A 461373-nucleotide genomic window follows, 5' to 3' on the forward strand; every position below is an offset into this window, starting at 1 on the left:
TCGCGCTTTCTTTGATGAGCGCGAGGTGATGGAGGTGGATACTCAATGTTTGTCACTGGGTAGTATCACTGATCCACATATTGAAGTGTTAACCAGCCAGACACGCTCCCAAGGCCAAGACTTGACTTATTACCTGCAAACTTCCCCAGAGTTCGCTATGAAACGCTTACTTTGCGCGGGTTCAGGTTCTATTTATCAGTTGGGTAAAGTATTCAGAGCTGAGGATATCGGCCGCCGCCACAGCATCGAATTTACTATGTTGGAATGGTACCGAGTCGGTTTTGATCATTGGCAGTTGATGGATGAGATCCAAGATCTGCTGTCGGTGTTATTGGATGATGCGTCGTTAACGTGTGAACGACTCAGTTATCAAATGGCGTTTTTACGTCACACGGGATTGGATCCTTTCACCGCGACATTGTTCCAGTTGCAAACATGCGCTCATGAGCATACGGAATACGGTTTGCAGGAAGAGGATCGCGATACCCTGCTTGAGTTGCTTTTCTCAAGTGTGGTGGAACCCGTTATTGGTAAATATGTCCCTTGTTTTATTCACAGTTATCCTGCTTCTCAAGCAGCACTTGCTAAAACGCATTTGGATGAAAAAGGCCAGCAAGTCGCAGCCCGTTTTGAGTTGTATTGGCAAGGCATGGAGCTGGCAAATGGTTACCATGAGTTGACCGATGCTAAAGAGCAAGCAAGACGTTTTGCCGAAGACAAAGCAACACGTCAGGCAATGCGTTTGGCGAATCGACAATTTGACGAGCGATTAATCACCGCGTTAGAAAGCGGCTTACCGGATTGTGCGGGTGTGGCGTTAGGTGTAGATCGTTTGTTGATGTTACTGTGTCATAAGTCACACATCGCTGAGGTGCTGCCTTTCGCTCACAATAGGTCGTGAGTGAATATGGGGCTTATGGTTCACATGTATTTTCGGGTAATCCGCTTGTTTTTTGGTCCAGCCAGTCAGATTCACTGACAGGCTCGGATAAATGGTACCCTTGTAAGTAGTCGATGTTTAAATCAACGAGCTGCTGCATCACGGCTTCACTATGAACGAATTCAGCGTGAGTTTTAATGCCTAAAGAATGGGCGAGATTATTGATGTTTTGCACCAGCTTTTGCAATTTCTCGTCCTTATCTATGGTTTTAATAAGGCAGCCGTCTAATTTAAGAATATCGGGGCTGAGTGCGACAAGCTTTTCTAAGTTTGAGTAGCCAGCGCCAAAGTCGTCAATCGCCAGTAAAGCCCCCGCTTCTCTAAATTCATTAATAATCGGACTGATCCATTCGTAATCTTGAATAGATTCGGATTCCGTTATTTCTAACGTGAGACGACCATTCACTTGATTGCGTTTGAAAAATTGACGCAGCGCTTTTAATGTCGCGTAATGCTTGAAATCCAACACCGATAAATTGAGTGATACATGAGTGTTAGGATAATGATTCAGGATGTACTCGCATTTTGTCAGCATGACTAAGGTGACTTTAGCGTAGAGCTGAGTTTGCTTTATTAAGTCTAAAAACAGGGCAGGGCTAACGATTTTATCGTTAATTCTGGCTCTTAAAAGGGCTTCTGCGCCGATTTCCTTACCGGTTTTGCTGTCATAATAGGGTTGGAAATAGGCTAGGATGTCGTCATTTTCTAATGCTTTACGTATTTTTAATATCCATTCCAAATTGTCTTCGGGCGTGGCGTTATCCAATAAGTCGCCATTCCAGCAGATGGGCTGGTTATTCATTTGAGCAAAACGTCGAGCTTCACTGGCTTTGATCAGTAAATGGCTTTGTTCGCAAAGCGGCTGTGCTTGTTGGTCGTACGCCGAGGCAATGCCTACTGATAAGCTCAATGTGAGCCAGTGTTCAATCTGGTTGGTTATGGAGAATTCTTGGCTTTCGATGCTTTCAGCCAGTTGTCGAAACATGCGGTAAATTTTAATCGGCGCAATATCATTTTGGATAGAAACGGCGATTTCATTGGCGGAAAGGCGATAGCAGGTGAACTCTATACCGACCGAGCTGGTACTCAAGCGTCGCTTTAAATATTGCGTAAGTTGCGCAAAAACATCATCGGCGGCGTCATAGCCATATTGCTGGTTGATTAATCTAAAATTGCGAATCCGAAGCACAGCAAGATGATACACATCTTGTCGATTATTGAGTCGACCCAGTAAAGAAAAACGATTCAGCAAACCGGTTTGAATGTCGTAAAGCCAGTCTCTGTTGAGATTGCCTACAGGGTGAATCGACATTGAAGCGTGCTCTTCTTCAAGGTCTTGAAAGGCATTGTCGATCAAATTGAACATGGGTGCTAACGAGGTATGTTCGCTTTGAACCTGAATGGGCGTAATGTCGCGTTTGCTTTCGTTTTGTCCTTCGCTTAATGCCAAATACGTTAAGGCGTGTTGCATGACCTTGGTGCCAAATTGTGTTGAGAAAAATTCACCGAAGCAATAGCAGCCGTGCAAAGGGCGTACTTGATTAAGCAGATTTAATTTGTCCGTTGGCTGGCCATTGATGAAGTCTTCGCGGCTAATGCAACTAAATACCAAGACGCTTTCTGGGCGTTGTTCGTTAAGACTTTGTATTTTAGGCAGAGTAGAATGCAGCGAGTGTGCAGGATGAAAATATAAAAACTTTACCCATGCGCCTTCTGGTAAGGCTTCGCTCATGACGATAGCGCCGTCACTGTGCCATTGTTGTGGTATGGCGTTGACTTCAATATTGTTGTTTACCGTGGTGAGTGCAAACTGATTGGCTACAGATAAGTCGATTTTTTCGCCATTGGTGAGATAGCGTTGATATACTTTTTGTGCAGGTAAATGGTCAATTTTTTTGACAATATTGCCCTCACAGGCAGTGATGCGCATGCGTCGACCAATCGCAATGCTGTCGACAAAGACATCACGCTGTTGGGTAAGCTTAGGACAAATAATGCCTACGGCGACCGACCTATCTTGGTATAGTGTGTCTTGATGAAGTACCCAGCTCTGTTCTTGATCAAAGAGACCGGCGCGGCCGCCACTAATGGTCAAGGTATTGCGCTTGGTTAGAGTAAAAAAGGCATCATCGAGCGTGCTTTTTGAATCGATTAAAACAATGTAAACCCTAGCTTGGTCTTTTTCATTGGCATTCAAAAAGGGAGTGAAGAGTTTTTCACCCGATGCGACAGGGTCGTCATTGTCGTAGGGTGCACTGTAATGTGCCAAATGACTTTTTTCAAAATACGAAAAGATAATGGTGGCCCCGTGCTGGTAAACGTGACCATTTGATATGTGGCGTTGGCTTGCCATACCAATACGACAAGCATCAGGAAAATGTTCCGAAAGAGACACCGCCCATTGTTCCGCTTCTTCACGCGAGAAGGCGCCGTAAAGTTGTAATAAATCGGGCGACGCTATACCTTTTAGGCTTTGAGCGAGATCGTCGAACGTAGAACAATGGATACTAGTGGAATGCATTTTTAGCCTAGTTGATAGAAGTTAAAAAAATACGTTCTCTCGGTACATTGTTAAATTTGATTAAGTTCATAGAAAAATACAATGCACAAAATAATCATAGCATGATAGGACACCAACTTGAGTGTAAACAATAAGTTTAATGCAAAAATTGTTGTGACCAATCGTATCAAAAAATACTACATTTGGTTGTCTTTAGTGGTTTTCACCCTCACTGTGTTGGCGGTATGGAAGGGAGGAGAAGCACTTAAGAACCAACGCATTAAGACGTTAAGAGTCGACTCGGCTGAGCAGCTTAGTCAGCTTGCTAGCGTGTTGGAAAGCGCCATAGCAAAGTACCAACATATGCCCACACTCTTGGCGTCCAATGATAGGGTAAAAAAAGCGCTGCGAAATGGTTTAGTTGACGATATTGAGCAGTTGAATCGTGAGTTAGAGCAAATCAACCGTATCACGGAAGCATCGGACAGCTACATTTTAAATACCGATGGTTTGACGATTGCCGCGTCTAATTATCGTGATGTGAACAGCTTTATCGGTGGCAATTTTGCCTTTCGCCCGTACTTTAAAAATGCCATGGAAGGGCAACTTGGGCGATACTACGCACTTGGCACTACCTCGAATTTACGGGGGTATTATTTCTCCTATCCTGTGTATGACCAAGGTGACGTGATTGGTGTCGCTGTCGTCAAAGTCGACCTTACGCAGTTTGAAAAACGCTTTGCAAACCAACGTTATGAATTTTTACTGTTAGATCCTGACAACATTGTTTTTAGTAGTTCCAAAGCCAGCTGGTTATATCGAGTGCTCGGTGAGCTGTCGAGTGCAGATCTACAGCGTATCGCTGACTCTCAGCGTTACTTTGGTCAACGTATTGAAAAACTTACCGTGTATCAACAAACCCCATTTGCTGATGGTTCACAGATTGTCACCGTGTTGGAAAATGCTTCTCAAGACAGTGGAGAGGGGCCGCGTCAATCGTACTTAAAGATGAACCGTCCGATTCAGCTATTGGACTTTAAGGTCGCCACGTTTACGCCACTGAAGACCATAGAGGAAGAAATATCCCTATGGCGAACCATTTTTGCAGGCGGGGTTACCATCACCGTTCTGTTATTCGGTTTGGCCGTTTTACGCAGAAAAATGCTGCGAGAGCGATCTTACGCCAATGAGATGGCACGTCATAATCAGGCTTATATACGGGAAGTGATTCAGAACACGCAAGCAGGCTTGGTCACGCTCGATGAAGAGCACAAGGTCGAGTCGTTTAATCCTGCTGTTGAGCAATTGATAGGGCAACCCTTGGCGCCTTTGGTCGGTCAGCCGTTGAGCGCCTTGTTTATGCCGGAGAATACCAAAGAGCAAGCCCTGATGTCGCGGGAAGGTTTTTTGACCGCCACAAATCATAAACCTAGCAGAGTGCTGACACAGGAGGGGTATTTGTACCATGGTGATCAGCCTTCTGTGCCGGTTGAAATGACTTTATGTGAGATGCAGCTGCCAGACCGACTAAGCTATCTGGTGACCTTTCACGATATGACGGAGCGCAAGCATTATGAACAAGAAATTACCGAAGCGCGGTTAGAATTAGAACAGAGAGTGCGAGAGCGTACCTATGAACTTGAGGGTGCCAACACGCGTTTGCGTCAAGAAATAGAAGAGCACAAAGGCACTCAGCGAGAGCTCATTCAAACGGCCAAATTGGCCGTTCTTGGACAATTAAGTGCCGGTTTAAATCATGAGTTAAATCAACCATTAACCGCCATTAGAGCCTTTGCGGGTAATAGTTTGAAATTTCTCGACCGCGGGCAATATCAACAAGCGCATGCCAATTTGCAGCATATCAGCCAGCTAGGTCAGCACATGGGCGATATTATTGCGCGCTTTAAAGTATTTGCCCGCAAGGGTGATGTACAGCAGGGGCCAATCGCGGTGCAAACGGCGATCATGGGAGGGCTGAAAATCATGGGCCCACGTTACAAAGAAGTGGGTATTGAGCTGGTGGTTACTCCAGACCAAGGCTTTATCGTCAACGGTGATATGGTATTTTTAGAACAGGTGTTAGTGAATTTGCTGGCCAATGCAGCCGATGCCATTTTAGAGGCGCCAGATCATCGGCGCAGAGTGCAGATTGAGCAGACAGCCACTCAGGATCACGTGACCATTTGTGTACATGACTCTGGAAGGGGGTTAAGTGACCAAGCCATCTTGCATTTATTTGAACCGTTTTTTACCTCTAAGCCTTCTGGTTTAGGGTTGGGACTGGGGTTGTCTATTAGCCAGCGTATCGTCGAGGCGATGGGAGGGCGCATCAGTGCCCATAATAGAGACGCAGGGGGCGCTGAGTTTTGTGTTAGTCTACCGCGCTTTCAGTCGCTAGATACATAATCACCTATTTCTACACCCGAAGGGGGAACCTTAATGTCAGAGAGTAAACCGGTCATTGTGATCGACGATGAACACGCGGTGCGGATCGCTATATCACAGACTCTACAGTTGGAAGACTTTGACGTAGCTGAGTTTGCGACGGCTCAAGGCGTGGTGGAGCGGTTGTCACTCGACTGGCCCGGTGTCATCGTTAGCGACATTAACTTACCCGGTAAAAGTGGTTTGGAATTGTTTGAAGAGGTTAAAAAAATTGACGCAGAAATTCCGTTTATTTTAATAACCGGCCACGGTGATATCAGCATGGCGGTAAGTGCCATTCGTGATGGCGCTTACGATTTTATTGAAAAGCCTTTCTCCAATGAAGACTTTTTAGAAGTCGTGCGCAGAGCGTCAGAAAAGCGTCGACTTACCCTAGAAAATCGCAACTTGCGTTTAGAGTTAGCCGCTCATAATGCCCCCGGCCCACGTATTATCGGTAACACACCAGGCATTCACCGATTGCGTCAGGCGCTGTTGCATGTAGCGGATACCGGCGCAGATATTCTTATTCAAGGCGAAACGGGGACAGGCAAAGAGCTAGTGGCGCGCTATATTCATGAGCACAGCTCGCGCCGCCGTCACACCTTTGTTGCCATAAACTGTGGCGCTGTCCCCGATTCTATTATGGAGTCTGAGCTCTTTGGCCATGAAAAAGGCGCCTTCACCGACGCCAAAGCACAGCGTATTGGTAAGCTGGAACACGCCAATGGCGGTACGCTGTTTTTGGATGAAATCGAAAGTATGCCGATGTCGATGCAAATTCGGCTGCTGCGGGTTCTCGAAGAGCGCCGACTGGAGCGCTTAGGTTCCAATACCTCAATAGACCTAGATCTGCGTATTTTGGCGGCGACCAAAGTGGACTTAAAGCAATTGAGCGAAGGGGGTACCTTTCGGGAAGATTTGTATTATCGTTTAAATGTGGTTCGAGTAGACATTCCTCCGTTACGCGATCGAAAAGACGATATTGCCTTGTTATGGCAGCATTTTTGCCTGGTAGCGATTGCACAGTATAAACGTGAGTCTGAACCGCTTTCCGCTGCGCGGATGCACAGCTTGTTGAGCTACGATTGGCCCGGCAATGTGCGTGAGTTGCGTAACCTCGCAGAACGTTATGTCTTGATGGGAGAGGCGGGATCGTTTGAATTTGACCAAATCATCATCAATGAAAATAATCCCGGTGTCATGACATTGCCAGAACAGGTAGAGCGTTTTGAAAAAACCTTGTTAGAACAAGAGCTACTGCGCCAAAAAGGCTCTATTAAAGGCACCATGGATGCGCTGGGTTTACCGCGTAAAACCTTGTACGACAAAATGCGTAAGTATGGTTTAGACAAAGAACTTTACAAACAGTAGCAGCAGGTGTGCTATAAAACCGAAAAGCTATAAAACTGAAAAATATCCCTACATACAAACGCCAAGGCGTTTTTTGCACAGAGGCCGCTTGCCCATACTATGACGTTATCACTGTTGTTATTTGAACAAGTGACCCCAGCGGTTTTTCTGTTGCTGATGGTGGCTTCTGCGCTTGGTTCTTTTTTAACCGCCAGCCTTGGGGTTGGGGGTGGTGTCATGTTGCTGGGCGTAATGGCTCAAGTATTGCCGCCGCAGTTGATCATTCCGCTGCATGGGGTGGCGCAGTTGGGGTCAAATGCAGGCCGAGCGGCAATGAGCTGGCGACACATTGATTGGAGGTTAATTGCGGCTTTTTTACCGGGTGCTGTAGTAGGCGCTCTGATCGGAAGCTTCGTATTAGTGGCGTTACCGCCTGCGGTCATGTATTTGACGATTGCCTTATTTATTTTGTATTTGTGTTGGGGCCCAAAGTTACCCAAAATGGTGCTTGGGCCATGGGGGACCATTTTGGCGGGTGGAGTCACTACCTTTATTACTCTGTTTGCTGGCGCCACGGGTCCTTTGGTAGCGGCTTTTATAAAACAAATTCACGCCGACCGTTTTCGTACAGTCGCGACGTTTGCTATGGCCATGTCATTGCAGCATGTTTTAAAAATCGCCGTGTTTGAAGTCGCAGGTTTCTCTTTAGAGCCTTGGCTGCCACTACTAGCCTGCATGATCGTGAGTGGTGCTTTAGGGACTTGGGTTGGCCTTAAATTGCTAAAACGTATGTCAGACCATTATTTTCAGCGTATTTTTAATATCGCATTGACGCTAATGGCGCTAAGATTAATATGGCAGTCAGTGGAGATACTCGCCATATAGCGATAAGGTTCTACAAGAGGGTAAAAATATGACAAGACAACGACTTCAAGTGCTAGGTCGAGCGAGGTTAGTTGCTCTTATTACCCTTGTTGCTGTGATCTTGGCTATTATCGGCAATGTGGTTATCTCGAAGGTGTTTGGTTTTCAGACGACTTGGTTTGAAGATGTCGTTCGTGCCACATTGATCCCCATGTATCTTGCTCCTCTGCTGTCTTGGCATTTGGTCGGTGGATTTTACAAGTTAGATCGCTTAGAAAAAAAGATGAGCCGACTGGCAAAAATAGACGGCTTAACGTCTGTTTATAATCGTCGATATTTTTATCAAAAAACCAGTGATTGGCTTCTTGATGAATCGAATTGGAATAAGAAATACGCGTTCTTCGTTCTTGATTTGGATTTTTTCAAAAGGGTCAATGATCGCTACGGTCATCTTTGTGGTGATCGAGTGCTTGAGGAATTTGGGGCGATTTTGCAAAGGTTAGCCCCTAGCCCAAATGTCGTTGGTCGGCTTGGCGGGGAGGAATTCGCCGTATTTTTGCCTGATATCAGTCAAAAAGAGGCAGAAAACTTAGCGGAGCAGATTTGTCAGGCACTGAGAGATAGCCTCATTGAGCAGGAGGAAGAAAAGGTCTCATCTACTGTCAGTATTGGCATATCCATGAATAGAAACAACGACCAATCCTCTATTGAGCATGCGTTTAAATACGCAGACCTTGCACTATATGACAGGAAAAAATCAGGGCGAGACGGTTACCGCGTGTATTTTTCTGACACATGAGTTTCCGTTTTCTAAATTTTAACAATCACCTCTTTTTGCTTGTGATGTTAAAGTATCATTTGTTATGAAGCTTAATTATGTCAAGGAAGACAATTATGCCAACTATTTCAATGTTCTATGGAATCATAGTGCGAATGTACTATTTTGATAATCAAAAGCATCAAAGCCCACATATCCATGTGCACTATCAAGATTGCGAAGCGGTTATTGATATCAGAGAGGGATTTGTACTGGAAGGTTCTCTACCTAAACCGAAGCAAAAACTTGTAGATGCTTGGGTTGAAATACACAAGGATGAGTTGATGGCTGACTGGCTGCTCGCGATTAATGGCGAATCCGTTTTTAAAATAGACCCCCTTAAATAAGTGTGCCTTATGAACCCTAAAGTGACTGCAGTTGAACCAATGAACTCTTATATTCTCAGGCTTACGTTTGAGAATAATGATGTCCGCGTGTTTGATGTGTCGCCTTTTTTGGAAAAAGGCATTTTTCAAGAATTAAAAGATGAAAGTTATTTTAGACAGGTTTCCGTAGCGTTTGGTGGGGTTCAATGGCCTCACGAGCAGGACTTCAGTAAAGATACCCTGTATTTATTAAGTTCCCCCGAAACTGTTTCGGCGCCAACTTACTGAAATCCATCATTTTGGTTATTAACGCCCAAAGTACCCTGTGAGATGTTGAATTTTGCTTTATTTTGCTAAATAGCCCTCATGTGGCTTTTTGAAACGCTTTGCACTGTTCGATAAGCGCGTCGATGTTGATGTGTTGTTCGGCGCTGTCGGCGAGGCGGTTGATTTCGGCATCGCGGTATTGGTCGTAGTCGAATGCGGCGGCTTGGTCGACGCCAGCCCAGTGTAGTAAGGCTTGTAGGGCGTCTGGATGGTCGAATATACCGTGTAAATAGGTGCCTATAATCTTACCATCTTCTGATATATAGCCCTCTTTTTCGCCATTTTCGTTATTTTCTCCATTCTCTAAGTTAGCAAAGTGGCGGATGCTGGTGTTAGTTGAAAAGCTTGATACGCCGGAGTGGATTTCGTAGCCCGTGAGTTGGGCTTGTTGTGTCTCGATTTGCAGATAGCCTTGGCGTTGCTTGAGTTGTTTTTCTTTTTCTAACACCGTGGTCATGGGGATATAACCAAAGCCTTTGGCTTGGGTGTTGGCGTGTTGGTTTTCTAAGCCATAGGGGTCGAGTAAGGTGTCCCCTAGCATCTGAAAGCCCCCGCAAATGCCCATGACTTTGCCACCATATCTCAGATGAGTATTCAAATACGCTTCCCAGCCTTCTTGGCGTAAAAACGCTAAATCACTCTGTACACTTTTGCTGCCCGGCAAGATAACAAGGTCGGCAGGCGGTATGGCTTGGTTTGGTTTGACCAGCGTGACTTGCACATCAGGGTGCAGGCGAAGCGCATCCCAATCTGTGTGATTACTGGTGCGAGGCATGACGGGAATAACCACGTTCAATTTGGTGTTGGCGTCCGTTTTGACGGGACTGTGGGCGACCGCGTCTTCGGACTCTAGATGGAAGCCTTTTAAATAAGGCAAGACACCAAGGACGGGTTTGCCTGTGCGTTCTTCAAGCCAGTCTAAGCCTGATTGCAGCAAGCTAATGTCCCCACGGAAGCGATTGATGACAAAGCCAATAACGCGATCTTGTTCGCTAGGGCAGAGCAGTTCCAAGGTGCCAACCAGATGCGCAAAGACGCCGCCTTTGTCGATGTCGGCAATAATAATAACCGGACAATCGATACTTTCAGCAAAGCCCATGTTGGCAATATCGCGAGCTCGTAGATTAATTTCTGCAGGGCTGCCAGCTCCTTCAATCAGTACAGCCTGATATTGATCGGCAAGACGGTAATAAGAATCCAGCGCCGCCACTTTGGCGATGCTTTTGTATTCATGGTAGCCAACGGCATCCATGTTGCCCACGGCTTTACCTTGGATGATGACTTGAGCACCGACGTCGGTATTGGGTTTAAGCAAGATAGGGTTCATGTCGACGTGGGGTTCGAGCCCGGCGGCGTAAGCTTGTACCGCTTGGGCGCGACCAATCTCATTGCCATCTTGGGTCACGGCGCTATTCAATGCCATGTTTTGTGGTTTAAAGGGCGCGACTTGAATGCCTCGGCGGGCAAATAAGCGGCATAAAGCCGTTACTAGGGTGCTTTTTCCGGCATCGGATGTGGTCCCTTGGACCATTAAACTAAAGGCTGGCATTCAGAGTCATCACGCTTTAAATCAATAAGGTGATAGAATTCTACCTCATTGTTCTATTATGTGAAAAACGACCTATATTCATGATCACTTCAATTTTTGACTTTTTAGCGACGAACAGCTTTATGGTGTTGGCGGCATTGGTGTTAGATCGCTTACTAGGCGAGCCCAAAAGCTGGCATCCGTTGATTTGGTTTGGTCGCTGGGTGGATTTGTGTCGCCAGCATATCCAGCTGCCTTTAGACGCGTCTTATGCTCGTCAACGTATGGTTGGGGTCTTGGCGTGGTTGATCGCGGTACTGCCTTGGATATTGATCTTATTCGCTTTATTTTGGTTATTACCCAATTTGTTGAATGTGATTCTGTCTATTGTGGTGCTGTATTTTGCTATTGGTTGGCAGAGTTTGCGGGAGCACGCGTTGGCGATTTATCAGCCGTTATCCGTTGTGTCGCAATCGCCTGGAATGACGACTGAAGAGACAGCTGAAAAACTCGATGAGGCACGTCTTGCCGTGAGTTATATCGTTAGTCGGGATACGCAAAATTTGGATGAGTCTGCCGTTGCAAAAGCAGGCATAGAATCTGTTTTGGAAAATGGCAGCGATGCGGTTTTTGCGCCGATTTTTTGGTTCGTACTCTTGGGGGCGCCTGGGGCTTTGTTATACCGTTTAGCCAATACGTTGGATGCTATGTGGGGGTATAAAACCGACGCTTTGCTGCATTTTGGTTGGTGTGCGGCGCGTTTTGATGATGTGCTGAATTATATACCTGCGCGATTGGTGGTTTACACTTACGCCGCTTGTGGTCATTGGCGGGCGGCTATTCGCAGTGCTCGTCGTCCTTCGGCCCGCTGGAAAAGTCCCAATGCGGGCCCTGTTATGGCCGCTGGAGCCGGTGCGTTAGGGGTTCAATTGGGTGGTGAGGCACCGTATTTTGGCAAAATAGAGACGAGGCCGATTTTAGGAGAGGGTGAAATGCCTAGGCCTAAACATTTAAAAGAGGCCATTTGGTTAGTGGATAAAAGTGTGTATTTATGGGGATTGGTGATATGCCTTTTGATCTGAGTAATAAGCCTGTGAATCTTGAGCTTGCCGCCCCCAAACATGGTGGTGATTTGGTCTATTGGCAACGTAAGGTGGGCAATGAGGCGTTAAATTGGTTGGATTTGTCTTCTGCCTGTAATCGAGAACCGTGGCCGGTTCCTGAGGTGCCTACGGCTTTATGGATGGTTTTGCCAGATCAAACTGAGTTATTAGAGCAAGCAGAGCGCTACTTTGGTCGTCGTCCTAATGCCATAGGGGCTGGATCTCAGCACATTATTGAATCTTTGCCGCCGCTGTTGCGAGAAGGCGCAGGTTTGACCTCTCAAACCGTTTTTGTGCCGCGTGTTGGTTATCAGGAACATGCTTTTGCTTGGCGAAAATGGGGTTATGAGATTGTGTATTATGACGCGTTAGAGGAATTATTGACGCAGCATTGGGCTGTGGCGGTGGTGATTCAACCGAATAATCCGACTGGTGAGCTCGCGTCAGCCGGTACCTTGTCTCAGTTGATCGCTCATGCAGAGCAACAAGACGCCAGTTTGGTGGTGGATGAAGCTTTTATTGATGCGACGCCTGAGTTGAGTGTGTTGAAGCTTCAAGCGTCCGATTTGAGTGAATCTTTGTTTATTATGCGTTCTGTAGGAAAATTTTTCGGGTTGGCGGGTGCAAGAGTGGGTTTTGTTTTTTGTGCGTCAAAATGGCAAGTCGCATTGAACAATTTACTGGGACCTTGGCCTGTAGCGACACCCAGTTTGCATTTGGTGAGCTTGGCGTTGGCGGATACCGCATGGCAATCTCACGCGTTGCAGAATTTGACCGTACGACAAACGGCGTTTGTTGAGCGAGTTATGCCAAAATTGAATACCATTTTTGATTCGCAGGACAGTGTACGAAATGCCTTATTTACGACTTGGTTTCTTGATAGTCAGGCGTATGCAGAGCACGTTTTTACCATGTTGCATCAGGTGGGCGTTCATACGCGTTTAGGGGACGGTTGGATTCGTGTGGCATTGCCTGCGTTGGATGAAATGGACGCGTTAAACCGTGCCTTGATACGCCTATTAAAAACCGCAGGAGATCAAACGCAGGGTTATTCAAGGGGGGAGCTTGCATGAAACATCTTGTTCTCGGTGGGGTGAGAAGTGGTAAAAGTGCGTTTGCGCAAGAGCAGGTAGCGGCTTGCGCAAAGCCTGTGTGTTATGTGGCGACGTCGCAAGTATGGGATGATGAGATGGCGAGCCGGGTTCGCCAACATAAAGACAATCGTCCCAAAGAATGGCAGTTAATAGAAGAGCCGTTGGCGCTTGCCAGTGTATTGGATTCTCTTAATGCGCCTGAACAGGCGGTCATTGTCGAATGTTTTACCTTGTGGTTGACGAATTTATTATGTTTGGAAGACGACGCTCGATTGGAAAGCGAAAAGTGCGCGCTGTTACAAGCGGTTGAACGCTTTGAGGGCGATTTAGTGTTGGTTTCCAGTGAAGTGGGTTTGGGGATTATGCCGATGAATGCCCTAGCTAGGCGTTTTGGCGATGAGGCAGGTGCTATGAACCAAGCACTGGCTAAACTGACCGATCGGGTAACTTTTGTTGCGGCAGGGCTGCCTCTACCGCTAAAATCCTAATCTGGCCTATTCCACCTAATGTCTGCGTGTTTGGTGACTTGTTCGTCACCTTATAGAGTAGATAAAACTAGTAGATAAAACGAACGATAAAAGCGTAGGAGCTTTGAAGATGACCCCTTATTCAAAAGATTTTCCAGTGTCTTGGGAAGAGTTACATAGAAATGCTCGTGCGTTATCTTGGCGGTTGCTAGAGCAAGGTCCTTGGAAGGGTATTATTGCGATTACCCGTGGTGGTTTGGTGCCAGCGGCCATCTTGTGCCGTGAAATGGACATTCGTTTAATCGATACCATTTGTATTGTCAGCTATGGCGCCGATGAAAAGGGGGATGCGGCCATGAAACAAGGGGAACTGAATGTATTAAAAGGTGTGGAAGGCGACGGCGAAGGGTTTATTCTGGTCGACGATCTTGTTGATACGGGTCGAACAGCAGCAAAGGTGCGTGAAATGCTGCCTAAAGCCCATTTCGCGACCATTTATGCCAAGCCTGCCGGTAAGCCATTAGTGGACACCTTTATTACTGAAGTGAGTCAAGATACTTGGATTCGCTTTCCTTGGGATATGGAATATACCTTCTCGACGCCGTTGGCAGATCGCCAGATAAAATAGCGTCCCCATCAGCACAAGTGAGATTTTGTGCGATGACAAGTGACGATTTATTGGTCTGTTTAAACATAAATTACGAGAGTGTTGTAAAATCAAACAAATATTGTGTTTCATTTACACGGTTTTGAGCTAACTTTATTATTAGCTTTGTAGTTACTGCGTACTAGATGACAAGTCGACGTACAAATTTTAAAAGTTAAACCGAATAGGATTAAATTTATGCAGAACGCACTCATTCGTGTTGTTTTAACAGGCATTGCACTGCTGTCAATCGCGCTACCTGCATGGGCAGAAGGCGTCGTGGCTCGAGCACAGTTTTCTACCGATGTTGTCGATAGGGAGCCTGTGGACAATGTAGGTCCTGTTGTAAATGTTGAGTATGGCGAGATTCAACGAGTCTATTTTTTTACCGATTTACGTGATATGGAAGGCAGTCAAGCCATTCACCGCTGGAAACTAGATGGTGAGCTTCAAGCCGACGTGGCTTTTGATATTGGTGGCGACCGATGGAGAGTCTGGTCTAGCAAACGCTTGATGCCTGGGTTTGATGGAACATGGAGCGTTGATGTTGTTCAAGACGGTGAAGTCATCGCTACGCACTCGTTTGATTATGTCGACAGTGAGTAAGGCATAGTGTTGAAGACAACCAGTTTGATGGTTAATGATAAATTTTTTATTGTTGTGAAAGGCTAGATGAAGAGGTTTTATGCCGCATTTACGTGTACGAGGCTTGGCGTTTGACGAGCTAGAATCCATTGCTGATATTTTGATTGAAAACCTTGCTGAAATGACGGATACACCGAATTCGCATTTTACCCTTGAGTTCCAAGCATCGACTTTTTTGGCCGTAGGCGGGGCTTCTCCTGCGTATCCGTTTTTTGAGGTTGTTTGGTTTGATCGCGGTGATGAGGTGAAACGCAAAGTGGCTCTAATGATTCAAGAGTTGGTGCGGCCGCTACTGGACAGCGGGCAAGACATTACTGTGTTGTTTCAGGATGTACAAGGCAAAGACTACTACGAGAATGGCGAACATTTTTAAGGTGCGTTGTTCGTTTAACCTCCCCCTCTTGGGGGAGGTGTTTAATACCCTTCTGTTTCATATTTATCCGCGTTGAAATTCGTACACACTGCCTAGATCCAATATCTTGGTTAACTCATCTAATGCCGTACGGCTTTCATTCAGTAACAGAGGATCTGCGAGATCTTTTTCGTGTAACTCGTCCCGGTAGTGCGCATCCACCCAATTATTTAACCGCTCAAATAAGGCGTCGTTCATCAGGGTGGCGGGGTTGATGGCTTCTTGCTCTGTAGGTGTGAGGGCCACACGCAAGCGCAAACAAGCCGGTCCGCCGCCATTACTCATGCTTTGTTTTAAATCAAAGACCTTGACTTCATTAATCGGTGAAGGCCCTTTGACAAGGCTATTTAAATAAGCCCAAACTGCGGGGTTATTTTCACATTCACCAGGCACAATCAGCACCATGTCGTTGACGTCACGGCTCAATAATTGGCTGTTAAATAAGTAGGATTGAATGCAATCCTGAACTGACACCGCGTTGCTTGGCACTTCAATAAGATGAAATTCAGACGCTCTGTCTCCCCACGCTTTTAGCAGGTCTTGCTTCATTTTCGCTGTGTCTAAGAAGGCTTCTTGGTGATAGAAATGCGCGTTGCGGTTGCCCACGGCGATCACATCATTATGAAACACTCCGGCATCAATCACGTCTGGGTTTTGTTGTGCGTATACAACATGTTCAGGATTCAAACCATGGCGACGTGCTACCGCCTGAGACGCTTCTAAGGTGTGACGAGCCGGGAATTTTTTCGGGCTGGGCGCTTGGCTGTTAAAAGCCTCCATGCCGTACACGAAAAACTCAACACCTTGATCCCCATAGTCGTGGCAGAAACGTGTGTGGTTTGCTGCGCCTTCATCACCAAAATGATCCACGCTGGGCAAGGCTGGATGATGGGCAAAATACGCATCATCTCGAAAAGTGGCTTTCAAAATCGCGCCCGTGGTTTCATGCTCAATAGAACGATGGAACTTGTTCACTAAGTTGGCTGGTGTGAAATGCACGCGCTTATCACGGGTATCGCCGCTTGGGGAGACGGTGGCCGCATTGGCCGTCCACATACAAGATGCTGAGCTAACGGCAGCAAGAATTTTTGGCGACTGTTTTGCGGCCTGTTCTAAGATATGAGCGTCACTGCCTGTAAAGCCTAAGCGTCTTAGGGTTGGAATATGTGGGCGCTCGTGGGGTGCCAAGACCCCTTGCACAAAGCCCAGATCAGCAAGCGCCTTCATTTTCGTTAAGCCCTGTTTTGCCGCAGCTTTGGGATTAGAAGGGCGCGCTGAATTATTCAGAGAAGCGACATTACCAAAAGAAAGGCCGCTGTAGTTGTGGGTAGGTCCCACTAAGCCATCAAAATTGGCTTCTGTCGCTTTGTTCATAATTACCTCGAATATTATACAGTCAATAATAGTTTACAGAGTCAGGCCAGGACCAAGCTTTTCAGGCAAGGTCAGGCTATCCGCTTCAATACTGGCGACTGGGTAAGCGCAATAGTCTGCCGCGTAGTAAGCGCTCGCTCTGTGGTTGCCACTGGCACCGGTACCACCAAATGGCGCATTACTGGACGCGCCCGTTGTTTGACGGTTCCAATTGATGATGCCCGCGCGACTGTGCTGCAAAAACCATTCGTATTCGGCGAGATCATCAGACAGTATGCCAGCGGATAAACCAAACTGTGTGTTATTCGCAATGTCCATCGCTTGCTCAAGCGAGGTATAACGCACAACGGTTAACAGTGGACCAAAGTATTCTTGATCGGGTAAACGCTCCAGCATATCAGTAGCGTCCACTATTCCAGGGGTGATAAAGCCTGTTTGGCTATCGCCACGTGTCATTTCAATGATCGGCGCAGCCCCAAGGGAAACAAGGTTTTGATACGCTTTTAACAAGCCATCCGCGGCTTGAGCCGATACCACAGGCCCCATGAAGGGTTGCTCGGTGGCGTCAAAACGGTCAATTTTAAGGGCCTTGGTCGCCTTCACTAGGGCGTGCAAAATCGCATCGCCATGCTCACCCACAGGCAAAAGCAGACGACGAGCGCAGGTGCAGCGCTGGCCAGCGGAAATAAACGCCGACTGGATAATTTCATGAACCGCAGCGCGCAGGTCAGCGGTTTTTTCTGATACCAATAAAGGGTTATTGCCGCCCATTTCTAGCGCCAGAATTTTTCCAGGGTGACCCGCAAAATCTTTGTGAAGAATATGGCCCACTTGTGGACTACCGGTGAAGAATAAACCGTCAATGCCTGAGTGGTTTGCCAGAGCAACACCGGTATCACGCTCCCCTTGAATCATATTTAATACGCCAGCAGGTAAGCCGGCTTCTTGCCACAACTGAATGATCAAGTCTGACGTGGCGGGGGCTTGTTCGCTTGGCTTAAACACCACCGTATTGCCCGCAATAAGAGCCGGTACTATATGGCCGTTAGGCAGGTGCCCTGGGAAATTATAAGGACCGAATACCGCGACAACCCCATGTGGACGATGGCGTAGGCGTGCGGTAGCGCCAGGCATAGGCGTGGTTTTTTCACCAGTTCTTTCGTGATATGCCTGTTTGGAAATGGCGACTTTACCTACCATAGCGGCGGCTTCGGTGCGCGTTTCCCAAATCGGTTTGCCGGTTTCACGGCTAATAACGGTGGCGATGTCTTCGCTGCGGGCTTTGACCAATTCAGCAAAAGCATCAATGATACTAAGGCGTTCTTCTAACGGGCGGTTTGCCCAAGTAGGAAAAGCCTGACGCGCCGCTTTGATTGCTAAATCGACCTGTGCGACCGTGGCGCTTTTGGCTTGCCATACTAGGCTGGCATCTGCAGGGTCGATAGACTGAACGGCAGGGCCTTCACCTTGTAACCATTGACCATTAATGTAATGTGCTTGTTTCACGGTGACTCCTTGTTAAATCATGGCTAAATATGTATTTGCCGAGTCAGCACAGGCACAGAGTGCGGTTATGTGTGGTGACTCGGCAGTTTCTTTTTAGTGACGAGTTTAACGTCTCGAATACGGAGACAATTCGACGATGCGTATAGGCTCTTTGCTTTCAATACACAAAGCGTCTGCTTCTTCTTGAGTGAGTGTCATGGCGCTGCCAGGCGGCGTCAGGCGTTGTATTAAAATACAGCGGAAATCCTTCACCTTAGCATTCGATACCAGATAGTAATTGCCTTCACTGACGCCTTCTCGAACGTCTTTAGGTTGCCCTATGTTGGCAAGGCACAACCGGCTCTCGCGTACGGCGCGAATATCCTGAACACGGGCTTCTAGGCTTGGACCACCATCAAAAATGTCCACATAGTTTTCATAGCGAAAGCCTTCTTGCTCTAATAAGCGGCGTGCCGGAATGGTGTTCTGATGCACTTGACCTAGTACATCACGCGCTTCTTTTGGCAACAAGTTAACGTACACCGGATTGTTTGGCATAAGTTCAGCAATAAACTGTTTACTGCCTTGAGAGGTGAGTTCATCGGCTTCTTTGAAATCAATCGAGAAGAAATGACGCCCCAAGCTTTCCCACAAGGGTGAGACACCGTTTTCATCACTCACACCGCGCATTTCAGCGAAGACTTTTTCAGTGAAGCGTTCAGGGAATTGCGCCATGAACATAAAACGGGCTTTAGACAATAACTGGCCATTTTTTGAATGACGGTAATTCTCTTCTAAGAAGAGCGTGCAGATTTCGCTGCAGCCTGTGAAATCGTTATTGAGAATCAGAGTTGGTATGGCGTTATGGACCCCAAGCTCCCGAGAAGCGTGGGTAATGGTGCCAAGGTGATAGCTGTAAAATGGCTCATCTAATCCCACCGTGGACAAGATGCCGCAGGTACCAACAACGTCACCCGTGGCCGTGTCTTCTAGCACCATAAGGTAGTCTTCATTGTGGGGCGTGGTGACATTGTCTTTAGCAAATGAACGCACGGCACCCTCAATTTTCTTTTTCAATATCGCTTCGTCTGCGACCAAAGAAGTGAAGCCAATACCTGTTTTGTCTGCAAGTCGACAAAGCGACTCTAGGTCGTTTTGGCAAATTGGGCGTATGACCATCATGATGTTTTGTCCTTTTTTATAATTAAACCGCGTCACGCAGTGTCAAGGTGTGGTTTACAGAGTTACCCATTGAATACGGCTTCCTGAGGAAATGCCCAGTCGCTCTTGGGTGGTTTTTTCGATGCCCAGCCCAGCCGTTTGCGGCTCGGCAGGGGCGGCGGTGACACGAAAATCTTCCAAATGTCCCGCTGAGATCAAATGCATGGCGCCTTTGCAGGTTTCGGTCAAAATAAGGGCTTTGCCCATTTTTTGTTGCGCTATGGTGTGTAAGCTTTCTGTTCTGGCCTCAACGGTAGGGCCAGCATCAAAAATGTCCACATAGCCACGAAACTCAAATCCCTCATCAAGTAAAATGTCGGCGCTCTGACTTGAGTCTTCATGAACTACGCCAATGACTTCTTGAGCGGCTTCAGGCAAGGTTGGTACATAAATGGGATAACGAGGCATCAGCTCAGCAATAAAGTGTTTGTTGCTGACGCCAGACAAGTAGTCGGCTTTTTTAAAGTCCATCGAGAAAAAGTGTCTTCCCAACGCATCCCAGAAAGCCGAATGGCCGTGTTTGTCGTTTTCTCCACGCAGTTCCACAAAAAGGCGCTTAGTAAAGCGTTCTGGATGACGTGCAATAAACAGCAAACGGGCTTTTGATAACAGCGACATCGCGGTCAAGTTTTGATGGGCTTTGTCAACAACCAAGGCAATGAGTCGGCTGGTGCCACTGTAGTCATGGCATAAGAAAAGCGCTGGGATACGGTTATGAATTTGTAACTGAGGTGATGCATGCACCACTTCATCGATACGGTAGCTGTAAAAAGGGGTATCCGCCCCTACTATGGCATCAATACCACAACATCCGACAATCTGTTCAGTTTTGGTTTCTACTAACACAAATAGGTAAGATTCATCCCCAGGTTGTACAACATCAGTCATAAAAGAGCGGCGAGACGAGGCAATTTTATCGTTTAAACGCTCTCGGTTGGCTGGAAAGTTGGTGATGCCAATACCGGCTTGTTGAGCGAGGCGCTCCAAGGCGGGAAGATCCGCAAAATCCGCTGGTCGTACAAGGTACATGCTTTCATCCTACTATTGAGTATCAACTGACGGTATTATCACTGAGTTAATTGGATGGAGTAAGTAGATGAATTCTTTAATTGCGACATTTTTTTCCATTTATTGGTTTTTATTGGTCGAATTTTAAAAAGTTTAACGGGAGTGGACATGAAAAAAGGCGTTTATCGGCATTATAAAGGGGCTCAATATTGGGTAGAACGAGTGGTGACACACAGCGAAACAGAAGAAGAATTGGTGATTTACCAAGCTTTATACGGCGAACAGGGTTGGTGGGCTAGGCCGCTCGAGATGTTCCAAGAGACGGTCAATATTGACGGTGAACAGATTCCTCGTTTTGAGTTTCTAACCGAGACGCCAGTCCCTAGTGACACCGTAAAAACGGAGTCATAAGTCTAGGGTGGCCGTAAGGTTAGTACGTGTTCGTCATCTTAAAGAGTGCAAGGCGAAGTGGGCGGGTGCATCCAGGGCGACTCGCGCATAAAGTAAATAATTTGTTCTCTCAGCCATCGGTGGGCAAGGTCGTTATTGAAGCGTTCATGCCAGAAAATATGAATCGGATGACGGCCTTTATATTCGTCAAGTTCTAATACTTCTTCTGGAATGGGGAGCAGTTTTACCGGATAAAAATGGGCCTTTTCACACATTACTTGGAGAAATAAATCCCCAATCGATCGTGATGTTACTAAAGCCATACCGCGCTTCACCGCCTGCATGGCGACCATTAGGCTATCTGTTTCTAAGTCGGGCTGGATAATATGGCCTTGTTGTTTTAACTTTTGCTCGGTTTTGGAAAAAGAACTGTGGCGACCGCTGCGTAAGTGGTGCGTCACAATTTTATGCTCGAGCAACTCTGTTAAGGTGACCTTATCTTGGTTGAACAAAGGATGTGCTTCACTGAGCACAATGCACGCTTCCATATAGCCCACCAGCTTACTGCGTACATTCCCCGGGGTATCGCTGACGCGCATAATGCCCAAGTCGACATTGCCGGATATTAACTCATCCAGATGAGTGTCGCCCCATGAGCTAATGGATAACCTTAAATGTGGCGCTTGGTACTGTAACGAAGCCAACAAGGGCTCGATAAAGTTTTCTAAGTCGCCCTCATCCACACGCAGTTTAAAGCGTCTGTCCAAGTTTTTTAAATCCAAGGTGTTTGGGCTCATTAACTCTGACAAAGAGCTTAAAATAGGCTGAATTAAATCATGCAATTCAGACGCTCTTGCCGTGGGTGTGAGTCCATAAGCCTGACGAGTAAAGAGTGAGTCTTTAAACAATTCGCGTAAACGTTGCAGACTTTTACTTAGGGCAGGTTGTGTCACATTGAGCCGCTCGGCCGCCCGTGACACGCTGCCTTCTTCCATAATGGTGACGAAAGCGACCAGTAACTTTATGTCCAGTTTCAAAATATCATCTAGGTGCATTGTTTTCTCATAGCTGGGTATGGTTTAGAAAACACCTCATACTGAAAGGCATGAGGTGTTTTTTCGTTACCTATACGGCGTCGAACTCTCTGTGTGGGCGATATTTCACTCGGAACAAAAGGGAGTAAAAAACCGGCACGGCAATCAGCGTCAGAATAGTGGCAAAGCCTAAGCCAAACGAAATCACCACCGCCATACCTTCAAAGAAGGCATCGAACAGCAAGGGGATCATGCCTAGAATCGTCGTCACTGCCGCCATACAAACGGGTCTGACACGGCTGACAGCCGAGTTGAAGATGGCTTCGTACTTTTCAGTCCCTTGTTCTAGCTCGTAGTTGATTTGATCGGCCAACACTATGCCGTTTTTCACCGTCATACCGGACAAGCTGAGGAAACCAAGCAGCGCCATAAAGCTGAATGCGGAATTCATTACCAGCAATCCAGTGGAGACGCCAATCAATGCCAAGGGCACACAGAACCAGATGGTCAAAGGCACACGAACCGAGTTAAACAGCAATACCGTGATAATAAACATAAACAGATAACCCATTGGTAGGGCACTGAAAATGTTCGCCTGAGCGTCTGTACTGCTTTCGTACTCACCGCCCCATTCTAGACTGTAGCCGGGTGGTAGTTCGATGGCCTCGATGTCACCACGGGTACGACTGAAGATCGACATAGCGGTTTCATCGTTGAGGATTTTCGGATCCGCCATGACAGTAATCGTCCGTTTACGATCTCGGCGTTCGATAATTGGGTCTTCCCAAACGGTTTCAAACCCAGATACCAAAGTGGACAGGGTCACGTATGAACCCGAGGCCGGACTGTAAATTTGCAAATCGCGAATTTGGTCGATAGACACCCTCTCGTTCGCCGGTGCTTTACGCACAATTGGCAAAAGATCCGTGCCTTCTCGGTACAAGCCGACTTGTGACCCAGTGAAATTAGTTAATAGCACTTCGTCCAATTCGGCTTTGCTAATGCCTAGGCGTCGTGCCTGAGCATCGTTAAAGATGGGTCGCAGCACTTTAACTGGCTGACGCCAATCGTCTTTGATGTTTTCCAGTCCGCCATCTTCACGGTAAATATGTTGAATCTGCGCGCTAATTTGACGTAGCACTTGAGGATCAGGACCGCTGATACGAGTTTCTAATTTTGCTCCAGAAGCGGGCCCTAATTGCAAACGTTGCAGCTTCACTTCAAGCTCTGGGTATTCTTCCTGCATTTTCTTATGCAAGTCTGTTAGCAAGCCTGGAATCGTGTCTTTCGCTTTCGTTCGGACAATAAACTGGGCATAGCTTGAGTTCGCTTGTTCTGCGTTGTAGGTCAGCATAAAGCGCAAAGCGCCTTGACCTGTTGTTGAAGTGACATTGTCAATACGGTCATCTTGTAACAAGTCTTGCTCTATCAACTGCACTATTTTGTAAGTGTCATCAATGTGAGTGCCTTCCGGCATTTGTATGTCTATATAGAACATGGGCGTTGTGGAAGGTGGGAAAAACGCTTGCTTGACGAATTGAAATGCCCACCCAGAAACCAACAAACCACCGATAAGGAAGACGACCGTCACCCAACGATAATGCATGGCTTTGTCTAGCAACCACTTGTAACCAGTGAATATAAAGCCTTTATAAGGGTCTACCTTGTCTGCTTCTGAGTCGTTAGCGTTGCCGTTTGTAATGCTTTCTTTGAAAAACAAATCACAGAAGAAAGGCGTTAGGGTAATGGCAGTCACCCAGCTCAAAAACAGCGAAATGAGCAACACATAGAACAAGGAGCCAACAAATTCGCCTACGGAATCGGGAGAAAGTCCGATGGGGGCAAACGCCATGATGGCAATGACAGTCGCACCTAAAAGGGGCCATTTTGTCTGTTTTACCACGGCACTGGCGGCTTGCAGTTTGGTTTTGCCTTTTTGCATGCCAATAAGAACGCCTTCCGTGACAACAATGGCATTATCAACCAGCATCCCGAGGGCAATAATCAATCCCCCAAGAGAAATGCGCTGCAAGTTGATTTTAAAGTAATCCATGACAATAAAAGTGCCTAGAATCGTCAGCAGTAAGATAATACCGATGAGAATGCCTGAGCGTATGCCCATAAATACCAGCAACACCAAGATAACGATGCCAACGGCTGCCGCAAGGTTTAATAAAAAGTCTGAGACAGATCTATCAACTTCTTTAGATTGAAAGTAAATAGGCTCCATGCTCAAACCAACAGGTTGCTGGTATTGCAGTTCTGTGATGCGTTTTTCAACCGCTTCACCAATCTTCACCACGTTAACATCCGCAGCAAACGATACACCAAGCAGCAAGGATTTATGGCCATCAAAGTTGACGAGGTGGTTTGTTGGCTCAGCGTACTCGCGTTTAATGGTGGCAATGTCGCTTAGTCGAATTAGGTTGCCATTGATTGGTTCCCCAACGATTAAGTTTTCCAACTCAGAAATGTCTTTGAATTCCCCTGTTGGACTGATACGTATGTATTCACTGCCGACTTTGACGCGGCCAGCATTAGATACATTGTTCTGATTTTTGAGTAAGTTCGAGAGTTGATCCGGCGAAATGCCCATGTTGGCTAATTTAGCGCGGGAGATTTCGATAGTCACTTGTTCGCTTTGTTCACCCGCGACCGTAACCTTAGCCACACCGTCGACCAGCACTAGCTCGCGTTTGACATAATCCACATAGTTTTCTAGATCTTTATAAGGGTATCCGTCACCGAACACCGCTAACATGACGCCGTATACATCACCAAAATCATCCACAACGATGGGGTTGGCAACGCCTGTTGGAAAGCCACCTGAAATGTCACGAATTTTCTTGCGCACTTCGTCCCAAATTTGTTTTAACTGCTCGGCACGGTAAGTGTCTTTAATGGTGATTTGTACCTGTGAGTAGCCTGCTTTTGATGTGGAAACGATTTTATCCACATAGGGCAGATTTTGCAGTTCTGTCTCTATGGCATAAGTGACTTCTTCTTCCACCTGTTCGGGAGAGGCACCAGGGTAATGGGTGATAATCAGCGACTCTTTGATGGTAAATTCAGGGTCTTCTAGTTGTCCTAAGTTGGTAAACGCAATGACACCACCGATTAATAAAATCAGTGTGAGCATCCAGCTGGTCACTTTTCGGTTAATAAAATACGCGGCAATATCCATTATAGACCTCGCTCACGTGTCCAAGGGCGAACAGGCATGGACTCATTTAGACGACTAACGCCAGCTGCGACAATCTCTTCCCCAGCGTTTAGGCCAGAGGTAATCTCCACATGATCACCTTGTAAAATCCCCAGTGTGACAGTGCGTGCTTCCACCTTGCCTTTATCGCGATCAAAGACCCAAACGGTACTGTTTGACTGACTTGCCCCCACTTTTTCGTGACGCAATACCGCTTCAACGGGCACGGTAATGTGTTGTTTGGCTCCCAAAATTGCACTTAGGTCCATGTCTACATTGGCCGTCATGCCTGGAAATAAATTACGGGTTTTTTGACCCTCTCTAATAAGGCTTAGTGTCACATCGTAAGCCATGGTGGCATTATCTGGGGTCGTGTTGTGCTCTTTGTAAATGCCGAATAATGTTTCGTCGGGTGCCACATCGACCAAGACGTTAGCGCGATAGTCTGAGTAAGTATCTTTAATGCTAGCAATGAGGCTTTCAGGCACCTGAAATTCCACATCTAGGTTGTCGATATTTTGAATGTGCATCAACGGCTGGGTCGCGCTGACGTATTGAAAGTTTTCGGTGTGTACCGCCGCGATGACGCCATCAAAAGGCGCAAACACTTGCGTGTAACGCATCTGATTTTTCGCAGACTGAAGAGCGTTGTTGGCTTGATCCAATGTGGCTTTATTGGAATCGTACTGGGCCTTTGTGGTCGCATTTTGCTGGTACATGGTTTCGATGCGCTTGAACTGCGCTTCCGCAAGGTACTGGTTCGCTTGCGCCAGTTCTACTTGTAATTTGAAATCCGTTGGGTCAAGAGACGCCAACAGCTCTCCTTGCTTCACACGCTGTCCTGCAACCACATTCAGCGTCATTAACTGTCCGCCAACACGAAATGCCAGATCAGCTTCTTCACTGGCTTTTAATTCGGCTGGAAAACGTCGGATGTTGATGGCATCGGTTGACTCTATGGTAATCAATTTGACTGGACGGACGACTTCTTTTTCGACCAAGGTCTCATCTTGGTCGGATGAGCACGCAGTCAAAATGAGAGACACCGCAAGGGTGAACCCCATCATTAGATTGGTTCGCATTGTGCGTTTCATTTATTGCTCCAGATAACTAGACAAAGTAGATAGGCTATAATGAAATTATTTTATATCTCTTAAGGATAGATATAAATTTTTAAATATATATTAAAGATATTCCTTAAGTGAATATCTTGTTTATATTTTGCTCAATCTGATTTTGCTGGCTTTGTTTCCACTGGCTTTGTTTTTTCCAGTTCTAGCAAGAATGTGTCCAATATCAAGTTGGCGGGCGCACTTTTTCGAGTGATAGCAGAAAACTGTGTGATGTAGTGGCATTGCTCTGGCAAGATGGCACGCATTCTGCCATCTCGTACCCAATGGCTGGCAACGTGGTCTGGGAGGAATCCTATATAGCGCCCCGTTAAAATCAAAAACGCGATGCCTTCTCGGTCTGTTGCTGTGGCGCTGGCGGTCAGTGGCTGATGATGGGCTTTTATTTCGGGAGTTTGTGCATAAGCGGGCAACACCGCATCAAAGTCCTTCAGCTTGTTTTCTGACAATAAGGCATCGTCTGTTTTGAATAAAGGATGGGCATCGCTGCAATAGAGTTTCGACGTTTCTTGGTAAAGATGGCGATAATCTAAACCGCTGAGTATTTTCAGCTCTGGCACAATACCCACATGTAAACGGCCGTCTAACACGCCACGCTCCACATCTGTTGGTGGAATCATGCGAATGTGAATTTTTACCTGAGGCCCTTGGTCTTTTAACCCCGCCAGAGCTTGTGTGATACGAGTGTAGGGTAGGGTAACCAAGTTGTCTGTAATACCAATGTTGAGTTCACCCTTTAAATGCTGGTGGAGAGCATTAATGTGGGTGCGGAAATTCTCAATAGAAGACAGCAATTGTAATGTGTAATCATAGACTTGGCTGCCTTCATTGGTGAGTGAAAAGCCCGAGCGACCACGCTGACACAGACGAAATCCAAGACGAGTTTCTAAGTCGGAAATGGCAATACTGATCGCCGCGCGGCTGATATTCAGTTCCACTTCAGCGGCAGAAAAGCCGCCACATTCTACCACTGTTCGAAAAATGCGTAAGATGCGTAAATCGGCATCGCCTATTTGACTGTGAAAATGACTCATGGTGTCCCCGCTAATAAAGAATCTAATTTGGCTATCATGGTTGAGTTTTATGGTTAAGTAAATGATTAACTAAGCGTTAATAGATTCGGGTTTTTATAATCTAAGTTTGTTGGCATAGTGTTTCTTATCGCCATTGTTTAAAGACTATTCTTCAGGCACAGGAGCCACCATGGACATAATTGGACACTTAATAAACGGTCATTACTCTCAGCAAGCTGAACGCACTCAAGACGTGTTTAACCCTGCCACGGGTGAGGTTTCCAAAAAAGTGGCGATTGCGTCGCGAGAAACCGTTGAAGAAGCTATTGCTGCTGCCCAAGCCGCTTATCCAGAGTGGCGCAACACGCCACCGATCAAACGGGCGCGCGTTATGTTCAACTACAAAGCCCTGTTGGAAAAGCATGCTGATAAAATTTGTGAACTGATTGGCGCGGAGCATGGCAAAATTTGTCATGACGCAGCGGGTGAGTTGCAACGCGGTATTGAAAACGTTGAATACGCCTGTGGCGCACCAGAATTATTAAAAGGTGAGCACAGTAAAAATGTCGGGCCGAACATCGACTCCTGGAGCGAATTCCAACCATTAGGTGTGGTCGCGGGCATTACGCCTTTTAACTTCCCTGCTATGGTGCCTTTATGGATGTTTCCGATGGCCATTGTGTGCGGTAATACCTTTGTTTTGAAACCCTCGGAGCGCGATCCAAGCACGGCGTTGTTTATAGGTGAGTTACTGCATGAAGCCGGCTTGCCAGCCGGTGTATTTAACGTGGTGAATGGCGATAAAGTGGCGGTAGATACCTTGTTGGAAGACAAACGCGTAAAAGCCGTAAGCTTTGTTGGTTCGACACCGATTGCCGAATACATTTACAGCAAAGCCAGCGCCAATGGCAAACGTTGCCAAGCGCTCGGCGGCGCCAAAAATCACGCTATTGTGATGCCAGATGCAGATATGGATAACGTAGTCAGTCAGCTTCTTGGTGCGGCATTCGGTTCATCTGGTGAGCGTTGTATGGCCTTGTCCGTCGCTGTCGCGGTTGGTAAAGCTGCTGGTGATGCTCTTGTAAGTAAAATGGCCGCCGCCATGAAGCCGCTAAAAGTAGGTGAATGCTCAGACAAAACCAATGACTTTGGTCCTGTTATTACCAAAGAGCATAAAGATAAGGTGGTAGGGTTTATTGACAGTGCGGAATCCCAAGGCGCCACGGTGGTGGTCGATGGCCGTTCTCCTCAGGTGTCGGGCTATGAAAAGGGTTTCTTTGTGGGCGCAACCTTGATTGATGGCGTGACCAAAGAGATGGACAGCTACCAACAAGAAATCTTTGGTCCTGTTTTACAGGTGGTTCGTGTTGATACCATGGAAGAAGCTATGACGTTAATTAACGACCATGAATACGGCAACGGTACTTGTATTTTTACTCGTGACGGCGAAGCAGCGCGTTATTTCTCGGATAATATTGAAGTAGGCATGGTTGGTATTAACGTGCCGTTACCTGTGCCTGTGGCGTACCACAGTTTCGGTGGTTGGAAGCGCTCTTTATTTGGTGATCTACACGCTTACGGCCCCGACGCTGTGCGTTTTTACACCAAACGTAAAACCATTACTCAGCGTTGGCCTTCAGCTGGCGTTCGCGAAGGGACGAGCTTTGCTTTTCCTTCTTAATTCTGCCTTTGTAAATCCCAGGGCCTTCTATATTAAGCAATATGATTTAATGGCTTGAACAGAAGGCGCTTTTTGTGGCGACGCGTGTTGAACATGCGTCGCCATTTTTTTGATAGGAGAGAGGCATTTATTTATGGTCTAATCTTAGTTGTATTTTCACCTTGAATAATCGGTTGGATGTAACATGAAGATGACAGTTTTGTTGATGACCACCAGAGCTTGGTTATGTGTGAGTGTGATTTTTCTGACGGCCTGTTCATCCTCGTTGGAAAAAAACGTGGTTACGCCAACACGTGAAGGATTAGATATTGAGGTAAGTGGTGATTTTGCTTATCTGTCGGGAGTGCTGGATCAAAACCTCGTCAGTGATTTAAGTAATTTAATACGTAGGAACCCTAATGTGACGGAGCTGGTATTAGTGGATATACCTGGTTCTGTGGATCAACAGGCGACGATGGAAGGTGCGCGTTTAATTCGACGTCTTGGTCTTAATACTCAGATCGCCCCAACAGGTTATGTGCTTTCAGGTGGGGTAGATTTATTTCTGGGTGGTGTTGAGCGAAGTATTGGTGCAGGGGCCGGTGTTGGGGTTCACGCTTGGTACGATGGTACGGCTTTAGACGCGACAAGTTTAGGGCTTAATGACCCTATTCACGCTACCTACATCAATTTTTATCTTGAAATGGGCGTGCCTGAGCGATTCTATTGGTTTTCATTAGAAGCGGCGCCTGCTAATCGAGTATATTTTTTGTCACCAGAAGAAGTATATGATTATCAACTAGCCACGCAGTAACAACTCAAACAACGAATTAACGTATTGGACGATCGGTTTACAGTGAGAGGGTTATGGAGCAAATAGAACTGTTTACCATAGAAAGCCCTTGCCGAGGCGTATGTGAAAACAGTGCAAAGGGCTTTTGCAAAGGCTGTTTACGCAGCCGAGATGAGCGCTTTCATTGGTTTTCCTTGTCCAATGAAGCGCGTCACCATGTGCTGGATTTGTGCAAGCAACGTCGAGTGCGGTTATTAAAAGCTCGACAAGATCGACTGGAGGCCGACTCTGCGAAGGCGTTGCCTTATGGCATGGAAGACGATCTAATGACCGACTTATTTGACACAAAGCCTAGCAATTAATCTTCGAAAATCGCATCAAGCGCTTCCGACAAGCGTTCAACGCCAATTACCTTCATACCTTCAATGGGCTTTTTCGGGCAGTTGGCTTTGGGTACTACCGCTCGGGTAAAACCGTGCTTGGCTGCTTCACTGATACGTTCTTGTCCTGATGGAACTGGGCGTATTTCTCCAGACAAGCCCACTTCACCCAACACAACTAAATTATGGGGTAAAACGCGATCTCGAAAGCTCGATACGACAGCGGCAATGGCTGCAAGATCGGCACTGGTTTCCAATACTTTCACGCCGCCAACCACGTTCAAATACACATCCTGATCGGCCGTTAGTAAGCCTCCATGTTTGTGCAACACCGCTAGCAACATTGCCAGCCGATTATGATCAAAGCCGACCGTGACCCGTCTTGGGTTACCCAGTGCAGAGTCATCGACTAAGGCTTGAAGCTCGACTAAAAGAGGACGGGTTCCTTCCCACACCACCATCACCAAGCTGCCTGCTGCAGGATGATTACTGCGATTCAAGAAAATAGAGCTGGGATTCTTGACTTCTTTTAAGCCCGTTTCCAGCATGGCAAAGACACCCAGCTCATTTACCGCACCAAAACGGTTTTTCATTCCCCTAAGAGTACGAAAACGAGAGTCTTCTGAACCTTCTAATAACACCGAGCAGTCGACCATATGTTCCAACACTTTTGGCCCCGCCAAAGAGCCATCTTTGGTGACATGCCCCACCAACAAGACAGCGGTTTGTGTTTGTTTGGCGAAACGCGTTAGTACCGCCGCACTTTCTCGAACTTGCGATACACTTCCTGGTGCCGATTCCACGCCATCCAAATGCATGACCTGGATGGAGTCGATGACCATCACCTTGGGTTTGACTTGTTGGGCAATGTTTAAAATGGCTTCCACATTGGTTTCGGACAGCATTTTTAAATTTTGGGTCGGTAAACCAAGCCGCTGAGCCCGCATCGCCACTTGTTGTAAGGACTCTTCCCCAGTGACATAAAGCGCACTTTGCTGTTGTGCGAGCCAACACATGGTTTGCAACAACAGGGTACTTTTCCCCGCACCTGGGTGACCGCCAATCAAGACGACACCACCAGGCACTAATCCGCCGCCTAACACGCGGTCAAACTCGCTTGCGCCGGAACTGAAACGTGGCACATCGCCTAGATCCACATCGGATAAGTTCTGAATGCCTGTGACAGCACCAGCGTAACCTTGGTAGCGAGGGTCTTGGCTGGCAGAAACACGAGCGGATGTTTTGCTAGAGGTTAAGCGTATTTCAGACAAGGAATTCCACGCGCTACACGCTTGGCATTGCCCTTGCCATTTCGCATAGTCAGCGCCACATTCATTGCATACAAAAGCGGTTTTAGCTTTAGCCATATTTATTTTTTGTTCCAAGAAACAGAGTACAAATCCAAACGACGGTCTTTCAGGTTATTAACCGAACCTTCGCTGCGAGTCAGTTTGAGCTTGTCTAAATCCAGATCCGAGAACATGATCATTTCCGTGTTTGGCGTGGTTTCTGCCATGACCGCATCATGAGGGTATGAAAAGTCTGACGGCGAGAAAACCGAGCTTTGAGAGTATTGAATGTCTAAGTTTTCTACCTGTGGAAGGTTGCCACAGCTGCCGCATATAACCACATAACATTCGTTTTCAATAGCTCGGGCCTGAGCACAGCGTCGCACACGTAGATAACCATTTTTCGTGTCTGTCCAGAAAGGCACAAACAAGATGTCCATGTCTTGCTCTGCTAACAAGCGACCAAGTTCAGGAAATTCCACATCATAACAAATCAAAATGCCTACACGGCCTGCGTCGGTATCAAATACGCGTATTTCGTTACCACCTTGAATCACCCAGTCACGACGTTCATGCGGTGTAATATGGATTTTTTTCTGTTCTTCAACGGTACCATCACGACGACATAAGTAGCTGACGTTGTAAACAATTTCGTCTTCGATCAGCGGCATGGAGCCAGTAATGACGTTAATGTTGTAACTGACGGCAAATTGCGACATTTCGTTTTTAAATAGCTCTGTATAGCTAGCTAAAAAACGAATGGCTTCTGTTTGGTTACGCTGATCGGGGCTTAAACCAATCAAGGGAGTGTTGAAAAATTCAGGAAAGAGGACAAAATCACTTTTATAATCCGATACCGCATCAATAAAGTATTCGACTTGCTTTAATAGTTCCTCAACACTTTCTACCTCACGCATCTGCCACTGGATAGCGCCAATGCGTACTTGGGTCTTGCGCGAACGAATCACATTGGTATCGGGTTCGAAGAAAATATTTTTCCATTCAAGCAGGGTGGCATAGCCTTGAGACTTTTCATCTTCTGGCATGTAGCGCTTCAGTAAACGTGTAATTTGAAAGTCGTTCGACAGCTGGAAGCTCAAAATAGGGTCGTAGATTTTACGCTCTTTCACCGCTTCCAAATATTCTGCTGCACTCATGTCATCGGAGTGCTCGTGATAATTAGGGATACGACCGCCCGCTAAAATGGCACGCAGATTATGCTGACGGCACAACTCTTTACGCGCTTCATAGAGGCGACGGCCCAAGCGGTAACCGCGATACTCGGGAGAAATCAAAGCATCGAGGCCATACAGGGCGTCACCCAAGGCATCGTTTAAGATGTTTTCTTTCTGATCGACTAAATCATCATAAGTATGTGGGTTACTAAAACGCTGATAATTTACCTGAACTGACAACGCCAAACCAATGATCTTGCCATGGTCTTCAAGGCAGATCTGGCCTTCAGGAAACTCTTTGATCAGTTGATGAATAGTGTGTTCCGGCCATGCTCCACCAATATCGTGGTATACCTTATCCATGAGCGTTTTGACTTGGTCATAGTCATTGTTGGTGAGGTTACGAATGGTTAAATGTAAATCTTCTAGCATGCTGGTCTCTTGAGTCTGTGTTAACTGTTTTGATGAAGGTTATGCTAACCCATAACGCCGCAGTAGGGGAAACCCATTTGGCGTTGTAAAAAAAACACCCCCGCTTTCGCGGGGGTGTTTTTTTCTTACTTACATGTCGTGATCTAGAACAAGGCGATTATTTTCTACCGAATTCTGGGTAGGCTTCCATACCACACTCTGAAAGGTCAACCCCTTCGTATTCTTCCTCTTCTGACACTCGAATGCCCATGATGGCTTTAATGGCTAGCCAAACAATAAGGCTGGTCACAAATACCCAGACGAATATGGTCAGTGCGCCGGCGATTTGACCACCAAATGTTGCACCATCGTTTGTCAGTGGTACAGCCAATAGACCCCATAAACCGACCACACCGTGAACCGAAATGGCACCCACTGGATCGTCTATTTTTAGTTTTTCCAGTGTTAGGATAGACACAACAACAATTAAGCCACCCACTAGACCGATCAGAGTGGCGCCTAGAGCAGATGGTGTATCAGGACCGGCTGTGATGGCAACCAAACCTGCCAATGCACCGTTTAAAAGCATAGTGAGGTCAGCTTTACCAAACAAGATACGAGCAAGGATTAAGGCACCAAGAGCACCACCTGCCGCCGCTGCATTCGTGTTCAAAAACACCATGGCAACCGCATTCGCATTGGCGATATCACCCAGTTTCAAAACCGAGCCACCGTTAAAACCAAACCAACCCATCCATAGAATCAGTGTGCCCAATGTCGCTAGCGGTAGGTTAGCACCAGGAATAGCGCGTACTTCACCGTTTGGACCGTATTTTCCTTTACGAGCACCTAGGATAAGAACACCCGCCAAGGCCGCAGACGCCCCTGCCATGTGAACAATACCGGAACCTGCGAAATCAGTGAAACCAAGATCACCAAGGCTAAACATACCGAATACAGAACCGCCGCCCCATGTCCAGTTACCTTGCATTGGGTAGATGAACCCCGTCATGACAACAGCAAAGGCTAGGAAGGCCCAAAGTTTCATACGCTCAGCAACCGCACCAGAAACGATAGACATGGCCGTGGCGACAAACACTACTTGGAAGAAGAAGTCAGACGCGCCAGAGTAGATCGATCCTCCTTCAAATCCGCCTTCGCGACCCGCAAAATCAGTCAATGTAGAAGATACGTCCACGTCTTGAATGCCCGTCAGGAACCAAGTGCCGCCGTACATGATAGAATAACCGCAAATTAAATACATGGTGCAAGAGATAGCAAATAGCGCCACGTTTTTGGTCAGAATTTCCGTGGTATTTTTAGAGCGAACTAAACCCGCTTCCAGCATGGCAAATCCCGCTGCCATCCACATAACCAGTGCGCCACACACCAAGAAATAAAAGGTATCCATGGCATATTGTAAGTGAAAAATTTGATCTTGCATGTTTCGCCCCCCAAAAGGCTAATTGGTTTCAGACTGTGGTTAAACAGCTTCTACGCCAGTCTCGCCGGTACGAATACGAACCGCTTGTTCAAGGTTAACGATAAAGATTTTACCGTCGCCGATTTTGCCTGTGTTCGCTGCGCCTGTAATGGCTTCCACGACTTGGTCTGTCATGTCGTCAGAGATGGCGAGTTCGATTTTTACTTTTGGCAAAAAATCGACAACATATTCAGCGCCTCGATAAAGCTCAGTGTGGCCTTTCTGGCGTCCAAACCCTTTTACCTCTGTTACGGTGATACCTTGTACGCCTATTTCAGAAAGCGCTTCTCGAACGTCGTCGAGTTTGAATGGCTTGACTATGGCTGTTATTAGCTTCATACCCACTGTCTCCTTAAAAAGTCAGTTTTAGTGTCATATCGCAGGTGATAAACACTATTCAATATGTGTGCCATGTATCCTAAAGTCTTTATTACTCTAGGATTACTTACTTTTATGGAAAGCGAATCAGTTGGAGAAATAGGGATAAGTTTTTCTGTGTGCGACATTTTGGACAGTCCAAAAAGTGCATTGCGTCATAGTGGTGCAATTAGGGTGAGTAAAAGCGTTTAATAGATAGCTTGTTTGCACCTTCTATGGGCCTTTATACTAAGTGTTATTCAACGATTAAAAAGAGACGAGCATGATTGACCAATTTATTAAGCAGTTTGGAAACGGACTAGAGCAAGCCGCCGACACATTGGGTAAGCTGCCAAAAGAAGAAATTCAGGCACAGCTGCACGAAGTGGCTCGCAATACCCTAAGTAAGATGGACCTAGTCACGCGAGAAGAGTTTGAGGTACAAGCCGCCATGCTGGCCAAGTACCGTGAAAAGCTCACGGCCCTAGAAGCACGCTTAAACGAGTTGGAAAAGTAGTAGAAAGCATGACGACAAGACGAGAAAAAGGCGCTTACCAGGGTGTGAGTAAGCGCCTTTGTTAAACTGAAAGTGAGTAGCTAGTCACTTCCAGCCGTGCTGCCAATCTTCCCTAGACGTTAACTTTTGCCAAGGGAATATGTATTGTTTTTTATTGATAACGGCTTCAAGGACGCATTCGATAACCGTGTCTTCTTCATTCCGTATCAATTGAGTCACAATGAAATGCTTTTCTTTTTGCTGCGGTGAGGTGCATGTCCACTTCGACAGAAGCAGCTTGTTAGGATTGATTTTATTCATAGTCTTATCGGTTTCTAAAAACAATTTATTATTATACGAGTACCGTGAAACGCTGGATTGCTTTTCACGTGCAGAAATAACCTTATCAAGGAGTGATCATGAGTTTAGCCACTTTATACAGCCGTGCCCGAGTGGGCGTTTCCTCTCCCTTGGTGACGGTGGAAACCCACATATCAAACGGTTTACCTTCCTTAAATATTGTGGGTTTACCCGAAGCCGCAGTTCGTGAAGCCAAAGATCGAGTGCGCAGCGCGATTATCAATAGCCATTTTGAATGGCCGACACGCCGAATCACCATCAACTTAGCGCCAGCGGATTTGCCCAAGGAGGGTGGGCGTTATGACTTGGCCATTGCCATCAGTGTGTTAGCCGCATCAGGCCAGCTTGGCGAGATTAGCCTGCGCGACATTGAATTTATTGGTGAATTGGCTTTATCAGGTGACATACGAGCGGTGCCGGGTTTGCTACCGTCCGCCATTGCCTGTCATCACGCCAATCGCCAATTGATTTTGCCCGAAGACAATCAACAAGAAGCCGCTCTGGTAGAGGGCGATGCTGTGTTTGCCAAGCATCTGACTCAGGTCACCGCCCATTTATTAAAACAAACCAAGTTGCCCGCTTGTGTTTCTAAGCCCGCTGAGCCCTTGCCCATAGATCACAAAGACATGCGTGATGTAAAAGGCCAATACCAAGCAAGGCGTGCCTTAGAAGTGGCCGCTGCAGGTGGGCATAATCTCTTGTTTATCGGGCCCGCTGGTACAGGAAAAACCATGCTGGCGTCGCGTTTACCCAGCATCATGCCTGCGATGACAGAAGCCGAAGCGCTCGCTGTTGCTTCAGTGCAATCCGTGGCAGGGCGAAAAATGGGCACAGACTGGCATTGGTCCGAGCGCCCCTTTCGTTCACCGCACCATTCTTGCTCAGCCGCTGCGCTAGTGGGTGGCGGTTCGATTCCTAAACCGGGAGAAGCATCCCTCGCCCATTGTGGTGTTTTATTTCTTGATGAATTGCCCGAATTTGATCGTAAGGTGTTAGAAGTGTTGCGTGAACCATTGGAAAACGGCGAAGTGCATATTTCTCGTGCCCGTGGTCAGGTGACGTTTCCAGCCAGATTTCAGCTGGTGGCTGCAATGAACGCCAGCAACGAAGCCTACAACGGCGGGCAAGACTACTACCAATCCAGCGCCAGCCAAAAATACCTAAAAAAACTGTCAGCGCCGTTTTTAGATCGCATTGACTTGCATGTGGAAGTGCCGCCTTTGCCCTCTGATGTGTTGGTGAATGCCCAAGAGGAGGGCGAATGCAGCGCCAGTGTTCGCCAACGCGTTGAGCAAGCCGTGGCTCGACAAAGAGCACGCCAAGGAGTACAAAATGCCTTGTTAAGCGGACGTCAATTAGAAGCTATTTGCGCCCTGAGCGATGAAGATAAACACTTTATGCAGCAAGCCTTAGAAACGCTAAAGCTGTCTGCTCGGGCTTATCATCGAGTGTTAAAAGTCGCATTGACCTTAGCCGATCTAAACGACTCAACCGTAACCAGAGCACACTTAATGGAATCCTTAAGCTATCGAAAAATGGAGAAAACCTTATCCATGGCAGCGTCGGCTTAATGTCTGATATATCGGTGCGACACAGCGGAATCTCGGGTACACTAAGTGCTGATTTTCATAGCCTTAGCCAGAGTTTTCCATGAGTGAATTTTTACTGTCCATCTCCCAACGTTTGCGTAACCTCAATGAGCGTCAATTGGATGCGGTAAAGCAAATTGACGGCCCTTTGCTGGTATTAGCAGGGGCTGGGTCAGGAAAAACCAGCGTAATTACCACGAAAATCGCCTATTTGATTCAAACGTGCGGGTTTAAAGCTAATAGTATCATTGCCGTTACCTTTACCAATAAAGCCGCTCGTGAAATGAAAGAGCGCGTGGTAGGTATGTTGTCTAAGCCGGAAAGTCGTGGTTTGAGTATCTCGACTTTCCATAACTTGGGCTTACGAATTTTGCGCAAAGAGTTTCGTCGTGCTGGCCTAAAAGAAGGCTTTACCCTATTCGACGCCCAAGATTCACTGAGTTTGGTCAAGGAAATTCTGGACAAAGAGTTCAATGGTCAAATGGACGCGGCGGCCTTTTGTCAGAACACCATCTCCCATTGGAAAAATGACCTCACCACACCACAAGAAGCCATGACCAATGCGGACACCGAGGAGTTTTTGCTGGCCGCGCAAGTGTACGTGCAATACCAGCGTTATCTGCGTGCCTACAATGCAGTGGATTTTGATGATCTCATTCTTTTACCGGTGAGTTTGCTTATGGCAGACGAAGACTTGCGTGACCGCTGGCAGAAAAAAGTCCGTTACCTGCTGGTGGATGAGTGCCAAGACACCAACACCAGCCAATATGAATTGATCCGTTTGTTGGCGGGCTTTCGCCGTTGCTTCACCTTGGTGGGAGACGACGATCAATCTATTTACGCATGGCGTGGCGCGCGGCCAGAAAATCTAGAACGCTTATCAGTGGATTACCCTAATTTAAAATTGGTCAAACTGGAGCAGAACTATCGTTCCACCAAAACCATTCTAAAAGCGGCCAATACCCTGATCGCCAACAACCCACACATTTACGATAAAGCTCTGTGGAGTGACCACGAAGAGGGCGATCCAATTCGCGTTATGGTAACCCGTAACGAAGACGCCGAATCCGAACGCGTCGCTGCTGAAATCCAATCTCGTCATTTACGACATGATATTCCCTATCGCGATTTTGCCATTCTGTATCGTGGTAATCATCAGGCACGCCTGCTGGAAATCAAACTGCAAGCGTATCGTATTCCCTACAAGATGAATGGGGGGACCTCATTTTTCTCCCGCGCTGAGATCAAAGACTTAATGAGTTATTTGCGTCTTTTGGTTAACCCATCGGACGACAATGCCTTCCTGCGCATCGTCAATTTACCGCGTCGAGAAATCGGCCCCGCGACGTTAGAAAAGGTCGGTAACCTCGCCACAGAACGGGGTATTAGTTTATTCGAAGCATCGGGTTATAAAGAGCTCGAAGACAGCATCACAGGGCGTTCGCTAAAAAGTTTGCAGGAATTTGAACGTTGGATGTCCACCTTACGCCAGCGTTTAGACGGTGCCTCGCCGGTGCCTGTGATAGAGCAAATGATTAATGACATGGACTATTACGGCTGGATTCAAGAACAAACCTCATCAAGCAAAGCCGCCGAGCGTCGTATTGAAAACGTGCGCTTTTTATTGGACTCTATTCAGCGCATGATGGAATCCGCGTGGGAGGAAGACGAAACGGCTGGCTTGGATCAGGCCATCAGCAAGCTGTTATTAATCGACATGCTTGAACGTCAAGAAGAGGAAGAAGACGAAGATAAAGTGCAATTGCTTACATTGCACGCCTCCAAGGGGCTAGAATACCCGCATGTTTTCCTCATCGGTTGTGAGGAAGAGCTTTTGCCACACAGAAACAGCATTGAAAACGACGACATCGAAGAAGAACGTCGTTTGGCTTACGTGGGCATTACCCGTGCGAAGAAAACCTTATGCATTACCTTGGCGGCCAAGCGTCGCCAGTATGGTGAAGAAATTGACTGTTTACCCAGCCGATTCTTGGATGAACTACCAGAAGAAGACCTAGTATGGGAAGGGCGTAGTGACGAGGGTGAAAGCGCTAAAAAAGAGCGCGGCGTCGCGTCTCTCTCGGCGTTAAAAGCCATGCTGAACTCATAACCCCAAACTCGTGCTAGTCACCGTGTTTACTGAACGACATGGACTTGCTCCGCCGTTACGCATATCGCCTATGTTACGGCTTTTTATTTTTAACAGGAGAACACAATGACAGATAAACAGATAAATGAACTGACCTTAGTCGCCACCATCACCGCAAAAGCGGGCAAGGCTGACGTTCTAAAAAGCGCTTTGTTGGATCTCGTTGCACCAACTCAAGCCGAAGAAGGCTGCTTGCAATACGACCTTCATCAAGACAACCAAGATCCTAACGTATTCGCGTTCTTAGAGCGTTGGACAGGTTATGACAGCTGGCACGCACACATGGAAACCACACACATCAAAGCCTACATGGCCTTGTCAGACGACCTAGTCGACGCCTTTGTAGTAAAAGAAATGCACGCGATTGGCTAACGGCGACGAAAAACACCACAGGATGGTCATAAAAACACCATGGCCATCCGAAAATAAACCACAAAAACGGAATATAGCGACTTTCTTGCATTAAGCACTGGAATCCTGGTGTATTTCCATTAGAATACGCATTCAAATTTGTTCTGACCCACCTTGCTCCTTGCAAACCCCTCGTCAGACAACCGCAATGCGCCCGTAGCTCAGCTGGATAGAGCGTCGCCCTCCGGAGGCGAAGGTCGGAGGTTCAAATCCTCTCGGGCGTACCATTTTTTTATTCAATGCAATAGTTTAAATAAATTATTACTTTCCTAATAAAGTCAGTCTCATTTATTTATTCTTAGTAGCTGACAAAATTCTTCGCACTATCGTGATCGAGTTCAAATCTACCAGAGACCTAGCTCGCTTTCCTTGAAGCTAATAAAGCATTCAGTTAATTTTCAACAACTTGATTCTGTAACACTCGCTCAGCCGAGCATAATCGTGATTTATTCGTTCAAATGGATCTCAGTTGAGGACTTTACCGTTCGAAGTGATACCGAGGTCTGAAATTTTCGAATGTTGGCTTCTGTGTGAAGTACTCGGTCGACAAAGCTTTCATAGGCTTGAATATCTGGCACAGAAACAACCATCATAAAATCATAGCCGCCTGTGATTTGATAGCAGTGCCTCACTTCAGGGGCTTTGCTAACGACGCGTTTAAAAGCGTCATACACATCTTTTCGGTCCCGCTCCATTTCTACCGACACCAGCAAAGTCAGCTTATTACCGCTCAATTCTGGGTTCACAATAGAGACATCACCCACAATGATGTTGTCGTCTCTTAGTCGTTTTACTCTTTTATGGCAAGCTGGTGGTGATAAGCCTACTTCTTCGGCCAGTTCCACGTTTGCGATACGATTATTCCGCTGTAAGATGGTTAGTATCTTTCGGTCTATTTTGTCTAATTCCATATATTTCTCAATATTAATATTTTTTGATTTAAAGTTTCTTTTAACTTTATATTTTAGAAATAATAGTAGTTTTTATTAGATAAATGAAACGACATATTTCTCTATATGTGCATAGAATTTGTTCCATTATTTATTGGAGCAATACTATGTATAAGAAAATGATTTTGTTGACCGAGCTTTTATTGAATGGGCTGTGGAAAGAAATTCTTAATGTCACATGGACGCTTTATAAAATCATGATCCCCATGATTTTTATCATCAAGATTGTTGAAGAGTTTGGTGGCATCGAGCTATTAAGCCAATGGTTGAGCCCTGTCATGGCTCTGGTCGGTTTGCCTAGTGAAATGGGCTTGGTGTGGGCAACGACGCTCGTCACCAATATATACGCTGGACTCATGGTATTTATGAGTACCGATACGGACTTAACCGTCGCACAAGTCTCGATTCTTGGCACCCTAATGTTGCTTGCTCACTCACTTCCTATCGAAGTGGCCGTTGCTAAAAAAGCCGGAGTTGGGATCGTCATGACGCTAATAATTCGCATTGGTGGTAGTTTGTTGATGGGGTGGATTTTGCATCAAATATACCAAAGCGGAGACCTACTAAATACGTCTGCAGAGGTAGTTTTGCGACATGCGGCAGTGAGTGATCCGAGTTATGTGGCTTGGGCAATCGATCAGCTTAAAAGCCTCGCGATGATCTTTGTAGTGATTGCTGCGTTAATGACGTTTTTACGATTGTTAAAATTGCTTGGTATCGAAAAGTTGATGGGGATATTACTTAGGCCGATTTTGTCTGTGCTTGGTATCAGCCGAGAAGCAACAAACTTGACGATTGTTGGCATCACGCTAGGTCTTTCTTTTGGTGGCGGTTTGCTTATTAACGAAGCAAAACGAGGACACATTTCTCCACGAGATATTTTTGTCGCCATGATGCTGCTCAATCTACTTCATAGTTTGATTGAAGACACGCTGCTGATTCTATTAATAGGTGCGGACTTTATGACTATTTTCTGGGGGCGGGTTGTGTTTACTGTAACAGTGATAGGGGTTTTAGTCTTCGTACTTAAATGGATAGACGAAAGTACTTGTCGTAAATATTTTTATAAGAAGATAAGTGATTAGAGTCTAAGGGTAATAGACTTCTAACAAAAGCTTAAAACTAAAAAGCCGACTCTCAGTCTGGCCATGTGCGACGCGCAAATTAAACCACTGCTGAATTTATATCGTCAGCAATGGCGGGACTTGGTGAGGGAGTTGTAGTGTCGCCTTATCTTTAACCACCACCCGCAACGCCTCATTCCGACACTGTCGCGAACACTTCATGAAGCGTTGTTGGTGGTTATTTATAGTGCGTAAAAAATATGGTGGACAACGGATACGGTCTTCTTCCTTTGCCGGCATTGGCTGTAAAAAGGTTCAATCATGGTTTCAAGCTGACCCCAAGGCATCAACTCATTCATCCGAAAAAGGAAAATTTCTTTGCGTGTTTTACAACGCTTATTGTTGAATTCGCTGTCGGCAAAAGTGGGTTGATGTGACATGGTCAGGCCCGAGAATTAAAAATGAACTGGCTCATGAAAAGTCTTAGTCGCATCTTTCCTAGCGAGAGAGTGTATATTTCTCTAATAAGCATTATGAAATTCTTGAAAGTTGTGCGACCAGAAAACGGTTTATCTAACAATACGCCAGTAAATTCTGGAAAATGCCAATATCCTTTAAAAGTTCCAATACCCTTTAGAAAGTTGCTGCAGTTTAATGCAATAAGGACCGTTTGTGGTTCGATGGAATACTTGATTTAAATACTGGGTTATTATAACTTTATAGTTGAGTGTTTTAGTCAAGTATTAAGTGTGATACTTCTACGTCTCTCCTAGCCTTTAACTGTCAACCAGACGTTATTTGATTTTTTCATCGTTAATTATTTATTGGCTTAAGACATTAACCCGCCTAATTAAGATCACAAATAATCCTCTAAGGAGCTTCGAAATGACCAAGATCACCGATAACATGCGTAAGTATTCGTCGAAAGTAGTGGATGGCGTTGAAAGTGCCCCAGCTCGTGCGATGTTGCGTGCGGTAGGGTTTACCGATGATGATTTTAACAAGCCGCAAATCGGTATTGCATCAACTTGGGCGAATGTTACCCCCTGTAACATGCATATTAATAAACTTGCGGAAGAGGCTGGAAAGGGAGCCGATGCGGCTGGTGGCAAATCCGTAATCTTTAATACCATTACCATTTCAGATGGGATAGCTAACGGTACTGAGGGTATGAAGTACTCCCTAGTGTCTAGAGAAGTCATCGCGGATTCTATTGAAACCGTAGTAGGTTGCGAAGGCTTTGATGGTCTTGTTGCTGTAGGAGGGTGTGATAAAAATATGCCTGGTTGTCTTATCGGTATGGCGCGTTTAAACCGCCCAGCGATTTTTGTGTATGGTGGCACGATTAAACCTGGTGCGAACCATACGGATATCGTCTCAGTGTTTGAAGCCGTGGGACAACATGCTAAGAAAGAAATGGATTTGATTCAGCTGAAACAAGTGGAAGATACGGCTATTCCTGGTCCTGGTTCATGTGGTGGCATGTATACCGCTAATACAATGGCGTCGGCAATCGAAGCTTTGGGTATGTCTCTGCCAGGTTCATCTGCACAAGAGGCGAGTTCAGCAGATAAGAGTGCAGACTGTTTTCGTGCTGGCCAACAGGTACTCGAGTTATTGGCTAGGGATATTAAGCCAAGTGATATCATGACACGTAAAGCTTTCGAAAATGCGATCCGTGTGATTATAGCACTAGGGGGCTCCACAAACGGTGTACTCCACCTATTAGCCATGGCCCACGCTGTGAACGTCGAGTTAACTCTTAATGACTTTATTGAAATAGGTAAAACGACCCCTGTTTTGGCGGATCTTCGTCCTAGCGGACAATATATGATGTCCGAACTGGTCGCCATCGGTGGTATTCAGCCGCTGATGAAACGCTTGCTTAACGCAGGCCTGCTGCATGGTGATACGCTTACGGTAACGGGTAAAACGCTGGCTGAAAACTTATCTCAGGTGTCTGATTATCCTGCTGGCCAAGATATTATCCGACCGTTTGATAACCCCATTAAAAAAGACTCTCATTTAGTCATATTGGACGGCAACTTATCACCAACGGGTGCCGTGGCTAAGATCACCGGTAAGGAAGGCTTACGTTTCGAAGGTACTGCGCGTGTTTATCACAGTGAAGAAGAGGCATTGACTGGGATATTGAACGGTGAAGTCATTGCGGGAGACGTGGTTGTGATTCGTTACGAAGGTCCAAAAGGGGGGCCGGGAATGCGTGAGATGCTTTCGCCAACCTCGGCGATTATCGGTAAAGGCCTTGGTAAAGACGTCGCTCTGATAACCGATGGACGCTTTTCCGGTGGGTCACATGGCTTTGTAGTGGGGCATATTACACCAGAAGCGTTTGACGGAGGCACAATCGCTCTCGTCGAGGATGGCGATATGATCATTATTGATGCTGAAACGCGTACGCTCTCTTTGGGAGTCAGCGACGACATATTGACTGATCGCAGAAAGCGCTGGAAACAACCTGAGCCAAGATACACGCGGGGCGTGTTGGCAAAATATGCCAAACTGGTGTCCAGTGCCTCAGAAGGTGCCGTTACGGATAAATGATGAGCTAAGCGGTCACAATGAGTTGGATATATTCATTGGACCGCCATAAGACTGTATACGAGTCACACTCTTTGAACATAACATAGAGCGTGACTATCTGCAGAGATGACTATTCATTATTGCTACTTAGCCTTGTGGGTTGCCGGTATTTTTCCCTTTGAAAAAGAGCTTGTGAAACAGTGTTACTGCTGTTTTAACCATTCCTTTGCTTCTTCTGTTATGGCGATCAGAGCTGGGTTGGTAAGGCGTTGTTCGGTGGCAATGGCGTAAAACTGTTCTTGTATTTCTGTTGTGCTGCCGATGATGTTGACATGAAATTGGTTGGCGACTTCATTGGCTATCGCGGTGGGGACGACAAACACGCCGACACCGGCTTGACCAAATGCTTTCATAAGTGCCCTATCATCAAATTCTCCGGTGATTTTGGGATGAATACTGTGTTGTTCGAACCACTGAAGCAGGTGAGTTCGAATGATAGACTGCTCACTTGGAATCAGAAAAGGCGCCTTAACAAGGCAAGCAGGAAAGTCGGTTGTGAGACGGTTAGCCAGTTCAGGAGCGGCCATAAAAGAGGTTCCGCATTCGCCCAAAAAATGATTGTGTGCTCGCACGCCCAAATGCGCTGGGATAGGCCCATCAGCGATAATAAAGTCCAGTTTGAGTAGGGCGAGTTCTCCCAATAGGCTTTCTAGGCTATTTTCTTTGCAAACAAGTCGAATCGGATCTTTGAGTGACATGGCTGGCGCGAGTAAGCGATAGGCAATGGATTTTGGTATGGAATCGGCTATGCCGACGCGCAGTAATTGCGTTCTATCGGTCGATGCAATGCGCACGGACTGTTCTAACTCACTGCCCAAAGAAAAAATTTCATCCGCGTAACTTAACACCATGCGCCCCGTATCGGTGAGCTCTAGGTTGCGTCCAACTTTGTTAAAAAGGTCTTTGCCGAGTTGCTCTTCCAGTAAGCGAATCTGACCACTGATAGTTTGTGGAGTAATGTGTAAGTTTTCACTGGCTTTTGTAATGCCGCCTTGTTTTGCCGCAACCCAAAAATAATGCAAATGTTTGAAATTTATCATGTTTCACCAATACTTCGAAAAAAACTGAGTGTTTACATTAATAATTCGATTATAACTTACGAGTTTTTGTGCGTAACGTGAAATCTCCAACATAACTTACTCATTCATGGGTAAAGGAGAACAAGATGAGAATCAAGGTACAAGCACGTCGTTTAGCCCTAACGAAAAGCTTAAAAGCGTATGTGAAGCGTCGTCTTAATTTTGCATTAGATTCCCGTTATGACAACATTCAAGGTGTGACCGTTACCCTAACAGATGTGAACGGTCCCAAAGGTGGTGAAGACAAACATTGCCAAGTTTTGGTCAAAATAAATGGTCAAAAAGAAGTCGTGATAAGCGAGCAGCAAGCTGACTTGTATTCAGCCATCGACAGCGCTGCGAGTCGCACTAGCCGAACCGTCACCCGTCGTATCGAGCGATTGCAGAAAAAAGCAACGCGTTTAAAAGCGGCTTTCCACAAGATGAGACCGCAAAAGAAAATGCCCCGTGACATCTATGAAGAATATGAAAATGAATACGGTTATTACCCTCATGCCTAGATATCTTGTTTAATTCCCCAAACAGAGCAAGCTTTAGCCCGCTTTAGGCGAACCCACTTTCTGGGTTCGCTTTTTTTTATTTTGCAAAGCAGATTATTCTTTAACTTCATAGGGGCATTGCGGAGACAGGACGACAAAAAAGCTATTTTTTAAGAAAATTCAACGAGCTTTCGTTCATGTGTGGCAAAATAATGGATAGTTGATAAGAACCTGTTCCCTACCAATTTAATGACCGGAGTCCTCTAATGTGGGTGTTTAACTGTACCAAAGCCGCGATGGAGTGTTTTACTACCACGGTGAAAGGCGAAAAACGCACCTGTGTCACAACGCCGCCGCACAAAACCATTGCTGAATCCATCGCACAGGCCAAAGAGGGGGTGGTGTTTCCTGATCGGTTAGGGTTAACCGACGCATACGACACAGAGTGGCATTGGTTAGTACACTGTATCTCGGTGAAACGGCAAAAATACTTGCTGGTAATGGACTACAATACGCGTTATTGCATGACCATGTTGGCGCCCAAAAAAGGGGACGTAAGTGGCTTTTTAAACGATTTTGAAGGGCATTTGTATCTCAATGTTATGGGCATTACAGCGCCGCATAATATGAACGTGGAAGAGATTGCGGAATCCTTAGACGCGTGTCATCAACGAGGTAACAGTGCGTTATTTTATCAACGCAATGATCGCAGCACGCAAGCTCATATCAATGATGTGTCTTGGCATTTGCAACGTCATTGTTACGAAGACTTCATGCTCGAAGAGGAAGAGGACTTACTTGACTTCAACCTTTATACTGGCGAAATCCCCCGTCATGCGAAAGGCCAAAAAGATCACTTCTATCCCGTTCAAGCTTTTTTACTGCAATGGCTCAACGCTTACTCTCTTGATCCAGAAAAAACCATCACACCGAACTTATTGGAAATGAAAAATTATTTTCAACACTTCTCGTTAGACACTATGTTAGAAGACTTGGATGACAACACAGCCGACGCTGCCCTTGACGAATTGCTCAAATCCTTACCTGAGGGGATTGCTCATCTGAGTGAAGGCTTATCGAATAAAAAAAATGCCAAAACAAAAAATGCCAAACCCAGCCCTGAGAAGAACAAAGACGTTAAGCAAAAAGCGGTTAAACATAAGGACAATGTCATCGACTTATCTGCGTATCAGAAGAAGCAATAAATCGGCCTTGTCCTTGATCGAAAATGGCCACTTCACCGGGTCGTTAGATATTCTGCAACGTTACTTAGACGCGGTTGGTTTAACATCGGATGTGACGCCTAAAAAACATCTATTACCCCAATGGGATCGGATAGAAACCCTATTTGCGGAGGATGACTGATGTCTGTTGAAATACCCTTTTGTGACAGCACTGATATCAGGCCGTTTTGCATTGGCCAAAATGGATTTTCTTTAAACACGTCCGCAATAAAATAAGGTATAATTCCCGCACTTTTTTTCTGGTTTTAACAATAAGGTAATGGCAAGTATGAGTCTTCCTGAGTGTCCTAAGTGTAATTCGGCCTATGTGTATGAAGATCAAGCGATGTTGATTTGTCCGGAATGCGCTTATGAGTGGAATCCAAACGAGGTCGAGGAGGTTGAAGTGGGCTTGGTCATCAAAGATGCCAATGGCTCTTTGCTTCAAGATGGCGATAAGGTGACTTTGATCAAAGATTTGAAGGTGAAGGGGTCGTCACAAGTCCTAAAAATTGGCACAAAAGCGACCATTAAGCGCCTAGTAGAAGGCGATCACGATTTGGATTGTAAGGTTGATGGCGCTGGCGACATGATGCTGAAATCGCAATTTGTGAAAAAAGCTTAGCGTTTTGCATGGTGCTATTTAGCGCATAGATGAGTACAAAACAAAACAGCTGCCTTGGGTTCAAGGCGGCTGTTTTGTTTCTGGTCGTTTGTTATTGCGTGACCGAAGGGCTTGCGTGTTTGGGTAAGCCCAGAGAGATGAGCGCAGTTAAGCCGATAAAGCCTGCGGAAAACCATAGGCACATCGCCAATCCATAATCCTGATAGAGCCAGCCCGAAAGCACAGTGCCAATCAGTCGGCCCATGGCATTGGCCATGTAATAGAAGCCTACGTCGAGTGATACGCCATCTTTTCCGGCATAGCTGACGATTAAGTAGCTGTGCAAAGAAGAATTTACGGCGAAGATGGCACCAAAAGCGAGCAACCCCGCAATAACGGCAAACTGTACATGCCAGTGATAAGTTAAAGCCAGCGCGATAAAGATGGGAGTGATTACAAGAGTCAGTGCCCAACCTAGGGCGTGTCGTCCATCGGGCATCTTGCCCTTTGATGTTCCGGTGAACTTTGGGGCAAGACTTTGTACAATGCCGTAGGCGATAACCCAGAGCGCCAAAAATCCGCCCACATACCAATGATCCAAACCAAAAGAGCTGGCTAAGAAAACGGGCAGCGCCACTACAAACCACACATCCCGCGCGCCAAATAAGAAGAGTCGAGCAGCAGACAAGTAATTGACCGCTGTGCTCTTCGAAAAAATGTCGGTGAACTTAGGTTTGTTTTTGGCTTTGCCAAGGTCTTTTTTTAGACTCAGCAAGCTGGCGATCCACACAGCCGTTAATGCCACGGCCATGAGTAAAATAGCCCCTTGGAATCCGAGCAAGCTTAACAGTGCGCCACCCAGAAAAAAGCCAACGCCTTTCAGGGCATTTTTGGACCCTGTCAGAATGGCGACCCATTTATACAGCTGGCCTTGGGCATCGTCAGGTACTAACAATTTGATCGAGCTTTTGGCGCTCATTTTGTTAAGGTCTTTGGCGATACCGGATAAGGCCTGCGCACCCATTACCCAAGGCACCGTCAGCAAACTGGCAGGCACCAAGAGCATGGCAAGGGCAAGGATTTGCAAAAACAGTCCCACGTTCATGGTGCGGTTTAAGCCAAGCCAAGCCCCGAGCCACCCGCCAACAAGGTTGGTAATAACGCCAAAAATCTCGTAGAAGATAAACAACATGGCAATGTCAAATGGGCTATAACCTAGCCCATAGAAATACAACACCACCAACATGCGCAAAGCGCCGTCGGTTAGCGTAAAGGCCCAGTAATTACCTGTGACCACCATGTACTGACGAATTTGTGGTGAAAGCTGCGCTAGCCAAGACATGGTTTGTTATTCCTTGTCGCCAAGGCCAATCATGCGCATCAATTCTGCGGTGCGGTTGGCGTAGCCCCATTCATTGTCATACCAAACATACAGCTTAACCTGTGTGCCATTGATCACCATGGTGGAGAGGGCATCAATAATGCTGGAGCGTGGATCCGTTTTGTAATCAATGGATACCAGAGGGCGCTCTTCAAATCCCAATATGTCTTTTAGGTTGGTCTCGGAAGCCGTTTTTAACAGCTTGTTGACTTCTTCTATCGTGGTGCTTCGTTCTACTTCAAACACGCAATCGGTTAATGATGCGTTCGCAAGGGGGACGCGCACCGCATGGCCATTTAATTTGCCTGTTAGCTCAGGGAAAATATGTGTAATTGCGGTGGCAGAGCCCGTCGTGGTTGGGATCAAACTCATGCCACAAGCGCGAGCGCGGCGCAGGTCCTTATGGGGAGCATCTATGATGGTTTGTGTATTAGTAATATCGTGAATCGTCGTCATAGAGCCATGTTTAATGCCCAAGGATTCATGGATGACTTTCACCACAGGCGCTAAACAGTTGGTTGTACAAGATGCGGCGGTTACTATGGCATGTTGCGTTTTGTCGTATAAATCCTGATTGACGCCCATGACGACGTTTAAAACCCCGTCTTCTTTTACGGGTGCTGTCACTACCACACGCTTCACCCCTTGATCTAGGTAGCTTTGTAGTACGGCTTTGCTTTTCATTTTACCGCTGGCTTCGATCACCACATCACAGCCAGACCAGTCGGTTTCTGCGATGGTTTTGTTTTGTGTGCAGACGATGCGTTGGCCATTTACTATCATCACATTGTCTTCGGCTTGAGCTTCGTGGTGCCAGCGTCCATGAACCGAGTCGAATGTGATCAAATGTGCCAGTGTTGCGGCATCGGCTGCAGGGTCATTGATCTGAACAAATTCGATATCGTCCCAATCGAACGACGCTCGAAAAGACAAACGGCCGATACGGCCAAAACCGTTAATACCCACTTTAATTGTCATAACCTTCTCCTGTTCATTAAACGTCATTAAGAAAACCAATGGCGGGTGCGATTAGCGAACCAGACCAAACTCAACATCACAGGCACTTCGACTAATACCCCAACCACAGTGGCAAGGGCGGCACCTGAATGCAGCCCAAAGAGTGAAATCGCAACCGCAACCGCCAGTTCAAAAAAGTTAGATGAACCTATCATTGAAGCAGGCGCAGCAATGTTATGGGGCAGCTTCATGCGTTTGGCGGCAAAGTACGCGATAGCAAAAATACCGTAAGTCTGAATCAACAAGGGAATAGCAATCAGTATAATCGCCTGAGGATTTGACAAAATAGTGTCAGCTTGAAGACCGAAAAGTAACACCACGGTTGCCAACAAACCCACAATAGACCACGGCTTCATCATGGCAAGAAAGTGATTCAGGCTGTTCGTAGTTGGGGTCTTTTCGAGTTGTTTACGAGTAAAGACACCTGCAATCAGTGGAATCAAAACGTACAAAATAACCGACAACAGCAAGGTGTTCCATGGCACAGTGATGTCTGTCATACCGAGTAAAAAGCCTGCAATGGGCGCGAATGCAAAGATCATAATGAGATCATTTACCGAGACCTGTACCAAGGTATAAGCCGCGTCGCCTTTGGTTAATTGGCTCCAAACAAACACCATGGCGGTACATGGCGCCACGCCAAGCAATATCATACCCGCTATGTATTCAGAGGCGGTTTGAGGGTCTACCCAGTCTGCAAACAGTACTTTGAAAAACAACCAGCCTAAAAAAGCCATAGTAAACGGCTTGATTAACCAGTTTACTATCAAGGTCAGGATAAGCCCCTTGGGCTTTTTACTGACGTCTTTAATGGCTGAAAAGTCGATTTGCACCATCATCGGATAAATCATCAGCCAAATCAGCACCGCAATAACAAGATTGACCTGAGCGTATTCAAATTGGGCAATCAAAGAAAAATAGCTTGGGGCAACACTGCCAGCCAAAATACCGGCGAGGATGGCAAGTCCCACCCAAACCGATAAATACCGCTCAAATACACCCACTTTTCAAACTCCTTGTGTTCATCATGTTGACTGTCGTTTTTTTCTGTTTTTTCTTGCTATGTGTTTTTCAAGCTATGTGCTGATCTGATTTAGGGGCAAGTCACGTCCCAGAGATTAAGTACAACAGGCTACAGCGCGGTCTGGGCGATCTCCCATGGTGCCTAGTTGCTGCTGATTCACTTCAAGAAAGGCCATGTTGTTGCATGTTGTTTCATTTAATACCGCCAATATCCAATCAGGCAGGGCTTTATTAATGCTGTAAAACACCCACTGTCCTTGGCGACGGTCGGTTAACAGGCCACATGTTCGTAACTGCGCTAGGTGTCGAGAGATCTTAGGCTGGCTTTCGTTAAGCGCTTGCATCAATTCACACACGCATAACTCTTGTTCTAGATGAATTAACAACATACAGCGAAGACGCGTTTCGTCGGCAAGGCATTTGTAAAATTGGACGGGATTCATTGTTGCTCCTACAGGTTACCCTTTGTCGATGAAAGAGAAGGGTGATGTCTTATACTATGATTTTTACATATATGGAAATAAAAATATATGAAAATTGGTATATATGAAAAAAAATATGAGGTGTGTCTTTCTTGTCATCTTTCTGCAATGTAAATCTTTCATTATGGAGGTATTCAGTTCCAACCAATCCATTTTTTGAGGGTACTACTCATGAACAAAAGCAAACTTCTTATTGCAATGTTACTCGGCGCTTCATTAAGTGCTTGCACCACCGTGGTTTCTGAAGCACCTCACATGTCTGAATTTGATGTCGAAGGGTTCAAAACTGAAGTGGAAGATGGTCGTCTTTGGGTATTTGAAGAAGGCTCTGAAGAACTGGCTTTTTTCAAAGAATATGGTGAGCCAGCCAAACAGTTCACAAACATTGGTGCTGGTCCAAATGGCATGACATTAAAAGCGGCCAGTCAAGAGTCTCTGGATAAATACCTCGCTGCTATCTCGGGTGGTTCGGAATTTGATATTGACGGCTTTACAACAAAAGTAGAAGACGGCCGTCTTTGGGTATTTGAAACTGGCTCTAAAGAATTGGCTTTCTTTGAACAGCATGGCGAACCAGCAAAACAGTTCACGAACATTGGCTCAGGCCCAAATGGCATGACACTAAAAGCGGCAAGCCAAGAGTCTTTAGACAAATACCTAGCTAACTTTAAAAAGTACATGAACTAAGCGATATAGCTGAGTTCTCGCGTCTGTTCAGCACACCGGATCAGCGCATTAAAACACCTTGACAGGGGCTTCCTATCGAGGTGTTTTGCTATCTTGTTAATTATTCTTGAAAAAAAGAACCTAGCTTCTTGGCAAGGGCCGGTCATACATATATAATTTGCCACGTTTTAGGGCCTGTAGCTCAGTTGGTTAGAGCATCCGACTCATAATCGGCAGGTCCCCAGTTCAAGTCTGGGCAGGCCCACCATATAAAATAAGCCTCTAGAGGGTTAGTTAACGCTAACTTCTAGGGGCTTTTTTATTGCTCGTGCTACACAGGTGCTACAAACCTTTTTTTGTGTGAGCGTTGATGATTTTAGTTATATATGGTCTACCAGTATTTTGTCCGAAGCTATCTAAGTTCTTTTTGATATCACTAACGTTTAAGCCTTGATCGTAGAGTTCTAATATTTTTTGTACTTTAGATGCCCGTTGCTTCTTTAAAGCATTGATCTTCTCGATTTCAATCAGTAGATCTTCTGAAATATTGAGAGTGTTGATCAGCAGGTGATAGTGAGTGCATGAGTTCTTTTCATTATCTAGGTAGTCTTTCCCTTGTAGTATACTTATAAACTCATTCAGAGATTTAGTGTTCGGTATTGGAGCCTTAAATGTAGAGAACGTTTTAGGGTATTGGCTTGCTAATTCATTACAGACGTATTGATGACCATCCTTTATCCAGTCCATACTTGTCACAGATTCAACTTCCTCAAAATACTTATGACTTTTGCAGAAAATTTTTCCTGACTCAGGTACCGATGAGTTAAGGATAGCTTCTATTTCTTCTAAGTTGTTTGGTAAGTAATTACCTATTGACGTGTTTAAAAGGTCTTCAATATCTTTTAGCAAATCGGGAGTGATGTTGCCAATTAATGTTCCATGATATGAAATTGATTTTAGATTTTCATATGCTCGATTTTCACGACTATCTCGAATTAACTTTATGTGGTCTGCGTTAGTTTGTTTTATATGAGAATAAAGAACGTGACGTCTTTTGTTTTCAGAACTTAGACTACTAAATGCTTTTTCGCCAAGTATTTGAGCTGCATTTGCATCTTCATCATTGGATTTGTGTACATGACAATATTTCCGGCTTCGGCTAGTTTTATGTATTCTATCACTCTCATCACTCTCATCATGAATATCGAGCACATCTCGGAAACATAAGGGGCATATTTTAGAATGTCTAGTTGATCGTGTAATTATGATTGCATAGAGCTCAGCAATAAATGCAAGATTCCATTTGAATTGGTGAAAATGCTGAAAATAAACTGAGTGATCAATTAGAAAACACAAATTTCTTACTTTAGTTATATATAATTCAACGTAGTACCCATCAACTATAGACTTCCCTTTTTCATTAGTTTTAACAGGAATTTTTAGGTTGTCTTTTATTAGATTTTCAAAATTTAAAATATCATCTTTCAATAACTCTTTAATTATAACCTCTGAAACTTCTTCAAGGATTTTTATGATCGACCTTCTTCCGAATAAGTTGTTTGAAAATGATATGTCTTTTTTTTTAATTTCTAGAGCCAATTTGTTTTTAATGGCTAGAATTTCTCTTATTTCAACTTCTAAGTCCTCTAGTTTTTTTTTCGCTATTGAAGTTAATCTCGGCTCAAACTGGGCTTTCACCATCATTAGGTCACTAAGGAACTCTTCATGAAGTTTTCGATTTGGAATTAGTATATTTTCCATTATTTCACCTTTTTGTAACCACTTTTAGTTAGTGCGTGAGCACCATAGAAATAACATCGTTAGTCTATAAACGTCAATAAAGACAAAACATTAGGAGGTTTCATGCAACAAGATAAAGGTGAGTCAATACTAATCAATCGTGCACAAGCCGCACAGCTTTTAGGGGTAAGCTCTCAGACTTTGAGTGTTTGGGCGAGTACAGGTCGTTATAACCTTCGTTACGTTAAAGTTGGCAGTCGTGTGATGTATCGAATTACTGATTTAGAGGCTTTTCTTGAGAGTCGTACAGTATCAAATTCGGGAGAGTTGGTTAATGACTAAATTAACAGGTTTTCTATCAGACCCCAACGCACCTAACGATGCATTCAGTGTTTTATGGAAATCGGAGCTATCGCTTGAGTCTATTACAGAGTAGCTGATTTCAGTTAGAGAATTGATTTCTCAATTCCATTATTAAAAGTTTAACTAATTCAATTGTTTAAAGCGGATTTCATTGAAATCACGCTCAAGGAATTCTTATGTCTAAAAAAAGTGTAAACCGAGCAATCACTGTACGTTTTCCAACGTCAGATTATAACCGCATCGTGCACGATGCTGAACAAAAAAATGAGTCTGTCGCGGAGCACATTCGAACCATAATTTCAGCTAATGATGAACAGCTATCTCTAGACCAGCGGTTCGTAGATGTAGAGCGTCGAATCACGAACAGAATGTTTTCAATTGTCTGTGCTGTAGCCAATCTTAGTGATCATGAGCGTGAGATTGCTAGACAGCGCCTTAATGGAGGTAACTAATGATGAGAACTACACCAAATGAAAAGATACAAGACTGGTACTCTATTTTCTTGTTTTTTGGCATCGTCTTCATACTGCTATTTTGTGGCAGCATTTGGTTAACGTGGAATTGGCTAACTGGATGGGGCGATATCTCTGAATATTATAAATATTTTTTAAGTTTTTTTAAAAAGGTGGCTTTAGGTGGCTCTGGTTATGATTGGATTCAGTACTGGAATTGGTTAGAAAGAGAAAATTTAGTATTGCATTTCTATATTCATTTGGTAGTTCCATTATTATTTTCATTTCTGTTTTCCTACAAATTGACAAAGAAAATAGCTTGGGAAGAGGGTGGTCGTGACCTTAGTCGACATATTGAAGGCGGTCGACTTTATTCGGGAAAAAGGGCGATATCTATTGCTAAGAAAAAGGCGAAAAAGTCTCTTAAACAGGCAGGAAGAAAAAGCAGGGGTATTACTGTTTATCCAAAATCTGCACTCACAAAAAAAGAGGAACAGTCAAATATTTTAACTTTAGGTACTGCGGGTGGAGGAAAAACGACTTTCATACTTCCAATTATTGATCAAGTTATAAACAGAAATGACAAGGTTTTTATTTATGATGAAAAAAAGGAATTCACTACTTTTTTCTTGAATAAAAAAGCAATCTTAATCGCTCCTTGGGATGATCGGTCATTCATGTGGGATATCGAAAACGATGTTTTAAATGAACATGATGCTGAAATGATCGCTAGTAATTTGATTCCAGATAGTAATTCTCAAGACCCAATGTGGATTAAGGGCGCGCGGTTAATTTTTACTGGTATGTTGGTTAGTCTTTTGGAAGAAAAAGGTGTCTGGGGATGGTTTGATATTAAAAACCGTATTCAACTATCTCAGTCTGAAATGCTATCTTTATTGCAACGTCACTATCCAGTTGCTGCATCATTTGTCGTGGAAGGTTCTAAGACAACGCAAGGATTTTACGTCAATTTGATAGCAGAGCTTAGCTGGATTGAGACTCTGGCTGTTGCATGGGGAGATTCCGATAAACCAAAATTTTCTATTCGAGAATGGGTGAATAACAATCATAAAAAAGTACGAAATACGCTCATTGTACAGTCTGATCCTCGGTATAAAACGATTGGAGCACCATTGTGCAACGCGTTATTGTCGCTGATGACAAAGCATTTTCTATCTCAATCAATGAAAAATGTTCGGGATACTTGGTTGTTCATTGATGAAATGGCAAACCTTCCACCAAACCCGAGCATAAAAATGTGGCTTGAGTTAGCACGCGCTCGTGGAGGGCGTGCTGTTTTTGGAACTCAATCAATTTCTCAGATCAAAAATAATTATGGTGAGCATGATGCAGATACAATTTTAAACCTTTTCTCAATCGTTGTTGCTATGCGTATAGGTGGAGCGGGAGGAGACTCGGAATACGTCTCTAACGTTTTTGGTGATCGTATTGTTGAGCGGCCATCACAGGTCGGTAACGAAAAAACATGGCAGCGGTCTAGTGAACCTGTTGTTAGTGAACATGATCTCACACACATTGAAATGCCAACTAAAAAAGGAGTCATTGGTTACCTCATGGTTCCTAGTTGGGAGGGTGTATTCCGTTTGCAATGGCCTCTTTTCAAGAAAAAGCCTATTGCGGAGGAGCATGCCCCTGCCAAATGGTTAACTGAACGTCCTAAAAAAGAGAAAAAGTCTGAAAATAAATTGTTTGGAGGACGTTCATAGTGTTGACGATATCAGCTGTGCGGACTGTGTCTTATTACACTAATTTAGCTACGGAAGATTATTATCTTGGCGCTGGAGAGCCTCCAGGTCAATGGTACGGGCTAGGTTCTCGGAATTTAGGGTTGTATGGGAATACAGTTGAAAAAGCTGATATTGAAGCACTTATAAACGGAGGAGCGCCTTCGGGCGCTCCTCTTGTTCAGAATACATATTCAGATAAACGTCGGTTAGGGTGGGATTGTACGTTTAGCGCTCCAAAGTCCGTCTCTATTTTGTGGGCTAGAGCAGATGATAATTTGCGTTCAAAGATCCAAACAGCTCAATCTCAAGCCGCTAAAAGAGGAATTGATGCACTTGAGCGTTATGCTGCTTTTACGAGACGAGGAAAGGCTGGAGAGACTTTAGAGCGCACGGCTGGGTTAGTGGCTGCAACTTTTAATCACTGTACTTCTAGAGAGCAAGACCCGCAACTTCACACACATGCTGTTATATGTAATGTCGCGCCTCGCGCAGACGATAGCTGGGGAAGCTTGGAATCTCGAAAAATTTACCAGTGGCAAAAGGCAGCGGGTGCAATTTATAGAGCTGAATTAGCTGCTCAGATAAAGGAGCTAGGTTTTCAAGTTGAAAGAGATGAGGATTCGTTTCATTTGTCAGGCGTTGATAAGGAGCTATGTGAGCATTTCTCAAAAAGGTCAAAAACGATTCGAGAAGAGCTGAAAAAACAGGGAGTCGAAAGTAGTGCGAGCAAAGCGGGGGATTTAATAAAACTTGATACTAGAAAAGACAAAGGCCTAGTAGACCACCATGCTCTTCTGGAAGGCTGGCAAAATGAAATGGATCAACAGGGCTTTTCTAAAGAGCACTTAAACCAGATACGTTCACATGAACAAATTTGTTTAAATGAATTGAATGAAGATGGCTCTCTACTTTCGATTACTGATAAAAAGGCGACATTCAAACCTCAGGATTTGTTCTATCAAATTGCAATCGACTCGGTGGGTTCAGATATGAACGCGACTAGTGTAGAGAGTATTACTAAGCGTTTATTAAAAGACCCTGAGGTGGTCGAGCTTCCTACTGAATACGCATTTGACCCTAAATACACTACTGAATCGGTTCTTGTCTGTGAACGTATGATGGTTAAATCGGCAAAAACACTCGCAAGTAGAACAACTAAGCAAATACCTAATATTCAAATTGCAAGTGCGATTGCCTCCGCTGAGAATCAGCTTGGTTTTACATTTGACGACGAACAGCTAGAAGCAACTTACTCCATGCTATCAGCTGGTGATTTTTCAATTATCCAAGGCAGCGCAGGCGCGGGTAAAACAACGGCTATGTTGGCAGCAAATCATGCTTATCAAATTAAAGGATATCGGGTTTTGGGTGCGAGTATTGCTAAGCGCGCCGCAGATAACTTGCAGCAAGAGACGGGCATAGAGTCTGTCACTATTGCATCCTTGACCAGTAAGATAGTTGATGGTGCGAATCCACTATCCAATTTAGATGTGCTTGTGGTTGATGAAGCGGGACAGTTACCCAGTACAGATCTGCAAAAGCTTACTCACTGTGCGGAGCAGGCTAATTGTAAAATTGTTCTGACTGGAGAAGATAAACAATTAGATGCTATCAACCGTGGTGGTGCTCTTAAGTATCTATCCAAACCAGAAATAATCGGAACCACTCGAATAGAAACCATCAAAAGACAGCGGACTGAATGGGCGCGTCAGGTCGTCGCGGACTTACGTGATGGTCACATGGAAAAAGCGTTCAACACCTTGAATGATAAAGGTTGCTTGCACTTTGGGGAGGATCAAGAGACTGCAAAGAAAATGCTTGTCGAAGATTGGCATAACTTTCAAAAGACCCATCCAAACAAGAAGTCACTTGTTGTTGCTCAGAAATGGAGTGATGTCCAAGAGCTAAGCAAGCATATACGTGATATCCACATTTCAGAGGGGCGGGTAGGGCAGGAAAATATAGAGTTGGATTGCAGTGTTGCCGGGAAAACCTTCAAAACTGAGTTTTCTAAAGGTGATAGGATCAAGTTTTGTCGAAATGACTATCGAGATTTGAAGGTATCCAATGGTACATTAGGAACAATAAGTGGTATAAGAAAAACAGAAGGTCTTGAAACCGAGTTAACCGTGAAAGCTGATGATGGGCGTTTGTTGTCTTTCTTAGCGTCAGACTATGCCGATGAAAATGGGACTTACCTTTGTCATGCATACGCACTGACAGTCTATAGTTCACAAGGTGTGACAGTTGATGGAAATACGTTTGTATACGGAGATGCTGGGATGGATCGTGTTAATTCATATGTATCATTAAGCCGCCACAAAGATTTTTCAAATTTATATGTTACTCAAGATGAAGTTGATTTTTTGACTAGAGTATACGAACAAGAAAACATTATAGAAAGTAATCTTACATCTCGTCATCTTGGCACGGTTGTTCCCCGACAAAAGTCATCAGCTCTAGCAATTGAGGAACAGTTGAGTTGCTAAGAGGATAGGTGAAAGAGGTTTTGGATGTGGGATTTTTAGGATATGTCACAAGGCTTTATATTAGGGTAGCTATATTGAAACTGTGTTTTTTAGGGGACAATTCGCTATCTCTACTTATGTATTTAATTGTGCTTAAGGAGAAAAATATGGAATTTTTAACGAGCAGTATACTATCAGGGGTGCTCTATGATGGTTTTAGACGAGGCGCCTCGATATCATCTACTTTTTTGAAAGAGAAGCTTCAGGGTTGGATTCTAGATGATGTTCTATTGGAAGGCTTAACAACTAAAGTGAACGAGCTTAAATTGCAAGATTATGGTGAGCATGTCATTGAGCGTAAGTTAGATGAATCTGAGTCATTGCAAAAAATTTTAGAGCAGATCAAACCAGATCAAAATACAACAATTGGATCAGTGACTCAAAATCATAGCGGTTCTGGTGACAACATTGTCGGGAACAAAACTGTTTATCATAAATAGGTAGAATGTTTGATGGTGGAGCAGGATTATACTTTTATTGGTGACAATCTTGTCGGTGGGAACACTACGAATCAGAGCCATACCGGATCTGGTGACATTGTTGGCGGTGATAAATATGAATACATAGTTCGTGGTATCAAGTCGGGCGATCTTATGATGGTTGCCGCTACCATTATGCAGGATGTCTGCTATAGAGACCCAAATAAAGCTCACGAAAAGTTGAATGTTCTGAATGGAATCGGGGCTTTAGAAGTCGAAGTACAATTGTTGCTTAAAGCTTTAAAGATTAAAGTCGAGCTTGAAAATAGATCTGATTTACCATCAAAGAGTGATCTCTTAACATTGTTGAAGAGTGATGGTCTTCCTAACAATATTTGTGATGTAGTTACTTCTATCTTAATTGATCTGGAGTCAAGGTCCTCAGTGGATTTAGCTAGAAAAAGATATGCCGATTTATCTTTTGAAGGCGTATATTGTAAAGAAATTTTCTATGAATTTTTAGCATCTGAGGAAGAGCTAAAAGATAACTACCAAAATGCTAAAGTCTACAATCTGTCTGAGCAAGAGTTGACGGGGTTGGTTCGTGGTGCATTAAGGGTTAACAATTTTGAGTTTGCCTTTGAGATTGCTCAGTGTCTACATGAATATTTTTGTTCAAGTAACTCGACAGCCCTTTTGTTATATGTGGAAACTTGCTCATTGTGTAGTTCCAATCAGCAATTGCACTATATTTCGTTCAATAATAAAAAGAAAAGTGATGTAGATAGACTAACTAACCAGCTTATAAGTGATATCTCCGATAAGAAAGATTCTAGGCATATTGCTGCCCTAGCGAATTTGCTTAACCTTACGAACTTCTCTGATAAACGATTATTTGATCTTGGAACATCATATCTTGATTCAATTAAGAAAATCACCCCAGAGTGCTCAGAAAGGATTGAGCTGCTTGCTGGAGGGACCGTTGGTTCAAAGGGAAAAATTGATTTAGCTAATAGTTTTCTGAATTTGGAGCAATTCGAATCCCTTGACATTGCTCTAAATAATAATGAAATTAAGGTTAGTGACCTGCGACGTTGGCTTGAGCACGGAGGAGAAGTTCGTACAGATAATGATTATATGAGCTCTTTTGGTAATTTATATCTGAATGCTTGGGGATGCTCACTTGATAATGATGAAATACAAAGACTAAATAGAAAAGCGGATGACTTTTTAGACTTATATGAGGAAAAAATTCTTCAATTTAATCCTCATATTATTGTTCGACTATGTATAAAGTTTATCGACCTGAAGCTACCTCTGCAGGCTGTTAAGTATTTGGAGCCATTTGTATCTAATGAAGTATGGGTGTCTCCAGTCTTATATTGCTATCTTGATGCTTTATTTGCTAGTGAGAAGTTTGACTTGCTCTTGTCTAAAGTAAGTCATTTAAGTCCTGCGGATAAAACGCCAGATATTTATTTAAGAGAGGCCCGAGTATATGAACGCCTAAGTGACTATCCCTCTTCCATTGCATCTACAAGGGCTTCAATTGAAATCGAGCCAGATATACCGTATGCGTGGCAACTGTTGTTACATGTCTCCCGAGAAAATGGAGCTAACCAAGAGCAATTAGAGGATATCGTACGTGAAATACCAGCGGTGATTTTCTCAAGCTATGATGACTCCTCGGTACCGTTAGTTGGTGAAATAGCAACTTATGTAGACGTTAATTTTGCAGATAAAGTGCTTGTTGATTGGTTCGCTCAAAGTCCTGATAAATCGGCTACAGCCCTAACGCAAATTCATTTTAATTCTTTAGACAATAATCCTGATGCTACTGTCAATCCTTACAAGCCACTATATTGTTGTGATGGAGTTAGATACAGCGATGGATTTGAGACCTTCTCCCGATTGCTTGTTCGTGATGTCGCTGCAGATCATCCCATATTACTAGATATAGAATCGCCTCTAGGGAAAAAACTGAGTGTTATGCAAGTGGGGGAAACGTTAGATAATCTTAAGCTGCTTGAACGTCTATCTCCATTTGTTGCGGCTTTTAGACATGCCGCAGATATTCGGCATAAAGGGAATGATGGAACAGATGTTTTTAAGATGTTTACTCTTCCTAGTAACGAAAAGGATTTTTTTCCTTATTTTGAAAAGATATTGAGGTACTTTTCTCCAGAAGAAAGCAGGTCGAATGAAGCTTTGAATAACCCTAATCTGTCTTTGATGATGCGAGCTCATTATACGGATAGAGGAAACCCGCTTCGAGGAGCCATAGTAAACCTTCATTCAAATGACGCGACTCAAAATATGAAGCTGTTCAATAAAGGTGAAGAGCATTTTGAGAGAGTTATTGTTGATGTATATACGGCTGTATATTTATCTATGATGGGCTTTATTCCGAGTGTAATTGACCTAAATTGTGAAATAGTATTATGTCGAAATACAAAGAGAGCTCTAGAAAAATGGCTTGAAGATATTTCAAAAGATGACTTCATGCTTATGGGCGTGTCAGAGCAAGGTCTACATAAAACTACATCAGATAGTTTTCAAAAAGAATTTCACTTCCTTATCGAGGGTATTAAAAGTCTACTTGAGATTTCGAAAGTGGAGTCATTAAAACCTTCGGATACCCCAGAGTTCTTAATCAAAATTAGAGATGTCGTAGATGAAACTGTATTTTCTACTTTTCAACTTTCATTTGCTAATGAGATACCATTGCTTTGTATAGACCATTTAATGGCTGAGTTGGTTTATGAATCTGGACTAAGTGTTGTCAATATGACCTCAATTGTCCAGAGTTCTATTAATTCGCTATCACTGAAAGATAGAAAAAAAAGTATCGAATGTAACTTATATCTAGGGACGCCGTGCGCTATTTTTTACAATGACATTATAACGCTTAGTCGCTCATCAGAGCTTGATGACACTCACTTGGTGTCTAAATTTTTAGATAAGTATAGTGATCAAATTATTCAAACTGGTTCCCCGCTAGAGTTTTTAGCTCGTATCGCAAAAAATGTAGTAGTTGTAGATTTTCTTGATGGAGAGATTTTACAAGGAGGGGCAACTAACCCAAAATATTATGGTCATGGAGTGCAGGTTTTTAACTCATGCTGTCGTTTAGCGATGAATACTCATATTGGCCACACATCAGAACAAAGATTGGCGGTACTCATTTACGGTATCATCTACTTATCAAATTCGTCTCAGGAACTATTCAAACTTATTTCACATTTAGCCAACGAGTTTGCAAAGGGTCATTTTTTAGATATTGAAGCTTGCTATCGAGAGCTACAGTCCTGCTTTGATAGTGGGGGCGGTTAAAGTACATACTGGGAAGTGCAGTGTTTACCAAAACATCAGATCGAAACAATTGCACTAATTATGTTGTCTATATTTGAGGAATGCTATGACGATGCCAAGACCTGTTCGCTTGTTTCATATAACGGCAATCGATAATTTAGATATGATATGTCAGCAAGGTGCCTTGTTTAGTAAAACCAGAAGTCAGCAGCTTGGTTTGCATTATCATAATATTGCTCATGGCGGAGCGCAAGGAGCGAGAGCGGTAAAGTCTGTGACTAACCCTCCTGGTGGTTTGGTGCATGAGTTTGTGCCTTTTTATTTTGCCCCTCGTTCACCGATGCTTTCTGCTATTCACAATGGTAGGGTTCAAAATTGTCAGTATGATCAAACGGATATCATCTATTTTGAAACAACGATTGAAATAGCCCGTCAAAACGGGCTACAAGAGTTCGTTTTTTATGATCGAAACGCTACATTAAATTACAGCCAATGTTTTACAGATTTAAACTTATTAAGGGGCTCTGTCGATTGGGCAACGATGACGGCTTATCCTCAATTAGATGGGTTTTGTAAGTTCTTTTTTGATAGCCCAAGTGATGAGCGCTACGTAGACAGAATGGAAAAGCGCCAAGCGGAGTTCTTAATCAAAGAGCGAGTGCCATTAACTTGGATGATTCGAATTGGTGTAATAAATGAAGTTAGAGCGCAAGAGGTCAATGCCATTTTAGCTCGTAACAATGTAAACTTAACAGTAGATGTAATGACTGACTGGTACTTTCTGGGGCAATGATATGACGATAATCTCAACTAAAGGTGATTTGCTAAAGCAGCAAGACGTTGATGCGATTGTGAATACTGTCAATTGCGTAGGTGTAATGGGCAAAGGTATCGCATTGCAGTTTAAGAAAAAGTGGCCTGATAATTTCAAATCCTATGCTGCAGCCTGCAAAAACAAAGAAGTAAAGCTAGGTCAAATGTTTACTTTTGAGCTAGGGGCTCTTGCTACACCTCGTTACATTGTGAACTTCCCAACAAAGGATCATTGGCGCAGTGCCTCTAAGATAGAAGATATTGAGTCTGGCTTACAAAGCTTGGTTCAGCATATACAAAAATTCGATATTCGCTCTATTGCTATTCCTCCTTTAGGTTGTGGCTTAGGCGGCTTACCTTGGGTTGATGTGAAAGCATTAATTGTAAAGTACTTAGGTGAGTTAGATAATTTAGAAATTCGACTATTTGAACCTAATGATGAGATCAAAGCGTCTGATATTGAAATAAACACTACAAAACCAAAGATGACAGCAGGAAGAGCGGCTATTCTCGCTCTGTTAGAAAGCTACCGCTCAGTTAACTTTGGCTTATCTAAAATTGAAGTTCAGAAACTGGCTTATTTTTTACAAGAAGCGGGTGAAAGTATGAGGCTTCAATTCACCAAAGATGCATACGGGCCTTATGCCGACGCTTTAAGACATGCACTGAATACAATGGATGGTCATTATATTCAAGGTGTTGGTGACGGTGTTGTTGAGTCTGAGATAAGACCGATAACTTCGGCATTAAAAGATGCAAAGCAATTTATAGCCGACTCAAACGAAGGTATTCATTCAAGAATTCAACGAGTCAGTGAACTTATTGATGGCTATCAATCTCCCTATGGGGTTGAGCTTTTAGCTACAGTTCATTGGGTTGCTAAAAATGAGGGAGCCTCTAATCCCACTGAAGCTCATCAAGCGATCCAAGTTTGGAATGATCGTAAAAAAGCATTAATGACGCCACAGCATATAGAAGCTGCATGGGGTCGACTTAAACAAAATGGATGGATCCAGTAGTTTTTATGGCGATATATCAAGTAACAGATAACGAAATTAAATCAATTTCACGCACTACTTTTTCTCAATCAGGATTAAAAGAACGTGAAGACCTTCAGCGTTTGCTAAAACATCAAATCGAAATTATTTCACCAGACACCCTAGTTGTTGCAGAAGAGTTTGGTGAATGGGATGAAAGTCGTAGACGTATTGATTTATTAGGTATTGATAAGAAAGCTAATATCGTTGTTATCGAATTAAAGCGTACCGAAGATGGTGGCCATATGGAACTTCAAGCAGTTCGATATGCAGCTATGGTTTCAACGCTTACGTTTGATCGTTTAGTTGATATATATGCTGATTATCTAAAAGCAAACAGTCTTGAATTAGATGCTGAAGCATCACTATTGGACTTCTTAGGTTGGAGCAAAAAAGACGAAGATGAATTCGGGCAAGAAGTTAAGATAGTCTTAGCGTCTGCTGAATTCTCTCGAGAGTTAACAACAACCGTTATGTGGCTCAATGATTACGGTTTATCTATTCGCTGCGTGCGTATGCACCCATATATAAGTGATGGGAAAATTCTATTAGATATACAGTCCGTAATACCTATTCCTGAAATCGAAGATTACCAAGTTAAGATTCGCGAGAAACGCCAAAAAGAAAGAGCTTCACGTTCTAGTAGTAGGGATACGAGCCGTTATTCTATTTACTTTAATGGTGAGCAAGTTTATGCCCATATCCAGAAATCAGATATTGGTTACTGCACAGTACAGTTGCTTGACGAGAAAGGCTTGATTGATCATGGCGTATTTGAGTTTTTGAGAGCTGATAATACCTGTGCATTTCAGTTAATTAAATTAGAGTCGGAAGTAACTGAAACCAATAAAAAGTATAACAAGTATCGTGTTTCTCGTGATCCAGAGCTGATTTATGATGGCGAAGAGTATTACGTTGCACGTAACTGGGGTAAGGAGAGTGCCCAAGCCTTCACAGTTAAAATAAGTAATCGGTTTCCTTTAGTTTCTTATGAAATGCATGCTGAGTAGTACTAGTATTTTAAAATAGATAATGGCTGATTTGTTTTACTTGCTAAGCAATTTATTTTCTATCATTTCGCATGAAGGCTTTAATTCTTCAGCTGTTAATATAGTATATCCTGCAGTTACATCATTCCGTCCTGTTTTGTGGTTTAGTAAGCGTTTAATCGTATAGGTGCCGACTCGTAAGAGCTCTGCTGTGCTTGTGAAAGTTCTCCTAAGGTCGTGAAGTGTAAAGCTAACCTCTGTTGTATCTATAATTTTCTGTATTGCTTTCTTAGGTTCTCTAACATATCCATAGTCGTTATCCGCTTGAAAAACATACTCATTGTTGGTCATTGTTTTTCGTCTCTCAAAAATAGAATGTAAGTGACCTGCCATTGGCAATTCTAAAGTATCACCATTTTTGGTTTCTAAAATTCGGAAAGTTCGTTCTTCAAGGTTTATCTGTTCCCATTTCAAGTTCAGCAACTCAGACTTTCTTAATCCTGTGAATAGGGCTATTTCAACAAAGTCACAGACCGCAAACAAAAATGTGTCTGCGGTTTCACGAATCGTATTTAAGCCGCTCAATAATTTAGGGATTTCAGATCGAGTCAGACGTGTTTGCTTTCGTGGTACGTGATTCCATTGTCTTTTATGGCTTAGTATCTGAACGGGATTATAGAGAAAGATTGGTTTGTCTTGGGCGTTTTTATATTCGAATTGAGCAAAGTTGTACAAAGCTCTGAGTACTCTCATGCAATAGTCGGCTTGCGCTCGACTAGTGCATGAGAGACTCGCGTGTTTTTCTTTGATCATACTCTCTGTAATGTCTGCAAAAGCCGATTTATGCCAGTCAGCAAGATAGGATCGCATTATTTGGTTATAGCCGCGTAGGCTCGACTCAGACAGCTCTTTTTGTGATATGTAGTCATCATAAACTTCTATTAATGTGATTTTTGACTTGGCATCGGCTTTTGCTTGTTCATTTGGGTTGATGCCATGTGCAAGCTTGGATAATTCCTCTAGTGCTTTTTTTCGAGCGTTCTCAATAGTTAAAGAAGGGAATTGGCCTAATGTAATATTTACAGGAGAGGTTTGTCCTTTGAGGCGTTTATAGACACGAAATGATTTTCTACCAGAAGGAAGCACCTCTATCACTAGACCATCGACCTTAGCGTCTTGGATACGCTGTCTTTTATCTGACGGTTCTATGGCGAAAATGATCTCTTTAGTGAACTTGATTTTCATACAGTACCTAAATTACGTGCTACAAATGTGCTACATAATCTATCAATATAGGTATAGTTAAGTAAAGCTTAATAAAACCGATTTAAATTTAAGCTTTTGATTTATATAAATAAATATATTTTTATCAATCTGTGTAAAGCTCTATCAATCAATAGGAATTAAAACTCATAATCGGCAGGTCCCCAGTTCAAGTCTGGGCAGGCCCACCATATAAGATAAGCCTTAGTAAGTTAGTACTTACTAAGGCTTTTTTATTGTCTTAATTTTAGACTTTTCCTCATACGCGTTTTTATTAATAGCCATTTCTTATGACATAGTGGTCAATGTCAGATAAAGCATTGTTTCTTCTTCTCACGCTGATTTCTTGCAGTCATCATCATTTTTAGTGGCAATGCTTCCAGTCGGTTCCACCTTTTTAGAGCATCCCTGAGTTTTTGTAGGGCGAATTAAAGTGTTTTTTCATCTAAAAAGTAAAGATATGATGCGAAACAATTAAGCTCGATCATTTATTAGGTATAATGCATATAAATTTTTGGTGCATGATGTGTTTGAATGGCAACCACTGTAAATACAAAAGCCGCTACGATCGCTAAAGTCTGCTTATTTTCCATCTTAATGCTTACTTTCGGGCCATTTATCGGTCAAATAAAAACGCCTGCAATGTCGCCGTTACTGATGCATGACATGTCGAACATGGTGATAACGCAGTTCATACAGCAAGATCGTATGACGGCTTCTGATGAGCATCATGATCATCACGAACGCAGTGCCGGTATGGCAATGGACCATTCTGTCATGGATCCAGACGCTTGGGATGAGCAGTGTGGTTATTGTTCACTAAGTCATAATTTTCCATTTATTCATAACACAGTTTCTCTCGCACTTGGCGTGAGTCCTTTACCTTTTTCAGCATTCGTTGAGTGGATTCGCTCAGCTTTTAATGTCGACTCTCTTTTTTTATTGGCGCTTAAGCGAGCTCCACCTATTTCTCATGAATGATTAATCACTCCTTAAAAATCTTAATTCATGTAGAGAAATTATTATGTCTAAAAAAACATATGGTGCTGTTTCGCGCTCAAAACCCCAATCTTCTAATTATTTACTTACCCCAGTGGCTGTGTCTGTCGTTTTATTCAGTCAAGCGTTGTACAGCAGTGTTGCGCAAGCAGACAACGCAGACACTCGCGTATACAAAACCAACGCCATTGTTATTTCTGCTCCAGCATTGGATGAGCCAAACCGAACCAATATAAATTTGAGTGAAACCGCAGCGATTGACTCTGCGACTGATGGCGCGGCGGCACTCAAGCAAATCCCCGGTTTTTCTGCTGTTGGTAACGGTGGAGTAAACGGTGATCCTACGTTTAGAGGTATGTTTGGTTCACGCTTGGTGATCTTGACGGACGGGGCACAAATGCTTGGCGCTTGCCCAAACCGAATGGATAATCCAACGTCTTATATTAATCCAACGGCATACGATGAAGTAGAAATTATTAAAGGACCACAAACTGTACTCTGGGGACCTGGTAATTCAGCCGCGACAGTGCGTTTTGAGCGTAAAGATGAAGACTTTTCTGAGAAAAGCTCACGTTTTGAGGCCAGTGCTATGGTAGGAAGTAATAATCGATTTGATCGTAGCATAGAAGGGGCGGTTGGTAATTCAAAAGGTTATGTTCGCTTGGAAGCTAATAAAGGTGAGTCGGATGATTACGAAGATGGCAATGGAGATAACGTTGAGTCTTCATGGGAAAAGTGGAACACCAGTGTTGCGTTCGGCTTAACACCGGATGAAGACACTTTGTTGGAGCTTGAACTTGGTCGTGGTGACGGTTTTGCCGAATACGCTGGTCGTATGATGGATGGTACTCAATTCTTGAGAGAAACTGTTGCGTTGCGTTTCGAGAAAGACAATATCTCGGAAAACTGGAGTAAAATAGAAGCTCAGCTTAACTATGGTTACGCTGACCATATTATGGATAACACAACATTCCGCGATGGCTCTATGGTTTCGCAAGTTGATCGTCGTACCACGAGTGGCCGTATTGCTTCCACTTGGGATTGGGATGTCAAAAGCTTAGTAACGGGAGTGGATTTAAGACAAGAAACTCATCGAAATAAAGGCATTGAAGATTATTCTTTAAAGCAAGCAGGCATTTTTTCTGAATTAACGTTTTTTTTAGAAAACGACGATCGTATTGTTTCTGGATTGCGTCTTGATCGCTATAGTGTGACCGATGAGTCAACCATTAACCGCAGCTCTGGCGACACGAGAACGGGTACGCTCATAAGTGGTTTCACTCGACTAGAAAAAGATTTTAGCACTATGCCAGCGACTAGCTATGTTGGCTTGGGCTACACGGAGCGCTTCCCAGACTATTGGGAAATGAAGCCAGGATTGAGCACGATTGATTCCGGAACGGCGTTTAACGATGTTGATCATGAAAAGACCTTGCAGCTGGATGTGGGCTTGAATTATAAGCGTGATGACCTTAGCTGGTGGGTGTCTGGTTACGCGGGGATTGTGAAAGATTATATTATCTTTGGTTATACCTCTACTAAGATGATGATGGGAACAAAAATCACGGGTAGAGCAAGTAACCGTGATGCTCATATTGCTGGTACAGAGACTGGTGCTCGTTATCAAGTGACTGAAAACGTGAGTACTAATGCGTCTATAGCCTACGCGTGGGGGCGGGATTTGGATAACAATGCTCCGCTTCCTCAGATATCGCCATTTGAAGCAAAACTTGGTTTGACCCATGAAAAAGAAGCATGGACCAGTAATGTTGTATTAAGAATGGTGGCGGCTCAAAACCGTGTCTCTGAAAACATGGGCAATGCGGTTGGGTATGACTTTGGAGAGTCGGCAGGCTTTACCACTATGGATATAAATACGGAATTTCGCCTTAGTGAGCAGATTAAACTGCGTGCTGGTGTCGATAACGTGACTGACAAAGCGTATGCCGAGCACTTGAATAAAGCCGGAAATACCGGGCTTGGCTATGCCGCTGGAGAAGCGTTCAATCAAGCGGGTCGTATTATTTGGGCAGGTGTGAACGTTAAATTCTAATCCAGTACGGGTAATATTGTGTACTAGGTATTAAAGCCTCAGTTGAAAAGCTGGCAAACGATCGAAGTGCCAGCTTTTTTGCACAAGCCATAAAACGCTATTGATCAGGTAAACTCATAATTTTTTGTACTGGTATCCTGTCTTTGTGCTGTAAGAATGCGGTTACAATAAAGAGGTAGTGCGGTTTTTTATTGGCCTATATAAAAGAGTAATCAGATAGTCTCAAAAAAGGACTAGCAATACGGTTAGCGCCGCTTTAAATTTGTTTATATCGATCATAAGTTGTCGGGCGTATTGCAGTAGATCTGGCATGTTTCGAATGTATGGTACCGCGGTTTTTGCGTATTAATTAGGTAATGGGAAGGTTATTAAAGGTGAGACGCTCTGTGCTAATTAAATATCTTGAACGTGGATTTGGTATTCAATACACCCATCCTGATTTTCGTTTTCGTGGTTTTTTGTTCTCTGCTTTAGTGCTCATTTCGCTGACGCTCGTGTTTTTTACGTACTACAATATTTTTATTGATTTCTTCGTGCCCATGTTGGTTGCGAATCTTATCGCGCTTATTTTTTGTTTGATGGGAGGATATTACTTACTCGTTCGAAAGCAGCCTAAAATCGCCGCCGTTATATTGCAGCTTCTTGTTTCAATTGACAGTTTTTTTCTGATTTTGATCAGTGGAAATGAAGAGTTCGCCCTTGTATTCGCTTTTTTAACCCCCGTTATGGGCATTTTTCTTTTGGGGTATCTGTGGGGGGCCATTCTCAGTATTATTAACTTTGCCGCCATCTTCTACTTTTGCTTTACTCAAATGGAAACCTGGGGGCCGGTGTTTTTCGATACTGCGAGCTTGATTCATTTCTCAGTGATTTATTTGGTTATTTTGATTGTTTCTTTTTTTTACGATTCCAGTCGTAGAAAAGCTTACCAAATGATGGAAGAGGCAAATTTTAAACTGAGTGAGTTAGCCACCACAGATGCTCTAACCACATTGCGTAACCGTCGCTATCTAGAAGATTGCTTAATGAGTTCTAAGAAAAATCATTATATAGCGATGATTGATGTGGATAATTTCAAGCAAGTCAATGATCTTCTAGGACATGATCAGGGCGATAAAGTTCTAATAGAATTGGCGCGAGTATTAAAAGAAACGGTTGCCCAAAATGACATTGTTGGTCGCTGGGGAGGAGAAGAGTTCGTGATCATTTTTGCTGAACACAATGCGACACAACTGCAAGCTACCCTAGAAAAGCTCAACCAAGCTGTCGCCAGTCATGATTTTGGGATTAAGCGAGACGTAACTGTCAGTATTGGCTCAACCAATCATAATGCCGCCAGTCATAGGGACAGTATACGCACAGTCGATCAAGCCTTATACACTGCCAAAGCAAACGGTAAAAACCGATATTGCATTATGACAGAGGCTACTTAGAGTATTGAGAGTAGATAAGCGGTGATAGCACGTCTTCAACCTTAGAATACGGTATAAGAAAAGCGAAAATCGACTCTGAGGTCACAGTTAGCATGGTGAAATTAACATCAACGCTTTTCCATCGCTTTTGAACATTCCAACAGATGGAGTGTTACCTTGTACGATAATTTCGGCAGAAGCGTTGGTTATTTCAGAGCCCGAGACGCGAATATTACCAAGCTCACTTTGTGGCAAAGTATCATCCACATCAATCGTAAAGCTAACAGAATCGTTTGCTTGAATGCTTTCAATACTAAGAGACAACATGGAATCACCGTCTTCTACCTTGCCTGAAGACAGAAGTTCCATGGTTCCTTTTCTGACTTCAAATGGCTGAAATACGTCAACGCCAGCGCCCGTTGAGGTTGTATCAAAGATAAGACCCCCTGAGCTGTTTGATAAATCCAAATTTAAAATTACATCCTTCAATTCACATTGGCCAGTATTGCTTATGACAAACCGGTCTTTAGGAGCGCTTTCAATGAATGACACTTCTATGTTTGCATGAGCTGAAGCCCCTGCAAAAAGAAATACAGAAACTGCTGCAGGTAAAAGTGCTTTGAACATGGTGCTATCCTTAAATGTTTGACGTCAATAAAGTTTAAACGGCGTCGCCCAACATACAGATCACTATTAAATCGAGCAACCCGTTAATCAGTGTCCATGATAGATGGGAATGGCTCAAACTAGGATTTTAAATGGAAAATTATTTATGGATGATTGATCTAATGTAAACACAAAAGCGATGAGGTAATAATCCTCAACGTATCCCGCTCTTGCTTCAATTCACCCGACCATAAAAGGTTTTGCTTGCGGCTTCTGATAGCGCAATTCCAGGCTGTGAATTATAGGCGAGAACCGCCAACATACGAGTGGTCTCGCCTTATGTTGGTGTGGCTCGGTGAATGGCATTTCGACCACGGAAAAGCACCAATGCGCCAGGTTCGATTGCCAACCTTTTTTCCGACACTCCAGAGCGGGTAATATAACGGCATAGCCTTTCGAGTTTACTTCTATCCTGTGCGTTGCTCATCATGACGCCTGCATGGAGACTAAAGCCTGCCACTTTTGTGGCACAGCCTAACGCAAGCCACTGCTCTGCCATAGGTGAAATGGTTTGCAAGACAAAGACCTTTCGTCATTACCGTCCCCATTCCTTTCCACCCATTTCTACCAACCGAGACGCGGCTCGTCGAAAGGAAAAGGCGAGATCATTGGCTGACGAAAATTGTGCCAGTGACACGCCAATTCGACCCGTCGCCGACCACTCATAATATTTCCCCTCTTTGGTGCGAATCATGGTGGTCGCAAAGGAACTCGAGTTTCCTCCCTTCTCATTGACAATCAATTCTTCATCTCCGTCACTGCTTTCGACTTGCGCTTCAAAATCAACAAACAATTCGTCGAGCGGGACTTGTGCCGCCAGCACCAAGCGGGTGCGAGATTCATAGCACGCGTCAATGAGGGTCACGAATCGTCGCGCTTCGTTGAGGTGATTGGCGTCAAGTTGGGGGACGCGTTCCATGATGATGACCGGAAATCGGCGACACAGAGAAATATAATCGGCCGCCCCGAGCGGTTGGTAGCACAACTCGGAAAAGTCAAACCAGGCGCACCGTTCATTCAATCGGGCGACCTGGACGGTGCGACCAAAGAGGACGGGAATGATCTCGGCCTCAGTTCCGGATGCAGTGCCACCAAATATTTCTTCCAACTGCGCCTGCATGTCCCTATTAATACTATTATCGCCATGATCGTCCTTGTTTGACCAAAAATAGGATTGACCATCCGCTCGACTTTCGAGTCGATAATCCTTCTTAGAATCCTCCATGGAAATAATGTCGGACGTGTCTTTCAACATGTCGATGAATGGCAAAAAGAGGGAGCGGTTTATGCCTCCCTTATACAAGGCATCGGGGGCTCGATTCGAGGTGGCCACCATCACGACATTCCAATCCAATAATAGTGAAAACAGTCGCTTCAAAATCATGGCATCGGCAATGTCTGTCACTTGAAATTCATCGAAACAGAGGAGTTGGGCTTCTTGTGCCAATTGTTGCGCAATGATGGGCAGTGCATCACCTCGTGGGTGCTTCTGTTTGTAGATAAAGATTCGATGATGGACGTCTAGCATGAATTCATGAAAGTGGACGCGGCGTTTGGTCATCTTTGTGTGTTTATGGCTATTATTATTACAGCAAGAATCATCATCAGGAACAGTAACCGACGCGTAAAAGAGATCCATTAAAAAGCTTTTGCCGACCCCGACCGGTCCATAAATGTACATGCCTCGCGGTGGTGTACCAAAAAACCACAAATGTAACTTCTTTCGAAGAAAGGACTGGGCGGATGCCATAGATCGCGCCAGTAACAGTGGACTGCTGCTTGTAGCGCTGCTCTCTGTCGGATCGTCGGTGCGTACGGGTACTGGTGGGAGCAAGGCAAGAGACTCGTGCAGGGCATCGAATTTTGCCGCCAGAGCGACTTGCGCGTCATCTCGTCGTACCTCCCCCGCGTCCACCTTGAGTTCATAAGCCGCTGCCACGGGTCCTGTCGAGAGGCACCGCCGAGCGACCCAATGTTGTGCTATTGTCTTCTTCATCATCATGATTGTCTTCATCGCTTTCTTCTTCATCGATTTATCTTGTCCCGTGTGGCGCTGAGGCGGCGTAACAAACCTAAGTTGATTGTGTTTGTGATCATAGTTATACCAGCTCGTAAACGTTAACACCCACCTCCCGCCTCTTCTAGACTTTTGATCCCATGAGATTAAACAGTGACCCAGCAAAAAGGTTGTCGTTACCCGCTCTGAGACAACTGCATGATGTCGTTACGCCCAGTTCATACGCTTTCGAGTTTGGGGTCAGATCAAAAACTTAATTATTTTGACGAATTAAAAATGAGCCGCCGCTCTATACGTCAAATGACGTATCCCTGTAAGTCATTTCGCGCATACCTTTCTATCGTTGATTTTTTAATACTGGCTCTACGGATTTGAGGTTCTAAACACCTCACCTGAAGACTCAACAATATTCTAAATCACAATAGGACGGCTCCAACTATGAAAATCAAAACGCTTACTTCTGCGATTGTGCTCTCTGGTGCAACGCTTATTGCGCTTCCTTCGCTAGCAGCAGACACAATCAAGGTCGGTGTGTTGCACTCCTTGTCTGGCACCATGGCGATTTCTGAAACCACGCTAAAAGACACCGTCTTGATGATGGTGGATGAGCAAAACAAAAAGGGTGGTTTGTTAGGTAAGAAGATCGAAGCTGTGGTGGTTGACCCAGCATCAAACTGGCCATTGTTTGCAGAAAAAGGTCGTGAGTTATTAACCAAAGACAAAGTGGATGTGATTTTTGGTAGTTGGACATCGGTTTCTCGTAAATCGGTATTGCCTGTATTGGAAGAATTGAACGGTTTGATGTTCTACCCAGTTCAGTACGAAGGCGAAGAGTCGTCTAAAAACGTGTTCTACACAGGGGCGGCGCCAAACCAACAGGCGATTCCTGCGGTGGATTATTTGATGAACGATCTGGGTGTAGAGCGTTTTGTGCTAGCCGGGACAGATTACGTTTATCCACGTACTACCAACAAAGTACTTGAAGCCTATCTAAAAGGCAAAGGCGTTGCTGCCAGTGACATCATGATCAACTACACGCCATTCGGTCATTCTGATTGGCAGTCGATTGTGTCTGACGTCAAAAAATTCGGTAGTGAAGGTAAGAAAACCGCCGTAGTTTCTACCATCAATGGTGATGCCAACGTGCCTTTCTACAAAGAATTGGGTAACCAAGGTATTTCATCGGAAGACATCCCTGTAGTGGCTTTCTCTGTAGGTGAAGAAGAGCTTTCTGGTTTAGACACAAAACCATTGGTGGGGCACTTGGCGGCTTGGAACTATTTCCAAAGCGTTGAAACGCCTGAGAACGAAGCCTTCATCAAGGCTTGGCACGCATACACAAAAAATTCTGATCGTGTAACCAATGACCCAATGGAAGCCACTTATATCGGTTTCAAAATGTGGGCTAACGCGGTAACGAAAGCAGGCACAACGGATGTTGATGCGGTTGAGCAAGCCATGATAGGTCAAACTGTCCCGAATTTAACTGGTGGTATTGCGGTGATGAATAAAAACCACCACTTGAGCAAGCCAGTACTGATTGGCGAGATCCAAGACGACGGTCAGTTTGAAGTGGTTTGGGAAACCGATGGTGTGGTTGCGGGTGATGCGTGGTCTGACTTTTTACCGGGTTCTAAAGATCTGATTTCAGATTGGACGGCGCCGATCAAGTGCGGTAACTACAACACCAAAACTAAGACGTGTTCTGGTCAGAATTACTAATCTAACCCACTCCCAGGGGTAACCTTGACTCCCTGACTGGCCTGTTTGGTTAGGGAGTCATTTTTTCCTTCGAATAATATTCTGATTTTCTCAAGCACTGCGTTTATTAAATGCAATCGCAAAAAATCACCAAAACATGGAGTATGACCTTGAGACGTATCACCTTGAGACATTTCATTGCACTGTGTTGCTGTCTTTTCGGGCTCTTTTCCCTTTCTACTCATGCGACTGAATCGGCTTCTTTGGATCCTTTGCTTGCTGAGTTAGGCGAAGCCAAAATCAAAGACATGGAGCCTATTCTAGTCAAAATCGAAGCCGTATCCGATGAAACCATACTGCCGCTTCTACGCACCTTATTAAACGGCAACTTGTATTACATTAAGGCTGAAAAAAAGGTTATTGGTCAATTTGAAACCAACGGCGAAACCTTTTACAAAGATGTATTTACTAACGAAATTAACACTGGCATTGATAAACCTGATGTCGACAAAATTCGTGTAAACAACAATTTGCGGGGCTATTTACGTAATGCCATTGCCCGCATTCAACTGACGTCCAAATCCCCAAGCGTGCGTGAAAATGCCGTACGCGAATTACTGTCCAAATTAGACGACAGCACAGTGGCGACACTTGAACGTCTTTATCCATATGAGAGCAACAAAAAAGTCAAAGAAGCCATGGGGTTGGCGCTCGCTATGAACACGGCGTCACAAACGGAATTGGCTGTGTCTAACCGTATCGCTGCGATTGAAACGCTTTCCTCTAGTTTAGAAAACGATGTGCGAAATTTACTGACGACCTTAACGCGTGACGACAATGCGGCGGTGGTGACGGCGGCGAATATCGCATTAGAAAAAATCGCACAACGGGCGAATCGTTTTGCCTTTGTCGATCAGTTATTTTTTGGTTTAAGCCTTGGCTCGGTGTTGTTGCTGGCGTCCATTGGCTTGGCGATTACCTTTGGGGTAATGGGCGTTATTAATATGGCCCATGGCGAAATGATTATGCTCGGCGCTTACACGACGTACGTGGTGCAGTTAATGATGCCGAATTACATCGATTATTCGATTTGGGTAGCGATTCCTGCGGCGTTTTTGGTGTCGGGTTTGATGGGCGTGTTGATCGAGCGATTGGTAATTTGTCGTTTGCATGGTCGTCCATTGGAAACCTTGCTGGCGACCTTTGGTATCAGTCTGATTTTACAGCAATTAGTGCGGACGATTTTTTCGCCACTTAACCGTCAAGTCTCCTCACCCAGCTGGATGAGTGGTTCTTGGGAAATTAACCCTGTGTTGTCTCTGACGCTAAACCGTTTATACATTCTTGCCTTTGCTTTGCTGGTGTTCATCGTCTTGGTGATCGTCTTGAAGAAAACGTCCCTTGGTCTAAACGTGCGTGCGGTATCGCAAAATCGCAACATGGCAAAAGCCATGGGTGTAAAAACCAATTGGGTCGATGCGATGACCTTTGGTTTAGGTTCTGGTATCGCGGGTATTGCCGGTGTGGCTTTGAGTCAATTGACCAACGTAGGGCCTAACTTGGGACAATCTTACATTATCGACTCTTTCATGGTGGTGGTGTTCGGTGGCGTGGGTAACTTGTTGGGTACTTTAGTTGCAGCCTTCACTTTGGGTATTGCGACGAAATTTCTTGAACCAACGACTGGTGCGGTTCTCGCAGCGATTCTGGTGTTGGTGTTTATTATTCTCTTTATCCAAAAACGTCCTAAGGGACTCTTTCCACAAAAAGGGAGGGCGGCAGAATGACACGTCTTACAGCTTGGTTTTCTGAAGGGCGCTCGACGGGCAAACACACTCTGCCATTTGTGGTGATTTTATTGAGTGTGACGATTCTTGCTTCGGCAGCGAATCTATTTTTACCCGCCGACTCGATCTTCTATGTCAGCACTTACACCATCACGCTTTTGGGTAAGTATTTGTGCTACGCCATGTTGGCGTTAGCGGTGGATATTATTTGGGGTTATTGTGGAATTTTGAGTTTAGGACATGGGGCGTTTTTCGCCTTGGGCGGTTACGCGATGGGCATGTATTTGATGCGCCAAATCGGTGATCGCGGGGTGTATGGTAATCCTTTACTGCCTGACTTTATGGTGTTCTTAGACTGGAAAGAATTGCCTTGGTTTTGGCTGGGCATGGATCAGTTCTGGTTCGCTATGTTAATGGCGGTATTGGTTCCCGGTCTTTTAGCCTTTGTGTTTGGTTGGTTGGCGTTTCGCTCTCGTGTAACTGGCGTTTATCTTTCCATCATGACGCAGGCCTTAACTTATGCCCTGTTGCTGGCTTTCTTCCGTAACGAAATGGGCTTTGGCGGCAACAATGGCTTGACCGATTTTAAAGAAATCCTTGGCTTTAATTTGCAAGCGGACAGTACACGCGTTGCTTTGTTTTTGATTACAGCGATTCTGCTGGCAGTGATTTTCGTAATCAGCCAGAAGATCTTGTCTTCTCGACTTGGCAAGGTGGTGCTGGCGATTCGTGATTCGGAATCTCGCTCACGCTTTATTGGTTATCGTACCGACAGATACAAGGTGTGGTTGTTTGTCTATTCCGCTGTCATCGCGGGCATAGCTGGCGCTTTGTATGTGCCGCAAGTGGGCATTATCAACCCGGGTGAGTTTTCCCCAATCAACTCTATTGAGATGGTGATTTGGGTAGCTGTGGGTGGTCGTGGCACCTTGATTGGCGCCGTTATCGGGGCCTTATTGGTGAACTACGCGAAAACCCGTTTTACCGCGATTATGCCGGATGCTTGGCTGTTCGCCTTGGGTGCCATGTTTGTTCTGGTTACCTTGTATTTACCGAAAGGTTTGATGGGATTGTATGGTCAGCTAAAGGCCAAGCGAAATGCAGTTATGAATAAGGAATCACAAGCATGAGTACGTTAGATAGCACCCGTGAACTCTTCCGTCGAGATCAGGTTTGGCCATTTCTAGCGCCAGCGCAGGCCGAGGTCAATGTCGGTAATCAGATGATTCTGTACGTGGAAGATTTGAATTTGAGCTTCGATGGCTTCAAAGCGCTAAACAATCTTAATCTTTATATCAACGACGGTGAATTACGTTGTTTGATCGGTGCCAATGGCGCGGGTAAAACCACCTTGATGGATGTGATTACCGGCAAAACTCAGTGTGATTCAGGCACGGTGTTCTTTGGGCAGAACCACAACTTATTGAACAAAGACGAAGCCGAAATTGCGCAGCTTGGTATTGGTCGTAAATTCCAAAAACCAACCGTGTTTGAAGAGCAAACCGTGTTCGATAATTTAGAGTTGTCTCTTAAAACCGACAAGCGTGTATTGCCGACTTTGTTCTCGCGTTTAACACCGACACAAATCGACCGTATTGATGACGTATTAAAAACCATTGGTTTGGCTAAGCATAGATTCATGTTAGCGGGTGCCTTGTCTCATGGTCAAAAACAATGGTTAGAAATCGGTATGTTGCTGGTGGCTGAGCCAAGACTTTTGTTGATCGATGAACCTGTAGCAGGCATGACAGCGCAAGAAACCGAACGTACAGCTGAACTGCTAACGTCTCTGGCGGGTGAGCGTACGGTGATTGTGGTCGAACACGATATGGAATTTGTGCGCAGTATTGCTCGCACGGTAACGGTATTGCATCAAGGTTCTGTCTTGGCCGAAGGCACTATGGATCAGATTCAAAGTAACAAAGACGTGATTGAAGTGTACCTTGGTGAAGAGGCTGCGGCAGGAGAACAGGCATGATTTCAATTAACAAAGTTGATCAACTTTACGGCGGCACACAGATTCTTTGGGGCTTGGATTTAGAGATAGTCCCCGGTTCGATTACTTGCATCATGGGTCGAAACGGCGTGGGCAAAACCACCTTGCTAAAAGCCATCATGGGTTTGTTGCCGATCAAAAGTGGTGAGATCACCATGGAAGGCGAAACCCTAAACAAGCAAAGCGCAGAAAAGCGCGCTTACTCAGGTATCGGTTACGTTCCTCAAGGTCGAGACATTTTCCCCATGCTCACCGTAGAAGAAAATTTGCGCATTGGTTTACCTGTACGAAGTAAACGCACCAAAGACAGTCCGAAAGACATCCCAGAGAAAATCTTTGAGCTTTTTCCGGTATTGAAAGACATGTTGCATCGTCGTGGTGGTGATTTATCTGGTGGTCAACAGCAGCAACTGGCCATTGGTCGCGCCTTGGTGTTAGAGCCAAAAGTCTTGATCTTGGACGAACCAAACGAAGGCATTCAGCCCAACATTGTGAAGCAAATTGGCGATGTGATTTTAAAGCTAAATGCGGAAGAAGGTTTAACCGTTATCTTGGTGGAACAAAAGCTCGGTTTCGCCCGTCGCGTGGGTAAAGAATTTCGTCTGATGGAAAAGGGACGCATTGTAGCGGCGGATAAAATGGAGAATCTCAACGACTCGCTAATAAAACAATACTTGGCGGTCTAGTTTTTCAGGTCTAGTTTTTGCATTGGCTCAATAAGCAGTTATTTGGCAAAACAAAATTTTAAGCCTGTAGACCAGCCGTCAGGATGACGGCGAAGGCCCAACCGGCACAGGGAGGTGCCGTATGGGCCGGGTCGAAGGATGAATTTTATTGGAGCCACCATAAAAACTAACAATAATCGAGAACATAACTTCTGTCGCCATGTGTGAAAACGCTTATAGGGCATCAATGAATAATAAACATAATCTTGCTTTGGCAGAACAATACGACCAAAAGCCGCTGCCAGAAACAAACATGCCAGTGACGGGGGAAGCTTCACACTGGCATGCGTTTCTGACCTTAGGCTTTTCTCAAACAACTCGCGGTACTGTGTTGAAAACCTGTGATCACAAAGGGCCTTTGTACGTACAAAAGCCCTTTTATCCTGAAGGTCGAGACACGGCGCACGTCTATTTATTGCATCCACCGGGCGGTTTGGTATCGGGAGATCGCCTCACGATTACGGCAAACTTAGCCGAAAATACACACGTTTTAATCACTACGCCGGGTGCTGGTCGTGTTTATCGTGCTCGTAAAGATAAAACCCTACAACATCAAATTACCCAGTTGAACGTGGCTGAAAACAGCTTAATGGAATGGTTACCACAAGAAACCATCCTCTATCCGAATGCTCATACTCGCCTTGAAAACTGCATCGACCTTGCTGATAACGCTAAGTTCATCGGCTGGGAAATCACTTGCTTTGGCTTGCCAGCTAACAAAGAAGATTTTGGCGAAGGCCACGCAGAGCAAGGCTTTCAGATTCGTCAGAATGGTCGTCTTAAAGTGCGAGAGCGCTTGGTGATAGACGATAGCAGCCGTGCTGTTTTTACGGCCAAAGCCGGACTAGATGGTAAACCTATTAATGGTTTGATGATTGCGGGGCCTTTTGATTCAGTCAATCAAGACGATTTGATCAATTCTTTACGTCATCACTGTACCCAGCATGGGTCATTAAGTGGCGTAAGCATGGTAGGCGAGTACATCTTAGTTCGCAGTCTTCACGATGATTCGGAACAAGTGAAACAGCTATTTATCCAGTGCTGGCGCGATATTCGTCCCACATTAATCAACAAAGAATCCAACGAACCGAGAATTTGGTCGACCTAAAACGGTGCGGGTGATCCATTTTGGTTCATATAAATCTATTTAAGAGTGACATGAAGAGGCATTAAATAAAAATGGAACTACTCCCAAGAGAAAAAGACAAGCTGCTTGTATTTACTGCAGCCTTGCTTGCCGAACGTCGTTTGAATCGCGGTCTTAAATTGAATTACCCTGAAGCCATGGCGTATATCACCATGGAAATTATCGAGGGCGCTCGCGATGGTAAAACCGTGGCGGAGTTGATGGCGTTTGGTAAGACAGTATTGAGTGCGGAACAAGTGATGGATGGCGTGGTGGAATTGATCCACGAAGTGCAGGTGGAAGCGACTTTCCCAGATGGGACGAAACTTGTCACCGTTCATAATCCTATAAATTAGGGAAGGAGAACCTCCATGATTCCAGGTGAAATACAGGTAGCCGCAGGCGTTATTGAACTCAATGTAGGGCGCAAGACGGTGAAAGTTCGTGTTGAAAATACCGGTGATCGTCCTGTGCAAATTGGCTCCCATTACCATTTTTATGAAGTAAATCCCGCTTTGTCCTTTGATCGTGCTGTGACGAAAGGCTTTCGTCTGAACATTGCTTCTGGCACCGCGGTGCGCTTTGAACCCGGCCAAGGTCGCGAAGTGGAGTTGGTCGAATACGCTGGCACGAAAACCATTTATGGCTTCCGTGGTGACGTCATGGGCACATTGGGAGGAGCAGAATAATGGCGACGATGGATAGACACAGTTACGCGCAAATGTTCGGTCCAACCACGGGCGACCGCTTGCGTTTAGGCGATACCGATATCTGGATTCAGGTGGAAAAAGATTTCACCGTGTATGGCGACGAAGTGAAATTCGGCGGTGGCAAGGTCATCCGTGACGGCATGGGGCAAAGCCAAGTGACCAATGATGTTGCCGTGGATTTGGTGATTACCAATGCCTTGGTGCTGGATCATTGGGGCATTGTGAAGGCGGACGTTGGCATCAAAGAAGGCCGTATTTTTAAAGTCGGTAAAGCCGGTAATCCAGACGTGCAAGATAACGTCGATATTGTGATTGGACCGGGAACGGAAGTCATCGCTGGCGAAGGTTCTATTTTGACCGCGGGTGGCATCGATGCGCACATTCATTTTATTTGTCCGCAGCAAATTGAAGAAGCCTTGACCTCTGGCGTCACCACCATGATTGGCGGCGGCACAGGGCCTGCGACGGGAACCAAAGCGACGACGTGTACGCCGGGACCTTGGTATCTTGGCAAGATGTTACAAGCCACCGACAGCATGCCGATGAACTTGGGCTTTTTGGGCAAAGGCAACGCCAGTCTGCCAGAAGCCTTAGAAGAACAGTTAGAAGCCGGCGCTTGTGGTCTGAAATTACACGAAGATTGGGGCACCACGCCCGCGTCGATTGATTGTTGTTTGAGTGTGGCGGAAAAATACGATGTGCAAGTGGCGATTCACACCGACACCTTGAACGAATCGGGTTTTGTCGACAGCACCATTGATGCCTTTAAAGATCGCGTGATTCACACCTACCATACAGAAGGCGCAGGCGGCGGTCACGCTCCCGATATTATTCGCGCGGCGGGTAATCCGAATGTTTTGCCATCGTCGACCAATCCAACGCGCCCTTATACGCGCAACACGGTAGACGAGCATTTAGACATGCTGATGGTGTGTCATCATTTAGATAGCAATATCCCAGAAGACGTGGCCTTTGCCGATTCACGTATTCGCAAAGAAACCATCGCAGCAGAGGATATTTTTCATGACCGTGGTGCCTTCAGCATGATCTCGTCTGACTCCCAAGCCATGGGTCGAGTAGGCGAAGTCGTGACTCGCACATGGCAAACTGCACACAAGATGAAGCAGCAGTTTGGCTTATTACCAGAAGACCAAGAGCTTGGTGCCGATAATTTTCGTGCACGTCGTTACATCGCTAAATACACCATTAACCCAGCGATTGCTCATGGTATTAGCCATGAAGTGGGCTCCATTGAGCCTGGCAAAATGGCGGATTTAGTCTTGTGGAAGCCCGCTTTTTTTGCAGTTAAACCTTCAATGATTATTAAAGGCGGTATGATTGCTAGCGCGCCAATGGGCGATCCTAATGCCTCTATTCCGACACCTCAGCCCGTGCATTATCGTCCTATGTTTGGTTCGTTTGGTAAGGCTGCTGCGGCGACGTCTGTGACCTTTGTTTCTCAGGCAGCACTGAACAATGGCCTGAAAGAATCGCTCGGTTTGGATCGGACTTTGGTGGCCTGTAAAAACACACGCAATATTTCCAAGCTCGACATGATTCATAACGATTGGCTGCCGAACATTACCGTCGATCCGCAAACCTATGAAGTGCGCGCCGATGGCGAATTATTAACCTGTGAGCCAGCTGAAGTATTGCCCTTGGCTCAGCTTTACACTCTCTTTTAGGAAGTTAGCATGCTAGATATTTACGAAAGATTAGGCACCCATTGTCACGATCCAGTTCACACTACTGTGACGCTAACTCATGAACAGCGTGACCGCGGTAGATTGAAACTTATAGGTGACAATAGCGAAGAGGTTCGTGTGTTTCTTGAGCGCGGTAAGCCACTGTTAGTCGGAGAGTTTTTAAAGTCCGAATGCGGCAAGATAGTGCAAGTTAATGGCGCGGTGGAAGACGTAGCCCATGCCAGCTGTGAAGACTGGGAAGCTTTTTCCAAAGCCTGTTATCACTTGGGTAATCGTCACACCAAAATCCAAATTGGCGAACGCTGGTTGCGCATCAAACCGGACCACGTTTTAGAAGACATGCTGCACATGCTTGGTTTGATCGTTACCCATGAAGAGGGCGTGTTTGTCCCAGAATCTGGAGCTTATAGTCATGGGCACAGTCACCACTAGCACAGTCACTAGTAACATTGTCACCACTGACATTAGCTTATTACGGCTTTTGCAGCTAAGCAGCGTCGGTTTGCCAGTGGGTGGTTTTGCCTTTTCCCAAGGCATGGAATACGCCATCGATCAAGGCTGGGTTAAAAATAAAGCCGAAGTGTCCGATTGGATCGGTTTGCAGCTGCAGCAGTCTGTGGCGCGTGTGGATTTACCTGTGCTGCGGTTATGTATGGCTGCGGCCAAGCAGCAAGATACAGAACGATTATTCGAGCTGAATGATTTGGTGTTAGCTTGCCGCGAAACCAAAGAGCTGCGTTTAAACGATACCGCCATGGGCGAAGCCTTATTTCGCTTGATGGGCAGCTTGCATATAGACACGCCGTTTAAGCGTTTAGACGAAATGAGCTTTGTCATTCTGTTTGCCATTGCAGCGAGCCATTGGAGCCTGAAACCTGATCTTGCTTCATTGGGTTTTGCGTGGTCTTGGCTGGAAAACCAAATCGCAGCGGCGACCAAATTGGTTCCTCTTGGGCAAACCCAAGCACAAGAATTGTTAGGTGAATTACAGACAGACATTCGGCACGCCATTGCCATGTCGTTAACCATTGAAGAAGACCGCATTGGCGCGGGATTACCAGCCATTGCCATTGCCAGTGCTCAGCACGAAACACAATATTCGCGGCTTTTTCGCTCTTAAGTGTATTTTAAAAGGAACCCAGTATGAAAAAACAAACGTTACGAATTGGTGTAGGTGGTCCAGTAGGATCAGGAAAAACGGCGTTGCTGCGTTCTTTATGTAGCGCGATGCGTGACCATTACAACATTGCCGTGGTGACCAATGATATTTATACCCAAGAAGACGCGAAGTTCTTAACTCAGCATGAAGCCTTGGATGCGGACCGTATTATCGGTGTCGAAACCGGTGGTTGTCCGCATACGGCGATTCGTGAGGACGCGTCGATGAACTTAGCGGCGATTGATCAATTATTAGAGCGCCATGGCGAATTGGATGTGGTGTTTGTGGAAAGTGGTGGCGACAACCTGAGCGCGACTTTTAGCCCAGAGCTGTCAGATTTTACCATTTATGTCATTGATGTCTCCGCAGGCGACAAGATTCCTCGTAAAGGTGGCCCCGGTATTACTAAGTCCGATTTGTTGATTATTAATAAAACTGACTTAGCGCCTTTGGTTGGTGCGTCTTTGGATGTGATGGCGCACGACGCCAAGACTCAACGAGGTGATCGTCCGTTCATCTTTTCGAATCTAAAAAAAGCTCAAGGCTTGGATGAGATTATTCAGATCATTGTGTCTGAAGGCATGTTGGAAGCAAAAGAAATTCCAGCAGCAAAAGCCGTCGTTTAGAAATATGCGGATTTGAATTAAAAGTATTAGGAGATAGATTATGAGTGCAATGAAAGAAAGAGTATTGAAAACAAAAGGTTTGTTGGTATCGGCTTCTGTTTTAGCGTCAGGTTCCGTTCTTGCTCATCCGGGGCATGAACAGGCTTCTAGCGTTATGACGGGTTTTGCTCACCCGATGGGCGGTTTGGATCACCTTTTAGCCATGGTGGCGATTGGTCTTTGGGCCGCGAGCATGGGGGGTCGCGCTTTGTGGGTGATTCCGGCCGCGTTTGTTGTGACCATGTTGTTAGGTGGTGGCTTAGCCGTGGCGGGTTTGACTGTGCCATTTATTGAGCAAGGGATTCTATTGTCTGTCATTGTATTGGGCGCTTTGGTGTTGTTTGCTAAGCGCTTACCAACAGCGGTTTGCGTGGCAATTGCGGGTGGCTTTGCGTTATTCCACGGAGCCGCCCATGGAATGGAAATGCCATTGAATGCTAATGGTCTGCAATATGCGCTGGGCTTTGCTTTGGCAACGGCAGGCTTGCATCTAGTTGGACTTGGCTTTGGGCAGTGGATGGTTAAAATCGGTACGCCTTTAGTAGCACGCATGAGTGGTTTTATTATTACTGTGGCAGGTTTAATGCTGGCTTTTGTTTAACTTACTTTTGCTCAACAAAAGACACGCCATTTTATAGCCTGACCGTGAGACTTTATGACGGCTGCACAAAAGATCTTTAAAGTGCGACGCCACTATAATAAGTGGGTCGCCAATCAAACCATGGAAGATTATGCCCTGCGATATACCTCAAGGCATGACAGCGCTTCTACGCACAGTTATGCCATGACCATCGAGCGAATAGGTCATACAGCGCTTGGTGCAACGGCGTTTTTGGCACTTGAAGGGTTGGCCGCGGTTATTACTCTGGCGTACGGTTTTACCAACGCGGTGGCGGCGATTCTCACCGTGTTGGCTGTGTTTTTTGTGACGGGTTTCCCCATTGCCTATTATTCTGCTAAGCATGGTTTAGACATAGATTTATTGACTCGAGGAGCCGGCTTTGGCTACCTCGGATCGACCATTACCTCACTGATTTATGCCACTTTCACCTTTATTTTCTTTGCCATTGAAGCGGCTATTTTAGCCTCGGCGATGGAGGTGTTGTTGGGCATACCTTTGGCACTGGGCTATGCGCTTTCTTCTTTTTTTGTGATACCCATTGTAACGCACGGGATTCGCGCTATCAGTCGTTTTCAAAACGGCACTCAATGGATCTGGTTGGTGTTACAAGTCGCGGCTATCGGTGTGGTAGTTACTCAGGAATACCAAAATTTTGAAGGCTGGACGCAATACACTCCGGTGGATTTACCGCAAAGTCAGTATTTTGATTGGATTCTGTTTGGTTCGGCAGCGTCTGTATTATTTGCCTTGATGGCGCAGATTGGTGAGCAAGTCGACTACTTACGATTTTTTCCTATAAAGAACAAACAAAATCGTCGTCGCTGGTGGTTTTGGCTTATTTTAGCGGGTCCTGGCTGGGTATTTATTGGTGCAATCAAAATGCTATTGGGTTCGTTTTTAGCCTATTTGGCAATTTCCGATGGCGCCAGTACGATACAAGCCACAGACCCAACCTATTTGTATCAGCGCATTTTTTTCTTTTTAACCACGTCTCCTACCACAGCATTACTTTTAGCCGCGGTGTTTGTGTTTATTTGTCAGATGAAAATCAATTTGACTAATGCCTATGCTGGCTCTATTGCTTGGTCTAATTTTTTCTCTCGTTTAACCCATTCTCATCCGGGTCGTGTTGTTTGGCTCGTTTTTAACGTGATGATTGCTTTGTTGCTGATGGAGTTGGGAATTTATCAAGCGTTAGGTGCTATTTTAGGTGTATTTGCTATCGCCGCGGTGAGTTGGCTAGGCAGTTTGTCAGCGGATTTATTAATCAACAAACCCTTGGGGTTAAGCCCTAATTATGTCGAGTTTAAACGCGCGCATTTATACGACATTAACCCTGTTGGAACGGGCTCGATGTTGATCGCAACGACCTTGGGTTTAGTGAGTTATTTAGGTGTCTTTGGCGAAGTGGCGAAAAGTCTATGTCACTTTATTTCGCTGGGTTCTTGTTTTGTTTTTGTGCCGCTGATTGCTTGGATTACCAAGGGCAAATATTACCTTGCGCGTCAAAGCCCAGAACTGATTCCGATGATCGAGCTGGCAAAGCAGCGTAACCCTAAGTATGTCACTTTGACCTGCGGGATTTGTGAGAATGCGTTCGAAACAGAAGACATGAGTTTTTGCTCAGCTTATATGCAGCCGATTTGTTCTTTGTGTTGCTCCTTGGACGTGCGCTGTTTAGACAGCTGTAAGCCACAAGCGAGCATAGGTCAGCAGAGTGATTATTTTTTAAAGCTTTTTTTGCCCAAAAGCTTAGTAAAAGCACTGAATTCTCGTTTGGGGCGTTTTGCGTCGTTATTGTTGATGATCAACATTGTTAACGCGGCACTGATGATGTTGATTTATAAACAAATGGCACCGAGTTCACCTAGTGAGGAACTCTTGCTGCAAAATACTATGTTAGCGCTGTTTTTCACCTTGTTAATTGTGTCTGGGGTGTTGTCATGGTTGTTTTTATTGGCTCATGAAAGTCGAGTGGTGGCGCAGAAAGAGTCTAATCGACAAACGAGAAAGTTGATTCGCGAGATTGATGCTCACCAAGAAACGGATAAAGCATTACAAAATGCTAAAGAGCAAGCTGAGCGGGCAAATGAGGCGAAAAGTCGTTATCTTACGGGTATTAGTCATGAATTACGTACTCCGCTGCAATCTATTATTGGCTATGCGCAACTCTTGTCGGAAAAAGCCAATACGCCATCTGGGCATCAAAACGGCTTAGATATTATCCATCGCAGTGGTTTGTATTTGGCGGATTTGATTGAAGGTTTGTTGGATATTTCGAAGATCGAAGCGGGGCGCTTTGATCTGTACCGCAATACGATGGATTTGCCGAAATTGATCGATCAGTTAAACAGCATGTTTGCCATGCAGGCTCGTGACAAAGGTATTCAATTGCAATCGAAAATTCTCGCGCCTTTGCCTCAACACGTGGTAACAGACGAAAAGCGTTTGCGACAAATTTTGATCAATTTGTTGTCAAATGCGGTGAAATACACGCCAAAAGGATCGGTTTTGTTCGAAGTGAATTATCGCAACCAAGTAGCGGAGTTTGTCATTCGAGACACGGGTGTTGGTATAAAAGAAGGTCATTTAAAACGTATTTTTGATCCGTTTGAGCGAGTCCGTGACATCAGCACCGGCAATTTACCCGGCACAGGCTTGGGCTTGACCATAGTGAAGTTGCTGACGGAAATTATGGGCGGTGATTTGCAGGCGCATTCTGTGGTCGGCGAGGGCAGTGAGTTTCGCGTTAGCCTGATGTTGCCTTGGGTCAGCCAAGGCGATGGCTCGGCTTATGAAAATAAACGCATCGTGAGTTATCGTGGTTATCAGCGTACTCTGATGGTAGTGGATGATGATCCTGTGGTGCGCGGTTTGTTGTCGGATATTCTCGTGCCGCTTGGTTTTAATGTCTTGGAAGCCGCCGATGCTGAAAGCTGCTTGGATGAGCTGGAATCCTGTTCGCCAGATTTATTCGTATTAGATGTCTCAATGCCCGGAATGGATGGTTTGAGCTTGGCTAAGCTGTTACGAGATCGCACTTATACTACGCCGATTATTATGTTGTCCGCTGACGCTGCTGAAAATCAGCGTAAGCCTGACGAGCAAGCGGCATTTAATCAGTATTTAGTCAAACCGGTGAACAACAGTGCTTTGTTGGATGCGATTAAAAACTGGCTGGTGCTGGAGTGGGTATATCAAGAAACAGAAATAGACACCTTGGCACCGATTGCTATTGAGAAGCTTTCGAGCAGCAGTGAAAAAACGGATCAGATCGCGTCAGATGAGCAACAACAAGTTAACATTCCAGACCATGAAAGTGTGCGCGAATTGATGGCGTTCGCTGAAATGGGTTACAAAAAAGGCGTGCGTGGCGTGCTGGATCAATTGGCTAAAACAGATGTGATGGCCCCGAGCCATTTGCAGCAATTGGAAAGTTTGTATCAAAGTTTTCAGTTCGATGCGATTGCTCAGTACATACAGCAACATTCCTCATAATGAGCGCTATAAAGTGGAACCAGTAATGATAACCCCAAGCAATAAAAGTGACATTGTATTAGTGGTCGACGACTCGCCAGATGCGTTGAGCCTAATTCATGACACCTTGGAAGCGGCCAAAATGGATGTGCTTGTCGCCCTTGAAGGCAAGCAAGCCTTAACTATTGCTCGACGGATTCGACCTGACATTATTTTGCTCGATGCTATCATGCCGAATATGGATGGTTTTGAAACTTGTCGAGCGCTCAAAGCCGACCAAAGCTTGGCATCGATTCCGGTTATTTTTATGACAGGGTTGAGCGATACCGATGACATTGTGCGTGGTTTAGAAGCGGGCGGCGTGGATTATCTTACTAAGCCAATTCAACCCAATGAGTTGATTGCTCGCATGCGTGTGCACTTGTCTAATGCTCGTTTGAGCAACAACGCGCAATCAGCCCTTGATAGCATGGGACAGTATTTGATGACGACAACCTACGCAGGGGAAATCGCTTGGGCAACGCCGCAAACTTACGCCTTGCTTGCCAAAGCACGCGCTAGCAGCGAATGGCAAAGTACGGAACTCGCCTTGCAAATACGTCTTTGGTTAGCTCATCAACCTGTGGTGGGTAACCTGTTGAAACTCAGCGGTTTGGACTATCCTCTGGCGCTGAAAATGATGGGCGTCACCGAGCAAAAAGAAGTGCTATTACGACTGGAGGACGGTGATAAACCAGCAGGTCCTGCTTTGTTGAAGAAAGAGCTTGATCTAACGGATCGAGAATCAGAAGTGTTGCACTGGATTGCCAATGGTAAGACCAACCGGGAAATCGCCGAAATTCTCGAAATGAGCCCGCGTACAGTTAACAAGCATCTAGAGCAAATTTTTCCAAAACTTGGTGTCGAAAATCGTACTTCAGCCGCTGGTGTGGCGCTGCGGGTATTGTCGGCTGAGCGTTAACTATGTCAGTTGAATGTTTAGGTAAGCATCTACCTATTTTATAAGCTCATAAATTACTCTATGCTGCTGTTTTATCGCATCGTGAAAGGTGTCTTCCTCATGTCTAATAAGTTGTCTACAGAACTGCCTATCCAGTACAAAGTGAATCAGGTAATTACGGCGGCTCAGTTTATTGAGCTGCTGTCGAAAACCACATTAGGTGCGCGTCGTCCTATTGATAATCTAGAGACAGTCAACGCAATGCTGGAAAACGCCAATTTGTTGATTACGGCATGGCAGGGTGAAGCTTTGGTTGGGGTGTCTCGTTCGGTGACGGATTTTGCTTTTTGCTGCTATTTATCAGACTTGGCGGTGGACGAAACAGTGCAAGCCTCCGGAATCGGTAAAACCTTAGTGCGCATGACCAAGGAAGCGTTACAACCTAAGTGTTCTTTGATTCTTTTGTCTGCTCCTCAGGCAGTGGATTATTATCCTAAAATTGGTTTTACTCAGCACAATAGTGCGTGGGTACTGACGAATATTGATGATTTGAAATAATATAACTTGACCCGAATTTTTAGCTAACGCCTACTAGGCTTAGAGTAATGCTTCTTAAATTCAGTCGCATTTTATTACCTAGAAAAGGATATAGGACGTTAGTTATGAAGATAACAGATTTACCCTTTGGTGTGACAGATTGGCAAAGTGTGGAGAAGACTACCCATAAAGGTGAAAGTGGGTTCGCTTATTGGAAGACAAAGCAGTTTGGCGATATCCGTGTGCGTCTGGTGACATACTCGGCTGGGTATTTGGCGGATCATTGGTGTACTAAAGGTCACATACTTTTTTGCATCAGTGGCGAGCTAAAAACAATTTTAAAAGACGGCCGTACCTTTGTTTTGTCTGCCGGCATGAGTTATCAAGTGGCTGATGACGCTGAACCTCATCGTTCTTCAACATCTGAAGGGGCAACATTGTTTATTGTCGATTGAGGCATTGCCCCCCAGATATATCTGGAGGGGGCATGATTAAGTTCAGCTGTTACTGCTAGGTTTGCGATTACGACGCGCCGGCGCAAGAGGCTTGCTACGCAGACCTGGGCCAGGTGTGACTTCGGCTTTCGGTGCAGTAGGGCGACGGTTACCAGACTTAGGTGCGTTGCCTTGTTTTGCGCCATTGCCTTGTCTCGGTGCATTGGTTTGTTCACGTGGTCTTTTTGGTTTGTTAGGCTTGATTGGGCGCGTATCCAGCGTGGTATCAGGCAACATGTGTGTTGGCATGAAGTCGTCTTCATAACGACGCTCAATCAATTTTTGTGTCAAACGTTCGATAGCGCGTAATTGGTCGAGTTCGTCAGCGGCCACCAAGGAAATAGCTTTGCCTGTTGCGCCAGCACGGCCAGTACGACCGATGCGGTGAACGTAATCTTCGGCTACATCAGGCAAGTCAAAGTTCACCACGTGAGGAAGTTGTTCAATGTCTAATCCGCGAGCCGCAATGTCTGTGGCGACCAAAATCCGTATACGACCTTCTTTAAAGTCAGCAAGAGCACGAGTACGAGCCCCTTGGCTCTTGTTACCGTGAATAGCACTGGCACGAATACCTGCGTCTTCAAGTTGTTTGGTGATCTTGTTTGCACCGTGTTTGGTGCGAGAGAATACCAAGGCTTGATCCCAACGTCCGTCGGCTATCAGTTGGATCAATAGCTCCGTTTTACGTTTCTTGTCTACTGGGTGAAGCCATTGTTCAACAGACACGGCTGTGGCATTGCGCGGCGTTACAGAAATCTCGATAGGATTGTTGACTAAGCCCTTAGCGAGCTGGCGAATTTCTGGTGAAAAAGTGGCAGAGAATAAAAGGTTCTGGCGCTTCTTTGGCAGAATGGCGAGAATTTTTTTGATGTCATGAATGAAGCCCATGTCTAGCATGCGGTCTGCTTCATCTAATACCAGTATTTCGAGTTTGTCGAATTTCACCGCGTTTTGATTGTATAGGTCCATCATACGACCCGGAGTAGCAATCAAAATATCTGCTCCACGACGCAATGCCATCATCTGTGGATTGATTTTTACACCACCAAATACCACGGTTGATTTAAGGGCTAGATGACGACCGTAGTCTTTGACGCTTTCAGCAACCTGAGCGGCTAGTTCCCGTGTTGGGGTTAATACTAATGCACGAACCTGATTGCCTTGAGCATGCTCGCCATGGCTTAGTAACTCGAGAAGTGGCAAGGTAAAGCCAGCAGTTTTGCCTGTGCCGGTTTGGGCTGCGGCCATCACATCTTGACCTTCAAGGATGGCCGGTATTGCCTGAGCTTGTATCGCAGATGGCTCAGTATAGCCTTGATCTTCAATGGCTTTAAGAATGGGGGCAGAAAGCCCAAGGTTGTTGAAACTCATAGGTGTACTCATGTTATATCAAAGGCAGGCGCAAAGCTGATAGGTCAGGTTATGCAATAATTGTGCGAAGCTTACCCTATATTCGCTTTGGTTACTATCAGACACATCGAATAAGCCCGTATTCAGGCTGCTAGAGCCGTTTGAGTACGGGCAAGATAGTCTTTTATCCTTATGTATATTAGGTGAGCAGAAGATCTTTTAAGACGACAAAATCATACTCTTCTGACATCGACAGATACGGATAATTGCTGGGAGCCACCGCCTTCAAAAATAACGCCTTGTAGGGGTGAAACATCCGCGTAATCTCGGCCCCATGCCGTGACTATGTGTTGTTCGTTTGGCATGACGTCATTGGTTGGGTCGAATTCTACCCAGCCAAATTCTGGTGTGTAGACTGCGAACCAAGCGTGGGAAGCATCCGCACCGACCAGCTTCTCTTGTCCTGGTGGTGGCAAGGTTTCGAGATAACCGCTCATGTAGCGAGCCGGTATACCGACCGAGCGAAGACAGCCAATGGCAAGATGAGCAAAATCTTGACACACACCACTGCGTTGTTTGAGAACCTGTTCAAGGGGCGTTGCAACCGTAGTGGTATTGGGGTCAAACTTAAATTCGCTAAAAATTTTATGGGTAAAATCCATGGCGGCTTGTAGCACGCAGGCTTGGTCCGTGAAGAGACTTTGAGCATAGTCTTTTAAGTCGTCGGATCGGCGAATTTGCGGCGAGTCAAGTAAGTACTCTTTTGCCATACGTAGCTCGGGCGTGGTGGGCATGTCTAACAAGGCACGCAACTCTCCACAGGTGAGTAGGCTGTTTTTGAGTAGTGCTGTCACATCGATCGCAGAAATTTCAAAGTCCGTTCTGACATCAATGACGAGCTTTTTGTGTGCTTCTTGAATAGAAAAGTAAAACGTTTGATTGCCAAAGTAATCTTCCCCTTCGCTTTGATAAACAGGAGGGGGATTGATCTGCACTTTTTGATAAATACAACGTTGGTTGTGCGTGTCTCTGGGGAGTAGGTGAGCCATGTTATAACACAAGCTCACCGGTGCACCGTAGCTGTATTCGGTAATGTGACGAACGCGATATCTCATAAGTCTGTTTCCCCAACAATTTTTATCAATGACTGAGGGCCAGCCGTATGGTCAAAATACTTTTCACTGATTAATACCGTAAATTGTTCTAGCTGAGCCAACAGTTCAGTCATGAGTTTTTCTAACTTAGACCGACTGAGTGTTTTTTTATCAACCTCAGCCAGTTCTTCTAAATCGGCGAGCTGGATGGAGCTTAAAGATCTGATAATAATCTTATTTTCTGGGCTTAGTCCGGCCGTTGTTGTTTCATTTCTGGGTAGCTCATTAATGCATTTGCGTAGCTGTTCTACTTGGTACAACAACGAGCGTGGGTTAGTACCATCAATCATTAGAAGGTCTAAACCGTAGGCCACGCGGGCACGGTTACGATAGCGACGACGGAAAGAGATGAGAGCTTCGACGCTTAATAATACCGATTCCAGAATCTGCTGCTGGGGAGCAGAAGATAACGGCTTAGTGAGGGCTGAACGCAGTAGGGTAGCAGTTTGCAACGCTCGTTCTGTGCGTCGGCCAATTTCCTGAAAAGTCCAGTCCAAGCCGCGAAGCATGCTTTCATGGTTAAGACCTGAAAGAGCAAGCAAAGAAGTGACTAGGCTGTCTAAGGATTCTTCTGGGGCAGACGGAAGACCGTTTGTGTAGGTACGGTCAAGCTCATGAATATGGTCGCGCAATTCGTTGATGATGATGCGAGTATCAGCCGAAAGCATCTCTTTGACTTGTTCGCCACAGCTTAGCATGGCTTGTAAGTTTGCTTTCACCGATCCAGCTCGGTTCCCATCTGTGATGATAGACACTAATTCCGCTTCAGGATTGGCCAGCATATCTTCATCGGCCTCGGTAAAACCTGGTAAACAAGCTGTTTGTACGGAAGCCATGGTAAGCAGGGTGCGCAGGCTTTCTTCTGGTAAAGGATCAACGCCATTCATTTGCTTAAAAATAGTACGTAATAGACGCATACTGACTTCTGCGCGCTCTGCGTAACGTCCCATCCAAAATAGATTTTCTACCACTCGGCTAGGTAAATTGGCCTGTAATGCTTCTTCGTGCAGAATGATTTGATCAGCAATAGGGGCTGTTTGTGTTTCGGGTTCCGCCGCCAATACCCAGGTGTCTTTACTTTTTGAACTGGCAATATTGGATACGATCATCTCGGTTTTGGAATCGCCAACCCGAGATAAGCCACCAGGCATGGCGTTGTAGCCTTTGGGGGTCGCAACCGTAAAGGCACGCAGTAAGCTGGGTCTAGCCTGTAATTTGCCGCCAGACCAAATAGGGGCTCTTGAGCCTGGAATATAGCTTTGCGCCACATACATGTGCGGGTGTTTTTTGATTTTTTCTATGGTGCTGAGTGTTTGTTTTTCGGTCAGGGTATGACCATAAACGCTGCTACTGTCGAAACGACGAATCGCGGGTTTGATAATAAGATTTTGAATGTTTGCAAGGACATATTGTAAGTCATTTGCATCGCCACACCACCAGGTTGTGACGGAGGGCAGAGTGAGTTGCTCGCCCATCAAAAACTCACTGATCGCGGGTAAAAACTTAATCAAAGCCGGTGCTTCTAAAATACCGCTACCTAGAGGGTTAGCTAATACCACGTTACCCGCTCGAACGACTTCTAAAAGCCCAGGCACACCCAAAAATGAGTCGGCACGCAGTTCGGCTTGATCACAAAGGGCATCATCCACACGTCGTAAAATCACATCAACACGGGCTAGACCATTCAGCGATTTCATCCACACCGCGCCATTGCGTACGGTTAGGTCACTGCCTTGAACAAGGGGGAAACCCAAAAAGTTGGACAAGTAAGCCTGTTCAAAGTAAGTGCTGCTTAATGCCCCAGGGCTAAGCATGACAATGCGTGGCGTATCTGTCCATTGGCAAGCAAGGGACGAGAGCATGTTTTTAAAGGACTGAAAAAAGCCCGCTAATCGCCGTACTTGGCTGTCTCGAAAACTGTTGGGGATCACTCGTGAAACAACGGTTCGATTCTCTAGCGCGTATCCTGCTCCGCTGGGTGCCTGAGTGCGATCACCGATCACTTGAAATTGCCCTGTAGGATCACGCACGAGATCAACCGCATGGAGTAACAAGTGGTGGGCGCCAGGAACAGAAACGCCATGACATTGGCGTAAAAATCCCGGGTGACTAAAAATAATTTCTGAGGGGATGATGCCGTTTTTCAACAGTTCTTGAGGGCCGTATAGGTCCTTTAGCATTAGGTCGAATAGGGTCGAACGTTGATTCAGCCCCTGTTCAATAGCGCACCATTCCTCTGTTGGAATGATGTTTGGAATAAGGTCCAGCGACCACACACTGGGCGTGAGTGGATCGCTGGTAAGATTATAGGTCGCACCGTCTTCACGGAGAATGCGCTGAGCGCGGCGCTGCCGGTCAAGCATTTCCTCGTTAGTAAAGCTCCCCATACTGCGCATGACAGATTCCCAATGGGGACGCGGTTGGCGATCTTCCGTGAAGGCCTCATCATAAGCATTTATCGGTGTATCGTAGGCGGATGATAACGTCGGTTTTTCATCCATTACCGACGTTACAAAGGTACCTGTTTGAAGTTGCATAATGTGCTTGAGCCTAAAAAAATTAATTATTAGAGAACATTATACTGCTTCCTTAGATCTAATGTATGCGGATATTCATTCATTGGCTCTTCCGCTGGTGGTGACATGGCTCGAGGCTCGTCTCCATTCGGGTAAAAAGCGCGTAATGCACTGAACGCCGGTGGTGGAGATAATGGACCTTGAGTGAAACCATAATCCCAAAAACGATTGACTCGACGGGCTTCCGCTTCGTTACTATTAACCGGCAAGTTGTCGTAAGTTCGTCCACCTGGGTGCGATACATGATAAGTACAGCCGCCCACTGACATGCCGTTCCAAGTATCAATCAGATCGAATACTAGCGGCGTGTCTGTGCCCAAAGTAGGGTGCAACGCCGATGGTGGCGCCCAGGCTTTGTAGCGGACCGCGCCAACGTATTCGCCTTTACGTCCGGTTGAACGAATGGGAACACGACGACCATTACAACTTAAAACATAGCGACCATCGGTTAATCCTGTCAGTTTTACCTGCAAGCGTTCGACGGAAGAATCCACATAGCGAGCGGTACCCGATCCAGTGATCTCTTCACCTAGAACGTGCCAAGGCTCAATGGCCCAGCGTAGCTCGATTTCCATGTCGTCAATTTTCTTACGACCGTAATGTGGGAAACGAAACTCTTCAAACGGGGCAAGCCATTCCAGTTTAAATGGGAAACCATGACGCTGAAGATCTTCCACCACCTCTTTCACGTCTTGCCAAACAAAATGTGGCAGCATGAATTTGTCATGCAAGCTGGTGCCCCAACGAACTAAAGGCTTTTTGTACGGTTCTTTCCAGAAGCGTGCAACTAAGCAGCGCAACAACAGCATTTGCACGAGAGACATGTGCGGATGCGGTGGCATTTCAAAACCACGGAATTCCAATAAACCTTGTCTACCGCTGGCGCTGCCTGCAGCATACAGTTTATCGATACAGAACTCAGAACGGTGAGTGTTACCGGTGATATCGACCAGTAAGTTACGCATCAAACGATCAACCAACCAAGGTTCTTCTACAAAACCAGATGGCATGTTTTGGAAAGCGATTTCCATTTCATACAAGGCTTCATCACGCCCTTCATCTGGACGTGGTGCTTGGCTAGTTGGGCCAATGAACATGCCAGAGAAAAGATAAGATAGACCAGGATGATGCTGCCAGAAGGTGACCAAACTTTGCAATAACTCAGGACGACGCAGCAGCGGACTGTCTGCTGGAGTGCGGCCACCAAGAGTTACGTGATTGCCGCCACCTGTGCCAGTATGACGACCATCCAGCATGAATTTTTCCGCGCCAAGGCGAGATAAATAAGCTTGGTGATACAAGGTTTCTGTGTTGTGAACCAGCTCTTCCCAATTGGCTGCAGGGTGGATATTAACCTCAATCACACCGGGGTCTGGTGTGATTAGGAACTTCTGCAAGCGCGGATCTTTTGGTGGCTCGTAACCTTCGATAACGATGGGTTTATCAAGGGTTTTCGCAACCGCTTCAAGATGCTCAAGAACATTCACAAAATGCTCAAGATGCGTCATAGGTGGCATGAATACATGCAAGCGGCCATCACGTGGTTCGATACACAAAGTAGTGCGAATCACGTTTTTCAACGTTTTTTCTGGCGCTAAGGCAGGTGCTGCTGGTTTTTTAGCGAAATGCTGCTTGGCAACGCTTTCTAATACAGCGCTGTCTTTTTTGTTCGCCAAAGGTTGGCGAGGATCAAACGGATCACGCTCAGGGATGCGATCTTCTTCCGCTTGTGCTGGTAAAGAATTCAGTGGTAAACGATAACCCATTGGGCTATCGCCGGGAATCAAGGTGATAACGTCACTGCGCATTGGCCAAAGAGAACTATTCCAACGATTGTTTACCGTATCGAATTCTAGCGGCAATACGAAGCCTGTTGTGGTGCTTAAACCACGACTAAGCAGTTTTGCCAGACGACGGCGTTCTAAGTCATCTTTTAAATCGGCTTTGGTTGGATCGGCATCCGCAGGAAGTGATTGCTCCATCCACAAATAATACAGAGTGTCTTCGTAAGTGCTTTGTAGATATTGCTTATCCAAGGCGAGTTTTTCACACAATAATTCGCCAAAAGTTTGGGCATCTTTAATGGTGTGTTTGTAGTCTTTGTCTACGCGAGCCAAATATTTAGGATCATTCCATAAGGCTTCGCCGTCGGTGCGCCAGAAACAACCCAGCGCCCAGCGAGGTACTTCTTCACCTGGATACCACTTGCCTTGACCATAATGCAGTAAGCCATTGGCACCGAATTCTTGCTTCATCTTGATTAGCAAGTCTTTGGCTAATTTAAGTTTTTCTGCGCCCAATGCACCCGTATTCCACTGTTCTGAATCCATGTCATCGATGGAAACGAAGGTGGGTTCACCGCCCATTGTCAGGCGGACATCACCGTCTTCTAGTTCTTTATCGACAGCAAAGCCCAGTGCTTTTATTGTGTCCCATTCACCTTCGGCGTAGGGTTTGGTGACACGTGGGTCTTCGTGGATACGAGTGACGATATTGCTGTAGCTGAATTCACATTCGCATTCGTCGACAAAGCCTGTGATTGGCGCTGCGGATGCGGGTTCTGGTGTACAGGCTAAAGGAATATGACCTTCGCCAGCGAACAAGCCAGAGGTTGGGTCTAAGCCAACCCAGCCGGCACCCGGTAAAAAGACTTCACACCAAGCATGTAAGTCGGTGAAATCTTCCTCTGGACCGGATGGGCCATCGAGGGCTTTTACATCGGCGGTTAATTGCACCAAGTAGCCGGATGCAAAGCGCGCAGCTAAACCCAGACTACGAAGAATTTGTACGAGCAACCAAGAGGTATCTCGGCATGACCCTTTCTTCAAGGTTAAGGTTTCTTCACAGGTTTGGACGCCGGGTTCTAAACGGATGCCATAGCCAATGTCTGCAGCCAGACGGCTGTTTATGGCGACTAAAAAGTCATTGATCGGAGTGTTTTTGCGATCGACAGTAGACAGCCATTTGTCCAGTAATGGGCAGGATTCGGTGACTTGTAGGTACGGCTCTAATTCTTTTTTGAGCGCCTTGTCGTAGGCAAATGGATACTCTTCCGCATAACTTTCCACAAAGAAATCGAATGGGTTTATCACCGTCATGTCGGCGATGACTTCCACATAGAATTCGAGCTTGTTGGTTTTTTCAGGAAATACCAGACGCGTCTGAAAGTTGCCAAAAGGGTCTTGTTGGACGTTGACGAAATGCGTTTCGGGTAACACTTTAAGCGAATAAGCGTGAATCTTAGTGCGAGAGTGCGCCGCGGGTTGCAGCCTCAAAATGTGGGGGGCGACGTTTACGAAGCGGTCAAACTCATAAGTCGTTTTATGTTGTATTGCGACTCTAATGGTCATGCAGCGTCTCCTTGCCGAAAATGAAACCAGTTCTCGGTAATCTGGTGATGTATTTCAATAATTGCAATCTGTAGCTCATTTATGTGGTTGTGAAAGTTGTCATTCAGATCTTCTGAACTAACAAGTGGATAGTTAAACTCAAGAATCTTATCGACTTTGGCACGAATGGAATCTGCACGTGGCAGCTGGGCCGCTGATTCGGTTATTTGACCAAGACAATACGCTAGGGTACGAGGAAAACAGGGATCGTTCATTAAAAACGTCGCCGCTTTCGCCCCATTAATAGACGATCTTACAGTACGACGATAATCTAAATAGGCGCTCTGTGATTTCAGTACTTTTGACCAAGTTACTTGGCCAAGCTGAATACGAGTTTCAGGTTTGGATTGCAGCATTAACGCGACAGCTGCATCGAGAATACGCGTTCCCATGTCCGCACGCTCAAGATAGCGCCCCATAATCAAAAAATGCCAACCCGCATCGCGGCTTTTTGTGCCAGCAAATAACCCGATGATTTTTTGACACCCTTCAATAATGGTGTTTAGAAACAGGTGACGTTCTGAGCGATTGATTCCCTGTTTGATATTCTGCTGGGCATAGAGATCTAGCTCATTGATAAGTTCCCATGTTTCTTTGGGTACCACATCGCGAGTAGTGCGGATGTTTTCCCGAACCATTTTTAGCGATGACAGGATTGAACTGCTATTGGTGTCGTCAGCCAGTAAAAACTTCACCACATTGCGTTCGTCTTTTACTTTGTAGCGTTGTTCAAATGCGTCTTCATTGCTGAGGATTTCGATCAAGTTAAACCAAGATACCTCGATATCTTTGGGTAGGTCGAACAGTAAATCGTCGTACACACTAACCAAACGAGCGGTATTTTCGACGCGCTCCAAATAACGGGCGCTCCAATATAAGCGTTCTGCGACTCTTGATAACATAATTATTGCCCCTTTGTTTCCACAATCCAGGTGTCTTTACTGCCGCCGCCTTGTGATGAATTGACCACTAAGGAGCCTTTTTTCATTGCAACGCGAGTTAGTCCACCTGTTGTAACGTAGGTGTCTTTGGCTTGCAGAATGAAAGGACGCAAATCCAAATGGCGTGGTTCTAACACACCTTTTGAAATAAGCGTTGGCGCAGTGGACAGTTTTAGCGTGGGTTGGGCAATATAGTTACGTGGGTTTTTGGTAATTAATTCGGCAAATAACGCCTGCTCTTTTTTCGTAGAGTGGGGGCCAACCAACATACCGTATCCGCCGGACTCGTTAGCCGGTTTAACCACTAATTTGTCTAGATTTTCCAGTACATAGGCTCGTTGCTCTGGGTCATCACATAAGAAGGTTTCGACATTGTTAAGAATGGGCTCTTCGTCTAGGTAATAGCGAATAATAGCGGGTACATAAGCGTACACGACTTTATCATCAGCGACGCCAGCTCCTGGCGCATTGGCTAAGGCAACGTTGCCTTTACGCCATGCTCGCATCAATCCTGCCACACCGAGTACAGATTCAGGGTCAAACGCTTCAGGGTCAATGAATAAATCGTCAATGCGACGATAAATGACATCTACTCGTTCAGGTCCGTCAATGGTTTTCATGTAAACGCAGTCGTCACTGTCAACAAACAAGTCACTGCCTTCGACCAACTCTGCGCCCATTTGTTGCGCCAAAAAAGCGTGCTCAAAGTATGCTGAGTTATAGATGCCTGGTGTCAACACGACAATCTCAGGGTTTTCTATATCTCGCGGTGACAGTGCTGCTAAGGTGTCGAACAACTGCGACGTGTAGGAGTTGATGGGTAAAATAGATTCGTTTTCAAACAGTTCAGGCAAAACTCGCTTGGTAATAGCGCGGTTCTCTAGCATGTAAGAGACGCCTGAGGGGACACGTAAGTTATCTTCTAAGACAAAAAAGTCGCCGTTTTCATCGCGCACCAAGTCGGTACCGCAGATGTGCGCCCAAACACCGTAGGCAGGCGTAATGCCGACGCATTCTGGTCTGAAGTTTTTTGAGTCTTTAATGATGTGTTCTGGGATGATGCCGTCTTTGATGACGTTTTGATCGTGGTAGAGGTCGTTGATGAAGAGGTTAAGTGCTTTGAGGCGTTGCTTTAGTCCAGCCTCGGCGATCTTCCAGTCAGCGGCTTCGATCGTTCGCGGTATGATATCGAACGGCCATGCCCTGTCTATGTTACCTTCGCCTGTATAGACGGTGAAGCTAATGCCCATTTCTTGAATAGTGGCTTCTGCGGTGATACGTCTTTTTTCTAACTCTTCTTCAGAAAGGCTATCTAGGTAGCCTAAAAGTTGTTTTGCTGGCGCTCTGGCGACGCCTTTTTCATCGATTAATTCATCAAAAAACATCGATGATTGATAGTGGCTTGTTAATTTGTCCATAGTTACCTCTTTTTCCTATTTCACTAGTAGGACAATAATTTTTCAACGACTCATTATACTTTGCCCAACGTGTTGAAAAGGCAGCTAGCGCCTCTATCTCAGAGCAGTATCGTGACTGGTTTCTACTTATTGCGACCTATTAATGCTGAATCTTGTGTCTAGTTACTGTTAGTCTTGTCGCATTACTACAGAAATAAAGCAAGTATTGAGCCATATTATTTATTTTCGTCGTCGGTTTTTTTTAGCAGACGGATTCATGATATGGATCGCTGTAATCAGACCAAGATTCGTTATTATTGTGTTCCTAATACGCCATTAGCATAACAGTGTCTTGAATAAGAGGATAGGTAAGTGAATCAGGTAAACAAGGTTATCGTGGCTGGCGCCGGTATCGGTGGTTTATGTGCCGCCTTGTCTTTTGCTAGGCAGGGTAAGCAGGTCATCGTGTGTGAGCAGTCAGCCAATTTGGCTGAAGTGGGTGCTGGCCTTCAGATTAGCCCCAATGCCTTAAAAGTCCTGCGTGAGCTTGGCCTTGTGCCAGCGTTAAAGTCATTAGCGTTTGTGCCACACAATGCGGTCATTCGTCATTACAAGACCGGTGAATACTATTTAAAAGCCCCTTTGGCTGCAGAGGCAGAATTGCGTTATGGCGCGCCTTATTGGCATCTACATCGTGCAGACTTACATCGTGTGTTAGTCACTGCGTGTGAAGAAGCGGGGGTAACGTTAATACTGAACGCTGCGGTGGAAAAATATCAACAAGATCAACAAGCTCATCAGGTGTGTTTAGTACTCAAAGATGGACGCACTTTATCGGCTGATTTGCTAATAGGCGCAGATGGTATTCGCTCTATGGTTCGAGAACAAATGCTAGGGGCGGAACGTGCAACTTTTATGGGGCAGGTGGCATGGCGTGGTGTTATTCCTGTCAGTGGATTGCAGTGTGATATTCAGCCCGATGCCTGTGTTTGGGCTGGGCCAGGTCGGCATTTCGTCAGTTATTACGTGCGCGGTGGTGACTATGTGAATTTTGTGGCCGTTGAGGAACGGGATGATTGGCGCTCTGAGTCCTGGCGCGAAGAGGGAGATATTGATGCTTTGAGGCACGCTTTTTCAGGTTGGCACCCTGAGGTGAGTGGCTTGCTAAAATCCGCGACTCATACTTTTTTGTGGGCTTTAAATGGACGTGAGGAATTGACCACTTGGCACAGTGGTCGAGTGGTTTTGTTAGGGGACGCTTGTCACCCCATGTTGCCTTTTATGGCGCAAGGCGCGGCGATGGCTATTGAGGATGCCTATGTATTGTCCCAGTGTGTGGCTCGTTATCCATTGGCTGAAGCGTTAAAGCACTATGAGCAAGATCGTAAGCCGAGGGCGACTAAAATCCAACAAATGTCGAAAGCCAACGCGGGTTTGTATCATATGCAGGGTGGCGTACTGGGTAGAATCAAGCTAAGGGCTTTGCAAGTGGCTGGTCGTATGATGCCGAGTGTGATTCAAGCTAAATTGGACGCAGTCTACGGTCATGATGTTATTAAAGAATGCCAAAAAATGCCGTAATGGAAATCAGACAGTGCAAATGCAATATCAGAAAAGGAGCCTGCATTTGCATTTTTTATTCTCATTTGGAATATAAAATATAATTTCATGGTTTATTTGTTATAACGTTTTGTCACTACCACATCACGATTTATTATTGGTCTGAGGCGCTGGTTTTGACTATTATCTGCGCCTTTCCTCCCAAGACCACAAGTTATGGGACTCACTCACTCTGGAAACCTCAGACGATATGACTTCTAAATCTCCTTTGGCGCTCTTGCCATTACTATTGTTTCTTGTTCTTTTTGTTGGCAGTGGCCTCTGGTATCAATCTCAAGGGGTCGACTTTGCGTTTTATCAAATCTCTGCCCCAGTGGCTATTTTACCCGCGATTGCTTTGGCTATTTTGCTGGGTAAAGGCCACTTTAATCAGCGTATAGAAACCTTTATTAATGGGGTAGGTGATAACACCATTATCACCATGGTGCTGATTTACTTGTTGGCGGGTGCGTTTGCCAGTGTGGCTAAAAGCGTTGGTGGTGTGGATGCAACGGTCAATTTTGGCTTGAGTATTGTTCCTCCCTCTTTATTGTTGCCGGGGTTATTTGTTATTACGGCGTTTGTGGCTACGTCTATGGGGACTTCCATGGGCACTATCGCCGCGATTGCTCCGATTGCGATTGGGGTTGCTGAAGCGGCCGATCTTCCTTTGTTATTAACCGTTGGTACCGTGATTGGTGGCGCCATGTTTGGTGACAATTTGTCGATCATTTCCGATACCACCATAGCCGCAACGCGTACTCAAGGCTGTGAAATGCGAGACAAGTTTCGCATGAATTTTAAAATTGCTTTGCCTGCGGCTCTTATTACGCTGGTGTGGTTGTTTTTTCAAAGTAGTGGCGCCGGTATTGATGAAGTAGGTGACTATGACTTGATTCGTGTTTTGCCTTATGTGGCGGTGTTAGGATTGGCGGTTGCCGGGGTGAATGTGATCTTGGTGTTGTTTAGCGGCATTATTATGGCGGGTATTATTGGGCTAACGATGCAGGCTGACTACTCAGTCGCTTCTTGGTCATCCGATATTTATGCCGGCTACACCAGCATGCAGGAAATTTTGATTCTTTCACTGTTGATTGGTGGTTTGGGTGCCTTGATGAAATCCCAAGGCGGTTTGGATTGGCTGGTAGGAGCGATTGAACGCATCAGTCAAGCACTTGGGGCGAAAGAAGGATCAACGAGAGCCGGTGAACTCAGCATCAGTGCGTCGGTTGCTCTGACGAACTTATGCACGGCAAATAATACGGTATCCATTTTAATTAATGGTTCGGTCGCTAAGAATATTGCGCAACGTTACAATGTTGACCCAAAGCGCAGTGCCAGTTTATTGGACATTTTCTCGTGTGTGGTGCAAGGCGTGCTACCTTATGGTGCGCAAATACTCTTGGCTTCTTCGTTAGCCAGTGTGTCTCCGTTAGCGCTGATCGGTTATGTTCAGTACAGTTGGTTATTGGCGGCTGCGGCGTTTATTTCCATCATGATGGCTTGGCCTAAAAACGCGAAATAAATCACCCAAACTTTTATTTATAGAAAAATTCAGCTTAAAAGCTTGTTTGCCTGCACGTAAATGTGCAACGTAAACAAGCTTTTTTATGTTTTGAAGAATATACACGAGGGAAGTAATGTGAAGACCGCAGGTTACATCAGCGCTGAAAGTATTCTGGTTGTTGTTACCATTCTCGCTGCCGCTGGATGGATTTTCTCTAAAGAAGCATTGGTCGGATTGCCCCCGCTGTTTTTTATGGGGATGCGCTTTATTATCGCAGGCTTTGTATTGTTTTTGGCAGGGCAAAAGTACTTTCGTGGTCTGGTTTGGGAAGACGTGAAACGCGCCAGCTTTGTTGGTGTGGTTATGGGTATCACCATGATGTTTTGGATTACTGGGTTAGATCAGAGTTCAAACCTGGGTGTAGGAGCTTTCATTACGAGCTTAGGGGTGGTGTTGGTGCCGGTTTTGGCACGGTTTATGTTTGGCGCTAGACCGCCTATGACGATTTGGCTTGCATTGCCTATTGCGGTGTTAGGGCTTGGTTTGTTGGCACTAAATAATGGCTTAAACTTTGAATTTGCTCAGATATATTTTTTAGGTGCGGCTTTTGGCTCTGCATTACAGCTTAATTTGCTATCGCGTTTTTCCATGCGTATGCATTCACTGGTCCTTACTGCTATTCAATTAAGCGTGTCCGGCGGCCTTCTGTTGTGCGTGTCGTTGCTAACAGAAACACGACCTTCCGATATTAGTATGGAGGTGGCTGGGTGGTTTTTAGCCAGCACTTTAATTGCGACAAGCTTGCGGTTTTGGTTGCAAACTTATGGCATGAGTCTAACTCAAGTCAGTCATGCTGCGGTTATTATGAATTTAGAGCCCGTTTGGACGGCGATTTTAGCGATGCTGTGGTTTAGTGAAGTCATGGGTGTCGTGCAGTTAGTTGGTTGTGTTTTAATTTTCATAGCCATGTTGGTGAGTCGATGGTCTCAGATTAAAGCCGCGATCCGTTATAAAAATAGGGTGAAGTGATAAAAATAGATGCCTTGCTTCTAACAGTGCACATTTATTTGCACGTTTTGGCGTAGGTAAGGGCACACGCTTAGATTATAGTGTTAGGTAATGAATACTCTGCTTATATCAAAAGGAAGTCATCTCAATGCTGTCTAAGTTCAAGTACGCTTCAGGTTTGTTACTTACCTTATTTCTTTTCGGTTGCCAACAAGACGAATCCCCTCAAGCCTCGGCTCCGCCACCGCCTAAACCTCAAGTTGGAGTAACGGTGATACAACCACAAAAAATTGATCTCATCACAGAGCTGCCAGGACGTACGACTTCAAGCCTAGTAGCTGAGATACGTCCTCAAGTGGGGGGTATTGTTAAAAAACGCTTTTTTGAGGAAGGTCAAACCGTAAAAGCGGGCGATTTATTGTATGAATTAGATGATTCGACATATGTGTCATCTTATAAACAAGCGCAAGCTACTTTGGAATCGGCTAACGCCAGTGTGAAATCTGCACAGTTAAAGTTCGAGCGGTATACGCAATTGCGTAGACAAAACAACGTCTCACAGCAAGATCTTGATGATGCACAAGTGGCTTTCTTAGAGGCGTCGGCCAGACAAAAAGGCTCGGAAGCCGCATTAGAAAGTGCAAAAATCAACCTAGATTACACTAAAATTCGCTCCCCTATTGATGGTCGCATTGGTATTTCCCAGGTGACGGTGGGCGCGCTCGTAACAGGTAGTCAAGCAACGGTGATGACTACGGTTAGGTCCTTAGACCCAATTTTCGTTGATTTGGCTCAGACCAGTTTGGACCAACTTAAGCAGCGCACCTTTCTCGCTCAAGAGAATGTTGAAAAAGGCTCTAACAAAGTCATTTTGATATTAGAAGACGGTAGTATTTACCCGTATGAAGGCACTTTAAAAGCGCGAGAGGTTAGCGTGAATGAATCGACGGGTAGCGTCACTTTGCGAGCGGAATTCCCCAATCCGGACGATCTTTTGTTGCCAGGTATGTTTGTTCGTGGTCGCATTCATGAGCTGACTCATAACGCGGCGCTTTTAGCCCCACAGCAAGGGGTATCGCGTGATGTGAAAGGCAATCCGACTGCGTTGGTGGTGAATGCAAACAAGGTGATTGAGAGCCGCGTGCTGAGCGTTGAACGCACCATTGGAAATCAGTGGTTAGTGTTAGATGGTTTGTCGGCCGGTGAGCAAATCGTTGTCGAAGGTTCTTTAAAAGTACGTGCTGGTAGTGAAGTAAGAACCGTAGAGATGGCCCGAAACAGCGAAACGGGCGCTATGGTAACAGTCACGGCGGCAAACAATGCTTCGCCAGAAGGGAATTAAGTTATGTTTGCGCAATTTTTCATTAATCGTCCGGTATTTGCGTGGGTAATTTCCATTGCCATTATGCTGGCAGGCCTTGCTTCGATAATAAACCTACCTATCTCCCAGTATCCTGATGTGGCGCCACCGACCATCAGTATTTCAGCGACCTATTCAGGGGCATCGGCGGAAACAGTAGAAAACAGTGTTACCCAAGTATTAGAGCAGCAATTAACGGGGCTAGACGGCCTCTTGTATTTCTCTTCGTCGAGCAGTTCAACGGGGCGCAGTAGCATCAACGTGACGTTTGAACAGGGCACGGACGCTGATATAGCTCAAGTCCAAGTGCAAAATAAAATACAGCAAATTTCCTCTAGTTTGCCCACTTCAGTGCAGCAAAATGGTGTGTCGGTAAAAAAATCCAACACAGGTTTTTTGTTAGTCGCTGCTATTTACGATGAAACGGACCAAGACACAGCAAGCGATATTTCTGATTTTCTAGTATCCAGTGTTCAAGATTCGGTTTCACGCGTTGGTGGTGTGGGCAGTATTCAGGTGTTTGGCGCAGAATATGCGATGCGTATTTGGTTGGACCCTTTAAAACTGGCGTCCTATAAATTGATGCCATCGGATATTTCTGCTGCCATTAGAACCCAAAATACCCAGGTAGCTGCAGGTAGTCTCGGGGCTTATCCCGTTGTGGAAGGCCAAGAACTCAATGTCACTGTGACTGCCCAGTCTAAGCTACAAACGGCAGAACAATTCAAAAACATTATCTTGTCCTATGACGATAGTGGGGCAACAGTACGTTTAAGTGACGTAGCCAATGTGGAGTTGGGCAGTCAGTCTTATGCTTATATAGCACGTCTAAATGGGCATCCGGCTTCAGGTTTGGCGGTCATGTTGGCCCCTGGTGCCAATGCCCTATCGACGTCTGAGTCGGTCAAAGAAGTGTTAAACGGCATGTCTGGTAGTCTACCAGACGGTTATAAACTGGCTTTTCCTGTCGACAATACAAGTTTTATTCGGATATCGATCGAAGAAGTGGTGAAAACACTGTTCGAAGCCATTTTCTTGGTGATCTTGGTGATGTTCATTTTCTTACAAAATTGGCGTGCCACCTTAATTCCCGCCATCGCAGTACCGGTTGTCTTGCTAGGGACCTTTGGTATTCTTCAGCTATTTGGTTTTTCGATTAATACGTTAACCATGTTTGGGGTGGTGTTATCGATTGGTCTATTGGTAGATGATGCAATCGTTGTGGTTGAAAACGTTGAGCGGATTATGACAGAAGAAAAACTGTCTGCTAAAGAAGCCACGATTAAATCCATGAAGGAAATTACCAGTGCGCTGATCGGTATTGCGGTTGTGCTGTCTGCGGTGTTTGTTCCAATGGCCTTTTTTAGTGGCTCAACCGGGGTTATTTACCGACAGTTCTCGATCACTATCGTTTCAGCCATGGTGTTGTCTGTGATTGTGGCTTTGACATTGACACCAGCTTTGTGCGCCACCTTTTTGAAAGTCAATCATGGTTCAAGCGAAAAAGGCCTGGGCGCTTGGTTTAACGGTCATTTTGACCGTATAACTAGCAAGTATTTTAACGGTGTCTCTCGTTTGGTTAAGCAGCCTATACGCTGGATGCTGGGTTATGGTGTCATTGTGGCGGGTCTTAGCTGGTTAATGGTGACTTTACCTTCTGGCTTTTTACCGACAGAAGATCAAGGTCGTGTGATGGTTATGGTGTCTTTGCCTGAAGGCGCGTCCATGTCCCGTACAGACAAAGTGATGCGAGACGTTGAGCAGCATTTTTTGAATGCGGAAGCCGACAATGTAAACGCTATCTTTACCATTTCGGGCTTTAACTTCATGGGCAGTGGTCAGAATGCTGGTATGGCGTTTATTTCTTTAAAAGATTGGAGTGAACGACCAGGGCCAGCGAACAGTGCCAGTGCCATTGTGGGTCGATCCTACGGCGCTTTTGCGAGCTTACGCGATGCCAGGATATTCTCTTTGATACCCCCGTCAATTCAAGGGTTAGGCCAAAGTAGCGGTTTTACCTTTCAGCTACAGGCCACGGGGAATACTGATCGTGCTGCCTTGTTAGAAATGCGTGATGCCTTGTTGCAAAATGCCAATGCTAGCCCTTTGTTGACGGGGGTTCGTTTAGGGTCTGACTCCGAAGCGCCTCAGCTGCACATCGACATAGACCAAGAAAAAGCCTCCGCTTTAGGGTTGTCGCTTTCTGATATCAGCGCCACGTTAAGCAGTGCGTGGGCAGGGTCTTATGTGAATGACTTTATCGATCGCGGTCGTGTGAAAACGGTATACATGCAAGGTGACGCTCAGTATCGATCTTCTCCAGAAGATCTGCAGCACTGGTATGTTCGTGGTAACGACAATACCATGACGCCGTTTTCTGCTTTTGCCAGTTCAGAATGGACCTACGGACCAAAGAGTCTTTCGCGTTTTAATGGCTTAGCGTCTTATCAAATACAAGGCTCGGGTGCCGATGGTGTCAGTTCTGGTGATGCTATGGATGAATTACAGCGTGTTGCTGATGATTTACCCGCTGGTGTTACAGGTGCTTGGAGTGGTTTATCCTATCAAGAGCGTTTGTCCAGCGGTCAGACTCAACTGCTTTATGCTATTTCCATCTTGGTTGTGTTCTTGTGTCTTGCGGCGCTATACGAAAGCTGGACTGTGCCCTTATCTGTTATTTTGGTTATTCCTTTAGGGGTGATTGGATCGGCGATTGCGGCCCATTTGCGTGGTCTTGAAAACGACGTTTACTTCCAGGTGGCTTTGCTAGCAACGATTGGTTTGTCATCAAAAAATGCCATTCTTATCATAGAGTTTGCGGAAGCGGGGTATCGAAGGGGGCTTAATGCTTGGGATGCCGCCGCTAACGCAGCGCGTTTGCGTTTGCGTCCCATTATTATGACGTCTTTGGCCTTTATGGTGGGCACCATGCCGTTGGCATTGTCATCTGGCGCTGGGGCGAACAGCCGGATTTCGATAGGCTCTGCTATTGTGGGCGGCACCTTTACCGCGACGGTTTTGGCTATTTTCTTCGTACCCCTGTTTTTCGTTGTGGTACGTCGTATATTTCCTAAGCGTCCGGACGGCCTTTTAGAAAAACAGCAGGGTGAATGATCATTAGGTAACAGTGTAAAGACATGAAAAGGAACCTTAATGGGTTCCTTTTTAATTTTAATACCGCTCATCTTATTGTCAAAATCAAGATTGAGTGCGTCACAGATTTCAATAATCTCTTCGGCATAGCCGTCTAGTGTCTTATAGCGTTCAGTCGAGCCAGGAAAACTTAGACTGTCAATGATTTTAAAAAAACTAGCAGATTAGGTAGGGAATATTTTACAGTGAATAAGCACTTAGAAATATGCCCGCTAACTGAGGTCTGTTTTTTTAAATTAATAATGCCGTCTTATTTTGAATGCAGTGCTATTGTTGGAAACATATATTTTTTGGTTCCGTTTTTTGTGGAGGCATCATGCAATTAAGTAGCATCTTACACGTAGAAGATGATGAATCGATCAGAGCCATTGTTGAAATGGCATTGGTTGATTTACACGGTTTCACTCTTTTTTCTTTTAGTAATGGTCAAGAAGCAAGTGAAGCGGTATTTGAGTTACAGCCGGATTTAATTTTGTTGGATGCCATGATGCCAGGTATGGATGGCTTACAAACATTATTAGCGATCCGCAAAAACGTCAGCTGTCAGTCAATCCCCGTTGTGTTTATGACTGCCCGAGTGCAAAAATCTGAGAAGCAGCAATATTTTGATGCTGGTGCCATAGAGGTCATTGAAAAGCCTTTTAATGCATCAAATTTGGGCAATGATTTAGCGTCTATCTTCGAAAAACATACGAAGACAATAAGTGCGCAATAATTTGTAGGTATTCTTTATGCAAGTGCCAGAAAAGCCTGTTAACGAAGATGATAGACTCGCTGCTCTCGAGTTGACGAAATTATTAGACACGGCACCAGAGCCACGTTTTGACCGATTAACTCGTTTGGCTCAGTTGACTTTAAACATTGAAACAGTACTTGTTTCACTGGTAGACGATAATCGCCAGTGGTTTAAGTCAAAGCAAGGACTAACCGCTTGTGAGACAGAGCGCGACGTATCGTTTTGTGGTCATGCTATTTTAGACGAGGCTATTTTTGAAGTACCTGATACTTTAAAGGATAAGCGTTTTGCAAATAACCCTTTAGTGCTGGGGGAACCATTCATTCGTTTTTACGCTGGAGTGCCGCTAAAACACATGGGGTACTTGATTGGTACGCTGTGCTTTATTAGTTCGAAACCACGTATTTTGTCCGAGACAGAGCGCGAGATCGCCATAGGGTTTGCTGCTGCGATTGAGCAGGAAATTCAAGACCGGTTGCAGGAGCATGATCACGAGAAACTGCTTGCTAGTGAATTGATGTATCGGTCTGTGCTTGAAGGTACTCGAATTGGTACTTGGCAATGGAATGTTCAGACGGGAGAGACGATATTCAACGAGCGCTGGGCCGATATTCTTGGTTACCAGTTGGCTGAATTAGAACCAGTATCTATCGATACCTGGTTGTCATTTGCTCATCCTGATGACTTGGTAGAGTCGGGTCGTTTGCTGCAAGAGCATTTTGATGGCGTCAATTCTTTTTATGACTGCAAATGCCGTATGAAACATAAAAATGGCAGCTATGTGTGGGTGCACGATCGAGGACGCGTGGTGTCATGGACCCAAGATGGTAAACCTTTGATGATGTATGGCACCCACGCAGATATTTCTGAGCAGAAAATGGCCGAGCTGTCTTTACTAGAAAGTAGAGACCAATTTAAGACTTTGGTTGCGAATATCCCAGGTATTACCTTTCGCTGTAAAGCAGACAAAGATTGGACCATGCTATTTATGAGTGGTCACATTGATCCTTTGTCTGGTTATCCGTCGAGTGATTTTATTGGCAATGCGGTTCGAACTTATGACAGTGTGATTCACCCAGATGACAAAGAGCATCTTGGTCGTTCGATTGAGGTGGCGATTCGTGAAAGATCCAGCTGGATATTAAATTATCGTATTTTGCATGCTAATGGTTCTATTCGTTGGGTAGAAGAGAGAGGCGCTGCAGAATACGACGAATCTGGCCAAGTGACGTTTCTGGATGGCTTTATATTGGATATAAGCAATGAAAAAAAACTACAAGATCAACTGGTTAAGCTAACTCAGCAGTTGCCTGGTGTGGTGTATCAATTTCAACTTTGGCCGGATGGTCGTTCAGCTTTTCCTTATGCCAGTGACACAATTAAAGCCATTTACGGTGTGACACCCGAAGAGGTCGCTGACGATGCAACGACGGCATTTGCTCGCATTTATCCAGACGATTTTGAAGGGGTGGTGCAAAGTATTAATTATTCTCGTGATCAGCAAGCAGTCTGGCAACACGAGTATCGAGTGTATCGAGAAGATCAATCTGTTATTTGGCTGTCGGGGAATGCAATGCCTGAACCTATGACGGATGGCAGTACTCTGTGGCACGGTTATATCCAAGATGTGACTCAAACGAAAGAATATTACCTTCAGCTTGAACAGCTAAATCAGCAGTTGAGTGTTGCACAGCAAAGCTTAGACCTTGCCAGCGAGCAGGCGCAAATGGGCTATTGGCAAGCGTCTTTAAAAAATGGCACCTTGTGGTGGTCCCCTAGCATCTATCAGATATTCGGTTTTGATCCTGATGAGATTACTCCCAGTGTGGTGTTGTTCAAAAGCATGGTTCATCCCGACGATGTAGAAAAAGTGGAGCAAAGTGAAGAGAAAGCCAAGCTAACAGGGGTTCATAATGTGGAGCATCGAATTATTCGTTCAGACGGGGAAATCCGTTGGGTGCATGAACTTGCACAACTGGTACCAGAAGCGCAAAACCCTGAACTGATTATGGTGGGGTCAGTGCAGGACATCACGGAAAGGATGAAATTGCAGCAAATGAAAGAAGAGTTCATTTCCACTGTCAGCCATGAGTTGAGAACCCCACTCACATCGATCTCGGGGGCGTTGAATTTATTGCAGTCCACTGGGTTGGTTGGTTCATCGGAGAAAGCGGCTAAGTTAATTGGTATTGCGAGTAACAACTGTACACAGCTGATTCATCTGATCAGTGATTTATTGGACATAGAAAAACTGGTGGCTGGTAAAATGTCGTTTGAAATGAGGCCTATTAATATTCGATCAGTACTTCAAAGGGCCATGCATGACCATCAACTGTATTCGGGCAGTAAAAATATTCATTTTGTTCTTGATGTCGATGCTAAAGTCGATGGCATTAACTTGGTTGCCGATGAACATCGGCTTATGCAAATATTAGCGAATTTTCTATCTAACGCGGTTAAATACTCGCCAAGCTGTGGGCGGATAACCTTGTCGGCGAACAATCAAGCAGATTATATTGAAATTGCTGTGGAAGACGAAGGGGAAGGTGTGCCTGAGGCATTCAGATCGCGAATTTTTCAGCGCTTTTCACAGGCCGATGCCGGTATTTCCAAAATGAAAGGCGGGACAGGGTTAGGGCTTTCTTTAAATAAGGAATTAGCGGAAGGTATGGGTGGGAGTATAGGTTATACTTCTATTGTGGGTTGTGGCGCGAGGTTTTATGTTCGCTTGCCTATATAGTCGATTTTTTAAATGCACATGTTCAAAGGAATAACAGATTTTGCCTATTAAAAAGTCACCTGAAGACATACAGTTGGCAATGAAATCGTTGCAGGCTAATTTTGAGCAAATTTTAAGTCAAAAAATGTCCTTCTTTTCGGCGGTTTCTTTGTCATTACGTCAGCACGATTTTACCGAATTACCCGAAATAGTTAGCCAAGCCCATCAATTGGCCGGATCTTGTGGTAGTTTTGGGTTGCATTTTTTAGGTCGTTTGGCGCGTCAAATTGAAGTGAATGCGCTACTTGTTCGCGAATCCTCAGATTCTGACATTGCGCAGCTTAACTTGTGTGAAGCGATTGATCATTTTGTAAAAGAATTAAACCAAGATCGCTCAGTGGTCAATCAGCCTGTCGTCAAAACATTGGACGCAGTGAAGACGGCGCAAGACGTTTGGTTTGTGTTATCCGATTCGGATTTTCGTTCGGGGCTTGAAGCCCAACTAACTACATTCGATTTTACAGTGCGCAGCTTTTCGTCTTACGCGGATTGTAAGCTTGCGTTAAAAGAGCGTCTTCCTGCCTTATTATTTTGTGCGACAAAATTAGCTGATGAATCCTTATTTTCTCAAGATGCCTTGCTTGATTGTGTGGTTCAGAATAAGACGAAGCTAATGCTTTGCTCCAAAGAAGATGACTTTGAAACACGGGCTAATGCTGTACGACATCAAGCCCAAGCTTTTTTTGTCGGTTTACCTGATACCACCCATGTATTGCAAAGAATCACTCGACTGTTTGATGAGATGAACTTCTTGGATAAAAAAGTCAGCATTTTAGATGACGATTTATTGTTGGCAGAACATTACAGCTGGGTACTTGAATCAGCGGGTATAGAGGTTCAGGTTATTGAGTATCCAGATCAAGTGGTGTCAGATTTGTTATCGTTTAAGCCAGATTTGTTACTGCTGGACATGCACATGCCAGAATACTCGGGTTCTGAGGTGTCTGGTGTAATTCGTCAGTACGATTCATTGAGCAGTCTGCATATTACGTTTTTATCAGCGGAATATGATATTCAGCAGCAATTACAGGCTTTGTCGTTTGGGGCTGATGATTTTATTACAAAACCGATTAGCAATCAGAATTTGGTCAGCGCAGTTAAACTGCGATTGGCGCGTAATCGTGACATTAAGTCACTGATCGAGCGTGACAGTTTAACCGGATTAGTGCGACATGGTGCGATTAAAGATACGGTTTACAGTGAGTTTGAAAGAGTGAAGCGTAGCGGCGAGCATTTTTGTGTCGCCATGGTTGATCTTGATCACTTTAAAAGTGTCAATGACACTCACGGGCATGCTGTGGGTGACATAGTAATCAGCACGATAGCTAACTTGTTGCAAAAAAGGCTACGTCGCAGTGACCGCGCTGGTCGCTATGGTGGTGAAGAGTTTTTGGTCGTCTTGCCTGATTGCTCAGCTGCGAACGCAAAAAGACTGCTTGAGTCACTGCTGAGTGCGTTTAAAAACATACAGTTTAGCGGCCCTGAGGGTCAATTCACTTGCACCTTTTCAGCGGGGCTGGTGTCCAGTGCGGGTGGTTTTGCTGATTCTGATACCCTCATTGAAGCGGCCGATCAGGCGCTTTATCAGGCCAAACACAATGGTAGAAATCAGGTGGTTATTCTAGAAGACATGTAATCTTGTTTTTTTGTGCCGTTTTAAGAGCATTTATGTGATCAAGCTTGTCTTCTGGTTAGCATTGATTGTTTAAAATCGTCAGATCAGCGAAAATAGCCGCAAACGAAATCACAATCAACATGATGGGGCTGTCGGTATAAGGTCATTGTTTGCTGGCCTTTTTAATACGAACACAATCCTGCGTACAACTTAAAAGACTTTTTTAATGGCAAATCAACATTTTCTCAACGAAGTTAACGATCGTAAGACTTTCGCAATTATTTCCCACCCTGATGCTGGTAAGACAACCATTACCGAGAAACTCTTGCTGTTAGGTCAGCTTATTCAGACAGCAGGCTCGGTTAAAGGCCGAAAAGGCGATAAACACGCCACTTCTGACTGGATGGCAATGGAGAAGCAACGTGGTATTTCAATTACGTCTTCGGTGATGCAATTCCCTTATAAAGACCGTACTGTCAATTTGCTCGATACACCTGGGCATGAAGATTTCTCGGAAGATACTTACCGAACGCTTACCGCCGTTGACTCTGTATTAATGATCATTGATGGCGCGAAAGGGGTCGAGGACAGAACCATCAAATTGATGGACGTCTGTCGTTTGCGAGATACGCCTATTTTGACCTTTATCAATAAAATGGACCGAGATATTCGGGATCCTATCGAATTATTAGACGAAGTTGAAGACGTTCTTAAAATCGCCGCCGCGCCCATTACTTGGCCTATCGGTATGAGCGATTTTTTCAAAGGGGTGTATAACCTCTACACGGACACCATTCATGTTTTTGTGCGTGGCCGTGGTCATACCTTGATGGATGATATTCGCATTCAAGGTCTGCAGTCTGACGAGGCAAAAACCTTGCTTGGGGATGACTGGGAAGCCTATGTAGAGGAAATCGACTTGGTGCGTGGTGCCAGTCATGAATTTGATCACGCCGCTTATTTAGCCGGTGAACTCACGCCAGTCTTTTTTGGTACGGCGCTGTCAAACTTTGGTGTTCGTGAAATGCTGGATGGCTTTGTTGAATGGGCGCCGTCTCCTATTGACCGTGAAACCAACAGTCGTATGGTATCGGCTGTGGAAGAAAAATTCTCTGGTTTCATCTTCAAAATACAGGCCAATATGGATCCTAAGCACCGCGATCGTATTGCTTTTATGCGTGTCTGTTCTGGCACCTACAGTCGTGGTATGAAAATGCGTCATTGTCGCATTGGCAAAGACATTAAAGTGACGGATGCCGTTTCTTTTACAGCGGGAGACCGTGAAGGCGTTGAAGAGGCGTTTTCAGGCGACATCATAGGTTTGCATAACCACGGTACGATCCAAATAGGTGACACTTTTACGGAGGGGGAGGACCTTAAATTCACGGGTATTCCACATTTCGCTCCGGAACTGTATCGTCGTGTGCGCCTGAAAGATCCGATGAAAATGAAGGCGCTGCAAAAAGGCTTGCAGCAGCTTTCAGAAGAAGGTTCAACCCAGTTGTTTATGCCGCAACGTAATAATGAATTAATCGTTGGTGCTGTGGGACAATTGCAGTTTGAAGTGGTAGCTTATCGCCTTCAAGACGAATACAAGGTGGAATGTATTTACGAGCCTGTCAACGTGAATACGGCCCGTTGGGTGGATTGTGACGATGCGAAAAAATTTGAAGAATTTAAAAACAAATGTCGTGATAATTTAGCGGTAGATGGTGGTGGTCACCTGACTTACTTGGCGCCGACACGTGTAAACTTGATGATGGCGGAAGAAAAATGGCCTCAGGTACGTTTCCGTGCGACACGAGAACATTGATCAATACTTGACTAAATTACTAGGTTAAGCGGATAATCCTTTTATCAGTAATCGTTATAGTGGTGTTCTAATGAGTATGGTTGAATCGGTTGATCCTATCGAATTTACAGACGCAGCGGCCGCGAAGTTGCAATCTTTGATCGAAGAAGAAGAAAATAACCGGCTCATGTTGCGCGTCTATGTAACGGGTGGTGGATGTTCAGGGTTTCAGTATGGCTTTGCCTTCGATGAAGAGCATCAAGAAGATGATACAGAAGTGACGCGCCATGGTGTGACCTTGGTTGTTGATCCATTGAGTTTTCAATATTTGGTCGGGTCAGAAGTAGACTACAAAGAAAATCTTGAAGGTTCTCGATTTGTGGTGCAAAACCCTAATGCCACATCAACTTGTGGTTGTGGTGCCAGCTTTAGTATCTAGCCGTCCCAATTGGATAAAACAATCAACCCTTTGTGTGTTAGCGCATACAGAGGGTTTTTTTATGCCTTCACATTGAGTCTGTTCTGGGTGAGTGTTCTTTCTTCTTCGCTAATGGCATGGGTGTTAATGAGATTGTAATGCCCTACAAATACAAGACCAAGGTTGATATCACCGAGAACCACGGGTGTTAAGCGGTTGTTTTTTATTCTCCAAACTCTCAGTCCTGCCAAGTGGGGTGTTTGCTTATTCTGTTTCAGATGTTGAAGCACCGACAATTGGTCAGGTTCGCCATCTTGATCAATTAATAGGCGGTAGTGAGTGACTTGTTGATTAAGGAAGTCAGGTGGATACGGAGTGCGTAAAACGGGCAATGGATTTTCTTTTGCCAGGGATTGAAAAAATGGCGGGTGTTTAGGCGAACCGTTGTGCGTGGACAGCGACAATGTCATGTCAATCGGAAGCCCAAAGGCGGGTTTGACAGGGACATAAAACAAAACCTGTTTTGTCGGTAGCGGGTGCTGTATTTCTGACGTTGTGTAGTCAGAGCGTTTATTTGTCGTATTGTTGGCAGTAGGGGGCACCTGCAAAGAGATCCGCCATGTTTTTTTGTCCGTATCCAATTCTTCTGGAGATTGTAACACTACGTTAGATTGATAAATGTAACTAAGGGCGTGTTCTATTATATTGGCAAAGATACTGCTCGAAGCGGTGAGCGAATTTTTATCCTCGCTGCTGATAAAAATTTCTATTACCTCATGGGCCGCGGGACTGAGATCAACAGAATCGTGTGAGTAGGGCGTGGGGCGCTGTTTGTGCCTTAATGCATGCTTTTTTTCATTTGGCAGTGTGTTGGTTCGAGTGAGTGCCTCAATAAACAGCATAACGAAACTCCTGATCTAGAAGTTCATGGTATCGGCTGTGTTGCTAAAGAGTTTAGAGATAGTCTGTTTAAGGCAAAAGACTATCTCTTAATGTGGGTTTAGCGCATTAGGGGAAGTTAGCGCAGTAAGTTGGAAAGTTTTGGGTTTGGCTTAAGCGCTGCTCGGTAAAAAAGCGCCACTTTACCAATGGTCTGAACGGTCTCGCATTTCATAATTTTGCTGATTTCGGCGATTAGGGCATTACGCGTTTCACGATCTGCGATGCTGATACGAACTTTGATCAGTTCATGATCTTCTAGCGCACGATCGACTTCGGTTAATACGGTTTCCGTTAAACCGTTGCCCGCAATCATAACCACTGGGTTAAGTGAGTGGCCGATTAGACGATATTGCTTTTTTTGGGCGTTTGTAAGACTCATAGTAAAATTTTCTCATATTAGTTGACCCTCTTTATTGGAGGCTGAAGAGGTTAAAGGATATTATAGCGGAATATAGACTGATTTAGGTATGATGAAAACGTGGCAAGATCAAAAAGTAGTAATAATTGGATGAAGGAACATTTTGATGATCCGTATGTCAAAAAATCGCAACAGGATGGCTATCGCTCTAGAGCGAGCTATAAACTGCTTGAGATAAATGACAAGGACAAATTATTTCGTCCTGCTATGCGTGTTGTCGACCTTGGTGCAGCCCCCGGTGGCTGGTCACAGGTTGCAGCAAAGTTGGTGGGAGATAATGGAACCATTGTTGCGTCGGATATATTGGAAATGGCACCATTGCCAGGTGTGCGATTTGTTCAGGGCGACTTTACTGAGCAGGAAGTATACGAAGCGATTTTGGCTGAGATTGGTGATCAAAAAGCCGATCTTGTAATTTCAGATATGGCCCCCAACATGAGTGGTAACAGTTCTGCTGATCAGCCCCAAGCTATGTATCTTGTAGAGCTTGCTTTGGATATGGCAACTCAAGTGTTGCGCCCAGGTGGGAATTTTTTGGTGAAAGTGTTTCAGGGGGAGGGGTTTGAAGAATACCTTAAAACCATGAGAGCTCAGTTTGATGCTGTCATAACACGCAAACCAGATGCGTCGCGAGCGAGAAGTCGCGAAGTTTACTTGCTAGGAAGACAATATAAAGGTTAATTATCCATGTTCTGGTATGATAGCCAGAGGCATTAACAATAACCGTTTAGAGGTGTGCTCTTGAACGATATGATGAAAAATATACTGTTGTGGTTGGTGATTGCTGCAGTACTACTAACAGTTTTTAACAACTTTAATACAACGCCCGACACGAATCGGATTTCTTATTCTGAGTTTGTCAAAGAGGTACAAGAAGGCCGTGTGGCAAAGGTTATCGTTGATGGCTATACCATTAGCGGTAGTCGTACCAATGGTGCAACGTTTGACACAGTAAGACCGGCTGCTTCAGATCCAAAAATTATGGATGATCTGTTAAGCAATAATGTCGTTGTCGAAGGGCGTATGCCTGACCAGCAAAGTATATGGACTCAGCTCTTGTTAGCCAGTTTCCCTATTCTGCTCATTTTGGCTATTTTTGTGTTTTTCATGCGTCAAATGCAAGGGGGTGCCGGCGGTAAAGGTGGCCCTATGTCGTTTGGTAAGTCCAAGGCGCGCTTACTACCGGAAGATCAGATCAAAACGACTTTCGCGGATGTAGCGGGTTGTGATGAGGCAAAAGAAGATACTAGCGAGCTGGTAGACTTTTTGCGCGAGCCAAGCAAGTTTCAGCGTCTTGGCGGTAAGATTCCTCGTGGTATCTTGATGTGTGGGCCTCCAGGTACAGGTAAAACTTTGCTTGCAAAGGCGATTGCTGGTGAAGCTAAAGTACCTTTCTTTACTATCTCTGGTTCTGATTTCGTTGAAATGTTTGTGGGTGTCGGTGCGTCTCGTGTTCGTGACATGTTTGAACAAGCGAAGAAACACGCACCTTGCATTATCTTTATTGATGAGATTGATGCGGTTGGTCGTAATCGTGGCTCCGGTATGGGCGGGGGTAACGACGAACGTGAGCAAACATTAAACCAGTTATTGGTTGAAATGGATGGCTTCGAAGGTAATGAAGGTATTATCGTTATCGCGGCAACTAACCGTCCTGATGTGTTAGACCCAGCTTTGTTGCGCCCTGGTCGTTTTGACCGTCAAGTGCAAGTGGGTTTGCCTGACATTCGTGGTCGTGAACAGATTTTGAAGGTGCATTTGCGTAAAGTGCCTTGTGATGATGATGTTGAGCCAAAAAACATTGCCCGTGGTACGCCTGGCTTTTCTGGTGCTGACTTGGCGAATTTGGTCAACGAAGCCGCTTTGTTTGCTGCCCGTTCTAACCGTCGTCTTGTTAACATGGAACAGCTAGAGCTAGCGAAAGATAAAATTCTCATGGGGGCTGAACGCAAAACCATGGTGATGAGTGACAGAGAAAAGTTGAATACGGCTTATCATGAAGCTGGCCACACTATTATTGGCTACTTGATGCCAGAGCATGATCCTGTTTATAAGGTTTCGATTATTCCTCGTGGTCGCGCTTTGGGTGTCACCATGTACTTGCCAGAAGAAGACAAATACAGCATCAGTAAGCGCGGACTTGAGAGTCAGGTTTGTAGCCTTTATGGTGGTCGTATTGCTGAAGAAATGATTCATGGTTTTGATGGTGTTTCCACGGGTGCCTCTAATGATATCGAGCGTGCAACAAGTATTGCTCGAAACATGGTTACCAAATGGGGGTTGTCTGAAAAATTAGGTCCATTTGCTTACGAAGAAGATGATCACAGTGGCAGTTACATCACTGGGCCTACAGGTAGCAAGGCAAACTATTTCTCACCTGAGACTGGTAAGGTAATAGATTCTGAAGTGCAAGATATCATCAGTCGCTGTTACGAAAAAGCGACCAAAATCTTGGTCGACAACCGTGCTAAATTAGATGTTATGGCGGAAGCATTGGTTCAATATGAAACAATTGATGCCAAGCAAATTAAAGAAATAATGGATGGTAATAAGCCTTCGCCTCCAGATGGGTGGACTGATCCGGGTGCTATGTCAAAAGACGATGATGCTGTTCAGAAGTCATCTTCTGAAGACGACGCTGTCAATAAAGACGGTGAAGTTACAGGAGACAGTGACGATGCTTCAGGGCAGGCGTCACCTAAGCCTGCAAGCGAATAGTAAAATGATTGTTCGTTATTAGAGTGGTTATTGCATGTCATTAATGCCATTTGGGGACAAGTCGTTAGACTTGTCCCTTCCTCATGTAATGGGGATACTTAATGTCACACCAGATTCATTTTCTGACGGTGGGGCGTTTGACTCGCTAGACACGGCCCTGCGCCAAGCTGAAAAAATGATTTGTGAAGGTGCCAGTATTATTGATGTGGGAGGAGAATCCACGCGTCCAGGTGCTGCCCCTGTCACAGTCCAGCAAGAGCTTGATCGTGTTATGCCAGTAATTGAGGCCATTAAACAACGTATTGATGTGATTGTGTCGGTGGATACCAGTACACCCGATGTTATGGTTGGTGCCGCTTCTTTGGGGGCAGGTTTGATCAATGATGTGCGTGCTCTCGAGCGTGATGGTGCTTTGGTTGCGGCGGCGAATACAGGGCTGCCCGTGTGTTTGATGCATATGAAAGGCTCCCCACAAACTATGCAAAATCAACCAGATTATGTTTCCGTTGTGGATGAGGTTGTCGACTATCTTATTGGTCGCGTTGCAGCGTGTCGCAATGTCGGTATCGACCAGTCGCGGATTATATTGGACCCTGGTATTGGGTTTGGTAAAACACTGTCGCATAATTTATTACTATTGCAAAATACACATGTTTTAAAGCAGCTGGGGTTTGAGGTGTTGATTGGTCTTTCGCGAAAAACCATGATCGCAGAGGCCTTGAATTTACCCGTTGAAGAGCGCTTGTTTGGATCAATGGGGGCGAATGCTTCTGCTTTTTCAAAGGGGGCGCGTATTTTTAGAGTTCATGATGTTAGGCCGCACGTCGAGATGCTGGCGCTGATGTCCCGTATTGAGAGAGAAAGTTAATGCGTAAATATTTTGGTACAGATGGAATACGAGGGAAAGTAGGTACGGCGCCGATCACACCTGAGTTTATGCTGAAGTTAGGGTGGGCCGCTGGCCAAGTTTTTAAGGAAAATGATAAGAAAATTCTCATCGGTAAAGATACGCGTATTTCTGGTTATATGTTTGAGTCGGCGCTTGAGTCTGGCATTGTCGCAGCAGGGGCAGATGTTCGTCTAGTGGGGCCAATGCCAACGCCGGCGATCGCTTATTTGACGCGTACTTTTCGTGCCAGTGCAGGTATAGTGATCAGTGCGTCTCATAACCCTTACACTGACAATGGTATTAAGTTTTTCTCTGCGCAAGGTGGAAAAATATCTGACGAAGTTGAAGAGCAGATCGAATATTACCTTGAGCAACCGATGGAAGTGGTTGAATCTAGCTTAATTGGTCGTGCTAAACGAATTGATGATGCGGCAGGGCGTTACATAGAATATTGCAAAGGAACCTTTCCTATTGGGTTGCAGTTAAGTGGTCTGAAAATCGTCGTCGATTGTGCTGATGGTGCCACTTACCATGTCGCTCCAAGAGTGTTTTCTGAGTTAGGCGCTGAGGTGATTGCTGTTGGTGTGAATCCGGATGGCCTAAATATTAATGAATACAGTGGTGCGACCAAGCCTGAATTACTGAGAAAAAACGTGTTGGCCGAAGAGGCAGACTTGGGTATTGCGCTTGATGGTGATGGAGACCGTTTGATACTGGTTGATCGTCATGGTGTTGTGCGTGATGGTGACGATATTCTTTTCATCATTGCCAATCACTTAATGCGCACCGGACGTTTTAGCGGTGGTGTGGTGGGGACCTTAATGAGTAATTTTGGCCTTGAATTGGCGTTTTCTGAGACGGGGATTGGCTTTAGTCGAGCCGCTGTGGGGGATCGTTATGTAAACGAGAAACTTGCTCACCACGGTTGGGTGTTGGGTGGTGAGCCGTCTGGCCACATCGTGTGTCGTTCCATTACCACAACGGGTGATGGGATTATTGCTGCCCTACAAGTTTTAAGAGCCATGGTTGAAGAGGGGAAATCCCTTGATGAGCTATTGGTTGGTTTGGTTAAATTCCCGCAAAAATTAAAAAATATTCGTGTCGCAAAACGTTTTGTGCCGAATGAAGAGCCTGCTCTACAAAAAGCCATTGCCGTGGCAAATGAGCGATTAAATGGTTTGGGTCGGGTTTTGTTAAGGGCGTCAGGTACAGAACCGTTAATACGAGTGATGGTTGAAGGTCGAGATGACGCAACAGTCAATGAGCTTGTTGATTATTTGGTTGATGAGGTTAAATCTGTTGTTGCGGCCAAGGTAGCAGACGATTTGCTGGGCCAGTAGTGTAAAATTTATGGTTTTGGTGTGAATAAATACTTGAAACAAATCGGGGCTTTCCATAGAATGGGCGCCTCGAATTTAGGGGTTAGAATATGATTCGTCAAAAGATTGTTGCTGGTAACTGGAAAATGAACGGTTCAAAAGAATCTGTTTCGTTGTTGGTTGATGGCTTGCTTAAGATGGAAGGTTCTAGCGCCCAGGTAGTTGTTGCTCCAGCTTTTCCTTATTTGTCACAAGTAAGTGGAATGCTGTCTGGGTCGCACATTGTTTTAGCGGCTCAAAATGCCAGTGATCAACCAAAAGGTGCTTTCACTGGTGAGGTATCAACCTCAATGTTGAATGACTTTGGCGTTAAATATGTGTTGGCAGGTCATTCAGAGCGCCGTTCGTTATACGGTGAGTCAGACGCAATGGTCGCCCACAAGGTGAAAGCGATTTTAGCAGAAGAATTGATTCCTATGCTTTGTATAGGTGAGACTCTGGAAGAACGGAAGTCTGATAAAACACTTGAAGTGTGTGAGCGTCAACTTAATGCCGTCATTGAACTTGTTGGTATCGATGCGTTTGAAAATATTGTTATCGCTTATGAACCTGTTTGGGCTATTGGTACTGGCGTTTCTGCGAGTGCAGAGCAAGCTCAAGGTGTTCATGAGTCTATAAGGAAGTATTTGTCGACATTCTCTGTGTCTGTTTCTCAACAATCTCAGATACTGTATGGCGGCAGTGTGAAAGCATCAAGTAGTCAGGCGTTATTTGCGATGCCTGATATAGATGGTGCCCTAGTTGGCGGTGCCTCTCTAGATGCAGATGAATTTATCGCAATAATTAAGGCAGCGGGTTAATTAATGGAATCACTAATTTTAGTTTTGCATGTTCTAGCGGCAATATTGATTATTGCGTTAGTGTTACTGCAGCAAGGTAAAGGTGCTGATGCTGGTGCTGCCTTTGGTGGTGGTGCGTCACAGACTGTTTTTGGTAGTCAGGGTGGCGGTAGTTTTTTCGGTAAATTGACGGCTTTGTTTGCCTTGATATTTTTCCTAACTAGCTTTGGTTTGGCTTTTTATGCCAGCGAAAAAGCGAAGAGTGTTTCAGGTTCTCTTGATTTTGTTCCTTCAGCTCCTCAGGTTGAAGAAATGGTTGAGTTGCCAGAATTGGGTAACACAAGTAAATCATCTTCAGCGTCAGACATACCGACTGTAGAATAAGTTAGCAGCCTCATCTTTTGTGCTTCGCAAAGATGAAGTGATAGTGTTTTTGATAAAGAAAAGTTTTGCGGATGTGGCGGAATTGGTAGACGCGCCACCTTGAGGGGGTGGTGAGCATCGCTCGTGGGGGTTCGAGTCCCCCCATCCGCACCAATATTGAATTAATATTCTACATTGTGTATCATGTGTGAATATTGATTAAGAGTGATCTGGTTTGTTGGGAAGAAAGATGTTTTGTTTTATTCTCGGTTCACCTTATTAAGGTTGACGCAGCGGTTTGCTCTTGGTGTTAGGTGTCAGATAAGCCTTCCTAGAAGGTCGTTTTCTCTGTTACAGGGAAAACATTAAGAGCCCCTTTATGGGGTTTTTTGTTATCTGCATTGTAATTCTTTCAAATAAAATGGGCCTTGAGCCCGTTTTTTGTTTCTGCGTTTTACAAAATGGGTTTTCGGAGAAAACGATTGTCAGCAAAATACACGATTTTAGAAGAGCTTATTCGACCCGTTGTTGAGGGTTTGGAGTTTGAGTTTTGGGGGATGGAATACCTTTCCTTGGGGAAAGATTCTGTACTCCGTATTTACATCGAAACAGATGCCGAGAAAGGTATTGATGTAGAAGATTGCGCGCGTGTTAGTCGTCAAGTCAGCTCTATTTTAGATGTTGAAGACCCTATCACGGGAGAATACAACCTAGAAGTGTCATCGCCAGGTTTGGATCGGCCTTTATTTAGTTTGGCTCAGTATCAAGCCTATATTGGTTCTATTGTTTCATTGCGTTTGCGTGTTCCTTTTGATGGGCGTCGTAAGTTCAAGGGGCAACTAATGGGGATCGAAGGCGAAGATATTGTTATTCGCGTCGATCAAGAAGAATACCTCTTGCCAATTGATCTGATTGATAAGGCAAATGTTGTTCCACAATTTTAAAAATTAACTTTAAAGAGAGGCTAAAAGGATGAGCAAAGAGATTCTTTTGGTAGTAGAAGCGGTTTCCAACGAGAAAGATGTTCCGAAACAAGTGATTTTCGAAGCTGTTGAGATTGCTTTAGCGAGTGCTGCCAAACGTCGTTTTGAAGAAGACGCATTAATTCGTGTATCCATCGATCAACGCACAGGTGATTATAAAACGTATCGCCAATGGAACATTGTTGCTGATGAAGATTATTCTGCGCCAGCGTCTGAGTTGACTATTGATGACTCAGAAGAACAAAATCTTGGCTTGGGTATCGGTGAAGTTTACGAGGAAGAGGTGGAGTCTGAAGCCTTTGGTCGTATTGCCGCGCAGACAGCGAAACAAGTGATTGTACAGAAAGTGCGTGAAGCGGAACGTGCAAAAATGGTTGCGCTTTACACTGAAAAAGTAGGCAAGCTTGTTCATGGTCAAGTGAAAAAAGTGACACGTGATAGCTTGATTATCGATTTAGGTGAGAACGCTGAAGCGTCTTTGCCAAAAGATCAGCTGATTGCTCGTGAGAGCTTCCGAATGAATGATCGTATTCGCGCTTTGTTGCTCGAAATTCGTGAAGACAGTCGTGGTGCTCAATTGATTTTGTCCCGTAATGCCCCGGCCTTTATGATCGAGTTATTTCGTTTAGAAGTGCCGGAAATCTCTGAAGAAGTCATTGAAATTCGCGGCGCCGCTCGTGATCCAGGTTTGCGTGCTAAAATTGCAGTGAAGACCAATGATCGTCGCATTGACCCTATCGGCGCTTGTGTTGGTATGCGTGGCGCTCGTGTGCAAGCCGTTTCGAATGAAATGAACGGTGAGCGTGTAGACATAGTGCTTTGGGATGATAATCCAGCCCAACTGGTCATTAATGCGATGGCGCCAGCGGAAGTTGATTCTATTGTAATTGACGAAGATGCTCATTCCATGGATGTGGCGGTTAAGAGCGATAATTTAGCTCAGGCAATTGGCCGTAACGGACAAAACGTTCGTTTAGCATCAACCTTAACCGGTTGGGCATTAAATGTCATGACCAGTGAAGACGCCCAAGCGAAGCAGCAAGAAGAATCACAGAAGCTGATTGATCTGTTTGTTTCTGGTCTCGACATCGATGATGATTTGGCTATCCAGATGGTGGATGAAGGCTTCACTTCGTTAGAAGAAGTGGCTTATATCCCAATGGAAGAGATGCTAGAAATTGATGGTTTTGATGAAGATTTGGTAAACGAGTTACGTTCACGAGCCAAAGAAGCGCTTTTAAATCGCGCGCTACAAGCTGAAGAAAAGTTAGATGATGCAAAACCTGCCGCTGATTTGTTAGCGATGGCAGGAATGGATAATCATCTTGCTTTGGTGCTTGCTTCTATGGGGGTAGTTACTATGGAAGATTTGGCTGAGCAGTCAGTTGATGAGTTGCTTGACGTTGAAGGCATGACAGAAGAGCGTGCTGCTAGCCTCATATTGACAGCTCGTGCGCCTTGGTTTGCTGAATCTGAATAAAATCTGAGTACATAAGGGGGAACTTAATGACAGTTCAAACCGTAAAGATACTATCCGAGTTGGTGAATACACCAGTCGAGAAGCTGCTGACTCAGATGAAAGATGCTGGCCTGCCTCAAACGAGTGCATCGCAAGAAGTTTCTGACGTCGAAAAGCAAAAATTATTGGATTATTTGAAGCGTCAGCATGGCGAAGGAACAGATACTAGCCAGCGTATTACTTTGCAGCGTAAAACAACCAGTACGATATCTCGCGATGGTGGCAAAGCCGTTAACGTCGCAGTAAAGAAAAAGCGTACTTATGTTAAGCGTGATGAAGTGAGCAGCGAAGCACAACAGCAAGAAGAGTTGTTAGCTCAACAGCGTCTTGCAGAAGAACAGGCGCGTTTAGCAGCAGAAGAGCAAGCGCGTCTAGATGCTGAACGCAAAGCAGAAGAAGAGAAGGTGGCTAAAGCAAAAGCTGAAGCCGAAGAAAAAGCGCGTCGTGACGCAGCGGCTAATGCCGCAAAAGCGGATGTTGGCGCGGTCAATGAAACGGAGCAGTATGTTTCCGGTATAGGAGCGGCAGAACCCGTGGAATCACCGAAGCCAAAAGCGGCAAAAAAAGTATCTCAACCAGCAGTGGACAACAAAAAGCCATCATCAGCGCCAAAAGGCAAGAAAAGTCCACCACGATACGAGAGCGATAAAGACAAGCCTCGTGGTCGTGTTAACCCAGACAACAAGCGTACGTCTCGCGTCAATGTAAACGACGAAGACGAATTTACCCGTCGTGGTAAGTTAGGCCGTAAAGGTAAGAAACCAGCTAAGCAAGAGCACGGTTTCCAAAAACCTACCGCTAAAATGATCCATGAAGTTCTGTTGCCAGAAAGTATCACGGTTGCAGACCTTGCGGAGAGAATGGCGGTTAAAGGCGCAGAAGTCATTAAAGTGATGTTTAAAATGGGCGCAATGGCAACCATTAACCAGACGATTGATCGTGATACAGCCACCTTGGTTGTTGAAGAGATGGGTCATACGGTGAAGCTTTATGATGAAAATGCGGTCGAAAACGACATGATTGAAGCGATCGATTACGAGGGCGAGGCCATTAAACGTGCGCCTGTTGTCACTGTAATGGGTCACGTAGACCACGGTAAAACATCGTTACTGGATTTTATCCGTACAACTCGTGTTGCAGATGGTGAGTCTGGTGGTATTACACAACACATTGGTGCTTACCATGTTGAAACGCCACAAGGCATGATCAGTTTCCTAGATACACCTGGACACGCAGCATTTACGTCAATGCGTGCTCGTGGTGCTAAAGCCACAGACGTGGTTATCTTGGTTTGTGCAGCGGATGACGGTGTGATGCCACAAACGATTGAGGCGATTCAGCATTCTCGTGCCGCAGGCGTACCAATGGTTGTTGCTATCACTAAAATTGATAAAGATGGCGCTGATATTGACCGTGTTAAAAACGAGTTGGTAGCGCAAGAAGTTGTGCCTGAAGAATGGGGCGGTGACGTTCAATTTGTTGGTGTGTCGGCTAAGTCGGGTGAAGGCATTGATGCTTTACTTGAGGCTGTCCTGTTGCAGGCTGAAGTACTTGAGCTGACAGCGGTTCCTAGCTCGCCAGGTAAAGGTGTGGTGGTTGAATCACGTCTTGACCGTGGTCGTGGTCCTGTCGCGACACTACTTGTACAAAATGGTACCTTGCGCAAAGGTGACATTGTATTAGCTGGTTTACAGATGGGCCGTGTTCGTGCACTGCTTGATGAAAATGGTAAGGCGATTACTGAAGCCGGTCCCTCTATTCCAGTAGAGATTTTAGGTCTTGATGGCACACCGGAAGCGGGTGAAGAATTCATCGTTGTTGCAGATGAGCGTAAAGCACGCGAAGTGGCTAACTTCCGTCAAGGCAAATACCGTGAAGTACGTTTTGCTCGTCAGCACACAGCCAAATTGGAGAATTTATTCTCTGAAATGGGCAAAGACGAAGTTCGTACTCTCAATGTGGTTCTGAAAGCAGACGTTCGTGGTTCTCTTGAAGCATTGATCAAGTCTTTGACTGACATGAACACAGATGAGGTTCAGGTTAACATAGTATCAAGCGGTGTCGGTGGTATCACAGAAACGGATGCAACCTTGGCGCTCGCGTCTGACGCGGTTATCTTTGGTTTCAATGTTCGTGCGGACAGCTCTGCGAAACAGTTTATTGAGCGTGAAAGTATCGATCTTCGTTACTACAGCATTATTTATAACATCATCGATGATGTGAAATCGGCCTTGTCTGGTATGTTGTCACCGGATCTGCGTGAAGATATTAAGGGTACTGCTGAGGTTCGTGATGTGTTCCGTTCTCCTAAGTTCGGTCTAATTGCGGGTTGTATGGTGGTTGAAGGAACGGTTTACCGGAATAAGCAGATCCGCGTTTTACGTGATGATGTGGTTATTTATGAAGGTGAGCTTGAGTCTCTACGTCGCTTCAAAGATGTCGTGAACGAAGTGAGCCGTGGTATGGAATGTGGTATCGGTGTGAAAAATTACAACGATGTCAAAGTAGGCGATAAGATCGAGGTTTTTGAAACCGTCGAAGTAGCGCGTACACTTTAATAGGACAGAATCATGGCAGGCGAATTTAGTCGTACTAGTCGGATTGGTGACCAGCTCCAAAAGGAGCTGGCGTCCTTGATCCAGTTTGAAGTAAAAGACCCACGTTTAGGGTTGGTTACTGTCAACGAAGTGCGTGTAGCAAAAGATTTGGGTTACGCAGATATCTATTACACTGTCCTTGGCAAAGATGATCAGCCTGAAATAATTGCTGAAAATCAAGCGGCTTTAGACAGTGCAAAAGGATTTTTGCGTCGCCGTTTAGCACAAGAAGTGAAGCTTCGTATCATGCCGCATTTGCGTTTTCATTATGACCAAAGTGTCGTTAATGGTTCACGAATGTCGGCTCTGATTGACGAAGTGATTCGAGATGACGAAGCAAAAAGTGCGAACGAAGACGAAAAATAGGTTGGTATGTCTAAGACAAAGTGGCGACCAGTCGATGGTATTGTATTACTGGATAAACCCATTGGGCTGAGCTCAAACCAAGCGTTACAGCGTGTTAGGCGTCTGTTTCGTGCAGCCAAGGCAGGTCACACTGGGGCGCTTGATCCTCTGGCGACAGGTATGTTGCCATTGTGTTTAGGTGAAGCGACCAAGTTTTCTCAGTTCCTGTTGGATGCAGATAAACGATACATTACCTGTATTCAACTGGGCAAGAGAACGACCACAGGCGACAGGGAAGGTGATGTTTTAACGGATCTGCCTGTTCCTGACCTGACGGATGAAGCGTTAGAGTCTGTATTGAATCGCTTTCGTGGCGAGATCGAGCAAATTCCTCCGATGTATTCAGCGCTGAAGCACGAAGGTAAACCTTTATACGAATATGCGCGTCAAGGCATTGTGATTGAAAGAAAGCGTCGTCAAGTGACCATTGCCGATTTAACGCTTGTTTCAAGAACCGCGGATACCTTAACGCTCGACATACGTTGTTCAAAAGGCACCTATATTCGCACCATTGGTGAGGATATCGGTGAGATGCTTGGGTGTGGTGCACATTTGCATTCGCTGCATCGAGTTTCAACAGCAGGGTATTCAGCAGAAAATATGTTGACCCTAGAGGCGTTTGAAAAAATTGCCGAACAGGGTGAAGATGCACTAGACGCCTTACTTTTGCCAATGGATACGGCTGTAGAGCACTTTGAAAAAGTCTTCTTTTCGCCAGAACAAACCAAAGACATGATGTTTGGACGAAGTGTTCCTAACGAAACATTGTTAATGGATGGTAGTTTGGTGAGATTGTATGACCAGAAGACACAGCGTTTTTTGGGATTAGGGATTTTAAAAGAGTCTATTATTCGGCCCCACAGGCTCGTAAATACCAGTGAGTTAGTTAATATTTAATGTTATACTGACTTGCATAGGATGACTGAAAATATGCTCGGCTATCCTTTATTTTTAATAGCATATTAATTTGGAGATTAAGATTATGGCATTGTCTGCAGAATCAAAAGCAGCGTTGGTAAAAGAGTTTCAAGTAGCGGAAGGCGACACTGGTTCTCCTGAAGTTCAAGTAGCATTGTTGACTAAGAACATCGAAGGTCTTCAAGGTCACTTTAAAGCTCATATCCACGACCATCATTCTCGTCGCGGTCTAATCCGCATGGTAAACCAGCGTCGTAAGTTGTTGGATTATCTAAAGCGTAAAGATGCAGCTCGTTACACTAGTTTGATCAAAAAACTAGGTCTGCGTCGCTAAGACTGAGAAAGGGCCATAAGTGATTATGGCCCTTTTTTTATTGGTCTCCCAAGGGACAGCCTGTACTTCATATGTGCTTTTTCTTCCGTAAAAATCGGAAAGTACTAAAAGAGTTCATATGAGTACTGGCTTAAAAAGAGGTCTTTGGGAGAAGAAATTTTTTAATAAAAGGAATACGTGTGAGTATTACGACAAAAACTTTCCAGTTCGGTAACGATACCGTAACGCTAGAAACAGGCCGCATTGCTCGTCAAGCAACAGGTGCTGTTCTTTGTACAATTGGTGATGCACAAGTACTTGCTACTGTTGTAGGTGCTAAATCAGCGAAAGCTGGTCAAGACTTTTTCCCATTGTCTGTTCATTATCAAGAGCGTGCTTACGCGGTTGGTAAAATTCCAGGTGGCTTCCTAAAACGTGAAGGCCGTCCCTCTGAAAAAGAAACACTGACTTCTCGTTTGATCGACCGCCCAATCCGTCCATTATTCCCTAAAGGGTTCATGAACGAAGTTCAGGTTGTTTGTACGGTTATGTCTACTAACACTAACTTAGACGCTGATATTGCGGCTATGTTGGCAACGTCTGCAGCATTGACTATTTCTGGTATTCCATTCAATGGTCCTATCGGTGCAGCTCGTGTTGGTTTTAATGATGAGTCTGGTTACGTTCTTAACCCAAGCTATTCAGATCTAGATGGTTCTTTGCTAGACATGGTAGTAGCGGGTACTAAAGATGCAGTATTAATGGTTGAGTCTGAAGCGCAAGAGCTTACAGAAGACGAAATGCTAGGTGCTGTACTTTACGCTCATAAAGAAATGCAAGTGGCTATTTCTGCTATTACTGAGTTCGCAGCTGAGTGCGCTAAGCCTCGTTGGGATTGGGTGGCAGATGCAGCAAACGTTTCTTTAACCGATGCGCTTCAATCTGGTTACGCGGCTCAAATCGAAGAAGCCTACGGAATCAGTGAAAAAATGGCTCGTTACGCTCAACTAGGTGTTGTTCGTGATGCAGCTGTTGCTGCACTGGTTACTGAAGAAGGTGAGTTCTCAGAAGCCGATGTGACAGGTGCGTTTGCTAAATTAGAAAAACGTATTGTTCGTCGTCGTGTTATCGATGGCCAGCCTCGTATCGATGGTCGTGACAACAAAACTGTTCGTCCAATCAACGTTGAAGTCGGTCTACTAAGCAAAACTCACGGTTCTGCTTTGTTCACACGCGGTGAAACTCAGGCGATCGCAACCTGTACGCTAGGAACGAGCCGCGATGCACAAATGTCTGATGGCTTGACAGGCGAAAGCAAAGACAGCTTCATGCTTCATTATAACTTCCCTCCATATTCTGTAGGTGAGTGTGGTCGTATGGGTGGTGTTGGTCGTCGTGAGATTGGTCACGGTCGTCTAGCTCGTCGTGGTGTACAAGCGGTATTGCCTTCTGAAGATGAATTCCCGTACACAATCCGTATCGTGTCTGAGATCACTGAATCTAACGGTTCAAGCTCTATGGCCTCTGTATGTGGCGCGTCTTTGGCTATGATGGACGCTGGTGTTCCTCTTAAAGCACCCGTTGCGGGTATCGCAATGGGTCTTATCAAAGAAGACGATGGTTTTGCTGTACTTACGGATATATTGGGTGACGAAGATCACCTTGGCGATATGGACTTTAAAGTAGCGGGTACTGCAGAAGGTATCACTGCACTTCAAATGGACATTAAAATCGAAGGCATCAACGAAGAAATTATGGATATCGCCTTGAGCCAAGCGCTTGAAGCTCGTACTCATATCCTTCGTGAAATGGCGAAAGTAATTGGTTACGCTCGTCCTGAAGTGTCTCCAAACGCGCCTTCTATGGCAACGATCAAAATTGATCCAGAGAAAATTCGTGACGTTATCGGTAAAGGTGGTGCAACAATTCGTTCTATCACTGAACAAACTGGCGCTTCTATCGATCTAGATGACGACGGTACTGTTCGTATTTACGCGGCGGATAAAGCGTCTTCTGATGCGGCATTGCTGAAGATTCACGAAATCACAGCTGAAGCAGAAGTGGATAAACTTTACAAAGGTAAAGTTGTTCGTTTAGCTGAATTTGGTGCATTCGTAAATATCTTACCTGGTAAAGATGGTTTGGTTCACATCTCTCAAATCGCTGAAGAGCGTATTCGTGCCGTAACCGACTTCCTTTCTGAAGGTCAAGAAGTCATCGTTAAAGTACTAGATGTTGATGCGCGTGGTCGTATCAAACTGTCCATGAAAGACGTGACGGAAGAAGAAAAAGCCGCCTATACTGAGTAATATCGGTTATAGATGGAGACAAAAAAGGTGCTAATTTTTAGCACCTTTTTTTGTTTTTGATCTACTGAATGAACTAAAATAAAGTCACTATACATTGATGTATTAGATATTTTACTTTGCATAACTTTTATAAGGAAAAGAATATGATAATCAAAGTTGCGAGTGTGTTGGTCGCTGGCTTAGTGTTAGCAGCATGTAGTAAAGACGTTGTAAATACCCCTGTTGCGGCAATTCCCGACTGCGTGTTTGCGGATGGTTCTAATCAAGCCGCTCCAGATTGGGTCTGTGGTGCTCCGGTCGAAGGAGTGGCTCTATCGGCAGTAGGTTACAGTGAAAAGTCAGCGGCAGGACCTAATTACATGAAGCAAATGGCGGCAACGGCGGCGCGCGTCGAGTTGGCGCAAGTGCTTAGTGTGGATTTGCAGAATATGGTGAAGCAATATGTTGAAACCACGGGCGCAGGCGACGCTGAAACAGTCGATCGTGTTAACAGTGTCGTGACAAAACAGGTAACAGAGCAAAAATTAATTGGCTCTAAAGTAGTTCGTCAGATGCCAACACCGTCTGGTGGTTTGGTTGTGCTAGTGGGCTTAGATCCGGCAGAAGCGGAGGGTGTTGCGGAAAGTATTTTGCGAACTTCTATGCGAAATGAAGCCGCATTATTTCAGAAATTAGAATCCGAAAAAAGTTTTGATGAATTGGCCTCAGAGATCGCCAAACGACGTATACAGTAAAGTGGCTACGTATCGTGTGGCATAAATACTTGCCATCACGACGCGTGTTGAAACTATATGGTAGCGTTTTTCTGAAAGGTAGCGATGCAATGCGAATAAAGCTTTATCTCTCAATGTTCCTTTTGTCTTGTATGGTGCTGCTAGGGATCACTGGTTGTGATTCACGTTTTAAAGCAGAAGTCACTTTAACCAAATACGTGACGGATTTGAGTCGATCTCAGTTTTTTTCACTTTCTGCCCCTGCCCCTGTAATGCCAATGGGTTTGCCGTCGTTACGTGATCGACAGCAGACTCTGACGCAGTTTGACATTGGTTTACTGGATTTTTTATCTTTGCAACAGTGTGATGTCGGCGCTGTTGCGGGTAGGAAAAACAGCATTTTAGGCAAAGTCATGCCTGATAGTCAGCGATTTTTGTATGAATTAGACATCATTCGTGCGATTGAATCGTGTGACATTAAGAGTGATGATTTGTCTGATGAACTGAAGCTCGTTGCTAAAACAAAACAACTCGAGTTACCCAAAGCGTTCTCAAATGCGATATTTAATGGCGCTGAGAGTGATGCGTTTTTTAGCCTGTCTAATGGGTATTTGCCATTAGATTATTCAACGGCTCAACAGCAGGATTTGCTGGATGCGTTAAGTCGTTTAGTGGCGATTGGTGAAGCCTTACCAAGATTGCCAACAGTGGATGGAGGGAAATTTGAAGAGGATTTAAAAATACTGATGGCCAGCGAGTTTTCTGGCAGGTTGTTGTATTCTTTGGTGCAGATTACAGCAAATTTAAACGCCGTTGCTAGCCAAGTTGGTTCCCTCGAGGGTGTTTGTGGTGCACCTCTTACCTATTTAAAACAGCAATTCGAAGTCAATTATGTCGAAACGATTCAACCCTATATGGGACGCATCCAAGGCGGCGCCTATCAGGTCTTACCTCTTTTAAATAAACTGATCAATTTGACGGCTCCTCACAGTGACACTATGTCCGCTTTTTTGGCACAATTTTCTTTAACTACTTCTGATAGTGTGTGGGCGGAGTATCAACAAGCGTCTCAATGGCACGCTAAAAGCTGGAGCAATTTGTTTTCAGAGTGCTCGGTAGCGATCAGCTCCTCTTAGATGCGAGTGTTTATTTGTTGTTCAAGGCTGTCAACGGCGTCATAGCGGTATGCGGTACCTTCAGCCAGCGGCTCGTGACTCAGTGCCTTCAATAAAGCGATATTCGCCACGGGATTGCCACTGATCCCATGAGAGAAGTGCATCGGTCGAGTGATGGCATGTGGCTGGTGATGACTCAGTTCATCTGGTGTATCTATAATAGAAGGGCCAGGCTGATGAAACAGACTCATTAACAAGGCAAAGTGAGCATTGCCCGATACGGGTTGCCCGGCTCTACTGCCTTGAGTAACTTGCGTTTCTACAATGTCTCTTATGTTCATCTGAGCGCCTGTTGATTGGTTTACTTTCAATGTATCGGCATGAAGAAGCATTTCTTAATAGAGATCATCTATTTAACCACGACTTGTCAGTGAGCGAATGACGCTTATAGCTTTTATTTCAGTATTTGGTCTAGGATTAAATAAGGTGTGTATTTGTGCGATCAAAATTTCTGCATGGTATGGCTCTAAGTGTTCAAGCATCGTACTATAATGTATTGAAAATCAATTATATGTGCTTTTTACCAAAAGTATTCCGCTTGGTTATAAAGTGGTAGGGCAGAGTGAATGCATGACATCGATGAACTGATTCATAATGTAAGACAAAATGAAGAGATTGCTCGTAAGTTCTTTGAAATTGAACGGTGTATTCTTTCGATTGGTCGTTGTGATCAGTTTGTTTCTACGCTGACAAAGGAAGTGCAAAAGCAGTTTAGCGTCCCTTATGTGTGGGTCAACCTTATTAACGAGGCGCCCCTGTCACACCTGGTTGAAAGTTTAGAGCGTATGCCTGACTTGCGCGATCGTGTGCTTTTCACAAGGCGTCGAGCCATGATCGACATTATCAAATCTAGTACGAGAACAGTGTTAGTCAATACTAACTTAAGCTACTGCAGAGAAATTATACCAAGCGTCTATCGTGACGTTGTTTCTTCTGTTGCCATCTCGCCATTAACCATTGATGGTGAACTGGTTGGCTTATTTTGTCAGGCAGATTCGGACAGTACTCGATACGATGCGACCACAAAAGACACCTTTTTACTGGATCAGTTAGCGATTAAAATTTCAATTTGCTTGAGCAATGTAACCGCGAGAGAAAAACTGGAATATTTAGCGACGCGTGATCCGCTCACTGGATTATTAAACCGCCGACAACTTGAGCTCATGTTGGACCGAGAATTTGCGCGGTCAAAACAGCAGGATCGAGATCTCACCGTTGTTTTTGTGGACTGCGATGCGTTTAAGTCTATCAACGACACATTGGGCCACAATTGTGGTGATGAAGTGTTGGAGTACATTGCTAAACGACTGCTTAAATACATTCATCGTCAAGGGTTGGCGTTCCGTTTTGCGGGTGACGAATTTGTTTTTGTGATGCCAGGAAAAAGTTACCAGCAGGCCATTGTGTTAGCCGAATCTATTCAAGAGTATCTTCAGTCTAACCCATTAAGATATAAATCCAACCTTGTGCCTATCACCGTCAGCTATGGTGGTGCGAGTGTGATGTCTGATGCCCCCAGTAATTATAAAAATCTGCTTAAGTTAGCAGATGAGCGCTTGTACGATTATAAAAATAATCGTAAACGATCCGTTCCGACTAAGGTGTTTAAGTTTTTAAACAGGTTAAGATAGTTTTGTAACTAAATTACATCTAGCCTGCGTTTTTTTCATGTTGCTGTGTTTTTTAGCCTGAATTTGTTGTAAAATTTCATAAAAATTTGATTAGGGTTCGTTTATGTCCCACGCTTTAATTGCTGATCTTGGCGGAACCAACGCGCGTTTTGCTTTGGTTCGCACTCATCATTTTGAGCCCTTCGAAGTTAGGGTTCTTCCTTGTAAAAACTACGACAGTTTCTTTGATGCTGCTGCCGATTATGTAGAAAATTGCAGTATTGATCTAGAAAGTATCGATGCTGTCGTGCTTGCGATTGCCGGCCCTGTTAACCAAGACGTTATCCGTTTTTCTAATAATCCGTGGCATTTTACACGAGATGAAATTCAGACGTATTTTGGTGAGAGCAAGCCAGTAGCGCTGCTAAACGACTTTGATGCGGTGGGTTATAGTTTAGAGGTGTTGCCTAAAGGCGATCTTGTTCCTGTGGGTGACAGTGTTGCAGTGGACCCTAAAGCACCGTCTTGGGTAGTAGGGGCGGGTACAGGCTTGGGTATTTCCTGTGTTGTACCTCAAGACAATGGCCCAAACTTGGTGTTGCCAGGCGAGGGTGGTCATGTCGATCTTTCTGCCTGTAATGAAGCGGAAGATTCTATATTGAGCTTTTTGCGTTCACGTCACAAACGTGTTTCGGCAGAGCGTGTCTTGTCAGGCATGGGTTTAGAAAACATCTATGAAGCGATAGCGCATAGTCAGGGTATTCAAAAGCGTCTTACCGCCCCTGAGATTGGTGACGCACTCAAACGTGGCGATGACCCTATTGCAGACGCTACTTTGGAACAATTTTTTGTGTTTTTAGGTCGTGTTATTGGCGATTTGGTGTTGTCGGTTGAATCGCGTGGCGGTGTGTATATTGCGGGTGGTATTGTTCCTCGTTATCTTAATGAAATCCATCAGAGTCAATTCCGTACTGCGATGCAAGATAAAGGTCGTATGAAAGATTTTGTATCGCCAATTCCGACTTTTGTTGTTACGTCTGAATACCCAGGGCTGATGGGGTGTGCATGTTATGCGTCCTATCTTGTGTCTAAAGCCTAAACAGTTGGAGAAAGAATTTATGAAGGTCAGTTTAAAAGCCTGTGATGTTGTTATTTTTGGCGGTGTCGGTGATTTAGCAATGCGTAAGTTATTGCCAGCTTTGTATCACCTAGATATGGATGGCTTGCTTGCTCCGACAACCCGAGTGGTTGGCGCGTCTCGTCGTGATATGTCAAATAAAGAGTATCAAGATAAAGTCCGTGAGGCGCTCGATGAGTTTGTCCCTTCGAGTGTTGGAGATGAAAAAACATGGCCTCGTTTTAAAGAGAGATTGAGCTATGTCACGGTGGACGCTCAACAAGAGTCTGATTTTTCACGTCTAAATGACCATAATATTGGTGGTGAAGACAGAGATGTTGTTTTCTATCTGGCCACGTCTCCTGATTTGTTCGGTTCTATCTGTTCATCATTGGCTGTTCACGGTTTGAATGCCCCTCGTATGCGGGTTGTTTTAGAAAAACCATTGGGTCGAGATTTGATGTCTTCTCGTGCGATTAATGACGAGGTTATGAAAAACTTTACTGAACAGCAAGCGTTTCGTATTGACCATTATCTTGGTAAAGAAACTGTTCAAAATCTATTGGCGATTCGCTTTGGTAATACGCTTTTTGAACCTTTATGGGACAGTGCTCACATAGACAATGTGCAAATCACAGTGTCGGAGACGGTTGGCGTAGAAGGGCGATGGGGGTATTACGATAAAGCCGGCGCCATGCGTGACATGGTGCAAAACCACCTGATTCAGCTGCTATGTTTGGTTGCCATGGAGCCGCCAGGGCGAATGGATGCAGACTCCGTACGCGATGAGAAAATCAAGGTTCTCAAAGCGTTGCGCCCAATTACAGGGGCGAATGCTTATACTAAAACCGTTCGTGGCCAATATGCAAAAGGCATGATTAATGGCAAAGAGGTGATGGGGTACTTTGATGATGAAGACAGTAATCCAGATTCTAGAACCGAAACCTTTGTTGCTTTACGTGCTGATATTGATAACTGGCGTTGGGCTGGTGTGCCGTTTTACTTGCGAACTGGCAAGCGATTAGGTCAGCGTTACTCTGAAATCGTTATTCAATATAAAGCCGTACCCCATAGTATTTTCAGTGACGAGAGTAATCGCCAGTTACAAAGAAACCAGTTGATTATTCGTCTTCAACCGGAAGAAAAAATTTCCTTGACCGTGATGAACAAGGTGCCCGGAGCCAGTGAGGGAATGAACCTCCAACCAGTTGACTTGAACTTAAGTCTGACAGAGGCGTTCAATAACAGACGCAGTCCTGAGGCCTATGAGCGCTTGCTGCTGGATGTAATGCGCAATGACGCTACCTTGTTTATGCGCTACGACGAGGTTGAGGCCGCTTGGAAGTGGGTTGACGGTATTATGTCTGCTTGGAGTCAAACCAGTGAACGCCCTAAAGAATATGCGTCAGGGTCTTGGGGGCCAGCGGCATCCATGGCGTTGCCGATTAAAGATGGCCGTAACTGGCATGACTACTAAGCGTTAATAAAACGCTCTAACAAAAGGAAAATAGAATGACGATTTCTTATACTGCTGAACAAGTCATGACAGCGACTCCGGTTGTCCCCGTGATTGTTGTGGATAATGTGGAGCAAGCGGTCGCCTTAGGTAAAGCGTTGGTCGCAGGTGGTGTGCCTGTTTTAGAAGTTACTTTACGTACTCCTGCTGCATTGGCGGCGATTACCGCGCTTCGTAAAGAAGTACCTGAGGCCATTGTTGGTGCTGGTACTGTGTGCTCGCGCGCGCAATATATTCAAGCGATAGAGGCCGGCTCTCAATTTATTATCAGCCCAGGAATGACTCCAGATCTTCTGACGGTAGGGAAAGAATACGATGTACCGTATTTGCCTGCGGTAGCGACTATTTCAGACATCTTGTTGGGAATAGAGCACGGCTATGATCGCTTTAAGTTTTTCCCAGCGGAAATAAATGGTGGAGTGAAAGCGTTGAAAGCGTTTGCGGGTCCATTGCCTCAGATTAAATTCTGCCCAACAGGTGGTATTGGTGCGGATAATTTCCGAGAATACTTAGCTTTACCCAACGTGCTTTGTGTTGGGGGGTCTTGGATTGTGCCAGCGGACTTAGTGCGCGACGAGAAGTGGGCTGAGATTACGGAACTGGCAAAATCGGTTGCCCGTTAACCAGTGATGGAATGCTAAAAAAAGGGAAGTACGCAAGTACTTCCTTTTTTTTGTGCCGTGGCGCTACGTTAGTGACACATCCGTGCTAAATCCGTGTTATAGGTTTTCCTCGGCAAATTCAGCGAGTCGGCTTCGTTCTATGCCGTTGACATGCATGATACTCGCGTATTTAAACGATTTTGATTTTTCAACCAGGTACGTCAGGCCAGAAGTCAGAGGCGTGATGTATTTATTGTCAATTTGGGCTAAATTGCCCAAGACAATGATTTTTGAGTTGCTGCCCACACGAGTTACAATAGATTTTAACTGAAACTGCGTGAGCCCTTGCGCTTCATCAATGATAATAAGGGCGTTATTAAATGAGCGGCCACGCATAAAGTTTAGGGACTTAAACTGTATATTGGCTTTTTGTTTAACGTAATCAATACTGCTAAAAGAATGCTCATCTGCCCCGTGAAGAATTTCTAGGTTATCGTCAAAAGCCGCCAGCCACGGTGCCATTTTTTCTTCCTCAGTGCCTGGTAAGAAACCGATATCTTCCGCCATAGGTGGGGTTGAACGGGCGACTATGATCTTGTTAAAGCGTTTTTCTTCCATAGTGACTTGCAGTCCATACGCTAGGGCGAGCAAGGTTTTTCCTGACCCCGCCGGGCCTGTCATGACCATGAGGTCAGAGTTTTCATGTCGTAATAAGTAAAACGCCATGGCCTGCTCAAGGTTACGAGGCACAATTCCCCAGAAATTCTGATGCATCAGGTGCTGTTTGTTGATATCGAGTAGGAATATGTGCTCTTCATCAATGTTAACAACAAAGCCAATAAAGTCCTCGTCGTCAACCACAAACATGTTCAGATATATATTGTTTAAGTGGAGTTTGCTGATGACATGTACTGTATGGCGGCCATGAGCTTCTGTTTTAACACTGTCGATGGTCGACCAAAAGCTGCCATCAAACTGCACATAGCCTTTACTCATTAAGTCTACGTCATCGAGAACCTTATCTTTTCGGTAATCTTCTACACGCTCTAGTCCAGATCCTTTGGCCTTGATGCGCATATTGATGTCTTTAGTTACCAAGCACACAACAGACCTTGGGTGCGTTGCTTGCAGACTCAATCCGACATTGATGATGCGATTATCATTGGCGTGATCGTGATTGCCATTTAAGAAAGGGATATTGTCCGTCAGTGTGATTTGCTGATCAGGAAAGATGGCCAGGGCGCCTTCGCTACGCTTATTTTGATCTTTGTCCACTCCACTGTTGATCACTCGAATAGGGACGCCTTCTTGTAATTCACGAGGTGAGGCATCACCCACTATTTTATCAATGGTGTTAATAGCAACACGCGCCTCACGACTGACGTCTTTCTCTCGTCTATCTTTGATGACATCAAGTTCCTCCAGTACCGTCATTGGGATAACCACTTTGTGTTCAGCGAAAGCAAAAATGGCTAATGGGTCGTGTAATAGTACATTAGTGTCAAGTACGTAGATTTTTTCCATAGAGTATTACTCCTCTGGTAAACGTGACGCTATTTAATGGAACCTGTATATGTACGTAAAAAACCTTGATTAAGACGGATAAAAATACTGTTTGTAGTGCAAAAACAGGAAGCAGTAATCGAACTTTGTGCCGTTAGAGTGTGGAAAAGTATTGTTGAGTTAATAGTATGCAAGTTAAACCTCACTGCCGATTTATACACTCTACTTAGAGTGTATGACAGATTTGTGGCTGTTGCGTACTTTTTTAGAAACAGAAAAGTAACGTTAAATAAGGGGGAGTAAAAATATGTGAGGCATAAAGAAACCGCAACCTTAAAGGGCTGCGGTTTTTAAAATAGCGCATGAGCGTATTTTAGTCGTCTAGGAAGCTTCTTAAATGCTCAGAGCGACTTGGGTGGCGCAATTTGCGTAGGGCTTTCGCTTCGATTTGGCGAATACGCTCCCGTGTTACATCAAATTGTTTACCCACTTCTTCCAGTGTGTGATCCGTATTCATGTCAATACCGAAACGCATACGTAGCACCTTGGCTTCACGGGCGGTCAAGCCTGCAAGTACCATGGTGGTTGATTCACGTAGACCTTCAATAGTGGCTATGTCGATAGGGGATTCAGCGCCATCGTCTTCGATAAAGTCACCTAAATGGGAATCTTCATCATCCCCGATGGGTGTTTCCATCGAGATAGGCTCCTTGGCTATCTTCAACACTTTGCGAATCTTATCTTCAGGCATATCCATACGCGCTGCAAGTTCTTCAGGGGTCGCTTCACGACCCATTTCTTGTAGCATTTGGCGAGAGATACGATTCAATTTATTAATCGTTTCAATCATGTGCACAGGAATACGGATAGTACGAGCCTGGTCTGCAATAGATCGTGTTATCGCCTGACGAATCCACCAAGTAGCGTAAGTGGAAAACTTATAACCACGACGATACTCAAATTTGTCTACCGCTTTCATTAGGCCAATATTGCCTTCTTGGATAAGATCCAAAAATTGAAGGCCACGATTGGTGTACTTCTTGGCAATAGAGATAACCAAACGAAGGTTGGCTTCGACCATTTCTTTTTTGGCACGACGAGCTCGAGTTTCACCAATCGAAATGCGACGGTTAATCTCTTTCAGTTCAGCAATTGTCAGGCCTGTGTCTTTAGTCACGGCACGAAGTTTACGCTGGCTGCGCATAAACTCAGATTCGTTTTCTTCCAGCGCTGCTGCGTAGTCGGCACCAGAGGCAATTTGTTCTTTCAACCAATCAGCATTGGTTTCATTGCCGGGGAAGCGTTTAAGAAATTCAGTTCTTGGCATGCCCGCTTTACGAACGCACACTTGCATGATCAGTCGTTCTTGATCGCGAACTTTTTCCATGCGCGATCTAACGCGATCAATGAGATCGTCAAACATTTTTGGCACTAGCTTAATAGGAGCAAAGCTGATGCTTAATTCTTCTTGTTTGCTTCTGACGTCAGGATCTTGTCTGTCTTTCGTTTCTAAAAGAATTTTTAGCTCGTTATAGATACGAGTAATGTCATTAAAACGAAGAGCTGTTTCTTCTGGATCTGGACCGTTGTCAGTTTCTTCTTCGGCAGTGTCAGAGTCATCATCGTCGTCGCTATCGACAGCATCGTCATCGGTGACTACCACTTCTTCAGGGGCACTTTCTTCAAAAATTGGCTCTTCACCATCGCCATCGATAAAACCACTGAAAATGTCACTAAGGCGACCTTCTTCTTCCTGTACTTTAGTGTACGCATCGAGTAACACATCGACTGCGCCAGGAAAGTAAGAAACCGCTGCCATGACTTCACGGGTGCCTTCTTCGATGCGCTTTGCAATGGCGATTTCGCCTGCGCGAGTAAGAAGCTCAACCGTTCCCATTTCACGCATATACATACGGACTGGGTCTGTTGTTCTGGTAATATCACCTTCTACCGCAGCAAGTGCGGCAGCGGCTTCTTCGGCGGCCGCTTCGTCGGTAGCGTCGCCTTCTTCCATAAGAAGGTTATCTTTATCTGGTGCAGTTTCGGAAACGGAAATCCCCATGTCATTGATCATGGCGATGATTTCTTCTACTTGCTCCGGGTCTGAAAGGTCATCAGGAAGGTGGTCATTAACTTCAGAATACGTTAAATAACCCTGTTCTTTACCCTTAGCGATCAGCTCTTTGAGACGTGACTGTTGAGTGTCTGGCATTCGACAACCTATCGTTAGAAATTCATTTGGGAGTTTAGCAAGCCGCGGATTATAACAAAATCAATCAGTTTTATCCACAGAATCATTCGTTTGATGGACAAAAATTAAGCAATCATTATGACTTTTTTTGTCGGATTAAATTCATCAAATTCCGCAACTCTTGCTTACTGTCATTATCCTTTATGGACTCGTTCCCTCGGCTTTTCAACCGTGCGATACTGCTATTTAAGCCTAAGTTTTTCTCTAGGGCAGTGGTCATATCTAGCACTTCTTGTAGTGCGTTGGTGATTTTTTGCTTAGTAGCCGCGTCATTGTGGTTTAACAATGCGTAGATAGACGAAAGAGTGGATGGATCTGTTAATTCTCCTAACAGATGCCCTGCGTTTTTTTCCGGATATTTGTAAAAAAAACGCCATATTCTACAGAAGGTTTGTAGCTCATCATCGGCTTGGTGTAACAAAGGATCAGGGAGTGAAATGTTCTGCGCAATATGCGGGTGTAATAATAGGCACAGTGATGCCTGTTTAACACGACTGAGGCTTGAAGGGGCAGGAGAAAAAACCACATCATTTTTTTGGTATTTGGTAAATTTGCCCCCTTTCTTAAAAGCACTTTTCTTATTGGAATCGTAATAGGGGGGAGCGTCATACCCGTGTTCGTTAGGGTGTCCTTGATCGGGGTAATAATCGTAATCGGCTTGATTCGCTAAATGGGAATAGCTGTCATCATCATGGCCGAGATACGAGTTTGGATCGCTTGCAGAGTGACCTTGAACTGGACTGTTTGGCGTCGTGTATTTGACCTTGGGTGTCGCCGTATTGCCTAAGGTTTCACTGTCGATGCCAGATTGCTCGCTTAGTTGTCGAATTAAAACTGAGCGAAAGGTTAATTCTTTAGGAATTTGTTGAATCATGCCCATGGCGTTGCGGGCAAACTGCGCTTCGCCTTCTTCATCCCCTAAAGTGACTAGGTTTCGTGCGTGTTCAAATAGTACGTGAGACAACGATGAGGCATCGTCAAGACGAAGATTGAAAGCGTCTTTACCTTCTTTGCGGACCAAAGAGTCAGGGTCTTCACCTTCGGGTAAAAAGAGGAAACGCACTTGTTTCTCGTCTTGCATAACGGGGAGAGAGGCTTCTAGACCCCGAATGGCTGCCGAGCGTCCTGCTTTATCGCCGTCAAAACAAAGTACGACTTTGCTGACTAACTTAAAAAGTTTACGAATGTGTTGGCTGTTAACGGATGTGCCTAATGTCGCAACGGCGTTCGTGATACCGTGTTGTGCCAGCACGATGACATCCATATAGCCTTCGACCACGATTATTTGATCGAGTATTGGGGTATTTTGTTTTGCTTCAAATAAACCGTAGAGTTCTTGGCTTTTTTGAAAGACAGGTGTTTCTGGAGAGTTTAAGTACTTGGGTTTTTCGTCGCCAAATGCTCGTCCGCCAAAGGCAATGACTCGACCTCGTGAGTCACGTATAGGAAAAATAATCCGATCACGAAAACGATCATAGTAATGGCCTGGCTGATCTTTTTTTTCAATCAGCATGCCGCCTAATAAAAGCTGCTCCTGGCTTTCTGCGCGGGTTCCCACTTTTTTGAGAAGATTGTCCCACCCCGGCGGGGCATAGCCTAATCCAAATACCTTGGCGATTTGACCGGATAATCCACGGTCTTTGGATAAATAGTCTGTGGCTTTTTTCTTGTCAGGATGCTGAGTTAATTGCTGCTGATAAAACTGCGAGCTCTCGGATAGGCGTTTGAGTAATTCAGCATTTTGTTCGTATCTGTCTGGTGCGCCTTGTTCTCTGGGGACTTCCATGCCAGCGTCTTTGGCAAGTGCCTCAATCGCGTCGACAAAGTCTAGATGATCGTGTTCCATGACAAAGGAAATGGCATTGCCGCCGGCTCCACAGCCAAAACAGTAATAAAATTGCTTGTTTGGATTTAAGCTAAAAGACGGGCTTTTTTCATTGTGGAAAGGGCAGAGGGCGCTGTAATTTTGCCCAGTTTTTTTTAAGCTAATACGAGACGCAACCACATCGGTTATGTCGGTTCGAGCCAAAAGCTCATCAATAAACTGATCAGGAATGCGTCCCGCCATTATATTAGCCTAGTTGCGCTTTAACTTGTTTGCTGATTTGTGCCATATCAGCACGGCCTTGTACTTGAGGTTTTACAATTGCCATAACGGCGCCCATTTGCTGCATAGAGCTAGCGCCAGTTTCTGTGATTGCTGCTTTGACAATCTCACCGACTTCATCATCAGTCAATGGGGTTGGTAAAAACTCACTAATAATTGTCATTTCTTCTTGTTCGATTACAGCTAGATCTTCACGGCCGCCATCGATGAATTGTTGGTTGGAGTCTTTGCGTTGTTTGTTCATTTTATCTAAAACGGCGAGTACACGAGCGTCGTCTAGTTCAATTCGTTCGTCGACTTCGATTTTTTTGCATTCAGATAGAATGGTGCGAATGACGGTAACACGCTGTTTTTCTTTAGCACGCATAGCGGTTTTTAGGGTTTCTGAAATGAACTTTTTTAATTCTGACATGGGATCCTCTTTTAATTCATAGAGCTTTGATTCATTGAGACAGTTGCCCGTAATGCTGCGCAGAGGTCTCTTTGGAAGCAAAAAAAACGGCTAGTTGGTTAACTAGCCGTTTTTTATAAGCCTAAATGTTAGAAACGTCTAGGCAAACATTTGTTTTTTAGCAAATTGCCAAACGGCAGATTGGCCTAGTACAAACGTTGGAATTTCTTTTGCTCACGAGACACTTTCTTAGCGTGACGTTTAACAGCAGCTGCTGCAGCACGTTTGCGAAGAGTAGTGGGTTTTTCGTAGCATTCACGACGACGAACTTCAGCCAAAACGCCGGCTTTTTCACAAGAGCGTTTGAAGCGACGTAGAGCGATGTCAAATGGTTCGTTATCTTTTACTTTTACTGCTGGCATGTTATTACCTTTAATAATATTTTTCTAAAGTTTAAGTATTCACAAAAACGGCGTGAATAATACCCGTATTTAATGGGCTTTCAAAGCGCGCTTTTGTTGAACAGAGTGTGATCCAGTACGGATCGATTTTTCTAGGCTAAATAAAGCCCAACCCTGAACAGACTATTATCGCGTCTGTAACTGTATTCATTCTTTAAGAGGGTGTTTGGATCGCCATTTAACTGACATGATAAACGCTTACATCAGAAGCTATGTGCCAAACTAGAAAAATCACCTGCCTTTTAATTTAAACATTTAAAACGCGCGCATTATAATGCTTTTGTCTCGCAGTGTCTAATTTCATTTGGTTCGTCTTTTAAGGAAGTGGTTCTTTCCTCTGCAACGGCCGAGATAGATAGGGTACAATGCGCTCAAATTATTGATGAGATTATTCTGATGAAAGTATTGGGATTAGAAACCTCTTGTGATGAGACGGGTATCGCGATTTACGATACTGAAAATGGTCTTTTAGCGCATAAAATTTATTCTCAAATTGCGCAGCATGCTGAATACGGCGGTGTAGTGCCAGAGTTGGCTTCTCGTGATCATGTTCGTAAAACCTTGCCGCTTATTGATGAAGTGTTGCAAGAAGCGGGCATGAAAAAGTCCGAATTGGATGCGATTGCTTATACAAGCGGCCCTGGTTTGGTCGGTGCATTAATGGCTGGTGCCACGATTGGTCGTTCTCTGGCTTATGCTTTGGGAATTCCCGCATTAGGCGTACATCATATGGAAGGCCATCTTCTAGCGCCAATGTTAGAAGAGTCCCAACCGGAGATGCCTTTTATTGCTTTATTGGTTTCTGGTGGCCACACACAGCTGGTTCGAGTAGACGGGATTGGTGAATATCGTCTTTTGGGACAGTCCTTAGACGATGCCGCTGGGGAGGCGTTTGACAAGGCCGCTAAAATGATTGGCTTGCCTTATCCTGGCGGCCCTCATATTGCCGCATTGGCGAAGCAGGGTAACCCGGAATCTGGGCTGAAATTTCCTCGCCCTATGACAGATCGTCCGGGACTGGATTTTAGCTTTAGTGGTTTGAAAACGGCTTTTTTGACTGCGGTACATGAAGCGTTAGACGAAGCGCGTTGTGATGAGCAATTTAAAGCGGATGCCGCATTGGCGTTTGAAACAGCGGTGGTGGATACCTTAGTGATAAAGTGTCGCCGAGCGTTAGAAATGGAAGGTCTAAAACAGCTGATTATTGCTGGTGGTGTGAGTGCGAATCAGCGCTTGCGCGAACAGCTTGAAAGTCAGCTGAAGAAAATTAATGCCAGTGTGTTTTATGCGCGTCCCGAGTTTTGCACCGACAACGGCGCCATGATTGCCTATGCGGGTGCTCAACGCTTAGTAAATGGCCAGTCTTCTGAGCTTGCTTTGTCGATTCGTGCCCGTTGGCCGTTGTCTGAATTGCCACCGTTGAAGGAATCTTAATATGAACGATTTGGTGTTTATTGAAGGTCTTAAAACCCAAGCGGTTATCGGCGTTTACGATTGGGAAAAGAAAATTCGACAAGATTTGGTGTTCGATTTAGAAATGGAGCATGACAATCGCATTCCGGCAGAGTCAGATGACCTTGCTAAAACCTTGGACTATGAAGCCATCTCTAATTACATTTTGGCGTTTTGTGCTGAGCGTCAATTTGAATTGATCGAAACCTTAGCAGAGCATTTGGTGAGCGAATTAATAGCCGCATTTAAGTTGAATGCGGTCACGTTAACTTTGCGTAAGCCAGGTGCTGTTTCGGCGGCTCAGTCCGTTGGGGTAAAGATTTATAGAAAATCGACGGTGACTTATTAATCTTTACTGAGCATTAAATCATGCTCAGTAAATCAGTGGTGAAAGTGTTTTATCAAGCGCATCTGCTCGGCTTTGTTTGAGTGCTTGGCCGAGCTCGGCGCCACTAAAGCCTTGTTTCATTAAACCTGCGGCGTTGATGTTGGCAATGGTGTCGCGGAGTAACTGCCAGTCTTCAATGTTGCTGTTTGTCAGGTGACTAAGAACCTCAATCAAGAGTTTAAAAGGTTGAGGTTTTTTGATGGCATTGACCGAAATTAACCAGTTCTCCCAAGACGTAGCGTTCATTGGAATGCGTTGGTTTTCTAAGAAGCCGCGGGTTTGCTCGGTCAGTATTCTGAATTGATTTGGGCAACGAATGCGATCATGTAACTGGGTGAGCTGAGCAAGGGGGGTGTTTCTGCACAAAATGGCCCAGCGTTGAGCGGGTATCAGCTGAGTCTGATCTAGAGCTTCAAACAGCCCCTGACCTTCTTCCCATACCCACTCTGGAAACAGTGTCTCTAGTGCATTTGCGTCTTTTAAAACTGAAAAGAAAATATGAGCATTGGGTGTGTTAAGTGCCTTTTCTAATTCTTTCCATACCCGTTCTGCACTTAATGCTGATAACTCACCAGATGCGCTGATGGTTTGCATTAGCGCTAATGTTTCGGGAGCAATATGAAATCCAAAAGGAGCAAAGCGCGAAGCAAAACGGGCGACTCGCAATACTCGTAATGGGTCTTCTACAAAGGCATTAGAGACGTGACGCAATAGACGATTGTGCACATCGTGTTGGCCATTAAACGGGTCGATTAAAGAGCCGTCTTTGTGTTGTGCGATGGCGTTGATGGTGAGGTCGCGTCGTTCAAGATCTTCCTCTAAGCGAATGTCGGGAGAAAAGTCACAGATAAATCCTGTATAACCCTCTCCTTGTTTTTTTTCTTTGCGGGCAAGGGCGTACTCTTCTTTGCTTTTAGGATGCAGAAAAACGGGGAACTGTTTGCCTACTTGTTGATAGCCCTGCTGTTCAAGCTGATCCGGCGTGGCGCCAGTCACCACCCAATCACGATCAACGACGGGTAAGCCAAGCAAAGTGTCTCTTACGGCTCCACCAACCAGATAAACTTGATACGACACCCTTATTGGCCTATTTCACATTGTTCTGGGAACATGGCACTCCACTGACTAAAGCCACCGTTGAGTGAATAAACGTCTTTAAAACCTTGTGTCGCAAGGTATTCTGCTGCGCCTTTGCTGCTGTTTCCGTGGTAGCAGCAAACAATAACGGATTGGTTTTTGTCTGTCTGAGCAATGAAATTTTCAACGTTGTCGTTGGTGAGTCTGATCGCATTTGTCATGTGACTGCTTTGAAAGCTAGCAGCATCGCGGATATCTACCACAACGGCGTCGTTTTCAAGCAGGGGTAAAGCGTCTGATATATCAATACAAGTAAAAGTCATGATGGTTTCCTGAGTGTGCAAGGTGTACTAAATCTTTGTTTGTCTTCTAGGCGTAACGCCGTCAAGCTTCCCCCCCAAACACAGCCAGTATCCAGTGCGTGAATATGGTCTTGTTGGGTTTTGCCCTCTAAAGCCGCCCAATGCCCAAACACAATGTGGCACTCGGTCGGTACCTTACTCGGGTAGGCAAACCATGGTGCATAGCCTTTTGTGGCGGTGTTGACACCTTCTTTAGATTTAAGATCTAACTTACTGTTTTTATTGCAAAATCGCATTCTGGTTAAGTAGTTAGTGATTGCTCTAAGGCGATCCATTCCGGTCAATGTGTCATTCCATTGATTTGGTGTATTACCATACATGGAAGCAAAAAAATCCTCAACCGTGTCCGATTGGAGAGTATTTTCCACTTCTTTAGCGAGCGCTAATGTTTGTTCCAGATCCCAGCATGGCGGAATTCCTGCGTGTGTCATGACCGTGTTGAGTTGTTCGTCGTAATAGCACAAAGGTTGTTTGCGCAGCCAATCCATCAATTCATCGCGGTCGCTCGCGGTGAGGATTTCCGTTAAAGTGTCCCCCCGTTTCAGTGTGCCGAACCCATGCGAAACCGCTAATAAATGCAAATCATGATTGCCAAGCACCAGTCGTGCGCTGTCTCCTAAAGATTTAACAAAGCGCAGCGTTTCTAATGATTCATCGCCCCGATTAATCAGGTCGCCAGCAAACCACAAAGTATCTTGTTTAGGGTGGTATTGAATGTTTTCTAAAAGTTGAACCAGTGGCGTTAGGCATCCTTGTAGATCGCCTATAACATAGGTTGCCATAAATGCCTCAGTGAACCTGATTGGGAATGGATAAAGTAAAAGGACGAATGGGGGCGGTAAATATCTTGCCGTCATCCGCGATAAACTGGTAGCTGCCTTGCATGCTACCAACCACGGTTTCCATTAGCGTGCCGCTGCTGTAATGGAAGGATTCACCTGGTTGCAAATAGGGGTATTCTCCAATCACGCCGCCACCTTTGACTTCTTGAACTTTTTCATTGCCGTCGGTGAGGATCCAGTGACGAGTTTGAAGTTTGGCAGCTTCCGTGCCGCAATTGGTCATAGAAATATGGTAAGCAAATACATAGCGTGATTCAGCTGGCGTTGACTGACTAGCCAGATATTCTGTACGAACAGAAATGACGATGTCGTACTTTTGCATTTAGGCTTCCTTTTTTAGAACATAATTCGCGATTCGCACAAACTCTTCTACGTCAAGTCTCTCTGGGCGCAACGTCGGGTCTATATTAAGGGCCAAGAAATCCTCGTTGTCTAGCACCCCTTTATAGTTGTTGCGCAAGGTTTTGCGACGCTGCTGGAAGCCGATTCTCACCATGTCTTCTAACATCTTGATGTTATCGACTGGATAAGGAAGCGTTTTGTGTGGCGTCATTCTGACAATGGCGGAATCGACTTTTGGGGCTGGGTCGAAGGATTCTGGACCAACAATAAAAAGCGATTCAACGCTGCAATAATACTGTGCCATGACGCTTAAACGCCCGTACAAGTTGTCGCCAGGGCGAGCCGCTAAACGATCTACGACCTCTTTTTGCAACATAAAATGCATATCGGCAATGACATGTGCTTGACTGAGTAGATGGAAAATTAACGGTGTTGAAATATTGTACGGTAAATTCCCCACAACGCGGATGATTTCATCGTTAGTGCATAATGACGTGAAGTCGAACTTCATGGCGTCTGCTTCATGAACCGTTAATTCCGGAAAACGAAACAAATTGACTTTTAAAATCGGAATAAGATCGCGATCCAGTTCAACCACGTCCATGCGTTCTGTGATGCTAATAATGCCTTCGGTCAGTGCTCCCTTACCGGGACCAATTTCTACCAGACGCTGGCCTTTTTTTGGGCCAATGCAAGCAACGATACGGCGGATGACACCATGGTCATGAAGGAAGTTTTGACCGAATCTTTTTCTGGCTTTATGGGGTTGTGATTTGCTCATTTAGAAAACTTTTTCGCGTTATTTGCCATGTTAATGGCATGTTGAATGGCCACTTTCAGGCTGCCGCTGTTGGCTTTGCCTGTGCCCGCTAAATCTATAGCAGTGCCGTGGTCGACAGAGGTTCGAATAATCGGTAAGCCTAAAGTGATATTGACGGCATTACCAAACCCTGAATATTTTAGCACAGGTAACCCCTGATCGTGATACATGGCCAGAGCGCAGTCTGCTTCATCAAGGTATTTGGGTGTAAACAGGGTATCGGCTGGCAAGGGGCCAATCAAATCTATACCTTCTAGGCGTAATTTATTGAGCGTTGGGATAATGGTGTCTATTTCTTCTCTGCCAAGATGCCCGTCTTCTCCAGCGTGTGGATTGAGTCCACAGACCAATATTTTTGGCTGCGCTATGCCGAATTTGATTTGTAGATCTTTATTGAGTGCTCTCACCACTAGGCTGATACTTTCCTCTGTGATCGCGACAGAGACGTCTTTCAGTGGTAAGTGAGTGGTGACTAACGCTACCTTCATCGCCTCCGTTGCCAACATCATGACGACGTGAGGAGATTGGCACTGAGCTTGAAAAAATTCGGTATGGCCAGAAAAATGCACGCCGGTGTCGCATAAAATACCCTTGTGCACCGGGGGAGTGACGATGGCGTCAAATTCTCCGCGCAGGCTTCCTTCGCCTGCTTGTTTGAGTGTTTCTAAAACATAGGGAGAATTGGCAAGGTCAAGCACACCGGCCACGGTTTTTTTTGCCTGCCGTATGGGAGAAACTTGAATGACGCCTTGTTGGTGTTTTCCTGCGTCCCGGGCGCTTTGTACATGCTCAAAAGAGACCTTTAGGCCTAATGTGTTGGCTCTGTCTAGAAGAAGATCTGGGTCAGCCAAGACGACTAAGCGAGCAGGGAAAGCCTGCTCGATTAGGGCTTTTAGAATAATATCTGGGCCTATACCTGCAGGCTCACCGGATGTAATGGCAATAATAGGAAGCGTCGTGGTAGCAGCATGGGCCATGAGTCTATCCTTATTGTTTAATATCAATGAAGGCATCAGCGCGCAGTTCGTCTAGCCAGTTACTCAACACAAGGTCTTGTTTTTGTGCTGTGAGGGCGCGTTCTGCATTAGTGCGTTTCACTCTGTCACTGATATCCGCCTCGCGACGGCCTTCCACTTGAAGAATGTGCCAGCCAAATTGAGTACGAAAAGGCTTACTAATGTCACCAATGTCAGTTTGATCCATCATGGCTTCAAACTCGGCGACCATGGTGCCAGGTGTGACCCAACCAAGATCGCCACCTTGCAAAGTAGAACCTTGATCTTCGCTGAACTCTCTGGCCACGGTAGCAAAATCAGTGGATGTTTGAAGTTTAGCGTAAATCTCATCCGCCAAGTCTTTGGTCTGTGACAAGGTACGAATCTCATTAGGACGCACTAATATGTGCCGTGCTTTTGTTTGCTGTTGCAAGGTGACATCAGGAGAACGTTGGTCAACGAGCCATAATAAATGAAAGCCTGCGTTGCTCTGTAAGGGGCCAATTAAAGGGCCTTTTTCTGTCTCCATTGCACGGACAAAAAGTGGGGGAAGTTGGTTCATTGGGCGCCAGCCTAAATCGCCGCCTTCAATGGCAAATTGACCGTCGGAGTTTTCTAATGCTTGTTGAATAAAGTCGTCTTCTGTTTTTATAACTTGGACAATGCGGTTAATGTCGGTTTGAGCTTGCTCGGGATTGTTCGCTCTCACTAGAATGTGACGAAGACGCACTTGTTGCTTCTCTTTTGACGCACTGGTGCTTGAACTCAGGTAATCATCAATCTCTTGATCTGAAATAACGATGCGCTTTCGGATGATGTCACGCTTGATATTGTTAATGAGAATTTCTTGCTCGATCTGGTCGCGATAGCGCGCGTAATCAATGCCCTTACTGGCGAGAACGGTCTTTAGCCCTTGAAGATCTAAGTTCATGTTCTTGGCGACCCCCAAAATGGCATTATCAACATCGCTGCTAGGGGCTCTCATCCCGACTTTACGAGCGTGATTGACCTGTAGGGTTTCTTCTATCATTTGGTTTTGTATTTGTCGGTAAATGTTATCCGTCATCACTCCGCCAGGGATACGTTCTTTGACAATTTCAAAACGATTTTCTATATCGCTTTGCAAAATAGGTTGTGAGTCGACAATGGCCGAAATGCCATCAATTTTTATTGGGGCGGCATGCAGCCAGGTTGCAGGCACGACCGTAAGAAGAATGAGGGTGAAAAAAGAAAGCAACTTCATGATTAATATCCAACGTTTCCTTGGTTCCAATAGGTATTAGCAATGTTGGCTTCGCTGTTTCCGCGCCCCGCACTGCTTAAACTGCGTAAAATGAATTGTAAAAAAATGCCTCTGTCGTACCGGTTACTATCGTTAAGCCAGTCTTGGTAGCTTAAGGATACTTTCAAGCAGCAGTTTTCATAACCAAAGCCGACCACTTCTTTTGTGGCGTCTTTGCGTAAAAAGTCATAGGTGTATTGTGTGTAAATAGACCAATTTTGGTTAAGTGGAAAAATACTGCCGATGCTGGCTTGTTTGGCGTCGTCATCGGATTGAGTATTATTGATCGAATACAAATAACTCAAATTAATTTTTATGTCGTCTTTTGGCGACAATGACGCAATGACTTGAGCCACGTTTATCTCATTGTTGTTTGGGTCATAATTCACATTCCCCGTTAGGCTATAACGACGACTATTGTAACTGGCTGACGTCAGTAAATCGCTGCGTTTTGCATCATCAATGGCGGCGTTTTGATTAGTATTCCCCGTAATACCAACATATCGGTCTTCTAAATAAAAGATCTGACCTGCCTTAAACGCCCATCTTTCATTATTATTTTCATCATACAGACGACTTTCAACACCCAGGGTCACTTGTTCTGTGTCGCCAATACGATCATTACCATTAAAGCGGATATGATTAAAAGCTTGTGAATAGGTTAGGGTGGGTTCACTTGCATCGAAATTAGGAATCTCATCTTGGTCTTCATAGGGGGCATTGAGGTAACTGATGCGTGGTTCAAGGGTTTGCCGCCACGGTTGATTGCGTTGCCCGATGCGTCGCTCGAACGCAATGGACGTATCTAGGTAGTGAGTTAAATGGCCAACCGAGGCGGTCCCTTCGGCAGCGGTTTTATAGTTGTAAAGATCATAACCTCGGTATTGCGCCAATATTCCCGCGTCTATGCGTCCCCAAGCGTTTGATAAAGTAAGCTTAGCGTTTTGATTTAATACCCTTCTTTGTCCGTCAAAATTGTCTTCGGCAGGATCATAGAAATCGGTGTATTGTGCATTGATGTCGTAATCAAAGTAGTTTGACGTTAAACGGTAGGAACTGGCTATGCGTGGCCGCCATTCGAAAGGTTGGTCTATCGCCTTATCAGGGGTTTGATAGGTTAGGTAAGTAACTGTATTAAGAAAATTGCCATTGTTAAATCCCACATATAGGCTGCGTTGATAATGGTCTTTTTCGCCAATGGATGTGCTGTTTGCTTCGGGATACTTGTCGTCGGTTGGGTTATCTTCTAGTAAAAAGCCCGCGTTAAAATGCTTATTAAATCGTTGTTCTGTCGTCAGTTTTAAGAGGGTCTGTTCGCCTTCAAGGTTGTCTGAAAACGTGGACTGTTCATACAGTGTTTGGCCAAAAGAGCTAAGATGACGAAACTCTAAATCAATGCCTTCGCCTTTCTCTTGAATAAAATGCGGTGTGATGGTCGCGTCGTAGTTTTCTGCGATGTTCCAATATACTGGGGCAGAAACACTCACGCCATCTTTACTGGAGAACCCAAAGCTGGGAAATAAAAAGCCACTTTGGCGTCTATCGTCTATGGGAAAGCGCAGCCATGGAAAGTAAAATACGGGCACGTTAGCAATATAGATTTGTATGTGTTTGGCGGTGCCAAATCCGCTAACAGTGTCTAGCTTGATTGAACTGCCATACAGTTTCCAGCTTTCTTCGTTGGGCTCACAAGTGGTAAAAAAACCGTCCTCGATAAAGATAACCCCCTCTTGATTACTGGACAGTAATTGCGCTTCGCCTCGAGCGCCAGAGGAATGGCTTAAAAAAGCGGCATCTTTAAATTCTGTGGTTGAGGAGTTACTAGAAATGTAACCGCTTGAGCTGCGAATGAGTTGGTCGTTAGTGCGTAAGGCGACATTTTGGTTTGCGAAGTAGTATTCTTCAGGTACGCCCTCAATGCTGTTTGCCGATAACGCCGACTCAGGCTGTAAAATATTCGCATCACCTTTTAGATGAGTCACCCCTTGTGCGTCTCTAAAAATGAGGTCGGCGGTCAGTTGAGTGCCTGTTACATTAGTGGCCTGCCAGCGATTCACATACGACCCTTGGCAATAACGGTTTAGGTCCGCTTGTTGTTGGGCGGTTAGAGACGCTCGTGGAACCCAGTCCCATTGTTCCACTTCACCATATGCCATAGGCAAGACGAAAAGACTTTGAAAAAATAAGGCGTAGGTACGTAAATGCTTAGCCATGCAGGGTATACTTGTCACCAAAGTTGTTGTCCGAAATCGGATAAGACCCAAATTAGGGTCGACGTTAGGCGACAAATGATAATCTATGCAGGCCTATAGGGGCTACCGATTCTGGAGAAATATCTTTATGTGGAAAATTGTTTGCGCCATTTTGGGTTTTATTTTGGCAGGTTTTGTAGGCGCCCTGATTGGTTTTTTTGTCGGTAGCATGATTGATAACGCTCAGAAAAAAGGTCGTTTTGGTCAAGGGTATGCCAAGCGTCGTTTACAGCAGGAGACGTTTTTTAGAACCTTGTTTCTTTTGATGGGCCGTCTTGCTAAGGCCGATGGTCAAGTCACTAAAGCAGAAATTGAATTAGCTCAGGCGGTTATGCTCCGTCTAAGATTGTCGCCTGCGGCCCAAGAGCAAGCCAAAAAGCTGTTTAACGAAGGTAAGTCCGATAATTTTGATTTATCCCAAGCGCTTAATACCTTTAAGTTGGTAGCAGGCACCAGCGAGCTGACACGTACTTTGTTAGAGGTGCTTTTGGTGTCTGCCTATGCAGATGGTCATTTCAGTACCGCAGAAAAGAATTTTGTTTTTTCGGTCTGTGAACAACTGGGTGTCTCGCAAGCGGAATTTGATGCATTGCATATACAGGTGAAACAGCAAGCACACTTCAGTCAGGGCCATCAAGGCGCGGATAAAAGGACCTCAAAAGATTTATTAAAGGCGGCATATGAGGCGCTTGGCGTCACTCCTGAAATGACAGACGCGGAAGTGAAAAAAGCCTATCGTCGTCTAATGAGTCAACATCACCCAGACAAGCTCAGCGCTAAAGGCTTGCCCGATGAAATGATTGAGCACGCTAAAGAGCGCACGCAGGAAATTCAGGCGGCTTACGAGATGGTAAAGAATTCACGTAAATAGCGGTGTGATCAAATTCACTGATTAAGGGCTTGTGTAAAAAAGCCCTTTGTTCACACTTGGTAGCGACTTTCTCTGCGTTATTTGTGAGGTGTGTTGCTTTAAAAAACCTCGCACTCTCTGAATAAGCAAGGGCTTGCTATCGTTACCGTTGACTCTGTCTGGTGTGGCATTTAACTGAATGTACTCGCCATTTTTTTGCGTTCTTTGGTTAGCCGCTTGCTTGCGCCATGCTGTAAATTGAATGTCGGCGGCCTGGTTTTGCACAGCATAATCAAGGGTAGGCTGCGCTACCTGACGAATTTTTTGAGCCAGATCGTAGTGGCTGATGCCGATAGTAGGCTCTATGTCAATCAGCACTAGAGCCATCCCCGCGGTTTGGTTTTGTTGAAGAAAGCTTAACGCGTAGCCCGCGCCCGTTTTATAGCCCAAAAGGACAAATTGTTCGATGTTTTCACTTCGGGCTTGCGCTATGGTGGCTTGAATTCGAGCGAACACCTCGTCTTGGTTGGGTAAGCTGTCTGCTGGCTGAGCGTCTTCTTCCTGTGTTGCTAGTTTGATTGGCTCACCACGCTTGATGATATCAGGCACTTCCATTGATAAGGTACACCAGCTGAACTCTGGTAAGGCATTACGTAGCGGTGCGATGGCATCGGGCCAATCTGGGTGTTCATTGTCAGCGTGTAACAGAATCACGCAACCTTGGGTTGAGTCTGTCATAGAGGCTTTATTGAGAACGAGAAAATCGGTGCCATTGGCTTCTAGGTTTTGAATTTCGTGACTAAGGCGACGTCGCTCTAAGGAGGATTTTAACGCTTCGATGCGAGCTGACTGCGGCCTAGGAATAACATAGTCCTGATTGTTCTCTGCCACAGTATTGGTTGGGGGTTCTGTGGTCGTTGCTGTATTGGGCGTTGCTTGAGGTTCTTCGGCCAATAGCGTCGTACTTAAGCCAAAGCAAACAAGAAGAGAGAGAATAGTTGTAAGCGGTGTCTGAATTTTCTGCATTGTTTTCAATACTTCTTTAACATGCCTTGGTAAAATGCAATCTACATTTTCACTATGAGACCTTTATTGTGTCACTGCTGGAGTCAGATATGAATGATTTTATCATTGCCCCTTCGATCCTTTCTGCCGATTTTGCTCGATTGGGTGAAGAGGTGGACAACGTATTGAAGGCCGGAGCCGATATCATACACTTTGATGTGATGGACAATCACTATGTGCCTAACTTAACCATTGGTCCTATGGTCTGCAAAGCGCTACGTAAGCACGGCGTGACGGCTGACATTGATGTGCATCTTATGGTGAAGCCTGTGGATCGAATGATAGGGGATTTTATTGAGGCTGGTGCGTCCATCATTACGTTTCACCCAGAAGCCAGTGAGCACATCGATAGGTCTTTGCAAATGATTCGCGATGGCGGCTGTAAAGCGGGCTTGGTCTTTAATCCTGCTACGCCCTTGCATTATTTAAAGCACGTCATGGACAAAGTTGACATGATTTTGTTGATGTCGGTTAACCCAGGGTTTGGCGGCCAGTCTTTTATTCCCAGCACTCTAGATAAATTGCGTGAAGCTCGTGCCTTGATTGATGCCAGCGGGTATAACATTCGCCTTGAGGTGGATGGTGGGGTGAGTGAAAAGAACATTGCTGAAATCGCACGAGCGGGTGCTGACACCTTTGTAGCGGGCTCCGCTATTTTTGGCAAAGACGACTACAAGTCCGTGATTGATCTGATGCGTAACGAATTGGCGAGTGTGCGTTAATGAAAACACCTAAGCATTTTTCTGCCTGGTTTGATGGTTGGCCTGAATTGGTCTGTTTGGATTTAGATGGCACACTGGTTGACAGTGTGCCTGATATTGCGGGGGCGGTGGATGCTTTCTTGGCTGAAATGGGCGCTCCTTTGGCTGGTGAAGAGCGCGTTCGCGGCTGGGTAGGGTTCGGCTCTGCTAAACTCATTGAGCAAGCATTAGAGTGGGCAGGTATTGATGCCAGTAAACATGAAGAAGCTTATCGCATTTTTTTACTGCATTATCGTGCCCATCTTACCGACAAAACGACGCTTTACCCAAATGTGAAAGCCTTACTTAAAGCGTTTAAGCATAACGGTGTTCCCGTGGCGCTTATCACTAATAAGCCCAGCGTATTTGTTAAGCCCATGATGGATCATTTTGAATTGACTGAGCATTTTGGTTGGCTGTTAGGCGGCGACACACTAGAGGAAAAGAAACCTTCTGCGTTGCCGCTGTTGTATTGCAGTGAATCGATTGAAGCTTTGCCAGAAAAATGTCTCATGATAGGGGACTCGATCACCGACTCTAAAGCGGCTAAGAATGCGGGCTTTCGATGCGCGCTCGTTACTTATGGTTACCATCAAGGAGTTGATCTGACGTCGTTAGGCGCGGACGCTGTGATTGATGACCTAGCAGAGCTGCTTATGTGATCTTTCCCCAATTCAGCGATGCTCTCCAAGTAGGATAAACCACAGAACACCAAGCAAAATCGGCTTGGTGTTCTTTATTTGCGGTTATGTTGGATTAATTGGCGTAACCGTGCGGTTATCGTTCGCACTCGTGACTCTTTCGTTCAGAATGTGCATCTTGTTATCTTCAGACATGTGCAGGGTATGCGTTGGGAAGGCTACTTCTGCCCCATGTTTTTCAATAATCTGCATGGCTTTAAATAACACATCTTGTTTGACGTTGTGAAAGGTTCGCCAATCCACAGTTTTAGTATAAGTATAAATAAAGAAGTCTAGGGATGAGGGGCCAAATTGGTTAAAGTTGACCATGAAGATTTGTTCTGTGTCTAGGTCCTCATGATGCTCAATCATGTCTTTTATTTCCGCTAGAATAGTGGGTAAACGGCTAAAATCTGAATAGCGCACACCAATGGTTTCGTTAATGCGGCGATGTGTCATGCGCGATGGATTTTCGACTGAAATTAATGAAAAGGTCGAATTGGGAACATACAAGGGACGTTTATCAAAGGTTCTAATTCGTGTCTGTCTCCAGCCAATGTGTTCGACGACGCCCTCAATGTTTTGATCTGGAGAACGAACCCAGTCACCGATCACAAAGGGTCGATCTAAATATACCATCAAGCCACCAAAAAAGTTGGCCAGCAAGTCTTTTGCGGCAAAGCCGACGGCAATACCGCCGATACCGCCAAATGCCAGTACCCCGGAAATACTGTAGCCTAAGGTTTGTAGTATGACTAATGCTGACGTTATAAATACAGACGCTCTTAACAATTTACTAATTGCGCTTGCGGTGGTGTAATCGACATTACTGGTTGTTCTTAATGTTTTTTCACTTTCCGAGACACAACGCAACACAAACCAAGTCAATATGACAATCACACCCACTTCGCGAATGGACTGAATCAGTGAAGACAGAGCGGGATCTATTTCGCTGCCTGATATTTCGGCCGCGATACTTAAACCAAACAGCCAGATAAACACACCAACTGGCTTTTGTGCGGCATGAATGAGCACATTGTCCCAAGGTGTTTTGGTGCGCTCCAGCTGCTTATCAATACGTGCTAACACGCGAGTAGCAACAAAGTTTATTACCAGTGTAGCGAGTACCACGAGGAAAACCTGTACTATCCAGTGCATAGTTGAGTCGCCAAGACCAATGTAAGACTGTGCTGTTTCCCAATTCATTTTCATGTTCTCTGCGTATTAAATAGTCAGTAAATTAAAAATTTTGTATATAGGTTGTTGTTGATTGGAATCAAAGTAGCAACAAGGTTCCTAGGCCTAAAAAGGCAACAAATCCCGCAATATCAGTCACTGTGGTTAAAATCACTGAGCCAGACAGGGCAGGGTCAATACGGAGCTTATCCAGCAAAACAGGGATTAGAACGCCGGACAGCGCAGCCATAAAAATATTGACGATAATGGCGAGGCCGATCACAACACCAAGCATTGGGCTTTCAAACCACCAGAGTGTGACAACGCCAATGACGATAGCCCAGAGTATGCCGTTTAGACCACCCACTTTGAGCTCTTTTGAGAGGAGCGATTTTAAGTTGCTGCGAGTGATCTGCCCAAGGGCCAAGCCACGCACAATTAAGGTTAAAGTTTGGCTGCCCGCAATGCCCCCCATGGAGGCGACTACAGGCATTAATACAGCCAGCGCGACCACTTGTTGTAAGGTTGCTTCAAAAATCCCAATAAAGGCGGATGCCATAAAAGCAGTCAATAGGTTGATGCCTAACCAAATACCACGGGTTGATGCGCTGCGTCGAACCGGTGCAAATAGATCGGATTCTTCATTTAAACCCGCCGTCGACATCTGTTGCGCTTCATGTTCCAAGCGCCACGTTTCCATAGCCAAACCCGCGTGAAAACGCCCCAATAGTATGTGGTTTTCATCGACCACGGGCAGTGCCGCTAGTGCAGATCGCTCTAGCTGTTCCGCGGCTTTTGTTAGTTCAGTATCGTCACGTATGAAGGAACACTCTTCATCTATCAGGCTGGAAATGGGCTCGTGGCCTTGTGCTTTGAACAAGCGGTCAAACTTCACGCAACCCACCCAGCGGCCAGTTCGATTGACCAAATACACCATATCGGTGTAATCAGGTGTCTTTTTTTTCAGCAGTCTCAGGGCTTCTGAGGTGCGAATTGATTGAGAGGCGATTAATAGCTCATGGTCAATCCAACGGCCGACCACGTCTTCATCGTAAACAATACCTTGTTGGTAATATTCACGTTGTTTGGTGTCCATTTGTTTGAGCGCAATGTCAACCAAACGATCCGGTAAAGAGTCGGTAATCTCGAGCAAATCTTCGGCGTCAACGTCGGTAAACAAGCTTTCGATTTCAGCATCATCTAGCTCTCGTAATAATAGCTGGCGCGATTCGCCACGCATTTCAACGAGGATATCCAGTCGATTGGCTTGTTTGATATTTGCCCAAGCTTGGCGACGTTGTGCCAGTGGAATAGATTCAAGCGCCAGTGCAACATCGTCAGGAGTCAGTTCTGATATGGCTTTACTGATGGATTCGGGGGAGTGCTCTTCAGTAATGAGCGTTTCTATGAGGTCAGCAACTTGGTTATGCACAGGGCGTCCTTAAAAACACGAAATTATAACATGAAGGTAACATGTTTTTGTGTTCCTAGTAATCAGCTAATCATTCGCGCTTGTGCCTTTTGAGCGTGCTACCTAGGTATTTTTTGTCGTCCTTCATGAAAAAGGCAAACTGGGAATTTTAATCAATGAGCCTAAAAAAAAGCGATAGAAAACAGGATGCTTTCTATCGCAGGCGTGAGGATGTTTGATGTCTATTGTGTTAGCAAAGACAAGTTATTTGATCACTTACTCAACATTGATGATTTCAAAACTGTGGACGATGTTGACGCCCCCTTTTTCAAGCATCAAGGACGCAGAGCAATACTCTTCAGCGGATAATTTGACGGCTCTTGCCACCACGCTGTCTTTTAGATTGCGACCTGTCACGACGAAATGCACACGGATTTCGGTAAACACAGCAGGCACTGTGTCTGCACGGTCTGCATCAATCTGCGCCACACAAGAAACGACATCTTGGCGAGATTTTTTTAAAATACCCACCACGTCATACGAGGTACAACCGCCTAGTCCAGCAAGGATAAGCTCCATGGGGCGTGGCCCAGCTACCTGATTACCATCGATCTCTATTTTAAAACCGGATCCCGTTTCTGCACTAAAATGGACGTCTTTTTGCCAACTTACGTTCGTTTTCATTTTCCAACCTTGTTGTGTGTGTTAGGACTGAAACAATTCTTTTAGTTTGGTGCCTGGGTCGTCTGCGCGCATAAAGGCTTCACCGACTAAAAAGGCATTAATGCCTTTTTGGCGCATGAGCGCAACATCGTCACGGGTGTGGATACCGCTTTCCGTTACGATCAGGCTGTTAGAAGGCGCGCTGCCCATTAAATCAAAGGTATGAGACAAGCTCAGCTCAAACGTATGCAAGTCACGATTATTAATACCAAGCAGTTCGCTCTGAGAGAATTCCAATGCCAACTCTAACTCTGGTCGGTTATGAACTTCAACTAGAACATCCATGCCAAGATCTTGGGCTAAGGCTTCTAAAGCGCGAAGCTGTTTGCCTTCTAGGCACGCCGCAATTAACAAAATGCAGTCCGCGCCAATTGCTCTGGCTTCCAGAACTTGATACTCATCGACAATAAAATCTTTGCGAATGACGGGCAGTTTACAGGCGTTTCGCGCTTCTATTAAAAAGTCTTCATGGCCTTGGAAAAAGTCACGATCTGTGAGCACAGATAAGCAAGCCGCGCCTCCTTGCTGATAGGATCTTGCGATATCGGCAGGCAAAAACGGATTTCTTAATATGCCTTTGCTCGGAGACGCTTGTTTAATTTCTGCAATAACCGCCGCATGACCAATCGCTACCTGGTGTCTGAGTGCTTTAGCAAAGCCACGAGGCGCATTGTGTACATTGGCAACAGAAGCCGCCATTTCCATATTGGCATAGGGCGTGTGCGCTTTTCGCTCTGCGATTTCTTCGTACTTACGTGCCACTATTTTTTTTAAAATGGTTGGTGTTTCAACTTGCATCCGATTTTTGCTCCTATTGTGGAGTGGCTATTCTTAATATAACCCGTTCTTAATGTGGCTGTGATTAAAGTGACTCTGGGCTCATAAAGCAACGAGTAAAGCTGGCCATCTCAGAGATTTTTAGCTTAGCAGTACCACCACCAATCACGTCTTCCGCGATGATAACGCCCTCGGCCAAGGTATCCGCAATACCAGATACATAAATGGCAGCGCCCGCGTTTAATGCCACAATATCACGAGCCGGGTTGATTTTCCCCTTGCCTTCAAGAGCGGTTTTAATCAGCTCTAAACTCTGGCTAGCATCAAAAGCTTGTATGGTCTCGATGGATTGGATTGGAATACCAAAGTCTTCTGGGGAGATTTGATATTCCATAATATCGCCATTTTTCAGTTCTGCCACATGGGTGGGGGCCGCGATACTGATTTCATCTAAGCCATCTTCAGAATGGACCACCATGACATGTTCACTACCCAGTGCTTTGAGCACTTCCGCGATCGGTCGTAGCCACTTTTTATCAAAGACCCCCATGACCTGACGCTTGGCGTTAGCTGGATTGGTCAGTGGGCCAAGAAGATTAAATATGGTGCGCGTCGCCATTTCTTTGCGGGGGCCAACCGCATACTTCATTGCTGCGTGATGGTTGGGGGCAAACATAAAGCCTATTCCAATTTCTTCGATGCATCGGCAGACTTGCTCGTTGGTGAGTCCCAAATAAATGCCTGCCTGCTCAAGCACATCCGCGCTACCAGATTTCGATGACACAGAACGTCCACCGTGTTTTGCAACCTTACCGCCCGCCGCGGCAACCACAAAGGTCGATGCCGTAGAAACATTAAATAAATGGCTGCTGTCGCCACCTGTGCCACAGGTATCAACAAGGTGCTCTAGGTTTAGGGTGACTTTGCTAGACAGCTCGCGCATGACTTCGGCGGCGGCCGTTATTTCCTCAACAGTTTCGCCTTTCATGCGCAGTGCCACTAGGAAACCGCCAATTTGTGCCGGTGTCGCTTGTCCTGTCATAATGTCTTGCATTACGGTCCGCATATCTTCTGCGGTTAGGTTTTGGTGCTCAATAACCGCTGAAATTGCTTGCTGAATATTCACCAGCTTCTCCTATCGAGTTAAAAAGTTTGCTAATAACGCATGACCTGCTTCGGTCAAAATCGACTCTGGGTGGAACTGCACCCCTTCAACCTCAAGCGTTTTGTGCCGAATTCCCATGATCTCTTCTTGATTGCCTAATGCATCTTGGCTCCACGCAGTCACCTCAAGGCAATCAGGCAAGGCATCTTTTGATATCACCAAAGAGTGATAACGTGTCGCTGTTTGAGGATTTGGTAAACCGGAAAAAACCGAACGATTGTTATGGTAAATTAAAGACGTTTTCCCGTGCATGACATTTTTAGCACGAATCACCTTACCCCCAAAGACTTGCCCGATACTTTGATGGCCTAAGCAAATACCCAAAATGGGGATCTTGCCGGCAAATCTTGCAATAGCGGCCATAGAAATACCTGCATCATCAGGCGTACAAGGCCCCGGAGAGATAACTAGGTGGGAAGGTGACAATCGTTCTATCTCACCGACACTGATTTCGTCATTACGATAAACGTGAACATCGGCCCCTAGCTCACGAAAATATTGCACCAAGTTATACGTGAAAGAATCGTAGTTATCGATCATTAGCAACATGAAAAGCGTCACTCACTGACATTTATTGGGTGAAACACAGCCCATAATATAAGGGCCACTTTGGCATTGTGTGCAGAAAAAAACACCGTATGAAACGGATTTTAAAGGATTTAAGCTATGAACACGAACATTAGATTGTGTTTTGCCTACAAGGTCTAGCGGCGGCTAGTGTAAAAATGAAACGAGACAAACGGAGTAGAGTAGAGCACAAAGAAGAATGGTGTCCCCGGCAGGATTCGAACCTGCGACCTATCCCTTAGGAGGGGATTGCGCTATCCAGCTGTGCCACGGGGACGTTAACATTTGATTGTGAAATACTACCATAAGAATTTAACTCAATGAACAAAATATCTAGGTATGAGTCTGTATTAAAAGGTTTTTTTATTAAGCCTCAGTGTAGACTGGGGGAGTCTTTCTATTGAAGGCGTCTAGGGGCGCTTTTTATATATAACCTTGAGGAGGGTATTTTGTTACCGGTACTGTATTCTTTTAGGCGCTGTCCTTATGCGATTAGGGCGCGATACATGATTGCTTTGTTGCAGGAGCCTGTTTATCTTCGTGAGGTGGTGTTGAAAGCAAAGCCGCCTGAATTACTCGCGTTAGGTGGCCGGTCAAGTGTGCCTCAGCTGGTGGATATGCAGGGAACACGATACCCTGAAAGCTTGGATATTATGTATTGGGCTCTGTCTCGCGCAAAAGATCGCACGCTCGCTGAGTTTTTATATCCTATTTCGTGTATTAAACGTCACAAAATAGCGTCTTGGGTGGCGTATAACGATCACTTTTTTAAGTATTGGTTGGTCCGCTACAAGTACGCAGATCGGTATCCAGAAGGTGAAGCGAGTGATTATCGTGCTCGGGCTGAAAGGTTTTTGCGCAGGTTGGAAGGGCGCTTAAGCCAGCGTGTTTTTTTGTTGGGTGATACGGTCAGTTTAGCAGATATCGCTGTCTTTCCCTTTATTCGTCAATTTGCTGGTGTTGATCAAGCTTGGTTTGAAGCAGCGGACTATCCGTTTGTTCAGGCTTGGCTGCGAGGCTTTACCCATTCGTCCCTGTTTAATCAGGTTGTTATGGTAAAGCATCCAGCATGGCTGGCTGGGCAAGAGGAAGGTATTTACCCAGCCAGCCTGACTAGTCTATGAATAAGTGGATCAAAGGATCAGTCAATAATCCCTAGGCTAACCCAGTACAAAAAGCCGGGATCCGCATCGCTGGGTAGGCGAAGTGGCACAAAATTTCCGGCACTGTCTAAGTAGGACGAGCTAGGAAAATTTTGTTTTAGTACCGCTAAGTTGGTGTCAGCCAGAAGATTTTTCTCAAGATCTAGGTACGACTGAATATTAATAGCCAAGGCTTCCTCTACGGACTGAGAGCTTGGGTAATTTAAGATAACCTGTTGGCTACGCTGCAAAGCCGACAGCGGTGCTTTACGTTTTAGGTAGTAACGTGCCACTTGTAGCTCATGGCGTGCCACCATATCTCGCAAATACAACATGCGCGCTTTGGCATCTGGCGCATAAGTGCTGTCTGGGTAGCGCCCAGTAAAGTCGGCAAACTCTCTAAACGCTTTTGCGAGCTCTTTGGAGTCACGCGCGCTTGGATCGGCATTGAGAAAGCGCGTAATCAGGCTTTCAGCGCCTTTGTAAGTAGATAAAGCACGCATGTAGTAGGCGTAGTCAGCGGCTTCGTTTTCAGGGTGATTTTTGATAAAGCGTTCCGCAGCAGCATGGGCCGAGATGAAGTCACTGGCCTGCATGTGAGCGAAGATTAAGTCGAGCTCAGCTCGAGAACTAAATTCGCCAAACGGATAGCGAGAGTCGAGATCTCGCAAGTGCTTGATAGCGGTCGTCGGTAGGTTATCCGCCAGTGCTTTTTGTGCTTTTTCATAGTAAACGCGTTCAGGCAGGTCTGGTTCTTGCACTTGCTGGCTCGAACAGGCCACTATTAAAAAAGAAAAACTTACTATTCCAGAGAAACGGAGCAACGAGTGATGAAATCCCATGTATAATCAAAACCTTGATATGGTAGTAGATTAGCCTTAATCGGCATTTTGTAGCGTTAAATTGCGAAAGATGATGAAGTGCAAGGCGCTACACGTTTTTTCACTTTCAAGCTCTATGATAAATTTAATGAGCTGAAAACAACAGTAAAAGTACATTGTATGGCAGAGCGTATAGTAAAAGAAGCCCAAGTCCCTTTCGATTTGGGTGGTAACCGATTTGATCAGATCGCGACGGAATTGTTTAACGGCTATTCTCGTTCACGTATCCAAAGCTGGATCAAAGAAGGTGTATTAAAAGTGGACGGCAAGATCACCAAGCCAAAAGAAAAGCTGTTTGGTGGCGAAATTATGTCGTTGGACATAGTGATTGAAGCGCAAGAAGATCATGAAGCGCAAGAAATGGCGTTGGATGTTGTTTATGAAGACAACGATATCATAATCGTCAATAAGCCCGCAGGTTTGGTAGTGCATCCGGCGGTGGGTAACCGTGATGGTACCCTGATGAACGCGATTCTGCATCATGCGCCGGAAACAGCGCATTTACCAAGAGCGGGTATCGTTCACCGTCTTGATAAAGAAACCACAGGTTTGATGGTGGTGGCTAAGACGTTAGCCGCGCAGACGGATTTAGTCATGCAGCTTCAAGAGCGCAGTATGGGCCGTGAATACGAAGCGGTGTCTATTGGTGTGATGACCGGTGGCGGGGTTGTAGACGAACCCATTGGGCGTCATCCGCACAATCGTCAAAAACAGGCGGTAGAGCCGGTGAACGGCAAAGATGCGGTAACACATTATCGTTTAGTTGAGCGTTTTAAGAATCACACGCACATTCGTTTGAAACTGGAAACCGGTCGAACTCACCAGATTCGTGTGCACATGGCGTTTATTCAGTACCCATTAGTGGGCGATCCACAATACGGCGGTCGTTTAAAAATGCCGAAAGCCTGTTCGGCTGAGCTGCAAGACGAATTGCGCCATTTTCGTCGCCAGGCATTGCATGCTAAAAGACTGGAGCTGGCTCACCCTATTACGGGAGAATGGATGGAGTGGGAAGTTGACTTACCCGACGACATGAAAAAGCTGTTAGAGGCGCTTAAAAAAGATATGGTGGAATCAGGCAGTAATGATTCTGACTATTTCTAATCAAGCGGTTGCAGTCGAAAGATTGATATATTGAATGATTAAGAGGCAGCCTAGGCTGCCTTTTTGTTTTTTTATTGGATGATTTGTGTATTCGAGGGTGTTTATGTCTTTGTATGACGCGTCTTTTATTCTGCCAAATTGGCCTGCGCCGTCACGAGTTCGTGCCTATGTGTCGACCCGTGTTGGTGGCGTGAGTCAGCCGCCATTTGATTCGCTGAATTTAGGAGGGCATGTGGACGATGAGATTGAACATGTTGTCGAGAATCGTCGTCTATTTGCCACAGCGATCAAGATGCCAAGTTCACTGCAATGGCTAAATCAGATTCACGGAACGACCGTTGCGCGTTTGCCTTGCGACCATTTACCAGACAGTGCGGATGCGGCGTTTTCAGACCAAGTCAATCAGGTCTGTGCCGTATTGACGGCAGATTGTTTGCCCGTGTTTTTTTGTGATGCAGCAGGGGAAAAAGTGGCTGTCGCCCATGCCGGCTGGCGTGGTTTGTGTGCGGGTGTGTTGGAAGAAACCTTAAGCGGCTTTGATGATCCAGAAACGGTACTGGTATGGCTAGGTCCAGCTATTGGCCCCGAGGCTTTTGAGGTGGGAGATGAAGTCCGAGAGGCATTTATGTCTGTTACTACAGCAGCGGAGGCTGCCTTTAAACCAGCCCAGCAACAAGGCAAATGGTTAGGCGACCTTTATTTATTGGCGAAACAACGTTTATCGGCCGCTGGCGTGGCGCAGATATACGGTGGCGACCATTGTACCTTTACGGATGAGGCGCGTTTTTATTCTTATCGACGAGAAGGGAAAACGGGTCGCATGGCGTCTGTGATCTGGTTGGATGAGCAATAAAGGCTGATTTTATTGATGGGTGTCAAAAAAATGACAGTCTCGTATTGAAAAGCCAATAAGCGCACTTATTAAGGGGGTAGCGACAGTGTTTTTATCTTTTTTAGGAGGTTCCTATGCGAATCGATCGTTTAACCAGTAAATTACAGCTCGCCCTTTCTGATGCGCAGTCCATTGCGCTTGGGCATGATCATTCTTATATCGAGTCCTTGCATTTGATGATGGCGCTGTTGGATCAGCAGGGTGGAAGTACGCGCCCTATTCTGCAACAAGCGGGCATTCAAGTGGCTAAATTTCGCGACAGTCTAAATGCGCTCTTGGATCGTTTAGCGAAAGTAAAAGACCACGATGGTAATGTGCAAATGTCCCCTGAATTGGGGCGCTTATTGAATCTGGCTGACAAAGAAGCGCAAAAGCGCAAAGATCAATATATCTCATCTGAATTGGTCTTGATGGCCATGTTTGATGGCAAAGATGACTTAGCAAAAGCGCTCAAAGCCACTGGCGTGACAAAAAATGACATTTCTGCCGTGATTGATCAGGTGCGCGGTGGCGATTCGATCAATGATCCGAACGCCGAAGAAAGTCGTCAGGCGATAGACAAATACACCGTTGATCTCACCGCAAGAGCGGCCGAAGGCAAGCTTGATCCTGTGATTGGTCGTGATGATGAAATACGCCGTACGATTCAGGTGTTGCAGCGTCGTCGCAAAAACAATCCGGTACTGATTGGTGAGCCTGGTGTAGGGAAAACGGCGATTGTAGAAGGGTTGGCGCAACGCATAATTAATGGAGAGGTGCCGGAAGGGCTAAAAAATAAGCGTGTTTTGTCCCTCGATATGGGGTCTTTAATCGCCGGAGCCAAATACCGTGGTGAGTTTGAAGAGCGCCTCAAAGCCTTGCTGAATGAGCTTTCTAAACAGGACGGTCAAGTGATTTTGTTTATTGACGAGATTCACACCATGGTGGGAGCGGGGAAATCGGAAGGTTCTATGGACGCGGGCAATATGCTGAAACCCGCTCTTGCTCGTGGTGAATTACACTGTGTTGGCGCGACCACTCTGAATGAATATCGCCAATACATAGAGAAAGACGCGGCGCTAGAGCGACGTTTTCAAAAGGTGCTGGTGGAAGAGCCCAGTGTGCTGGACTCGGTTGCTATCTTGCGCGGTTTGAAAGAGCGTTACGAAGTGCATCATGGTGTCGATATCACAGACTCGGCCATCATTGCCGCCGCCAAGTTGTCGCAACGCTACATTACCGATCGCCAGTTGCCCGATAAGGCCATTGATTTAATTGATGAAGCGGCCAGTCGTATTCGTATGGAGATGGATTCCAAGCCGGAAGACATGGACCGTTTAGAGCGTCGGTTGATTCAATTGAAAATTGAAAAAGAAGCACTGAAAAAAGAAACAGATAAGGCGTCTAAAATAAGATTGGACGAATTAGACAGTGAAATTGGTACCTTGCAGAAGCAATTTTCGGATCTTGAAGAGATCTGGAACGCTGAAAAGGCGGCTGTTCAGGGGGCTCAAAAGCTCAAAGAAGAGCTGGAATCGGTTCGTCACGAAATGGAAGAGGCCCGTCGCAGTGGAAATCTGGCAAAAATGTCAGAGTTGCAGTATGGCGTGATTCCCATGCTGGAAGCGGAAATAGAAAAAGCCAGTCAAGCAGAAGAGCATACTGAAACGCGCCTACTGAAACGACGAGTGACCGAAGAAGAAATTGCCACTGTGGTGTCCCGCTGGACCGGAATTCCAGTAGACAAGATGCTAGAAGGTGAGCGGGATAAATTGCTGCGCATGGAAGAGGCACTGCATGAGTCTGTGATGGGGCAAAATGAAGCGGTTTCCGCGGTCTCTAACGCGGTTCGTCGCTCTCGATCTGGCTTAGCAGACCCTAATCGTCCAAATGGCTCCTTCTTGTTCTTGGGTCCCACAGGCGTTGGTAAAACTGAGCTTTGTAAATCATTGGCGAGGTTTCTGTTTGATACAGAGCAGGCCATGGTGCGCATCGACATGTCTGAGTTTATGGAAAAACATTCCGTGGCACGTTTGATCGGTGCGCCGCCTGGGTATGTCGGTTATGAAGAGGGTGGGTACTTGACGGAGGCGGTTAGACGCCGACCTTACTCTGTGCTCTTGCTGGATGAAGTGGAAAAAGCCCATCCTGATGTGTTCAACATCCTTTTGCAGGTGTTGGATGACGGTCGACTCACCGATGGGCAGGGGCGCACGGTGGATTTTAGGAACACCGTGATTGTTATGACCTCTAATTTGGGCTCTGACTTGATACAAGAATATCGTTCTGCCGATCAGTATGAAGAAATCAAGGATAAGGTTATGGAAGTGGTGGGTATGCATTTCCGTCCTGAATTTATTAATCGGATTGATGAAACTGTGGTATTCCATCCGCTAATGAAGTCCCAAATCAAAGGCATTGCCACAGTGCAATTAGGGCATTTGAATGATCGATTGGGAGAAATGGGTATTTCTCTGGTATTAACTGAGGCGGCTTCAGATCAATTGGTCGAAGTGGGTTATGATCCGGTTTATGGTGCTCGGCCTTTAAAGCGTGCCATACAGAAATTGATAGAAAACCCATTGGCGAACGAGCTGTTAGCGGGGCATTTTAGTTCAGGCGATGTAATTAGCGTAGAAGTGAGTGACCATACGTTCGTTTTTACTAAAGCGAAGTAAAAAAGTCGTAAGGACAAAGTAAACACAGAAATGCAAAGACAAAAAAAGCTCTAGTCTTGTCAGGCTAGAGCTTTTTTTGTGCGATTTGCTAAGGATCAAATGTCGATTGTCACGCCAACAAAGTAACCATCGTAATCATAGTTGCCAAATACTTTAGTTTTTTGGTCGATAGAACGGTAACCGACTTCTACGCCCACAATAGGAAGAGGCTGGTATTGTACTTTAAACGATTGATCGGTAATGGTCACATCACTGAATGAAGAAATGTTTTTGGATTCAGCAGCCAACGTAATGCCAGTGCCAGGAATGCCCAGCGACGCAGATAGGAAGAGCATTGGGATAGATTCGCTTTCTTCGGTGTTACCTCTTGTAATGTCTAGGTTTCGAAGAGTGATACCGCCTTCAATACCAAGCCACAACAAACCTACGCCATAGTAACCAGTTAGATCTAGGTGACTGATTTCCGTGCCAGATGGGTCAGACTCAAAGTCCCATACATCTAAACGCGCATTGGGGATTAACGGGATAGGGTGCTGTACATCAACGCTGGCATAGGTAGCTGAACCATCATCGCCATCAAAAAAGCCGGCTTCTGCGTTAGCACCGAGAAAATCGGCATGGGCGGCGCTGGCCAGCAGTACGGTTGATAGAGCAAACGCGGTTTTAATTGATTTCATAAAGAATAATCCATACATCAGGTGAGATAAGTTTTGCCTAATTATAGGTCTAAGGAAAACAAAATCCAATGAAATAAGGAATTATAGAAAAGAATTGTGTGAGATATTTACAAATATGGCTGGGGTAGCTGGATTCGAACCAACGCATGACGGGATCAAAACCCGTTGCCTTACCGCTTGGCGATACCCCAATATCGAATTGTGGTGGCTATGACTAGATTCGAACTAGTGACCCCATCATTATGAGTGATGTGCTCTAACCAACTGAGCTACATAGCCTTACTGTGCTTTTTCTGAAAATGTATCGATGGCTGGGGTAGCTGGATTCGAACCAACGCATGACGGGATCAAAACCCGTTGCCTTACCGCTTGGCGATACCCCAATATCGAATTGTGGTGGCTATGACTAGATTCGAACTAGTGACCCCATCATTATGAGTGATGTGCTCTAACCAACTGAGCTACATAGCCTTACTGTGCTTTTTCTGAAAATGTATCGATGGCTGGGGTAGCTGGATTCGAACCAACGCATGACGGGATCAAAACCCGTTGCCTTACCGCTTGGCGATACCCCAATATCGAATTGTGGTGGCTATGACTAGATTCGAACTAGTGACCCCATCATTATGAGTGATGTGCTCTAACCAACTGAGCTACATAGCCTTACTGTGCTTTTTCTGAAAATGTATCGATGGCTGGGGTAGCTGGATTCGAACCAACGCATGACGGGATCAAAACCCGTTGCCTTACCGCTTGGCGATACCCCAATATCGAATTGTGGTGGCTATGACTAGATTCGAACTAGTGACCCCATCATTATGAGTGATGTGCTCTAACCAACTGAGCTACATAGCCGTTCGTCTGTTGGCTGGGGTAGCTGGATTCGAACCAACGCATGACGGGATCAAAACCCGTTGCCTTACCGCTTGGCGATACCCCAAAAGACGACACGAGAAGAAGATTTTCCGTAAAGGATCCTCTGCCTCTGTGGCGCGATATTATTCATATAACTTGATAATGGGTCAAGTATTTTCTTTAATTTTTTTCTAATACGTTAGACATTAAAACGGAAATGCATGACGTCGCCATCTTTCACAACGTAGTCTTTTCCTTCCAAACGCCACTTACCCGCTTCTTTAGCGCCGCTTTCACCCTTGTATTGGATGAATTCGTTGTAGCCAACCACTTCGGCGCGGATAAAGCCTTTTTCGAAGTCTGTGTGGATCACACCAGCGGCCTGTGGTGCTGTTGCACCTTGTTTTATAGTCCATGCACGGACTTCTTTTACACCGGCTGTGAAGTAGGTCTGAAGGCCTAGCAGTTCATAACCCGCTCGGATCACGCGATCTAGTCCTGGTTCTTCCATGCCCATTTCATCAAGAAACTCTTGCATCTCTTCTGTATCGAGTTCTGAAATTTCTGCTTCAAGCTGGTTGCAGATCGGCACGACCATGGCGCCTTCGGCTTCGGCGATTTCACGAACTTGATCTAGGTAAGGATTGTTTTCAAAACCGTCTTCTGCCACGTTCGCAATGTACATAGTGGGTTTGGTTGTTAAGAGGTGCAGAGATCGAACTTCTTTTTTGTGTTCGTCAGACATTTCCATGGAGCGAACGGGTAAGCCATTTTCTAAATGTTCTTTGATGCTCTCTAAAAACGCTTTATGAGCAATAGCCTCTTTGTTGCCACTTTTGGCGTTTTTCGCCGTGCGGAACAATTGCTTATCGATAGACTCGATATCGGCAAAGATTAGCTCAAGGTTAATGACTTCAATGTCTAGCTTTGGATTGACATGGTTTGAGACGTGGATAACGTTTTCGTCTTCAAAACAACGAACAACGTGTGCAATGGCGTCGGTTTCGCGGATATTGGCTAAGAATTTATTACCTAGGCCTTCTCCTTTTGATGCGCCTTCAACGAGGCCTGCAATGTCCACGAATTCCATGGTTGTTGCTAACACGCGCTCTGGTTTGACTATGGCGGCTAATGCGTCTAGGCGTGGATCAGGCATGGCAACCACACCCGCATTTGGCTCAATAGTACAGAATGGGAAATTTTCTGCGCCAATGCCGGCCTTAGTTAATGCATTGAATAGAGTAGATTTACCAACGTTAGGTAGTCCAACGATGCCGCAATTAAAACCCATAGTGAAATTCCTAGTAATTAAATGATTATGCTTTAAAGCTATGCAGTTGATTCATTACTTTGCTTAAATTGCCTTTGACGATGTCATCAAGATAGCGTAATGATTCTTCAATTGTTTGTTCTGTTTTTGTGTAGTCTTCTGGCGCGGCTTTTTTTAACACATAGTTTGCAACTTGACTGGCGTGTCCGGGGTGTCCAATGCCGAGTCTTAATCGCCCAAACTCTCGATTGTTGGCCAATCTAGCAATGATGTCTTTAAGCCCGTTGTGACCGCCGTGACCGCCACCTTGTTTCAATTTGACTGTGCCTGGTGGGAGATCAAGTTCGTCGTGTATCACCAGAACTTCTTCAGGAGGGATTTTATAAAACTGGCAAACAGCTTGAACCGCTTTGCCACTTAAATTCATATAGGTGGTAGGAATGAGTAAATAGCATTCTTCACCAGCTATATAAACTTTGCTGAATTGACCATAAAACTTTTTCTCAGAACGAAGAAGGCATTGGCTCTGACGAGCCAATGCCTCAATCCACTGAGCGCCTGCATTGTGACGAGTGTTCTCGTATTCGCTACCCGGATTACCCAGGCCGACTAATAATTTGAATCCTGCCACAATGCTGCCTTCAATGATCTTAACGTTTAGATTTACCGATACGACCGATTGGTTGGTCGTGGTCTTCGCCTTTCAACAAAGAAACAAGCTCTACACCTTCAGGAAGCGTAACGTCTGAAAGGTGGAAAATTTGATCAAGTTGGCCGTTAGCCGCATCAACGATAAGCACTTCTGGAAGGTTCGCTGGCAAGCAACGAACTTCAGCCAATTTAGACTCGATAGTCAAACGACCACCTTGCTTACTTACACCTTCACTTTGCGCTGCATTGATGAAGCTTAATGGTACGCGAGTAGTGATGGCTTTGTCAGCTTGAACGCGCTGAAGGTCCATGTGCATTACTGCACCTGTTGCTGGATGACGCTGTAGTGCTTTTACAAGAACTTGCTCAGCTTTGCCGTCAACAACGACTTCAACTAGACCTGTCAAAAAGCCAGGAGTAGCAACAGCTTTGTGCATTTCGTTGTCTTTGAAAGTAACAGATTGTGGAGCAACGTCTCCGCCATAAATAACAGCTGGTACTAGGCCAGCGTTACGAAGGCGGCGGCTCGCACCTTTACCTTCTTGAGTACGTGCTACGGCATTAATAGATAATGACATGGTATTTTCCTAATAATTAATCAAAGTTTGTGCCCAGAACTGCGACCCGTTCCGAGCGTAAGTGTTTGGTTTAGGCCCCAAACATGGCACTGATAGACTCTTCGTTGCATACGCGACGAACAGCCTCCGCTAATATGTCAGACATCGACAATTGGCGTATTTGAGGGCAATTAAGCGCCTCTTGCGTCAATGGGATGGTATCAGTCACGACCAACTCATCAAGCACGGAATTTTGAACGTTTTCAATGGCTTTACCGGACAGCACTGGGTGAGTACAGTAAGCGATTACTTTAGCAGCACCATGATCTTTTAACGCTTTTGCAGCAGCGCACAGGGTGCCGCCTGTGTCACACATGTCATCCACTAAAACGCATGTTTTGCCTTTGACGTCGCCAATCAAATGCATGATTTGAGCTTCGTTAGCTCGCGGACGACGCTTGTCAATGATGGCTAAGTCCGCATCATCGAGCAGTTTGGCAAAAGCGCGAGCACGAACAACACCACCCACATCAGGAGAAACCACTGTAATGTTTTCATGGCCTTGGCGCTGTAGATCATCAAGCAGCAAAGGGGTGGCGTAAACGTTATCAACCGGGATATCAAAAAAGCCTTGTATTTGATCAGCGTGTAAATCGACGGTTAATACTCGGTTAATGCCCACCGCAGAGATCATATCTGCTACTACTTTGGCAGTAATGGGGACCCGTGCAGAGCGAACACGACGATCTTGTCTTGCGTATCCAAAATAGGGGATGACGGCGGTGACTCGTGTTGCAGATGCACGACGAAGCGCATCGGCCATCACGATCAGTTCCATCAAATTATCGTTACTAGGTGCACAGGTAGATTGGATGATAAAAACATCTTTACCGCGAACGTTCTCGTTAATTTCAACGGCAATTTCACCGTCGCTAAATTTTCCTACGGTTGCGTTTCCGATAGGTAATCCCAAACGTCTAACAACTCGACGAGCAAGTTCGGGGTTGGCATTACCGGTAAAAACCATCAACTTGGACACTGTGTATACCTTTTGTGTTTTGCTAGCGATGAAAATAGGGCGACAAAAAAATAACAGGGCTGATAACACCTTATCCTTTGTTTTGCTCAACCCACTTGGTCAATGCGTCATGGGTTGGGGATGTGTTACAGCCGCGGCAAACCCAACTTTGCCATTGTTTCGGCACGGTCAGGTTTACTTGCTCGGCATCATGGCGTTTGTCAAAGGCGAGAAAGAGACAGGCTCCTGTGCCAGTTAACTTGGCATCACCATGGTTTTTAAGCCACAAATAAGCGTCATTTACTTCAGGATTATGCTTTCTAACGACGTCTAAACAATCATTATGCCCACCCAGATTTAAGGCGTGCGATATTCTGAGGGGAGGGGTGTCTCTTGTCAAATATTTATCGTTAAAAATTTGACCAGTTGAGACGTGGCAATTGGGTTTCAGGAGCAAAAAATATGGCGTCTTTAGCTCCACCTTTTGTAGCTTTTCACCGACTCCTTCGGCAAACGCGGCAAACCCCATTACAAAGACAGGTACATCGGCACCCAATGTCACACCCAGTTCAGCCAATTTTTCTAACGATAGATGGCATTCCCATAGGACATTTAGGGCCAATAAAGTGGTTGCTGCGTTCGAGCTGCCGCCACCGATCCCCCCGCCCATAGGTAATTGTTTTGTCAAAGTAATATCGATACCGAAAGAGGAGACTTTTTTGTATGGTGTGAGCAATTTTGCCGCTTTATAAACGAGGTTCTCTTCGGTAGGTAGTTGCTCAATAGTGGGTGAAATGGTGATCTGATTATTGTGTGTTAGGACGAAGTCGAGCGTGTCGCATAAATCAATAAACTGAAACACGGTCTGTAGTTCATGGTAGCCGTCTTTTCGTCGCCCTGTAATGTGTAAAAATAAATTTAATTTCGCAGGAGAAGGTAGTTGCATGTTTAGTTACTGAATAGTCCATTGATTGATAATTAGATTGACGTTGAATGGTGGGTTTGACACCTGCATTCTTTGAGGTAGAAGTAGGCCGTTGACCTGGCTAAAATTTCGATATGAAATCACCCAGCCGTCCTGTTTTATGTTACTGATATTGTTTGTGGCGGAGTCGCGTTCGATGCGCGCGGGTGAATAAGGGGAAGCGAGCCCTCTAATCCAGTAAGTGACCTGCTCAACAGGAAACGCCCAGCCAAGTTCTTGTTGTAGTAACTCAGCAGCGCTTGTGCCTGTCACCTGGGTGTTTTCATACGCCAAAGTGACCTTGCCTTCAGTTGTTTTTTTGAGAGAAGTTGCCCCTTGGCCAAATGGCCCAATAATGTTGAGTGAAAACGTACTGGGTGTTTTTTGCCAGTCGAAGTTGCCTGAAATAGCATCATTTTCTGTGCGGATGCCCACTCGGCCAGAGGTTTCCCAGTGAGAAATGGCCTCAACACTGGAGGGTGGAGGGGTAATAGGGCCTTTAGATTGGGTACTACAAGCGCTGATTAATGCCGTAAGAGCAAGCAACCCAAGTATGCGGTAAGGTTTCATGTATTATCCTGTTTGCGATTTTCAAGTAATGACGGTGACAATCGTCTGACGGTATCAAGGAGGACGGAGTTGTCAGGGGAGGCATCAAGAGCTGATCGCCAAATTCTAATGGCTTCTTGATAATAACGTTGAGCCCATAAAGACTCCCCATAATGGGCGGCAATTTCCGCATCAGGAAAGATTTCCCACGCTTTTTTTAAATAGTACGATGACTGTTCAAGCTCCCCTTTTAAAAATAAGCCCCAGCCCAAACTGTCAATAATAGCGGGGTCTGAATCTGATTTTTCATAAGCTGATTCAATTAGTACCATGGCTTCATCAATACGATCGGTTCGAGTGAGCAAGGTGTACCCCAATGCGTTTAAGTAATGTGGATTATTCGGGTCTTTTTGTAAAAGTCTGTTCAGCTCCTTTTCCGTATCTTTCCAGTGGCCCAATGAATCTGCTAGCAGGGCTTTCCGGTAGCGTAAAATATCCGATTCAGGTAGCGCTTCTAAGGATTGGCTTAGCAATTCATAGGATAAGTCACTATTGCCATTCTCTTCGTGAATCTGACTAATCATTTCCACTTGCTCAGGCATATTCTCTCTTGGTGTTCGACTGAGTACCATGGCGTTTATCTCACTCTGTTGGCTTTCTTCATAAAGCCATAAGGCAATCTGATTAGTGGCATTGGCACGCAGATGATGGGTAACTTTCTGCATCACTGTAATGGCGTGTTCTTTTTGACCTAATTGCGCCAAAGCGCTGGCTTTAAGATAGAAAATTTGGTCAGAAAGTCCGAGTTGTTCTTCTGGCAGTGTTGCAGCGATATCTAATAGCCATTGAGCATGCTTGTGTTCTAACAACGCCTGCATCAAGCTGATGCCAACCTGCAGGGTTTCGATAGTATTTAGTTTGCTCTCAATAAAATCTTGTGCCGCGAGTGTGACCTGTTCGTTTTCGACCAAAAACGCAAGTAAGGGTGTCATGATCTGCGCATTGTTTGGAAATGACAGTGACGCTTCCTGCAGCGTTCCAATCGCTGCATCAAGAAAACCCAAGTTTTTTTTACTAAACGCTTGTATTAAGTAGATGCTTTCTTTGTCCTCAACCTGACTTTCGGACAGTAACTGTTCGGTTTTCGCAATGGCGCCTTGATACTCCCCTGCCAAAAGCAGCAAATGAGCTTGGCTCAGCTGAATGTAAGGGTGATTCTTTTGCTCTGTTGGCAGAGCGGCAATAGCGGATTCAAGTAGGCTGACATGATCGTTATGACGGACATTGTCTTCAAGGTAAAGCGGTAGGAATTGCAAGGGAGCGTCATTTTGAATGGCGCCACTGATCAGCCTGGTAACGTCTTCCTGTCGTTGGCCTTTGACCAATGATTGCAATTTTAACGCGTAAGCGGTGTCTGATGTGGCATCAACGGAAAGCCATAGGTTGGCACTTCTTTCAATGTAGAGATCATTTTGTGACACTAGGGCGATATAGGTTAGCCTTTCTATTAAGGTCACGTCTTGGGATTGGCTCGCCAGTTTGTAAAACAGTTCGTAAGCTTTATTGGGGCCTTCTCTTTGCAGGGTAAATTCAGCATGAAGAAGTGCCTTGATGTCTTCCCGCGTTGCGGTATTGATTAATTGTGGTGGGGCTGTGTCGGCCAGCACTAAAGCAGGCTTTTCCTTGTTGTGGCTGCAAGCGGTTAAAGTGAAAGCCCCTAGCACGACAAAAAGCACGACAGCCCAGCTCGGCATCGCTTTTTTGATAGAATTTTGTGATTTGTCACGCAAGTTCAACAACATGGCTTTTCTCAATGCTTTGTTCGTGTGCTGCTATGGTATCGCTAGCTGCGCTTTGTGTCAGTGATAACTATAAATTAATACTATTACTTTTATTAGGGGAATGGGGTGCGAAAAAAAGCGATTTTCTCGTATAATACGTGTGCTTTATGTAAAGAGTCACGCAATGGCAAACTTTGAGTTTGCTGTCACTTTAATATCTCTACTGTTGAGAAGAGCTTCGAATGCCGCTAATTACCGTAGGTGTGAACCATAAAACCGCGCCCGTATCCATACGCGAGCGAGTGGCTTTTGCGCCTGAAAAGATGATAGAGGCTTTGTCTTCTTTAGTGTCACAAAACAAAGCCAATGAAGCGGTCATTGTATCCACTTGTAATCGAACCGAAATTTATTGTTCCGTTGACGAGCTGAGTCAGTCCGACGACGTTATTACTTGGCTGGGGGCGTACCATGGTATAGCGATTCCCGATCTTAAAAAATACTGCTATACGCACAGTAATGATGACAGTGTACGTCACGTGATGCGGGTTGCCTCGGGCTTAGATTCGCTGGTGTTGGGTGAACCGCAAATTCTTGGACAAGTAAAATCGGCGTACGCGGTATCCCAAGAAGGGGCGTGTATTGGTCCAGAGTTAGACTCTTTATTTCAGCGTGCTTTTTCAGTCGCGAAAAAAGTGCGTACAGACACAGCGATTGGTGAGAACCCCGTTTCCATTGCATTTGCTGCGGTCAGTTTGGCGCAGCGGATTTTCACCGACATACGACAAAGTTGTGCTTTGTTGATAGGCGCAGGTCAAACCATAGAACTAGTGGCCAAGCACTTAAAAGAAAACGGTATTAAACGTATTATTGTGGCAAACCGAACCTTGGCCCGTGCCGAAGCCTTGGCGCATGATCTAAACGCAGAAGCGATTATGTTAGGCGAAATAGGGGATTATTTGGCGCAGGCTGACATCGTTATTTCGTCTACTGCCAGTCAATTGCCCATTATTGGTAAGGGAATGGTTGAACGAGCGACCTCAAAGCGTCGTCATTCCCCCATGTTGTTGATTGATATTGCGGTACCTCGAGACATAGAGCCAGAAGTAGACGAGGTCAATGACGCTTATCTTTATACGGTCGATGATCTGCACTCAGTGATTGAAGAAAACGTCAGGACAAGGCAAGATGCAGCCCGTGCTGCAGAACGGATGATCGAAGAGGGCGTAGAAGCCTATCGACGCGTTGTTGAGTCCAGAAAAGTGTCTGAACTGATTGTGACTTACCGTCAGTCTGCAGAAAGTGTCAAAAAGACAGAATTAGAAAAAGCACTCAAAGGTCTTGAAATGGGCCAGTCGCCCGAGCAAGCACTCAACAAACTGGCTCACGGTCTTATGAACAAACTCATTCACGCCCCGACTCGTTACTTGCGTGATGCTGGTGCCGAGGCTGATCAGAATGCATTAACCATCGCCTCAAATGTATTGGGCATATACGAAGAAAAAGACAATTAAAAAATGAAAGAATCTATAAAATTAAAACTTGAAAGTTTATCGGATCGTTATGACGAGTTGTCAGCCCTGTTAGGGGTGGCCGAAGTCATTATGGACCAAGATTTGTTCCGTTCTTATTCAAAAGAATACGCCGAGCTTGAGCCCGTCGTAAAATGCTTTAACGAGTTTCAGCAAATTGATGAAAATATCGCTGAAGCCGAGTTAATGATGACGGATTCAGACCCTGATATTAAAGAAATGGGGGTAGAAGAATACAAAGCGGGTCAAGTGCAAAAAGAAGCGCTCCAGTTGGTTCTGCAAAAATTGCTTTTACCGAAAGACCCGAATGACTCGCGTAACGTGTTTTTAGAAGTGCGTGCTGGAACCGGTGGCGACGAAGCGTCCATTTTTTCTGGTGACCTATTCCGTATGTATTCACGTTATGCAGAAACTCAGCGCTGGAAGGTGGAAATCGTCAGTGCAAGCGAAGGCGAACATGGCGGCTACAAAGAAGTCATTGCGCGTATCGTGGGCGACGGTGCCTATTCTAAATTGAAATTTGAATCGGGAGCCCATCGCGTGCAGCGCGTACCGGCGACCGAATCACAAGGGCGTATTCACACTTCAGCCTGTACCGTGGCCGTGATGCCTGAAATGGATGAAGTAGACGACATCATCATCAATAAATCTGATCTGCGCATCGATACGTTTCGTGCCTCTGGTGCGGGTGGACAGCACGTCAACAAAACCGACTCGGCGATCCGTTTGACACACATCCCAACAGGTGTGGTGGTCGAATGTCAGGAAGAGCGCTCGCAGCATAAGAACCGCGCCAAGGCGATGTCGTTACTGGCGTCTCGTTTGCAGGCCGCTGAACAAGAAAAAGCCGCCAGTGAGCAATCTGAAACGCGTAAATCTCTGGTGGGCAGTGGTGACCGTTCTGAGCGTATTCGTACTTATAATTATCCCCAAGGACGCGTGACGGATCATCGTATTAACCTGACTTTGTACAAGCTAGACGAGATTGTTGCGGGTGATTTGGACGCCTTGATTAATCCATTGGTGAATGAGTTCCAGGCCGAGCAGTTAGCGGCGTTAAGTGGCGATAATTAATGGCTGAAGCAAGGTAATCATCGACCATGCGAATAGATGAACTACTGAAAGGCGCTACTAAGCGCCTTATTTCTGTCTCGGAAACCGCTCAGTTAGACGCTCAGCTTTTACTCGCTCATGTGTTAGAGGTATCGACAGCGTATTTTTATACTTGGCCGGATAAGATGGTTGAGTCTGCAGAGATTGGGGGTTTCGATGGTTTGCTGGAGCGTCGAGAGCAGGGTGAGCCAGTGGCGTATTTGCTGGGTCATCAAGCGTTTTGGAGCTTAGACCTAGAAGTGTCCCCTTGTACTTTGATTCCTAGAGCGGATACCGAACGTCTCGTGGAAGTTGCCCTGTCTGTGTTTGAGGCAAAGAAAGCGCATCGCGTTTTGGATCTTGGCACAGGAACCGGTGCCATTGCTTTGGCGTTGGCAGCAGAGTGGCCTAACTCAAGGTTAGTTGGCGTAGATCTTATTGACGACGCCGTGGCTTTGGCTCAGCGAAATGCTTCCCGCAATCAGCTTAATAACGCGATGTTTGTGCAAAGTCGTTGGTTTGACGCCTTGAATACAAATCAACTCTTTGATTTGATTGTGTCGAATCCACCCTATATTGACCCGTGTGACGAGCATTTGTCACAGGGGGATGTGCGCTTTGAGCCAAAAACGGCCCTGGTGGCGGACAATCATGGTATGGCAGACATCGAGCATATTATTCAACAAGCCCCCAAATACATGATGCCAAATGCCTATTTAATGTTTGAACATGGTTACGACCAAGCTTTGCCTGTCCAGCAGAGACTGCGCCAAGCAGGGTTTGTCTCAGTAGAAAGCTTTCAAGATTTGGGCGGGAATGACCGAGTAACCATAGGCCAATACAAATAACGAAGTGAGTGCTTACTGTATTGCACACACTTCGTTTGTTTGATCACTATTTTTTCGGTTGCGCGCTTTCAGGGCGAATAAAGACGGGAACGTCTTTGGTAGATTGTTGTGGATCGTAACGGTAGCCTGCTAGATCAAATGCTTTCAGGTCCTCTAACGTTTCACAGCGATTTTCAATCAAGTAGCGTGCCATCAAACCACGTGCCTTTTTTGCGTAAAAACTAATGACTTTGAATTTTCCGCTTTTTTCATCGAGGAAGTTAGGGCTGACCAAAAGTGCTTTCAGTTTCTTAGTATTGACCGCTTTGAAATATTCATTTGAGGCAAGATTGACGAGTATCTCGTTTTCTTGCAGATCCTCATTGATTTTATCGACAATACGATCGCCCCAGAATTGGTAAAGGTTGCTCCCTCGCTGATTGCTGAGTTTAGTGCCCATTTCGAGACGGTAGGCTTGCATCAAGTCGAGTGGCTTTAGTACACCGTAAAGGCCGCTGAGAATGCGTAGAGACTTTTGTGCATACAGCATATCCTCTTCACTCAAGGAGTAAGCATCCAGTCCTGTGTACACATCGCCCATAAAGGTATAAATGGCAGGTCGGCTATTGTCTTGGCTGTGTGTCTTTTGCCATTCTTGGTAGCGCGATACGTTAAGCGAGGCGAGTTTGTCGCTCAGCTTCATTAATGAGGCGATATCTGCGGGTGTAGAAGGCTTAATAGTATCAATAAGCTGTTGAGCGTCGTTTAGTAATGTTGGTTGGCTGAATGAATCCACGCTGGGCTTGGAGGTGAGATCCAGTGTTTTTGCTGGTGAGATTAAAAACTTCATAAAATTCCCGTTGGCTTGTGCGTTGCGTTTTTTAAAGATTATCCATAGAGTGTCGATAGATATCTAGACATTGCTTTAATAGAGACAGTTTATGAAGAATAATCTGATACCATTTCCCACAACGCGGCCGTCTGAAAGCAAAGTCGAGTCTGGTCTTGCCTGTGATGATGAGTTGAAAGAATTACGAGCGGCGTTTGATCGGGCTCGTGCAGATTGGCCTTTAGAGTTGGCTGAGCTACCCGAAAACAACAAAATTTTCAGTGGTTCTAAAAAGTAACCCCTATCGTTTCCATCACTTCTTGTAAGGTATTTTCTCATGTTGCTTTTCGTTGTGCGCCACTCACTGCCATTTATGGTGGTTTTTGCCGTTTTGGGTTTTGTGTTTCCGGCCGCTTCCGTTGCGTTTTTTCCATTTTTGCCCCTTGTCTTACTGACTCTGATGACCTTGACCCTGTTAGGTATGAAGCAGCGTGAATTAGTGAGGCGCCTCAGCAGTATGACAATTTGGCTGTATGCGGTGTTGCACTCTTTCGTATTTATGACAGTTGTCGGTCTATTAGGTTGGTGGCTGTCTTTTGATGAAGACCTGCTGTTGGCTGTTGTTGCAGTGGCGGCGACGGGTTCATTATTTGCCACACCAGCGATTGTTAGAGCCCTTGGTTTTGATAGTTTGCAGGCGATGGCGATGACAATAGCAACGACACTCTTGTTGCCGGTTTCTATTATTGCGGCGCTGTATTTCTTTCAACAGCAAAGTGTTGAGTTAGATTGGGGAAGCTATTTTGTTCGGCTGATGATTTTCATCTTTGGCCCTATGCTATTCTCATTTGCCGTGCATCGCTTGGTGTCGGAAGAGCCGCTGAATCGCTTTTTAGTAAAGATATCTCCCTATACCATTTTGCTGGTGTTTGCTTTTCCATTTGGTTTAATCGGCCGCTTCCGAATGCTATTTGATCAAGATCCGGTTACCGCACTGTATTATTTTTTAATCGCAACGGGCTTGTGTTGTCTGTTTTTTGTTCTATCTTTTATTCTGTACAGGAATAAAGGTCTGGATGTTGCTCTGACAGCGGCCATTACTTCTGGCAATCGAAATGTGTTGTTAACTTACAGTGTGGCAGGTGCTTTATTAGGCCCCGCGTTCCTTCCTCTGGCTGGAGCGCTGCAGTTACCGACGTATTTACTTCCTGTGCTAACTCGATGGCTGAGTCGTATCCTATCAAAGTAAAAATCAGTATTAATTTTAATTATATTAATTATTTATGCATTATAACTAATATAAAGTTGAGTTATTTATGATAGAGGTATACTTTTAAAAAAAACCTTCCACAACGTAACTTAGTGTGGGCTTCTTGCTTCTGGTTGCTTAAGGATAGATCTGCTATGCGCAATAATACTCCCGTAACAAACCAAGAAAAAACCTTCGGCCAGTTTGAAAAACTTATTTCTACCACGGATACCAAGGGCAAAATCACCTATTGCAACGATGCTTTTGTTAACATCAGTGGTTTTGAAAAGCGTGAACTGATAGGCAGTCCGCACAATATTGTTCGACATCCCGATATGCCCAAAGAAGCTTTTGATGTTATGTGGTCGACTTTGAAAAGTGGTAAAGCTTGGATGGGATTGGTCAAAAATCGTTGCAAAAATGGCGATTTTTATTGGGTAGATGCCTACGTCACTCCCGTGATGGAGGAAGGTAAAGTTGTTGGTTATGAATCGGTAAGAACGCTTCCTAATCGAGACGATGTAGCAAGAGCGGAAAAAGTTTATCGACAAATTTTAAAGGGTAAGAATGTTATGCCACGGCCGATGATGTCGTGGAAGTGGTGGTTACCCGCGAGCAGTTTCGTTTTAGCGGTTGCGGCAGCCAGTGTGGATTGGTCCTATGGTTTGGGTGTCGCTTTGGCTGGTAGTATTTTCACTAATGTCATGTTTGCTAGACACCATTTGATGATGAAAGGTACCTTAAAGAATCGCCTTTCCAGTGCGTTTCTTCATCCGCTAGCGGGGGTTACCTATTCTGATCAATCACTAGATATTGCGACCTTGGATGTGGGGGTTAAAAGTCTGCAATCTAGAATGGATGCGGTATTGACTCGTTTTGAAGATGAATCCATGAATGTGTCAAGCCAATCGAAAACCGCCCTTGCTTCAACGCTTGAAACAACAAAAGGCATGATTAGCCAGCAGCATGAAACACAGGATGTAGCGGCGGCTATGCAAGAGATGACATCAACGATTAACGATGTGGCACAGCATGTACAAATGACGGCGGACAGTGCTAAGACCTCGGTTGACACGGCTCAGGGCGGACAGCGAATCGTCGAAGAGACGCGCCACTCCATTCGTCATCTCAGTGATACGGTCAATAATATCAGTGAGACCGTGCAGGAGTTGGCGGAACACTCTGAAAAGATCGCGCAAGTAGCGCAAATGATCGACCAAATCGCTGAACAAACCAATTTGTTGGCATTAAATGCTGCTATAGAAGCAGCAAGAGCAGGGGAATATGGTCGTGGCTTTGCTGTGGTGGCCGATGAAGTTCGCCAGCTTGCGCAGAGAACACAAGGTTCAACACAAGATATTCACAATATTATAGAAACGCTGCGGACGGGGGCTAAAAGTTCTGTCGCCATTGCTAATCAAGGTAAGCAGGACGCTGAGCATGGTCTCAACAAGATCCTAGAAATGGAAACCGCGTTCGTTGATATTGTTAATGCGGTTTCTACCATATCGGATATGTCGATGCAGATGTCAGCGGCTGTTGAAGAGCAAGCACACGTTGCTGAAGATATTAACCGTCAAGTGGTGCGCATATCGGATTTGTCGGTTCAAAGCTCAGAGAAAAGTAATGCATCCAGTGACAGCATTCGCTCGTTACAAAGCGTCGCAAATAACATGCATGAGCTTGTGGTTCGATTCAAATAAAACTAGGGAATGATTAACTATATAAATGCGGCTACCTAACGGTAACCGCATTTTTTATGGGGTAGGCGTGAGGTCATCTTATGGCAAGGGCAAGACTTTTAACTGGTTGCTGGCATGCGCTAAGTTGATCATCATAAGTTCTTGACTGGCTTTGTGGTCGCCCATGGCATTTAATAATCGACTCAGTTCTGCTAACGCTTCACTGTGGGCATCAAACTCTAAGGCTTGTTCGTAATAGTCTCTGGCTTTGCCCCAGAGCTTCATGGATTGGCATAAACGACCGCAGACGAGCAGTAAATTCGCACTGGTGGGAGCCTTTTTAAGCCAGTTTTCACATTGAATGAGGCGCTTTTTGGTATCGCCTTGCTGAATATTGCCGTATTCGTATATCAAGTCTTCTGACCATGTTTGGTTTAAGCTCAAACGGATAAAGTGCTCGGCTTTTATGTCATCGTCAAAATGAATCAGTGTCTGGGCATAGAGTTGGCGCATTCTGTCATCTTGGGAAAGCGTGTCGAGCTTATTCCAAAGCTTTTCTACATCGCTAACCAGTTCTCTCTGTTGTTCACCAAGTTTTTTACGGAACTTGATTTTATCAAGTAGGGCAAGAAAAGCGTTGCGTTCCAGTTCGAGCATATTATCTTGGTCGAATATGCCGTCCTTTTTCAGTGTCGGTGTAAGAGCAAGCAAGGCATCCCAATCTTTTAACTGTGTGTAAACAGTTACTAACATTTTAAGAACTTGTTTATGTTTTGGCTTTAATTTCTGTAAACGCAGTAAAGAAGCCAGTGCGCCTTCGTAGTGTTCTTGCTTAATTTGTATCTGGCTTTGGGCAAAACCAATAGCAAAGTCGGCTTCTGGCGTGACCTGATGGGCTGAGCGCAGCAGTGCCTTAGAGCGTTCGTGAGCATCTTGTTCACTGGCAGCGTAGGCGGCGCCAATGTAATTGATCAGTGGATAAGGGACTTTTTCAGCGCTGTTGGTTAATAACTTTTCTGCTTTTCCCCAGTTGCCACCCACCAGTTCCAACATGCCTCTGATGGTATTGCGAGAGGCTCGCTTGTGGGCAAGATTCCCCGTGACTTTAGCAAGCGTGCTGCCAGGCTTTAACGTAATGAACAATAGGCGTTTTACCCAACTTAAAACAAATAAGGTAATGATTAATAATGTCACCAGTACCCATAGGCTTGTTTCTATTGTAATGCCATTATAAGCAACCAGAACGTAACCACTGTCTTGGCGCATTAACAGACCTAATACCCCGCCAACGGCCATCATGATAACCAATAAAAAAAGCAGTTTTCTCATGCATCACCTCCTAGATAAATCGGTGTGGCATCCGCAGGCGTTGTGGTGTTTGAGGTTGGAGCAACACTTGGGTTTTCAGTGCCCTCGTCTTGTTTTGTCGCTCCTGTCGTTTCTTCGGCATCCGTTTGTTGTATGGCTGATTCATCTGTGGGCACGTCTGTTACGTTATTTCCATTCCATTCGCTCATGAGTGCTTTAATCGTAATCAGTGAGTCTCTAGGCTGAGGTAGGTCGGGGGCCGGGTTGAGTTGTTGCAGCACCGTCAAGCTTGACAAAAATGAGACAACCGCTTTGGATTGAGTGTCGAAGTGTGACGTGGTGGCGTTGGCCACGCGCTCTAATGCTTGTTGATAAATAACCGATTCGCCTTTGATTAATGCCACCTGAGCGATTTCCAGCTGCAGTTGCAGTCCAACCACGAGTTGCTGGTATTGGGCGGGTGGCAATAATGCCTCAATGGGTTGCTGATTATAATTGATCACTACTAGGGAGCGAATGGATTCCCAAAAACTGTTTAAAACGGACGTGACCTTGCCCGACGTGTCTATATTTTCAGTAGACGCTGTCGTTATGGCTTGCCATTCTTTTGACGGCTCACGCTGTGGTAGCGTGGGAGCGCTGTCATATAACGCATTGAGCTTTAGATAAGTTCCTTCCAAGTCGAAGGGATTTACGGATTTCAATGCTTGAATGTCTTTTGCCAGTGCTTTGCGAGTGGCGAAGACAATTGGGTCTTCTAATTCTCTTAAAATGTCATCGGCATTATTCAGTAAACTAACGGCACCGCTGCTATCAGATTCCAGAAGAAGGCGTTGATTCGCTAGACGAATGAGGTAGGCTGCTTCTGCCAGTTTCCAATCTTCTTTTGTGGTGGTGTTGAGACGATTAACCTTAGAGTCGAGTGATAGGAGGGTGTCGGCTTGTTGCGCTTGTTGGCTGGCTAATCTGTCTTGCTGTTGTTTGAGTGTCTCTTCTGTGAGTCTGGTTTGCGTTAACAGCTGATCCATCTGAGCCTTATCAAAGCGATTGGCTTCTAGTTGGCTGCTGAGTGTGGCTTGTTGTGTAGACAGTAACGCTATGTCTTGATTTAGCGTGTTTTGACTGCTTTGAACGTAGAGCCAACTGCTCGCTGCAAGAGCAACGACTGACAAGCCAATAGCGACGCCTGGTAGTATGTGTCTTTCTACTGTATTAATCTGATTGTTTTCTGTGTCGCTGTGTGTTGAGCTGTCTGTTTTATCTTCGGCTTGCGGTGTGGGTTTGTTATTATCTGTCATGCTGTCTTCCTGTGAACAATTGCGTCGCTTTGATCAAGCTGTTGTCATCGGCGCCATGTGCGCACTGAGCTTTAATCCAACCCATTTCTATTGCTTGCTGATTGACCCTGTTACTCGGCGTAAGTATAGGGTGCTTTTTCCATTCTGGCTTATATCGTGTGGCGTATTCGGAAAGATTAACTAGGCTTTCGCCACTGGTGACCCAGATTACATCTATATCGGGCAGCATAACGAAGGTTTGAGCCAAATACTCTGGTTTTTTTCGTTCATAGAGACAGAGATAGCTGACTTTAGCGCCTCTCTCTTCGAGTTTTTCGCCCAGCTCTGGACGTCCGCCAAGGCCTCGTACGATTAAAATTTTCTGTTGTTTCATCCTGACAGGCTTCAGCCACTCCAATAAGGCCTCTGTGGTGTGGCCAGGATTGGAGAGCGCAGGAACGCCCTCGTCCAAGAGTGTTTGTGTGGTGCCTTGTCCAATGCCAATCCAGTGAACCCCCATCGGCAACATAGGCCAACAGGCATCAAGCCAATCACAAGCAAGTCGAGCTGCGTTTTTACTGACAAAAATCACATAATCAAACACATCGATGTTGAAAATTTGTGAACGAATTACTGCTCTTTGTTGTGCGTCTTCTATGGGCATAATTTCCAGCATCGGTAGTGGCACAGTAGACCAGCCGAGTGAATGCAACCGTTCACAGCTGACTGTGTTTTCTGGCTCGGGGCGAGTGATAAGAATGCGTCCGTTTTGCACTAGTGTTTGCCTGTATTAAGTGTTTTTTATTGGTAAACGGCTTCGAGAATCAAATCCGCTCCGCGGGCTAACAGATCATCGGCCAATTGTACGCCAAGCAATTTTGCATCGTCTTTGTGGCCACGAATCTCGCCTTCAATCATGGTTTTACCATCAGGACTGCCGACTAATCCTCTTAGCCAAATAGTGTCATCCTCTAAGATGGCAAAACACGCGATAGGGGCTTGGCAACCGCCGTTTAAACGTTCATTGACTGCACGTTCTGCAGTAACACGAATGGCGGTTTCTTCATGTTGTAAAGGCGCAAGTAATTGAATGGTCTGCACATCGTCAGAACGGCATTCTATGCCCATGGCACCTTGTCCACCTGCTGGCAAGCTGGTTTCGGCAGGAATTCTTTGGCGAATACGGTCAAACATCTCTAGGCGAACTAAACCTGCTGTTGCCAGAATAATAGCGTCGTATTCACCGTCGTCCATTTTTCTTAAGCGAGTGTTCACATTGCCGCGTAAGTCTTTAATGACCAAATCAGGGCGATTCATTTTTAACTGGCAAGCACGGCGCAGGCTAGAGGTACCGACGATGGCGCCACTGGGCAGCTGATCCAATGATTCAACGTTATTAGAAACAAAGGCATCACTTGGGTCCTCGCGTTCACAAATGACCGCCAAGCCTAGCCCTTCAGGAAAAGCCATGGGAACATCTTTCATAGAATGAACGGCAATGTCCGCGCGGCCGTCCATCAGCGCACTTTCGAGCTCTTTGACAAAGAGGCCTTTGCCACCGATTTTGGAAAGAGGAGAGTCTAAAATCTGATCGCCTTTTGTTGTCATGCCAAGCAATTCAACTGTCATCTCAGGGTAGAGGCTTTCGAGTTGCGCCTTGACATTATTCGCTTGCCAAAGGGCTAGCTGGCTTTCTCGGGTTGCGATCACAATTTTATCTTTCACTGTACCTCCTAATCATGTGTAGATAGCTAATTAAGTGTCATGATACTCGCTAACACGGACTCCGTCATCTTTCAGTGCTTTATAAGTCAAGGCGCTTAATGTACTCTTTGACGCTGTTTGAATTTGTGTGGGAACCAACCGAATGACGGATACTAATAAAACCACGAACCAGCAATGGGGTGGTCGTTTTTCTGAGCCTGTCGATGCTTTTGTGGCACGTTTTACTGCGTCTGTTGAGTTTGATCAACGTATGGCCAAACAGGATATTCAAGGCTCGATTGCCCATGGCAAGATGCTCGCGAGTGTTGGCGTCCTAACGGAAGAAGAACGAGATCAGATTATTCAAGGTCTGACAGAAATTGAGGGTGAAATTGCTCGTGGTGAATTTGAGTGGTCGGTTGAGCTTGAAGACGTCCACATGAACATTGAAGCGCGTTTGACGCAAAAAATTGGCATTACCGGCAAAAAACTGCACACAGGTCGTTCTCGTAATGACCAAGTGGCGACCGATATTCGTCTTTATTTGCGCGACGAAGTGGATTTTTTACTGGAAGAAGTCACACGCTTGCAACAAGGTATTTTGAGTCTAGCAGAAAAAGAAGCACACACTATTATGCCTGGTTTCACGCATTTACAAACGGCACAGCCGGTGACTTTTGGTCACCATTTAATGGCTTGGTACGAAATGATGCAGCGTGATTACGAGCGTTTGGCGGATTGTCGTAAGCGTATTAATATTTTACCACTTGGCGCGGCGGCTCTTGCGGGAACGACTTATCCCATTGACCGGTATATGACGGCCGAGTTGTTAGGGTTTGAACGTCCTACTTATAACTCTTTGGACTCAGTAAGTGACCGCGATTTTGCTATCGAATTTACAGCAACCGCTTCTATCATCATGATGCACATGTCTCGTTGGGCTGAAGAAATGGTGATGTGGGTGTCTGCTCAGTTTAACTTCATTTACTTACCAGATCGCTTCTGTACAGGCTCTTCTATCATGCCGCAGAAGAAAAACCCGGACGTGCCAGAATTAGTGCGTGGTAAGACTGGCCGCGTGTACGGGCATTTAATGGGCTTGCTTACTCTGATGAAGTCGCAATGTTTAGCGTACAACAAAGACAATCAAGAAGACAAAGAGCCATTATTTGACACCGTCGATACGTTAAAAGGTTCTTTACGTGCCTTTGCGGATATGATCCCTGCCATTGAATCTCGTAAAGAGCACATGTACGAAGCGGCGCGTCGTGGATTTTCGACAGCAACCGATTTGGCGGATTACTTAGTTCGTCATGGCGTGGCGTTCCGCGACGCCCATGAAGTGGTTGGTAAAGCGGTAGGGTACGGCGTAAAAACGGGTAAAGATTTGTCTGAAATGACCCTAGAAGAACTGCAAACTTTTGGTAGCATGATTGAAGCGGACGTGTTTGAAGTCTTGACGCTTGAAGGTTCTGTAGCTGCTCGAAATCACATCGGTGGAACCGCGCCTGCTCAAGTGCTGCAAGCGGTTGAGCGAGCCAAAGCTGATCTTGCAACAAGATAGCACGGTCAAATAGCGTTTTAAGAACGGTTGCCTGTAACAAGGCAGCCGTTTTTTGTTAATTTGACTGAAAATGCTCGTTAAGCGGAGAATCGGGCCCTAGCAGTTCATTGGTGAGTATTTTGGGTGAAATATTCAGCTCGATGTGAAAAAGCTTGGATTTGATCCCACAACCGTCAAAAACAATCGCCCAACCTTCATTGCTGCCTTCTTTAGGCAGTCGCCAGCACACGCCTTTAATGTTCGCATAACGAGTGCCGTCTGCATCCTTAGTAATAACATAACTTTCTTTTTCATCGGGTAAGCTGTTTAAGTAAGCTTGCTGCGCTTTTCGAGAGGTTGCAATCTGCTCTCTCAACTCGTTAGAAAAGACAACATTGGATTTATCAATAGACTTGTCCGCTAGATCTATCTGTGAGAGATCTAGCAAACTGGGTCTGCTTGCCACGTCGAGTTGAGCTTCATCATCATAGATAGAAGCTTCTTCTTTAACAGGTATGTCTAGAGTGTTTTCCAGCGCTGTGCTTTCTTCTCCTAACGCTATGCTTTCCTCTTCGAGCGCTAGGTTATCCTCTGGCGGGCGCGTGTCGTCTAGTAAAAAGTCATTAGTTTGCGGTTCTTCCACGCTTTGTGGTTCTTTTAGGGCAGAAGTGTTGAATGTATCTGGGTCGTATGTGTTTTGCGTGTTGTCGGTTGAATCTTGCGTATTCTTGTTAGGTGACGCTAAAGGCGCTGGTGGAAGCAAAACCAACTCAATACTTGATGGTCGGCTTTCAATCTCCTGTTTAGTATTCAGGCTAGGCAGATTCAGTACCACGGCGTGCAAAACGATGGCGCTCAATAATGCGATTGTCCATGCCGTAAACTTGGGATTCATGCCAGCGTAATGCCTCCGTGTGGTTAAGAACGAATGTCAAATTATCAAAATCCTGACAGCGATTACGTTATGAATTAATGGCGTAAAGTGCAATGCGTGTATCTGGCTTTTTACGCTAAACCGACAAAGTAAATAATATCCCAGTAATCGTCGCGGTAGGGTTGGGAAACGAACTAGCTGCAAGGTATACTGTCAGTATCAAAAATAGAAGAGAAAAGACGATGTTTAAGTTGTTTTCAGTATGTCTGTTGGCTGTGATTTTGACCGCTTGTGGGAATAAAGGGGCGCTTTATTTACCGACCGATGTCACTGATAATCAACAAGAATCGTCTTTGTAGAGGATTGTCTTTTGGATTTTTTTAATTATACCAATCAAGTTTTGCATGCGGAAAACGTGTCATTGCAGGACATTGCTAGCCAGCACGGCACACCATGTTATGTTTATTCTCGCGCCACGCTAGAGCGTCATTACAAGGCTTATGCAGAGGCTTTTGCGTCTCACCCCACATTAATTTGTTATGCGGTAAAAGCGTGTTCAAATATTGCCATCCTGAACGTGTTGGCGCGTTTGGGATCGGGCTTTGACATTGTGTCAATTGGTGAGCTAGAGCGAGTGTTAACAGCAGGGGGTGACCCAGCCAAAGTGATGTTTTCTGGGCTAGGAAAACAAGCGGTTGAAATGCGTCGAGCATTAGAAGTCGGCATTCATTGCTTTAATGTTGAGTCTGAAGCCGAATTGTATCGCCTAGATCAAGTGGCGGCGGAAATGGGTGTTTTGGCCCCCGTTTCTTTGCGTGTTAACCCCGATGTAGACGCGAAAACCCACCCATACATTTCCACCGGTCTGAAAGAAAATAAATTTGGCATCGACATCCAAGACGCTGTGCGTATTTATAAAATAGCGCACAGTTTGCCAAACCTGAATTTGATGGGTGTGGATTGCCATATAGGCTCACAGCTGACAGAGCTAAAACCCTTTTTGGACACCTTTGATCGTCTGATTGGTTTAGTAGATCAGCTTGCAGAAGAAGGTATTCATATCAAACACCTCGACTTAGGTGGGGGGCTAGGTGTTCGTTATAAAGATGAAACGCCTCCTGAACCAGCGGACTATGCCAAGCTCGTACTAGAAAAAATTCAAGGTCGTGACATTCATCTTGCGTTTGAGCCAGGGCGCTCTATCGCAGCGAATGCTGGGGTTCTGTTAACGCAAGTGGAGTTTTTAAAATGCACGCCCCATAAGAATTTTGCCGTCATTGACGGGGCGATGAACGACCTTATTAGGCCGTCTTTGTATGGTGCTTGGATGAATATTGTGCCGGTTTCTCTGTTGCCCACGCCAGAAGGCAAGCGACACTATGACCTAGTGGGTCCTGTGTGCGAGACGGGAGACTTTTTAGGGAAAGACCGTGAATTAGATATTCAGGCTGGGGATCTCTTAGCGGTTCGGTCCGCAGGCGCGTACGGTTTTACGATGTCATCTAACTACAACAGCCGTAATCGTGCGGCAGAAGTGATGGTAGATGAAGACAAGGTCTATTTAATTAGGGCTCGAGAAACGATTGAACATCAGTTAGCTGGTGAGCAAATTTTGCCACGCTAGGGAGCGTTTATCGTGTTACTAAAATTTACAAAAATGCATGGCTTGGGCAATGATTTTGTGGTCGTTGATGCCGTTTCAAGAAAGGTGTTTTTTAACAAACCCCAGATAGAGCGATTAAGCGATCGCCATACAGGGATAGGGTTTGATCAACTGTTAGTGGTTGAGCCACCGACCCATCCAGATATGGATTTTCGCTACCGCATTTACAATTCTGATGGCAGTGAAGTTGAGCATTGTGGAAATGGGGCTCGTTGTTTTGCCAAGTTTGTGATTGACCGAGGCCTGACAATAAAGCGCATCATTAATGTGGAAACAAAGCGCGGTGTGATTCAGCTACGCGTTCAGGATGATGGTTTGGTTGCGGTCGATATGGGCACGCCGAGCTTTGAACCAAAGGATCTTCCTTTTATGGCAGAGCCTAAATCGGGTTTGTATGACTTGGACGTTGCAGATGAAACTTACGCTATGACGCCAGTGTCTGTCGGAAATCCCCATGCGGTGATTAAAGTAGACACATTGCTCGATGAGCAGGTAGCAAGAGTCGGGGCGCTGATCGAATGCCATGAACGCTTTCCAAACAAGGTGAATGTTGGCTTCATGCAGGTGCTAAATGAAGCTGAGATTAATTTGCGAGTCTATGAACGTGGTGTGGGTGAAACCCAGGCCTGTGGTACAGGAGCCTGTGCCGCGGTCGTGGCGGGTATACGCCACGGCTGGCTATCGAATGAAGTGACGGCTCACTTACGTGGTGGAGATCTTCGTATCGAATGGCAAGGTGAAGGCAGCCCCATCATTATGACCGGTTCCGCAGAGAAAGTATTTGAAGGTCAAATATACCTCTAGGAGAAGTATGAACGAAACAAAAGTGGTTGAGCATTTACTGAGTGATCCGGACTTTTTCCTCCGGCACCCGGATCTGTTGGAGCAATTAACACTGCCCCATCCCGTTAACGGTAAAGTGATATCGCTTTTGGAATACCAAGTTTGCTTGTTGAGAGAGTCTGCCAATAAGTATCGAGGGCAATTTGAACGTTTGGTTGACGTTGCTCGAGAAAACGAAGCGACCATGCACAAAAGTCAACGTTTGGTATTGGCAGGTTTGACCTGCACTTCGTTAGATGATTTGTCTGCTGTTGTGGATGATATGGTGAGGCGTGATTTTGGTGTCCCTTATTACACGCTGATCTTATACGATCATCAAGATGAGCAAGATGCCATAAAGCGCTCTTTATCGAACTCGACAAGCGTAAGGTGTCTGAGCTTGTCCGATATGACGAAGGCGGCCCCTAAAACGGTTAGTTTCACAGAATGTTTTCGCGGTACATTGCCAAACAGCGAGCAAGCGTTTTTGTTTCCAGACAAAGAGGCGATGATTCGATCTGTCGCAGTGCTTCCTTTGCTTTCAAGAGAAGGCGGAGAATTAAAGCAGTGTGGTGCATTAGTGTTGGGCTCTGATCTTAAATCCGCTTTTGCTGAAGACAAAGGGGTGGTATTTCTTCAATACCTTGCAGATCTATTAAGCGCTATTGTGCTGAGGTTGTTGCCATGACAGTACTGATTACATTTGATCTTGATAACACCCTATGGGATGTTGCTCCAGTTATTATGCGCGCTGAATATGCCATGGAAAACTGGTTTGAACAGCGATTTCCAGGATTTTGCTCACAGTATACGTCTCAGGCGCAAGCTGAATTAAGAAAGCAAGCGATTGCGACCGATCCGTCTATGGCCCCTAACTTAACCGCTCTACGTTTGTCTGTTTACACATTAGCGCTGAAGCGGTTTGGCCTGCCTTCGGAAGAGGCCAGTGCGGTGGCTCAGGCCGCCTTAGGGCATTTCTTGGAATGGCGTCAAAAAGTGGATCTTTATCCTCATGTTGTTGATGTCTTAGAGGCGCTGTCACAAGAGTACACCTTAGCTGTGATTACCAATGGCAATGCGGATATCTATCATCCTCATATTGGCATAGGGCAATATTTTGATTTTGCACTGAGAGCAGATCAGTTGGGTGTGGCAAAGCCAGATGCGAGTGTATTTCATGCCGCAGCGAATAAAGGCGGCGTCGATCCTTCACAGCTTATCCATGTGGGAGATCACCCGATAGACGATGTCTTTGGTGCATCAAATGCGGGTGCGAGAGGCATTTGGTTTAATCGCCATGGAGCGCAGCGATGGGACGATCAATGGGGGGCTCGTTCAAGTGCTGAAGTGCACTCCCTGTTAGAATTGCCAACCGCGATACGTTCATTGATATTATAGCTTCTTTCTATCGCTCAATTAGCAAGAGTCGATTTTTACCAACAAAGATTAGTGATACAATCACGTTAATTCGTTATACCAATACACATTTCGAAAGGATGTTTTATGAGTGAGAATACAGTTCAGATTACCGATGCACAATTCGCAGAAGAAGTGTTAAATTCAGATGTGCCTGTGTTAGTAGACTTTTGGGCGCCATGGTGTGGCCCATGCAAAATGATTGCTCCTGTGCTTGAAGACGTGGCGGCTGAATACGCTGATAAATTAAAAGTGGTAAAGCTAAACGTAGATGAGAACCAAGAAACAGCGCCAAAATACAACGTTCGTGGCATTCCAACCTTGTTGGTTGTGAAAGGCGGCGAAGTGGTAGCGACTAAAGTTGGTGCGGTATCCAAGACTCAGCTAATCGAGTTCATTAACGGCGCTATCTAATTCTATTAGCCAGCAACCGTTATAAAAAAAAGCAGCCGTGGCTGCTTTTTTTATGGGCGCTATAAACGCTTGATTAGAGTGTAAAAGGGCGGTCGCCATTCTCATCTTTAATGCGCGTGGGCAGACCCATCTCGTTGAGCAATCCTAGGAATGGTTTAGGATCTAATTGCTCGACATTGCGCATTTCTTTCGCATCCCAAGTGCCATTCGCAACCAGTATGGCGGCGGCAACAGGCGGAACGCCCGCAGTATAAGAAATACCTTGGCTACCTACTTCGTTAAAGGCATCCTTGTGGTCTGCCACGTTGTAGATAAAAACTTCTTTTTCCTTGCCATCTTTCATGCCTTTGACCACATCGCCGATACAGGTTTTTCCTGTGTAATCCGGTGCAAGAGAAGAGGGGTCAGGCAACACGGCTTTGACGACTTTTAACGGTACGACTTCTAAGCCTTCTGCGGTTTTAATTGGCTGCTCAGACAGCAAGCCTAGGTTTTTCAAAACAGTAAACACATTGATGTAGTGTTCACCAAAGCCCATCCAGAAACGCACATTAGGAACATTTAAGTTTTGGGAAATAGAATGCACTTCATCGTGGCCAGTCATGTAGGCAGTTTGCTTACCAACAACAGGTAAGTCATCTGTGCGGCTGACTTCAAACATGGCGTTTTCTTGCCACTGACTGTTTTGCCAAGAGTAAACTCGACCGGTAAATTCACGGAAATTGATTTCTGGATCGAAATTAGTAGCAAAATATTTGCCATGACTACCAGCATTAATATCAATGATGTCGATATCACTTACCGTATCGAAGTAGTCGTTATAGGCAAGCGCGGCATAAGCATTAACGACACCCGGATCAAATCCCACACCAAGAATAGCGGTGACGCCTTTTTCTTTACAGCGCTCACGACGCTTCCATTCGTAATTGGCGTACCAAGGCGGTGTTTCACAGATTTTTGCGGGGTCTTCGTGAATGGCGGTATCTAGGTAAGCGGCACCGGTTTCAAGGCAAGCTTCTAGTACCGACATGTTAATGAAAGCGGATCCTACATTAATCACAATTTGCGATTCTGTGTCTTCAATTAATTTTACTGTGGCGGCCACATCAAGGGCGTCAAGAGCGTATGCTTGAATGCGACCCTCTACCTTCATGCTGCCTTTGTCGATGACACTGGCTACAATATCGTCGCATTTCGTAACGCTGCGCGAAGCAATTGCGATATTGCCCAGTGTGTCATTGTGTTGGGCGCATTTGTGAGCCACAACACGGGCTACGCCTCCGCCGCCGATGATTAAGACGTTTTTTTTCATAGTAACGCTATCTCCAATAGGTATGTCTTGTTTGACAGAATTACGATAAATTCTGTTCAAAGTCTTGGTAGCCAAATTCTTTAACGAGTTCGATGTTGCCATCTAACTGACGTACAGCTATGGACGGCATTCTAACACCGTTGAACCAATTTTTCTTAACCATGGTGTAACCTGCTGCGTCTTGAAACGACAATCGGTCACCTACTTGCACTGTTTTTTCAAACTTGAATTCGCCAAAGATATCACCGGCCAAACAGGATTTGCCGCAAATCATGTATTCGTGCTCACCGTCGCAAGGTGCCATCTTTGCATTCTCGCGATAAATCAAAAGATCCAACATATGAGCTTCGATAGAGCTGTCTACCACAGCGATGTGTTTACCGTTAAACAAGGTGTCTAACACAGTCACTTCAAGCGTGGTACTTTTCGTAATGGCGGCTTCGCCTGGTTCTAAATAGACTTGAATATCGTATGTTTCTGCAAACTTTTTGAGTCGTTGACAGAACTGATCGAGCGGGTAACCTTCCCCTGTAAAATGAATACCACCCCCTAAGCTGACCCATTTTACCTGCTTAATAAGATGGCCAAAACGTTCCTCGATTAAAGTGAGCATGTCATCAAAACGGTCAAAATCGCTGTTTTCACAGTTATTGTGGAACATAAAGCCGGAGATATCATCGATAACATTGGCAATTTTTTCCGGATCCCACTCGCCAAGACGGCTAAAAGGACGTGCAGGATCGGCAATAAGAAACTCAGAGGTACTCACCTGAGGGTTCACTCTCAAACCGCGTGTTTTGTCATGACTCACGTCTTTGAAGCGGTTAAGTTGGCCGATTGAGTTGAAAATAATTTTGTCTGAATGGTCTAATACTTCGCGTATTTCATCATCTGCGTAGGCAACGCTGTAAGCGTGAGTTTCACCCTGGAATTTGGTTTTGCCCAGCTTGACTTCGTACAAAGAAGAGGACGTGGTGCCATCCATATACTCTTGCATAAGGTCAAACACTGACCAGGTTGCAAAGCATTTTAGTGCCAGCAAAGATTTTGCACCGGACTGCTGGCGCACATAAGCGATTTTCTCTAAATTCTTTAAAAGTGCCGCTTTGTCGATAAGATAGTAAGGTGTCTTAATCATAGCAACCTGCCCGTTTGTAAAAAGGCTGTATTCTAGAGCAAAGAAGGGGGCCTTTTCTAGCATAATAATGGTATTTTACAGCGCTTTTTGTGACACTTTTGTGATTTTCACTGTAATCCAGTAAATGGGGGGATAGGGTGATTTTACCTTATGCTGTGATTTAATGAGAGGGCACAACGCATAGAAAGGCGATTAGCCTAAACCATGGCAGCTATTCGATACGTATTCTTTTCAAGCTATCCGTTTTGATTTAGTAATGAAGGATAGGTCTATCGACTGTTTCGCTCTATAATTGTTGATATTAAACGCGTACTTTCAAGCACTTGAGGAATATCTAGACATGTTAATGATAATACTGGGGTTAGTGGTTTTTTTTGGCGTACACTCCATACGCGTGGTCGCCCCTGAATGGCGCCAAGTGGCGATGCTAAAGCATGGGGTGATGCGCTGGCGATTGCGTTTTGGCTTAATCACTTTATTGTCAACGGCACTGATTATTATGGGGTACATGCAAATGCGTGTAGATCCTATCATACTGTGGACGCCCCCCGTTTGGACACGCCACATCGCCGGTTTGATGATGTTGCTGTCATTGTATTTCGTTGGCTCTGCAATAATACCTAAAACTACGATGAAACGACTGATGGGTTATCCCATGTTGATTGCTGTGAAGCTGTGGGCGTTTTCTCATTTGATCAGTAACGGTGAATTGGTTGATCTTATTGTATTTGGTAGCTTCTTAATTTGGTCAACGGTGATGTTTTCTATAAGTCGCAGACGTGATCGAAAAGCAGGCGTGGTTGCTGGCGAGTCAAGCGTGGAATTTGATTTAGCTGCCTTCGTTTTTGCCATGGTTTCATGGTTTGCTATTGTGTTCTACCTGCATGAAATCGTGTTTGGTGTGTCCGCACTTGTATAGAGAGTATGGGCTTGCTTAGAATAAGTAAGCCCATACTTTGATACTTTTAGGCCTTTCTGTTACTGTCCGCGGCCCTTTATTCACAGCAATAGGTAAATAAACAGATGATTTGTGGTTTCGATTATGGAACGTCGAATTGTGCGCTGGGTATTATAGAAGAATCCACAGTGCGTTTGGTCAATTTAGAGGGAGAAAATGCTTTTTTGCCTTCCACAGTCTATGCGTTAGACCGTGATTTAATTACTGAGGCAGTAGGAAGGGGTATACGTGACATCCATCAGCGTCAAGCCTTTGCGGAATTACGTCAAAATCCGTTAACTCGTGCCAAGCGTGCACGTTACGAAGAAGACATAGCGGACGAGGATCAAACCTTATTTTTTGGACGTGCGGCGTTTGAAGAGTATTTTCAATGGCCTGAAGAAGGCTACTTCGTCAAATCCCCCAAATCATTTTTAGGCGGTTCTGGACTGCGCACTGAGCACATACATTTTTTTGAAGATGTTGTGACTGTGATGATGCAAAACATCAAGCAAAGAGCTGAGCAAAGTTTAGGCGCTGACATTACTCATACTGTGATTGGGCGGCCAGTGAATTTCCAGGGCCTAGATGCTGAGGTAAGTAACCGCCAAGCATTGGAGATTTTAACCACAGCGGGCAAGCGTGCGGGCTTCAAAGAGATTGAGTTTCTTTATGAGCCTATTGCTGCTGGGCTAGACTTTGAAGTGGCGCTTCATGAAAACAAAACCGTATTGGTCGTCGACATTGGTGGTGGGACAACCGATTGCGCCATGGTGCGGATGGGACCAGATTATCTAAAAAAAGCTGACAGACGCAGTGATTTTTTAGCCCATACGGGTGAGCGGATCGGCGGGAATGACTTAGATATTCAGATTGCAGGCAAGCACTTAATGCCGCTTTTTGGTATGAATTCATTATTGAAAACCGGTCTACCCATGCCCACCCAGCTTTACTGGAATGCCATCACGACAAATGACGTGTCGGCGATTTCAACCTTTAATAGCATGGACACTAAACAGCAAATCCAGCAATTGCGATTGGATGCCGCCGAGCCCAAATTGATAGAACGCTTCATGCGGATGCGTGAAGAAAAACACAATTACCATATAGTGCGCAGTGCAGAAGAAGCCAAGATCGCGTTATCTGATGCACAACAATATCTCTCATCGTTGGAATACATTGAAGCCGGCTTAGGCGCTAATATAACCCGTGCCGAGTTAACGAAATCCATCGCTTCGCCACTAGAAAAAATGCTAAGCCTGATGGCAAGTGCTATCAATCAGGCGGGTGAAACGCCTGATTTGATCTACATGACAGGGGGATCAGCAAAATCGCCAGTGATACGCGACGCAATACAACAGCGTATTGGTGATATTCCCGTTTTAGACGGAGATCATTTTGGCAGTGTGGCTGCGGGTTTAACTGTCTGGGCAGAGCGGATTTTTCGATAACTCGGTTTAGGTCGTCTTTAATGCCATAAGGCCGCTTTTTTTGGTGTATGTGAAGCAAATTGGTGTATTGTAGTCAAAATAGAATGTTTACCTACTAAACAGTATTTGGTGGAGTGTTTATTTTGATAAAAGCGGTTTGGGCTCAATTAAAAGATCTTTTTTCTTGGAGTGACGTTAAGCGTCCTTGGCATCTTGCGGTGCTTGCTGCCTTGTGTGTAGGCATCCCCGTATTGATTGGTGCAGCTGTTGACCAATTTGCTGTGGCCACTTTGTCCAGTTTGGGAGCCATGGTAATTTTGTATTTGCCGAAAACACGAACGGCTCATCGAATGGTGACGCTCGCCCTGTGTTCTTTTGGTTTTATGGTGTGTTTTGGCCTTGGCTCCTTGAGCAGTTTCCATCCTTTTGTTGCCGCTATGGCCCTTTCATTCCTGTCTTTTGGGGCAATAGTCATTACACGTTATTACTGTTTGCCGCCCCCAGGCAGCTTTTTCTTCATTTTAGTGTCTTGCCTTGCGATCTACTTGCCCTTTGATTTGAGTACATTGGCCAATAACGTGGGTATGGTGGCTTTGGGCGGTATTCTGTCTTGTATTCTGGCCTTTTTTTACAGTTTGGCAACGGGGGCAAACGATTTGCCAGCCACCAAGATTCAAACAGACATCCAAGTGAATGCCATTATTTTAGAAGCCGCCTTAGTGGCTTTCTTCATCGCCTTTTCGTATTTGGTGGCCCTCTGGTTGGCATTGCCCAATGCACTCTGGGTGCCTATTTCTTGTGCGGCGATTTTACAAGGCGCAACGTATCGCATGATCTGGCACCGCAATATCCATCGTATCGTTGGAACGGCACTGGGTATGGCGGTCGCTTGGTTTTTATTTTCTTTGCAGCCAAATTATTGGGTACTGGCTCTGAGTATGATTGTGTTCCAATGTTTGGTGGAGTTGTTGATTGTTAAAAATTACGGTGCCGCCGTCATTTTTATTACTCCGTTAACCGTCATTATGGCGGAATTTACCAGCGCGAACATGAGTACAGATATTTTGTTACAGCATCGTTTAGTGGATATTTCGATTGGCAGTGTTATTGGCATTATTGGTGGAACGGTATTTCATCGAACTTCCCTGTTAAAGCGCATAGAGTCTAAAATGAATGCCCGCAGCTCCTTGTCTGGGCGTTAAGGTTTTTGGCGTTGCCGGCTCCCATGCTCGCTAACAAAATCTAAAAACGCTCGATTGGCTTTAGATAAGTAGCCTTCTTTACGCCATGCTATACCAAGATCGAGCCAAATAGGCGGGTCGAAAGGTCTAGTGATGAGGTCATCATCTTCTTCAATGACCATAGCGAGGAGAGTCGAAATACCAAAGCCTTGTTGGGTGATGGATTTGATCAGCGGAATTAGGTTGGTTTCAAAACCAATTTTTGGCGTTTTCTTACACTGCTTAGCCAGTTTATCAACGATACGACGGTGAAAGTAGCCTTCTTTAAACATCACCAGTTCTTCGTCGAAAAACGCCTCTGGCGACACACTTTTTAGCTGGCTAAAAGGGTGATCCGTCGCCACGGTTACCCGCATTTCTTCACGAATCAAGGCTTGTGTTGCTAAGCTGTCGGGTAGGGTCTCTGCCACGATAACGCCCAAATCCAGCTCGCCATTTTCCAGCATTTTTTGCAGTTGCCAAGTGCCGCCCTCGATCACTTTTAATGTGATAGTAGGGTAGCGATGTCGAAAGGCCATGAGAATTGGCGGAAAGTAATAGGATCCTAACATGCTGGGAATGCCAACACGCACCTCGCCTTGGCTTAATCCTTTTAGCTCACTCATTTCCAATAACGCCTCATCAGCAGCATGAATGATTTTTTCTGCGTGCAGCAGCAGCTTTTTTCCTTCATCGGTGAGACCAATGTTTCGATCTGCTCTGTGTATTAAGGTCAACCCTAAATCGTTTTCGAGCTTTTTGATGGCCATACTGACGGCGGGTTGAGCGACGCCAAGTTGTAGAGCCGCTTTGGTGAAACTCTCGGTTTTGGCGATGGCAATAAAATAACGCAGGGGTTTAATATCCATCAGTGATCCTTATGGATTGTATAAGATAGATATATTTTATTGATAAAGTGGCGGGGCGTATAGTGCTTTTAGTATTTCCATTTTGTTTTTTTCCCTTTTGGAGTAAACCGTGATTGAAGCGGGCAGTTCTGTTTTTTGGCGTGGTACCTTGGCCCTTGTGATTGGTTCTTTTATGGTGTTCGCCAATGTCTATGTTACGCAACCCTTGTTGCCAATGATCGCAGATGAGTTTTCTATTAGCCCTCTTCAAGCCAGTGGTAGCTTTACCATCACGACTTTGACCTTGGGTATTTCCTTGCTTTTTTATGGTCCAATTTCAGATGCCTTAGGTCGCAAAGGCATCATGGTGATGACCATGATAGGCATAACGATCACCACTTTCTGTCTCTCATTGGTGCAGAGCTACGAATCGTTTTTGGCGTTGCGTGCTTTGCAGGGATTTTTCTTGGCGGGTTTGCCCGCGATTGCGGTTGCGTATTTGGGGGACGAATATACACCGGAAGCGTTAATGGTCGCTGTCGGTTTGTACATCAGTGGCAATACCTTAGGTGGCATTGGTGGTCGCCTCATTGGCGGTTTTGCTGGTGAATGGCTAGGACGTTCTGCCACCTTTGAGGTGATGACTGCGATTAGCCTAGCGTGTTTATTGGTTTTTTTCTTTTTATTGCCAAAATCAGAAAATTTTGAGGCTAAGCCGCTGCGCGTTGGTCATATCCTATTCGGAATGAAAAGCCATTTACAAAACCGACGCTTGTTGACCTGTTATTTGATCGGTGGTCTGAGCTTCTTTATTTTCCTTAATCAATACAGCTACGTGACGTTCGTGTTGGAATCGGCCCCTTATAATCTGACGGCAAAATATGTCGGACTCATCTTTTTAACCTATTTGGCGGGAACATTTGGGTCGGCTATTTCTGGAAAACTTGCCAAACGCTGGAACCAACCGAATATTATGGTACTAGGTACTGGTATTTTCATGTTTGGTTCGCTAGTGACATTGGGGGGCTCTTTATGGGCTATCATCGCGGGATTATTGATTAATAGCTTTGGCTTCTTTTTATGCCACTCTACCGCCAGTAGTTTCGTGAGTCGTAACGCTAAACACGCTAAAGCCAGTGCTTCTTCCTTGTATTTAGTCTTCTACTATTTAGGCGCCAGTCTAGGGGGATTTTATCTTGACCCATTTTGGCAAGCGGGTAGCTGGACCGGGGTTATTATGGGCTCTTGGCTTGTGTTAGGTGTTGTCATGCTAGCGGGTCTCAGCCTCATTCGAGATAACAAGCGTGACGCTAATCTTATGCTATCTAGGTCTAATTAAGGTGTTTCTGACCTATTCTAAAACGGAGCGAAGCCTTAGGTATTCTGATAGAGCGATTTTGTCAGCGGCAATATCGAGAGGGTTAGTATGAAGTGGAAACCAGCTTACTTCATCAGCTTCTAGTGAGACGATAGTGCCTTCCCAGTCGTTAATAACATAATAATGGATGAGCTGAAGTTCTCCTGTAGGATGATAAAGGGAACATAAATACAGGTAGTTTGTGGGGACGATATTCAGCTCTTCTTTTAGTTCTCGAAACAGGGTCTGCTCTCTTGTTTCACCATGCTCCATATGACCACCAGGAATCGCGATCAAATTGGGATCGTACTCTTTGTCTTGGGCGCGCTTTTCTAACAGAACTTGTTGGTCTTTTAGCACGACAAAAGACACACATTCATGGATTTGCATTGCGATAACCCCTATTGTTTGGGAAGAATCCAGCGAAAAGCTGTCATAAGTTCCCCATTAAAATTACCATAGCAGTCAAATCCATTTGAATACCTTAAACAGAGCAAATAATGAACACCAAAATTTACAAAGAAGTCTTGTACCTTGCCAAAGAGCTAATGCGTTGCGCAAATAAAAAAGACCAAGCAGGCTTTGATGCCTTCTACCAAGAGCTTAAACAGATTTGCGAAGACAACGACGGCACAGACAAAGATCATCCGGTACAGTGGGAAACCTTGGGCGATTTTACCGATGAGCTAGAGCAGGCCATTGGTATCTATGATAAGGCGTTAGAAAAAGCCATCGCGATGAACTCGAAAGATTACCTGTCTTCTATTGGTTTTTCGGCCGCTTTGCTAAAAGTCGAGTTGGGTGACAAAGTCGGCGCGATTCAGTACTTAGAGCAAGCCAAAATTCACAGTAACAAAATCATTGATAAAGAGTTGAAAGCAGAAATCCACGATTTATTAAAAAAACTGCAAGACGAATAACACAGCAGAGACACAATATGGAACGTCCTTCCAAGGAGCAAATCAGTCAGCTCCCACTGTACGTCGGCCTTGATCTTATCGACATCAGTCTGGTTGAAAATGAGCAAGAGGCTGCGCTGGCGATACGAGCGTTAGAAAATGAGCCATGTTTGGGTTACGACACCGAAAGTAAGCCCATTTTTCAGAAAGGGGAAATTAGCCCGGGTCCATCACTCATTCAGCTAGCCACACAAACCAAAGCGTTTCTTTTTCCAACGCGATTTCCGGCTGCCGTCGCTGCGGCGAAAGCCTTGTTAACCAACCCAAACATTCAGAAAGTAGGCTTTGGAATTAAGGATGACAACCGAGAGTTGCGCAGCAAACTGGATATCGACATAGTTAATACACACGATTTATCGATGACACTGAAGCACCTTGTTGGAGAAAAAAACAGCATAGGCGCCCGCGCCGCTGTCGCCATGGTGCTTGGAAAGCGCCTTGGCAAGGGGGCACAAAAATCCAACTGGGGGGCTTATCCACTCAGGGCCAACCAAATTCAGTATGCTGCCAACGACGCGCATGCGGCTATATGCGTTAAAAAAGGCATTGAACAAAAAGAGTAAATGGCTCCCTATTGCTTAATGAAATACGTTGACGAGGAAGAAAGTATGAAAGATTTATTGCCAGAATTGTGTGACCGGTTTCCAGATAAGGTTCGTGTTGTTGAACCTATGTTTGCCAATTTTGGCGGTAGGGAGAGGTTTGGTGGTGAAATCGTCACCATTAAAGCCTATGAAGACAATTCACTCGTTCGCGAGCAAGTGGCCCAGCCTGGAAAAGGCAAGGTATTGGTAGTGGATGGCGGCGCATCAATGCGTAAAGCCATGCTCGGGGATATGTTGGCTGAAAAAGCCGTTGAAAATGCGTGGGAGGGAATCATTATTTATGGCTGTATTCGCGACGTAAACGCCATCAGCGAGCTGGAAATCGGTGTGCAGGCATTGGGCGCGCATCCCGTGAAGACGGAAAAGCGTGGGCTAGGTGATTTAAACGTGGCAGTCACATTTGGTGGTGTGACATTTGTCCCAGGTGAATATGTGTATGCCGACAATAATGGCATACTAGTATCGTCAGAAAAATGGGATATAAATTAAAAAAACGTTTCTTAATTCGACTGTTTACTATTTTATTCTTAGGTGAGATTTAAATTATTCCAACCTCAGTAATTAGAATACAATAATAAAAAATCATCACACGATATATTCAAATATCGCGTGATGATCCATTACCAGAACATTTTACCTAGATAAGTAAAGGTATTATTTTGGCAATAAAACTTTATCAATTACGTGAATTACACCATTGCTGGCTTTGACATCTGCCATCACGACTTTCGCGTCGTTGATCATCACGTTGCCGTAGCTGGTTTTTACTGTGACCGCTTGGCCTTGTACGGTATTTGCGCTGTCTAATTTAACCACATCAGCGGCAGTAACTTTGCCAGCAACCACATGATATGTAAGTACAGCAACCAATTTGTCTTTGTTTTCAGGCTTTAATAGCATTTCGACCGTGCCAGCTGGCAGTTTTGCAAACGCCTCATCTGTTGGAGCAAAAACAGTGAAAGGCCCTTCGCTTTTTAGTGTCTCAACCAAACCACCTGCTTGAACGGCCGCGACCAAGGTTCCAAATGATCCATTTTCAACAGCGACATCAACAATATCTTTTTTCATACCATGGTGATCAGCGTGAGCAGCAGGCATAAACATGAAGCTAGCAGCGATAATTGGCAATGTTGCAACTAATTTTTTTAACATGATAATTTCCTTTAAGGTTAAATAATAGTTTGATATTTCATATTGTGTTGAACATGATAATTTACGACGCGGACGAAATCTTGGATCAAAATAATTTTCAAAAAAATTAAAAATAATATAGTAGAAGGTAAAAGAGTGTTGGAAGACGTTGATTTGCTGAATTTTTATAGCGCCATATAGAACAGAAGATATGGCCTATCTTGTACGTCAACTGATAGTCAAGGTGCCACACTTGGAGATCGTTTTAGCCAAGGAGTCAATAAAGATGGATTGATACGACTATTGTACTAGTGAGTCGTTAGCGAGGCATTGGTTGTTTTTAAAATTGGATAGAAGGTTCATCATAATATTGTGCATATTTAGGACTTTATGCTCTTTTTTGCCTATCATATGACATGTATGGATTGAATTTTAATATGAGAAGGAATGATTTATTGAACGATTGGAACCTCTTATGCTGATTAAACACAAATTGATTTTAAATACGGCCTTGTTGGTGGTGGCGTTGATTGCCATGCTAGGCATTTTTTATAATTCACAGAGCAATCTTGAAAGACTGACTTATGCGAAGAACCTTGTTGTGCATCAGCAAGTCGATATGCTTACTCTGCGTCGTCATGAAAAAGACTTTCTTGCCCGTCTCGACCTTTCATACGAAGAAAAATTTAACGATACAGTCGCCTCTCTACTTGAAGATCAAGTCTTACTTAAAGACATTATGGATGAGTTTTCGATTGATCATCGCACCTTGTTGGCGCTGGCTGCCGATTTTAAAGAGTACCAGAGTGACTTTACGTCGGTGGTGGCCGCTTCTGAGGCGCTAGGGCTGACACCAGAGACCGGTTTACAAGGGCAACTGCGCAGAGCCGTACACAATATAGAAAGTGAATTGTCTGCGCTAAATCAGGATGCCTTATTAGTCACCATGCTGCAGCTACGTCGCCATGAAAAGGATTTTATGTTGCGCCAAGATCCAAAGTACATAACCTCTTTTAATCAAACCTTAGACCGATTAAAAAGCAACGTTCAAACGGCTGCATTGCCTGAGGACAAAGTGTCGTTACTGGTATCCCTTGCTGAGCAATATCGACAAGGCTTTAATCAATATGCGGACGGCAAAAAAGCCTTGGGTTTGAGTAGTCAAGAAGGCAAGTTGTTGTCCATGCGAGAGTCGATTCATAAAACGGAAACGGCGCTTGAATCTTTAGAGTCACAAATAAGTGTCGTGATTCAGTCAAAAGCTTCCTTTGCTATGATGATGACGGTTATTTTTTGTGGTGCCATCATAGTGCTTGGGGTGTTGGTGGCTTGGATAATAAATCGTACGATCAATTCCGCCTTGAATACGATTCAAACGACGATGCGAAACATTCAAACCACGCACAATCTGCGCCTGCGTGTTGACCTGCCTGCTAAAGATGAGATCGGTTTTGTTGCGGCTAGTATCAATGATATGTTGGTGGACTTTAGTCGCGTGATTACAAACGCCGATCAAACAGTTAAAGAAATGAATACGACCACGATTGAGTTGTCAAAAAATGCGACACGTACGGCAGACGATGCACAGAAACAAAGAGCGGAAACCGATATGGTTGCTGTTTCAGTCACGGAAATGGTCGGCACTGTGGAAGACATATCTCGTAACATGGAAATGGCCGCGTCGAAAGCGTTATCAACTCAAGAAAACACTCGTGAAGGTCAGTTGAAAGTGAACTCAGCCATTGAGCGTATACGCCAGCTGTCAGAACGATTAGAAGGTTCTGTTGAAACGGTCAGCGCATTAGCCAAAGAAAGTGAGAGCATTGGAACGGTATTAAATGTGATTCAGGGCATTGCTGAGCAGACTAATTTGTTGGCGTTAAATGCGGCAATCGAAGCGGCGAGAGCCGGTGAGCAGGGACGTGGCTTTGCGGTCGTCGCTGATGAGGTACGCGCGTTAGCCAGCCGCACGCATTCTGCAACAGAAGAAATTTCTGACATTATTGTGACCTTGCAAGAGCGCACAAAAAGCATTGTCGTGTTAATGGAAGATTGTCGACAAGATGGCGCCTTAAGCCGTGATGAAGCTGCTACTACCGGCGTTGTGCTGGATCAAATTATGTTGGATGTAGAGGAAATCTCGACCATGGCAGGGTCGGTATCAACGGCCATCGAACAGCAGACCATTGCCGCCAATGAGATCAGTAAAAATGTCGATACTATTCGTGAAATCACTGAAGATACCACCGAGTCTGTCGCTTTAAATTCGAAAGCCAGCCAAGCGATCGCTGCTCAGGCGGATGCTTTGAATCGCAGTATTTCCACTTTTAAAGTGTGAAGACTCAAATTTAAAGTTTAATATTTATCTGACCCCAATAGTTCCCAATAGTTCCGATAGTTTAGGAGTCCAAAATAGTGTCTGAGTGGTTAGCTAAGTATGAAGTGCAGTTTTATGCGTTCTTAGAGGCTCAGGGGTATGCGGATGCTGCCCATGATTTGGCTCATATTCATAGAGTGGTTAAAATAGCGAAGCAGTTAGGTGCTGAAGAAAATGCGGTCTTGGACGTCGTCGTGCCTGCGGCTTGCTTGCACGATTGCGTGTCTTTACCGAAGAACCACCCAGATCGTCATTTGGCGTCGACATTAGCGGCAGATAAAGCCATTGAGTTTTTAACCTCGATGGATTACCCAAGCAAGTATTATGAGGAGATACATCATGCTATCCGTGCCCATAGTTTTAGTGCAAATGTGACACCAAAAAGCATAGAGGCCAAAGTGGTTCAAGATGCAGATCGTTTGGATGCGCTTGGGGCGATCGGTATTGCCCGTTGTCTACAAGTGAGTGGTGCTTTAAACAGAGCCTTGTATTCCCTAGATGATCCGTTCTGTGGCACGCGCGAGCCTGATGATGAACATTATTCTATTGATCATTTCTATAATAAGCTGTTTCGCATCGCCCAAAGTTTGAATACGCCTTCAGCCCAGTTGGAAGGGATAAGAAGAGAAAAAAGGATGCGGGCTTTTTTGGATCACCTAGCACTAGAGATTTAATGTTAGTGTGTTTCATATTTTAATGAAGCGTACAGCGGCATAAGCTTGCTCGCTGTACGCTTAGCTATATAAATCGCCACCCTTAGTGGGTACCAAAAAAGGAATGGCAGGACGGCATCAGGCAATTCGTTCAGCAGCTAGGACAAGGCGACTATTTATGAGCAAATTCGTGGGGATAACTCAGCATCTGCCCCTAATTGTTGATGTTTCATACATCGCGTTCTGTGAGTAATTGACGACAGTTACGCACTGTGAGAACGCGTATTTCGAGGCCCAAACTATAAACAATGCGGTAATGACCAAAAATTATTTCACGGTAATTAGTATGAGGCATTTCAGGAACCATACGGCCCATTTCTGGCATTGAGCCGAGCAACTCTGTTTTGTCGAACACTTCACTCACCCACTTTTCTGCAGCTGATGGGTTATCCAAAGCAATAAACTCTGCGGCGTCACCAAGTTTTTGTAACGCTAGAGGTGACCAGACTACTTTCATGTGATGATACGTCTCAGAACTTGAGAACGAGCATCTTCGTTTGATAAACCTAAACCGGCAGCCAATTGAGCTTCTGCAGTACGCATTTCTTCGAGTAATTCGATTTTCTCTTGCATTGCTTCATACTCCGCAACGTCAAGAACAACGGCTACACCTTTACCTCGTTGTGTAATAACTAATGGTCGACGAGTCTCATTGATCTGTTTGATAAATGATGCAACGCCAGCACGGAACTCAGACAAAGGTTGTATATCTTGATCAAGGTGAATACGGCTCATAATGAACTCCATTTTGTACAATTTAATGTACAAACAATAGTCTAATTGGGGTTTTCGAGCAAGGAATTGATTTTGAGAATTTAGGGTCATATGAAAAAAGCTATGATGGATTCTGTGGATTATGAAAGCTTCGCTTTCAGCGGCGGATTGCGGTCGTACTTCCCTTATTACAATGGTATGGACTCCTCCCCAATTCAGCAAAATTCCGATAAATTGGGAGGCGACCAAACCAAAGGAGCCATACCATGAATAATAGTACGACAATTTGTATCGATTTAGCGAAAGAAGTTTTCCAAGTTGCTGTCTTCAATCAAGCCGGTAAAGCTAAGTTAAATAAAGAAGTCACAGCGAAAAAGATGTGTCTCATCATTGCTCAATACCCTGATGCAGCGATCTATATGGAAGCTTGTGGCTCAGCGCATCATTGGGCTAGGCGCTTTACATCATCAGGTCATAAAGTGGGCCTTATTCCCCCGCATCTTGCTGCAAAATACCGAGTGGGTAATAAGAGTGATAAAAATGATGTCCTTAGTATTTATAAGGCCTGTAAGAATCAGCAGCTACACTGCGTTCAGATCCGTACATTAGAGCAGCAAGATATTGCTACTTTACATAAATTCCGCGAAGGCTATAAGAAAGAACGCAATCAAATTGCCAATCGTCTTCGAGGTTTTGGTCGTGAGTATGGTGTTAATTTTGCCTTAGGCATCAATAAGCTTCTTAAGCAAGTGCCTATTGCGCTTGAAGATGCTGAAAATGAAATGACCGTCGTTGCACGCAGGGTAATATTTAGACTGTTAGAGCAACTTAGACATGTGATCATGCTGATGAAAGAGGTCACTGATGAGATCGAAGCAATAGCAAAGCAAATAGATGCCTGCCAACGATTGGTTCAATTACCCGGTATTGCCTGGCTTGGAGCCAGCATGATGTATGCTAAGTTCGGTTCGGCTGAGTGCTTCAGGCGCGGCCGAGATGCCAGTGCCAGCATTGGTCTTGTACCTGCGCACAGTGGCAGTGGCGGCAAAGTCACCATTGGTAGGATTACCAAACGAGGTGATACGTATCTGCGTACACTGATCATCAATGGGGCAAGATCTTTGGTCATTCATGTCAAAGAAAAAACAGACGGCTTAAGTTGTTGGGTAAGGCAATTGCTCAACACGAAAGGGTTCAATAAAACCATAGTGGCCGTCGCCAACAAACTGGTCAGAATGGCGACAGCCATGCTGAAAAGTGGGCTTGAATATCGTCAACCTGTCGCACAGTAACGATGATGTTAAATAAGCCAGTGAGTAAAGAAAGTACCAACCTAGACAGTTAGCAATAGAGATTGAACGGAATAAACAGCTAGCAAGCAAACCAAATGAAACCTGTGTAGGGCATAGGCTTTTAAAGCCGTCATGGCGATAAGGCATTTGGTTCACGGCGAATAAAGCCGTTAAGGTCTGGAGTAGCTCTCCATAATAAGACCGAATATACGAAAGCTAACGCAAGTTTGTTATGACCGTTAATAAGTATTGTTAATAACCAAGTGGAGTACGCATGATTCTTTATTAAAAAATAGGGACGCTACTGTTGCATCCCCAGAGGAGTCCATATACGCCCTACGAGTAGCTACGATGACGTCAGTTCGACGCGACGAAGTTGCGCGACTTTATGGAGTTTCAGGGTCATTGTTTGACGAGCGATCTCCCACCGAATAAACAATCTATGCCTTACGATACAGCGAGCGTAGGGGGACAATCATGTGCCTATGAAGAAAGTCAGGTTAAAGATCTTAAAGCGAATTTTTGCTTTCTTTATAGACTAAAGTTTTTGGGTGCTAGCAAAAAGTTACCCGCTCAGCTTTTACCTGAATTAAAAAGTAGAATAAAGCTATTCGCTCAAAGCGTTTTGATGGCATTCATGTACATCTTTAACCGTCAGATCACGCCTCGTACCTCGGCTAATCTGACCTACAAGATCTAGCGCAGTAGTTTAGCGACAGCTTCCTTCGCTGGAATGACGGTTGTGAGGGTAAAAGGGGTTCGCCCCCTTACTAGATGCAAAAAAAGCCCCGCATGGCGGGGCATCAAACTAGGGAGTGACTACGATAAGGTCACGCGCTGTTGTTACACAGCATTCTGATCCGGTGCTGTAAAAGAATACAACACCAAACGCAGACTGGTTTCCCGTTGCGCCATGTCTGGTATTACCATGACGTAACGGGACGATTTCTTTAAATGGCTTTGTGATTCTGTTCGTTGTTTTTCAGTACTTCATCAAGGTGTAGCCAAGTTTCGATGACGGTGTCTGGGTTAAGAGACATGCTTTCGATGCCTTGCGCTACGAGCCAGTCGGCGAAGTCGGCGTGGTCGGATGGGCCTTGTCCACAGATGCCAACGTATTTACCTTGTTCACGACAGGCGGTGATCGCCATTTTTAGCAGTTTTTTGACGGCTGGATTACGTTCGTCGAATTTGTCGGCGATCAATCCTGAGTCGCGGTCAAGTCCAAGTGTTAGTTGGGTTAAATCGTTTGAACCGATTGAGAAGCCATCGAAGTATTGTAGGAACTCGTCTGCCAGTAGGGCGTTAGACGGTAATTCGCACATCATGATGACTTTCAGGCCGTTTTGACCGCGAGCCAAGCCTTGTTCCGCAAGCAGTTCGGTAACTTGTTGTGCTTCTTCCAAGGTACGAACAAATGGGATCATGATTTGTACGTTGGTTAAGCCCATTTCATTACGAACTCGGCGGATGGCTTCACATTCTAGGGCGAAGCAATCACGGAACGAGTCGTCGATGTAACGCGCGGCGCCACGGAAGCCAAGCATTGGGTTTTCTTCGTCCGGTTCAAACAACGGACCGCCAACAAGGTTGTGGTATTCGTTTGATTTGAAGTCAGACAAACGCACGATGACTGGCTTCTGGGAGAAGGAGCACGCTAGTGTTGCGACGCCTTCGACCAGTTTGTCGACGTAGAATTCCACTGGGCTTGAGTATCCGGCGATGCGGTGGTTGATCTCTTCCTGCAGTGCGGGTGTCATGTCTGCGTAGTTCAGCAAGGCTTTTGGGTGAATGCCGATCATGCGGTTGATGATGAACTCTAAGCGAGCCAAACCAATGCCGGCGTTTGGTAGCATGGCAAAGTCGAAGGCGCGGTTGGGGTTACCCACATTCATCATGATTTTTACGGGCAGTTCTGGCATGTTGCCGACTTCAGAAGTGATGATGTCGAAAGGCAGTTCGCCTTGGTAAACAAAGCCCATGTCGCCTTGCGAGCAAGATACGGTGACGATTTGACCATCTTGCAATACGTCTGTTGCGTCGCCACAGCCAACCACCGCTGGAATGCCTAGCTCACGAGCGATAATCGCGGCGTGACAAGTACGGCCACCACGGTTGGTGACGATCGCAGAAGCACGCTTCATGATGGGTTCCCAATCCGGATCGGTAATGTCGGTTACTAGAACGTCACCCGGTTGGATGCGATCCATTTCAGTAATGGACGATAATACTTTCACCGCGCCTGTGCCTATTTTATGACCAATGGCACGACCAGTGATCATCACTTGAGAGGTTTTCTTTAGGTTGTAACGTTCCATGCTTTGGGCATTGGCTTGGCTACGAACGGTTTCTGGACGCGCTTGAACAATGTAAATTTTGCCATCAATGCCGTCTTTCGCCCACTCAATGTCCATCGGGCGTTGGTAGTGTTTTTCAATAATACAGGCTTGTCGAGAAAGGTCTTCAATTTCGTCGTTGGTTAGAGCGAATCGGTTTTGGTCATCCAAAGCAACGGGAACGATTTTAACAAATTCGTCGCTGCCCGCTTCGGCGTATTCCATTTTTTGTGCTTTGCTGCCTAGGCTCTTACGCACAACAGCAGGGCGGCTTGCCGCCAGTGTTGCCTTGTGAACGTAGTATTCGTCTGGGTTGACGGTACCTTGTACAACCATTTCCCCAAGTCCGTAAGCGGCGGTGATGAAGACCACTTCGTCAAAGCCAGATTCTGTATCTAGAGTGAAGAGTACGCCAGAAGCGCCTATGTCACTGCGAACCATTTTTTGAATGCCAGCGGACAAAGACACGCCTTGGTGTTCAAAGCCTTGGTGAACGCGGTAAGAGATAGCACGGTCGTTAAATAGAGAAGCAAATACGCGTTTGATAGACGCCTTGATGTCCGCCAAGCCTTTCACGTTTAGGAAAGTTTCTTGCTGTCCTGCGAAAGACGCATCTGGTAAGTCTTCCGCCGTAGCAGAAGAGCGTACCGCAAATGAGGTGTCGTCTGCGTTGTCGTCACAAAGGGTCGCAAAAGCAGCTTCAATTTCTTGGTCAAACTCGGCTGAGAAAGTCGCTTCTTCAATCCAGGTGCGAATTTTCACGCCAGTTTCAGCCAATGCGTGAACATCGTCCACATTGAGGGTGTTTAGAGTTTGGTGGATTTTTTCGTCAAGACCACTTTCTGTAATGAAGCTTTGATAAGCATAGGAAGTAGTTGCGAAACCGTTTGGCACTTGAATACCTAGGTCTGTCAGGTTGGAAATCATTTCACCTAAAGAGGCGTTTTTGCCGCCTACTTCACCGACATCTTCCATATGAAGATCTTTAAACCACTTAATGAATTTGCTCACTCGAAACTCCAATTATTGTTTCTTATTAAAAGAATGGCCAGTTCGCCATGAAGACATCGGGGACGGATTAAAACGCCATTGGCACTTGTCAAAACACGGTGTCTGAGTCCATTGTATGAAGTTAAGTCCTAGCGGATAAAATCGAATATTCGATGTAGTTTTATTTCAATCGAAAAATCAAATGTCGTTAGATAACAACAATAAAAGGAAGCTCTTGATGAAAGTGTATTTTGTGTCGGATGGCACGGCGATCACAGCAGAGGTGTTTGGTTCGGCTATGTTGTCATTTTTTGATGTGGCCGTAGAGACCAAAAGTGTGCCTTTTTTGGGTACCAAAGATCAGGCAGAGGGGTTAAAACAACAGATTAATCTGGAGGTTCAGCAAGGCATTGCTTTGCTGGTGTTTTATACCATTTCCGATGTGGCTATCCGCGAGATTATCGATTCGTGCGATTGTCATTGTTATAACTTGTTTGGGGATTTGTTGTCACCGATTGAACAAGCGTTAGGGGTAAAGGCGCAGCCGACAGCGCAAAAAGCGCACGGCATGAAAGAAGGAGTGTACGATGGCCGTATAGACGCCATTAACTACGCGTTGGCGAATGATGACGGGGCGTCGGTAAAGAATTTTGCTGAGGCAGATATCATCTTGTTGGGTGTGTCACGTTCTGGCAAAACACCGACCAGTTTGTATTTGGCGATGCAATACGGGATCAAGGCCGCCAACTATCCGATCACTGAAGACGATTTTTCCACGCCAGGCTTGCCTAAAGTGCTAAAAGACCATAAGAAAAAGCTGTTTGGTTTGACCATAGACGCCCAACGATTGCACGAGATTCGTACGGGCCGTATGGCATCGAGTAAATACGCTTCTTCTCGTCAGTGCCGCTATGAAGTGGACGAGGTGGAGTCCTTGTATCGCCAAGAGCGCATTCCATTTTTAAACTCAACACGGCTGTCTGTGGAAGAAATTTCCACCAAAGTGATGGCAGAGATGAATTTGGTTCGTCATCGACAGTAGAGAAAACCACTTTATTGATCGAATAATTCGATAGGTTCGTGTTTTTTGTGATTTTTATGAACAAAATAGGCAATAAAAACGGCCGTCTTAGTCTGAAAAGGCCTAACAATGTGTTGTGTCGGGCCAATAAGTGGGGCTGTTTGGGCCTAAAAAGGGTGTAAATCGTGCAAAATGTTGTGCAATTACCAAATGAGCAGATCTAGACTGTGCAGAAAATGCTTAGAGAAAGACGATCGTGCAGAGTATTTGCTGAATATGCTCTATAATGTGGGTAATCGAACAAAATGACGGTTGAACAGTAACACACCCTAAGCGTGATGCAATCCAACACCGTCGATGTTCAACATACATAAGATGTTCATACTTCTATTTTATAAAAGGGCGTCTTATTGATAAAACCAAGGATAAATATACATTGAGTAATAAAAAAATTAACGATCCCCATATGCAACGTGAAGCGTCTAAGTACGATAACCCCGTACCCAGCCGTGAATTCATTTTAGAGTTTCTTGCCACCCAGAACAAAAGCATGGGGCACTTTGATCTGTGCTCGGCGTTCTCTTTAACGGGTGAAGACGAAATTGAGGCACTACGCCGTCGTCTTATCGCCATGTGCCGAGACAACCAGCTTACCAGTAATCGAAATGACCAATACACGCCCATTTTAGCCAGTGACCTGATTGAAGGTTACGTACAAGGCAACAAAGAAGGTCATGGTTTCCTACTGCGTCCAAGTGATGACGATATTTTTCTATCGGCCCGTCAAATGCAAAACGTGATGGATGGCGATAAAGTCAAAGTGCGCCTTTCTGGTCGCAGCGTGAAAGGTCGTTTAGATGGTGTCGTGGTTGAAGTGCTAGAACGTAAGCACACTCAGCTTGTTGGCAGATATTATGAAGAGAGCCGCACGGCTTTCGTTACACCAGAAAACCCTCGTATCGCTCAAGATATCTTGATCACCACAGAGTCGGGTTTGACACCCAAGCATGGTCAATATGTGTTGGCTGAAATTGTCACTTACGCTGAGCGTGGTAAGCCCGCCCAAGGTTTAGTGAAAAAGATTCTTGGTGACTTTATGGCACCAGGTGTCGAAATCGAAGTCGCTATGCACCGCTATGAGATCCCGAACGAGTGGCCAGCAGCGGTTGAAAAACAAATCAAGAACTTCAGCACCGAAGTCGCTGAAGAAGACAAAGAATTTCGCGTTGATTTGCGTGACACGCCTTTCGTTACCATAGACGGTGAAGACGCGCGTGACTTTGATGATGCCGTGTATTGTGAAAAAACAGCGGGTGGTTGGAAGTTGTTCGTGGCCATTGCCGATGTGTCTCACTATGTGAAAAAAGGCACGGCTTTAGACGAAGAAGCTATTGTGCGTGGTAACTCTGTGTATTTCCCTGGTCGCGTTATTCCTATGCTGCCAGAGGTGTTGTCGAACGGTTTGTGCTCTTTAAATCCTGACGTAGATCGTTTGGTGATGGTGGCAGAGATTTCGTTAACCACCAAAGGCAAGATGCGTGGCTACAAATTTTATGAAGGCGTGATTCGTTCCCATGCCCGTTTGACCTACTCGAAAGTGGCGAAAATGATCGCTGCTGAGCCAGAAGAGCAAGGCATTGAATTACGTGAGCGTTATGCATCTATTGTGTCGCACATTGATGATTTAAATGGTTTGTACCACACACTGAGAGGTGCTCGTGACGAACGCGGTGCCATGGAGTTTGACACTGTTGAAACGCGCATGGTGTTCGATGAAAACTCGAAGATTGAGCACATTATTCCCGTCGAACGCAACGACGCGCACAAGTTGATTGAAGAATGTATGTTGTGTGCCAACGTGGCGACCGCTGAGCTTCTTATGAAGGCCAATTTGCCTGCCTTGTACCGTGTGCATGAAGGGCCAAAAGACGATCGTTTGTTGACCCTGCGTACTTACTTGGGTTTGCTGGGATTAGAGTTAACTGGTGGCGCCAAGCCGACGCCGGCCGATTACGCGGCCTTATCCGAAGCGATTAAAGACCGTGCAGACGCCCGTAGCATTCAAACTATGATGCTGCGCTCTATGTCACAGGCTGTGTATCAGCCGGATAATTTGGGTCACTTTGGTTTAAACTACGAAGCCTATACGCATTTTACATCGCCTATTCGTCGTTATCCTGATTTGTTGGTGCACCGTGCGATTCGGTACTTGATTCGTGGTGAAGGTCGACCTGCGGTGCGTCAAGCCCATCGTGTGGCTGGCAGTTTAGAAATCAAAGCGCGTAAAATTTACGGCTACACCGATGCCGATATGGACAGCTTGGGTGAATCTTGTTCTTTGACCGAGCGTCGTGCCGATGAGGCTACTCGCGACGTAGAAGCTTGGCTGAAATGCCAATACGTTGAACAGCATTTGGGCGAACCCTTTAATGGGATCGTTACGGCGGTGACGTCGTTTGGTTTGTTTGTTGAACTACAAGGTTTGTTTGTTGACGGCTTAGTGCATATATCAGGGCTTGGACAAGATTATTTTGTCCATGACATGGAACATCAGGCCATCATTGGTGAACGTACGGGGCGAGTTTTCCGTCTTGGTGATACGTTAAAAGTGCGTGTGGCGAGTGTCAATTTAGAACAGCGTAAAATTGATTTGAGTCTTGATGATGTCAGCGTGCGTCAGCCACGCAGAAAAGTGGAGCGCAATGAGTTAACCGAACTGGAAATGCAATTGGCGCAGTTACCGCCGATTGAATTAGGCGGGCGCTCTAAGCCAAAATCAGCGACGAAATCAGAGGGCGACAAGCCCAAAGGCGATAAGTCGGCCAAAGAAAATAAAGAGTCTGATGGCAAAGCGAAGAAAAAGCGCCGCTCTCCTGTGTCTAAGGGTAAGCGCATTCGGCAGAAAAAGTCAGCAACCGCCGCTGCGGCAAGTGGTAAACCGGCTTCTGCTGCTGCCAAAAAGCCGAAGAAGCCAAAAAAACCAAAAAAGAACAACGCTAAGCCAAAAGCGAGAGAATGATCTAAAGGCCTTTTTATTCAGATTATTTGGATGAAAAGGCCTTTTTGTTGCCGAATTTTTGCCCCCGAATTTTGATTACAGAGAAAACAATGTCAGATTTAGAATGGATATATGGCATACATGCCGTAGAAAACGCCTTAACGCAACAACCTGAGCGCGTGAAAGAAGTGCGTTTTCAAGAAGGTCGTGATGACAAGAAAAACCAGCGACTAGTACAACTTTGTAAATCCAACAAAGTGCGCTATAGCGTGGTACCGCGTAAAGAATTAGATCAACTTTTTACCAAGAATAAAGAGCGCGCTGTTCACCAAGGTGTGGTGGCTTATACCACAATGAACAAAGCGGGTAGTGAGGCGGACTTGCATACTTTGGTAGCGGGTTTAGAGGAACCCCCTCTGATTATTATTTTAGACGGTGTGACCGATCCACATAACCTAGGCGCGTGTTTGCGCAGTGCCGACGCGGCAGGCGCTCATGCTGTTGTCATGCCAAAAGATAACTCGGCGCCTTTGAATGCCACCGTCAGTAAAGTGGCGTGTGGTGCGGCAGAAAGCATGCCGGTTTACGCTGTGACAAATCTCGCTCGTACCATGAAAAAATTACAAGACCAAGGTGTGTGGATTTTTGGCACCGCAGGTGAAGCAACGCAAACGATTTACGAGCAAGACTTGACCATTCCGACGGCCATCGTCATGGGTGCGGAAGGGGAAGGTATGCGTCGTTTGACTCGTGAACAATGCGATTACCTTGTGAAACTGCCCATGGCTGGTGTCGTTTCCAGTTTAAATGTGTCTGTAGCAACGGGCGTTTGTTTATATGAAGTCGTGCGCCAACGTGCCGCAAAATCGACAGGTTAAGAGGGAACTATGTTACACAAACAATTTGCTATTTCGGCTTTGCCTTCTTCTATTGAAGCCGATCTACGCCACAAAATTGACACGAAAACCAAACCACTAGGGTCATTGGGTGAGCTAGAGCATATTGCTTTTAAGCTTGGTAAAATACAGCAAACACTGACCCCCGATGTTTCTAAACCCAAAATGATTGTCTTTGCGGCGGATCATGGGGTAGTGGCTCAAGGCATTAGCTTGTTTCCTCAGGAAGTGACACCGCAAATGGTGATGAACTTTTTAATGGGCGGCGCGGCGGTGAGTGTGTTTTGTGAACAACATAATGTGCCTTTGCGTGTGGTGGATGTTGGTGTGAACGCAGAGCTTGCTCCTCATCCTTTGTTGGGTGCACGTAAAGTGGCGTTTGCTTCTCAGGACTTTAGCCAACAGGCTGCGATGACCTCTCAGCAAGTAGCGTTAGCGATTCAGGCGGGTGTTGATGAAGCGAATATGGCGATCGATGCGGGTACGAATTTACTCATGTTCGGTGAGATGGGCATAGGGAATACCTGTGTGTCTTCCTGCATGATGGCGGCTCTGATTGCTGTCAGTGCAGCAGACAGTACTGGTCGTGGCACGGGCTTAGATCAAGCAGGTGTGTCCCATAAAGCCCAAGTTATTGAGCAATCATTAGTACGTGCTGAACAAGAAACAGGCCAAACACGATCCAGCTGGAGTGCGCAAACACTCGCCGAACAGCTTGGTGGCTTTGAGATTCTCGCCATGGCTGGCGCCATGTTGCAATCAGCGCAGCGTCAAACGGCCTTTGTGGTGGATGGTTTTATTTGCACAGTGGCCCTATTGTTCGCACAAAAAGTGGCACCCAATGTCAGTGACTACGCGATTTTTGCTCATCAATCGAATGAAAAAGCTCATAAAATGCTGTTGGACCAGTTCAACGCTGACCCTATTTTGTCGTTGAATTTACGCTTAGGTGAAGGTTCTGGTGCGATTTTGGCGTACCCTCTGATCCAAAGTGCTTGTGTGTTTCTGAACAAAATGGCGAGTTTTGAAAGCGCTGGTGTGACAGATTCTAAATAACTTCAGTTGTACGAAAATTAGGTATACATAATCCATTATGAAAGGCGTCATTGTTGGACCATATTGGCAAGGCTTTAAACGCAGTCTTGTTACTTACACTCGAATCCCATTGAAAGTGGATTGGAGTGAGGATATAAAGCACACCCCGGCGGTGTGCTTTTTACCATGGATTGGTGTAGTTGTGGCGTTATTGAGTGCATGGCCATTATGGTTTGATTGGTCGGCTTCATTGCAAGCGCTATTGATGCTGCTGACTGCGGTGTTAGTTACGGGGGGCTTTCATGAGGATGGTCTCATGGACAGCTGTGATGGCTTAGTGGGAGGGTGGGATAAAGAGCAACGCCTTGCCATCATGAAAGACTCGCGTATTGGTAGCTATGCGGCGCTTGCGATTTGGTTTTCTTTAACCCTGAAGTGGTTATTGCTCACTGAATTGCTCGAAGCCATCCCTAGTTCATTTTTGGGTTTTATGTACACTTTAAGTGCTTGGTGTTTTGTACACATATTAGCACGTGTTTTACCGCTGGTTCTAATGCGTCGTATGACCTATGTAACTGCGGGGAAAAGTAAAGCCGCCAGTATGATTGCGTCACTTAATCTCCAGCAATGGGCCATCGCGTTGGCGCCTTGTTTGGTGTTCGGTGTGTTGGCATTTAACCTTTTCAATTTGTTGTTGACTGTATTCTTCGCCGCGATGTTGGTGTTTTTCATTGGCCTGTATTTGCGTAAGAAATTGTCCGGATTTAATGGCGACACCTTAGGCGCCAGTGAGCAAATTGGTGAAGTCTTTGTGATCGTGTGTTTGTTGGTGTCTTATTCGTGAATCTTTATTTGATCCGTCATCCCAAGCCTGACGTAAAGAAGGGCCTGTGTTATGGCGACATGGATGTGCCATTGCTTGAAGGCTGGGAAGTGGGAGCCCTGGGATTAAAGAACGCTTTGTCTCTGGATTTTTCAGACCCCAGCAATGTGGTTTATCACAGCCCTTTGAGTCGAGCATCACAGTTGGCCATGTTTCTCAGTGATGGCCATGGCCACTCGATTGAGGCGCTCAAAGAGCTGGATTTTGGTCATTGGGAGGGCTTGTGTTGGCAAGATATCCCACGCCAAGAGATCGATCTTTGGGCGGAAAACATTGTACATGCCGCGCCTTATGGCGGTGAATCCTTGCAAGTGGTGGCCGATCGTGTCTGGGAGTGGTGGTTATCGGTGCGCGACCTACCCATGGAGAATTGTGTGGTGGTGGCGCATTCCGGTGTGATTAAAGTCTTTGTGAGTTTGCTGTGTCAATGGCCGCTGGCGCAATGCCATCGGATTGATGCAGGGTTTAGCAGTGTGACCGAATTATCGGTGCAAGGCGATTTTGTGGTGTTGAAGCGCTTGGGCGCTGGTGATTGGGTTTCTGCTTAGACTTTTTGAGAAAAAATACATCATGTTGCTATATTTTTTGGGTATGTTTGGGATCGCAGCCTTTGCGGTCACAGGGGTTATCTCGTCTGGTAAAAAAGACATGGACATCATTAGTGTGGTGTTTTTAGGTATGGTGACGTCATTGGGCGGCGGTACCATTCGAGATACTATGTTGTCGGTTGAAACCGTGTACTGGGTTAAGGACACATCGTATTTTTGGGTGGCGTTTTTGTCTTCTGTGCTGGCCTTTTTCACGGTTCGCTTTATTGATGATAAGAAAAAAGTCTTCGATTACGCTGATTCCTTTGGATTGGCGTTGTTTACTGTTGTGGCGACCGAAAAGGTGTTGAATTTAGGGTTTGCTCCGACAATCGCCATCACTATGGGTATTATCACGGGCGTCGCGGGGGGTATTATTCGGGATGTGCTGAGTCATCGCCCGCCCTTAGTTCTTGGTCGAGAGTTTTATGCGACACCAGCGCTGTTAGGTGCTGTATTATTGGTATTACTTGAAAAGAATATCCCTTTCCATGAGTTTAACTCGATTTACGCTGTCGCTTTGGTCTTTATACTAAGGGTGTTTGCTATTCATAAAGACCTGTATTACCCAAGCTGGTTGCTTTACAAAAAGAGATAAAATATGACGGATTTATCCACAGAACAGAAAGTTCAACAAGAACAAGGGCAAAAAGTCGAGAAAAACGAAGCGCGCTTGTTAAAAAAGAAAGCGGTCGTGGATCAACGTATCGCGGCGGCTACGCAGGAGCGCGGCGTGACTATCTTGTTGACAGGAAACGGTAAAGGTAAAAGTTCAAGTGCGTTTGGTACCATGGCTCGTGCTTTGGGGCATGGTCAAAAAAGTGCGGTGATTCAATTTATAAAAGGTCGCAAGACAACGGGGGAGCAGCTGTTTTTTGGTGCTCATCCGTTAGTGGATTTCCATGTAATGGGGCACGGTTTTACTTGGGAAACACGGGATCCAGAATTGGAGAAAGAAGCCGCAGAACAAGCTTGGGACTTGGCCGCAGGTATCTTGTCAGACCCTAGTGTGCATTTTGTTTTGTTAGATGAAATTACCTATATGTACAAATATGGCTACCTTGATGAAAACGACCTGATTGCCGCGTTAGCCTCTCGCCCACCTCATCAGAATGTAATGATGACGGGACGCACCGCGCCCAGAGTGTTATTAGATACGGTAGACACGCACAGCAAAATTGCTGATGAACGTCATGCTTTTGCGCATGGTGTGAAAGCGCAAGCCGGTATTGAGTGGTAACCCTGTCAGAAGTGTCCATAAAAGTAGACACTTTATAGAAATTCGATAAAACGACTTAGTCCTTTTACCTTGGTCTGAGTCGTGTTTTTCCATAGAATGCGCGCTACTTGCTCTGACAGCATTGTATTTCCACTTCATTTATCAAACTAGAGAAAACTCATGTCGACCGCCGAACGCCCTATGGTAAAAAAACACACTCGTCTGGAAGATATTCAGGCCATTGTTCTGGGTACCCTAATTATTGCTTTGGGAGTGAACTTATACACTCATACAGGTCTGCTAACAGGCGGGTCTGCAGGGTTAGCGTTTCTTATGCAATATTCTACCGTGCTGACCTTTGGTCAGGCTTTTTTCTTAATAAACTTGCCATTTTATGCCTTGGCCATCATTCACTTCGGTTGGGAATTCACCATCAAAACCTTTGTGTCGGTTTTCTGTTTGTCCGTTTTTGCGGATGTGACGCCTATGTTAATCACCTTCGAAGCCGTCAACCCATTTTACGCCAGTGTGGCAGGGGGCTTTTTGATGGGCGTTGGTTTTCTAATGTTGTTTCGTCATAACGCCAGCTTGGGCGGACTCAATATATTGGCGCGTTATTTGGCAGAAAAATACGCGATTTCCATGGGGAAATTTCAGATGGCCGTTGATTGCTGTATTGTTTTGTTGTCTGTGTTCGTGGTGGACTTCATGCTGATTTTAATCTCTGTTATTGGTGCGATTGCATTGAACATGATTATTGCGGTGAACCACAAGCCGGGTCGCTATATGGGTAACGTATAGTTATACAATAGGATCCTTGTGAGAGGTTTTTGTCTTTACTGAAGTTAAGCCATGCTAGTCATTCCTTAGTAATCGCCCCTAAGGTATTATTAACGTCAATTAAAAGACTGAGGAAGACAGTTTGGCGTTACTTAAAGTAGATAACCTTAACCCTTACTTAGACGATCTTATCGAGTTGTTGTGTGATGCGGTGGACTCTGGTGCTCCGATTGGCTTTTTACCGCCAATGAGTGAGTCAGAGGCCAAAGCCTATTGGTTGGCCATTAATGCGGATTTGCAGGACAATGTGCGCCAAGTATTGTTGGTGCGCGAAGACGACAAAGTGGTCGGCAGTGTGCAAATTACGATGTCACCAAAAGCCAATGCCTTGCATCGTTGTGATGTGGAAAAACTCATGGTTCATACACAGGCCAGAGAGCACGGTTTAGGCAGTATGTTAATGCAAGGTGTCGAGCGGGTTGCCGCGTCTATGCAAAGGCAATTGCTAATGCTAGAAGTACGTAGCGATGACATTGCCCATGATATGTACGTCAATATGGGTTACATCCCCTTTGGCGAAGTGCCAGGCTACACACGCAGTGCAAATGGTATGTTGCACAACGCGACTTTTTTTTATAAAGAAATTGAAACCACCCACGAAGTATTTAGTTAACCTTAAAGCCATAGGCGATTCCATTGAGACTTGATTTTTATTTATCCCACGTGACCAGTTTGGCACGAAAAGCGTCTAAAATTGCGGCCTCAAAAGGCCGTGTTACCGTCAATGGTGTGGTGGTGAAAAAAGCCAATTACACGGTTCAAGAAGGTGACCAGATTCGTTTAGACGAGATACTCTTAGAGTGGCCATCAGAAGGCTATTATGTATTGCATAAACCAGTAGGTTATGTGTGCGCGACGGAAGATCCAGATCATCCGACCGTGATTGATTTGCTGCCCTCTCATTTAGGTCAAGATCTCAAAATAGTCGGGCGTTTAGACAAGGATACGACGGGGTTGTTGCTGTTAACCACCGACGGACAATGGTTGCATCGTATTACTTCTCCTCGCAATGCTTGCAATAAGCGTTACCGTATTATGTTGGCCGATCCTATTACCGACGACGCCTTAAAACAGCTAGAAGAGGGCGTCATGTTACATGGTGAACCACAACCGACATTGCCTGCCGTGGCGGAACGTATCAGTGAGTGCGAAATCTATCTGACGATTCAAGAAGGCAAATATCACCAAGTAAAACGCATGATGGCCGCGGTTGGTAATAAAGTAGAAGAATTGCACCGTGATCAAATTGGCCCGCTTTGCCTTGATGAAGATATTGAGCCAGGTCAGTTTCGTGCGTTAACCGACGACGAAGTCGCTTATTTTTAAGACGAGAATACAGCATGAAAGAATTATCGATGGATGAAAGAGTTCAACTGCTAGTTGCTCTTGATAGTGAGCGGTTGGCGTATTTTATTGAACAAGCTAAGGCCAATGAACGGGTGTGGAGTTTGAGCAATGAAGAAGGTTTTGTCATGGTGGAAACCGACGAAGGGGACTGTGTCATGGTTTGGCCTGATGCAGAGTTTGCCAGTCAATGGGCGGTAGATGACTGGGATGACTGTGAGCCTGTGTCTGTGTCACTAGAACAGTTCAAAACTCAATGGCTACCTAGCCTTGCGTTAGATAATATCACCGTCGCTGTTTTTCCTAATATCGAAGACGAAGGCAAATTATCTACAGCAGAAGAGTTAATCGCGCTGTTGGCTTAATGGAATAGAAATACCGATTTTTGCACAAATACCGATAAGGACTTAGCACCCCATGAGTAAACGTCAAAACAACCGTGAAGAGGTCTTCGTTAAAATACTGGATGCAGCGGAAATTGAGTTTGGTTTAAAAGGTTACAACGGTGCCAGCTTGCAGCATATAGCCGAGCGCGCTGGGTTACCTAAGCCCAATATCATTTATTACTTTCAGTCGAAAGAGAATCTGTATAAACAGGTGCTTGATCAGACACTCATGGGTTGGAATGATCTGTTTGATAAAGCGACCTTGGACGATGACCCTGCGCATGTGTTGGACAGCTTTATTCGCGTTAAGCTAAAACAGAGTTTTGAAAAGGGTAGGACGTCCCGTCTGTTTGCCATGGAGGTGATTGGTGGGGCATTGCACATTGGTGACTACTTGAAAGAAGAGCTGAGACCTTGGTTTATGTCTCGTGTGGCCTTACTGCAGGGTTGGATGGATGCGGGTAAAATGCGTCAATGCGATCCGGCTAGTGTTATCTTTATGATTTGGGCGACCACACAACATTATGCCGATTTTGAAGCTCAAGTCTTGGCACTCAATGGCATAGATACCTTGAGTGACGATGACTTAAAGCGAGTGGGCGATACGGTCAGTGCCATTATCTTAGCCGGTTGCGGTTTACGTCTTAGCGACGCTCATTAAACTTTTTTATTGAGCGTCTTCTCTTAACTGATGAATATGTTGTACCAAAGCTCGTAGCTTGGCGGGCTTTGCAGGTTTTGCCATGTAGGTAACCTGGTTTTCCTTGCACAGAGCAACCAACTCTGGATCACGCAATGCCGTGATCAAGACCGCAGGGATGGTTTTCCCTGCACGCTCCCTCAGCGCTTTAATCAAAGACAAGCCGTCTTTGTTGCCGTCAAGGTTGTAATCGACCAAAAGCAGCTCCGCTTCCCCTTCGGCCTCAATAGCCTGACTGTATCGATTAAAGGTACGACAGTCGCATTGCCAATGGGTGAGTAAGGTGTGCATGGCGGTCAGGTTATTCTTCTCATCGTCGATGCACCAGACGTAACAATGGGCCAGTTTATTCTGGAATGGCCTGTTAACGCTTGGGGCTTGAATATCGCTCACTTGGTTGCCCTGCGCTAAAGGAATACCAATGCTAAAACAGCTGCCTTTTCCTGGCACTGAATGGATCTTTGTTGCCAGTCCCAGTTGTTTTTGCATCCGTCGAACCAGCCCTAATCCCAACCCCATGCCGGGCTCTTGCGTATTTTCCCAGCGGTAAAAATCGTCAAAAATTTTCTTCTGCTCAGTGAGAGGGATGCCGACTCCCGTATCCCACACTTGTAAATACACAGTACCAAGGCGTGGCCTGACACTTAACAGTACGCGACCTTCTTGCGTGTATTTCACTGCATTAGAAACAAAGTTTTGAATAATACGACGCAAATAAATGGGGTCTGTATGTACTCTAAATGGGCGCAGGTGAGTGGTTAAGCGAATCTGTTTGCTTTCTGCGATGACGCCGAACTCAGCCACAATCGGTGCCAGAATGTCTTGCAGGTTACAGTCAACTAGCTTGGGCTGTATAGCACCTTGGTCTAATCGAGCAATCTCAAGCAAGGTCGATATAAGCGCCTCAGTAGATTCAAGGGAATCAGAAAGCTGTGCAATCACTTGATTGGTATTATCCGATAGCTCGGTTGACTGAAGTATGCCCATGTATAGCTTAGCGGCGTTTAATGGTTGCAATATATCATGGCTGGCCAGCGCTAAAAATTCGGTTTTTGATGCATTGGCCTGTTCCGCTTCAGCTTTCGCGCTGATCAGGGCTTTTTCGGCTTGATTGCGGCGTTCAATTTCCTGCATCAATTCGTTGTTGACGCCCTGAACCTCTTCGGTGCGTGCTTCGACGCGTTTCTCCAAATCTATGTTAGCTTCTTTTAAGGCTTGTTGACTCTCAATGTGCTCAGTGACATCGGTGAAACTGGTGACAAATCCCCCATCAGGCAAGGGATTGCCGACCATTTCAATGACACGCCCACTGGCTCGACGACGTAAAAAACGGTGGGTTGTGCCTTTTCTTAGATGCTCCAAACGTTTATTGACCAGCTCTTCAATATCGCCCACACCGCATTCACCCCGTTCTGCATTGAAGCGGATCAGCTTTTCAACAGGTAAGCCAACTTCGAGCATGCCCTCGGGATAAGGGTACAGAGACAGGTAGGTTTTATTCCACGCCACAATTCGAAGTTCTTTGTCTACCACACTGATGCCTTGGTCTAGGTTATCCATAGAGACAAACAGTAAATTTTGGCTGAACTGGATGGCTTGCGTGGTTTCATCCAAGTAGGTCACCATTTCTTCCACTTTGATTTTTTTATCAATCAAGATGGAGTTAATGATGGTGCGAGCAGATGACCCACCGAGTACTCCGCCTAAAATACGTTCGCAATAGTCGACAAAAAGACGATTAGGGGAGGCATTAGCCGAGATGGTCTGGCTGTAATCTTGCTCAAAACTGAGTAACACTTGCTGACATTTTTGTTTGCCTAAAAAGGTTTCCAAAAGCACACAAAAGTCGCCATTAGTGGCTTTACTCTTTGGTTTGAAAAAGCCTTTTTCTAGCTCTGTAGTTGGGCTGACAAAAGCCGTTGCTTGAATTCGATCTATTAAACGCTCGGTGGCTAGCAATGATCCGACAACATATCCCACAATGTTGGCTAATAAACTGATAAACGCCCCATAGCTGATGAGTTCAGAGCGTGATTGTGCACTGTATGATGACCAATCCATGTTGCCGGTGAGTGCCAACATCATCATTAGTATCCAAGATAAAAACCCTAATGTTAAGCCAGCGTATACTCCGTGGGCATGCGCTCGCTTCCAGTAGAGACCACCAAACACCGCCGGCATCAGCTGTAAAACCAATGAAAAAGCCAAAAGGCCTGTGCCTGCTAGGGATTCATTGTTGGCCATTTTTTGATAGTACAAATAGGACAATACTAGAATGCCCACCATGGCGAAACGTCGAATAATTAAAATACGGCGTCGATAAAGTGGCAGAGCTTGTTTTTGTGCACTGGCGCGCGCCAACATCAGTGGCAGAATAACGTCATTGCTGATCATGATGCTTAAAGCAAAGGTCGCGATAATAATCATCGCCGTGGTGGCTGACATGCCGCCGAGAAAAATAAGGATTTGTAAGGGCAAGTTATCTGACACCAAAGCAAACTGAATTACGTAAGTGTCAGGGTTGACGTCGGCTGAAAACAAGGCTTGTCCGGCAATCGCAATAGGGGGAATAATGACGGCGAAAATCAATAGATATAAGGGAAATAGCCATCGAGCTGTGTTGGATTGACGATTGTTTTGATGGTCGACAACCGTAACGTGGAATTGACGGGGTAAACAAATGACTGCTGCTGCAGACATAAAGGTTTGCATTAAAAAAGAAAAAGACAAAAGCTGCTCGGATTCCCAAACAGAAAAATCGACATTTTTACTAAGCTCGTCGGGGCTTAGTCCTTGAGTCATCATAATAGCCACAACACCCACTGCCACAATAGCAATCAATTTGAACAAGGACTCTGCTCCGATGGCCAGCATCATGCCAGAGCGGTATTCAGTGACTTCCACTTTTCGGGTACCAAACAACATAGCGAAGACACCCATTAAAATCGTGGCAATAAAGACCACTAAGCTGGTGGATGATTCGTCTTGATTCACAAACAGGGCAAAATTTGAACCGATCGCTTTGAGCTGCAAGGCGATATAGGGGATCACCGCTAACATGCTAATCAGTATCACGAGTGGTGCTGTCATTGGGCGCTTGCCATAGCGTGAAGAGATAAAATCGGCCACAGAAGTGATGTTCTGTTTGTGGCTAACGGTGATCATTTTGCGTAATAAAGGAAAGGCAAACAAGTATAAAAGAATCGGACCCAAGAGAATGGGTAGGTAGCTCCAACCAGAGCGAGATGCCTCGCCTATCGAGCCATAAAACGTCCACGCGGTACAATAAATGGCCAAAGATAAGCTGTAAGTAAAAGGATGGCGAGTCAATTTTTTCGCCGTTGAGCCTTCTTTATCGCCCCAAATAGCGATCCAAAATAATCCTAGAACATAAAGAATCGCTAATAAAACCCAGAAAACCGTCATGTGTACACTACCTAATCCTAGACTGATGCGTCGCGTTTGTGTGCGTCCTTTGTAGCATCAACTAAATGTAACACAGACCTTTTCACAATCCTCTACGACTTAGGTAGGGCAGGGTGTTGTCTAGGTGCATTTTGCTCCCACACAGTGGAAAACTTGAACAAAAAACAACCTGAAGCAGATTTATTTTGCGTTAATCCGAGATTATCCCTTTAAAAATCGTCGAACGTACCAAACTTCTTGGTTAACACGGTAGTTATTGCGCTTATGGGACGTTATCATAATGCCGCGAATTATCGTTGTGGGTTCGTGTTTTGGCGGTGTAGCGCTATTGTTGGACTGTAAGGTTTGATTGTATCAAACGCTCGTTCCCTTATTATTTTTTTATCTACTCATTAGGAGAATACAATGCAAATTACAGAAAACACCGTTGTGAGCATGCACTACACCCTGACAGATGAACAAGGTCAGGAGCTGGATTCATCCATTGGTCAAGAGCCTTTAGTGTTTTTAAGCGGTGCTCAAAATATCATTGATGGCTTGGACAAAGCTCTTCAAGGTAAAGCAGCGGGTGACAAAGTTACTGTGTCAGTTGCACCTGAAGACGGTTACGGTGCCGTTCATGAAGAACTGATTCAAAAAGTGCCAGCCGAAAACTTCCAAGGCGTTGATGAAATCGCTGTGGGTATGCAGTTCATGGCACAGACTCCTGGTGGTCAACAAGCGGTTACCGTTATTGGTGTGGAAGACGATGGCATCATGCTAGATGGCAACCACCCACTGGCGGGCAAAACGTTGAATTTTGATGTTGAAATCGTTGATGTTCGTATTGCCCTAGCAGAAGAGCTAGAGCACGGTCACGTTCACGGCGCGGGCGGTCATCACCACTAAGACACCGAAAGACTGAACGTCTGGAAAATGAACACTTAGAAAATGAATATCTAAAAACGGTCCTTGGAAACAAGGGCCGTTTTTTATTACATAACATAAAGCAGAAAGTGGTTTAGCACACCCGTTTCATAAGGCAGTGCTTGATGCCGTCTTCAAGGTAAGGGTCGGAGGCGACGTTAAAACCATGGGACTCATAGACATGCTTAAGGTGAAACTGTGCGCCAATTTGGATGTTTGTATCCGGCCAGAGAGCGAGCGTTTCTTGGATGGCTTTATTGATGAGAGCGTGGCCTATTTTTTCTTTTCTGTATTTCGGCGAGACCACCACGCGACCAATACTCGTGTGGTCTTCGTAGCTGACGTTCTTTGCTAATAAGCGTGCATAGGCCACCATGGTGTTATCACGTACTGCAAACAAATGGCGTGTGTCTGGTAAGGTGTCTAATCCGTCCAATTCTGGATAAGGGCAATTTTGTTCCACCACAAAGACATCACAGCGAAGTTTTAGTAAGTCATAAAGTGTATGAGGTGACAGTTCTTCAAAGCGCTGACAGTGCCAGATCATGGTGCCTACCTATGGTATGTAAGACGTTAAGCAAAACGCTGTTCGAGATAGCGAATAATATCAGAGGACTCATACAGCCATTCCACCTTGCCGTTTTCTTCAATACGTAAACAAGGCACTTTAACTTTACCGCCGCCTTGCAACAAATCGTCACGATGCGACGAGCCTTCAGATGCGCTGCGTTTTTCGATAGGCAGATTCAGTTTGTACATAGCTCTGCGGGTTTTGATGCAAAAAGGGCAGGCGAAAAATTGGTAAAGAGACAAGTTTTCTGCGTCTTGATTGACCTGCTGTTGCTTTTCCGGAGTTCGTTTTAATTGACTACCACGAGTGAGTACATCGATTGTGGCAATAAGGAGGCCTAAGAGGTTGCGGATCAGTTTGATAAAAAAATTCATAGCAGAGATAGACTCAATGATTAAAGGGCGAGCCGTTCGGGAGAACAGGACTAATGACCATATTCTAACGTGATTCAGGCCAGTATTTAAGTAAATTCCCCCCATCTCCTAGATTAGTAAGCATGAAGTGGGCTGCCGTGCTCTTTTGCCGTGTCTAAACGAATGTAAGATTTAGTGCTGATGACGTCTGCATGTGCATACAGCTGCTTCACCACCAGATCGGTGAATTGAGACATGTCTTTGGCGCAGATTTCGACAATAAGGTCGACGTCGCCCGTGACACCATGCACGTTAATAGCGGCACTTTGTTGTGTCAAAAAGGCCATCACTCTGTCACGGGCTTGGGCCGTTTCTTTGCTGACGGTGACTAATGTCCACGCCACAATGCTGTAGCCTAACTTCTGATAGTCGATCTTTGCCTGATAACCTCGAATGACGCCGATATCTTCTAGTTGGCGCAGTCGTCTTAAGCATTGTGATTGTGATAAATTAATGGTTTCTGCAAGCTGGGTGTTACTCATGCGTCCATCTTGCTCTAAAGCTTGTATTATTTTGTAATCGATGCGATCTAAGGCGATTTCTTTCATATAGCGCTCTAATTAAACAAATATCTTGCATAACGGTAGCGATTCTACATTTAAATAGCAAACAACTTGCATGACTTATTCTCTATACTTCGGGTTAGTTCGCTTGCGTTTGACAAGCGCTACCATGCATTTCTGAAGGAGATTAAGGTTATGGCAGCTAAGCTAGATTTGGCGTTTGTTCGTTCTCATTTTCCGGCTTTTAAAGAGCCGTCTTTATTTGGGCAGGCGTTTTTTGATAATGCGGGCGGATCTTATGCTTGCCAATCGGTCATTGACCACCTTGATCAATATTATCGAGAGACCAAGCTGCAACCTTATCACCTTCATCCTGCGTCACAAAAAGCGGGCGCGCAAATGGACTTATCCCATGAAAGATTGGCCTCCTATTTAAATGTCGACGCCAGTGAGGTGCACTTAGGACCTTCTTCTTCTCAAAATACCTATGTTTTGGCGCAGGCGTTTGGCAAAGTGCTGGTGGTAGGTGATGAAATCATTGTGACCAATCAAGATCACGAAGCCAACATTGGTGTTTGGCGAGCGTTAGAAAAGAAAGGCCTTGTGATCAAAGAGTGGCAGGTGGACCCAGCTACTGGGTCATTGCACTTAGATGATCTGAAAGGTCTGTTTTCAAAGCGTACTAAACTTTTGGTGTTTACTCATTGTTCAAACGTCGTTGCTGAGATTAACCCTGTGGCAGAGATTTGTCAGTTGGCTCGCGCAGCGAACGTAGCGACGGTGGTGGATGGGGTTTCTTATGCAGGACATGGTTTACCTGATGTGAATGCATTAGGCGCCGATATCTATTTACTTTCCCTTTATAAAGCCTATGGCCCGCATTTAGGAGTGATGGTTATTCGCCATGCCATGGCAGAAACACTCGGTAATCAGAGCCACTATTTCAATAACGCGTATCGCCATAAATGGTTTGTGCCAGCCGGCCCAGATCATGCTCAGGTGGCCGCGAGCCGTGGTGTGCTGGATTACTTTGACGCCTTGCACGATCATCATTTCGCCCCAACGACGTCGGCACAGGAAAAATCGCAGCGAGTCCGTCGTTTAATGCTGGATGCAGAGCAGGCGCTGTTAAGTCGACTGATTGAGTTTGTGGATCAGCATCCAAAACTGCGATTAATTGGTCCAAACGATGCAACGAAGCGCGCTGCAACCGTTTCGATTATTCCACAAGGGCAGACACCTCAAGAACTGGCAAAAAAATTAGTCGAGCAGGGGATCATTTGTGGAGCGGGGCATTTTTACGCAGTGCGTTTGCTAGAAGCCATGGGAATTGACCCGAATACAGGGGTACTGCGTCTTTCTTTTGTTCATTACACTCAAGCGGAAGAAATAGATCAGCTCATCGCTGCGTTAGAAAAAGCGCTTGCATAACAAAGCAAAAAGGCAGATTAGAAATCTGCCTTTTTTGTGTTCACACCTTGTCATGACAAACCGCGTTCAATAGCGGGTCAGTGTCTTCAAGTGGGTACCATGTCGTAGGTTGAGGCTCTGAGCTAGGTGACGCGGTTGCTGATTGAATAAAGTCGGTTCTTGCACCACGAGCACAGTCAACAATTTGTGGCACACGTTTCGCCATGTGACGACGCTCAAAGAAATATAAGTCTACTAGCACGAGATTTGGGTCTATTTTGTTTTTTGCAGAGTTGGCGACATCCGCCGCCATAAAACGCAAGGTTTGCGGAAAAACATAGCTCCATGGGCGCCATGGGGCTTCTTCTTGAACCGTTTTGACTACGACAACCCCTTCTGGCAATAGGCTGGTTTGGTGATCGAACCAATCGTATTCTCCTTGTATTTGAAAACCCAACATAGCGATACCAGCAAAGGCCGGAACCAGCCATTTTGGCGCCATTTGCCGTGTAAGTTTTCTTATCAGTAACGCAATACCCGCGCCGCCAATACCAGCAAAAATAGTGGCAATAAGTTCCCAAAACATAAGCGTTCTCTTTTTTGATTTTTTATGGAGTCTTATTATAAAGAAATCGAGCCTTACAAAGAAGCAAGGCTCGATTATTAGGACGTGCTTTTGTTAAACCTTAGTGGTCAACAGCTCCGCCAGCACCTTGTGGGTAGCGAACGCTTTCAACCAAGTCTTGGATTTCTTTTGGTGGCGGAGGCGTCATAGACGACACAGTAAATGCCACGGCAAAGTTAATCATCGCACCAACCGCACCGAAAGAAAGTGGGGAGATACCAAACAACCAGTTATCAGGTGTATTGGCTAAGTTTGCTGTACCAGGAATGAAGAACCAGCCTAAGAATACAAAGATGTACACCAAGGTAGAAATCAGACCAGCCAACATACCAGCAATAGCGCCTGTGCTGTTAACACGCTTAGAGAAGATACCCATCATCAACGCAGGGAAGATAGAGGCGGCAGCAATACCAAACGCGAGCGCCACTACTTGGGCCGCAAAGCCGGGTGGATTCATCCCCAGATAAGTCGCCACTACGATAGCAACAAACATGGATATCCTTGCCACTTTGAGTTCGTCTTTATCGCTTATATTGGGATTAATGGAGCCTTTTATTAAGTCATGACTGATGGCAGAGGAAATAGCCAATAATAACCCCGCTGCGGTCGATAGAGCAGCAGCAAGACCACCCGCTGCGATTAGACCAATAACCCAACCTGGAAGATTCGCAATTTCAGGGTTAGCCAACACAAGGATATCTCGGTTAACGACTAGCTCATTGCCTTCCCAGCCACGAGCAGCTGCTTCGTCTTGGAATGCAGGTACGTCGTTGTAAAACTGTACTCTGCCGTCACCGTTTTTGTCTTCAAACTTGATTAAGCCTGTTGTTTCCCATGTTTGCACCCAATCAGGACGCTCCGCGTATTCTATTGGTTGCTCAGTCGGGCCTGAAGGATAGATAGTAGTTAATAGATTCAAACGCGCCATTGAAGCAACAGCAGGTGCTGTTAGGTACAACAAAGCGATAAATACTAGTGCCCAACCAGCAGACCAACGTGCATCGGCTACTTTAGGAACAGTGAAGAAACGAATAATAACGTGTGGTAGACCTGCTGTACCTATCATTAATGATAACGTAAACAGCACCATGTTAAGTTTGTTTTCAACGTCAGCGGTGTAATCTCTAAAGCCCAGCTCGCGAACCACTTCGTCTAATTTTTGCAGTAGTGGTAAGCCAGATTCAGTATGGGTAGAGAAAAGTCCGATGGCAGGAATAAACGTATCTGTTAATTGCAAGGAGATAAACACAGCAGGAATCGTATAAGCGATAATCAATACAACGTACTGAGCAACCTGTGTGTAAGTGATGCCTTTCATACCGCCTAATACAGCGTAGAAAAATACCACAACAGCAGCAATTATAAGCCCCGTATTATTATCTACTTCAAGGAAGCGCGAAAACGCCACCCCAGCCCCTGTCATTTGTCCGATAACATAAGTTACCGATGCTATGATCAAACAGGCAACCGCAACCAAACGTGCTGTTGTACTGTAAAAGCGATCACCAATGAAGTCAGGCACAGTGAACTTACCAAACTTACGTAGGTAAGGAGCCAACAGCATAGCAAGCAATACATAACCACCAGTCCAACCCATAAGGAAGGTCGAGTTAGCGTAACCGCCGGCAGCGATCAGACCAGCCATGGAAATAAAGGAGGCCGCCGACATCCAATCTGCCGCCGTAGCCATACCGTTTAACACAGGGTGGACTCCACCGCCCGCCACATAGAATTCTTTTGTTGACCCGGCGCGAGCCCAAATTGCAATACCGAAGTAGAGCGCAAAGGAACCACCGACAAACAACAAGTTGATAGTAAACTGATCCATGCGACTTACTCCTCGAGGCCAAATTCTTCATCTAGCTTGTTCATTCTCCAAGCATAGAAAAAGGTTAAAAAGAGGAAAACAAGAATAGAGCCTTGCTGGGCGAACCAGAAACCCAAATCTGTTCCTCCAATATGTATGCCGGAAAGCATGGGGCGAAGTAGAATGGCGCAGCCATAAGAGGCCAGAGCCCAAATCACTAGGCTACCTAAGATGAGCCTGAGGTTGGCTTGCCAGTATTTTTCTGCATTAGTATTATGATCTGACACGGTAGATCTCCTTATAATTATTTTTATACGCCCTGTTAATTTAGCAGGGGGAGGCCGAATAAGAAGTCAGACTTTAGTCGCATAATGTGCATTTAATGTAAAAAAAACTGACACTTTTCCTAGGTGAAGAACACAAGTGGAAAATCAGCGTGATATTTTATGGTGAAATGTTGTGAACCTTGCGATTATTAGCCTGGTAGCGACAAACGTATCCGTCTAAAACAGCCAAATGCAGGAGACAATGGGTGATTCAAGCAATTTATGTGTCGAAAAAATCCAAGCAAGCGCAAATCGGTATTGATGCGGTGAAAGTAGACGCAGGGAAAGGCATTGTTGGCGATAGATACTATGGTAAAAAAGGCAGCGACGGTCCTAATATTACTTTTATAGAGAGCGAAGCCATTGCGGCGTTTAACGCGAATTTTGGTCAAAGTATTAGCTTGTCCGCCACTCGAAGAAATATTGTTACCCAAGGTGTTCGCCTCAACCAATTGGTGGGGCAGGAATTTTCCATTGGTGATGTGCGCTTTTATGGTGTGGAATTGTGCGAACCCTGTGGTTCATTAGGGAAATCCTTGGCCAATGATTCAATTTCGGCGCCGCAAGTCGTTAGGGCTTGGTTACATCGCAGCGGTTTGAGAGCCAATGTCTTGAGCACTGGCATATTACGCACGGGAATGCAGTTTAATTTGATTCAGAACACAAGCAAATAGCCTTGCTCTGAATCCTTTTGTTCGATGTTTCTCTGACGTTTTTAAACAATATCCTCTGCCAACACAAAGCGTTTAATGTCGTTAAATTCTTTATTAAATGGTTGCGGCTGCGGTGTGTATTTTCCAGCCAAACAGTTTTGAACAATGGTTTCTGCTTGCGTTAGATAACTGCGTTTATCTTCTGTCGAGCTTGCATTGTGTTCTGTTGTTGATGGGCGTTGCCACAGCAAATCGGCCAGTGACTTAGGTGTGTTGGATTGTCCTTGGAAACGCCACAAATCGGCCGTTTGATCATAAGCGTAATAGGGTAATAACTTGATGCCGTGTTTGGCAACAAAATCAATGGCTTGTAAAATAAACATGGCTTCATCATCGCCTAAGAAATAATTCAAATTGAAGCGAACCCAACCTGGTTTAACCAGTTTTTCGCCTTTTTTCAGGGCTTCTTGAATGCGTTTTGATTCCCTTGTGTCTATGCCCAAAAGCTGGTGTCCATAGGGGCCCGCGCAGGAGCAACCGCCTCGTACTTGAATACCAAACAGGTCATTTAACATGGCGGTGACAAAACCATGATGTAAGTAGCCAAAGTCGGTCTTGATGCGAAACGCGGTAATCGACAAACGGGCGGCATCAGCATGACCTAATCGCTCAATGTTGGGGTGATTGTGCCAATGTTTATCAATCTGTTGTACTAGCTCGTGTTCACGGGCCTCAATGACGTTTTCTCCCACAGCTTGTTTGAGCTGAAACACTAAACCAGCGCGAATCGATTCGACAATACCGGGCGTACCTCCTTCTTCTCGACGAACGCCAACGGGCAAAAAGGTGTGGTCCTCCGGTGTAACAAAAGACACGGTGCCGCCGCCAATAAGACTGGGTTTTTGGTTAGTTATTATGGCTTTTTTGACCACCAGAATCCCCGGAGTCCCTGGACCACCAATGAACTTATGGGTTGAGAAAAACAGTGCGTCTTTGGCCAGTATTTTGTCTGCGTTTGGATTCATATCTAAGGCTACATAAGGTGCGGCCGCGGCAAAGTCCCAAAAAGCGAGGGCGTTGTAGCGATGTAGCAAGGCGGTAATGGCATCCTGATCGCATAAAATTCCTGTGACATTGGATGTGGCGCTGAAACTACCGATAAGGCGCTTATTTTGTTTTGCCTGTAATTGCTCTTCTAAGGAGATTAAACAAACGCCGCCGTCTTTAGATTCTGGGATTCTGATTACTTCAATGCCCAGCTCTCGCCACGGTAATTCGTTGGAGTGATGTTCATAAGGACCAATAAAAATACAGACGTGTGCTTTTTCAGATTCATTCAATTGGCGCAAGCCTAATTGGCTAATTAAGGCATTAATCGCGCTGGTGGCGCCACTGCCACAAAATATCACCAAGTCTTCGGTTGAGGCGTTAACGGCTTGTTGAATGTGTTGACGAGCTTGCTCGCGAAAGGCGGTGGTTTGTTGGCCTGTGGCATTGGCTTCGGTGTGCGTATTGGCGTACAGCGGTAAGACATGTTGACGAATGGCGTCTTCGATAAAGTCCAGACTGCGACCAGAGGCGGTATAGTCAGCGTAAGTTAAGGTTCTTGCGCCAAATGGGGTATGAATTTGTGTATTTTTGCCGATGATGCCGTCACGAATGCGGGCAAGCAAAGCCTCTTTATTGGAATGGCTTGTGATACTTTGCGCTCGTGCTCTTTGATGTGAAATATTTTCTGCGGCAGCAACGGACATGTTTCTTTCCTCATTTGGCTTGCCGCATAAATAAACCTGTTGATTCATCACTTATTCTTCATGACGGGCAAGGGCAACTGAGTTGTCCACTTGATCTGCTCCATGGCGAAATTGGAAGTCACGTCGGTTAATGCGGTGGCACTGATTAATCGTTTATAAAATTTGTCGTAGGCTGGAATGTCTTTGACCAGCACACGAAGTAAGTAATCGTATTCCCCTGCCATGCGGTAAAACTCCACCACTTCAGGGAATTCCGCCACCACGCGAGCAAACTCATCGGCCCAGTTAACATCATGCTGATTGGTTTTGACTTGAACAAAAACCGATACGCCAAGGCCAAGTTTGTCCGCGTCTAATAGGGCGACACGGCGCATGATATATCCTGCGTTTTCCAGCTTTTGCACCCGTCGCCAACAAGGGGTTTTAGACAACCCTACTTGCTGTGCCATGGCTTCGGTAGAAATACTATCATCACTTTGAATTAAGGCAAGTAGTTGCAAATCTATCTCATCTAAGTGCATTTTGTTCTCTTTTTTATCAATTAATTGGAAATATATTTCTGATTGTCTGGCTTTTCTCTATTCTTTGCAATTAGGTTCCAAATTTCTGTAGAAAGAAGGAATGAGGTTTTAAAAAAGGGGGGTAAAAAAATGAAAAAAAAAGCGTATTTATAAAAAACACGCTTTTTAAAAGAAGGTCTTATCAGGTTATGAATGTCCCTGATTCGTTTCAATGTTGCTAGGGGCTGGCTTTTTGAGGCGTCCGAGCAGTAGGCGAATGTCTTCTTTTATCATCAAAAGCACAGGTATGAGTATTAGGGTAATGATAGTCGCAAACATGATGCCGTAGCCGAGGGACACGGCCGCAGGAATCAACATTTGGGCTTGTCGTGAGGTTTCCCATAGAATCGGCAATAGTCCGGCAAACGTTGTGAAAGAGGTTAATAATACGGCTCGTAATCGACTCTGACAGGCGATCATGATGGCTTTTTTGATGTGTCCTGTTTCATTACGTAACGTATTGAACCGGGAAACCAGCAATAGGCTGTCGTTTACGACCACGCCGCTCAACGCCAGTATGCCATTAAGAGACAATATGTTCAGCGCCAGATTATTCATCCAGTGTCCCAATAAGGCCCCAATAATACCAAAGGGTATGGCCATCATAATGATGAGCGGCTGCGAGTAAGATTTGAGCGGAATGGCCAAGAGTCCATAAATGATCAATAAGGCAAGTAGAGACATTTGCACCATAGACGACTGAGTTTTTTCCTGTTGCTCAGCTTCACCAGAAAAATAAATCGACACTCCTGCAAACTGACGCAGCATTTGTGGCACCACGGCATTTTGTAAATAGGCCACCACCTCGGTGGAAGACATGATGTCTTTATCTACTTCAGCTGAAAGATACTGAGAACGCTTGCTATCAATGCGCACAATGCGTGTTTCAGCGTCTTCTTGAGCCAAGGTAGCGACGGTCGACAAGGGGATTTGAGCCCCGTTATCCAAGACGATTTTGGTGTTCATAACCGCTGCTGGCGATTCTTTTTGATCGTCAGGGAAACCTAAGCGGACTTCCACCTCCGCGTTATCGCGTTGGAAAGTCTGTACAACTTGACCGTCGAAATTACGAGTGACTTGTGTTGCCAAATCGCTTGAAGACAAACCAAGCAAACGACCTTGATCGGTGAGCGATAACATAAGACGGGATTCGGTGGGTTCATTATTTTGTTCGACACCAGTGACCGCAGGCAGGGTGCTTAGCTGTCTTAATAGCTCTGCCATAGCGCCGTCCAAAACACGATTGTCATTACCGCGTAGTTCTATTCTTAAGGCGTCGACGCTTTCGCGTGCGCTGCGAATTCGTAGGTTTTTCACCCCTTCAGGCGAGCCAGAAAGTTGCTGCCATTTACTGGCGAACTGAGCCGACGTATAGGGTCGGTCGTTATCAAGCTCTATGCGTATATTGCCAGATTGATCACTGTTTGCGGTTACCTGAAGGTTTCTAATCGCCACCTCACTGCTGCCATTCTTTCGAAGATCAATATCCGCCTGATAGGCTTTTTGTTCCAGCATCAGCAAGACATCATGAGTTTTTCCGTAGCTCACATCGTTAAACATAGTGACCGAACCGCGCACAGTGTCACCGGGTATCTGAGGAAAAAAGCTCATGCGTATGGCACCGGTAAGTGGCATCGAAATGACCAGGACAAACAAGGCAATAAACAATAAACACACCGCGTATCTGTGATTAAGAGTAAGGTCCATGGCGGGGCGATAAATGCGTTCACTAAACCATTGTAAGCCACTATCGGCACCTTGTTGTACCATGCCCCATGCTTTGGACAAGGGATTGGTGCGGGTCGACTTTTGCGTATTTAGATGCGCAAGGTGGGCAGGTAAGATGATTTTTGATTCAATAACGGACAGTATTAAACAAATCGCCACCACAATGGCAAATTGTGAGTAAAGCTGTCCTAATCGACCTTCAATGTTCGTCAGTGCCCAAAAAGCTGCAACGGTTGTAAAAACACCAAATAGGGTCGGAATGGCGACTATCATGGTGCCTTTTATGGTGTTACCTACCGTGTCGCCTTCTTGGGATCGTACCGTATAGACGCTTTCCCCAACAACGACAGCGTCATCGACGACGATCCCCAGCGCCATAATAAACCCGAATGTGGTGAACATATTCAGTGTTAAATCGACGTGTTCTGTTCCCATCACAAATAAGGTGCCGAAAAAGATAAAAGGCAGCCCCATAGCCACCCAAAAAGCGACGGTAACATTAAGAAAAATAGCCAACATAATGAAGACTAAAAAAATCCCAAGAACCGCATTTTCTATCATTAAGTCGATACGTTGATTAATTGACTCACTGCGATCATACCAGGTGCCTATCTCCACATTAGGAGGTAGTCGCCCCTTGCTTTCCCAATCCGCTAAGACGGCTTTGGCGCCCACCACAGATTTAGAAATGTCGCTGGTGCCTGTGGTCAGCACTTGAATCGCAAGGCTATTTTGGCGGTTAAATCGGGATAGAACAAAGTCGTCTTCGTTGAATGCGTCACGAATATCGGCTATATCCCCTAGCAGCAAGCTCCCCCCTGTGCTGTTAGACACAATAGGGATACGGTTGAATTCGCTGATTATATAAGCTTGCTGAGATGCGCTTATGGTGAGATAAATATTTTCATCTCTCAGGCTGGCGACTCTGGCAGGAGCCGATTCTGCGTTTATCGTATTGGCAATATCGGACAAGGTGAGGCCGTAAAAAGCCAGTTTATTTTTATCAATGTCTATCATAATGGTCGGATCTAACCAACCCATGATCGAAGTAGAGCTGATGCTTTCATTGGCCAGCAAATCAGATTCAAGCTCTTTGGTGAGTGTCTGCAAAGTACGCCTGTCTACGTCACCAAAGAGCTGAATCCAAATAGAGTGTTCTTCTCGCGTGGCTTTGGTGACTACGGCGGGTTTGGCCTCGTCTGGAAACGAGGAAACTTGATCAACTTTGCTTTTCACGTCTTCCAGAAGCGTGTCTATATCGTAACCATCGAGCATTTCTATGCTGGTGCTGGTCGCTCGAGCCGTGGACGATGTGGTGATGTTTTTAATCCCCGACACGCCCTGGAGGGCTTGTTCTAAAGGAATGGCAATGCCTTCCTCGTTTTCTTTTGCAGAGCCGCTGTCATGACTGATCGTAATCGCCACTCGGTTAGGGGTCAGGCTTGGGAAGGCTTCTTTATTCAAAGCGCCCATATTAATCACGCCCAAACTGACGACCAACAAGAACAGGAGGTTGGCGGCGACGGGGTTATTCGCAAACCAAGGAATGATGCCGCTAGGCTGATCAATAGAGCTCATGGTGTCGTGACCTTGTTTACATCAGCAATTGTAATGGGGTTTACCAAGGTGCCTTTTATGTAGCTACTGTAGGGCTGGACAAGTACTTGATAGGTTTTGTTGCGCATAGCGTCAGGAACTTGAATATAAATATGCTGTGCATCAACAAAATGCGGAGTGACTTCGAATGCAGCGAGGCGGCTGTTGTCATCCACATACCATATTTCACTTTTCTGACTCAACGCCGTATTGGGAAGGCGCCATAAGTGATCAAGTGGTTTGCCTTGAATCGACACCGTTACGAATGCACCAGGAACCAGCGCGGGTGTTTGTTCAAGCGGTTTTTCAAGACTGATTATTAGGCTGCGCATCCGGGTTGTGGCGTCTATGTGTTGATTGATTCTGAGCACCTTGCCTGGCCACTGGTCGTTAGTGTCAATGCTGGCGATACGAACGGGCCAGTTGTTTTGCAATAGGGTGTCAGTGTCAGGCAGTTTTGACCAGTCGCTCTGAGACAAATCCACGGTGATGTCAGCTCTGTCTGTGCTGTATAACGTAGCGACTTCATTACCGTTATTAAGGTAAGCACCAGGGGAAACATGACGCTCAACCACTAAGGCATCAAAAGGGGCGATGAGGGTGCTGTATTGTAATTTTGTTTGTGCGTTTGCAAGGGTCGCTTTTGCCGCGTCAACGGCGGTTTTTGCTGCCGCAAGTTGTGGCGCTCTTAAAACGAGATCGGAATCTGGCTCACCAGAAAATCCCGCTGCCGCCCATTCAGCTTTTGCTTGTTCGCCTTGGCGTATTTCTTCTTTCAATGCCAGTTCTGCTGTCGCCACAGTGTGTTTGGCGTTGGCCACGGCGCTGCTGAGTTCGCTGTTCTGTAATTGCGCTAACACTTGGCCTTTTTTGACAACTTGTCCTACTTCAAACTGTTCTGACAGACGAACGATTTCACCACTGACTTGACTGGTCATAGTCACAGCGTACCTTGGCGATACCAATCCAGACGCGGTAACCGTGGCCGCATAACGACCACTAGTGACAGGCACAATAGATAGAGAGACGGCCTGTTCAGGGGGGACTGGACGGGGTTTTTGTACTCGATTTTTTTGTGCGTCTATGGCGTTGGTAACGTAAAAGTACACTCCAGCGATTGCGGCTAAGGCCAGCAGTAAAATAACCCATTGAGAGAGATGTTTTTTCAAGATTTCACTCCAAGCCCAAGTGCGAGGCCTAAATTGACCCGGTTTGATAACTGTTGATAAAGTAAGTTGTCCAATTGTGCTTCCAAGTCAAACGTGGTTTTTTGCGCGTTCATTAATTCATTTAACTCAGCCAGACCGGAGCGGTATTTTTTTTCATACTGAATCAGGTTTTTCTGTGAGCTTGCCAGAGCGTCACGAATGTGACGAACTTGTTGAGCCAATACCCGTTCTTGTCCCAGTGTGTTTTCAATTTCATTTACTGCGGTTAATAGGGCATTGCGATAATCTTGGTAGGCTTGCGCGGTTTGCAGTTTGGCAATTTCAGCGGCAGCTTTTAATTGTCCGCCGTTATAAAGCGGTTGAGTAATTTGTGCTAGCAATGACCAAATTGGCGATCCAAATAAGGCCGCACTCGGTGATTCGGCTGCGTCACTTAACGTGGCGCTTAAGCTGATACTCGGCAGCATGTCTTTGTAGGCGACGGACGTGTTTAAATCGGCGGCTTCAATGGCCAAGTAAGCGGCTTTTAAATCGGGTCTGCGCTCTAGATTTTGTCGCGGAAAATCGCTGAATGTCAGATTAACATCCGGATAGCGAGCATTTATGATCCAGTTTTCTGGCTCAGAACGGCCTAAGTAGAGTCCTAGATTGCGCCGTTCAATGGCAAGGTTTTCTTGGTAGTTCACTAAATTGGCTTTGGATTGAGAGGCTGAGGTTTTGGATTCGTCTAGCGCTTCTAGACTGCCTAAGCCATTTTTGAAGCGTTGCAAGATCAATTTTTCATTGGCCTCTAACAGCGCCAAACGCTTCTCTTCAATATAAATAGCACGTTGTTTTGCGGTAACTGCTAACCAAGATTTAATCACATTCGCCACTAAGGTATCTCGGCTGGCCTGAAACAGCGCCTCATCACTGGCTAATGATTTGGTGGTGGCTTGTTCTGACAGTGCCAGTTTTTGCCACAAATCGGCCTCCCAGCGAATACTGACATCGGCTTTATAGTTTATGTCATTGCCTTCTGTTTGGCTGCCTGAAAAGCCTGCTTCTACACTGGGCAATGATCTCGCTTCCTGGCTTCGTAATCCCCATAAACTGGCTTGCAAGGTTAATTGCATCTTCTGCAAATTCGGATTAGCTTGCAGCGCTTGTTGGATCAGTTTGTCCAATTGTGGGTCATTGATCAGATCTGTTAAATAGCGGGTGTCTGTTAGTGAAGCCTCTGCGTTTTTCTGCGTGCTCTGGTATTCACTGACGGCCTCTAAATTGCTGGTTGCTAAGCTCGCAAAATTCTCACGGTTTTGCGAGCTACTACAGGCGACCAGCGTCAGGCTCAAACAAAGTAAGCTTGTGTGTAAAAAAGACGGATTGATCATTCAGTTATCCTGAAAAAAAGGCGTCAATAAGAGCGCAGTCAAAAAGTACGTAACGCGAGTAGGCGCTATTCTTTGTGGTGATTAACCTAATCTGTTTCATTATTGCTTTTTTGCCACTGAGCTTTAAGTCTATTTGCGTTTCTTTACAGTTTAGTTTGTGTATCGACACCGTGTAACACCTTAGCCAAGATCTTAATGGCCCACTCGCGTTTTTCTGCACTTTGTTCACTAAAGTTGAGTCGGAAACAGTTGCGGTATTTTCCTGTGGCGGAAAATAATGGCCCAGGAGCAAAGCCTACGCCAGCTTCACGACAAGCCTCTACCAGTTTCATGCTGTCAATATTGGTTTGAAGTTCTACCCATAAAATAAAGCTGCCATCAGGGTAGCTCACCCTGGTATCACTGGGTAGATAGGTTTTAATGGCCCGAAGCAAGTGATCACGTTGCTGTTCGTAGTGTTGTCGCATTTGTCTTATGTGTTTGGCATAGCCGCCTAAACGAATAAACTTGGCGATCGCAAGTTGGGGAAGAACAGGGCACATGGAGCTGCTCACATATTTTACGTGGGTGACTTTATCGCGGTAACGACCTGGAGCGATCCAACCTACTCGCATGCCTGGGGCAATGGTCTTGGAAAAAGAAGAGCATAAGAGAACACGCCCATCCGTATCAAACGACTTGATGGTTTTAGGGCGCGGAAATTGATAGGAAATGTCCCCATAAATGTCGTCTTCTATGATGGCAATGTCGTAGCTTTGTGCCAGTCTATAAAGCTGTTCTTTCTTGTCGTCTGGCATGGTGTAACCCATAGGGTTATTGCAGGTTGGGGTGACAAAAATGGCTTTAATAGGCCACTGATCCAAGGCAAGCTCCAGCGCTTCTAAGCTGATGCCTGTCTCGGGATGGGTGGGGATTTCCATGGCTTTAAGATTCGCGGCCTTGATGGCCTGCATTGAGCCATAAAAACTGGGCGATTCGATGGCGATGATGTCTCCCGGTTCTGTGACGGCTCTTAAGCAAACCGAGAGGGCTTCTTGGCAGCCTGATGTTACAACGACATCGTCCGGATGAAGTTGACAACCAGACGCCACCGCCAGACGGCACAGTTGCGTTCTTAATTCTTCTGTACCACGAATATCGGCATAGCCCAGCCCTAATTCTGGCTTTTGTTTGGTCAGATCGGACAAGGTTTTAAGCAAGGGCTTCAATGTTGGCGCTGTCATGTCTGGCATCGCGTGCTGTAATTGTACGCCTTTGTTATTACTGCGAATCATTAGCATATTCAAAACTTCTTCCCACTGAGACACCTCTAAAGGGCGCTGGGGCGGTCTGGAAATACTAGGTAGACTGTCTTTGTTTCGTGCACAGACAAAATAACCTGACTTAGGCCTTGCCTCGACGAGCGTGTCTTGTTCCAGTTGTCGATAGGCTTCTTGTACGGTGGAGATGCTAACACCATGCTCTTGAGCCAGTTGCCTAACCGAAGGAAGGCGGTCTCCCGGTTTGTAAAAATCGTGCTGGATATGTTCCCGTAAACGATCGGCTAAGTTTTGGTAAAGTGTCATGGTGTGTTTCTCTTAAACTAACTGTGTGCGGATATTTGATGATCCCATTGTAAGTTCTTTTCTGTATGTTATTTACCATACAGATATGGGTTAATTTGGCCATACAGGCCATTAAATGACTTTCTGTATGCTTAATAAAGGCGAGTTCTGACGCTGTATTGTATTGTGTGCTTCTTTTAAAGTATTTGCTCATACACATGGCTGGAAGGCCAGGATGTTTTCAAAGGCGCACTTTATAAAGGAGAAAGTTATGTTTGTTGCTCGACTATTTGTTTCTATTCAACACAGTAGTGTGCGTTTTAAAACACGCAAAAAATTGGCGTTTTTAACGGCACAGCAGTTGTGGGATCTTGGTCTAACAAAAGAGCAACAACAAGCGGAATTATCGCAAGCGACCATGTCAGGGTTTATGTCTGATTTGCGTGTTTCTCTAAAAAACAAAGGACGACGACTATGATGGATATGTCTTTTTTCTTGGCCTTAGCCATGTTTGCGTTTGTTACCTCCGTGACGCCAGGACCAAATAACATCATGTTGCTAGCGTCTGGGGCGCAGTTTGGTTTTCGTCGCACCTTACCGCATATGTTGGGGATTGTGTTGGGGGTCGCGACGTTATTGCTGTCTACTTTGCTTGGACTAGGGACTTTATTTACCTTGTACCCACCTCTATACACAGTGTTGAAATGGGTAGGGTGCGCTTACTTGCTGTGGCTAGCCTGGAAGATTGCCAGTGCGCCAGTGGGTGATTTAGACGATCAGCAGACAAAGACTAAAGCCGTCGCCTCTTCGCCGATGCGCTGGTGGCAGGCGTTGCTATTTCAATATGTGAACCCCAAAGCCTGGATGATGGCGATTGGCTGTGTCAGTACCTTTTCAATTGCTGACGATTTGTATGCGCAGTCGGGTTTATGGATGATTATTTTGTTTGCTGTTGTCGGCTTTCCAGCGATTTCTATTTGGGCCTGGGCGGGTGTGAGTATTCGTCGTTGGTTGACAGATCAAAAACGTCAGCGCATGTTTAATCTTTTTATGGGGGTTGCCACTGCGGCGACGTTATTGCTGATTATTGGTCATTAAACGCGTAGAAAGGAGTCGTAAGATGACGCTTGATATAGCAGGAACACAAGACGATAAGAACGCTTTAAAAGAAAGCGAGTGGAGTCTATATATGATTAAAACTCGCTTAAATACGCTCTATACAGGGATCAGCACGGATGTGGAACGCCGTTTTAAGGAGCACTCTGGTGCCAGTAAACGAGCGGCACGATACTTAAAAGGAAAGGGGCCCCTGGAGTTGGTGTGGCAGCAATCGGTTGGCTCAAAGAGCGACGCCTTGATACTTGAGTATCAGGTAAAAAAACTGAATCGACGACAAAAGTTGAGTTTGATTGAAGGAGAAATAGCGCTGGCTTCTTTACTTGAATAAAGGCGCGGTACACGCTTGTCTTTGTTCTTAATCATTCGTAGCATGATGCGATGAAGAACGCCCCAAACACGGAGAGGTAAAGGCAGTGATTAGTCATCTTGATCATATTGTTTTAACAGTGTCGGACTTAGCGAGAGCCGTTGATTTTTATGAAACGGTTTTAAAAATGGACGTTCTGACCTTAGAAGAAGGTCGCAGTGGTGTGCGTTTTGGCAATCAGCATATCCATTTCCAAGTGCTTGGGGAGGAGTTACGCAACCACGCCATGGAAGGGGCGGGAGATGTGTGTTTGGTCACTGAATGGTCTATGGATGAAGTGCTGGATCATCTGGCAGCCTGTAACGTCAACCTATTAGAAGGTCCTGTGAGCCGTGTCGGCACACTAGGACCCATGCAATCGGTTTATTTTAATGACCCCGACAACCATTTAATTGAAGTCAGTGTTTATGAGCAAAGCGATACTGTTTAACCGCCGCTAACACAGACTCATAGCGGTGTTCTTCGAACAGACCAAACCCGCTCAGTTGGCGGGCTTTGATTTTGGTGAAGACAGGCTGAGTAAGTCCAGTTAAAAAGCGTGTGATCAAGACGTCTGTGATCTTAGTAGTTGGGCTTTTTGTCGCAAGCTGTTGGGCAAACTCTTGAACCGGTATTGCCAAATCCTGTTGCCAATCAAGGGACGCGTCATGCAACGCTGTGTCTGGCGCTGGCCTGTTGAAAACAAGCACTTTCTTTCGACAGACTGAGCAATGTCCACAGTGTTCCGGTGCATTTTTATCCCCAAAGTAACGTGCCAAATTGTGATTTAAGCAGCGATCCAACTGGAAAAAACGCATCATGGTCGCAATGCGTTCAATTTCTGTGGTTTGTTTTTCGTCAACGTATTGATGCAATTGGTTTACTAATGTTTGGTGATGGAATGCGTCGCCATGAAATTGAAATACCTCGGTAAGGCCTTTGCTTTCTAATGTGAGCACTTGCTGATCCGCTGCAAATTCTAGTATCTGCAACACCTCGCTTCGGGGTAAGCCTGCTTCATTGAAGAGCTTTTCAAAATTGGGTGTGCCCCAGATTTTTTTGTATTGAATACCTTTAAGTATGGCTTGATAAGCGGCTTGCCAATCGGCGGGTATTTGATGGGCAAAGGCGATTCGATCCCCTTCCCACTTTAGCCGAACATCAGCGTAATAACTGTACTTGGGCGTAATCGCGCCCAATAACTCGAGTTGCACTAGCATGGTTTTTAAGGGCAAAGCTCGAATATTGGTTTGCTGAGACAAGCTATAAAGCTGTGTTTCCCATTCATCCCCATCCTTTGTTTGCTCTGTGATGCTGTGCAGTAAACGCTCAATATCTTGAGGTTCGGGTGTGTCGCCATAGACAAAGTTTTCTAAAACGCTTAAGCCTTCTAAATTGGCCAGTAACACGCATCGGCTAGGTTGATTATCTCGACCAGCACGGCCTATTTCTTGGCTGTAGTTTTCGATGGATTTAGGTAAATCAAAGTGAACAACAAGGCGAATATCCGCTTTGTCTATTCCCATACCAAATGCGATGGTGGCGACAATAATACGCGTTCGACTGGTCATGAAGTCGGCTTGAATAGTGCTACGAATGTCGCTGTCTAATCCAGCGTGGTAAGCGGTCGCTGAGTAGCCGCTGGCTTGCAAAGCATGCGCAATGTCTTCGGCGGTTTTCTGCTGGGTAACATACACAATGCTGCTGCCTTGAGTGTCGTTCAGTACGCCTTTTAGAGCATTGAGTTTGTCGTTGTTTGGTTTTTTATCACCTTGGGTTGAGGCGGGAATCGGAATCAGGTCGATGTCCAAATTGGCGCGATAAAAACCGGTTTGCACTATGTGCTCAGGATGAATAGAAAATTTTTGCGCCATGTCCCGTTGCACACGACGGGTGGCCGTAGCGGTCAATAACAACACCAGCGGAATGGCCAGTTCTTGTTGATACGTTGGCAGTTTTAAATAATCGGGTCGAAAGTTATGACCCCATTCTGAAATACAGTGGGCTTCGTCAATCACCAGCATGGAAATGGGAATGTGTCTAATAAAACGACGAAAGCGTTCATTTTTAAAACGCTCAACCGAGATCATTAAAATCTTGATATTGCCGCTTTGCACCCCTGCCATGACCGCTTGGCTTTCTTCTTTGCTTTGACTGGAATCTAGGCAGGCGGCAGACACGCCTTTCGAGGTTAAAAATGCCAATTGATCATGCATTAACGCAATTAACGGTGAGATCACCAGTGTTAAATTTGGTAGCTGGGTAGCGGTAAATTGATAACACAGGGATTTACCGGAACCGGTCGGAAATACCGCAAGCGAGGAGTGCCCTGCCAGCAGTTGTTCTATGGTTTGTTGTTGTCCTTCGCGAAAATGCTCGAAGCCGAATAGAGTATGCAGTCCTTGCATTAATGTCGTCATCTAGACTTTTCCCCTTAGTTTAGTGCCCTCAAAAAGTGAAAGCACAACAGTGATAATACGAATAATTACAGTAAACCGAGGTGTTTTTTAAGGGTGTATTGTTGTGCTTCGGTTAGGGCTGATGCCTTTCCTGATTTAATCATTTGACTCCAGCGTGTCCATGATTTGATCGCTTCGCCTTGATGGCCACGATTGAGAAATTGCTGTATCTCAATGCGAAACGAATTTGACATGGCCGCGGGGTTGGTTTTCCCAAAAGAACGTAACCGAGCCAGTGTGCGCTTAAATTTATCGGCGAGTTTGGCGTTGTCATCTTTACTTGCCATCATGCTGGTTAGACACTTTAGGTAGTCGTAATAATACTCGACTTTTTCATTCGGGGTGTCTCGGGTTAAACGAATCAAACGAGAGTAACCCTGTTCCGCATTTGGCCAGTCTTTAAGTTTCATACTAATTTGTGCCAGACGCAAAGCCCGTTCAAACGCCCGTGGTGATACTTCCAGTGCCGCTATCATGGCGTCTTGTGCTGCTTTCTCATTACCAAGGCTCTCGTGGGCGTCGGCTAATTGATCATAAGCCGATAGAAAATAACGGCTTAAACTGATCGTGTGCTCGAATTTTTTCACCGCAGCCGCTACTGTTCCAAGCTTTAACTCACACAAGGCAATACCGTAATGAGCCCAAGCCAGATTCTTATTTTTATGAGTCACCAGCATGTAATGATTTTTTGCGTCTTTATAACGACCACGCTCATACAGTGATTCACCAATGACTTTTAAGCACTGACTGGCGTAATGAGGGGAATGCGCCATGGTTTCTTTGGCTTGTGCTTCCATCCCATCAAAGTCGGATTTTTTTCGTGCATCATTGATGCCTTTAAAGGCTTTCTTTTGCAGCTTAACCCTTTCCAAACGACGATAGAAAGCCGTGGGGGGAAAAGGCTTAACCAAATAACTGTCGGGTTGGTACTCTAAGACATTCACCACACTTTCATAGGCGGTGTCCGCAGTGATCATGATGAAAATGGTGGAGTGGTCTTGGGAGTAGTTTTTACGTGCGGTTTCTAGAATTTGCTGACCATCAATACTGCCCCCCAAATTATAGTCAGATAGAACAATATCATAGGGTCTTTCGAGAATGCGTTTGATGGCGGCTTGGCCAGAAGGTTCCACATCAATATTGGAGTAGCCCAGTGACGTCATCAAGGACTTGAGCATCAGTCGCATTTCGCCAATATCTTCGATGATGAGTACACGTTTTTTTGACACATTCGCAAGGTTCTGTTGCGGTTTATTTGTATCATCAACACCTAGAGTGATTGCATCTACCACGACAACTACCTGATTTTATAGAGTTATACAAAAAATAATGCAATCTTTATATCATGCAAGGAAGTGAAATACTAAAAAAAATCACATTTGAAAAATAAAAAAGTGACGGTGTTTAGCCGTCACTTTTCTGGGTGCCTAAAAAGCAAGAAGCAATGATTTTAGTGTAGGGCAATTAATGCACTAAGTTGGCGGTAAGCACAAACACGTCCATATAGCCCTTGTCGCCGTTTGTTGGCTGGATAGGTTGGGCGCTATGGAAAAATTTACGATCATTAAGTACGACAAATTCGCCTTTATCAAAGTGGTGGCTGATCAGTGCTGGGCTGTTCTTGTCTAGATGCACATTGATGCTGCCGCCTTCAATATTGTGGCGTTGCATGACATAGATTCCAATGCGATCGAATCCGTCTTGATGAACGCCTTCTGGTGCGACTTCAGCACTTTTATGGTCAGCAAAGATACGCAGTTGGTGTACCTCTATCGGTGTTCCGTCTGCCACGTTTGCCATGGTTTGAAAGTGCTGAAATAGTTCAACAAAGGCATCATCACGGACAATGCTATCGTCAATTTCTTCGTAGCTGCGAACAACGTCACCCTGGAAGTGGTTGATGCTTTTGTCCTGCACAAAGGTTTGCATTGGCAAGCGATTCAGCGCCCCTTGTTCAACGGTAAAGCGTGAGTAACGACGCAGACGAAACTCGCCATCAGCATAGGGATTAGGCGGCAAATGGTCAAAGGAAGGGGCAAGATGATTAACGCTTTCGGCCGTCAGTTGACCCAGTTCAAGGTAGAAAGATGTGTTTTGAGACTTTTCGGAAATCATGATGTTGTCCTCTTTTGACATCGGCAGATTGTGCGCGACGAATTGTATTATTGTTGTAGCGCTTCATGGGCGCCTTCTTCTAGTGTAGTAGGAATGAAAGAGAAAAACTTTGCTTTTTATGTCCTTTGTAAGGGTATTTAGAGATAAGTAATTCACTTTATATTAATTTTATGGATAGATTATTTAAGCTATTGAAATGTGAATTACGCATGGCCAAAAATATAAGGTCAAAAGCGGCATCAAGTGTTTAAAAAGGCGGCCGATCAATCCATTAAGTCATGAGCTACAACTTTAGTCTTATATAAAGGGTTTTATATTGTTTTTTTACAGTCATCACTAAACACTAGAAAATTAAAAACGGGTAGATAGGAAAAACGATGGTGTACTTTCAGTTAAGCGGTGTGTTGAGTCTGTTTGCGCTTTTGGTGTTTGGTGCTTCACAGGGCGCAATCACCTTACCTTATGCTGGTATTGGCATTGCCTTAAGTTTACTGATAGGGGGCGCGGTTCTGTACCGCCACAAAAACGAACACCAGGCTCATAATGGGTCTATATCGTCTGATGCGAATGCGTCCATTGTCGATAGCAAGGTGAGCATGTCTGATGTCAGTAAAACCGTGACCAAGGCGACGTCTAAAATGGCCATTGGCGCAGCCGAAGTATCTTACTTTGTGGATACGCTGAGTAAAGATATTCATCACACCCGGGATGACAGTGAGCAAATCACCCAAGCCGTCGAGTCGCTATCGCAAACAGGCTTAACCCTATCCAATAATTTGGGGCAGCTTGCAAGTACAATGAGCGACACCGCTCAGTCGAGCCGCACCGCACAAACGGCCTTGTCACAAAGTGCTGAGCAAATTAACGAATTAACGCAAAAGGTTCATACGGCGAGTGAGCAGTTGGCTTTATTAACCAAGAGTGCCGATGATATTGACAGTATAACGGCCGTGATCAAAGGGGTGTCTGAACAGACGAATTTACTAGCCTTAAATGCGGCAATAGAAGCCGCGCGCGCCGGTGAGCAAGGGCGAGGTTTTGCGGTGGTGGCTGATGAAGTACGAGCATTAGCGGGCAAAAGCGCGGACGCGTCGGCACAGATCTCCAGCTTGTTAACTGATGTGCGTAGAAACAGTGAGTTAACCAACCGTGAAATGGTTTCCTTAAAATCCTTAACAGACGCTTTATCTGACACGCTTCTTGGTGAAGCACAGCGTTTTATTGCATTAACGCAGGAAGTCCAAAATGCCTCAGTTGTGTTGTCAGATGTTGAGCGTGCAGGGGAGGAGTTGGGTGCGACCAGCACTCAGATCAATGGCTCTATCTCTCGCATCCGTCATTCATTACAAGACATTTCTACGCGCAGCGATCACCTTTCAAAACAGTCAGCCACATTGAGTAATGGGGCTGAAGTGGTTTTTAGAGAGCTGGCTAAACTGGATCAAACGTTGTTTTTCTCTGAATTGCTTGGTGTATGTAAGGCGTCAGCCCAATCCATTGGACAAATATTGGAAGAGGCCATTGCCAAGGGCGAGTTAACCCAGCAGGCGGTATTTTCAACAGACTATCAGCCAATAAAGGGGACTCGTCCCGAAAAATTCAGCACCCCTTACGATGCTTTTACAGATAGGATGTTTCCATCGATTCAAGAGGCGATTTTAGACAATTATAAAGACGTCATGTTCGCCGGTGCGGTCGATGTGAATGGGTATTTTCCAACGCATAACAAAAAATTCAGTCAGCCATTAACTGGCGACTATGAAAAAGATTTGTTGAGCAATCGAACAAAACGCATTTTTAACGATGCCACTGGACGTCGATGCGGTGCGCACACAGACTCGTTTTTGTTGCAAACCTATAAACGTGATACGGGAGAAATCCTGCATGATCTTTCGGTGCCTATTTTTGTTAATGGCAAGCACTGGGGCGGGTTTAGAATGGGCTTCCAGTCGCCTCATCAGTAATGAGCTTAGGGTGGCTTAGACTTAGTCCACTGCGTGATATTTCCTTAATCAATGGGGGAAGAATAAGGTAAAGTGGTGGAACTAATCCATTCTACTAGGTTTGCCCATGAAACAGTCATCGACACCAACGGATACACCAGCGAGTGGTGGCAATAGTCTCAACATACTGATTCCATATTTACGCCCTTATCGTCGTCAAATGGTTCTGGCGTTACTGGCTTTAGTGATTACCGCTGCCACCATGCTGAGTTTAGGTAAAGGGGTGCAGTTATTGATTGATGACGGGCTTGCTTCTGGATCTGAAACAGCATTGACCTATGCTTTGATGGTGTTTTTAGGCTTGGTGTTGTTGCTGGGTGTGGGCAGCTTTTGTCGCTTTTATTTGGTGTCGTGGATTGGTGAGAGAGTCGTCGCCGACCTTAGGCAGGCGGTGTTTGCTCATTTGTTAAGCCTTTCTCCCTCTTTTTTTGAAGACAACTCTCCCAGTGAAATTCAATCCCGTATTACCGCAGACACAACGCTTTTGCAAAGCGTGATAGGGTCTTCTTTGTCTATCGCCTTACGCAACAGTTTGATGTTGTTTGGCGGGGTTCTATTTTTGCTGATAATGCACTTTAAGCTTACCCTCATTTTATTGGCCTGTGTGCCTTTTGTGATTGTCCCTGTGTTGTTCTTTGGTCGACGAGTAAGGCGCTTGTCCCGTGATAGCCAAGACGAAGTCGCCAACGTAGGGCGATACTTGTCACAAGCGCTGCGACACATCAAGGTAGTACAAGCCTTCAGCCATGAGCAACACGATATACAACGTTTTTCTGACACGGTAGAGCGTGCCTTTGATGTCAGCGTGAAGCGTATTCAGCAACGTTCTTGGTTGACTTTGATGGTGATTTTGCTGTCTATGAGCGGAATAGGCGTCATGTTGTGGTTTGGCGGAAAAGACGTTATTTCCGGTGCCATCAGTGCTGGTGATCTGGCCAGTTTTTTATTTTATTCTGTGATTGTGGCAGGGTCGTTAGCGGCGATCTCTGAAGTCATGGGGGAACTGCAAAGAGCGGCTGGGGCCGCTGAGCGTATCATGGAATTACTGAGCGCGCGCAGTGCCGTGGTGAATGGCTCGTTGCCTTTTTCGTTAAAAAATATACAAGCGATTCCTCAAGGTGACGCTCTCATTCAATTTGACCATGTCGAGTTCCGATACCCCACTCGTCCCGATTACGCGGCGTTAAAAAATCTGACTTTTTCGATTAAACAAGGTGAGATGGTAGCACTGGTTGGGCCATCTGGAGCCGGAAAATCGACCTTGTTTGAGCTATTGCTGCGGTTCTATGATCCACAACAAGGGCAGATTACTCTAGCGGGTACCCATATTCGAGAATCCTCTTTAACCGATTTGCGGTCGTGCTTTGCTTTGGTACCGCAAGAAACCGTGCTGTTTGATCAAACCGTCTATGACAACTTAGGGTATGCCAATCGTCTTGCGCCTCATCATGTCGTACAGCAGGCGGCAGAACAGGCCAATGCCCATGCCTTCATTACTGAGTTAGATCAGGGTTATGAAACACGGTTAGGAGAAGACGGTGTGCGCTTGTCAGGGGGACAGAGACAGCGTATTGCCATTGCCCGCGCGATATTAAAAAATGCCCCCATCTTACTGTTAGACGAAGCCACCAGTGCGTTAGATGCCCAGAGTGAGAGCAAGGTGCAAACCGCACTGGAGCCATTGATGAAGGGCAAAACCACCTTGGTTATTGCCCATCGTCTAGCGACTGTGTTGAACGCAGACCGCATCATTGTGATGGATCAAGGGGAGATTATTGCTCAAGGCACTCATAACGAGTTACTAGTCAGTTGTACCTTGTATAAGCGGTTAGCGGATTTGCAGTTCCGTTATCAGGAAACCGTCACGTCTTAGTATTTGCCTACAAAGACCCCTCGGTACGCGCACTCTAATGCTTTACCGGCTAGGCTCATGCCTGGTGTCTGGTAAAGCGTTTCTAGCGGATGACCTTTCGTAGGCAAGGGGACGGTTATCGCTTTGTCAGCGCGATAAAAGACGATCCAAATGTGGCTGGATAGGTCTGCAGTGGTAAGCACTAGGCTGAGATAATGTCGTTCGCTTTGTGTCCAATCCGCTTCTGTCATGGGCAAGTTTTGCTCATTGAGCCACTGAATATGGTCAAGATGCGTATGACGATACAAGGCGTCGTCTTCTAAATGTATTTCAGCCAATATGGGGTAGGTTTTGCGCAGCGCCAATAATGTCGATATGGTGCTTTGTAGCGATTCTCTCGCATGACGCTCTGCAGAACTGAGGTGCTGCCATTGTTGCCAAGTGATCTCGTTGTCCTGGCAATAGGCGTTGTTATTGCCGTGTTGTGTGTGAGATAACTCGTCGCCGCCCAAAATGTGAGGCGTTCCCTGACTCAACAGCAAGGTTGCCATAAAACACAATTGTTGGTTTAGGCGTCTGGCTTGAATATTTTGATCATCGGTGTCGCCTTCGACGCCAAAGTTCTGGCTGATATTATCGCCATGGCCGTCACGATTATTTTCCATGTTGGCCAGATTATGGCGCTGGTGGTAAGACACCAAGTCTCTTAGGGTGTAGCCGTCATGGTAGGTAATGTAATTGACGGATGTAAGGGCACTACGGTGGCCTTTATGAAAATAATCACGGGACCCCATCAGTCGGGTAGCAAACGCCGCTACCAGATCGTTATCGCCGCGCCAAAAACGTCGCATAGTGTCGCGGTATTGGTCATTGCATTCTAAAAAGCCATTCGGGAATTGTCCAACTTGGTAGCCGTTGGGACCTATGTCCCAAGGTTCCATAACAAGGCAGGTTTGGCTTAAAACGGGGTCTTGAAGGATAGCTTGCAATAAGGGGGCATTAGGGCTGAAGTCATGATCAGTTCGGCCTAGGTCAACGCCAAGATCAAAACGGAAACCGTCTACGCCCATGACCTCAACCCAATAGCGCATACTGTCACAAATTAAGCGAATACTGGCCCAATGATAGGTGTCGAGGCAGTTTCCACAGCCAGTATAATTCAAATATTGACCATCTTGGTGGCGATAGTAGCGAGCATTGTCTAGGCCACGAAAGCACACACTGGATTGATTTATTTCACTTTCGGCGGTGTGGTTATAGACCACATCTAAGATGACTTCGAAGCCCGCTGTTTTGAGGCCATCTACCATGTGTTGGAATTCAGTGATAGCATCGAGTTTGGCATAAGACGGTTCTGGCGCAAAAAAGCTGACAGGGTTATAGCCCCAGTAATTTGTCAAAGACAGGGATTGCAGATGCCGTTCAGTCATAAAGCTAAAACAAGGCATGAGCTGAATGGTGGTAATATTCAGACTTTGCAAATGTTGAATGCCTGCTTCTGAAATGACCCCTAAATAAGTGCCTTTTAGGTCATCATCAATCGGCAGGTTTTGACTAAAGCCTTTAACATGCAACTCATAAATCGCTCGGCTGGCAGGCTCAACCTTGACTCTCGCTGGGCGTGTTAAATCACTTTTCACCGTTCGCACGACCGACTTGGGCACGCAATAAGCCGAATCCACTGAGTGCAACTGACCTTCTTTCGTCATCGCTGCTTGATCTTGATGCCAAGATATTTTGTCACTCAGTAGTTTAGCGTAAGGGTCGATCAGTAATTTATGCTCATTAAACATCTGTTGTTGCGCTGGATTGAATTCTCCTTTTGCACGCAAGCCATAGTGTTGGCCTTCGGTTAATCCCAGCACTTCCATGTACCAAACACCTTGACGCTTATTAAGAAAAGGCAAGGATTCGCGCTCTGTGCCGTCTTGGTCAAAAAGGCACAAATACAACTGATGAGCCTCTTCAGCGACCACAGAAAAATTAACGCCATGATCTGTGACGGTGGCACCAAGAGGAAAAGGTGTGCCATTAGAAAGGTGATGTGTTGCTGAGCTCATTGATGCCTCTTGGTGTGGTGGTTAACATATTGTGTGTTTTTAGTTTATGGGTGTCGCAGACCAGATCAGAAGCATACCCGCCAAAGGAGGGATTTCCAGCTCGATGCTCTGTTCACGTCCATGGCTAACAACGGCTTGAGTCTTGTACGCTTGTGTTTTGACATAACCACTGCCAGTGTACTTCGTCTCATCCGTGTCTAAAATGATTTTGTAGTAGCCTGCTTTAGGTACACCAATTCGATAACGTCCATGGGGTGTAGGGGTAAAGTTAACCACAGCGATACTGTGCGCGTCGCTGTTTTTTGCTTTACGAGCGAAGGCCAAAATACTGTTTGCACTGTCATCGTAACTGATCCATTCAAAGCCAAGATGAGAGTGATCAAAATGCAAGCTGCTTTCTTCTTGGTAAAGATGGTTCAGATCTTTCGATAAAAGGTGTTGCGCTTTGTGAAAGTCTGTTTCAAGCAGGTGCCAGTCTAAAGAGCGCTCGTGGCTCCACTCTTGTCCTTGAGCAAATTCATTGCCCATAAAGTTGAGCTTTTTGCCCGGATGAAAATACATATAAGCCGAGAAAGCGCGTAAATTAGCGAATTTTTGCCACGAGTCTCCCGGCATCTTGGTGATCATAGAGCCTTTGCCATGCACCACTTCGTCATGGGAAATAGGCAGAACAAACTGCTCATCAAACGCGTAGACCATGCTGAAGCTCAGATCACCTTGATGATGCTGTCGGTAAATGGGGTCTTTTTTGATATAAGCGAGGGAGTCATTCATCCATCCCATGTTCCACTTAAAACCAAAGCCCAATCCATTCATATAAGTGGGTTTAGACACACCTGGGAAGGCGGTAGATTCCTCTGCGACAGTGAAGCAGCGCGGATGATTCAAGTATACGGTTTCGTTTAGACGGCGAAGAAAATCAATGGCTTCGTAGTTATGATTTCCGCCATCTTTATTGGGGATCCATTCACCGTCTTCGCGGGAATAATCTAAGTACAGCATGGAGGCCACCGCATCGACACGCAGGCCGTCGATATGGAACTCTTCTAGCCAGTAAACGGCATTACTAATGAGATAATTTACGACATGATCTTTACCAAAATCGTAAATGATGGAATTCCATTCAGGGTGCCAGCCTTTTTTAGGGTCTGGGTATTCGTATTGCTTTGAGCCATCAAAATTGGCTAAGCCATGGCTGTCGGCAGGGAAATGTGCGGGTACCCAATCCATGATCACACCAATATTGGCTTGGTGCAGGGCATCGACTAAGGCTTTAAAGTCTTCTGGTGAGCCAAAGCGAGAGGTGACAGCGTACAAGCCAACGGGCTGGTAGCCCCAAGAGCCATCAAAAGGGTATTCCGTAATAGGCAAGAGTTCCACATGGGTGTAGCCCATTTCCACCACATAAGGCACTAACTGGTCTTTTATTTCCGTGTAGGTGAGGGGCTGGTTGTCGTCTTTTCTTCGCCATGAGCCTAAATGCAATTCATAAATGCTCATGGGTTTTTCATAAATGTCTTCTACGGGGCGTGTGACCCAAGCGTCATCTTGCCATTGGTGCTTGTTCTCGAAACAAGTGACACTGGCAAAAGAAGGATACTGCTCAATGCGCTGCGCATAAGGGTCGCTGCGGTGAGGCAGTATTTCGCCAGCATGAGAGCGAATTTCAAACTTATAACGAGCACCATGCATGACATTAGGAATGAACAAACGCCAGATACCATCGCCGTTACTGGACATGGGGTGGACTCGTCCATCCCAGGCATTAAAGTCACCGACGACAGCAACAGAGCGTGCTGCAGGCGCATAAACAGCAAACCGAGTGCCTGTTACTGTGACCGATTTACTTAGTTGAACATGGGTTTGAATAGCGCCCTGACTTTTGTATAAGCTGGCTTGGTGATGTTCTGGATCTGTAAAAGTGGCCTCAGGGAATTGGTAAGGATCCACAATGATATACTGGCTATTGTCCTTGTAAGTGATGTCAAGACGATAGTGAAAACGTGAGTGTTCTTTTGGCCACTCAGCATAAAACAAGCCTGGGTGCTGAGTGGGTTTCATCGTTGACAAGAGCGTATCTGAATCCATGGCGAGGACCCGAATAGACAAGGCTTCCGGCTGCCAAACAGTTAAAGAAAGGCCTTTTTTCGCCGGCCCTTGTTGCAAACCTAAACAGCCAAAGGGATCGGCGCAGCGTGTTGTCAGTATATCGTTGATGAGGTCGTTTTTTATTATATCCATTCACTTCTCCAGCAAGAGTGAGAGTGTTAACTCAATGATTATTGGTGCTGTTGATCGTGAAGCTTACTCACAACACGACGCAAATAATGATTCACTTTATTGGGTGTGATTTGAGCAAACTCGTCCAATGCCGCTTCAGCTAAGCTTTCTGTGATCTGTTCAGCTTGTTGCTGATTCGCGTGGTCAAGGGCCGCTAGTGAAACCAATACCGGCAAGTTGATATCGCGTTCAAAGTGGCTCTGTTTGTCTTGTTGACAAAATTGAATAAAAGCATACAAACCTTCAAATATAAGGCTTTTATACCAGCTAGGGTGAATGTCTGACGTCAAGGTTTCAATTAAGACGGCAAACGTATCTTCACCCGGTGTCATTGAGCTGAGCGCGCGTTTACAATCTAAGATCGTATTACTCTGTGGATCACCAAAGACAATGGTATTCACATGGCTTAGGCTTCCCCAAAGTTGCAATAGCATAGATTCAGGCAGTTTAGTGATCATACCCTGCTCAGAGCGCCAATCAAACCAGTCAACGTCTTTCATCTTACTTTGTGCGTCACTGCTGTTGTGGTAACGCATGGTATTGGTCACGTGAGCAAATTCATCGTGTTTCTGTTGCAGTGCTTGCGTTAGCGCCTCATAAAGCTGGCTTGGAGATAGCTGAGCCAAGGTGTCGTAAACGGATTCTTCTTCCTCAGGATCAAATTGACGGGCACACAATACGGCAAGATTATGAATCCGAATCGTCCTGATGCCAGAAAAGAATTCAGGATTAACCTTAATGAGCGTCCCTGCAATAGCGATTAACTCATGACTTATCACAAGACTTGTGGGTGAAGATGACACGCTTTTGAGGTGTTCCAAAATAGCATCTTGGTGCAGTGGCGTACTGATATCCACCTCTGTCTCTGGATTTTCCCCTATGACTAATAGGCGCTGACGTACGGTAATGTCGGCAATGTAAGTCGCCAAGTCAGTAGACGGCGTTAACAACAAAGAATACAGCTGTCTTGCACTGCTCCAGTCTTCTAATAACAAAGCTTGATAATAGACACTGCCTAATACTTTAAAGGCGGTTTCAGCGGGTTCCGAATCAGGCATGATTTCCATCAAGGCACGACGATCTCCCAATGCCATCAAGCAATCAACGGCGTCGCCGAGAGACGGCGTCTGATTTAGCATGTCTAAAAGGCTAGCTGTGTCCGACAAGGCAATTTCTGATGAATCGTGTGTACTCGCTTTATCAGACAATGGCCAGAACAGGTCATGAACGGGCAGTTTAATGCCCAGTGAACGATGGCCTAATGCACTGATTTTGATGTCGCGTCGATTACCAGATTTAAAGGCATTCTTTGCGGATTGCGGGATAACCCTAAAGTTTTTATGCTCACGCTGCTGTAAGGAGCGAATAAATTGAAACAGCTCATCGCACCCTTTCATTTCACTGATGGCTTCATCAATGAGAATGGTAAAGACGGCATTGGCTTGGTAATACCAATGTTCAGCAAGGGTTTTTAGTTCATTGCGAATGTGTGCTTGAAAAAGCGTTGGATCAATTTTGCGATAATCTTTGTTTTCATTCTGGATCCATGACAAACATAAGTAACTGTCGTCATTGATGCTGAACGCTTGTGACGTCGCTAAGCTATTAAGCGCACGATCAGGACGCCCTGATAATCCTAGCGCCTCAGATACGCCTAAATAGCGGTAGGTTTCCACTAGCTGATCCGCGCTGATGGCTTTTAGGGGTTTAATGTCTTCAAGGGTTTGACATAAACAGCCGGCATCCAACAGTTTTTGTTTGACCTTATCATTTTGTGCCAAGATCACCATAGAGGTGGTGACCTTGTTGGGTCTATGCTGAATGCGATGCAAGCCGAGGGGGTCAAGGTCATCGGTTTTAATCAACTCTTCGTCTAGCATTTTGCCAACTAGGTACAAACTTTGTGCCCACACTAAAGGTAGGTTCTCGTTGGGAAGACGTTTTTGTGATCCAGGGTTTTCTTTTTCCGCCAAGATATTTTCTTGAGGAACATAGTAGAGCTCAGGTAAAAGCATGTGCCCGTCTTTCTCGACCATTAAAGACTCTAACTTATGACGGTAAAAGTTGGCACTTTCCCAGTCACGGGCAAATAAACGGTCGATATAGAGATAGGTAAAAAATAGCGGCCACTCTGACTCTATGTGTTCAAAATTGATCAGTTCATCGTGTTCATAGTAAATGCGGCTAGGATCTTCTAATTCTGATTGATGACCATCTAATAGAAAACGCTTGCAGCCATACTCGCCACCTAATTTACTGATGATTTCTTCACGAGTGCGTTGTGTAAGTTGCTCATCGTTCACCGCAAAGGCAGGGAAACCGATAATGCTGAGAATCGCACTGTCGACTTCTTTTGAACGGGATTCTTTTGGCAGCAATGATTGCAGTACAGAGCCAGCTCGGGCAACCGCATCGGCAAAAGAATGCACCACAGCCCATTCTGGGCCATCGTCACCAAACAAATTCAATCCATCCATGGCTTCCATGGCGGCTTTTGCCATGCCCACAGAACTGGCGTTTATTTCTGCTTTACCGTTATTGACCTTGTTACCACGCTCCCAAATACCGTAATCCGGGGTGCGATAAGTACGAGACACATAGTAGATAAGGTTTTGGATGAAATTAAATTCATCGCGAGAAAAAATGACTTTACTACCGGCTTTGGTCATTTGGGCCATCATGAGCAAGTAAAAGCTGGTGGCATCAATTTGCAAATGTCCCCATGCATCGTCTGCTACCGCTTCTAAACCCGATTTTGTATCGTACTTGGCATGCAGCGCGTCTTTGGGATCCAAACTGTGCTTAAACGCTTCGACTTTGTGGGATTGACGCATCATGGCAAACAGTAAGCCCCGCATCATTTTAATACAGGCAAACTCCAGCTCATGGGTGCGTTTGTCAGGATTTGAAGCACGTTTGTAAGCCAAATAAAGCGCCCAAACCGCTTGAATGCTATAAACGTTGTCGCGTACCCAAGCATCGGTGTAATTACCGTGATTATTAATGCTTGTGCTGGCTGGGAATAGGCCAGTAACGGGGTGTTGGCGGGACAAAATAACCGCTTGGATATGCTGATAAAGAGAATCGAGTTTGTCTTGCGTGTCAGACGCCATGGTTGATCCTTTAGAAAACGCAATGAGTTGTAGAGCGGGCTGAACAATACGTCAATCTATAAAATGACAGGTATTCGTTCAAATAAAACCACTATACCCAAACATAGAGGGACTCACCAAGAAGTAAAAGAGAGAAAGTTTCTTCTTTTTAACTTAATTTTCTAAAATCGGTTAATTGCCGCCAATCCTGAGCTTTAAGCGGACGTTAAGAAGGAATAGCAAGTTTGTTAAGTGAATTTTTACGTTTAACGTTGCTTAATTTTGCCACGGTTACGTGCTGAACTGATGAACCAGCTGGCGCAGTTGGCGAGCACAGGTTTGTAAGTTCTTAACAGAAGTTTCAATGTCAGTGGAGTTGTGGCTTGTTTTCTCACTGATGTCAGCAATATTTTGTAAGGTGTGATGGACCGTTTTAGAGGAAGTATGCTGGCGTTCAGCGGCCTCACTAATATTGCGGTTAAGTTGTGAGATAGACAGGACGCCATTGGCGATTTCAGAAAATGTGACACCCGCTTCATCGGTTTGCTCGGCGCCGACATTGGCGGTATTTCGAGCGGATTCCATGACATTCACTGTGGTTACTGTTTGTTGTGTTAATTGATCAATCAAGCCGCCAATTTCAGTCGCGGCAAGTTGCGAACGCTTGGCTAGCTGTCGTACTTCGTCAGCGACTACAGCAAAGCCTCGACCTTGCTCTCCTGCTCTGGCGGCTTCTATCGCCGCATTGAGAGCCAGCAAGTTGGTTTGGTCTGCGACCTCCGAAATAATGCTTAACCGTGCGTTTATGTGAGTAACGTCTTCTTGTAGGGTTTGAATTTGCTGTGCGGCATCACCCACTTCAAGAGACAATTGTTGGATATCTTGATTGGCTTTGTTCATTACACCAAGGCCTTGTTTGGAGTGTTGGCCAAGCTGCTGAGTGGTGGTGTTGGCTTGTTGGGCAATGGCCAAGGTGTCTTCCACAGAGGCCATAACGCTTTGCATCAGACTTGCCGCTTCGCTGATATTAGACAGTTGTTTAGTCACACCCTTCGAGGTTTGTTTGGTCGACTGTGTGGTTTGTTCGACAATACTGTCTAGTGTTTCACTAGAATGAGCCACATTGCGAACAATCGACTGAAAGTCATTCATCATGCTGTTAAAGGCTTGCGCCATGGCGCCCATTTCATCTTTTCCTTTAAAATCAACACGTTGAGTCAAATTGCCAGAGTGTTGAACGGATGTCATTGTGGTACACAGTGCGGTGACTCGATGCGTCACAAGATGAATAATATATAAGGCCGTTCCACCCACAACGAGCGTTAAAATGCACACGAGTATGGCGTAATCTATCAATGCAGTAAGGAAAAATTGAATCACTTCGTCCATCGACGCGGTCGCCACCAGGGTGAGGTTCCAAGGTGAAAAGGTGGTAGCACTGGCTATCATGCTGTGCTCCGAACCGTCTTTGTCGAGGTAGTTAAAGTCTAACCTATGATGGTTTTTTGTCGTCTCGGCTATTGAACGTAAGGCTGATGATAGGGCGCTTGGGATATTTTGGTTTGGGTAATGGGCCGGTGCATTTAATAATGTGAGTGGCTTTTGACTGATCACCCAAATACTTTGTTGATCACCGTATTTGAAGTCTGCCAATAAGGACAGTGCCTCTTGTTTAGCTTGCTCTTGGGTCAGCCCCCCCGACGTCTGCTTTTTATAAGCGGTATTAAGGACAGAGGTGGCGATGTCTAAAATGTCATGAGTTCGATCTTTTCTGGCTTCTACATGGCTGTTGAATAAAGACGTCAATGACAGAAGAATCAGTGCCGTTGTGCCCATGGACATTAAGCCAATAATTGCCCACAGCTTGTAACGAACTTTTATATCATTTATGCGATCCAGCATCTCGCCTCCGTCAGCTTGAAAGTGTGTTGTCAGCGTTAAACAAAAACCAAGAAAAATCTACCCGGCGCTAAGAAGGATTTAGAGTAAAGGCTTTTTTACATCTTGCCTAGCACGAAGCCGTGCGTTAGGTCATTATAATGGTCGATATTGGTGATTACGGCAATTAAGAGATCGCCTAAACCAAAAAATAGGGTTTTAAAAAACGTACTGGCAAAATGAAGAGGGTGATTTGTTAAGCTATTTTATGGTTTTTTCGGTGGCTTTTTTGTCTGCCACCATTTTGCCTTTAGGATCAGAGGGTGTCTTGCTTTACTACGCAAACAACACCACCTTGTCTGTCTTTCTGTTATGGCTTTTCGCCAGTGTTGGCAATACGTTGGGTGGATTGACTAACTGGTTTCTAGGAATATATTTGGTCAGGTTTGAAGACAGAAAATGGTTTCCGATTAAGCCCAAATCGAGACAAAAAGCGGAGCGCTTTTTTAATCGTTACGGCGTCTGGAGCTTGCTGTTTACCTGGTTACCTGTGGTAGGAGATGGGATTGCCTTAGTGGCTGGCGTGTTACGAACCCCACTTTGGTATTTTTTACCGTTAGTTTTTATTGGTAAAGCCGCTCGATATGCCTTAATTTTATGGGGACTTCACCAAGTAATGGCGTTCATGTGAAAAATGAAAAAGCGAACACACAGATTATTGAATAGATAAATTGATAATGAACAGGGAGACAGTAATGAAGAAAATGTCAAAGACACTGCTGGTCATCATGATGGGGGCGTCGTTAGGAGCCTGTTCATCTATGGATGGCAAAAACACCTTTATGACCTACGCTGACTTACAAGACTTGGTGCAGGCACATGAAAGTCAATGGCAAGCCGTACAGCCGAAATTAGACAGGTTGGATGAACTGGAAGCGCAAGTGGCCGCATTGACTCAAGGAGAGAGCGTGTCGTCGACAAGCGAAGTGCCGGATAATGACAATGGGGACGGTGTATTTAACAGTGACAGCGTCGCCGCGATTAACGTCGCGCCTGCTGTGATGTCGTCTTCAAATAGTCAGATGGTTGAATCCAATGTAATGTCTGAAGGAAATCTGACATCTGAAGAGAAGTTGGTATCGGAAGAAAATGTTGTCATGAACAGAGCTGCTCCTCCAGTTGTCAGTGCTCCGCTTGCGACTACGGCGCCAGCAAGCGTGCAACCATCGCGATTTGGCGTGCAGTTGGCGGCTTACGGGATTCGTGAAGAAGCTCTGCGTGGCTGGCGAGTGTTGCGTGACGCCCATCCTGATGCCTTTGTTGGGTTAGAGCCATTGCTGAATGAAAAAGAAGTGAATGGGCGCAGTATGTATCAGTTAAAAGTCGGCCCGTTTTTGAATAGAACATTCAGTGCGGATTTTTGTAACATGCTCAAGGGGAAAGGACAGGATTGCTTGCTAACCCAATATAATGGGCAAGCCCTGTAAGTCATTTTAAGAAAACAAAGCATCCAGTAAAATGACTGCAAACCTATAGAAAGAACCTAAAAAAGCACGCTTGGCTAAAACGCAAAGCGTGCTTTTTTATTGCGTGTTACATCAAAGGGAACACGGTGCCATAAACGTCAACTTGACCGTTTTCCAGTACAGCTTGCGTTTCGGCTTGTCCATCGACAAATCGGATAAAACCCTGTTGAACGAAAGGTTGAATCATCATGCGTGCCCGCTCTTTTACACGGGGAGCGGACGCGGATACTCCTGTTTGGTTGGCAATAAAACGTTCGACCAGATTGTTCAGTAAAGCCGCATCAACTTTAATATTGGCTTTAGCAACCGTGTGATAAAGCCAATATTCTGGCGTAAGCAGTGCATTTAACGTAGGGTTTTCCATTCCAACAATAGCGCTGGTGACACTCGCTGATACTCGACCTTGAGGAAAGGTTGCGCGTATTTCTGTGATGTTGAACTCAGGATTTTCACTTAACAATGTGTCTATGTTCTCTTGAATGAAAATCAAGAGAGGGTCGTACAAATCATGGTTAAGAGTATTCTGTGCGAGCATATCCTCAGTAAAGGCTTTGTAATCAAGGAAGAAGCGGTTGCTCAAACGGTTTAGTTCGGTAACGACAGCAAGGTCGGATACGGTTATGTCTTGGTGTGTAACCGCGTCTGCGAAATAACCAATACCAATATTGCCCAGCGCCGTCTTTTGATCAAACGCAGTACTCAGCGCGACTTTTAAGCCGGATAACTTGGTACGGTCATTCACTTCCAGTGCATTGAGAGTAAATGTCATCTCACTGCCATAAAAACCGCCTTGCAGAAGGGTCTCTATTCCTGCGTCTAAGTCGATAGAAACACCAAAATCCTCGGCCTTAATCGTGGTGTATCCATTACTTAATTGTGTATCTTCTGCTACCCCTTGATAGCGAATGGTGTCAGAGGTGATTTCTCCTTGACCTGAGTAACCACGAAACGTCAACTCGTTATCAAGACTGCGCAGTTCTGGAATAACGTCCATCAGCTTAAGGTTGCCAATGGTGTCTCCCATGATAGAAAGCCGGTAAAAGTCCTGTTGTTCGTCCCAACTAAGTGTGTTGCGTAGCGTTGGCGCAGCCACACTGACTTGCGTGTTAAATAGCCCAAACATGCCTTGATCTGCAAACAGGATTGGCCCAAATTGAGAATCTAATTCAAGCTCAAGTTGTAAGGTATCTTCTTGTGTTGGATAACCAAACTGCGCCATGTCTAAGGTTAATAAAAGGGTGTTATTTGAGCCAAACCAGCGTGTTTGTGTCGCGACAAGCTCGGCAGAGTAACCAGGCGCGTTATTGATATTGGCCACTATGTCTGACAGCGCATCTTGGTGTTGAGGTGCTATGAATTTTGGTGCCGCTATTAAAGCGGCAACCGGAACAAGAGCAAGGGCAAAGAGTGCTTTTTTCAATGGAAATTCCTTTTCTTTTTGAGTGAATTAAATCGAAATATTGATTGGTTTGCTTAGGCCATATGATGCTTGTTTAAGCTTAACGCCATGGCTTCAGCGATCTTAATGCCATCAATCGCAGCAGACATAATGCCGCCTGCGTAGCCTGCACCTTCTCCGGCTGGATACAAGCCTTTGGTGTTGATGCTTTCTAGGCTGTCATCATCGCGTTTGATGTTGATGGGGGCTGACGTACGTGTCTCCACACCCGTTAATAAAGCGTCATCAAAGGCAAACCCTCTGATTTTCTTGTTAAACGCAGGAATGGCTTCGCGAATCGCCTCGATACAAAAATCGGGCAAGGCATCGGCCAAATTCGTCAACTTGATACCCGGTTTAAAAGAAGGCTCTACGGTGCCGAGCTTTTCGGGTGTTTCATTACGCAAAAACGCACCGACCGTTTGCGCTGGCGCATCGTAGTTACTGCCACCCAACTCGTAGGCAAGACTTTCTAGTTTACGCTGGAATTCAATACCTGCCAGTGGACCGCCAGGGTAATCGGACGGATCAATACCTACCACGATGGCGCTGTTGGCATTACGCTCATTACGAGAATACTGGCTCATACCATTGGTCACCACACGGTGTTCTTCCGATGTGGCGGCCACCACTGTGCCACCTGGACACATACAGAAGCTGTAAACCGAACGACCATTTTTACAATGGTGAACCAGTTTGTAATCGGCCGCCCCTAAAATTTCGTTGCCGGCATTTTGGCCAAAGCGCGCTTTGTCGATAGCCGATTGTTCGTGTTCGATACGGAAGCCCACCGAGAAAGGTTTGGCTTCGATATAAACGCCCTTGTTGAGTAGCATCTCGAAGGTGTCACGCGCACTGTGGCCAATGGCGATAGCAATGTGTTTTGAATAGAGTTTTTCACCGTCAGCCAGTGTCACTCCCGTGATCTGGCCGTCCTCAATGTGCAGATCGTCAACACGGCAGCTAAAACGAATTTCGCCGCCTAGCTCAATAATTTGCGCGCGCATTTTTTCGACCATGGCAACCAGTTTAAAGGTACCAATGTGCGGCTTACTAACGTACAAGATTTCGTCTGGTGCGCCTGCTGCAACAAATTCATTCAGCACTTTGCGGCTGTATTGTTTTGGGTCTTTGACTTGGCTATAAAGCTTACCGTCAGAAAAAGTCCCCGCGCCACCTTCACCAAATTGCACGTTGGATTCTGTGTTGAGGACTTTTTTGCGCCAGAAACCAAAGGTGTCCTTGGTGCGTTCACGTACTTCTTTACCACGCTCAAGCACGATGGGCTTGTAGCCCATTTGTGCCAATACCAAGGCCGTCAATAAACCACAGGGACCAAAGCCAATAATAATAGGGCGTTCAGCCAGGTTAGCAGGTGCCTGCGCCACAGGGTAATAGCCCAAATCAGGAGCGACTTTAACCAGTTGATGGTCTGCAAATTGGCTCAGCAACTGCTCGTTACAGGTGGTTTCAACATCCAGGGTATAAATCAACATAATGTTGGTTTTCTGGCGGGCATCATAACCACGACGAAATACATTGAATTGCACAAGCTGATCGGCCGAAATGTCAAGCATGGTCAGAATGGCATTTTCGAGTGCATTGGCGTCGTGATCTAAGGGAAGTTGGATATTGGACAGTCGTATCATAGGAATCAATAGTTAGAATGCTGGGTCAAGAGTGATTTAGCGAGCATAGTACGATATTTTAGCTGAAAAAGCTGGTAAAACTTGTTTTATCGACAGGGCTGATGGTGAATTTTTTTACTGTATCGGCGACTTTTGGTCTTATTCAAATAACGAAGAGAAGGTGGTTCATTATGGTTATTCACCCCTTGGCTGAAGCGCTTGGCGCTCAAGTGGATGATGTCGATTTATCCAGGCTAACGCCACAAGACGTCGAAGAAATGTATCGAGCATTTTTACAACATAAAGTATTGTTTTTTCGTGATCAGACCTTGTCCCCTGAGCAGCATCTTGCACTGGGTAGGTGTTTTGGTGAGTTAGAGCCAGCGCATCCTTTTTTTCCTCGTTTAGTTGAAAGCGACCAAGTGGTAGTGATCGAAACTTCTCGAGGTCATCCACCGGGAGAGAGCTTTTGGCATACGGATATGACGTGGCAAGAGATCCCGCCGAAATGCTCAATTTTACACGCTCAATATGTTCCCGAAAAAGGTGGTGATACGCTGTGGTGTAATATGGCCGCTGTTTTTTCGAGTTTACCGCAAAGTGATAAAGCAAGACTTCGGACGATGAGTGCGCTGCATGGTTTGCACGCATTTGAGGGAAGTCGATACGATGAACAAGATGATTTCGGTCAAAGCCGAATCGCACAAAAATCTCAGGCCTACCCTCCGATTGTTCGTCCTATGGTAACCCGCCATCCAGAAACCGATGAAGAAATCTTGTTTATCAATGAGCAATTTACGCGTTCCGTGATAGGGGAGTCTGACAAGGAGAGCCGCGCCTTATTGGATCGACTCTTTGCCATTGCTCGACAAGTTCAGTTTCAAGTGCGTTTTCAGTGGCAAGCCGGCTCGGTTGCCATTTGGGACAACCGAGTGACTCAGCATTTTGCTGTGACGGACTATGCTGATCAGCCTAGAAAACTGCATCGAGTGACGGTTAAAGGCTAATGGGAAAAATCCCAAGCCCACTCATTGACTAGCGAAGATTGACAGCGGTTGCTTCGTCAAACCCTAACATGATATTGAGGTTTTGAACGGCAGCGCCAGAGGCACCTTTACCAAGGTTGTCCAGTTTGGCAACCAAAACACCGGACTGGTTGTCTGGCGCACTTAATACAGACAGCTCTATTTGGTTAGTGTCTTCGAGGCCGTGTGGGGTCAAGAAAGGCGCCGCATCATCAACCACGTGATTTACCTCATTCACTGTCACAAAGGCATCATTGGCATACACCTCAGCTAATTTAGTCTGTAGTTGTGTCATGGTGACGCCATTTTTTAGTTGAATGGGCAAGAAAGTCAGCATGCCTTGGCGGAAGCTGCCCACGCTGGGCATAAAAATAGGTGCTTTATCCAACCCAGACCAAGTCTTGATTTCAGGCAAATGCTTATGATTAAAGGTTAAACCATAAGCGCCATACACAGGCGCATTCTCAGTGCCTTCATAACGGTCAATCAGGGCGTTACCGCCACCACTGTAACCAGAAACCGCATTAATAGAATAATCACCATCCGCTGGCAACAATCCCGCTTCAATTAGCGGCTTCAATAACAAGATCGCTCCTGTTGGGTAACAACCTGGGTTAGAAACAAACTGCGCCGCTTTGATTTTGTCGCGTTGTGAGACATCGAGTTCTGGCAAACCATACACCCAGCCCTCAGCAACACGGTGTACTGAGCTGGCATCTAAAATACGACAGCCTTCTTCTTTGGCTAAAATGACGCTCTCTATGGCGGCGTCGTCTGGTAGACAAAGTACGGTGACATCGGCTTCTTTCATCAGTCGACGTTTTTCTTCCATATCGCGTTTTTTGGTTGGATCGATACTGATGATTTCAATGTCAGGGTGGTTAACCAAACGGTCTTTTACTTGTAAACCTGTGGTGCCGGTTTCGCCATCGATGAATACTTTTTTCACAGCGGAGTTCCTTACTGAGTGTCTAAGATCAAAGCCGAACAGGGCGTCTGGACGGAGTTCCTGTGTTCCAACGGTTTAGCGCAGGGCTTTCGAAAAAATGTGTGTTGGTACGAGTTTACTATTTATGAACAATGAATAGAGCAACGATGGGTAAGTGTAATGCATCAGGGTGATACTGAATAGTTGCTAAAGAGGCGATCCAAGATAATTGGCTATTTTTGCGGCATTGCTACCCGCGATAAAAAAATAATGCTATAAGAATAGACCTTATTTATTTCTTAATTTGTATATTACTTCTCACTTTACATGGACATAAACGACAAGGCTAAACGATTATGAAACAGCCTCCAATGGTACTTATTGTAGACGATGTTCCAGAAAATCTACGGGTACTTAAAGATGTGATAGATGCATTGGATTGCCAAATTGCGGTGGCCAACTCGGGTGAGCGTGCTTTGCAGTTGCTTGAAAGGACTCAACCTTGCCTAATTCTATTAGATGTCATGATGGGGGGCATTGATGGGTTTGAAACTTGCCGTCGTATTCGTTCACAACCTTCGTTTAATGATGTGCCAATTATTTTTATTACCGCGCTAACAGACGATATCAGCCGCGGCTTTGAAGCGGGCGGTAACGACTACATCAGTAAGCCTTTCCGTATCGAAGAAGTGCGTTCAAGAGTGCAGCACCAGTTAGAAAAGTTTCAGCTTTTGCGCGAGCTAAAAGCACTGACCCTATCATTGGAAGAGAAAGTGCGTGAACGCACCGCTGACCTGAACTTAGTGAATCGCAACTTACGTAAGGAAGTGCAAGAAAGGCGCTACATGCAAGACCGATTGAAATATCTGGCGCAGCATGATTTTGTTACTCAGTTGTATAACCGTGATGCGTTAGACGAACATATTTCTTATATTGTTTCTGATATTCAATTGAACACCTTGGAGCATGTGCCTTATTTTTTATTAATCGACGTCAACGAGTTTCGTCTGATCAACGACTCTTGTGGCTGTATCGCAGGCGATGAGTTGTTGCATCAGTTGGCAGCGATCATGAGCCAACTTGCCGACCCCCAAAACGATTTTTGTGCTCGTCTAAATGGAGACAAATTTGCCATTGTGATGAAAAAAGGGGGGCATCAAGGTGCGGCTTCCTATCTGAGAATGTTTAAACAAGCCTTGGATGACTACGCATTTATATGGAACGAGCGACGCTTTCAGATGAGTGCGACCCAGGTGGCCATTCCTTTGGCTCGTGATATGGGTTCGTTTGAACAAGTTGTCATGCTGGCGGATGAGGTGTGCTATCGAGGTAAAAAATCAGGCACCCATACTCAAGTAATTAAAGACGCAAAAGATCTAGTCTGCCAAGAATACCGCGGCAACCTCAACTGGGGGCTGCGTATTATGGACGGTCTTGAGAAAAACCTGTTTGAGGTACACTTTCAGCAGGTATGTTCGTTAACCCATCAGCAACAAAAAAAGAAAATTGAAATTTTGGTGCGTTTAAGGAATGAAGAAACGGGCGATCTTATTTACCCAAATGACTTTATTCGTGCCGCTGAACGCTTTGGTATCATTGCTAAAATAGACCGCTGGGTGATTCACAACACCATGAAGCAACTGTCTGAGCGCCGAGATTTATGGGACTCCATTGATCAGGTAGCATTAAATGTGTCTGCCTTGTCTGTCCGTCAGGACGGTTTTGCCCAGTACATTTTAGAGCAGTTAGCACACTTTAGTCTGGATGGGCGGAAGTTCTGTTTTGAATTAACAGAGACCGAGGCTTTAAACAACTTTAACGACACTCGTCAGTTCATGGCTTTACTCCATGAAAAAGGTTGCACCATTGCGCTGGACGATTTCGGTACGGGTTTTTCATCTTATGCCTATTTAACTGATTTGCCGTTTGATTTGATTAAAATCGACGGCATGTTCATCAAAGATATGCACGTTAACAGTGTGCACCTAGGCATGGTGGATTCCATCGTTAAGCTGGCCAAAATGCTCAATAAACCCGTGGTGGCGGAGTTTGTTGAAAACCAAAGTATCGTAGAAGAATTAACACGGCTGGGTGTTGAATGGGGGCAAGGGTATTTCTTTCATAAGCCTGAGAAGCTCTAGCCTTGAAGCCCAAGCAACGAAATAGAGCAACAAGCTAACGCCACCGATTAAGGGGTGCGACACATGGATATCGATTTACCCACTATTCTCCACCTCCTGATAGTGCTGTTTATATTGACGGCTTTCGTATTAGGCGTGTTTCAGCTTGGTTTTCTTTTTCGTTTCAAACGCTTGCAGCGTCGCTATTCAAGAGCGATTTTGGCAACTAACGCCGGCGTGTGGGAGTGGTTTCCCAAAACGGGGCGCTGGTATGCTTCTCCTGAATTTTTTCAGCAATTGGGTTTTAAAGAAGAAAGCACGCCTAAGAGCCTAGACGATTTGCTGATACTCATATCGACAGAAGATCAGACTAGGTTTAAACAGTGGCAATCAGCGTTGCTTGGCTCTCGCCAAGACACAGCGCCAAAATCCATTCGATTCACACTCTCTAATACGTCCTTACATACCCAAACCGCTACCTCTCACAAGAACGATCAGGAGGGAGTTACAAATTTAAAACACTACTGTTTGGAAATGCGTGGCAATGTCGTCCGAAGAGACAGTCGCCAACGGGCACACAGTGTGGCGGGTATTCTGGAAGAAATTAGTCATCTAGTCGCCACAGAAAGTGCTCTGATTAGTGCGCGTGAAGAAGCGCGACGTCGTGAATTAACGCTCTCTATTTTGCTGGACAATATTCCAGATGTGGTCTGGTCAAAAGATGAACAAGGTCGATACCTAGATTGTAATAAAGCGTTTCTGGACTTTAACGGGTTTTCAATTGGTGAAATCACCGGTAAGAACGATCAAGATCTCAATTTAGACGGTAAAGGGGGGTATTACCAACAACGTGATCAAGAGGCCATGCAAACCGGTTTAACTATTTATGAGCAAAGTTGGGGCCAGCCAAAAAATGGTGGTGAGCCGCGCTTGTTTGATGTGTGTCGGGTCCCCATCACAGGGGAATCTTCGCATTTTCGTGGCACCTTAGGTGTCGCCCGAGACATCACGGAACGTCATTTGTTGATTAATCAGCTCAAATTGTTTAAAAGCTTCGCCGATAACTCTGCACAGGGTTTTGCTATGGCAACATTAGACGGAGAAATTTCGTATTTTAACGAAACCATTCGCTCTCTTCTTGGTGTGCCAGAAGAGGCAAACGATGCCTTCTTAGCAGAATTAAACCATCTAGAATTTTATACCGAACCAACCCAGCGTTTTTTACAAGAAACCGTCATTCCCTATGTAAAGGAAAAGGGTGTGTGGCAAGGGGAGCTAGAAGCGAAGAGTCTTGATGGTCGTGTTTTCCCGACTCATGAAACCTATTTTTTGCTGCGCGATGAAGAGGGTAAGCCCATTTCATTTGGCGATGTCATGAATGATATATCGGATCAAAAACATGTTTCTATGCAGCTAGAACAAGCGAAAGAGGCTGCAGAACAGGCGAACCAAGCCAAAAGCCAGTTCTTAGCCAATATGAGCCATGAAATTCGCACGCCCCTGAATGCCATTATTGGTTATGCTCAGCTGATTGGTGAGGATAACCAGCTAGTAGATGTTTCTCGCACCCGCTTTTTGTCTATTGCCACCGCAGGAGAGCGTTTGTTGGCGCTAATTAATGACATTTTAGATATTGCTCGGATTGAATCGGGTCGTCTGGTGTTGCACGAACAGAAAATGAACTTGTGCCGAGAAGTGAATCAAATAGGTAGGCTGTTCTTAGGTCAAGCTCAGTCAAAAGAGCTAGACCTGATGGTCGAATGTGATCTAGATGAAGACTTGCTTGTTTGGATGGATCCAGTCAAATTTCAACAAATACTGACGAATTTGTTGGGTAATGCGGTCAAATTTACCATAAAAGGGTATGTGAAGATCGTTGTTCGAATAGAAGCAGAACGTATACAGATTGTTATCGAAGACACAGGGCCCGGAATAGAAAGTGCTCTAATGGAACACCTTTTTACTCCTTTTGTGCAAGGTAAGGCAGGCGAAGCCTCGGGTGGTACTGGGCTTGGTTTAGCATTGTCAACGACCTTGGTTAAATTGATGCAGGGAGCTTTGTCGGTAACAAGCAGTGAAGGCGAGGGGACACAGATTACAGTAGATTTACCTTTATCGAGAGTCAATCAAAACGACGCTGCTGAGTTTAATGATCAAGAGGCTTTTTTAAATATGCGATTAAATGACCCTATTCGCGTCTTGGTCGCCGAAGATGACGACTGGTCGCGGGATATCCTGGTCTCTTTATTGGAAAAAGCGGGCTGTCAGATAATTGAAGCACAGGATGGTGAACAAGCCATAAACGCCTTCAGGGCCAACCTGCCTGATCTGGTTATGACAGACATAAGGATGCCAAATAAATCTGGCATCGACTTATTACAGGTGATTAAGCAAGAAAACCCAGAGCAGAACATTCCTGTTATTGCCATTACTGCGTCTACATTAGTGCATGAACAACAAGAACTATTGGACCAAGGCTTTTGGCAAGTCATTGCTAAGCCGTATCAAATTGAAGCCATTTATAAAGCCTTGGTGGCGCATCTGGACGTGCATTTTGTTCCGCTGTACGACGCTAAGCTCAATTCAGACGATGAGGGAAAAAGCCTGCTATCGGCCCACGAAGAAGCGACTGGTCAGCCATCTGCTAGCGCGCTGCGGCCATTAACATCAGCCGATTGGCAGCCATTGCTTGCGGCGGCACAAAGCGGCGACATGCAAACAACGGAAGACGTGTTTTATTCTTTGCGTGAGGCGTTACCCAAAACTCAAGAGAAAGCTCTGAAATCAGCGATTGATCAGTTTGACTTGGGGTTGGTAGAGACCTTGATCGAACAATTCCAAGCCTCATGATAGCCAGCGTTTAATGCCAGAGAGACATCATGGGTTTTGCTCACGCTTGCCTGAGGCATTTGGTTTGACAGGGATATTGGCAATGGATAAGGTCGCGCAAGACAAATTTGATGAGGGGATTTTAGATATTGTGGACACAAACCAACTTACATATTGACCGATGTCTTTACCCAAACTATTGCCCAGTATTGGGCGTCCAATTTTTTATTGAACTCTTTTGTGATACTTTTTAAACCCCTTTTTAGAGACGTCTTTATGACCCCTTCTGTCGTTCATTGTCCCTCGCTTTTTTTGACGGCGCCTGCGTCGAATCAAGGGAAAACTACTATTACTGCTGCCTTGGCGCGTTATTTTACTAATCAGGGCAAAGTGGTCCGTGTTTTTAAAACGGGCCCAGATTATCTTGACCCACAGATTTTAGCACAGGCGTCTAAGCAACCTGTTGAACAGCTTGATATCTGGATGGCAGGGGAAGCCTACTGCCAAGACAAACTGTACCAAGCAGCCCAGGTTGCAGATTTGATCTTGGTAGAAGGCGCTATGGGCATGTTTGATGGTGAACCCTCCAGTGCTGATCTTGCTGCACGCTTTGGTATTCCCATGGCGATTGTTCTGGACGTTAAAGGCATGGCACAAACCGCTGCGGCCGTTGCGATGGGGTTAGCCAATTTTCGTGATGATGTGCAAGTAGCTGGCTTGATTGCTAATCATTGTGGCAGCGAACGTCATGCAGAATTGATTCGCGAAGCGCTTCCTACAAACTTGCCTTTGCTTGCCACCCTAAAGCGCGATGAAGAGATTACTTTGCCAGAACGCCACTTGGGTTTGGTGCAAGCAGATGAAGTGAAAGACGAATTAGAAATTCGCTTTGAAGCTGCGGTTGAATGGTTAAAAGAAACGCAAGATACAGGTTTGTTAAGCTTGCCGAATGCTGTGCCTTTTTACCCTGTCAATCAAGTAGGCGCTAAACAAACTATTGAGCAACACTTGCTAGGCAAAACCATCGCGGTGGCGAAAGACGCGGCCTTCAGTTTTATCTATGATGCTAACCTGATGGCGCTGAAAAGTTTAGGCGCAGAACTGGTGTTTTTCTCGCCCTTGCATGATCAAGCTTTGCCTAAGGCCGATGCCCTTTGGTTACCTGGCGGCTATCCTGAATTACACACTAAAGCTTTGTCTGAAAACACCGCCATGCGTCAAGCCATTCAAGATTTTTATCAGGCAGGCAAGGGCATCTTGGCAGAATGTGGGGGCATGCTTTATAGCTTAGAGACGCTCACAGATTTAGAGGAAAACGAATACCCTATGTTGGGGATTTTAGCAGGGCAAGGCGCTATGCGAGGTGAACGTGGTTGTCAAGGTATGCAAACGGCCGTGACGCCGCAAGGAGACATTCGCGGACACGCTCACCACAGATCTCGCAGCGCCAACACGCCTGAACCTGTCGGTTATGGTCGTCGTCAGCGACATCCTGCACCGGGTGAAGCGATTTATCAGCAGAAAGGCTTAACCGCCAGTTACTTGCATTTATTTTTCCAGTCCAACCTCGATGCCACTGCTAAGCTCTTTTTAGTGAATCCGCAGGACTAGCGAGTTATGTGGCCAGAAATTGCAGAATCCACGTTTGGGAAAAGTTAGAGATATCAAAGACCAAGGTTTTTGAACTCTGCCTTTACTGGGTTCTGACTACCGATTGATTGCCTAATGACTATTAAAAGCAACAAAACAGCCGCGTCCTTGTTCTTTTGCTTGGTATAAACATTTATCCGCATCGTGAAAAAGTTGGTCTAAATGCGTTACTTTTGCATGAGCGACAACGCCAGCACTTAGGCTAACTCTGTAATTGTCTTGAGCTCCGTCAATGGGGGTGGCCGCCAAATGTTGTGAAATACAGCGATACAGTTCTGCGGCTTGTTCGACATTGGTACTAGGGCATAGAATGGCAAACTCTTCTCCACCAATACGGGCACAGATGAAATGCTCACTGGCACACGATCGGATAGCATCTGCGATGACGATAAGTGCATTGTCACCAACTTGGTGACCACACTGATCGTTGAGTTGTTTAAATAAATCTGCATCCAGAGCAATAATACTTATAGGCGATGACTCATCCGATTTAGCGTGAGCGATAAGGGATTGAGCGGCCTTGGTGAAACCTCGTCGATTATAAAGGTTTGTATGAAAATCATGCATGGCGAGATAGTCTTTTTCCTTTACTAAATTCGTGGTGATTAATAAGAAAAGAAAAATGCCATTCGCTAAAATAAGACTGGGGAGTACGAAAAGTAATATAAATGGATTGCCGGCTTCTACGTGCTCAACAAAACTCATTTCTTCGCTTAAACCAATATTCAACAGTCTTAATAAGATTAATGCGCCTAATAATCCAAAAACGGCCGCTATTAAACACTTTATAACATAATTATCCGGCGTGCTTTTGATGAGCTTAAACGCAGTAAAAAGATAAATGAATCCGATAAATACGCCAGTCACTACCGCTCGGTGAAAAAAATTATTATCAGAAATAACAAGGTATTGTATGGGGAACATGAGGCTCAGTAATAACAACCAAATTTTAATACTGGTCCGTGTCTTGATTAACTGTAAGGTCCCATGAGCCACACAGACAACGGAGGCTGCAATGGCAAAATTACCAGCAAGTCTTAACAGATCATTTACGACAAAAATGCGTAGGAGAATCAAAGCGATGCCAAGAGCCGTTAGACCGAAGCCAATGGCTAATAACAGGGCGGGTTGTATTCTGCGATCTTGATACCACAAAATAGCAAATCCAGTTGCGACAACGCAGTACATCCAGACAGTCATAAAGAGCAATGTTGGTACTAGTTCCATTATCAGGAATCTCCAATAAATCTTAGCCAAGATTAGCAGACTTTATGCCATCATAATAATGTTTTGCGAGTTTGCCTGAAATCATCATGCCTGGAGATTCGATTGGTAAAAATGCTCACCTATCGTGTACTGGGGGGGGCAAAATAGGAAAGAAAATAGCCCCATGTGAGATGGGGCTATTTTGGTATGATCGAAAAGCGTGAGTGCTTAAGCAATCCAAATCTGTTGCACGTTGACAAACTCCCGTATGCCTTGCGGGCCAAGTTCACGACCATAGCCAGATTTACCAATCCCGCCCGATGGCAATCTAGGGTCGCTTTTTACGATGCCATTGACGGCAATTTGTCCTGATTCCAGTGTTTTAATCGCTCGATCTATGGTCGCTTGATTACTGGTCCAAATGCTAGCGCCTAAGCCATACTCCGTGTCGTTTGCCAGTTCCAGCGCTTGATCAATCGTCTCAATCGGCGTCACGCTGAGCACTGGCCCAAAGGTCTCCTCTTCAAACACCGTCATGCCGGGTTTGACGTCGACTAATAACGTTGGTGGATAAAAGAATCCCGAACGAGATGGCAAATCGCCTCCGGTTAAACAGCGCGCACCGGCGTCGATGCTTTGCGATACTTGGCGATGCAGCTGATCACGCAAATCTTCTCTCGCCAATGGACCTAGATTGTTATTTTCGTCTCTTGGGTCACCGCATTTAAGTTTGCTAAAACGTTGTCGAAGCGCTTCACACACCTCGTTGTAAATGGATTTTTCAACAAACAAACGCTTCACAGCGATACAGGATTGCCCCGCGTTAATCATCCTCGACAAGGTAATAATGTCGAGGGCTTTTTCCAGATCCGCATCGGCCATTAATATACAAGGATCGGAACCGCCAAGTTCTAATACGGCGGGCTTTAATCCCGCTGCGGCTTGCGAGGCAATAAATTGTCCCGCTTTGCTAGAACCCGTAAACGACACGGCTTTCACTTTCGGGTGATCGATCATTTTACTGGCTACCGAGTTAGGTACTGCCAGATTGGCGACTGCGTTTTCAGGTACGCCAGCTTGATATAAACATTCGACCAATTTGTTTGCTGTGGCTGGCACATTCGGGTCGGCTTTTAATACACAAGTATTGCCAGCCATTAAGGCTGGAGCCAGAAAGCGCAATGCCAACCAAACCGGTGCGTTCCAAGGCAAGATGCCCAGAACCGTGCCGAGAGGCGGGTATTGCACATAACTGTGGCTCGCGTCGGATTCCAGCGATTCGGACGCTAGAAAATCGGCACCGTGTTCGGCATAGTAGTCAGCACACCAGGCGCTTTTCTCCACTTCGGCAAGGCCTTCCTTTATTGGTTTGCCCATTTCTAACGCCATTAAATTGGCCAGTTCGTTTTGGTTGTCCCGTAACGAAGCCGCTACGGCTTTTAACACAGCCGTTCGCTTAGCAAAGCTTTTGGCTTTCCATTCCGTGAAGCCATTCGCCACTTTATCGATGATGGCGTGTGCCTGTTCTAAGCTTAATGACGGGCTCGGTGGTAGGGCTTGGCCTGTGGTTGGATTGATGGTTTCTAACATAATCACCTCGTATCAACTGGCTGCTTTTTCGGCTTGCTTGGCATGTGATTTGGCTTTTTTACTCTCTTCTTGTGCTGGCGGTGTATTGGACAGATCAATAGCGAGTTTTGTTGTTTCTTGTCCAGTGCTTAGGGCTTTAACGGTGAAATCTCGATCTAAGTTAAAGAAAGAACGACAACCGTCTTCGGTGATTTCAATGGTGTCTGAAATTCCGCAGGTTTTATTGCCTTCAATCCCCCACATCCATGGAATCATATGAAAAGTCATGCCAGGTTTTAGCACCGCAGAATTACCTTGTTTCAAGCTGATGATATAGCCTTCATCCCAGCTGGGTGGGAAGGCGATGCCAATGGAGTAACCGGATCGCGTGATTAAACTCGCACCCACTTGGTTGTCCATAATGATATTGCGCACCATGTTGTCTACGTCCGACACCGTCATACCTGGCTGCACCACACGATGAATTTCATTGAGCGCGCGTTTCATGACTTCTTGCGACTGATACATGGCATCGGATAGTTCACCAAGAATCACAGTGCGCATCATGGCGGTGTGGTAACGACGATAACAACCGCCCACCTCTAAAAAGACGTGCTCATTGGGTTGTACAGCTCTGCCTTCAAAAGTGGCATGACCAATCATGGTTCTTGGTCCAGAAGTGACGTACGGCATAACGGCGGGCGTTTCACCGCCAGCACGGAACATGGCGGCCGCGATTTCAGCGCCTATTTCATTTTCGGTAACACCGGGACGACAAATTTCAATGCCCGCTTTCATGCCTGCTTCGGTTGCCAACGCGGCGCGACGCATAATGGCGATTTCTTCTTGCGATTTGCAGATTCGGCCTTCTTCCACAATGCCGAAGCAATCCATGAGTTTGGCGTTCTTTAAAGTGGTATGAATGCAATCCTGCTGGTATGCAGGGAAAAAGTAACTGTTGCGTTCATAACCAATGCGTTTGTCGGCCAAACCAAATTCGCGTAGGGCGTCCACCAACATTTGAATGGCATCCCCCGTATCTGGGTAAGGACGCGTTAATTCGACCCAAGTACGAGCAAAAATATTTGATTCTTCCAAGACCCGAGTGATCATGAAGGGCTCTTTTTCGAGTGGAATGACCAGCGCCTGAAAAAAGGAATAGCCTGTGGTTTGATAGTCGGTTAAATAGGTAATATTTTCCGGATCGGTGACCACGACGGCATCCAAACGGCGCTCGGCAATGCGAGCGCGCAGTTCACCCAAGCGGCGCTGATATTCTGCAAAAGTAAAGGTCATGTCATCGCGTTCAATCATGCGGCTTCCTCCATTACAAAACGTACGGCGTCTTTCAAAATATCCAACCCTTCCGCGAGATCCGCTTCAGGGATGGTTAATGGTGGAATAATCTTCAATACCCGGCCGCCACTACCGCAAGCGCCAAGCATCAAGCCTTTATGGAAACAGCGTTGTACGACTTTCGCCGCCATGTCACCGCTCCCCATGTCTAAACCAAGGATCAGACCTTTGCCGCGCAGTTCTTTCGCACTGTTTTCGCTAACCAGTGGCTCTAATGCATCGCGTACTGTTTTGACTTTTTCCATGACTTCGTTCATTAGCTTGTTATCGTCAAAGTAGCTCAATGCAACTTCACCCGCTACAAAGGACAAGTTTTGCCCGCGGAAGGTGCCAGTGTGTTCGCCAGGCGACCAATGTTTATCCAAATCAGGGTGAACTAAGTTCATTGCCATTGGGGTACCTGCGCCGCCAATACCCTTGGCCAAGGTAATGATGTCTGGTTTGATACCCATGTCATCAAAACTGAAATAAGAACCAGTGCGGCCGCAGCCCACTTGAATGTCATCGACGATTAGTACAGAACCAAACTCTTTGGCGAGTTTTTCTAGTTTCTGCATCCATGCTTTGCTGGCGACGTTGACACCACCTTCTGCTTGAATAGTTTCTACCATGAAAGCCGCTGGTGGCTTGATACCACTGGATGGGTCACGGTACTGATTACCTAAGGCATCTAACGCTGCGAGAGCGGCTTCATGATCGTGCTCTTGGTCAAACAACTCATGGCTGACATGCAATAAAGGCACGCCAGAGGCTTGACGGAAATACTCGTTGGCCGTTGCGGCTAATGCGCCCAATGTCATGCCATGAAAACCTTGACTAAAGGCGACAATGTTATGGCGTCCCGTGGCATTTCGAGCCAGTTTCATGGCGGCTTCGACCGCGTTGGTGCCGGTTGGCCCCATAAACTGCATACGATGGGGCATGTTTCTGGGTGCTAAAATCACATCGGTAAATTTCTGCATAAACTGCGCTTTCGCTTGCGTTTGCATATCTAAGCTGTGTAATACGCCGTCTTTTTGCAAATAATCGATCATGGCTGCTTTCATGTGCGGGTTGTTATGCCCGAAATTAAGCACCCCCGCACCCGCGAAGAAATCAATGTATTCCTTACCGTTTTCGTCAACTTGACGGGCGTTTTTTGCCGTAACAAAAACCGTTGGGTACGTGCGAGCGTAAGCTCGAATATTGGATTCTCGTTGTTCGAAAATAGTCATAACGTCTCCTAAAAAGGTCTTGTATCTATGACCTTTGGTTCGGTTTTTTGGGTTTTATTGCTTGGGTATTGAGTGTTTTGGTAGCGATTGATCAGTAAGGCCGGCAAGTTGGCAGAACCAACGGCAGACATCGGCAATCAATCGATCATTGAAATCGTAATGTGGACTGTGACAAGCCACACTGTGCGCATCGCCATCATTGCTGCCAATTAAGGCAAAGGCACCCGGAACGGCTTGTAGGTAATAGCTAAAATCTTCTGATGCCATGATTGGCAGAGCTTGCCCATGATGTAGTGCGGGTTCGCCGTACAACGACAGCCACTCTTTTCGAGCTCGGATGGCTTGTTCTTTATGATTGATAGTCGCCTGATAACGCATGTCATGTTCAATCGTACATTTCACACCATAGGCGGCCGCGGTATAGGTGGCCACCTCGGAAATGTGTTGGTTGAGCTGTTGACGGGTATCCTCGTCAGGAACACGAATACTACCGCTTAACGTCGCCGTTTCTGGAATCACCGTTGGCGCAGTGCCGCCGTGTATTTGCGTGACACTGACCACGGCGGTGGCTTGTGGGGCAAGACGACGGCTGACGACTTGTTGTAAGGCTACATTGACCGCGCTGGCGGCCAGAATGGGATCGGCACACAGTTCTGGTTGGCTAGCGTGACCACCACGACCTTTGAATATCATATTGAAGGTGCCATTACCGCACATGACAATGTCGTCAGGACACGCCATGGTGCCATAAGGCAGGGCAGGCCAGTTGTGCCAGCCATAAATTGCGCCGACGTTCTCTAATGCGCCGTCTTTGATCATTTCGCGAGCACCGTGCAAGCCTTCTTCGGCTGGCTGAAAAATCAGCACAACCGGTTGGGGGAGTTCTGTTTCAAAGTGTTTTAACCAACGTGCTGTTGCTAGCAAGGTGGCGGTGTGTCCATCGTGACCACAAGCGTGCATGCAGCCTTGATTGACGGATTGCCATGCTTTTCCAGTCTGCTCCTCAATGGGTAATGCATCCATATCGCCGCGCAAAGCAATCGCTGCGCCTTGAGCGTCTTTGTTGAGCCAAGCAATGGTGCCGGTGTCGGCGCAAGCGTGCCATGGGATATCTAATGCATCAAGCTGACGGCGTACTAAGGATGCCGTATTTTTTTCCTGCCAACCGAGCTCAGGATGAGCGTGCAACTGCTTGCGCAGTTTTTCAGCGAAGAGAATGTTTTCTTGCCATAAATTCTGCATAACGCCTCCCTGAAAAAAGATTACATACGTAGCGAAATTTGAAAAGCTTCATACAGTAGTAATTAAATAATGGTTAGGTTGCAAGTGTGAAAAATAATAATAAGGTCAATAAAATGTAGAAATGAAAATAAAATAAAAGAAAAGACACCAAAAAAAACGCTCAAAACAAACACATAGAAAAATATGTAAAAAATGAAAATATTTTTAAAAAATATTTTCGATAAATAATAAAAGGCTCTTTTATCTGCTCTAAAAATGCGCGTCAACGCCCGAAAAATAGGCGTTTAGCCGTCAAATTAATCTTTTTAAAGACATGTTAGGTCTAATGATTTGTTATGTAAGTAAAGTAGGCGTATTAATTTATAGGTCTAAATAGTGCTTAATAAAGCAAGCGTTAAAAAAGTCTTTTAAGAATTATTAGGTTAAATAGGGAGTGGGATGTTATTTATGACAATAAAGGTGTCATTGTATTTTGGGAGAGACCGTTAAGGTTCTTTCATAATTATATGGGTTTTTCATAATAGAATTGTTATTTGGTATGAATATGAGAAACCACTGTGTTGTTTTGATACCTGATCTGTAAATACAAGAGCGCACCTGATAGCGCGCCTGCACAGGCTAACCCAAGCCAAAGCCAGTTATGATTTACTTCAGTAGATGACAGTAACCAGCCGCTGCTAATATTGCCAATAAAGGCATAGAGCCCCCCAATACAGGAATACAAACCATAGTGACTGCCTAACTCTTTTGGAGAGCAAAATTTAGGCACATAAGCGCCCAATAGCGGGAACACCAGCATGGAGCCGATACTAAAAAAGAGGGCACACATGACAAAAGGCAAGGCAGGTAACCATGGCACACTGAAAATGAGCCAAAGATAGCCTGACCCCATTATCGTCATGCCTAATCCCATTCCTCGAGCGGTTCCTAAATGGGATTCTACAAAGCGGCTGACCGGCATTTGCATTAATACCCCCATAATTGACGACGTGGCAAATACCCAGGTGATGATACTGACATCCTGTGTCACCACACGAATCTCATGGGGGATGGCAATGTAGAGCTGATGAAATAATAACTGATACATTGATCCGCATAATACGAACTGCATGAAAGCTTTGTGGGTTAGCATGCCTCCCCACTGCTGCCAAAATGCTTGGTTAGGTCTTTTTGAGCGTTCTTTTTGAGAGGCAAGTTCCGGCAGAAAGCGCCATTGAATCAGCAGCAATAAGGTAAATAGCCCAGCGGACATCAAACCCACTAACGCAAAGTCAATATACAGTAGAGACAAACCCAATAGCGGCCCTAATAACATCCCCGCTTCCGATGTTAGGTTTTGCAGTGCGAAGACCTTGTCTCGGGCTTTTTGTTCGGGGTATTCCGAGGCCAGATAGGCTTGGCTGCTAGGGGTGAAAAGAGCACCAGCAAATCCCGAAAAAAACGCTCCTAGGAGTAACACAGGGATACTTTGACCGACACCCAATAAAGCAAAACCAATAATCCGAACGGCACAGCCGAGAAGAATTAAGCGTTTATAGCCTAGTCGGTCGCCAAGGGTGCCGCCCACTAAAAACAGCCCCTGCTGGCTTAATACTCTCAGCCCAATAATCACGCCAACATACCAACCACTGATGCCGACATTATGCTCTAGATGGTCGGCCAGATAAGGTAGCAGCATGTAAAAGCCGAGATTAAAGGTAAAGCCATTAATGACCAATACTTGACCTGCAGGAGAGAGCAGGCGCCAATCTCTTGAAAAGTGTCTTAAAGGCATACGGTACGTTTAGGTTGTAAGTGTTGTGGCTGTAAGATGAGCTTCTGTGGTGTGAAACCAGGTCGAATGGTTCGAATAAAGGGAATGCCATAACTGTCTTTGGTGACTTCGGCATTGACATCATAAACCTCTTTCACCAAAGCAGGCGTTAGGATATCGCTTGGATGGCCACTGGCTACCACATGACCATTTTTCAACACTAATAAGTTGTCGGCGTATTGGGCGGCTAGGTTAAGGTCATGGAGCACCATTAATGTGACCCAGCCCTGTTGTTTGGTTTGTGTGTCCAAATGGTCCAATAAGACATGCTGAAAATGCAGGTCTAGTGCACTGACAGGCTCATCCAACATCAATATTTTAGGGTTTCTCATTAAGGCTTGAGCGAACAAAATCATCTGGCATTGTCCGCCACTCAGTTTATTTACTGGGCGGTTAGCAAGGTGTAATAAGCCAATTTTTTCTAGCGCTGTTAAGGCCTGTTTTATAAGCGAATCGTCCAGTCGTAACCCCAACGAATCTAATTGCCCTAATAGGACGACTTCAAGCGCACTGAGCTCTATATCAAGCCGAATGTCTTGCGGCATGTAACCAAACTGCTCACGCCAGCGCGAGATTTGTTTACGCTTGATTAGATTGTGGTTGTTATTTAATGGGTCGAGAAAAGATATCTCGCCAGAGATCGGTTGTATATCACCAAATAGAGTTTTTAATAAGGTGCTCTTACCTGTGCCGTTGGGCCCAATAATAACGTGCACTTTTCCAGGGTCGAGTGAAAAAGACATGTCTTTAGCAAGAGTTAGAGTATCTAACGTCACATTGAGCTTGTTGACTTTAAGCATGAGTTAGCGCCTCTTTCCTAGAATCAGCCAAAAGAAGAAAGGCACACCTATAATTGCGGTGACAATACCGATAGGGAATAGCGCGCCAGGGACGATGATTTTTGACAAAACAGAGGCGCTAGATAAAAGAAAAGCACCAATTAAAAACGACAAGGGTAAGAAAAAACGCTGATCTTCACCCACTAACATCTTGGCAATATTAGGAGCGACAATACCGATAAAGCCAATGATACCGACAAAGCTGGTTACCGTAGCGGTCATTAAAGCAACAATGAAAAGGGTTTTTAGGCGCAACCGGCTCACGTTTACTCCTAAACTCTTGGCTCTTTCTTCTCCTAATCGCAACGCGGTCAATTTCCAAGCATCACGAATCAAGAAAAACATACAGACAGAAGTGATGCCGGCAATAATTGATAAGTTTGACCAAGATGCTTTGGATAAGCTGCCAAACAACCAGAATAAAATCTGCTGGCTTAATTCCGGAGAAGAAACAAACTGTACTAATGATAATAATGACTGGAATAGGAACAGTAAGGCGATCCCCGCAAGAATCAGCTGGCCTGAGCTGATGTGCCTCATGGTGGCTAACGCAAACAAAAAGGCAGCCGCCAGCATACAGCAGACAAAAGCACCTAAAGGAACCGCCACATTTGCATTCAGTCCCAATGAGCCAAAATAGAGAGTAAGTGCCGCGCCAAATCCTGCCGCCGCCGCCATGCCAAGCGTATACGGACTGGCCATAGGGTTGTTTAATAGAGTTTGCATCTCAGCACCGCCAACCCCCAGAACGCCACCGACAATGACTGCCATGATGGCAATGGGCAAACGCAGACTGGAGACAATGACTTTGGTTGTAGGATCTACTTCTACTGAGAAGCCAATTAAGTGCAGTAAAGCGTTGGCAACCTCTTTGACGTTGAGTAAAGAGGGCCCCGTAGCGATGTCCAAAACAAAAGAAGTGATTAACACAATAAGTAGAATGCCAATAACAGACCAGCGACGCTTTTCACTGCGTCGCTGATTTGAAATAGCATCAGAGAGTAGATCTGATTGCATAAATTATTTATCTGTTGGAACGCATCCTAACAGACGTTACTCCGAAATGTTGACGGCGAAAGTACCCATTTAGGTGACTGGAAAGTGATGTTTGCCTTTTTAACAAATACCAAAAAGCGACTATTTTTTTAAACCTTCAACAGAAGGTTTTATTGAGAATGATTTTGTTTTGCATCTTACAGATAGGTCAGAAATTATCAAGTACTTTATTAGGAATCAAGATAGATTTAATAATCATTATTATAAATGTTAGGTTAAATACGCATCATGAATCCGTCCTTTCTTGATTTTGGACGTTAGTCTGCCAATAGCATCGATGGTTGGTTTACAGTGAGTTTGGAATCGGCTGGAGAGCAATGGATATGCGTGATAGTGAACTTGATTATTGCTAGACCTTGTGCTTTCTTTAAACCATCTGTTCTTAATTGCCCTGTCGCTTTAATAACTTCTTGTTTTAATGGCTTATTGCTCTGACAGTCTGCTGCATTAATGTCTTACTTTTGTAAGAACGCTTTGCGATTTTCGATGTCAAAAAATAATAACAACACGAGCCCTTTGCAAATTAGGGCTTAGAAAAGAGAGAGCTTGCATGTCGAATGACCATTTATATGATAGCGCGCCTTGGACACCGTTTTATGGTGTTGCAAAAAACGCTGTAACCTCCGCCGACAGTGTAGAGGAAACACATTTTTTTAGTATTCCCGCGATGATAGTGGCGGCTTCAGAAAAGTACAAAACCCAAACTGCATTCACAACCTGCATGCCCAACGGCATGAATGGTCATTTGACTTACGCCCAAGTCGACGAAATGTCAGATGCTTTTGCGGTCTATTTGCGGGAATCCTTGGGGTTAAACGCGGGTGATCGTGTCGCGGTGCAAATGCCGAATTGCTTAGCGTTACCCGTCGCGGCTTTTGGAATTCTCAAGGCGGGTTGTGTTTTGGTGAATGTTAATCCTTTATACACACGTCGAGAAATGGCGCACCAGTTTAACGATTCTGGTGCGACAGCCTTGGTTATAGTCGATATGTTTGCAGATAAACTGGAAGATATTTTAGCCAATACTTCAGTGAAACATGTGGTTTTGACTTCTATCTCGCAATGGTTTTCGCCGCTTATTCGTGGTGTTTTAAACTTGGTTCTCAAGTATTGGAATAAGGCAATTCCTAAGCACAATCTTAATGCTCAAAAGCTGGATGCGGCGATTGAGATAGGACGAAAACGCAAGGCTGAAAAGCGTCTTGACGTGGCAGCCTATTGGCAAGACATTCAACGAGAAGACACGGCCTTGCTGCAATATACGGGCGGAACCACAGGGGTTAGCAAGGGCGCTGAGCTAACCCATGGTAATTTGCTGAGTAACCTTGAGCAGGTAAATTCAGTGGCTGGTGGCCATATAGAAGCAGGTACAGAGTGCATTTTGACCGCTTTGCCAATCTATCATATTTTTGCTTTTACGGTGAATTTGCTGGCTTTTTATCACAAAGGCGCCCACAACGTCTTGGTGCCCAGCCCACGTCCTATCCAAAACTGCCAGCGCGCTTTTGATAATTACCCCATTACCTGGATTTCGGGTGTAAATACGCTGTTTAACGCCTTGTTAAACGAAGAATGGTTCACGGTTTACCCTCCTAAAACGATGAAGGTCGCGTTAGCGGGAGGGACGGCGCTGCATAAGTCAGTCGCAGAACGTTGGCGCACAGTGGTGGGAACCCCTATTGCTGAGGGTTACGGTTTAACGGAGAGTTCCCCTGTCATCTGTTTTAACCCAATCGGTCATGAGCGGGCAGACAGTATCGGTATTCCTGCTCCCTCTACAGAAGTGCGCCTTGTGGATGACAACGGGGTGACAGTAGGGCTAGGCGAGCCTGGTGAGATTATTGCTCGAGGCCCTCAGATAATGAAGGGGTATTGGAATAGGCCAGAAGAGACTGCGCAAACTCTGAAAGACGGTTGGTTATACACGGGTGATATTGGCACCATGTCTGAAGATGGTCATTTTCATATAGTAGATCGTAAAAAAGACATGATTTTGGTCAGTGGTTTTAATGTCTATCCCAATGAAGTGGAAGATGCCATTGCAAGGTTAACTCAAGTACAAGAATCCGCCGTGATCGGTGTACCGGATGACCAAACGGGGGAAGCGGTTCATGCCTATGTGGTGTTAAGGGAATCTGGTTTGAGCGCACAGGATATTATTAAGCACTGTAAAACAGAATTAGCGGCTTACAAGGTGCCTAAAAAAGTAGTGTTTAGAGAAGACTTACCCAAAACGCCAGTCGGCAAAGTGTTGCGTAAAGACGTTCGTGCCTCAGTTGTCAAAAGTGAAACGACAGCTCAACAATAATGAGAAAAAATTTGGTATCGGAGATAGGGCGTTATGCTAAGTCCATTTGAAGAAAGTTTGTTATCTATTATGATGGTGATCATCATGTTCGGCATGGGTGCATCATTGACTTTTAAAGATTTCAAGTTATCCATGCGTCACCCACAAGCCATTGGAGTCGGTTTTTTATCTCAGTATTTACTGATGCCTTTTATTGCTTTTGCCCTTGCGCGCCTGCTTGATTTGACGATTGAACAAACGGTAGGCCTCGTGCTGATGGGGTGTATGCCGGGCGGTACCACATCGAATATATTCGCCTATTTTTCCAAAAGCTTGCTCAGTTTGAGCATTATGATGACCATTTGTTCGACGTTGGCAGGGTTTATTCTTGTGCCAATGTGGATGGCGTTTTATACGCAAGGTATTGATGATGCGTTTCGTATACCTCCTGATCAGATTGCTCGTTTGCTATTTTTACTGCTTATTCCAACATTAATTGGCATGTGGTTGAGGCGCAAAAATGCCAATATTGGAGCCATCATTGAACTCATGGGCGGCTTGTTAGGAGCGGTGGTTATTGTCTTTATCGTTGTCACTTGGGTACCACGTAACTGGCGTTTATTGGCGGAGACAAGTTGGCAAGTTTATGCGGCGGTTATTTTACTTGGTTTATTCGGTTTCTTGTTTGGTTATATTTTCTCTAGACTACTGAGGCTAAACCCGCAAAAAGCTAGGACGGTTTCTATGGAAACAGGCATTCAGAACGGACCATTGGCTGCACTCATCGTCATTATGACTTTTACAGGCGAAACACAACAACTTATTTTATTGATACCTGTTATGTATTCGCTTTTTATTGTTTTGAATTCCGCTTGGGTGACGGTTATCTACCGCAAAATTACAAACAGAGAGGAGTCCGCGAGAGATCAAGCCAAAGTAGAACCCTCTTAGTAGGTTAAATGGGCCGCAGGCATCCCGAGAAGACACCCTGATTAAGTCAGTTTGCTAAGGTGGAATTGGTGGTTTTCCATCTCTTTTTTGAGTGGTTTTGATCATAAATGGGGGGATGTTGACCCAACTAACGCAGTGGATAATGGAATTAAGCGGTATGTTTACCTAAGCGCGTTGTGTTGTAAGCTTTATTGGTTGTTGGCGCTATTATTGCTTCGAATAATGGGCGATCCGTCATGATATTGAGTGGCTATACATTACATAAGGTAAGCTCTAATGAATAATAATAACGTTAAAAAAACTTCTTTTGGTCTCTTACTAAAGTCGCTTGTGGCGCCTGCTTTTTTATTGTTTTTTATGATAATGGTAGGGGGCTTTGCGGTTCAAAATTTGACCAGCGTCGGTCAAACTACACGCGTTATCACTGACAATATGGTGCCTAATACGGGGCGCGCAACGGAGATAATGCGCTCAATTTTTAATGAACGTTTGGCCCTATTTAATTTTAGGGCGAGTGGCGCTCTGGAAGATGCTCAAATCTTTAATACCGAACAGACCGAGACGCAACGTCTACTACAAGAAGCCAGTACCTACTTTAATGACCCACAACGCCAAGACCTATTACAAACCTTATCCGAGCAGCATGGTGTGTTTGGTCAGCATTTTTCTGAAGAGCTGGTTCCCGTTCATACTGAAATGATGGCTTTACGTGCTCATCTTTTGAATGAGCTTGCCCCAACGGCACGTCGTGAAATAGAGCGTTTGGTAGAGACAGCATTAGTGAGTGGTCGTTTGACTGAAGTTCGCATGGCCGTTTCGGCCCAAGGCATTGTTTTAAACGCCAGTACGCAAGTGGGTTTATTTTCTACTACCATGGATACCGCTTTTCAACGAGAAGCAACGTTATTGATTGAAGATGCCCGTTACACGATTGAAGATTACACCGAAATCGCGGGCTTAGACACACGCACCTTGTTGGCGGATTTAGCGAATACCTGGTCAGAATACGAAGCGGCTTTTGCTCAGATGGGGCAATTGGCTGAGCGTTATCAAGCCATACTGAATGATTCTATTCTGCCTCAGGGAGTTGAACTAACAGATGCCGCTTACGGTTTGCAGTTGGATATCTTTAGCGATCTGGAGTTAGAAGGGGCGCAAACTCAAGATAAGATTCAATCAAGCAGCCTGATTATGATGTTGTTAGTGGTTATTGCTGCGGTTGTTGGCTCTGCCATGGCTTACCTAATTACGCGTAGCGTGGTGAAGCCGATTCTTGCGGCAAGCCGTGTACTTGCAGATCTGGTGAAAGATCTGCGAGCAAAAAATTGCGATTTAAATCAACGCTTACCGGTTACTACCCGAGATGAAGTCGGTGTGCTGTCGCAGAATATTAATGAATTTTTGGCAACATTGCAGCCGGTTGTGAATCAATTTAGAGACAGTTCAAACACCCTTAGGTCGGCGTCTGATAAGTTGACTAAAGTTGCCGCCAAAACCCAAAAAGGGACGCAACAACAAAAGACCGAGACAGCCGACGTTGTCACTGCCATGATGCAGATGGAAACCACAGTGACGGATATTGCAAAAAGTGCTGCCGAAGCGCAGGGATTATCAGAGCAAGCGGATAAAGACGCCAATGACGGTAAGCAAGTGATTGATCAAATGGTTTCTAGCAGCCACGATTTGGCAGATCAGCTGAAAGAGATGGCCGATGGGATTGAGTCATTAGGAGAGCATACTGCTTCGATAGGACAGGTCTTAGAAGTCATTAAAAGTATTTCTGATCAAACCAACTTGTTGGCGCTCAATGCTGCGATTGAAGCCGCTAGGGCGGGAGAAAGTGGGCGTGGCTTTGCGGTTGTCGCTGACGAAGTCAGAACGCTTGCGAAGCGAACATTAGACTCCACCGTTGAAGTGCAATCTTTTGTTGATAATGTGCAAAAGGGTACCGCCTTGGTTGTACAGAAAATGCATACCTGTCAGTCTTCCAGTGAATCATCGGCAGATAATGTTGCCGCAGCCCATCAGGTGTTAAATATGATTACAACACGTGTGCAGATGATCAAAGACATGACCACACAAATCGCCAGTGCTGCTGAAGAACAAAGTTTAGTCTCCCATGAAATTAGGCAAAGTGTGGACCTTATTCGAGGCATCGCTGTAGAGTCTGCTTTGTCTGCTGAAAGCTCGTCACAGTCGGCGCAGGAAATGGAAGTGTTGGGAAAAGAGCTAAATCAGCTAGTTAGTCAGTTCAAATCCTAATACTTTTACCTAGAAGTGGATAAGAAGATAGACTAAGCTATATTTTTGATGTGGAGCGCAAGGCTGCGATCTTTGGAGGTAGTTTGTTGCGAAGTATCTTAGCTTTCTTACTTTTTGTTCCCTTTTTTGTTGGTCAAGTATACGCCAATGAATCTATTCGTTTACAGCTGAAATGGCAGCATGCGTTCCAGTTTGCTGGCTATTATGCCGCTAAAGAGTTGGGTTACTACGATGAAGCGGGTCTGAATGTTGAGATTGTTCCTGCGAATACCCAAACCGATGTGTACGATGAGGTAGCATCGGGACGGGCTCAATATGGAGTGGGTAACAGCGGCATTCTGATTCGACGCGACCAAGGCCTCCCACTAGTTGTACTTAATGTGGTGTTTCAGCATTCTCCGGCTGTGTTTATTGCGAAGAATAATATTATTACCCTGCATGACTGGCATACTAAAAACATCATGCTCGAAAAATCATCGGACGAGCTTCTTTTGTATCTTGAACGCAGTAGTCTGTCGACGGCTGATATGACCTTTATTCCACATTCTTTTGAACCCACTGATATTCTCAGTGAGAACGTGGATATTATGAGCGCTTATGTAACGAATGAGCCTTTTTTCTTAGCACAACAAAACATTCCTTTTAAAATTTTTTCTCCTCGTTCGATGGGGATCGATTTTTTTGGTGATAACCTATTCACTTCAGAAGCGGAGATCAAAAATCACCCAGAGCGGGTGGCAGCCTTTCAAGACGCCAGTATGCGAGGTTGGCAGTACGCTTTAGATAATCAAGAAACCGTTATTTCTTGGATTTTATCTCGCTACAAAAATACCTATTCAAGAGATTTTTTGCTTTACGAGGCGAGTGAAACATACAATCTGGTTGAGCCTAAGCTGGTTGAGCTTGGTTATATAAATGAATCTCGCTGGTATGGTATCGCGAAGTCTTATCAAGCACTTGGCAAATTAAGTGCAGAATTTTCGATAAAAAATGCCCTGTACACACCGACTGCTCCGCAAGATTGGCGCAAGGTAATCTTAGTGGTCGGTATCAGTTCTTCTATTATTTTGGCGTTAGGTGTGTTGGTCGTATTTGTGGTACGAACCAATAATAAGCTTGATCATGCCTTAAAAGACAGTCAAAAAGCTCGAACAGAAGCCCATAAACAAGCCAATTTGGACCCCTTAACAGAATTACCTAATCGACGTTTTTTCCAATCGAGACTGCAGGAATTATGTCGCTTTGCTAGTCAAGAGGGTTCCTGTTTTGCTTTGTTTTATCTCGATCTTGACCATTTTAAAGAGATCAATGATATACATGGTCATCAAGAAGGAGACAGAGTATTAAAAGAGGTGTCGGGTAGGTTGTTGCGCATTTTGCCGCTTGAATGTGAGTTAGCGCGCATTGGCGGAGATGAGTTTACTATTTTGTTGCCTAACTCCCCCACCGTTCCGAATTTGGAAAAGATTGCCGAAAAGATTCTAGCGTCTTTGCATGCGCCATTTAAAGTGGGCGCTGGCATGGACCTAGCCTATTTGTCAGCGAGCATTGGCATTACGTTAGGCTCCCGTGATGCAACGGATCCGTCTAGTTTATTGCAGTTTGCAGACGAAGCTATGTACAGCGCAAAAAAGCAAGGTCGCAGTCGTTGGTGCTTGTTTTCAAAATCACTGCACCAGGAAATGTTGGATCGCCAAAAATTACTAAAGGATTTGAGACTGGCAGTCAAAAATCAGGAATTATTTGTTGTGTACCAGCCTATTTTAGACTTACAAACTCAAACCGTTTGTAAGTTTGAAGCTTTAGTGCGGTGGCAGCATAAAGAGCGTGGGCTGATCGCTCCAGACACTTTTATTCCCTTGGCGGAAGAGTCAGGATTAATTATTCAAATCGGTGACTTTGTTTTTAAAGAGTCAATAAAACAGTTATCTGTTTGGCGAGAAACACGGCACCCTGATTTGATTATGAGCATTAACACGTCTCCTTTTCAATACGATGAAGCGGGTAAACATCTCAATCATTGGTACAGCTATCTGGAAGAAATGCAGGTGCCTGGTCAGGCGGTATTACTAGAAATCACAGAAAACATGCTAATACGAAACACGCAAAATGTCAGTCGGCAGTTGCTGTCGTTCCGTGATCACGGTATCAACGTGGCGCTTGATGATTTCGGAACGGGGTATTCTTCTCTTGCGTATTTAAACGAGCTAGACATTGATATCATTAAAATTGATAAAAGCTTTATTCGTGATTTAGACAAGGGGGCGGCTTCTCAAGCTTTATGTGAAGCCATCATTAGCATGGCGCACAAGCTGAATCTCAAAGTGGTTGCCGAAGGCATTGAAACACAAGAGCAAGCCTCTGTGTTGTCAGCTTATCGCTGTGATTTTGGGCAGGGTTATTTATTTGCTAAACCTTTATCGGCGTACGATGCGACGTTGTTCTTGCGTAACTCATTTCCTCAGTGACCCGTCTAATAGACCGACCATAAAGGTGAAAGACATTGGCTTAGTATGGCTGGTGGGTAATACATTGATTACTTCTTAAATTTCTTTAGAATCGGCACATTATTTTTAAGACAGTAAGGATGATATATGACTTCGCTCACAATTCTTGATGGCGGCATGGGCCGTGAACTTGAGCGCTTAGGAGCCCCTTTTAAGCAGCCTGAATGGTCGGCTCTTGCTATGATAGAGGCGCCAGAAACGGTTAAGCAAGTGCATAAATCTTATATCCTTAGCGGTTCTCAAGTGATAACCACCAATAGCTATGCTCTAGTGCCTTTTCATATTGGTGAAGAAACGTTCGCACAAGACGGTCGTCGTTTGGCTGAACTGTCTGGTCAGGTAGCGCGTCAAGCGGCTGATGAAAGTGGCTTTACGGTTCAGGTCGCGGGTTCTTTAGCGCCTTTGTTTGGTTCTTATCGAGCGGATCTGTACAGAGCGGAACGAGTAGAGTCGTTAGCGGTTCCCTTGATTGAATCACTTCAACCTTATGTGGATGTTTGGTTGTCTGAGACGCAAAGTTTGATTGATGAAGTCATACGAGTAAAAGCTTTAGTGGATCACATAGATCAAGATAAAAAGCCATTTTGGGTGTCCTTTACCTTGGAGGATTCTGAGCCGACGTCGACGCCTTTATTGCGCTCGGGTGAAACGGTTGAGGAAGCGGTAAAAGCCATGCACGCCATTGGCGTAAGCGCTATCTTATTTAACTGCAGCCAGCCGGAAATCATTGGTGAGGCGGTGCAACTCACGAAAGCCACACTTCATACATTAAATGCGGATCACATTCAAATAGGTGCTTACGCTAATGCCTTTCCACCACAACCTAAAAATGCCACAGCAAATGAAGGTTTGGACGAATTAAGAAAAGATTTAACGCCTAAAGATTATCTAGCATGGATAAAGCAATGGCACCAAGACGGTGACACATTAATCGGAGGTTGTTGCGGCATTGGGCCCGAGCATATCAAAGCGACCGCTGAGTACAAAGAGGGAAAAAGCTAAAATAACGGTCAGTGACGCGCCAAAAGTAGCACAGGTTAAGAGCATTAAAAACGCTATCAGCCTGTGCTTTTTTGTGGATGCTGATTCAATCTATTCTAGAGGACACTTTTCAACTAAAGCCAAAATTAATACGTATCGTTTTCCGAACGCACCTGAACTAAGGTAGACCCGTCAAATGCCACATCGATATTGAATACAATCGGCCGACAACAAACTTGACAGTCTTCTATGTATTCCTGACTTTCATCGAGTACTTCAACGACCACATCTATAACCTCCCCACAATAAGGGCATGAAATGTCTTGCTCTAAAAGCTCACTCATAAAAACCTCTTTTAATAAGTAATGTCTAAAAAAATAGACAAACATGACAGGTGTATGGCCCGAATAACCGTTGGTTAACAGGTTAAATCTAGTGCATTCAGGCCAATACCACAGGAATTTTTTACAGTATTACTTTATAAAATTTGCTTTTCTGGCTTGATGCAGTTTTTTATAGCTTTCGATAAGACGTAAATGCGGTTCAATGCCTTCGAGTTGCATGCTGGTTTTGCTCAAACCGTAAAAACGTACCTCGCCGGTGACGGAACCCACGACGTTTTCAATAACGTCTTTGCCAAACATACGGCTGAAGTTATGGATAAAATCGTCCAGTTCTAGGTCTTCATCTAGGGTGACTTCCAATACGCAATTCATCGCTTGATAGAAGAGACCGCGTTTTGCTGTGTTGTCGTTAAACTGCAGAAATTCACCCACCAGTTCGAGCGCTTCTTCGTGTTCACCAAGAGCTAAATAGATGAGGATTTTCAGCTCCATGATAGTCAGCTGGCCCCAGACGGTATTGTCATCGAAGACGATGCCAATCAAGGTGGCAATGTCTGTGTAGTTGTCCAGTTGGCTTTCTTCAAGACGATTCACCAATTTAGCCAGCTGTTTATCACTGAGTATATGCAGGTTTAAAATGTCTTCGCGATAATCCAGTGCTTTGTTGGTGTTGTCCCACACTAGGTCTTCTACTGGGTAGACTTCGGAATAATCGGGAACCAGAATCCGACACGCCGAGGCGCCTAAGTCACTAAGTTCGGCAACATACACTTCTTTGCCTAGGTCTTCTAAGATGCCAAATAGGGCGTCAGCCTCTTCTTGGCTGGTGCCAGAAAAGTCCCATTCACAGAAGTCGTAGTCGTGTTTGCTGCTAAAGAAGCGCCAAGAAATGACGCCTGTTGAGTCAATAAAATGCTCGACAAAGTTTTCTGGCTCGGTCACGGCCATGCTGTTAAATGTCGGCTTGGGTATGTCGTTTAAGCCTTCAAAGCTGCGTCCTTGTAATAATTCCGTGAGGCTGCGTTCTAAGGCCACTTCCAAGCTTGGATGGGCGCCAAATGAGGCAAACACGCCGCCTGTTTTTGGGTTCATTAGGGTGACATTCATCACAGGGAATTGGCCACCAAGCGAGGCGTCTTTTACCACAATGGGAAAGCCTTGTTCTTCCAATTCTTTGATGCCCGCAAGGATGCTTGGGTATTTTTCCAATACTGCCATTGGCACATCAGGACAGACAATTTCGTCTTCAATGATTTGGCGTTTAACGGCGCGTTCTAAAATTTCTGACAAACATTGCACTTGCGCTTCTTGCTGATTATTTCCCGCGCTCATGCCGTTACTTAGAAACAGGTTTTCGATAAGATTCGACGGGAAGTACACCGTTTCGCCATCGGATTGACGTGTATAAGGAATGGTACAAATGCCGCGTTTTTTATTGCCAGAATTGGTATCGATCAAGTGCGAGCCGCGAAGCTCGTCGTCTGGGTTATAAATAGCCAAACAGTAGTCGTCTAAGATACCTTCTGGTAAGGAATCGTCTTTGGTGAGGGCAAACCATTTTTCATTCGGGTAGTGGACAAATTCGCTGTTGGCGATGTCGGTACCAAAGAATTGATCATTGTAGAAAAAGTTGTTGTTCAAACGCTCAATAAACTCACCCAGAGCGGAACACAGGGCACTTTCTTTGGAGGCGCCTTTGCCATTGGTAAAGCACATAGGCGATGCGGCGTCACGAATATGCAGTGACCAAACGTTTGGTACTATATTGCGCCATGAAGAGATTTCAATCTTCATGCCGAGGTCGGCGAGCATGGCGGTCATATTGGCAATGGTTTGCTCTAGTGGTAAGTCTTTACCAAGAATCACTGTACTCGTCGAGCCATCAGGCTGTCCCATCAACATGGCGTTAGCGTCTGCGTCTAGGTTGTCAACGGTTTCAATTTTAAACTGTGGCCCAGTCTGCACCACTTTTTTTACGGTACAACGATCAATAGAGCGCAAAATGCCTTCACGGTCTTTGTCAGAAATGTCGTCTGGTAATTCGACTTGAATTTGGAAGATTTGGTTGTAGCGATCTTCTGGATCGACAATGTTGTTTTGTGACAAGCGGATGTTGTCGGTTGAGATATCACGAGCTTTGCAGTAGACCTTGACAAAATACGCCGCACACAAAGCAGAAGACGCTAAAAAATAATCAAATGGACTGGGCGCAGAGCCATCGCCTTTGTAACGGATCGGCTGATCGGTAATAACGGTAAAATCGTCAAACTTGGCTTCAAGTCGCAGATTGTCGAGAAAATTAACTTTGATTTCCATTGAATAGGTCCACTTTAGATGCGAGGTGCTCCCTCCAAACCTTTGATTGTCTGGGGTGAGCCAATAATGAGGATTATCAAGGATAGAGAGGGCAGAGTAAAATTAAATCGTTTATCTAACAAACTTAGAGCTGCTTTAGAGTATCTATAACACATAGCTATATCCTCAAGAGGCACATAGTTTATTGGTACAGCAATAGTAGTTTGCTACTTCGTGTTTTTTAAATTTTAAGTATTAAGTGCCTAACTCGGCTTTTATTATGATAAATTAATAATTTAAACATCAGATTGAGCAGGTTAAGTAGATTATGCTGCGAGGCTTCGACACATTTCGAAAGCGCATTACTTTATTATCTGGAGGCTTGTTACTTTCTCTAAGTTTTGTGCTGGTCACCTCTTTCTATCAACTGACTTCTACACGTCTTTCGAATGCCAGCGGTGAATCTTTGGTGAGCCTCAGTCAATCGATTTCCAATATGTTGTCGGCCAATTTACTGGAGCGTGAGCGTGAGATCCGTTTACTCAGCAGGCGGACTTCTCTGTATGAAAATCAAGACTTAAGTGCGTTGCAAGATGCTATTGATGAGATAAGAAACTCTTATAAAGATTATGCTTGGATTGGTTTTGCTAATGCAAGTGGCACAGTTATAGCTTCAGGGAACGGTATATTGAAAGGCGTAGATGTCAGTCAGCGGCCTTGGTTTATCCATGGACGCTCAGGTCCTTTTGTAGGTAACGTTCACGAGGCATTATTGCTTGAAAACCTAATGCCTAAGCCTAAAGACGGTTCACCAATTCGATTTGTTGATTTTGCGGCTCCTGTGATGGGAGAAAACGGCGACTTCAAAGGCGTGGTTGCTACCCATGCAGATTGGTCTTGGGTTAGAGAGGTTTTGTTATCGTCTTTGACTGAAGCTTCGAAAAGAAAAGGTATCGATATTTTTATTATCGATAATGATAAAAAAATATTATATCCAGACAGTAATTTATTCAGCAATATCGAAGTGCCAAAACCTTTACCTAAAGATGGTCAATTTAAATCTCTTATTTGGCAAGATGAAAGTGAATATCTGACAAGTTTGGTATCATTAAATTCTTCAGAATCGTCGAATCTTGGTTGGCAAATTGTCTTACGTCAACCGCTTTCTAGTGCTATGTCAGCGGTGAAAGAAGTTCATACGCTTTTACTCTTTTTAGGTGTGTTTGCAACTTTACTTTGTATGCTACTAGCCTATCAGTTTGCTAGTACATTAAGTCGCCCGCTAGAGCGTTTGGCTCAGACTGCGAAAAGCATTCAACAAGGCAATCGTAAGGAGACTTTTCAAGATGGTAGCCAGCTGACTGAAATTGCTAGCCTAAGTCGTTCTTTAGAGGAAATGATGTCTTCTTTGTTGGTTAGAGAGCAGTCTTTAATGCAGATGAACCTCACGTTAGAAACAAAAGTGCAACACCGAACAGCTGAATTGGAGGCTAGCAATCGGTCCTTAAAAGAAGCAGTGCGACTAGACCCGCTAACACATAGCTATAATCGCTTAGCTTTAGACGAAGCTTTGCTTGATGAATATCGATTAGCGAAAGAGTTGAAGCGTCCGTTTGCCGTTATTATGGTTGATGCGGATCACTTTAAAAAAGTGAACGATACTTATGGTCACACCATCGGAGATATCGTTCTTCAAAAAATAGCTAAGTTGTTTGCTGGAGTGGTTGGGATAAAAGGAATGGTCGCTCGATTTGGTGGTGAGGAGTTTACTGTGTTATTGCCAGATACTGGTGGCCCAGAAGCTAAAGATATGGCTGAAATGTTGCGCGAAGCGATTGAAAAAGAGGAAATGACTGAAGGTCTATACATTACTGCGAGTTTTGGCGTCGCTCTTTATGAGATAGATGACAATCACTATGAGCAAGTGCTCAATCGCGCTGATTCTGCACTTTATAAAGCGAAAGAAACAGGCAGAAATCAAGTGGTTATGAGTAATAAATAGAGATCTTAAGATTAGTGTTTAAGGCTTTATCTTGATATTAACTTACTTGCTCTAAGAAAACCGGATAGTTACTTTTAATATTCAATAGAAATTACGTTTCACAAAATAGGGTGAACTGCGCTACCTTTTTTCGGCTTCGGCTTCGGCTTCGGCTTCGGCTTCGGCTTCGGCTTCGGCTTCGGCTTCGGCTTCGGCTTCGCGTTCTGCTTCTGCGTGTTCTGCTGCCCAAACTCCAGCGGCTTCAACGGCAACAGGAGACGATGTGGGCGTGACACCAAGGTAGCTTTCAGTTTCTTCCAGAGGAATACTGGCCCGTTGAGTCATTCGATATAGGGCATAAATTGCAATCACACCAAAGGTAATGCCAATAACAGGCCAGAAGGCAAAAGGCCCCGCCGTTTGCATGGCCCAGCCTGTCACAAGAGGCCCACTGATTGCTCCTAAGCCAAAAGTGAAAACCAGTCCGCCAGACGCTGCTGGCATATCTTCGGCGGATAAGGCGTCATTGGTATAAGCCAGAAATAGTGCATAAAGTGGCGTGGTAACCCCGCCCGCCAAAAAAGCCGCCAGCATGAGTGCATTGATATTGCCTTCTGAAAGCCACCCTATACTGCACGAAGCAGCGCCCAATACTGATGCCAATAAAATGAGTTTACGTCTATCCATACGGTCAGACAGCCAGCCAATAGGGTATTGCAGCACCAAGGCACCAGCAAACAGCATAGCCACAAATAAGGCTATCTGCGCTGTGGTTAAACCGATTTGTGCGCCAAACACCGCCCCCATACCCGACTGCGTGGCATAAACACTGCCGAGTAAAAAGATACCGACGGTTCCCAGTGGCGAGGCAGAAAAAAGATTGCGAAGATTCATTGGCCGTGCGACTTCAACACTCGGGGCTGGGGTGACAGACAAAAGAATGGGGGCAAAGGAGACAGACACTAAAATCGAAGCGCCGATAAATAAAGCAGATGTGGCGGCATCCCCTAAGGTTAGCAAGCCCTGAGCCCCAATGATGCCTACTGTCTGAGCTATCATGTAAGCCGATAAAATCTTGCCACGATTCTCGTTAGTGGCGGCGTAATTTAACCAGCTTTCTGCGGTCACATAGATGCCAGACATGCAGAAGCCAATTAAAATGCGGAGCAGCGTCCATGCCCAAGGCTCGCTGATCAAAGGGAAAGCGATCAAACCTGCCGACATAAAACTGCCCAATGCCGCAAAAACTCGAACATGGCCGACGCGTTTTATTAACACTGGTGAAAAGCGCGCACCAGATAAGAAGCCGACAAAATACCCAGAGGTAATGATGGCTAACTCGGTGGCGCTGAAGCCCTCTATGCCACCGCGAACACCAATCAAAGTAAAATGCATGCCATTACCCAGCATGATAAGCACAATGCCTAATAATAAAGGCCAGACACCAGACAACATTTTGACCATTTTTCGGCTCACTCGAAAAAAAAGAGGTTAGGAGCGTGTCGTGTCGTTTTAAAAAACGTAAGAATCACGATTCACAATAAGTGGAAGTGTGTCATGGCCCCAAATCAGAATAAGAGATAAAAGCGTCACCAACGGGGCGTTTAACGACAGCGTTAAGGGAACGCCTTAACCTTTTATGTAGTAGCCCATGCCACGCTTGGTTTTAATTAATGGTGTACAGAAAGGGTCATCAATTTTTTTGCGCAGCCTGCGCATATACACATCCACAATATTGGTTAAAGGGTCTTGGTGTACTCCCCAAACATTCGCCAGAATACGCTCACGACTGAAAATTCGTTTTGGTGTGTTCATCAGCAATTCTAAAATACTCAGCTCTTTGGCGGTCAATTCAATCGTCTGATCGGCTCTTGTTACCTGCATAGTATCCAAACACAGTGATAAATCTCCCACTTGAAGAGCCCGGTGGCTACTTTCTACATGGTCGCGGCGATATAAAGCGTCTAAACGAGCTAGCAATTCATCAAAATGAAAGGGTTTACCAAGGTAATCGTCGGCGCCTGTTTGTAGGCCCTTAATGCGTTCGTCCACATCACTCAATGCGGACAACATTAAAATACGCACCTTAATGCCAGCCGAGCGGATTTCTTTACACAGGGTTAAACCGTCGATATTGGGCAACATGCGATCTAAGATAATCACATCCAGCTCACAGCTTTTTATGGTGTTAAGTGCGTATTGACCATCATTTAAAACGTGAATTTGATGACCTTCTGCGGTTAATCCTCGTTCGATAAAACTGGCTACTCGGACATCGTCTTCAATTAATAAAATTCTCATATATCACCGTCCTCCTCTAAGGGAAAGGTTAGGTATGCCGTGGTGCCGATTTGAGTTTGGCTCGTTAACACAATACAGCCGCCTAGTTGTTGGCAGATGCTATGGGCGAGAGTCAGTCCTATGCCTAAACCATCAGGTCGCGCACGTTTACCGTTTTCGGCGCGAAAATAACGCTGAAAAATATGCGGTAAATCGTCTGCTTGTATGCCAATACCCTGATCGTATAACTGAATCTGCCACTGTGACTCTAAAATAGTCAGAGTCAGGCTAAGAGGGTGTTTTTGGGGATCGTAGCGCAGTGCATTATCGACGATAATTCTAATTACCATCAGTAACTTGTCTAGGTCCATATAAGCGTTAAGGTGTTCCCAATGGGAATGGTTTGGTGCTTCTATGCGTAATTCAACCTGCTGTGGTTTGACTAACAGCTGGGCTTGCCGAACCACAGCGTGCCATAGGGCTTGTAATGACATAGCCACACGTGTTGGTTGGAACAGTTTCTCGTCATGACGAACCAGCATAAGTAAATCTTCTATTCGATACGCTAAATACCCTGCGGACTCGTTGATGCGCTGCAATGCTTGTTGGTATTCCATTGGGCTGTTGTTGGGGTTGCGCAAAGTTACTTGCGCTTCACCTAGAATAGCCGTGGCTGGCGTGCGCAGTTCATGACTCACATTGGCAAAAAACTCTTTTTGCTGGTGTTTGGCCTTTTCTAAGCTTTCTAAGGCTTGCGCTAGAGCTTCGGTACGCGCCTCGACTTCGGTTTCGATTAACTGGCGTGAGCTTAGCTCTTGCTTTTGTGCTTGCTCTAGACTCACTGCCATGTGGTTGAAATGTTTCGCAAGGATTTTTAACTCAGTTGGGCCGCTTTCTTCAATGCGATGGCTCAAGTTGCCTTGCTCAATGGCCGTGGTACTTTGCACTAAGGCGGCTAAGGGCTTGGACAAGGTACGCAACAACCAAACTCCCAACATGGCCCCTAAAAGTACCCCGATAGACGCCAAGCTCAGCACCACGATTTTTAGCATAGAGAGGGCATCAACCGCAGTTTGCTCATAGCGTTCGGTGCGTTCTTTTTGCAGCGTAATGGCTTGATCAATCAGTTGTCGAAGATCGGTATCTTCAACACGATCAAAGGTTTGGCTTATTAGGGTCCAGCCATCATCATCGGAATGTATTTTGGCGATATCCCAAGAGCGTAAGGCATTTTTTAAGCGTTCTAAGTTTGTTTCAAATAAGTAGATCACCTTTATTTGTTGCGTTATCTCAGCAAAATCTTGTGTTGTTAGGCTGTGTTGCTGGGCTTGTGCGGTAAGTTGGTTTAACTGGCTGAGCAGATTGTCTAAGGTTTGAAAGCGGACATCACGCTTTAAGGTGCTACCATCTTTCAGTAACAAATATTCCGCTAGCCAGATTTTTAATTGTTGCTTTTCCGTACCCAGTTGCATCAGGTGCTGAAGAATTTGATTGGATGTTTGGCCACGTTGAATGTGATCGGTTGCTACTTTATTTGACCAATAGGCCGCACCAGCTTGAGCCAGGATAAATGATAATAACAGGGCCAGTACCAACGACAGTTTGTAGCGAAACACATTTATCTCCAGCCAACCAAGTTTGAATATTCAGCAGAGTAAACGATTCCGCTATCAGCGGTAAACACTGTTCATCTGAGGTTAATCTTAGGCGCCTATTGAAATTCAGAATGTACGGGTAGATTAAAGACTCATCCATCCAAACATAGGGTCTTATTATGAAACACGTTAAAAATGCATTGGCCATTTCAGCATTGCTTGGCGCTACTTTTTTTTCATTCAATGCGATTGCCGCGGATACGGTAGTCAATAACTCTATTAGCCATCAAGACGTATTAAAGGCGCAGCAGGCGTGGGTAGATGCTCTAATCAAAATCAGTCAGACCTATGAAAAGCAAGGTCATGCCGCGGCCAAAACCCTGGCCCAGCAAGTATTGGATCAAGCTTATGGCTACAAACAAGGCGCGGTATTATTTAAGCCAACGTTAGCCAGTGGCGAAAAGACCTTCCGTACTGATTCCGCCGGCGCACTGTCTTATTTTGTTGGAAAAAACTCCGATTACCCACTGGATACGGGCTTTGCTTTAAAAGACTGGCAGCAGTTTAGCTTTAATAACGCGGCGGTTTACTTGAACGGCGATATCGCCTTGACCATGGGGCATGTAAAGGTCACGAACAGCAAAGGACAAGAAACCCTTGTTGATAAGAGTTGGGCGTTTAAAAAAGACGAGCAGGGGAATCTTCGTATTGTACTGCACCATTCCTCTTTGCCATATCAGGCAAACTAATTTCAATAGGACGCTATCTTTCTAGATAAAAAAGCCTTGCTGACCATAGTGGTCAATAAGGCTTTTCGTGTTGTCGATATGGCCAAATATTTGGCCACTCTTAGGTAGCGCGTTACATAGCGGCTTTAAAAATAGCCATCACATCATCATGGCTTGGTTGGATTGGGTTAGTAAATCCACAAGCGTCTTTCATGGCGTTGCGGGCTAAGGTAGCGAAGTCTGCTTCTTTTGCTCCCAGTTCTTGTAAGCCAGACGGGATATTGACGCTTTGAGACAATTTAACGATGGCGGCAATGGCTGCATCAGCACCTTCTTTATCGCTTAAGCCTTGGGCATCGACGCCCAGCGCTATGCCGACATTTTTAAGAAGCGGCGCGGCTACTTGGCTGTTGTAGCGTTGTACATGGGGCAATAACACCGCATTACAAACACCATGGGGGAGATCGTAGAAGCCACCCAATTGGTGAGCCATAGCGTGAACATAACCCAAAGACGCGTTGTTAAATGCCATGCCAGCTAAAAATTGAGCATAGGCCATTTGTTCTCGAGCTTTCATGTTGCTGCCGTTGTGAACCGCTTCGTGTAAGTTGTCACGGATCAGTTCAATCGCCTTGATCGCACAAGCGTCGGTGATTGGGTCGGCGGCGGTTGATACATAAGCTTCCACCGCGTGTGTGAGTGCGTCCATGCCTGTTGCAGCGGTGAGTGCCGCTGGCATACCAGCCATTAATCTTGGATCGTTTACCGATAAAATAGGCGTCACGTTACGGTCAACAATGGCCATTTTGATATGACGTTCCTGATCGGTAATAATACAGAAACGCGTCATTTCAGACGCTGTGCCTGCAGTGGTATTAATACTGATCAGGGGCAGTTGTGGTTTTTTAGAAACATCGACCCCTTCATAGTCACTGATATGGCCGCCGTTGGTGGCAACCAAGGCAATGCCCTTGGCACAGTCGTGGGCTGAGCCACCCCCTAAAGAAACCACGCAATCACACTCGTGAGTACGAAGTACTTCTAATCCTGCATTGACGTTTTCTACCGTTGGGTTGGCTTGCACACCATCGTACACCAAACTTTCCACACCATGCTCTTGCAGCAAGGCTTTGACTTCTGCGGTCACGCCAAGCTTGGTCATACCAGGATCTGTCACGATCAGTGCCTGTTTAAATCCTAAGCTTTCGATTTGTTGAATCGCATCGTTCAGAGCGTTTTCGCCCATGATGTTGACAGCTGGAATATAGAATGTGCTACTCATTGTGTCTCTCCTTGAGATAGTCGAACGGTAAAAATCTATTGGTCATATCGAGGTTATTGTGGACTTGAGTAGTCTAAAAAGATTTGATTTAAGACAAGAGAAGCGCTCATCGTAATGTGAGATAAATGCTTCTGTTTGCCTGTGGCATAAGTGAATTATCGTAAGCTGATAATGGGCCAGCTTTATCAATTATCCAGTTAAAGGCGAAAGCACTCTGTAATGAGAAATTGACCTTTTCTTTACTTCCTATAAGGGGTCGTGCAAAGTGCTGAATAAGTCGAATGGGAGAATAATGAATATGGGTCGTGGTGTTTCTTTTGCTATGGTGGCGTCTTTGTTACTGGTGGGATGTGCGTCAGATGCGGCGCCAGAGGGTCGCTCACTTGACTCTTTTAGAGGTCCTTCTGCGTGCTATGATCGTGCTTCAGAACCTTACACGCCGGTGGTGGACACGCATTTACATTATCGACCTTTTGATGGCCGAGCCATTCCCTTTAATGAAGTCAATGACTACTTGTCTCGCACCAGTGTGCGTTTTGCCAACGTCTATGGCATAGGGCAAATGTTACCCGCTAATTCATCCTGTTCAAATTACTTAACATGCCCCGGTACACCGGTCTCGCCGACTATCCGCAATGACTTTGTTAATGCAGCTAATATGCTGGAATACAAGCCCGATAATCTGCACCTCACCTTATCTATGACCTTTACGGATTTATCTGATCCTGAGCCGACGGTCGCTTTGATGACGCTTTATGAGAAAGAATACCCTGGCATGTTTCATTGGATGGGCGAGGTGAATCTGGTCAAGCAAGCGCAATTTAATAATCGTCATGCGCCTGCGACGCCGAAAGACATTACCTTGTGGTCGGGGTTTATGGCGGAGCTCAGATCCCGCAATACGCCCATCACCATACATTCTGATATCGGCAATGATCAAACATCAACCTTGTACTTGCCTTTAATGGAGCAGGCACTGACGCTTTATCCTGACAATAAGATTGTTTGGGCACACATGGGTTTGTCTTACGAACAAAAAAACCTGCCAGCGTCTGAACATATCGCCATTTTATCTCGCCTGCTAGACCAGCACCCGAATCTGATAATAGACATTTCATGGCGCGTGTTAGAAGACCATTATTTTAGTAAATGGGGAAATCGAGAGTTGTATGTCGACTTTTTGAACCAGTATGCGGATCGTATTTTGCCTGGTTCGGATTTTGTGGCCTTTCGGGGCAATAATTTTAGCGTGTATCAGCAAGAGCTCGAAGTCACTAGTCGTATTTTCCAACATCTGGATAATAATGCGTTTCGTCGTATTGCCTTAGGAGAAAATTATTTCCAGTTACTGAATCTGGATTATCAGGCCCCTATGGTGTGTCAGCGATAATTCTTTATTTTAAAAAAAATAGCCAGAAGCAAAAATATTATCGAGATTTAAGGCTTTTTGTATTTTGGTTCTACTATGATTAGACAGATAAAAACCAAGAAGGGGAAAAGGGATGCTAAGGAATATAAGTATTAAATCACGGCTGCTAATGGCCTTTGCGACGATGATTTTTCTGTTGTTCAGTTTGGGGGCGGTTGCAATATCATCGATGAAGAACATTCGAGCAGACGCGGAAATCATAGAAATGGATGTGTTGCCATCTATCGAAAGTTTAGGTGACATGAATAGCAATTTAATGCGCGTCAGGATATACACGTTAAGGTTATTGAATGATTCTACAGAAGACGCTCGAAAGGAAACGTTAACAGATCTTGAGCGTATTAAGAAAAATGTTGAACAGTCGCATGCTCAATATGAAGCCGCTATTAATTCAGACAATGAAAAGAGTCTGTTTGCAGAGTTTACCAAACGACAAGAGCATTATTACGAACTACAAAATCAAATTACTGCATTAGCGGTAAAGGGAGATAAGTCTGCCATTGATGCACTGGTGCCTGAAATGAATACGGCAGCAGACGATATGGTGCGGATGCTGCGACAATTAGTTACGTTAAATCGAGAAGACGCTGAGCAAGCGAGCAAAAATTCGGTAAACGATTATGATAAAAGCTTTAGTTTGATTGTCGTAATCATTGCGTTATCTGCCGCGCTGGCGACTGTTGTTGCAATGATGTTATCAAGAAGCATTAATAAACCACTTCAGAATGCGGTTGACTCGGCTGAAATAATTGCTAAGGGGGATTTGACACAAGCGATTACTCCTGAAGGCAACGATGAGATAACGCGTTTAACAGCCGCCTTACAAACAATGCAAAACAATCTGCGCAAAACCATTACCCATATTGGCGATTCGTCAGGTCAGTTAGCATCAGCAGCAGAAGAGCTCAGTTCTGTAACAGAAAGTTCGTCGAATAGTTTGATGCTGCAAAATAACGAGATTCAATCCGCTGCGTCAGCCATTGCAGAGATGAGTTCTGCTGTCGATGAAGTGGCTCGTACGGCGCAGCAAACATCAGAAGCTTCTTCAGACTCAGCTAAGTTAGCCTCAGAGGGCAAAGCTCGAGTGAGTGAGACGACGGCGGTTATTCTTGAAATGAACAATGAAATGGCAACGAGTACTCGAGTCATTAATCAATTAGCCGATCAGGTGGCGTCAATCAGTCAGATTTTAGATGTGATTAGGGCGGTGGCAGAGCAGACTAATTTATTAGCGTTAAATGCTGCTATTGAAGCGGCTCGTGCGGGAGAAACTGGTCGAGGTTTCGCTGTTGTTGCCGATGAGGTCAGAAACCTTGCCCATCGTACTCAAGAATCCACGGGGGAAATTGAAACCATGGTTCGACAAGTTCAGCTGTCTGCCAATGAAGCGGTTGCTTCTATGGAGAGCACCAGTCAGAAAACGCATCAAGCACAAACTGTTGCCGCTGAAGCCTCTAAGGCCCTAGAGCAAATTACTACGCGCATCATCGCCATTAGTGACAGTAATCATGTTATTGCCAGCGCAGCAGAAGAGCAATCTAACGTGGCGAAAGAGATTGATGGCAATATCACCACTATCAGTGATCTCGCCACTCAAACGGTTGTAGGTGCGAATCAAACTAGCGCCAGTACCGCAGAGCTGACACGCCTAGCTATAGAGTTGAACGAGTTGGTGGCAAAATTTAAAGTGTGAGACTAACAGTTAAAACACTCTGATTAATGTGTAAGGGATTTTAAAAGCGAGTGTAATTTAAGCTGCTATTAAGGCGTTTAAAAAAACCAATATATTGTGTTTTTTTATGCTTAAGATTACTCTCGCTTTAATTTTATCAATTAAACAGAGAGCTGTTATGCGTATAAGATCTATTCGCGTTAAAACGACTATTCCTATGGCGTTAATGGTCGTTGTGTTCATGGTTTGTTTAGTATTGTTTTCTGACCTTTTTAAGAAAAGCAATGATGCTCTTAATCAGCAAGCGGATCGCTATTTAAAAGCCGTCGCTTTAGTGATCAATGCAGACCGAGATTTGTATCAAGCTAAAGTGGCTGAATTGAATCTTTTAAATGCAGAAGGAGATCTCAGTAGTCAGAAAGCCGATCACGATGAGAATATCCAGCAAGTTAAGGATAGGTTTGCGCGTTATGAGCAGCTCATGTCTGTACATCCACAATTACTTTCTACGTTTTCAGGTTTTAATTCGGCACTGTCTCAGTGGCAGAAAAGTTCAAATGCGTTAATTGCGAGCGGTACACAAGCTTCAAACTACGAACAGCAAAAATCGGCTGCTGATAAGCAATTTGATGCTGTGCGCTCTATGCTTGATCAAGCCGGTGAAGGTGCAGAAAAAGCATCCCAAGCGACAGCGAACCTGATGCGAGCGACCTCATCCAGTCAGCAATCCTTTATTTACAGTGTTTTGGTCATTGCTCTATTGATAGCAGGTTTTTTCAGTTACCTGATACCAAAGCAACTGACACAGCAAATTTTATCTTTGCGCCAGCGTATCCAAGAAATAGCGGCAGGAAATGGCGATCTTAGATTACGTATCAAAGTGACTAAAGATGATGAATTCGGTGACCTTTCACATGATTTTAATGCCTTTTTAGAAAAGCTGAGGCAATTAATTTTCACGATAAAGCAGCAGTCTGTGTCTTTGGGGGAAGTGACGGGGCATTTAAATCAAAGCTCAACAAAGACAGAGCAAATTACCTTAGACTTGGGTGTCGCCGCGGATTCGATCGTCAATTCGGGTTATGAAATGAGCGCGGCAAACCAACAAATGGCAAATAATGCCAGTGAGACCTCGAATGAGGCAAGATTAGCTGATGGCTTTGTGCTTCAAGGTGAGGCAGCTGTGAGCAAATCCCATCAAGCTATTAGCCGCCTAGTTGAGGGAATAGACATAGCGTTAGGGCAATCTTCATTATTAGAGCAAAGCTCGGCGAGTATCGCTTCTGTATTAGAGGTTATTCGCAATATTGCTGAGCAAACCAATTTACTGGCGTTAAATGCGGCGATAGAGGCTGCTCGTGCGGGAGAGCAAGGTCGAGGCTTTGCTGTCGTTGCCGATGAGGTTCGTACTCTCGCGACAAGAACTCAAGACAGTACAAACGATATTCAGAAAATGATTGAGCAGTTAAAAAATAACGTTGTGGAGTCTTCCAGCGCGATTGCAGACAGCAAATCACGCGCAGATCAAACGGTAGGTTACTTTGACGAGGTTGATCGTATTTTTGCTGGTTTACGCAGTTCATTTGCAAAAGTTCAAGCAATGGCGGCACAAACCGCCCAAGCAACGGAAGCACAGTCTGGAGTAGCGACAGCAATTAACCGCAACCTAGATAAATTAAATGAGCAAACCAGCTCAGCTAAGTTGATTGCTGAGACGTGCAAACGTCAATCTGATCAGGTAAATCAGCTTTATCTTGAGTTAGATAACTTGGTTGGACGTTTTAAAGTATAGATTGCTCTGAGTATTTGGCTTTTCTTAGAAGGTATGTATCCAGCAAGCCTATCTGAGAAAAGCCTATGCCTCTTTTCCTTCTTAGGAAAATGGTCCGATTTCTTTTTTAAAGCCAGATACTTATGATGATCCCTGTTAAAAATATCACGACGTCGAATATTGAATGTTCTCACTGTCAGGCGTGCTGTTGTCGAATGGACGTGATGATTATCAGTGATACGGGAGTGCCAGATAAACACATTGCTGTCGATGAGTGGGGATCAGAAACCATGCTGAAACTGGATGATGGTTGGTGTTCAGCTGTCGATCGAAACACCTACTTATGTACTATTTATGAGAATCGTCCTTGGATTTGTCGTGAGTTTGAAATGGGCTCTGATGAGTGTAAAGAAGAGTTCAATGTGGTGAAATGGGTATAAATAAACGCACAGTTCAGGTGTCAGTATGCAGGCTATGACCATAGGTTTTAATTCAGAATACAGTCAGGATGCTCCCAGTTTCGAAGACATCAGTCAGTCATCGGGTCGAGCGTTGCTAGAGTTTGGCGCCCCCTGGTGTGGGCATTGCCAGGCTTCGCAGTCGGCGGTGGAAGAGGTTATCAGGACGTTTCCTGAGATGGCGCATATCAAGGTGTTTGATGGTAAAGGCAAGCGGCTTGGTCGGCAATTTGGCGTTAAACTTTGGCCTACTTTGATCTTGTTAGAAAATGGTCAAGAAATAAAGCGTATTGTGCGTTTTACCTCGGCTGATGAGGTACGGGAATTAATGGCCATTTAAGCAGCGTTTCATACCATGTTTTAAATCATGTTGTTACGCCATGATATCGATCAGTCGACCTATGGTTTGGTTGGATGTATCAATAACCTTAGCGTTGGCTTTTGCTTCTAGTTCACTGCTCTTTGCTTCAATTAATCCGTCCTGAATATCTGAACCGTAACGTGCATTACTGGCTGTGGCATCAGTGGTGGGCGCTGTTTGATTCAGTGTTTGTGTGGACGCGCTGGCGACTTTTTGACTGGCCTGGTCGAGCTTGTCTTGACTACGTTGCAAGCCCTGTTGACCATAGAGAAATGACGAGCTGTTAATTTGCATAAAATAGCCTTCTACTAACCGAAGTCCAATACTATCATATTGAGTGTTGGATTTTTAACCAATCAAGGTGTTTATTTTCGGCGATTTTTGTTTTTGAAATCGGTGCTGAAATGCTCTAAATGTAGCTCTAAGGCATCGCAGGAAATGGTGATTTCTCGGACCGACAAGTATAAAGAGTACATAAGGCAAATTAAGCTAGCCGCAAACACGTAACTGCCTACCTGATGATATTCCAAATAAATCGCCATCATGGACAACACACAAAGAAAAAAGCTGATTACCCCGGCTTCCTGCATTCGGCGAATTAAGTATATTCGGCGGCGCAAATTGGCAATTTGTTCGGTGGTGTTTTTGTCTTCACGTTGTGGATCAAAAGCCCGAATGATAGAGGCTAAGGTTACAAAGCGATTGGTGTAAGCCAAAAGTAGTAAGGATACTGCTGGAAATAGCATGGCAGGCGTGGTCAGAGTGATAAGCATGATAATCCTTTTATTAAGTGATGAATAATCATTGTAACAGAGTCACTACCTTCTATAATTCAGCCTTTGAAGAAAGGGTGGATTGACTGAGTCCAATTTAACCTAAAAAAATCATCCCACCGGTTAGGTGACAAGAGAGAAAACAATGAGTGACGTGTTCAGTATAGGCTTACTGATTATTATTGGCGCATTATTTGCGATGTCGGAAATTGGCATGGCAGCAGCCAGAAAAATTAAACTGCGAGTCATGGCCGAGGAAGGAAATGAAAACGCACAAGCCGTGATTAAGCTTCAGCAAAATCCTGGGGCATTCTTTGCCATGATACAAATCGCACTCAATGCGATTGCATTATTGGGGGGGATTGTGGGTGAGCAAGCACTGACGCCTTACATTAAACAGCTAGTAGGTTTTTTGTATTCTGGCGAGCTGTTAGACCAAATTAGCTTTGTTATTTCGTTTCTTTGTTTGACGTCTTTGTTTATTTTGTTTGCGGATTTATTACCGAAACGATTGGCGATTATCATGCCAGAAGCGGTAGCCATTCGCATGGTGAAACCCATGTTATGGGTGACTTTTCTTCTTACCCCTGCGGTATTTTTATTCAATGGTTTAACCAATATGATCTTGCGCTTATTTAACGTGCCGATCGAGCGTCAGGAGCTGGTTACCACAGAAGACATAGTGGCTATGATGGAAGCTGGGGCCGAAGACGGCAGTCTACAAAGACAGGAATATCAGCTAATAGGTAACGTGTTCGAATTGGAAACGCGCAGTATTTCTAGCACCATGACGCCACGAGATCAGATCATTTACTTTGATATTGATGAGACAAGCGAAGAAATTAGCCAAAAAATCATTGAGCATCCTCATAACGACTTTTTAGTGTGTGATGGAAGCTTAGACAAAATCCAAGGCATTATTGAATCAAAAGAAATTTTACGCTTAGTGTTAAAGGGCGAGCCAGCGCAGATAAAGCCAGAAAAAATCGACAAAGATGTTTTCTATCTTCCTGAAACATTGACTTTGTCAGAAGCGCTGAATGCTTTCAAAGTTGCGCCTCAGGCTTTTGCGGTTATTGTCAATGAGTACGCCACCATTGTTGGCATAGTCACGGTGAAAGATTTGTTAGGTGGTTTCATGGGCGGTCTTTTGACGCCTCATGATGAAGAGCAGATTGTACAACGTGATGCTAACTCGTGGCTGATTGAGGGGCTTACCCCAATCAATGATGTGATGCGCAGCCTTGACATTGAAGAGTTTCCAGATCGGATACAATACGAAACGCTTGGGGGCTTTATTACTTACAGTTTGAAGCGTTTACCTAAACGTACGGATTTTTATGTGCATGCGGGTTATAAATTTGAGGTGCTGGATCTAGAAGGGGTTCGTGTAGAGCAGCTACTGGTCACAAAGTTGAAATAAGGTGCAGATTTCTGTGTCGATTTGATCTTTCACGCATAACTCGGTAGGGTAAAAGTGTACTAAGCGTTGATCAAGGCGTTGAAAAGGAAGCGCATTGAATCGTTCAATTCATTCTTGAAGGAGAACAAACAATGGCAACGACAACGAAAAGCACAACCCAAGCCAAAGCCCATGAGAAAGTGGATGAAGTGGCCGAGACAGCCCATAAAACAGTAGATAGCGCGGCACAGGCCAAAGAACAGAGCCAAGAGCGAGTGGAGGAAGTAGCGCAGCAAATCAGTGAGCAGGCGCACAAAATTGCCGACACCGCAAAGCAACAGTCTGAAAAAGTCTCTTCTGCTGTGGGTGAGTACGCTAAAGAAAACCCTGTTAAAACCATTGGTATTGCTTTTTTGGCTGGTGCATTGGCGGCCAGTTTCTTATGTAAGCGTAAATAATACCTAGGATTTAAAAAATGGCAGCATCACCACGCTCGGATCACCAACAAGAGGCCAGCGATATTCAGCAGGCGGCTCGAATTCATCAGCGTTGGTTAAAGAGTGTTTTAGGGTTAGGAGCATTGGAAGCAAAGCTTTGGGTAGTTTCCAGCGCCCAGCTCCTAGCACTAATGTGTGGTGTGGTTTTTCTTATATTAACCACGTGGTTGCTCATCATAACAACCGGTGCCGCGGTTGCGTGGAGTTACGGTTTTTCGTTGGTGGGTATCTTGATAACCGCAACTTTAATGACGTTTATTAGCGCCGTTGTTTTGTTGTATTTGGTTAAACGTACCCTTCATGGCATGAATTTTACCCGTACCTTGGATGCCATTATCCCTACGGATGAGGAGTAATTTTGTTCGGTATCAGGCACATGCAAAAACAGCGTGATCGTTTATACAAACGCACTCAATTACTGGAAAAGCAAGCCAAAGTATCCCGTGATAAAGTGTTAGACAGTAGCTTAAATAAAGCCTCTAGCCCGGAAGGCTTGTTCGCAAGTTTCCTCTTAGGGGTAAGCACTCAATGTGACCTAACGAAGAAAGTTCGAGAAAACCTGTTGAGCACGGCCTCGAAAGATCTCGTTAGCTTTGTTATTACGCAATTCATGGCACCATCTTTCACCGCAGAACCCACTGATAAGACCCAGATTGATTCGTATCAGGCAGCGTCAGCCACCGATGGTTTTTCTTCTCTACAGGAAGATGAAGAAAAATTAAAACAAAACCTTTATAAAAAAGCGCAAGAAAACGTTCAATAAAACATCACTTAATTCTCGACTTTCCTCCGCTAAGCCTCTATATTCGCCCACCTTTGTGTTTGTCTTTTGATCATGTTTTTGTGGTCAGTATGAACGTTTTTCTTTTCTTCTTGTTTAGGGCTTTTTCTTTTGATCTCCACGGCTAATATCACCATGCAATTTGGCGCAACGCCATTGTTTGAAAACATCTCTGCGAAATTTGGTAACGGCAATCGTTACGGTTTAATCGGTGCCAATGGGTGTGGCAAGTCTACTTTCATGAAGATTCTCAGTGGGGCACTGGTTCCCACATCGGGCAACGTGTCGATAACACCGGGTGAAAAAGTCGGTACTTTGAGCCAAGATCAATTTGCTTTTGAAGAATATACGGTTGTTGATGCCGTGATCATGGGGGATGTGGCACTTTGGAAAGTCAAACAAGAGCGTGACGCAATATATGCCAAGCCGGAAATGAGTGAAGAAGACGGCATGCGTGCGGGTGAGTTGGAAGCCGAATTTGCTGAAATGGATGGCTACAGTGCGGAAAGTCGTGCGGGTGATATTCTGTTAGAAGCGGGAATTGCGGAAGAATTTCACTTTGGTTTAATGAGCCAAGTGGCACCGGGCTGGAAGTTGCGTGTTTTATTGGCGCAAGCCTTGTTCGCAAATCCAGACATTTTGTTATTGGACGAACCGACCAACAACTTGGACATTCATACCATTAACTGGCTGGCGGGTGTGTTGAATCAACGTAAATGTACCATGATCATCATTTCACATGACCGTCACTTTTTGAACTCTGTGTGTACGCACATGGCAGACATCGACTTTGGTGAGTTGCGCATTTATCCGGGTAACTACGAATACTTCATGGAAGCGTCATCTTTAATTCGCGAACAGTTATTGACTGAGAACGCGAAGAAAAGCGCCGAGATGGATGATTTGCAAGCCTTCGTAAACCGTTTTTCTGCGAACGCTTCGAAAGCCAAACAGGCCAGCTCTCGTGCTAAAAAACTGGAAAAAATTGAATTAGCGGAAGTCAAACAATCCAGTCGTATGACGCCTTCTTTGAGCTTCAAACAAGACAAGAAACTTCACCGTCATGCGTTGATTTTAGAAAACCTGGGTCATGGTTATGATGAGCCACTATTTTCTGGCGGCAATATGATTTTAGAAGCCGGCTCAAGGTTGGCGATTATCGGTGAAAACGGAGCGGGTAAAACCACTTTTTTACGATGCCTAATGAATGAGTTAGATGCTAAGCAGGGTGAGATTAAATGGGCCGAAAACGCGGTGATTGGGTATTGTCCACAAGACAGTACTGAAGACTTTGATTGCGACTTAACCTTGTTTGATTGGATGTCAAAATGGCGTACTGCCAAGCACGATGATCTAAAAGTACGTGCTATGTTGGGGCGTTTATTGTTTACCGCTGACGATTTCAATAAAAAAGTCCGTGTCTGTTCTGGTGGCGAGAAAAACCGTTTGTTGTTTGGCAAGTTGATGATGATGGACTTAAACGTCTTGGTCATGGACGAACCGACTAACCACATGGACATGGAAGCCATCGAAGCGTTAAACAATGCTTTGTTGGAGTTTGATGGGACTTTGATCTTCGTTAGTCACGACAGGGCCTTTGTGTCCTCTTTGGCAAACAGAGTGATCGAGATAAAAGATCAAAAAGTGATTGATTTTCAAGGTACTTACGATGAGTACCTTACTCATCAAGGATAAATGTCTTCACTGTCCTCTTTAATAGAAGCCGCTTATTGAGTCATCAGTAAGCGGTTTTTTTATTTATACTGCTTGAAAGTTTGTTGAGCGAAGCTTATTTATTCATTAAGAATGTTTTATAACATGCTAGATAGGATGCTGTTGGTGAATAGTTTAGCGATAAAAAAGTACCTGTTATCTAAACCTGAATCGATTGAAGATTATCCCTTTGACGATCATACCCCGGTGTTTAAAGTTCAAGGCAAAATGTTTGCGTTATTAAGTCAGTATCAGGGGCGTCTGTTACTCAATGTGAAATGTGATCCGCATCATGCCATTGAGTTGCGTGATGTCTTCAGTGATGTTATTCCCGCTTATCATATGAATAAACGCCATTGGAATTCACTTATTGTAGAGGGCGATTTACCAATGGAAGAAATTCAACGTCAGATTGATCATTCCTATACTTTGGTGGTGAAAGGCTTAAAAAAATCCATTCGCGAGGGCTTGGAAGTGCGTCATGGTGCGCTTGCTTTATACCGCGGTTCTTCGATTTAAAATGGTATAGCTAACATCCTTAAACGAACTTTATCATGATAATGTCGTTTAATTGTCATCCTAATGTCATGTTTTGTTTATAGATTTAAGACAACTTCTCTTGCAGGGGAGAAGGCGTTGTTTGCGTCGTTGTGGGCGCGCTACTTAAAAACGCTACGAATCAAATAAATCTATTAGACAATATAGGGCAGTATTATGATTATTGAACAAAAACAGAACTTAAGCTTTGATGAATTAGATGAGTTAGTACGTCCAGCGCCAGAAGTGGTTGAGTTTGAGGAAGTAGCACATAGAATGGTGTCTCGTCGCGGCTTTTTGAGTGGCGGTGCGGCGGTTGGCGCGAGTGCATTCGTAATGGGTTCTACGACATTGGCGGCTGGCAACGCGCTTGCTGCAGCAGAGACCGCTGAATCTCGTTTAGCGTTCAGCATGGTCAAAGCCAATACGCTAGATACGGTGACTGTGCCAGAGGGTTATAAGTGGGAAGTGGTGGCGTCTTGGGGAGATCCATTATTCAGTAATGCGCCCGCTTTCGATCCAATGACAGGTGGCACTGGTGCGTCTCAAGAATTGGCTTTTGGCGATCACAACGATGGCATGGCTTTCTTTGCAAAAGATGGCAAACAAATTATGGCCATCAACAACGAATACACCAATGAAAAAACACTCCATGCTAACCGTGCGGATGGCATGCCAATCAACGCCGATGATGTACGCAAAAACAAAGCGGCGCACGGCGTGTCTATCATTGAAGTCGATCAACGCGGTGGTAAATGGGGCATTGTTCAAGATTCTCCTTATAACCGTCGTATCACCGCTGACACTGAAATGGACATTACAGGTCCTGCCCGTGGTCATAAATGGATGCAAACCTCTGCTGACCCTAAAGGTGTGGTAGCAAAAGGAACTTGGAACAACTGCGGTAATGGCCAAACCCCATGGGGCACTTATTTAACCTGTGAAGAAAACTTTAACGGTTATTTTTCTGCAAGCGATGCCAATTATACAATGAGCGATGATTTCAAGCGTTACGGTGTGAGCACTAAAGGCCGTTATGATTGGGCATTGGGAGACGAGCGTTTTGATTTGGTAAAAGAACCAAATGAGCCAAATCGCTTTGGTTATGTGGTTGAGATCGATCCATTAGATCCAACATCTCGTCCTAAAAAACGTACAGCGCTTGGTCGTTTCAAGCATGAGAATGCAGAGTTAGCCATTGCCGGAAATGGTCATGTTGTGGTGTATCTTGGTGATGACGAGCGCGGTGAGTTCTTGTACCGTTTCGTTTCTAAGCATAAATATCTAGCGGGCGGTAATAACCGTGATCTATTGGAAGAGGGCACACTGTATGTTGCCAAATTCCATGACAATAACCGCGGTGAGTGGCTAGCTCTAACGCCAAAAACCACAGGTATGACAGAAGCGGAGATTGCGATTCATACGCGTATGGCGGCCTCTAAAGTGGGTGCGACGACGATGGATCGCCCTGAATGGGTCGCTTCTCATCCACACAAAGTAGAAGTGTATTGTGCATTAACCAACAACAAAAACCGTGGTGTGAAACCCAATGCTGGTGGCGATGAGACGCCTGCTGTTGGCCCGAACCCTCGCGTTAAAAATGATTTTGGTCAGATCGTACGTTGGATGCCAATGAACGAAGATCACACTAGTGCGGAGTTTAAGTGGGACTTGTTTGTCTTAGCGGGCAACCCAGCAGTATATACTGACGCGAATGCGGGTTCTAAAAACATTAATCAAGACAACATGTTCAACTCGCCTGATGGTTTGAAGTTTGACTCGAAAGGCCTGTTGTGGATTCAAACAGACGGCAACTATTCCAACCAAGGTGGTTTTGAAGGTCAAGGAAATAACCAAATGCTGGTGGGTGATCCTGAAACAGGCGAGATTCGTCGCTTTTTAGTTGGGCCGAAGGAGTGTGAAATCACCGGTCTTGCTTGGAATACGAATAAAACTACCATGTTTATTAGTGTTCAGCATCCAGGTGAGAAAGGTAACTCCCATTGGCCTCAAGGCGGTCAAGCCGTGCCCCGTTCTAGTGTCATCGCGATTTCTCGTGAAGACGGTGCCGTCATCGGCTAAATCGTCTCATAGATGAACAAAATGAAACCAGCCGCGACAAACCACGGCTGGTTTTTTGTTTTTATGTGTTTAGAGATTCGCCAAACAATGCCTGACTATACTGTTTCAAAGAATGACGCAGATCATGTACTGTATAATAATTCTTTATGCTATCTTGTTTGATGTCGTGCAAAAAGTTAGTTTTATGAATTCGTGACGAAAACAGATATTCAATGGTTGATACTATCCTGCTGTGTGGTTTTCACATGGAATGTAAAAACGTTAAGTAAGTTATTTAAGTGAGCAGACATGGGTGTTGCACTTTCTAAGTCATTATTTATTAAACAGGCCGTTTTAACTTTTTTTTTAGCTGTTATCCTGAGCCTAATAAGCAGTAGTATCCAAATTTATGAAGGGATGCAAAGCCAAAAGACGCAGATAGATAATAACTTTAATGAGCTGATCGCAGTGGTTGAAAAACCCCTAGCTGAGGCTGTTTTTCGTCTAGATACCGACTTTGCTCAGCAACAGGTTGATAGTCTATTACAAATACCCTCGGTAGCGAGTGTAGAAGTGTTAGACGAAATGGGTAACCTATTTGTTGGTGGCCAGTCTCCCAAGCGGAGTTTTTCGGTGTCTTATCAGACGGCCGATCAGCTCCTGTCAGATTTGCAAAGTTATGAACGTTCACTTCACCTTAGCGCCCCGGTATTTGAAGCAGGTAAGTTAACCATAGTGCCGGAAAAGCGCTATTTGATCACTCAGCTACTTAGCGATCAATCGTCTATTTTAATCTATAATCTGGCCAAAGATTTGGTTTTGGCATTTTTGGTTTCCTTGTTTTTTTACTTTTTAGTAACCTATCCGTTGACACGGTTAACGGAATCTTTGTCTGAGTTAAAAGCCAAGTCCAGTTTATTGCTTCCTGCGTCTTTATCACGCTTTCATCAGTCGGATGAATTAGGGCATTTGCATGCCACTTTTGCGCAACTTTGGAAAAAACTCAATACCGCTCTCAGTGATTTAGAACGCAGTGATGCTCATACCAAAGCCATGATAGAAAACGCGGCCGACGGAATAATGCTGTTAAACGAATGTAACCGCATTATTTTGGTCAATTCGGCAGCAGAGTACATGCTGAAAAACAAATCCACCCACTTGTATTTACACTCTTTAGAAGCCCTTCATGCACCGGCATCTTGGCATAAATTTGCGGAAACATTAGAAACCTTGCAAATTAATCAGCCACTTACCGTTGAAACCGTGTATCGAGTTCATGGGATTGATTTACCAGTAGAAATTCGTCTAGCAAAATTCAAGATACAAGACAAAGTGGAAACCATGCTGCTGATACGGGATGTTTCTAAGCGTAAGGCAACAGAAGCGCACATTCATCATCTCGCTTACTATGACCCAATTACAAAACTGCCAAATCGACAGTATTTAACTGATGAGCTTAGCGAGCTGCTTGAGCGTCAGCAACACAGCGTCAATTATTCCGCCGTTGTGTTTATGGATCTTGATAGGTTTAAAACCATTAATGACTCACTCGGTCACAGTGTCGGTGACCAATTATTGTGTGCCGTGGCATCACAGCTGTCTTTTTTGAAAGAAGACAATGTTGTGTTTGCCAGGATGGGGGGCGATGAGTTTGCTTTTTTGTTGACTTGTGTGGGCAATAATCGAGAAACCGTTGAAAAGTCGGTATGTGGTTTTGCCCAAAGTGTCATGTATGCCTGCCAGCAGGTGAAAAAAGCCGGTCATCATGAAATACATATTACCGCCAGCTTAGGGGCGGCGATTTTTAAAGGTAAAGAGTTTTCAACAGAAGTCATTTTAAAGCAGGCCGATACGGCACTTTATCGTGCGAAAGAGTCTGGCCGTAACACGTTCGCGATTTATAGAGCGGAAATGCAAGCTGTCTCCGACGCGCGTTTGGTAATGGAAAAAGCGCTTCACCACGCGACGGAATTTAAACTGTTTGAACTCTATTATCAGCCACAAAGTGATGACAAAAATGAGCTGATTGGAGCGGAAGCACTGATTCGTTGGAAGGATGGAGAGAAAGGTTTTATTTCGCCTGCTGAGTTTATACCAGTGGCCGAGGAGATTGGTTTAATTGTTGAAATTGGTCAGTGGGTTATGGATGAAGCCTTATCTCAAGTGGCGAGGTGGATTAAAGAAGGGAAATGGCAGCCCTGTTGGCGAATCTCTATCAACGTAAGTCCTGTTCAGTTTCAACAGACAGGGTTTTTGCCAATGGTTAAAGCACAATTGGATAAGCATGACGTACCTGCAAGTTGTGTGGATCTTGAGATTACTGAAAACATGTTGCTCAATGATCTTGCTGCCAGTCTTAAGAAAATGCATGACATTAAAGCCCTCGGCGTGCACTTGTCTATAGACGACTTTGGTACAGGTTATTCATCGCTCAAATATCTTAAGTTATTACCCATTGATCGATTGAAAATAGATCAATCCTTTGTCAGAGACTTGTTAGAGGATAAGAGTGACGAAGCCATTGTGCTAGCCGTGATTGCGATGGCTAAAGCGCTAGGTATCGGTGTGATTGCGGAAGGGGTAGAAACATGGTCCCATCATGATAGGTTGCGTGAGATTAATTGCGTGTTTTATCAGGGTTATTATTATGGGCGTCCATTACCACCAGCAGAATTTATTACGGCTTTTGTTGACAATCATCCCGTGTGTCCAAATTTGACCGCACCGATTGATACATCTATTTAGCAGGCTCACCTCTTTTAAGGAGCAATACAATGGCATTATTCCACTACGCCTACCATGTGACCGATCTAGACGAGACACGAAATTTTTATACGCAGGTGCTGGGTTGTATAGAAGGGCGAAGCACAGAAACCTGGGTAGACTTTGACTTTCACGGCCATCAATTATCATTGCACCTGGGAGAGCCAAGCCCAACCACTAATACAGGTCTCGTTGGCGATCATCGAGTGCCTATGCCGCATTTTGGTTTGATTTTACCCCTTGATGAGTGGCAAAAGCTGGCTAAGCGTTTAACCGAGTTAAATGTGGTGTTTGATCTCGCACCCAGTGTGCGTTTTGAAGGGTTACCTGGTGAACAATGGACCATGTTTTTCAAAGACCCTAGCGGCAATGCCATCGAGCTAAAAGGTTTTAAAGATTTGTCTCAGGTGTACGAAAAATGATTCCATTTGTGAGCCGAGCAAGCGCGGCTGAGCAAGCGATCTGGCTAAAGCACTTGTCAGACGCTTTACCAAATGAAAGCATTTTGCCTTTTTCCTCATTGACCTCACTGCAAAAACAAGACTGCGATATCGCCATTGTGGCTAACCCAGACCCACAAGATTTATTGTCGTTGCCTGCGTTAAAATGGGTTCACAGTGTTTGGGCGGGCGTTGAACGCATCGTCAATGAAATTGCGTCCCCCCCTTTTGCAATAGTCCGTTTAATTGATCCTAATTTATCTAGAACCATGTCAGAAGCCGTGTTGGCATGGACCATGTTCTTGCATCGAGATATGCCTAAGTATGCTCAGCAGCAAGCTGAGCAATCGTGGCAGCCATTGCCCATGGTGCAAGCACATGAACGCCGTATTGGTGTGCTTGGGTTGGGAGAACTCGGCCGAGTCAGCGCGCAGCGCTTAAAAGACAATGGTTTTACCGTAGCGGGTTGGAGTCGAACTCCTAAACAGCTTGATGGGGTTGCTTGTTTTTATGGTGAAGATGGCTTGTTATCCTTATTGGCACAAAGTGATATACTCGTTTGCCTTTTGCCTTTAACGGCAGAGACGGATTCATTGTTAGACCAAATGCGTTTGTCTTGTTTGCCAATTGGTGCCAGTGTCATTAATTTTGCCCGTGGCGCTGTTATAGACGACGATGCGCTATTAACCTTGCTAGATAATGGGCATTTGTCGCACGCTGTATTGGATGTGTTTAGAACAGAGCCGTTAAATACAGGGCACCCTTTTTGGCAGCATAAATCTGTGACTGTGTTGCCTCATATTTCTGCACCAACGCACCCTGTTAGTGCCAGTCGTATTGTAGCGGCAAACATTGATCGTTTTAGGATAACCAATGAAATACCGTCAGCGGTGGATCCGATACGGGGCTATTAATCCCCCATTTACTTATTCTAACAGGAGTCTAGATGCCACATTGTATTGTTGAGTACAGCCAGAATTTAGAGCAAGAAGTACCGCCTGTTGAGCTCTTAGAAGCCGTCAAAGCCGGCTGTATTGCTTCTACCTTGTTTACACTAGAAGACATTAAACTGCGCAGCGTCCCTTATAAAAGCTTTTTAACAGCGGGCCAGGAAGATGCCTTTGTTCATGTGATTTTAAGATTACTTTCTGGTCGCACACTAGAGCAAAGAAAGCAGCTGTCTGAATTAGTATTGGCATCATTAGGAGAGTTTGCTTTAAAAGATGTCAGTTTATCGGTTGAAGTGTGCGAAATGGAGCGGGATACTTATTCCAAAAAAGTGGTACTGTCTCAGAAGGAAGAGTGAGCTTTTGTATTTTAAGGGTATATCAATAATGCAAGCGTTGACGCGGTTTCTAGGGCTTTTGCCCCTGCTTTTGTTGTCTCTTTCTGGTTGGGCTAACACGCTTCCTGTTGACCAAGCGGATGATGCTAGGTCAGAGTCACTTTCTCGCTCTAGTTCAGACACACTTTCGGTAGAAGACGATGCCCTTGAGGAAACTTATTCGCCTGTAGAGCCTGCTGTCCCTATGTCTATTTCACAGCGAGCTCAAGAAGCGAATGGTCTATTTCAACAAAGAGAAAATAATGAAACGCAAACGGCAAGTAATCCTTTTGTGTTAACGCCGCACCGTCCTAACTACTTTTTACCGATTGCGTTTACCTCTAGCCCTAATAGCAGAGCTTTTTTGCAAGATAGTGACGATGATGCCACATTAGACAGTATAGAGTTCAAGTTTCAGCTCAGCGTTAAGTTTCCCGTGGTTTACGATGTAGTCGGACGAAATACTAGTCTGTGGTTCGCCTATACCCAGCAAGCGTATTGGCAAGCGTACAACAGTGAAATTTCCGCGCCATTTCGTGACACCAACCATGAGCCTGAAGCCTTTATCGTAACGAAACCAAAGCAGGGCTTTTTAGGCATAAAACCCAGTTATGTGTCATATGGTTTTAACCATCAATCCAATGGTCAGTCTGGTGACTTGTCGCGCTCTTGGAACCGTGTTTACATAGACTTTTTGTTTGAAAATGGCAATACCGCTTTTTCTATTAAGCCTTGGTACCGAATTCCTGAATCGTCTAAATTAGACGATAACCCTAATATTGAAAATTACTACGGATATGGTGAATTTAAACTAATACACGTGATCGATGATTACAGCATCGATGTGATGATTAGAAACAATTTAAAATCGTCAGATAATCGAGGCGCTTTGCAAGTTGGCTTTAATTTTCCGTTGTGGGGGAAGAGTCGCGGATATATTCAATATTTTAATGGCTATGGGCAATCTCTGTTAGATTACAATCACCATACTCAGTCATTGGGTTTTGGCGTAATGTTAACAAACTGGCTATAAACAAACTTTATCAAAGTAAACCGACAAGGCCTTCCGCTGATCTTAACTAAGTTGAACTTCCTAAGTGGGGATTGGCAAGTATCATTAAGTTGTCATTTTAATGCCACGGAACGGACATTTTACTCCTCTATGTTGAGAGTAAGTGATTCCAATAAGGTGATTAAAATGAGCATACTGCAAAACATACATGCATTTGATGTACAGACTTTTTATTGGTGTATGGCACGTAAACACCGTGCTAGATTAACCACCACGGGTCGGATGGTGTCTTTCTCTGCGGATGGTCCTCTTTATGTCATAGGCGCGTGCTTACTTTGGTGGGCCGGTTATGAGAGTCTTGTCGGTGTGTTGGCTCTGGGTTTTCTTATTGAGCGGTTTGTGTATTTTGCTTTAAAACGCAGTTGTAAACGCAATAGACCCGCTGACGCGCTAGATAACTTTCGTCCTTTTGTTATCCCTTCAGATCAATTTTCTTTTCCCTCTGGTCACACTTCTGCGGCATTTTTTGTCGCTTACTGTTTGAGTGAATGGTTTCCCAGTGCTAACTCGATCTTGTACTGTTGGGCATCAAGTGTGGGCTTATCACGTATATTTTTAGGGGTACACTTTCCGACAGATACATTAATAGGTGCCTTACTAGGGACGGTTTGTGCAGTATTTGCCATAGGGGTTGTATTATGAAAATACTCTATGGTGTGCAAGGAACGGGCAATGGTCACATTACCCGAGCGCGAGCCATGGCCGCTGAAATGGCTTTGGCTGGCATTCAAGTCGACTTTGTTTTTTCTGGGCGTCCCGCTGCAGATTATTTCGATATGGAAGTGTTTGGGGATTATCGAACATTCCAAGGGTTAAGTTTTGTCGCCCGTAATGGCGCGTTAGATTTAATGGCAACGTGTCGACATGCCAAGCTCATGACCCTATTTCGTGATGTTCGTAGACTGGATACGAGAGGTTATGATCTGGTCATGACAGACTTTGAACCGATTGTCGCTTGGGCGGCTAGGCGACAGGGCACACCGTGTTTAGGTTTTGGTCATCAGTATGCGTTTCATTATGATATTCCACGTTATACAAAAAATTGGGTTGCCCAATGGATTATGGCGAATTTTGCTCCCGCGACAACGGCGCTGGGCGCTCATTGGCATCATTTTGGTTACCCTATCTTGCCCCCATTGATTCACAATCAAATAACAGCAAATATGGCCAATTCCAATCAGGTATTGGTGTATTTACCTTTTGAAAACAGTGAGGCTGTTATGGATTGGTTGGAGGGCGTGCCAGATTATCAGTTCCGTTTGCACTGTAAGGACATTGAACCCGGTATTTATGGTCATGTTGAGGTGTTTCCCTTTGCCCGAGCTTCTTTCCAAGAGAATTTGAGCCAATGTGAATCGGTGTTATGTAATGCGGGATTTGAATTGAATTCAGAAGCCTTGCAACTCGGTAGACGTATTTTGGTGAAACCGCTAACTGGACAGATCGAGCAACATTCTAACGCGATTGCATTGGAATTATTGGGACTGGCAGAAACCACGGATGAACTTAACTCAGAGGTCATTTGCAATTGGCTAGAAACGAGTCAAGTTAGACAAGTATCTTACCCAAATGTTGCCCGTGCAGTGGTGTCTTGGTTACAAACCAATGATGAGATGAGTATTGAAGATTTGTGTAATGGCTTATGGAAACAAACTCCCGAAGCGTCAGACCAAGAGTTTCGGTCCAACGCTAGAGGTCAATCACAAGGCATTGCATCTGTGAGTAAGGTATCGACAGTTTAAAATTACGCTCGCAGCGTTTCTTTAAAGAAGTTTAATGTGCGTTGCCACGCTAACTCGGCATTCTTTTCATCATAACGAGCGGTGGAGTCATTGTGAAAACCATGGTTGGTCTGCGGGTAAATAAAGGCTTCGTAGGTCACTTGGTTGGCTTTGAGCGTGTTTTCATATTCTGGCCAAGTGTCATTGACACGTTGGTCGAGTTCAGCAAAATGCAGTTGCATAGGTGCCTTGATTTTATCAATATTGGATTTGGCTGGTGTGCCGTAATAGGGTGCGGCAGCATTAATCGTTTCTGGCATTTCCGCGGCCAAGGTGTTGGCAAGATAGCCACCAAAACAGAATCCTACTATACCCACTTTTCCGGTACTAAAGTCATGGTTCTTGAGTAGGGTAGCCGCGTCCATGAAGTCCCCTTCGATTTTACTGCCATCTAAGGTTCTTTGCATGGCTCGACCTTCATCGTCATTGCCCGGATAGCCGCCCAGTGGAAACAAAGCATCGGGTGCAAAGGCAATAAATCCCGCTTTTGCTAACCGACGAGCAACGTCTTCAATATAAGGGTTTAGGCCTCGGTTTTCATGAGCGACCAACACGGCAGCGGCTTTATTGTTAATGTCGACATTTTTTGGTCTAACTAGGTAACCACGACCTTTTCCGTGACCACGTGGCGCGTCAAATTCTACGTAGCTTGCGATGATGTCTGGATCATTAAAAGACACCTGTTCCGCTAACGCATAATTGGGCGTTAAAGCCCCAGCCACTACAGACAAAGTTAATCCCGCTATACTGAGTGTTCCCAGTCGAGATAAAAATGTTCTACGGTCGATATCACCGTGGGCGTATTCATCGTACCAGTCAAATGCCTGCTGAGGTATTGGGCTGGCTAGGGCCGAGACATCGGTCGTTTTAGGTGTGTTTTGAGTATGTGAATGGTGGGTCTTTGAGTGGCTGGTGGGTAAAGTCATGATGCTTCCTTTTCAAAAATTTGACAGCGTTAGATGTATTTGGTGTTTAATAAGGCACAGTCGTTTTCAATTTAACCTAGTTAGCTACGCAGTTCATCAGTAAATGGATCGATAAAACGATGTTTTTTTGTACAAGGCATGTTTAATGCTGATCTTTCTTTGCGTCTCCTGCGTATAAGTTTCTATGCTTAAGAACACCAGAAAACACTATTTTAAAACCATGCATTAACCAGTGTAGATGACATAGAAAAGTTTGCTTTTTTATTAAACACAAGTAATCCAACAGGAAAGCGTGTCAATGACGAGTAGAAAGCCAATTATCATTACAGGTGCAGGTCAACGCCTTGGTCTTGCTTGTGCTAAAGCGCTTATTGCACAGGGAAATGAAGTGATCATCACTTATCGTACTGAGCGCAAAGGCGTCGCCGAGTTAAAAGCGTTGGGTGCCCATTGCATTCAAGCAGATTTTTCTTCAGTAGCGGGAGTGGAAAGTTTTGTTAGTGCAATTTTACATCAGTATTCTGCGTTAGGTGGCATCATACATAATGCATCTGAATGGCTATCTGAGACAGAAGGTGAGGACAGCGCAGTATTAATGGAAAAAATGTGGCAAGTGCATGTATTTGCTCCCTATCGTTTAAATCTCGCGTTTGAACCCTTATTATTAGCTGGGTATGAAGTGAGCGGTTATGCTGACATTATTCACATGACAGATTTTGTGGCCGAAAAGGGCAGCGATAAACACATTGCTTATGCGGCGAGTAAAGCAGGACTAGCCAATCTTACTCACTCTTTTTCAAAACGTTTTGCTCCACAAGTGAAAGTGAATGCTATTGCGCCTTCATTGCTGATGTTTAACAATGACGACGATGAAGAGTATCGTCAAAAAGCATTAAGTAAATCCTTGTTGCGTAAATCACCTGGCGAGCAAGAAGGGGTATTAGCCGTTCAATACATACTCAGTAGCCAGTATATGACAGGCCGAACGCTGTCACTGGATGGAGGCCGACATTTAGCCTAGTTTTTAAAATTTGTCGCTCGAATGTCACTTCTTTTTTTTATGCCTCCATGTCGTATGACAGGATTGATTAATATAGGACAAACCTATGAAAAGTAATGTAGCGGAAAATATCAGTTTGAATCGTCCCGTGTTGTCTGAAACAGCTTCGAAAGTTCGAGATGCCTTGCTCAAAAGTGGTTTAGAAACGCCCATGATAGACAACGGTTTAACGAGCGAAGAAAAGTATCAGCGTATCAAGAGCGCCTTCGAAGATGTCGTGTCGACACTTGGCCTCGATTTGACCGACGACAGTTTGGCAGAGACCCCCCATCGAATTGCTAAAATGTACGTGAAAGAGATTTTCTCAGGCTTGGATTACACTCAGTTCCCCAAGATAAGTGTGATTGAGAATAAAATGAAAGTGGATGAAATGGTTAAAGTGAGTGACATCAGCTTTACCAGTACCTGCGAACACCACTTTGTCACCATTGACGGTATGGCAAAGGTGGCGTATCTGCCAAAAGACAAAATCATCGGCTTATCTAAGATCAACCGTATTGTGAGATTCTTTGCCCAGCGTCCCCAAGTACAAGAGCGCTTAACTCAGCAAATACTACTTACTCTACAAACCTTGCTGGAAACAGACAATGTAGCTGTGAGCATCAGTGCTGTGCATTACTGTGTGAAATCACGTGGTGTTATGGACGCAAGCTCATCGACACAAACAACAGCGTTAGGTGGCTTATTTAAACGCAGTGATAAAACTCGTGGTGAGTTTTTGGCGAGGTAGAGCGCGTTATTTTCGTGACGGATGTTGATGCGTATATTAAGAAAGCGTTAACAATTTAAGTAACGTTAAGCGCATCTAAAGATGTTTTTTATAATGAAGTTGCGTTCAAATTATTCAAATTTTGAATAGGGAAAAATTTGTGCGCACTTCTGTTGTATTACTGTTTATTGCTTACTTGGGTTTTTTTAGTCTCGGTTTGCCCGATGCGGCTCATGGTGTGAACTGGCCCTTTGTGAAAGCCAGTTTCTCATTGCCAATAGGTTGGTTGGGACTGGTGATTGCAGCAGGAGGTGTGGGTTACCTCATGTCGAGCTTCTCGGTCGGGTATTGGATGAACCGATTGGGGGTGGGCCAGCTGCTAGCAGTCAGTAGCGCCATAGTGAGCTGCGGCTTACTAGGATTTTATTTTAGTACTTCCTTTCTTATTTTTATGTTGTTCTCTGCATTGATTGGTTTGGGTTCCGGCGCCATTGATGCAGGATTAAACACCTATGCGGCAGAACATTTTTCGACCCGTCATATGAATTGGTTGCATGCGGCGTTTGGTGTGGGTGCGACAGCGGGTCCAGTGATTATTACCACGGTATTGGTGAGTTTTTCACAAAACTGGCGTTTGGGTTACGCCGTCTTGGGGTTGATTTTACTGTTTGTGTCTTTGGTCTTCTTATTTAGCCGTCATTTGTGGGAAAGTGATCAGCACAAGGCGATTAACGTGGATACCAACCAATCGGATAGCAACAAATTGGATACGACGAAGGCGCTTACAGAGCGAGTGACTCAACGCCAAGCACTCAAACCCCCGATTATTTTGACCCAAATCGCTTTCTTTTTTGTGTACGCAGGCGTTGAAATTGGTGTTGGGCAATGGGCTTTTACGGTGATGACAGAATTGCGTGGAATTTCAGTGGCCAACGCTGGTATTTGGGTCGCCGTGTATTGGGGATTCTTAGCGCTGGGCCGAATTGTGTTTGGTGTGCTGGTGGAGCGTTTCTCTGTTGAGCACTTGTTACGTTTATGCCTGTTAGGTATGGTGTTTGGCGCTTTTTTGTTTACCCTAAATGCGACACCTTATACGAGTTACTTGGGCTTGGTTTTGATCGGTTTTTGTGCAGCGCCCATCTTTCCTTGTATGATTTCGCAAACGGCTAAGCTAGTTGGAAAACACTATGCGATTCATGCGGTGGGTTTTCAAATGAGCGCGGGGGTTATAGGGGCGATGACCTTGCCTTTTTTGAGTGGTGTGTTGGGCGATTGGTTGGGATTAGGTTTTGTTAGTCTGACCTTTGTGTTGTACGCCATCGTTTTATTTGGGTTGTTTCAATGGATTGTTCGTCAAGCGGCCGAGAGCGCATAGAGCGAAAAATAAAGGATAGATTTTGACAAAAAATACCGCGACACAAAATACCCCTTCAGATGTCTCATCAATTGGCTATCCATCTGCAAACAATGTATCTGCAAACAATGTATCTGTAAACAATTCGCCTAGAAACAATAGCCGCTTACCTCGTTGGCTACTCTTAAGTTGCCTTATTGCAGTAGGTATCGGACAGTCGTTTATTTTTACGTCATTGCCGCCCATCGGTCGTGAAATCGGCTTGGCGGACGTGCGTATCAGCACCTTAATTACGGCAGGTGCTGCGACCTTTGTCATGGCAGCTTTTTTGTGGGGACGCATCATAAATCGCATCGGTCGGGTGCGATCAGTGATCGTTGGCATGAGTAGTTACGCAATCACCATCGCCTTGACAGGCTGGGTGTTACAGGAAGCACTAACGGAAAATTTAACAGCAGAACAAACTTACTACGGTGTCTTGATCCTGCGGGTGATTTTTTCTTTAGGTGTCGCTGGCGTTTTACCTGCGATTCAAACCTATCTAATCGCGCATACCGACGTCAAATATCGAAGCTCTACGATTGCGCTAATTGGCGCTTCGTTTAGTATTGGCATGATTTTAGGGCCCGCGTTTGCGTCTCTGCTTAGCGGTTTGGGTCTAACCGCTCCATTCTATATTATTGGTCTTTTTACTGGCAGTGTGGCAATACTCGTCTGGTTTTTTGTGACCGATGCTCAACATGTTAGACAACTTGAAAAACCTGTCGCGATAAATTGGTTTGTTCAACCTGTGTTGCCTTTTTTAGTAATGTCGGTTTTTTCCATTTTATCGATGACAGGTGTGCAGCAGATCATGAGTTTCTTGATTCAGGATCGTTTTGAGTTGAACGTGGCACAGACGACGCAGCAATTGGGTTTTGCCATGATGACCATGTCTTGTTTTAGTATTTTGGTGCAAATGATTTTGGTCCCCAGACTTCAGTTAGGGGTAGTCAAGCTGGTTTATTATGGGGTTGCTGTTGGTTTACTATCCCAGTTTGCCTTCGTATTTTTAAATAACTATATGGGTGTATTGTTGGCTATGGCTTTGTTTGGAACTGGATTTGGCTTTTTATTCCCAGGCATAGTGACCGCGCAAACCCTGTTGGTAAAAGACCATTTACAAAGTCGAGTGGCAAGTATTAATGCCGCGATGCAAGGACTGGGCGCGGCTCTTGGCCCTGTGATTATGGCGTCACTGTATCAGCTGGATCAGTGGGTGCCCTTTGTTGCTTTAATGGTGGGTTTACTGCTTGTTTTGGGCGCTTTTGTTTATTGTCGCAGCAAACCAAAATACGATTTTTAGAGGCATACCTCGCCATTCAATTGATTTTGGCTTGAGTGGCTTGGCGTGGGGAAATGCCAAAATGTTGATGAAAGCGACGGCTGAAATGGCTCAAACTGGCGTATCCTAATTCGTAGCTCACTTCTGTCACAGAACAGTTCTCTTGTAATCTCTGGTAAGCGCGGTTCATGCGTCTTTGGTGTTGGTATTCCACTGGTGTACAGCCAAGGGTACGTTTAAAGGTTTCATAAAAACGGCTTCGGCTCATGCAGGCCATTTTTGCTAAACAGTTAATGTCTAAGGGTTGTGCCAGATTGTGTTCTATCCAATGCATCACACAGGTGATGCCATTGGCGTCAGGGATGGTCTGAGTGAAACGCAGCAGGGCGTCTCTGCCATGATGCCTCAATATGCGGGTAATCAACTCACTGACGCCAAAGTCCACCAGCAAATCACGATCGGGATCGTTTTGAACAAAGTCACTGGCCAATCGGTCGAGCACTTGTTGTGTTGCTTGGGTATGCATGGTGTGCAGATGTTGGTTTGGGTCAATAATGATGTTACCAGGCAAGGTCTTTGCCATGATGTCGTTCATGCGATCACAGATTTGCGCGACTCTTTCTTTAGAGATTGCAATGGTCAAACAGGTGGTGGGTTTATCGAATTGTGCCTCAGGGAAATCAATCAGTACCTCTTCTTCAGGGGCTAAAATAAAAGACTCGTGAGGTAAAAAGGGAATGTTGTTGTGTTCCTTGGTATGCATGACTTTTGCGCCTGTCACCATACCGCAATACAAAAGTGAATCGGCTTTTAAGCTGACTTTTTGTGCTTTTTCATAGGTATCGTAGATACTCAATTCTGAATGCGGCCCAGCAAAGCAAACGCGGTTTTCAACCAGTTGCATTGGGGCACGTTTATGCTGCAAAGCAGTTTTTTCAGTCGATGCATAACGACTCATTTACACACCTCTTTTATTGTATTTATAGAACCTTGTGTTAGTGGCCATCGTCATAATCACTCTTGCCAGCGAATTGGTCAATACAAATTCATGCGTTAGCATCTTGTCCTTAAGTCTGTTTATGGATTATCGAAATGGATCCATAGACAAGTTTTGTGGACTCACAGGCAAGTTTTTATGAAGTTTTGTTTCTACAGTAAGCAGGAAGGTTAAATCCTACTATAAAAACAACAATACACGGAGACAGTTCTTATGATTTATGCGCAACCTAATAGCAATGGCAGCCTGATTTCTTTTGAAGCCGAATACGGTAACTTTATCGGCGGTGAATGGGTCGCTCCCGTAAAAGGTCAATACTTCGATAACATCAGCCCAGTCAATGGTGAAGTATTCTGTCGTATTCCTCGCTCCACTGAAGAAGACATCAATTTGGCCCTTGATGCCGCACACGCTGCTCGTGCCGCATGGGGTAAAACCTCAGTGACCAATCGCTCCAACATCTTATTAAAAATCGCTGATCGCATCGAACAAAATCTAGAAGCCTTGGCCGTTGCCGAAACCTGGGACAACGGTAAAGCGGTTCGTGAAACGTTAAACGCCGATATTCCGTTAGCGGCTGATCATTTCCGTTATTTTGCCGGCTGTTTACGCGCCCAAGAAGGCAGCACAGCCGAGCTTGATGAGCACACCGTTGCTTATCATTTCCACGAGCCTTTAGGCGTAGTGGGACAAATTATTCCATGGAACTTCCCAATCTTAATGGCGGCTTGGAAATTGGCGCCAGCCTTGGCAGCGGGTAACTGCGTTGTGCTTAAACCCGCCGAGCAGACGCCTGCGTCTATTTTGGAATTGGTTAAAGTTATTCAAGATTTGCTTCCACCAGGTGTCTTAAACATAGTCAACGGCTACGGTAAAGAAGCTGGTCAGGCCTTAGCGACCAGTAAACGAATCGCCAAAATCGCTTTCACAGGGTCAACGCCCGTTGGCTCTCACATTCTAAAATGCGCAGCGGAAAATATTATTCCTTCGACGGTAGAATTAGGGGGTAAATCCCCTAATATCTACTTTGCCGATGTGATGCAGCATGAAGATGCATTTATCAGCAAGTGTGTAGAGGGCTTGGTATTGGCTTTCTTCAACCAGGGAGAGGTGTGTACTTGTCCTTCTCGTGCACTGATTCACGAATCCATCTATGACGACTTTATGGCTCTAGTAGTTGAGCGTATTAAGACCATCAAACGCGGCAACCCTCTTGATACTGACGTACAGGTTGGTGCTCAAGCCTCAAAAGAACAGTTTGACAAGATCATGAGTTACATCGAGATCGGTAAGAACGAAGGCGCTGAATTGTTAATCGGTGGGGAAGTGGCGTCGATTGATGGTTTGGGTAAAGGTTTTTATGTGCAGCCAACCTTGTTTAAAGGTTCGAACACCATGCGTATCTTCCAAGAAGAAATTTTTGGTCCAGTGGTGAGTGTAACCACCTTTAAAGACGAATCCGAAGCGCTTGCTATTGCTAACGACAGCGAGTTTGGTTTAGGTGCTGGCGTATGGACACGGGATACTAACTTAGCCTACCGAATGGGTCGCAACCTAGAAGCAGGCCGTGTATGGATGAACTGTTACCATCAGTATCCAGCTCACTCAGCCTTTGGGGGATACAAAAAATCGGGTGTTGGCCGTGAAACGCACAAAATCGCACTAGAGCATTATCAGCAAACGAAAAATATGTTGGTGAGCTACGACATCAACCCACTCGGTTTTTTCTAAGCTGATCAATGCAATAGCTTAAAAAGCGACACTCTAAAAAGCCAAACAGCCTTTGCTGTTTGGCTTTTACGCTTAAACAAATGATTTATGTTAGTTATTTAGGTTAGTTGTCCAAGCCAGTTATTTAAGTAAGTTATTTAAGGCAGTAAGTTATTTAAGGCAGTAAGTTATCTAAGCCCGCTATTCAAATCCGTTATCCTCAAGACCTCATTGCACAATATCGTATTCTTATCGCGTCAGAATTTTGCCTCTTATCGAACGATCAGACGAATTTTCATGGTTTTCTTTGTTTCCTATTGGAAACTTTTTGGGGTAAGTGGTAGTTTCCTGGGTTAATGTGCGAACAATAAATGCACACCCAGAATGTGTCGGCAGAGGAAAAGGCGATGGCAATCAGTTTATTTGACCTGTTTAAAATAGGAATTGGTCCTTCCAGTTCCCATACCGTGGGCCCTATGGTGGCGGCGAATCAGTTTGCCCATCAGTTAGACAATCGTAGCCTGTTACCTCAGGTCAAACGTATCAAAATAGACCTATATGGCTCTCTTGGTGCCACAGGCAAAGGACATGGTACCGGTTCTGCCGTATTGATGGGGTTAGAGGGAGAGTTACCCGATCTCATTGATCCAAGCCGTGTGGCAGAACGAGTGGCACAGATAGAGACGACTGCTCAGTTGGCTCTGTTATCGACACACGCCATTACGATGAATGTTGCAACCGACCTGATTTATCATCGTATTGACCGTTTGGATTTTCATGCTAACGGATTAGTATTAGTGGCGTTTGATGAGCATGAAAATGTCATCCATGACGCTACCTTTTACTCTGTTGGCGGTGGTTTTATCGTGCAGGAGGACGAGTCCGGTAAGGTAGCTATTGTGGAAGACGACACGGAATTGCCCCATGTATTTCACAGTGCAGAAACCCTAATCAAACTGTGCCAAGAGCAGGATAAGAGCATCGCACAAATCATGCTTGAAAATGAAAAAACATGGCGCAGTGAAGCAGAGATAAAACAGGGAATATTGTCAATTTGGGCCGTGATGCGCGAGTGTGTCCAAGCCGGCATTCGCAGTGAAGGTATCTTGCCAGGTGGACTCAAAGTAAAACGCAGAGCCGCGAGTTTGCATCGTGATCTCATGAGTAAGACTCGCATGGATATGATTACGCCATCGCTTGGTGCAATGGACTGGGTCAATCTCTACGCCTTGGCGGTGAATGAAGAAAATGCTGCAGGGGGACGAGTGGTGACGGCGCCCACCAATGGCGCGGCTGGCATTATTCCGGCTGTGCTACATTATTACTGGGAGTTTTGTCCTCGTTCTTGTGAGGAGGGGGTGATCGACTTTTTCCTTACTGCCGCGGCCATCGGCTTGTTATTTAAAGAAAATGCGTCCATTTCTGGAGCTGAAGTCGGCTGTCAAGGAGAAGTCGGATCAGCTTGTGCCATGGCGGCGGCTGGACTGGCGGCTGCGACAGGGGGCACGCCAGCACAAATCGAAAACGCCGCCGAGATTGGCATGGAACACAACTTAGGTTTAACCTGCGATCCAATCGGTGGTTTGGTTCAGGTGCCGTGTATCGAACGTAATGCTATGGGGGCGATGAAGGCCATTAACTCCGCCAGTATGGCCCTTCGAGGAGACGGTACCCATTTTGTTTCCCTCGATAAAGTGATTCGAACCATGCGAGACACTGGCCGAGATATGAACGACAAATACAAAGAGACGTCGCGAGGCGGCTTAGCGGTGAATGTTATCGAGTGTTAGAAAACACCAAAGACAAAAAAATACGAAAAAAACCATCCTGTAACAAAAAGTTCATATAAATGTCGTATTTTTGTCACAAGCACCTTTTGAGGTGCTTTTTTTTGTCTGTTGGTTTGTGCTTCAAGATTGCCGTATGCAAGGGTTTATTAGTCAGTAAGCTCCGTGTAGAATGGCGCCGATTTGATAGTTTACAGAAATATGACAGGACGAGTTGAGCGTCAGATAATACCCATGCGCTGGGATAAGCACATGGCTGAATGTTGTTAAGGTAAGCCTTTCATTCAGCGGTCTGACACAGATTAATTACCAAAAACAGAGCCCTTATGGATCTTAAACAGTCTGCAAAAGAAGAGTCCACTATTTTTAGTGGCAATGAATTTATTCGTGTACTAATTGCGTTGGCCTTTATTTGTGCCGCGGGTTTTTATGCTTCCCACAATGGCGTTGGCGTTTCAAACCTATCGATTTTAGTGATTGCGGCGGCGATAGGTGCCTACATGGCAGTAAATATCGGCGCTAACGACGTGGCCAATAACGTGGGCCCAGCCGTTGGCTCCAAAGCCATGTCTTTGACCAGCGCCATTCTGATTGCGGCTGTGTTTGAAGCGGCAGGGGCTCTCATTGCAGGGGGGAGCGTTGTCGGTACCATTAAAAATGGCATCATCAATCCTAACGCCATTGGCGACGCTGAAACCTTTATTTGGGTCATGATGGCGGCGCTATTAGCTGGGGCTATTTGGCTCAACATAGCGACGTATTTAGGTGCTCCCGTTTCGACTACCCATTCGATTGTGGGTGGTGTGTTAGGGGCCGGTATTGCCGCGGGTGGTTGGGATATTGCTAACTGGGACAAAATGATTGCTATCGTTGCCAGCTGGGTAATTTCTCCTGTCATGGGCGGTGTAATCGCTGCGTTGTTTTTGATGTACATTAAACGCAACATCACCTATAAAAATGACATGATCGAAGCGGCAAAAAAAGTGGTGCCCATCCTTGTGGCGGTGATGATTTGGTCTTTTTCTACGTACTTGATATTGAAAGGGCTTAGTAAACTTTGGAAATTGGAGTTTACCACTGCGCTTTTGATAGGCTTTGCCATCGCCCTGACAGTGTACTTTATTGTGCGTCCTTTGGTTGATAAAGCGGCTTCAGCGTTATCAAACAGTAAGGATTCGGTGAACAGTTTGTTTACCATTCCCTTAATCGTAGCGGCGGCGTTATTAAGCTTTGCTCACGGTGCCAACGATGTGGCCAACGCGATAGGGCCATTGGCGGCGATTAATGAAGCCTTGTTGACGGGAGCGGTTGCCGGAAGAGCGGCTATTCCTATATGGATTCTTCTTTTGGGTGGTCTTGGTATTGCCGTCGGTTTGGCCTTGTTTGGGCCAAAACTGATCAAGACAGTCGGGTCAGAAATCACCGAATTAGACAGATCAAGGGCGTTTTGTATTGCCATGGCGGCTGCGATTACCGTTATTATTGCTTCTCAGCTTGGTCTACCCGTTAGTTCAACGCACATTGCCGTCGGGGGCGTTTTTGGGGTGGGATTCTTACGTGAGTATTTAAAACAGTCCTATGAAAAGAAGCTGGCCGCCATTATTTCTCATTCTGAGAAAGCGGGTCATGATGGTCAGCAAACTCAAGCCTTTGTTGAACGATTTAAAGAAGCGGATGTATCTGAAAAGCGTGAGATATTAAAAGAGTTAAAAACGCTTAGTGACGCGTCCCCTATCTCCTCTGAAGAGCGCAAAGGGTTGAAAAAAGCAACGAAGAAAGAGTTAGTGAAGCGCTCAGCGATACTTAGGATTGTGGCAGCGTGGATTATTACCGTGCCGACATCAGGAATTTTGGCAGCACTGATTTTTTATATGTTGTTAGGTTTTTCTGTCTCTCGTTAAGCGTCATAATCGACTAGAATCAGCTCAGTAAATACAAAAAAGATCAGTCTATCTGATCTTTTTTTGTTTTTATCGGTCTGTTGATGTTGTATAAAAGCATGCTAGGTATTGGGTTTATTTTGCTCTGAGGCATCGCCATGATCAAATAACAGAAAAAGGGAATAATGTGCTGGTTTTTTCTATCGTATTTGCATTATTTATTATTTGTTTGGTGCCCATTCTCATTCGTTGGAGAAGGCAGCAGAGAGAGTTGAAAAAGCAGCGGTTGACCTATTTGTCTCGGCGTTCAGAGCAAGTGTTCCATGCCTTAGATGTTATTTCAGATCGTTATCTTGCTAAAGATACCAAGGTTTTCATGATAGAGTATTTGCTGTTTATTATTAAACAGCTTGAGAATGCGAATTACACGTCTGATTTTCTAGTAAAGCACGCAGACATAATGCATTGGTTGACTGATATTAATGCCACGAAAAAAAACGCTTCGGTAAAAAAATACGCGTCTGAGCAGAAAGTGAACACACCAGAGCAACTTAATCAGACACACAACGCGTTAAAATGTTTACTCCAAGAAACCAGATATATGGCAAAAACCTACGGTGTGAGTCAAGTGGCGATTGGTCAGCACCTTGTGAATTTAAGGTATGCTTATGCCTTGGCTTATCGCGATTTATTGGTTTACCAAGCTAGGCTGGACTTAGATAACGACAAAAAAGCGCAAGCCCTAGAAAAATATCGTACGGCGTTGTCAGTAATGGAGCAAAATGATTCTGTTAATGGTGCAAAAAAAGAGATTATGCAATTGCAAAGTAGAATTCATAAAATAGAACAGATTTTATTTCCAAATAAAAGCAAGGCAGAGTCTAAGTCAGTTTAGTGGCTTTATAGCGGTGCTCTATGTTCTTATGGATGATTGACAACAACCAAGGTTTATTTCGTATAGTATGACGTCTGTTACTATCACTGTCCTTTTGCTCATTATTGGCGGCTTTATTGCCTTTGCCATTTATCTACAATTAAAGGAGCAGGCACGTCTCGAAAAAATGCGCAAAGTGGTCACCCTGAATAATCAGTTGCGACAAGTGACCCGCTACCTTGATGATATTCCTTCTCAATATCAGCCTAAAGATATGAGACTGTGGCTTTTTTCCCGCTTGATTTCTATTTATGATCAGTTGTTAGTACTTCAACCCGATCCGACCTTGTCACGTCGTCGCAGAAATATTGCAGAGGAAATGACAGAATTCCAGGCAAGTACGCAAAAAAGACGTGCCAAGCCAATGAACGACGAGCTGCTGATTATGGAAGTAAAACGCTTGTTTGAGTCGTTCAAATCCTTTCTTTTAACGTCTCAAGCAGAGAAGACGATTGACTCCGATCTGGTGCATAGATACTCTAAATTACTGAATTTTTATCATTATAAAGTCAATGCTGATCATCATGCTTACTTAGGAAGAAAAGCCTTTTTAAGTGGCAAAATGGATTTGGCGATAGATATGTACAAAGAAGCTTTATCACAGCTTGCACCGGTAAAAGAATCCGTTGAAGCCCAATCCACCATCCAGAAGTTTGAAGAAATAGTACGCGATATCCAAGATGATATGGCTTTGCAACAATCTGAGTCTGAAGTAAGTAAAGATCTTGATAGCCAAGATGATGGCGAGTTAGACGATGAATGGAACAAGTTCATTGATTCGTCAGGGTTTCAAAAGAAAAAACGTTTTTAATAAGTTTTTCCGTCTGGCTCAAGGGGCGGTGTGTTTTATCTGGTTCATTCCAGTAAATTACTCAAGCAAATAATTCAACCAATATACCAATCACTATTATTGATAAGGAACTTCGGTGAATCTAGTATTGTTATCGGCGTTTGTGCCGACCTTTTTTTTCGTCTCTATTACGCCTGGTATGTGCATGACTTTGGCAATGACGCTTGGCATGACGATTGGTGTAAAACGGGCCCTATGGATGATGTTGGGTGAGCTGGTTGGTGTGGCTACGGTGGCTATTTTATCTGCTATTGGAGTCGCTGCTTTGTTGTTGAATTACCCCAGTGTTTTTGTGGTGCTTAAGTATATAGGTGGTGCGTATCTGGCTTTTGTGGGTATACAGATGTGGCTATCAAAAGGCAAGATGGCGATCAAGATGGACGATGCGAACAGCAAACAAGCTTCACGTATTGATCTGATTTCACAGGGTTTTATCACCGCCATAGCAAACCCTAAGGGCTGGGCGTTTTTTGTTGCCTTGTTACCACCGTTTTTAGACGCTACCCGTCCTTTGGCAAGCCAGCTCAGTGTGCTGATTGCGATTATATTGGTGCTAGAGTTAGTGTGTTTGTTGATTTATGCAACAGGTGGCAGGACCCTGAAAGCACTCTTAATGCAAAGCGGTAACGTGCGATTGATGAATCGCATCGCTGGTTCTTTGATGATTGGTGTTGGTCTCTGGCTTGCTGTTGGCTGACAGCCTTCTAAGTAACACTCTTTTAGATAATACGCTCGACAATTAAGAAGACGCTTTTGGGCGTCTTTTTGTTTTTGGGGTAGACGCTTTTGGGGTCCCCGTTTTTGTTCGAGTATTCCTTCGCTTAGTAAACGGCTTTTTATTAGGAGCTGGCAGGTTCTGTAATGCGCTAACAGGCATGTCCCGAGAGTCATTGAGCAATTGATGCAGGTTTGTTTCTAGACTGGACATAAAATCCTGATAGCTGGCTTCCCCTAAGCTGATGCCGTTTAGCGCGGACTCCCATTGCGCTGTCATGTCTGGTGTAACCAGTTGTGCGGGCAAACAGTCAATAAAAGCGCGACCTGTTTGGCTGGCATGGATCTGTTTACCTTGTCGAATTAAAAATCCCCGTTTAAAAAGTAATTCGATAATACTGGCCCGTGTTGCTTCCGTTCCCAAACCATCGGTTTCTTTTAAAATGGCGCGAATATTTTTATCAGTGACAAAACGATTAATCCCTGTCATGGCGGCCAGTAGTGTGGCATCAGTGAAAGCGGCTGGCGGTGTCGTCACTTTCTCTTGCACTTGTCCCTGGGCGCACCACAATTCATCACCTTTATTGAGCTTGGGTAATGCATTCTGGTTTTCGTCTTCAGCGTCTTTCGCTTTATTCTGGCTAGGCAAAAGCGCTCTCCAGCCCAAAGCAATGGGTGTATTGCCTTTTGCTTCGAATTGCCCCCCCGCAATGTCTAGTTTGATATAAGACGCTAGGTAGTCGTATTCAGGGTAAAACTGCATTAGATATTGTCGGGCGATTAAGCCAAAAACCAACGACTCGGTTTTGGATAAAACAGAGGCTTTATGGGCTTGTGTGGTGGGTATGATCGCATGGTGAGCGGTCACTTGTTTGTCATTCCACGCTTTGCTTTTTCGTGTCGTGTCGGCTTTGTTGGCCCCTTGTTGTAGATCGCCTCCAGATCGTGACAGAGCGGCGATAATGGCGGGCGCATCTTTGTGCTGTTGAATAGGGAGGTAGCGGCAGTCCGACCTTGGATAAGTGATCATTTGGTGGCGCTCATACAGAGTCTGGCAGATATCCAGGACCTGTTGAGCGGATAAACTAAAGGCTTTTGCTGCGTCGATTTGTAGCGCAGATAAGCTGTAAGGCAAGGGTGCCGCCTGTTTTTTTTGTTTGTAATGCGCTTCAGTCACTCGGGCTGGCTGATTAGTAATGCGCTGAGCGACGTTTTGCGCAAGAGGTAAGCTGAGTACACGATTTTCATCGTCCATATAGGGCTGACAGGCTTCGCTGGGTAACCATTTTGCTTTAAAAGAATCGTTTTGAGGTGTTTGCAGGTTTGCCCAGACTTGGTAAAAATCTTTTGGCACAAAGGCTTTTCTTTCTTTGTCTCTGGCAGCGACCAGACCTAACACGGGTGTTTGCACTCGACCAATAGACAAAACGCCTTGGTAACCCGCTTGACGCCCACGAATGGTGTAGGCACGGGTTAAGTTCAAACCAAACAGCCAATCTGCACGGGCACGACCCAAGGCCGACCGCGATAAAGCCGCGAATTCGTTATTAGAACGTAAATTGGCCAAGGCTTTTTTGATTGCTGCGGGCGTTAAATCATTTACCAGTAGTCGTTGAGTACTTTTGAGTTTCTGTGCAGACACCTTACTGTAATGGAGCACTTCATCAACCAGTAACTGACCTTCTCGGTCAGGATCCCCCGCATGGACTAAAACACTGGCTTGCTTAATGAGTTTTTTTAAAATGCCAAGCTGTTTTTTGGTGTTGGCTTTTTCTTGCCATTGCCAGTCGGTGGGGATAATGGGTAAGTGGTCTAGGCTCCATGATTTATAAGCCGGATTGTATTGATGGGGCTCTGCTTGCTCGAGTAGATGACCAATGCACCAACTAATGCAGTCGCCATTTGGCAGCCAAATACAACCTTCTGCTTTTTTTTGTGGTGTAGGTAGGGCGGCCGCAATGGCACGAGCGAGACTGGGTTTTTCAGCAATATAAAGAATCATAAATACACTTACTGTTTATATATACAGTAAGTGTATCGAACCATAATGAGTCTGACTAGAGAAATGCTATTTAATTGGTACAACTAAAACTGGAATGTTGCTAGAGTGAATGACTTTATTGGCAGTAGAGCCTAGCATCATTTGTCCTAAACGGCTGTGTGTACGACTGTTCATGACAATTAAATCGGCGTTCTTTTCTTTCGCAAGTCGCTGCACACAGTCCGCTGGCGTGCCATTGACAATCACTTTTTCTGGTGGTGTGTTGAGTGCAGACAATTCTTTTTCGTATTTGTCCATCATGCCAGACAGTAAAATATCCATGCGTTTTGTTGTGTCATCTATGGCGTCTTTACGCATCGCGTTTCTAACATCTTCTGACATGTAATTATTGATCATATGAGAAGCCTGAGTGCTCAGCGGTTCCATCGCATGCATTAGGATGACTTTTGCATCATTGGTAGAGGCTAGGCTCAATACCAGTTCCATGGCAGCTTGTGTTTGATTGTCTAGGTCACAGGCGTAAATGATGGTTTGCAATTTTGGTAACATGATAACGTCCTCTCTTATATGTTTTATACAGTCTAGCGTTATTTGGTGTTACGTATTCTGATCCACATCATTGAATCGGGCGATTTCTACCTGGTTAGCGGTTGAGGGGGAATAGCTCAGTGTGTTATTGCCATGGTTAGCCACCATAAAACTGCCTAACGAAGAAAGAAAGACACTTCCCACAAACACGATTCCCCAATAGTCTGGCGTTTTTTTGTGTTTAGATTTCATCGACAACTCCTTGTTGGTAAGTGAAAGTGGTAGTTAAGCAAGAGAATATTTAAAGCTAATGATAATTACTATCATTAATGAAGTCTATCCCTCAGTGCCATAAAGTCCGTTATTCATCGGTTTTGCTATGGTATAATGCCCGTTCAATTTTTATGAATTATAAGTGAGTATAAGCATGTCTGAACTGTCGTTCGATTCGAATGAAGCCAAAATAGCCTACGGTATTGGCCGTCAAATCGGAGATCAATTACGTGGTAGTGATCTTGGTGAATTGTCTTTGACGCATCTTTTTGCTGCCATTGAAGACGCATTAAATGGCGTAGAAATGCGTGTACCGGGTTCTGAGTTAGAAGCCGCTTTTGCTGAGCTACAGCAAAAAATGGAAGAAAAAAGCCGCGCTGCCTCTGAAGAGACAGTCAAGGCTGGCGAAGACTTTTTAGCGCAAAACAAAGCCAAAGACGGTGTGCAAACAACGGAAAGCGGTCTTCAGTTTGAAGTGTTAGAAGAAGGTACAGGCGCTACTCCCGTTCGTGAAAACACCGTTCGTGTTCATTACGAAGGTCGTTTGATTGATGGTCAAGTATTCGATAGCTCAATCGCACGTGGCGAGCCAATTGAATTCCCACTAACGGGCGTCATTGCAGGTTGGACAGAAGGTCTGCAACTGATGAAAGAAGGCGCAAAATACCGCCTAACGATTCCTGCAGAATTGGCTTACGGTGCTCAAGGCGCTGGCGCCATGATTCAGCCTTTCTCTGTATTGCAATTTGATGTTGAGCTTATTGCTGTCGTTTAATAAAACAGAGCAAAGCAAAGTATTAAAAGAAATGTGTAAAAAAGCGAGTCGATCCAAAACAGGATGACTCGCTTTTTTTATGCGTCGGCTTGAAAGCATGACAAATAAGGTTTACATCAAATCCGTCGTCGCGATAAATCACAACCTACACATTGTCGGTCGGCATTTATTCCAATAAGGCTAAATATCGCGTTCCATGCGGACGTGCATTTTGCCAGCTTCTAAAAAGACTTTACCATCACTGTTAAAGTGTTGTTTTTCATAGAATGTTTGTACGTCTATCTGAGCATGCAAAAACACTTTTCGAATGCCCATTTCTCTGGCCACTTTGATGGCTCGGTTGAGCAGCATTTCGCCATACCCCTGGTGACGATAAGCCGGCAAGACGGCTAACCGTGCAATTTGCCCGTTGTCAGTGAGCCGACAGGTTCCTGTAGGAACCGCCGTCGTGCCAAAAGACACAAAGTGCACTGCGTCTTGATCTAGATGATCCCATTCGTCTTTCGGGTCTATGCCTTGTTCAACAATGAATACTTGCCTACGTACAAAGCTAAGTTGATCCTTGCTGCTGTTCCAGTCTGACGTTAATACCTTCATAGTCTTCTCTTTTGTTGTGCTTTTTTACTCTTCCGGTGCCAACAATTCAATCAGCCCTTGCTGACGAATAAAAAAGCGCACAAGGGGTTCTAAGTCGTTATTTTGTGCTAAATCCAACCCAGAAAAATCAAATTCCACTTGATGGCAGACGGCCTCGACAAACCCAGTGAGTTCTGCGTCTACCAGTAAGTGTTCGCCATTACAAAAAACGCGTAAGGTGTTGCGTTCGCCTTGTTCTGGCAAATAATAGCAAATACGCGCATCGCCCGGTCTGACCAAGGTTTGGCCTTGTATCGCATGAGTAAAGGCCTGATTAACCTCTTCTTGGTTCAAGGGGACTAAGTACTCAGGATATTTGCTTTCGCTCATGGTTTCGCCCAGCCACTCCGCGAGCAGGTCAGGCTGATTAATCAGGCGAGCCAGTTGCGCCTGCAAGTACTGAATATCGTCTTTGCTGATGTGCGCGCTGTGCTGGCGGTTGGGTGTTTCAGGTGCAGCAAAGCGGTCTTTCACATTGTCGGTTTCGCACAGCTTGTCGCGGATACCCGTCAGTACGTCTTGCATGCTGGGCGCACGGAAACCGATGGAGTAAGTCATGCACTCATCGTCGAGAGAGCGACCATTGTGAGCAAAATTGGGTGGTAAATACAGAATATCGCCAGCGTCCAGTTCCCAATCCATGTCTGGATTGACTGGAAAATTGTCTAAAATATGTAATTTGATATTAGGAATGGCTGCATCTTGGTATTCATCTGGCGCTAGAACTTGCCAGCGACGTTTGCCAGCGACTTGTATCAAGAACACATCGTATTGATCGTAATGGGGACCAACACTGCCACCTGCTGTGGCATAACTCACCATGACATCGTCTAAACGCCAGCTTGGCAAAAATTCAAATTGTTCTTTTAAATTTTGAATTTCTGGTACCCAGTGATCAACGGCTTGAACTAATAAGGTCCATTCTTTTTCTGGCAAGGTCGCAAAAGTGTCTTCAGTAAAAGGGCCTTGGCGCATTTCCCAAGGCTTCAGGCCGTTTTCTATGACAATACGCGACTCGATTTCTTCCTCCATGGCCATACCCGCCAGTTCGTCGGCTTCCAAGGGTGGCGTGAAATTGACCAGACCGCCACGAATTAACAACGGCTTTTTCTGCCAATATTCGTCGAGAAAGGTTTGGGCTGTCATGCCACCAAGAATGGTCAAAGGCGTATTTAGGTCTGTCATAGATGGCTCGTTAAAAATGAAAGTAGTAGGACTGGTCAAAGTTCGAGTAAAAAAGCCAAAAAGAGCCGATAAATCGGCTCTTTTTAATGCGTTTCTAATCGTTGCTAAACAAACGTTTAACCGCGAATGGCTTTTGCTTGTGCCACGGCATTACCAATGTAAGTCCCTGGTGTCAGGGCTTTCAAATCGGCTTTGGCTTGTTCTGGCATGTCCAATGTGTCAACGAAGGCTTCAATCGTTGCTTGGTCAATAGCACGGCCACGGGTCAACTCTTTTAGCTTCTCGTATGGCGATTCGATGCCGTAACGACGCATCACGGTTTGAATTGGCTCTGCCAACACTTCCCAAGCGGCATTTAAGTCAGCGTTAAGGCGTGGCGCATTGATTTCCAACTTGCTGATGCCTTTTAGCGTTGCTTGGTAAGCAATCAAGCTGTGCGCCAAACCAACGCCAAGGTTACGAAGAACCGTAGAGTCGGTTAAATCACGCTGCCAGCGAGAAATGGGCAATTTAGCGCTCAAGTGACCCATGATGGCGTTCGCAATGCCTAAGTTGCCTTCGGAGTTTTCGAAGTCAATTGGGTTAACTTTGTGCGGCATGGTAGATGAGCCAATTTCACCGGCAATAGTTTTTTGCTTGAAGAAGCCCATGGAAATATAGCCCCACACATCGCGGTCGAAATCGATCAAGATAGTGTTGAAGCGGCAAATGACATCGTATAGCTCGGCAATGTAATCATGTGGCTCGATTTGAGTGGTATAAGGATTCCAAGTCAAACCTAGGGAAGTAACGAACGCTTCAGCGTGTGCTTGCCAATCCACATCTGGGTAAGCCGAAAGGTGAGCATTGTAGTTGCCCACAGCGCCGTTGATTTTGCCTAAAAATTCAACGTTTTCGATCTGCTTAAGCTGACGGCTAAGGCGCGCAGCAACGTTCGCCATTTCTTTACCAACTGTGGTTGGTGAGGCCGTTTGGCCATGCGTACGAGACAGCATAGGCTGCTCAGCGTGCTCAATAGCAAGATCTTCAATGGCTTTGATGACGTTTTTAAGCTCTGGAGTAATGCCTTCTTCCAATGCTTCACGCAACATCAATGCATGCGATAAGTTGTTGATGTCCTCTGAAGTACAAGCAAAGTGAACAAATTCAGAGATGGCTGCTAATTCTGCGTTATCTGCCATTTTGTTCTTAATAAAATACTCAACCGCTTTGACATCATGATTAGTGGTTTTCTCAATGTCTTTAATGGCTTGTGCATCGGCTTCACTGAAGTTCTCTGCAAGCTGGTCCAATAAAGCGCTAGCTTCATTGCTCAAGGCTGGAACTTCAATAATTTGTGGGTGGTTGGCAAGCGCCTGTAGCCAGCGAACTTCGACTATGACTCGCATACGCAGCAAACCATACTCGCTCACGGAGCGACGTAGTGCGTTTGTTTTCGATCCGTAACGACCGTCGATAGGGGAAATTGCATTTAAGCTAGTTAATTCCATTGAGATAACGCCTCGAACATGGTTTTCAGGGAGCCGCTATTATAGGCAAAAGCGCCTTATACTGCTATGGCGGTCGGAATATTTGCGTCGACAACCGGGATTTTATTAGCACGTCATGGATTTTATGCGAAATGCAGGTTGATTGATGGCGTTTTTATTATTGCATCGTGTTTTTTGTCGTGAACACTATGTATGATACGTGCACTGTAAATGCACATTTATTCGTTATTTAGGAAAATATTGAACATGAAGATCAGCCGTATCATGAACCTAGTTATTGTTATCGTACTGATAGCCTTGTCTGCGCTGTATTTAATCAGCCGACAAGGCTTAATGCGAAATGAAGCAGCGATTCACCATCAAACAGTGATATCGGATGCGGTATACGCCATTAAAGATGCTCGTTATTTTGTTGTTCAAGTGCAGCAATTTTTGACAGATATGGGCGCAACGCGCAGCGATGAGGCTTTACCTGAAGTGAACGCTAGCATGACAGCAGCAACGAAAAGTCTGCAAGAGCTGCAGCGCATCATGCCAAGCTATCGCACCCGTGTTATCGAATTAGAGCAAGAGCTGAACAAGGTATACAAAGTCGGTCGATCAATGGCCACGGCGTACATTAATGAAGGGACGGATGCTGGCAATGCATTGATGAAAGGGCCTGGTGGTTTAGATCAAGAATCCGCGCTTTTGGCTGAATCCTTGAAAAAAATTGCAGATGAACTATCAAATGAACGAGTATTGAGTGTGACTGAGGCGGAAGAAACATTGGATAATTCGAAGTTTCTTTCTTTGATCAGTAGTGTGATATCCGGTTTTGTTATTATTGGCGCAATGATTGTTTTACGTCGTCGCATACTACCGGATCTGAATTCTCTCGAATCGTCTTTGCACAACATCTCTGTTGGGGCGCGTGATTTAACGGTGCGACTTGATGACAAAGGCAAGGACGAGCTTGCTTCCGTCGCCCATAGCTTTAACGTATTCATTAAAGGTATACAGTCTCTTGTTGTGACCCAGCAGGGACAATCTGCGCAATTATCCGTTGCAGGAGAACAAATGCTGGCCGCTTCTAATAAAACACGTAAAGGCATGCAAGGTTTGCAAAAAGAAACTTCTGGCATCGCGGGTGTTGTTGCAGAGATGCAAACCACAGTGCGTCATGTGGCCAACAGTGCCGATGCCGCTGCAAAAGCGGCGAAAGACTCTGATGGTGTCGCAAAAGAAGTGGAAGCGGTAGTGAATAACAGTGTTTCCTCCATTCAGCAGCTGTCTGAAGGGGTAGAAAAAGCGTCTCAAGTGCTTCAAGCCCTAGAAAAGGAAACATCGGATGTTGGCAGTATTTTGGATTCGATTCGGGGTATTGCAGATCAAACCAATCTACTAGCCCTAAACGCGGCGATTGAAGCGGCGCGCGCTGGCGAACAGGGACGTGGTTTTGCTGTTGTCGCCGATGAAGTTCGTACCCTAGCTAAGCGGACTCAGGATTCCACTGAGCAAATACAGATCATGATTACGCAATTACAAAAAGGCTCGCATGATGCTGTAAAAGTAATGGGGGAGAGTAAACAACAGGCTGAAAACAGTGTGGCACAATCACTAGAAGCGAGGGATGCTCTAAATCGTATTACCTTGTCGATGGGGAATATATCTGGCATGGCCATTGAAATTGCTTCTGCTATGGAGCAACAGGCTGCCGCTTCAGAAAACATTGACGAGCGTATTCGTTCTATTCGTGATGAAGCGGAACTCACCAGCACCAATGCCGATCAGTCAAATCTCGCCGCAAAACAAGTATTGGAACAATCGAAAGCCTTGTCTGATCTTATCTCCAGTTTTAAAGTTTAGCGTTAAAATACCGCGTAAAAAGCTGTTATTGGTAAGATAGATACATAGTCAATAGACAAAAAAAACCCGAACAACTAAGTTATTCGGGTTTTTTTACACCCTGTTCAGTGACGAACAAATCGTCTTGTCTTACAAGGCTATTAATCCACTTAAAGTGTTGCTAAGGCCGCATTAAAGGTTTGGCTAGGACGCATGATCTTGGTCACTTCTTCAAGGTCAATGTGGTAGTAGCCTGTTAGGTCAGCAGGTTTACCTTGTACCGCCGCCAATTCCGCCACAATAGTCGCTTCGCTTTCTGTTAACTGCTTGGCTAATGGAGCAAATTTTGCCGCCATTTCCGCATTGTCCGTTTGCGCAGCTAGCTCTTGAGCCCAGTACATAGCCAAATAGAAGTGGCTACCACGGTTGTCTATTTCACCTACTTTACGAGAAGGCGACTTGTTGTTATCCAACAATTTTCCTGTGGCTTTATCTAGGCATTTCGCTAAGATTTTCGCTTTCTCGTTGTTGTGCTTGATGCCAAGCTCTTCGAAAGACACAGCGACCGCTAGGAATTCTCCTAGAGAGTCCCAACGAAGGTAGTTTTCTTCCATCAACTGTTGAACGTGCTTAGGCGCTGAACCGCCCGCACCCGTTTCATACATGCCGCCGCCTTTAAGCATAGGCACGATGGACAACATTTTCGCAGACGTACCCAATTCTAAAATAGGGAACAAATCGGTTAGGTAATCACGCAAAATATTACCTGTTACTGAAATTGTGTCTTTGCCACGAATAATGCGTTCCATAGAGAAACGAATGGCTTCGCTGTAAGACATGATGCGAATGTCTAGACCGTTTGTGTCATGGTCTTTTAGGTAAAGTTCGACTTTCTTACGTAGCTCATTGTCGTGTGCACGTTCTTCATCTAACCAGAACACCGCAGGAGTGTCAGACTGACGAGCACGAGTCACGCCCAATTTCACCCAATCGCGGATAGCCGCATCTTTGGTTTGGCAAGCACGCCAGATGTCGCCTTTCTCAACATTATGCTGCATAAGGACATTGCCGTTCTCATCCACAACGCGCATTACACCATCGGCTTTGATTTCGTATGTCTTGTCGTGAGAACCGTATTCTTCGGCTTTTTGTGCCATTAGACCGACGTTTGGTACAGTACCCATAGTGACTGGGTCGAAAGCACCGTTCGTTTTGCAGAAATTAATGGTTTCTTGGTAAATGCGCGCGTAAGTGCTGTCTGGAATGACGGCTTTCGCGTCATGCGCTTTACCGTCACGGCCCCACATTTTACCTGAGTTACGAATCATCGCAGGCATAGACGCATCCACGATGACGTCACTTGGTACGTGTAGGTTAGTGATGCCTTTGTCGGAATCCACCATGGCCAACTCAGGGCGTGTTTTGTAAACGTCTTGAATGGCTTGTTTGATTTCTTCTTGCTGAGCTTCTGGAAGCGTTTTGATTTTATCGTAAACGCTGCCTAGACCGTTATTTGGGTTAACGCCAATTTCTTTGAAAAGTTCGCCGTATTTTTCAAAAACGTCTTTGTAGAAAACGGTAACGGCATGACCAAACACGATAGGGTGAGACACCTTCATCATGGTGGCTTTTAAATGCACAGACCACATGATGTTGTCTGCTTTGGCTTCTTGTAACGACGCTTCGAAGAAAGCACGCAGCTTAGCGCAGCTGATGTTCATGCTGTCTAAAATTTCACCGGCGATCAGAGGTAAGGATTTTTTCACCTCCACAGAACCATCTTTGTCCACAAACTCTAAACGTACGATTTGTGCCGTATCCACAGTAAGAGACTGTTCAGAAGAGAAGAAATCGCCACCGCGCATGTAATCTACGTGAGAAACCGAGGTTTTGCTCCATTTGCCCATTGAGTGTGGGTTTTTGCGAGCGAAGCCTTTTACGGCAGCAGGGGCGCGACGGTCAGAGTTGCCTTGACGTAAAACAGGGTTTACCGCACTGCCTAGTACTTTGGCGTAGCGTGACTGAATGTCTTTGTCTTCGTCGGTTTGTGGATTTTCCGGATAAGCAGGAAGGTTATAACCTTGTGCGTTTAATTCTTTGATCGCGGCATACAGCTGCGGCAAAGAAGCACTGATGTTAGGCAGTTTTACAATGTTGGCTTTTGGGTCAGCGGTGAGCTCGCCCAAAAATTTAAGACCATCTTCGACTTGCTTATCGGCAGGCAAAAGGTCAGAAAAAGCAGATAAGATACGGCTTGCTAACGAAATATCAGTCAGTTCTAGTGCGATATCGGCTTCTTTTGCAAAAGCGCCAAAAATAGGAAGTAACGAGGCCGTTGCCAGTGCTGGTGCTTCATCGGTCAACGTGTAATAGATGGTTTGTTTCGACATATAATTCCCCTAACATTTAAGGCGGTTAGCCCATTGAATCGAAGATGACTTTTAGCCGTCATTCCCTTATTTAAACTGATGTACAGATTAAAAAATTGTGCCGTATAGTAACGTAAAACCCTGCGCTTTAGATATCGGCCTCGGGATATACTCAAAATTGATTTCAGTTATCCACCGATGTCAGTCGATGCTTAATGGCGTGCATCTAATGCATTTAATAGGGCTTTTCTTTTAAAAATTAAATGCCAGCGTTTGCCGCCCAGTTGACGCCACAGCATAGCAGCACGAATGCCCGCCATTAAAATCGCACGCACCTGATTAGCGACTTGCGGTTGCTGTAGGTAGCGGCTATCGCCTTGCACTTGAATGCGAAACGGCAGCTTGCTCAGCGTGTCTTGATACATGCCTGAAATAGACGCGAGCATATTTTCATGCAACACGCTGTCGTAATGGGCTTTCTTTTGTTCGATTTGGACAATCTTTTGGCCAATCATTGACAGCATCTCGGGGTTTTTAGCCAGTTTGCTCTCAAGATGAATTAAGCTAAGCGTGTATCTTAGTGTGTCAGGATTGACGCTGCTGCGATCCTTGCCCAGCGCTTGACGAGTCACTTTGCGTCCAAGGGTAAGGTTGCTAGGGCAATCCCACTGGCCGCCGTAAATGTCTTCTGTAGAGGCTGCGTTCAGCATCAAAATACTGTCCAGCATAGGCTGTAAGCTGGCGTTATCCACTTGTCCTGTTCTTGCTAAAATGGACACCAATTCCGCCGCTTGAAACACCGCAGAAAGGGCGATGGTTTGCTCTTTTTCTCTACTACTCACGTATTTGCTCTCTTAATGTAAAAGGTGACAAGCAAGCTAATATTACTTATTTAAAGGTATTACTATTTAAAAGTATTACTTGTTAAAAGCGAGGTTAATAATACCACCGCCTAAACAAACATCGTCTAGATAAAACACCACAGACTGCCCTGGAGTGATGGCACGTTGTGGTTCCACAAATGCCACTTCCACGCGACCGTCCGCGAGCTCTGTAATAGTGCAATCTTGGTCGGCTTGACGATAACGGCACTTGGCTTTGCAAGTCAGTGGAAGATTGGGTTTTTGTCGTGCTACCCAGTCAAAGTTATCCGCAATTAAATGGGTTTTAAACAAGGACTCGTGCTGGCCCCCTTGTGTTACCATTAACACATTGCGTTCAAGGTTTTTTTCCACCACATACCAAGGATCATCAGAATATTTTGCCAATCCCCCGATACCTAGTCCTTGGCGCTGGCCAATGGTGTGGTACATCAAACCATGATGACGACCAATTTTGTCGCCTTCAAGGGTTTCAATGTCGCCAGGTTGGGCGGGCAGATACTGCTCTAAAAAGTCTTTAAAACGCCGCTCGCCAATAAAACAGATGCCCGTGCTGTCTTTTTTGTTATGGGTGACTAAACCGAATTCTTCCGCTAATCGGCGTACTTCCGGTTTTTCTAACTCACCAACAGGAAACAGTGTTTTGGCGATTTCGTCCTTGCCTACAGCATACAAAAAATAGCTTTGATCTTTATTCGCGTCTAGCCCTTTCAGTAGCAAGGGGTCACCGTCTTTTTCACCCCGACGAACATAGTGCCCCGTAGCAATATAGTCAGCGTTAAGGGCCATGGCGTATTCTAAAAACGCTTTGAACTTGATTTCTTTATTGCACAAGATATCTGGGTTTGGGGTTCGCCCTGCCTTGTATTCGGCTAAAAAATGCTCGAATACGTTGTCCCAGTACTCGGCGGCAAAATTCGCTGTATGCAGCTTAATACCCAGCTTATCTGACACAGCTTGTGCATCGGCCAAATCGTCTTTGGCAGTACAATACTCGGTACCATCGTCTTCGTCCCAGTTCTTCATGAACAGGCCTTCAACCTGATACCCTTGCTGCATTAAAATAAGCGCGGAAACAGAGGAATCCACACCGCCGGACATGCCGACAATGACTTTTTTTGATGAGTTTGCGGGGTTCGCAATAAGGCTTTCTTTCATGTGACTTGGTTTCTCGACTGTTTTGGTACTAAAACGAAGAGGCGTTGCCTCAAATGAATTTAATGTCGGCTATTGTATCACTTTCTTAGTGTTGGCATAGGCCGGAGAAAAGCATCCGATACAAAGGATAAATCAATAATGGGGTTGTTAAGCGAATCTTCAATGCAGGTTCGAACTAATGGGCTACGATGCGGTAAATTCAGTATGTCGTCGTAACTTAACCAGTGGCTCGATGCGATATCAGGATCCAAGGTTTCTGACACCTGCTCGACAGGCTCGCACAAAAAGCACAGGCGATGATAGGTATCAGCCCCTTCGTAGGGTGTAAACGCATAGATGCCCAATAAGCCGATGGGCTTGACCAACCAGCCCGATTCTTCTTGAGTTTCACGTATGACAGCGTCAATAACGCTTTCGTTATTTTCGACGTGACCGGCTGGTTGATTGAGAACGAGTTGGCCGTCTTGCCACTCCTTCACCATGAGATACCTTTTTTCCAGGGGATCTGTGCTGGCTTTTATCACTAGGGCGGCGACGGTGAGATGGGGGAGTCTTGCTCTTTCGGTGTGCTTCAAACTGCATAACCTCATTTTGTAATGATTCGCTCGGTGATATGTAATGCCATTTTCCTACAGGTGTGTTGTCTAGGTTGTAAGGGCCAATGGCGTAGCGAATAAGTCTTAGAGTAGGGAAACCCACCGCGGCGGTCATACGGCGTACTTGACGATTTTTGCCTTCATGAATCTGCAATGATAACCAGCTGGTAGGGATGTTTTCTCGGTACCGAACGGCAGGCTCTCTTGGCCACACTTTCGGTTCATTGATGCGTTCGGCTTTGGCTGGTTTGGTGAGTCCATCTTTTAATGTGACCCCTTGTTGAAGCTGCGCCAGCGCGGTGTCGGTGATGTCACCTTCGACTTGCACCCAGTAAGTTTTTGGTAGTTTAAAATCGGGGGACGCGATAATGTGCTGCAAGGCCCCTTGATTCGTCAAAAGCAATAAGCCTTCAGAGTCGAAATCAAGGCGCCCTGCAGGGTAAAAATCCGCGGCATCAATATAATCAGCTAGGGTCGATTTCTCTCCCTCTGCTGAAAACTGGCTCAACACACGAAAGGGTTTATTGAATAAAATTAAATGAGAAGACATGGGCTCAGTATATGGTTAGGTGTCATTAAAGGTCTGATTTGTTGTGAAGGCGGATATCTCGCATGGCGGTGTTATCTTACGCCTCCCATCTGGCGTAAGATAACAAATTAGCATCAGGATAGCGACGCAGAAGCCGTCTCGGTTAGACTCGGGCTGGGTTCTGCTACTAAGGGTGTGATGTCAATAGCGTGCAGTCCTTTGTTGCCGGGTTCCACATCAAAGGTCACCGCTTGGCCAGCTTTTAACGTCTTGTATCCTTCAATGTTAATGGCTGAATAGTGGATAAAGAGATCCTCATCAAACGCGTCCGACACAATAAATCCATAGCCTTTGGCATTGTTAAACCACTTCACTGACCCCTGATGCATGAATGACTCCTTACGACGGTTATTATGCTGTCAAGATGGAAGGATAATGAATCCCTTGGTAAGCGTTTCTCGCTAGGTTTTCGCACATTCAATGCTAAAATCTCATTGTTCAGCATTGAATGCGAGCCAGTAACCCCAATAAACTCATCTTGACAGTACGACTAATTTCAACAGTACTTAAACAGCGTAGAAGCCCTTTTGGGATTTGTAAAATCCAAACAACAATATGTTGCGTATAAACAAGGGCAGTGGCTTTTTAACAAACTGACGTCGTAAAACTGGACAGATAAAGGTAATTAGACAACAGTGAAAATAACAGCGCTGCACAAACATGGTAGCCTCAGAGGCATGGGATGATTGTAAATCAACAAATTAAACTAGTATCAGATGATGACGAACATCACGGACATCACAGTATTGCGATAGCACCACAAGAGACAGAGTTAAAACCGCCCTCAATGTACCAAGTGGTGCTGTTTAACGATGATTACACACCAATGGATTTTGTGGTGTTTGTATTGCAAAGATTTTTTTCAATGGATGGCGAGAAAGCCAATCAAGTCATGTTAGAAGTGCATAGAAAAGGCAAAGGTGTTTGCGGTATTTATCCTTTTGATATTGCCGAAACCAAAGTGGCAATGGTACAACAGTTCGTAGAACAAAATGAGCACCCTTTAATGTGCGACCTCGAAAAGGTCGATTGATGTACTGATTTAGAAGATCGAGTGAGGGCATAGCAATGTTAGACAAAGAACTAGAGCAGACCCTAAACGCAGCGTTTAAAGCGGCGCGTGACAAGCGCCATGAATTCATGACGGTGGAGCATTTATTACTCGCTCTTATTAACAACGGCGCTGCTTCAAGCGTCTTAAAGGCCTGTGGCGTAAATCTAGACACCTTGAGCAAAGAGCTTGAGGAGTTCGTAAACAGTACAACCCCTTTAATTCCTGACGACGATGACGAGCGCGAAGTACAACCGACGCTAGGGTTTCAGCGAGTATTGCAACGTGCCGTTTTTCATGTGCAATCGTCAGGCAAGCGTGAAGTCACGGGCGCCAATGTGTTGGTGGCCATTTTCAGTGAACAAGAAAGCCAAACGGTATACTTGTTAAAACGCCATGGCGTAGCTCGTATTGACGTGGTGAATTATGTCGCCCATGGCATTTCAAAATCGGGTGATTCTGCATCGCAAGAATCTGAGCACGATGATGAAGCCGACGACAGCGCCGTAGCCCCATTGCAAAAGTTTGCCACCAATCTAAACGAAGAAGCCAAAGCGGGCAAAATAGACAAGCTGATTGGACGAGAGTACGAAGTAGAGCGAGTGATACAAACCTTGTCTCGTCGTCGTAAAAATAACCCCTTGCTGGTGGGCGAATCGGGTGTCGGTAAAACCGCCATCGCTGAAGGTCTTGCCAAGCGCATCGTAGACGGCCAAGTGCCTGAAGTAATTGCGGATGGCGTGGTGTACTCCCTAGACATGGGGGCTTTGTTAGCTGGCACCAAATACCGTGGTGACTTTGAAAAACGTCTTAAACAATTATTGGGCGATTTGAAGAAAATGCCCAATGCCATTTTGTTTATTGATGAAATTCACACCATCATTGGGGCAGGGGCCGCGTCAGGCGGCGTGATGGACGCCTCCAACCTATTGAAACCCGTACTAAGCTCGGGTGGCTTACGCTGCATAGGCTCAACCACCTTTCAAGAGTTTCGTGGTGTGTTTGAGAAAGATCATGCCTTGGCCCGTCGTTTCCAAAAAATCGACGTTAATGAACCGAGCGTGGATGACACTTATCAAATACTCAAAGGCATCATAGGGGCGTTTGAAGAGCATCATAAAGTTAAATACGAAGAACCCGCCTTGCTGGCAGCAGCAGAGCTGGCTCAACGCTACGTAACAGATCGTCATATGCCAGATAAAGCCATTGACGTGATTGACGAAGCGGGCGCTTACCAACGTCTACAGCCCGAAGACAAACGTAAAAGCGTGATTACCGTGGCTGACATTGAAGACATCGTTTCCAAAATCGCTCGGGTTCCGGTGCGTGCGGTTAATTCAGATGACAGACAAGTCTTGTCGAATATTGAGCGCAACCTGAAAATGGTGGTGTTTGGACAAGACAAAGCCATCGACTCCTTGTCATCAGCGATCAAACTGTCTCGTGCCGGCCTAAAAGCCGAGCAAAAACCCATTGGCTCCTTCCTGATGGCAGGCCCAACCGGGGTAGGCAAAACCGAAGTCACTAAACAGTTGGCGAAACAACTCGGTTTAGAACTGATTCGTTTTGATATGTCGGAATATATGGAGCGTCACGCGGTGTCCCGTCTGATCGGTGCGCCACCAGGATACGTGGGATTTGACCAAGGTGGCTTGTTAACCGAAGCTGTGACCAAAAACCCACACAGTGTTGTCTTGCTCGATGAAATCGAAAAAGCGCACCCTGAAGTCTTCAACCTGTTGCTACAGGTGATGGACCACGGCACCCTGACCGACAACAATGGACGCAAAGCGGACTTCCGCAATGTGATTCTTGTGATGACATCCAACGCAGGGGCCGAAGAGCTTGCACGTCGTTCTATTGGCTTCTCAAGCCAAGATAACTCCAGCGACGGCATGGAAGTGATCAACCGTACCTTCACGCCAGAATTCAGAAACCGCCTAGACGCTGTCATACAGTTTAAACAACTGGATGAACGCATCATCTTTAACGTGGTCGATAAATTCCTAGTGGAATTGCAGGCACAATTGGATCCGAAAGGCGTCTTACTGGAAGTGTCAGACACCGCCAGAGGTTGGCTCGCCAACAAAGGCTACGACCGCCAGATGGGCGCACGCCCCATGGCACGCGTCATCCAAGAGCACCTGAAAAAGCCCCTCGCTGACCAAATACTCTTTGGTGACCTCAACGAAGGCGGCCATGTCAAAGTGACATTGGATGAGAAAAGTGATGAGCTTCACTTTCAAGTCATTAAAGAAGAAGTCGTTCACTGATAGTAATAAAACCACCCAAGGGTGAATTTCAAAAAGAGAAAATAAAAAAACCGGACTCAAGTCCGGTTTTTTTATGTTTGCTATTCAGCTTGTTGCATTAAAACAGCTGAGTTTAGCGAGCGCGGTAGACGATGCGGCCTTTAGAAAGGTCGTAAGGTGTAAGTTCTACCTTGACTTTGTCGCCTGTTAAAATACGAATGTAGTTTTTGCGCATTTTACCAGAGATATGTGCGGTAACTATGTGTCCGTTCTCTAATTCGACGCGGAACATGGTGTTAGGCAACGTATCAATGATAGTGCCCTCCATTTCTAAGCCTTCTTCTTTTGCCACAATGTGTGTCCTATGGTGTTAAAACTTTCATTTAGAGTGTTTTGCACGGCGCTTGCCCTGCAAAACACTCATTTAATATTTGCCAACCCGAGGGTTTACAGATGAAGAGAGTGTGTCTCTCGGTCAGTTGAGTTGTCATTATCCTGTGTCGTTAGCGACGTTGGAATTTTGATCGCCCGTATTTTGCCTAAAAAAGCAGCGTAAGGCAAACCTAGTTATGCGCTTATCCTGTCTATTTTACGACAAACGGTCTGAGAAGCGCGGGTTAAACCGCTTGTTTGTCGGTTGCTTGCCCTAGTTGGATCAATGTCTGGTTGGTGTGTGGTGTGGTGATGTGTTGTTTGAGTTGCTGGCAAAACGCCTCTCGCGGTCTGAGTTCGGCGCCAAGAGATAACAAATGTTCAGATTCAACCTGGCAATCAATCAGTTGAATGTTGCACTGGCTAGCCAGGTCGCAAAATACGTTTAATGCGATTTTTGACGCGTTGGGCATTAGGGAAAACATGGATTCTCCGAAAAACATCTGGCCCATGGCGATGCCATAAAAACCGCCCACTAGGGTGTCGGTGGCGTTTGCTGCATAGGGGGTGCTGTTGTGCCAGATTTCAATCGAATGGGCATACCCCAAACGGTGAAGCTCAGTATAGGCCTGAATGATGTCTGATGAAATCCAGGTGCCTTCTTCTTCCGCCCTCAGTCCCGCACAATGCCCGATAACGGTTGAAAAAGCTTGGTTAATACTAAAGCGCCAATGGCCTCGTTTTATCACTTTTTGCAGTGAACGGGACAAATGAAACTGGCGAGGATCAAGTACGCAGCGTTCGCTCGGGTGCCACCATAAAATAGGGTCTGGGTCGCTAAACCAAGGGAAAAATCCCTGTTGATACAAATGAATTAGGCGTGTGCTAGACAAATCACCGCCCACCGCAGACAGTCCTTCAGGGTCGTGTAAGGCGCGACTTGGGTCTGGCGTGTCGTAGGGTGACTCCGAGAGTAACAGTAGCTCTGGTTGGGGCTGAGTGGCGGATGTCGACATGAAATGCTAGGTGTCCTTTTTTGATAAAGAGAGAAAGTACTTAAATGTACTGAAAAAGGCAAAAGAGCAAAACAAAAACGCTCCACAAATAATAAGCAGGTATCCAAGCTCGTGCCATGTGGCGAATAAATGCAAAAAATATTCTCAGAAAAAAATCCGTTAAAACAAGAAAGAATTTTAAAAAAAGTGTTAAAGAAACACCATCCTAGCCCGATACCTGAATTAAGCAACAAAACTCTAGCAACTTGCGACTTGCTGCCACAATGTTATGCTTAGATGACATCGAATGTGCAGTAATGTACGATAAGTAGCACCGTTGTTTACATTTGTTGACTGTTTTTTGCTCAAAAATGTTGAAATGTGACATTGAGGTGAAAAAAATAAGAAAAAAGTGCAAGGAATGCTTGACCAGTTATGGAAAACTTGGTTTTAATCGTTGCAGTCCTGAATCGTAATTTAACAGCATGATTGGATGCGGTGTTAGGGGTTTAAATAACATACTTTTTTGACATGTGTCACAAAAGTGAAACTGATTGGTTTTAAGATAAGGGCATCGTTGTTTTAATGACGTATCCTGAAAATCAAGAAATTAGTCACTAGGTCTACAAGGCCACATAAATATACCATAAAGGGGAATTTTGAATGAAAGCGATTAAACTTGCTTCTGTGTTTGCGGTATCTGCTCTTGCGGCTGCTATCTCTACGACTACTATCGCTGCTGAGCCTACTTTTAAAGGTACAGCGGGTCTTGAGTATAAATCTATGGATAAAGGCAGCGATGCAGCTGCTTCTCGTGGTGAAGTGAACATCATTGGTACTGTGGGTTCTGTCTATTTCGATCTAGATATGGAAAATGGATCTGACGGTGGTTTTGATCTTGACGAAATCTACGTAACTCAAGGCGCTGTTCAATTTGGTGACTTCGACGGTACGCTTCTTGATTCTGTTGCTTACAGTGCTGGTGTTGAAGAAGACGATGACGTTGCTAAAAACGACGATTTCGGTACTGACTTAGGCATTCGTTACGCAGTGAACGACAGCTTAAAAGTGGCTTTAGAAGTTAAAGAAGGTGATAACATTGGTTCACTAGCTGTTGCTTACTCTACTAACTACGCTGGTTTGACTTTGGGTGTATCTGCAGGATACGAAATGTCTGATGACGATAAAGCTGACCAAGTTGTAACAGCCGGTGTTAAAGCGCCGCTAGGTATGGCGACATTGTCTTCATTTGTTCGCATCGGTTCTAAAGACGATCTAGATGTAATGAACACAGGTATTGGTATTGATCTTCCTGTTTCTGAGCAATTGACTCTAGCAGCTCAGTACTTTACACGTGGCGGCGAAGCATCTAAAGGTGTTGATTTAGCTGACCAAGGCGTAACTGAAGTAACTGCTTACTATGCTGTTGGTGATGTTAAGTACTACGCTTCTATGGTTTCTTACGAAGCTAAGAACAAAGACTACTCTGTAGTTGGTGCTAAAGTTTCTTTCTAAGCCTTTATGGTAAAGAGGTTACGTAAGTCACCTCTTTACAAGTAAAAGCGAAAGCCAGCCCTTTGGGTTGGCTTTTTTTATGGTAAGCTTAGCGAGATTTGGCTTCGCGTGGCGAAGCGTGGTGTTGTTTGGATTAGCATAAATAGGAAGACGTGTTTTGTCAGAAGAAATGAGTGAGTCGGTACGATCACCAGTATGGGGTATGTTTGCGAAACAAGCTGCGTTTATTGCCGCCTTGTTGTTTTTGTTGTTTTTTGCGCTGGCGACTTACAGTTATCATCCTGATGACGCGGGTTGGTTTTATTCTGGCAGTGGCACTCCGATACAAAATTCCATGGGGCCGATCGGCGCTGTGATTGCCGATGTCACGTCGGGCTTTTTTGGTACCTTGTTTTATACCTTACCGCCGTTGTTTTTCTGGGTGGCGGTGATTTTATGGCGCAACCCCCATTCCTTATTACCCATTAATAATACCTTGTTGTGCACCATTGGCAGTATCTTGTATCTGTCGTTTGGCTCTGTGCTGTGTTTTTTACACACGGTAGGTGAGCCAACTTTGCCCTATGGTACCGGTGGCGTATTAGGCCATGGCCTTGGGGTAATCTTGTATGGTGTGATTGGCTATGACGGCGCTACCTTGGTGAGTTTGGCCTTGGTGCTTTTATCCGTAACCTTGCTGGCACAACTGCACTGGCTAAACCTAATGGACACCATAGGGGAAAAAACCTATCAAGGATTCGCGTATCTGCGTCACCAATGGCAACAGCGTCAAGAAGGGAAAGCCCAAAGAGACAGTGACACTTTTCAACCTGTGAGTGCCGAGACAACAAGCGATGCGCGTTTTATCGAAGACGAAGAACCCGCTATTGTGCGTAAAAAACGCCAAATACACACTCGCAGCTTAGTGATCGAAGCAGATGAAAAACCAGCCGAGGTGGAAGACACGGCCAACGCTGATTACTCTGACGACACTGCGTCTAGCGATTCGACAAAAACGGGCTTAATGGCTTGGCTTAGCAAGCCATTCACTGCATTCAAAACCAAGCAAAATGCAGAATTGCCCCACGATCATGCTGAAAAAGAAGCAGACTTCCTCATGGAAGATAAGCCCATATCCAGGTCGTCGCAACGAGGTGATGCAGAGCCCGATTTTGGCGGTTTAGACAATCTGTCACTGGACGATGATGGGGATATATTGGTGGGCGATACCTTATACATTGACGAGCCATGGGTTGAATCGACCCCAGAAAAGCGTCCTTCGACTAAGCCAGATAGCCTGTCCCGACAAGAAGCCGATGCGCTCTTGTTTGGTGCTGATCCAGAACCTAAGTCAGAGCCAAAACAAGAATTTAAGCCAGAGCCAAAACCCGTTCCGGAACCCAAGCCAGAACCGACACCAACGGCAAAGCCTGCCCCTGAGCCATTAATGGATGTGGTTGCCGCTCAGAAGCCAGCGTTTCGTACTTTGTCAGAAGCCAAGCAATTGGACTCCCTCGGTGGGCCTTATGCCGATGAAGTAGAAAATAAGCGCAAGGTCGAAACCTACTCTTTGCCTGATCGCTCGGTACTCACCAAGCCCAAACCCAAGCAGGGCGGGTATTCAGAAGACGAGTTATTGGCCTTGTCTGAGCTACTAGAGCAGAGGTTACAAGATTTTGGTGTTAAAGCCGATGTGGTAGAAGTCAACCCCGGTCCTGTGATTACGCGCTTTGAAATTCAGCCAGCTCCTGGTGTAAAAGTGTCTCGTATTACCAATTTGGCGAAGGATTTGGCGCGCTCTTTAAGTGTCATGAGTGTGCGCGTGGTGGAGGTGATCGCGGGGAAATCGACCATTGGTATCGAGATTCCCAATCAGGTGCGGGACACTGTGTACTTTTCCGAAGTGATTAACTGCGATATGTACGATCGTGCGACGTCACCGCTTACCTTGTCCCTAGGGCACGATATTTCGGGTGAGCCTGTGGTGGTGGATCTTGCAAAGATGCCTCATGTGTTAGTGGCGGGCACGACAGGTTCTGGTAAATCTGTGGGTGTGAATGCGATGATTTTGAGCATGTTGCTGAAATCGACGCCAGACGAAGTGCGCATGATCATGGTAGACCCCAAAATGTTGGAGCTGTCGATTTACGAAGGCATCCCACATTTGTTAACGCCCGTGATTACCGATATGAAAGACGCGGCCAATGGCTTGCGTTGGTCGGTGGATGAAATGGAGCGTCGTTACAAACTGATGTCGAAATTGGGCGTGCGTAACATTGCCGGTTACAACAAAAAAGTGCGTGATGCGATTGAAGCGGGTCAGCCCATAGAAGACCCCCTATGGCAGCCGGAAATGGCGATGTTTTCTCAAGATGGTGTGGCGCGAACCGTGCCGCATCTTGAGCCCTTGCCGTATATCGTCATCGTGGTGGACGAGTTTGCCGACATGATGATGATAGTGGGCAAAAAAGTGGAAGAATTGATCGCGCGTATTGCGCAAAAGGCACGAGCGGCCGGCATACATTTGATTTTGGCGACCCAGCGTCCTTCCGTGGATGTGATTACCGGCTTGATTAAAGCCAATATTCCAACCCGAATGGCGTTTCAAGTGTCGTCTAAAATTGACTCGCGTACCATTCTTGACCAAGGTGGCGCGGATCAGTTGTTGGGCATGGGCGATATGTTGTATCTGCCAGCGGGTCTACCAACCCCTATCCGAGTGCATGGTGCTTTTGTGTCTGACGAAGAAGTGCACGCTGTGGTGGAAGAGTGGAAACTGAGAGGCGAACCAAACTACATTAATGATGTGGTGGTGAACCCAGAAGATTTGATGTCGAATGACGACAGTGAAGACAAAGACGCGCTGTATGATGAAGCGGTAAAGATTGTCATAGAAACACGTAAAGCGTCTATTTCGTCTATTCAGCGTCGCCTGAAAATAGGGTACAACAGAGCAGCTAACCTAGTCGAAGCCATGGAAGCGGCCGGTTTGGTTGGCCCCATGGGGACCAATGGCCAGCGCGATGTGCTGATTCCTGAATAAGTTTATTGAATTGGAGACTATCTTGTTGAATCAATACGTTGCAAAAAAGAGTGTGGCCATTTTATTGGCGTTGACCTCAATGGTGTTTTTTTCGGTGGCTGCGCTGGCGACAGACTCTGCCATAGAAGGCCTGTTAGAAAGCAACCGAAACATTGAAGGGGAGTTTCGGCAAGTGACTTACGGCGAACAAGGCAAGCAGCTACAAGTCAGTGAAGGCATTTTTCTGCTCGCCAGTCCAAGCCAGTTTGTGTGGGACAGTGTGACGCCGTTTGCCCAGCGTATTATTTCTGATGGCAAAACGATTACCGTGTGGGACGTAGATTTAGAACAAGCCACTCAGAAGCCCTTCGCGGGTGCTGTGGGCAATTCTCCTGCAGCGTTATTGGGTCGTCCTGCTGCCGAGGTGTTGCCGCATTATACGGTGACCGAGTTGGGAACGGAAAAATTCCGTCTGGCACCCAAGGGTGAGCAAGATTTGTTTCAGCACCTTACCTTGTCTTTTCGCGATGGGGTGATCAGTGCTATGAGTATTTTGGATGCGCTTGGGCAAACGACCGTGATTGAATTTAACAATGTGGAAGCCCACGACGGCGTTGCGAAAGAAAACTTTGTGATTGATTTACCCGATCATGTGGATGTGATCATAGAAGGTCAGTAATGAAAGACTTGTTTTCTGATGCGCCAAGCTCGGCTTATCAGCCTTTGGCGGCCAAGATGCGACCGACCAGTTTGGACGACTATATTGGGCAGTCCCATTTGGTGGGGGCGGGTAAGCCGCTACGCAGAATGGTGGAAACCGGGCATTGTCATTCGTTTATTTTATGGGGGCCGCCGGGGGTGGGGAAAACCACTTTTGCGCAGCTGTTGTCCCACGCGTTAGAGGCCCAGTTTATTGAGCTGTCGGCAGTGATGTCGGGGGTCAAAGACATTCGAGCCGCCGTCGATCAAGCCAAACAAATGCGCAGCATGAAGGGCACTCAAACGGTGCTGTTCGTTGACGAAGTGCATCGTTTTAATAAGTCTCAGCAAGACGCCTTTTTGCCCTATATTGAAGACGGCACCTTTTTGTTTATCGGTGCCACCACGGAAAATCCCGCCTTTGAATTGAATTCAGCGCTCTTATCTCGGGCTCGTGTTTACCGCTTGACGACCCCCACTGTTGACGATATTCAATTGGCGCTGAAGCGCGCTTTACAGCAGGCGTTTGTGTCCGAGCAAAGTGCACGTTTGCAAATCAGCGACGAATTTTTGTCTATTATGGCGCAGGCGGCCGATGGGGATATTCGCCGTGGGTTGAACTTCTTAGAAATTCTTTCTGATCTGGTTGAGCCTGGGGTTCAAGTCACGCAGGCACAATTGGAAGATGTCTTGGGTGGCAGTGTGCGTCGTTTTGATCGCCAAGGGGATGTGTTTTACGACCAAATTTCGGCTTTTCATAAATCGGTACGGGGTTCGTCTCCAGATGGCGCCTTGTATTGGATGGCTCGTATGCTCGATGGAGGCTGCGATCCTTTATACATAGCGCGTCGCTTATTGGCGATTGCCTCCGAAGATATTGGCAATGCCGACCCGCGTGCACTACAAATTGGCTTGAATGCATGGGACGTGTTTGAGAGAGTGGGGCCGGGCGAGGGCAATCGCGCAATTGCGCAAGCCGCTGTGTATATGGCCTGTGCGCCGAAAAGCAATGCGGTCTACAAAGCCTTTAACCAAGCCATGGCAGACGTGGCGGATCAGCCCAGTTATGACGTGCCGGTGCATTTGCGTAACGCGCCGACGTCGTTAGCGAAAAGTCTGGGGCACGGCAGCGAATACCGTTATGCACACAATGAAGAAAATGGCTATGCGGCAGGCGAAAATTATTTGCCAGAAGAGCTGGCCACCACGCGCTATTATCACCCTACAGATCGTGGCTTAGAGAAAAAAATCACCGACAAATTGGCTTGGTTAGCAGAATTAGATGAGCACAGCCCTATGCAGCGTTACGAGGAAAACTGAAAATGTTTGTCACGGCACCTGTTATCACATATTTGATGATTGCTTTCGGGGGCGCGGTGGGGGCATTAAGTCGTTATGGTGTCGCGCACTGGGTCAATCAGCATTGGTCATCGCATTTTCCGCTTGCCACTTTGTTGGTGAATGTCAGTGGTAGCTGCTTGATGGGGGTGGCCTTTGTGATGGTGAATGAGCGAATGCCTTCCCTCGAACCTTACCGACCTTTGATTATGGTGGGGTTTTTGGGGGCGTTTACCACGTTTTCGACGTTTTCTCTGGAAATTGTGTCACTAATTCATACACAGGCTTGGCTAAGTGCCGTAAGCTATTTATTATTGAGTTGTTTTTTAGGGGTTCTTGGTTTGGCGGTCGGTATCGCACTGGCGCGTTTTTTTTAACCCATTCATTTTTTTATTTTGTTTAAAGGATACTGTTGCAGAAATGTTAGACATTAAAGCCTTGCGTGCTGACCCAGAAGCCATTGCGGCTCAACTTATCAAAAAAGGTTACGAGCTCGATGTGGCGACCTTTTCTTCGTTAGAAGAGCGTCGTAAAGCCATTCAAGTAGAAACAGAGCAGCTGCAGCAAGCCCGCAATTCGGTATCCAAAGACATTGGTCAGGCGATGAAGTCTGGCGACAAAGACAAGGCGGCAGAGTTAAAAGCACAAACCGCGAACCTTGGGGACGACCTTGAGGCTGCGAAAGGCAAGTTGGCGGAAGTGCAGTACGAAATGGAGAGTCTTTTAGAAGGTATTCCAAACCTGCCCCACGCTTCTGTGCCAGAAGGAAAAACAGAAGATGACAACATCGAAATACGCCGTTGGGGTGAGCCAAAGGCATTTGATTTTGAGCCAAAAGACCATGTAGACCTTGGTGAAGCCATAGAAATGCTGGATTTTGAAGCCGCAGTAAAAATCACCGGTTCTCGTTTTGCCGTAATGCATTCCGATTTGGCTCGCCTGCATCGTGCTTTGACTCAGTTTATGATGAATACTCACGCCGATCTGCACGGCTATACTGAAGTCTATGTGCCGTATTTGGTTAACGCGCACTCTTTAAAGGGCACAGGTCAGCTGCCAAAATTTGAGGCTGATTTGTTCAAAGTGCCAGTGGACAAAGACAGTGGAAACAACGATTTGTACTTGATTCCTACTGCAGAAGTACCCGTCACTAATTTGGTGCGTGATGAAATTTTGAACGACGCTGAATTACACAGAAAGTTCGTCGCACATACCCCGTGTTTCCGCAGTGAAGCCGGCAGCTATGGTCGTGATACTCGTGGCATGATACGTCAGCATCAGTTTGAAAAAGTTGAGCTGGTACACGTCTGTCGTCCAGATCGTTCTGAAGCTGCGTTAGAAGAGTTGGTTGGGCACGCTGAAGTGATTTTGAAAAAGCTTGAGCTTCCTTACCGCACGGTTATTTTGTGTGGCGGTGATTTGGGCTTCTCTGCTCATAAAACCTATGACATTGAAGTTTGGTTGCCTGGGCAAGGCAAGTACCGTGAGATTTCTTCTTGCTCAAATATGTGGGATTTCCAAGCGCGCCGTATGCAAGCCCGCTGGCGTAACCCTGAAACAGGCAAGCCAGAGTTGGCACATACTTTGAATGGTTCAGGGTTGGCGGTAGGTCGTACCTTGGTTGCCGTTTTGGAAAACTACCAAAACGCCGATGGCAGTGTCCGTGTACCGGATGTGTTGGTGCCTTATATGGGCGGCAAAACACTTCTGAAAAAAGCCTAAAGTGGTTAATGTAAACGAAAGAGCCTCGTAAGGGGCTCTTTTTGTATGAGTGGAAATGTGCAGTTATGACGGGCAAGGTCTATTTGATTGGTGCGGGTCCTGGTGACCCAGAGTTGTTGACGTTAAAAGCGTATCGTTTATTAAAAATGGCCGATGTAGTGCTTTATGATCGTTTGGTGGGCAAAGAAATTATCGACTTGATCCCAGAAACGGCGCAAAAAATGTACGTAGGAAAGGCCAAGTCCTTACACAGCCTTCCTCAAGAAGAAATCAACAGTCTGCTGGCGGCCAAGGCCAAAGAAGGTCACATGGTGGTGCGCCTTAAAGGCGGTGATCCGTTTATTTTTGGGCGCGGCGGTGAAGAGTTAGAAGAACTGATAGACGAAGGGGTGCCTTTTGAAGTTGTGCCCGGCGTGACCGCTGCAGCGGGTTGTGCGGCGTATGCAGGTATTCCTTTGACCCATAGAGATTACGCGCAATCGGTGCGTTTTTTAACCGGGCATTTAAAAGACGGTACGACGGATTTACCCTGGGAAGAGTTGGTTCATCCGGCACAAACCTTAGTGATTTACATGGGGCTAACGGGGTTAAAAGACATCAGCCAATCCTTGATCCGTTTTGGTATGAAACCGTCTATGCCAGTGGCGATCGTGGAAAAAGGGACGACTCGTGAGCAACGAGTGTTTACCACCACGATCCAAGAGGTATACGAGGTCTCTGTTGCTAACGAGGCGAAGTCCCCAGCGTTATTGATCATCGGAGAAGTTGTTAACTTGCAAAGTAAACTACAATGGTATGGGAAATATTCACAGTAGCGTGATGGTTTCTACCTACAAGCAATTGGCCGGTTTGGGGAGTCCAGCAATTTTGGCCGCTAGCTTAGGTGGGCTGCCAGGAAACAAGGTCATCAGGTAAATACTGCGGCCTTTTTCTGTTCCGAGTGTCTTGCTGACCGCTTTTACCAAGGGGCGCATGGCGGGGGAGACTTCGAACTCTTGATAAAAATCACGCAGTAGGTAGATAATTTCCCAGTGCGCATCGGTCAGTTCTAGGTCGAGTTCTTTTGCCAGTTGCTCAGCGAGTGCTGGCGTCCAGTCTTGTAAATTCAGTAAATAGCCTTCCTCGTCGAGAGGCGTATCGAGATGGGTGGGCATGCTTGTCATCTTGGTTACCAACTTATATTTGCTTCAGCGGAAAAGGTGAGTGTCACCCAGTCCTCGTCTGATAAGCCGGAGCCAATAGTGGGGGTGATTCCATAGGCGGCGGCGTCACTGCGTAGATAAAAAAGCTGACTGTTTTTTAACGCCATCAGGGCGCGTAGTGCGTCTGTTTGTTGCTGAGTGCGCAAGATGCCACTTTCTATCAGCAACACTTGATCGCCTGTCTGTAGACTATTTTGCCAAGTGCTTTCTAATGGCTCAGGGTAAGTGAGTTGGTTGATTTGGTGAAGTCGCATATTAGAACCTGAAAACCTGTTGATAGTGGGAGAACATGGCCTGCCATTGGTGGCTGTCTAGAGATTGGACACTTTGCCAAAGAGTGTCTGGTTGAATGGCGGCGTTGGCTTCGATAAAGAGGTTTTCAATGTCATAAAATTCAAGACCGTCCAGCAGCTTGTGTAAATTTTTGCCTTGCTCTGCGGTCGGGTTTTGCTCAAGCGTCAGTAAAGCCAATGCAGCACCCGATACGCATAAGTCGACAGCTTGTTCAAAAGTGGCCAAGACTAACGCCAAATCTAAGCCTTCTTTGCAGGCTAGGCTGTCGTAAGGGCTGCTGTTTAGGTGGATCAATGTGCGTTTCATAAATTTACCTAAACTGAATGATTTTGTGTGTGCTGTTCATCATATCCACCAAGGTGCCTAAGCCTTCGAGCTGGAAATGTTCGGCGAGCGTGTGATGCGGTAACTCATAACGTTTGCTTTCGCTGTCGCTGACAATACCACGTCGCACGGCGGCAGCAATGCAGAGATACAAGGGCACATGGTGTTGTTGAGCTATGTCTTGCCACGCTTGGGTGAGGTTGATCTCATCTCTTGGGGGTTGCGCAAGGTGATTGCCAATTAACACGGCGTCCTCATAAAAAAACACCCCTTTAATGCTGTTGGGGGATTTTGCTAGGGCGGCACGTATGAAGCGGAGCGCCGTATGACAGGCCTTGCTTTGGTATGGCGAACCGGTGATGAGCAGAGTGTATTGCATTTAAAGTGCCCCAAATAAGTATTAAGACAAATTTTACACACAAAAAAGGCCGCAGTCAGCGGCCTTTTTGGTTTTTACTGTGCAGATATGACAAGTCCCGTTTGGGTATTACTCGTCGCGTGCCATACCAAGCAACGCCAATACACTTAGGAACATGTTGTATAGAGAAACATACAAGGTCACTGTGGCCATGATGTAGTTGGTTTCACCGCCACGTACGATTTGATTTGTTTGCATCAGAATCACTGCAGCAGAAAACAAGGCAAAGCCCGCAGAGATAAAGATTTGCAATGCTGGCATTTGCACGAAGAATCCTGCAATAACAGCAAATAACAAAACAAAAAAGCCTACTGTAATAAAGCCGTTCAAGAAACTGAAGTCTCTTTTAGAAACCAGCGCGTAAGCAGACAGGCCAAGAAACGACAATCCAGTAATACCAAGGGCGCTCATGATTAGGCTGGCACCGTTCGGTAAGCTCAGGTACATGCTAAGGATAGGTCCTAGCGTGATACCCATGAAACCCGTTAGTGCAAACACGCAAAGCAGGCCAGTGGCGCTGTTTTGGCATTTGTGGGTTAAAAATAGTAGGCCGTAAAAGCCAACTAAGGTAATGATCAAACCTGGATGTGGTAGATTCAATGCCATGCTCACGCCCGCAGTGAAGGCGCTGAACAATAGGGTTAGCGACAACAGTCCGTAAGTATTGCGGAGCGTCTTGTTTGCCGCTTGTGACGAATGTGTCGACGAGAGGGCTTCATTGTAACGCATGGAGTAACTCCTTTAAGGTTTATGACATCTAATAGACTTAATATGAGGGGGAAAGTTCCAAACTTCAAGCTAGAATCTACCTTGCTAAAGAAAATAGGCGTTTAGGGTAGTAAACGCGCCTTGGTAAGGTGTCACACAGGGTGCTTATAAAGCGGCCTTTTGTTAGACTGGCGCACTAAATTTGTAAAGCGAGGCTTATGTTGGATAACGACTATTCATTACCGATATCATTTTCACTGGCGGCTCAGATTGGCTTAGAAGAAACCGTGTTGTTGACGTTTTTAAAGCAACAGGCTTATCTTGCTAACACTCAGGTTTTGCTGGTAAAAATGAGCCAGCTGGGTGTGCAGTTGCCATTCTGGACCATGCCGATGTTGATGCGTTTACTGACGAATTTGCAAATTAGTCAGTTGTTAAACTTTCAGCGACAGGATGATCTTGTCAATATACAGCTGTCTTCATCGCCTTTGGCTACCCCTGAGAAATCGGCGCCAATGTCACCCCCTGCGGCACCTGTTGAAGATAAAAGCGACGCCTTGATGAGCAAGATGGATCGCCTGCACAGTGCCGCGTCACGGGACAATCAGGCGGAGTTCACCCCTCAGTCGAAAGGATATCCACCGAAAGTCGCAGCAAGACAGTATGCGACACCTTCTTCCCCTCCTGTGGTGAATGATCGTCGCGGCGTGACAGATTTTGATTTATATTTAGAGCAAAAAGAGCGAGCCCGACAACCTGATCAGTGGCAACCTGAAGAGGCTACGTTAGAGCAAATAGTGCAGGCGGGTATTGCTCGTGAATTTGCCTTGTCGCTGCAAACAGAGTTCTTGCTTAGAATCAAAGAGCAGCGTAAAAATGTGAGAACGTGGAACAGTGAATTTTTTAAATACGTAAAACGCCAGTGGCAATACAAACAATCGGATCGGTCTTCATATGAAGGAACCACAAGCAGTTCAAAATTTAGTAGAACCTCTAAAGAACAAGTTAGCGATGCCCTCAGCAACATCCACGACACAGACTGGTGAGTACCACCAAGAGCGTGATGCTGGCCCGACTCAGGCAGAACAACAAACGCGTATCTTGGTCAACATGTTGTTTGCGCGTTTCAAGGCGATTTATACTCACAAGTTTGCGTCGGCTTACAGTACCTCGGACGAAGTTAAACTGGCTAAGCGTGAGTGGGCGATTGCGCTAAAAGGGTTTCAAGAGCCTTTATTGGCTTATGCGGTTGAGCGTACGAAAGAAGTGCACGCTTGGCCGCCGACTATTTCGGAATTTTTAAAGTTAATCAACACCGCTTACAAAGCTTACGGCCTGCCTGATCCTCGCACGGCCTACCTCGAAGCGTGTGCCTGTCGAACCGATCCTTTGACATATAAATGGCATCATCCGGCCGTGTTCTTCGCCGCCTCTCAGGTGGGTTGGTATAAGCTTAAATCTGAAGAAGAGCGTATCACCTGGCCCCTGTTTGAACGCAGTTTTATTGACGTGGTAGACAGGGTGATCGCGGGTGAGCGTTTGGTGATCCCAAAAGTGGTGATGATTGAAAACAAACAAACCTTGAGTGTCTCGGCGTTGGCGACGCATATTGCAAAGGTCGTGTCCCTTGAGGAAGCGCAAATCATGCCGCTTTTGTATTACACTCAAAAAACAACGGGTACAGGCGTGCGAGCTCGGTACCGAGAAATTAGTCAAAAAAAATTAGCGGAATTAGGTTATCACGAAAAGTTACCAGAATAATCGTGGTTTTTTGTGCTCTGTTGGGTAACATGAATGTCATTAGGCAGGAGGCCGAAAGCGAGATTCCTTTCGCCACTTAAGGAATCGATACGATGTAGAAAAGATTGTTGGGGCTGTTATGTTAAAGGTATTGATTGTAGACGACCACGATGTGGTGAGTTACGGGATTAGTCGCGTACTACAGGATGTAGAAGGGGTTGAGGTTGTGGGGGTGGTGCATTGTGGTGAAGAAGCCATACTGCAGTCTAAGAAGCTTCAACCTGATATTGTTTTAATGGATGTGCACATGCCAGGTATTGGTGGCCTTGGTGCCACGAAAGAAATTAAACGTCTTTTACCCAGAATCAAAATCATTGCTCTTTCAGCGTTAGACGATAACCTATATCCGGTTAAGCTTTTAGAAGCTGGCGCTTCTGGGTATTTGACCAAGGGCACCACCGCATCTGAACTGTTAGAAGCTATTCAAGTTGTCTCAAAAGGCGAGCATTACATATCCAAAAGTATTGCTCAAAAAATGGCGCTTTCAAAGTTTATTATTGATGGTGATGGTTCTCCGTTAGGCCAGTTGTCTGATAGGGAGTTGCAGGTGGCGCAAATGATCGTTGACTGCAAAAAATCCACAGAAATCGCTGAGCATTTAAATGTTAGCCCTAAAACTGTCAGCACTTACCGTACTCGTATCTTTTCCAAACTCAATATTGACAGTGATGTAGAGCTTATTCGCTTAGCTGTGCGTTACAATGTGCTTGGTATGGGTTGAGTAGAAAAACGAGGTACGATTGAGTCATTTAGAGTTTGATCCCAAGCATTTTGTTAGCAACCTTACGTCCCGTCCTGGCGTGTACCGTATGTACGACGTTAAGGGGGAGTTACTGTATGTGGGGAAAGCCAAAAATTTAAAAAATCGTGTGGCGAGTTATTTTCGTACTACAGGATTAACCACAAAGACCATGGCGTTGGTGAGTCGCATCCAGTCGATTGAAATTGCCGTGACGAAAAGTGAAACCGAAGCCTTGCTGCTTGAGCAAACTCTGATTAAGCAGCATCGGCCACCGTACAATATTCTGCTAAGAGACGATAAGTCTTACCCTTACATACTCTTGTCTAACCATCATCATCCCGCTTTGTTATTTCGTCGCGGTGGTAAAACAGACAAAGGCACTTTATATGGCCCTTTTCCGAGCGGATCGGCGGTAAAAGACAGCTTAATTACCATGCAAAAAGTGTTTAAAGTGCGTCAGTGCGAAGACAGTACTTACAGCAATCGTTCTAGACCCTGTTTGCAGTATCAAATTAAACGCTGCTCTGGGCCATGTGTTGGCCTGATTAGTGATGCGTCTTACGAACTGGATGTGCGTCACGCGCGAATGTTTTTGCAAGGTAAAAATCAAGAGTTAACCGAAGAAATTGCCACACAAATGACCGCCGCTGCCAAAGACATGGAATTTGAGCGTGCCGCCGAATTGCGCGACCAGATAGTGCAGCTTAAGCATATTCAAGAACAGCAGCATGTGTATGGTCAAACGGGCGAAGCCGATGTGTTGGCGGCCATTATTCAGCCAGGCGGTTTGTGCATTCATGTGATGATGGTGCGCCACGGCAAAATAGTGGGCAGCAAGAGTCACTATCCGAAAATGCCCATTGAACTGTCGGAAGGCGAATTACTGTCGACGTTTATTGCGCAATTTTACTTTGGAGGTATTCAAGAGCTACCGAAGGCGATTATCATAAGCCACGAATTAGACGATGCGGATGCTTTAGTTGATGCTATTTTAACAACCACACAGAAAAAGGTAGAAGTGCTGAGTCGTGTCCGAGGGCAAAGGGCGCGTTGGTTGGATTTAGCCAAGTTAAACGCAGAGCAGGGCTTGCAAGCTCGGCTAATGGATAAGCGCAATCATTTTAGCCGTGTGACGGCTCTGCAGAAGCTATTAGGGTTTGCGAATCCGCCGTCGCACATGGAATGTTTTGATATCAGTCATTCCAGTGGGGAAGCTACAGTGGCGTCTTGTGTCGTTTTTGGACCGGATGGGCCGGATAAAAAACGCTATCGTTCTTTTAATATTGAGGGCGTGGAAGCGGGCGATGATTACGGTGCAATGAAGCAAGCCATTACTCGCCGTTACAAACGGGTGAAAAGCGGTGAGCTTGATGCCCCTGACGTATTACTGATTGATGGTGGCAAAGGACAGTTAACGCAAGCCGAGGCTGTGCTCAAAGAGCTGGGGTTAGTGAACATCTTTTTATTGGGGGTCGCCAAAGGCGATACGCGAAAACCGGGGCTTGAAACTCTATACATAGGCTCTAAAGAAGACGAAGTGGTTTTGCCGCCCGATTCTGCTGCGCTGCACTTGATTCAACATATTCGTGATGAAGCACATAGGTTTGCGATAAAAAGCCATCGTCGCAGACGGGATAAAAAGCGTCGTCACTCTGTATTGGAAGACATTCCAGGGATTGGTCCAAGTCGTCGCAAAGAGCTGCTGACGGCGTTTGGTGGTTATCAGGAGCTGTTATCCGCCAGCCAAGAAAACATCGCAAAAGTGAAAGGCATTAGTGCCAAAAAAGCCGAAGAAATTTATCTTCACCTTCATAAAAGTTAATCAAACGTCATTGGGAATAGAATGAACATACCAAACCTATTAACTTCCGTACGAATCTTTATGATTCCCATACTGGTAGTTATTTATTATTTGCCTTGGGAAGGGCGCTTTTATACCTGTGCGATTATTTTTGCTTTGGCGGCGATTACCGATTGGCTGGACGGCTTCTTGGCCAGAAAATTAAATCAAATGACGGCGTTTGGGGCTTTTTTTGACCCAGTAGCGGACAAGCTGATGGTGTCTATTGCTTTGGTCTTGCTAGTGGCAAGTTACTCTAACCCTCTGCTCACTTTGGCCAGTGCAGTGATTGTGGGACGCGAGATCGTGATTTCTGCGTTACGTGAGTGGATGGCTGAAATGGGCAAGCGAGCCAGTGTGGCGGTGTCTTATATTGGTAAATTAAAAACCACGATGCAGATGTTGGCGATTTTTATTCTACTGGGCAGTCGCCCCGGCACGCTGGAAGCGCACATTGGTGAGGCGGTATTGATTGCCGCTGCGCTGTTGACGCTTTGGTCCATGTACATTTACTTGAAAGCCGCGTGGCCTGAATTGACGGCAAAACAATCGAATGAATAAAGAATTGTACAAAAACCCAACAGAATGAAAAAAAATGCCTAAGTTAGTTATTTATTTGGTTTTTTTCCTTGACGTGAAAGCTCAAATACATAGAATAGGCACCGTCTTTTGAGACGCGGGAATAGCTCAGTGGTAGAGCACAACCTTGCCAAGGTTGGGGTCGCGAGTTCGAGCCTCGTTTCCCGCTCCATCCAAAAGATGTACTAAATATCTGATGACGTTTAGGCCGGATGGCAGAGTGGTCATGCAGCGGACTGCAACTCCGTGTACGCCGGTTCGATTCCGACTCCGGCCTCCAGTCAGATATGCCCGGGTGGTGAAATTGGTAGACACACAAGACTTAAAATCTTGCGCTTTAACGAGCGTACCGGTTCGATTCCGGTCCCGGGCACCATTTATGGTGCCTTTTTTTATGCCCAAACTTTCCTATCTTGCTCAAACCCTCTAGATATCTAGCTTACAGCCTTTTCCTTGCCTTACCTCAAATTGTGAACTTTTTCTGTTCTGTGCTATCTTTTCCGAAATTCTGCACCGAAACTGCACCGTACATTGCACCGGAGAATATTCAGTGGCGTCTATTTTTAAAACAGATGATGGTTCATGGCGCGCTCAAGTGAGTGTGAAAGGTAAGCGTAAGACGAAGCGTGGTTTTTCTACAAAGCGTGAAGCTCAAGCGTGGGCGTCTGATCTAGAGCGCGAAGCAAAAGAAAGCACTTCCTCTGATATTCCAGATCGTCCTTTCAGTGAAGCACTAGAACGCTACCGTGATACCGTCAGTGTGACCAAACGTGGCCAGAAATTCGAAATCCGAAGAATTGAGCGTTGGTTGGGCAAAAGTGCTGACGAACCAGCAGACCCACTTTGTTTTATTTCCCTCCAAGACCTCCAATCTAAACACTTTGCCGAATGGCGAGACCGACGCCTACAAAAAGTGGCTGTTGGCACTGTGCTGCGTGAGTGGACCGTTCTTTCCGCTATTTGTAGCCAGTGTGCGAAGGAATGGGGATGGTTAAGAGAAAACCCAATGACTAGGGTTAAGCGCCCTAAAGAGCCTGAGGCAAGGACGAGAAGGCTACAGCCAGGTGAATTTGAACAACTAATGATCGCCACGCAATACAACATAGACGTACCGCCAGAGTCAAAAAGCGAGCGAATTGGTGCGGCCATAGTCTTTGCTATTGAAACCGCTATGCGAGCTGGTGAGATTTGCGGCATTACTTGGGAAGACGTGAACTTTGAAAGGCGTACAGTTCACTTACCTAAAACAAAAAACGGTAACCCTCGAACTGTCCCGTTATCTACCACAGCGGTGAAGGTGTTGGAAAAACTCAAGACACTGGATGATTGCAAGCAAAAAGCCTTTAACCTAAAGTCAGATTCCCTTGATGTGAATTTCAGGAAGATTCGTAACAAGTGCCTAATAGACGATCTACACTTTCACGACCTAAGACGTGAAGCACTAACGCGACTAGCCGCCAAAGTTGACGTGCTCAATTTGGCCAAGATATCAGGTCATACAGACCTAAGAATCTTACAAAGGGTGTACTATGCACCAGATATGGGTGATATAGCGTTAATGTTAGACTGATGTGTTTTTCCATATAAACAGTAATAAAGACAATGACTAAGAGTTCTTTAAGCTCTCAGAATAGGTCAAATAGCTTCTTTAAATGTTAGTTTTTCTTTCCCAATGTGACGGTTAAGGGTAAACTGATTTCATTCGAAGTTTGTCTTTGTTTGTCTTGGCAGATTAGACTTCAATCAATAATATAATCGTTTTATGAGATCAAAATAGCCGCCTTAGAGCGGTTGTTTTCGTTAATAAAGGTACTAAAAATACTATATGTAGTGTTTTTTCAAAGCGCTGGCACTATATGTAGTGGTAGGGAAGCGAGCAGTGGTTAAAAAAACCTTTAAATTAGTTCATTGGTTTTGGACTATTTTTACATTAGTTATTGCCGGTTTTTGGTTCATTCATCATGGTGGTGCCAATTGGGTACCAGTACCTATTTCCGTTGTTAGCAAAGCAATTGCTGAGACGGTTGATGAAAAAGGGATTGAGATTATGACATCCTCGCCAATAGCGACACATGTGCATGCTGATGCTGTGAGCATAGCAGCGCAGCTAGGTAGAATGGATATGGCGTCGTTAGCAATGACAGCTATTAGTGTTGTATTTGCAATATTAGGTATTTTTGGTTTTATGCACTTAAAAGATAGGGCTGAATATATTGCGAAAAAAACGACCGAAGAGTGCTTTGAAAGTTACAAAGAAGGGTTAACATCAAAACTGGATGGTCAGGTCGCATCGTATATGGAAGCTTCTGTTCCTGTATTGTTTGATGATTATGCAGAACTTTTTCAACATAGTTTGCAAGCTGCAAATGACGATGAAGATGATGATGATGATATTGCACCCGGGCCGGGTGAGGGAGTTTAGGAGGGCATTATGAAAAATAGCTTTGAGATCGTGAATGAGGCAATGCTTAGCCAACCTGTAGACTTAGATCAATTATGTTCTGATTTAGGTATAAAGCTATCTAGAAAACGATTGCCAGAAAACATGTCTGGTAAGATAGAGCGAAAAGAAGAGAACAAATTTGAGATAACTGTAAATAAAAAACATGGAGAGTACCGCCAGCGTTTTACTATTGCGCATGAGATAGGACACTTTATTTTACATCGTCATCTTATGGGAACAGGAATTACAGATAGTATTGCGTATCGTACTTCAGATTGTGAAAATAAAAATAGTAATATCAAAGATTCACATGAAGTTGAAGCTAATCGTTTTGCAGCAGCTTTATTGCTGCCTAAAGATCAAGTTATAGAGAAATATAACAATTTAACCGGGAGCGTGAGTTATAAAATCTCTGAGCTAGCAAGTTATTTTGAAGTTTCTACAACTGCTATGAATATTCGCTTGAAGACTTTTCGTCTTATTAATTAGTTTTAATATAACTAAATAAAATTTCTTATTATTTAAATTAAATGGAGTTTGCAATGGATGCTGATAAAAACTTTAATAATCTAGATTTACAAACTAAATCAAACATCCTGCCTTTATTTGGTGATAGTTCGAGTGCTAATATTAGTGCATCTTCAGAGTTTACCAGATATGAAAAAAATCAAAATAATGTTGTAAATTTCAGATTTTATTCAATAAAAAATGAAAATGAAAAGGCTATAGCTCAATTATTGAACTCGGCTCAGAAGTTGACTTGGTAACGCCCATCTATATGTAATCTTATAAACGCCACTTCTCATGTGGCGTTTTTTGTCATGTCTAATATGATTTAAATTTTTTGATATAACCTTAATGGAGTGATGGCTAATGTCTCTACCTGCCGAAAAAATATCTTTAGCTTTTAAAGAAAATGAATCTACATTTGAGTCAATATCTAAAAGGCAGTCTCAAGAGTTAGTAATCGGTTTATGTGGTACGGTTGGAGCGGGTTTAAAAGCTATTAATAGTAAACTTAAGGAAACTCTAGAAGCATATGAGTATGAAGTTGTTGAAATCGGTCTAAGTGATGTTATTCGTGAGTATTATAAGTTAGGGTTGTTATCAGGAGTTCAAAGGTATACTGAGCTTCAGGACAAAGGCAATGAAATGCGTCGGGAATTTGGTTCTGACATATTAGCTCGTATTGCAATTTCGAAGATAAGCAAATCAAGAGTTGTTAGTGGAAATGTTGAAAAAGACACAATTAAAACAGGGACTCGCAGAGCTTATATAATTAATCAGCTTAAAAATGACCAAGAGGTTAAGTATTTAAAACAAGCTTATGGAAATATTTTTTATCTTGTAGGTGTTTTGAAAGGTGAAAAACAAAGAATAAAAGAACTTACTCGTGAACAATTAAATCTTCCGGATATTGTTGCATTATTAGAAAGAGATAGAAAAGAGAGTGCTTCAACAGGTCAGCAACTAGAGAAAACAATTCAAAAATCTGATTATTTCATTAATAACTCTAGTGAAGCAAATATGATTGAGTTAAGTGTTAAGCGCTTTTTAAAGTTAGTGCATGGATCTAATGTAATCACACCGACAGTTGATGAGAAAGGAATGTATGCTGCCTATTCTGCATCTTTAGAATCAGCTTGTATGTCACGTCAAGTTGGAGCTGCAATTTTAGATGATGAAGGTGGGATTGTTTCTACTGGTAGAAATGATGTGCCTAAAGCTCATGGTGGTTTATATTCTGATGGTAATAAGGATCTACGCTGCTATAATTATGAAGAAAAAAGATGTAGTAATGATTTTCATAAATCTGTTCTAGAAAGTGAAATTAGAAAGATTGTAGAAACCTCCTTGCGAAGTGAAATTGATAAAGATGTTCAAGAATTATCTGAATTAATCTCTAATAAGATCATGAAAGAAAGCAAAGCTAAATCACTTATTGAATACTCTAGGGCTGTACATGCTGAAATGGATGCAATAACAAGCTTAGCTCGGAACTCTTCATTAAGTTCTGTTGATAAAATTCTTTATACTACTACTTATCCGTGCCATGTTTGTGCGAGACATATTGTTGCTGCAGGTATAAAAAGGGTTGTTTATATCGAACCATATGAAAAAAGCTTAGCCCTTGATTTGCATTCTGATGCTATTGAACACAAAGAACCTAAATTGGATGATAATTCATCAATAGCTTCTAAGGGTAATAAAGTTTTTTTCGAAAATTTTACAGGTGTTTCTCCTTTTAGATACTCAAAGTTTTTTTCTGCTGGTAAGCGTAAAAACAATGACGGAGAATTAATCGCCAGTGATGCTAGAGGGAGTGGCCATGTTGACTCTCAGCTTATGGATGGTTACTTTCATTATGAGCTCAAAACGATATATGATCTAAATGAAACTTTCCAACAGTTATAAGCTTTAAATATTTAAGATAAAACTGTCTCATAGAAGTGGCCGCCAATAGTTGAACAATTCAATTGCTGGCGGTTTTTTGTGGCTGCTGATTACTTCAATGCTTGGTGGTGATTTTTTGAGCCAGTGCCCAGGACATTACGTCGCTGGCGACCCAACGCCAGTTGGTGCGGTTCTCTGAGCCACCTACGTTTCTTGCTTGTGGGAAGGTACGCTTGCAGGCAACGTCACCCATGAATTTTTTCTTTGATAACCCAAGGTAAGCAGCGCATTCGTCGGCCCCCCATAGGGTTTTGTTGTCTGCTACTTTGGGTTTGCTTAGGGTTTGTATTAGCAGCTCGATCTTTTCAGCAAGAGAAGCTTCAATTTTATTAATATCTGAATTCATCTTATTCTCCTATGGCTTTATGCTGCTTTGGTTTGTTTTGTGGTTTGTGCTGTGTGTGTGTTTGCTTTAACTAGCGCAGCGGCAAGTAGTGGGCAAACAGAGTTCCCGCACATTCGCACTTGGGCAGCTTTAGAAAGCTTTGTACCATCGCTTAACTGGTCAATAATGTACGAATCTGGAAAGCCTTGGGCGCGGTAAAGCTCTCTTGGTGACAACATACGCATTCCAATATCAACGATCTGGTAGTCTTCACCGTGAATCGTGACAAGGCCGAAACGGTCTTTTGTTGTTACTGTGTGCAATGGTTCATCAAGGGAGCAACCTTCGCCCGTACCATAATACTTAACAAGAAATGCGCGAACCTCGCCAATATGGTTGCCGCCAGCCGTTATTGTTGGTACCGGATCAGAAACGGGCGATCCGTAATTGTTGTTGCGCATTTTAATTAAATGACTTGTTACAAGTGCATGATGATCGACGGTTGTAACTGTGTCTGTCGGTGAATGCATATTGATTCCTGATCCTGTGTAATTGCCGCCATAGTGCTTGGCTAAAAACGCAGTAACGACTTGTGAATGATTTTGTGTAGTGATCGTGTTAAGTGGAACGTTTGCAGATTTTGGCTTTCCTGCATATTCTGGTCCGCCAGCACCAACAATAAATGGAGATAACTTTGCATGAACTAAAGCAAAATGACCGCCTTTTACTTGGGCGCAAATAGTGCGCACCGGCTCGTCTATTGGCATGTTGCGCTGATTACTGGCGTTGGCATGCTCTGTAATAAATGACGGCACCACGAATGGCTTGTCAGATTCAATCACAAAGCGCTGCAAGCCCTTGGCGATGCGCTTTAATGTGTTCTCAGCAAGAGGGCGCTTGCGGTCAAAAATACTAGGACATGGCAGTGACCAATCGATAATGTCTGCAGCAGTCATCCAAGGCTTCAACTTGCCATTTAACTTTCCAGCTTGCACTTTTAATGATTTCGGGTCGCCGTGTGTTGGTGTTATCCATGCGATTGGCTGGCCATCACAACGGGCAATTAGAAAGAAACGCTTCCTAGTTGTCGGTACGCCATAATCACTTGCGCGTAGCTCGTTCCATTCAACTTTGTAACCAAGCTTAATTAATTCCCTGACAAAATTTTTAAAGGTCTTGCCTTTTTGGCTTTCTCCTTTTTGATTTAACAGAGGTTCACCGTCTTTTACTGGTCCCCACGTTTTAAATTCTTCGACGTTTTCTAGCATGATGATTTTAGGTCTAACAGTTGCCGCCCACCGAACAGCAACCCATGCCAAGCCACGAATGTTTTTATCAACCGGCTTGCCGCCTTTCGCTTTTGAAAAGTGTTTACAGTCAGGGCTAAACCAAGCGACCGCGACAGGGCGACCTTTGCACACTTTTGCAGGGTTAATATCCCAAACAGATTCACAATAATGAATCGTGTCCGGATGGTTTTCCGCGTGTGTCTTGATCGCAATTTCATCATGGTTGATTGCGATATCAACAGGGCGGCCTAATGCCATTTCTAGGCCAGTAGAAGCACCGCCACCGCCTGCGAAATTGTCTACGATAAGCTCTTGAGGTAGGTGTAAATCTAATTGGCCGTGTTGGGCGTTGAAAAAATGCATGATTATTCTCCCTGTTTGGCTGTCTTCAGTTCAGCAATTTTGAATTCAATTACCCATACCCAAGGGTTGGCTATAACGCTTTTTTCTTCGCTTTCTGCGTAAATCGAATCCCACAAATTCATGAATTCGCTATAGCCTGACTGCCCTCCAGTAACGTCATCGTCGTACCCTTCGCAACCTTCTGCCCAGGCGTCTTCTTCAGTTATATCTTGGACTCGCTCAATGCGTATATTGGTGACTTCCAGAAATAAGCGGCAAGTCCAGTGAGGCATTTTATGTGGCTCGATCCACTGCATTGGGAGCTCGTTTCCATTGCAGTCATAGCAGCTTGGTATTCTTGGATCTGTTGCTTTGTATACAACGGATTCATGAGGGGTGCCGCCAACATTTCGTATGTGTTTCCCGAAAGCTTCACGTACCCATAATCGGTCGCCTGGCTTTCCAAAAGGGCAGCATTTGCTTAAGTATTTTTCTATTGTTTCTGTGAAAGTTGTTTCTTTACCGAACAACTTTCCATCCCAAGACACATTTCTTCCATCAACTTTAGGTTGTAGTTTTATAGGTCGACGCGTCTGGGTTTTGCGGCCATCTAGGATGGCTTTCACCATGTCGGTGTTGAATAGAATAGGGAGCTCTTTCATGCTGCTTGCTCCAATGCTGTACGGTATGAGTAACGACTACCTTGGCTCATAAGTCGCTTGATAGTTTCATTCGCACGAATACTATCTTCTTGGCTCATGCCGTTTTCTATTGCTGCATAAATAAGCTTTATTTCGGCTTCTACAGCATCACCGTATACGTCATGAAAGTTTTTGCTTTCTGGTGTGTAATTCGACAAACGAAAGGCGGCATTAAGCGCCTCATTTGCTAGTTTAAGAGTCATTTTGTTTACCTTTGGCAAGTTGGTTTGAGAAATGAAGAGGGCGCTAATGGGCGCTTTGAATTGCAGCCAAACCCAAGCTACTTATGGGCGCTGTGCCAAGCTAGGTGTGGCACCACCTACTGGCTGCAAATCAAAGAGCCCACCGGTGTGTTGGTGGGCTAGAGGTTATTTAGATATAGCTGTCTGGGTTGAGACCAAACTGTTTGCCTATTTCTTTTAATACAGCAATTTCTTTCTCATCAATCTCACCATCTGCATCAGCAATTTCAATGGCGATAATGAATGCTTCGATTTTCTGTTCTTCGTCGGCCGATACATCGGCAAGCTCTTTCATTAACTTCATTTTGGCAATGCGTTTGCCGCTTTCGTACATAGCGCTGTATTTGTCGATAGTTGAGCCAATGTCAGAGCCGAAGTGTTTCAGGTTGTCGTTACTCTCGATAATGTCCTGAAGTTTTAAGAGTTCGTCGGGAGAGCAATCTCCATCGGCATAAGCAACTAGAATCGCACCTGCAACAATAGCTTCCATCAGGTCGCGGTTTTCTACCTTGTGAAGCGTTACTTTTGCGGCAGCAGTTTTTTTCTTGAAAAATTTAAGCATGATATTTTCCTTTAAGGTTTTGGTTAATTAACTCGGTAGACTTCGGAAGGTATCCAGTTATCGTTGTGCTTGATTAGGCACCCACCACGTATGGTGTACTTGGATTCGATTGTGCTATCAGCCCACTTTGCGTAGCAGCTGTAGCGGTTTTGCACGTAGTTAGTCGCTTTAAAAGCGAAAAAGACGAGCAAAAAAATGATTAGGGCTATTGCCCAAACCGGCATTTTTTTAAGGAGTTTCATTTTTATCCTTGGCTGCTTTGGGTTAAGGGTTCGCACTGACGTAGCGGGCACGGCTTTGCCTGCGGGGTAGGGTTTATTGAGGCACCTCCGCATCTAAGCTGCTAAATAGATATTGGTCGTTCTGTGTGGCGCGTCTATGGCTAGCTGCACTCGCGCCTGGCTGTGTTTAGATGGTGAGTTGTTTAACGACGGTCACGCTGGCCGTCTTAGTTAAAAGGTATGTCGTCGTCAAAGTCGTCGAAGTTGGGCGCCTGCTGTGGGCGCTGCTGCTGTGGCGCGGCCTGACGTTGATTGCTGGCTTGGGGTTGGCCTTGTGGCTGATTGAATCCACCTTGTTGTGCACCGCCTTGAGCATTGGCATAACCATTGTTCGGCTGGTTCCCCCATGAGCCGTAGCTTTGCGGCTGAGCCTGCTGGTTATTTTGTTGCTGTGGTCGCTGTTGGTTCTGACCATAGCCGCCTTGCTGTGGCGCTTGACCATAACCGCCTTGTTGCTGATTCCCGCCTTGAGTCCCGCCATCACTACGACTATCAAGCAACTGCATTTCATTTGCTATAATCTCGGTCGTGTAGCGCTTAATGCCGTCTTTTTCCCACTCTCGAGTACGCAAAGAGCCTTCAACATAGACCTTGGTACCTTTCTTGATGAAGTCACCTGCAATCTGACCAAGACGGAAATTACCGCGATCCATGAAAGCGATACGGTGCCATTCCGTTCGTTCTTGCATTTCACCGCTTTGCTTGTCGCGCCAACTTTCTGTTGTTGCTATGTTAACGGTTGCCACGGCTGCGCCTGATGGCATGTAACGAACTTCGGCATCGTTGCCAGCGTTGCCAATCAAGATGACTTTATTCACCCCCCTTGCCATTAGTGCACCTCACTCTTGTTTGGTTTTTGCTTTAAGCGATTGCCTAGTTTGCCGTTAATCGTAAAGCCTCCATGTTTGGCTTGTTGATCACGACCGTGCTGTATTTCATTGCGCTTAATCTTTCCGCCAGCCTTCAAAAAAGCCGCTGTTTGAGCGGCTATCATTTTTTGAAGTTCACGTAATTTGGTGGTTGACCTGTGGTTCATGCTGCACCCCCATGTAACCCCTGTTTTTCTTGCTGAATGCGGTTGTAAATCTCTTCGCGATGAACCGCCACTTCTTTGGGTGCGTTTACGCCAATCCGAACCTGGTTGCCTTTAACGCCTAAAATGGTGACTTCAATTTCTCGGTTGTCACCAAAAACCAATGTCTCTCCAAGTCTTCTCGATAAAATCAACATAGCTAAATTCCTTCTTTAAAATGTGTGGGTTGTGGGTTTAGAACTGGTTCCAGACGTAAACGCGACCAGAAGCGCCATCGGCAATGGCCACGCGCCCTTGATTTTTTGTCCAAATATCAACGAGGGTACCTTGATTGGCACTGGCAGAAAGAGCCGCCTGAAAAGCTTCCTCTCTCGATGTATGAACTCGATTTAACATTTCCATTGAGCCGTTTGGTGTGAATATCACGTCCACCTGTTCGGCTTGGTGCTGCACTGGCGCTGGTTGCTGCATCGCTCTTAGCTGATGTTCCATTTCACTGATTTTGCGCTGTTCTTCGCTATGATTGCCTTCTGCATAAGGTAGGGCTTCTTTCGCTTGCTTGAGTCGTACCTCTAGCTGCTCTTGCTGTGTTGGTGGTGCGAATCTTTGCGGCACTGGCTCGGCCTGCTGTACGGGTTCTGGCGCGGCTTCTTGTTGTGTCCTTTGTTGTTCTTCTGCCACCTGGCGACGTGTCGCTTCTTCGGTTGCGGCTTGGCGTTTTAGCTCTGAAGTCATCATGTGAGCGAGCTTTCCAGCATAGGATGCTTCAGCATCAAACAAGAAACTTTCAACGTGCTCGCGTGTAAGTGGTGCTTTTAAACCCTCTTTGTAGGATTGGTTTTCAAGTAATAAAAGGCGCTTTTCCGTTTGGTCCTGCAAGCGACGGTTGTTGTCGATTAGTGATTGAAGATCGCGCAAGGTGGCGGCTGTTAGATTGTCCTTATCTGTTAATGCGGTTAGCTTAACTAGCTTATCGATAGGTGCATTGCGGAACTCTTCTTGCACTTCGAGCTGGTCCCAAAGCTCTAGGCGTTTTTCTTCAATAGCATTACGCACAACCACCTTGCGCTCGTCTTCAAACTTTTTGATCTGAGCGGTTAGCTTTTCGCGTGACTCTAAAATCTCGGTTACTATGTCAGCTACCTCTAAGCCAAGGTCGTCAACCGGCTTAGTAACCAGGGCAGCGGCTTCTTTGAATCGATCTTTGAGCGACTTCGCTTGACCATTCAAATCAGCGGCCAATGCTTTGGCGTCTTTCACTGTGTCTACGGTAACAACGAGGTCGTATTTCTTCAGCTCGTTGCGAATGTTTTGGCGGAATTCCTGCAAGTTGAACTGGATTTTTGCAGGGACGGAAGAAAGCAAAACCAACTCAGTAGTTGGCGCTTGGGTTTCGGTTTGTAGTGCTGCGTTAGACATGGCGTGTGCTCCTGATTTTCTAATTGGTTTTCAAGCTGCTTTTAAGGCTTGTACTTTTCGTCTGGCTTTCTTCTTTGCCGCCAAAGTAGTCGCTGACTCTGGCGCCTTGTTTGATGGCGTTGAATACGCCAAAGAGTTCTGTTAAGTCATCAACACTACAGTCATCGACGTTGTGCCCAATGTATGCGGTGATCTGATCGGGGCGGATGCCAAGCTCACCAAATTCCACAATCATCTGACTTATTTTTGAGCTCATGGACTCTGTGTTGTTACCGGCTAGCGTTTTTCTGCATTCGGCCAAACCCATTTCAACGAACGTCTTGGGTACGATCGCCAGAATTCGTCCACGCATTTGCTTGCTCGCTACGTTAGCAATGCGGTTATCAATATCCGCTTGATCGCGCAATGGCTTAGGGCCAGTCTTGGTGTCACGAATGTGCTCGACTGTGATTTGCCGCTTGCTGACATTGTTTTTCTCTTTGTCCCAAGCAAACACCTCAATCTCTGATTTCCCTTTGCTGCGCGACAGTTCACGGTGTCCGTATTCAAAGTTGCCGTAACAGCGAGCTACTTCTTCAGCAAAACGGATAGAGGGGCCACTGCCACGATTAGGAACTGAGTAGAAAGCGGATTTTGCAAAGTCCCAATTTTTGCAGGCTTCAACTAATTCGCTTAACGCTTCACTGTTTGAGCGGGGAAACATCTTGGCTAGTTGAATTTGACCACGGGCCTCAGCAATAGCGCGTTGCTGTTCAATGGCAATCGAACCAGTGTTGGCGCTTTCGTTTTGAGTTTGAGGTGGTGCTTGGTTGAAGGGGTTGGAATGGTTTTGCTGTGCTGTGTTTTGCGGATAGCGACTTTGATCTTGATATATTCCATTACTCATAATCTTCTCACTTCGCCCAACGTGGGCGCTCTAATGTTCGTACATGCAGCCAATCGTCGTTACGTCGGCAGTGGGAGTAGGTTTCGAGGTTTTCACGGTATTTTTCGTGCCCAATCTCTTTCCATTCGTCGGGAAGCTGCACCACTTCAACCTCATATTTTCCTGCGCCTACTGTGTCGCTGACACAGAGAAACCAGAATTCAGGCTTCACACCAAAGTGCTGCTCGTAACCGTCGCAATACATAGCGTCTTGAACGTAGTAGCGGAACTCCTCAGCGTGTTTTTCAAACCGATCCAATCCCGCTACCTTTTTAACGTCGACGATAATAGGGCGACCGTTGAAATCTATTACTCGGTCTGGGCGCACTCGGCAGCGCTCGCCAGTGCCTTTGTCTTGCCAGAATATCGACGCCTCGTTATAGCCATCTGCCTCGAAAATCATTCTTGCAACGGGGTGGGCAAACACAGATTCACGCATAATTTGAAGCTTTCGGTTTTCATCAAAAGTCATGATGGTGCGATCGGCATTTTCCTCTTTGAATTGTGCCCATATTGCCTTGTCTGCGTTGGTGCGTAGGTTTAACTCTGGCGCGATAACAAATTGCTCGTTGAACTTTTCCGGCTCTAAAAGCAGGGTGTGAACAGCAGTGCCAAAATCGAGCGGCTTTTCTTTCTCAACATCGCGAGGTGCATTCTTTGACCAAATCAACTGACTTGGGTTTTCGTCGATCAAATCCAAGCCGGACTTTGAAATGCTGTCATCGCGGTGGTAATCGCGATTGCTGAGGTCGTAGTAAATGCCTGGTGCAATGGCTGACGTAGTTCGAGGTTCAACGTACAGTGTGTCTTCATCTTCGAAGTCATCAAACTGTGGCGCCTGAAAATGTGTAGCTTGCGAAAGAGGTAATTCGGTTTGCGTATGAGCGTCACCGAATAAGTCAAACGGGTTTTGTTGTATTGCGTTCATAAGATTGGCTCCTTCCGTCCCTTTAAGCAGGAAAGTTAAAATTCATCGAGTAGCGGTTGAATCGCTTCTCTTACATTGCGTTTCTGATAAACCGCCATTGCTGCCGTACCGACAACCATGAACAGCCAGCCAAAAACAAGCACTAGGCAAAGTCCTAAGACAAAGCCGCCCAGGTAAAAAATATCGGTTAGCATAATGATCTCCTGTGATTTTCTGGCTGCGCACTCATGGAATGCGTACTCAGAAAAACATGGTTAAACATGCCCATCACACCTATCCCCATATTCAGAGGGGGATTCGGTCACAGCTCGCACCTATGGTTTATCGCCTTTCCTGGCAACTTGGTGGTCTTTGCTGGAGCGGTTCGCCGCTTCGATGGAAATAATTGTGTACCATAGATACACAATTGTAAAGTACCAAAAGTACCCTTATCTGCTGTTTTTTTAGAAGCGTATGTATATCAAAAGGTTACAGGCGAAAAAAAACCGCCTCGATGGGCGGTTTCTTATGATGATGTGTTTGTACTGTTTTGGCTTACAGAGGGTTAACGCATTTGAACTCTAGGGTGGCGCTAGCTGATTGCATAAGGCCTGAATCTCGCATTTCTAAGCTACTAGTTTCTACTGATTTGTTTTGTTTGGAACAAAATTCGTTCGCTTCTTGATATGCATCTGCCTTTTCTTCTGCTGCCGAAACAAAGCCAATCTTAGCGCTTTTCACAGATACCATGTATTTATCGGAATCCATCTTAACAACGCCAGTACTTCCGCACGATGCAACTAATAAGCCTGATATCGCAACTAAAAGTAATCGCATTTTTACACTCCTATTTTAATTAAATGTATTTGTATTTATAAAACAACCGAGTACCAAAAAACTCTACCAATAATCCTTATGTCTTTCGCTGCCTCCCCGCTGACTTCTTCATCTTGGTAGTCTGTATTGGCTGAGCGTATTCGCAAACCATTAAAAGGCATTCGGTACAAATACTTTACACGCAACATGCCGCCATGATTGATAGCGTACATCTTGCCATCTTTTATCACTGTATCGGCCGTGTCTAAACCAACCGTGGAGCCATCGGGTAATACAGGTTCCATACTGTCACCGCTTACTTTGCAGCAGGCTGCTTTTGATGGTGCGACGCCTGCACTTGATAGCGTAGAAAGATTAAATCTCATTTGTTGTGTTGCTATTTCGGACACACTGTTAAATCCATTTCCTGCCGATAATTCCACTTCTGTAAAAAACGGCACTTCTACCTCATTTGGGTGTAGTGGATCGAGACTTTCGTATACATCCACATGCCCTAAATCAGTTGAATGCATACTAAGTGAATCATATGCCTGGTTTAGGGGCTTACGTTCTTCGCCATACTCTAGCCAGCTTGTATTTACATTAAAAAATTGAGCTATTTTTCTAATGTGATCCGCCTTCGGTGCATTTTCACCATTTAGCCATTTATTAGCCGCTTTGCGCGTAACCCCAGTTATTTCGCTCAAGCGGGTACCTAAGCCTCTACGCTCAATGTCTCTCTTGATTCTAAGTTCTTCTATGCGCCTGGCTATTGCTTCTGCATGTTCTGACGACATAAAAAATTCCCCAAAAATTATGTGTACCAAATGTTTATTGTTTAACAGGCTTGAGGAAAAGTCAGTCCCCAGTTATTATGGGTACAAAAGGTACACATATAAGGTTTTACGATGACTAGAAGTATCCATGATCAGCTGACCAGTGTTCGTGTAGCGCGAGTCGCAGAAATATGCGGCATCACTCGTAAGGCCGTATACGGCTGGATTGCAAGGGGGCGATTGCCACGCACGGAATACACAAAAGAAACCAACTATGCCGAGAAAATCGAGAAGGCAACAAATGGTTTAGTTACTGCAAAAGAATTATTAAAACCAGCAAAAACGCCCACAGAGGCGGCTTAACCCAAAACAGGAGCTACTTATGCCAGCACCAAAACCGCTAGACCAACAACACATTCACGACTACCGCCCACGCTTCACAGAAGAAGTGCATGGGCAAATCTTACAGCTTACAGCTGAGCTAACTCGGTTAAATGGCAATGAGCCGGTACCCAAGAACGTCGTGTTAAGAGCGTTGGCCGAGCGTCAAATTAGCCGCTTACGCCCAAGCGACCTAAACGAAATCTTAACTGCGATCCATTGCGACTAGAAGGGACCTAATGGGAATTATGAAAAGCCAAACGCAGCCCTGTGTAATTCAGGTAAGTGAAGAATATGCGGAGGTGTTGGATTCGTATGCTGGTGCGACGGATCAGACGCCAACGGAAGCAATGCAGCTGCTTGTTACTGATGGCTTGGATGAAGCTCTACGAGATCAGGGTTTCTTGCTCGATCTCTTGAGTGACTGCCAGGAATTAATGGGTAAAAAAGAGCCAGTCATTCTTCATTAGAGGGACTGGGGGAAAAAGTGAAGCCAATAAAAAAGCCCAGATTCGTGGTCTGGGCTTCTTTCGGCTTTGTATGCAAATAAAACCGTTTTACTAAGGAATTTAGTATGCAAATTAAACAGATGTTTTTCAAGCTAATTCGTAAAGTGTCAGCATTTTTAATGTTTTGGGCGCCATGTTCTTTGGCGTTTAAGGCGCATTTTTGGGCGTGTAAAAAACTGGATCGTCAGCAAGTGACTAAGGCGGTGGTGTTATGAATTCTAACCTTATCAGCTCAGTCATGAGCTCTCCTTTTGATAACACTGAACACAAGATGGTTCTTGCTCAGATGGCATTTGAAGCCGATGAGCAAGGGTTGTGCTATGCAGTGATAGAAAAATTAGGTCCAGTTTGCGGATTAAGTCTAACCAAGACTTTTAAAATAATTGAAGAGCTAAAAGAAAGCGGTTGCTTAGATTTTCAGCATCACGCCAATAAAGTCGTATTTAAGTTGAATGCCGCCCGTATCACAGAAAAAAAGGCTCATTAGCTTTATGCAGTTCTCTATTTACCTTAACCAGCCAAGAGCACAGGAGTGGGGTTTAAACCTCGCTCAAGCTGTGTTTTTCTCCTACTTGTATGAGGCTCAAAGTTGGTGTGATAGCGAGATCATAAATGATCAGGTGTATTACTGGATCAGCAAAGAAAAGGTGATTCAAGAGTTACCAATTCTGTCGGATAAACCAGACACCATTAAGCGCTATTTGAACACATTAGAAACGGCTGGATTGATACTTAGGAAAGTCATCAGTAATCGTATTTTTGTGGCAATAACAGAGAAGGGAAAGCTTTGGAATCGCACCGATAAAACCCCAAAAACCACACAAAAAGAGATCAAACCAAGTAGGGAAAAAAATCCCCCCCTTGGTCCTCAGGTGGGGAAAAATATCCCTACTAAGGGGGGAAATAAATCCCCACTAGGTAGGGAAAAATTTCCCCCATATCAATATACCAATGATCAGCCTACCAATAATCAAATAGATAAAAGTAAACCAAAAGGTTCGGCTAAGCCTTCGGTATTGGAAAAACTCAGCGCTCAATATCCAACGATTGAACATGAATCTATCCAGTTTGCCCTAGACCATCGAGCAGCAAAAAAAGCAGCGATGACCGACCGAGGTTCGAAGCTGTTTTTCGACGAGGTTTTGAATTGTTCGTATGAACTGGGTATCTCGCCAGAGCGGGTTATCGATATCGTGATTAACCGAGATTGGAAGGGGATAAACACCGAGTGGGTGCGCAAGCACTTGATCGACAACGCGCCACCGGCTCAGCAGCAACTAGCGATAGCGCCAAATAACTTAGCGCCAAACAACCGTCAAGGCGTTAACGATGCCCTTGGCAACATCAGCGACACGAATTGGTGAGGTGTTAAATGGGTTTACGGTTTGGAAACGGCTTCGTCAAAGGCATCGCTAAATTCTTTATCTTGAATGTAATTAGGGTTGAGAAGATGAAGATCAGATAAAAGCTCAGCGTTTTTAGATTTGAGTGTTTTTAATTCAGTTTTATAAGAGTGGAGAGAGAAAAATGACCGTACTAGAACTGCTGTTATTCCTGTTATTAACCAAAACAATTGTAGATAACTCAACTCACCTAATAGACGGGCCCCAAGATCTTGAAGAAGATACGAAACTGCCCCCCAAATCAGGACGCCACATAACGTTCGGATATGTTTCTCGGTTTGTATTAATAAATGCTTCATCGGCAACAATATCCTATTCAGTTGTTAAGTTAGGGATGTCTTTAGCTCTAATGCTTGGGATACAGCCGGCCTAGGTTATCGCATATTTATTGATCAAAAAAGTATTTTAAGGGACTCAGGGCAAGGGGCGTAGTGTCCCGAAAAACACGGACATTACGATTTGAATTGCGGGTGAAGTATGAAAGCAGCAAAAGCGGATATCACAATAGAAATCATAGGCGAGTCAGATAAAGCCACCAAGATGACGCAGGCTTGGGAGTTGGTTTGTAAGGCAGTGAAGGCAAACGAATCTTTGGGTCCTGTCATCCTCAAGTTAGGTCGAAAAAAGAGAAATAACGGTCAGAACGCAAGACTGTGGGCAACGCTCACAGACGTGGCTACACAGTTAGATTGGTATGGCGAGAAGTTATCACAAGAGGATTGGAAACACGTTTTTACCGCTGCACTGAAAAAGCAAAAGGCGGTACCGGGTATCGATGGCGGTTTTGTGGTTCTGGCCACACACACAAGCAGTATGAATAAAACCGAGTTTAGCGAATTACTCGAGTTAATTTATGCGTTTGGTTCAGAGCGTGGAGTGCGTTGGAGTGACCCAGTTATGAAGTATTACGAAGAGTTGGGGCTAGTCGCGTGAAAGTACGATCGGAAGCAATACGCAAAAGTGCGCGGGGCCAAGATTGCGCACTCAGAATACCAGGTCATTGTAATTTCGATCCAGAGACGACGGTACTGGCCCATGTTGGCAAAAACATTGGCATGTCGATGAAGTGCGATGACAGCTTTGCTGTTTATGCATGCTCAGGGTGTCATGATGCAATCGATGGTCGAACTACCGTGCTCGATAGAGGGACTCAAGCCTTATACATTCTTGATGCGCTCGAACAAACACAAAACCACCTGATTCAAGCCGGTTTAATTTCGGTTAAGGGGCAAAAATGAAATACGGTCGTGAAGTGACGTTTAGCATTCCTGAAGCATCGATTCTGCTCAATGTGTGGCAGCGGATGCACTGGGCCAAGCGCAAGGCGTATCACGAGTCGCTATGCTGGAGCGTGCGAGCCGCGCTAGAAAGCGAGGGTTACCAGCGCCTAAGTCCCTTTAAGCGGTGCAAGATTGAGATAGATCGCTATTCGTCACAGCTTGGTGACTGGGATGGCGTAATGGGGGGGCTTAAACCTTTATTTGATACGTTAGTCGTCTGCACTAAAACAAACCCCCTTGGCCTTGGCGTCATCGAGGACGACAACCCTGGTTGCATCATCGAATGCCCTGTTATCAGACAGCACAAATCAACACATAAAGCGGCTGCAACAGTCGTGACAATCACAGAAGTATTGGAGGCCTAATGCAGTATTTATCAGCTCGCCAAATGTGGCACGACGCTTTTTATTCTCGCAGTGCAAATGACCAGCTACTAGAGATCAATCGATCTAATGCAAACTTACTTAGACGGAAACAGGTAATGAACGAGACACAGACACGTGGGCCAGCGGATAACTCGTCAAGAGTCATGCACATGGCAAAAGCAGGGCGTGTACAGTCCGAGATCGCGAAGCTGCCAGAACACTTGCAGGCGTTCGGCATGTATTGCTGGGCGCCTAAAGAACAGGACTCTTTACCAACGTACAAACATCACAACGAAATCGCCAACGCTCTTGCTCAAGAAGTAAAAGAGAAGTTCCCCCGCGAATACGCTTACTACACAAGTCGCGTGAGTATCGTTGTCCTGAACGTACTCAAATACGAGTTTGAGCGCGACAAGGGCCGTAAGCCCCAAAACATCGATATTACCTTAGCCGGTGCCATGGCAATGCCAAAAGACAAAGTAAGGGCGCAATGGGGACACATTGTTAAACACATTCGCGGCTGTATTCGGGATATGCAGTTAGCGACCGATTCAGATAAAAACCTATCAATTGGCATATTGCATTTATTAAAAGTGTGGCAAACAAAGACAGGTGCTGAAGCAACAGAAAAACACTCAGTTATTGCAAGCCTTGCTTTGAAGTCATTCGCTCACACCGATCAGTCCTATCTATTCTCGGCAAGTGAAGAGAGAGAACCTGTGACACACACTAAACCACTGTACACGCAAGAATACCTAAGCTGGCGCGTAGGTGTAGCGCAATCGAACTGGAAACGCGATGGCTGGCAAGATGTGTTTGAACAAATGACAGGTGTATTGAATGAGTGGGCGGAAAGTGCGCTTGCAACAATATTAAATGTGAAAGGTCTACCAACCTAACTAGCTATAAATTTTGTATCTAATCAGGTTGATGATGGGGTTAGTAGTTAAGAGGAATGCCCTGTAAGGCATGGGCATTTAAGGATTTTTCAATGGGGGAGCTAGATGTAACCGTTACAACCCTGTGACCCTGCGAAGAAAAGCTTTCAGCATGGCTATTATTGGATAGAGCAACTTTAGACCACGCGTTAATTACATCAGGTGTTAAGTTTTTTAACTCTGACATAGGAATTGTTTCAAAAGAGAATCTAGAAATATATGTGCCGCGATATTTGAAGGCTAGATTCTGATGTGCCAGAATTCGTACGGGTCGTCCGTCTATGCTCGTCATAATTATCGATGCAATGCTTCCCACTGGTATCACTTCCAAACTTGTGTATGTTTGATTACCATTTTTCAGGAAATCATCAATTATTTTGTTAGCATCAGATGGGGAGATATCTGCAAACGATAGTGATGATGTGAACGCTAGAGCTGAGGTAAGTGCAAAGCGGCTAATAGCTATTTTTAAACTTGTCATTAGATTGAGACCCGTATTTTTTTTGAGCTTTATAGATTACAGTTATGATTAGTCGTTAACAAATTTTTTCTGTACGCACTTCCTGTACGCAGTACGCAGGTGCGCACTGCGTATTAGTTTTCATCGTCCCACTCACCGTCTAGTAAATATGGAATTAACTTCATATGAAATTTTTTGGCTTTTTCGGAAAAGAGTGCAGATCCCATTAGTACATCACACCCTCGAATTAAAATGTTGCCGCTGTGATATCTTTTGTCTAATTTTTCTAAGTGCTTCTGAAGTTCTTTTACTTTTGGTCCTAATGTAATGTCTTTTTTCAGTAGAGACCTTAAAGTATTCAAGCTACCTTCGACTGTGTTTATAGCTTTTGTGACCTCCGATGTAGAAAGTCCCTTATGATTTGTAAAAGAATGAAGCCCAGAGTTTCTGTCTAGAAATTCGATTTTGACTATATTTTCAAAATAATTAGATGCTTTTATTAGTTCGTCAGATGCCTCAATGATTATATTAAGGCGCTTCTCTGACTTAATTTGATTTACCCACACACTACCCTTAATCCAACCAAAAACCAGCAGGCCAACTGTACCGAATCCGGCAAGAAGAGAGCCAATAGATGCTGCAATATCCCAACCACTTTTCTCTGTCTCAAGCTTAGCTTTGAAACCTATGTCCCAGTCGATAGCAATACCAAGGCCAAAGAGTAGGCCTAATGTAAGAAGAAAGTATGGATATGCTTGTTTATGTATGGGGAGTCGTTCCTTGATGGTCATTCCGATCCTTAGTTAGGTAACAGTTTGTTTAGATGTCTTGAACTTTATCACGCAGTGCGGCTAAACTGGTAACTCAAAGTGTTAGTTCAAGGAGGAACACATGGAACAACTCAAGCAATTGCTCGACAACTTAGAGCTCATTTCATTTCAAGACATCTCAGAGATCCCCGAAGACAAGCAGCATGAAGTGGCCGATGCTATTGAGCATTTGCAGGACTTATCAAGATCGTTATTAAGGAAAGGGGAAGAAAATGAAAAGTGAATCTTTTTCAGTACAATTTAAAAAAAGGTACGAGATTTTTTCCCAGGAAGTCTGTGAGGAAAGGCGTCATTTTTTTTCTGATGAAACGAAATCTTTTTTAGGCGATTTATACAAATATTTAGCGCAATACGTTGAGGTGATTGAGGAGGGTTCTGAATATTTTAGAGCTCGTGTGCATGATTTTGATGTTTTGAGTTCAACTTATATAAAAACGGCTCACCCAAGGTCTGGCATGAAGCCAGTAGGTAACATAAGATCTCTTGGAAGGATGAACTCATATAATGTTAACGTATTATATTTAGCCGAGACTCCTGAAATAGCTATTTCTGAAAGTCGAGCACCGACTGATGCCGCTATAAGTGTAGGCACTTTTAAAACCACTCGCTCTCTTAGAGTGATAAACCTGTCCAAAGAAATGAATGCTTATCACTATTTCTTTGCACCATTAGAAGAAAATCCACTATTCACTTTGAGTGATCTTTTATCAAAACCATTAGATAATGAGCAACACAAAGGAAGAGAGTATATCCCCACTCAAGTGATATCAGAATTTCTTCACAGGGAATGTGAACTAGATGGAGTTATTTATAAAAGCCAGTTCTCGGCTTATGATTACAATAAAGTAAATGCAGAAGCAGTTATATCGCTAGATTCGCTAGGTCTAAGTGGTAGAAATATTTGCCTATTTGATGTTGATAGTGCTGAATGTGGTGAAATTAATATATGGAAACTGGTACGAAGAATAAACCTCTGTCAAAAACAAGCTTGACACCGTGATAAGAAAAAACTAACCTTTTTCCCATAGTCCAAAACTCTGTAAAAACCTCGCTTCGGCGGGGTTTTTGCGTTTCTGGCCCTCCATTTTTGAATCTGACTGGCATAGTCAGCTCCATTGCCGCCCACGTTTTTAGCGTGAGGCGGCTTTTTTATTTCTAGGAATACTCATGAGCTCAAACGATCCCCTATTACATGCGTTACATCAGCAGCGTGAGGAATCGCGCGAGCAGTTTACTGAATTGCGTGCTGCAACAGCAGAGCTTACTAAATCTGTGTCGAGCTTTGGTGCATTGGTTGCTAGGTCTGAGGAACGTCATTTGCGACAAGACGATGGTTTAAAGCGAATGGGCAAGCAGCTGGACGACCATGAGTTACGTTTGAGGGTTGTTGAAAGCAGTTCGTCAACTCAAAAAGCCTATGTCTCAGGCGGCTGGAAAGTGGCCACCGTTGTTGCGGCTTTAGTCTCGTTTGCCGTCGCTATTGGAGATAAGTTTCTATGACAGAAATACCGTTCTTCTCGAAAACAGAGCTTGAGTGCAAAGGCTCGGGCGTGGTCAAGCTTGATCCACATTTTGCCATCATGCTCCCCGCGCTTCGATTGCTGTGGGGCCATCCACTGTCACCAAGTAGTGTTTGTCGCACACCAGAGCACAACGCAAAAGTGGGCGGCCATCCGCGAAGCCTCCATTTGACAGAAAACCCAACGCACAACACAAAAGGCTGTGCCGCTGCTGACATACGCTGGCGCAACTGGGATGACGAGAGAAAGCTAGCGTTTGCGCGACTTGCGTACAGCTTGGGCTTTTCAGTGGGCCTCCATGATGGCTTTTGCCACGTAGACTGGCGGCAATCAGCGAACTTGGAACAATCTTGCTTCTTGTATGGGGCTTGGTCCGGCAGTTTTTACACAAACGAGGTGACATCATGAAAGTAACAATTATCAGAGCTATATTGTATTGGTTTGGCGATTTGCTATTGAAAGCAGCGCTTGACGCAGCAAGCAAGCGAGCGCTTAAAAATGCCGTCGACGTTGCGGAAAAATCAGGCGGGAAAGGTCAGCAAAAAATGGTAGTAGCGCTGGACTATCTGAGAAAGCAAGGCACCGAATCGCTCCGGAGCGCGACCGAATCAAAGTTGCGAACGCTCATTGAAGAGCAGCTAGATAGGATTTAGAGCCAGTCGATCTGTTTAAAAAGTAAAAGAGTCTATAAGTCTGCGCCTCAGTCACTAAGTGACTGGGGCGTTTTCTTATGGGGTTTGACAAAAAAGGCATTAATCACAAATGGCTAAGTACGATCTAGACGCAATCGAAGCGGATTACCGCGCTGATTTACTGAGTAACCGTGCGATCTCGACAAAGCACGGCTGCTCGGAAGCGTCTATTCGCAAGTGGGCGTTAAAGTTCGGCTGGCAGAAGGATTTAAGCGGAAAAGTTAAGCAGGCAACAAAGGCCAAGTTGACTAAAACCGTGGCTGAGACTAGCCCAAAAGCCAAAGAGCGCGAGCCAAACACGCCACTGTCTGATGAAGAGATCGTTGAAGAGGCGAGTAATGTCGCGGTTGACGTGATCACAAAGCATCGAACACGCGCAGCGGAATACCAAGACATTGTTGGAATGTACTCTAAAGAGCTACGCAAGCAGCTAACAAGCGGAAAGCTGACTGTTCAGGCACCCAATGGCGACCCTATTGAGATCGACATTCCGCTCGAATACGTGGGCAAGTGCTTGAACTCGGCAACTCAATCGTTTGAACGTCTCGTTAAGTTAGAGCGACAAGCTTACAACTTGGACGATCAGCAAGACTCCAGTTACGAGGATGATTTAGAAGCATTGTCCGAAGGTTTGTAAGTCATGGCAATGGATCGGGCGGAAAGGCGGAGGCTCATAAAAGAGCTACGCAAAGACTATAAGGTTTTCGCCAAGCGCTGCTTAAAGATCAAGATCAAGGCGGGTGAGATCTCGCCTTTTGAGTTTAATGCCGCACAAGATCACATACACAGCGAGATCGAGGACCAACTTAAACGCATTGGTAAAGTGCGTAAAGTCTTACTCAAGGGTAGGCAGCAAGGTGGCTCCACTTATGTCGCTGGCCGTTACTACAAGAAGGTAACGGAAACTAAAGGTTTCAGCGCATTCATTCTTTCGCACGAGACAAAGACAACAGGCCGCCTGTTTGAAATGATCCAGCGGTACCACAAACACTGCAATCCATTACTCAGGCCGCGAGCTGGTCGAGACTCAGCACAGGGAATGAATTTTCCTAAGTTGGATAGTGGTTTCGAGCTGGCAACGGCAGGTAACAAAGAGACAGGGCGTGGTTTTACTTCTCAGTTATTCCACGGCTCGGAAGTAGCTTTCTGGCCCAACGCAGATGCCATCCTTGCGGGTATCTTGCAAACATTGCCCGATGTGCCTGGCTCCGAGGTCGTTTTAGAGTCCACGGCCAACGGGGCTGGCGGGATATTTTACGAATACGTGCAAGATGCGTTAGCGGGTAACGGTGAATATGAGTTGATTTTCGTGCCTTGGTATTGGCAACCGGAATACCGAGCGAACGCACCAAAAGACTTTGAGCGCACGGAAGAAGAAGATCATCTAGTCAAGCTATGCCGCAACCATCCAGACGGCCCCAAGTACAGCCATACCCTGACAAACGATCAGCTAATGTGGCGTCGCAACAAGGTCTACGAGTTAAAAAGCCGCGACAAATTCAAGCAAGAGTATCCGTGTTACATAAAAGAGGCATTTCTCTTCTCAGGTCGTCCGGTATTTGACCCGAACCACACAGAAGCCGCTTTCGCTGACTGCAAAATACCGATAGCGAGATACAGAGTCACCCCCGAAACAGGGCGGATGAGCCTGAATGCCGAGGGTGAGTTTACAGTCTGGGAGCGAGCACAGGCTGGAAAGCATTACGCAATTGGGGCCGACGTTGCCGAAGGTTTAGAGAATGGCGACTACTCAAGCGCTGACGTGCTAAACGAACATGGTGAGCAGGTAGCCCACTGGCGCGGTCACATTGACCCAGACAAATACGGCGAACTGCTTTACCACATTGGCAAACGCTACAACGACGCTTACTTAGGTGTTGAGCGCAATAATCACGGCCTTACAACGCTTACGTCGCTACAAAAAAGCGAGTATCCGAACCTTCACATTGAAGAAGACGTTCAGCGACAAGGCGGTGAAAAGAGCATGAAGCGCATAGGTTGGCTGACAACAAGCAAGACCAAGCCGCTCATCATCGACAATCTAGCCGCCGAACTCAGGGACCACACAAGCGGAATACGCAATAAGGCCACGGTTGACGAGTGCCAAAGCTACGTCATTCACGAAAATGGCAGCTATGGCGCGCAATCCGGCAAGTTTGACGACCGAGTTATGAGTTACGCAATCGCAAAAGAAATGGTCAAACGTATGCCTCGAATCACGATACCGGACAGCACAGTACAAGACATTTACCACACCACACCCGACCAAACCGCAGGCTATTAATGAGCAATCCAACCGATTTTGACGCAGCAGAAACAAATGAAGCGCTAAGCGACGCCTTGGGAACGAAAGTGCGCGGCATGTTTGCGACAGCAGAACGCGAGCGACGCGACTATGAGGACCAGTGGCTTAAAGACTTGCGACAATTCAAGGGCGTTTATGACGATGCTGTTGTTAAGAATATTGCCGACGGTCGAAGCAAAACCTTCATTCGTTTAACACGATCCAAGGTTAAAGCGATGGATTCGCGTTTGATGGACATTCAATTCCCAGCGGGGAGCCAGAAAAACTACCGATTGATGGCGACACCAGTACCAGACATTGACCCAACGCTACGTGAAGAGGTCATAAACGAGTGGATGGCACAGAATGAGGGCCAGACACCGACACCCGAGCAAATAGAAGACGTGGTAAACGACGCAGCAGAAGAGCGTGTGGAAGCCATGATGACTGAAATCGACGACCAGCTAAGCGAACTGAAATACCGCGAAGTCTGCAAAGACGTGATTCACAGCGGCAACTTGTTCGGCACTGGCGTGTTAAAAGGGCCACTGTTTGAGACGCGATTAAAAAAACGCTGGATCAATACAGCAGAAGGCGCGCGCTTGGTAGAACATGAAGAATTAAAGCCCTATTTCGAATTTGTGCCAGTGTGGGACATTTACCCCGACATGAACGCTATGACACTCGAAGACTGCGAGTACATAATTCAGCGACACACCATGTTAGCCAGTGATTTACGCCAGCTTGCGCGACGTGGTGACTTTGATCGACACAAGATATCTGACTACATTGCCGCTAACCGACACGGTGACATGGGCCAGACAAAGAACCATGAGCAGGAATTGCGATGGATTAATGGTAATAAAGACTCTGTATCGACGACCAACAACAAGCAGTATGAAGTATTGGAGTTTTGGGGCTATGTAGACGGCCAAGACCTCATTGATATGGGCGTCGAAGGGATCAGCGACGAAGAAATAGACGAAGAATTTGAAGCAAACGTGTGGGTTTTGGGTAACACAGTCATCAAAGTAGAGCTAAATCAAACGGCCCATGGCACGCGACCATATCATTTTTACTACTTTGAAAAAGACGAAACGGGGATATTTGGCGTCGGTTTGCCATCCATCTTGGCTGACACACAAAGTATGTTTAACGCTGCAATTCGCATGAGCCTTGACAATGCGGCTATTTCAGCAGGCGCACAGTTTGAATTAGATTTGACTGTGCTGGACCTCGCACGAAACCCTGAACCAACTAAAATATTTCCTAATCGCGTATGGCTCCGAACGAAAGCCGCAGCCGATAACAGAAAAGCGCTCACAGTCCACACCATCCCCAACAACACCAATCAATTGCTTAGCCTGGCACAACTCGCCAAAGAGTTAGGCGACGAAACAAGCACCATGCCCAGTTTCATGGGCGGTAACGATCAAAACATTGGTGGTGCAGGCGATACGGCCAGCGGCCTGTCCATGTTAATGGGTGCCGCAGGTATCACAGTAAAAGACGTGGCCCTGAACTTTGATATGGGTGTCACGCAGCCAGCCATGACAGCGCTGTACAACTGGAACATGCAGTTTAACCCCAACCCCGAAATCAAGGGCGATATGGACGTTAAAGCACTCGGTGCCGTGTCACTGGTCGCTAAAGAAATCAAAAGCAGACAATTAACCGAGTTTGCTGTGTCAACTAGCAATCCGATGGATGCGCCATTTGTGGACCGCCAAAAACTACTAGGCGAGCGGGTAAAAGCGCTCGATCTGCCCGAAGACATTCTTTACCCAAAAGAAGATGTCGATCACATACAAATGCTAGAGCAGCAAAACATGCAGCTCACGCAGCAACTACAAGAAATTCAGAAGCAGCTAGGTGTCCCAAATGCCTACTGATGCTTTAGACGACGCACTTAAAAAGCTTGATGCGTCGGAAAACGCGAAACGACTCACCATTGATCTGTTAAAAGCCTCCGTCGAACGGTGGAAAGAAGAAAGCATTGGTGCGTCACAGATTGAAGTGGATCGATACCATGGCGCGATTATTCACACGCGCAACACAATCGAACTGCTCGAACAGAATGTAAAAGGCTTTGAGTTGCAAAACCAAGCCTACACCTGATTGCCCCTCACCAGAGGACAGCAAGCCCCACTATATGTGGGTTTTTTTGTATCTGGATACTACTAACTAGCCCGGAGAAACAGCAATGCCGCAAGAAAATGACGAACTACTGACCGCTGAACAGGAATTTGATAGCGCATGGAGCGATGGCGACGATCACACAGACTACGACGATGAAAGCGAAGGCGATACTTCCGACGAAGCCGCAAGCGACGACATCGAAGACGACGACAGTGTGGCCGAAGAAGCGAATACCGACGATTCAGACGATAGCACTGACGATAAAAGCGACCCCAGCAACAAGGACGAACAGCGTTACAAGTCTTGGGAAGGACGACTGAAAGCGGATGAAGCCCGTTTGAAGAAAGAGCGCGAAGAGTGGGAAGCGCAGCGTAATGCACCGCCAGCCGAGGAAAACCAAAACGAAGACGAACAGGATACCGAAGACGGCCCTGACGAGTTCGAAGACGAGTTTCCAGAAGTAGCGGATTATCTGAAAAAGAAGATAGCGCCAATTCATCAACAATTAACGCAGAGTCAGCAAGAGCAGCAGAGAAAAGCGACCGAGGCGCACTTTAGCCGAATTACGGCCTCGCACCCCGACGCAATAGATGTAGCAAACAGCGAAGACTTTAAAGCGTGGATTGAAGAACAGCCTTACAAAAAAGCAACTGAGTACGTCAAAGTGCAACAAAGCGGCACAGCAGAGCAAGTTATTGCCATGCTCGACGATTTTAAACAAACCTCCAAAAACCATTCTGCTAACTCCCAAAAAATGCCGTCAGGTGTCGTAAAAACCCGACGAACAGCGAAGCCAAGAGGCCGTGTATCGGTGGATGACTTTGATGGCGCATGGGACGAGGCTATTCAGAAATAATAGGAACCCATTATGAAATACGGTGATATTTCCCCACGTACTGCAGCGCATGTATCTAAAGACCTTTTAGAGCGCGGCATACCTTACATGTGCCTTGAGAACTTTGGCCAAAGCAAGCCTTTGGCTGCGAACTCTACGCAGTCCATGACTTTCCGACGCTATGAAGCGCTTGACCCAACGCCAAAAGTGCTTGCAGAAGGTGTCACGCCAACGGGCAACACGCTAACAAAGACTGACGTGACCGTTCAAACTCAGCAGTTTGGTGATTGGATTGAGCTAACCGACGTGATCGAAGATACGCACGAAGACCCTATTTTGTCAGAGTCAACGGAAATCTTGGGCGAGCAAGCTGCCGAAATGATGGAGCTAATTCGTTATGGCGCACTAAAAGCAGGCTCGACTGTGTTTTATGCGGGTACAGGCGTAACCGCACGCGCAAACGTGGCATCTGCAATTAGTCGTGATCTGCAGCGTAAAGTGACCCGATTCTTGAAAGCTCAAAAGGCCAAGAAGATCACTAAGCGCGTGGCGGCATCACCAAACTATGGCACCTCGCCCGTTGCACCAGCGTATGTCGCTATCTGTCACACAGACTTAGAAGGCGATATTCGCGATATGGACGGCTTCGTTGCGGTCGAAGAATACGGCTCAGGCATGACTCCGTTTGAAGGTGAAATTGGTAAAGTAGAAGACGTGCGCTACATTGCATCGCCTATTTTTGCGGCATTTGCTGATGCTGGTGCCACGTCTAGCACCATGCTGTCTACCACGGGTACCAATGCAGACGTTTACCCGATTTTGTTCTTGGGTGCCAACGCTTACGGCATGATCCCGTTCAAGGGCAAACATGCGGTAACGCCAATGGTTGTAAATCCTAAGCCAGCGAATGGCGACCCATTGGGCCAGCGTGGTTCCGTTGGTTGGAAGACTCGCACCGCCACTGTCATCTTGAATGACTTATGGATGGCTCGCGTAGAAGTAACCGCAAGCGTATAACGCAGAAAAGCAAATAAATAAGGCTCACCGATTGGTGGGCCTTTTTTTTCGACTCTTTTTATTAGGTAAAGGTAAACGACCATGGCACACACTAAGACCTCACTAAAATCGCTTACAGAAGCAGAGCTAGTTCAGCTTGGCGCGGACGAATACAACTTGGAGCTTGATACGTCCATGCTAAAAGACGACATCGTAAACGAAATCTGGGACACGATTAAAGCCGCGAAAGATGCGCACAAAGACGCTACAAAAGACTTTGAAGCCGCACCCAGTGAAGACAAAACCAAGGTGACTATCGTTGTCGCCAAGGGCGCAGAAGATGAGCCAGACTATGTGGTCCCTGCAATTAATGGCCGAGTCTGGCAGATTAAGCGCGGTGAAAAAGTAGAAGTGCCTCGCTTTGTGGCCCGACACCTTCAATCATTAACAAAGACCATCTATAAGCCCGTCACCGATGCGAGCGGTAAAGTAGTTGGTAAGCGTGAAGAAGAAGTATCGCGCTACAACGTGCAGGTAGAAATCTAATGGCATCGCTGAGTGAGTTCCGCATAGATATTGCGCCAGATGTGCAGCAGTGTCCAAGCCCTTTTATCGATCGTCAGTTAATTCACGTCGCTATTGAGTTTTGCCGAGATACGAAGATCGCGGAACCGCCAGCACTTAACACCACAGAACTGCCCGATGCGCTAATCGAATACATTGAAGGTATCGCCCACGGTGTGAAATCACGATTGTTTGCCATGCCTGATAAGCCGTGGACCGAGCTAAGTATGGTCGACTATCACAAATTACGCTTCGACGAAGCCAAAGCAGACGCGAAAGCGGCTTACATCATTGGCGAGCAATCCAACCCACTAACCATTGAATCTAAGCCGTTCGGCTTCTAGGCAGGAAACACCATGGCAACCACTAAAGTTGTAAGCATCATCAAGCGGGTGCAAACCGCTGTAAATGACGCAACAGGCATCGTGTGGACGGAAAAAGAGCTATTAGAGCACTTTAACGATGCGATCAGAGATATTGTTTTGCACAGACCCGACGCAAGCGCCATAAACACGGTTTTTAGCTGTAAGGGCAACTCTAGCAAGCAATCTCTGCCTAGCGAAGCGTTAAGGCTTATTGAGATTATTCGCAATGATCAAGGACGTGTCATAACAGAAATTGACCGTTCAACATTAGATGCTACACGCCCAGACTGGCACCAGAGTGAACCAAGCGCATCGATTGAGCATTTTGTGTATGACGAGCGAGACCCAAAGCACTTCTATCTTTATCCGCGACCCGGTGGAGACGTGGCAAATCCGCACATAATTGAGTTGATTTACTCAAGCTGTCCGGAAGAAATAGTGATACCCGAGCAAAGCATTAAAGACGGATCAGATACAACAACGATACCGCTCGACGACACCTACGCTAATGCAATTATCGATTTCATGTTGTCACGCGCATACAGCAAGGACCTTGGCAGCGCAGCAAACGCAAACAGAGCCTCAACCCACTACCAAAAGTACGGCAACGCGCTAGGCGTAAAGCTGCAAGCTGACGCAATGATGATGAAAGAGGGGAAATAAGCGATGAGTTGGCCAACATTTACCGTTGATGTAACGCAAAACAGCAATCAAATTAAGATTTATGGACCTGTTCCAGCAAGCGAGATCCCGGCAGGGTTTGAGGTGATCATAGGCAATGTCAGTAACTTAGAAGTAAGTTATGGCACCGCTATCATGTATGACGGCAGCAACAATCCCTATTCACATCTTTATCTAGTTCGGCCGTATACCGGAACAACAGCGACCAATTTAGAAATGGTGGTCAAACCTACCGGATCGCAATTCAATGATGTGGTTGGCATTTTTCAGAACGGATCGAATCTGCTAAACAACACCATGGAAGGCTACCGACAGTTTGTGGAGGGCACTACCCCTGTTACTTTCCAGCCGTTAGATGAAAACGCTGCCCCCATATCGATTAAGCCGCTTCAGCAAATGAACCAAGAGGCCCAAGCAACGATTGATAGTCAGACTTCTGACTTTAATGCTCTGATGTCTAGTACAACAGAGCGAATTGATGAAGCTCTTGCATCTGCACAGAACTACGCAAACGATACGATCAGCACTCTTAATACGGAAACGTCAGCAGCTATTACCGCTATGGGTAACAGCGTAGAGACTGCGATTGGCACGTTTATGAACGGAGTTGGCAGCTCTTACTATTCAGATACACAGTCTGGCTACGTAACAAAGCCAGAAGAGTTCATTGAAACCAACACGCCAAATACCATAATTGATCCGAATACAGCACCGATTATGGTGGATGGTCGATTGGTTGAAGTTACTGACCAGAATATTGTTTTACCTAGCGCACCATTTGCTTCTGACACTTCGCGTACTGAAACATCATTAGTTACTACTGGTGCGGTTGATAAGGGCGATTTTGTTGTAGTTGATCAGGAATTGGTAACTAACGGTACTTTTGATACTGACACAAGCGGTTGGGGTGGAAGTGCAACATTATCAACTCAAGCTGGTAAGCTTAGTGCTGAGATAACAGCACAATATCAAAACTTTACTCAGAGTCTTGATAGCATAGTTTCAGGTGCTAAATATGTATTGAGCTTTGATTTAATCTCAAATAACGTGAATATTTATATCGGTTTAGGATCTGCCGCATCCTATCCAAGAATTCAACCTCCTAAAAATTTAACGACTGGAAATTATCGTTTCGTATTTACAGCAGCAAGTAATCTTTTGCAATTCATCTCCGATTCATCGATAGGTTTAATCGAGATTGATAACATATCAGTAAAACCCTACCACGACACCTACCAAGCAATTGAGGACGTGCCAACAGCTACCAGCCTTGCAAACACAACGTACTTCCAACCAATCGAAGACGGTATTTCCCGTCAAGACATTGCAGTACATCGAGTCAATAAATCTACTCTTGCTTACGACAAATACGCTTTCAAAGGTACTAAGAAATTCAGTGCAGAGGAAATGTCATTAAAGACACCTGTGATGGATTATTACTTTGGAGGAGCTGACAGCAACGGTTTATGGTCTGATGCTACATATTGGTATGTTCCTATTGCGGCTTTTACTCGTTTTAACGCAGGCGCTTACCATCCTTGGTTTAATGAGTTTGGGACTGCCGTCTATACAAACTCATTAAACGACAACAATACTAGCGCGCTATGGTATAACGGTCATGGATCTTCATTTCCAATCGTAAGTGTGCGTGACAATTTCTTAACATCAAAAGTAAACCAAGCAGCTATATTTAAAGGGGCACTTCCGGGTACGGCAGCCAAGGCACGACCAGATGGAGTGCTTTACGACAAAGTTTACCTCAACCAAACTTTAGACCTTCGACTGAAAGCATACGCTGAATCTAAGCAAGATTTGTTGAATGAAGTTTCTCAGCAGATTGAAAATGGCAGTTACGGGAATGGGATTGAGGGAGCAGTTAGTGGTTACGCTGTTATGGGAATACCTAGTGTAAAAGATCGGACGTATGGCGCAGTTTCATTGGGCGCTTTTTTAAAGAGCATGCTAATTCCAGCATACTCTTATAAAAGTAAAATGTTTGTAATTGGTAACAGCGGCCAGAATTACAAGGTAAACTCAATTAATGCGGATGGGCGCATATGGCTTAGTACCGAATACGGCTTCACCCCATTTGAGGATTTTATTATTGGGGCTTCTTATATATTTTATATAACTAAAGAGTCTAACAACTTATTCCGCAACACAATGCCACACACTGATTTAATAGGAAATCCTGCTAATTATCCTCAGTCTTTAAAAGATCGATTGTCTGCTGGTAAGTCTGTTGTTGGTATGAATCCTTTGTTGGTTGGGCAAGATGGTACTGATTACTCAAGCATGGCATCACCTTTTACCATGACTTTTTCTAAAAAGTTAACCAAATTTCTTTCTACAATCTATTTCCCTAATGATCAAACAACATATGAAGCTAATATTGTTGTAGATGAAACAAATAAAGTAACAAACACTAATCCTATTTCTGGATTACAATATTTTATGATTTTTAACTACACAGCTAAAACCAACTCAGCTATAGAGCCTCAATCTGGTACTACGTTATCTGTATTGCCTAAAGTATTCTCCAGTAACAGCTATTCAATACACCAAGGTGGTAATGCTGTTTATAGTGCTATTGGTAAAGTGCCAGTGAGCAATGCTGCTGATGGGTACGAGCAAAAGGCTTTGGAAAACACAGCATTCACTTGGGACGTTTTAGTAGGCACAAAAAATAAGGACACTATGATAGGTTCTTACCCAGTAGGGACTTTGTTTTACATACCAGACAGCAGCATTTCTGAAAGATCAGGTAGCGATAAACCTGTAGATGGGCATGTTTACAAATTAATTAACTACGAAGGCCAAGAAGTGAGCACGCTGGCGACAAGTGCATTTGGGTATTCTGTTAGGTTTGAAGATTTAGGAGCTGCTTTACTAAAAGCAACCCACTCACAAATATTGCTTAATGGTGCCGTATCACCAGCATCAAAACGCTTCTATGCTCTTAGTGAATTAGATAATGGCCTGGCGTGTCTTGATATGTACAGCCAAGAAATGATCAGCAATGCTGGGGTGTACGATGGCGATAGCGCACAATTCACTCAACTTAGTGACGGAACTTTGCTGGACGATAACGCCAATACGATTATCACCTCTGTACGCTCAATACCGCTTAACTCATTCGTAGGGAGCAAATAATGAACGAGCAAATTGAAAGAATGATTGCCAAAGATAAACCATTAAGTGCTATTAAATTAGTGCTAAAACAGGCAATCGAAGAGGAGAATAAGGCTCAATTTAATTCTGAAATGCTTACTAAATACACTGCGCTATTCACTGTAACGGAATCGTATGTTGAAACGGAGATAAACGACATTGGTGAAGAGGTTGAAATCACCAAGGAGCGGGAAGTTATTCCGGAGGGTACGGTTTCTTTTACTGACTGGCTGAATGAAACGGTGATTGTCACGGAAGGCGTTGAAGAAGTGCGTGACGAAGACGGTATGATGATCACGCCAGCCGTTGAGGAAGCTACTGAATTGGTTCGTCCTTATGTTCCACTGACTGCGGATGAGCTTGAGGCCAGAGCAACAAAGTACCTAGCCCCATTTATTAACAAAAATAAAATCACTGAAGCAAAATCCTATCTGTCCAAAACGGATTGGATAATCGCTAAGATAGCTGAAGCAAATGTAACAGGTGGCGATGTTACTCCATTAACACAACAGTATGCTGATGAGCTGGTTAAGCGCGAAGAGGCTCGCACGACGATCAACGAATTAGAAAGTTAAACCATTGGAAATGTAAATAAGAACTCACGGCCGCGAAAGCGGTTTTTTTGTGCCTGAAATAAGCAGAGGAGGCCATTATGTTTGGAATTGATTGGGTAGTATTGGGCGCTGCGGCCTTGGTGTCGTGGGGAGTTAATAACCTGCTCACACCAGAGCCTCCTCCTCAGAGGCCTATTTGTTATATCACAGAGCCGCACGGTACGGGTGAGTTAATCACCCCCGTTTGGTGCGATGAATACGGTAAATAAATAACGGAATCGATTTCTATGACCCTACGAATCACGGATTTTACGGGCATAGCGCCCGTTGTTGCCCCGCACAAATTAGCCCCTTTGGCCCAAGTCGCTAAGAACGCACAGCTCGAAAGAGGCCAGCTTGAAGCAATGAAAGGCAATGCGTTTGTTGCTTCTACGCAGCTTAATAATGTTCAGTCTATTGCGCGTTATCAGCCAGGTGAAACGCCTTACTGGTTTGAGTTCAGCTCTCACGTCGATATGGTACCGTCTCAGATATTTGGTTCGGCACGAAGTGAAATGTATTGGACAGATGGTGTGAAACCAAAGCGCACCACGTCAAGCATTGCAACGGCAACCTCGCCATACCCTAGTGCTTCGTTTTCTTTGGGAGTACCAGCGCCAGACGGTCAAATTGTTGCGGGTGATATTACAGGGGATGCGCCAGAAACCGACTTTGAATTAGAAGACCGTGTTTATGTTGTGACCTTTGTTACAGAAGAAGGGTATGAAGGCGCACCGTCGCTACCAGTGAATATTGAGTTAGGCACAGAGCAGGGTTGTACCCTATCTAATTTGCCAACGTCATACGACGGTAATTACAACATCACCCGCAAACGAATTTACCGTGGTACCGCTGCATCGAGTGATATTCATTTTCTTACCGAGTTGGACCTAGCAACAAGCACTTATATTGATACTGCAGAAGCATTAACGCTTGGTGAAGCTCTATCAACTTACGACTATGACTTGCCGTCTGATGACCTAATAGGTCTAACGGTTATGCCCAACGGTGTGCTGGCTGGCTTCAATGATAATCAGCTTTGCTTCTCAGAACCTTTCTTACCTTACGCTTGGCCAAAGATGTATCGGCTAACGACAGAAAACCCAATTGTTAGCATTGCGGCTATTGGTTCGGGCTTGCTAGTGACCACGACAGGTAAACCGTATTTGGCGTTGGGCACGACACCGGGCTCTATCTTGCTGCAACAAATGGATAGTAACCAATCGTGTGTTAGCAAGCGTAGTTTGGTCGATGTTGGTAATGCCGCAATTTATGCGTCTCCTGATGGCTTGGCTAAGGGCAGTGCTTCGGGCGTTCAGCTAATCGGAGATGATTTGTTTTCTCGTGATCAATGGCAAGCGCTAAAGCCTGAAAGTATTCATGCTTATTACCATGACGAGAAATACATATTCTTCTATGACAACGGAACCAAGCAGGGCGGCTATGTCTTAGACTCGTCAGCAAAGACGGGTGCGCTAACGGAGCTGGATTTTTACGTCGATTCTGGTTTCAACGATTTAGCAACGGACACACTTTATCTGCTCAAAGATGGCGATATTCTTTCTTTTCAACAGGGTGATCTTGTCAGCTATACATGGCGTTCAGCGCAATTTTTATTACCTAATCTGATGCCATACAGCGTTTGCCGTGTCGTTGCTGATCCCTATCCAGGTGAAATTTCCATTATTTTTGATGGTGTGGAGACGATTGTTACCTATCAAGACGATCAACCCTTTCGAATACATACAGGAAGGCGAGCAAGGTTTGTCGAAGTGGAATTACGGGGAACAAACACAGTAAAAGCCGTTTTAATTGGCAATGATATGGAGTCCGTGAATGGCTAAGGCAAAGCGACCACAAATAGAGCCAGCTCGCTTTACTGGCCAGCTATCAGGCATCAACACATTGCTCAACGCCATCCGCGAACAAATCCAGATCGATCAAGGTGACCGTGGTGACCCGCTAGACAGAGCGGTAAAGATTCGAGATTTAACCGATGCAGGTGTGGCCGAGTTTCTTTTATCGAAGCGTGGCAAGGGCCAATACGCGACCGTAGTTGCACCGTCTGGCAATCAATTGGTTACTGCGGCCCCGCCAAATCCTAAAAACCTACAAGCTAACCCAACCACGGCCAATGTCTATTTGACGTGGAACGCACCAAACTACCCTTACCATGCTTACACAGAAGTATGGCGCAGCACAGAAAACAACCTTTCTACCGCTGTAGACTTAGGGGCCAGACCCGCTTATCGATACTATACGGATGCTGTTGACCCAGGCAGGACGTTTTATTACTGGATTCGCTTTGTTACGCATGCTGGTAAAAAGTCTGACTACAACGCTGTGGATGGCGTTAGCGCGACAACCAATCTTGATCCATCAGTAGTTCTTGAAACGCTGAATGACAAAATTACATCGAGCCAGCTTGTTCAGGGCCTACGTGATGAAATAGTAAAAATACCCACCATTGAAAACGCAATTCAGTCCGAAATTGCAGACAGAGTGCTTGCAGTATCAAACGAAGTTCAGAACCGCTCTGAAGCGATTGCGCAAGAAAAACAACAAAGAATTGAAGCGATAGGTCAAGAGGCAGAGCAGCGAGCCAATAGCATACTTACTGAATCGCAAGATCGAATTAAGTCATTTCAAGCGCTTCAATCTATTGAAAGTCTTGTTGGCAATGATGCGCGAGAATTAAAAGCACTCGCTCGTATTTCTAATGAAGAAGTGGCTCGGATACAGCAGTACCAAGAGCTCACCGCCTACTATCAGACGTTAAGAAGCACGTCGTCGGCTCAAGTAAATAGGCTTGATGAAGCGATCGCAAACGAAAGCTCAGCGCGAGCGTCATCGATTACGGCGTTAACGGCTAAATTCGAAAGTGACTTAGGGGTTGCAAGGGATTCAGCAGTTGAAGAGGCGATCAATGTAATAGCGACCGATGAAAGTGTTATTGCCGAGGTGCTTAATAAAATATCTGCGGCAGACACAACCGGATGGGCAACAACAACCTATGTAAATAATAATGCAGTCACTCCATTAAATGCGTTATCAAGCAGAACCAGTACGCTTGAGAGTCAGTATCAATCCATCGACAGTACCTATTTGTCACAATCAAACTTTGCAGACTGGCAACAAACATACACGGCAGACCAAACAGCAACGGCAGAGCGCCTAGATTCACTTGAATCGTCAGTAACGGACCCAACCACGGGACTATCAAGCAAAGCCAGTGTGAGCCAGCTAACACAAGCTAAAAACGATATTTATAACAGCTCTGTTTCGCAATTCGGGAGCATTGATGCCAAGTTTCGGAGCCAGCAAAGTGACATTAATGCGCGTGCGACCCAAACGGAAGTGAACGATATAGCGGCTGGAATAGATGACGCCAGCATTAAACGTCTATCTCAAGCCGTCGCAACTCTTAAACAAGCAAGCTTTGATGCTCAAGCACAACAACTCAAAAGCATTGATCAGTCTGTTAATGCCGATAGGGCGCAAATAAGCCGCCTTGATCGTATCGAGTCCGAATACAAGACAGGACTAAGCTCTGCCAGCGCATCCATAACTCAAGCACAAAGAACATTTGCTGATGAATTATCTTCATTGGCCGAAGTGGTTGAGCAGTACGAAGCGGCATATGAAACAGATAAAGCAACGACTCTTGCAACTAAAACAGACGTTAATGAGATAGCAGCTTGGCTTGATGGTGCAAGCGTTAAGAGACTATCCCACGTTATCACTGTGCTAAAACAGTCAAATTTTGAAGCACAGACTCAAAATATTAAAAATATCGAGCAGTCCTCAAAAGCCGATCGTTCCCAAATAACACGATATGAACGGCTAGAGTCCGAATACAAATCAGGATTAAGTGCAACAAAAGCGTCTATTACCGAACTGTCAGAGCTTGTAAGCACAGAGACAACGGCAAGAGCTACGGCGATAACCCAGATTGAAACAACCATAAATAATCAAACTGCAACAATTGAACAGCAAGCGAAAAGCATTGACGGTTTACGTGCAAACTGGACAGTAAAATTTCAGATAGACGACAACGGGGTAAGACGAGTCTCAGGTTTTGGCCTTATTGCTGATGGTCAAAGCACAGGCGCACACTTTGACGTTGATCAATTTAGCATATCAAAGCCTGGCGCTGATGCGCTGGACTTTTCCGTTGCCGATGTCCCTCAACCAGACGGCACAACAAAACGCATGGTGGTGATGGATGCGGCCAGCCTGGTGAACTTGGTGGTCACCAACGCAATGATTGAAAATATTTCTGCTGACAAGATAACGGCTGGAAAAATCAACTCCCTTCGAATTGATACGGACACGCTTACGGTCAGAAAAGTTCGGTCTTCTAATTACATTCCCAATCAGACAGGCGTTCGATTGGATGATGACGGATCGTTTGAACTGAACTCAAGCACAAGCGATGGTCGGGTTCAGCAAGACGGTGACGGCATCAAAGTTTTCGACAGAAACGGCACTCTACGAGTAAAAATAGGAAGGTTATAATGACTGAATACATTTACGACATTATCAAAGGTCAAAAAAAAGTTGTTCCGCTTACTTTTAGCGACAGCAATGGCGAAAAACTAAACTTCGAATCTTGTGCGTTTTCTTTCGCTATTGATGTGCTTAACGAGAGCGGGGAAACCATAGAAACAATAGAAGAAAATAGTGTTCAAGCTGCGGACGGTGAGCCAGGCAAGATCAATATTACTTTTACGCCAGAGTTCACCAGCACATTAAAAGAAGGGGTGCATAGGTTTAGGATCAAGACGAATTTCAGCTCTCCAAATGGGGATATGATAACCATCACAAACGATCCGATAAGAGTATTAAATGGCTGAGTATGGGTTTGTAACTTACACCGCTGGCGGGTCAGAAGGGTTTAAGTTAAGTACGCGAATCACCAAAAAAGTGCTTGATGTTGTTGTTGGCGCGAACGACTCGGGCACCTTGCGGTTCGACATACCGGACAACCTTCATGTTGCTATAACAGTTGTTCAGCTGGATGGCGATTCGAATATGAGACATTACCCGCATAAAGTTACGTTCGATGTGGGGGCGCGAGTTGTGTCTTATTCACCTAGTGTTACTTATGATTCAAATTTAGATCGTTTTCCAGAATGGTGTAAGCCAGCAAGAAGCCGATCAGCGATCATTATTTACGCATTTGTGCCGGGGTAAAAAATGACTTACGGCTTTGAAGTAACAATCAACAACACTCAGGTTAAATTAGATGACCAGTATAGAAACATTGTTCTTTTGGGTAAAAAGTCTGTTTGGCTGACAACGGGATACCGTGAGGTATCATTTAGCGAGTTTGCGCACACAAATATGACGGTAGCCATTAGGCATTTAGGTTTTGGTATTTCTTTTCTAGGTTATATTTTTAGCGGAGGGCGTAGGGTAGGCGTTAGGCTTTACGTGAGTGGATCGGGTACCGCCAACTTTGCTGTTTTGGTGCCATTCTATACGCTGCCGGAAGAAGGTTGTGGAATCATACTTTATGACGAAAATGGCACTCAGAAATTTCACTCAGACCATACTTACATGGACGTTAAAAACACGGGATATATTAGTAGTGGCGGAATGGCAACACAGCAGGATATGTACATTCTATGCAACCCTCAAAGCCCCAGCATTACGTTTTCATCGAGCGGGGGATCAACAACTTACCCAGTCACAGCTATGGTGCCTTATCAAGTATGTAATACGGCTTACAAGTATGAAACTGTTTGTAGCTACAAAAGCCCTACCTATCAATGCAGCTATGTTTTTGGGCAGGGCTATGTTTGTGGATTTTCAGGAGGCGGGTATAGCTGCGAAAGCAAGCTTGTGTCTTACCAAAGTTGTACCACGCTTTATAGGATGGAAATAGTGGGGTACAGGACAGATAGCTGGGCAGAAGTAAGATGCACCAAAACACTCGGTTTAGTGTGGCAAGGAACGGACGGTTATCTAAGTCAAAGCTCAGTAACCCTCAACAATAACCAAGTTGTTGACTCTTCTGTTGTGTACGGCAGCCACCTTTATTATCAGCAGTTAGGCTTCCCGCCCCCATACTATGCCGTGGTCAACACACCTGGAAACGCGACATCGTTTAGCGCGCCAATAATTACAACGAGAGCCATCGTTTAATTAGTGACCATATTGCTGACTTATGATAACGAATAAGCTATAGTTTTCCCATGCTGCCAAACGTGTAAGCAAACCAATTACCCTATCAAATAACCGCCTTCTTGGCGGTTTTTTTGTGCCTAAAAAAAGGTATACGTCATGAATACCCCTCAAGAAAATAAAGAGTTAATCCCATCAGAAGAGTTCATTAAGCAGGTTTTGGCGGGCAAGGTGAACGAGAAAATCGAAGAGCTAGAAGCGGAGCTGCTAACGCTTGAGCAAGTAGAAATGCCGGTGGAGCACCGATTTATAAACGGCATGTATGTTCGAGAAATAACAATCCCGAAAGGGACCATATTGACGGGTGCCGTGCATAAGTTCGATTACGTGGACATCATGTTAAGCGGTGACATAGCAGTGGCAACACCAGACGGAATAAAGCGTTTTCAGGGTGTGAATATTATGGATGGCAAGGCGGGAAGAAAACGCGCGGGTTATGCCTATGAAGATACTCACTGGGTAACAGTGCATAAAACCGATGAATCAAACCCTGAAAACATTGTGAAAGAGCTGACAGTTCGCACAATGAGTGAATACAAATCTTTGCCAGAATCGAACAAGCAGCCATCTATTGAAACCAAAGGGGGTCCGCTATGTCAGTAGCCATCGCAGCAGTGGGTGTAACTGCCTTTTCTGCTTATAGCTCCAACAAAAACGCGAACAAATCCATGGACCAGCAAGGTGACGCGCTTGCATCTCAAAACGCTATCGCTCAGCAGCAGCTTGATATGGCAAAGGAGCAGTACGATTACTATAAAACCACCTATCGACCACTAGAAGAAGAGGTTGTTGCTAACGCAGGGATTAGCAGTGCTGAGCAGCAAGAAATGGTCACGAAGGCGGGTTTAACAACGCAATCAGCCTTTGATAGTGCAGAAGCGTCTCGCAATCGAAACTTGCAGCGTATGGGGATTAACCCGAATTCTGGCGCCTACGCTGAGAACACTCGAAAGTCCGCGATATCCAAAGCCGTTGCTAAGGCCAATTCTCAAAACACGGCAAGAGCAACCGCTGAGCAAATGGACTACAGCCAAAAAGTGGCGGCTGTGGGCCTTGGTAAAGGGCTGCCATCGTCGTCTGCTGGATTAATGAGTAGCGCGTCAAGCAACTACGCTAACCAAGCCAGTGCCTATGGCACTCAAGCACAAATGTATGGACAGCAAACGTCGGGAGCAGTCCAAATGGGCATGGGTATAGCGGGGGCCGCTATGGATTCTTATGGCTCATATGATGATCAGGGTAAGTGGAAAGGTTCTGCTGATGGTGAATTTAACCAAGGCAGGTTTGGCGCAGGTTTATTGGGGATTAATCGATGAGTTTTGGATTAGGATATTTAGCAGACGGCTTTCTAAAAGGCCAAGAGCGCAACAGAAACTGGGGACTACGCCAAAAGCAAGAAGAGCGAAGCCAAGCGGCAGATCAACGAGCTCAAGAGTCTCATGGTATCGGCATGCGAATTGGCGGTGTTAATGCTGCTATGGCTGAAGAAAAAATGACGCCAGAGGCAATAACTCAAAGGCAAGAGATGGCAGGAATTGGCCTAGACGCAGCGAGGCAAAGCCTGACCAATGCGAAAGCACAAGGCATCGGCATTCAACAACAAAACACTGCTAGAGAGATTGAGCTGTCACCGGAGTATCAAAATTTTAAACAACAATCTCAAGAGCAAAGCATAAGGGCTGCGAAGTTGGACAATCAATACAAAGAATATCGCAACACCGAAGCAGGACAAAAAGTCAGCGAAGAAGCACTTGCCTGGGATAAGCGCATTTCTGACATTGTTAACCAAAAGGATGAGGCATTAGCGCAAGTTCAGCTCGCGGAGGCGCTGGACATGAAGCGTTACAGAATGATTCAGCTGATTAAGAGTGGCGACCCTATGGGGGCAGCCATGATGGTCAACATGTCAAAAGATAACAAGTTTGAAAACGTGGCCACTTTTGATATGACTAAAGATGGCGGGATTATTGGCTATGACACAAGCGGTAATGAAGTCGCCAGTATACCGGCTCAAGAAGTAAAAGGCGTGATTGAGCGCGTTAAGAGTCGTCAGCCAGCAGATAAAGAGTCGAAAATTACTATGGTACCTATTTATAACGATATGGGAGATAAGATAGGTGAGCGTCCTGCTATTACTGAAACGGACTCAGCAACAGGCGAGCAATACATTAAGTACCTTGAAGAGCGAGACGAAGACCCCGATGTAATCAAACTCGCAAGACTCATGGTTGCGGCTGGAACGATGACAGTAGAAGAATTTGAAGAGGATTATGGCCCTTACGGCCAGTCAGGCCAGACGCAAGCCACTAACCCTCAACGGCAAGCCGCACCAGACCCTTATTCAGTGGGCATACCACGACCAAAGCCAGCACCAACAACACCTACCCAGCCAGGCGGAATACTCCAGTCGTCCAGTGTGAATGAGCGATATTCGCGAAGCGTGCCATTAGATCCTAACGCCTCCCTGTATCGATAACACCTCATTGAATCAAACCAGTACATCACAAGCCGCCCAGAAGGGCGGCTTTTTTTGTGGAGAACACCGTGGATAATCAGAAAAGACAAGAAATGGCGCGATTGGCCCAAATCCAAAAAAGAATTGAAAAAAGATTAAGCGAAAAACGAGCGCTCAACGCACCAAAAGTAGAAAACGAACAAGGCTTTTTCGGTGACTCTGTTGATGCGCTGCAGCATGGTATTTTAAGTGGTGTTGCCGACCTAGCAGACGGTGCAAGATACCTAACCGGATCAGAGACGGCAGGTAAAGGTGCCGACTTGTTACGTAAGCAAGCAAACAACCAAATCGATCAAATGTCTGAAAGTGGCCGCGAGGCGTTCCAGAACTTTGGCGTGGAAGAAAACGACGGTAGTGTGCTGGGTTACGGCTTTAAAGAGGGTAGCAACGCAAAAGGTTTTGGCCTTAACTTTATCAGTGGATTGGGTAGCTTTGCGCCAACAATGGCCCCCGGATTTGGTGTTACTAAGGTCATCTCGGCGGCGGGCAAAGCAACAGGAGTTGCAGGTAAAAGCGCTAAAGCGGCTACAGTGTTAGACAAAGGCGCTGATGTAGTAGGCTTTGGTGGTGTCGGTGCTGCGAGCATTGGCGGTTCTACAGGTAATCAAGCCTATGAAACCGTTGCTAATGCAGACTTTAATATCCTGAAAGACGCTGAAATTTTTCAGAATCGTTATTGGGAGTTACGAGACACAAAAGAGCTGGACCATCCCGCAGCGTTAGAGCAGGCGCGTGAAAGCGTGGCGCGAGAGCTGGCAACCGAAGCGGCAAAAGATGGTGCCATTATGGGTGCGATTACCCAGGGCGCACTTGGGCCAGTGATGGGTAAGCTATTCCGTGGTGAAGCTGGCGGTATTGGTAAAGCGGCCGCAACGGGTGCTATTACAGAAGGCTCACAAGAGTTTGTTGAAAGCGGTGGTCAAACAGCTATTTCTAACATGGCGGTTAATCCAGCGGTACCAACTAAAACAATGGATAATGTAATTGGCGATGCGCTGACAGGCGCCATTGTTGGTGGTCCAGTCGGTGGTGCTTTTGGTGCTTTTGGTGCCTCTGGCGCTTCTTTCAATCGTTTTCGTAAACCTAAAGACAATACAGATGATCAACTTAACCTCTCTGAGCAAGATCAAGGCTATCAAGCTGTAGAGCAACAGCTTGCCGAGATTGAAGGCTTGATGGTTGAAAATGGCGACAACTTAACTGAATCTGAATTTGCAGAGCTTGAAGCAAAACGAAATGAGCTGCTTCAGCGACGAGCCGAACTGACTGGCGAGCAACCTATGGACTTTTCTGGCCCAGTAGAAAGCCAACAAACTCAACCAGAGCAGCTTGCTCTACCCAATCAAAATATCATCTATGGTGAGCGCCCAGAACCAAGCCAAGAGCAAATCCAGGCGCGTCAAAAGAACCAAGCAGCCTTTGAGGGGCAATTTGGTGAGCCACGGAATACAGGAAGAGAGGGTGAATACCTTGGTCAAGTCTTTCCTCAAGGCACCGAGCAGCAGCAAGACGGCAATGTCTACGATGGCGAAGTGTTGCGCGATCCTTTGCCGCTTGAGGCTCCACAGAAGGTGGCTGATGTACTAGCGCTTGAAGACTCAGGAATCATTTATGGCGAAAAACCTGAAAGCAATGTTCGCCCCGCACGATCCGACGGTTTAACCGATCCATACACAGGGCCACAACCAAGCCGTAAAAATGACGATCCAGTTTATCAGGAAGTCAAACGTAAGCAGCAGTTGCTACAGCAGCAAGAACAGGAAGCAAAGCACTTACGTGATGATTTGAAAATACGCCAGCAGGCAGAAAAACAGCAGTCTCAGCAGGTGCAGCTTGATGGCCTAGAAAGCAAGACTGAAATCAAGGCAGCGAAAGGCAACACCACAAAAGCCTACACACCATCAAATCAGCCTGTAGATTTGCAATACCATATCGTTGACGCCAACGACTTGGTTACGAGCAATAACGAAGACCTGTCACCCAATCCAAGCTACCCGCAAGCGCTACAGAACCGCGACCGAACAACAGACTCAAGCCGCGACCAAATCAATCGAATGGCAAACGGCCTGATCCCTGAAAAGCTAATTGAAAGCGCTGACGTATCGACGGGCGCGCCCATTGTTCGAAATGGTGTGGTTGAAAGCGGCAACGGTCGAACGCTAGCCATCCGAAAAGCGTACAGCGAAGGCAAGGCAGGGAATTACAAGAGCTACCTAGAGCAAAATGCAGAACGCTTTGGCATCAACCCTGATGAGTTGACTCAGTTTGAAAACCCCGTATTGGTTCGCCAGCGTCAAACAGAAATGACACCGGAGGAATTAACCGCTTATACCAAGGATGCCAACACGAGCGAAGGTCAAAGCTTGAAACCGTCGGAGCAAGCAAAATCCGATGCTCAGCGGATCCAAACTGAAGACTTGGATCTAGTGAACTTGCCTGAGTCGGGTGATGTAGCTGCACCTAGCAACAAAGCTTTTATCAGTAAATTTTTAGGGCGATTGAGCGACAATGAGCGAGCGGGGTTGGTTGGTAAAGATGGATCATTAACTCAGCAAGGCGCGACGCGCCTCCAAAATGCGATATTTGCTAAAGCCTATCAATCTAATGAGTTGATTGATGAAGCTACAGACTCTACGACAAGTGATGTGAAGGGCGTAACAAATGCCCTTGTAATCGCCGCACCTAATTACGCTAAGCTTAACGGTGATCTGCCAGAGCTAACAAAAACGATTGTGGATGCAGTTGCACTAATCAAGAAAAGCCGTCGGGACAATATTGCTCTTCAAGAATTAACAAGTCAGTTTGATATTGAGAAGGGGGAGCCGGTTGATTCTGCGACATCTGATCTAGCCAATTTCTTGAATAACAACATTCGATCAGCAAAACGCATGGGCGATGGTCTATCATCATTAGCTATTCAGGCGAAATCAGCGCTCCAAAACTCCCAAAGTGAAGGCCTGTTCGGAACAGCGCCAGCACCTACAGCAAAAGGTTTAATCAATGCCAACGAACAAATTAGACAACAAAGACCAAGCACCATTCAAACTCAGCCCGAAACAGCTACGCAAAATGCTAGTAATAGCGACGGACGAGGTGAACAACAGCGGGAAACACCAGGACGAAGCACCGCTAGTGGTACCGGACGAGTGGAGACAGGAGATCAAGCGGGACAACCAGAACAACAAGAAGTAAAGCTAAGCAAATCCGGAAAACCGTTTAGCTCAGAAAAAACAGCGCGCCTTTCTCAGACATTCAAAACCACACCCAACGCCGAAGTGGTCCCCGTAGACAAAGGTTTTGGGGTGCGTGGAAAAGCCATACAAGAGCAATCTGACACGACCGCAGCGAATATTGAAAATAATGCCAGTGAGACAAATCTTAGTGGTAAACAAGTAGACGATCTTGGTAAACAAAATACCGATATTAGTGAAGAAAGTGCCGCAACTGGTAAAGAAGTCTCTGATATTACCATTACTGGTAAACCTAAAGAGGCTACGCGAAAACTCTCAGAGTCGTTTAATGGGCCGTCCTACGCACATTTTAATGATGCTCGCTCACGCATGGATGATGGAAAGCCCGTTTCCATTGAAGAATTACGAGATGGATTTGAGCGTTTAGCATCCGACCCTGAGTCTGCAAAAGCAGAGCTTAATAAGCTTAATAAAAAGCAGCTAATGGGATTTGTGACCCACGCATACTCTGATACCAAGAAAGCCAAGTTGGTTGACATGGCTTATACCTCGGCATTGAAGGATTACCGTTTTATCGGCAATACGTCTGGCATGATTACGTCACGTAGCTACGATGAAGCAGGAATTATTAAAGAAAGCCGTGAGCATCTTGCAACACTCACTCAACAGCAAGTAGACGACTACGCACAGTTCCGTCGCGACCAAATTGCAGAACGTACTAAACAAATCGAAGAGCGTAATAAGCGCATCCAAAATCCAGAAACGCTTGATGATTTCCGCGATGCTATTCGTGCAAAAGGCCGCGATAACTTAACCGACCAGCAGCTAGCCGAATATGATCGTCTTGTTGCTGAAAAGGATATGGCCGATAAGCCAGTAGTGAAAACAGGTTTAGATCAGGAAGAGGCTATTGAACTAGGTGAGCCAGAAGAATCTAAACACGGCAAAACTGGCGAAACCATTTTTAATGTAAAAGTGATCACTAAACTAGGAAAAGATAAATTTAAGGAAGCAGCGGCCTTTGCTCGTTCTATGGGGGGTGGGTACTACCGCGGGAATTTTTATTTGAAAACCCGTGAGGATGCAGAGGTGTTTAGTGGTTGGGTGAATGGTGAAGATGTTGACCTTACTCAGAGCAAGCAGGAAGCAAAAGCAGCTAAGAAAACCAAATCAGCTGAGAAGCTAAAAGCCATGGCAGATCGTTTAGAACAACAAGCAAGCGGTGTGCTCAATGCCGATCGTAAAGAGAATACGTTTAAGCGAATGAACGAGGCAGATTCTGCGCGTAGTCGAGCAAACCAAGAGCTTAAAACAGCCGCAATGATGAAAGCGATCGCAGAAAATAATCAGTCTGTTTTAAAGGGCTTAACTCAAAAAACACAAATTGATTTATTGCAAAAACTTGTTCGCTCTCTTGAATACTACGCTCCATCTGACCTAAAACAAACTACTCGAAATGGCGACACTGTTTTCAAAGATAACGTGGCACCGGAGACAAAAGTTAAGTATGTAAAAATGCCACTAATCGATGCTCGTCCAGCTCTTCTTGATGATCTTGCCCAGCGGATGACTAAATCTAAAGGCTACGTTTTGGCAGGAAGGTCTATTCGTCGCAAAACCGCCAATGCCGATAACTCTAAAACTATTAACATGAATCAGCAGGAGCTTGATGCTCTACGTAAGTATGTAGATAACCACCAAGAGGAACTTAAATACAACTTCGCGAAAGACATGAACGCTGATCTTAAGCGCCTTGAACGCATGGGTATTAAAAATCGCAACTCTTTACGGGCTGCTTTGCTTGAGTTCATGCAAATTGAAAATGGTTTGTCGAATGTTAGTGAGGCACAGACTAAGCTAGGAATTATGGAGCGAGACCTACAGCGCACAGTTGTCGGTAATCGCAATGCTTTCAATGACTTCTTTCCAACCCCAAGAGAAACGGCTAGCGAGATAGTTGAGTTAGCCGATATTCAGGCTGGCATGAAAGTACTTGAGCCTTCTGCGGGCAATGGCTTACTGGCAGACGCAGCAAAAGAGGCCGGTGCAAAAGTCGATGCTGTTGAAATGGCTGGCCAGTTACGTGAAATACTAAGTGAAAAAGGTTACAAGCTTGTTGGTGATGATTTCCTTGAATACAGCGGTGGCATCGGCGAATACGATCGCATCGTTATGAATCCTCCGTTCAGCAGCGATCAAGACATTCAGCATGTAGCGCATGCCTATGACAAATTAAAGCCAGGCGGTCGATTAGTTGCGATCGTGTCTAGCATGGCAGGCGAACGCCAAAACAAACGTAATAAGGCATTCAGTCAATGGCTTGATGATCTTGATGCCGAAACCCAAGCATTACCAGAAAACGCCTTTAAATCCTCGTTAAACCCGACAGCCGTGCGAACCAAGGCAATCATCATTGATAAGCCAGAAAATGGCGATATAAGTGTAACTGATGAGTTAAAGCCACCCAAAGAAGCGCTAATGTCACTTAACGCGAACGCAGCAAGCGGCATGAAGGCTGACGACATACGTAAAGCAGTAGAGCCGCTCATTAAGCAACTTCACGAAGAAAGCACCTTTCATGTAGTGCAGTCTGTTAACGATTTACCTTTTGCTATTCGCCTCTTAGTTAAGAAGCAATTGTCTAAGTCTAAAGGCGAGAATGCTACGGTTCGCGGTGTGAATGCTGGCGCCAAAAACTATCTTATCGCTGATGGTATCAGGGACGAAAAAGAAGCGGTTTCTATCTTCCTTCATGAAGTGGTGGGGCATAAAGCGGTGCTCGATATGCTTGGCAAAGACGGTGATTCCATCATGGAGCGCATTGCTTACAGCTATGGACCTCAACAACTGCAGGACTTAATAAAAGCCTATGGTGCTGACTTCAAAACCAAAGAAGGACGCATTCTTCTAGGCAAAGAAAAAGTGGCTCAGATGGCTGAGAAGAACGAAAAACCGTCTTTGCTCGGAAAGCTGGTAGCCAAATTAAAAGCATGGCTACGCAATTACTTCCCCAATATCAAATGGTCTGACAATGACATTCTCAACATGCTGGTAACAGCAAGGGATAAAGTCGAGAGCCGTTACATGGTGAAAGTAGATCTAGACGGAAAGGAAAGCGATTCAGACAGGGTAAATGACAGCATAAACCTGTCAATCAAGTCTGATATACCGGACGACATAGATAAAATCGTTCGTGATACGCAAGCCAAGCCAAAAGCTCAAGAGTCGATTTTGGAAAAAGCTAAGCGATATGCAAACAACGCCAAGGAAGTTGACTTAACAATTATCAAGCAAGGTCTAATCGACTCGTATGCCTCAATTGAATCCCTTGAAAAAGATATAAACATGGGGAAGTTGATGGACGGGCAAGAGTCCGCTTACAAAGCAGCATTACGAACCGCCAACCTCGATTCCGTTATGGAAGTAATGATGCGCAAGGGCGCATTAGAGTACAAAGATGGCGCGTTCCAGATCAAGAAAGGCACAAAAGGTTTGCTTGAAATATTCCAGCCAATTGCAGATGCAGGAAAGATGGAACTATGGGAAACGTGGGCGGGAGCGCGACGTGCCAAACGCTTAATGGAAGAAGATGAAAGAGCGAACAACCAAGGCTTTGCAGAAATAAAAGCAGCGCGAGCATTGATGGTTAAACTAAGAGCGACAGCGCCAGCGAAATACCCGGGCGGTATGGCAGGATGGCAAAGTGATATGAGAGAAGCCAAATCTATGCTCGATCAAGGTAAAGCCAAGGCGTCTCAAAAGCGCGAGCGCAATTATACAGGTGCTCAAATCCGTAAAATTTTAAGCTATGTTGATAAAAACGAGGATTTAAAAAAGCCATTTGAAACAGCGCAAAAAGAATGGGCAACCTTCAACAGAGCCGTTTTGGATATGACCGAACAGGCGGGACTGATTGATCCAGAAGCAAGAAAGCTATGGGAAAATGACGATTATGTTCCATTCCATCGAGTCAGTGAGGCACAAGAGGAAGAGGCCTTTAGCCTATTCAAGCGCAAGCGCGGCTTGAGTGGTCAAAAATCAGGCATAGAAAAATTAAGCGGAGGCGTAGAGAAACTAAATATTCTTGAATCCATGGTAAGAAATACCTCCCACATGGTGGATGCGTCATTCAAAAACATTGCTATGCAGCGTATCGCTGACCTTGCTGAAGGCACGGCTATGGAAAAAATGCCGACCGCTAAAATGGATATGGAAGACGTTAAGGTAATGCTGGAAACAATGGGGTACGAGCCAGCAAGTATGGACGAGGATACGCTGAAGATATGGCGCAACCAACTTGAGCGTTACCAAACAGCGGGTAAGGGGACGGTTTCAGTGACCAGAAATGGTAGAGTTGAGCGATATAACGTGACCGATCCAACACTGTTTAGAGCCATTACACAGTTAGGGCCCATGCGAGTAAGCGGGATCATGAAGATATTTCAGATTCCAAAGCGCATGCTAACCACGTTAGTGACTGCCGCCCCCGACTTCATGGCCGCAAACTTCTTGCGTGACACGCTAAGCACTTGGGTAACGGTGAATGCGAAAACAACGCCACTTTATGACGCCATTAAAGGCGCAGCGAAAGGCTTGCAGAGATCGGAAACGCAATGGGCAATGATGGCAGCAGGCGCAGGTGGTGGCGGATATTATGACACGGCACCAGATAGTGTAAGGCAGCACTTATCAACGCTTAAAAAAGGCGGTGCGTTACACAAGCCTAAGCAGCTATGGGACGCGTGGATGCGAGTAGGGCAATCGCTTGAAAACGCCAACCGTATTGCGGTGTTTGAATCCGTCATCAAAGATGGTGGAACCGTAGCTGAAGCAGCACACGAAGCGCAAGACGTTATCAATTTCTCTAAACGTGGCGATTGGGCAGCAACACAAATCCTGATCACCATGGTGCCTTTCTTAAATGCTCGCATTCAAGGTTTGGACAGACTTTGGCGTGGGGCGAAAGACAACCCTAAATCTTTCTTCTTGAAAGGAGTCATTCTTATGGCCGCTGGCCTTGCTTTGCTTGCCACCAACTGGGACAACGAGGAATATTGGGACTTGCCAGAATGGGACCGTGACGCCAATTGGCACGCTTGGATCGGCGGCGAACACATCAGAATACCCAAGCCGTTTGAGGTGGGCGCTGTGTTTGGCACATTGCCTGAACGCGCCTTCGAACAGATGCGCGATGATGCTGATAACAAACTGTTTGCTGATCGATTGCTTCACATGGTACTAAGCACCTTTGCTATGGACGCAACACCTCAACTATTCAAGCCGGCACTTGATATCGCGAGAAATAAGAACAGCTTTACTGACAGCCCTATTTTGAGCATTGGAGATCAATACAGAACACCTGAAGGGCAATATAGCCCATGGACGTCTGAAACTATGAAGCAGATAGCAGAGGCCATGCCTGATAAAGCACCCGAATGGATGCGCTCACCTAAACGCCTAGAATTTGCCTTTAAAGGCTATTTCGGTACATTGGGCGGTTATGCGTTATCACTTAGCGATCTCGCTACAGAATCGGTTGTCGGAGTGCCAACCAAACCAGAAGCAAACCTTGGCCAACTCCCAGTAATCAGAAGGTTCTACAAAGATGGTGTGCAGACTAGCAAGCACGTTGGCCGTTTTTACGACATGCTAAACGATGTCAGCAAGCTCAATGTAGAGATCAGAAGCCAGCTGAAAGAAGGGCAGAAAGCCAAGGCAGAAGAGCTAAAGATAAAAGGTATGGAAAAACTCAGAGTTCGCAAGAGCATTAACAAAACAGCCAGTAAGCTGTCAGATATCAACGCTAAAATCAAAGCGATTCACATCAACACAAATATGACCGCGAAAGAAAAGCGTGAAAAAATAGACGAGCTTTCAAAGCTAAGGAATGAGATAGCTTCAGATGCATCATTGCGATACTACGAGCTGTTTAGATAGCGATCTCAATCAATCCTTTAACGATCAGGATAACCATACTAACCAAGCCAATACAGCCAAGGAGAGCTTCTATACCGCGGTACATAAATATTCTCAACTTCAGTGAATTATTGGCAAAACTTAGTTATGAATCCATGTGACGTGAAGGGACTGAATCGTGGTATTGTACCCTGAGACGATACGGTGGTTGCGGTAGATTTCTCAACCTGTAGTATTGCGTTAATAATTGAAGAGGCTTGAAAATGGATTTTTTAAAGAGACCAGATGATGTCGTTTACAGCTTATGTGATTATCACCCTTGGCGCGGGGGCTTCAACCCAAAAACAGATCGTAACTCAAGGCTAATTATGGATCTGAAAAGCAGCTCATATTCATATGCAAGTTCTCATTTTTCTAAGATTTTAAGTGAAAGACTAAAAAGCTATGAGTTTCCAGATGGTATCTTACAAGTTGCAATTGTCCCTAGTTCACAGTCTAACAAAGTAGGTTTAGGACTTGTTAAACTAGTATCAGAGTTAACGCATCCTGGTATTGTTTATAATAAAGATTTCTTGGTTAGATATAAGACAGTTTCAAAATCTCATATTAGTGGCGATAGGTCTCTCGAAAAACATTTAGACTCTATAAACAATCAGGCATTTTTTAATTTGCACGCACCTTTTCTAATAATTGATGATGTTGTCACATCTGAATCTTCTTTAAGGGCATGTCAGCAGATACTAAAAAGCGCAGGTGCAGAGCACGTGGTCATGCTTGCTATTGGATGTACAAAATGAGTGATTTATCTGCATTGCATGCATTAGCAATGGAAAAGTCAAAAGGTTTAAAAAAAGACACAGTTCGTGAAGTCGTAAAAAATACTCCTTATGGATCTATTAGTGATCTAAAAGAGCTGAAGGAGTTTGCGCTTGCTTCGTTTGATGCGTCGTACTTTCCTAACGAAAAGGCCTGGAATGAATCTTTTCGAATACTTGAGTTGAGTGAAAAAGAATCAATTCACTGCATCTCAATCGAAAGCGCTCTTTACCCAAAATATTTAAAAGAGATAGATGATGCACCTACAATGCTTTATTTGAAAGGTGATCTAAAATGTTTGTCTAAATTGCCGGGTGTATCGGTGGTAGGGTCTAGGAAGGTTTCTAAGAACGGTGGAGTGATTGCAAATCGCATTGCAAATTTTGTTGCTGAACAAGGGTTAGTTGTAGTAAGTGGGCTTGCTCTAGGTGTTGATACCTTAGCTCACAAGGGGGCTTTAATGTCTGGAAGACAGCACTCGACAATTGCTGTCCTTGCGCACGGATTAGAGGTCGCAAAACCTTTATCTAATGCGAAACTCGCTGAAGAAATAATAAACAATGGAGGTTTGTGGGTGTCTGAGCATCATATTGGTGTAGAGGCCAAGCCCTATCAGTTTGTTGCTAGGAATAGAATTCAACTAGGCCTTTCTGCTGGATCGATTATTATTGAGGCTGGACTGAGTAGTGGCACTGTGACACAGGCAAAATTTTGCGTTAAGCAAGGCCGGCCATTGTTTGCAGTCGTGCCTGAAGACGACACAAATAGATTAGGTTTATTTTGTGAGGGCACGCAAATGATGGTTAAAGATCTCAACGCATTTCCGTTAAAAAATAAAAAAGACTACCCTGAGATGATACGCATATTAAATCGCCAAGTCGAGATGATGAAGTTGGTCTAGATAGGCCGATCACCAATACTTTATTCGGATATTAATATTAGGTCATGATGAAAAAAAATACTTTAAAAGCGATTTTATTTTTTCTTATATTGTCTTTTTTGCCTCTAAATGCTGCCTCTATAATAAAAAAATCTAAATCAGATATCTGTCATGCACCAGACACTGAATACTACAGCCGAACTAAGAACTTCACACTCTACGACACGTTAGACCAGTGTCTTGCCAGTGGTGGCCGATTACCCAAAGGTCAGAGCTACACTTCACAGCCAAAGCCTAAAGTAGCATCAGAAACATCAGGTAAATACAGTCGAGATGAATTTGGGAGAGGTTGGGCAGACGAAGACGGGGACTGTCAAAACACTCGCCAAGAGATTTTAATTTCTCTTTCTACTGCACCAGTACGTTTCACTAATGATCGTGAATGTAGAGTCACATTTGGTCGTTGGATTTCGATGTACTCGGGTGAAGTGATTTTTGATGCTTCAAAGCTAGATATTGACCACATTGTTCCTTTAAAGTGGGCGTGGGATAACGGAGCAGATAAATGGAGCAAAGAGAAACGAGAGCGGTTTGCTAATGATCCCGCTAATCTAGTCGCTGTTGAGGCTTCTTTAAATCGCCAAAAAGGTGCGAAAGGGCCAGACGAGTGGCTACCACCTAGAAACCAAACTCAGTACAAAGCAAGATTTGAGCGGGTTTGGAGGACATACCGGTAGTTTTTTTCACATAACAAACTGAAAGTTACTGCACCTTTTTAGCACCATTTTATTTATATGTTATTGATAAAAAACAATTAATTGATTCCGGTCCCGGGCACCATTTATGGTGCCTTTTTTTATGCCCAAACTTTCTAAAGAGCGCTTATCTTGCTCAATCCCTTTAAATATCTTCTCTCCATGATTTTCTTAGTTGCATGATTTTTGATCCACCGACGTTGCGTGGTTTTGAGAGTGTTCTTCTATACGCTACGTCGGCCATGATTTTCTTTTTTGCTTAAGTCGTACTGTTAGATCAAGTCGAGACTAATAAGTTACTTGAGCATCCCTCGTAATACGTACTGCAAAATACCGCCATGTTTATAGTAGTCCCACTCTTTGGGCGTATCTATTCGTATGTCAGCACTAAAGCTTACTTTTTTGCCTTCGCTATTGGTCGCCACCAGGGTTACGTCATCGCTTTTATCGTGCAAGCCATTGATATCAAATTGCTCTTGCCCTGTTAAACCAAGAGATTCACAACTGTCACCGTCTTTAAATTGCAGGGGTAAGACGCCCATACCAATTAAATTTGAGCGGTGAATTCGCTCATAGCTTTCTGCAATTACAGCTTTTACACCCAGCAATAATGAGCCTTTAGCCGCCCAATCGCGCGATGAACCGGTGCCGTACTCTTTACCCGCTAAAATAATCAGTGGCGTATTGTTTTCTTGATACGCCACTGCTGCATCGTAAATACTGGCTAAGTTATTGTCAGGTTGAGTGCGAGTGATACCGCCTTCGGTACCCGGCGCAAGTAAGTTTTTCAGTCTTACGTTGGCAAAGGTTCCGCGAACCATCACTTCGTGATTGCCTCGACGAGAGCCATAAGAATTAAACTGCGCTTTTTCTACGCCATGTTCTTTCAGATATAAACCGGCTGGAGAGTCAGCCTTAATCGCACCAGCTGGAGAAATATGGTCGGTGGTAACAGAGTCTCCCAGTTTGGCTAAACAGCGCGCGCCTTTGATGGTAGGAATACCCGGAGGGTTGATACTCATGTCATCAAAAAAGGTGGCTTTTTTAATGTAGGTAGACGCGTCGCTCCAGTCGTAAAGTTTGCCATCCGGTATTTGAATTTGCTGCCAGTGGCTATCTCCTTCGTATACGTTAGCGTAGCTTTTGGCGAACATTTCTTTGGTAACGGTTTCTTTAACCAGATCGCTGACTTCTTTTACACTTGGCCAAATGTCTTTAAGGTAAATGTCTTTGCCGTTCGCGTCTTGCGCTAGAGGCTCCTTGTAGACATCTATATCAGTACGACCTGCAATGGCGTAGGCGACAACGAGTGGAGGCGAGGCCAAAAAGTTCATTTTTACGTCTTGGTGAGTACGGCCTTCAAAGTTTCGGTTGCCTGATAAAATAGAGCTAACGATGAGTTTGTGTTTTTGGATGGCGTCGGATATTTCACTCGCTAATGGGCCGGAGTTACCAATACAAGTGGTGCAACCGTAGCCGACGAGGTTAAAGCCAAGGCTCTCTAGGTCATCCATTAATCCGGCTTTTTCTAAGTAGTCTGTCACGACTTTAGAGCCTGGCGCCAATGAGGTTTTCACCCAAGGTTTTACATCAATACCCAGTTGTTTTGCTTTTTTAGCGACCAAACCTGCGGCTAAAATAACACTTGGATTTGAAGTGTTGGTGCAACTGGTAATGGCGGCAATCACACAAGCTCCATCGTTTAATTCAAATTCTTGGTCTTTAAATTTTACGATGGCAGCGCCCTTAATTTGCGCTTCATCAACGGACTCATCGGGGTTCGTTATTGGACCTTCATTGTCAATTCGTGCTTGTCCTTCATTACTTTTGTCGTGACGAGCCATGCGTTCGTCTTGAAAGTCTTTTAGATGACGACGAATAACATCCCCCGCTTTATCAAGGGCGATTCTGTCTTGTGGGCGTTTAGGGCCAGCAAGGCTAGGCACAACATCATTCAATTTAAGTTCAAGTTTATCGGTGTAGTTGGCTTCATCGCCATCATTGCGCCATAGACCTTGGTGTTTTGCGTACTCTTCTATGAGGTTAAGCTGCTTTTCATCTCGGTTGGTTAAACGAAGATAATTAATGGTTTCATCATCAATAGGGAAGATACCGCATGTTGCGCCGTATTCTGGCGCCATATTGGCTATGGTGGCTCTGTCGGCAAGGGGTAAGTCAGCAAGGCCATCGCCGTAAAATTCGACAAATTTACCGACTACACCGTAATGACGCAGCATTTCGGTGACGGTAAGAACGAGATCGGTGGCTGTGGTGCCTTCTGGTAGTCGGCCACTTAATTTCACACCGACGACCTGAGGGATTAGTAAGCTAATCGGTTGGCCAAGCATAGCGGCTTCGGCTTCAATCCCGCCAACGCCCCAACCAAGCACCCCTAAACCATTAATCATTGTGGTGTGTGAGTCCGTTCCCACTAGCGTGTCTGGGTAGGCAAATTTTTTGCCATTGCGCTCTTCGTTAAAAACAACTCGAGCTAAATATTCTAAATTTACTTGATGCACAATGCCGGTGGCGGGTGGCACGACTTTAAGGTTATCAAAGGCGGTTTGTCCCCAGCGCAAAAATTCGTAGCGTTCTTTATTTCTTTCGTATTCCAGTTTGGTATTTAAATCAAACGCTGCTGCATTGCCGTAACCATCGACTTGAACAGAGTGGTCAATAACCAGTTCGGCTGGTGATAGCGGGTTTATTTTTGCCGGATCGCCGCCCAGTTTTTCCATGGCATCGCGCATTGCAGCTAAATCAACAATGGCTGGCACGCCGGTAAAGTCCTGCATGACAACACGTGCAGGCGTAAAAGCCACTTCGGAGGAGGGTTTGGCTTGAGGATCCCAATCTAATAACGCTTGGATGTCTTGCTGTTTAATATTAACGCTGTCTTCGTTACGAAGTAGATTTTCGAGTAATATTTTTAAAGAAAACGGCAGCCGCTTGGCTCTGTCACCAAGCCCTTTTAAGGAGTGAATATGAAATGGCTCGCCATTAACAGTGATCTGTTGTTGGGTGTCGAAACTATTGTTCATTTTTTTCCCCTTTGTCAATTAGACAGATATCTTTAGACAGATATCTTGAAAAAACCTCTACAGTGTGATGTGTGGATAAATGTTTTATTAGTAAGCAGTGTAGCAGTCCTGTTAGCTATTTAGTGGCATTAGGCAGTAGTCATTTAATTGGAAGATGAAAAAGAGGGTTGGACGGCTTGTCCAACATGTCTGTGTTGTGGCGGAAAAAGCCGTAGGCTGCGCAAAAAAGTGCGTTTTCTGTGTCTAAAATCGCTGAGCTTCTGATACATCCTATGATGTTGCAAATATGTGGGATGTTACTCAGTTCGACAGTAAAATTAAGCAATCTTAATGCGTTTTTAATGGAGGGGTGGGCGGTATGCTGCAAAGAAAGTTGCCTTTATCAAAAAGGACAACTCTCTTTTTTCAAGCAGTACTGTCAGATTAAATAGAGACTAATGCTGTTCAATATAACATTTTTCAAGAAACGCCCCGTTAGTTTGGGCTAAAGGCGTCGCCCTTAAGGATTTTAACTACTCGCTTTTACGTTCGCCTTTGCCTTCCTGTTTATGGTCTTTACGGTCAGATTTGTCGCCTTTACGCTCTGATTTATCGTTTGCGCATTCGTCCATATGATTTTTTTGTTGTTCGATAAATTGTGTTTTCTGTTCTGGCGTTAGAACGCTCAACATTTGATGTTGTTTGCTGAGCTTTTCTACCTGACGTTCTGTATGTGTATCTGACATTTGTTCTGCGAGTGCTTTGGCTTTTGTGGTGTCAAAGTTGTCGGCAAGCAGTAGTTCATTCAGTTGGTTGCGATGTGCTTCTTGCTGGGTTTGTTCCTTTCCGCCTCGTTTCATAGTGTCTTTGTTGGCCCGGCGAAGTTCCTTGAGTTGTGTTTTTTGATCGTCAGTCAAATTGAGGTCTTTCATCATGCTGCGGTCCATGCCACTGCGACAGTCATTGTGTGAGCCGCGATGATCTTTACCGCCATAGGCAAAGGCACTGCCAGCACTGATAGCGAGTGGAAGAACAAGGGATGCTAGGATGAGTTTTTTTGCCATTTTCATAAAGACTTCCTTTAGTATGTTTTTTTACATGTCGGTATTGGATTGTGCTTCTGCGTTTTTGCGCATGTGGGTAGCTTAGAGGTTTCTAAGTAAAGTGGCGTCGTTGAAAGGTAAAGTAGGGTAAAGGTGGCGTCATCCTAGTGCTTTTTGCGTAAAATGAGCGTGTAGTCTTTATTCGGTTTATTTGTTTCGTTCATTTAGGAAGCGCCCATGTCACAGGTTTTGATCATTGATGATGATGTTGAGTTAAGTGATCTATTAAAAGAAGTGCTGTCTTTTGAGCATTTTACAGTCAACGCGGCGTATGACGGGGTGGCGGGCTTGGCTGCGATGAATCATGAGGTGGATCTGGTATTGTTGGATGTGATGATGCCAAAGTTGAACGGCTTTGAGACGTTAAAACAATTGCGTGAAAAATGGGACGTGCCGGTGTTGATGCTCACCGCGAAAGGGGAGGAAATAGATCGTGTGGTGGGTTTGGAGCTGGGCGCCGACGATTATTTGCCAAAGCCTTTTAGTGAGCGGGAGTTATTGGCCAGAATCCGCGCCATATTACGCAGAACCCAAGCGATTAAGTCGTTGGAACAAGTGGCATCGACTGATAAGGGGCCAGCGTCGGTGTCCTCTGCTGTCAGTGATGTGCTGGTTTATCATGATATTACGCTTTATCCTGGTAAGTTGGAGGCATTTTGCAATACCGATTTGTTGGATTTAACCAGTACGGAATTTGCTCTCCTGCAGTATTTTTTACGCCATCCGGGGCAGGTATTAACAAAAGAACTGCTCAGTCTTGATGTGTTGGGTAAGCGGCTTGCTATGTTTGACAGGGCGATTGATATGCATGTGTCTAACTTGCGCAAGAAGCTGCCAGATTGGCCCAATGGCAAAGCAAGGATAAAAACCTTACGCGGACGCGGCTATTTATTGGTTGAGGGCGACTAATGCGTTTACCTAACATCACCAGTTTGTACGGTCGTATTTTTGCGATATTTTGGTTTACCATGTTTTTGGTGGTGTTGGTGGTGTTGGCTTTGCCGCGTTTCGACCCCCGTCAGACCCGCGATATTGCGCCACCTCATTATGAGCGTTTTGTGGATATAAGAGACCAATTAGAGCAAAGGTTTGCGGGATTCTCTGAAATAGACGCCGTGGTGAGGCAGCTTGATGGTCGTCGATCTCATCGTGATTCCGATGACGGTAAGCTGCGACTTTTTATTACGGATCTTGATGGCCATATTCAGACAATGGAACACCGCTCTGATCACGTATTTAAAGCACTACGCAACTTTGTGACAACCATTGAACCCCCTCAAAAACCCCAGCAAAAATTGTACGGTAAGATGATGATTTCTGGGCCTTTACCGATTCGCTTGGCGAATGCCGATTACTATTTGTACCTAGGGAGTCGTTCGGGTGAGCCACCGCACTTTTTGTTGCAATTGTTTGACAGTCCGATGCGCTTGTTATTGGCCGTCATGTTGGTTAGTACGCCGTTATTGCTTTGGTTAGCCTGGGCGCTGAGCCAACCCGCTCGACGTTTAGAAAAAGCGGCTCAAAGGGTGGCGCAGGGCGTATTTGAGATTGATCCTGAGCTTGAGAAAGGCACCTCAGAGTTTCGTCAAGCGGGCGCCAGCTTTAATCAGATGGTGACGGCGGTTAATGTGATGATTTCCCGTCAACAGCGTTTGTTGTCGGATATTTCTCATGAGTTGCGTTCACCCCTCACTCGCCTAAGAATGGCGCAGGCCTTGGCGACGAGAAAGCAGGGCGACAGTGCGGATTTAACTCGTATAGACGTTGAGGCTCAGCGTTTAGAGGCGATGATTGGTAAATTGCTCGAATTGTCTAGTGTGCAAGTAGACAGCCATTTAAATCGTGATGTCTTGTCTTTGTCAGATTTGTGCGGCGAGCTCTTAGCGGATGGTCAATTTGAGGCTGAGCAGATGGGGAAAGCCTTGGTTGCGTCAGATGTGCCGCTTCGCTCAATAAGCTGTCATCCACAGTGGTTGATGAGCGCACTTGAAAACATTGTGCGCAATGGGGTCTACTACAGCAAAATGCAGGTTAGTGTGTCTCTGGTGGTTACTAAGCTGGCCAATACAGACCATGTTGTGATTCGTGTGGAAGATGACGGTGAAGGGGTTCCTGAGGATGAATTGAGTTCGATTTTTAGGCCTTTTTATCGAGTGTCAACCGCCCGTGATCGTCACAGTGGTGGAGCGGGGCTGGGGTTGGCCATTGCGGAAAACGCCATTCGTCAGCATAACGGTACGGTGCGGGCGGCGCGCAGTGAATTGGGCGGGCTCTTAGTAGAAGTGGCTTTGCCATTAGTTTAAGCGTGTTTTAGACGTATTTAAAAAGTGTTTTTAAGGTGTTTTTTTGGATTATCGTAAAGCATTGGTGGACAACGCGGTGAATTCAGCCCATATTGGTGTGACTCATCGTGCTTAGGCATCTGTATTGTTAAACGATTGACCATAAAGCACCTTTTTTAAACACACATATTGTAACCAGACGCTCACTGACACCACACACTTTGTTCATTACTTATCCGAAACCTATCGTCTTAAATTCGTTTTCTTATTTTATTCGACCTTATGCTTTACACGAGTTATTAGAACAAAGGGGGAAGTTGCGTTAATTTTTCTCTTATTTCACAGGAATCCAATGATACATACCGCTAAAGAATTTGTTCTACAACGCATTTGTACTTTTGCTAGTCAAGTGTTTGACCCTAACTCAGACTCACAGGTGGTTGGGATATTAAAAAGTAAGTTTAATATCCGTCTACCGCAGCGCCGTTCGATGAACGAGTCCTTGTCTTCAACCGTGAGCGACCATGAAATTATTACCTTGATCTTGAAATACCGTTCAATGAAAGAGTCTTGATTCGGGCGAGCAATGGCCTATTGAATGGCCGTGGTTATTTTTTGACGCTATTTTTTGACACAGACAAAGATAGCGTTGCCAGACACTTGGTTCCAAGTCACAATTTTGCTGTGTTCGTGTTCAAATACATGAACATCAAAATACGGCGATAAGAGCCTTTGTAACTCGCTAAAATTGAACGCCACCATAGGGTGTTCGTCCGCCCAACGTTGCGTTTGCTCTGCGTTCGTTTTTTCGATACTCAGCTTCAGTGTTTGTTTTTCCCCATCACCACCATAGTACCAAGACGACCCAAATGAAAACTGACTGTTTTCGTGCATTAGGCTGTGTTTGGCTGACAGGGCGTTGTCTATGTGGTCTTTGTCGACTGCGTTAAAGCAAAATACGCCCCCTAAACTGAGAGCCTTGTGTACGCTTTCGATACAGTGAGTTAAATGGTGAAAGTCGCCACTGTAATGAATGGAATACAGAAAACAGGTGATCAAATCATAGGGAGTGTCGACCGTAAAATCGCACATATTGCCCAACTCAAATCGAGCCTCAGGGCAGCGTTGTAAGGCGAGATCCAGCATTGGTTGGTTAATGTCTAATCCGCTGCACGCATAGCCTGCTTGTTGAAGATGATAAATATGTGGTCCTGTGCCGCAGGCTAAATCGAGATGGCGGTTTCCCGTATTGCCGAAAATCTGATGGAGCCGATGCGCGCTGTGGCTTTGATCTTGGTAGTTAATATCGGCACACATTAAATCGTAATAGCCAGATAGATCGGTGTAGAGCGCATTGTCGGACATAGTGTATTCGCTTGGCGGGTGGAATTTGAGGGCGAATCATATAGTAATCAGAGGAAATTCTCTGCTTATTTTTGGCTGTTTCATCGAGAACATGGTGCTAACAGAGCGAACCCCTTTCGCCTGTAAAAGCTTTTTACTTAACAGCTCGTCGTAGCTATCAAGATCCTTTGTAATCACTTTTAGCATAAAATCGCAGTCGCCACTGACGGAGTGACATTCGAGAATTTCTGGGCATTCCTTGATGATAGAAAGAAAAGGCGCCAGAGTTTCTGGGTGGTGATTGTCCATAGACACTTGCGCAAACGCAATGACGTTTAATTGGACTTTTTTTGCGTTTAATTCGGCGGTATAGCCTTTTATGTATCCTTCCTCTTCCAAGCGTTTCAGTCGTCTCCAGCAAGGCGCACTGGACAAGCCAATGCTGTCCGCCAACTCCCTATTACTTAAACGACCATCTTTCTGTAACGCAATGAGTATGGCGATATCAAATTTATCGAGCATCAGGTGTCTCCTTTTTTATTATTTTGAGAAACAATGTTGCGTAGCTTGCCAAACAATATCCAAATAAGAAAGATAATTTCGCTATGTCGTGGATATCATTAATGCATCGTAATTATAAAAATAAAGCTGAAAAGCGACTCAACAAAATGGTGTATTGCTATGACTCAATTGCTGAAAGAAAAACATGTTGTAAAAGACCGAGTGAACGACGAGCCTAGGTTTGATTGGTTTGAAGTCAGTCGGCTGATGATGCTCTCCCGAGCGTTGGATGAGATTGAAGAAAAGGAGTTGGTGCCAGAGAAACGGGTCTTTAATCAATTTTCTGCACGGGGTCATGACTTTGCGCAGATACTGCTAGGATCGCTATTGACGCATCCGCATGACGCAGCAAGTGGGTATTACCGTTCTAGACCTTTTGTGATGAGTCTTGGTATTGATTTAGATGTGGTGGTCGCGTCCCCCATGGCGAAAGCGGGTGGCTACAGTGACGGACGTGATATTGGTGTGGTGTGTAACTTCCCCAATGTAGACAGAAAAGGCGCCATGCTGTTTCCTATGTGTGGCGGTGTTGGTGCGCAATACACGCCAATTTCAGGCTGGGCACAGTCTATTGTGTACCATAAAAATCAGCTGAAAGATTTCAGCTACGTGGGCGCCATGGCAGTGTCTATGGGGGGCGATTCCTCCATGTCGACCAATGGTTTCTGGTCCGCGTTAAACATTTCAACCACCAATAATCTCCCTCATCTCTTTTATATTGAAGACAATGGCTATGGCATTTCTGTGCCTCAAGAGGTGCAAACCCCTGGTGGCGATCAGGTTTCTAACCTAAAAGCCTACAAGAATTTGCATATTATTGATGGTGACGGCACCGACCCTTATCAGACACCAGCGCTGATACAAGAAGCAGTAGATTATGTCCGCTCTGGTCAGGGTACGTGTCTATTGCGCCTAAAGGTGCCTCGCTTGTGTGGTCATACCTTCCAAGACACTCAAACGTACAAGCCTGCAGATTTTATTGCTGATGAACAAGCGAGAGATCCCTTGCCCAAGCTCAAGCAATACTTATTAGATAATGGACTAATGAGTGAGACGGTGTGGCAAAATCTTGAAACACAAAGTCATCAAGAAATTCGTGATGCAGTAGAGCGCGCTAAGCAGCTCCCTCAGCCTGATCCAGAGAATCTAAAGCGTTTTGTGTACGCTGAAAAAGATCAGGTTCAATTGCGTGGTGGGTTGGCCGCTAGCGGACATCAATTTCCTGTATCCAGTTTTGACTCTAAGCCTGAAGGCGCGAGACTTAACATGCTTACGGCGATACGTAAAACCTTGGACTTCGAATTAGCCACCAACCCAAAAGTCATGGTGTTTGGAGAAGATGTGGGGCCTAAAGGTGGCGTGCATGGTGCGACCCTTGGTTTGAATGAAAAATTTGGTGACCACCGAGTATTTGATACCAGTTTGTCTGAAGAGGGCATCATTGGGCGTTCTGTCGGCATGGCGTTAAGTGGCCTGATGCCAGTGCCCGAAATACAGTTTAGAAAATACGCGGAACCCGCGGCAGAGCAACTTTCTGATACGGGTATTATGCGCTGGAGAACCAATAACCAGTTTGCTGCGCCTATGGTGGTGCGTATTCCGGGTGGTTTTGCCCGTCGTGGTGATCCATGGCACTCCATGAGTGATGAAGTGGAATGGGCGCACAAAGTCGGTTGGCAGTTGGCCATGCCTTCCAATGCGGAAGACGCGGTGGGGTTATTGCGCTACGCGCTTAGAGACAATAATCCGACGATCTTTTTTGAGCATCGCTCCTTGTTGGATAATGCTTGGTCTCGTCGCCCATACCCTGGCGACGACTTCGTGATTCCGTTTGGCAAAGCCAACACCATTTTGACTGGTACAGACCTAACGGTCGTCTGCTGGGGCGCTATGGTAGAGCGTTGTGAAAATGCCGCCAAAGAGCTCAAGAGTACAACCGGTAAAAGCATTGAAGTCATTGATCTAAGAACCTTGCAGCCATGGGACAAAGACGCGGTACTGAGTTCGGTGGAAAAAACAGGACGTTGCTTAATCGTTCATGAAGACAATAAAACCGCAGGATTTGGGGCTGAAATTGCCGCTGTGCTCGCTGAGGAATTATTTTTCAGTCTAGATGCGCCCATTCAACGTCTCACCATGCCCGACATTCCTAACCCTCATAATTTTCTATTGCTAGAAAGCGCGGTGCCGAGTGAGCAAAAAATTGCACAAGCCATGCAAAACTTGATTGATGTGTGAGGGGAATGAAATGAGTGAATCAATGACCATTGCGCTGCCTGCTGGCGCGCTAGAAGGAACCGCAGCAACCTTGTCTGAATGGCTTGTTTCTGAGGGGGCGCTGGTTAAGAAAGGCGACCCTATTTTGGAGTTGGAAACCGATAAGGTGTCGATGGAAGTGTGCGCCGAAGTAGATGGTGTGATTGCTAAAATATTAGCGGCATCCGGTGAAAACGTCGATGAAAAGACCGTTTTGGGCTATATAGAGCAGGCGTCTCAGGCATCAAAGTCGTCAGCAACAAAGGCTCAGTCTTCTGAAAAAATCAGTGAATCGACTAAATCGGCAGAAAGCGTTCATGATGATTCTGATAATGCGTCATCACGACGTCACCTGATTGGCCCTGCCGTTAGAAAACTGCTGAGACAGCATAATCTCGACATTGATCATATCCCAGGCACGGGTAAGGGCAACCGAGTGACGCGCAATGATATTTTGCAGTTTGTTCAAGACGGCGGCGTACAGGGTATTGATGCTAACCCTGTTGAGTCCCAAAAAGGTGATGAGAAGCGTGCGAGCACGTCTGGCGGCTTAATAGGTAAAAAAATCCCTCATACCACTATGCGTAAGAAAATCGCTAGCCACATGGTGGAAAGTTTACTGCATACGTCACCCCATGTGACCAGTGTGTTTGAAATGGACATGGGGCGCATTATAGAGCACAGAAAACAGTGCAAGATGGGCTTTGAAGAAGCCGGTGTGAAATTGACCTTTACCGCGTATTTCCTAGCCGCTAGTGCAAAGGCTATGCAAAAAGTGCCTGTTGTGAACTCGCGGTTTCATGATGATTGCTTGGAGATATTTGAAGACATCAACATCGGTGTCGGCACCGCGTTAGGGGATGATGGGCTGATTGTTCCGGTTGTGAAACAGGTACAAGAAAAGAATCTGTTTGAAATCGCCTCAGCGCTTCAACAACAAACCGATAAAGCCAGACAGGGTAAGTTGGTTGCTGCAGACATGAGAGAGGGCACGTTTACTATCTCAAATCATGGTGTGAGCGGCAGCCTATTTGCTACGCCAATTATCATTAACCAGCCTCAAGTGGCTATTTTGGGCATTGGTAAGCTTGAAAAAAGAGTTGTGGTGGAAGAGGTGAATGGTGAAGATATCATGGTTATTCGCCCAAAATGCTATGTGTCACTCAGCATTGATCACCGAGCTCTAGACGCCCACCAAACCAATTTATTCCTTGCGCATTTTGTTGAAGCAATAGAGAACTGGGGTAAGTAGGGTTACATGTCATAAAAAAGCGCAGACCGTCCATTTTAAGTTGGACTCACTGCGCTTTTTTTGTACGTGCTTTTTTTGTGCAGTTAGTGCTGCTCAGTCTAGTCCGCCGAAGCGTCGATAAAAGGCTTGAGACGCTTCGGGCAGTGGTCCATTGGCCGATTCTAGGTTTTGCGCCAGCCATTGCTCCGCCGCGGGAGAGACTTTGCGGTAAATATTACGACAAAGTTGCCGAGCGGCTCGGCCTTCCCAGTCTCCAGGTAGCAGCTCTTCGGGTAGCTGAGGGTCGCGCAGTAAGCGTTTTCTGAATTCGTGAATCAATAAGGTTCGGGTAAGGAAGCTGGATTCAGGGTCAATCTGATCTTTTTCACTCAGCTCTTGCCAAACCGGTCGGAACAGGTCAATGAAATCTTGGTAATGTGCGCCAAGTTTGTCCAGTTCCCAGCTGTCTTTTGCTAAGGTTCGTACTTGCACCCCTGCCAGTTCTTCTTGCTGGTGGGTTTGAAAGGTGATCACCTTGTTTTGTAATCCAAGCGACGCCAGTACGGTATTCACATCGCTTAAAGTGGCGTTCGGACTGCCGATAAGGTGTCCCGTTAACACGGTAAAGCCTTGCCAATTCAACTCATCCAGCAGCTGTTTTCTCTCATCGGCGTTCAGCGTATGCGTCATGATCAAACACCAAGAGCCATCCCACACGGTTTGGTAGGGGGTGTATACGCGCCGAAACGCCTGTTCGAACTTTCTTCTACCTGATCCCGTTAGGCTGTAATAGCTTTTTCTGCCGACTTTTTCATTGGTCAGCCAGCCTTCTTGAGTCAGGCGAAAGATGGTGGTTCGCATCAGTCTTTCGTTGATGCCCATAGGTTCCAGTAGTTTGATCAAACTGCCCAGCCAGACGGTGCCACCGTGTGGTTCAATGGTGTCGCCATACAAAGTAATAACGAGAGAAGACGCTCGAATGGGTTTTTGGTTTTTAAAGCGTGTAATGAGTGTGTCTAACGTATTAAGTTTATTCATTGTTGACTGGCGGTCCAGTGTGGTTGAGCTGTTTGTTGACATCTAGACCTGCTTCTAAAGAGTGCTGGGCTTGCATGTATTTAGATTGATTATACTACTTTATTCATTTTTAGGTCGATGATCTTTGCGGGTCAGTGACGGTCTGTTTTCTTCCTCTGCATTAAGGGGGGAGCATTCCACCATAGACGTGAGGCAGCGTTTAGACAGTTCTATGTATTCTTGCGTGCCGGTTTGTTTCCATTTTAATTCGTCGTCGGTGACGCTGCGGACAATTTTACCGGGAGCACCCATCACGAGTGATCTAGGTGGGCAGGTAAAACGATTTTTGATAAAGGATGCCGCGGCCACAATGGAGCCCGCGCCTATTTCAGAATAATCCATCACCACGCTGTTCATGCCGATCAAGGCGTCTTCACCAATCACACAGCCATGCAATACCGCACCGTGACCTATGTGACCATGCTTTTTGATCAGTGTGTGGGTGTCTGAAAAACCGTGTACCACGCAATTGTCTTGCATGTTGGATTCCTCTTCCATGGTAATACGGCCAAAATCGCCTCGTAAACACGCCCCAGGCCCAACGTAGCAACCTGGACCAATAATCACATCACCAATGATGGTGGCGGTTGGGTGAACGTAGGCGGTAGGGTGAACCACTGGGGTCACGCCATCTATTTTGTAATAAGGCATAGTCAATCTTTCCCTTTTGTTGTTTTTGTTTTGCGTGTTGTTATTTTAACGGCATTTTGATGAAAATGCTTCTTAAAGTTGTTGTTTTGTCTTTTTTTTGTATCGTAAATTGACTTCTCAGAATCTTCTTTTTTATTAACGCTGTTAAATACCTACTTCTTATTGAGAGTGTTAACGAGATTTTACCGATTTTTCAGCGATAATTTCGATGATTTGTTGCTATTTAGCGTTTTTATATGACCTTTTACCTAGATGTTTTTTTAATTGGAATGACGGGTAAAATAAAAAAGAGATACAAAAAAAATGTAATTTGATATTGTTTTGTATCTTATTATAGGTCATCTTTATAGCAATGCTGTGTGTTCACATTAGACAAATACCAACCAAAAAGATTGGGTGTTGAATCAAATGACAAATAAAAATTACAAAACCTTGGTGGTTTCCGATGTTGATGAGGGGGTTCAGCTCGTACGGTTAAACCGTCCCGAAGCATTGAATGCGTTGACCACGGGCTTATTGGCTGAGCTGTCAAAGGTGATGGATGCCGCTGAAGCGTCTGATGATATTCGTGTTGTGGTGCTGACGGGGAGCGCGAAAGCGTTTGCAGCCGGTGCCGACATTAATGAAATGGCCGAACGCGACCTTGTTGGCATGTTAAATGACCCTCGACAGCAGTATTGGCAGCGAATTACACGTTTTCCTAAGCCGATCATTGCGGCGGTAAACGGTTACTGCCTAGGCGGTGGTTGCGAATTGGCCATGCACGCCGACATCTTGATTGCAGGCAGTGATGCCCAATTTGGGCAACCAGAAATTAATCTCGGCATTATGCCAGGGGCGGGGGGAACTCAGCGTTTGCTCAAAGCCGTTGGCAAGTCACTTACCATGCAAATGGTACTCACCGGACAACCCATTCAAGCCCGACAAGCCAAAGAAGCGGGTCTTATCAGTGAAATAACTCAGCCAGAATTGACTGTCTCCAGAGCCTTAGCAATAGGTAAAGTAATCGCCAGTAAGGGCAGTTTGGCTGTGCGTCTAGCCAAAGAAGCGATCTTAAAAGGCATGGACACGGATTTAGCCACAGGGCTGCGTTTCGAGCGTTATGCCTTCACCGTGTTGGCGGGAACGCAAGACAGAGAAGAGGGCATAGCCGCCTTCAAAGAAAAGCGTAGACCCCACTTTATCGGTCGCTAATCGTCTACTGGATCGATTAACGACGTGTTTTTTGGTCGACTGTTTTTATTTTACATAGGGCAATAGCAATGAACTTCGAACATATTTTGTATTCTGTGGATTCTGGCGTGGCACTGCTGAGTTTAAACCGTCCTAGTGCATTAAACAGCTTTAACGAGGCGATGCACCTTGAAGTGCAGCAAGCCCTTAAAGCCACTTTAAAAGATGAGCGCGTTAGGGTGTTGGTATTGACGGGGGAAGGGCGTGGATTTTGCGCTGGGCAAGATTTATCCGATCGCAATGTGGATCCTACGGCAGAGTCACCTGATTTAGGATTGTCGATCGAGCGATTTTACAACCCTCTCATTAAGCAATTGCAAGCCTTTCCTATGCCAGTGATTTGCGCCGTTAACGGTGTTGCCGCTGGCGCTGGTGCCAATATTCCTTTGGCCTGTGATTTGGTGATAGCGGCGCGTTCAGCCAAGTTCATTCAAGCGTTTTGTAAGATTGGTTTGATTCCTGATTCTGGTGGTACCTGGTTTTTACCTCGTCTTGTGGGCATGGCGAGAGCAAAACAATTGGCCTTGCTGGGGGAGCCATTGATGGCGGAAAAAGCCTTGGAATGGGGCATGATTTATCGTGTGGTAGACGACCAGGACTTGCGCGAAGAGGCGCTGACTCTGGCCCGTCACTTGGCGACTCAGCCAACTAAAGGTTTGGCCTACATTAAGCGCGCACTGAATCAAAGTTTTGATCATGACTTTTCGACTCAGCTGGACCTTGAGCGTGATTTGCAGCGTATGGCTGGCCAGACTCAGGACTATCGTGAGGGCGTTAAAGCCTTCATGGAAAAACGCCCTGCTGAATTTAAAGGAGAGTGATTATGGAAGCTTTAGATAAGTCAGTGGTGGTTGGGGTTATTGGGGCTGGTGCTATGGGCGCAGGTATTGCTCAAGTTGCAGCGCAAGCGGGTCATACAGTGTCACTTTACGACAATCGAGAAGGGGGCGCGGCAGCGGCCATTGCGACGATTGCCAAGCAAATGGCGAAACTGGTTGAGCGCAAAAAATTTACCGACGAAGAGGTTCAGCAAATTGTCTCGCGATTGAATGTGGTGGAGCGTCTAGAAGACTTTGCGAACGCCGGTTTAGTTGTGGAAGCCATTGTTGAAAACATAGATGTTAAAAAAGCCATTTTTAGCACGCTGGAGTCCGTCTGCGATAAACGCTGCATCTTGGCAAGCAATACCTCGTCGATTTCGATTACTCGGCTCGCGGCGGGTATGCAGCATCCTGGTCGTATGGTGGGAATGCACTTTTTTAATCCTGCTCCCATTATGAAGTTGGTGGAAGTGATTTCTGGATTGGCTACTGAGGACGGTGTGGCTAAGTGCGTTTACAACACGGCGCTCAACTGGGGTAAAAAACCGGTTTATGCGGCGTCTACACCGGGTTTCATTGTAAACCGAGTGGCGCGCCCTTTTTATGCCGAGAGCTTTCGCTTGCGACAAGAGCAGGTGGCGGATTGTGCAACCCTTGATGCTTTATTGCGAGACGCTGGTGGCTTTCGAATGGGGGCGTTTGAGCTGACAGATCTGATTGGTCACGACGTTAATTACGCGGTGACCTGTTCGGTATTTGATGCCTATTACGGCGATTTTCGTTTTCAGCCCTCCTTGATTCAGAAAGAGCTGGTGGATGCGGGCTATTTGGGGCGTAAAACGTCGCAAGGTTTTTATTCCTACCGTGACGGCGACGAGAAACCCACGGCCAAGGTGACGTCGTCAACGACCTTATCTGACGATATCACAACCGAGACAGTGTGTTATGTGGCTGACGATGTAGCGAGCTTAAAAGGCTTGGCTCAGCGTCTGACTGATGCGGGTATCACCCTACATAAGAGCGCGCAGCTTAGCCAGGGGTGTTTGAAAATTGGTCGCGCTACTGTAGCGCTCACCGATGGGCGCATGGCCTGCCAGCGTGCTGCGGAAGATCAGCTGGAACAGCTTGTTTTGGTGGATTTGGCTCTCGATTTTCAGCGTGCTGAGCGTTTGGCGGTGAGTCGTGCTGCCACCACGTCGGATGCAGCCCTGAGTGATGTTCTACGTTGTTTTGAAGCCTTGGGTATCGCGGTAAGTGAAGTGGCCGATTCGCCGGCTTTGGTTGTGATGCGCACTGTGGTGGCCTTGGCAAATGAAGCCTCCGATGCGGTACTGCAGGGCGTTGCCAGTGCTGATGGTGTGGATACGGCCATGTGCTTTGGGTTGAATTATCCCCAAGGGCCTTTGTTATGGGCAGACCGTTTGGGCGTGGAATATGTCGAAACCGTGCTGCGCCACTTACAGCAAGCGTATGGTGAAGATCGCTACCGACCTTCTTTGTTGTTGCGCCGTATGGCGATTCAAGGAGCACGTTTCCATGACTAATATGTCAATGACCGAGAAAGACGCTGCTGATCAGCTTGCCAAGCAGTGCGCACATACACTGTTCGAGCGCGATGTGGCGTCCCAGTATCTGGGTATGTCGCTGCTTTTTTCTGCCCCTGGCCAGTCCACTGTACAGATGAAAGTGGATCACTTTATGTTGCAAGGGCACAAAACCTGCCATGGCGGGTATTTATTTACCTTAGCCGATTCGGCTTTTGCTTTTGCTTGCAATACTTACGACCAACCAACGGTCGCCCAAGGCTGTTCAATTGATTATGTGGCGCCTGCCTATTTCGGTGATCTTTTGACCGCCCATTGCGTTGAAAAGAGTCGCGGTGGTCGTACGGGCAATTACGACGTCGAAATTCGCAATCAAGACGCACAACTCATCGCACTTTTTCACGGTAAATCCTATCGCCTAAATGGTGAGATTCTTTCAAAGGAGAACGCAAATGACTGATGCCCTAATTATAGACGCTATTCGTACCCCTATTGGTCGCTATGGCGGTGCACTGTCGAGCGTAAGAGCGGATGATTTGGGGGCCATTCCTATCAAGGTATTGATGGAGCGTAATCCAACGGTGGACTGGTCAAACGTCGACGATGTCTTGTACGGCTGTGCTAACCAAGCCGGTGAGGACAACCGTAACGTAGCGCGTATGTCAGCACTGTTGTCGGGGTTGCCTACTAGCGTTCCTGGCTCAACGATTAACCGCTTATGCGGATCGGGGATGGATGCGGTCGGTGCGGCGGCCAGGGCGATTCGCGCCGGTGAAGCGGGGCTAATGATTGCGGGCGGTGTTGAATCTATGTCACGTGCGCCTTTTGTGGTGGGTAAAGCCGATCAGGCGTTTTCACGTCAGGCAAATATGTTTGATACCACGATAGGTTGGCGTTTTGTTAATACACTGATGGCGAATCAGTTTGGTGTGCATTCTATGCCTGAAACCGCCGAAAACGTGGCTGAGGAATTTTCTATTTCTCGCGAAGACCAAGATAAGTTTGCCCTGCGCAGTCAGCAAAAAACCGCTGTTGCGCAGGAAAGCGGCCGTCTTGCGCGCGAGATTACGCCGGTGGTGATTTCTCAGCGTAAAGGCGATCCGCTGGTGGTCAGCCAAGACGAGCATCCACGTGCAGATACCAGTTTGGCAACGCTGGCGAAATTAGCGACGCCGTTTCGTCATGACGGAAAAGGTACTGTCACGGCGGGCAATGCCTCAGGCGTAAACGACGGTGCGTGTGCCTTGTTATTGGCAAGCGAAGAAGCGGCAGCGACCTACGGTTTAAAAGCACGCGGTAGAGTGCTGGGCATGGCGGCTGCGGGTGTTGAACCTCGTATCATGGGGATAGGGCCAGCCCCAGCGACAAAAAAGGTGTTGGCTCAAGTGGGATTGACGCTAGCAGATATGGACGTGATTGAGCTCAACGAGGCCTTCGCTTCTCAGGGGCTTGCCGTGCTGAGAGAGCTTGGCTTGGCCGATGACGATGCGCGAGTGAATCCAAATGGTGGCGCGATTGCCTTAGGTCATCCGCTTGGTATGAGTGGCGCGCGATTAGTCACTACTGCTTTAAACGAGCTAGAAATCAAACAAAAGCGCTACGCTTTGTGCACCATGTGTATTGGTGTCGGTCAAGGTATTGCGATTGTGATTGAGCGACTCTAGTCACAGTCAAGCGGTAAAGCAAAAGCAACAAATACCTCTAAAAAAACCAAGAATAAGTAACTAGCGAATGTGGTTGTGGCAGCGCCTGTGTTGCAACCACTTTCATTGAATAATAATAAAAGAGAGATGACATGAGTATTCTTAGCGAATTTAACCCCGATCAACTTGACCCGATGGAAACCGCCAGCATTGATGAATTACGTCATCATCAATTGCAACGTTTGCAGTGGTCAGTCAAGCACGCCTACGACAATGTGCCCATGTACAAACAGCGCCTAGATAGCCTGAATTTGCACCCTGATGACATCCAGTCATTGGACGATATTGCCAAGCTGCCCTTTACTACCAAATCTGATTTACGAGATAACTATCCCTACGGCATGTTTGCCACCCCCTTGAACCAAGTCGTGCGCCTTCATGCTTCAAGTGGCACCACAGGTAAGCCAACCGTGGTGGGTTATACCCAAAATGACATTGATAATTGGGCGAATATTGTGGCGCGCTCGATTCGAGCCGCAGGAGGGCGTAAAGGCGATATTTTGCACAACGCTTATGGGTACGGTTTGTTTACTGGGGGCTTAGGTGCGCATTACGGTGCTGAACGTCTGGGTTGTACTGTGATTCCGATGTCGGGTGGACAAACGGAAAAGCAAGTGCGACTGATTAAAGATTTTCAGCCAGACATCATTATGGTGACACCCTCCTACATGCTCAATTTGCTGGATGAAATGGAAAGGCAGGGGGTGAATCCACTGGACTTGAAATTACGCCTTGGGATCTTTGGTGCAGAGCCGTGGACTTTAGAGCTAAGGCGTTCTGTAGAAGAGCGTGCAGGCATCCGCGCAATGGATATTTATGGCCTGTCTGAAATTATGGGGCCCGGTGTCGCCATGGAGTGTGCAGAAACTCAAGATGGCCCCACCGTGTGGGAAGATCATTTTTACCCAGAAATTATTGACCCGAATACGGGTGAGGTGTTGCCCGATGGTGAAATGGGTGAGCTGGTGTTTACCAGCTTGAGTAAAGAAGCGCTGCCGATGATTCGCTACCGTACTCGTGACCTCACGCGTTTATTGCCAGGTACGGCTCGACGCATGCGCCGTATTGATAAGATCACCGGTCGCAGTGACGACATGATGATCATCCGAGGAGTGAATGTTTTTCCGACACAAATCGAAGAAGAAGTGATTAAAGTGAATCACTTTTCTGAAAATTACGAGATACATTTGTATCGTAACGGCAATATGGACGTGATGGAAGTGCATGTTGAGTTACGCCCAGAATGCGCTCAATTTGATGAGCAAAAAACCTTAGCCGCCATTAATGCATTGCGTCACCACGTAAAATCCTCTGTAGGTATCAGTATTAATGTGAAGTTGCGTGATGTGGGTGATATCTCACGTTCAGAAGGCAAGGCTAAGCGCGTTTTCGATAACCGTTTTACGGGTTGATGACGGACGAAAAATGGTCGATTAAAAAATACTCAATAATATGATACAAAAAAATAACAATTAACTTGAATTTATGTGTCATTAGTTTATTCTTTTTGTATGTAGTCGTCTTATTTCTACCGCATTGGAGATCATCTTATGTACGCACAACAAGTTGAAACTGGGATTAAAACCGTTAAGTCACTGGCTGAGATGGGACCGGAAGAAAGGGCTTTTCAGGAGAAGATTGACGCCGAGATTAAAATCGAGCCGAAAAATTGGATGCCTGAGAATTACCGAAAAACACTTATTCGCCAAATTTCTCAGCATGCCCATTCTGAAATCGTGGGTATGTTGCCAGAAGGTAACTGGGTTACTCGTGCGCCAACGCTTAAGCGCAAGTTACAGCTGATGGCAAAGATTCAGGACGAAGCAGGTCACGGTTTGTATCTATACAGCGCCATGGAGACCTTGGGCGCCGACCGTGATGAAGAGATTGAAAAACTGCATTCAGGTCGCGCTAAGTATTCCAGTATTTTTAATTATCCAACGCTTAACTGGGCTGATATGGGGGCTGTGGGTTGGTTGGTTGATGGCGCCGCAATCGTTAATCAGGTTCCGCTTCAGCGTACCTCTTATGGTCCTTATTCACGCGCCATGATTCGCGTGTGTAAAGAAGAAAGTTTCCATCAGCGTCAAGGTTACGAAATCTTGTTGCACATGATGCGCCATGGTAACCAAGCGCAAAAAGACATGGTGCAAGATGCGATTAATCGTTTGTGGTGGCCATCTTTGATGATGTTTGGTCCAAGCGACGCAGACTCACCGAATTCAGCGCAATCCTTGGCTTGGAAAATTAAGCGTCATACGAATGACGAGCTGCGTCAACGTTTCATTGATCAAACCATTCCTCAGCTTGAAATACTCGGCTGTACGGTGCCAGACCCTGATTTGAAGTGGAATGAAGAACGTGGCCACTATGACTTCGGTGCCATTCAATGGGATGAGTTTTACGAGGTGCTTAAAGGCAATGGTCCTTGTAACAGAGAGCGCATTGAAACACGTAAAAATGCCATTGAAGGTGGCGCTTGGGTTCGAGAAGCGGCAATTGCCCATGCTAATAAAAAACAACAACAGGCGGCTGCCTAACTAGTATTTGAGGGATTCCTAATGTCTGAGTGGACACTTTTTGAAGTATTTATTCGCAGTAAACATGGTCTTAACCATAAGCATGTTGGCAGCGTTCATGCCACAGACCAAGAAATGGCGATTGAAAATGCCCGTGATCTTTACACCCGCAGAAACGAAGGTGTGAGCATTTGGGTGGTGCCTTCTGCTTTTATCACCGCCACCGCGACAGACGAAAAAGACGCACTGTTCGATCCGTCTGAAGACAAGGTCTATCGCCATGCCAGCTTCTACGAGCTGCCTGATGAAGTCGGACACATGTGAGGTAATGATGACTAACTATGATGAACTGACAGAATTCTTATTGCGTCTCGGTGACAGTGCCTTGATTCAAGCACAAAGGCTGT

The 461373-nt window shown here is 45.4% G+C and carries 417 protein-coding genes, 16 tRNA genes and 1 pseudogene (2 of these 434 running past the window's edge); 262 read left to right on the forward strand and 172 right to left on the reverse strand.

Features of this window, described 5'->3' with window-relative positions:
- Positions 1-901 carry the 3' portion of an EF-P lysine aminoacylase EpmA gene (gene epmA, locus EBI00_RS00525; protein ID WP_123093985.1) on the forward strand. The gene continues 77 nt to the left of window position 1, outside the view, so 901 of the gene's 978 nt are visible here — the last part of the coding sequence; the start codon falls outside the window, past its left edge; the stop codon is at positions 899-901.
- Positions 902-914: 13 nt separating this feature from the next.
- Here the strand turns inward: epmA and EBI00_RS00530 are convergent, their stop codons facing one another.
- A complete protein-coding gene (locus EBI00_RS00530; protein ID WP_123093986.1) occupies positions 915-3461 on the reverse strand; it encodes a bifunctional diguanylate cyclase/phosphodiesterase in 2547 nt (848 codons plus the stop codon).
- A 117-nt stretch (positions 3462-3578) separates the two neighbouring features.
- Here EBI00_RS00530 and EBI00_RS00535 point away from each other — a divergent pair, with 117 nt between their 5' ends.
- From EBI00_RS00535 to EBI00_RS00560, 6 genes are all read left to right on the forward strand, one after another.
- On the forward strand, positions 3579-5846 hold the full coding sequence (locus EBI00_RS00535) for an ATP-binding protein (RefSeq protein WP_123093987.1): 2268 nt from the start codon (positions 3579-3581) through the stop codon (positions 5844-5846).
- Positions 5847-5879: 33 nt separating this feature from the next.
- Positions 5880-7238, forward strand: coding sequence for a sigma-54-dependent transcriptional regulator (locus tag EBI00_RS00540; protein WP_123093988.1), 1359 nt, complete (start codon positions 5880-5882; stop codon positions 7236-7238).
- Positions 7239-7337: 99 nt separating this feature from the next.
- A complete protein-coding gene (locus tag EBI00_RS00545) occupies positions 7338-8102 on the forward strand; it encodes a sulfite exporter TauE/SafE family protein (RefSeq protein WP_123093989.1) in 765 nt (254 codons plus the stop codon).
- Between the two features lie 28 nt (positions 8103-8130).
- The gene (locus EBI00_RS00550) at positions 8131-8880 is read left to right on the forward strand and encodes a GGDEF domain-containing protein (RefSeq protein WP_123093990.1); all 750 of its coding nucleotides are present in this window, start codon (positions 8131-8133) and stop codon (positions 8878-8880) included.
- Between the two features lie 95 nt (positions 8881-8975).
- A complete protein-coding gene (locus EBI00_RS00555; RefSeq protein ID WP_123093991.1) occupies positions 8976-9245 on the forward strand; it encodes a DUF4160 domain-containing protein in 270 nt (89 codons plus the stop codon).
- Positions 9246-9254: 9 nt separating this feature from the next.
- The gene (locus tag EBI00_RS00560) at positions 9255-9512 is read left to right on the forward strand and encodes a DUF2442 domain-containing protein (protein WP_123093992.1); all 258 of its coding nucleotides are present in this window, start codon (positions 9255-9257) and stop codon (positions 9510-9512) included.
- Between the two features lie 76 nt (positions 9513-9588).
- Here EBI00_RS00560 and EBI00_RS00565 read toward each other — a convergent pair whose 3' ends face one another.
- Entirely contained in the window at positions 9589-11100 is a 1512-nt protein-coding gene (locus EBI00_RS00565; protein ID WP_123093993.1) for a cobyric acid synthase, read from the reverse strand.
- 80 nt (positions 11101-11180) lie between these two features.
- Between EBI00_RS00565 and cbiB the strand changes: the two genes are divergently transcribed.
- The 6 genes from cbiB (at position 11181) to EBI00_RS00595 (ending at position 15407) form a co-directional block, all read left to right on the forward strand.
- Positions 11181-12161, forward strand: coding sequence for an adenosylcobinamide-phosphate synthase CbiB (gene cbiB / locus EBI00_RS00570; RefSeq protein WP_123093994.1), 981 nt, complete (start codon positions 11181-11183; stop codon positions 12159-12161).
- Positions 12146-13255: an aminotransferase class I/II-fold pyridoxal phosphate-dependent enzyme gene (locus tag EBI00_RS00575; protein WP_123094431.1), complete on the forward strand. Its 1110-nt coding sequence runs from the start codon at positions 12146-12148 to the stop codon at positions 13253-13255. The genes cbiB and EBI00_RS00575 overlap by 16 nt, the downstream gene beginning before the upstream one ends.
- On the forward strand, positions 13252-13764 hold the full coding sequence (gene cobU / locus EBI00_RS00580) for a bifunctional adenosylcobinamide kinase/adenosylcobinamide-phosphate guanylyltransferase (protein ID WP_123093995.1): 513 nt from the start codon (positions 13252-13254) through the stop codon (positions 13762-13764). The genes EBI00_RS00575 and cobU overlap by 4 nt, the downstream gene beginning before the upstream one ends.
- A gap of 109 nt (positions 13765-13873) precedes the next feature.
- Entirely contained in the window at positions 13874-14371 is a 498-nt protein-coding gene (gpt, locus tag EBI00_RS00585; protein WP_123093996.1) for a xanthine phosphoribosyltransferase, read from the forward strand.
- Between the two features lie 216 nt (positions 14372-14587).
- Positions 14588-14995: a DUF2914 domain-containing protein gene (locus EBI00_RS00590; protein WP_123093997.1), complete on the forward strand. Its 408-nt coding sequence runs from the start codon at positions 14588-14590 to the stop codon at positions 14993-14995.
- Positions 14996-15074: 79 nt separating this feature from the next.
- On the forward strand, positions 15075-15407 hold the full coding sequence (locus EBI00_RS00595) for a DUF1904 family protein (protein ID WP_123093998.1): 333 nt from the start codon (positions 15075-15077) through the stop codon (positions 15405-15407).
- Between the two features lie 63 nt (positions 15408-15470).
- On the opposite strand, the gene astB is transcribed toward EBI00_RS00595, so the two are convergent.
- The 4 genes from astB to EBI00_RS00615 form a co-directional block, all read right to left on the reverse strand.
- Positions 15471-16820 (reverse strand): N-succinylarginine dihydrolase, encoded by a 1350-nt coding sequence (astB, locus tag EBI00_RS00600; protein ID WP_123093999.1) that lies wholly within the window; start codon positions 16818-16820, stop codon positions 15471-15473.
- 33 nt (positions 16821-16853) lie between these two features.
- Positions 16854-18326: a succinylglutamate-semialdehyde dehydrogenase gene (astD, locus tag EBI00_RS00605; RefSeq protein ID WP_123094000.1), complete on the reverse strand. Its 1473-nt coding sequence runs from the start codon at positions 18324-18326 to the stop codon at positions 16854-16856.
- Between the two features lie 105 nt (positions 18327-18431).
- A complete protein-coding gene (gene astA, locus EBI00_RS00610; RefSeq protein WP_123094001.1) occupies positions 18432-19487 on the reverse strand; it encodes an arginine N-succinyltransferase in 1056 nt (351 codons plus the stop codon).
- 54 nt (positions 19488-19541) lie between these two features.
- Positions 19542-20555, reverse strand: a complete 1014-nt coding sequence (locus tag EBI00_RS00615) for an arginine N-succinyltransferase (RefSeq protein ID WP_123094002.1) — start codon at positions 20553-20555, stop codon at positions 19542-19544.
- A gap of 147 nt (positions 20556-20702) precedes the next feature.
- On the opposite strand from EBI00_RS00615, the gene EBI00_RS00620 reads away from it, so the two are divergent.
- Positions 20703-20945 carry a DUF1653 domain-containing protein gene (locus EBI00_RS00620; protein WP_123094003.1) on the forward strand — a complete coding sequence of 81 codons (243 nt, stop codon included), beginning with the start codon at positions 20703-20705 and terminating at the stop codon, positions 20943-20945.
- Positions 20946-20983: 38 nt separating this feature from the next.
- On the opposite strand, the gene EBI00_RS00625 is transcribed toward EBI00_RS00620, so the two are convergent.
- The 4 genes from EBI00_RS00625 to EBI00_RS00640 all read right to left on the reverse strand — a co-directional run bounded on the left by EBI00_RS00625 (position 20984) and on the right by EBI00_RS00640 (position 27324).
- A complete protein-coding gene (locus EBI00_RS00625) occupies positions 20984-21979 on the reverse strand; it encodes a LysR family transcriptional regulator (protein ID WP_123094004.1) in 996 nt (331 codons plus the stop codon).
- Positions 21980-22049: 70 nt separating this feature from the next.
- Positions 22050-25142, reverse strand: a complete 3093-nt coding sequence (locus tag EBI00_RS00630; RefSeq protein WP_123094005.1) for an efflux RND transporter permease subunit — start codon at positions 25140-25142, stop codon at positions 22050-22052.
- Entirely contained in the window at positions 25142-26254 is a 1113-nt protein-coding gene (locus tag EBI00_RS00635; protein ID WP_123094006.1) for an efflux RND transporter periplasmic adaptor subunit, read from the reverse strand. The genes EBI00_RS00630 and EBI00_RS00635 overlap by 1 nt, the downstream gene beginning before the upstream one ends.
- A 131-nt stretch (positions 26255-26385) precedes the next feature.
- Positions 26386-27324 (reverse strand): LysR family transcriptional regulator, encoded by a 939-nt coding sequence (locus tag EBI00_RS00640; protein WP_123094007.1) that lies wholly within the window; start codon positions 27322-27324, stop codon positions 26386-26388.
- A 169-nt stretch (positions 27325-27493) separates the two neighbouring features.
- Between EBI00_RS00640 and EBI00_RS00645 the strand changes: the two genes are divergently transcribed.
- The 3 genes from EBI00_RS00645 to EBI00_RS00655 all read left to right on the forward strand — a co-directional run bounded on the left by EBI00_RS00645 (position 27494) and on the right by EBI00_RS00655 (position 30118).
- Positions 27494-28984, forward strand: a complete 1491-nt coding sequence (locus EBI00_RS00645) for a CoA-acylating methylmalonate-semialdehyde dehydrogenase (RefSeq protein ID WP_123094008.1) — start codon at positions 27494-27496, stop codon at positions 28982-28984.
- A gap of 184 nt (positions 28985-29168) precedes the next feature.
- A complete protein-coding gene (locus EBI00_RS00650) occupies positions 29169-29777 on the forward strand; it encodes a COG3904 family protein (protein ID WP_123094009.1) in 609 nt (202 codons plus the stop codon).
- A gap of 53 nt (positions 29778-29830) precedes the next feature.
- Entirely contained in the window at positions 29831-30118 is a 288-nt protein-coding gene (locus EBI00_RS00655) for a DUF1289 domain-containing protein (protein ID WP_123094010.1), read from the forward strand.
- On the opposite strand, the gene radA is transcribed toward EBI00_RS00655, so the two are convergent.
- The 4 genes from radA to glnK form a co-directional block, all read right to left on the reverse strand.
- Positions 30115-31503: a DNA repair protein RadA gene (gene radA / locus EBI00_RS00660; protein ID WP_123094011.1), complete on the reverse strand. Its 1389-nt coding sequence runs from the start codon at positions 31501-31503 to the stop codon at positions 30115-30117. The genes EBI00_RS00655 and radA overlap by 4 nt on opposite strands.
- 2 nt (positions 31504-31505) lie before the next feature.
- Positions 31506-33032 carry a carbon-nitrogen hydrolase family protein gene (locus EBI00_RS00665; protein WP_123094012.1) on the reverse strand — a complete coding sequence of 509 codons (1527 nt, stop codon included), beginning with the start codon at positions 33030-33032 and terminating at the stop codon, positions 31506-31508.
- 157 nt (positions 33033-33189) lie between these two features.
- On the reverse strand, positions 33190-34455 hold the full coding sequence (locus EBI00_RS00670) for an ammonium transporter (protein WP_123094013.1): 1266 nt from the start codon (positions 34453-34455) through the stop codon (positions 33190-33192).
- Between the two features lie 39 nt (positions 34456-34494).
- The gene (gene glnK / locus EBI00_RS00675) at positions 34495-34833 is read right to left on the reverse strand and encodes a P-II family nitrogen regulator (RefSeq protein WP_123094014.1); all 339 of its coding nucleotides are present in this window, start codon (positions 34831-34833) and stop codon (positions 34495-34497) included.
- Between the two features lie 301 nt (positions 34834-35134).
- On the opposite strand from glnK, the gene EBI00_RS00680 reads away from it, so the two are divergent.
- Positions 35135-35368 (forward strand): accessory factor UbiK family protein, encoded by a 234-nt coding sequence (locus EBI00_RS00680; protein WP_123094015.1) that lies wholly within the window; start codon positions 35135-35137, stop codon positions 35366-35368.
- An 84-nt stretch (positions 35369-35452) separates the two neighbouring features.
- Here EBI00_RS00680 and EBI00_RS00685 read toward each other — a convergent pair whose 3' ends face one another.
- Positions 35453-35668 (reverse strand): TIGR02450 family Trp-rich protein, encoded by a 216-nt coding sequence (locus tag EBI00_RS00685; RefSeq protein WP_123094016.1) that lies wholly within the window; start codon positions 35666-35668, stop codon positions 35453-35455.
- Between the two features lie 98 nt (positions 35669-35766).
- On the opposite strand from EBI00_RS00685, the gene EBI00_RS00690 reads away from it, so the two are divergent.
- The 4 genes from EBI00_RS00690 to EBI00_RS00705 all read left to right on the forward strand — a co-directional run bounded on the left by EBI00_RS00690 (position 35767) and on the right by EBI00_RS00705 (position 40083).
- The gene (locus EBI00_RS00690) at positions 35767-37278 is read left to right on the forward strand and encodes a YifB family Mg chelatase-like AAA ATPase (protein ID WP_123094017.1); all 1512 of its coding nucleotides are present in this window, start codon (positions 35767-35769) and stop codon (positions 37276-37278) included.
- A gap of 79 nt (positions 37279-37357) precedes the next feature.
- Positions 37358-39406 (forward strand): DNA helicase Rep, encoded by a 2049-nt coding sequence (rep, locus tag EBI00_RS00695; protein ID WP_123094018.1) that lies wholly within the window; start codon positions 37358-37360, stop codon positions 39404-39406.
- Between the two features lie 105 nt (positions 39407-39511).
- Positions 39512-39817 carry a putative quinol monooxygenase gene (locus tag EBI00_RS00700; RefSeq protein WP_206612533.1) on the forward strand — a complete coding sequence of 102 codons (306 nt, stop codon included), beginning with the start codon at positions 39512-39514 and terminating at the stop codon, positions 39815-39817.
- 189 nt (positions 39818-40006) lie between these two features.
- Positions 40007-40083: transfer RNA gene (locus EBI00_RS00705), tRNA-Arg, on the forward strand.
- Positions 40084-40302: 219 nt separating this feature from the next.
- On the opposite strand, the gene EBI00_RS00710 is transcribed toward EBI00_RS00705, so the two are convergent.
- The gene (locus EBI00_RS00710; RefSeq protein ID WP_123094019.1) at positions 40303-40767 is read right to left on the reverse strand and encodes an Lrp/AsnC family transcriptional regulator; all 465 of its coding nucleotides are present in this window, start codon (positions 40765-40767) and stop codon (positions 40303-40305) included.
- A 146-nt stretch (positions 40768-40913) separates the two neighbouring features.
- Between EBI00_RS00710 and EBI00_RS00715 the strand changes: the two genes are divergently transcribed.
- Entirely contained in the window at positions 40914-41891 is a 978-nt protein-coding gene (locus EBI00_RS00715) for a nucleoside recognition domain-containing protein (RefSeq protein WP_123094020.1), read from the forward strand.
- Positions 41892-42117: 226 nt separating this feature from the next.
- Here the strand turns inward: EBI00_RS00715 and EBI00_RS16110 are convergent.
- Positions 42118-42310: pseudogene (locus EBI00_RS16110) on the reverse strand (transposase); the annotation flags it as partial.
- 445 nt (positions 42311-42755) lie between these two features.
- Here EBI00_RS16110 and ilvD point away from each other — a divergent pair.
- Positions 42756-44435, forward strand: coding sequence for a dihydroxy-acid dehydratase (gene ilvD, locus EBI00_RS00725; protein ID WP_123094021.1), 1680 nt, complete (start codon positions 42756-42758; stop codon positions 44433-44435).
- Between the two features lie 182 nt (positions 44436-44617).
- Here ilvD and nhaR read toward each other — a convergent pair whose 3' ends face one another.
- The gene (nhaR, locus tag EBI00_RS00730) at positions 44618-45514 is read right to left on the reverse strand and encodes a transcriptional activator NhaR (protein WP_123094022.1); all 897 of its coding nucleotides are present in this window, start codon (positions 45512-45514) and stop codon (positions 44618-44620) included.
- 125 nt (positions 45515-45639) lie between these two features.
- On the opposite strand from nhaR, the gene EBI00_RS00735 reads away from it, so the two are divergent.
- The 3 genes from EBI00_RS00735 to EBI00_RS00745 all read left to right on the forward strand — a co-directional run bounded on the left by EBI00_RS00735 (position 45640) and on the right by EBI00_RS00745 (position 47880).
- Positions 45640-46053 (forward strand): HPF/RaiA family ribosome-associated protein, encoded by a 414-nt coding sequence (locus EBI00_RS00735; RefSeq protein ID WP_123094023.1) that lies wholly within the window; start codon positions 45640-45642, stop codon positions 46051-46053.
- Between the two features lie 245 nt (positions 46054-46298).
- Positions 46299-47237 carry a DUF6933 domain-containing protein gene (locus tag EBI00_RS00740; protein ID WP_123094024.1) on the forward strand — a complete coding sequence of 313 codons (939 nt, stop codon included), beginning with the start codon at positions 46299-46301 and terminating at the stop codon, positions 47235-47237.
- Positions 47238-47544: 307 nt separating this feature from the next.
- On the forward strand, positions 47545-47880 hold the full coding sequence (locus tag EBI00_RS00745; RefSeq protein WP_123094025.1) for a zinc ribbon domain-containing protein YjdM: 336 nt from the start codon (positions 47545-47547) through the stop codon (positions 47878-47880).
- A 91-nt stretch (positions 47881-47971) separates the two neighbouring features.
- Here EBI00_RS00745 and arsJ read toward each other — a convergent pair whose 3' ends face one another.
- The 4 genes from arsJ to EBI00_RS00765 all read right to left on the reverse strand — a co-directional run bounded on the left by arsJ (position 47972) and on the right by EBI00_RS00765 (position 51723).
- Entirely contained in the window at positions 47972-49201 is a 1230-nt protein-coding gene (gene arsJ, locus EBI00_RS00750; protein WP_123094026.1) for an organoarsenical effux MFS transporter ArsJ, read from the reverse strand.
- Between the two features lie 6 nt (positions 49202-49207).
- Complete coding sequence (locus EBI00_RS00755) at positions 49208-50218, reverse strand: ArsJ-associated glyceraldehyde-3-phosphate dehydrogenase (protein WP_123094027.1); 1011 nt, start codon at positions 50216-50218, stop codon at positions 49208-49210.
- A gap of 26 nt (positions 50219-50244) precedes the next feature.
- Positions 50245-51261 (reverse strand): ACR3 family arsenite efflux transporter, encoded by a 1017-nt coding sequence (gene arsB, locus EBI00_RS00760; RefSeq protein WP_123094028.1) that lies wholly within the window; start codon positions 51259-51261, stop codon positions 50245-50247.
- A gap of 114 nt (positions 51262-51375) precedes the next feature.
- Positions 51376-51723: a metalloregulator ArsR/SmtB family transcription factor gene (locus EBI00_RS00765; protein WP_123094029.1), complete on the reverse strand. Its 348-nt coding sequence runs from the start codon at positions 51721-51723 to the stop codon at positions 51376-51378.
- A gap of 210 nt (positions 51724-51933) precedes the next feature.
- Here EBI00_RS00765 and EBI00_RS16115 point away from each other — a divergent pair, with 210 nt between their 5' ends.
- Both EBI00_RS16115 and EBI00_RS00775 read left to right on the forward strand, forming a co-directional pair.
- Entirely contained in the window at positions 51934-52449 is a 516-nt protein-coding gene (locus tag EBI00_RS16115) for a hypothetical protein (RefSeq protein WP_241556910.1), read from the forward strand.
- A gap of 170 nt (positions 52450-52619) precedes the next feature.
- Positions 52620-52696, forward strand: a tRNA-Ile gene (locus tag EBI00_RS00775).
- 74 nt (positions 52697-52770) lie between these two features.
- Here EBI00_RS00775 and EBI00_RS00780 read toward each other — a convergent pair.
- Complete coding sequence (locus EBI00_RS00780; protein WP_123094030.1) at positions 52771-54189, reverse strand: hypothetical protein; 1419 nt, start codon at positions 54187-54189, stop codon at positions 52771-52773.
- Between the two features lie 102 nt (positions 54190-54291).
- Between EBI00_RS00780 and EBI00_RS00785 the strand changes: the two genes are divergently transcribed.
- The 9 genes from EBI00_RS00785 (at position 54292) to EBI00_RS00825 (ending at position 65850) form a co-directional block, all read left to right on the forward strand.
- Complete coding sequence (locus EBI00_RS00785; RefSeq protein ID WP_123094031.1) at positions 54292-54510, forward strand: helix-turn-helix domain-containing protein; 219 nt, start codon at positions 54292-54294, stop codon at positions 54508-54510.
- Between the two features lie 197 nt (positions 54511-54707).
- Positions 54708-54983 (forward strand): hypothetical protein, encoded by a 276-nt coding sequence (locus tag EBI00_RS00790; protein ID WP_123094032.1) that lies wholly within the window; start codon positions 54708-54710, stop codon positions 54981-54983.
- On the forward strand, positions 54983-56710 hold the full coding sequence (locus EBI00_RS00795; RefSeq protein WP_123094033.1) for a type IV secretion system DNA-binding domain-containing protein: 1728 nt from the start codon (positions 54983-54985) through the stop codon (positions 56708-56710). Before EBI00_RS00790 ends, EBI00_RS00795 begins: the two co-directional genes overlap by 1 nt.
- A 17-nt stretch (positions 56711-56727) precedes the next feature.
- Positions 56728-59220, forward strand: a complete 2493-nt coding sequence (mobF, locus tag EBI00_RS00800; RefSeq protein WP_277749183.1) for a MobF family relaxase — start codon at positions 56728-56730, stop codon at positions 59218-59220.
- A gap of 146 nt (positions 59221-59366) precedes the next feature.
- Positions 59367-59699, forward strand: coding sequence for a GapS6a family protein (gene gapS6a, locus EBI00_RS00805; RefSeq protein ID WP_123094035.1), 333 nt, complete (start codon positions 59367-59369; stop codon positions 59697-59699).
- Between the two features lie 12 nt (positions 59700-59711).
- Positions 59712-63011, forward strand: a complete 3300-nt coding sequence (gene gapS6b / locus EBI00_RS00810; RefSeq protein ID WP_123094036.1) for a GapS6b family protein — start codon at positions 59712-59714, stop codon at positions 63009-63011.
- An 85-nt stretch (positions 63012-63096) separates the two neighbouring features.
- Positions 63097-63783, forward strand: coding sequence for a type II toxin-antitoxin system toxin DNA ADP-ribosyl transferase DarT (gene darT / locus EBI00_RS00815; RefSeq protein WP_123094037.1), 687 nt, complete (start codon positions 63097-63099; stop codon positions 63781-63783).
- Position 63784: 1 nt separating this feature from the next.
- Entirely contained in the window at positions 63785-64822 is a 1038-nt protein-coding gene (gene darG / locus EBI00_RS00820; protein ID WP_123094038.1) for a type II toxin-antitoxin system antitoxin DNA ADP-ribosyl glycohydrolase DarG, read from the forward strand.
- Positions 64810-65850, forward strand: a complete 1041-nt coding sequence (locus EBI00_RS00825; RefSeq protein ID WP_206612534.1) for a PDDEXK family nuclease — start codon at positions 64810-64812, stop codon at positions 65848-65850. Before darG ends, EBI00_RS00825 begins: the two co-directional genes overlap by 13 nt.
- Before the next feature lie 36 nt (positions 65851-65886).
- Here EBI00_RS00825 and EBI00_RS00830 read toward each other — a convergent pair whose 3' ends face one another.
- A complete protein-coding gene (locus tag EBI00_RS00830) occupies positions 65887-67074 on the reverse strand; it encodes a tyrosine-type recombinase/integrase (RefSeq protein ID WP_123094040.1) in 1188 nt (395 codons plus the stop codon).
- A gap of 552 nt (positions 67075-67626) precedes the next feature.
- Here EBI00_RS00830 and EBI00_RS00835 point away from each other — a divergent pair.
- From EBI00_RS00835 to EBI00_RS00845, 3 genes are all read left to right on the forward strand, one after another.
- The gene (locus tag EBI00_RS00835; RefSeq protein ID WP_123094041.1) at positions 67627-68073 is read left to right on the forward strand and encodes a DUF2946 domain-containing protein; all 447 of its coding nucleotides are present in this window, start codon (positions 67627-67629) and stop codon (positions 68071-68073) included.
- Positions 68074-68116: 43 nt separating this feature from the next.
- The gene (locus EBI00_RS00840) at positions 68117-70144 is read left to right on the forward strand and encodes a TonB-dependent copper receptor (protein ID WP_123094042.1); all 2028 of its coding nucleotides are present in this window, start codon (positions 68117-68119) and stop codon (positions 70142-70144) included.
- A gap of 386 nt (positions 70145-70530) precedes the next feature.
- On the forward strand, positions 70531-71577 hold the full coding sequence (locus tag EBI00_RS00845) for a GGDEF domain-containing protein (RefSeq protein WP_158600723.1): 1047 nt from the start codon (positions 70531-70533) through the stop codon (positions 71575-71577).
- Positions 71578-71664: 87 nt separating this feature from the next.
- On the opposite strand, the gene EBI00_RS00850 is transcribed toward EBI00_RS00845, so the two are convergent.
- The 3 genes from EBI00_RS00850 to zapE form a co-directional block, all read right to left on the reverse strand.
- Entirely contained in the window at positions 71665-72183 is a 519-nt protein-coding gene (locus EBI00_RS00850; RefSeq protein WP_123094044.1) for a hypothetical protein, read from the reverse strand.
- A gap of 316 nt (positions 72184-72499) precedes the next feature.
- The gene (locus EBI00_RS16035) at positions 72500-72739 is read right to left on the reverse strand and encodes a transposase (protein WP_421930355.1); all 240 of its coding nucleotides are present in this window, start codon (positions 72737-72739) and stop codon (positions 72500-72502) included.
- A gap of 18 nt (positions 72740-72757) precedes the next feature.
- Positions 72758-74251: a cell division protein ZapE gene (gene zapE, locus EBI00_RS00860; protein WP_206612535.1), complete on the reverse strand. Its 1494-nt coding sequence runs from the start codon at positions 74249-74251 to the stop codon at positions 72758-72760.
- 426 nt (positions 74252-74677) lie between these two features.
- On the opposite strand from zapE, the gene urtA reads away from it, so the two are divergent.
- The 17 genes from urtA (at position 74678) to EBI00_RS00945 (ending at position 91845) form a co-directional block, all read left to right on the forward strand.
- Positions 74678-75961, forward strand: coding sequence for an urea ABC transporter substrate-binding protein (gene urtA / locus EBI00_RS00865; protein WP_123094045.1), 1284 nt, complete (start codon positions 74678-74680; stop codon positions 75959-75961).
- A gap of 143 nt (positions 75962-76104) precedes the next feature.
- A complete protein-coding gene (gene urtB / locus EBI00_RS00870) occupies positions 76105-77727 on the forward strand; it encodes an urea ABC transporter permease subunit UrtB (protein WP_123094046.1) in 1623 nt (540 codons plus the stop codon).
- Positions 77724-78857 (forward strand): urea ABC transporter permease subunit UrtC, encoded by a 1134-nt coding sequence (gene urtC, locus EBI00_RS00875; protein WP_123094047.1) that lies wholly within the window; start codon positions 77724-77726, stop codon positions 78855-78857. The genes urtB and urtC overlap by 4 nt, the downstream gene beginning before the upstream one ends.
- Entirely contained in the window at positions 78854-79705 is an 852-nt protein-coding gene (urtD, locus tag EBI00_RS00880; protein ID WP_123094048.1) for an urea ABC transporter ATP-binding protein UrtD, read from the forward strand. Before urtC ends, urtD begins: the two co-directional genes overlap by 4 nt.
- On the forward strand, positions 79702-80409 hold the full coding sequence (gene urtE, locus EBI00_RS00885; protein WP_123094049.1) for an urea ABC transporter ATP-binding subunit UrtE: 708 nt from the start codon (positions 79702-79704) through the stop codon (positions 80407-80409). Before urtD ends, urtE begins: the two co-directional genes overlap by 4 nt.
- Before the next feature lie 226 nt (positions 80410-80635).
- Positions 80636-81556: an urease accessory protein UreD gene (locus EBI00_RS00890; RefSeq protein ID WP_123094050.1), complete on the forward strand. Its 921-nt coding sequence runs from the start codon at positions 80636-80638 to the stop codon at positions 81554-81556.
- 71 nt (positions 81557-81627) lie between these two features.
- Entirely contained in the window at positions 81628-81930 is a 303-nt protein-coding gene (locus tag EBI00_RS00895) for an urease subunit gamma (RefSeq protein WP_123094051.1), read from the forward strand.
- A gap of 15 nt (positions 81931-81945) precedes the next feature.
- Entirely contained in the window at positions 81946-82263 is a 318-nt protein-coding gene (locus EBI00_RS00900) for an urease subunit beta (protein WP_123094052.1), read from the forward strand.
- A complete protein-coding gene (gene ureC / locus EBI00_RS00905; RefSeq protein WP_123094053.1) occupies positions 82263-83969 on the forward strand; it encodes an urease subunit alpha in 1707 nt (568 codons plus the stop codon). The genes EBI00_RS00900 and ureC overlap by 1 nt, the downstream gene beginning before the upstream one ends.
- A 9-nt stretch (positions 83970-83978) precedes the next feature.
- Positions 83979-84422 (forward strand): urease accessory protein UreE, encoded by a 444-nt coding sequence (locus EBI00_RS00910; protein WP_123094054.1) that lies wholly within the window; start codon positions 83979-83981, stop codon positions 84420-84422.
- Positions 84403-85110 (forward strand): urease accessory protein UreF, encoded by a 708-nt coding sequence (locus tag EBI00_RS00915; RefSeq protein WP_123094055.1) that lies wholly within the window; start codon positions 84403-84405, stop codon positions 85108-85110. The genes EBI00_RS00910 and EBI00_RS00915 overlap by 20 nt, the downstream gene beginning before the upstream one ends.
- A 23-nt stretch (positions 85111-85133) precedes the next feature.
- Positions 85134-85775, forward strand: a complete 642-nt coding sequence (gene ureG / locus EBI00_RS00920) for an urease accessory protein UreG (RefSeq protein ID WP_123094056.1) — start codon at positions 85134-85136, stop codon at positions 85773-85775.
- Positions 85776-85815: 40 nt separating this feature from the next.
- Positions 85816-86415, forward strand: a complete 600-nt coding sequence (locus EBI00_RS00925) for a HupE/UreJ family protein (RefSeq protein WP_241556911.1) — start codon at positions 85816-85818, stop codon at positions 86413-86415.
- A 54-nt stretch (positions 86416-86469) separates the two neighbouring features.
- The gene (locus EBI00_RS00930) at positions 86470-89934 is read left to right on the forward strand and encodes a hybrid sensor histidine kinase/response regulator (RefSeq protein WP_123094057.1); all 3465 of its coding nucleotides are present in this window, start codon (positions 86470-86472) and stop codon (positions 89932-89934) included.
- Positions 89935-89959: 25 nt separating this feature from the next.
- Positions 89960-90874, forward strand: a complete 915-nt coding sequence (locus tag EBI00_RS00935; protein ID WP_123094058.1) for a response regulator transcription factor — start codon at positions 89960-89962, stop codon at positions 90872-90874.
- A gap of 99 nt (positions 90875-90973) precedes the next feature.
- Positions 90974-91411 carry a GNAT family N-acetyltransferase gene (locus tag EBI00_RS00940; protein ID WP_206612536.1) on the forward strand — a complete coding sequence of 146 codons (438 nt, stop codon included), beginning with the start codon at positions 90974-90976 and terminating at the stop codon, positions 91409-91411.
- Positions 91412-91515: 104 nt separating this feature from the next.
- A complete protein-coding gene (locus EBI00_RS00945; RefSeq protein ID WP_123094059.1) occupies positions 91516-91845 on the forward strand; it encodes a DHCW motif cupin fold protein in 330 nt (109 codons plus the stop codon).
- 42 nt (positions 91846-91887) lie between these two features.
- On the opposite strand, the gene EBI00_RS00950 is transcribed toward EBI00_RS00945, so the two are convergent.
- The 6 genes from EBI00_RS00950 to EBI00_RS00975 form a co-directional block, all read right to left on the reverse strand.
- Positions 91888-93255, reverse strand: coding sequence for a DEAD/DEAH box helicase (locus EBI00_RS00950; protein WP_123094060.1), 1368 nt, complete (start codon positions 93253-93255; stop codon positions 91888-91890).
- 212 nt (positions 93256-93467) lie between these two features.
- Positions 93468-94349, reverse strand: coding sequence for a transglutaminase family protein (locus EBI00_RS00955; RefSeq protein WP_123094061.1), 882 nt, complete (start codon positions 94347-94349; stop codon positions 93468-93470).
- Positions 94346-96925, reverse strand: a complete 2580-nt coding sequence (locus EBI00_RS00960) for a circularly permuted type 2 ATP-grasp protein (protein ID WP_123094062.1) — start codon at positions 96923-96925, stop codon at positions 94346-94348. The genes EBI00_RS00955 and EBI00_RS00960 overlap by 4 nt, the downstream gene beginning before the upstream one ends.
- Before the next feature lie 29 nt (positions 96926-96954).
- The gene (locus EBI00_RS00965; RefSeq protein WP_123094063.1) at positions 96955-100314 is read right to left on the reverse strand and encodes a transglutaminase family protein; all 3360 of its coding nucleotides are present in this window, start codon (positions 100312-100314) and stop codon (positions 96955-96957) included.
- Entirely contained in the window at positions 100311-101255 is a 945-nt protein-coding gene (locus tag EBI00_RS00970) for an alpha-E domain-containing protein (RefSeq protein WP_123094064.1), read from the reverse strand. The genes EBI00_RS00965 and EBI00_RS00970 overlap by 4 nt, the downstream gene beginning before the upstream one ends.
- A gap of 2 nt (positions 101256-101257) precedes the next feature.
- Positions 101258-102712 carry a circularly permuted type 2 ATP-grasp protein gene (locus EBI00_RS00975; protein WP_123094065.1) on the reverse strand — a complete coding sequence of 485 codons (1455 nt, stop codon included), beginning with the start codon at positions 102710-102712 and terminating at the stop codon, positions 101258-101260.
- Positions 102713-103063: 351 nt separating this feature from the next.
- Here EBI00_RS00975 and EBI00_RS00980 point away from each other — a divergent pair, with 351 nt between their 5' ends.
- The 10 genes from EBI00_RS00980 to erpA all read left to right on the forward strand — a co-directional run bounded on the left by EBI00_RS00980 (position 103064) and on the right by erpA (position 118679).
- Entirely contained in the window at positions 103064-104272 is a 1209-nt protein-coding gene (locus EBI00_RS00980; RefSeq protein WP_123094066.1) for an FAD-dependent monooxygenase, read from the forward strand.
- A 229-nt stretch (positions 104273-104501) separates the two neighbouring features.
- Complete coding sequence (locus EBI00_RS00985) at positions 104502-105815, forward strand: Na+/H+ antiporter NhaC family protein (protein WP_123094067.1); 1314 nt, start codon at positions 104502-104504, stop codon at positions 105813-105815.
- A 117-nt stretch (positions 105816-105932) separates the two neighbouring features.
- Positions 105933-106826 carry a DMT family transporter gene (locus tag EBI00_RS00990; RefSeq protein ID WP_123094068.1) on the forward strand — a complete coding sequence of 298 codons (894 nt, stop codon included), beginning with the start codon at positions 105933-105935 and terminating at the stop codon, positions 106824-106826.
- Positions 106827-106953: 127 nt separating this feature from the next.
- A complete protein-coding gene (locus EBI00_RS00995; protein WP_123094069.1) occupies positions 106954-108147 on the forward strand; it encodes an efflux RND transporter periplasmic adaptor subunit in 1194 nt (397 codons plus the stop codon).
- A 3-nt stretch (positions 108148-108150) separates the two neighbouring features.
- Complete coding sequence (locus tag EBI00_RS01000) at positions 108151-111279, forward strand: efflux RND transporter permease subunit (RefSeq protein WP_123094070.1); 3129 nt, start codon at positions 108151-108153, stop codon at positions 111277-111279.
- 355 nt (positions 111280-111634) lie between these two features.
- Entirely contained in the window at positions 111635-112033 is a 399-nt protein-coding gene (locus EBI00_RS01005) for a response regulator (RefSeq protein ID WP_123094071.1), read from the forward strand.
- Positions 112034-112049: 16 nt separating this feature from the next.
- The gene (locus EBI00_RS01010; RefSeq protein ID WP_123094072.1) at positions 112050-114794 is read left to right on the forward strand and encodes a PAS domain-containing protein; all 2745 of its coding nucleotides are present in this window, start codon (positions 112050-112052) and stop codon (positions 114792-114794) included.
- A gap of 40 nt (positions 114795-114834) precedes the next feature.
- Entirely contained in the window at positions 114835-116469 is a 1635-nt protein-coding gene (locus tag EBI00_RS01015) for a diguanylate cyclase (protein ID WP_123094073.1), read from the forward strand.
- Positions 116470-116674: 205 nt separating this feature from the next.
- The gene (locus EBI00_RS01020) at positions 116675-118261 is read left to right on the forward strand and encodes a peptide chain release factor 3 (RefSeq protein WP_123094074.1); all 1587 of its coding nucleotides are present in this window, start codon (positions 116675-116677) and stop codon (positions 118259-118261) included.
- Between the two features lie 70 nt (positions 118262-118331).
- Positions 118332-118679: an iron-sulfur cluster insertion protein ErpA gene (gene erpA / locus EBI00_RS01025; RefSeq protein WP_123094075.1), complete on the forward strand. Its 348-nt coding sequence runs from the start codon at positions 118332-118334 to the stop codon at positions 118677-118679.
- A 59-nt stretch (positions 118680-118738) separates the two neighbouring features.
- Here erpA and EBI00_RS01030 read toward each other — a convergent pair whose 3' ends face one another.
- A complete protein-coding gene (locus tag EBI00_RS01030; RefSeq protein WP_123094076.1) occupies positions 118739-119560 on the reverse strand; it encodes a hypothetical protein in 822 nt (273 codons plus the stop codon).
- 116 nt (positions 119561-119676) lie between these two features.
- Complete coding sequence (locus EBI00_RS01035; protein WP_123094077.1) at positions 119677-119979, reverse strand: YhbY family RNA-binding protein; 303 nt, start codon at positions 119977-119979, stop codon at positions 119677-119679.
- 99 nt (positions 119980-120078) lie between these two features.
- Between EBI00_RS01035 and rlmE the strand changes: the two genes are divergently transcribed.
- The 16 genes from rlmE (at position 120079) to EBI00_RS01115 (ending at position 137039) form a co-directional block, all read left to right on the forward strand.
- Positions 120079-120699, forward strand: a complete 621-nt coding sequence (gene rlmE, locus EBI00_RS01040) for a 23S rRNA (uridine(2552)-2'-O)-methyltransferase RlmE (RefSeq protein WP_123094078.1) — start codon at positions 120079-120081, stop codon at positions 120697-120699.
- Positions 120700-120759: 60 nt separating this feature from the next.
- A complete protein-coding gene (gene ftsH / locus EBI00_RS01045) occupies positions 120760-122736 on the forward strand; it encodes an ATP-dependent zinc metalloprotease FtsH (protein ID WP_241556913.1) in 1977 nt (658 codons plus the stop codon).
- 34 nt (positions 122737-122770) lie between these two features.
- Entirely contained in the window at positions 122771-123604 is an 834-nt protein-coding gene (gene folP / locus EBI00_RS01050; RefSeq protein WP_123094079.1) for a dihydropteroate synthase, read from the forward strand.
- Positions 123604-124965: a phosphoglucosamine mutase gene (gene glmM / locus EBI00_RS01055; RefSeq protein WP_123094080.1), complete on the forward strand. Its 1362-nt coding sequence runs from the start codon at positions 123604-123606 to the stop codon at positions 124963-124965. Before folP ends, glmM begins: the two co-directional genes overlap by 1 nt.
- Before the next feature lie 89 nt (positions 124966-125054).
- Complete coding sequence (gene tpiA, locus EBI00_RS01060; RefSeq protein WP_123094081.1) at positions 125055-125804, forward strand: triose-phosphate isomerase; 750 nt, start codon at positions 125055-125057, stop codon at positions 125802-125804.
- A 3-nt stretch (positions 125805-125807) separates the two neighbouring features.
- The gene (gene secG / locus EBI00_RS01065) at positions 125808-126167 is read left to right on the forward strand and encodes a preprotein translocase subunit SecG (protein ID WP_123094082.1); all 360 of its coding nucleotides are present in this window, start codon (positions 125808-125810) and stop codon (positions 126165-126167) included.
- A gap of 67 nt (positions 126168-126234) precedes the next feature.
- A tRNA-Leu gene (locus tag EBI00_RS01070) sits at positions 126235-126320 on the forward strand.
- 308 nt (positions 126321-126628) lie between these two features.
- Positions 126629-127090, forward strand: a complete 462-nt coding sequence (gene rimP / locus EBI00_RS01075; protein WP_123094083.1) for a ribosome maturation factor RimP — start codon at positions 126629-126631, stop codon at positions 127088-127090.
- 28 nt (positions 127091-127118) lie between these two features.
- Positions 127119-128609: a transcription termination factor NusA gene (gene nusA, locus EBI00_RS01080; RefSeq protein ID WP_123094084.1), complete on the forward strand. Its 1491-nt coding sequence runs from the start codon at positions 127119-127121 to the stop codon at positions 128607-128609.
- A gap of 26 nt (positions 128610-128635) precedes the next feature.
- The gene (gene infB / locus EBI00_RS01085; RefSeq protein ID WP_123094085.1) at positions 128636-131206 is read left to right on the forward strand and encodes a translation initiation factor IF-2; all 2571 of its coding nucleotides are present in this window, start codon (positions 128636-128638) and stop codon (positions 131204-131206) included.
- Between the two features lie 12 nt (positions 131207-131218).
- Positions 131219-131611 carry a 30S ribosome-binding factor RbfA gene (gene rbfA, locus EBI00_RS01090; protein WP_123094086.1) on the forward strand — a complete coding sequence of 131 codons (393 nt, stop codon included), beginning with the start codon at positions 131219-131221 and terminating at the stop codon, positions 131609-131611.
- A gap of 6 nt (positions 131612-131617) precedes the next feature.
- Complete coding sequence (gene truB / locus EBI00_RS01095) at positions 131618-132547, forward strand: tRNA pseudouridine(55) synthase TruB (RefSeq protein ID WP_123094087.1); 930 nt, start codon at positions 131618-131620, stop codon at positions 132545-132547.
- 85 nt (positions 132548-132632) lie between these two features.
- A complete protein-coding gene (gene rpsO, locus EBI00_RS01100) occupies positions 132633-132902 on the forward strand; it encodes a 30S ribosomal protein S15 (RefSeq protein WP_012068748.1) in 270 nt (89 codons plus the stop codon).
- A gap of 179 nt (positions 132903-133081) precedes the next feature.
- A complete protein-coding gene (pnp, locus tag EBI00_RS01105) occupies positions 133082-135190 on the forward strand; it encodes a polyribonucleotide nucleotidyltransferase (RefSeq protein ID WP_123094088.1) in 2109 nt (702 codons plus the stop codon).
- A gap of 143 nt (positions 135191-135333) precedes the next feature.
- Positions 135334-135924 (forward strand): LPP20 family lipoprotein, encoded by a 591-nt coding sequence (locus tag EBI00_RS01110; protein WP_123094089.1) that lies wholly within the window; start codon positions 135334-135336, stop codon positions 135922-135924.
- A gap of 89 nt (positions 135925-136013) precedes the next feature.
- Complete coding sequence (locus EBI00_RS01115; protein ID WP_241556914.1) at positions 136014-137039, forward strand: DUF3080 family protein; 1026 nt, start codon at positions 136014-136016, stop codon at positions 137037-137039.
- Here EBI00_RS01115 and EBI00_RS01120 read toward each other — a convergent pair.
- Positions 137036-137359, reverse strand: coding sequence for a hypothetical protein (locus EBI00_RS01120; RefSeq protein ID WP_123094091.1), 324 nt, complete (start codon positions 137357-137359; stop codon positions 137036-137038). The genes EBI00_RS01115 and EBI00_RS01120 overlap by 4 nt on opposite strands.
- 285 nt (positions 137360-137644) lie before the next feature.
- Between EBI00_RS01120 and EBI00_RS01125 the strand changes: the two genes are divergently transcribed.
- The 4 genes from EBI00_RS01125 to EBI00_RS01140 all read left to right on the forward strand — a co-directional run bounded on the left by EBI00_RS01125 (position 137645) and on the right by EBI00_RS01140 (position 141944).
- Positions 137645-138709, forward strand: a complete 1065-nt coding sequence (locus EBI00_RS01125) for a GGDEF domain-containing protein (protein ID WP_123094092.1) — start codon at positions 137645-137647, stop codon at positions 138707-138709.
- A gap of 103 nt (positions 138710-138812) precedes the next feature.
- Positions 138813-139787 carry a glucokinase gene (gene glk / locus EBI00_RS01130; RefSeq protein ID WP_123094093.1) on the forward strand — a complete coding sequence of 325 codons (975 nt, stop codon included), beginning with the start codon at positions 138813-138815 and terminating at the stop codon, positions 139785-139787.
- Positions 139788-139806: 19 nt separating this feature from the next.
- The gene (zwf, locus tag EBI00_RS01135) at positions 139807-141282 is read left to right on the forward strand and encodes a glucose-6-phosphate dehydrogenase (protein ID WP_123094094.1); all 1476 of its coding nucleotides are present in this window, start codon (positions 139807-139809) and stop codon (positions 141280-141282) included.
- Between the two features lie 35 nt (positions 141283-141317).
- Positions 141318-141944 carry a bifunctional 4-hydroxy-2-oxoglutarate aldolase/2-dehydro-3-deoxy-phosphogluconate aldolase gene (locus EBI00_RS01140; RefSeq protein ID WP_123094095.1) on the forward strand — a complete coding sequence of 209 codons (627 nt, stop codon included), beginning with the start codon at positions 141318-141320 and terminating at the stop codon, positions 141942-141944.
- Between the two features lie 96 nt (positions 141945-142040).
- Here EBI00_RS01140 and EBI00_RS01145 read toward each other — a convergent pair whose 3' ends face one another.
- From EBI00_RS01145 to rpsU, 5 genes are all read right to left on the reverse strand, one after another.
- Positions 142041-143447, reverse strand: a complete 1407-nt coding sequence (locus tag EBI00_RS01145; RefSeq protein ID WP_123094096.1) for a PhoH family protein — start codon at positions 143445-143447, stop codon at positions 142041-142043.
- 352 nt (positions 143448-143799) lie between these two features.
- On the reverse strand, positions 143800-145638 hold the full coding sequence (gene rpoD, locus EBI00_RS01150) for an RNA polymerase sigma factor RpoD (RefSeq protein WP_123094097.1): 1839 nt from the start codon (positions 145636-145638) through the stop codon (positions 143800-143802).
- 115 nt (positions 145639-145753) lie between these two features.
- Positions 145754-147745, reverse strand: a complete 1992-nt coding sequence (gene dnaG, locus EBI00_RS01155; protein WP_123094098.1) for a DNA primase — start codon at positions 147743-147745, stop codon at positions 145754-145756.
- A gap of 4 nt (positions 147746-147749) precedes the next feature.
- A complete protein-coding gene (locus EBI00_RS01160) occupies positions 147750-148196 on the reverse strand; it encodes a GatB/YqeY domain-containing protein (protein ID WP_123094099.1) in 447 nt (148 codons plus the stop codon).
- Positions 148197-148381: 185 nt separating this feature from the next.
- Positions 148382-148597 carry a 30S ribosomal protein S21 gene (rpsU, locus tag EBI00_RS01165; protein WP_009835737.1) on the reverse strand — a complete coding sequence of 72 codons (216 nt, stop codon included), beginning with the start codon at positions 148595-148597 and terminating at the stop codon, positions 148382-148384.
- 435 nt (positions 148598-149032) lie between these two features.
- On the opposite strand from rpsU, the gene tsaD reads away from it, so the two are divergent.
- Together tsaD and folB are read left to right on the forward strand one after the other, a co-directional pair.
- Positions 149033-150070 (forward strand): tRNA (adenosine(37)-N6)-threonylcarbamoyltransferase complex transferase subunit TsaD, encoded by a 1038-nt coding sequence (tsaD, locus tag EBI00_RS01170; protein WP_123094100.1) that lies wholly within the window; start codon positions 149033-149035, stop codon positions 150068-150070.
- Position 150071: 1 nt separating this feature from the next.
- Positions 150072-150437 carry a dihydroneopterin aldolase gene (gene folB / locus EBI00_RS01175; protein ID WP_123094101.1) on the forward strand — a complete coding sequence of 122 codons (366 nt, stop codon included), beginning with the start codon at positions 150072-150074 and terminating at the stop codon, positions 150435-150437.
- A 24-nt stretch (positions 150438-150461) separates the two neighbouring features.
- On the opposite strand, the gene EBI00_RS01180 is transcribed toward folB, so the two are convergent.
- The 8 genes from EBI00_RS01180 to EBI00_RS01215 are packed head-to-tail and all read right to left on the reverse strand — an operon-like array spanning position 150462 to position 158409.
- Positions 150462-151553: a tRNA nucleotidyltransferase/poly(A) polymerase-related protein gene (locus EBI00_RS01180; protein WP_241556915.1), complete on the reverse strand. Its 1092-nt coding sequence runs from the start codon at positions 151551-151553 to the stop codon at positions 150462-150464.
- A gap of 2 nt (positions 151554-151555) precedes the next feature.
- Positions 151556-151876 carry a thiosulfate sulfurtransferase GlpE gene (glpE, locus tag EBI00_RS01185; RefSeq protein ID WP_123094103.1) on the reverse strand — a complete coding sequence of 107 codons (321 nt, stop codon included), beginning with the start codon at positions 151874-151876 and terminating at the stop codon, positions 151556-151558.
- Positions 151873-152697, reverse strand: coding sequence for a symmetrical bis(5'-nucleosyl)-tetraphosphatase (locus EBI00_RS01190; RefSeq protein WP_123094104.1), 825 nt, complete (start codon positions 152695-152697; stop codon positions 151873-151875). Before EBI00_RS01190 ends, glpE begins: the two co-directional genes overlap by 4 nt.
- Positions 152698-152704: 7 nt before the next feature.
- On the reverse strand, positions 152705-153079 hold the full coding sequence (apaG, locus tag EBI00_RS01195) for a Co2+/Mg2+ efflux protein ApaG (protein WP_123094105.1): 375 nt from the start codon (positions 153077-153079) through the stop codon (positions 152705-152707).
- On the reverse strand, positions 153080-153880 hold the full coding sequence (gene rsmA / locus EBI00_RS01200) for a 16S rRNA (adenine(1518)-N(6)/adenine(1519)-N(6))-dimethyltransferase RsmA (RefSeq protein ID WP_123094106.1): 801 nt from the start codon (positions 153878-153880) through the stop codon (positions 153080-153082).
- On the reverse strand, positions 153877-154896 hold the full coding sequence (gene pdxA, locus EBI00_RS01205; RefSeq protein ID WP_123094107.1) for a 4-hydroxythreonine-4-phosphate dehydrogenase PdxA: 1020 nt from the start codon (positions 154894-154896) through the stop codon (positions 153877-153879). Before pdxA ends, rsmA begins: the two co-directional genes overlap by 4 nt.
- Positions 154897-154906: 10 nt before the next feature.
- Positions 154907-156157, reverse strand: coding sequence for a peptidylprolyl isomerase (locus EBI00_RS01210; protein ID WP_123094108.1), 1251 nt, complete (start codon positions 156155-156157; stop codon positions 154907-154909).
- A 2-nt stretch (positions 156158-156159) separates the two neighbouring features.
- Positions 156160-158409: an LPS-assembly protein LptD gene (locus EBI00_RS01215; protein WP_174714879.1), complete on the reverse strand. Its 2250-nt coding sequence runs from the start codon at positions 158407-158409 to the stop codon at positions 156160-156162.
- A 127-nt stretch (positions 158410-158536) separates the two neighbouring features.
- Between EBI00_RS01215 and djlA the strand changes: the two genes are divergently transcribed.
- A complete protein-coding gene (djlA, locus tag EBI00_RS01220) occupies positions 158537-159319 on the forward strand; it encodes a co-chaperone DjlA (protein WP_123094109.1) in 783 nt (260 codons plus the stop codon).
- A 21-nt stretch (positions 159320-159340) separates the two neighbouring features.
- Here the strand turns inward: djlA and EBI00_RS01225 are convergent, their stop codons facing one another.
- Positions 159341-160324, reverse strand: coding sequence for a DUF3530 family protein (locus EBI00_RS01225; RefSeq protein ID WP_123094110.1), 984 nt, complete (start codon positions 160322-160324; stop codon positions 159341-159343).
- A gap of 89 nt (positions 160325-160413) precedes the next feature.
- Between EBI00_RS01225 and rpe the strand changes: the two genes are divergently transcribed.
- Together rpe and EBI00_RS01235 are read left to right on the forward strand one after the other, a co-directional pair.
- Entirely contained in the window at positions 160414-161085 is a 672-nt protein-coding gene (gene rpe, locus EBI00_RS01230) for a ribulose-phosphate 3-epimerase (RefSeq protein ID WP_123094111.1), read from the forward strand.
- The gene (locus EBI00_RS01235; protein ID WP_123094112.1) at positions 161085-161765 is read left to right on the forward strand and encodes a phosphoglycolate phosphatase; all 681 of its coding nucleotides are present in this window, start codon (positions 161085-161087) and stop codon (positions 161763-161765) included. Before rpe ends, EBI00_RS01235 begins: the two co-directional genes overlap by 1 nt.
- Positions 161766-161849: 84 nt before the next feature.
- Here EBI00_RS01235 and EBI00_RS01240 read toward each other — a convergent pair whose 3' ends face one another.
- The 7 genes from EBI00_RS01240 to EBI00_RS01270 form a co-directional block, all read right to left on the reverse strand.
- On the reverse strand, positions 161850-162989 hold the full coding sequence (locus EBI00_RS01240) for a mechanosensitive ion channel family protein (RefSeq protein WP_123094113.1): 1140 nt from the start codon (positions 162987-162989) through the stop codon (positions 161850-161852).
- Between the two features lie 70 nt (positions 162990-163059).
- On the reverse strand, positions 163060-164391 hold the full coding sequence (locus tag EBI00_RS01245; RefSeq protein WP_123094114.1) for a magnesium transporter: 1332 nt from the start codon (positions 164389-164391) through the stop codon (positions 163060-163062).
- A gap of 255 nt (positions 164392-164646) precedes the next feature.
- Positions 164647-165054, reverse strand: coding sequence for an OsmC family protein (locus EBI00_RS01250; protein WP_123094115.1), 408 nt, complete (start codon positions 165052-165054; stop codon positions 164647-164649).
- A 21-nt stretch (positions 165055-165075) separates the two neighbouring features.
- Positions 165076-165891 carry an indole-3-glycerol phosphate synthase TrpC gene (gene trpC / locus EBI00_RS01255; protein WP_123094116.1) on the reverse strand — a complete coding sequence of 272 codons (816 nt, stop codon included), beginning with the start codon at positions 165889-165891 and terminating at the stop codon, positions 165076-165078.
- Positions 165892-165955: 64 nt separating this feature from the next.
- Positions 165956-166996 (reverse strand): anthranilate phosphoribosyltransferase, encoded by a 1041-nt coding sequence (trpD, locus tag EBI00_RS01260; protein ID WP_123094117.1) that lies wholly within the window; start codon positions 166994-166996, stop codon positions 165956-165958.
- Between the two features lie 9 nt (positions 166997-167005).
- Positions 167006-167584 (reverse strand): aminodeoxychorismate/anthranilate synthase component II, encoded by a 579-nt coding sequence (locus tag EBI00_RS01265; RefSeq protein WP_123094118.1) that lies wholly within the window; start codon positions 167582-167584, stop codon positions 167006-167008.
- Between the two features lie 218 nt (positions 167585-167802).
- A tRNA-Arg gene (locus tag EBI00_RS01270) sits at positions 167803-167879 on the reverse strand.
- Positions 167880-168051: 172 nt separating this feature from the next.
- On the opposite strand from EBI00_RS01270, the gene EBI00_RS01275 reads away from it, so the two are divergent.
- Positions 168052-168726: a glutathione S-transferase gene (locus tag EBI00_RS01275; RefSeq protein ID WP_123094119.1), complete on the forward strand. Its 675-nt coding sequence runs from the start codon at positions 168052-168054 to the stop codon at positions 168724-168726.
- Positions 168727-168743: 17 nt separating this feature from the next.
- Here EBI00_RS01275 and EBI00_RS01280 read toward each other — a convergent pair whose 3' ends face one another.
- Positions 168744-169586 (reverse strand): outer membrane protein assembly factor BamD, encoded by an 843-nt coding sequence (locus EBI00_RS01280; RefSeq protein ID WP_123094120.1) that lies wholly within the window; start codon positions 169584-169586, stop codon positions 168744-168746.
- 159 nt (positions 169587-169745) lie between these two features.
- On the opposite strand from EBI00_RS01280, the gene rluD reads away from it, so the two are divergent.
- The 3 genes from rluD to clpB all read left to right on the forward strand — a co-directional run bounded on the left by rluD (position 169746) and on the right by clpB (position 174278).
- Positions 169746-170729 (forward strand): 23S rRNA pseudouridine(1911/1915/1917) synthase RluD, encoded by a 984-nt coding sequence (gene rluD, locus EBI00_RS01285; RefSeq protein ID WP_123094438.1) that lies wholly within the window; start codon positions 169746-169748, stop codon positions 170727-170729.
- A gap of 103 nt (positions 170730-170832) precedes the next feature.
- Positions 170833-171582: a peptidoglycan editing factor PgeF gene (gene pgeF / locus EBI00_RS01290; protein ID WP_123094121.1), complete on the forward strand. Its 750-nt coding sequence runs from the start codon at positions 170833-170835 to the stop codon at positions 171580-171582.
- Positions 171583-171695: 113 nt separating this feature from the next.
- A complete protein-coding gene (gene clpB, locus EBI00_RS01295; RefSeq protein ID WP_123094122.1) occupies positions 171696-174278 on the forward strand; it encodes an ATP-dependent chaperone ClpB in 2583 nt (860 codons plus the stop codon).
- Positions 174279-174373: 95 nt separating this feature from the next.
- Here clpB and EBI00_RS01300 read toward each other — a convergent pair whose 3' ends face one another.
- From EBI00_RS01300 to EBI00_RS01380, 17 genes are all read right to left on the reverse strand, one after another.
- On the reverse strand, positions 174374-174955 hold the full coding sequence (locus EBI00_RS01300; protein WP_123094123.1) for a porin family protein: 582 nt from the start codon (positions 174953-174955) through the stop codon (positions 174374-174376).
- 116 nt (positions 174956-175071) lie between these two features.
- Positions 175072-175146, reverse strand: a tRNA-Gln gene (locus EBI00_RS01305).
- A gap of 11 nt (positions 175147-175157) precedes the next feature.
- Positions 175158-175234: transfer RNA gene (locus tag EBI00_RS01310), tRNA-Met, on the reverse strand.
- Between the two features lie 29 nt (positions 175235-175263).
- Positions 175264-175338 (reverse strand) — tRNA-Gln (locus EBI00_RS01315).
- Between the two features lie 11 nt (positions 175339-175349).
- Positions 175350-175426, reverse strand: a tRNA-Met gene (locus EBI00_RS01320).
- Positions 175427-175455: 29 nt separating this feature from the next.
- A tRNA-Gln gene (locus EBI00_RS01325) sits at positions 175456-175530 on the reverse strand.
- 11 nt (positions 175531-175541) lie between these two features.
- Positions 175542-175618, reverse strand: a tRNA-Met gene (locus tag EBI00_RS01330).
- A gap of 29 nt (positions 175619-175647) precedes the next feature.
- Positions 175648-175722, reverse strand: a tRNA-Gln gene (locus tag EBI00_RS01335).
- Between the two features lie 11 nt (positions 175723-175733).
- Positions 175734-175810 (reverse strand) — tRNA-Met (locus tag EBI00_RS01340).
- Positions 175811-175820: 10 nt separating this feature from the next.
- A tRNA-Gln gene (locus EBI00_RS01345) sits at positions 175821-175895 on the reverse strand.
- A 114-nt stretch (positions 175896-176009) separates the two neighbouring features.
- Positions 176010-177101 carry a redox-regulated ATPase YchF gene (gene ychF, locus EBI00_RS01350; protein ID WP_123094124.1) on the reverse strand — a complete coding sequence of 364 codons (1092 nt, stop codon included), beginning with the start codon at positions 177099-177101 and terminating at the stop codon, positions 176010-176012.
- A 25-nt stretch (positions 177102-177126) separates the two neighbouring features.
- Complete coding sequence (gene pth, locus EBI00_RS01355) at positions 177127-177711, reverse strand: aminoacyl-tRNA hydrolase (protein WP_123094125.1); 585 nt, start codon at positions 177709-177711, stop codon at positions 177127-177129.
- Positions 177712-177730: 19 nt separating this feature from the next.
- Positions 177731-178309, reverse strand: a complete 579-nt coding sequence (locus EBI00_RS01360; RefSeq protein ID WP_123094126.1) for a 50S ribosomal protein L25/general stress protein Ctc — start codon at positions 178307-178309, stop codon at positions 177731-177733.
- Positions 178310-178379: 70 nt separating this feature from the next.
- Positions 178380-179327 (reverse strand): ribose-phosphate diphosphokinase, encoded by a 948-nt coding sequence (locus EBI00_RS01365; protein WP_123094439.1) that lies wholly within the window; start codon positions 179325-179327, stop codon positions 178380-178382.
- A gap of 70 nt (positions 179328-179397) precedes the next feature.
- Positions 179398-180252, reverse strand: a complete 855-nt coding sequence (gene ispE, locus EBI00_RS01370) for a 4-(cytidine 5'-diphospho)-2-C-methyl-D-erythritol kinase (RefSeq protein ID WP_123094127.1) — start codon at positions 180250-180252, stop codon at positions 179398-179400.
- A gap of 6 nt (positions 180253-180258) precedes the next feature.
- On the reverse strand, positions 180259-180840 hold the full coding sequence (lolB, locus tag EBI00_RS01375) for a lipoprotein insertase outer membrane protein LolB (RefSeq protein ID WP_123094128.1): 582 nt from the start codon (positions 180838-180840) through the stop codon (positions 180259-180261).
- Positions 180837-182621 carry a tetratricopeptide repeat protein gene (locus EBI00_RS01380; protein ID WP_123094129.1) on the reverse strand — a complete coding sequence of 595 codons (1785 nt, stop codon included), beginning with the start codon at positions 182619-182621 and terminating at the stop codon, positions 180837-180839. Before EBI00_RS01380 ends, lolB begins: the two co-directional genes overlap by 4 nt.
- A 221-nt stretch (positions 182622-182842) precedes the next feature.
- On the opposite strand from EBI00_RS01380, the gene hemA reads away from it, so the two are divergent.
- Genes hemA through prmC form a run of 3 tightly spaced genes read left to right on the forward strand, consistent with a single transcriptional unit; the run spans position 182843 to position 186069 of the window.
- Positions 182843-184111 carry a glutamyl-tRNA reductase gene (gene hemA, locus EBI00_RS01385; RefSeq protein ID WP_123094130.1) on the forward strand — a complete coding sequence of 423 codons (1269 nt, stop codon included), beginning with the start codon at positions 182843-182845 and terminating at the stop codon, positions 184109-184111.
- 3 nt (positions 184112-184114) lie between these two features.
- The gene (gene prfA, locus EBI00_RS01390) at positions 184115-185203 is read left to right on the forward strand and encodes a peptide chain release factor 1 (protein ID WP_123094131.1); all 1089 of its coding nucleotides are present in this window, start codon (positions 184115-184117) and stop codon (positions 185201-185203) included.
- Positions 185204-185229: 26 nt separating this feature from the next.
- Positions 185230-186069, forward strand: a complete 840-nt coding sequence (gene prmC, locus EBI00_RS01395; RefSeq protein ID WP_123094132.1) for a peptide chain release factor N(5)-glutamine methyltransferase — start codon at positions 185230-185232, stop codon at positions 186067-186069.
- Between the two features lie 46 nt (positions 186070-186115).
- Here the strand turns inward: prmC and yaaA are convergent, their stop codons facing one another.
- A complete protein-coding gene (yaaA, locus tag EBI00_RS01400; RefSeq protein ID WP_123094133.1) occupies positions 186116-186898 on the reverse strand; it encodes a peroxide stress protein YaaA in 783 nt (260 codons plus the stop codon).
- A 91-nt stretch (positions 186899-186989) separates the two neighbouring features.
- Here yaaA and EBI00_RS01405 point away from each other — a divergent pair, with 91 nt between their 5' ends.
- The 3 genes from EBI00_RS01405 (at position 186990) to EBI00_RS01415 (ending at position 189829) form a co-directional block, all read left to right on the forward strand.
- Positions 186990-187175 (forward strand): hypothetical protein, encoded by a 186-nt coding sequence (locus EBI00_RS01405; protein ID WP_123094134.1) that lies wholly within the window; start codon positions 186990-186992, stop codon positions 187173-187175.
- A 39-nt stretch (positions 187176-187214) separates the two neighbouring features.
- Entirely contained in the window at positions 187215-188126 is a 912-nt protein-coding gene (locus tag EBI00_RS01410; RefSeq protein ID WP_123094135.1) for a hypothetical protein, read from the forward strand.
- 155 nt (positions 188127-188281) lie between these two features.
- On the forward strand, positions 188282-189829 hold the full coding sequence (locus EBI00_RS01415) for a methyl-accepting chemotaxis protein (protein ID WP_123094136.1): 1548 nt from the start codon (positions 188282-188284) through the stop codon (positions 189827-189829).
- A gap of 78 nt (positions 189830-189907) precedes the next feature.
- On the opposite strand, the gene EBI00_RS01420 is transcribed toward EBI00_RS01415, so the two are convergent.
- Genes EBI00_RS01420 through hemC form a run of 4 tightly spaced genes read right to left on the reverse strand, consistent with a single transcriptional unit; the run spans position 189908 to position 194118 of the window.
- Entirely contained in the window at positions 189908-191137 is a 1230-nt protein-coding gene (locus EBI00_RS01420; protein ID WP_123094137.1) for a heme biosynthesis HemY N-terminal domain-containing protein, read from the reverse strand.
- Positions 191134-192414: a uroporphyrinogen-III C-methyltransferase gene (locus EBI00_RS01425; RefSeq protein ID WP_123094138.1), complete on the reverse strand. Its 1281-nt coding sequence runs from the start codon at positions 192412-192414 to the stop codon at positions 191134-191136. Before EBI00_RS01425 ends, EBI00_RS01420 begins: the two co-directional genes overlap by 4 nt.
- A complete protein-coding gene (locus tag EBI00_RS01430) occupies positions 192404-193168 on the reverse strand; it encodes a uroporphyrinogen-III synthase (protein WP_123094139.1) in 765 nt (254 codons plus the stop codon). Before EBI00_RS01430 ends, EBI00_RS01425 begins: the two co-directional genes overlap by 11 nt.
- Before the next feature lie 26 nt (positions 193169-193194).
- On the reverse strand, positions 193195-194118 hold the full coding sequence (gene hemC, locus EBI00_RS01435) for a hydroxymethylbilane synthase (protein ID WP_123094140.1): 924 nt from the start codon (positions 194116-194118) through the stop codon (positions 193195-193197).
- Between the two features lie 142 nt (positions 194119-194260).
- Between hemC and argH the strand changes: the two genes are divergently transcribed.
- A complete protein-coding gene (argH, locus tag EBI00_RS01440) occupies positions 194261-195661 on the forward strand; it encodes an argininosuccinate lyase (protein ID WP_123094141.1) in 1401 nt (466 codons plus the stop codon).
- A gap of 55 nt (positions 195662-195716) precedes the next feature.
- Here the strand turns inward: argH and EBI00_RS01445 are convergent, their stop codons facing one another.
- Positions 195717-196535 (reverse strand): hypothetical protein, encoded by an 819-nt coding sequence (locus tag EBI00_RS01445; RefSeq protein ID WP_123094142.1) that lies wholly within the window; start codon positions 196533-196535, stop codon positions 195717-195719.
- Between the two features lie 221 nt (positions 196536-196756).
- Between EBI00_RS01445 and lptM the strand changes: the two genes are divergently transcribed.
- From lptM to trxA, 6 genes are all read left to right on the forward strand, one after another.
- Positions 196757-196873 (forward strand): LPS translocon maturation chaperone LptM, encoded by a 117-nt coding sequence (gene lptM, locus EBI00_RS01450; protein WP_123094143.1) that lies wholly within the window; start codon positions 196757-196759, stop codon positions 196871-196873.
- A gap of 11 nt (positions 196874-196884) precedes the next feature.
- A complete protein-coding gene (lysA, locus tag EBI00_RS01455; protein WP_123094144.1) occupies positions 196885-198138 on the forward strand; it encodes a diaminopimelate decarboxylase in 1254 nt (417 codons plus the stop codon).
- 12 nt (positions 198139-198150) lie between these two features.
- Positions 198151-198981, forward strand: coding sequence for a diaminopimelate epimerase (gene dapF, locus EBI00_RS01460; protein ID WP_123094145.1), 831 nt, complete (start codon positions 198151-198153; stop codon positions 198979-198981).
- Positions 198982-198988: 7 nt separating this feature from the next.
- Positions 198989-199687, forward strand: coding sequence for a DUF484 family protein (locus EBI00_RS01465; RefSeq protein WP_123094146.1), 699 nt, complete (start codon positions 198989-198991; stop codon positions 199685-199687).
- Positions 199684-200397 (forward strand): HAD family hydrolase, encoded by a 714-nt coding sequence (locus EBI00_RS01470; RefSeq protein WP_123094147.1) that lies wholly within the window; start codon positions 199684-199686, stop codon positions 200395-200397. Before EBI00_RS01465 ends, EBI00_RS01470 begins: the two co-directional genes overlap by 4 nt.
- A 105-nt stretch (positions 200398-200502) precedes the next feature.
- Positions 200503-200829: a thioredoxin TrxA gene (trxA, locus tag EBI00_RS01475; RefSeq protein WP_123094148.1), complete on the forward strand. Its 327-nt coding sequence runs from the start codon at positions 200503-200505 to the stop codon at positions 200827-200829.
- A 73-nt stretch (positions 200830-200902) separates the two neighbouring features.
- Here the strand turns inward: trxA and EBI00_RS01480 are convergent, their stop codons facing one another.
- The gene (locus EBI00_RS01480; protein ID WP_123094149.1) at positions 200903-202141 is read right to left on the reverse strand and encodes a saccharopine dehydrogenase family protein; all 1239 of its coding nucleotides are present in this window, start codon (positions 202139-202141) and stop codon (positions 200903-200905) included.
- A gap of 40 nt (positions 202142-202181) precedes the next feature.
- Positions 202182-203279 carry a carboxynorspermidine decarboxylase gene (gene nspC, locus EBI00_RS01485; RefSeq protein WP_123094440.1) on the reverse strand — a complete coding sequence of 366 codons (1098 nt, stop codon included), beginning with the start codon at positions 203277-203279 and terminating at the stop codon, positions 202182-202184.
- Positions 203280-203619: 340 nt separating this feature from the next.
- Here nspC and EBI00_RS01490 point away from each other — a divergent pair, with 340 nt between their 5' ends.
- The 3 genes from EBI00_RS01490 to EBI00_RS01500 all read left to right on the forward strand — a co-directional run bounded on the left by EBI00_RS01490 (position 203620) and on the right by EBI00_RS01500 (position 206848).
- The gene (locus EBI00_RS01490) at positions 203620-204198 is read left to right on the forward strand and encodes an NnrU family protein (RefSeq protein ID WP_123094150.1); all 579 of its coding nucleotides are present in this window, start codon (positions 203620-203622) and stop codon (positions 204196-204198) included.
- A 104-nt stretch (positions 204199-204302) separates the two neighbouring features.
- Positions 204303-205667, forward strand: a complete 1365-nt coding sequence (yegD, locus tag EBI00_RS01495) for a molecular chaperone (protein ID WP_123094151.1) — start codon at positions 204303-204305, stop codon at positions 205665-205667.
- Between the two features lie 122 nt (positions 205668-205789).
- Positions 205790-206848 (forward strand): FUSC family protein, encoded by a 1059-nt coding sequence (locus EBI00_RS01500; RefSeq protein WP_123094152.1) that lies wholly within the window; start codon positions 205790-205792, stop codon positions 206846-206848.
- Here the strand turns inward: EBI00_RS01500 and EBI00_RS01505 are convergent.
- A complete protein-coding gene (locus tag EBI00_RS01505; RefSeq protein WP_123094153.1) occupies positions 206845-207735 on the reverse strand; it encodes a LysR family transcriptional regulator in 891 nt (296 codons plus the stop codon). The two genes, EBI00_RS01500 and EBI00_RS01505, sit on opposite strands and share 4 nt — an antisense overlap.
- A gap of 109 nt (positions 207736-207844) precedes the next feature.
- Here EBI00_RS01505 and EBI00_RS01510 point away from each other — a divergent pair, with 109 nt between their 5' ends.
- Positions 207845-209053: an MFS transporter gene (locus EBI00_RS01510; protein ID WP_123094154.1), complete on the forward strand. Its 1209-nt coding sequence runs from the start codon at positions 207845-207847 to the stop codon at positions 209051-209053.
- Between the two features lie 12 nt (positions 209054-209065).
- On the opposite strand, the gene EBI00_RS01515 is transcribed toward EBI00_RS01510, so the two are convergent.
- Complete coding sequence (locus tag EBI00_RS01515) at positions 209066-209461, reverse strand: NUDIX hydrolase (RefSeq protein WP_123094155.1); 396 nt, start codon at positions 209459-209461, stop codon at positions 209066-209068.
- Positions 209462-209571: 110 nt separating this feature from the next.
- On the opposite strand from EBI00_RS01515, the gene EBI00_RS01520 reads away from it, so the two are divergent.
- From EBI00_RS01520 to EBI00_RS01530, 3 genes are read left to right on the forward strand one after another with little or no spacing between them, the layout of a single operon-like run.
- Entirely contained in the window at positions 209572-209991 is a 420-nt protein-coding gene (locus EBI00_RS01520) for a tetratricopeptide repeat protein (RefSeq protein WP_174714880.1), read from the forward strand.
- A gap of 17 nt (positions 209992-210008) precedes the next feature.
- Positions 210009-210593, forward strand: coding sequence for a 3'-5' exonuclease (locus EBI00_RS01525; protein ID WP_123094157.1), 585 nt, complete (start codon positions 210009-210011; stop codon positions 210591-210593).
- 45 nt (positions 210594-210638) lie between these two features.
- Positions 210639-211124 carry a putative 4-hydroxy-4-methyl-2-oxoglutarate aldolase gene (locus tag EBI00_RS01530; protein ID WP_123094441.1) on the forward strand — a complete coding sequence of 162 codons (486 nt, stop codon included), beginning with the start codon at positions 210639-210641 and terminating at the stop codon, positions 211122-211124.
- A gap of 165 nt (positions 211125-211289) precedes the next feature.
- Here EBI00_RS01530 and EBI00_RS01535 read toward each other — a convergent pair whose 3' ends face one another.
- Positions 211290-211787 carry a fasciclin domain-containing protein gene (locus tag EBI00_RS01535; RefSeq protein WP_123094158.1) on the reverse strand — a complete coding sequence of 166 codons (498 nt, stop codon included), beginning with the start codon at positions 211785-211787 and terminating at the stop codon, positions 211290-211292.
- A 454-nt stretch (positions 211788-212241) separates the two neighbouring features.
- Between EBI00_RS01535 and EBI00_RS01540 the strand changes: the two genes are divergently transcribed.
- Both EBI00_RS01540 and EBI00_RS01545 read left to right on the forward strand, forming a co-directional pair.
- Positions 212242-214104 (forward strand): methyl-accepting chemotaxis protein, encoded by a 1863-nt coding sequence (locus EBI00_RS01540; protein ID WP_123094159.1) that lies wholly within the window; start codon positions 212242-212244, stop codon positions 214102-214104.
- A 77-nt stretch (positions 214105-214181) separates the two neighbouring features.
- Entirely contained in the window at positions 214182-214817 is a 636-nt protein-coding gene (locus EBI00_RS01545) for an HD domain-containing protein (protein WP_241556918.1), read from the forward strand.
- A gap of 208 nt (positions 214818-215025) precedes the next feature.
- On the opposite strand, the gene EBI00_RS01550 is transcribed toward EBI00_RS01545, so the two are convergent.
- Positions 215026-215313, reverse strand: coding sequence for a type II toxin-antitoxin system RelE/ParE family toxin (locus tag EBI00_RS01550; RefSeq protein ID WP_123094160.1), 288 nt, complete (start codon positions 215311-215313; stop codon positions 215026-215028).
- A complete protein-coding gene (locus EBI00_RS01555) occupies positions 215310-215591 on the reverse strand; it encodes a type II toxin-antitoxin system Phd/YefM family antitoxin (RefSeq protein WP_174714881.1) in 282 nt (93 codons plus the stop codon). Before EBI00_RS01555 ends, EBI00_RS01550 begins: the two co-directional genes overlap by 4 nt.
- A gap of 245 nt (positions 215592-215836) precedes the next feature.
- Between EBI00_RS01555 and EBI00_RS01560 the strand changes: the two genes are divergently transcribed.
- Complete coding sequence (locus tag EBI00_RS01560; protein ID WP_123094161.1) at positions 215837-216862, forward strand: IS110 family RNA-guided transposase; 1026 nt, start codon at positions 215837-215839, stop codon at positions 216860-216862.
- Positions 216863-217812: 950 nt separating this feature from the next.
- Here EBI00_RS01560 and ppsA read toward each other — a convergent pair.
- Positions 217813-220209 (reverse strand): phosphoenolpyruvate synthase, encoded by a 2397-nt coding sequence (gene ppsA, locus EBI00_RS01570; protein ID WP_123094163.1) that lies wholly within the window; start codon positions 220207-220209, stop codon positions 217813-217815.
- A gap of 217 nt (positions 220210-220426) precedes the next feature.
- Here ppsA and EBI00_RS01575 point away from each other — a divergent pair, with 217 nt between their 5' ends.
- The 13 genes from EBI00_RS01575 (at position 220427) to EBI00_RS01635 (ending at position 232058) form a co-directional block, all read left to right on the forward strand.
- Entirely contained in the window at positions 220427-221230 is an 804-nt protein-coding gene (locus tag EBI00_RS01575; protein ID WP_123094164.1) for a pyruvate, water dikinase regulatory protein, read from the forward strand.
- Between the two features lie 445 nt (positions 221231-221675).
- Positions 221676-224228: a ribonuclease R gene (gene rnr / locus EBI00_RS01580; RefSeq protein ID WP_241556932.1), complete on the forward strand. Its 2553-nt coding sequence runs from the start codon at positions 221676-221678 to the stop codon at positions 224226-224228.
- Positions 224229-224317: 89 nt separating this feature from the next.
- Positions 224318-225085 (forward strand): 23S rRNA (guanosine(2251)-2'-O)-methyltransferase RlmB, encoded by a 768-nt coding sequence (gene rlmB, locus EBI00_RS01585; protein ID WP_123094166.1) that lies wholly within the window; start codon positions 224318-224320, stop codon positions 225083-225085.
- A gap of 9 nt (positions 225086-225094) precedes the next feature.
- On the forward strand, positions 225095-226159 hold the full coding sequence (cobT, locus tag EBI00_RS01590; RefSeq protein ID WP_123094167.1) for a nicotinate-nucleotide--dimethylbenzimidazole phosphoribosyltransferase: 1065 nt from the start codon (positions 225095-225097) through the stop codon (positions 226157-226159).
- 37 nt (positions 226160-226196) lie between these two features.
- A complete protein-coding gene (locus EBI00_RS01595; protein WP_123094168.1) occupies positions 226197-226982 on the forward strand; it encodes an adenosylcobinamide-GDP ribazoletransferase in 786 nt (261 codons plus the stop codon).
- Positions 226979-227569, forward strand: a complete 591-nt coding sequence (locus tag EBI00_RS01600; RefSeq protein WP_123094169.1) for a histidine phosphatase family protein — start codon at positions 226979-226981, stop codon at positions 227567-227569. The genes EBI00_RS01595 and EBI00_RS01600 overlap by 4 nt, the downstream gene beginning before the upstream one ends.
- Before the next feature lie 22 nt (positions 227570-227591).
- Positions 227592-228206: a trimeric intracellular cation channel family protein gene (locus EBI00_RS01605; protein WP_123094444.1), complete on the forward strand. Its 615-nt coding sequence runs from the start codon at positions 227592-227594 to the stop codon at positions 228204-228206.
- 3 nt (positions 228207-228209) lie between these two features.
- Positions 228210-228848 carry a cob(I)yrinic acid a,c-diamide adenosyltransferase gene (gene cobO / locus EBI00_RS01610; RefSeq protein ID WP_123094170.1) on the forward strand — a complete coding sequence of 213 codons (639 nt, stop codon included), beginning with the start codon at positions 228210-228212 and terminating at the stop codon, positions 228846-228848.
- A 159-nt stretch (positions 228849-229007) separates the two neighbouring features.
- Positions 229008-229628 (forward strand): YitT family protein, encoded by a 621-nt coding sequence (locus tag EBI00_RS01615; RefSeq protein WP_123094171.1) that lies wholly within the window; start codon positions 229008-229010, stop codon positions 229626-229628.
- A 121-nt stretch (positions 229629-229749) separates the two neighbouring features.
- On the forward strand, positions 229750-230280 hold the full coding sequence (locus tag EBI00_RS01620) for a GNAT family N-acetyltransferase (protein WP_123094172.1): 531 nt from the start codon (positions 229750-229752) through the stop codon (positions 230278-230280).
- 23 nt (positions 230281-230303) lie between these two features.
- On the forward strand, positions 230304-230993 hold the full coding sequence (locus EBI00_RS01625) for a 16S rRNA pseudouridine(516) synthase (protein WP_123094173.1): 690 nt from the start codon (positions 230304-230306) through the stop codon (positions 230991-230993).
- Positions 230994-231007: 14 nt separating this feature from the next.
- Entirely contained in the window at positions 231008-231376 is a 369-nt protein-coding gene (locus EBI00_RS01630; RefSeq protein WP_123094174.1) for a DUF2750 domain-containing protein, read from the forward strand.
- 52 nt (positions 231377-231428) lie between these two features.
- Positions 231429-232058 (forward strand): TetR family transcriptional regulator C-terminal domain-containing protein, encoded by a 630-nt coding sequence (locus EBI00_RS01635; protein WP_123094175.1) that lies wholly within the window; start codon positions 231429-231431, stop codon positions 232056-232058.
- Positions 232059-232064: 6 nt separating this feature from the next.
- Here the strand turns inward: EBI00_RS01635 and EBI00_RS01640 are convergent, their stop codons facing one another.
- A complete protein-coding gene (locus tag EBI00_RS01640; protein ID WP_123094176.1) occupies positions 232065-235523 on the reverse strand; it encodes a PAS domain-containing hybrid sensor histidine kinase/response regulator in 3459 nt (1152 codons plus the stop codon).
- A gap of 405 nt (positions 235524-235928) precedes the next feature.
- On the opposite strand from EBI00_RS01640, the gene EBI00_RS01645 reads away from it, so the two are divergent.
- Positions 235929-236411, forward strand: coding sequence for an FKBP-type peptidyl-prolyl cis-trans isomerase (locus tag EBI00_RS01645; RefSeq protein ID WP_123094177.1), 483 nt, complete (start codon positions 235929-235931; stop codon positions 236409-236411).
- A gap of 112 nt (positions 236412-236523) precedes the next feature.
- On the opposite strand, the gene EBI00_RS01650 is transcribed toward EBI00_RS01645, so the two are convergent.
- From EBI00_RS01650 to EBI00_RS01660, 3 genes are all read right to left on the reverse strand, one after another.
- A complete protein-coding gene (locus EBI00_RS01650; protein WP_123094178.1) occupies positions 236524-236976 on the reverse strand; it encodes a GNAT family N-acetyltransferase in 453 nt (150 codons plus the stop codon).
- Positions 236977-237002: 26 nt separating this feature from the next.
- Positions 237003-237374, reverse strand: coding sequence for a glutathione S-transferase N-terminal domain-containing protein (locus EBI00_RS01655; RefSeq protein WP_123094179.1), 372 nt, complete (start codon positions 237372-237374; stop codon positions 237003-237005).
- Positions 237375-237487: 113 nt separating this feature from the next.
- Positions 237488-237961, reverse strand: a complete 474-nt coding sequence (locus EBI00_RS01660; protein WP_123094180.1) for an Lrp/AsnC family transcriptional regulator — start codon at positions 237959-237961, stop codon at positions 237488-237490.
- A gap of 150 nt (positions 237962-238111) precedes the next feature.
- On the opposite strand from EBI00_RS01660, the gene EBI00_RS01665 reads away from it, so the two are divergent.
- Positions 238112-239347 carry an aminotransferase class V-fold PLP-dependent enzyme gene (locus EBI00_RS01665; RefSeq protein WP_123094181.1) on the forward strand — a complete coding sequence of 412 codons (1236 nt, stop codon included), beginning with the start codon at positions 238112-238114 and terminating at the stop codon, positions 239345-239347.
- A gap of 40 nt (positions 239348-239387) precedes the next feature.
- On the opposite strand, the gene EBI00_RS01670 is transcribed toward EBI00_RS01665, so the two are convergent.
- The 3 genes from EBI00_RS01670 to EBI00_RS01680 all read right to left on the reverse strand — a co-directional run bounded on the left by EBI00_RS01670 (position 239388) and on the right by EBI00_RS01680 (position 242045).
- Positions 239388-239912: a hypothetical protein gene (locus tag EBI00_RS01670; RefSeq protein WP_123094182.1), complete on the reverse strand. Its 525-nt coding sequence runs from the start codon at positions 239910-239912 to the stop codon at positions 239388-239390.
- A gap of 100 nt (positions 239913-240012) precedes the next feature.
- Positions 240013-241779 carry a sodium:solute symporter family protein gene (locus EBI00_RS01675; protein ID WP_123094183.1) on the reverse strand — a complete coding sequence of 589 codons (1767 nt, stop codon included), beginning with the start codon at positions 241777-241779 and terminating at the stop codon, positions 240013-240015.
- Positions 241780-241784: 5 nt separating this feature from the next.
- The gene (locus EBI00_RS01680) at positions 241785-242045 is read right to left on the reverse strand and encodes a DUF4212 domain-containing protein (RefSeq protein ID WP_123094184.1); all 261 of its coding nucleotides are present in this window, start codon (positions 242043-242045) and stop codon (positions 241785-241787) included.
- Positions 242046-242290: 245 nt separating this feature from the next.
- Here EBI00_RS01680 and EBI00_RS01685 point away from each other — a divergent pair, with 245 nt between their 5' ends.
- Positions 242291-242758, forward strand: coding sequence for an MOSC domain-containing protein (locus EBI00_RS01685; protein ID WP_123094185.1), 468 nt, complete (start codon positions 242291-242293; stop codon positions 242756-242758).
- 41 nt (positions 242759-242799) lie between these two features.
- Here EBI00_RS01685 and EBI00_RS01690 read toward each other — a convergent pair whose 3' ends face one another.
- The 6 genes from EBI00_RS01690 to EBI00_RS01715 form a co-directional block, all read right to left on the reverse strand.
- Positions 242800-244539 carry an aminotransferase class V-fold PLP-dependent enzyme gene (locus tag EBI00_RS01690; RefSeq protein ID WP_241556919.1) on the reverse strand — a complete coding sequence of 580 codons (1740 nt, stop codon included), beginning with the start codon at positions 244537-244539 and terminating at the stop codon, positions 242800-242802.
- A complete protein-coding gene (locus EBI00_RS01695) occupies positions 244539-245012 on the reverse strand; it encodes an Lrp/AsnC family transcriptional regulator (RefSeq protein ID WP_123094186.1) in 474 nt (157 codons plus the stop codon). Before EBI00_RS01695 ends, EBI00_RS01690 begins: the two co-directional genes overlap by 1 nt.
- A 186-nt stretch (positions 245013-245198) precedes the next feature.
- Positions 245199-248357: an efflux RND transporter permease subunit gene (locus EBI00_RS01700; RefSeq protein WP_123094187.1), complete on the reverse strand. Its 3159-nt coding sequence runs from the start codon at positions 248355-248357 to the stop codon at positions 245199-245201.
- The gene (locus EBI00_RS01705; RefSeq protein ID WP_123094188.1) at positions 248354-249544 is read right to left on the reverse strand and encodes an efflux RND transporter periplasmic adaptor subunit; all 1191 of its coding nucleotides are present in this window, start codon (positions 249542-249544) and stop codon (positions 248354-248356) included. The genes EBI00_RS01700 and EBI00_RS01705 overlap by 4 nt, the downstream gene beginning before the upstream one ends.
- Positions 249541-250917: a TolC family protein gene (locus EBI00_RS01710; RefSeq protein ID WP_123094189.1), complete on the reverse strand. Its 1377-nt coding sequence runs from the start codon at positions 250915-250917 to the stop codon at positions 249541-249543. The genes EBI00_RS01705 and EBI00_RS01710 overlap by 4 nt, the downstream gene beginning before the upstream one ends.
- A gap of 143 nt (positions 250918-251060) precedes the next feature.
- Positions 251061-252482: an aminotransferase-like domain-containing protein gene (locus EBI00_RS01715; protein ID WP_123094190.1), complete on the reverse strand. Its 1422-nt coding sequence runs from the start codon at positions 252480-252482 to the stop codon at positions 251061-251063.
- Positions 252483-252732: 250 nt separating this feature from the next.
- Between EBI00_RS01715 and EBI00_RS01720 the strand changes: the two genes are divergently transcribed.
- From EBI00_RS01720 to EBI00_RS01735, 4 genes are all read left to right on the forward strand, one after another.
- The gene (locus tag EBI00_RS01720) at positions 252733-252939 is read left to right on the forward strand and encodes a DUF1127 domain-containing protein (RefSeq protein WP_123094191.1); all 207 of its coding nucleotides are present in this window, start codon (positions 252733-252735) and stop codon (positions 252937-252939) included.
- Positions 252936-253559: a LysE family translocator gene (locus tag EBI00_RS01725; RefSeq protein WP_241556920.1), complete on the forward strand. Its 624-nt coding sequence runs from the start codon at positions 252936-252938 to the stop codon at positions 253557-253559. The genes EBI00_RS01720 and EBI00_RS01725 overlap by 4 nt, the downstream gene beginning before the upstream one ends.
- Positions 253560-253581: 22 nt before the next feature.
- Positions 253582-253908 carry a GIY-YIG nuclease family protein gene (locus EBI00_RS01730; RefSeq protein WP_174714882.1) on the forward strand — a complete coding sequence of 109 codons (327 nt, stop codon included), beginning with the start codon at positions 253582-253584 and terminating at the stop codon, positions 253906-253908.
- An 85-nt stretch (positions 253909-253993) separates the two neighbouring features.
- On the forward strand, positions 253994-254377 hold the full coding sequence (locus tag EBI00_RS01735; protein WP_123094192.1) for a VOC family protein: 384 nt from the start codon (positions 253994-253996) through the stop codon (positions 254375-254377).
- Here the strand turns inward: EBI00_RS01735 and EBI00_RS01740 are convergent.
- From EBI00_RS01740 to EBI00_RS01750, 3 genes are all read right to left on the reverse strand, one after another.
- A complete protein-coding gene (locus EBI00_RS01740; protein ID WP_123094193.1) occupies positions 254346-256346 on the reverse strand; it encodes a RecQ family ATP-dependent DNA helicase in 2001 nt (666 codons plus the stop codon). The genes EBI00_RS01735 and EBI00_RS01740 overlap by 32 nt on opposite strands.
- Before the next feature lie 65 nt (positions 256347-256411).
- Positions 256412-257677, reverse strand: coding sequence for a response regulator (locus EBI00_RS01745; RefSeq protein WP_123094194.1), 1266 nt, complete (start codon positions 257675-257677; stop codon positions 256412-256414).
- Between the two features lie 172 nt (positions 257678-257849).
- Complete coding sequence (locus EBI00_RS01750) at positions 257850-258500, reverse strand: 2OG-Fe dioxygenase family protein (protein ID WP_123094195.1); 651 nt, start codon at positions 258498-258500, stop codon at positions 257850-257852.
- 377 nt (positions 258501-258877) lie between these two features.
- Between EBI00_RS01750 and EBI00_RS01755 the strand changes: the two genes are divergently transcribed.
- Both EBI00_RS01755 and EBI00_RS01760 read left to right on the forward strand, forming a co-directional pair.
- Positions 258878-260464, forward strand: a complete 1587-nt coding sequence (locus tag EBI00_RS01755; RefSeq protein WP_123094196.1) for a methyl-accepting chemotaxis protein — start codon at positions 258878-258880, stop codon at positions 260462-260464.
- A gap of 106 nt (positions 260465-260570) precedes the next feature.
- Positions 260571-262376 carry an ABC transporter transmembrane domain-containing protein gene (locus EBI00_RS01760; protein ID WP_123094197.1) on the forward strand — a complete coding sequence of 602 codons (1806 nt, stop codon included), beginning with the start codon at positions 260571-260573 and terminating at the stop codon, positions 262374-262376.
- Here the strand turns inward: EBI00_RS01760 and glgX are convergent.
- The 4 genes from glgX to EBI00_RS01780 all read right to left on the reverse strand — a co-directional run bounded on the left by glgX (position 262373) and on the right by EBI00_RS01780 (position 271689).
- A complete protein-coding gene (gene glgX / locus EBI00_RS01765; protein ID WP_123094198.1) occupies positions 262373-264415 on the reverse strand; it encodes a glycogen debranching protein GlgX in 2043 nt (680 codons plus the stop codon). The genes EBI00_RS01760 and glgX overlap by 4 nt on opposite strands.
- A gap of 39 nt (positions 264416-264454) precedes the next feature.
- On the reverse strand, positions 264455-266656 hold the full coding sequence (glgB, locus tag EBI00_RS01770) for a 1,4-alpha-glucan branching protein GlgB (protein WP_123094199.1): 2202 nt from the start codon (positions 266654-266656) through the stop codon (positions 264455-264457).
- Between the two features lie 38 nt (positions 266657-266694).
- Positions 266695-269808, reverse strand: a complete 3114-nt coding sequence (locus EBI00_RS01775) for a phosphorylase b kinase regulatory subunit alpha/beta (RefSeq protein ID WP_123094200.1) — start codon at positions 269806-269808, stop codon at positions 266695-266697.
- Positions 269809-270078: 270 nt separating this feature from the next.
- Positions 270079-271689: a methyl-accepting chemotaxis protein gene (locus tag EBI00_RS01780; RefSeq protein ID WP_123094201.1), complete on the reverse strand. Its 1611-nt coding sequence runs from the start codon at positions 271687-271689 to the stop codon at positions 270079-270081.
- A 229-nt stretch (positions 271690-271918) separates the two neighbouring features.
- On the opposite strand from EBI00_RS01780, the gene EBI00_RS01785 reads away from it, so the two are divergent.
- Together EBI00_RS01785 and EBI00_RS01790 are read left to right on the forward strand one after the other, a co-directional pair.
- On the forward strand, positions 271919-272356 hold the full coding sequence (locus tag EBI00_RS01785) for a YqaA family protein (RefSeq protein ID WP_206612537.1): 438 nt from the start codon (positions 271919-271921) through the stop codon (positions 272354-272356).
- A 64-nt stretch (positions 272357-272420) separates the two neighbouring features.
- Positions 272421-273152 carry an SPOR domain-containing protein gene (locus EBI00_RS01790; RefSeq protein ID WP_241556921.1) on the forward strand — a complete coding sequence of 244 codons (732 nt, stop codon included), beginning with the start codon at positions 272421-272423 and terminating at the stop codon, positions 273150-273152.
- Positions 273153-273258: 106 nt separating this feature from the next.
- On the opposite strand, the gene EBI00_RS01795 is transcribed toward EBI00_RS01790, so the two are convergent.
- Together EBI00_RS01795 and EBI00_RS01800 are read right to left on the reverse strand one after the other, a co-directional pair.
- A complete protein-coding gene (locus tag EBI00_RS01795; protein ID WP_123094202.1) occupies positions 273259-274611 on the reverse strand; it encodes a DUF945 family protein in 1353 nt (450 codons plus the stop codon).
- A 53-nt stretch (positions 274612-274664) separates the two neighbouring features.
- On the reverse strand, positions 274665-276278 hold the full coding sequence (locus tag EBI00_RS01800) for an NAD(P)/FAD-dependent oxidoreductase (protein WP_123094203.1): 1614 nt from the start codon (positions 276276-276278) through the stop codon (positions 274665-274667).
- 170 nt (positions 276279-276448) lie between these two features.
- Between EBI00_RS01800 and EBI00_RS01805 the strand changes: the two genes are divergently transcribed.
- Entirely contained in the window at positions 276449-277264 is an 816-nt protein-coding gene (locus EBI00_RS01805) for a TauD/TfdA dioxygenase family protein (protein ID WP_123094204.1), read from the forward strand.
- A 28-nt stretch (positions 277265-277292) separates the two neighbouring features.
- Here the strand turns inward: EBI00_RS01805 and argC are convergent, their stop codons facing one another.
- Positions 277293-278231: an N-acetyl-gamma-glutamyl-phosphate reductase gene (argC, locus tag EBI00_RS01810; protein ID WP_123094205.1), complete on the reverse strand. Its 939-nt coding sequence runs from the start codon at positions 278229-278231 to the stop codon at positions 277293-277295.
- A 335-nt stretch (positions 278232-278566) separates the two neighbouring features.
- Here argC and EBI00_RS01815 point away from each other — a divergent pair, with 335 nt between their 5' ends.
- The 3 genes from EBI00_RS01815 (at position 278567) to EBI00_RS01825 (ending at position 284770) form a co-directional block, all read left to right on the forward strand.
- Positions 278567-280351 carry an EAL domain-containing response regulator gene (locus EBI00_RS01815; RefSeq protein ID WP_123094206.1) on the forward strand — a complete coding sequence of 595 codons (1785 nt, stop codon included), beginning with the start codon at positions 278567-278569 and terminating at the stop codon, positions 280349-280351.
- 63 nt (positions 280352-280414) lie between these two features.
- Positions 280415-283180, forward strand: a complete 2766-nt coding sequence (locus tag EBI00_RS01820) for a PAS domain-containing hybrid sensor histidine kinase/response regulator (protein ID WP_123094207.1) — start codon at positions 280415-280417, stop codon at positions 283178-283180.
- Positions 283181-283435: 255 nt separating this feature from the next.
- Entirely contained in the window at positions 283436-284770 is a 1335-nt protein-coding gene (locus EBI00_RS01825; protein ID WP_123094208.1) for a cobyrinic acid a,c-diamide synthase CobB, read from the forward strand.
- A gap of 111 nt (positions 284771-284881) precedes the next feature.
- Here the strand turns inward: EBI00_RS01825 and EBI00_RS01830 are convergent, their stop codons facing one another.
- From EBI00_RS01830 to EBI00_RS01870, 8 genes are all read right to left on the reverse strand, one after another.
- Entirely contained in the window at positions 284882-286036 is a 1155-nt protein-coding gene (locus EBI00_RS01830) for a GGDEF domain-containing protein (RefSeq protein ID WP_123094209.1), read from the reverse strand.
- A gap of 207 nt (positions 286037-286243) precedes the next feature.
- Positions 286244-287605: an NAD-dependent succinate-semialdehyde dehydrogenase gene (locus tag EBI00_RS01835; protein ID WP_123094210.1), complete on the reverse strand. Its 1362-nt coding sequence runs from the start codon at positions 287603-287605 to the stop codon at positions 286244-286246.
- Positions 287606-287617: 12 nt separating this feature from the next.
- A complete protein-coding gene (gene doeA, locus EBI00_RS01840; RefSeq protein WP_123094211.1) occupies positions 287618-288898 on the reverse strand; it encodes an ectoine hydrolase in 1281 nt (426 codons plus the stop codon).
- Positions 288895-290154, reverse strand: coding sequence for an aspartate aminotransferase family protein (locus EBI00_RS01845; RefSeq protein ID WP_123094212.1), 1260 nt, complete (start codon positions 290152-290154; stop codon positions 288895-288897). Before EBI00_RS01845 ends, doeA begins: the two co-directional genes overlap by 4 nt.
- Positions 290155-290208: 54 nt before the next feature.
- Positions 290209-291396, reverse strand: coding sequence for a N(2)-acetyl-L-2,4-diaminobutanoate deacetylase DoeB2 (doeB2, locus tag EBI00_RS01850; RefSeq protein WP_123094213.1), 1188 nt, complete (start codon positions 291394-291396; stop codon positions 290209-290211).
- 529 nt (positions 291397-291925) lie between these two features.
- Positions 291926-293170: an MFS transporter gene (locus tag EBI00_RS01860; RefSeq protein ID WP_123094215.1), complete on the reverse strand. Its 1245-nt coding sequence runs from the start codon at positions 293168-293170 to the stop codon at positions 291926-291928.
- A complete protein-coding gene (locus EBI00_RS01865) occupies positions 293161-294009 on the reverse strand; it encodes an ABC transporter ATP-binding protein (RefSeq protein WP_123094216.1) in 849 nt (282 codons plus the stop codon). Before EBI00_RS01865 ends, EBI00_RS01860 begins: the two co-directional genes overlap by 10 nt.
- Before the next feature lie 3 nt (positions 294010-294012).
- Positions 294013-295065, reverse strand: coding sequence for a FecCD family ABC transporter permease (locus EBI00_RS01870; protein ID WP_123094217.1), 1053 nt, complete (start codon positions 295063-295065; stop codon positions 294013-294015).
- Between the two features lie 589 nt (positions 295066-295654).
- Between EBI00_RS01870 and EBI00_RS01875 the strand changes: the two genes are divergently transcribed.
- From EBI00_RS01875 to EBI00_RS01895, 5 genes are all read left to right on the forward strand, one after another.
- On the forward strand, positions 295655-297412 hold the full coding sequence (locus EBI00_RS01875; protein WP_123094218.1) for an AMP-binding protein: 1758 nt from the start codon (positions 295655-295657) through the stop codon (positions 297410-297412).
- Between the two features lie 33 nt (positions 297413-297445).
- Entirely contained in the window at positions 297446-298342 is an 897-nt protein-coding gene (locus EBI00_RS01880; protein WP_123094219.1) for a bile acid:sodium symporter family protein, read from the forward strand.
- A 276-nt stretch (positions 298343-298618) separates the two neighbouring features.
- On the forward strand, positions 298619-300604 hold the full coding sequence (locus EBI00_RS01885; RefSeq protein WP_123094220.1) for a methyl-accepting chemotaxis protein: 1986 nt from the start codon (positions 298619-298621) through the stop codon (positions 300602-300604).
- Between the two features lie 83 nt (positions 300605-300687).
- Positions 300688-303072, forward strand: coding sequence for an EAL domain-containing protein (locus tag EBI00_RS01890; protein WP_148039060.1), 2385 nt, complete (start codon positions 300688-300690; stop codon positions 303070-303072).
- Between the two features lie 126 nt (positions 303073-303198).
- Positions 303199-304113, forward strand: a complete 915-nt coding sequence (locus EBI00_RS01895; protein WP_123094222.1) for a homocysteine S-methyltransferase family protein — start codon at positions 303199-303201, stop codon at positions 304111-304113.
- A 125-nt stretch (positions 304114-304238) separates the two neighbouring features.
- Here EBI00_RS01895 and EBI00_RS01900 read toward each other — a convergent pair whose 3' ends face one another.
- Together EBI00_RS01900 and EBI00_RS01905 are read right to left on the reverse strand one after the other, a co-directional pair.
- A complete protein-coding gene (locus tag EBI00_RS01900; RefSeq protein ID WP_123094223.1) occupies positions 304239-304436 on the reverse strand; it encodes a CPXCG motif-containing cysteine-rich protein in 198 nt (65 codons plus the stop codon).
- A 129-nt stretch (positions 304437-304565) separates the two neighbouring features.
- Positions 304566-306752 (reverse strand): OsmC domain/YcaO domain-containing protein, encoded by a 2187-nt coding sequence (locus EBI00_RS01905; RefSeq protein ID WP_123094224.1) that lies wholly within the window; start codon positions 306750-306752, stop codon positions 304566-304568.
- A 307-nt stretch (positions 306753-307059) separates the two neighbouring features.
- On the opposite strand from EBI00_RS01905, the gene EBI00_RS01910 reads away from it, so the two are divergent.
- A complete protein-coding gene (locus tag EBI00_RS01910) occupies positions 307060-308733 on the forward strand; it encodes a GGDEF domain-containing protein (protein WP_123094225.1) in 1674 nt (557 codons plus the stop codon).
- Between the two features lie 120 nt (positions 308734-308853).
- Here EBI00_RS01910 and EBI00_RS01915 read toward each other — a convergent pair whose 3' ends face one another.
- The 3 genes from EBI00_RS01915 to EBI00_RS01925 form a co-directional block, all read right to left on the reverse strand.
- Positions 308854-310176 carry an MFS transporter gene (locus EBI00_RS01915; RefSeq protein WP_123094226.1) on the reverse strand — a complete coding sequence of 441 codons (1323 nt, stop codon included), beginning with the start codon at positions 310174-310176 and terminating at the stop codon, positions 308854-308856.
- A gap of 165 nt (positions 310177-310341) precedes the next feature.
- Entirely contained in the window at positions 310342-311013 is a 672-nt protein-coding gene (locus EBI00_RS01920; protein ID WP_123094227.1) for a response regulator transcription factor, read from the reverse strand.
- A complete protein-coding gene (locus tag EBI00_RS01925) occupies positions 311010-312608 on the reverse strand; it encodes a sensor histidine kinase (protein ID WP_123094228.1) in 1599 nt (532 codons plus the stop codon). Before EBI00_RS01925 ends, EBI00_RS01920 begins: the two co-directional genes overlap by 4 nt.
- A gap of 158 nt (positions 312609-312766) precedes the next feature.
- Here EBI00_RS01925 and EBI00_RS01930 point away from each other — a divergent pair, with 158 nt between their 5' ends.
- On the forward strand, positions 312767-313336 hold the full coding sequence (locus EBI00_RS01930; protein ID WP_123094229.1) for a phosphoribosyl-AMP cyclohydrolase: 570 nt from the start codon (positions 312767-312769) through the stop codon (positions 313334-313336).
- Positions 313337-313448: 112 nt separating this feature from the next.
- On the opposite strand, the gene yiaY is transcribed toward EBI00_RS01930, so the two are convergent.
- Entirely contained in the window at positions 313449-314597 is a 1149-nt protein-coding gene (gene yiaY / locus EBI00_RS01935; protein ID WP_123094230.1) for an L-threonine dehydrogenase, read from the reverse strand.
- A gap of 292 nt (positions 314598-314889) precedes the next feature.
- Here yiaY and EBI00_RS01940 point away from each other — a divergent pair, with 292 nt between their 5' ends.
- From EBI00_RS01940 to EBI00_RS01960, 5 genes are all read left to right on the forward strand, one after another.
- A complete protein-coding gene (locus EBI00_RS01940) occupies positions 314890-315987 on the forward strand; it encodes an amidohydrolase family protein (protein ID WP_123094231.1) in 1098 nt (365 codons plus the stop codon).
- Between the two features lie 112 nt (positions 315988-316099).
- A complete protein-coding gene (locus tag EBI00_RS01945; RefSeq protein WP_123094232.1) occupies positions 316100-317719 on the forward strand; it encodes a methyl-accepting chemotaxis protein in 1620 nt (539 codons plus the stop codon).
- Positions 317720-317876: 157 nt separating this feature from the next.
- Positions 317877-319490, forward strand: coding sequence for a methyl-accepting chemotaxis protein (locus EBI00_RS01950; RefSeq protein ID WP_158600724.1), 1614 nt, complete (start codon positions 317877-317879; stop codon positions 319488-319490).
- Between the two features lie 125 nt (positions 319491-319615).
- A complete protein-coding gene (locus EBI00_RS01955; RefSeq protein WP_277749184.1) occupies positions 319616-319909 on the forward strand; it encodes a YkgJ family cysteine cluster protein in 294 nt (97 codons plus the stop codon).
- Between the two features lie 25 nt (positions 319910-319934).
- A complete protein-coding gene (locus EBI00_RS01960) occupies positions 319935-320267 on the forward strand; it encodes a thioredoxin family protein (protein ID WP_123094235.1) in 333 nt (110 codons plus the stop codon).
- Between the two features lie 33 nt (positions 320268-320300).
- Here the strand turns inward: EBI00_RS01960 and EBI00_RS01965 are convergent, their stop codons facing one another.
- Both EBI00_RS01965 and EBI00_RS01970 read right to left on the reverse strand, forming a co-directional pair.
- Positions 320301-320582, reverse strand: a complete 282-nt coding sequence (locus tag EBI00_RS01965) for a hypothetical protein (RefSeq protein WP_123094236.1) — start codon at positions 320580-320582, stop codon at positions 320301-320303.
- Positions 320583-320653: 71 nt separating this feature from the next.
- A complete protein-coding gene (locus EBI00_RS01970) occupies positions 320654-321061 on the reverse strand; it encodes a DUF2721 domain-containing protein (RefSeq protein WP_123094237.1) in 408 nt (135 codons plus the stop codon).
- Between the two features lie 145 nt (positions 321062-321206).
- Between EBI00_RS01970 and paeA the strand changes: the two genes are divergently transcribed.
- The 14 genes from paeA to EBI00_RS02040 all read left to right on the forward strand — a co-directional run bounded on the left by paeA (position 321207) and on the right by EBI00_RS02040 (position 335393).
- On the forward strand, positions 321207-322484 hold the full coding sequence (paeA, locus tag EBI00_RS01975) for a polyamine export protein PaeA (RefSeq protein ID WP_123094238.1): 1278 nt from the start codon (positions 321207-321209) through the stop codon (positions 322482-322484).
- A gap of 131 nt (positions 322485-322615) precedes the next feature.
- Entirely contained in the window at positions 322616-322921 is a 306-nt protein-coding gene (locus EBI00_RS01980; RefSeq protein WP_123094239.1) for an ElaB/YgaM/YqjD family protein, read from the forward strand.
- Between the two features lie 17 nt (positions 322922-322938).
- The gene (locus EBI00_RS01985; protein ID WP_123094240.1) at positions 322939-323316 is read left to right on the forward strand and encodes a hypothetical protein; all 378 of its coding nucleotides are present in this window, start codon (positions 322939-322941) and stop codon (positions 323314-323316) included.
- Positions 323317-323318: 2 nt separating this feature from the next.
- Complete coding sequence (locus EBI00_RS01990) at positions 323319-323723, forward strand: hypothetical protein (RefSeq protein WP_148039061.1); 405 nt, start codon at positions 323319-323321, stop codon at positions 323721-323723.
- 129 nt (positions 323724-323852) lie between these two features.
- On the forward strand, positions 323853-325436 hold the full coding sequence (locus EBI00_RS01995) for an ABC-F family ATPase (RefSeq protein ID WP_123094242.1): 1584 nt from the start codon (positions 323853-323855) through the stop codon (positions 325434-325436).
- Positions 325437-325580: 144 nt separating this feature from the next.
- Positions 325581-325973, forward strand: coding sequence for an MmcQ/YjbR family DNA-binding protein (locus tag EBI00_RS02000; protein WP_421930356.1), 393 nt, complete (start codon positions 325581-325583; stop codon positions 325971-325973).
- A gap of 195 nt (positions 325974-326168) precedes the next feature.
- Positions 326169-328073 (forward strand): PhoX family protein, encoded by a 1905-nt coding sequence (locus EBI00_RS02005; RefSeq protein WP_123094244.1) that lies wholly within the window; start codon positions 326169-326171, stop codon positions 328071-328073.
- Between the two features lie 396 nt (positions 328074-328469).
- Positions 328470-330797 carry a putative bifunctional diguanylate cyclase/phosphodiesterase gene (locus EBI00_RS02010; protein WP_241556923.1) on the forward strand — a complete coding sequence of 776 codons (2328 nt, stop codon included), beginning with the start codon at positions 328470-328472 and terminating at the stop codon, positions 330795-330797.
- 29 nt (positions 330798-330826) lie between these two features.
- Positions 330827-331237: a VOC family protein gene (locus tag EBI00_RS02015; RefSeq protein WP_123094246.1), complete on the forward strand. Its 411-nt coding sequence runs from the start codon at positions 330827-330829 to the stop codon at positions 331235-331237.
- Positions 331234-332169: a 2-hydroxyacid dehydrogenase gene (locus EBI00_RS02020; protein ID WP_123094247.1), complete on the forward strand. Its 936-nt coding sequence runs from the start codon at positions 331234-331236 to the stop codon at positions 332167-332169. The genes EBI00_RS02015 and EBI00_RS02020 overlap by 4 nt, the downstream gene beginning before the upstream one ends.
- Before the next feature lie 32 nt (positions 332170-332201).
- Positions 332202-332561 (forward strand): 5-carboxymethyl-2-hydroxymuconate Delta-isomerase, encoded by a 360-nt coding sequence (locus EBI00_RS02025; RefSeq protein ID WP_123094248.1) that lies wholly within the window; start codon positions 332202-332204, stop codon positions 332559-332561.
- A 28-nt stretch (positions 332562-332589) separates the two neighbouring features.
- Positions 332590-333612, forward strand: a complete 1023-nt coding sequence (locus tag EBI00_RS02030) for a phospholipase A (RefSeq protein ID WP_123094249.1) — start codon at positions 332590-332592, stop codon at positions 333610-333612.
- 165 nt (positions 333613-333777) lie between these two features.
- On the forward strand, positions 333778-334293 hold the full coding sequence (locus tag EBI00_RS02035; protein ID WP_123094250.1) for a phosphatase PAP2 family protein: 516 nt from the start codon (positions 333778-333780) through the stop codon (positions 334291-334293).
- On the forward strand, positions 334290-335393 hold the full coding sequence (locus tag EBI00_RS02040) for an MJ1255/VC2487 family glycosyltransferase (protein ID WP_123094251.1): 1104 nt from the start codon (positions 334290-334292) through the stop codon (positions 335391-335393). Before EBI00_RS02035 ends, EBI00_RS02040 begins: the two co-directional genes overlap by 4 nt.
- Positions 335394-335395: 2 nt before the next feature.
- On the opposite strand, the gene EBI00_RS02045 is transcribed toward EBI00_RS02040, so the two are convergent.
- Positions 335396-336358, reverse strand: coding sequence for a dienelactone hydrolase family protein (locus EBI00_RS02045; RefSeq protein WP_123094252.1), 963 nt, complete (start codon positions 336356-336358; stop codon positions 335396-335398).
- 298 nt (positions 336359-336656) lie between these two features.
- Here EBI00_RS02045 and folM point away from each other — a divergent pair, with 298 nt between their 5' ends.
- From folM to EBI00_RS02065, 4 genes are all read left to right on the forward strand, one after another.
- Complete coding sequence (folM, locus tag EBI00_RS02050; protein ID WP_123094253.1) at positions 336657-337379, forward strand: dihydromonapterin reductase; 723 nt, start codon at positions 336657-336659, stop codon at positions 337377-337379.
- 85 nt (positions 337380-337464) lie between these two features.
- Positions 337465-338148 carry a GTP cyclohydrolase I FolE gene (folE, locus tag EBI00_RS02055; protein WP_206612538.1) on the forward strand — a complete coding sequence of 228 codons (684 nt, stop codon included), beginning with the start codon at positions 337465-337467 and terminating at the stop codon, positions 338146-338148.
- 139 nt (positions 338149-338287) lie between these two features.
- Positions 338288-339502 carry an MFS transporter gene (locus tag EBI00_RS02060; RefSeq protein ID WP_158600725.1) on the forward strand — a complete coding sequence of 405 codons (1215 nt, stop codon included), beginning with the start codon at positions 338288-338290 and terminating at the stop codon, positions 339500-339502.
- 22 nt (positions 339503-339524) lie between these two features.
- Positions 339525-340826 carry an MFS transporter gene (locus tag EBI00_RS02065; protein WP_241556924.1) on the forward strand — a complete coding sequence of 434 codons (1302 nt, stop codon included), beginning with the start codon at positions 339525-339527 and terminating at the stop codon, positions 340824-340826.
- A gap of 16 nt (positions 340827-340842) precedes the next feature.
- On the opposite strand, the gene EBI00_RS02070 is transcribed toward EBI00_RS02065, so the two are convergent.
- Positions 340843-341763: a helix-turn-helix domain-containing protein gene (locus tag EBI00_RS02070; protein WP_123094255.1), complete on the reverse strand. Its 921-nt coding sequence runs from the start codon at positions 341761-341763 to the stop codon at positions 340843-340845.
- Positions 341764-342015: 252 nt separating this feature from the next.
- Here EBI00_RS02070 and exaC point away from each other — a divergent pair, with 252 nt between their 5' ends.
- The 6 genes from exaC (at position 342016) to EBI00_RS02100 (ending at position 349660) form a co-directional block, all read left to right on the forward strand.
- Positions 342016-343533, forward strand: coding sequence for an acetaldehyde dehydrogenase ExaC (gene exaC / locus EBI00_RS02075; protein ID WP_123094256.1), 1518 nt, complete (start codon positions 342016-342018; stop codon positions 343531-343533).
- 386 nt (positions 343534-343919) lie between these two features.
- Entirely contained in the window at positions 343920-345302 is a 1383-nt protein-coding gene (locus EBI00_RS02080) for an L-serine ammonia-lyase (protein WP_123094257.1), read from the forward strand.
- Between the two features lie 323 nt (positions 345303-345625).
- Positions 345626-347200 carry an inorganic phosphate transporter gene (locus EBI00_RS02085; RefSeq protein WP_123094258.1) on the forward strand — a complete coding sequence of 525 codons (1575 nt, stop codon included), beginning with the start codon at positions 345626-345628 and terminating at the stop codon, positions 347198-347200.
- A gap of 166 nt (positions 347201-347366) precedes the next feature.
- Positions 347367-348074, forward strand: coding sequence for a hypothetical protein (locus tag EBI00_RS02090; protein WP_123094259.1), 708 nt, complete (start codon positions 347367-347369; stop codon positions 348072-348074).
- Between the two features lie 67 nt (positions 348075-348141).
- On the forward strand, positions 348142-348924 hold the full coding sequence (locus EBI00_RS02095) for a hypothetical protein (RefSeq protein WP_123094260.1): 783 nt from the start codon (positions 348142-348144) through the stop codon (positions 348922-348924).
- A 115-nt stretch (positions 348925-349039) separates the two neighbouring features.
- Complete coding sequence (locus tag EBI00_RS02100; protein ID WP_123094261.1) at positions 349040-349660, forward strand: LysE family translocator; 621 nt, start codon at positions 349040-349042, stop codon at positions 349658-349660.
- A 42-nt stretch (positions 349661-349702) separates the two neighbouring features.
- Here the strand turns inward: EBI00_RS02100 and EBI00_RS02105 are convergent, their stop codons facing one another.
- From EBI00_RS02105 to EBI00_RS02115, 3 genes are all read right to left on the reverse strand, one after another.
- The gene (locus EBI00_RS02105; protein WP_123094262.1) at positions 349703-351679 is read right to left on the reverse strand and encodes a DNA topoisomerase III; all 1977 of its coding nucleotides are present in this window, start codon (positions 351677-351679) and stop codon (positions 349703-349705) included.
- Between the two features lie 66 nt (positions 351680-351745).
- Positions 351746-352228, reverse strand: a complete 483-nt coding sequence (locus EBI00_RS02110) for a universal stress protein (protein WP_123094263.1) — start codon at positions 352226-352228, stop codon at positions 351746-351748.
- 48 nt (positions 352229-352276) lie between these two features.
- Positions 352277-352459 carry a hypothetical protein gene (locus tag EBI00_RS02115; RefSeq protein WP_123094264.1) on the reverse strand — a complete coding sequence of 61 codons (183 nt, stop codon included), beginning with the start codon at positions 352457-352459 and terminating at the stop codon, positions 352277-352279.
- Between the two features lie 175 nt (positions 352460-352634).
- On the opposite strand from EBI00_RS02115, the gene EBI00_RS02120 reads away from it, so the two are divergent.
- Positions 352635-353255, forward strand: coding sequence for a BamJ family beta-barrel-assembly machinery protein (locus EBI00_RS02120; RefSeq protein ID WP_123094265.1), 621 nt, complete (start codon positions 352635-352637; stop codon positions 353253-353255).
- A 180-nt stretch (positions 353256-353435) separates the two neighbouring features.
- On the opposite strand, the gene EBI00_RS02125 is transcribed toward EBI00_RS02120, so the two are convergent.
- The 3 genes from EBI00_RS02125 to purB all read right to left on the reverse strand — a co-directional run bounded on the left by EBI00_RS02125 (position 353436) and on the right by purB (position 356566).
- Positions 353436-353852, reverse strand: a complete 417-nt coding sequence (locus EBI00_RS02125) for a GNAT family N-acetyltransferase (protein ID WP_123094266.1) — start codon at positions 353850-353852, stop codon at positions 353436-353438.
- A 24-nt stretch (positions 353853-353876) separates the two neighbouring features.
- Positions 353877-355076: a cupin domain-containing protein gene (locus EBI00_RS02130; RefSeq protein ID WP_123094267.1), complete on the reverse strand. Its 1200-nt coding sequence runs from the start codon at positions 355074-355076 to the stop codon at positions 353877-353879.
- A gap of 116 nt (positions 355077-355192) precedes the next feature.
- The gene (purB, locus tag EBI00_RS02135) at positions 355193-356566 is read right to left on the reverse strand and encodes an adenylosuccinate lyase (protein WP_123094268.1); all 1374 of its coding nucleotides are present in this window, start codon (positions 356564-356566) and stop codon (positions 355193-355195) included.
- Between the two features lie 246 nt (positions 356567-356812).
- On the opposite strand from purB, the gene EBI00_RS02140 reads away from it, so the two are divergent.
- A complete protein-coding gene (locus tag EBI00_RS02140) occupies positions 356813-358414 on the forward strand; it encodes a methyl-accepting chemotaxis protein (protein ID WP_158600726.1) in 1602 nt (533 codons plus the stop codon).
- 149 nt (positions 358415-358563) lie between these two features.
- Here the strand turns inward: EBI00_RS02140 and EBI00_RS02145 are convergent, their stop codons facing one another.
- From EBI00_RS02145 to EBI00_RS02170, 6 genes are all read right to left on the reverse strand, one after another.
- A complete protein-coding gene (locus EBI00_RS02145; RefSeq protein ID WP_123094270.1) occupies positions 358564-360783 on the reverse strand; it encodes an NADP-dependent isocitrate dehydrogenase in 2220 nt (739 codons plus the stop codon).
- Between the two features lie 191 nt (positions 360784-360974).
- On the reverse strand, positions 360975-361604 hold the full coding sequence (gene hflD, locus EBI00_RS02150; RefSeq protein WP_123094271.1) for a high frequency lysogenization protein HflD: 630 nt from the start codon (positions 361602-361604) through the stop codon (positions 360975-360977).
- A gap of 75 nt (positions 361605-361679) precedes the next feature.
- Positions 361680-362801, reverse strand: a complete 1122-nt coding sequence (gene mnmA, locus EBI00_RS02155) for a tRNA 2-thiouridine(34) synthase MnmA (RefSeq protein WP_123094272.1) — start codon at positions 362799-362801, stop codon at positions 361680-361682.
- Positions 362802-362878: 77 nt separating this feature from the next.
- Complete coding sequence (locus EBI00_RS02160) at positions 362879-363283, reverse strand: NUDIX domain-containing protein (RefSeq protein ID WP_123094273.1); 405 nt, start codon at positions 363281-363283, stop codon at positions 362879-362881.
- A complete protein-coding gene (locus tag EBI00_RS02165; protein ID WP_123094274.1) occupies positions 363219-363947 on the reverse strand; it encodes a pseudouridine synthase in 729 nt (242 codons plus the stop codon). Before EBI00_RS02165 ends, EBI00_RS02160 begins: the two co-directional genes overlap by 65 nt.
- Before the next feature lie 113 nt (positions 363948-364060).
- Positions 364061-364315 (reverse strand): cold shock domain-containing protein, encoded by a 255-nt coding sequence (locus tag EBI00_RS02170; protein WP_123094275.1) that lies wholly within the window; start codon positions 364313-364315, stop codon positions 364061-364063.
- Between the two features lie 353 nt (positions 364316-364668).
- On the opposite strand from EBI00_RS02170, the gene clpS reads away from it, so the two are divergent.
- Both clpS and clpA read left to right on the forward strand, forming a co-directional pair.
- Positions 364669-365019 carry an ATP-dependent Clp protease adapter ClpS gene (gene clpS, locus EBI00_RS02175; RefSeq protein WP_123094276.1) on the forward strand — a complete coding sequence of 117 codons (351 nt, stop codon included), beginning with the start codon at positions 364669-364671 and terminating at the stop codon, positions 365017-365019.
- 35 nt (positions 365020-365054) lie between these two features.
- The gene (clpA, locus tag EBI00_RS02180; protein WP_123094277.1) at positions 365055-367310 is read left to right on the forward strand and encodes an ATP-dependent Clp protease ATP-binding subunit ClpA; all 2256 of its coding nucleotides are present in this window, start codon (positions 365055-365057) and stop codon (positions 367308-367310) included.
- A 112-nt stretch (positions 367311-367422) separates the two neighbouring features.
- Here the strand turns inward: clpA and infA are convergent, their stop codons facing one another.
- The gene (infA, locus tag EBI00_RS02185; RefSeq protein WP_123094278.1) at positions 367423-367641 is read right to left on the reverse strand and encodes a translation initiation factor IF-1; all 219 of its coding nucleotides are present in this window, start codon (positions 367639-367641) and stop codon (positions 367423-367425) included.
- 265 nt (positions 367642-367906) lie between these two features.
- Entirely contained in the window at positions 367907-368677 is a 771-nt protein-coding gene (gene aat, locus EBI00_RS02190) for a leucyl/phenylalanyl-tRNA--protein transferase (RefSeq protein WP_123094279.1), read from the reverse strand.
- Between the two features lie 642 nt (positions 368678-369319).
- Between aat and EBI00_RS02195 the strand changes: the two genes are divergently transcribed.
- The 7 genes from EBI00_RS02195 (at position 369320) to cobA (ending at position 377746) form a co-directional block, all read left to right on the forward strand.
- Positions 369320-370171, forward strand: coding sequence for a hypothetical protein (locus tag EBI00_RS02195; RefSeq protein ID WP_123094280.1), 852 nt, complete (start codon positions 369320-369322; stop codon positions 370169-370171).
- A gap of 157 nt (positions 370172-370328) precedes the next feature.
- Entirely contained in the window at positions 370329-373193 is a 2865-nt protein-coding gene (locus tag EBI00_RS02200) for an FtsK/SpoIIIE family DNA translocase (RefSeq protein ID WP_421930358.1), read from the forward strand.
- A 22-nt stretch (positions 373194-373215) separates the two neighbouring features.
- On the forward strand, positions 373216-373851 hold the full coding sequence (gene lolA / locus EBI00_RS02205) for an outer membrane lipoprotein periplasmic chaperone LolA (RefSeq protein WP_241556925.1): 636 nt from the start codon (positions 373216-373218) through the stop codon (positions 373849-373851).
- On the forward strand, positions 373851-375191 hold the full coding sequence (locus EBI00_RS02210) for a replication-associated recombination protein A (protein ID WP_123094281.1): 1341 nt from the start codon (positions 373851-373853) through the stop codon (positions 375189-375191). Before lolA ends, EBI00_RS02210 begins: the two co-directional genes overlap by 1 nt.
- Before the next feature lie 2 nt (positions 375192-375193).
- Positions 375194-375586, forward strand: coding sequence for a fluoride efflux transporter CrcB (crcB, locus tag EBI00_RS02215; protein WP_241556926.1), 393 nt, complete (start codon positions 375194-375196; stop codon positions 375584-375586).
- A 43-nt stretch (positions 375587-375629) separates the two neighbouring features.
- A complete protein-coding gene (gene serS, locus EBI00_RS02220) occupies positions 375630-376931 on the forward strand; it encodes a serine--tRNA ligase (protein WP_123094282.1) in 1302 nt (433 codons plus the stop codon).
- A gap of 65 nt (positions 376932-376996) precedes the next feature.
- Positions 376997-377746: a uroporphyrinogen-III C-methyltransferase gene (cobA, locus tag EBI00_RS02225; protein WP_123094283.1), complete on the forward strand. Its 750-nt coding sequence runs from the start codon at positions 376997-376999 to the stop codon at positions 377744-377746.
- Positions 377747-377761: 15 nt separating this feature from the next.
- Here the strand turns inward: cobA and EBI00_RS02230 are convergent, their stop codons facing one another.
- The 5 genes from EBI00_RS02230 to EBI00_RS02250 form a co-directional block, all read right to left on the reverse strand.
- Positions 377762-378094: a TusE/DsrC/DsvC family sulfur relay protein gene (locus EBI00_RS02230; protein ID WP_241556927.1), complete on the reverse strand. Its 333-nt coding sequence runs from the start codon at positions 378092-378094 to the stop codon at positions 377762-377764.
- A gap of 5 nt (positions 378095-378099) precedes the next feature.
- Complete coding sequence (locus EBI00_RS02235; RefSeq protein WP_123094284.1) at positions 378100-378387, reverse strand: DsrH/TusB family sulfur metabolism protein; 288 nt, start codon at positions 378385-378387, stop codon at positions 378100-378102.
- 1 nt (position 378388) lies between these two features.
- Positions 378389-378733 carry a DsrE family protein gene (locus EBI00_RS02240; RefSeq protein WP_123094285.1) on the reverse strand — a complete coding sequence of 115 codons (345 nt, stop codon included), beginning with the start codon at positions 378731-378733 and terminating at the stop codon, positions 378389-378391.
- 4 nt (positions 378734-378737) lie between these two features.
- The gene (tusD, locus tag EBI00_RS02245; protein ID WP_123094286.1) at positions 378738-379130 is read right to left on the reverse strand and encodes a sulfurtransferase complex subunit TusD; all 393 of its coding nucleotides are present in this window, start codon (positions 379128-379130) and stop codon (positions 378738-378740) included.
- A 108-nt stretch (positions 379131-379238) separates the two neighbouring features.
- Positions 379239-379898 carry a Bax inhibitor-1/YccA family protein gene (locus EBI00_RS02250; RefSeq protein WP_123094287.1) on the reverse strand — a complete coding sequence of 220 codons (660 nt, stop codon included), beginning with the start codon at positions 379896-379898 and terminating at the stop codon, positions 379239-379241.
- Positions 379899-380095: 197 nt separating this feature from the next.
- Here EBI00_RS02250 and EBI00_RS02255 point away from each other — a divergent pair, with 197 nt between their 5' ends.
- From EBI00_RS02255 to EBI00_RS02315, 13 genes are all read left to right on the forward strand, one after another.
- Positions 380096-380923 carry a DnaT-like ssDNA-binding domain-containing protein gene (locus tag EBI00_RS02255; protein WP_123094288.1) on the forward strand — a complete coding sequence of 276 codons (828 nt, stop codon included), beginning with the start codon at positions 380096-380098 and terminating at the stop codon, positions 380921-380923.
- Complete coding sequence (locus EBI00_RS02260) at positions 380889-381638, forward strand: replication protein P (RefSeq protein ID WP_241556928.1); 750 nt, start codon at positions 380889-380891, stop codon at positions 381636-381638. Before EBI00_RS02255 ends, EBI00_RS02260 begins: the two co-directional genes overlap by 35 nt.
- A gap of 118 nt (positions 381639-381756) precedes the next feature.
- Positions 381757-382398 (forward strand): response regulator, encoded by a 642-nt coding sequence (locus EBI00_RS02265; RefSeq protein WP_123094289.1) that lies wholly within the window; start codon positions 381757-381759, stop codon positions 382396-382398.
- A 19-nt stretch (positions 382399-382417) separates the two neighbouring features.
- The gene (gene uvrC / locus EBI00_RS02270) at positions 382418-384241 is read left to right on the forward strand and encodes an excinuclease ABC subunit UvrC (protein ID WP_123094290.1); all 1824 of its coding nucleotides are present in this window, start codon (positions 382418-382420) and stop codon (positions 384239-384241) included.
- 21 nt (positions 384242-384262) lie between these two features.
- Complete coding sequence (gene pgsA, locus EBI00_RS02275) at positions 384263-384820, forward strand: CDP-diacylglycerol--glycerol-3-phosphate 3-phosphatidyltransferase (RefSeq protein ID WP_123094291.1); 558 nt, start codon at positions 384263-384265, stop codon at positions 384818-384820.
- A 115-nt stretch (positions 384821-384935) separates the two neighbouring features.
- Positions 384936-385010: transfer RNA gene (locus EBI00_RS02280), tRNA-Gly, on the forward strand.
- 34 nt (positions 385011-385044) lie between these two features.
- Positions 385045-385118: transfer RNA gene (locus EBI00_RS02285), tRNA-Cys, on the forward strand.
- 9 nt (positions 385119-385127) lie between these two features.
- Positions 385128-385214 (forward strand) — tRNA-Leu (locus EBI00_RS02290).
- Positions 385215-385388: 174 nt separating this feature from the next.
- Entirely contained in the window at positions 385389-386408 is a 1020-nt protein-coding gene (locus tag EBI00_RS02295) for a tyrosine-type recombinase/integrase (RefSeq protein ID WP_158600727.1), read from the forward strand.
- Between the two features lie 309 nt (positions 386409-386717).
- Complete coding sequence (locus EBI00_RS02300; protein ID WP_123094293.1) at positions 386718-387260, forward strand: hypothetical protein; 543 nt, start codon at positions 386718-386720, stop codon at positions 387258-387260.
- 9 nt (positions 387261-387269) lie between these two features.
- Positions 387270-387770, forward strand: coding sequence for an ImmA/IrrE family metallo-endopeptidase (locus EBI00_RS02305; protein WP_123094294.1), 501 nt, complete (start codon positions 387270-387272; stop codon positions 387768-387770).
- A gap of 53 nt (positions 387771-387823) precedes the next feature.
- Positions 387824-388048 carry a hypothetical protein gene (locus EBI00_RS02310; protein ID WP_123094295.1) on the forward strand — a complete coding sequence of 75 codons (225 nt, stop codon included), beginning with the start codon at positions 387824-387826 and terminating at the stop codon, positions 388046-388048.
- A gap of 106 nt (positions 388049-388154) precedes the next feature.
- Positions 388155-389696, forward strand: a complete 1542-nt coding sequence (locus EBI00_RS02315; RefSeq protein WP_123094296.1) for an anti-phage dCTP deaminase — start codon at positions 388155-388157, stop codon at positions 389694-389696.
- 94 nt (positions 389697-389790) lie between these two features.
- On the opposite strand, the gene EBI00_RS02320 is transcribed toward EBI00_RS02315, so the two are convergent.
- The 4 genes from EBI00_RS02320 to EBI00_RS02335 are packed head-to-tail and all read right to left on the reverse strand — an operon-like array spanning position 389791 to position 392595.
- Positions 389791-390081, reverse strand: coding sequence for a helix-turn-helix transcriptional regulator (locus EBI00_RS02320; RefSeq protein ID WP_123094297.1), 291 nt, complete (start codon positions 390079-390081; stop codon positions 389791-389793).
- Positions 390082-390098: 17 nt separating this feature from the next.
- Positions 390099-391712, reverse strand: a complete 1614-nt coding sequence (locus EBI00_RS02325; protein WP_123094298.1) for a DNA cytosine methyltransferase — start codon at positions 391710-391712, stop codon at positions 390099-390101.
- A 2-nt stretch (positions 391713-391714) separates the two neighbouring features.
- The gene (locus tag EBI00_RS02330) at positions 391715-392353 is read right to left on the reverse strand and encodes an ASCH domain-containing protein (RefSeq protein ID WP_123094299.1); all 639 of its coding nucleotides are present in this window, start codon (positions 392351-392353) and stop codon (positions 391715-391717) included.
- On the reverse strand, positions 392350-392595 hold the full coding sequence (locus tag EBI00_RS02335; RefSeq protein ID WP_123094300.1) for a hypothetical protein: 246 nt from the start codon (positions 392593-392595) through the stop codon (positions 392350-392352). Before EBI00_RS02335 ends, EBI00_RS02330 begins: the two co-directional genes overlap by 4 nt.
- A 24-nt stretch (positions 392596-392619) precedes the next feature.
- On the opposite strand from EBI00_RS02335, the gene EBI00_RS15945 reads away from it, so the two are divergent.
- Entirely contained in the window at positions 392620-392757 is a 138-nt protein-coding gene (locus EBI00_RS15945) for a hypothetical protein (protein WP_158600728.1), read from the forward strand.
- A 7-nt stretch (positions 392758-392764) separates the two neighbouring features.
- Here the strand turns inward: EBI00_RS15945 and EBI00_RS02340 are convergent, their stop codons facing one another.
- The 10 genes from EBI00_RS02340 to EBI00_RS02385 form a co-directional block, all read right to left on the reverse strand.
- The gene (locus EBI00_RS02340; protein ID WP_123094301.1) at positions 392765-393196 is read right to left on the reverse strand and encodes a tellurite resistance TerB family protein; all 432 of its coding nucleotides are present in this window, start codon (positions 393194-393196) and stop codon (positions 392765-392767) included.
- A gap of 448 nt (positions 393197-393644) precedes the next feature.
- A complete protein-coding gene (ssb, locus tag EBI00_RS02350) occupies positions 393645-394307 on the reverse strand; it encodes a single-stranded DNA-binding protein (protein WP_123094303.1) in 663 nt (220 codons plus the stop codon).
- On the reverse strand, positions 394307-394513 hold the full coding sequence (locus tag EBI00_RS02355) for a hypothetical protein (RefSeq protein WP_123094304.1): 207 nt from the start codon (positions 394511-394513) through the stop codon (positions 394307-394309). The genes ssb and EBI00_RS02355 overlap by 1 nt, the downstream gene beginning before the upstream one ends.
- Positions 394510-394707 (reverse strand): carbon storage regulator CsrA, encoded by a 198-nt coding sequence (gene csrA, locus EBI00_RS02360; protein ID WP_123094305.1) that lies wholly within the window; start codon positions 394705-394707, stop codon positions 394510-394512. The genes EBI00_RS02355 and csrA overlap by 4 nt, the downstream gene beginning before the upstream one ends.
- Before the next feature lie 37 nt (positions 394708-394744).
- Positions 394745-395929 carry a DUF1351 domain-containing protein gene (locus tag EBI00_RS02365; RefSeq protein WP_123094306.1) on the reverse strand — a complete coding sequence of 395 codons (1185 nt, stop codon included), beginning with the start codon at positions 395927-395929 and terminating at the stop codon, positions 394745-394747.
- Between the two features lie 19 nt (positions 395930-395948).
- Positions 395949-396815: a hypothetical protein gene (locus EBI00_RS02370; protein WP_123094307.1), complete on the reverse strand. Its 867-nt coding sequence runs from the start codon at positions 396813-396815 to the stop codon at positions 395949-395951.
- Positions 396816-396822: 7 nt separating this feature from the next.
- A complete protein-coding gene (locus EBI00_RS02375) occupies positions 396823-397782 on the reverse strand; it encodes a PD-(D/E)XK nuclease-like domain-containing protein (protein ID WP_123094308.1) in 960 nt (319 codons plus the stop codon).
- Positions 397783-397817: 35 nt separating this feature from the next.
- Positions 397818-397976, reverse strand: a complete 159-nt coding sequence (locus EBI00_RS15950; RefSeq protein ID WP_158600729.1) for a hypothetical protein — start codon at positions 397974-397976, stop codon at positions 397818-397820.
- A gap of 340 nt (positions 397977-398316) precedes the next feature.
- Entirely contained in the window at positions 398317-398598 is a 282-nt protein-coding gene (locus EBI00_RS02380; protein ID WP_206612539.1) for a hypothetical protein, read from the reverse strand.
- A 35-nt stretch (positions 398599-398633) separates the two neighbouring features.
- Positions 398634-399374 carry a LexA family transcriptional regulator gene (locus tag EBI00_RS02385; protein WP_123094309.1) on the reverse strand — a complete coding sequence of 247 codons (741 nt, stop codon included), beginning with the start codon at positions 399372-399374 and terminating at the stop codon, positions 398634-398636.
- A gap of 111 nt (positions 399375-399485) precedes the next feature.
- Here EBI00_RS02385 and EBI00_RS02390 point away from each other — a divergent pair, with 111 nt between their 5' ends.
- The 6 genes from EBI00_RS02390 (at position 399486) to EBI00_RS02410 (ending at position 401607) form a co-directional block, all read left to right on the forward strand.
- Positions 399486-399716: a helix-turn-helix domain-containing protein gene (locus EBI00_RS02390; RefSeq protein WP_123094310.1), complete on the forward strand. Its 231-nt coding sequence runs from the start codon at positions 399486-399488 to the stop codon at positions 399714-399716.
- Between the two features lie 19 nt (positions 399717-399735).
- Positions 399736-399963 carry a hypothetical protein gene (locus EBI00_RS02395; RefSeq protein ID WP_123094311.1) on the forward strand — a complete coding sequence of 76 codons (228 nt, stop codon included), beginning with the start codon at positions 399736-399738 and terminating at the stop codon, positions 399961-399963.
- A gap of 19 nt (positions 399964-399982) precedes the next feature.
- Positions 399983-400204 (forward strand): hypothetical protein, encoded by a 222-nt coding sequence (locus EBI00_RS02400; RefSeq protein ID WP_148039062.1) that lies wholly within the window; start codon positions 399983-399985, stop codon positions 400202-400204.
- A 104-nt stretch (positions 400205-400308) separates the two neighbouring features.
- Entirely contained in the window at positions 400309-400458 is a 150-nt protein-coding gene (locus EBI00_RS15955) for a hypothetical protein (protein WP_158600730.1), read from the forward strand.
- Positions 400455-400730: a hypothetical protein gene (locus EBI00_RS02405; RefSeq protein ID WP_123094313.1), complete on the forward strand. Its 276-nt coding sequence runs from the start codon at positions 400455-400457 to the stop codon at positions 400728-400730. Before EBI00_RS15955 ends, EBI00_RS02405 begins: the two co-directional genes overlap by 4 nt.
- 4 nt (positions 400731-400734) lie before the next feature.
- A complete protein-coding gene (locus EBI00_RS02410) occupies positions 400735-401607 on the forward strand; it encodes a hypothetical protein (protein WP_123094314.1) in 873 nt (290 codons plus the stop codon).
- Positions 401608-401621: 14 nt separating this feature from the next.
- On the opposite strand, the gene EBI00_RS02415 is transcribed toward EBI00_RS02410, so the two are convergent.
- Positions 401622-401945, reverse strand: a complete 324-nt coding sequence (locus tag EBI00_RS02415) for a hypothetical protein (RefSeq protein WP_123094315.1) — start codon at positions 401943-401945, stop codon at positions 401622-401624.
- A gap of 178 nt (positions 401946-402123) precedes the next feature.
- Here EBI00_RS02415 and EBI00_RS02420 point away from each other — a divergent pair, with 178 nt between their 5' ends.
- From EBI00_RS02420 to EBI00_RS02435, 4 genes are read left to right on the forward strand one after another with little or no spacing between them, the layout of a single operon-like run.
- Positions 402124-402579, forward strand: a complete 456-nt coding sequence (locus tag EBI00_RS02420; RefSeq protein WP_206612540.1) for a recombination protein NinB — start codon at positions 402124-402126, stop codon at positions 402577-402579.
- Positions 402576-402884, forward strand: coding sequence for a DUF1364 domain-containing protein (locus EBI00_RS02425; RefSeq protein WP_123094316.1), 309 nt, complete (start codon positions 402576-402578; stop codon positions 402882-402884). Before EBI00_RS02420 ends, EBI00_RS02425 begins: the two co-directional genes overlap by 4 nt.
- Entirely contained in the window at positions 402881-403291 is a 411-nt protein-coding gene (locus EBI00_RS02430) for a hypothetical protein (protein ID WP_123094317.1), read from the forward strand. Before EBI00_RS02425 ends, EBI00_RS02430 begins: the two co-directional genes overlap by 4 nt.
- Positions 403291-404190 carry a hypothetical protein gene (locus EBI00_RS02435; RefSeq protein WP_123094318.1) on the forward strand — a complete coding sequence of 300 codons (900 nt, stop codon included), beginning with the start codon at positions 403291-403293 and terminating at the stop codon, positions 404188-404190. The genes EBI00_RS02430 and EBI00_RS02435 overlap by 1 nt, the downstream gene beginning before the upstream one ends.
- 40 nt (positions 404191-404230) lie before the next feature.
- Here the strand turns inward: EBI00_RS02435 and EBI00_RS15905 are convergent, their stop codons facing one another.
- Positions 404231-404710, reverse strand: coding sequence for a hypothetical protein (locus tag EBI00_RS15905; protein WP_148039063.1), 480 nt, complete (start codon positions 404708-404710; stop codon positions 404231-404233).
- A gap of 113 nt (positions 404711-404823) precedes the next feature.
- Entirely contained in the window at positions 404824-405480 is a 657-nt protein-coding gene (locus EBI00_RS02440) for a hypothetical protein (RefSeq protein ID WP_123094319.1), read from the reverse strand.
- Between the two features lie 100 nt (positions 405481-405580).
- On the opposite strand from EBI00_RS02440, the gene EBI00_RS16040 reads away from it, so the two are divergent.
- From EBI00_RS16040 to EBI00_RS02570, 29 genes are all read left to right on the forward strand, one after another.
- Positions 405581-405742, forward strand: a complete 162-nt coding sequence (locus EBI00_RS16040; RefSeq protein WP_174714883.1) for a hypothetical protein — start codon at positions 405581-405583, stop codon at positions 405740-405742.
- Positions 405732-406511 (forward strand): RES family NAD+ phosphorylase, encoded by a 780-nt coding sequence (locus EBI00_RS02445; protein ID WP_123094320.1) that lies wholly within the window; start codon positions 405732-405734, stop codon positions 406509-406511. The genes EBI00_RS16040 and EBI00_RS02445 overlap by 11 nt, the downstream gene beginning before the upstream one ends.
- Before the next feature lie 175 nt (positions 406512-406686).
- Positions 406687-407019 (forward strand): hypothetical protein, encoded by a 333-nt coding sequence (locus tag EBI00_RS02450; protein ID WP_123094321.1) that lies wholly within the window; start codon positions 406687-406689, stop codon positions 407017-407019.
- On the forward strand, positions 407016-407447 hold the full coding sequence (locus tag EBI00_RS02455; protein ID WP_123094322.1) for a D-Ala-D-Ala carboxypeptidase family metallohydrolase: 432 nt from the start codon (positions 407016-407018) through the stop codon (positions 407445-407447). Before EBI00_RS02450 ends, EBI00_RS02455 begins: the two co-directional genes overlap by 4 nt.
- Entirely contained in the window at positions 407444-407692 is a 249-nt protein-coding gene (locus EBI00_RS02460; protein WP_123094323.1) for a hypothetical protein, read from the forward strand. Before EBI00_RS02455 ends, EBI00_RS02460 begins: the two co-directional genes overlap by 4 nt.
- 109 nt (positions 407693-407801) lie before the next feature.
- Positions 407802-408368, forward strand: coding sequence for a hypothetical protein (locus tag EBI00_RS02465; RefSeq protein WP_123094324.1), 567 nt, complete (start codon positions 407802-407804; stop codon positions 408366-408368).
- A 3-nt stretch (positions 408369-408371) separates the two neighbouring features.
- Positions 408372-410015, forward strand: a complete 1644-nt coding sequence (locus tag EBI00_RS02470; RefSeq protein WP_123094325.1) for a terminase large subunit — start codon at positions 408372-408374, stop codon at positions 410013-410015.
- Positions 410015-411907: a portal protein gene (locus EBI00_RS02475; protein ID WP_123094326.1), complete on the forward strand. Its 1893-nt coding sequence runs from the start codon at positions 410015-410017 to the stop codon at positions 411905-411907. Before EBI00_RS02470 ends, EBI00_RS02475 begins: the two co-directional genes overlap by 1 nt.
- Positions 411897-412133 (forward strand): hypothetical protein, encoded by a 237-nt coding sequence (locus tag EBI00_RS02480; protein ID WP_123094327.1) that lies wholly within the window; start codon positions 411897-411899, stop codon positions 412131-412133. The genes EBI00_RS02475 and EBI00_RS02480 overlap by 11 nt, the downstream gene beginning before the upstream one ends.
- Positions 412134-412218: 85 nt before the next feature.
- Entirely contained in the window at positions 412219-413010 is a 792-nt protein-coding gene (locus EBI00_RS02485) for a hypothetical protein (protein ID WP_123094328.1), read from the forward strand.
- A 12-nt stretch (positions 413011-413022) separates the two neighbouring features.
- A complete protein-coding gene (locus EBI00_RS02490) occupies positions 413023-414006 on the forward strand; it encodes a N4-gp56 family major capsid protein (RefSeq protein ID WP_123094329.1) in 984 nt (327 codons plus the stop codon).
- An 81-nt stretch (positions 414007-414087) separates the two neighbouring features.
- Positions 414088-414531 carry a hypothetical protein gene (locus EBI00_RS02495; protein ID WP_123094330.1) on the forward strand — a complete coding sequence of 148 codons (444 nt, stop codon included), beginning with the start codon at positions 414088-414090 and terminating at the stop codon, positions 414529-414531.
- Positions 414531-414893, forward strand: a complete 363-nt coding sequence (locus tag EBI00_RS02500) for a hypothetical protein (protein WP_123094331.1) — start codon at positions 414531-414533, stop codon at positions 414891-414893. Before EBI00_RS02495 ends, EBI00_RS02500 begins: the two co-directional genes overlap by 1 nt.
- A 12-nt stretch (positions 414894-414905) precedes the next feature.
- Entirely contained in the window at positions 414906-415577 is a 672-nt protein-coding gene (locus tag EBI00_RS02505) for a phage adaptor protein (protein ID WP_123094332.1), read from the forward strand.
- A 3-nt stretch (positions 415578-415580) separates the two neighbouring features.
- Positions 415581-418748, forward strand: coding sequence for a hypothetical protein (locus EBI00_RS02510; RefSeq protein WP_123094333.1), 3168 nt, complete (start codon positions 415581-415583; stop codon positions 418746-418748).
- Positions 418748-419341, forward strand: a complete 594-nt coding sequence (locus EBI00_RS02515; protein WP_123094334.1) for a hypothetical protein — start codon at positions 418748-418750, stop codon at positions 419339-419341. Before EBI00_RS02510 ends, EBI00_RS02515 begins: the two co-directional genes overlap by 1 nt.
- Positions 419342-419418: 77 nt before the next feature.
- A complete protein-coding gene (locus EBI00_RS15960; protein ID WP_158600731.1) occupies positions 419419-419589 on the forward strand; it encodes a hypothetical protein in 171 nt (56 codons plus the stop codon).
- Positions 419590-419607: 18 nt separating this feature from the next.
- Entirely contained in the window at positions 419608-421203 is a 1596-nt protein-coding gene (locus EBI00_RS02520; RefSeq protein ID WP_123094335.1) for a hypothetical protein, read from the forward strand.
- Positions 421196-423877 (forward strand): phage tail tip fiber protein, encoded by a 2682-nt coding sequence (locus tag EBI00_RS02525; protein ID WP_123094336.1) that lies wholly within the window; start codon positions 421196-421198, stop codon positions 423875-423877. The genes EBI00_RS02520 and EBI00_RS02525 overlap by 8 nt, the downstream gene beginning before the upstream one ends.
- Positions 423877-424215: a hypothetical protein gene (locus EBI00_RS02530; protein ID WP_123094337.1), complete on the forward strand. Its 339-nt coding sequence runs from the start codon at positions 423877-423879 to the stop codon at positions 424213-424215. The genes EBI00_RS02525 and EBI00_RS02530 overlap by 1 nt, the downstream gene beginning before the upstream one ends.
- Positions 424208-424555, forward strand: coding sequence for a hypothetical protein (locus EBI00_RS02535; protein ID WP_123094338.1), 348 nt, complete (start codon positions 424208-424210; stop codon positions 424553-424555). The genes EBI00_RS02530 and EBI00_RS02535 overlap by 8 nt, the downstream gene beginning before the upstream one ends.
- Before the next feature lie 3 nt (positions 424556-424558).
- On the forward strand, positions 424559-425509 hold the full coding sequence (locus EBI00_RS15910; protein ID WP_148039064.1) for a hypothetical protein: 951 nt from the start codon (positions 424559-424561) through the stop codon (positions 425507-425509).
- A 138-nt stretch (positions 425510-425647) separates the two neighbouring features.
- Positions 425648-426151 (forward strand): hypothetical protein, encoded by a 504-nt coding sequence (locus tag EBI00_RS02545; protein WP_123094340.1) that lies wholly within the window; start codon positions 425648-425650, stop codon positions 426149-426151.
- Positions 426142-426864, forward strand: coding sequence for a hypothetical protein (locus EBI00_RS02550; RefSeq protein WP_123094341.1), 723 nt, complete (start codon positions 426142-426144; stop codon positions 426862-426864). The genes EBI00_RS02545 and EBI00_RS02550 overlap by 10 nt, the downstream gene beginning before the upstream one ends.
- Positions 426861-428024, forward strand: coding sequence for a hypothetical protein (locus EBI00_RS02555; RefSeq protein WP_123094342.1), 1164 nt, complete (start codon positions 426861-426863; stop codon positions 428022-428024). The genes EBI00_RS02550 and EBI00_RS02555 overlap by 4 nt, the downstream gene beginning before the upstream one ends.
- Before the next feature lie 68 nt (positions 428025-428092).
- Positions 428093-437191, forward strand: a complete 9099-nt coding sequence (locus EBI00_RS02560) for an LPD38 domain-containing protein (RefSeq protein WP_123094343.1) — start codon at positions 428093-428095, stop codon at positions 437189-437191.
- 242 nt (positions 437192-437433) lie between these two features.
- Positions 437434-437967: a hypothetical protein gene (locus tag EBI00_RS15915; RefSeq protein WP_148039065.1), complete on the forward strand. Its 534-nt coding sequence runs from the start codon at positions 437434-437436 to the stop codon at positions 437965-437967.
- Entirely contained in the window at positions 437964-438887 is a 924-nt protein-coding gene (locus tag EBI00_RS02565; RefSeq protein WP_158600732.1) for a DNA-processing protein DprA, read from the forward strand. The genes EBI00_RS15915 and EBI00_RS02565 overlap by 4 nt, the downstream gene beginning before the upstream one ends.
- Before the next feature lie 44 nt (positions 438888-438931).
- Complete coding sequence (locus tag EBI00_RS02570) at positions 438932-439603, forward strand: HNH endonuclease family protein (RefSeq protein WP_206612541.1); 672 nt, start codon at positions 438932-438934, stop codon at positions 439601-439603.
- Between the two features lie 314 nt (positions 439604-439917).
- On the opposite strand, the gene acnA is transcribed toward EBI00_RS02570, so the two are convergent.
- Both acnA and EBI00_RS02580 read right to left on the reverse strand, forming a co-directional pair.
- Positions 439918-442662, reverse strand: coding sequence for an aconitate hydratase AcnA (gene acnA / locus EBI00_RS02575; RefSeq protein ID WP_123094346.1), 2745 nt, complete (start codon positions 442660-442662; stop codon positions 439918-439920).
- Between the two features lie 512 nt (positions 442663-443174).
- Positions 443175-443711, reverse strand: a complete 537-nt coding sequence (locus EBI00_RS02580; protein ID WP_123094347.1) for a CpxP family protein — start codon at positions 443709-443711, stop codon at positions 443175-443177.
- Between the two features lie 210 nt (positions 443712-443921).
- Here EBI00_RS02580 and EBI00_RS02585 point away from each other — a divergent pair, with 210 nt between their 5' ends.
- The 3 genes from EBI00_RS02585 (at position 443922) to EBI00_RS02595 (ending at position 446600) form a co-directional block, all read left to right on the forward strand.
- A complete protein-coding gene (locus EBI00_RS02585; RefSeq protein ID WP_123094348.1) occupies positions 443922-444653 on the forward strand; it encodes a response regulator in 732 nt (243 codons plus the stop codon).
- Entirely contained in the window at positions 444653-446047 is a 1395-nt protein-coding gene (gene cpxA, locus EBI00_RS02590) for an envelope stress sensor histidine kinase CpxA (RefSeq protein ID WP_123094349.1), read from the forward strand. The genes EBI00_RS02585 and cpxA overlap by 1 nt, the downstream gene beginning before the upstream one ends.
- Before the next feature lie 331 nt (positions 446048-446378).
- Positions 446379-446600 carry a hypothetical protein gene (locus EBI00_RS02595; RefSeq protein WP_123094350.1) on the forward strand — a complete coding sequence of 74 codons (222 nt, stop codon included), beginning with the start codon at positions 446379-446381 and terminating at the stop codon, positions 446598-446600.
- Between the two features lie 47 nt (positions 446601-446647).
- Here the strand turns inward: EBI00_RS02595 and EBI00_RS02600 are convergent, their stop codons facing one another.
- Both EBI00_RS02600 and EBI00_RS02605 read right to left on the reverse strand, forming a co-directional pair.
- Positions 446648-447391 carry a class I SAM-dependent DNA methyltransferase gene (locus EBI00_RS02600; RefSeq protein ID WP_123094351.1) on the reverse strand — a complete coding sequence of 248 codons (744 nt, stop codon included), beginning with the start codon at positions 447389-447391 and terminating at the stop codon, positions 446648-446650.
- A 36-nt stretch (positions 447392-447427) separates the two neighbouring features.
- Positions 447428-447892, reverse strand: coding sequence for an Lrp/AsnC family transcriptional regulator (locus EBI00_RS02605; protein WP_123094352.1), 465 nt, complete (start codon positions 447890-447892; stop codon positions 447428-447430).
- Positions 447893-448051: 159 nt separating this feature from the next.
- Here EBI00_RS02605 and EBI00_RS02610 point away from each other — a divergent pair, with 159 nt between their 5' ends.
- A complete protein-coding gene (locus EBI00_RS02610; protein WP_123094353.1) occupies positions 448052-450169 on the forward strand; it encodes an alpha-ketoacid dehydrogenase subunit alpha/beta in 2118 nt (705 codons plus the stop codon).
- Positions 450170-450179: 10 nt separating this feature from the next.
- Entirely contained in the window at positions 450180-451439 is a 1260-nt protein-coding gene (locus tag EBI00_RS02615; protein WP_123094354.1) for a dihydrolipoamide acetyltransferase family protein, read from the forward strand.
- 93 nt (positions 451440-451532) lie between these two features.
- On the opposite strand, the gene paaX is transcribed toward EBI00_RS02615, so the two are convergent.
- Together paaX and EBI00_RS02625 are read right to left on the reverse strand one after the other, a co-directional pair.
- A complete protein-coding gene (gene paaX / locus EBI00_RS02620) occupies positions 451533-452498 on the reverse strand; it encodes a phenylacetic acid degradation operon negative regulatory protein PaaX (protein WP_241556929.1) in 966 nt (321 codons plus the stop codon).
- A gap of 57 nt (positions 452499-452555) precedes the next feature.
- Complete coding sequence (locus EBI00_RS02625) at positions 452556-453146, reverse strand: phenylacetic acid degradation protein PaaY (protein ID WP_123094355.1); 591 nt, start codon at positions 453144-453146, stop codon at positions 452556-452558.
- A 408-nt stretch (positions 453147-453554) separates the two neighbouring features.
- Here EBI00_RS02625 and paaF point away from each other — a divergent pair, with 408 nt between their 5' ends.
- The 9 genes from paaF to paaC form a co-directional block, all read left to right on the forward strand.
- A complete protein-coding gene (gene paaF / locus EBI00_RS02630; RefSeq protein WP_123094356.1) occupies positions 453555-454340 on the forward strand; it encodes a 2,3-dehydroadipyl-CoA hydratase PaaF in 786 nt (261 codons plus the stop codon).
- Between the two features lie 68 nt (positions 454341-454408).
- A complete protein-coding gene (gene paaG, locus EBI00_RS02635) occupies positions 454409-455200 on the forward strand; it encodes a 2-(1,2-epoxy-1,2-dihydrophenyl)acetyl-CoA isomerase PaaG (protein ID WP_123094357.1) in 792 nt (263 codons plus the stop codon).
- A gap of 2 nt (positions 455201-455202) precedes the next feature.
- Complete coding sequence (gene paaH, locus EBI00_RS02640) at positions 455203-456744, forward strand: 3-hydroxyacyl-CoA dehydrogenase PaaH (RefSeq protein ID WP_123094358.1); 1542 nt, start codon at positions 455203-455205, stop codon at positions 456742-456744.
- Positions 456737-457204 carry a hydroxyphenylacetyl-CoA thioesterase PaaI gene (gene paaI, locus EBI00_RS02645; protein ID WP_206612542.1) on the forward strand — a complete coding sequence of 156 codons (468 nt, stop codon included), beginning with the start codon at positions 456737-456739 and terminating at the stop codon, positions 457202-457204. Before paaH ends, paaI begins: the two co-directional genes overlap by 8 nt.
- Entirely contained in the window at positions 457197-458408 is a 1212-nt protein-coding gene (pcaF, locus tag EBI00_RS02650; protein ID WP_123094359.1) for a 3-oxoadipyl-CoA thiolase, read from the forward strand. The genes paaI and pcaF overlap by 8 nt, the downstream gene beginning before the upstream one ends.
- 131 nt (positions 458409-458539) lie before the next feature.
- Positions 458540-459859 carry a phenylacetate--CoA ligase PaaK gene (paaK, locus tag EBI00_RS02655; RefSeq protein ID WP_123094360.1) on the forward strand — a complete coding sequence of 440 codons (1320 nt, stop codon included), beginning with the start codon at positions 458540-458542 and terminating at the stop codon, positions 459857-459859.
- Positions 459860-459997: 138 nt separating this feature from the next.
- The gene (paaA, locus tag EBI00_RS02660) at positions 459998-460987 is read left to right on the forward strand and encodes a 1,2-phenylacetyl-CoA epoxidase subunit PaaA (RefSeq protein WP_123094361.1); all 990 of its coding nucleotides are present in this window, start codon (positions 459998-460000) and stop codon (positions 460985-460987) included.
- Positions 460988-461008: 21 nt separating this feature from the next.
- A complete protein-coding gene (gene paaB, locus EBI00_RS02665; RefSeq protein ID WP_123094362.1) occupies positions 461009-461290 on the forward strand; it encodes a 1,2-phenylacetyl-CoA epoxidase subunit PaaB in 282 nt (93 codons plus the stop codon).
- A 4-nt stretch (positions 461291-461294) separates the two neighbouring features.
- Positions 461295-461373, forward strand: the 5' portion of a protein-coding gene (gene paaC, locus EBI00_RS02670; RefSeq protein WP_338322915.1) for a 1,2-phenylacetyl-CoA epoxidase subunit PaaC. Its footprint extends 686 nt past the window's final position; only the first 79 of its 765 coding nucleotides appear in the window; it begins with the start codon at positions 461295-461297; the stop codon falls past the right edge of the window.

The organism is Marinomonas hwangdonensis, assembly GCF_003721245.1.
GTDB lineage: Bacteria > Pseudomonadota > Gammaproteobacteria > Pseudomonadales > Marinomonadaceae > Marinomonas > Marinomonas hwangdonensis.

Coding starts and splice junctions, on each gene's coding strand:
- EBI00_RS00840 (WP_123094042.1), top strand. CDS start 68,117: ATGTCTAAAAAAACATATGGTGCTGTTTCGCGCTCAAAACCCCAATCT.
- EBI00_RS16115 (WP_241556910.1), top strand. CDS start 51,934: ATGAACAAAAGCAAACTTCTTATTGCAATGTTACTCGGCGCTTCATTA.
- EBI00_RS01415 (WP_123094136.1), top strand. CDS start 188,282: ATGCGCAATAATACTCCCGTAACAAACCAAGAAAAAACCTTCGGCCAG.
- EBI00_RS02035 (WP_123094250.1), top strand. CDS start 333,778: ATGAGCATACTGCAAAACATACATGCATTTGATGTACAGACTTTTTAT.
- folB (WP_123094101.1), top strand. CDS start 150,072: ATGAACGATTTGGTGTTTATTGAAGGTCTTAAAACCCAAGCGGTTATC.
- EBI00_RS01825 (WP_123094208.1), top strand. CDS start 283,436: ATGACCCCTTCTGTCGTTCATTGTCCCTCGCTTTTTTTGACGGCGCCT.
- EBI00_RS00965 (WP_123094063.1), bottom strand. CDS start 100,314: ATGACCATTAGAGTCGCAATACAACATAAAACGACTTATGAGTTTGAC.
- EBI00_RS00645 (WP_123094008.1), top strand. CDS start 27,494: ATGGACATAATTGGACACTTAATAAACGGTCATTACTCTCAGCAAGCT.
- EBI00_RS02400 (WP_148039062.1), top strand. CDS start 399,983: ATGAAAAGCCAAACGCAGCCCTGTGTAATTCAGGTAAGTGAAGAATAT.
- EBI00_RS02515 (WP_123094334.1), top strand. CDS start 418,748: ATGAACGAGCAAATTGAAAGAATGATTGCCAAAGATAAACCATTAAGT.
- EBI00_RS00625 (WP_123094004.1), bottom strand. CDS start 21,979: ATGCACCTAGATGATATTTTGAAACTGGACATAAAGTTACTGGTCGCT.
- EBI00_RS01870 (WP_123094217.1), bottom strand. CDS start 295,065: ATGCAATCAGATCTACTCTCTGATGCTATTTCAAATCAGCGACGCAGT.
- EBI00_RS00740 (WP_123094024.1), top strand. CDS start 46,299: ATGTGGGTGTTTAACTGTACCAAAGCCGCGATGGAGTGTTTTACTACC.
- EBI00_RS00560 (WP_123093992.1), top strand. CDS start 9,255: ATGAACCCTAAAGTGACTGCAGTTGAACCAATGAACTCTTATATTCTC.
- EBI00_RS01250 (WP_123094115.1), bottom strand. CDS start 165,054: ATGAAAACGAACGTAAGTTGGCAAAAAGACGTCCATTTTAGTGCAGAA.
- prmC (WP_123094132.1), top strand. CDS start 185,230: ATGCGAATAGATGAACTACTGAAAGGCGCTACTAAGCGCCTTATTTCT.
- EBI00_RS00940 (WP_206612536.1), top strand. CDS start 90,974: ATGTCTAATAAGTTGTCTACAGAACTGCCTATCCAGTACAAAGTGAAT.
- EBI00_RS02335 (WP_123094300.1), bottom strand. CDS start 392,595: ATGACTCTTAAACTAGCAAATGAGGCGCTTAATGCCGCCTTTCGTTTG.
- EBI00_RS02505 (WP_123094332.1), top strand. CDS start 414,906: ATGGCAACCACTAAAGTTGTAAGCATCATCAAGCGGGTGCAAACCGCT.
- erpA (WP_123094075.1), top strand. CDS start 118,332: ATGAGTATGGTTGAATCGGTTGATCCTATCGAATTTACAGACGCAGCG.
- EBI00_RS02115 (WP_123094264.1), bottom strand. CDS start 352,459: ATGAAATCTAAACACAAAAAAACGCCAGACTATTGGGGAATCGTGTTT.
- EBI00_RS00900 (WP_123094052.1), top strand. CDS start 81,946: ATGATTCCAGGTGAAATACAGGTAGCCGCAGGCGTTATTGAACTCAAT.
- zwf (WP_123094094.1), top strand. CDS start 139,807: ATGAAGGTCAGTTTAAAAGCCTGTGATGTTGTTATTTTTGGCGGTGTC.
- EBI00_RS00975 (WP_123094065.1), bottom strand. CDS start 102,712: ATGGACAAATTAACAAGCCACTATCAATCATCGATGTTTTTTGATGAA.
- EBI00_RS02305 (WP_123094294.1), top strand. CDS start 387,270: ATGAAAAATAGCTTTGAGATCGTGAATGAGGCAATGCTTAGCCAACCT.
- EBI00_RS02460 (WP_123094323.1), top strand. CDS start 407,444: ATGAAAGTAACAATTATCAGAGCTATATTGTATTGGTTTGGCGATTTG.
- EBI00_RS02340 (WP_123094301.1), bottom strand. CDS start 393,196: ATGCTTAAATTTTTCAAGAAAAAAACTGCTGCCGCAAAAGTAACGCTT.
- EBI00_RS01930 (WP_123094229.1), top strand. CDS start 312,767: ATGAAACACGTTAAAAATGCATTGGCCATTTCAGCATTGCTTGGCGCT.
- nhaR (WP_123094022.1), bottom strand. CDS start 45,514: ATGATAAATTTCAAACATTTGCATTATTTTTGGGTTGCGGCAAAACAA.
- EBI00_RS00950 (WP_123094060.1), bottom strand. CDS start 93,255: ATGAGTTTCAACAACCTTGGGCTTTCTGCCCCCATTCTTAAAGCCATT.
- gapS6a (WP_123094035.1), top strand. CDS start 59,367: ATGGAATTTTTAACGAGCAGTATACTATCAGGGGTGCTCTATGATGGT.
- EBI00_RS01490 (WP_123094150.1), top strand. CDS start 203,620: ATGTTAATGATAATACTGGGGTTAGTGGTTTTTTTTGGCGTACACTCC.
- EBI00_RS00550 (WP_123093990.1), top strand. CDS start 8,131: ATGACAAGACAACGACTTCAAGTGCTAGGTCGAGCGAGGTTAGTTGCT.
- EBI00_RS02525 (WP_123094336.1), top strand. CDS start 421,196: ATGGCTAAGGCAAAGCGACCACAAATAGAGCCAGCTCGCTTTACTGGC.
- EBI00_RS16040 (WP_174714883.1), top strand. CDS start 405,581: ATGGAACAACTCAAGCAATTGCTCGACAACTTAGAGCTCATTTCATTT.
- EBI00_RS02310 (WP_123094295.1), top strand. CDS start 387,824: ATGGATGCTGATAAAAACTTTAATAATCTAGATTTACAAACTAAATCA.
- EBI00_RS02555 (WP_123094342.1), top strand. CDS start 426,861: ATGAGTTTTGGATTAGGATATTTAGCAGACGGCTTTCTAAAAGGCCAA.
- EBI00_RS02485 (WP_123094328.1), top strand. CDS start 412,219: ATGCCGCAAGAAAATGACGAACTACTGACCGCTGAACAGGAATTTGAT.
- EBI00_RS01880 (WP_123094219.1), top strand. CDS start 297,446: ATGCTAAGTCCATTTGAAGAAAGTTTGTTATCTATTATGATGGTGATC.
- csrA (WP_123094305.1), bottom strand. CDS start 394,707: ATGTTGATTTTATCGAGAAGACTTGGAGAGACATTGGTTTTTGGTGAC.
- exaC (WP_123094256.1), top strand. CDS start 342,016: ATGATTTATGCGCAACCTAATAGCAATGGCAGCCTGATTTCTTTTGAA.
- EBI00_RS01120 (WP_123094091.1), bottom strand. CDS start 137,359: ATGAACATAAGAGACATTGTAGAAACGCAAGTTACTCAAGGCAGTAGA.
- EBI00_RS02445 (WP_123094320.1), top strand. CDS start 405,732: ATGAAAAGTGAATCTTTTTCAGTACAATTTAAAAAAAGGTACGAGATT.
- EBI00_RS01720 (WP_123094191.1), top strand. CDS start 252,733: ATGTTTGTTGCTCGACTATTTGTTTCTATTCAACACAGTAGTGTGCGT.
- EBI00_RS02415 (WP_123094315.1), bottom strand. CDS start 401,945: ATGAAGCATTTATTAATACAAACCGAGAAACATATCCGAACGTTATGT.
- clpS (WP_123094276.1), top strand. CDS start 364,669: ATGATTGTAAATCAACAAATTAAACTAGTATCAGATGATGACGAACAT.
- EBI00_RS02475 (WP_123094326.1), top strand. CDS start 410,015: ATGAGCAATCCAACCGATTTTGACGCAGCAGAAACAAATGAAGCGCTA.
- EBI00_RS02605 (WP_123094352.1), bottom strand. CDS start 447,892: ATGCTCGATAAATTTGATATCGCCATACTCATTGCGTTACAGAAAGAT.
- EBI00_RS02355 (WP_123094304.1), bottom strand. CDS start 394,513: ATGAACCACAGGTCAACCACCAAATTACGTGAACTTCAAAAAATGATA.
- nspC (WP_123094440.1), bottom strand. CDS start 203,279: ATGATTAAGACACCTTACTATCTTATCGACAAAGCGGCACTTTTAAAG.
- EBI00_RS01605 (WP_123094444.1), top strand. CDS start 227,592: ATGTTGCTATATTTTTTGGGTATGTTTGGGATCGCAGCCTTTGCGGTC.
- paaA (WP_123094361.1), top strand. CDS start 459,998: ATGTACGCACAACAAGTTGAAACTGGGATTAAAACCGTTAAGTCACTG.
- EBI00_RS01235 (WP_123094112.1), top strand. CDS start 161,085: ATGAAAACACCTAAGCATTTTTCTGCCTGGTTTGATGGTTGGCCTGAA.
- EBI00_RS00930 (WP_123094057.1), top strand. CDS start 86,470: ATGACGGCTGCACAAAAGATCTTTAAAGTGCGACGCCACTATAATAAG.
- EBI00_RS01910 (WP_123094225.1), top strand. CDS start 307,060: ATGCTGCGAGGCTTCGACACATTTCGAAAGCGCATTACTTTATTATCT.
- EBI00_RS01550 (WP_123094160.1), bottom strand. CDS start 215,313: ATGAAAGTAGTCTGGTCACCTCTAGCGTTACAAAAACTTGGTGACGCC.
- EBI00_RS01470 (WP_123094147.1), top strand. CDS start 199,684: ATGACAGTACTGATTACATTTGATCTTGATAACACCCTATGGGATGTT.
- rpsU (WP_009835737.1), bottom strand. CDS start 148,597: ATGCCAGCAGTAAAAGTAAAAGATAACGAACCATTTGACATCGCTCTA.
- EBI00_RS01505 (WP_123094153.1), bottom strand. CDS start 207,735: ATGGATATTAAACCCCTGCGTTATTTTATTGCCATCGCCAAAACCGAG.
- EBI00_RS02535 (WP_123094338.1), top strand. CDS start 424,208: ATGGCTGAGTATGGGTTTGTAACTTACACCGCTGGCGGGTCAGAAGGG.
- EBI00_RS02585 (WP_123094348.1), top strand. CDS start 443,922: ATGTCACAGGTTTTGATCATTGATGATGATGTTGAGTTAAGTGATCTA.
- EBI00_RS00595 (WP_123093998.1), top strand. CDS start 15,075: ATGCCGCATTTACGTGTACGAGGCTTGGCGTTTGACGAGCTAGAATCC.
- EBI00_RS01940 (WP_123094231.1), top strand. CDS start 314,890: ATGAATATGGGTCGTGGTGTTTCTTTTGCTATGGTGGCGTCTTTGTTA.
- EBI00_RS02160 (WP_123094273.1), bottom strand. CDS start 363,283: ATGGTGAAGGAGTGGCAAGACGGCCAACTCGTTCTCAATCAACCAGCC.
- EBI00_RS15905 (WP_148039063.1), bottom strand. CDS start 404,710: ATGACAAGTTTAAAAATAGCTATTAGCCGCTTTGCACTTACCTCAGCT.
- EBI00_RS02255 (WP_123094288.1), top strand. CDS start 380,096: ATGTTGGATAACGACTATTCATTACCGATATCATTTTCACTGGCGGCT.
- EBI00_RS02120 (WP_123094265.1), top strand. CDS start 352,635: ATGTCTGAACTGTCGTTCGATTCGAATGAAGCCAAAATAGCCTACGGT.
- EBI00_RS02040 (WP_123094251.1), top strand. CDS start 334,290: ATGAAAATACTCTATGGTGTGCAAGGAACGGGCAATGGTCACATTACC.
- EBI00_RS01915 (WP_123094226.1), bottom strand. CDS start 310,176: ATGGTCAAAATGTTGTCTGGTGTCTGGCCTTTATTATTAGGCATTGTG.
- EBI00_RS00670 (WP_123094013.1), bottom strand. CDS start 34,455: ATGCAAGATCAAATTTTTCACTTACAATATGCCATGGATACCTTTTAT.
- urtD (WP_123094048.1), top strand. CDS start 78,854: ATGAGTACGTTAGATAGCACCCGTGAACTCTTCCGTCGAGATCAGGTT.
- EBI00_RS02480 (WP_123094327.1), top strand. CDS start 411,897: ATGCCTACTGATGCTTTAGACGACGCACTTAAAAAGCTTGATGCGTCG.
- EBI00_RS01520 (WP_174714880.1), top strand. CDS start 209,572: ATGAACACCAAAATTTACAAAGAAGTCTTGTACCTTGCCAAAGAGCTA.
- EBI00_RS00545 (WP_123093989.1), top strand. CDS start 7,338: ATGACGTTATCACTGTTGTTATTTGAACAAGTGACCCCAGCGGTTTTT.
- EBI00_RS01480 (WP_123094149.1), bottom strand. CDS start 202,141: ATGAAAAAAAACGTCTTAATCATCGGCGGCGGAGGCGTAGCCCGTGTT.
- prfA (WP_123094131.1), top strand. CDS start 184,115: ATGAAAGAATCTATAAAATTAAAACTTGAAAGTTTATCGGATCGTTAT.
- EBI00_RS01655 (WP_123094179.1), bottom strand. CDS start 237,374: ATGAATTTTTTTATCAAACTGATCCGCAACCTCTTAGGCCTCCTTATT.
- EBI00_RS02210 (WP_123094281.1), top strand. CDS start 373,851: ATGAAAGACTTGTTTTCTGATGCGCCAAGCTCGGCTTATCAGCCTTTG.
- EBI00_RS00745 (WP_123094025.1), top strand. CDS start 47,545: ATGAGTCTTCCTGAGTGTCCTAAGTGTAATTCGGCCTATGTGTATGAA.
- EBI00_RS02080 (WP_123094257.1), top strand. CDS start 343,920: ATGGCAATCAGTTTATTTGACCTGTTTAAAATAGGAATTGGTCCTTCC.
- clpA (WP_123094277.1), top strand. CDS start 365,055: ATGTTAGACAAAGAACTAGAGCAGACCCTAAACGCAGCGTTTAAAGCG.
- EBI00_RS02490 (WP_123094329.1), top strand. CDS start 413,023: ATGAAATACGGTGATATTTCCCCACGTACTGCAGCGCATGTATCTAAA.
- EBI00_RS01920 (WP_123094227.1), bottom strand. CDS start 311,013: ATGAGAATTTTATTAATTGAAGACGATGTCCGAGTAGCCAGTTTTATC.
- darT (WP_123094037.1), top strand. CDS start 63,097: ATGACGATGCCAAGACCTGTTCGCTTGTTTCATATAACGGCAATCGAT.
- EBI00_RS02435 (WP_123094318.1), top strand. CDS start 403,291: ATGCAGTATTTATCAGCTCGCCAAATGTGGCACGACGCTTTTTATTCT.
- EBI00_RS01635 (WP_123094175.1), top strand. CDS start 231,429: ATGAGTAAACGTCAAAACAACCGTGAAGAGGTCTTCGTTAAAATACTG.
- EBI00_RS00680 (WP_123094015.1), top strand. CDS start 35,135: ATGATTGACCAATTTATTAAGCAGTTTGGAAACGGACTAGAGCAAGCC.
- EBI00_RS01820 (WP_123094207.1), top strand. CDS start 280,415: ATGGATATCGATTTACCCACTATTCTCCACCTCCTGATAGTGCTGTTT.
- EBI00_RS01650 (WP_123094178.1), bottom strand. CDS start 236,976: ATGATCTGGCACTGTCAGCGCTTTGAAGAACTGTCACCTCATACACTT.
- EBI00_RS02325 (WP_123094298.1), bottom strand. CDS start 391,712: ATGCATTTTTTCAACGCCCAACACGGCCAATTAGATTTACACCTACCT.
- EBI00_RS00635 (WP_123094006.1), bottom strand. CDS start 26,254: ATGAAACGCACAATGCGAACCAATCTAATGATGGGGTTCACCCTTGCG.
- EBI00_RS00825 (WP_206612534.1), top strand. CDS start 64,810: ATGGATCCAGTAGTTTTTATGGCGATATATCAAGTAACAGATAACGAA.
- djlA (WP_123094109.1), top strand. CDS start 158,537: ATGTGGAAAATTGTTTGCGCCATTTTGGGTTTTATTTTGGCAGGTTTT.
- argH (WP_123094141.1), top strand. CDS start 194,261: ATGACGGATACTAATAAAACCACGAACCAGCAATGGGGTGGTCGTTTT.
- glk (WP_123094093.1), top strand. CDS start 138,813: ATGTCCCACGCTTTAATTGCTGATCTTGGCGGAACCAACGCGCGTTTT.
- EBI00_RS01835 (WP_123094210.1), bottom strand. CDS start 287,605: ATGTTAGAAACCATCAATCCAACCACAGGCCAAGCCCTACCACCGAGC.
- EBI00_RS01000 (WP_123094070.1), top strand. CDS start 108,151: ATGTTTGCGCAATTTTTCATTAATCGTCCGGTATTTGCGTGGGTAATT.
- rlmB (WP_123094166.1), top strand. CDS start 224,318: ATGTCAGATTTAGAATGGATATATGGCATACATGCCGTAGAAAACGCC.
- yiaY (WP_123094230.1), bottom strand. CDS start 314,597: ATGAGTAGCACATTCTATATTCCAGCTGTCAACATCATGGGCGAAAAC.
- tpiA (WP_123094081.1), top strand. CDS start 125,055: ATGATTCGTCAAAAGATTGTTGCTGGTAACTGGAAAATGAACGGTTCA.
- rsmA (WP_123094106.1), bottom strand. CDS start 153,880: ATGAGCAAATCACAACCCCATAAAGCCAGAAAAAGATTCGGTCAAAAC.
- cobT (WP_123094167.1), top strand. CDS start 225,095: ATGTTACACAAACAATTTGCTATTTCGGCTTTGCCTTCTTCTATTGAA.
- pdxA (WP_123094107.1), bottom strand. CDS start 154,896: ATGGCCCATGCTGCTACCACGACGCTTCCTATTATTGCCATTACATCC.
- EBI00_RS01670 (WP_123094182.1), bottom strand. CDS start 239,912: ATGTTTTGGGAACTTATTGCCACTATTTTTGCTGGTATTGGCGGCGCG.
- ureG (WP_123094056.1), top strand. CDS start 85,134: ATGAAAAAACAAACGTTACGAATTGGTGTAGGTGGTCCAGTAGGATCA.
- EBI00_RS01380 (WP_123094129.1), bottom strand. CDS start 182,621: ATGTTGTTGAACTTGCGTGACAAATCACAAAATTCTATCAAAAAAGCG.
- EBI00_RS00565 (WP_123093993.1), bottom strand. CDS start 11,100: ATGCCAGCCTTTAGTTTAATGGTCCAAGGGACCACATCCGATGCCGGA.
- cpxA (WP_123094349.1), top strand. CDS start 444,653: ATGCGTTTACCTAACATCACCAGTTTGTACGGTCGTATTTTTGCGATA.
- EBI00_RS02390 (WP_123094310.1), top strand. CDS start 399,486: ATGACTAGAAGTATCCATGATCAGCTGACCAGTGTTCGTGTAGCGCGA.
- EBI00_RS01700 (WP_123094187.1), bottom strand. CDS start 248,357: ATGAGCTCTATTGATCAGCCTAGCGGCATCATTCCTTGGTTTGCGAAT.
- acnA (WP_123094346.1), bottom strand. CDS start 442,662: ATGAACAATAGTTTCGACACCCAACAACAGATCACTGTTAATGGCGAG.
- glgX (WP_123094198.1), bottom strand. CDS start 264,415: ATGAGCTCAGCAACACATCACCTTTCTAATGGCACACCTTTTCCTCTT.
- EBI00_RS01755 (WP_123094196.1), top strand. CDS start 258,878: ATGGTGTACTTTCAGTTAAGCGGTGTGTTGAGTCTGTTTGCGCTTTTG.
- EBI00_RS00735 (WP_123094023.1), top strand. CDS start 45,640: ATGAGAATCAAGGTACAAGCACGTCGTTTAGCCCTAACGAAAAGCTTA.
- EBI00_RS01020 (WP_123094074.1), top strand. CDS start 116,675: ATGGCAAATCAACATTTTCTCAACGAAGTTAACGATCGTAAGACTTTC.
- rpsO (WP_012068748.1), top strand. CDS start 132,633: ATGGCATTGTCTGCAGAATCAAAAGCAGCGTTGGTAAAAGAGTTTCAA.
- darG (WP_123094038.1), top strand. CDS start 63,785: ATGACGATAATCTCAACTAAAGGTGATTTGCTAAAGCAGCAAGACGTT.
- EBI00_RS01695 (WP_123094186.1), bottom strand. CDS start 245,012: ATGCACTTAGATGAGATAGATTTGCAACTACTTGCCTTAATTCAAAGT.
- EBI00_RS01575 (WP_123094164.1), top strand. CDS start 220,427: ATGAAAGTGTATTTTGTGTCGGATGGCACGGCGATCACAGCAGAGGTG.
- cobU (WP_123093995.1), top strand. CDS start 13,252: ATGAAACATCTTGTTCTCGGTGGGGTGAGAAGTGGTAAAAGTGCGTTT.
- EBI00_RS01640 (WP_123094176.1), bottom strand. CDS start 235,523: ATGACGGTTTTCTGGGTTTTATTAGCGATTCTTTATGTTCTAGGATTA.
- EBI00_RS02140 (WP_158600726.1), top strand. CDS start 356,813: ATGAAGATCAGCCGTATCATGAACCTAGTTATTGTTATCGTACTGATA.
- paaF (WP_123094356.1), top strand. CDS start 453,555: ATGACAAATAAAAATTACAAAACCTTGGTGGTTTCCGATGTTGATGAG.
- EBI00_RS00890 (WP_123094050.1), top strand. CDS start 80,636: ATGAATAATAAACATAATCTTGCTTTGGCAGAACAATACGACCAAAAG.
- EBI00_RS01740 (WP_123094193.1), bottom strand. CDS start 256,346: ATGACGACATTAATGCAAGGACTGCATACTCTATTCGGCTTCGAGCAT.
- hemA (WP_123094130.1), top strand. CDS start 182,843: ATGCCGCTAATTACCGTAGGTGTGAACCATAAAACCGCGCCCGTATCC.
- EBI00_RS01555 (WP_174714881.1), bottom strand. CDS start 215,591: ATGAGCCGTATTCACCTTGATCAAGATATACAACCTTTGTCTGAGTTC.
- ssb (WP_123094303.1), bottom strand. CDS start 394,307: ATGGCAAGGGGGGTGAATAAAGTCATCTTGATTGGCAACGCTGGCAAC.
- EBI00_RS01010 (WP_123094072.1), top strand. CDS start 112,050: ATGCAAGTGCCAGAAAAGCCTGTTAACGAAGATGATAGACTCGCTGCT.
- EBI00_RS01515 (WP_123094155.1), bottom strand. CDS start 209,461: ATGCAAATCCATGAATGTGTGTCTTTTGTCGTGCTAAAAGACCAACAA.
- EBI00_RS01805 (WP_123094204.1), top strand. CDS start 276,449: ATGGTTATTCACCCCTTGGCTGAAGCGCTTGGCGCTCAAGTGGATGAT.
- EBI00_RS01970 (WP_123094237.1), bottom strand. CDS start 321,061: ATGCTTATCACTCTGACCACGCCTGCCATGCTATTTCCAGCAGTATCC.
- EBI00_RS02125 (WP_123094266.1), bottom strand. CDS start 353,852: ATGAAGGTATTAACGTCAGACTGGAACAGCAGCAAGGATCAACTTAGC.
- doeA (WP_123094211.1), bottom strand. CDS start 288,898: ATGATTGAACGCGATGACATGACCTTTACTTTTGCAGAATATCAGCGC.
- EBI00_RS01760 (WP_123094197.1), top strand. CDS start 260,571: ATGAAACAGTCATCGACACCAACGGATACACCAGCGAGTGGTGGCAAT.
- EBI00_RS01730 (WP_174714882.1), top strand. CDS start 253,582: ATGACGCTTGATATAGCAGGAACACAAGACGATAAGAACGCTTTAAAA.
- EBI00_RS00850 (WP_123094044.1), bottom strand. CDS start 72,183: ATGTTCAAAGCACTTTTACCTGCAGCAGTTTCTGTATTTCTTTTTGCA.
- EBI00_RS01360 (WP_123094126.1), bottom strand. CDS start 178,309: ATGTCATTATCTATTAATGCCGTAGCACGTACTCAAGAAGGTAAAGGT.
- EBI00_RS01030 (WP_123094076.1), bottom strand. CDS start 119,560: ATGCTGTTTATTGAGGCACTCACTCGAACCAACACACTGCCAAATGAA.
- EBI00_RS01525 (WP_123094157.1), top strand. CDS start 210,009: ATGGAACGTCCTTCCAAGGAGCAAATCAGTCAGCTCCCACTGTACGTC.
- clpB (WP_123094122.1), top strand. CDS start 171,696: ATGCGAATCGATCGTTTAACCAGTAAATTACAGCTCGCCCTTTCTGAT.
- EBI00_RS02395 (WP_123094311.1), top strand. CDS start 399,736: ATGCCAGCACCAAAACCGCTAGACCAACAACACATTCACGACTACCGC.
- secG (WP_123094082.1), top strand. CDS start 125,808: ATGGAATCACTAATTTTAGTTTTGCATGTTCTAGCGGCAATATTGATT.
- cobA (WP_123094283.1), top strand. CDS start 376,997: ATGACGGGCAAGGTCTATTTGATTGGTGCGGGTCCTGGTGACCCAGAG.
- EBI00_RS01615 (WP_123094171.1), top strand. CDS start 229,008: ATGTCGACCGCCGAACGCCCTATGGTAAAAAAACACACTCGTCTGGAA.
- EBI00_RS00970 (WP_123094064.1), bottom strand. CDS start 101,255: ATGTTATCAAGAGTCGCAGAACGCTTATATTGGAGCGCCCGTTATTTG.
- EBI00_RS01190 (WP_123094104.1), bottom strand. CDS start 152,697: ATGGCAACCTATGTTATAGGCGATCTACAAGGATGCCTAACGCCACTG.
- EBI00_RS01950 (WP_158600724.1), top strand. CDS start 317,877: ATGCGTATAAGATCTATTCGCGTTAAAACGACTATTCCTATGGCGTTA.
- tusD (WP_123094286.1), bottom strand. CDS start 379,130: ATGCAATACACTCTGCTCATCACCGGTTCGCCATACCAAAGCAAGGCC.
- EBI00_RS01140 (WP_123094095.1), top strand. CDS start 141,318: ATGACGATTTCTTATACTGCTGAACAAGTCATGACAGCGACTCCGGTT.
- EBI00_RS00915 (WP_123094055.1), top strand. CDS start 84,403: ATGGGCACAGTCACCACTAGCACAGTCACTAGTAACATTGTCACCACT.
- yaaA (WP_123094133.1), bottom strand. CDS start 186,898: ATGAAGTTTTTAATCTCACCAGCAAAAACACTGGATCTCACCTCCAAG.
- urtC (WP_123094047.1), top strand. CDS start 77,724: ATGACACGTCTTACAGCTTGGTTTTCTGAAGGGCGCTCGACGGGCAAA.
- EBI00_RS15950 (WP_158600729.1), bottom strand. CDS start 397,976: ATGCTAACCGATATTTTTTACCTGGGCGGCTTTGTCTTAGGACTTTGC.
- aat (WP_123094279.1), bottom strand. CDS start 368,677: ATGTCGACATCCGCCACTCAGCCCCAACCAGAGCTACTGTTACTCTCG.
- EBI00_RS02315 (WP_123094296.1), top strand. CDS start 388,155: ATGTCTCTACCTGCCGAAAAAATATCTTTAGCTTTTAAAGAAAATGAA.
- ychF (WP_123094124.1), bottom strand. CDS start 177,101: ATGGGTTTTAATTGCGGCATCGTTGGACTACCTAACGTTGGTAAATCT.
- EBI00_RS02375 (WP_123094308.1), bottom strand. CDS start 397,782: ATGAACGCAATACAACAAAACCCGTTTGACTTATTCGGTGACGCTCAT.
- pgeF (WP_123094121.1), top strand. CDS start 170,833: ATGTCTTTGTATGACGCGTCTTTTATTCTGCCAAATTGGCCTGCGCCG.
- EBI00_RS00640 (WP_123094007.1), bottom strand. CDS start 27,324: ATGAGTCATTTTCACAGTCAAATAGGCGATGCCGATTTACGCATCTTA.
- tsaD (WP_123094100.1), top strand. CDS start 149,033: ATGAAAGTATTGGGATTAGAAACCTCTTGTGATGAGACGGGTATCGCG.
- EBI00_RS00655 (WP_123094010.1), top strand. CDS start 29,831: ATGGAGCAAATAGAACTGTTTACCATAGAAAGCCCTTGCCGAGGCGTA.
- EBI00_RS01445 (WP_123094142.1), bottom strand. CDS start 196,535: ATGAATCCCAAGTTTACGGCATGGACAATCGCATTATTGAGCGCCATC.
- EBI00_RS02595 (WP_123094350.1), top strand. CDS start 446,379: ATGATACATACCGCTAAAGAATTTGTTCTACAACGCATTTGTACTTTT.
- EBI00_RS00555 (WP_123093991.1), top strand. CDS start 8,976: ATGCCAACTATTTCAATGTTCTATGGAATCATAGTGCGAATGTACTAT.
- EBI00_RS01800 (WP_123094203.1), bottom strand. CDS start 276,278: ATGATACGACTGTCCAATATCCAACTTCCCTTAGATCACGACGCCAAT.
- EBI00_RS02410 (WP_123094314.1), top strand. CDS start 400,735: ATGCAGTTCTCTATTTACCTTAACCAGCCAAGAGCACAGGAGTGGGGT.
- EBI00_RS00620 (WP_123094003.1), top strand. CDS start 20,703: ATGAAAAAAGGCGTTTATCGGCATTATAAAGGGGCTCAATATTGGGTA.
- EBI00_RS02370 (WP_123094307.1), bottom strand. CDS start 396,815: ATGAGTAATGGAATATATCAAGATCAAAGTCGCTATCCGCAAAACACA.
- paeA (WP_123094238.1), top strand. CDS start 321,207: ATGAGTGACGTGTTCAGTATAGGCTTACTGATTATTATTGGCGCATTA.
- EBI00_RS02095 (WP_123094260.1), top strand. CDS start 348,142: ATGACGTCTGTTACTATCACTGTCCTTTTGCTCATTATTGGCGGCTTT.
- EBI00_RS01845 (WP_123094212.1), bottom strand. CDS start 290,154: ATGACTATTTTCGAACAACGAGAATCCAATATTCGAGCTTACGCTCGC.
- EBI00_RS00935 (WP_123094058.1), top strand. CDS start 89,960: ATGATAACCCCAAGCAATAAAAGTGACATTGTATTAGTGGTCGACGAC.
- EBI00_RS01280 (WP_123094120.1), bottom strand. CDS start 169,586: ATGGGATTTCATCACTCGTTGCTCCGTTTCTCTGGAATAGTAAGTTTT.
- EBI00_RS01775 (WP_123094200.1), bottom strand. CDS start 269,808: ATGGCGTCTGACACGCAAGACAAACTCGATTCTCTTTATCAGCATATC.
- EBI00_RS00710 (WP_123094019.1), bottom strand. CDS start 40,767: ATGGAATTAGACAAAATAGACCGAAAGATACTAACCATCTTACAGCGG.
- pcaF (WP_123094359.1), top strand. CDS start 457,197: ATGACTGATGCCCTAATTATAGACGCTATTCGTACCCCTATTGGTCGC.
- EBI00_RS02235 (WP_123094284.1), bottom strand. CDS start 378,387: ATGCGACTTCACCAAATCAACCAACTCACTTACCCTGAGCCATTAGAA.
- EBI00_RS01125 (WP_123094092.1), top strand. CDS start 137,645: ATGCATGACATCGATGAACTGATTCATAATGTAAGACAAAATGAAGAG.
- EBI00_RS02530 (WP_123094337.1), top strand. CDS start 423,877: ATGACTGAATACATTTACGACATTATCAAAGGTCAAAAAAAAGTTGTT.
- rbfA (WP_123094086.1), top strand. CDS start 131,219: ATGGCAGGCGAATTTAGTCGTACTAGTCGGATTGGTGACCAGCTCCAA.
- EBI00_RS00575 (WP_123094431.1), top strand. CDS start 12,146: ATGCCTTTTGATCTGAGTAATAAGCCTGTGAATCTTGAGCTTGCCGCC.
- EBI00_RS15955 (WP_158600730.1), top strand. CDS start 400,309: ATGCAAATTAAACAGATGTTTTTCAAGCTAATTCGTAAAGTGTCAGCA.
- astB (WP_123093999.1), bottom strand. CDS start 16,820: ATGAACAAAGCGACAGAAGCCAATTTTGATGGCTTAGTGGGACCTACC.
- arsJ (WP_123094026.1), bottom strand. CDS start 49,201: ATGTCTTGGCTAGCGCAGCTTTCACCACAAATTCGTCAGTACATGGTG.
- EBI00_RS02020 (WP_123094247.1), top strand. CDS start 331,234: ATGATTCCATTTGTGAGCCGAGCAAGCGCGGCTGAGCAAGCGATCTGG.
- mnmA (WP_123094272.1), bottom strand. CDS start 362,801: ATGAAAGAAAGCCTTATTGCGAACCCCGCAAACTCATCAAAAAAAGTC.
- EBI00_RS00895 (WP_123094051.1), top strand. CDS start 81,628: ATGGAACTACTCCCAAGAGAAAAAGACAAGCTGCTTGTATTTACTGCA.
- glnK (WP_123094014.1), bottom strand. CDS start 34,833: ATGAAGCTAATAACAGCCATAGTCAAGCCATTCAAACTCGACGACGTT.
- EBI00_RS01215 (WP_174714879.1), bottom strand. CDS start 158,409: ATGGCTAAGCATTTACGTACCTACGCCTTATTTTTTCAAAGTCTTTTC.
- paaX (WP_241556929.1), bottom strand. CDS start 452,498: ATGTCAACAAACAGCTCAACCACACTGGACCGCCAGTCAACAATGAAT.
- EBI00_RS15915 (WP_148039065.1), top strand. CDS start 437,434: ATGGATTTTTTAAAGAGACCAGATGATGTCGTTTACAGCTTATGTGAT.
- EBI00_RS02405 (WP_123094313.1), top strand. CDS start 400,455: ATGAATTCTAACCTTATCAGCTCAGTCATGAGCTCTCCTTTTGATAAC.
- folE (WP_206612538.1), top strand. CDS start 337,465: ATGAAAAGTAATGTAGCGGAAAATATCAGTTTGAATCGTCCCGTGTTG.
- EBI00_RS00925 (WP_241556911.1), top strand. CDS start 85,816: ATGAGTGCAATGAAAGAAAGAGTATTGAAAACAAAAGGTTTGTTGGTA.
- EBI00_RS00960 (WP_123094062.1), bottom strand. CDS start 96,925: ATGCAACTTCAAACAGGTACCTTTGTAACGTCGGTAATGGATGAAAAA.
- EBI00_RS02455 (WP_123094322.1), top strand. CDS start 407,016: ATGACAGAAATACCGTTCTTCTCGAAAACAGAGCTTGAGTGCAAAGGC.
- EBI00_RS01895 (WP_123094222.1), top strand. CDS start 303,199: ATGACTTCGCTCACAATTCTTGATGGCGGCATGGGCCGTGAACTTGAG.
- EBI00_RS00700 (WP_206612533.1), top strand. CDS start 39,512: ATGACAGATAAACAGATAAATGAACTGACCTTAGTCGCCACCATCACC.
- EBI00_RS00830 (WP_123094040.1), bottom strand. CDS start 67,074: ATGAAAATCAAGTTCACTAAAGAGATCATTTTCGCCATAGAACCGTCA.
- apaG (WP_123094105.1), bottom strand. CDS start 153,079: ATGCAAAAGTACGACATCGTCATTTCTGTTCGTACAGAATATCTGGCT.
- EBI00_RS01265 (WP_123094118.1), bottom strand. CDS start 167,584: ATGTTGCTAATGATCGATAACTACGATTCTTTCACGTATAACTTGGTG.
- EBI00_RS02500 (WP_123094331.1), top strand. CDS start 414,531: ATGGCATCGCTGAGTGAGTTCCGCATAGATATTGCGCCAGATGTGCAG.
- EBI00_RS01645 (WP_123094177.1), top strand. CDS start 235,929: ATGCAAATTACAGAAAACACCGTTGTGAGCATGCACTACACCCTGACA.
- EBI00_RS00955 (WP_123094061.1), bottom strand. CDS start 94,349: ATGAGATATCGCGTTCGTCACATTACCGAATACAGCTACGGTGCACCG.
- EBI00_RS00590 (WP_123093997.1), top strand. CDS start 14,588: ATGCAGAACGCACTCATTCGTGTTGTTTTAACAGGCATTGCACTGCTG.
- EBI00_RS01160 (WP_123094099.1), bottom strand. CDS start 148,196: ATGTCAGAATTAAAAAAGTTCATTTCAGAAACCCTAAAAACCGCTATG.
- EBI00_RS01715 (WP_123094190.1), bottom strand. CDS start 252,482: ATGACACTTTACCAAAACTTAGCCGATCGTTTACGGGAACATATCCAG.
- EBI00_RS01420 (WP_123094137.1), bottom strand. CDS start 191,137: ATGAGAAAACTGCTTTTTTTATTGGTTATCATGATGGCCGTTGGCGGG.
- EBI00_RS01690 (WP_241556919.1), bottom strand. CDS start 244,539: ATGAATCAACAGGTTTATTTATGCGGCAAGCCAAATGAGGAAAGAAAC.
- zapE (WP_206612535.1), bottom strand. CDS start 74,251: ATGAAGAAGAAAGCGATGAAGACAATCATGATGATGAAGAAGACAATA.
- EBI00_RS02385 (WP_123094309.1), bottom strand. CDS start 399,374: ATGTCGTCAGAACATGCAGAAGCAATAGCCAGGCGCATAGAAGAACTT.
- EBI00_RS01405 (WP_123094134.1), top strand. CDS start 186,990: ATGAAGAATAATCTGATACCATTTCCCACAACGCGGCCGTCTGAAAGC.
- EBI00_RS02260 (WP_241556928.1), top strand. CDS start 380,889: ATGCCCTCAGCAACATCCACGACACAGACTGGTGAGTACCACCAAGAG.
- EBI00_RS01790 (WP_241556921.1), top strand. CDS start 272,421: ATGAAGAAAATGTCAAAGACACTGCTGGTCATCATGATGGGGGCGTCG.
- EBI00_RS02430 (WP_123094317.1), top strand. CDS start 402,881: ATGAAATACGGTCGTGAAGTGACGTTTAGCATTCCTGAAGCATCGATT.
- cbiB (WP_123093994.1), top strand. CDS start 11,181: ATGATCACTTCAATTTTTGACTTTTTAGCGACGAACAGCTTTATGGTG.
- truB (WP_123094087.1), top strand. CDS start 131,618: ATGTCTAAGACAAAGTGGCGACCAGTCGATGGTATTGTATTACTGGAT.
- EBI00_RS02565 (WP_158600732.1), top strand. CDS start 437,964: ATGAGTGATTTATCTGCATTGCATGCATTAGCAATGGAAAAGTCAAAA.
- rnr (WP_241556932.1), top strand. CDS start 221,676: ATGCAACGTGAAGCGTCTAAGTACGATAACCCCGTACCCAGCCGTGAA.
- EBI00_RS02440 (WP_123094319.1), bottom strand. CDS start 405,480: ATGACCATCAAGGAACGACTCCCCATACATAAACAAGCATATCCATAC.
- EBI00_RS01665 (WP_123094181.1), top strand. CDS start 238,112: ATGGCAGCTAAGCTAGATTTGGCGTTTGTTCGTTCTCATTTTCCGGCT.
- EBI00_RS02110 (WP_123094263.1), bottom strand. CDS start 352,228: ATGTTACCAAAATTGCAAACCATCATTTACGCCTGTGACCTAGACAAT.
- EBI00_RS01210 (WP_123094108.1), bottom strand. CDS start 156,157: ATGAAGTTGCTTTCTTTTTTCACCCTCATTCTTCTTACGGTCGTGCCT.
- EBI00_RS01425 (WP_123094138.1), bottom strand. CDS start 192,414: ATGACAGATAATAACAAACCCACACCGCAAGCCGAAGATAAAACAGAC.
- ispE (WP_123094127.1), bottom strand. CDS start 180,252: ATGCAACTACCTTCTCCTGCGAAATTAAATTTATTTTTACACATTACA.
- serS (WP_123094282.1), top strand. CDS start 375,630: ATGTTAGACATTAAAGCCTTGCGTGCTGACCCAGAAGCCATTGCGGCT.
- EBI00_RS02240 (WP_123094285.1), bottom strand. CDS start 378,733: ATGAAACGCACATTGATCCACCTAAACAGCAGCCCTTACGACAGCCTA.
- glpE (WP_123094103.1), bottom strand. CDS start 151,876: ATGACTTTTACTTGTATTGATATATCAGACGCTTTACCCCTGCTTGAA.
- EBI00_RS02265 (WP_123094289.1), top strand. CDS start 381,757: ATGTTAAAGGTATTGATTGTAGACGACCACGATGTGGTGAGTTACGGG.
- trpC (WP_123094116.1), bottom strand. CDS start 165,891: ATGCAAGTTGAAACACCAACCATTTTAAAAAAAATAGTGGCACGTAAG.
- EBI00_RS00780 (WP_123094030.1), bottom strand. CDS start 54,189: ATGGAAAATATACTAATTCCAAATCGAAAACTTCATGAAGAGTTCCTT.
- EBI00_RS01535 (WP_123094158.1), bottom strand. CDS start 211,787: ATGTTAAAAAAATTAGTTGCAACATTGCCAATTATCGCTGCTAGCTTC.
- EBI00_RS02615 (WP_123094354.1), top strand. CDS start 450,180: ATGAGTGAATCAATGACCATTGCGCTGCCTGCTGGCGCGCTAGAAGGA.
- radA (WP_123094011.1), bottom strand. CDS start 31,503: ATGGCTAAAGCTAAAACCGCTTTTGTATGCAATGAATGTGGCGCTGAC.
- EBI00_RS01860 (WP_123094215.1), bottom strand. CDS start 293,170: ATGCCTTTAAGACACTTTTCAAGAGATTGGCGCCTGCTCTCTCCTGCA.
- EBI00_RS01110 (WP_123094089.1), top strand. CDS start 135,334: ATGATAATCAAAGTTGCGAGTGTGTTGGTCGCTGGCTTAGTGTTAGCA.
- EBI00_RS02230 (WP_241556927.1), bottom strand. CDS start 378,094: ATGACAAGCATGCCCACCCATCTCGATACGCCTCTCGACGAGGAAGGC.
- EBI00_RS02580 (WP_123094347.1), bottom strand. CDS start 443,711: ATGAAAATGGCAAAAAAACTCATCCTAGCATCCCTTGTTCTTCCACTC.
- EBI00_RS00985 (WP_123094067.1), top strand. CDS start 104,502: ATGACTTCTAAATCTCCTTTGGCGCTCTTGCCATTACTATTGTTTCTT.
- EBI00_RS01225 (WP_123094110.1), bottom strand. CDS start 160,324: ATGCAGAAAATTCAGACACCGCTTACAACTATTCTCTCTCTTCTTGTT.
- EBI00_RS02365 (WP_123094306.1), bottom strand. CDS start 395,929: ATGTCTAACGCAGCACTACAAACCGAAACCCAAGCGCCAACTACTGAG.
- gpt (WP_123093996.1), top strand. CDS start 13,874: ATGACCCCTTATTCAAAAGATTTTCCAGTGTCTTGGGAAGAGTTACAT.
- lolB (WP_123094128.1), bottom strand. CDS start 180,840: ATGAAACCTTACCGCATACTTGGGTTGCTTGCTCTTACGGCATTAATC.
- EBI00_RS01595 (WP_123094168.1), top strand. CDS start 226,197: ATGAAAGGCGTCATTGTTGGACCATATTGGCAAGGCTTTAAACGCAGT.
- EBI00_RS02170 (WP_123094275.1), bottom strand. CDS start 364,315: ATGCATCAGGGGTCAGTGAAGTGGTTTAACAATGCCAAAGGCTATGGA.
- cobO (WP_123094170.1), top strand. CDS start 228,210: ATGACGGATTTATCCACAGAACAGAAAGTTCAACAAGAACAAGGGCAA.
- EBI00_RS01540 (WP_123094159.1), top strand. CDS start 212,242: ATGCTGATTAAACACAAATTGATTTTAAATACGGCCTTGTTGGTGGTG.
- EBI00_RS02470 (WP_123094325.1), top strand. CDS start 408,372: ATGGCAATGGATCGGGCGGAAAGGCGGAGGCTCATAAAAGAGCTACGC.
- dnaG (WP_123094098.1), bottom strand. CDS start 147,745: ATGGCGGGACGCATTCCTGATCAGTTTATTGATGAGCTTTTGGCTCGA.
- EBI00_RS00755 (WP_123094027.1), bottom strand. CDS start 50,218: ATGACAATTAAAGTGGGTATTAACGGTTTTGGCCGTATCGGCCGTTTG.
- EBI00_RS01530 (WP_123094441.1), top strand. CDS start 210,639: ATGAAAGATTTATTGCCAGAATTGTGTGACCGGTTTCCAGATAAGGTT.
- EBI00_RS01960 (WP_123094235.1), top strand. CDS start 319,935: ATGCAGGCTATGACCATAGGTTTTAATTCAGAATACAGTCAGGATGCT.
- EBI00_RS02380 (WP_206612539.1), bottom strand. CDS start 398,598: ATGCGATTACTTTTAGTTGCGATATCAGGCTTATTAGTTGCATCGTGC.
- ureC (WP_123094053.1), top strand. CDS start 82,263: ATGGCGACGATGGATAGACACAGTTACGCGCAAATGTTCGGTCCAACC.
- EBI00_RS01965 (WP_123094236.1), bottom strand. CDS start 320,582: ATGCAAATTAACAGCTCGTCATTTCTCTATGGTCAACAGGGCTTGCAA.
- EBI00_RS02130 (WP_123094267.1), bottom strand. CDS start 355,076: ATGACAGACCTAAATACGCCTTTGACCATTCTTGGTGGCATGACAGCC.
- EBI00_RS02250 (WP_123094287.1), bottom strand. CDS start 379,898: ATGCGTTACAATGAAGCCCTCTCGTCGACACATTCGTCACAAGCGGCA.
- EBI00_RS00685 (WP_123094016.1), bottom strand. CDS start 35,668: ATGAATAAAATCAATCCTAACAAGCTGCTTCTGTCGAAGTGGACATGC.
- rpoD (WP_123094097.1), bottom strand. CDS start 145,638: ATGCCAGACACTCAACAGTCACGTCTCAAAGAGCTGATCGCTAAGGGT.
- EBI00_RS02320 (WP_123094297.1), bottom strand. CDS start 390,081: ATGAATTCAGATATTAATAAAATTGAAGCTTCTCTTGCTGAAAAGATC.
- EBI00_RS02030 (WP_123094249.1), top strand. CDS start 332,590: ATGCAAGCGTTGACGCGGTTTCTAGGGCTTTTGCCCCTGCTTTTGTTG.
- EBI00_RS02045 (WP_123094252.1), bottom strand. CDS start 336,358: ATGACTTTACCCACCAGCCACTCAAAGACCCACCATTCACATACTCAA.
- EBI00_RS02465 (WP_123094324.1), top strand. CDS start 407,802: ATGGCTAAGTACGATCTAGACGCAATCGAAGCGGATTACCGCGCTGAT.
- EBI00_RS02165 (WP_123094274.1), bottom strand. CDS start 363,947: ATGTCTTCTCATTTAATTTTATTCAATAAACCCTTTCGTGTGTTGAGC.
- EBI00_RS01725 (WP_241556920.1), top strand. CDS start 252,936: ATGATGGATATGTCTTTTTTCTTGGCCTTAGCCATGTTTGCGTTTGTT.
- EBI00_RS01300 (WP_123094123.1), bottom strand. CDS start 174,955: ATGAAATCAATTAAAACCGCGTTTGCTCTATCAACCGTACTGCTGGCC.
- EBI00_RS02105 (WP_123094262.1), bottom strand. CDS start 351,679: ATGATTCTTTATATTGCTGAAAAACCCAGTCTCGCTCGTGCCATTGCG.
- EBI00_RS00530 (WP_123093986.1), bottom strand. CDS start 3,461: ATGCATTCCACTAGTATCCATTGTTCTACGTTCGACGATCTCGCTCAA.
- folM (WP_123094253.1), top strand. CDS start 336,657: ATGACGAGTAGAAAGCCAATTATCATTACAGGTGCAGGTCAACGCCTT.
- paaK (WP_123094360.1), top strand. CDS start 458,540: ATGAGTATTCTTAGCGAATTTAACCCCGATCAACTTGACCCGATGGAA.
- EBI00_RS02005 (WP_123094244.1), top strand. CDS start 326,169: ATGATTATTGAACAAAAACAGAACTTAAGCTTTGATGAATTAGATGAG.
- EBI00_RS01710 (WP_123094189.1), bottom strand. CDS start 250,917: ATGATCAATCCGTCTTTTTTACACACAAGCTTACTTTGTTTGAGCCTG.
- astA (WP_123094001.1), bottom strand. CDS start 19,487: ATGATGGTCATACGCCCAATTTGCCAAAACGACCTAGAGTCGCTTTGT.
- paaB (WP_123094362.1), top strand. CDS start 461,009: ATGTCTGAGTGGACACTTTTTGAAGTATTTATTCGCAGTAAACATGGT.
- EBI00_RS02600 (WP_123094351.1), bottom strand. CDS start 447,391: ATGTCCGACAATGCGCTCTACACCGATCTATCTGGCTATTACGATTTA.
- EBI00_RS02070 (WP_123094255.1), bottom strand. CDS start 341,763: ATGAGTCGTTATGCATCGACTGAAAAAACTGCTTTGCAGCATAAACGT.
- rluD (WP_123094438.1), top strand. CDS start 169,746: ATGGCAGAGCGTATAGTAAAAGAAGCCCAAGTCCCTTTCGATTTGGGT.
- EBI00_RS01780 (WP_123094201.1), bottom strand. CDS start 271,689: ATGCTGGATCGCATAAATGATATAAAAGTTCGTTACAAGCTGTGGGCA.
- EBI00_RS00785 (WP_123094031.1), top strand. CDS start 54,292: ATGCAACAAGATAAAGGTGAGTCAATACTAATCAATCGTGCACAAGCC.
- EBI00_RS01035 (WP_123094077.1), bottom strand. CDS start 119,979: ATGAGTCTTACAAACGCCCAAAAAAAGCAATATCGTCTAATCGGCCAC.
- EBI00_RS02570 (WP_206612541.1), top strand. CDS start 438,932: ATGATGAAAAAAAATACTTTAAAAGCGATTTTATTTTTTCTTATATTG.
- EBI00_RS02495 (WP_123094330.1), top strand. CDS start 414,088: ATGGCACACACTAAGACCTCACTAAAATCGCTTACAGAAGCAGAGCTA.
- EBI00_RS02010 (WP_241556923.1), top strand. CDS start 328,470: ATGCAAAGCCAAAAGACGCAGATAGATAATAACTTTAATGAGCTGATC.
- lptM (WP_123094143.1), top strand. CDS start 196,757: ATGTTTAAGTTGTTTTCAGTATGTCTGTTGGCTGTGATTTTGACCGCT.
- doeB2 (WP_123094213.1), bottom strand. CDS start 291,396: ATGCAGAATTTATGGCAAGAAAACATTCTCTTCGCTGAAAAACTGCGC.
- EBI00_RS15910 (WP_148039064.1), top strand. CDS start 424,559: ATGACTTACGGCTTTGAAGTAACAATCAACAACACTCAGGTTAAATTA.
- ilvD (WP_123094021.1), top strand. CDS start 42,756: ATGACCAAGATCACCGATAACATGCGTAAGTATTCGTCGAAAGTAGTG.
- EBI00_RS02610 (WP_123094353.1), top strand. CDS start 448,052: ATGACTCAATTGCTGAAAGAAAAACATGTTGTAAAAGACCGAGTGAAC.
- EBI00_RS01750 (WP_123094195.1), bottom strand. CDS start 258,500: ATGATTTCCGAAAAGTCTCAAAACACATCTTTCTACCTTGAACTGGGT.
- EBI00_RS01945 (WP_123094232.1), top strand. CDS start 316,100: ATGCTAAGGAATATAAGTATTAAATCACGGCTGCTAATGGCCTTTGCG.
- EBI00_RS00835 (WP_123094041.1), top strand. CDS start 67,627: ATGGCAACCACTGTAAATACAAAAGCCGCTACGATCGCTAAAGTCTGC.
- EBI00_RS01905 (WP_123094224.1), bottom strand. CDS start 306,752: ATGGAAATCAAAGTTAATTTTCTCGACAATCTGCGACTTGAAGCCAAG.
- EBI00_RS02545 (WP_123094340.1), top strand. CDS start 425,648: ATGAATACCCCTCAAGAAAATAAAGAGTTAATCCCATCAGAAGAGTTC.
- crcB (WP_241556926.1), top strand. CDS start 375,194: ATGTTTGTCACGGCACCTGTTATCACATATTTGATGATTGCTTTCGGG.
- EBI00_RS01980 (WP_123094239.1), top strand. CDS start 322,616: ATGGCAACGACAACGAAAAGCACAACCCAAGCCAAAGCCCATGAGAAA.
- EBI00_RS01830 (WP_123094209.1), bottom strand. CDS start 286,036: ATGGAACTAGTACCAACATTGCTCTTTATGACTGTCTGGATGTACTGC.
- urtE (WP_123094049.1), top strand. CDS start 79,702: ATGATTTCAATTAACAAAGTTGATCAACTTTACGGCGGCACACAGATT.
- EBI00_RS00910 (WP_123094054.1), top strand. CDS start 83,979: ATGCTAGATATTTACGAAAGATTAGGCACCCATTGTCACGATCCAGTT.
- EBI00_RS01240 (WP_123094113.1), bottom strand. CDS start 162,989: ATGAATTGGGAAACAGCACAGTCTTACATTGGTCTTGGCGACTCAACT.
- purB (WP_123094268.1), bottom strand. CDS start 356,566: ATGGAATTAACTAGCTTAAATGCAATTTCCCCTATCGACGGTCGTTAC.
- glmM (WP_123094080.1), top strand. CDS start 123,604: ATGCGTAAATATTTTGGTACAGATGGAATACGAGGGAAAGTAGGTACG.
- EBI00_RS00790 (WP_123094032.1), top strand. CDS start 54,708: ATGTCTAAAAAAAGTGTAAACCGAGCAATCACTGTACGTTTTCCAACG.
- urtB (WP_123094046.1), top strand. CDS start 76,105: ATGACCTTGAGACGTATCACCTTGAGACATTTCATTGCACTGTGTTGC.
- yegD (WP_123094151.1), top strand. CDS start 204,303: ATGATTTGTGGTTTCGATTATGGAACGTCGAATTGTGCGCTGGGTATT.
- EBI00_RS00540 (WP_123093988.1), top strand. CDS start 5,880: ATGTCAGAGAGTAAACCGGTCATTGTGATCGACGATGAACACGCGGTG.
- EBI00_RS00715 (WP_123094020.1), top strand. CDS start 40,914: ATGTATAAGAAAATGATTTTGTTGACCGAGCTTTTATTGAATGGGCTG.
- EBI00_RS02450 (WP_123094321.1), top strand. CDS start 406,687: ATGAGCTCAAACGATCCCCTATTACATGCGTTACATCAGCAGCGTGAG.
- EBI00_RS00795 (WP_123094033.1), top strand. CDS start 54,983: ATGATGAGAACTACACCAAATGAAAAGATACAAGACTGGTACTCTATT.
- gapS6b (WP_123094036.1), top strand. CDS start 59,712: ATGGTGGAGCAGGATTATACTTTTATTGGTGACAATCTTGTCGGTGGG.
- EBI00_RS00650 (WP_123094009.1), top strand. CDS start 29,169: ATGAAGATGACAGTTTTGTTGATGACCACCAGAGCTTGGTTATGTGTG.
- paaH (WP_123094358.1), top strand. CDS start 455,203: ATGGAAGCTTTAGATAAGTCAGTGGTGGTTGGGGTTATTGGGGCTGGT.
- EBI00_RS01885 (WP_123094220.1), top strand. CDS start 298,619: ATGAATAATAATAACGTTAAAAAAACTTCTTTTGGTCTCTTACTAAAG.
- paaG (WP_123094357.1), top strand. CDS start 454,409: ATGAACTTCGAACATATTTTGTATTCTGTGGATTCTGGCGTGGCACTG.
- EBI00_RS01815 (WP_123094206.1), top strand. CDS start 278,567: ATGAAACAGCCTCCAATGGTACTTATTGTAGACGATGTTCCAGAAAAT.
- EBI00_RS01145 (WP_123094096.1), bottom strand. CDS start 143,447: ATGGAAAAAATCTACGTACTTGACACTAATGTACTATTACACGACCCA.
- EBI00_RS00690 (WP_123094017.1), top strand. CDS start 35,767: ATGAGTTTAGCCACTTTATACAGCCGTGCCCGAGTGGGCGTTTCCTCT.
- nusA (WP_123094084.1), top strand. CDS start 127,119: ATGAGCAAAGAGATTCTTTTGGTAGTAGAAGCGGTTTCCAACGAGAAA.
- EBI00_RS01560 (WP_123094161.1), top strand. CDS start 215,837: ATGAATAATAGTACGACAATTTGTATCGATTTAGCGAAAGAAGTTTTC.
- paaI (WP_206612542.1), top strand. CDS start 456,737: ATGACTAATATGTCAATGACCGAGAAAGACGCTGCTGATCAGCTTGCC.
- EBI00_RS02520 (WP_123094335.1), top strand. CDS start 419,608: ATGACCCTACGAATCACGGATTTTACGGGCATAGCGCCCGTTGTTGCC.
- EBI00_RS01465 (WP_123094146.1), top strand. CDS start 198,989: ATGAACGAAACAAAAGTGGTTGAGCATTTACTGAGTGATCCGGACTTT.
- EBI00_RS00765 (WP_123094029.1), bottom strand. CDS start 51,723: ATGAATCCCGTCCAATTTTACAAATGCCTTGCCGACGAAACGCGTCTT.
- EBI00_RS00630 (WP_123094005.1), bottom strand. CDS start 25,142: ATGGATATTGCCGCGTATTTTATTAACCGAAAAGTGACCAGCTGGATG.
- EBI00_RS02085 (WP_123094258.1), top strand. CDS start 345,626: ATGGATCTTAAACAGTCTGCAAAAGAAGAGTCCACTATTTTTAGTGGC.
- EBI00_RS01900 (WP_123094223.1), bottom strand. CDS start 304,436: ATGAGTGAGCTTTTAGAGCAAGACATTTCATGCCCTTATTGTGGGGAG.
- infB (WP_123094085.1), top strand. CDS start 128,636: ATGACAGTTCAAACCGTAAAGATACTATCCGAGTTGGTGAATACACCA.
- EBI00_RS01875 (WP_123094218.1), top strand. CDS start 295,655: ATGTCGAATGACCATTTATATGATAGCGCGCCTTGGACACCGTTTTAT.
- EBI00_RS00665 (WP_123094012.1), bottom strand. CDS start 33,032: ATGCTAGAAGATTTACATTTAACCATTCGTAACCTCACCAACAATGAC.
- EBI00_RS01985 (WP_123094240.1), top strand. CDS start 322,939: ATGGCAGCATCACCACGCTCGGATCACCAACAAGAGGCCAGCGATATT.
- glgB (WP_123094199.1), bottom strand. CDS start 266,656: ATGGATATAATAAAAAACGACCTCATCAACGATATACTGACAACACGC.
- EBI00_RS02625 (WP_123094355.1), bottom strand. CDS start 453,146: ATGCCTTATTACAAAATAGATGGCGTGACCCCAGTGGTTCACCCTACC.
- pgsA (WP_123094291.1), top strand. CDS start 384,263: ATGAACATACCAAACCTATTAACTTCCGTACGAATCTTTATGATTCCC.
- EBI00_RS00995 (WP_123094069.1), top strand. CDS start 106,954: ATGCTGTCTAAGTTCAAGTACGCTTCAGGTTTGTTACTTACCTTATTT.
- EBI00_RS01410 (WP_123094135.1), top strand. CDS start 187,215: ATGTTGCTTTTCGTTGTGCGCCACTCACTGCCATTTATGGTGGTTTTT.
- rpe (WP_123094111.1), top strand. CDS start 160,414: ATGAATGATTTTATCATTGCCCCTTCGATCCTTTCTGCCGATTTTGCT.
- EBI00_RS01660 (WP_123094180.1), bottom strand. CDS start 237,961: ATGAAAGAAATCGCCTTAGATCGCATCGATTACAAAATAATACAAGCT.
- EBI00_RS01955 (WP_277749184.1), top strand. CDS start 319,616: ATGATCCCTGTTAAAAATATCACGACGTCGAATATTGAATGTTCTCAC.
- EBI00_RS01115 (WP_241556914.1), top strand. CDS start 136,014: ATGCGAATAAAGCTTTATCTCTCAATGTTCCTTTTGTCTTGTATGGTG.
- EBI00_RS01675 (WP_123094183.1), bottom strand. CDS start 241,779: ATGGATCAGTTTACTATCAACTTGTTGTTTGTCGGTGGTTCCTTTGCG.
- EBI00_RS02015 (WP_123094246.1), top strand. CDS start 330,827: ATGGCATTATTCCACTACGCCTACCATGTGACCGATCTAGACGAGACA.
- EBI00_RS01630 (WP_123094174.1), top strand. CDS start 231,008: ATGAAAGAATTATCGATGGATGAAAGAGTTCAACTGCTAGTTGCTCTT.
- EBI00_RS02510 (WP_123094333.1), top strand. CDS start 415,581: ATGAGTTGGCCAACATTTACCGTTGATGTAACGCAAAACAGCAATCAA.
- EBI00_RS01005 (WP_123094071.1), top strand. CDS start 111,635: ATGCAATTAAGTAGCATCTTACACGTAGAAGATGATGAATCGATCAGA.
- EBI00_RS15960 (WP_158600731.1), top strand. CDS start 419,419: ATGTTTGGAATTGATTGGGTAGTATTGGGCGCTGCGGCCTTGGTGTCG.
- EBI00_RS01865 (WP_123094216.1), bottom strand. CDS start 294,009: ATGCTTAAAGTCAACAAGCTCAATGTGACGTTAGATACTCTAACTCTT.
- EBI00_RS02195 (WP_123094280.1), top strand. CDS start 369,320: ATGAAAGCGATTAAACTTGCTTCTGTGTTTGCGGTATCTGCTCTTGCG.
- EBI00_RS02145 (WP_123094270.1), bottom strand. CDS start 360,783: ATGTCGAAACAAACCATCTATTACACGTTGACCGATGAAGCACCAGCA.
- EBI00_RS02025 (WP_123094248.1), top strand. CDS start 332,202: ATGCCACATTGTATTGTTGAGTACAGCCAGAATTTAGAGCAAGAAGTA.
- folP (WP_123094079.1), top strand. CDS start 122,771: ATGTCATTAATGCCATTTGGGGACAAGTCGTTAGACTTGTCCCTTCCT.
- EBI00_RS00615 (WP_123094002.1), bottom strand. CDS start 20,555: ATGTACCTTGTACGACCAGCGGATTTTGCGGATCTTCCCGCCTTGGAG.
- trxA (WP_123094148.1), top strand. CDS start 200,503: ATGAGTGAGAATACAGTTCAGATTACCGATGCACAATTCGCAGAAGAA.
- EBI00_RS00945 (WP_123094059.1), top strand. CDS start 91,516: ATGAAGATAACAGATTTACCCTTTGGTGTGACAGATTGGCAAAGTGTG.
- EBI00_RS02550 (WP_123094341.1), top strand. CDS start 426,142: ATGTCAGTAGCCATCGCAGCAGTGGGTGTAACTGCCTTTTCTGCTTAT.
- urtA (WP_123094045.1), top strand. CDS start 74,678: ATGAAAATCAAAACGCTTACTTCTGCGATTGTGCTCTCTGGTGCAACG.
- EBI00_RS02330 (WP_123094299.1), bottom strand. CDS start 392,353: ATGAAAGAGCTCCCTATTCTATTCAACACCGACATGGTGAAAGCCATC.
- rep (WP_123094018.1), top strand. CDS start 37,358: ATGAGTGAATTTTTACTGTCCATCTCCCAACGTTTGCGTAACCTCAAT.
- EBI00_RS02420 (WP_206612540.1), top strand. CDS start 402,124: ATGAAAGCAGCAAAAGCGGATATCACAATAGAAATCATAGGCGAGTCA.